372 protein-coding genes, 3 tRNA genes, 1 other RNA gene and 1 pseudogene (2 of these 377 cut by a window edge) are annotated in these 461,373 nt (G+C 65.6%); 229 read left to right on the top strand and 148 right to left on the bottom strand.

From position 1 onward, the window contains the following. Positions 1-162, bottom strand: partial view of an Imm21 family immunity protein gene (locus ABZ942_RS16780; RefSeq protein ID WP_357382771.1) — the start only. The gene continues 384 nt to the left of window position 1, outside the view; the window shows 162 of its 546 coding nt (coding positions 1-162); the start codon lies at positions 160-162; its stop codon lies off the left edge, out of view. 62 nt (positions 163-224) lie between these two features. After that, positions 225-470: a hypothetical protein gene (locus ABZ942_RS16775; protein ID WP_107654933.1), complete on the bottom strand. Its 246-nt coding sequence runs from the start codon at positions 468-470 to the stop codon at positions 225-227. Positions 471-635: 165 nt separating this feature from the next. Between ABZ942_RS16775 and ABZ942_RS16770 the strand changes: the two genes are divergently transcribed. Continuing rightward, positions 636-1,463: a hypothetical protein gene (locus tag ABZ942_RS16770; RefSeq protein ID WP_357382769.1), complete on the top strand. Its 828-nt coding sequence runs from the start codon at positions 636-638 to the stop codon at positions 1,461-1,463. A 54-nt stretch (positions 1,464-1,517) separates the two neighbouring features. Here the strand turns inward: ABZ942_RS16770 and ABZ942_RS16765 are convergent, their stop codons facing one another. Then, positions 1,518-1,658, bottom strand: a complete 141-nt coding sequence (locus ABZ942_RS16765) for a hypothetical protein (protein ID WP_357382767.1) — start codon at positions 1,656-1,658, stop codon at positions 1,518-1,520. Positions 1,659-1,837: 179 nt separating this feature from the next. Between ABZ942_RS16765 and ABZ942_RS16760 the strand changes: the two genes are divergently transcribed. From ABZ942_RS16760 to ABZ942_RS16750, 3 genes are all read left to right on the top strand, one after another. After that, positions 1,838-2,740 (top strand): endonuclease/exonuclease/phosphatase family protein, encoded by a 903-nt coding sequence (locus tag ABZ942_RS16760; RefSeq protein WP_357382765.1) that lies wholly within the window; start codon positions 1,838-1,840, stop codon positions 2,738-2,740. Between the two features lie 78 nt (positions 2,741-2,818). Further along, positions 2,819-2,891, top strand: a tRNA-Asn gene (locus tag ABZ942_RS16755). Positions 2,892-3,390: 499 nt separating this feature from the next. Then, positions 3,391-4,383, top strand: a complete 993-nt coding sequence (locus tag ABZ942_RS16750) for an aldo/keto reductase (RefSeq protein WP_357382763.1) — start codon at positions 3,391-3,393, stop codon at positions 4,381-4,383. Positions 4,384-4,826: 443 nt separating this feature from the next. Here ABZ942_RS16750 and ABZ942_RS16745 read toward each other — a convergent pair whose 3' ends face one another. The 4 genes from ABZ942_RS16745 to ABZ942_RS16730 form a co-directional block, all read right to left on the bottom strand. Beyond that, on the bottom strand, positions 4,827-5,717 hold the full coding sequence (locus ABZ942_RS16745) for a helix-turn-helix transcriptional regulator (protein ID WP_357382761.1): 891 nt from the start codon (positions 5,715-5,717) through the stop codon (positions 4,827-4,829). Continuing rightward, the gene (locus ABZ942_RS16740; protein ID WP_357382759.1) at positions 5,663-6,181 is read right to left on the bottom strand and encodes a DUF6879 family protein; all 519 of its coding nucleotides are present in this window, start codon (positions 6,179-6,181) and stop codon (positions 5,663-5,665) included. The genes ABZ942_RS16745 and ABZ942_RS16740 overlap by 55 nt, the downstream gene beginning before the upstream one ends. Next, positions 6,162-6,491, bottom strand: coding sequence for a hypothetical protein (locus tag ABZ942_RS16735; RefSeq protein ID WP_357382757.1), 330 nt, complete (start codon positions 6,489-6,491; stop codon positions 6,162-6,164). The genes ABZ942_RS16740 and ABZ942_RS16735 overlap by 20 nt, the downstream gene beginning before the upstream one ends. 842 nt (positions 6,492-7,333) lie before the next feature. Then, positions 7,334-7,957: a TetR/AcrR family transcriptional regulator gene (locus tag ABZ942_RS16730; protein ID WP_357382755.1), complete on the bottom strand. Its 624-nt coding sequence runs from the start codon at positions 7,955-7,957 to the stop codon at positions 7,334-7,336. A gap of 165 nt (positions 7,958-8,122) precedes the next feature. On the opposite strand from ABZ942_RS16730, the gene ABZ942_RS16725 reads away from it, so the two are divergent. The 9 genes from ABZ942_RS16725 to ABZ942_RS16685 all read left to right on the top strand — a co-directional run bounded on the left by ABZ942_RS16725 (position 8,123) and on the right by ABZ942_RS16685 (position 15,596). Continuing rightward, on the top strand, positions 8,123-9,397 hold the full coding sequence (locus ABZ942_RS16725) for a cytochrome P450 (RefSeq protein WP_357382753.1): 1,275 nt from the start codon (positions 8,123-8,125) through the stop codon (positions 9,395-9,397). Positions 9,398-9,453: 56 nt separating this feature from the next. Continuing rightward, positions 9,454-10,698, top strand: coding sequence for an oxygenase MpaB family protein (locus ABZ942_RS16720; protein ID WP_357382751.1), 1,245 nt, complete (start codon positions 9,454-9,456; stop codon positions 10,696-10,698). A 66-nt stretch (positions 10,699-10,764) separates the two neighbouring features. Further along, positions 10,765-11,808 carry a BtrH N-terminal domain-containing protein gene (locus ABZ942_RS16715; RefSeq protein WP_357382749.1) on the top strand — a complete coding sequence of 348 codons (1,044 nt, stop codon included), beginning with the start codon at positions 10,765-10,767 and terminating at the stop codon, positions 11,806-11,808. 85 nt (positions 11,809-11,893) lie between these two features. Beyond that, positions 11,894-12,217, top strand: coding sequence for a type VII secretion target (locus tag ABZ942_RS16710; protein ID WP_357382747.1), 324 nt, complete (start codon positions 11,894-11,896; stop codon positions 12,215-12,217). An 11-nt stretch (positions 12,218-12,228) separates the two neighbouring features. Further along, positions 12,229-12,936: a hypothetical protein gene (locus ABZ942_RS16705; protein ID WP_357382745.1), complete on the top strand. Its 708-nt coding sequence runs from the start codon at positions 12,229-12,231 to the stop codon at positions 12,934-12,936. Position 12,937: 1 nt separating this feature from the next. After that, positions 12,938-13,429 (top strand): hypothetical protein, encoded by a 492-nt coding sequence (locus ABZ942_RS16700; protein WP_357382744.1) that lies wholly within the window; start codon positions 12,938-12,940, stop codon positions 13,427-13,429. Next, on the top strand, positions 13,426-14,040 hold the full coding sequence (locus ABZ942_RS16695) for a hypothetical protein (RefSeq protein WP_357382742.1): 615 nt from the start codon (positions 13,426-13,428) through the stop codon (positions 14,038-14,040). Before ABZ942_RS16700 ends, ABZ942_RS16695 begins: the two co-directional genes overlap by 4 nt. A gap of 129 nt (positions 14,041-14,169) precedes the next feature. After that, entirely contained in the window at positions 14,170-14,724 is a 555-nt protein-coding gene (locus ABZ942_RS16690) for a hypothetical protein (RefSeq protein WP_357382740.1), read from the top strand. Between the two features lie 164 nt (positions 14,725-14,888). Then, complete coding sequence (locus tag ABZ942_RS16685) at positions 14,889-15,596, top strand: class I SAM-dependent methyltransferase (RefSeq protein ID WP_357382738.1); 708 nt, start codon at positions 14,889-14,891, stop codon at positions 15,594-15,596. Here the strand turns inward: ABZ942_RS16685 and ABZ942_RS16680 are convergent. Continuing rightward, positions 15,593-16,567 carry a hypothetical protein gene (locus tag ABZ942_RS16680; RefSeq protein ID WP_357382736.1) on the bottom strand — a complete coding sequence of 325 codons (975 nt, stop codon included), beginning with the start codon at positions 16,565-16,567 and terminating at the stop codon, positions 15,593-15,595. The genes ABZ942_RS16685 and ABZ942_RS16680 overlap by 4 nt on opposite strands. A gap of 358 nt (positions 16,568-16,925) precedes the next feature. Here ABZ942_RS16680 and ABZ942_RS16675 point away from each other — a divergent pair, with 358 nt between their 5' ends. From ABZ942_RS16675 to ABZ942_RS16665, 3 genes are all read left to right on the top strand, one after another. Beyond that, positions 16,926-17,204 carry a hypothetical protein gene (locus ABZ942_RS16675; RefSeq protein WP_357382734.1) on the top strand — a complete coding sequence of 93 codons (279 nt, stop codon included), beginning with the start codon at positions 16,926-16,928 and terminating at the stop codon, positions 17,202-17,204. A gap of 158 nt (positions 17,205-17,362) precedes the next feature. Further along, positions 17,363-17,560 (top strand): hypothetical protein, encoded by a 198-nt coding sequence (locus tag ABZ942_RS16670; RefSeq protein ID WP_357382732.1) that lies wholly within the window; start codon positions 17,363-17,365, stop codon positions 17,558-17,560. An 83-nt stretch (positions 17,561-17,643) separates the two neighbouring features. Beyond that, entirely contained in the window at positions 17,644-18,204 is a 561-nt protein-coding gene (locus ABZ942_RS16665) for a tetratricopeptide repeat protein (RefSeq protein ID WP_357382730.1), read from the top strand. A 1-nt stretch (position 18,205) separates the two neighbouring features. On the opposite strand, the gene ABZ942_RS16660 is transcribed toward ABZ942_RS16665, so the two are convergent. After that, positions 18,206-18,727: a MarR family transcriptional regulator gene (locus ABZ942_RS16660; RefSeq protein ID WP_357382728.1), complete on the bottom strand. Its 522-nt coding sequence runs from the start codon at positions 18,725-18,727 to the stop codon at positions 18,206-18,208. A gap of 313 nt (positions 18,728-19,040) precedes the next feature. Between ABZ942_RS16660 and ABZ942_RS16655 the strand changes: the two genes are divergently transcribed. The 8 genes from ABZ942_RS16655 (at position 19,041) to ABZ942_RS16620 (ending at position 32,662) form a co-directional block, all read left to right on the top strand. Further along, positions 19,041-20,177 (top strand): MFS transporter, encoded by a 1,137-nt coding sequence (locus ABZ942_RS16655; protein WP_357382726.1) that lies wholly within the window; start codon positions 19,041-19,043, stop codon positions 20,175-20,177. Positions 20,178-20,352: 175 nt separating this feature from the next. Continuing rightward, positions 20,353-21,366, top strand: a complete 1,014-nt coding sequence (locus tag ABZ942_RS16650; protein ID WP_357382724.1) for an HD domain-containing protein — start codon at positions 20,353-20,355, stop codon at positions 21,364-21,366. A gap of 160 nt (positions 21,367-21,526) precedes the next feature. Continuing rightward, positions 21,527-21,976 carry a winged helix-turn-helix domain-containing protein gene (locus tag ABZ942_RS16645; protein WP_357382722.1) on the top strand — a complete coding sequence of 150 codons (450 nt, stop codon included), beginning with the start codon at positions 21,527-21,529 and terminating at the stop codon, positions 21,974-21,976. A 296-nt stretch (positions 21,977-22,272) separates the two neighbouring features. Next, entirely contained in the window at positions 22,273-22,572 is a 300-nt protein-coding gene (locus ABZ942_RS16640) for a hypothetical protein (RefSeq protein WP_357382720.1), read from the top strand. A gap of 106 nt (positions 22,573-22,678) precedes the next feature. Continuing rightward, entirely contained in the window at positions 22,679-27,691 is a 5,013-nt protein-coding gene (locus ABZ942_RS16635; RefSeq protein ID WP_357382718.1) for a hypothetical protein, read from the top strand. 51 nt (positions 27,692-27,742) lie between these two features. Then, positions 27,743-28,276 carry a hypothetical protein gene (locus tag ABZ942_RS16630; RefSeq protein WP_357382716.1) on the top strand — a complete coding sequence of 178 codons (534 nt, stop codon included), beginning with the start codon at positions 27,743-27,745 and terminating at the stop codon, positions 28,274-28,276. Between the two features lie 35 nt (positions 28,277-28,311). Next, positions 28,312-28,578 carry a hypothetical protein gene (locus ABZ942_RS16625; protein ID WP_357382714.1) on the top strand — a complete coding sequence of 89 codons (267 nt, stop codon included), beginning with the start codon at positions 28,312-28,314 and terminating at the stop codon, positions 28,576-28,578. 313 nt (positions 28,579-28,891) lie between these two features. After that, on the top strand, positions 28,892-32,662 hold the full coding sequence (locus ABZ942_RS16620; RefSeq protein WP_357382713.1) for an AAA family ATPase: 3,771 nt from the start codon (positions 28,892-28,894) through the stop codon (positions 32,660-32,662). A 115-nt stretch (positions 32,663-32,777) separates the two neighbouring features. Here the strand turns inward: ABZ942_RS16620 and ABZ942_RS16615 are convergent, their stop codons facing one another. After that, a complete protein-coding gene (locus ABZ942_RS16615) occupies positions 32,778-33,896 on the bottom strand; it encodes an MFS transporter (RefSeq protein WP_357383193.1) in 1,119 nt (372 codons plus the stop codon). Between the two features lie 125 nt (positions 33,897-34,021). Here ABZ942_RS16615 and ABZ942_RS16610 point away from each other — a divergent pair, with 125 nt between their 5' ends. The 9 genes from ABZ942_RS16610 to fabD all read left to right on the top strand — a co-directional run bounded on the left by ABZ942_RS16610 (position 34,022) and on the right by fabD (position 52,261). Next, positions 34,022-34,765 (top strand): helix-turn-helix transcriptional regulator, encoded by a 744-nt coding sequence (locus tag ABZ942_RS16610; RefSeq protein WP_357382711.1) that lies wholly within the window; start codon positions 34,022-34,024, stop codon positions 34,763-34,765. 214 nt (positions 34,766-34,979) lie between these two features. After that, complete coding sequence (locus ABZ942_RS16605; protein ID WP_357382709.1) at positions 34,980-36,332, top strand: multidrug effflux MFS transporter; 1,353 nt, start codon at positions 34,980-34,982, stop codon at positions 36,330-36,332. After that, positions 36,251-41,452, top strand: coding sequence for a beta-ketoacyl synthase N-terminal-like domain-containing protein (locus tag ABZ942_RS16600; RefSeq protein ID WP_357382707.1), 5,202 nt, complete (start codon positions 36,251-36,253; stop codon positions 41,450-41,452). The genes ABZ942_RS16605 and ABZ942_RS16600 overlap by 82 nt, the downstream gene beginning before the upstream one ends. Continuing rightward, entirely contained in the window at positions 41,449-42,768 is a 1,320-nt protein-coding gene (locus ABZ942_RS16595) for a phosphopantetheine-binding protein (RefSeq protein WP_357382705.1), read from the top strand. The genes ABZ942_RS16600 and ABZ942_RS16595 overlap by 4 nt, the downstream gene beginning before the upstream one ends. 28 nt (positions 42,769-42,796) lie before the next feature. Further along, entirely contained in the window at positions 42,797-47,281 is a 4,485-nt protein-coding gene (locus ABZ942_RS16590; protein ID WP_357382703.1) for a beta-ketoacyl synthase N-terminal-like domain-containing protein, read from the top strand. Continuing rightward, positions 47,278-48,819, top strand: coding sequence for an FAD-dependent monooxygenase (locus tag ABZ942_RS16585; RefSeq protein ID WP_357382701.1), 1,542 nt, complete (start codon positions 47,278-47,280; stop codon positions 48,817-48,819). The genes ABZ942_RS16590 and ABZ942_RS16585 overlap by 4 nt, the downstream gene beginning before the upstream one ends. Next, positions 48,816-50,462: an FAD-dependent monooxygenase gene (locus tag ABZ942_RS16580; RefSeq protein WP_357382699.1), complete on the top strand. Its 1,647-nt coding sequence runs from the start codon at positions 48,816-48,818 to the stop codon at positions 50,460-50,462. Before ABZ942_RS16585 ends, ABZ942_RS16580 begins: the two co-directional genes overlap by 4 nt. Further along, entirely contained in the window at positions 50,459-51,424 is a 966-nt protein-coding gene (locus ABZ942_RS16575) for a zinc-binding alcohol dehydrogenase family protein (RefSeq protein WP_357382697.1), read from the top strand. Before ABZ942_RS16580 ends, ABZ942_RS16575 begins: the two co-directional genes overlap by 4 nt. A 3-nt stretch (positions 51,425-51,427) precedes the next feature. After that, positions 51,428-52,261, top strand: coding sequence for an ACP S-malonyltransferase (fabD, locus tag ABZ942_RS16570; protein WP_357382695.1), 834 nt, complete (start codon positions 51,428-51,430; stop codon positions 52,259-52,261). Between the two features lie 6 nt (positions 52,262-52,267). Here fabD and ABZ942_RS16565 read toward each other — a convergent pair whose 3' ends face one another. Further along, positions 52,268-53,287 (bottom strand): crotonase/enoyl-CoA hydratase family protein, encoded by a 1,020-nt coding sequence (locus ABZ942_RS16565; RefSeq protein WP_357382693.1) that lies wholly within the window; start codon positions 53,285-53,287, stop codon positions 52,268-52,270. An 89-nt stretch (positions 53,288-53,376) separates the two neighbouring features. Here ABZ942_RS16565 and ABZ942_RS16560 point away from each other — a divergent pair, with 89 nt between their 5' ends. Next, positions 53,377-55,011: an acyl-CoA dehydrogenase family protein gene (locus ABZ942_RS16560; protein ID WP_357382691.1), complete on the top strand. Its 1,635-nt coding sequence runs from the start codon at positions 53,377-53,379 to the stop codon at positions 55,009-55,011. A gap of 29 nt (positions 55,012-55,040) precedes the next feature. On the opposite strand, the gene ABZ942_RS16555 is transcribed toward ABZ942_RS16560, so the two are convergent. The 3 genes from ABZ942_RS16555 to ABZ942_RS16545 all read right to left on the bottom strand — a co-directional run bounded on the left by ABZ942_RS16555 (position 55,041) and on the right by ABZ942_RS16545 (position 57,277). Then, positions 55,041-55,766: a PaaX family transcriptional regulator C-terminal domain-containing protein gene (locus ABZ942_RS16555; protein ID WP_357383191.1), complete on the bottom strand. Its 726-nt coding sequence runs from the start codon at positions 55,764-55,766 to the stop codon at positions 55,041-55,043. Between the two features lie 180 nt (positions 55,767-55,946). Next, positions 55,947-56,279 carry an Lsr2 family protein gene (locus tag ABZ942_RS16550; RefSeq protein WP_357382689.1) on the bottom strand — a complete coding sequence of 111 codons (333 nt, stop codon included), beginning with the start codon at positions 56,277-56,279 and terminating at the stop codon, positions 55,947-55,949. 125 nt (positions 56,280-56,404) lie between these two features. After that, complete coding sequence (locus tag ABZ942_RS16545) at positions 56,405-57,277, bottom strand: LysR family transcriptional regulator ArgP (RefSeq protein ID WP_357382687.1); 873 nt, start codon at positions 57,275-57,277, stop codon at positions 56,405-56,407. Positions 57,278-57,350: 73 nt separating this feature from the next. Between ABZ942_RS16545 and ABZ942_RS16540 the strand changes: the two genes are divergently transcribed. Beyond that, complete coding sequence (locus ABZ942_RS16540; protein ID WP_357382685.1) at positions 57,351-57,983, top strand: LysE/ArgO family amino acid transporter; 633 nt, start codon at positions 57,351-57,353, stop codon at positions 57,981-57,983. A gap of 238 nt (positions 57,984-58,221) precedes the next feature. Then, entirely contained in the window at positions 58,222-58,473 is a 252-nt protein-coding gene (locus ABZ942_RS16535; protein WP_357382683.1) for a CsbD family protein, read from the top strand. Between the two features lie 53 nt (positions 58,474-58,526). Here the strand turns inward: ABZ942_RS16535 and ABZ942_RS16530 are convergent, their stop codons facing one another. Together ABZ942_RS16530 and ABZ942_RS16525 are read right to left on the bottom strand one after the other, a co-directional pair. Beyond that, on the bottom strand, positions 58,527-59,555 hold the full coding sequence (locus ABZ942_RS16530; protein ID WP_357382681.1) for an FAD-dependent monooxygenase: 1,029 nt from the start codon (positions 59,553-59,555) through the stop codon (positions 58,527-58,529). Between the two features lie 72 nt (positions 59,556-59,627). Next, the gene (locus ABZ942_RS16525; RefSeq protein ID WP_357382679.1) at positions 59,628-60,893 is read right to left on the bottom strand and encodes a lipase family protein; all 1,266 of its coding nucleotides are present in this window, start codon (positions 60,891-60,893) and stop codon (positions 59,628-59,630) included. Positions 60,894-61,078: 185 nt separating this feature from the next. Between ABZ942_RS16525 and ABZ942_RS16520 the strand changes: the two genes are divergently transcribed. Next, positions 61,079-62,092 carry a YdcF family protein gene (locus ABZ942_RS16520; protein ID WP_357383189.1) on the top strand — a complete coding sequence of 338 codons (1,014 nt, stop codon included), beginning with the start codon at positions 61,079-61,081 and terminating at the stop codon, positions 62,090-62,092. A 22-nt stretch (positions 62,093-62,114) separates the two neighbouring features. Here ABZ942_RS16520 and ABZ942_RS16515 read toward each other — a convergent pair whose 3' ends face one another. Further along, positions 62,115-62,858: a glucose 1-dehydrogenase gene (locus tag ABZ942_RS16515; RefSeq protein WP_357382677.1), complete on the bottom strand. Its 744-nt coding sequence runs from the start codon at positions 62,856-62,858 to the stop codon at positions 62,115-62,117. Positions 62,859-63,157: 299 nt separating this feature from the next. Here ABZ942_RS16515 and ABZ942_RS16510 point away from each other — a divergent pair, with 299 nt between their 5' ends. Continuing rightward, complete coding sequence (locus tag ABZ942_RS16510; protein ID WP_357382675.1) at positions 63,158-63,616, top strand: MaoC family dehydratase; 459 nt, start codon at positions 63,158-63,160, stop codon at positions 63,614-63,616. A gap of 98 nt (positions 63,617-63,714) precedes the next feature. After that, on the top strand, positions 63,715-64,611 hold the full coding sequence (locus tag ABZ942_RS16505) for an alpha/beta hydrolase (RefSeq protein WP_357382673.1): 897 nt from the start codon (positions 63,715-63,717) through the stop codon (positions 64,609-64,611). Between the two features lie 41 nt (positions 64,612-64,652). Here ABZ942_RS16505 and ABZ942_RS16500 read toward each other — a convergent pair whose 3' ends face one another. Continuing rightward, positions 64,653-66,044: a wax ester/triacylglycerol synthase family O-acyltransferase gene (locus ABZ942_RS16500; protein WP_357382671.1), complete on the bottom strand. Its 1,392-nt coding sequence runs from the start codon at positions 66,042-66,044 to the stop codon at positions 64,653-64,655. A gap of 258 nt (positions 66,045-66,302) precedes the next feature. Between ABZ942_RS16500 and ABZ942_RS16495 the strand changes: the two genes are divergently transcribed. From ABZ942_RS16495 to ABZ942_RS16485, 3 genes are read left to right on the top strand one after another with little or no spacing between them, the layout of a single operon-like run. After that, the gene (locus ABZ942_RS16495; RefSeq protein ID WP_357382669.1) at positions 66,303-67,205 is read left to right on the top strand and encodes a metal-dependent hydrolase; all 903 of its coding nucleotides are present in this window, start codon (positions 66,303-66,305) and stop codon (positions 67,203-67,205) included. Continuing rightward, positions 67,202-68,308, top strand: a complete 1,107-nt coding sequence (locus ABZ942_RS16490) for a PDR/VanB family oxidoreductase (RefSeq protein ID WP_357382667.1) — start codon at positions 67,202-67,204, stop codon at positions 68,306-68,308. The genes ABZ942_RS16495 and ABZ942_RS16490 overlap by 4 nt, the downstream gene beginning before the upstream one ends. 30 nt (positions 68,309-68,338) lie before the next feature. Further along, complete coding sequence (locus tag ABZ942_RS16485; protein ID WP_357382665.1) at positions 68,339-70,117, top strand: SDR family oxidoreductase; 1,779 nt, start codon at positions 68,339-68,341, stop codon at positions 70,115-70,117. Here the strand turns inward: ABZ942_RS16485 and ABZ942_RS16480 are convergent. Next, complete coding sequence (locus tag ABZ942_RS16480) at positions 70,114-70,626, bottom strand: hypothetical protein (protein WP_357382664.1); 513 nt, start codon at positions 70,624-70,626, stop codon at positions 70,114-70,116. The genes ABZ942_RS16485 and ABZ942_RS16480 overlap by 4 nt on opposite strands. A gap of 576 nt (positions 70,627-71,202) precedes the next feature. On the opposite strand from ABZ942_RS16480, the gene ABZ942_RS16475 reads away from it, so the two are divergent. After that, entirely contained in the window at positions 71,203-72,210 is a 1,008-nt protein-coding gene (locus ABZ942_RS16475) for a zinc-binding dehydrogenase (protein ID WP_357382662.1), read from the top strand. A 55-nt stretch (positions 72,211-72,265) separates the two neighbouring features. Continuing rightward, a complete protein-coding gene (locus ABZ942_RS16470) occupies positions 72,266-72,436 on the top strand; it encodes a hypothetical protein (protein ID WP_357382660.1) in 171 nt (56 codons plus the stop codon). Between the two features lie 6 nt (positions 72,437-72,442). Here the strand turns inward: ABZ942_RS16470 and ABZ942_RS16465 are convergent, their stop codons facing one another. Next, positions 72,443-72,874, bottom strand: coding sequence for a nitroreductase family deazaflavin-dependent oxidoreductase (locus tag ABZ942_RS16465; protein ID WP_357382658.1), 432 nt, complete (start codon positions 72,872-72,874; stop codon positions 72,443-72,445). Between the two features lie 119 nt (positions 72,875-72,993). On the opposite strand from ABZ942_RS16465, the gene ABZ942_RS16460 reads away from it, so the two are divergent. After that, positions 72,994-73,067 (top strand) — tRNA-Ile (locus tag ABZ942_RS16460). A 61-nt stretch (positions 73,068-73,128) separates the two neighbouring features. Here the strand turns inward: ABZ942_RS16460 and ABZ942_RS16455 are convergent. Beyond that, positions 73,129-73,752, bottom strand: coding sequence for a hypothetical protein (locus ABZ942_RS16455; protein ID WP_357382657.1), 624 nt, complete (start codon positions 73,750-73,752; stop codon positions 73,129-73,131). A gap of 52 nt (positions 73,753-73,804) precedes the next feature. Then, positions 73,805-74,101: a helix-turn-helix domain-containing protein gene (locus ABZ942_RS16450; RefSeq protein ID WP_357382655.1), complete on the bottom strand. Its 297-nt coding sequence runs from the start codon at positions 74,099-74,101 to the stop codon at positions 73,805-73,807. Between the two features lie 1,216 nt (positions 74,102-75,317). Here ABZ942_RS16450 and ABZ942_RS16445 point away from each other — a divergent pair. Further along, positions 75,318-76,061 (top strand): hypothetical protein, encoded by a 744-nt coding sequence (locus ABZ942_RS16445; protein WP_357382653.1) that lies wholly within the window; start codon positions 75,318-75,320, stop codon positions 76,059-76,061. Positions 76,062-76,305: 244 nt separating this feature from the next. On the opposite strand, the gene ABZ942_RS16440 is transcribed toward ABZ942_RS16445, so the two are convergent. The 4 genes from ABZ942_RS16440 to ABZ942_RS16425 form a co-directional block, all read right to left on the bottom strand. Continuing rightward, a complete protein-coding gene (locus tag ABZ942_RS16440) occupies positions 76,306-78,900 on the bottom strand; it encodes a tetratricopeptide repeat protein (RefSeq protein WP_357382651.1) in 2,595 nt (864 codons plus the stop codon). A gap of 254 nt (positions 78,901-79,154) precedes the next feature. Beyond that, positions 79,155-82,019: a tetratricopeptide repeat protein gene (locus ABZ942_RS16435; RefSeq protein ID WP_357382649.1), complete on the bottom strand. Its 2,865-nt coding sequence runs from the start codon at positions 82,017-82,019 to the stop codon at positions 79,155-79,157. Positions 82,020-82,081: 62 nt separating this feature from the next. Continuing rightward, positions 82,082-82,513 carry a hypothetical protein gene (locus ABZ942_RS16430; RefSeq protein WP_357382647.1) on the bottom strand — a complete coding sequence of 144 codons (432 nt, stop codon included), beginning with the start codon at positions 82,511-82,513 and terminating at the stop codon, positions 82,082-82,084. A 120-nt stretch (positions 82,514-82,633) separates the two neighbouring features. Continuing rightward, positions 82,634-83,281: an NAD(P)H-dependent oxidoreductase gene (locus ABZ942_RS16425; protein ID WP_357382645.1), complete on the bottom strand. Its 648-nt coding sequence runs from the start codon at positions 83,279-83,281 to the stop codon at positions 82,634-82,636. Positions 83,282-83,333: 52 nt separating this feature from the next. Here ABZ942_RS16425 and ABZ942_RS16420 point away from each other — a divergent pair, with 52 nt between their 5' ends. Continuing rightward, on the top strand, positions 83,334-83,696 hold the full coding sequence (locus ABZ942_RS16420) for a MerR family transcriptional regulator (protein WP_357382643.1): 363 nt from the start codon (positions 83,334-83,336) through the stop codon (positions 83,694-83,696). Here ABZ942_RS16420 and ABZ942_RS16415 read toward each other — a convergent pair. Further along, positions 83,680-83,823, bottom strand: a complete 144-nt coding sequence (locus tag ABZ942_RS16415; protein ID WP_357382641.1) for a hypothetical protein — start codon at positions 83,821-83,823, stop codon at positions 83,680-83,682. The genes ABZ942_RS16420 and ABZ942_RS16415 overlap by 17 nt on opposite strands. On the opposite strand from ABZ942_RS16415, the gene ABZ942_RS16410 reads away from it, so the two are divergent. Continuing rightward, on the top strand, positions 83,813-84,319 hold the full coding sequence (locus ABZ942_RS16410) for a flavin reductase family protein (RefSeq protein WP_357382639.1): 507 nt from the start codon (positions 83,813-83,815) through the stop codon (positions 84,317-84,319). The genes ABZ942_RS16415 and ABZ942_RS16410 overlap by 11 nt on opposite strands. Positions 84,320-84,323: 4 nt before the next feature. Here ABZ942_RS16410 and ABZ942_RS16405 read toward each other — a convergent pair whose 3' ends face one another. From ABZ942_RS16405 to ABZ942_RS16365, 9 genes are all read right to left on the bottom strand, one after another. Continuing rightward, the gene (locus ABZ942_RS16405) at positions 84,324-85,160 is read right to left on the bottom strand and encodes an RNA polymerase sigma factor SigF (RefSeq protein ID WP_357382637.1); all 837 of its coding nucleotides are present in this window, start codon (positions 85,158-85,160) and stop codon (positions 84,324-84,326) included. Further along, the gene (locus ABZ942_RS16400; protein ID WP_357382635.1) at positions 85,150-85,632 is read right to left on the bottom strand and encodes an anti-sigma factor; all 483 of its coding nucleotides are present in this window, start codon (positions 85,630-85,632) and stop codon (positions 85,150-85,152) included. The genes ABZ942_RS16405 and ABZ942_RS16400 overlap by 11 nt, the downstream gene beginning before the upstream one ends. Before the next feature lie 69 nt (positions 85,633-85,701). Next, the gene (locus ABZ942_RS16395) at positions 85,702-86,604 is read right to left on the bottom strand and encodes an STAS domain-containing protein (RefSeq protein WP_357382633.1); all 903 of its coding nucleotides are present in this window, start codon (positions 86,602-86,604) and stop codon (positions 85,702-85,704) included. A 179-nt stretch (positions 86,605-86,783) separates the two neighbouring features. Then, positions 86,784-87,527, bottom strand: coding sequence for a phosphoribosyltransferase family protein (locus ABZ942_RS16390; protein WP_357382631.1), 744 nt, complete (start codon positions 87,525-87,527; stop codon positions 86,784-86,786). A gap of 147 nt (positions 87,528-87,674) precedes the next feature. Next, positions 87,675-88,430, bottom strand: a complete 756-nt coding sequence (locus tag ABZ942_RS16385) for a GAF and ANTAR domain-containing protein (protein ID WP_357382629.1) — start codon at positions 88,428-88,430, stop codon at positions 87,675-87,677. A gap of 15 nt (positions 88,431-88,445) precedes the next feature. Beyond that, positions 88,446-89,333: a GAF domain-containing protein gene (locus ABZ942_RS16380; RefSeq protein ID WP_357382627.1), complete on the bottom strand. Its 888-nt coding sequence runs from the start codon at positions 89,331-89,333 to the stop codon at positions 88,446-88,448. 35 nt (positions 89,334-89,368) lie between these two features. Beyond that, a complete protein-coding gene (locus ABZ942_RS16375) occupies positions 89,369-91,279 on the bottom strand; it encodes a CheR family methyltransferase (protein ID WP_357382625.1) in 1,911 nt (636 codons plus the stop codon). Continuing rightward, on the bottom strand, positions 91,276-91,863 hold the full coding sequence (locus ABZ942_RS16370; protein ID WP_357382623.1) for a chemotaxis protein CheB: 588 nt from the start codon (positions 91,861-91,863) through the stop codon (positions 91,276-91,278). The genes ABZ942_RS16375 and ABZ942_RS16370 overlap by 4 nt, the downstream gene beginning before the upstream one ends. 99 nt (positions 91,864-91,962) lie before the next feature. Further along, a complete protein-coding gene (locus ABZ942_RS16365; RefSeq protein ID WP_357382621.1) occupies positions 91,963-92,295 on the bottom strand; it encodes a hypothetical protein in 333 nt (110 codons plus the stop codon). Positions 92,296-92,519: 224 nt separating this feature from the next. Here ABZ942_RS16365 and ABZ942_RS16360 point away from each other — a divergent pair, with 224 nt between their 5' ends. Further along, a complete protein-coding gene (locus ABZ942_RS16360) occupies positions 92,520-92,693 on the top strand; it encodes a CsbD family protein (protein WP_357382619.1) in 174 nt (57 codons plus the stop codon). 160 nt (positions 92,694-92,853) lie between these two features. After that, positions 92,854-93,537 (top strand): hypothetical protein, encoded by a 684-nt coding sequence (locus ABZ942_RS16355; protein ID WP_357382617.1) that lies wholly within the window; start codon positions 92,854-92,856, stop codon positions 93,535-93,537. Positions 93,538-93,549: 12 nt separating this feature from the next. On the opposite strand, the gene ABZ942_RS16350 is transcribed toward ABZ942_RS16355, so the two are convergent. Next, complete coding sequence (locus ABZ942_RS16350) at positions 93,550-93,969, bottom strand: MarR family transcriptional regulator (RefSeq protein ID WP_357382615.1); 420 nt, start codon at positions 93,967-93,969, stop codon at positions 93,550-93,552. Beyond that, a complete protein-coding gene (locus ABZ942_RS16345) occupies positions 93,959-95,335 on the bottom strand; it encodes an MFS transporter (protein ID WP_357382613.1) in 1,377 nt (458 codons plus the stop codon). Before ABZ942_RS16345 ends, ABZ942_RS16350 begins: the two co-directional genes overlap by 11 nt. A 123-nt stretch (positions 95,336-95,458) precedes the next feature. Here ABZ942_RS16345 and ABZ942_RS16340 point away from each other — a divergent pair, with 123 nt between their 5' ends. Further along, entirely contained in the window at positions 95,459-96,718 is a 1,260-nt protein-coding gene (locus tag ABZ942_RS16340) for a VWA domain-containing protein (protein ID WP_357382611.1), read from the top strand. Between the two features lie 14 nt (positions 96,719-96,732). Here the strand turns inward: ABZ942_RS16340 and ABZ942_RS16335 are convergent, their stop codons facing one another. Further along, the gene (locus ABZ942_RS16335; protein ID WP_357382609.1) at positions 96,733-97,254 is read right to left on the bottom strand and encodes a PadR family transcriptional regulator; all 522 of its coding nucleotides are present in this window, start codon (positions 97,252-97,254) and stop codon (positions 96,733-96,735) included. 57 nt (positions 97,255-97,311) lie between these two features. On the opposite strand from ABZ942_RS16335, the gene ABZ942_RS16330 reads away from it, so the two are divergent. Together ABZ942_RS16330 and ABZ942_RS16325 are read left to right on the top strand one after the other, a co-directional pair. Continuing rightward, complete coding sequence (locus ABZ942_RS16330; RefSeq protein WP_357382607.1) at positions 97,312-97,908, top strand: hypothetical protein; 597 nt, start codon at positions 97,312-97,314, stop codon at positions 97,906-97,908. Positions 97,909-97,934: 26 nt separating this feature from the next. Continuing rightward, the gene (locus ABZ942_RS16325; protein WP_357382605.1) at positions 97,935-99,239 is read left to right on the top strand and encodes a carotenoid oxygenase family protein; all 1,305 of its coding nucleotides are present in this window, start codon (positions 97,935-97,937) and stop codon (positions 99,237-99,239) included. Between the two features lie 110 nt (positions 99,240-99,349). Here the strand turns inward: ABZ942_RS16325 and ABZ942_RS16320 are convergent, their stop codons facing one another. Further along, a complete protein-coding gene (locus tag ABZ942_RS16320) occupies positions 99,350-99,628 on the bottom strand; it encodes a hypothetical protein (protein WP_040733125.1) in 279 nt (92 codons plus the stop codon). 432 nt (positions 99,629-100,060) lie between these two features. Here ABZ942_RS16320 and ABZ942_RS16315 point away from each other — a divergent pair, with 432 nt between their 5' ends. From ABZ942_RS16315 to ABZ942_RS16300, 4 genes are all read left to right on the top strand, one after another. Continuing rightward, positions 100,061-100,354, top strand: a complete 294-nt coding sequence (locus tag ABZ942_RS16315; protein ID WP_357382603.1) for a hypothetical protein — start codon at positions 100,061-100,063, stop codon at positions 100,352-100,354. An 82-nt stretch (positions 100,355-100,436) separates the two neighbouring features. Further along, a complete protein-coding gene (locus tag ABZ942_RS16310; protein WP_357382602.1) occupies positions 100,437-101,852 on the top strand; it encodes a DUF1254 domain-containing protein in 1,416 nt (471 codons plus the stop codon). Positions 101,853-102,132: 280 nt separating this feature from the next. Next, positions 102,133-103,362 carry a cytochrome P450 gene (locus tag ABZ942_RS16305; RefSeq protein ID WP_357383187.1) on the top strand — a complete coding sequence of 410 codons (1,230 nt, stop codon included), beginning with the start codon at positions 102,133-102,135 and terminating at the stop codon, positions 103,360-103,362. 8 nt (positions 103,363-103,370) lie between these two features. Continuing rightward, the gene (locus ABZ942_RS16300) at positions 103,371-104,099 is read left to right on the top strand and encodes a TetR/AcrR family transcriptional regulator (RefSeq protein ID WP_357382600.1); all 729 of its coding nucleotides are present in this window, start codon (positions 103,371-103,373) and stop codon (positions 104,097-104,099) included. 1 nt (position 104,100) lies between these two features. Here the strand turns inward: ABZ942_RS16300 and ABZ942_RS16295 are convergent, their stop codons facing one another. Then, positions 104,101-105,897: a TerD family protein gene (locus ABZ942_RS16295; RefSeq protein WP_357382598.1), complete on the bottom strand. Its 1,797-nt coding sequence runs from the start codon at positions 105,895-105,897 to the stop codon at positions 104,101-104,103. A 96-nt stretch (positions 105,898-105,993) separates the two neighbouring features. After that, positions 105,994-108,249 carry an aminodeoxychorismate synthase component I gene (gene pabB, locus ABZ942_RS16290; protein WP_357382596.1) on the bottom strand — a complete coding sequence of 752 codons (2,256 nt, stop codon included), beginning with the start codon at positions 108,247-108,249 and terminating at the stop codon, positions 105,994-105,996. 80 nt (positions 108,250-108,329) lie between these two features. On the opposite strand from pabB, the gene ABZ942_RS16285 reads away from it, so the two are divergent. From ABZ942_RS16285 to ABZ942_RS16275, 3 genes are all read left to right on the top strand, one after another. Next, positions 108,330-109,394, top strand: coding sequence for a phosphotransferase family protein (locus ABZ942_RS16285; protein ID WP_357382594.1), 1,065 nt, complete (start codon positions 108,330-108,332; stop codon positions 109,392-109,394). A gap of 71 nt (positions 109,395-109,465) precedes the next feature. Beyond that, on the top strand, positions 109,466-109,993 hold the full coding sequence (locus ABZ942_RS16280; protein ID WP_357382592.1) for a DinB family protein: 528 nt from the start codon (positions 109,466-109,468) through the stop codon (positions 109,991-109,993). Positions 109,994-110,138: 145 nt separating this feature from the next. Continuing rightward, the gene (locus ABZ942_RS16275; protein WP_357382590.1) at positions 110,139-111,269 is read left to right on the top strand and encodes an NDMA-dependent alcohol dehydrogenase; all 1,131 of its coding nucleotides are present in this window, start codon (positions 110,139-110,141) and stop codon (positions 111,267-111,269) included. A 204-nt stretch (positions 111,270-111,473) separates the two neighbouring features. Here the strand turns inward: ABZ942_RS16275 and ABZ942_RS16270 are convergent, their stop codons facing one another. The 5 genes from ABZ942_RS16270 to ABZ942_RS16250 all read right to left on the bottom strand — a co-directional run bounded on the left by ABZ942_RS16270 (position 111,474) and on the right by ABZ942_RS16250 (position 116,489). Further along, positions 111,474-111,836, bottom strand: coding sequence for a DUF1801 domain-containing protein (locus ABZ942_RS16270; protein ID WP_357382588.1), 363 nt, complete (start codon positions 111,834-111,836; stop codon positions 111,474-111,476). Between the two features lie 86 nt (positions 111,837-111,922). Then, positions 111,923-112,423 (bottom strand): GNAT family N-acetyltransferase, encoded by a 501-nt coding sequence (locus ABZ942_RS16265; protein WP_357382586.1) that lies wholly within the window; start codon positions 112,421-112,423, stop codon positions 111,923-111,925. 163 nt (positions 112,424-112,586) lie between these two features. Beyond that, positions 112,587-113,777 (bottom strand): serine hydrolase domain-containing protein, encoded by a 1,191-nt coding sequence (locus tag ABZ942_RS16260; RefSeq protein WP_357382584.1) that lies wholly within the window; start codon positions 113,775-113,777, stop codon positions 112,587-112,589. 126 nt (positions 113,778-113,903) lie between these two features. Continuing rightward, positions 113,904-114,707 carry a maleylpyruvate isomerase family mycothiol-dependent enzyme gene (locus ABZ942_RS16255; RefSeq protein ID WP_357382582.1) on the bottom strand — a complete coding sequence of 268 codons (804 nt, stop codon included), beginning with the start codon at positions 114,705-114,707 and terminating at the stop codon, positions 113,904-113,906. A 276-nt stretch (positions 114,708-114,983) separates the two neighbouring features. After that, positions 114,984-116,489: an amidase family protein gene (locus ABZ942_RS16250; RefSeq protein ID WP_357382580.1), complete on the bottom strand. Its 1,506-nt coding sequence runs from the start codon at positions 116,487-116,489 to the stop codon at positions 114,984-114,986. Positions 116,490-116,782: 293 nt separating this feature from the next. Here ABZ942_RS16250 and ABZ942_RS16245 point away from each other — a divergent pair, with 293 nt between their 5' ends. From ABZ942_RS16245 to ABZ942_RS16225, 5 genes are all read left to right on the top strand, one after another. Beyond that, complete coding sequence (locus ABZ942_RS16245; RefSeq protein ID WP_357382578.1) at positions 116,783-117,622, top strand: patatin-like phospholipase family protein; 840 nt, start codon at positions 116,783-116,785, stop codon at positions 117,620-117,622. A 57-nt stretch (positions 117,623-117,679) separates the two neighbouring features. Then, the gene (locus ABZ942_RS16240; RefSeq protein ID WP_357382576.1) at positions 117,680-118,513 is read left to right on the top strand and encodes a serine hydrolase domain-containing protein; all 834 of its coding nucleotides are present in this window, start codon (positions 117,680-117,682) and stop codon (positions 118,511-118,513) included. Between the two features lie 95 nt (positions 118,514-118,608). Then, entirely contained in the window at positions 118,609-119,142 is a 534-nt protein-coding gene (locus ABZ942_RS16235) for a DUF3145 domain-containing protein (RefSeq protein WP_357382573.1), read from the top strand. A gap of 83 nt (positions 119,143-119,225) precedes the next feature. Continuing rightward, a complete protein-coding gene (locus ABZ942_RS16230) occupies positions 119,226-122,015 on the top strand; it encodes a P-loop NTPase fold protein (RefSeq protein ID WP_357382571.1) in 2,790 nt (929 codons plus the stop codon). 281 nt (positions 122,016-122,296) lie between these two features. Then, on the top strand, positions 122,297-122,812 hold the full coding sequence (locus tag ABZ942_RS16225) for a hypothetical protein (protein WP_357382569.1): 516 nt from the start codon (positions 122,297-122,299) through the stop codon (positions 122,810-122,812). Between the two features lie 420 nt (positions 122,813-123,232). On the opposite strand, the gene ABZ942_RS16220 is transcribed toward ABZ942_RS16225, so the two are convergent. After that, positions 123,233-123,997, bottom strand: a complete 765-nt coding sequence (locus tag ABZ942_RS16220; protein ID WP_357382567.1) for an IclR family transcriptional regulator — start codon at positions 123,995-123,997, stop codon at positions 123,233-123,235. A gap of 167 nt (positions 123,998-124,164) precedes the next feature. Here ABZ942_RS16220 and ABZ942_RS16215 point away from each other — a divergent pair, with 167 nt between their 5' ends. From ABZ942_RS16215 to ABZ942_RS16200, 4 genes are read left to right on the top strand one after another with little or no spacing between them, the layout of a single operon-like run. Further along, positions 124,165-124,986, top strand: coding sequence for a TIM barrel protein (locus tag ABZ942_RS16215; protein ID WP_357382565.1), 822 nt, complete (start codon positions 124,165-124,167; stop codon positions 124,984-124,986). Positions 124,987-125,019: 33 nt separating this feature from the next. Beyond that, positions 125,020-125,910 (top strand): 2-hydroxy-3-oxopropionate reductase, encoded by an 891-nt coding sequence (locus ABZ942_RS16210; RefSeq protein WP_357382564.1) that lies wholly within the window; start codon positions 125,020-125,022, stop codon positions 125,908-125,910. Between the two features lie 2 nt (positions 125,911-125,912). Then, positions 125,913-127,688, top strand: coding sequence for a glyoxylate carboligase (gcl, locus tag ABZ942_RS16205; RefSeq protein ID WP_357382562.1), 1,776 nt, complete (start codon positions 125,913-125,915; stop codon positions 127,686-127,688). Positions 127,689-127,695: 7 nt separating this feature from the next. Beyond that, positions 127,696-128,847 (top strand): glycerate kinase, encoded by a 1,152-nt coding sequence (locus tag ABZ942_RS16200; protein ID WP_357382560.1) that lies wholly within the window; start codon positions 127,696-127,698, stop codon positions 128,845-128,847. A 732-nt stretch (positions 128,848-129,579) separates the two neighbouring features. On the opposite strand, the gene ABZ942_RS16195 is transcribed toward ABZ942_RS16200, so the two are convergent. Continuing rightward, positions 129,580-130,317, bottom strand: coding sequence for an IclR family transcriptional regulator (locus tag ABZ942_RS16195; RefSeq protein WP_357382558.1), 738 nt, complete (start codon positions 130,315-130,317; stop codon positions 129,580-129,582). A 91-nt stretch (positions 130,318-130,408) separates the two neighbouring features. On the opposite strand from ABZ942_RS16195, the gene ABZ942_RS16190 reads away from it, so the two are divergent. The 4 genes from ABZ942_RS16190 to ABZ942_RS16175 all read left to right on the top strand — a co-directional run bounded on the left by ABZ942_RS16190 (position 130,409) and on the right by ABZ942_RS16175 (position 137,024). Beyond that, positions 130,409-131,575: an aminotransferase class V-fold PLP-dependent enzyme gene (locus ABZ942_RS16190; RefSeq protein WP_357382556.1), complete on the top strand. Its 1,167-nt coding sequence runs from the start codon at positions 130,409-130,411 to the stop codon at positions 131,573-131,575. 251 nt (positions 131,576-131,826) lie between these two features. Then, positions 131,827-133,197: an MFS transporter gene (locus ABZ942_RS16185; RefSeq protein WP_357382554.1), complete on the top strand. Its 1,371-nt coding sequence runs from the start codon at positions 131,827-131,829 to the stop codon at positions 133,195-133,197. Positions 133,198-133,274: 77 nt separating this feature from the next. Next, on the top strand, positions 133,275-136,214 hold the full coding sequence (locus tag ABZ942_RS16180; RefSeq protein WP_357382552.1) for an FAD-linked oxidase C-terminal domain-containing protein: 2,940 nt from the start codon (positions 133,275-133,277) through the stop codon (positions 136,212-136,214). Between the two features lie 9 nt (positions 136,215-136,223). Then, a complete protein-coding gene (locus ABZ942_RS16175) occupies positions 136,224-137,024 on the top strand; it encodes a fumarylacetoacetate hydrolase family protein (RefSeq protein ID WP_357382550.1) in 801 nt (266 codons plus the stop codon). Here the strand turns inward: ABZ942_RS16175 and ABZ942_RS16170 are convergent. Continuing rightward, positions 137,018-137,524 (bottom strand): HAD domain-containing protein, encoded by a 507-nt coding sequence (locus tag ABZ942_RS16170; RefSeq protein WP_357382548.1) that lies wholly within the window; start codon positions 137,522-137,524, stop codon positions 137,018-137,020. The genes ABZ942_RS16175 and ABZ942_RS16170 overlap by 7 nt on opposite strands. Before the next feature lie 85 nt (positions 137,525-137,609). After that, complete coding sequence (locus ABZ942_RS16165) at positions 137,610-138,017, bottom strand: Rid family hydrolase (RefSeq protein ID WP_357382546.1); 408 nt, start codon at positions 138,015-138,017, stop codon at positions 137,610-137,612. A 101-nt stretch (positions 138,018-138,118) separates the two neighbouring features. Here ABZ942_RS16165 and ABZ942_RS16160 point away from each other — a divergent pair, with 101 nt between their 5' ends. From ABZ942_RS16160 to ABZ942_RS16150, 3 genes are all read left to right on the top strand, one after another. Further along, positions 138,119-138,499, top strand: coding sequence for a helix-turn-helix domain-containing protein (locus tag ABZ942_RS16160; protein WP_357382544.1), 381 nt, complete (start codon positions 138,119-138,121; stop codon positions 138,497-138,499). A 409-nt stretch (positions 138,500-138,908) separates the two neighbouring features. After that, positions 138,909-139,712, top strand: a complete 804-nt coding sequence (locus tag ABZ942_RS16155) for an alpha/beta hydrolase (RefSeq protein WP_357382542.1) — start codon at positions 138,909-138,911, stop codon at positions 139,710-139,712. Between the two features lie 272 nt (positions 139,713-139,984). Then, a complete protein-coding gene (locus tag ABZ942_RS16150) occupies positions 139,985-141,007 on the top strand; it encodes a hypothetical protein (protein ID WP_357382540.1) in 1,023 nt (340 codons plus the stop codon). A gap of 24 nt (positions 141,008-141,031) precedes the next feature. On the opposite strand, the gene ABZ942_RS16145 is transcribed toward ABZ942_RS16150, so the two are convergent. From ABZ942_RS16145 to ABZ942_RS16130, 4 genes are read right to left on the bottom strand one after another with little or no spacing between them, the layout of a single operon-like run. Continuing rightward, positions 141,032-142,042, bottom strand: a complete 1,011-nt coding sequence (locus ABZ942_RS16145; protein WP_357382538.1) for an ABC transporter ATP-binding protein — start codon at positions 142,040-142,042, stop codon at positions 141,032-141,034. Then, positions 142,043-142,867, bottom strand: coding sequence for a carbohydrate ABC transporter permease (locus ABZ942_RS16140; RefSeq protein WP_357382536.1), 825 nt, complete (start codon positions 142,865-142,867; stop codon positions 142,043-142,045). Further along, positions 142,867-143,778 (bottom strand): sugar ABC transporter permease, encoded by a 912-nt coding sequence (locus ABZ942_RS16135; RefSeq protein ID WP_357382534.1) that lies wholly within the window; start codon positions 143,776-143,778, stop codon positions 142,867-142,869. The genes ABZ942_RS16140 and ABZ942_RS16135 overlap by 1 nt, the downstream gene beginning before the upstream one ends. Next, positions 143,771-145,156 carry an extracellular solute-binding protein gene (locus tag ABZ942_RS16130; protein ID WP_357382532.1) on the bottom strand — a complete coding sequence of 462 codons (1,386 nt, stop codon included), beginning with the start codon at positions 145,154-145,156 and terminating at the stop codon, positions 143,771-143,773. Before ABZ942_RS16130 ends, ABZ942_RS16135 begins: the two co-directional genes overlap by 8 nt. 199 nt (positions 145,157-145,355) lie before the next feature. Here ABZ942_RS16130 and ABZ942_RS16125 point away from each other — a divergent pair, with 199 nt between their 5' ends. Continuing rightward, on the top strand, positions 145,356-148,373 hold the full coding sequence (locus ABZ942_RS16125) for a glycoside hydrolase family 38 C-terminal domain-containing protein (RefSeq protein WP_357383185.1): 3,018 nt from the start codon (positions 145,356-145,358) through the stop codon (positions 148,371-148,373). Positions 148,374-148,403: 30 nt separating this feature from the next. Here ABZ942_RS16125 and ABZ942_RS16120 read toward each other — a convergent pair whose 3' ends face one another. Further along, positions 148,404-149,849 (bottom strand): ATP-binding protein, encoded by a 1,446-nt coding sequence (locus tag ABZ942_RS16120; protein WP_357382530.1) that lies wholly within the window; start codon positions 149,847-149,849, stop codon positions 148,404-148,406. Between the two features lie 177 nt (positions 149,850-150,026). Between ABZ942_RS16120 and ABZ942_RS16115 the strand changes: the two genes are divergently transcribed. Further along, entirely contained in the window at positions 150,027-150,272 is a 246-nt protein-coding gene (locus ABZ942_RS16115) for a type II toxin-antitoxin system prevent-host-death family antitoxin (RefSeq protein ID WP_357382528.1), read from the top strand. Further along, positions 150,259-150,642: a type II toxin-antitoxin system VapC family toxin gene (locus ABZ942_RS16110; RefSeq protein WP_357382526.1), complete on the top strand. Its 384-nt coding sequence runs from the start codon at positions 150,259-150,261 to the stop codon at positions 150,640-150,642. Before ABZ942_RS16115 ends, ABZ942_RS16110 begins: the two co-directional genes overlap by 14 nt. 18 nt (positions 150,643-150,660) lie before the next feature. Here the strand turns inward: ABZ942_RS16110 and ABZ942_RS16105 are convergent, their stop codons facing one another. From ABZ942_RS16105 to ABZ942_RS16090, 4 genes are read right to left on the bottom strand one after another with little or no spacing between them, the layout of a single operon-like run. Continuing rightward, positions 150,661-152,073, bottom strand: a complete 1,413-nt coding sequence (locus ABZ942_RS16105) for a cytochrome P450 (RefSeq protein ID WP_357382524.1) — start codon at positions 152,071-152,073, stop codon at positions 150,661-150,663. Further along, positions 152,070-153,185 carry an alpha-hydroxy acid oxidase gene (locus tag ABZ942_RS16100; protein ID WP_357382522.1) on the bottom strand — a complete coding sequence of 372 codons (1,116 nt, stop codon included), beginning with the start codon at positions 153,183-153,185 and terminating at the stop codon, positions 152,070-152,072. Before ABZ942_RS16100 ends, ABZ942_RS16105 begins: the two co-directional genes overlap by 4 nt. Beyond that, entirely contained in the window at positions 153,182-154,750 is a 1,569-nt protein-coding gene (locus ABZ942_RS16095) for an NAD(P)-binding domain-containing protein (protein WP_357382520.1), read from the bottom strand. Before ABZ942_RS16095 ends, ABZ942_RS16100 begins: the two co-directional genes overlap by 4 nt. A 21-nt stretch (positions 154,751-154,771) precedes the next feature. Next, entirely contained in the window at positions 154,772-156,169 is a 1,398-nt protein-coding gene (locus ABZ942_RS16090; protein ID WP_357382518.1) for a long-chain fatty acid--CoA ligase, read from the bottom strand. 308 nt (positions 156,170-156,477) lie between these two features. On the opposite strand from ABZ942_RS16090, the gene ABZ942_RS16085 reads away from it, so the two are divergent. The 6 genes from ABZ942_RS16085 to ABZ942_RS16060 all read left to right on the top strand — a co-directional run bounded on the left by ABZ942_RS16085 (position 156,478) and on the right by ABZ942_RS16060 (position 166,815). After that, a complete protein-coding gene (locus ABZ942_RS16085; protein WP_357382516.1) occupies positions 156,478-156,975 on the top strand; it encodes a YbaB/EbfC family nucleoid-associated protein in 498 nt (165 codons plus the stop codon). Positions 156,976-157,210: 235 nt separating this feature from the next. Further along, on the top strand, positions 157,211-159,802 hold the full coding sequence (locus ABZ942_RS16080) for a hypothetical protein (protein ID WP_357382514.1): 2,592 nt from the start codon (positions 157,211-157,213) through the stop codon (positions 159,800-159,802). Next, positions 159,799-160,608 carry an ESX secretion-associated protein EspG gene (locus tag ABZ942_RS16075; RefSeq protein WP_357382512.1) on the top strand — a complete coding sequence of 270 codons (810 nt, stop codon included), beginning with the start codon at positions 159,799-159,801 and terminating at the stop codon, positions 160,606-160,608. Before ABZ942_RS16080 ends, ABZ942_RS16075 begins: the two co-directional genes overlap by 4 nt. A 66-nt stretch (positions 160,609-160,674) precedes the next feature. Continuing rightward, entirely contained in the window at positions 160,675-161,988 is a 1,314-nt protein-coding gene (locus ABZ942_RS16070) for a hypothetical protein (protein WP_357382510.1), read from the top strand. A 100-nt stretch (positions 161,989-162,088) separates the two neighbouring features. Continuing rightward, positions 162,089-165,019: a BTAD domain-containing putative transcriptional regulator gene (locus ABZ942_RS16065; protein WP_357382508.1), complete on the top strand. Its 2,931-nt coding sequence runs from the start codon at positions 162,089-162,091 to the stop codon at positions 165,017-165,019. A gap of 293 nt (positions 165,020-165,312) precedes the next feature. Further along, positions 165,313-166,815, top strand: coding sequence for an alpha/beta hydrolase (locus ABZ942_RS16060; RefSeq protein ID WP_357382506.1), 1,503 nt, complete (start codon positions 165,313-165,315; stop codon positions 166,813-166,815). Positions 166,816-166,962: 147 nt separating this feature from the next. On the opposite strand, the gene ABZ942_RS16055 is transcribed toward ABZ942_RS16060, so the two are convergent. Continuing rightward, positions 166,963-167,976, bottom strand: a complete 1,014-nt coding sequence (locus ABZ942_RS16055) for a LacI family DNA-binding transcriptional regulator (protein ID WP_357382503.1) — start codon at positions 167,974-167,976, stop codon at positions 166,963-166,965. Positions 167,977-168,147: 171 nt separating this feature from the next. On the opposite strand from ABZ942_RS16055, the gene ABZ942_RS16050 reads away from it, so the two are divergent. From ABZ942_RS16050 to ABZ942_RS16035, 4 genes are read left to right on the top strand one after another with little or no spacing between them, the layout of a single operon-like run. Further along, positions 168,148-169,224: an ABC transporter substrate-binding protein gene (locus tag ABZ942_RS16050; RefSeq protein ID WP_357382501.1), complete on the top strand. Its 1,077-nt coding sequence runs from the start codon at positions 168,148-168,150 to the stop codon at positions 169,222-169,224. 22 nt (positions 169,225-169,246) lie between these two features. After that, positions 169,247-170,782, top strand: coding sequence for a sugar ABC transporter ATP-binding protein (locus ABZ942_RS16045; RefSeq protein ID WP_357382499.1), 1,536 nt, complete (start codon positions 169,247-169,249; stop codon positions 170,780-170,782). Further along, a complete protein-coding gene (locus tag ABZ942_RS16040) occupies positions 170,775-171,743 on the top strand; it encodes an ABC transporter permease (protein ID WP_357382497.1) in 969 nt (322 codons plus the stop codon). The genes ABZ942_RS16045 and ABZ942_RS16040 overlap by 8 nt, the downstream gene beginning before the upstream one ends. Next, on the top strand, positions 171,740-172,762 hold the full coding sequence (locus tag ABZ942_RS16035) for an ABC transporter permease (protein WP_357382495.1): 1,023 nt from the start codon (positions 171,740-171,742) through the stop codon (positions 172,760-172,762). The genes ABZ942_RS16040 and ABZ942_RS16035 overlap by 4 nt, the downstream gene beginning before the upstream one ends. 7 nt (positions 172,763-172,769) lie before the next feature. Here the strand turns inward: ABZ942_RS16035 and ABZ942_RS16030 are convergent, their stop codons facing one another. Both ABZ942_RS16030 and ABZ942_RS16025 read right to left on the bottom strand, forming a co-directional pair. Next, a complete protein-coding gene (locus ABZ942_RS16030) occupies positions 172,770-174,227 on the bottom strand; it encodes an aminotransferase class V-fold PLP-dependent enzyme (RefSeq protein WP_357382493.1) in 1,458 nt (485 codons plus the stop codon). Between the two features lie 250 nt (positions 174,228-174,477). Further along, entirely contained in the window at positions 174,478-175,929 is a 1,452-nt protein-coding gene (locus ABZ942_RS16025) for a glycosyltransferase family 39 protein (protein WP_357382491.1), read from the bottom strand. A 624-nt stretch (positions 175,930-176,553) separates the two neighbouring features. On the opposite strand from ABZ942_RS16025, the gene ABZ942_RS16020 reads away from it, so the two are divergent. The 8 genes from ABZ942_RS16020 (at position 176,554) to ABZ942_RS15985 (ending at position 185,264) form a co-directional block, all read left to right on the top strand. After that, positions 176,554-177,390: an SDR family NAD(P)-dependent oxidoreductase gene (locus ABZ942_RS16020; RefSeq protein ID WP_357382489.1), complete on the top strand. Its 837-nt coding sequence runs from the start codon at positions 176,554-176,556 to the stop codon at positions 177,388-177,390. Between the two features lie 88 nt (positions 177,391-177,478). Then, positions 177,479-178,528, top strand: coding sequence for a 3-oxoacyl-[acyl-carrier-protein] synthase III C-terminal domain-containing protein (locus tag ABZ942_RS16015; RefSeq protein ID WP_357382487.1), 1,050 nt, complete (start codon positions 177,479-177,481; stop codon positions 178,526-178,528). Between the two features lie 3 nt (positions 178,529-178,531). Then, on the top strand, positions 178,532-179,473 hold the full coding sequence (locus ABZ942_RS16010) for a hypothetical protein (protein WP_357382485.1): 942 nt from the start codon (positions 178,532-178,534) through the stop codon (positions 179,471-179,473). Positions 179,474-179,701: 228 nt separating this feature from the next. Beyond that, complete coding sequence (locus ABZ942_RS16005; protein WP_357382483.1) at positions 179,702-181,723, top strand: LuxR C-terminal-related transcriptional regulator; 2,022 nt, start codon at positions 179,702-179,704, stop codon at positions 181,721-181,723. Positions 181,724-181,835: 112 nt separating this feature from the next. Then, on the top strand, positions 181,836-182,672 hold the full coding sequence (locus tag ABZ942_RS16000) for an ABC transporter ATP-binding protein (RefSeq protein WP_357382481.1): 837 nt from the start codon (positions 181,836-181,838) through the stop codon (positions 182,670-182,672). Next, positions 182,669-183,481 (top strand): ABC transporter permease, encoded by an 813-nt coding sequence (locus tag ABZ942_RS15995; RefSeq protein ID WP_357382480.1) that lies wholly within the window; start codon positions 182,669-182,671, stop codon positions 183,479-183,481. Before ABZ942_RS16000 ends, ABZ942_RS15995 begins: the two co-directional genes overlap by 4 nt. Further along, positions 183,478-184,647 carry a sensor histidine kinase gene (locus ABZ942_RS15990; protein WP_357382478.1) on the top strand — a complete coding sequence of 390 codons (1,170 nt, stop codon included), beginning with the start codon at positions 183,478-183,480 and terminating at the stop codon, positions 184,645-184,647. The genes ABZ942_RS15995 and ABZ942_RS15990 overlap by 4 nt, the downstream gene beginning before the upstream one ends. After that, positions 184,644-185,264 carry a response regulator transcription factor gene (locus tag ABZ942_RS15985; RefSeq protein ID WP_357382476.1) on the top strand — a complete coding sequence of 207 codons (621 nt, stop codon included), beginning with the start codon at positions 184,644-184,646 and terminating at the stop codon, positions 185,262-185,264. Before ABZ942_RS15990 ends, ABZ942_RS15985 begins: the two co-directional genes overlap by 4 nt. A 38-nt stretch (positions 185,265-185,302) precedes the next feature. Here ABZ942_RS15985 and ABZ942_RS15980 read toward each other — a convergent pair whose 3' ends face one another. Continuing rightward, positions 185,303-186,520, bottom strand: coding sequence for an MFS transporter (locus tag ABZ942_RS15980; RefSeq protein ID WP_357382474.1), 1,218 nt, complete (start codon positions 186,518-186,520; stop codon positions 185,303-185,305). Between the two features lie 453 nt (positions 186,521-186,973). Here ABZ942_RS15980 and ABZ942_RS15975 point away from each other — a divergent pair, with 453 nt between their 5' ends. The 6 genes from ABZ942_RS15975 (at position 186,974) to ABZ942_RS15950 (ending at position 193,297) form a co-directional block, all read left to right on the top strand. Then, the gene (locus tag ABZ942_RS15975; RefSeq protein ID WP_357382472.1) at positions 186,974-187,510 is read left to right on the top strand and encodes a hypothetical protein; all 537 of its coding nucleotides are present in this window, start codon (positions 186,974-186,976) and stop codon (positions 187,508-187,510) included. Then, on the top strand, positions 187,507-187,668 hold the full coding sequence (locus tag ABZ942_RS15970) for an SDR family NAD(P)-dependent oxidoreductase (RefSeq protein ID WP_357382470.1): 162 nt from the start codon (positions 187,507-187,509) through the stop codon (positions 187,666-187,668). Before ABZ942_RS15975 ends, ABZ942_RS15970 begins: the two co-directional genes overlap by 4 nt. Before the next feature lie 490 nt (positions 187,669-188,158). Further along, complete coding sequence (locus ABZ942_RS15965) at positions 188,159-188,506, top strand: GntR family transcriptional regulator (RefSeq protein WP_357382468.1); 348 nt, start codon at positions 188,159-188,161, stop codon at positions 188,504-188,506. Continuing rightward, positions 188,506-188,967, top strand: coding sequence for a hypothetical protein (locus tag ABZ942_RS15960; RefSeq protein ID WP_357382466.1), 462 nt, complete (start codon positions 188,506-188,508; stop codon positions 188,965-188,967). Before ABZ942_RS15965 ends, ABZ942_RS15960 begins: the two co-directional genes overlap by 1 nt. 326 nt (positions 188,968-189,293) lie before the next feature. Further along, a complete protein-coding gene (locus ABZ942_RS15955) occupies positions 189,294-189,962 on the top strand; it encodes a TMEM175 family protein (protein ID WP_357382464.1) in 669 nt (222 codons plus the stop codon). Positions 189,963-190,342: 380 nt separating this feature from the next. Next, on the top strand, positions 190,343-193,297 hold the full coding sequence (locus ABZ942_RS15950; protein ID WP_357382462.1) for a BTAD domain-containing putative transcriptional regulator: 2,955 nt from the start codon (positions 190,343-190,345) through the stop codon (positions 193,295-193,297). 293 nt (positions 193,298-193,590) lie between these two features. Here ABZ942_RS15950 and ABZ942_RS15945 read toward each other — a convergent pair whose 3' ends face one another. From ABZ942_RS15945 to ABZ942_RS15935, 3 genes are all read right to left on the bottom strand, one after another. Beyond that, positions 193,591-193,950: a hypothetical protein gene (locus ABZ942_RS15945; protein ID WP_357382460.1), complete on the bottom strand. Its 360-nt coding sequence runs from the start codon at positions 193,948-193,950 to the stop codon at positions 193,591-193,593. 70 nt (positions 193,951-194,020) lie between these two features. Further along, positions 194,021-256,027 (bottom strand): C2 family cysteine protease, encoded by a 62,007-nt coding sequence (locus ABZ942_RS15940; RefSeq protein WP_357382458.1) that lies wholly within the window; start codon positions 256,025-256,027, stop codon positions 194,021-194,023. A gap of 177 nt (positions 256,028-256,204) precedes the next feature. Then, complete coding sequence (locus tag ABZ942_RS15935; protein WP_357382456.1) at positions 256,205-256,672, bottom strand: YbaB/EbfC family nucleoid-associated protein; 468 nt, start codon at positions 256,670-256,672, stop codon at positions 256,205-256,207. A 377-nt stretch (positions 256,673-257,049) separates the two neighbouring features. Between ABZ942_RS15935 and ABZ942_RS15930 the strand changes: the two genes are divergently transcribed. The 8 genes from ABZ942_RS15930 (at position 257,050) to ABZ942_RS15895 (ending at position 270,065) form a co-directional block, all read left to right on the top strand. Next, positions 257,050-258,765, top strand: a complete 1,716-nt coding sequence (locus ABZ942_RS15930) for a hypothetical protein (RefSeq protein ID WP_357382454.1) — start codon at positions 257,050-257,052, stop codon at positions 258,763-258,765. A gap of 32 nt (positions 258,766-258,797) precedes the next feature. Beyond that, on the top strand, positions 258,798-259,127 hold the full coding sequence (locus ABZ942_RS15925; RefSeq protein ID WP_357382452.1) for a WXG100 family type VII secretion target: 330 nt from the start codon (positions 258,798-258,800) through the stop codon (positions 259,125-259,127). Positions 259,128-259,254: 127 nt separating this feature from the next. Further along, complete coding sequence (locus ABZ942_RS15920; RefSeq protein WP_357382450.1) at positions 259,255-259,734, top strand: YbaB/EbfC family nucleoid-associated protein; 480 nt, start codon at positions 259,255-259,257, stop codon at positions 259,732-259,734. A 12-nt stretch (positions 259,735-259,746) separates the two neighbouring features. Continuing rightward, a complete protein-coding gene (locus tag ABZ942_RS15915; protein WP_357382448.1) occupies positions 259,747-265,371 on the top strand; it encodes a hypothetical protein in 5,625 nt (1,874 codons plus the stop codon). Next, positions 265,364-267,883 carry a hypothetical protein gene (locus ABZ942_RS15910; protein WP_357382446.1) on the top strand — a complete coding sequence of 840 codons (2,520 nt, stop codon included), beginning with the start codon at positions 265,364-265,366 and terminating at the stop codon, positions 267,881-267,883. The genes ABZ942_RS15915 and ABZ942_RS15910 overlap by 8 nt, the downstream gene beginning before the upstream one ends. Then, positions 267,880-268,689, top strand: coding sequence for an ESX secretion-associated protein EspG (locus tag ABZ942_RS15905; protein WP_357382444.1), 810 nt, complete (start codon positions 267,880-267,882; stop codon positions 268,687-268,689). Before ABZ942_RS15910 ends, ABZ942_RS15905 begins: the two co-directional genes overlap by 4 nt. Before the next feature lie 28 nt (positions 268,690-268,717). Continuing rightward, positions 268,718-269,020 carry a hypothetical protein gene (locus tag ABZ942_RS15900; protein WP_357382442.1) on the top strand — a complete coding sequence of 101 codons (303 nt, stop codon included), beginning with the start codon at positions 268,718-268,720 and terminating at the stop codon, positions 269,018-269,020. A gap of 124 nt (positions 269,021-269,144) precedes the next feature. Further along, entirely contained in the window at positions 269,145-270,065 is a 921-nt protein-coding gene (locus ABZ942_RS15895) for a helix-turn-helix domain-containing protein (protein WP_357382440.1), read from the top strand. A gap of 6 nt (positions 270,066-270,071) precedes the next feature. Here ABZ942_RS15895 and ABZ942_RS15890 read toward each other — a convergent pair whose 3' ends face one another. Next, positions 270,072-271,181, bottom strand: a complete 1,110-nt coding sequence (locus tag ABZ942_RS15890; protein WP_357382438.1) for an NADH:flavin oxidoreductase — start codon at positions 271,179-271,181, stop codon at positions 270,072-270,074. Positions 271,182-271,392: 211 nt separating this feature from the next. On the opposite strand from ABZ942_RS15890, the gene ABZ942_RS15885 reads away from it, so the two are divergent. Next, complete coding sequence (locus tag ABZ942_RS15885) at positions 271,393-271,839, top strand: MarR family transcriptional regulator (RefSeq protein WP_357382436.1); 447 nt, start codon at positions 271,393-271,395, stop codon at positions 271,837-271,839. Positions 271,840-271,848: 9 nt separating this feature from the next. On the opposite strand, the gene ABZ942_RS15880 is transcribed toward ABZ942_RS15885, so the two are convergent. From ABZ942_RS15880 to ABZ942_RS15870, 3 genes are all read right to left on the bottom strand, one after another. Then, positions 271,849-273,075, bottom strand: coding sequence for a Glu/Leu/Phe/Val dehydrogenase dimerization domain-containing protein (locus ABZ942_RS15880; protein WP_357382434.1), 1,227 nt, complete (start codon positions 273,073-273,075; stop codon positions 271,849-271,851). A 635-nt stretch (positions 273,076-273,710) separates the two neighbouring features. Further along, positions 273,711-274,589: an NAD(P)-dependent oxidoreductase gene (locus ABZ942_RS15875; protein WP_357382432.1), complete on the bottom strand. Its 879-nt coding sequence runs from the start codon at positions 274,587-274,589 to the stop codon at positions 273,711-273,713. A gap of 32 nt (positions 274,590-274,621) precedes the next feature. Then, entirely contained in the window at positions 274,622-275,191 is a 570-nt protein-coding gene (locus ABZ942_RS15870) for an NADPH-dependent FMN reductase (RefSeq protein WP_357382430.1), read from the bottom strand. Positions 275,192-275,349: 158 nt separating this feature from the next. Between ABZ942_RS15870 and ABZ942_RS15865 the strand changes: the two genes are divergently transcribed. Next, a complete protein-coding gene (locus ABZ942_RS15865; protein WP_357382428.1) occupies positions 275,350-275,802 on the top strand; it encodes a MarR family transcriptional regulator in 453 nt (150 codons plus the stop codon). A gap of 413 nt (positions 275,803-276,215) precedes the next feature. Here the strand turns inward: ABZ942_RS15865 and ABZ942_RS15860 are convergent, their stop codons facing one another. Next, positions 276,216-276,593 (bottom strand): hypothetical protein, encoded by a 378-nt coding sequence (locus tag ABZ942_RS15860; RefSeq protein WP_357382426.1) that lies wholly within the window; start codon positions 276,591-276,593, stop codon positions 276,216-276,218. A 420-nt stretch (positions 276,594-277,013) separates the two neighbouring features. Further along, entirely contained in the window at positions 277,014-277,847 is an 834-nt protein-coding gene (locus tag ABZ942_RS15855; protein ID WP_357382424.1) for an alpha/beta fold hydrolase, read from the bottom strand. Between the two features lie 261 nt (positions 277,848-278,108). Here ABZ942_RS15855 and ABZ942_RS15850 point away from each other — a divergent pair, with 261 nt between their 5' ends. Beyond that, entirely contained in the window at positions 278,109-279,056 is a 948-nt protein-coding gene (locus tag ABZ942_RS15850; RefSeq protein WP_357382422.1) for a hypothetical protein, read from the top strand. 31 nt (positions 279,057-279,087) lie between these two features. Here ABZ942_RS15850 and ABZ942_RS15845 read toward each other — a convergent pair whose 3' ends face one another. Beyond that, positions 279,088-279,393: a S26 family signal peptidase gene (locus tag ABZ942_RS15845; RefSeq protein ID WP_357382420.1), complete on the bottom strand. Its 306-nt coding sequence runs from the start codon at positions 279,391-279,393 to the stop codon at positions 279,088-279,090. Between the two features lie 736 nt (positions 279,394-280,129). Here ABZ942_RS15845 and ABZ942_RS15840 point away from each other — a divergent pair. Further along, on the top strand, positions 280,130-280,855 hold the full coding sequence (locus tag ABZ942_RS15840) for a hypothetical protein (protein ID WP_357382418.1): 726 nt from the start codon (positions 280,130-280,132) through the stop codon (positions 280,853-280,855). A gap of 123 nt (positions 280,856-280,978) precedes the next feature. On the opposite strand, the gene ABZ942_RS15835 is transcribed toward ABZ942_RS15840, so the two are convergent. The 3 genes from ABZ942_RS15835 to ABZ942_RS15825 form a co-directional block, all read right to left on the bottom strand. Further along, positions 280,979-281,917: an amidohydrolase family protein gene (locus ABZ942_RS15835; protein ID WP_357382417.1), complete on the bottom strand. Its 939-nt coding sequence runs from the start codon at positions 281,915-281,917 to the stop codon at positions 280,979-280,981. Between the two features lie 116 nt (positions 281,918-282,033). Then, on the bottom strand, positions 282,034-282,780 hold the full coding sequence (locus tag ABZ942_RS15830) for an SDR family oxidoreductase (RefSeq protein WP_357382415.1): 747 nt from the start codon (positions 282,778-282,780) through the stop codon (positions 282,034-282,036). Next, complete coding sequence (locus tag ABZ942_RS15825; protein ID WP_357382413.1) at positions 282,777-283,094, bottom strand: hypothetical protein; 318 nt, start codon at positions 283,092-283,094, stop codon at positions 282,777-282,779. Before ABZ942_RS15825 ends, ABZ942_RS15830 begins: the two co-directional genes overlap by 4 nt. A 70-nt stretch (positions 283,095-283,164) precedes the next feature. On the opposite strand from ABZ942_RS15825, the gene ABZ942_RS15820 reads away from it, so the two are divergent. Further along, positions 283,165-284,025: a LysR family transcriptional regulator gene (locus ABZ942_RS15820; protein ID WP_357382411.1), complete on the top strand. Its 861-nt coding sequence runs from the start codon at positions 283,165-283,167 to the stop codon at positions 284,023-284,025. Between the two features lie 882 nt (positions 284,026-284,907). Here ABZ942_RS15820 and ABZ942_RS15815 read toward each other — a convergent pair. After that, a complete protein-coding gene (locus ABZ942_RS15815; RefSeq protein WP_357382409.1) occupies positions 284,908-285,717 on the bottom strand; it encodes a sulfite exporter TauE/SafE family protein in 810 nt (269 codons plus the stop codon). Positions 285,718-285,809: 92 nt separating this feature from the next. On the opposite strand from ABZ942_RS15815, the gene ABZ942_RS15810 reads away from it, so the two are divergent. Together ABZ942_RS15810 and ABZ942_RS15805 are read left to right on the top strand one after the other, a co-directional pair. Next, positions 285,810-286,574 (top strand): helix-turn-helix transcriptional regulator, encoded by a 765-nt coding sequence (locus ABZ942_RS15810; protein WP_357382408.1) that lies wholly within the window; start codon positions 285,810-285,812, stop codon positions 286,572-286,574. A 356-nt stretch (positions 286,575-286,930) separates the two neighbouring features. After that, on the top strand, positions 286,931-287,359 hold the full coding sequence (locus ABZ942_RS15805) for a hypothetical protein (RefSeq protein ID WP_357382406.1): 429 nt from the start codon (positions 286,931-286,933) through the stop codon (positions 287,357-287,359). Between the two features lie 101 nt (positions 287,360-287,460). Here the strand turns inward: ABZ942_RS15805 and ABZ942_RS15800 are convergent, their stop codons facing one another. The 3 genes from ABZ942_RS15800 to ABZ942_RS15790 all read right to left on the bottom strand — a co-directional run bounded on the left by ABZ942_RS15800 (position 287,461) and on the right by ABZ942_RS15790 (position 294,351). After that, a complete protein-coding gene (locus ABZ942_RS15800) occupies positions 287,461-291,792 on the bottom strand; it encodes a hypothetical protein (RefSeq protein ID WP_357382404.1) in 4,332 nt (1,443 codons plus the stop codon). A gap of 80 nt (positions 291,793-291,872) precedes the next feature. After that, on the bottom strand, positions 291,873-292,169 hold the full coding sequence (locus tag ABZ942_RS15795; RefSeq protein ID WP_357382402.1) for a hypothetical protein: 297 nt from the start codon (positions 292,167-292,169) through the stop codon (positions 291,873-291,875). A 397-nt stretch (positions 292,170-292,566) separates the two neighbouring features. Next, positions 292,567-294,351, bottom strand: coding sequence for an ATP-binding protein (locus tag ABZ942_RS15790; RefSeq protein WP_357382400.1), 1,785 nt, complete (start codon positions 294,349-294,351; stop codon positions 292,567-292,569). 222 nt (positions 294,352-294,573) lie between these two features. Here ABZ942_RS15790 and ABZ942_RS15785 point away from each other — a divergent pair, with 222 nt between their 5' ends. The 4 genes and pseudogenes from ABZ942_RS15785 (at position 294,574) to ABZ942_RS15770 (ending at position 298,519) form a co-directional block, all read left to right on the top strand. Further along, positions 294,574-295,227: a TetR/AcrR family transcriptional regulator gene (locus ABZ942_RS15785; protein ID WP_357382398.1), complete on the top strand. Its 654-nt coding sequence runs from the start codon at positions 294,574-294,576 to the stop codon at positions 295,225-295,227. 431 nt (positions 295,228-295,658) lie between these two features. Continuing rightward, positions 295,659-296,036 (top strand): annotated as a pseudogene (locus ABZ942_RS15780) (M23 family metallopeptidase); the annotation flags it as partial. Positions 296,037-296,132: 96 nt separating this feature from the next. Beyond that, positions 296,133-296,861, top strand: coding sequence for a hypothetical protein (locus ABZ942_RS15775; RefSeq protein ID WP_357382396.1), 729 nt, complete (start codon positions 296,133-296,135; stop codon positions 296,859-296,861). 374 nt (positions 296,862-297,235) lie between these two features. Next, positions 297,236-298,519 (top strand): lipase family protein, encoded by a 1,284-nt coding sequence (locus ABZ942_RS15770; protein ID WP_357382394.1) that lies wholly within the window; start codon positions 297,236-297,238, stop codon positions 298,517-298,519. Between the two features lie 173 nt (positions 298,520-298,692). On the opposite strand, the gene ABZ942_RS15765 is transcribed toward ABZ942_RS15770, so the two are convergent. Continuing rightward, the gene (locus tag ABZ942_RS15765; protein WP_357382392.1) at positions 298,693-299,532 is read right to left on the bottom strand and encodes a LysR family transcriptional regulator; all 840 of its coding nucleotides are present in this window, start codon (positions 299,530-299,532) and stop codon (positions 298,693-298,695) included. A 105-nt stretch (positions 299,533-299,637) separates the two neighbouring features. Here ABZ942_RS15765 and ABZ942_RS15760 point away from each other — a divergent pair, with 105 nt between their 5' ends. Continuing rightward, a complete protein-coding gene (locus tag ABZ942_RS15760) occupies positions 299,638-300,363 on the top strand; it encodes an SDR family oxidoreductase (protein ID WP_357382390.1) in 726 nt (241 codons plus the stop codon). 252 nt (positions 300,364-300,615) lie between these two features. On the opposite strand, the gene ABZ942_RS15755 is transcribed toward ABZ942_RS15760, so the two are convergent. Continuing rightward, positions 300,616-301,146: a dihydrofolate reductase family protein gene (locus tag ABZ942_RS15755; protein ID WP_357382388.1), complete on the bottom strand. Its 531-nt coding sequence runs from the start codon at positions 301,144-301,146 to the stop codon at positions 300,616-300,618. 447 nt (positions 301,147-301,593) lie between these two features. On the opposite strand from ABZ942_RS15755, the gene ABZ942_RS15750 reads away from it, so the two are divergent. From ABZ942_RS15750 to ABZ942_RS15740, 3 genes are all read left to right on the top strand, one after another. Then, a complete protein-coding gene (locus ABZ942_RS15750) occupies positions 301,594-301,986 on the top strand; it encodes a MerR family transcriptional regulator (RefSeq protein ID WP_357382386.1) in 393 nt (130 codons plus the stop codon). Between the two features lie 107 nt (positions 301,987-302,093). Continuing rightward, the gene (locus tag ABZ942_RS15745) at positions 302,094-303,017 is read left to right on the top strand and encodes an NADP-dependent oxidoreductase (RefSeq protein WP_357382384.1); all 924 of its coding nucleotides are present in this window, start codon (positions 302,094-302,096) and stop codon (positions 303,015-303,017) included. Between the two features lie 933 nt (positions 303,018-303,950). Next, positions 303,951-304,142: a hypothetical protein gene (locus ABZ942_RS15740; protein ID WP_357382382.1), complete on the top strand. Its 192-nt coding sequence runs from the start codon at positions 303,951-303,953 to the stop codon at positions 304,140-304,142. A 9-nt stretch (positions 304,143-304,151) separates the two neighbouring features. Here ABZ942_RS15740 and ABZ942_RS15735 read toward each other — a convergent pair whose 3' ends face one another. Then, positions 304,152-304,640 carry a GNAT family N-acetyltransferase gene (locus ABZ942_RS15735; RefSeq protein WP_357382380.1) on the bottom strand — a complete coding sequence of 163 codons (489 nt, stop codon included), beginning with the start codon at positions 304,638-304,640 and terminating at the stop codon, positions 304,152-304,154. A 512-nt stretch (positions 304,641-305,152) separates the two neighbouring features. On the opposite strand from ABZ942_RS15735, the gene ABZ942_RS15730 reads away from it, so the two are divergent. After that, positions 305,153-305,893: a DUF6461 domain-containing protein gene (locus ABZ942_RS15730; protein WP_357382378.1), complete on the top strand. Its 741-nt coding sequence runs from the start codon at positions 305,153-305,155 to the stop codon at positions 305,891-305,893. A gap of 299 nt (positions 305,894-306,192) precedes the next feature. Further along, positions 306,193-306,510 (top strand): hypothetical protein, encoded by a 318-nt coding sequence (locus ABZ942_RS15725; RefSeq protein WP_357382376.1) that lies wholly within the window; start codon positions 306,193-306,195, stop codon positions 306,508-306,510. Positions 306,511-306,701: 191 nt separating this feature from the next. Here ABZ942_RS15725 and ABZ942_RS15720 read toward each other — a convergent pair whose 3' ends face one another. The 3 genes from ABZ942_RS15720 to ABZ942_RS15710 form a co-directional block, all read right to left on the bottom strand. Then, a complete protein-coding gene (locus tag ABZ942_RS15720; protein WP_357382374.1) occupies positions 306,702-307,379 on the bottom strand; it encodes a VOC family protein in 678 nt (225 codons plus the stop codon). 271 nt (positions 307,380-307,650) lie between these two features. Beyond that, the gene (locus tag ABZ942_RS15715; protein WP_357382373.1) at positions 307,651-308,157 is read right to left on the bottom strand and encodes an avidin/streptavidin family protein; all 507 of its coding nucleotides are present in this window, start codon (positions 308,155-308,157) and stop codon (positions 307,651-307,653) included. Positions 308,158-308,302: 145 nt separating this feature from the next. After that, positions 308,303-308,905: a DUF6461 domain-containing protein gene (locus ABZ942_RS15710; protein ID WP_357382371.1), complete on the bottom strand. Its 603-nt coding sequence runs from the start codon at positions 308,903-308,905 to the stop codon at positions 308,303-308,305. A gap of 84 nt (positions 308,906-308,989) precedes the next feature. Between ABZ942_RS15710 and ABZ942_RS15705 the strand changes: the two genes are divergently transcribed. Both ABZ942_RS15705 and ABZ942_RS15700 read left to right on the top strand, forming a co-directional pair. Then, positions 308,990-309,187: a hypothetical protein gene (locus tag ABZ942_RS15705; RefSeq protein WP_357382369.1), complete on the top strand. Its 198-nt coding sequence runs from the start codon at positions 308,990-308,992 to the stop codon at positions 309,185-309,187. 26 nt (positions 309,188-309,213) lie between these two features. Next, positions 309,214-309,609, top strand: coding sequence for a hypothetical protein (locus ABZ942_RS15700; protein WP_357382367.1), 396 nt, complete (start codon positions 309,214-309,216; stop codon positions 309,607-309,609). Here ABZ942_RS15700 and ABZ942_RS15695 read toward each other — a convergent pair. Then, positions 309,577-310,245, bottom strand: a complete 669-nt coding sequence (locus ABZ942_RS15695; RefSeq protein WP_357382365.1) for a TetR/AcrR family transcriptional regulator — start codon at positions 310,243-310,245, stop codon at positions 309,577-309,579. The genes ABZ942_RS15700 and ABZ942_RS15695 overlap by 33 nt on opposite strands. A gap of 89 nt (positions 310,246-310,334) precedes the next feature. On the opposite strand from ABZ942_RS15695, the gene ABZ942_RS15690 reads away from it, so the two are divergent. The 6 genes from ABZ942_RS15690 (at position 310,335) to ABZ942_RS15665 (ending at position 316,139) form a co-directional block, all read left to right on the top strand. Further along, positions 310,335-310,865, top strand: a complete 531-nt coding sequence (locus tag ABZ942_RS15690) for a nitroreductase/quinone reductase family protein (protein WP_357382363.1) — start codon at positions 310,335-310,337, stop codon at positions 310,863-310,865. 220 nt (positions 310,866-311,085) lie between these two features. Further along, positions 311,086-311,544, top strand: coding sequence for a hypothetical protein (locus tag ABZ942_RS15685; protein WP_357382361.1), 459 nt, complete (start codon positions 311,086-311,088; stop codon positions 311,542-311,544). A 689-nt stretch (positions 311,545-312,233) separates the two neighbouring features. Then, positions 312,234-312,521: a hypothetical protein gene (locus ABZ942_RS15680; RefSeq protein ID WP_357382359.1), complete on the top strand. Its 288-nt coding sequence runs from the start codon at positions 312,234-312,236 to the stop codon at positions 312,519-312,521. 588 nt (positions 312,522-313,109) lie between these two features. Then, the gene (locus tag ABZ942_RS15675) at positions 313,110-313,736 is read left to right on the top strand and encodes a TetR/AcrR family transcriptional regulator (RefSeq protein WP_357382357.1); all 627 of its coding nucleotides are present in this window, start codon (positions 313,110-313,112) and stop codon (positions 313,734-313,736) included. A gap of 103 nt (positions 313,737-313,839) precedes the next feature. After that, positions 313,840-315,051, top strand: a complete 1,212-nt coding sequence (locus tag ABZ942_RS15670) for a cytochrome P450 (protein ID WP_357382355.1) — start codon at positions 313,840-313,842, stop codon at positions 315,049-315,051. Between the two features lie 26 nt (positions 315,052-315,077). Next, complete coding sequence (locus ABZ942_RS15665; protein ID WP_357382353.1) at positions 315,078-316,139, top strand: amidohydrolase family protein; 1,062 nt, start codon at positions 315,078-315,080, stop codon at positions 316,137-316,139. Between the two features lie 31 nt (positions 316,140-316,170). Here the strand turns inward: ABZ942_RS15665 and ABZ942_RS15660 are convergent, their stop codons facing one another. Continuing rightward, positions 316,171-316,383 carry a cold-shock protein gene (locus tag ABZ942_RS15660; protein WP_357382352.1) on the bottom strand — a complete coding sequence of 71 codons (213 nt, stop codon included), beginning with the start codon at positions 316,381-316,383 and terminating at the stop codon, positions 316,171-316,173. Positions 316,384-316,747: 364 nt separating this feature from the next. On the opposite strand from ABZ942_RS15660, the gene ABZ942_RS15655 reads away from it, so the two are divergent. The 3 genes from ABZ942_RS15655 (at position 316,748) to ABZ942_RS15645 (ending at position 321,397) form a co-directional block, all read left to right on the top strand. Beyond that, positions 316,748-317,170, top strand: a complete 423-nt coding sequence (locus tag ABZ942_RS15655; protein ID WP_357383183.1) for an HSP20 family small heat-shock protein — start codon at positions 316,748-316,750, stop codon at positions 317,168-317,170. A gap of 548 nt (positions 317,171-317,718) precedes the next feature. Beyond that, positions 317,719-319,935, top strand: coding sequence for a tetratricopeptide repeat protein (locus ABZ942_RS15650; protein WP_357382350.1), 2,217 nt, complete (start codon positions 317,719-317,721; stop codon positions 319,933-319,935). Between the two features lie 25 nt (positions 319,936-319,960). Beyond that, the gene (locus tag ABZ942_RS15645; RefSeq protein WP_357382348.1) at positions 319,961-321,397 is read left to right on the top strand and encodes a hypothetical protein; all 1,437 of its coding nucleotides are present in this window, start codon (positions 319,961-319,963) and stop codon (positions 321,395-321,397) included. A gap of 30 nt (positions 321,398-321,427) precedes the next feature. Here ABZ942_RS15645 and ABZ942_RS15640 read toward each other — a convergent pair whose 3' ends face one another. After that, positions 321,428-321,772 (bottom strand): winged helix-turn-helix transcriptional regulator, encoded by a 345-nt coding sequence (locus tag ABZ942_RS15640; protein ID WP_357382346.1) that lies wholly within the window; start codon positions 321,770-321,772, stop codon positions 321,428-321,430. A gap of 169 nt (positions 321,773-321,941) precedes the next feature. Here ABZ942_RS15640 and ABZ942_RS15635 point away from each other — a divergent pair, with 169 nt between their 5' ends. Continuing rightward, positions 321,942-323,951 (top strand): APC family permease, encoded by a 2,010-nt coding sequence (locus ABZ942_RS15635; protein ID WP_357382345.1) that lies wholly within the window; start codon positions 321,942-321,944, stop codon positions 323,949-323,951. 92 nt (positions 323,952-324,043) lie between these two features. Here the strand turns inward: ABZ942_RS15635 and ABZ942_RS15630 are convergent, their stop codons facing one another. Further along, complete coding sequence (locus tag ABZ942_RS15630; protein WP_357382343.1) at positions 324,044-324,172, bottom strand: hypothetical protein; 129 nt, start codon at positions 324,170-324,172, stop codon at positions 324,044-324,046. 268 nt (positions 324,173-324,440) lie between these two features. Here ABZ942_RS15630 and ABZ942_RS15625 point away from each other — a divergent pair, with 268 nt between their 5' ends. The 10 genes from ABZ942_RS15625 to ABZ942_RS15580 all read left to right on the top strand — a co-directional run bounded on the left by ABZ942_RS15625 (position 324,441) and on the right by ABZ942_RS15580 (position 331,483). Next, positions 324,441-325,115 carry a response regulator gene (locus tag ABZ942_RS15625; RefSeq protein WP_357383181.1) on the top strand — a complete coding sequence of 225 codons (675 nt, stop codon included), beginning with the start codon at positions 324,441-324,443 and terminating at the stop codon, positions 325,113-325,115. Positions 325,116-325,300: 185 nt separating this feature from the next. Further along, entirely contained in the window at positions 325,301-325,630 is a 330-nt protein-coding gene (locus ABZ942_RS15620) for a PadR family transcriptional regulator (protein ID WP_357382341.1), read from the top strand. Between the two features lie 2 nt (positions 325,631-325,632). After that, positions 325,633-325,977, top strand: a complete 345-nt coding sequence (locus ABZ942_RS15615) for a DUF1048 domain-containing protein (protein WP_357383179.1) — start codon at positions 325,633-325,635, stop codon at positions 325,975-325,977. A 5-nt stretch (positions 325,978-325,982) separates the two neighbouring features. Continuing rightward, positions 325,983-326,300 (top strand): MerR family transcriptional regulator, encoded by a 318-nt coding sequence (locus tag ABZ942_RS15610; RefSeq protein ID WP_357382339.1) that lies wholly within the window; start codon positions 325,983-325,985, stop codon positions 326,298-326,300. Positions 326,301-326,488: 188 nt separating this feature from the next. Continuing rightward, positions 326,489-326,662: a hypothetical protein gene (locus tag ABZ942_RS15605; RefSeq protein WP_357382337.1), complete on the top strand. Its 174-nt coding sequence runs from the start codon at positions 326,489-326,491 to the stop codon at positions 326,660-326,662. After that, a complete protein-coding gene (locus tag ABZ942_RS15600; RefSeq protein ID WP_357382335.1) occupies positions 326,659-327,444 on the top strand; it encodes an ATP-binding cassette domain-containing protein in 786 nt (261 codons plus the stop codon). Before ABZ942_RS15605 ends, ABZ942_RS15600 begins: the two co-directional genes overlap by 4 nt. Further along, positions 327,441-328,202 carry an ABC transporter permease gene (locus ABZ942_RS15595; protein ID WP_357382333.1) on the top strand — a complete coding sequence of 254 codons (762 nt, stop codon included), beginning with the start codon at positions 327,441-327,443 and terminating at the stop codon, positions 328,200-328,202. The genes ABZ942_RS15600 and ABZ942_RS15595 overlap by 4 nt, the downstream gene beginning before the upstream one ends. Before the next feature lie 311 nt (positions 328,203-328,513). Beyond that, on the top strand, positions 328,514-329,380 hold the full coding sequence (locus tag ABZ942_RS15590) for a PIG-L family deacetylase (RefSeq protein WP_357382331.1): 867 nt from the start codon (positions 328,514-328,516) through the stop codon (positions 329,378-329,380). Then, positions 329,368-330,357, top strand: a complete 990-nt coding sequence (locus ABZ942_RS15585) for an alpha/beta hydrolase family protein (protein ID WP_357382329.1) — start codon at positions 329,368-329,370, stop codon at positions 330,355-330,357. The genes ABZ942_RS15590 and ABZ942_RS15585 overlap by 13 nt, the downstream gene beginning before the upstream one ends. A 76-nt stretch (positions 330,358-330,433) precedes the next feature. Then, entirely contained in the window at positions 330,434-331,483 is a 1,050-nt protein-coding gene (locus ABZ942_RS15580; protein ID WP_357382327.1) for a glycosyltransferase, read from the top strand. Between the two features lie 91 nt (positions 331,484-331,574). Here the strand turns inward: ABZ942_RS15580 and ABZ942_RS15575 are convergent, their stop codons facing one another. Beyond that, on the bottom strand, positions 331,575-332,432 hold the full coding sequence (locus tag ABZ942_RS15575; protein ID WP_357382325.1) for a helix-turn-helix transcriptional regulator: 858 nt from the start codon (positions 332,430-332,432) through the stop codon (positions 331,575-331,577). A gap of 134 nt (positions 332,433-332,566) precedes the next feature. On the opposite strand from ABZ942_RS15575, the gene ABZ942_RS15570 reads away from it, so the two are divergent. From ABZ942_RS15570 to ABZ942_RS15540, 7 genes are all read left to right on the top strand, one after another. Then, entirely contained in the window at positions 332,567-332,995 is a 429-nt protein-coding gene (locus ABZ942_RS15570; protein ID WP_357382323.1) for an acyl-CoA thioesterase, read from the top strand. Positions 332,996-333,024: 29 nt separating this feature from the next. Further along, complete coding sequence (locus ABZ942_RS15565; RefSeq protein ID WP_357382322.1) at positions 333,025-334,254, top strand: hypothetical protein; 1,230 nt, start codon at positions 333,025-333,027, stop codon at positions 334,252-334,254. A gap of 195 nt (positions 334,255-334,449) precedes the next feature. Beyond that, positions 334,450-335,253 (top strand): alpha/beta hydrolase, encoded by an 804-nt coding sequence (locus ABZ942_RS15560; RefSeq protein ID WP_357382321.1) that lies wholly within the window; start codon positions 334,450-334,452, stop codon positions 335,251-335,253. Positions 335,254-335,330: 77 nt separating this feature from the next. Further along, complete coding sequence (locus ABZ942_RS15555; protein ID WP_357382320.1) at positions 335,331-335,903, top strand: NADPH-dependent FMN reductase; 573 nt, start codon at positions 335,331-335,333, stop codon at positions 335,901-335,903. A 27-nt stretch (positions 335,904-335,930) separates the two neighbouring features. After that, positions 335,931-336,446 carry a cupin domain-containing protein gene (locus ABZ942_RS15550; protein WP_357382318.1) on the top strand — a complete coding sequence of 172 codons (516 nt, stop codon included), beginning with the start codon at positions 335,931-335,933 and terminating at the stop codon, positions 336,444-336,446. 142 nt (positions 336,447-336,588) lie between these two features. Then, positions 336,589-337,272, top strand: coding sequence for a TetR/AcrR family transcriptional regulator (locus ABZ942_RS15545; protein ID WP_357382317.1), 684 nt, complete (start codon positions 336,589-336,591; stop codon positions 337,270-337,272). A 414-nt stretch (positions 337,273-337,686) separates the two neighbouring features. Next, positions 337,687-338,784 (top strand): tyrosine-type recombinase/integrase, encoded by a 1,098-nt coding sequence (locus tag ABZ942_RS15540; RefSeq protein WP_357382315.1) that lies wholly within the window; start codon positions 337,687-337,689, stop codon positions 338,782-338,784. Between the two features lie 20 nt (positions 338,785-338,804). On the opposite strand, the gene ABZ942_RS15535 is transcribed toward ABZ942_RS15540, so the two are convergent. Beyond that, a complete protein-coding gene (locus ABZ942_RS15535) occupies positions 338,805-339,590 on the bottom strand; it encodes a glycosyltransferase family A protein (protein ID WP_357382313.1) in 786 nt (261 codons plus the stop codon). A 1-nt stretch (position 339,591) separates the two neighbouring features. Continuing rightward, complete coding sequence (locus tag ABZ942_RS15530) at positions 339,592-340,386, bottom strand: GntR family transcriptional regulator (RefSeq protein ID WP_357382311.1); 795 nt, start codon at positions 340,384-340,386, stop codon at positions 339,592-339,594. Between the two features lie 146 nt (positions 340,387-340,532). On the opposite strand from ABZ942_RS15530, the gene ABZ942_RS15525 reads away from it, so the two are divergent. The 16 genes from ABZ942_RS15525 to ABZ942_RS15450 all read left to right on the top strand — a co-directional run bounded on the left by ABZ942_RS15525 (position 340,533) and on the right by ABZ942_RS15450 (position 354,724). Next, positions 340,533-340,769 (top strand): helix-turn-helix domain-containing protein, encoded by a 237-nt coding sequence (locus ABZ942_RS15525; protein WP_357382309.1) that lies wholly within the window; start codon positions 340,533-340,535, stop codon positions 340,767-340,769. 547 nt (positions 340,770-341,316) lie between these two features. After that, entirely contained in the window at positions 341,317-341,457 is a 141-nt protein-coding gene (locus ABZ942_RS15520) for a hypothetical protein (RefSeq protein ID WP_357382308.1), read from the top strand. Continuing rightward, positions 341,457-341,693 carry a hypothetical protein gene (locus ABZ942_RS15515; protein WP_357382306.1) on the top strand — a complete coding sequence of 79 codons (237 nt, stop codon included), beginning with the start codon at positions 341,457-341,459 and terminating at the stop codon, positions 341,691-341,693. The genes ABZ942_RS15520 and ABZ942_RS15515 overlap by 1 nt, the downstream gene beginning before the upstream one ends. Next, positions 341,690-341,890 carry a hypothetical protein gene (locus ABZ942_RS15510; RefSeq protein ID WP_357382304.1) on the top strand — a complete coding sequence of 67 codons (201 nt, stop codon included), beginning with the start codon at positions 341,690-341,692 and terminating at the stop codon, positions 341,888-341,890. Before ABZ942_RS15515 ends, ABZ942_RS15510 begins: the two co-directional genes overlap by 4 nt. Next, the gene (locus tag ABZ942_RS15505; RefSeq protein WP_357382302.1) at positions 341,887-342,087 is read left to right on the top strand and encodes a hypothetical protein; all 201 of its coding nucleotides are present in this window, start codon (positions 341,887-341,889) and stop codon (positions 342,085-342,087) included. Before ABZ942_RS15510 ends, ABZ942_RS15505 begins: the two co-directional genes overlap by 4 nt. After that, complete coding sequence (locus ABZ942_RS15500) at positions 342,084-342,797, top strand: helix-turn-helix domain-containing protein (RefSeq protein ID WP_357382300.1); 714 nt, start codon at positions 342,084-342,086, stop codon at positions 342,795-342,797. The genes ABZ942_RS15505 and ABZ942_RS15500 overlap by 4 nt, the downstream gene beginning before the upstream one ends. Position 342,798: 1 nt before the next feature. After that, entirely contained in the window at positions 342,799-344,895 is a 2,097-nt protein-coding gene (locus ABZ942_RS15495) for a hypothetical protein (protein ID WP_357382298.1), read from the top strand. Next, the gene (locus tag ABZ942_RS15490) at positions 344,892-345,335 is read left to right on the top strand and encodes a hypothetical protein (protein ID WP_357382297.1); all 444 of its coding nucleotides are present in this window, start codon (positions 344,892-344,894) and stop codon (positions 345,333-345,335) included. Before ABZ942_RS15495 ends, ABZ942_RS15490 begins: the two co-directional genes overlap by 4 nt. A gap of 28 nt (positions 345,336-345,363) precedes the next feature. Next, a complete protein-coding gene (locus ABZ942_RS15485; RefSeq protein ID WP_357382295.1) occupies positions 345,364-345,972 on the top strand; it encodes a hypothetical protein in 609 nt (202 codons plus the stop codon). Next, positions 345,972-346,523: a hypothetical protein gene (locus tag ABZ942_RS15480; RefSeq protein WP_357382293.1), complete on the top strand. Its 552-nt coding sequence runs from the start codon at positions 345,972-345,974 to the stop codon at positions 346,521-346,523. Before ABZ942_RS15485 ends, ABZ942_RS15480 begins: the two co-directional genes overlap by 1 nt. Next, the gene (locus ABZ942_RS15475) at positions 346,520-347,824 is read left to right on the top strand and encodes a hypothetical protein (protein ID WP_357382291.1); all 1,305 of its coding nucleotides are present in this window, start codon (positions 346,520-346,522) and stop codon (positions 347,822-347,824) included. The genes ABZ942_RS15480 and ABZ942_RS15475 overlap by 4 nt, the downstream gene beginning before the upstream one ends. A 14-nt stretch (positions 347,825-347,838) precedes the next feature. Beyond that, positions 347,839-348,282: a single-stranded DNA-binding protein gene (ssb, locus tag ABZ942_RS15470; RefSeq protein ID WP_357382289.1), complete on the top strand. Its 444-nt coding sequence runs from the start codon at positions 347,839-347,841 to the stop codon at positions 348,280-348,282. A gap of 187 nt (positions 348,283-348,469) precedes the next feature. Further along, complete coding sequence (locus ABZ942_RS15465) at positions 348,470-348,634, top strand: hypothetical protein (protein ID WP_357382287.1); 165 nt, start codon at positions 348,470-348,472, stop codon at positions 348,632-348,634. Positions 348,635-352,235: 3,601 nt separating this feature from the next. Continuing rightward, positions 352,236-353,750, top strand: a complete 1,515-nt coding sequence (locus ABZ942_RS15460; RefSeq protein WP_357382285.1) for a DNA cytosine methyltransferase — start codon at positions 352,236-352,238, stop codon at positions 353,748-353,750. A 3-nt stretch (positions 353,751-353,753) separates the two neighbouring features. Next, a complete protein-coding gene (locus ABZ942_RS15455; RefSeq protein WP_357382283.1) occupies positions 353,754-354,098 on the top strand; it encodes a hypothetical protein in 345 nt (114 codons plus the stop codon). Positions 354,099-354,181: 83 nt separating this feature from the next. After that, positions 354,182-354,724: a hypothetical protein gene (locus ABZ942_RS15450; RefSeq protein WP_357382281.1), complete on the top strand. Its 543-nt coding sequence runs from the start codon at positions 354,182-354,184 to the stop codon at positions 354,722-354,724. 5 nt (positions 354,725-354,729) lie between these two features. Here ABZ942_RS15450 and ABZ942_RS15445 read toward each other — a convergent pair whose 3' ends face one another. The 6 genes from ABZ942_RS15445 to ABZ942_RS15420 all read right to left on the bottom strand — a co-directional run bounded on the left by ABZ942_RS15445 (position 354,730) and on the right by ABZ942_RS15420 (position 357,625). Next, complete coding sequence (locus tag ABZ942_RS15445) at positions 354,730-355,305, bottom strand: hypothetical protein (RefSeq protein WP_357382280.1); 576 nt, start codon at positions 355,303-355,305, stop codon at positions 354,730-354,732. Between the two features lie 118 nt (positions 355,306-355,423). Beyond that, positions 355,424-355,663: a BolA/IbaG family iron-sulfur metabolism protein gene (locus ABZ942_RS15440; protein WP_357383177.1), complete on the bottom strand. Its 240-nt coding sequence runs from the start codon at positions 355,661-355,663 to the stop codon at positions 355,424-355,426. Between the two features lie 225 nt (positions 355,664-355,888). Beyond that, positions 355,889-355,960 (bottom strand) — tRNA-Val (locus ABZ942_RS15435). Between the two features lie 18 nt (positions 355,961-355,978). After that, on the bottom strand, positions 355,979-356,443 hold the full coding sequence (locus ABZ942_RS15430) for a peroxiredoxin (RefSeq protein WP_357382278.1): 465 nt from the start codon (positions 356,441-356,443) through the stop codon (positions 355,979-355,981). Between the two features lie 75 nt (positions 356,444-356,518). Further along, a complete protein-coding gene (locus ABZ942_RS15425; RefSeq protein ID WP_150408147.1) occupies positions 356,519-356,941 on the bottom strand; it encodes a DUF3052 domain-containing protein in 423 nt (140 codons plus the stop codon). A gap of 126 nt (positions 356,942-357,067) precedes the next feature. Continuing rightward, on the bottom strand, positions 357,068-357,625 hold the full coding sequence (locus ABZ942_RS15420; RefSeq protein WP_357382276.1) for a hypothetical protein: 558 nt from the start codon (positions 357,623-357,625) through the stop codon (positions 357,068-357,070). A 349-nt stretch (positions 357,626-357,974) separates the two neighbouring features. On the opposite strand from ABZ942_RS15420, the gene aceE reads away from it, so the two are divergent. The 8 genes from aceE to ABZ942_RS15380 all read left to right on the top strand — a co-directional run bounded on the left by aceE (position 357,975) and on the right by ABZ942_RS15380 (position 368,618). Continuing rightward, positions 357,975-360,767 carry a pyruvate dehydrogenase (acetyl-transferring), homodimeric type gene (aceE, locus tag ABZ942_RS15415; protein WP_357383175.1) on the top strand — a complete coding sequence of 931 codons (2,793 nt, stop codon included), beginning with the start codon at positions 357,975-357,977 and terminating at the stop codon, positions 360,765-360,767. 11 nt (positions 360,768-360,778) lie between these two features. Then, positions 360,779-362,113 (top strand): helix-turn-helix domain-containing protein, encoded by a 1,335-nt coding sequence (locus ABZ942_RS15410; protein WP_357382274.1) that lies wholly within the window; start codon positions 360,779-360,781, stop codon positions 362,111-362,113. A 127-nt stretch (positions 362,114-362,240) separates the two neighbouring features. Beyond that, a complete protein-coding gene (locus ABZ942_RS15405; RefSeq protein WP_357382272.1) occupies positions 362,241-363,155 on the top strand; it encodes an ACP S-malonyltransferase in 915 nt (304 codons plus the stop codon). A 118-nt stretch (positions 363,156-363,273) separates the two neighbouring features. Beyond that, positions 363,274-363,573 (top strand): meromycolate extension acyl carrier protein AcpM, encoded by a 300-nt coding sequence (acpM, locus tag ABZ942_RS15400; RefSeq protein WP_150408150.1) that lies wholly within the window; start codon positions 363,274-363,276, stop codon positions 363,571-363,573. A gap of 10 nt (positions 363,574-363,583) precedes the next feature. Continuing rightward, positions 363,584-364,834, top strand: coding sequence for a KasA/KasB family beta-ketoacyl-ACP synthase (locus tag ABZ942_RS15395; RefSeq protein WP_150408151.1), 1,251 nt, complete (start codon positions 363,584-363,586; stop codon positions 364,832-364,834). Between the two features lie 121 nt (positions 364,835-364,955). Beyond that, positions 364,956-366,389: a carboxyl transferase domain-containing protein gene (locus ABZ942_RS15390; RefSeq protein WP_357382269.1), complete on the top strand. Its 1,434-nt coding sequence runs from the start codon at positions 364,956-364,958 to the stop codon at positions 366,387-366,389. 292 nt (positions 366,390-366,681) lie between these two features. After that, the gene (dctA, locus tag ABZ942_RS15385; protein WP_357382267.1) at positions 366,682-368,097 is read left to right on the top strand and encodes a C4-dicarboxylate transporter DctA; all 1,416 of its coding nucleotides are present in this window, start codon (positions 366,682-366,684) and stop codon (positions 368,095-368,097) included. A gap of 38 nt (positions 368,098-368,135) precedes the next feature. Beyond that, positions 368,136-368,618, top strand: coding sequence for a helix-turn-helix domain-containing protein (locus tag ABZ942_RS15380; RefSeq protein ID WP_357382265.1), 483 nt, complete (start codon positions 368,136-368,138; stop codon positions 368,616-368,618). Here ABZ942_RS15380 and ABZ942_RS15375 read toward each other — a convergent pair. Further along, positions 368,591-369,286 carry a nitroreductase gene (locus ABZ942_RS15375; protein ID WP_357382263.1) on the bottom strand — a complete coding sequence of 232 codons (696 nt, stop codon included), beginning with the start codon at positions 369,284-369,286 and terminating at the stop codon, positions 368,591-368,593. The genes ABZ942_RS15380 and ABZ942_RS15375 overlap by 28 nt on opposite strands. 335 nt (positions 369,287-369,621) lie before the next feature. Here ABZ942_RS15375 and ABZ942_RS15370 point away from each other — a divergent pair, with 335 nt between their 5' ends. Beyond that, positions 369,622-371,568: an N-6 DNA methylase gene (locus ABZ942_RS15370; protein WP_357382261.1), complete on the top strand. Its 1,947-nt coding sequence runs from the start codon at positions 369,622-369,624 to the stop codon at positions 371,566-371,568. Here ABZ942_RS15370 and ABZ942_RS15365 read toward each other — a convergent pair whose 3' ends face one another. Further along, positions 371,569-372,192: a TetR family transcriptional regulator gene (locus tag ABZ942_RS15365; protein WP_357382259.1), complete on the bottom strand. Its 624-nt coding sequence runs from the start codon at positions 372,190-372,192 to the stop codon at positions 371,569-371,571. Positions 372,193-372,396: 204 nt separating this feature from the next. Between ABZ942_RS15365 and ABZ942_RS15360 the strand changes: the two genes are divergently transcribed. Further along, positions 372,397-373,209: an SDR family oxidoreductase gene (locus ABZ942_RS15360; RefSeq protein WP_357382257.1), complete on the top strand. Its 813-nt coding sequence runs from the start codon at positions 372,397-372,399 to the stop codon at positions 373,207-373,209. 104 nt (positions 373,210-373,313) lie between these two features. Then, the gene (locus tag ABZ942_RS15355) at positions 373,314-374,309 is read left to right on the top strand and encodes a GAF domain-containing protein (RefSeq protein ID WP_357382255.1); all 996 of its coding nucleotides are present in this window, start codon (positions 373,314-373,316) and stop codon (positions 374,307-374,309) included. A gap of 24 nt (positions 374,310-374,333) precedes the next feature. Here ABZ942_RS15355 and ABZ942_RS15350 read toward each other — a convergent pair whose 3' ends face one another. The 3 genes from ABZ942_RS15350 to ABZ942_RS15340 all read right to left on the bottom strand — a co-directional run bounded on the left by ABZ942_RS15350 (position 374,334) and on the right by ABZ942_RS15340 (position 376,393). Then, entirely contained in the window at positions 374,334-374,519 is a 186-nt protein-coding gene (locus ABZ942_RS15350) for a hypothetical protein (protein WP_357382253.1), read from the bottom strand. A 399-nt stretch (positions 374,520-374,918) separates the two neighbouring features. After that, a complete protein-coding gene (locus ABZ942_RS15345; protein ID WP_357382251.1) occupies positions 374,919-375,434 on the bottom strand; it encodes a gamma carbonic anhydrase family protein in 516 nt (171 codons plus the stop codon). Continuing rightward, positions 375,431-376,393, bottom strand: coding sequence for a helix-turn-helix domain-containing protein (locus tag ABZ942_RS15340; RefSeq protein WP_357382249.1), 963 nt, complete (start codon positions 376,391-376,393; stop codon positions 375,431-375,433). Before ABZ942_RS15340 ends, ABZ942_RS15345 begins: the two co-directional genes overlap by 4 nt. Positions 376,394-376,464: 71 nt before the next feature. On the opposite strand from ABZ942_RS15340, the gene ABZ942_RS15335 reads away from it, so the two are divergent. Together ABZ942_RS15335 and ald are read left to right on the top strand one after the other, a co-directional pair. Beyond that, a complete protein-coding gene (locus ABZ942_RS15335) occupies positions 376,465-377,229 on the top strand; it encodes an MBL fold metallo-hydrolase (RefSeq protein ID WP_357382247.1) in 765 nt (254 codons plus the stop codon). Positions 377,230-377,601: 372 nt separating this feature from the next. Continuing rightward, on the top strand, positions 377,602-378,714 hold the full coding sequence (gene ald, locus ABZ942_RS15330; protein WP_357382245.1) for an alanine dehydrogenase: 1,113 nt from the start codon (positions 377,602-377,604) through the stop codon (positions 378,712-378,714). A 152-nt stretch (positions 378,715-378,866) separates the two neighbouring features. Here the strand turns inward: ald and sigJ are convergent, their stop codons facing one another. Then, positions 378,867-379,829, bottom strand: coding sequence for an RNA polymerase sigma factor SigJ (sigJ, locus tag ABZ942_RS15325; protein WP_357382243.1), 963 nt, complete (start codon positions 379,827-379,829; stop codon positions 378,867-378,869). Between the two features lie 490 nt (positions 379,830-380,319). Between sigJ and ABZ942_RS15320 the strand changes: the two genes are divergently transcribed. Beyond that, positions 380,320-381,237 carry a cobalamin biosynthesis protein gene (locus ABZ942_RS15320; protein ID WP_357382241.1) on the top strand — a complete coding sequence of 306 codons (918 nt, stop codon included), beginning with the start codon at positions 380,320-380,322 and terminating at the stop codon, positions 381,235-381,237. A 452-nt stretch (positions 381,238-381,689) separates the two neighbouring features. Here ABZ942_RS15320 and ABZ942_RS15315 read toward each other — a convergent pair whose 3' ends face one another. Next, positions 381,690-382,607, bottom strand: coding sequence for an SURF1 family protein (locus tag ABZ942_RS15315; protein WP_357382239.1), 918 nt, complete (start codon positions 382,605-382,607; stop codon positions 381,690-381,692). Further along, on the bottom strand, positions 382,607-383,107 hold the full coding sequence (locus ABZ942_RS15310; protein WP_357382237.1) for a low molecular weight protein-tyrosine-phosphatase: 501 nt from the start codon (positions 383,105-383,107) through the stop codon (positions 382,607-382,609). The genes ABZ942_RS15315 and ABZ942_RS15310 overlap by 1 nt, the downstream gene beginning before the upstream one ends. A gap of 44 nt (positions 383,108-383,151) precedes the next feature. On the opposite strand from ABZ942_RS15310, the gene cobC reads away from it, so the two are divergent. Continuing rightward, on the top strand, positions 383,152-384,189 hold the full coding sequence (gene cobC, locus ABZ942_RS15305; protein WP_357382235.1) for an Rv2231c family pyridoxal phosphate-dependent protein CobC: 1,038 nt from the start codon (positions 383,152-383,154) through the stop codon (positions 384,187-384,189). A 79-nt stretch (positions 384,190-384,268) separates the two neighbouring features. Beyond that, complete coding sequence (locus ABZ942_RS15300) at positions 384,269-385,390, top strand: Nif3-like dinuclear metal center hexameric protein (RefSeq protein ID WP_357382233.1); 1,122 nt, start codon at positions 384,269-384,271, stop codon at positions 385,388-385,390. 212 nt (positions 385,391-385,602) lie between these two features. On the opposite strand, the gene ABZ942_RS15295 is transcribed toward ABZ942_RS15300, so the two are convergent. Continuing rightward, complete coding sequence (locus ABZ942_RS15295; RefSeq protein ID WP_357382231.1) at positions 385,603-385,881, bottom strand: zinc-ribbon domain-containing protein; 279 nt, start codon at positions 385,879-385,881, stop codon at positions 385,603-385,605. Between the two features lie 164 nt (positions 385,882-386,045). Between ABZ942_RS15295 and ABZ942_RS15290 the strand changes: the two genes are divergently transcribed. From ABZ942_RS15290 to ABZ942_RS15275, 4 genes are all read left to right on the top strand, one after another. Continuing rightward, positions 386,046-386,687, top strand: coding sequence for a hypothetical protein (locus tag ABZ942_RS15290; RefSeq protein WP_357382229.1), 642 nt, complete (start codon positions 386,046-386,048; stop codon positions 386,685-386,687). A gap of 150 nt (positions 386,688-386,837) precedes the next feature. Further along, positions 386,838-387,575, top strand: coding sequence for a C4-type zinc ribbon domain-containing protein (locus ABZ942_RS15285; protein WP_357382227.1), 738 nt, complete (start codon positions 386,838-386,840; stop codon positions 387,573-387,575). A 25-nt stretch (positions 387,576-387,600) separates the two neighbouring features. Continuing rightward, on the top strand, positions 387,601-388,740 hold the full coding sequence (locus ABZ942_RS15280; RefSeq protein ID WP_357382225.1) for a bifunctional RNase H/acid phosphatase: 1,140 nt from the start codon (positions 387,601-387,603) through the stop codon (positions 388,738-388,740). Positions 388,741-389,280: 540 nt separating this feature from the next. Continuing rightward, positions 389,281-389,985, top strand: a complete 705-nt coding sequence (locus ABZ942_RS15275) for a S1 family peptidase (protein ID WP_357382223.1) — start codon at positions 389,281-389,283, stop codon at positions 389,983-389,985. Here ABZ942_RS15275 and ABZ942_RS15270 read toward each other — a convergent pair. After that, the gene (locus tag ABZ942_RS15270) at positions 389,982-390,812 is read right to left on the bottom strand and encodes a helix-turn-helix transcriptional regulator (protein ID WP_357382222.1); all 831 of its coding nucleotides are present in this window, start codon (positions 390,810-390,812) and stop codon (positions 389,982-389,984) included. The two genes, ABZ942_RS15275 and ABZ942_RS15270, sit on opposite strands and share 4 nt — an antisense overlap. Before the next feature lie 130 nt (positions 390,813-390,942). On the opposite strand from ABZ942_RS15270, the gene ABZ942_RS15265 reads away from it, so the two are divergent. From ABZ942_RS15265 to ABZ942_RS15250, 4 genes are all read left to right on the top strand, one after another. After that, positions 390,943-391,347, top strand: a complete 405-nt coding sequence (locus ABZ942_RS15265) for a hypothetical protein (RefSeq protein ID WP_357382220.1) — start codon at positions 390,943-390,945, stop codon at positions 391,345-391,347. A gap of 114 nt (positions 391,348-391,461) precedes the next feature. Next, on the top strand, positions 391,462-391,950 hold the full coding sequence (locus ABZ942_RS15260; RefSeq protein ID WP_357382218.1) for a GNAT family N-acetyltransferase: 489 nt from the start codon (positions 391,462-391,464) through the stop codon (positions 391,948-391,950). 60 nt (positions 391,951-392,010) lie between these two features. Then, complete coding sequence (locus ABZ942_RS15255) at positions 392,011-393,039, top strand: YihY/virulence factor BrkB family protein (RefSeq protein WP_357382216.1); 1,029 nt, start codon at positions 392,011-392,013, stop codon at positions 393,037-393,039. Continuing rightward, positions 393,039-393,503, top strand: a complete 465-nt coding sequence (locus tag ABZ942_RS15250) for a hypothetical protein (protein ID WP_357382214.1) — start codon at positions 393,039-393,041, stop codon at positions 393,501-393,503. The genes ABZ942_RS15255 and ABZ942_RS15250 overlap by 1 nt, the downstream gene beginning before the upstream one ends. A 162-nt stretch (positions 393,504-393,665) precedes the next feature. On the opposite strand, the gene ABZ942_RS15245 is transcribed toward ABZ942_RS15250, so the two are convergent. Continuing rightward, positions 393,666-394,238 (bottom strand): helix-turn-helix domain-containing protein, encoded by a 573-nt coding sequence (locus ABZ942_RS15245; RefSeq protein ID WP_357382212.1) that lies wholly within the window; start codon positions 394,236-394,238, stop codon positions 393,666-393,668. Positions 394,239-394,432: 194 nt separating this feature from the next. Between ABZ942_RS15245 and ABZ942_RS15240 the strand changes: the two genes are divergently transcribed. From ABZ942_RS15240 to ABZ942_RS15220, 5 genes are all read left to right on the top strand, one after another. Continuing rightward, complete coding sequence (locus ABZ942_RS15240; protein WP_357382210.1) at positions 394,433-395,407, top strand: hypothetical protein; 975 nt, start codon at positions 394,433-394,435, stop codon at positions 395,405-395,407. A gap of 152 nt (positions 395,408-395,559) precedes the next feature. After that, positions 395,560-396,045, top strand: coding sequence for a hypothetical protein (locus tag ABZ942_RS15235; protein ID WP_357382208.1), 486 nt, complete (start codon positions 395,560-395,562; stop codon positions 396,043-396,045). 91 nt (positions 396,046-396,136) lie between these two features. After that, positions 396,137-397,156, top strand: a complete 1,020-nt coding sequence (locus ABZ942_RS15230; protein ID WP_357382206.1) for an NADP-dependent oxidoreductase — start codon at positions 396,137-396,139, stop codon at positions 397,154-397,156. A 78-nt stretch (positions 397,157-397,234) separates the two neighbouring features. Then, positions 397,235-398,056: an alpha/beta fold hydrolase gene (locus ABZ942_RS15225; RefSeq protein ID WP_357382204.1), complete on the top strand. Its 822-nt coding sequence runs from the start codon at positions 397,235-397,237 to the stop codon at positions 398,054-398,056. Positions 398,057-398,191: 135 nt separating this feature from the next. Next, complete coding sequence (locus ABZ942_RS15220) at positions 398,192-398,632, top strand: VOC family protein (RefSeq protein ID WP_357382202.1); 441 nt, start codon at positions 398,192-398,194, stop codon at positions 398,630-398,632. Positions 398,633-398,645: 13 nt separating this feature from the next. On the opposite strand, the gene ABZ942_RS15215 is transcribed toward ABZ942_RS15220, so the two are convergent. Beyond that, complete coding sequence (locus ABZ942_RS15215; RefSeq protein ID WP_357382200.1) at positions 398,646-399,206, bottom strand: TetR/AcrR family transcriptional regulator; 561 nt, start codon at positions 399,204-399,206, stop codon at positions 398,646-398,648. A 38-nt stretch (positions 399,207-399,244) separates the two neighbouring features. Here ABZ942_RS15215 and ABZ942_RS15210 point away from each other — a divergent pair, with 38 nt between their 5' ends. The 3 genes from ABZ942_RS15210 (at position 399,245) to ABZ942_RS15200 (ending at position 402,240) form a co-directional block, all read left to right on the top strand. Further along, positions 399,245-400,288, top strand: a complete 1,044-nt coding sequence (locus ABZ942_RS15210) for an epoxide hydrolase family protein (RefSeq protein WP_357382198.1) — start codon at positions 399,245-399,247, stop codon at positions 400,286-400,288. 56 nt (positions 400,289-400,344) lie between these two features. Beyond that, positions 400,345-401,283 (top strand): MerR family transcriptional regulator, encoded by a 939-nt coding sequence (locus tag ABZ942_RS15205; protein WP_357382196.1) that lies wholly within the window; start codon positions 400,345-400,347, stop codon positions 401,281-401,283. Positions 401,284-401,736: 453 nt separating this feature from the next. After that, positions 401,737-402,240 carry a DinB family protein gene (locus ABZ942_RS15200; RefSeq protein ID WP_357382194.1) on the top strand — a complete coding sequence of 168 codons (504 nt, stop codon included), beginning with the start codon at positions 401,737-401,739 and terminating at the stop codon, positions 402,238-402,240. A 43-nt stretch (positions 402,241-402,283) separates the two neighbouring features. Here ABZ942_RS15200 and ABZ942_RS15195 read toward each other — a convergent pair whose 3' ends face one another. Together ABZ942_RS15195 and ABZ942_RS15190 are read right to left on the bottom strand one after the other, a co-directional pair. Next, positions 402,284-402,907 (bottom strand): response regulator transcription factor, encoded by a 624-nt coding sequence (locus ABZ942_RS15195; protein ID WP_357382192.1) that lies wholly within the window; start codon positions 402,905-402,907, stop codon positions 402,284-402,286. After that, positions 402,904-404,088: a sensor histidine kinase gene (locus ABZ942_RS15190; RefSeq protein WP_357382190.1), complete on the bottom strand. Its 1,185-nt coding sequence runs from the start codon at positions 404,086-404,088 to the stop codon at positions 402,904-402,906. Before ABZ942_RS15190 ends, ABZ942_RS15195 begins: the two co-directional genes overlap by 4 nt. A 112-nt stretch (positions 404,089-404,200) precedes the next feature. On the opposite strand from ABZ942_RS15190, the gene ABZ942_RS15185 reads away from it, so the two are divergent. After that, positions 404,201-405,712 carry a cytochrome P450 gene (locus ABZ942_RS15185; protein ID WP_357382188.1) on the top strand — a complete coding sequence of 504 codons (1,512 nt, stop codon included), beginning with the start codon at positions 404,201-404,203 and terminating at the stop codon, positions 405,710-405,712. 114 nt (positions 405,713-405,826) lie between these two features. Here ABZ942_RS15185 and ABZ942_RS15180 read toward each other — a convergent pair whose 3' ends face one another. After that, a complete protein-coding gene (locus ABZ942_RS15180) occupies positions 405,827-406,603 on the bottom strand; it encodes a class I SAM-dependent methyltransferase (RefSeq protein WP_357382186.1) in 777 nt (258 codons plus the stop codon). Positions 406,604-407,086: 483 nt separating this feature from the next. After that, positions 407,087-407,665: a TetR/AcrR family transcriptional regulator gene (locus ABZ942_RS15175; RefSeq protein ID WP_357382184.1), complete on the bottom strand. Its 579-nt coding sequence runs from the start codon at positions 407,663-407,665 to the stop codon at positions 407,087-407,089. 46 nt (positions 407,666-407,711) lie between these two features. Here ABZ942_RS15175 and ABZ942_RS15170 point away from each other — a divergent pair, with 46 nt between their 5' ends. Continuing rightward, positions 407,712-408,566: a phytanoyl-CoA dioxygenase family protein gene (locus tag ABZ942_RS15170; RefSeq protein WP_357382182.1), complete on the top strand. Its 855-nt coding sequence runs from the start codon at positions 407,712-407,714 to the stop codon at positions 408,564-408,566. On the opposite strand, the gene ABZ942_RS15165 is transcribed toward ABZ942_RS15170, so the two are convergent. The 5 genes from ABZ942_RS15165 to ABZ942_RS15145 form a co-directional block, all read right to left on the bottom strand. After that, on the bottom strand, positions 408,554-409,132 hold the full coding sequence (locus ABZ942_RS15165) for an NUDIX domain-containing protein (RefSeq protein WP_357382180.1): 579 nt from the start codon (positions 409,130-409,132) through the stop codon (positions 408,554-408,556). The two genes, ABZ942_RS15170 and ABZ942_RS15165, sit on opposite strands and share 13 nt — an antisense overlap. Before the next feature lie 47 nt (positions 409,133-409,179). Further along, positions 409,180-409,464, bottom strand: a complete 285-nt coding sequence (locus ABZ942_RS15160; protein WP_357382178.1) for a hypothetical protein — start codon at positions 409,462-409,464, stop codon at positions 409,180-409,182. Between the two features lie 308 nt (positions 409,465-409,772). Then, on the bottom strand, positions 409,773-410,171 hold the full coding sequence (locus ABZ942_RS15155; RefSeq protein WP_357382176.1) for a hypothetical protein: 399 nt from the start codon (positions 410,169-410,171) through the stop codon (positions 409,773-409,775). Between the two features lie 198 nt (positions 410,172-410,369). Next, entirely contained in the window at positions 410,370-410,888 is a 519-nt protein-coding gene (locus ABZ942_RS15150; RefSeq protein WP_357382175.1) for a TrmH family RNA methyltransferase, read from the bottom strand. A gap of 179 nt (positions 410,889-411,067) precedes the next feature. After that, positions 411,068-411,955 (bottom strand): alpha/beta fold hydrolase, encoded by an 888-nt coding sequence (locus ABZ942_RS15145; protein WP_357382173.1) that lies wholly within the window; start codon positions 411,953-411,955, stop codon positions 411,068-411,070. A 76-nt stretch (positions 411,956-412,031) separates the two neighbouring features. On the opposite strand from ABZ942_RS15145, the gene rnpB reads away from it, so the two are divergent. The 3 genes from rnpB (at position 412,032) to ABZ942_RS15130 (ending at position 414,188) form a co-directional block, all read left to right on the top strand. Further along, positions 412,032-412,445: RNase P RNA component class A (gene rnpB / locus ABZ942_RS15140), an RNA gene on the top strand. A 197-nt stretch (positions 412,446-412,642) separates the two neighbouring features. Continuing rightward, positions 412,643-413,086, top strand: a complete 444-nt coding sequence (locus ABZ942_RS15135; RefSeq protein ID WP_357382171.1) for a hypothetical protein — start codon at positions 412,643-412,645, stop codon at positions 413,084-413,086. Positions 413,087-413,201: 115 nt separating this feature from the next. Beyond that, complete coding sequence (locus ABZ942_RS15130) at positions 413,202-414,188, top strand: slipin family protein (RefSeq protein WP_357383173.1); 987 nt, start codon at positions 413,202-413,204, stop codon at positions 414,186-414,188. A 194-nt stretch (positions 414,189-414,382) separates the two neighbouring features. On the opposite strand, the gene ABZ942_RS15125 is transcribed toward ABZ942_RS15130, so the two are convergent. Beyond that, positions 414,383-414,760: a hypothetical protein gene (locus tag ABZ942_RS15125; protein WP_357382169.1), complete on the bottom strand. Its 378-nt coding sequence runs from the start codon at positions 414,758-414,760 to the stop codon at positions 414,383-414,385. Positions 414,761-415,189: 429 nt separating this feature from the next. Between ABZ942_RS15125 and ABZ942_RS15120 the strand changes: the two genes are divergently transcribed. Then, positions 415,190-415,522, top strand: coding sequence for a hypothetical protein (locus ABZ942_RS15120; RefSeq protein WP_357382167.1), 333 nt, complete (start codon positions 415,190-415,192; stop codon positions 415,520-415,522). Between the two features lie 16 nt (positions 415,523-415,538). Then, positions 415,539-416,972, top strand: a complete 1,434-nt coding sequence (locus tag ABZ942_RS15115; protein ID WP_357382165.1) for an RNB domain-containing ribonuclease — start codon at positions 415,539-415,541, stop codon at positions 416,970-416,972. Between the two features lie 327 nt (positions 416,973-417,299). Here ABZ942_RS15115 and ABZ942_RS15110 read toward each other — a convergent pair whose 3' ends face one another. From ABZ942_RS15110 to ABZ942_RS15085, 6 genes are all read right to left on the bottom strand, one after another. After that, positions 417,300-418,181, bottom strand: coding sequence for a CHAD domain-containing protein (locus ABZ942_RS15110; RefSeq protein WP_357382163.1), 882 nt, complete (start codon positions 418,179-418,181; stop codon positions 417,300-417,302). A 2-nt stretch (positions 418,182-418,183) separates the two neighbouring features. Next, positions 418,184-419,161: a prolyl aminopeptidase gene (pip, locus tag ABZ942_RS15105; protein WP_357382161.1), complete on the bottom strand. Its 978-nt coding sequence runs from the start codon at positions 419,159-419,161 to the stop codon at positions 418,184-418,186. Continuing rightward, positions 419,161-419,619, bottom strand: coding sequence for a hypothetical protein (locus ABZ942_RS15100; protein WP_357382159.1), 459 nt, complete (start codon positions 419,617-419,619; stop codon positions 419,161-419,163). The genes pip and ABZ942_RS15100 overlap by 1 nt, the downstream gene beginning before the upstream one ends. Positions 419,620-419,695: 76 nt before the next feature. Then, positions 419,696-420,535, bottom strand: coding sequence for a phosphotransferase (locus tag ABZ942_RS15095; RefSeq protein ID WP_357382157.1), 840 nt, complete (start codon positions 420,533-420,535; stop codon positions 419,696-419,698). Positions 420,536-420,555: 20 nt separating this feature from the next. Further along, positions 420,556-421,413, bottom strand: coding sequence for a 3-methyl-2-oxobutanoate hydroxymethyltransferase (gene panB, locus ABZ942_RS15090; protein WP_357382156.1), 858 nt, complete (start codon positions 421,411-421,413; stop codon positions 420,556-420,558). A 144-nt stretch (positions 421,414-421,557) separates the two neighbouring features. After that, positions 421,558-422,481, bottom strand: a complete 924-nt coding sequence (locus ABZ942_RS15085) for a family 43 glycosylhydrolase (RefSeq protein ID WP_357382154.1) — start codon at positions 422,479-422,481, stop codon at positions 421,558-421,560. A gap of 414 nt (positions 422,482-422,895) precedes the next feature. Here ABZ942_RS15085 and ABZ942_RS15080 point away from each other — a divergent pair, with 414 nt between their 5' ends. The 3 genes from ABZ942_RS15080 to ABZ942_RS15070 all read left to right on the top strand — a co-directional run bounded on the left by ABZ942_RS15080 (position 422,896) and on the right by ABZ942_RS15070 (position 428,955). Further along, positions 422,896-424,428: an alpha/beta hydrolase gene (locus tag ABZ942_RS15080; protein ID WP_357382152.1), complete on the top strand. Its 1,533-nt coding sequence runs from the start codon at positions 422,896-422,898 to the stop codon at positions 424,426-424,428. Positions 424,429-424,523: 95 nt separating this feature from the next. Next, the gene (locus tag ABZ942_RS15075; RefSeq protein ID WP_107655058.1) at positions 424,524-425,864 is read left to right on the top strand and encodes a glutamine synthetase family protein; all 1,341 of its coding nucleotides are present in this window, start codon (positions 424,524-424,526) and stop codon (positions 425,862-425,864) included. A gap of 79 nt (positions 425,865-425,943) precedes the next feature. Further along, positions 425,944-428,955: a bifunctional [glutamine synthetase] adenylyltransferase/[glutamine synthetase]-adenylyl-L-tyrosine phosphorylase gene (locus ABZ942_RS15070; RefSeq protein ID WP_357382150.1), complete on the top strand. Its 3,012-nt coding sequence runs from the start codon at positions 425,944-425,946 to the stop codon at positions 428,953-428,955. 197 nt (positions 428,956-429,152) lie between these two features. On the opposite strand, the gene ABZ942_RS15065 is transcribed toward ABZ942_RS15070, so the two are convergent. Next, entirely contained in the window at positions 429,153-429,557 is a 405-nt protein-coding gene (locus ABZ942_RS15065; protein WP_357382148.1) for a helix-turn-helix domain-containing protein, read from the bottom strand. 167 nt (positions 429,558-429,724) lie between these two features. Here ABZ942_RS15065 and ABZ942_RS15060 point away from each other — a divergent pair, with 167 nt between their 5' ends. Continuing rightward, a complete protein-coding gene (locus ABZ942_RS15060) occupies positions 429,725-430,366 on the top strand; it encodes an NAD(P)H-dependent oxidoreductase (RefSeq protein ID WP_357382146.1) in 642 nt (213 codons plus the stop codon). 52 nt (positions 430,367-430,418) lie between these two features. On the opposite strand, the gene ABZ942_RS15055 is transcribed toward ABZ942_RS15060, so the two are convergent. After that, on the bottom strand, positions 430,419-430,772 hold the full coding sequence (locus tag ABZ942_RS15055; RefSeq protein ID WP_357382144.1) for a helix-turn-helix domain-containing protein: 354 nt from the start codon (positions 430,770-430,772) through the stop codon (positions 430,419-430,421). 112 nt (positions 430,773-430,884) lie between these two features. Between ABZ942_RS15055 and ABZ942_RS15050 the strand changes: the two genes are divergently transcribed. Both ABZ942_RS15050 and ABZ942_RS15045 read left to right on the top strand, forming a co-directional pair. Next, complete coding sequence (locus ABZ942_RS15050) at positions 430,885-431,211, top strand: hypothetical protein (RefSeq protein WP_357382142.1); 327 nt, start codon at positions 430,885-430,887, stop codon at positions 431,209-431,211. A gap of 10 nt (positions 431,212-431,221) precedes the next feature. Beyond that, positions 431,222-431,863 carry a cysteine hydrolase gene (locus ABZ942_RS15045; RefSeq protein WP_357382140.1) on the top strand — a complete coding sequence of 214 codons (642 nt, stop codon included), beginning with the start codon at positions 431,222-431,224 and terminating at the stop codon, positions 431,861-431,863. Positions 431,864-431,931: 68 nt separating this feature from the next. On the opposite strand, the gene ABZ942_RS15040 is transcribed toward ABZ942_RS15045, so the two are convergent. Then, positions 431,932-432,210, bottom strand: a complete 279-nt coding sequence (locus ABZ942_RS15040) for a hypothetical protein (protein WP_357382138.1) — start codon at positions 432,208-432,210, stop codon at positions 431,932-431,934. A 946-nt stretch (positions 432,211-433,156) separates the two neighbouring features. Between ABZ942_RS15040 and ABZ942_RS15035 the strand changes: the two genes are divergently transcribed. Both ABZ942_RS15035 and ABZ942_RS15030 read left to right on the top strand, forming a co-directional pair. Beyond that, a complete protein-coding gene (locus ABZ942_RS15035) occupies positions 433,157-434,101 on the top strand; it encodes an endonuclease/exonuclease/phosphatase family protein (protein WP_357382136.1) in 945 nt (314 codons plus the stop codon). 134 nt (positions 434,102-434,235) lie between these two features. After that, positions 434,236-435,690 (top strand): metallopeptidase, encoded by a 1,455-nt coding sequence (locus tag ABZ942_RS15030; protein WP_357382134.1) that lies wholly within the window; start codon positions 434,236-434,238, stop codon positions 435,688-435,690. Positions 435,691-435,693: 3 nt separating this feature from the next. On the opposite strand, the gene ABZ942_RS15025 is transcribed toward ABZ942_RS15030, so the two are convergent. The 4 genes from ABZ942_RS15025 to ABZ942_RS15010 are packed head-to-tail and all read right to left on the bottom strand — an operon-like array spanning position 435,694 to position 440,230. After that, positions 435,694-436,146 carry a 6,7-dimethyl-8-ribityllumazine synthase gene (locus ABZ942_RS15025; protein WP_357382132.1) on the bottom strand — a complete coding sequence of 151 codons (453 nt, stop codon included), beginning with the start codon at positions 436,144-436,146 and terminating at the stop codon, positions 435,694-435,696. 9 nt (positions 436,147-436,155) lie between these two features. Continuing rightward, positions 436,156-437,190, bottom strand: coding sequence for an alpha/beta fold hydrolase (locus ABZ942_RS15020; protein ID WP_357382130.1), 1,035 nt, complete (start codon positions 437,188-437,190; stop codon positions 436,156-436,158). Further along, a complete protein-coding gene (locus tag ABZ942_RS15015; RefSeq protein WP_357382128.1) occupies positions 437,187-438,563 on the bottom strand; it encodes a M20/M25/M40 family metallo-hydrolase in 1,377 nt (458 codons plus the stop codon). Before ABZ942_RS15015 ends, ABZ942_RS15020 begins: the two co-directional genes overlap by 4 nt. After that, positions 438,560-440,230 (bottom strand): CocE/NonD family hydrolase, encoded by a 1,671-nt coding sequence (locus ABZ942_RS15010; protein ID WP_357382126.1) that lies wholly within the window; start codon positions 440,228-440,230, stop codon positions 438,560-438,562. Before ABZ942_RS15010 ends, ABZ942_RS15015 begins: the two co-directional genes overlap by 4 nt. Before the next feature lie 289 nt (positions 440,231-440,519). On the opposite strand from ABZ942_RS15010, the gene ABZ942_RS15005 reads away from it, so the two are divergent. Then, complete coding sequence (locus ABZ942_RS15005; RefSeq protein ID WP_357382124.1) at positions 440,520-441,455, top strand: DMT family transporter; 936 nt, start codon at positions 440,520-440,522, stop codon at positions 441,453-441,455. Positions 441,456-441,681: 226 nt separating this feature from the next. Here the strand turns inward: ABZ942_RS15005 and ABZ942_RS15000 are convergent, their stop codons facing one another. The 3 genes from ABZ942_RS15000 to ABZ942_RS14990 form a co-directional block, all read right to left on the bottom strand. Then, complete coding sequence (locus tag ABZ942_RS15000; protein ID WP_357382122.1) at positions 441,682-442,803, bottom strand: glycosyltransferase; 1,122 nt, start codon at positions 442,801-442,803, stop codon at positions 441,682-441,684. Next, entirely contained in the window at positions 442,803-442,982 is a 180-nt protein-coding gene (locus ABZ942_RS14995) for a hypothetical protein (RefSeq protein ID WP_357382120.1), read from the bottom strand. Before ABZ942_RS14995 ends, ABZ942_RS15000 begins: the two co-directional genes overlap by 1 nt. Positions 442,983-443,217: 235 nt before the next feature. Next, complete coding sequence (locus ABZ942_RS14990) at positions 443,218-443,958, bottom strand: polysaccharide deacetylase family protein (RefSeq protein ID WP_357382119.1); 741 nt, start codon at positions 443,956-443,958, stop codon at positions 443,218-443,220. Positions 443,959-445,149: 1,191 nt separating this feature from the next. Between ABZ942_RS14990 and ABZ942_RS14985 the strand changes: the two genes are divergently transcribed. Then, the gene (locus ABZ942_RS14985; RefSeq protein ID WP_357382117.1) at positions 445,150-445,599 is read left to right on the top strand and encodes a hypothetical protein; all 450 of its coding nucleotides are present in this window, start codon (positions 445,150-445,152) and stop codon (positions 445,597-445,599) included. A 77-nt stretch (positions 445,600-445,676) separates the two neighbouring features. Next, positions 445,677-446,411 carry a DUF4191 domain-containing protein gene (locus ABZ942_RS14980; protein WP_357382115.1) on the top strand — a complete coding sequence of 245 codons (735 nt, stop codon included), beginning with the start codon at positions 445,677-445,679 and terminating at the stop codon, positions 446,409-446,411. Between the two features lie 190 nt (positions 446,412-446,601). Here the strand turns inward: ABZ942_RS14980 and ABZ942_RS14975 are convergent, their stop codons facing one another. Together ABZ942_RS14975 and ABZ942_RS14970 are read right to left on the bottom strand one after the other, a co-directional pair. Next, positions 446,602-446,970 (bottom strand): YrdB family protein, encoded by a 369-nt coding sequence (locus tag ABZ942_RS14975; RefSeq protein WP_357382113.1) that lies wholly within the window; start codon positions 446,968-446,970, stop codon positions 446,602-446,604. A gap of 284 nt (positions 446,971-447,254) precedes the next feature. Continuing rightward, positions 447,255-447,710 (bottom strand): RDD family protein, encoded by a 456-nt coding sequence (locus ABZ942_RS14970; RefSeq protein WP_357382111.1) that lies wholly within the window; start codon positions 447,708-447,710, stop codon positions 447,255-447,257. A gap of 252 nt (positions 447,711-447,962) precedes the next feature. On the opposite strand from ABZ942_RS14970, the gene glnA reads away from it, so the two are divergent. Further along, positions 447,963-449,399: a type I glutamate--ammonia ligase gene (gene glnA / locus ABZ942_RS14965; RefSeq protein WP_357382109.1), complete on the top strand. Its 1,437-nt coding sequence runs from the start codon at positions 447,963-447,965 to the stop codon at positions 449,397-449,399. Positions 449,400-449,414: 15 nt separating this feature from the next. Here the strand turns inward: glnA and ABZ942_RS14960 are convergent, their stop codons facing one another. The 6 genes from ABZ942_RS14960 to ABZ942_RS14935 all read right to left on the bottom strand — a co-directional run bounded on the left by ABZ942_RS14960 (position 449,415) and on the right by ABZ942_RS14935 (position 454,257). Beyond that, the gene (locus ABZ942_RS14960) at positions 449,415-450,650 is read right to left on the bottom strand and encodes a site-specific integrase (protein WP_357382107.1); all 1,236 of its coding nucleotides are present in this window, start codon (positions 450,648-450,650) and stop codon (positions 449,415-449,417) included. After that, the gene (locus ABZ942_RS14955; protein ID WP_357382106.1) at positions 450,602-450,808 is read right to left on the bottom strand and encodes a DNA-binding protein; all 207 of its coding nucleotides are present in this window, start codon (positions 450,806-450,808) and stop codon (positions 450,602-450,604) included. Before ABZ942_RS14955 ends, ABZ942_RS14960 begins: the two co-directional genes overlap by 49 nt. Positions 450,809-450,999: 191 nt before the next feature. Then, positions 451,000-451,704: a hypothetical protein gene (locus tag ABZ942_RS14950; protein WP_357382104.1), complete on the bottom strand. Its 705-nt coding sequence runs from the start codon at positions 451,702-451,704 to the stop codon at positions 451,000-451,002. Next, positions 451,701-452,765 carry a hypothetical protein gene (locus ABZ942_RS14945; RefSeq protein WP_357382102.1) on the bottom strand — a complete coding sequence of 355 codons (1,065 nt, stop codon included), beginning with the start codon at positions 452,763-452,765 and terminating at the stop codon, positions 451,701-451,703. The genes ABZ942_RS14950 and ABZ942_RS14945 overlap by 4 nt, the downstream gene beginning before the upstream one ends. Continuing rightward, complete coding sequence (locus tag ABZ942_RS14940) at positions 452,762-453,718, bottom strand: hypothetical protein (RefSeq protein WP_357382100.1); 957 nt, start codon at positions 453,716-453,718, stop codon at positions 452,762-452,764. The genes ABZ942_RS14945 and ABZ942_RS14940 overlap by 4 nt, the downstream gene beginning before the upstream one ends. Next, entirely contained in the window at positions 453,715-454,257 is a 543-nt protein-coding gene (locus tag ABZ942_RS14935) for a hypothetical protein (protein ID WP_357382098.1), read from the bottom strand. The genes ABZ942_RS14940 and ABZ942_RS14935 overlap by 4 nt, the downstream gene beginning before the upstream one ends. A gap of 134 nt (positions 454,258-454,391) precedes the next feature. Here ABZ942_RS14935 and ABZ942_RS14930 point away from each other — a divergent pair, with 134 nt between their 5' ends. Next, complete coding sequence (locus ABZ942_RS14930; protein ID WP_357382096.1) at positions 454,392-455,084, top strand: GntR family transcriptional regulator; 693 nt, start codon at positions 454,392-454,394, stop codon at positions 455,082-455,084. Positions 455,085-455,088: 4 nt separating this feature from the next. Here ABZ942_RS14930 and ABZ942_RS14925 read toward each other — a convergent pair whose 3' ends face one another. Then, positions 455,089-455,925 (bottom strand): hypothetical protein, encoded by an 837-nt coding sequence (locus ABZ942_RS14925; RefSeq protein ID WP_357382094.1) that lies wholly within the window; start codon positions 455,923-455,925, stop codon positions 455,089-455,091. A 675-nt stretch (positions 455,926-456,600) separates the two neighbouring features. On the opposite strand from ABZ942_RS14925, the gene ABZ942_RS14920 reads away from it, so the two are divergent. The 4 genes from ABZ942_RS14920 to ABZ942_RS14905 all read left to right on the top strand — a co-directional run bounded on the left by ABZ942_RS14920 (position 456,601) and on the right by ABZ942_RS14905 (position 459,783). Beyond that, complete coding sequence (locus ABZ942_RS14920) at positions 456,601-457,590, top strand: hypothetical protein (protein ID WP_357382092.1); 990 nt, start codon at positions 456,601-456,603, stop codon at positions 457,588-457,590. A gap of 386 nt (positions 457,591-457,976) precedes the next feature. Next, positions 457,977-458,264: a hypothetical protein gene (locus ABZ942_RS14915; RefSeq protein ID WP_357382090.1), complete on the top strand. Its 288-nt coding sequence runs from the start codon at positions 457,977-457,979 to the stop codon at positions 458,262-458,264. Next, the gene (locus tag ABZ942_RS14910; RefSeq protein ID WP_357382088.1) at positions 458,246-458,674 is read left to right on the top strand and encodes a DNA-binding protein; all 429 of its coding nucleotides are present in this window, start codon (positions 458,246-458,248) and stop codon (positions 458,672-458,674) included. The genes ABZ942_RS14915 and ABZ942_RS14910 overlap by 19 nt, the downstream gene beginning before the upstream one ends. A 215-nt stretch (positions 458,675-458,889) precedes the next feature. Then, a complete protein-coding gene (locus ABZ942_RS14905; RefSeq protein WP_357382086.1) occupies positions 458,890-459,783 on the top strand; it encodes a tyrosine-protein phosphatase in 894 nt (297 codons plus the stop codon). Positions 459,784-459,839: 56 nt separating this feature from the next. Here ABZ942_RS14905 and ABZ942_RS14900 read toward each other — a convergent pair whose 3' ends face one another. After that, on the bottom strand, positions 459,840-461,373 hold the 3' portion of the coding sequence (locus ABZ942_RS14900; RefSeq protein WP_357383171.1) for an elongation factor G-like protein EF-G2. The gene runs 632 nt beyond the window's last position; only the last 1,534 of its 2,166 coding nucleotides appear in the window; the start codon falls outside the window, past its right edge; its stop codon occupies positions 459,840-459,842.

Here is a 461,373-nt window from a genome sequence, read left to right as displayed (position 1 = left end):
GCCGACCGTGATCAGTGCGGCGTAATCGAGTATCGCGCAGGCGCGGTCGTAGTCATCGATGGTCTCGCCGGTGCCGCCCAGCCGTCCTGTCGGAGTGCTGCCGGTCCATAGGTTCACCACGGAAACCGGGATGACTATGAGTGCTCCACCCGGCGAAGCCACCCAGCGGACAGAACGTTCAGGCGAGTCGGGTGCGGCTACTTGGTCAGCGTTGCGCACCGTGCTCAGCGGCGCAGCTGATCCTGGGGCACCAGGATGGTGGTGCGCTCGTCCAGTGGCTCCATCGGTTCCAGCCGCGGCTTGGTGCTGAGCTTGTCCGACAACTTCTGCCTGCCGACCAGCACCAACTTGCGGGTCACCGGGCTTTCCGACAGCGCACGGGTCGCGGCGCTGATCTGCTCGTAGCGAGCCCGCCCGGCCTTGCTGCCGAGTACATACCCGGCCGCCACGCCGATGATCAACCGCAGCATCTCGATGTGCTCCTCCCAGTTGCCTGTTCGCGGCTCTATCCTGCCCGACGCGCGGTGGCCGTGTCGATCCGGAGGGGCGCTTAGGGCAACCCTCCCGCGCGCCCTGTGTGGGCGAATTCGGCAACCGATCACGGAAAGCGGTAGGGGCCAGCGAGAATCGAGCAGATGACTGGCCTCTCGCTGACGACCGAGCGCCGGAACGAGCTGGCGGCGCTGCTGGACGACGATCAACGACTTCGCACCGAGTATCCGCGGGTGGCGGACTATCTCGCTACCGCGCCGATGCTGGGTGGCACCGGCGATGCCGGCGCGGACGCTGCGTTCGATCTGCGGTTTGTGCACTTCATGACAGGTGGGGAGTCCGCTGATCCGTACTGGGACATCGTCGGGCCGTCCGTGGGGATGGACGGTGATCGTCGAGTGGTGAACGGCGGGCGGTCCAACGGGAGCGCGCGTCTGGGATACGCGCAGACGATCTTGCAGTCGGTGTACGCCTACGCGGTGCCGTCGCCGGAAACGCTGAGCTGGGTGCAACGATTCAGGGAGGGGAGACGAGTGCTGGAGCTCGGTGCCGGACGCGGGTACTGGGCGCGGCAGCTCGCGCGGCTCGGCGTCGATGTCGCGGCGTTCGATTCGGAACCGCCGGACAAGTCCGAGAACCCGTCGTTTCCCGGAGCACCGGGCCAGCTGGACGTGTGGCATCGCGTCGGTGATGCGGCCGAGTACGCCGACGCGCCGAAGTCGGAGTGCGTACTTTTCCTGTGCTGGCCGCCCGGCTGGGGCGACCCGATGGCCTCTCGTGCGCTGCGCGACTTCGCGGCGGCAGGCGGCGAACGGTTGATCTTCATCGGCGAGCCGAAGGGCGGCAAGACGGGCGACGACGCGTTCTTCGATCAGCTCACCACCGACTGGGCACTGGAAAAGCAAGACCCGCACCATGTTTCGTGGTGGAACCTCGGCGATATCGCACAGGGGTGGATCCGCCGAAAGTAGACGGTGTCGGCCTGGCCGGGATTACCCCGACCAGGAGTCGAGACCGGACGTTGCTCAGGCGGCGAGTTCTTCTCGCTTGGCCCGATGCTCCTCGCACAGCTGTCGCGTGCTCCGGCGGATGAGCGCCGGATCCAATCGTTGTGCGAATGTCAGATTCTCGTTGCGCCAGCAATCGCCGCATGTGAACTCGCTCATGTCGGCCTCCTCGTTCCTTTGCTCAGCGGGTTGCTGAGGAGTGCCCACTTCGCCACGCGCTCAGCGTCTATGTATTCATACTCGTCCCCGATGGTGGCCGTACCGTTACTTCCATGTGAGAACGGTCGAACACGCCCCGTTTCATGAACCTCTCATCTAGCGCAGCCATCGTTGCCGTCATGCTGCACGGGACCTTCCGAGACGTAACCCTCGCCGCGGCCGCCGCGCTCCTGGGTGGGCTGCTCGTCGCCCATCGAGTGCTGCCGGAAATCGGCGGAATTCGCCAGGTAGTCGGCAGTTTTCTGCCTTGGTTGATCGTCCCGACGCTGCTCCTCGCCACTGTCGCACTGGCCGCCGGCTCCAAGATCGGTCTCGTCGCCGCCGCGGCGCCGATCCTGGCGTGGTCCGTGCTTTTCGTGCCGCAAATCGTCGAACAGCCCTACGGCGGGTCATCCACCGGCGTGTTACGTGTCGCCACCCAAAACCTCGGCGCACACGGCACCGCCGCCGAATTAACCGACGCCGCAATAATTTCGGTCCAGGAACTCACCGATCGCAACCGCCCCTCCGTCGCGGCGGCCTTGGACCGAGACCACCCGTACGTCGCCACCGTCGGCACCATCGGCCTGTGGAGCCGCTACCCCCTCGACGACGTCGAACGCCTCGACCTAGGCCAAGGCTGGGCCCGTGCCCTACGCGCCCGAATCGAAACTCCCACCGGCGACATCACCGTCTACGCCGTCCACCTCGGCTCCGTTCGATTCGGCGAAACCGACTCCCGCAACCGAACACTTCGCACCCTCACCGGTTTGGTAGACCGTGACCGGTCAGATCGCCTATTAATCCTCGGCGACCTCAACACCGCCTCCACCGACCCCGAACTCACCCCTCTCACCCAAACCTGCCAAGACGTCCGCACCGGCCTCGCCTTCACTTGGCCCGCCGACTTCCCCCTCACCCGCCCCGACCACATCCTCACCCGAGGCTTCACCCCCCTTGACGCAACCGTCCGCCGAACCACCGGCAGCGACCACCGCGCCGCCACCGCCACCCTCGACCCCACCCCACAAGTCAGCAGGTAGCGACGCGATTTGGGCGGGCGCCCGCCCATACGCTAAAGTTTCTCCTCGGCCCGCCTAGCACAGACGAGCCGAGGATAGTCCCCTATAGCTCAATTGGCAGAGCAGCCGACTGTTAATCGGCAGGTTTCTGGTTCGAGTCCAGATGGGGGAGCCTGAACGGCCCCTGACCAGGTATTTCTGGTCAGGGGCCGTTGTCGTGTTCGCGGATGGAGCGGTGACGATCCGGTTGATCTGCTGCTCGCTGCCTGCGAAGGAGCTCTTGCTGGGTGGTGATGTCACTGGGTGGATCGAGCGGGCACGCCCATGGGGGACTTCAGATTTCGTCGAGGTCGACAGGTTCGAGGTGCTGGCTGTGCTTGCGGTCTCGGGGGGTGTTTGGCCCTACCGCGAGAAGTGGTCTGCCCCGCATCTGATCGCGTCATCTTCCTGTGCATGTGCGCCTATCGGAATTCGACCCTCTCAGCACGCCGAGAAGCCGGCGCGGGCGGTGCGGGTACTGCTGGAGATGACTCACCCGCCCCGCCGCGCCTGACCCGCCAGCGGGCCGGTGCTCCAGCTTGACTTGGAGTGCACTCCAAGTCCTAATGTCGGAGGCGTTCGTCAGCCTTCGAGGTACCGCCCGGTCCGCCGGGTAGGAGGAGTATCCGCGCATGATCACCCGAACCACGCTCGGCTCGCCCGGTCTCACTGTCAGCGCGATGGGACTGGGGTGCATGGGGATGAGCGAAAGCTACGGCGCCGCCGACTGGGACGGCGGCCTGGCCACCATCGACCGAGCCCTGGAGCTGGGCATCACGTTCCTGGACACCGCCGACGCCTACGGCACCGGGCACAACGAGGTGCTGGTGGGCCGGGCCATCCACGGCCGCCGGGACCAGGTGCAGCTGGCCACCAAGTTCGGCATCGACCGCAGCGCCGGAGACCGGGCACGCCGCATCCGCGGTGCCCGGGACTACGTGCTGCGCGCCTGCGACGCCTCGCTGCTGCGGCTGGGTGTCGAGGTGATCGACCTGTACTACGCCCACCGCCCGCCCCAGGACGTGGAGATCGAGGAGACCGTCGGGGCGATGGCCGAGCTGGTCGAGGCGGGCAAGGTCCGCCATCTGGGCTTGTCCGAGGTCGACGGCGAGCTGCTGCGCCGGGCGCACGCGGTGCACCCGATCACTGCGGTGCAGAGCGAGTACTCGCTGTGGACCCGCGACGTCGAGGCGGTCACCCCGGTGATGGCCGAGCTGGGGGTCGGGCTGGTGCCGTACTCGCCGCTGGGGCGGGGGTTCCTGACCGGCACCCTGGACCGTTCCACGCTGGGCGAGAAGGACTTCCGGCGTACCAACCCCCGCTTCGCCGGCGAGGCGGGCGAGGCCAACGAGAAGATCGCGCAGACCGTGCGCGCGGTGGCCGACCGGCTGGGTGCCACCCCGGCCCAGGTGGCGCTGGCCTGGGTGTACGCCCAGGCCGAGCGGCTCGGGGTGGCGATGGCGGCCATTCCGGGCACCCGCAGCCCGGCCCGGCTGGAGCAGAACGCGGCAGCGCTGGAGCTCACCCTGGACGCCGAGGCGCTGGCCGCGCTGGACCCGCTGCGCGACCAAGTGATGGGCGAGCGTTACACCCCCGCGCACACCGCTGAGGTCGCTCGGGGTTAGCCGGTGGGCTCGGTGCGCACGACGTCCAGCTCGACGATGTCGTTGACGTCGCGCCCACCGATACGGATCGAGATCCCCCGGCATGATCGGCCGCCACCTCACCGGACACGAACAGCTGGGGGAGGCCGAACGGCACGCCCTGCGCCGCGGCCGCGAAGACAGATAGGGCTATTGCGTTGCGACGCAAGGGAATTCCCCTGTCGATTGTTAGGTGGAAGCCGACGAGCTACATTGCACGTCCATACAGGTGCGGCCCGACCCGGTCGGGGCATGCTCTGGGGTTAGCCTGGCTGACGGGGTCCGGAATGTGGCTTGTCCGAAGGATCGGTGTTCGGGTTGGAACCGGTCGCGCTGGAGTCGGTAGTCGTTCCCGATTGCCCTCCTGGGCCTGCCCATTCACGACGCTGTTGATCAGCGAGCACCTGTGTGCGGGTATGCGTGCGTCAGCCATTAGTTCGCAGGCGATCCAGCGCGGCTGTGATGTAGGCCCGCGCGTCCTTACCGTACTCGGCCTGCCCTCGGAGCAGGTCGAATGCCTTCTCGTACAAGGTGATTTCGCGCGGCTGGGTGATGGTCAGCTCAGCGGCGATCGTCTCGACCATGACCATGCGTGCGTCGTAGATGACGAAATTGGTTGTCACCACGTTGTGGGCCACGTCCAGAGGAATGACGCCGAGTACGACACGCGGCAGCTGCATCACAGTGAGCAGGCGATCGAGCTGGCCGATCATTACGTCGGCGTCGCCCATGACGGTATAGAGAGCCTGCTCGGCGATGATGAAGTGGAACTTGTGGTCACCGTGGTACAGCACCCGTTGCCGCTCGATTCGAGAGGCAACGCCCTCGTCCAGATCGTCGGGAATGTCGTAGAAGTCGATCACCTGACGAAGGATCGCCTCGGCATACGGCGGGGTGTGGAGAAGGCCGGGCAGCACGTTCGACTCGTACCAGCGCAGAAGTCGGGCTCTGTCTTCGAGAGTGATGGATTGCTGCTGTCGTCGGCGTGTGCCTGAGCCCAACAGACGCCGGAATTCCAGGTATGCGGCTTCGACGTTGCGCAGCGTTGCGAGCAGGTCAGGTACCTGATCCGCAGTGCCGGTATGGATGCACCACACCCGGATGTCGTCATCGGTCGGCGTCTGCTTCCCGTACTCGATCTTCGAGACCTTGGAACTGTGCCAACCTGCGAGAGCGGCAAGCCTCGTACCAGTGAGCCCAGCGTCCTTGCGGATATCCCGTAATCGATGGCCGAGTGCTTGCCGCGCCTCATCAACGCCAGTCACGCGCGGATGTACTCCGCGTGAGGAACAGCCCTGTCCCACACTCGATTCCACACGGCCCGGATGTAATCGACTATCACGGGATCTGTTGTGACAGCCAGACCGCCGGCCGTTCCATCGGGCGTAAAGGTGTTGAACGCCACGAGGTTGTCATCGAACAGCCAGAAATCGTCCGCAGACAGCTCGGACGGGTCGATCCGATGCCTAGGCAGGTAGCGGATGTCTTCGCCGTCCTCGACGTTGCGATGGGCGACCGCCAGGGACCACCGGACGTAATCAGTGTGTGGCTGGCTGACTACGCGGGCGCGCTTCATCTGTCGACCAGCGGCCGTTATGTCGCGGACCAATTCCTCCCACTCGCGGAACCACTCGAAGTCGTCCGGTTTCCCGCCGAGGAACAGGCGGAACGGCTCGGACTCTTCGGGTGTGGAGTACGAATCCTGCACTTCGAGATGGCAGGCCGTGTGCTTGAACGAATGGAAGAGGTCGTAGAACGCCTCATGCTGCAAGAGTTGCATCGCCCCTGATCTCCTGTCCTACCGGCACCTCGATACACATCTCGTGGGCCGGTATGTCGATCTGCGACAACGCTTCCGGGGCGCTGACCTGCTCACCGGACAGCAAGAACGTTCCGTGTCCGGTGTCCTGGAGCAGAACGCCCAGGCATGTACCAGGTTCCAGGAACGCAAGCAGCGGATGTGAGATCTCTACCTGGTCATCGTGCCCCGGTACCCGCCAGCCCTGCACGATGTACGTACCACGGTCGGTCAGGTACAGCGTCGGGGAGTTGCCACCGTTGGTGTTCTTGCCGAGGAAACGTATCTTCATGATTTTCTCTCCCTCTATGGTTGTGCTCCATTTTGCGAGCACATACATAGATCGTCAGATCCGATCGGTGACTAGTCAACACCTCGAGGGCTCAGAAGCAAAGTGGAGCAAAACTATTCAGGTTTGCGCGCTCGGGTTCTTAGGTTCGACTGCAGCGGGCCGGGTGAGCTGTCGTTGCCGTTCACCCGGCTCGGAACCAATCGTTCGCCGAAAGGTTCTGGCGTGCAAGACAATCAGTGCCACGTGCGCATCGTGTTCGGGTCTCTCGTATTCGACTACTGCGCGGCGCGGCAAGCGGCGATTCTGTACGCGCACGATGTAGGCGAGTGGCTCGGGGTTCCCGTGCTCATAGATGATGAAGTCCGTGACGATATGCCGCACTTGCCTTGCGAGTCATTATGGTTGTGACCGCCTTCAGCATCGCCGGAGTCGTGGCATTCGTACTCGGGTTCATGCTGGGCCGCCATCGCGCCACATCGCGCCTACCCGGTCGGCACAGCGTCGCGTACTTCGAGATGGCCTCTGAGACAACGCTTGAGCTCCCTGCGGTCACCGATGCGCGAACGCATGACGCGATGACCTACCGTATCCGTCCGTGAATCGTCTTCAGGGCGACTGCGATTCATGCGCTCGCGGATCGTATGCCGGCGATTCGGCACGCGCCGAGTCCTGGGTCGGGGCATGTCATCGCAGGCACGCGTAAGCCTGACCGCGTCCGGGGCGTCGCGCCCGACGTTCCGGACGAAGACGACCTGTGAGGATTCCGGCCGGGTCGCTGCCGATGGAACATCCTGATCTGCCGATTCGGGATCGTCAGTTCCAGGGCGAGTGTGTATGGTCCGTCAGATTTCGTTGATGAGTCCGGCGACGAGGGCTCTGATGACGGTGGTGCGGATGGCGGGGTCGTCGAAGTCGATGATGACGGACGGGGTGAGCGTGGCCGAAAAGGTTATCCGGGTGAGGATTTCAGCGACCTGGGTGCGTTTGTCGGTGGGCAGCCCGCTCCAGTGGGCGAGTTGATTGGTCACCCAGTCGGTGACGGTGCGAAACAGGGATCCGGCTTCGGTGGTGAGGAAGGGCAGGACCAGAGCGGGTTCGCTGCGCAGCAAGGGTTGTAGCAGTTCGTTGTGCCGCAGGAAGTCCATGCCGTAGGCGATGTAGTCGACGCAGCCCTGGATGGGGTCTTCAGGCCAGGGGATCCGCTCGAGGCCGGCGAGGATGCGGTGCGCTTCGCGTGTGATGAGGGCGTTCATGACCGTGTCGCGGTTGTCGAAGTGCCGGTACAGCCACACCCGTGAGATCCCGGCCGCGGCGGCGAGCTGGGCCATGGATGTAGCCGAGAGCCCCTGACGGACAAATAGTTCCCGCGCGGCGTCGAGGATCTGCTCCCGACGGTCGTTGGTGCGGTCGGGGGTTTGGGGGGTGGCGAGGGTCAGCGGTCCCCACGGCCCCATTGGTGTTGACACATCAGACCCTTTCGTTAACTCATCTATTGACACTGTAGCTATTATCGTTAACACTCGGCAGTGTTAACGCTTCGACATGAAGTGTAAACCGGCGGGTCGCTGGAGTCGTCGCGCCGCATACAGCCGACCGCCCCGGGGCGGGCCGCTCTGCAGGGAGAGCCTTTCATGCACGACACCGATTCGGTCGACAGTCATCACGTCACACTCACTGGCGCCACCGGCAGCGGGACGGATGTGTTCCTGAGCCTGCTCGATCCAGCTGTCCGCCCCGACCCGTATCCGGTCTATCAGCGGCTACGCGAGCTCGGACCATTGCGGATCGGGTCCTCACCGTTGCTCGTGCTGGCCACATACGCGGACTGCCAGGCATTGATGCGCCATCCCGCCGCCAGCGTGGACCGGACTCGCACCCCGCTGCACGTGTCGCAGTTCCCGAAACCCGAATGGGGACAAGCCCGCAGACCGTCGTTCCTGTTCCTGGATCCGCCCGATCACACCCGGCTACGCCGCTTGGTCGCCAAGGCATTCACCCCGAAAGTTGTTGCCGCACTGGCGCCCACGATCACCACCCTGGTCGATGACCTGCTCGACCGCGCCGCCGCGGCGGGATGGATCGATATCGTCTCCGAACTGGCCTACCCGCTGCCGGTCACGGTGATCTGCGAACTACTCGGGGTCCCGCTCTCCGACGAAGCCCAGCTCGGGCGATGGTCGAGCCTGTCCACCCGCGGCCTGGACCCCACTCTGCAGACCATGTCCGCCGCCGAGCGCGCCGAGATCGACCATGCCGGGCGAGACCTCTACGCATACTTCGAGAGTCTGGCCGAACGTCGCCGTGCCGATCCCGGGCCCGACCTGCTCTCGCAGCTGATCGCCGCCGAGGACGGCGGGGATCAACTTACCCGCGACGAAGTGATCTCCACCTGCGTGCTGCTGCTCGTCGCCGGGCACGAGACCACCGTCAACCTGATCTCCAACGCGATACTTGCCCTGCTACGCCACCCCGAACATCTCACCGCCCTGCGCGCCGACCCCGAACTCGCCGCCGGGATCATCGAGGAGACGCTGCGATTCGACACCCCGGTGCAGATGGTGCCCCGGATCGCGGCCACCGAGCTGCGCATCGGCGACACCGACATCCACCAAGGTGACGTCGTCATGATGTTCTTCGCCGCCGCCCACCGTGACCCGGCCGCCTTCCCAGACCCTGACCTGTTCGACCCGACCCGCGACACCCGCCACCTCGCCTTCGGGCTCGGCGCGCACTTCTGTCTCGGTGCCCCACTGGCACGCCTGGAAACCCGTATCGCGTTGACCCGCTTCGCCCAACGCGTGCAATCCCCGCGCCTGGCGATCGACCCGCCGCCCTACCGCGACCACGTCACCCTGCGCGGGCCGGCCGTACTGCCCGTCGATTTCGACGCCATCACCCCAAGCTGAACCCCACATCTCGGCACCTACCCGACTCCGAATTCACCTGCCCGAAAGGACATCTCATGATCTCCACTGATACGTCCAGCACACCGACCTCGACGCGTGTTCCGACCTCCATCGTGAGTCCGGCCGGTGTCGAACGCGCTCGGCTGCAGTACGGCAACGACATCGTCGACCGGGTCATCGACGGCATGTACGAAACCGATACCGCCGCCGACGCCCTGCTCGAGGCGTTCGCGGCCTTGCCGGGGCGCACCGGCTGGCAGCTGCTCGACACCGCTCTGACCGAAGGACTCGACGCCGTCCCCGACGCCCCCGCCGAACTGCGGAACTTCCTGCAGCCGTTGCTGACTCCGCCAGCCTGGGTCGACCTCGACCGCGTCGACCAGGGCGCGGCCTGCTACTGGCGATTGGGCGCCCTGGTGGGGTTGTCCGGCATCTCGACCCTGGCCAGTTCCTATCAGCCACCGGCGGTGGCACTGACTCTCACCCGCACCGGACGACTCGAGAAAATGGCCGTGCGCCGCGTCGATGAAACCGCCGACTGGCTGCTGAAGGTCACCGTGCCCGGCGGCGCCCGCCCCGGCACCGAAGGCTTCGCCGCCGCGGTCAAGGTGCGGCTCGTGCACGCCACCATCCGCCGCCACATCCTCACCGGAACCGATTGGGACACCGATACTCTCGGCCAGCCCATCAACGCCCTCCATATGGCCATGACCGCCACCCTGATCTTCCTTCACATCCCGCTGCATGCCATGCGCGATCTCGGCGTGCGCTTCACCGACGACGAACTACAGGCATTGATCGACCAGTGGCGCTGGATCGGCTACCTCTCCGGAGCCCCCGAACACCTCCTGCCCACCACGGCAGCCGAACTCGAGGCCTTCGCCCACGTCTCTTTCGATACTCTCGCCACACCCACCGATAACACTCGCCAACTCATCGAGGCCCTGGTCGCCGACCCCTTCGGCTCCAGTCGCCTGCTTCCCGCCGCGTGGGCCGAGCGCCTGCGCCCGCGCCTGCTCCCGATCACCCGCTACATCTGGACCGGTATCGCCGCACGCTGGATGTACTGGTATGACGGCGGCCCCTGCCCCTACGTCGCCCCCAACCTGCTCACCCCGCTCGTGCCACTCCTGCGCCCCGCCATCTGGATCCGCGAAACAGCCCGCCGCGCAGGACTTCTCGGTACCGACACCCGCATCGCCCAAGGACAAGCCGCACTGCTGCGCCGACTAATGAACCGTATGCACGCCGACCGCGACACCGTCCACGCCGAACACCTCACCACCCACCACACCGCCTGAACCACACGTAGTAACCCAAGCTTTGCCATGACAAGTCATATAAGTGTGTTGAACAATGGAGGTGTCGTGACGCGCGTGCTGATCGAGGACTACCCGCATAGGCGGGCCGGGCACTGTGGATCCGGCGCTCTGCGTGACCTGATCGACTGGGCCGGATCGGGGTGGGACGGTCCGCCGAGCGAAGCGCTGGTGTTCGGGATGGGTGGCGGGCTGGGATTCCAGTACTTCCAGATCCCGGGCCTGATGCCACCGATCTACTTCGTCGGCCGCACCGCGGATATGGAACTGGATCTGTGTGCCCGCCTCGGTATCGAAACCGAGCGTAAGCAGACCGACGACGCCGAACTCGGCTGGTCATGGGTCGCCGATGAACTCGATGCCGGTCGTCCGGTCATGGTGTGGGCCGACATCCTGGAACTGCCGTATCTGCGCGTCCGGCTGTCCAATACCCGACATGACATCGTGGTCATCGGCTACGACACCGACGCCGACATCGCCTATGTCGTCGACAACGACCGCGACGGCTTCCAGGCGGTGCCGCTGCCCGTACTGGCAAAGGCCCGCAACTCCAGCGGTTTTCCCGACCGCAACCGGCACGCTACCTACCCCATGCGGTTCCCTGACCGCCTGCCCGACCTGCTGCCGGTGGCACGCGACGCTGCCGCCGCTGCTGTGGCGAATCTGCACGGCACGGATCAGGTATCGGCAGGCGGGTCGGAACTGCACTTGCCGGGCGGAAGCGGCATCTTCGGTCTGGCAGGCGTCGAGCGGTTCTGCGGCGATATCGCGCGCTGGCCAGTCGAACTCGACCCGAACGACCTCATGATCGCACTGCATTCCATCCGGGTATTCGTGGAGAAGGCGGGCACCGGCGGCGGTCTGTTCCGCCGGCTACAGGCCGGGTTCTGTCACGAGGTCGCCGAGCTCACCGGCGATCTAGCATTCCGGGCCGCTGCGGACGCCTACGACACCTGCGCACAGACATGGAGCCGCCTGGCCGCGCTCGCCACTACCGAAACACCCGATCACGGCGAGATAGCATTGTGTGCCGCGAAACTGCCCGCGGCCGAACACCGCGCAGTCGACGCGCTTGCCGCCGCCGCTGGATAGCGGCCCGAGGGGTTTGTTTCAAGCCGACGGAACCGAAGCGGCACACGGTGCGTCATAGCTTTGACGGACTATCGAAGGGGCACTGATGGCAGACGACCTTACGGTGGAACCAGCCACGCTCGATGGGCTGTCCACGAAGTTGACGCAGCTGGGAACCGACAATGCGCAGTCGGAGGCGTACCTGAAGGAGCATGTCGATCTGTCGCGGGATCAAGCCGGGGTGATTTTCGGCCGGGTCGCCGACACGATCCAGCAGCTGCGTGCGGACTTGGCGTCGAACTACGAGAAGTTGGGGCGGCTCACGACCCAGTCGGGTGACGAGGTGGCGAAAGCCGCGCAGATGTATCGCACCACCGATCACGCCACCGCGGCCGCGTTGGACCGGACGTATCCCGGCGGTCGGCGATGAGCGACGCGCCCGTGGATCAGCTGACGGAGCCGGAAGTCAAGGATCCCGTGTCTGATCCGGTCGAGCTGTTTCTCAACAACAACGTGTATTCGCTGACGTATTGGGTCGATCAGTTCATCGTTCAGGTGATCGGCAAAGATCCGCTGGCCTGGGCGACAACCGAGTTTGCGGGGGACTGGGCGCAGATCCAGAAAGCCGGCGCGGCAATAAGGAACCTCTCGAAATACAACGATAGTTATGCTCGTACAGTCCATTCCGCAGTCAAGGAAGTGGACTCGTGGCATGGAAATGCCGCCGATTCGGCCCGGTCGTATTTCGATGATTTCCGGGATGCGATCGACAATCAGGTCGCCCCGCTGAAGAACATCGCGCAGGATATAGATACCTTCGCCCTCTCCGCATACTATGCGGCCCAAGGAATTTCGTTTCTGATCCAGTCGATCATCGACACCGCGGTCATCGCGGTCATCGAGGAGGCAGCTGCCGCCGCAGCCGCGACCACCGGGGTCGGTGCCATCGCGTCGGCTGGATTGGAAGCAGCGGTCGTCTACGACATGGTGAAGATGGTCGGCCTGTGGAACCAGGCGCTGACCAAGTACGCGACCTTTGCTACGGCCGGTGAGACCGCTGTCGCCGCGATCCTGGACGGTGTGGCGACAGTGCGATCGAAGGAGATCCCGCAGTTGCCCGGTGCCGGTTACGACCACCCTGGAGCATGAGATGAACACACCCGAGCCGATTTTCGACGTTGCCCGCGGCGATGTCGCCGTGTCGCGCCGGTTATCCGACGCGCTGCGCACCCTCGCCGCGAACACCTCCGATCCGGCCATGAAGGAACAAATCCGCGGCGTCCTCGCCGGGAAGCTCGGCGTACGTGACTTCGCGCGTACCGAAGCGTTCAGTCAGACACTTGACCGAGTAATGCCAACCGCATTGCAACGTTTCGCTGCCATGTCGGACGAGGAGCGGGCTCGCCTGGCCGAACAGGGCCGGGCGGAACTGGAACGATATCGCCAACAGGCGGTGGCACCGGCGCCCGCGCCGCCGTCGATCGATGGCCAACCGACATTTCAGCAGGAGCCGAGTGCTGGGTCGGGACATGTCATCGCAGGCACGCGTAAGCCTGACCGCGACCGGGTCGTTGCGCCCGACGATCCGGACGAAGACGATCTGTATTTCCGGGAACGCCGACAGCGTGGATGGATGGTGTGAAGCAAGACGTACCCGTGCCGGTTCGAACCAGCACCGGCTCGATGACCGCGCTGGAGTTTCAGGCGAGGGCCGGTCGAACAGCCGTGCCGGGCTACCTGGCGCTGGAACTGAGTCGGCCGCTGCCCGATGTCTGCGGTCGACACGGGCGGCCCGCGATCGAGCGACGGCCAGGAGTGGTTCGTTTTCACGAGGGAACACGCGGTCGAGTGCAAAGTACCTTGGCGACAAACTTTTTCTGGGGCCTCCTGCATTATCGGCGCACACCGGAAGGCAACACCGAACTCCACGGTGATTGGCCGGTCTGCAAATACTGTATCTGGCAGTCTCGAGTACTTCGCCTGATCGGCTACGTTTTTGCGTTGTCCGGCATAGTGGCCATAGTCGTGTTGTGGATGGCTGCCCAGGCGGGAGTCATCCACGAAATATCGATGCTGGTGGTACTACTATTCTTTCCCGGTTGGCTTCCGTGCGGTCTTGTCGTGGCCGCCAGTGCATTCGGTCGAGCGACCCGGTACGTACGTATTCGGCCGATCGTGGACAGAACGACGGTGTTGATCCGCGCGCACCCGAACTTCGCTGCGGCTGTCGCGGCCCAGGACAACGTCCGCTAGCGCGCACAGGTGTCAGGCCACGTCCGTGGCACGCGGATTGCTTCGGGAGCCGCAGGTGGGGGAGCTGCGGCTGATCAAGGCTCGGCGTTGTACAGCCGAATTTCGGGTGCGGAAATATACCCTTGCCGGGTGACTGTCTATGCATCCGGCGGTGGGTGGGATATGTCGGTAGAGAATCGCCCGACCCCCTCCCCAGACCATCTGGGGACGTTTATCCGGCGGGTGCGGGCGGAGATGCCGGAGTCGCTGTGGCGCGTGATCGAGCCGTGGTCGCAGTTGCCGCGTCGGTGGGTGCCCGAGGCGTACGGTATCGATGTGCCACCGGCGGGCGAGGCGCTCTGCGAAGTGCATGCACCGATCCGGTGGCACGAGGCCATCGAGGAGGTGGCCGTGGCGAGCCTGTTGCATCCCTCGCCGACAACGGAGCAGCTGCGCATCATGTGGGAGCGGCTGGAGGCTGCGGGGCTGCGGCCGGCCGTCTGCGTCCACCTCGGGCTGTGGAACCCTGGTTGGTTGCGTGACGGGCGGGCGCCCGCGGCGGGCATGTGGGCCGTCGATGTGGTCGGAGTCAGCGCGATCGGATGCATCGAACACGAGCATGCGCAGGAGCTGGCCGGGCTGATCGACGGCCGTGTCGATACGATCACGAGATGTCCGGAATGGGCGTATTGGCGGACCTGCTGATCGCTGCCTGCTCGGCTCCGGATCGTTTGCAGATCCGTTGCCACACTTGGCAAATCCCGTTATGATTACGGCGCTGCGGTCGGTGAGCGACTCCCGTGCCTGGAGCAAGAGTGCTGTCGGGGGTAGCTGCTCGGGTACCTTTCGGTTCGAACGGGAGTCCGGTTATGGAAATCAGTCAGGCGGAGTTGGACGGCGCGCGCCCGTACTCGCCGATGCTCCTTCGCGTATACGATCTTTACGTGCTGGGTTTCAACAACCGGTTCGTGTGGCGTTGTCCCACAAAGCATCTAAGGCGGCTGTACGACGGCAACATCTCCGGCGATCACCTCGACATCGGCCCCGGAACCGGTTGGCAGTTGAGCCATGCCAAGTATCCCGTTGCCGACCCGAAGGTCGCCCTGGTCGACCTGAATCGGCATCCGATGGAGATGACCGCCCGTCGGCTTCGCGAGCGCGGCATCGAATCCGCCAGCTACGTCGGCAGTGTGCTGCAACCGTTGCCGGTCGATCGCCGATACGCCTCCGTCGCAGCGAGTTTGGTCATGCACTGTGTGCCGGGCAACTGGGACAGCAAAGGCATCGCTTTCCGGCACATCGCCGATGTGACCACCGATGACGGGGTTTTCTTCGGCGTGACTGCTTTGTCGCACGGTGTCCCGAATACGGCACTCAGTCGTGCCACCTCCAGAAACTTCCAACGCCGCAACGGGTTCCATAACCAAGATGACGATCTCACCGGCCTGGTCGGCGCATTGGAGCGGGCGTTCGCCGCGGTCGAGGTGAACACCATCGGCTCGTTTGCGCTGTGGACTGCCCGCCGGCCCCGCCGCACGGAACAGCCGGGCACCTCCGTGCCCAGTACTGACCGCTAGCCCGCCTTGCTGGCCGCGGGCACGAGAAGAATCGCCAGCGGAACCTCGGCGGCTTGTCGAGTGCCCGGCACCGCGAACGTGGCGACATTGAACCGGGATCCCTCGATCGAAATCGTCTGTTCCACAACGGTTTCGTGCGACGTCGCCGGGGAGATCCGTTTCATGTCGATCTGGTCGAGTACCCGCCGAAGCAGCTGTTCGTCGCTGTCGAAAGCCGGGGCCAGTTCGCCCGTGGTGCTCACGACGAACCCGGAGCGAGCGTCCACCATCAATAGCGTGGAGTTGGTGTACCGAACAAGGGTGCTCATGCGGGTGTCCATCTCACGATGGCGCAGCTGTGCGGTGAGCCCGTACACGGTGCGATCACGGTCGCCAGAAGCGCCTAAAGCCGTTGTGCTGGACCAGAAATGCACCCACCGCCCGGGATCGTCGGGGCGACGTACCGACCAGGAAGCCTCGGTGAGCCTGCCCTCTTTCCCCTCCTGGGCGCCGTAGTACAACGCCAAGAACTCGCCGGCGTCGTCGGGGATCATATGCCGTAGCAGGTGCCGGATCGCCCGTTCCTCCCCGGCCTTACGGCCGTCGCCGATGATGCTGAGGTTGTCACCACCGCTGCGCGTGGCCACCTTCTGCAAATCGAGGATCCACGAGTTGTAGACCGGACGAGGCGTCGTGGGCGGGGCCGCTATCCAGACAACCAGCCCGACTGCCTGGCCGTCGGGAGCCTCGATCCAGTGCGTATGGCACTCGATGCCGCCGTCCGCTCGCATGTGATCCACCTGCGGACCGGCCATGATGTCTTTGACGACACCCGTGAACAGTGCTTCACCCTGACGGTCGAACCCCAGCTGGGAGGCGACGCGGCGTAACGGCCGGGCTACTCGATGCCCGTCCGAGGAATGGATGACGATCTGTTCGTGCAGGAGGGTGGCGATGACGTCGACACTGAACCAACGTCTAGGCAGCTGCATACCGACGCAGCGTAGTCATTTCGAGCCGAACTAAGAACAGGTACTGCGGAGTCCAGCACAAATCGTCAGCTTATGGCAGTCGCTGCCGATAGCCGGTGATGCTAGAGTATTGGGCGCACCGGCTGGTGAGCGACTCCCACGCCCGGAAGCAGACATCCTCTCACGTTGGGGATAGCTTTCGGTTGCGTCCGATGGGAGGGCCTCATTAGCAATGGGAGTGCAGCATCATCTACGACACGCGGCATTGTCCGGGGAGACAACTGTGCGTGGGGCGCTGACATCGCTGGAACGTTGCCCGTACTGGTGCGAGCGTCCGGACGGCCATGGTTGGGAAGACGGCGCGGCATTCGGTGAACTGATGAGGGTTCACCGACACACCTTCCCCATTCCCGGCACCGATCACGGCAGCTTCATGGTGCTCGCTACCGAGTGCCTCAGCCGGGCCGGCATCGAGCGCGAACCGATGAGCTACGTCGTCGATACCGGAATCGGCAGCGACGGCGAACTCGGCCCAGCAGGCGCGCTTGGCCTCGCCCAAGTGCTGGCTGCGGCGCTCGCCCTCGAAACCCACAGCTGGGCCGGTAGATCGACGGCGTGCCTGACCGGTTGGACGAGTGCTTCGGATATCGATGAATGAGGTGCACCAGAGATTTCCGGGATGTACGGGCTACGCCTGATCCTTGGCTCGACCGAGGGGATCGAGCCAAGGATCAGGGCGGTCTGGTCGCCGACCAGCAGGTGTCCGGCACCAGGCATCACAACGATTCGGCTGTTGTTTCCGTTTTGGGGGAGAACATGACTATCAGCGCATTTCCGGCAACCATGAATGTGACGCTAGGCGATCGGATCAGTCTGCTCGACATCATTGCCGCCTATGGTCCCGATGCGGTGGTGGCACGCATCGCGGCACTGCGAGCGAATGGATGTCGTTCCGCCGCCCGGGCAATGGAGCGCGAACTGAACAAAATCGATCGTCTGCGACAGAAGCCTTGATTGATGAAGAACAGTATTCGTGATGTTGCGTTGCGGCCGAACGCCAGTCGAGCGGCGGACGCACTGCGCGGGAGACGACGACGATGACGGATCTAGGAATTCTGCTCGCATTGCGTCGTGAAACATCGGAGCCCGAATACTGGCGTCGCCGGGTCGCCGCCGAGCAACCTCGCGCCATGTGCACCCTCGGCATCCTGCACGCCGAGCGCGGTGAGATGCCGGAGGCGGAGAACTGGTTCCGCCGGGCCGCGAACGCCGACGACTCCTGGGCGATGAATATCCTCGCCCTCTTCCTCGCCGAGCGCGGCGCCACGCGGAGTGCCGAATACTGGTTCCGCCAAGCCGCCGCGACCGGCCACCCTGACGCGATGGCCAACCTGAACATCATGCGGGCCGGGCGGTTCGAGGAACGCGACGCCGAATTCTGGTACCGCCAGATCGCCTATGCCGGCCACCTCGAGGCAATGACCACCGTGGCCACCATGCACGCCGAACGCGGCGAGACTGCCGAGGCCGAATCCTGGTTCCGCTGGGCAGCCTGCGGCAACCACCCTCGTGCGATGGGCTGCCTGAGCAGGCTGCTTGTCGACCGCGGCGAGCTCGACGAGGCCGACTACTGGCGCGGGCGAGCCGAAAGTAGATAGCTCACTGTCCCTTCTGCGGCAGCGTCTGGATTAGTTTGCGCAGCAAGGGGATCAGGGTTTGTTGCTCGTCTGCGGTCAGGCCGGAGAGTAGCCGCGTCTCGTTGCGCAAGTGGTGCTCGAATGCCTTGTCGATGACGTCGCGGCCGCGGTCGGTCAGCTGGACCAGGCGGCCGCGGGCGTCGTCCGCGGCCGCGCGCCGGTTGACCAGTCCGGTGTGTTGCAGGCGGTCGACGCGCTTGGTGACCGCGCCGGAGGTCACCATCATCGAGTCGCGCAGTTCGCCTGCGGTCAGCTCGAACGGGGGGCCGGAGCGGCGCAGGGTGGCGAGTACGTCGAATTCGCCTCGACCCAGGTCGTAGTCGCTGAAGACGCGGTCGAGCTGCTCGTCGAATGCCCAGTGCAGGCGGGTGATTCGGCCGATCACCTGCACCGGACTCGGGTCGAGGTCGGGGCGTTCGGTGCGCCATTGGCTGACGATGTGGTCGACGGCGTCGGGTTCGGGTGGGGTGTGCTCTGCGGCCATGTCTTGACTATACCTTCCATGGAAGATAATCTATTTTCCATGGAAACTAACTGACGCGACCCTGTTCCTTCCGGCTCGGCTGCTCGCCTCGGTGGTGAGCGGGGGAGTCGCCTATTCGGCGACGGCCGAGTCGTTTTCGTCTGACCGATCACTGCGCCGACATCGAGAACGGTCCAGATAGTGATCGGCCATCTTCGAGGGCTTCCGGTAAGCCTGAACAATCAGAAAGAAGCAGTTGGCTACACACGAAGAACACCCGAATTCTGCCCTGCGAGCGTGGCTGGGCGTTGCTGCAATTACCGCCAGTTTGTTCGTGTTCGTCACGACCGAGCTGATGCCCGTCGGCCTACTTACTCCGGTAAGTACAAGTTTGAGCATATCGGTGGGTGTCGCCGGGCTGATGGTTACTTTGTACGGCATCTCGGCCGGGCTCGGCGTGCCGTTCATCGTGGCATGGACCAGGCGCGTCAACCGACGCATGCTGCTCTCCGCGCTACTGGCGATATTGGCGCTCGGCAATTTGATCACCGCAATCTCGCCGAACTATCCGCTGGTTCTGACGGCGCGACTCGTCATGGGTTTCGCCAACGGAGTGTTCTGGGCGATCGGTGTGGGTATGGCGATGCGCCTCGTTCCGGCACGGCACGCGAGCAGGGCGGCCGCGGTCGCGCTGTCCGGTATCTCGATCGCCACGGTGGTCGGCATGCCGCTGGGCACATTCCTGGAAAGCCTCACCAGTTGGCGGACCACGTTTCTCATCTGGAGTGGTCTCAGCGCGTTGATCTTCCTCGCGGTCGCGGCGCTGGTTCCATCGCTACCGTCGGACAACGCGGTTTCGGTCCGGGAGGTATTCGGGCTGCCGCGCAAAAACGGGCAGCTGCGTTTGGTGATGGTTACCGTAATATTGTATGTGCTCGGCCATTTCGGGGCGTATACCTTCATACGTCCCTTCCTGGAGGATAATTCGTCCGTCACGCCCGCCTACATCACCGGATTGTTGATCATTTACGGTGCAGGCGGCGCGGCCGGAAACTTCATCGCCGGTTACACGGTGACCAAGAATCTGCGGGGCAGCTTCATCGTCGCCTGCACGGGACTCGTGGCTTCGTTGCTGTTGCTGCTCACCATCGGTCACGGGCCGGTCGGGCTGGTCGTCTCGCTGGCCCTCTGGGGAGTGTCCTTCGGCGCGATGAACCTGTGCCAGATCAACATGACGCTCGCCGCCGCGCCTGACACCTTCGAGGCCGCCATGTCGCTGAATACCTTGGGCTACAACACATCTATCGCCCTCGGCGCGCTCTTCGGTGGGGTGTTCGCGGATCATCTGGGTGTTCGGAGTGTGTTCTGGTTCGGTGTGGCGCTGACCGCTGCTTCATTGCTGCTCACGCTCAGCACTCGTCGAAAGACCGCCGATCGGGTGTCGGACGAGGAGTTGGTCGCCGCTGGCTGAGCTGATCCTGGTGGCGGAGAACGGCCCCTGACTGTTTCAGTCGGGGGCCGTACTCGATCGAGAGTCGCGGACGCGACCCGGTGTGATTGTCGCGTCGCTGAGTGTTTCGCGAGCTGGTGCAATGTCTGGCAGAGTGTCGAGCGGTGCCAATGTTCGCGGACCGGGGGGTAGAGACTTGCGTAGCAACGGAATCGGCTTGGACAGCGCCGCTTACTCGGTGTCCGGAATCCTCGGGCGTGACGGTTGGTATCGAGATCCGGTGTGGGCGGTAGCTTTTCGGCTTACCCCGGTGGAACAACAATTACTGCGGACTTGGGAGCTGCGGCGGCTGCAGTTCATCGCGCACGCCGGTGCCGCCGCTCTGACGACGAGCCAGACCTACACCCGACTCGAGCACAGTCTCGGATTGCTTGCTCTGGTAGCGCATTTCGCGCCGGATGACGAGGTGGCGCGGGTTGCGGCGCTGCTGCACGACATCGGGCATCTGCCGTTCAGCCACACCTTCGAAGGTGTGGCCGGCTTGAACCATCACGAGCTGGGTCGGCAGCGTGTCCGCGGGCTGGCACCGCTGCTGGCCGAGCACGGCATGGACGCGGAAGCCGTGCTCCGGGTGGAAGAGCCGGGCAGCGTGTCGGTCCTGCGCGGACTGCCAGGAGGGCTCAAGCTCGATCACCTGGAGTCATTCGTGCGCAGCGGCCGCACGCATGCTCGACTGTCCGAATCACCACCGGACACGTTGGCGAAGCTGCGACTGGTAGACGGCGCGGTGCACACCGATCGGGCCACCGCCCGCTATCTGGCGGACTTGGCGTTCGGCGAAGCGCTGTACCTGTGCGGTTGGGACAACGCGCTGCCGAACGGAGCACTGCGCGGGCTGGTCGGCGTCCTACTCGACGAGGCCCCCGAACGAGCCGCCGACATCGCGCCGATGACCGATGACGAGCTATGGGCCCTGCTGCTCACCGATGCGCGAACGGCCGAACTGACCCGTCGTCTCCGTCGCGATCCATTGGGCTGGCAGCTGCTCGCCGACGGGCACCCGGACGCATCGCTCGGCTGGATCTACCAGCTCAACCGCCTGTACCTGGACACTGCCTGTGTGGATGGGGCGCCGCTCGGATTCCGGGAGGAGCGGCTGGCCGAACTGCCCGAGCTTCCGTGGCGCTGCGTGGTTGTCCCACCGCGTTGAGCGGCGGTCCAGGGTGATATTCGCAACGATGCACGCTTGCGTAGGCATCTGGACCTCTAGGAACCGTTGAAACGCAACAGCTCCCATCGTTGACCCCGACGCGATCGCATTCGTCGCCGTACCCTCGAACGCAGTTACTGCAGACGAAGGGATCGACGCGATGGCCGAAGCGGCTTACCTCACCATCGCGGAAGACTACGCACGACGGATACGCAACGGGACCCTCCCCGGCGATGCGCAGCTACCCAGCCACGCTGAGCTGGCCGAGCGGCACGGCGTATCGCGTTCGGTGATCCGGCAGGCAATCCAACTGCTGGCCAATCAGCAACTTGTGCGGACCATCCCGCGACGCGGCACCTTCGTCGTCGGTCAAAAGCAGGCCCGCCGGCCCGACCCCGTCCAGCTGGACGACGACGTCGACGAGATCCGCTCCGTCGCGCACCCCATCCGACGCGCGCAACTCGCCGCCAACCTCATCACCCACTATCAACTCCGCATCGCCGAACTCTCCGGCATTCGCCAGACCGCGATCGAAGACGCCCACGACCACGGCATGAGCATCGCCGACATCGGTGAGCGGCTCGGGTTGAGCAACGGGCATATCGGCTAGGTCCCTCGGGCAGGCTCTGGGTGTCTTGGGTGGCCATACGTCGAATCACAGCCTCACAATCGTCGCTTGGTAAGTGCTGTGAGGGATCACAAGGGGCTTAGCTGAAAGTTAGCTACATCGAATTCCGGCAATAGTGAACTGTGTCACTGAATGGGGATGTCAAGGGCATTCCGCGTCAGTATCCCGTAAGGATAATCCGCGGAGGATTAGTCGCCATAGGGCATCTAGCTGCGAGGATATGCGTAGAGACGAACTTGTTTGTTGACTCGCCCATGCCGTGTCCCAAGCCTGGATGCATGAACAGAAACGTCAGCTGCGCAGCATTAGCTGTGGTCTACGTATCGATCATTCTGTGTTCGGCTTTCGTCGCGGGCTCGGCCACCGCCGACCCAGTTCCGGCCGGCTGTACCGCCGACAACGCGGTGCCCGATCAGCTCACGATCACGTGCGAGCCGGGGGCCGGCGTCGGCCAGCACGCGTACATCCGTTGCCGCGACATCGGCGGTGTCTTGCATACCCGAATCGGGACCACCGTAGGAGCCAACGGCGGGTGGTCACGAGCCATCTGCGCGACCGGTGAAAGCGGACCGGTCTGACCCCACCCGAATCGTCGTCGCTCGGAGAGCTCTGTGCGAGCTCAGCATGCCCAGTCGAATCCGGCTGTGTATTCGCTGCATCACCTGATCGGTCGAAAGGTTCCTCATGTCTGCAAATAACGAACGTTCTCGAACAACGAAGAGCGCCGGGCGGCATCGCAAGGTAGCCAAACGTAATCGCCGAGGTCTCTACGCGGCAGCCGCGTTCGCATCGCTGGCCACCACCATGGTGTCGACCGGCGAGGCATCGGCCGACGCGCCGGCGTTTCCGTCGATCCCCGGTGAACTGATTCCCGGCTTGAACTCGACCGTGCCCGGTCTCGGCGACGCGGTCAACGGCGCCGTCACCGAATTCGGCGGATCGGTACCGGATATCGCCGCGAAGGTCCCCGAACTCGGCGATGTCGCGACGAACCTCGGACCGGCCGGACAGAACGCGATCGACCAGGCCCTGAGCGCGCTGGACACCGTGACCGCAGGCACTCCCGCCGAAGGCGCCGGCCAGCTGATCCGTGGCTTCACGACGCCACCGGCCACGCCGGCGGACCAGTCGCGACCCGCGGGCACGCCTCTCGCCGCAACGGCGCCCGGCACCACCGCGGCCACGGCGCCCGGCACCACTGCGGCCTCGGGTCCGCTCGGCTTCGTGCCGTCCTCGGTCACCGAGTTGGCCTCCGTCGCACAGCAAGTCATCAGCACCGGCGTCGATCTGGAGCAACTGGCCGGGTGGGCCGACAAGACCTTCCCGAGTGGCCCGCTGCGCCAGCCCGTCGAGGATCTGCTGTCGTTCGTCAATCAAGCGATCGAGCAGGCCGGCGCCCGCCGCGACCCGATCGCCTCGCCGATCGAGGACCTGATCAGCCAGGCGCGCACCCTCTTCGACTTCCCCAAGGACGGCGCCGACCCCATCCAAGCGCTGCGCGCTGCGCTGACCCCGATGCTCGGCCAGACCGTAGGTGACGGAGATCCGTTGCAGGTCTTGGCCGAAGGCATCCGGCAGCTCATCGCGGACCCGGCGGCGTCGCTGCACGCCGCCCTCGCTCCGGTGCTGACCGAGATCCGCAGCATGCTGAACAACGACGGGTTGTTCAGCACCCGGCATGCGGCGCTGCCGCTGCTGGCGCTACCCGTCATCGCCGTCGTGGTGATCGCGGGCATCGTCGGTGCGCTGGCCATCGGCGCCATCGTGTTGCTGGCCGCCCCGCTGATCCTCGCGGCCCTGGTGGTCGGTGCCATTGTGCTGGCCGCGATCGCCGTGCCCGCGCTCATTGTCATCGGCATCGTGCTTGCGGTCGTAGCGCTGCCGGTCCTGGTGGTGCTCGGCGGTATCGCGCTGGCCGCCGTGGCGTTGCCCGCGCTGGCCGTGCTCGGTCTTGTCGGTTTGGGCCTCGCCGGGACGGTGACCCTGGCCGCGTTGGGACTTGCCGGGGTGGCGACGATCGCTGTGCTCGGCTTCGCCGCGTTGGCGGTCGTGCTGCTGCTGTGGTGGACCGGACCGATCGCGTTGATCGCGCTTGCCGCGATCGGCCTGGTCGGCGTGATCACGCTCGGTGCGTTGGTCTTTGCCGCGGTCACCGCGCTGACGGTGTTCGCCGTGGTGGAGACGATCGCGCTGGCCGCGCTGGCCGTCGCCGCGTTGATCGTGATCGCCGCAGTGACCTTCGCGGCGCTGGCCGCGCTCTTCGCGCTGGGGTTGCCGACGGTAATCGCGCTCGCCGCCATCGCTTTCGGTGTCGCGGTCGTGGTCGGCGTGCTCGCCCTCGCCGCGGCGATCGTCTTCCTGGTACTGGGGTGGACGGGACTGCCCGCGCTGATCGTCATCGGCGTGCTCGCCGCCGTTGCGGCGATCGTGGTCGCCGCGGGTGCGCTGGCCTCGGTAGTGGTGATCGCCGCGTTCGCGACCGCCCTGCTGGCCACGCTCGCCAGCCTCGCCGTCGGTGGCGCGGTCACTCTCGCGGCACTGGCGTTCGCCGCACTGGTCGTGATCGCTGTGTTCGGCGGGCCCGCACTCCTCGCGTTCGGCGCCTTTGCCGCAGTGGTCACCGCGGCTGCGGTAGCGGGCCTGATCGCGCTCGCTGTTCTCGCTGCGCCGTTTGTGCTTGGTGGGTTGGCGATTGCGGCGGTCGTCGCACTTGTTGTGCTGGCGGTGCCTGCGCTGATTGTGTTGGGCGCGTTGGCGATTGCGGCGGTGATTGGGCTTGGGGTGTTGGCTGTGATTGCTGCTCCGTTCGTCCTCGGTGCGTTGGCGATTGCGGCTGTGGTTGCGCTCGCTGTGCTCGCATTGCCCGTGCTGGCGTTGGTTGTCGCCGGTGTCGTGGGCGCAGTAGTGCTTGCTGTGATCGCGGCCCCGTTTGTGCTTGGTGGGTTGGCGATTGCGGCGGTCGTCGCGCTTGCCGTGCTGGCGGTGCCTGCGCTGATTGTGTTGGGTGCGTTGGCTCTTGGTGCGGTGATCGGGACCGGTGCGCTGCTTGCCGCGGGTGCGGCCATTCTGACCGCGTTGGTCATCGGGGCGGCTGTGCTGGCGATCGCGGCGGCACCCATCCTGCTCGGACTCGGCGCCGCCGCACTGGCGGTGCTCGCCGTGACCGCGGCGGTCGTGCTCGGTGCGCTCGGGTTGGGGCTGGCCGGGACGGTGACTCTTGGTGCACTTGCCCTGGCCGGGGTGGTGACCACGCTGGTGCTCGCGTTCGCCGCGCTGGCGGTGGTCGTGCTGCTCGGCTGGACCGGCATACCCGCGCTGATCGCGCTGGCCGCGATCGGTGTCGTCGGCGCGATCGTGCTCGGTGCGCTCGCCCTTGCCGCAGTTATCGCACTGACAGTGTTCGGCGTCGCGAGTGCCATCGGACTGGCCGCACTGGCACTGGCGGCCGTGGTTACGGTCCTCGCGGCGACCCTGGCGGGGCTGGCCACGCTCGGCGCGCTCGCGTTGGGCACGGTTGTCGCCCTTGGTGTGCTGGCCTTCGCCGCGGTGGCGGTGGTGGTGCTCGCGGGCTGGACCGGATTGCCCGCGCTACTCGCGCTCGGCGCCATCGCGGTCGTCGCGGTGCTCGTGGTGGCCGCGGCTCTGACCGCTGCCGCCGTGGTGGTCGCCGGACTCGCGGTCGGCACGCTGACCGTGCTGGCCGGCCTGGCCTTCGCCGCCTTGGTGGTCACCGCGGTGCTCGGCTCGCCCGTGCTTGCCGCGCTGGCCGGTCTGGCCGCCGCGGTGGCAATCGCCGCGGTGGCAATCGCTGTGCTCGCGGCACCTTTCGTCCTCGGTGCTCTCGCTCTCGCGGCGCTGGCGCTGCCCGTCCTCGCAGTGCTCGGCGCGTTGGCACTCGGTGCGCTGGCACTGGCTGCTGCGCCGATCGTGCTCGGTGCGCTCGCCGTCGCCGCCGCGGTGGCGCTCGCTGTGCTCGCGGCACCGTTCGTACTCGGCGCGCTGGCGCTGGCCGCGCTCGCCGCACCGTTCGTACTCGGTGCAATCGCACTGGCACTGCCTGTACTGATCACGTTGGGCGCGTTGGCCCTTGGTGCGGTCGCCACGGTCGGTGCGCTCCTTACCGCAGGTGCTGTCGCGCTTACGGTGCTCGCTCTTGTTGCGGCGCCGGTGGTGCTGGCCGTTCTCGCAGTCGGAGCCGTGCTCACACTGGGTGCGCTGCTGGCGGCAGGTGCTGTCGCGCTTACGGCGCTGGCTCTGGTTGTGGCACCGGTGGTGCTGGCGGTTCTGGCCGTGGGTGGTGTGCTCGCGCTGGGTGCGCTGCTCGCGGTGGGGGCGATCGGACTGGCGGTGCTGGCAATTCCGGCGTTGATCGGGCTTGCCGCAATTGCCTTGCCCGCGTTGGTCGTGTTCGGCGCGCTTGCGTTGGGTGCGGTCGCGACGGTCGGTGCGCTGCTGGCCGCAGGTGCTGTTGCTCTCGCGGTGTTGGGTATTGCGGCACCGATTGTGTTGACTGCCTTGGCTATCGGTGCGGTCGTTGCGCTCGCGGTGGTGGGGTTGCCGGTCGCGGTGGTGGTCGGTGCACTGGTCCTGGGTGCGGTTGTCGCTGCGGCTGTGCTCGGGTTGCCTGTGCTCGCGGCGTTCGGTGCGCTGGCGTTCGGTGTGTTGGTCACGCTGGGCCTGCCGGTGGCGATTGCGTTGGGCGCCTTGGCCTTCGGTGCGCTCGCGGTGGCGACCGCACTGGCGCTGCCGGGGCTGCTCGCCTTCGGTGCGCTCGCGCTGGCCGTGGCGCTGCCCGGTTTGATCGTGTTCGGTGGGCTCGCCTTGGCCGCGATCGCGACGGTCGCAACTCTGGTGGGGGCGCTCGCGCTCGGTGCGGTGATCGCGACGGCGGCGCTGCTGACCGTCGGCGTGGTCACGCTGGCGACGCTGGCCATCGCACCGCTGGTGGTCGGCGCCATTGCCGTCGGCGCGGTTGTCGCGTTGCTCGGCGCGGGTGTGGCGGCCGGCCTGATCGCCCTGGCGCTGGCGGCGTTGCCGCTGCTGGCGCTGGCCGCAGCTGTCGCGGTGGCGGCTTCGGTGGCGGTGGCTGCGGCGGTGGTCACCGCGGTGATCGGGTTGCCGCTCATCGCCTTCGGGGTGCCTGCGGCATTGGCCGCGCTGCTGACCGTGGCGCTGCTCGCGTCGCTGCTGGCGGTGGCGGTGCCGGTCGGGGTGGCCGGGGCACTGGGCGCGGCAGCTCTTGCCGGTCTGGGGGTGGCCGCCGGTGGCGCGGCTCTGGTCGGCGCTCCGCTGCTGCTCGCCGCGGCGGCGACGCTGCTGCTGGCCGGTGTACTACCGGTGGTGGTCGTGCTGCCGCTGCTGGTACTCGCGGTCATCGTCGTGGTGCCGCTGGTCGGACTGTCCAGCCCGGATGTCAAGTCCTACATCGTTTCCGCGATTCGGGCCTGGCGCGACCAGAACACCCCGCGCGGTGACTCCACCAGCGGGATGACGCCCACCGGAACGCAGTTCCTGGACGACATCCAGGACACCGCGAGCCTCGAGGAGCTCATCGCGTCGCTGCAGAAGGCGCTCGCCCCCGCGCAGGCGCACGCCGCGTCCGCGCCGCAGCCCGAGATCCCGTTCGTCGGGAACGAGGCGGCGGATGGCCGCATCTCGAACACCGACGCCAGGCGCCTGGTCGCGCTGTCGCTCTGAAACAACCAGAAATCACTGTCCCGCAACGCAATACAAACATAGGAGCCCATCATGAAGCCGGAATCGACCGACCTCGGCACCGAATTCAACCCCGACGACCCGACCCTGCACCTGGAGTACCTGTACGGCCCGCAGTGGCGCGACGTCGCCCAGATCATCGAACGCGCAACACAACTCACCCCGGACGAGCGTGAACAGCTCAACGCCGCGGCAGGCAACGGGCTGCAGGAGGGGTTGTCCGGGGTGCCCGGCAGCGCGGGCCTGGCCGGTCTGTTCGCCGGTCTCGGTGGCGCTTCGGGCGACTCGCAACCGACACAGATCGCGGCCGAGACGGCCAAGGAGTTCGGCCGCGCCCGCCATATCCAGATCGCGGGAACCATTGCCGGACAGGCGGTATCGCCTACGTCCGGGCCCGGCGCCGATGATATGAGCGGGCTGCTGAAGTCGCTCACCTCGATCGGCGCGCTCGTTACGGTCAATCGCGCGGTCACCGCGGCGGCCCTCGGCGACCTGGTCGGTCGCGGCCGGTTCACCAGGGAGGTCTACGACGCGCTGATGCGGCCCTGGACCGACGCCATTCGCTGACCCATCGCCCGCGACCAGCTCGAGGAGGCTCGATCATGTTCGATACCAGGTTCTCCGGTAGTACCGCCGATCCGCTCGGTGGGTTGCTCGACCTCAGCTCCGCACCGGTGTGCTTCGGCTACTACGAACAGAACGCCAGCGACGCCGAAACCATCGCGCGGTGCCACGACCAGACTCGCGTCGGCCCGGTCGGCTGGTGGAACCGGCATCGGCGGCTCGGCATCGGCGTCGGCATGACGCTGGTGACGTCCTTGGGCTTCCTGCCCGCGGTGCAGAACGCCATTCTGATGGGGCTGACGTAGGTCGCACAGCACTACGTGACGCGCACCGTGCCCTGCCGCGGTGCGCGTCACGCAGCTGTAGCAATCTAGTTGCAAACCGAACTGAAGATATCGGCTGATACTCTAGTTTCACTATCTGAACTGGTGTGCTGTCATCGTCACCGTTGTGGAACTGCATGACTATTCGAATTATTGAGCTAGTGAGCAACCATGAAGCATCGTCAGCTCGGCATGGCACTGTCCTGGACACCCGACACCTCGGAGAACATGCGATTGCCCCACTCGCTGGTCTGTGCAGCATCCGCGACAACATCCCCGCGGCGATAGACCGCTGATGGACGACGGTCGTCGCAATTTTGCCGTCCGGTTCGGCGAACTGTTCGCCGCCGCCGGAACGCCACCGGCCAAGTCGGTGGTGCGCGCCGCCAACGCCCGCATCCCCGACGGTGCAGGCAAGGTCACCCCGCAACGGATCAGCGACTGGCGGCGCGGTAATCGCACGCCCGCCACTTTCATCGCGGTGCGTCCGGTGCTGGAAGTTCTGATTGCCGAGGCGCGCCGCCAGGCCGCCGACAACCCGCGGATAGACCCCACTCTGCTCGATCTGGTGCGCTGGCACGAGGATTGGAAGGCTGCCAAGGTCGAACCGCCGAGCATCGACATCGGTCGCGAGCCCTACCGCGGCCTGTGGGAGTACCGAGTCGAGGACCGTGACCTGTTCTTCGGCCGCGATGACGCGAAACAGCAACTGCTCGAACTGATTTCGAATGCCGAAACGAGCGAAGCACCGGCCATGGCGGTGCTGCTCGGCCCGTCGGGTGTCGGCAAATCCTCCTTGCTCGCCGCCGGGCTCCAAGCCGCGCCGGGAGCAAGGACACCGATCGCCATGACCCCCGGCGACGACCCGATGGTCGCGCTGGAAGCCGCCCTGGACGCGCGGCCACCCGGTCACTGCCTGCTGCTGGTGGATCGCGGCGAGGAACTGTTCACACGGTGCGCGAACGAGGCACTGCGGCAACAGTTCCTGACTGTGCTGGCGGCGCTTGCCGCCCAGGACGCCGACCCACCCACCACCGTCGTCATCGCGTTCGATACCGCGCACCTGCCGGAGCTGCTGCGCTACCCGCTACTGACGATGGTGCTGCGCGACCACGCGATGCTGCTCAATCCCATGACGCCGCAGGAACTTCGGGAGGCGATCGTCCGGCCTGCCGCCGCCACCGGTCTGCGGATCGAGGACAACCTGGTCGACACGCTGCTGCAGGATCTGAACGCCATCGACGCGCACAGCTCGGTCCGGCTCCCACTGCTGTCCTTCGCGCTCGCCGCGACATGGGCCAACCGGCACGGCCGGACGCTGAGCCTCGAGGCCTACCGTGCCGCGGGTGGGATGGCCCGGGCCTGCGCGGTCGGTGCCGAATCGTTCTGGTCCCGGCTCACCGACCGGCAACGCGACGCCGCACAGCACGTGCTCGTCGCGTTGACGATCATCGGGCCGACCACGATCGTGCGCAACCGGATGCCGGTCGAGCAGTTGATCGAAGAGTCGACGGATCCGGACGCCACCCGAGCCGTCATCGCACGGCTGACCCGAGCGCGCATAGTCGTGCAGCGCAGTGGCGACGTCGAATTGGTGCATGATCTGCTGTTGACCGGATGGCCGAGGATGGCGAACTGGTTGGCCGAGGAGAAGGAATTCGCGCCGGCCCGCCAGCGTATCGAGGCGGATGCACGGGAATGGGCGCGCCAGGACCGGCCGACGTCGCTGCTCTACTCCCGGACCCGGCTCGAGGACGCGGCGGCGTGGATGCGCCGCACGGACTCGCCGAATCTGCTGACCCGCGAATTCGTCGGGGCCTCGCTGGCTCGGCAGCGCGCCCACACGGTACGCCGCCAGGTGCGCTGGTCGGTTGTCGCGGTGCTGGCTGTGCTGGCGCTGGTGCTGTCGGGAGTGGTTGTCGTGCAACGCGTGTCCGTCTCGCAGGAACACAAGGGGGTGGTGCTCGGTCAACTCGTCGAGCAGTCGCAGCGGGTGCAGAACGTCGACCCGGCGCTGTCCGCGCAACTCGCGCTGGCGGCGTATCGGTTGAGCCCGGACGACCCGATCGCGCGGGCCCGACTGCTGGCGACCCAGGTGTTGCCGCTGGACATCGCCTCGGCGGTAGGGCACCAAGGACTGGTTCGTGATCTTGCGCTGAGCCTGCCCCGGAAGTTGCTGGCGAGCGCGGGCAGCGACGGTTTCATCCGGCTGTGGGATGTCTCGGATCCGCGGGTGATCACCCCGGCCGGTCCGGAACTCAGCGGTCACCACGGCAATGTCGAATCGGTAGCGTTCAGCCCGGATGGCGGTGTGCTCACCAGTGCGGGCGATGACGGCACCGTGCGGCTCTGGGATGTCCGCGATCCGCACCAGGCTCGCGAGGTCGGTGCGTTCGCCACTGGCACGGCCGCCACCGCCATCGCCTACCTGCCCGATGGCCGAACGGTAGTGGCGGGCGGCGCCGACGGAATGCTCAGCTTCCTCGATGTCGAAGTGCCGCAATCTATTCAGCGCCGCGGGACGCCGGTGGCGGCGCAGGCGGGCGCGGTCAAGGCGCTGACGATGGCGCCGGACCGGCCGATGCTCGCCAGCGCGGGCGGCGACCGCAGCGTGCGACTGTGGGCCGTGGACGACGCCGAACACCCGACGCCATTGGGCGCACCGGTCGACGGCGAAAGCGCGGTACAGGCCATAGCGCTCGGTCCGGACGGCAGGCTCGGGGCGGGGACCGCGGATGGCGTGGTGCAGGTCTGGAACATCGATGATCAGGGCCGCGCACAGCTCGTCGGCAGGCAGCAATCGCGCCCGGTGCCGATCACTCAGCTGCAGTTCTGGCTGGACGGAAAGATGCTCTCCGTCGCGGACGCCGGCGGCACCATGCGCGCACTCAACACCACCCGCCGCGACCGAGTTTCGCCGATCGGGCGGGAGATCCACGGCAACAGCGGTTCGGCCCAGTCTTTCGTGATCGCCTCCGATACCCAGGCGGTGACCGCGGGCTCGGACGGACGGATCCGGACCTGGAGCCACGCGGGGGTGAACGTGCCCATCGTGTTCGCCGGCGCACTCAGTTCGGTCGCCTTCGATCAGGCGGGCAAGCTGCTGGCCAGCGGACTTCGCGACGGCCAGGTCGACGTATGGGATGTCAGCAGGCCGTTCTACAGTCGCTCGGTGAGCGCGGTGATGGCCGGCCCGCCCGACCGGCACGGTACCCAGGTCGCGCTGCGGCCGGACGGAACATTGCTGGTGACGGCGGGTGGCGGCGAGGTGCGGTGGTGGAATCTCGCCGATCCCACCCGGCCGGTGCCGATCGGCGCGCTACCCGGTACCGGGCTCGGTGGACCGATCGCCTTCGACCCGAGCGGGCATCGTCTGGTCACCGGCGTCGACCGCCGGTCGCTGCGGCTGTGGGAGGTCTCCGATCCGGCCGCCGTCCGCCTGCTCGGCGAATTGCCGACCGGCCACGACCGGGTGCTCGAACGCGCGGTGTTCGCGCCGGACCGGCCGCTGATCGCGGCCGCCGACGACAATTCACGAATCCACCTGTGGGACATAGCCGATCCCGGCAAGCCGGTCGAGACCTCGCTCGACGCGGGCGGGGCGAACGTGCGCAGCCTCGTCTTCGCCCCCGGCGGCACCCTTTTCGGTGCGGACGACACCGGCATGATTCGAGCCTGGAACGTCACCGATCTTGCTCGGGTCCGTGACCTCGGCTCGGTACGCGCACACACCGCCGCGATCCGGACCCTGGCGATCGATCGATCCGGCCACCGCCTGGCCTCCGGCGGCGACGACCAGACCGCGCGGCTGTGGGACATCGCAGACCCGTCCGATATCCAACCGCTCGGTGACCCGATCGCGGCGGCGGTCGGCTGGACGTGGTTCCTGCATTTCGACCCGAGCGACGAGTCACGTGTGCTCGGCGTCGGCGACGAATTGTCGGCCCTCTGGTACACCGACCCGGACGCGGTCGCGGAAAAGTTGTGCGCCTCCTCGGCTGCGCAGATCGATGAGCGGACGTGGCGCGAGCTCCTCCCGTCCGTGCCCTACCTCGCCACCTGCTGAGTCGGCGGTCGGATCCGCCTGTGGCCGTGGCGAATACGACACTCCACGGGTGGCGGTGGATCGTGTCCCGGGCTGCCCCGATGGGGCGAAGGCGGCGTGGTCGATTTCTGAATCTTCAGTCGCGGCCGGCGGGCTGGGGGAGGATCAGTGTGAGTCCCACTGCGGCAATGGGGACGAAGCACAGCGTAGTCAGAACAGCCTGCGGCCCTTGATGATCGGCGATCATGCCCAGCACCGGCACGAACAGCCCACCCGCACTCACCGCGAGGCCGAGGGTGACGCCCGCTGCGGTACCAGGCCGATTCGGCAGATAGTCCTGACCCAGCTTGACCAGCACCGCGAACGGGATGTTCACGGTCACGCCGGTGAGCGCGGCCAGCGCCAGGCCGAGCTGTGGATTCGGCACGATGCGCAGCGCGGCCAACGCGGGAATCACTGCGACACTGCCGATTTGGACGGTACGGAGCATCCCGATGCGGTCGGCGATGCGGCCACCGAGCAAGGTACCTGCCACACCACCGGCCATGAAGGCGGTCAACGCGGTCCCGCCGAGCGCGCGTGAACCACCGAGTGCGTTGATCCAATACAGCGCGATGAAGGTGCTCAGGCCGAACGAGATGATCGCGCGCACAACGGCGATGGCGGTGAGCACGAGGAATGGAACCCACCTGTCATGGCCGACAGTCGAAGTCGTGACGTGTGCGGCGGCGCTCTGCCGCAACTGGTAGCGCCACAGCACGAAGCCCATCAACACTGCCGGTGGAATGAAGAACGCGGTGGCTCCGACGCCGTAGGAAACCAGTGCCGGAGTCGCGAGTGCGGGGGCGAGGAAGAACCCGACGCTGCCGCCTGCGGCGAACAGGCTCATCGCCGACGCGCTGTTCCCCGCGTCTCGGCGCGCGTCCCGCCCTGCTGACGGGTGGAACGCGGCGACGCCGATCCCGGACAGCAGCAACAAAATCCACACCACGGGATACGTCGGTGCCAGCCCGGCCAGTCCCGCGCCGACTCCGGCCATCGCCACTCCGGCAGGCGCGAGCCACAGCAGCCGCCACCGATCGGCGAGCAGGCCGAGTGCCGGCTGGGGGAGCGAACTCCCCAGCGCCGCCGCGAGGGCGAGACCCGAAGCGGCGGTATAGCTGTAGTGCCGTTCCAGCACGAAGAACGGAATGCTCGCGGGCACCAAGCCCTGATAGAAGTCATCGACCGCATGTGCAATCACCCAGTACCGCATGCGTTTCCACGCTGCACCTGCCACCACCGCGGGTGCGACACCTGTACTCACCGTCACTCCTCCTAAGCTCCTCCAGCAGCCTATGGACGGCAGGCGGTAGCAGACTTCCGATAAACTGCCTGATTATGTCGATATTCAGCCAGGACTCGACAGTGGTGAAGACGCTCGCCGGGGGAGCGCGCATTCACCGGCATCGGCACACCGACCATCAAGTGGTCTATCCGAGTTCCGGGGTGGCCGAGGTCAGGACCGATGCGGGCAGCTGGATCGCCCCGGCGGACCGGGCGATCTGGATCCCCGCCGGCAGCTGGCACGAACATCACTTCTACGGCCCGACCCGGTTCCACACGGTGGGCTTCCCGCTCGAGCTGGCACCCGACTGGACCACGCCGTCGGTGCTCGCCGCGCTGCCGCTGGTCCGCGAGCTCATCATCACCTGCTCGACGGCGCGGGACCTGCCCGACACCGAGCTCGTGCTGCTGCGCCAGGTGCTGCTCGATCAATTGCGCCGCAGCCCCGAACAGCCGCTCCGGCTGCCCGCCGCCCACGACGAGCGACTCCGAAAGGCCTGTGCGCTGGTCGAATTCGACCTCACCGAGGTGTGGACGCTGGCCGGACTCGGCCGCCGAGTCGGTGCCGGCGAACGCACGCTGACTCGGTTGTTCCGCACCGAACTCGGCATGACCTACCCGCAATGGCGCACCCAATTGCGCCTGCACAACGCCATGCACCTGCTCGCCGAACAGGTACCGGTCACCGTCGTCGCGCATCGGTGCGGCTGGTCGTCGGCGAGTGCGTTCATCGAGGTCTACCATCGCGCGCTCGGTCATACCCCCGGCGCGTTCCGCGCGAACCGCGACCTGAAATAGCGGTAGCCGATTGTCGGCTATGACCTATTCATGCGAAATGTAAAGAATGCGGATCGCTTGCCTTTCGTGACGCCCGTCATAGAGATCGGTCGCCTTATCCACGGACAGTTCACCGAGTGTTAAAACCGATCTCAGTAAACTTTTCCACCAAGGGGGTTACGGGGGAATTCATACGTTGGATCGAGCCTCGCTGGAGGGCCGGTGGAGGTTCGTCGTGGATATCGATGTGGGTGACGCGGGCGCCCGCACTCTCGAGCAGAGTGCCGGTAGCGGGATGCGCAGTATTCGGCTGATTGCCGTGCTCGGCGCGCTGTCCGCGTTCGGTCCGGTCACCACGGACCTCTACCTGCCCAGCCTGCCGCAGACCGCTGCGGCACTGCACACGTCCCAGTCGGGGGTGCAGTCGTCGCTCACCGCGTGCCTCATCGGACTTGCGTTCGGTCAGCTGGTCGTCGGTCCGATCAGCGACGCACGGGGGCGGCGTGGGCCGTTGATCGCGGGCATGGTGCTGTTCTGTGCCACCTCACTGCTGTGTGCGGTCGCGCCGAATGTGCTGGTATTCGATCTGTTTCGGCTGCTGCAGGGGCTCGCGGGGGCGGCGGGCATCGTCATCTCGTTCGCCGTTGTCCGGGACGTATATCAGGGTGCCGCGGCCGGAAAGGCCTTCTCGATCCTGCTCGCCGTAAACGGTGTCGCGCCCATCGTCGCGCCTGTCATCGGTGGTCAGTTGTTGCGATTCGTCGACTGGCGCGGGGTATTTCTAGTCCTCGCCGGACTGGGCGTGGTGTTTCTGGCGCTCGCCTATCGCTGGGTGCCCGAGACCTTGCCGGTCGATCACCGCCGCGGTGGCGGCATCGTGATGATGGGCCACGATATGCGACAGGTGGTGCGGGACCGGTCCTTTGTCGGTTATGCCCTCGTTGTCGGTTTGTCGTTCGGGGCGATGGTCGCCTATATCTCCGCGTCGTCGTTCGTATTCCAGGAGGTGTACCGGGCCTCGCCGCAGTTGTTCAGCGTGTTTTTCGCGATCAACGGCGCCGGAATCCTGGTCGCCAATGCGGCCAACGCCCGGCTGTTGAATCGGAGTACGCCCCGCGCGCTACTGGATATCGGTTTGATCGGATTGGCGCTCGGCGGCCTGGCGGTCCTCGTCGTGGTCGCGGTGGGCAGCCTCGGCCTGTGGTTTCTGGTGCCCGCGCTGTTCGTCATGGTGGCCTCGATCGGATTCATCATGCCGAACGCCACCGCACTCGCGCTCGAACCGCACGGCGCGACGGCCGGCAGTGCCTCCGCCGTGCTCGGGTGCACGCAGTTCCTGTTCGGCGCCGTGGTGGCGCCGCTGGTCGGGCTCGGCGGGGTCAGCGCGGTCCCCATGGGCGTTGTCGCCATCACTTTGTGCACGCTCGCCGTCGTCGTCCGAACGGTGCTGTGCCGTCCGGAGATTCGGGTCGACGGTGCTTCGAGAATTCCAGGGAGTCGAAGGCGATGGAACAAGATGTCGTCGTGGTGGGCCTCGCCTGCCGATACGCGAACGCGCGCGATTCCGGAGAGTTCTGGCGAACGTTAGCGACCGGACACTCCGACATCGCGGAAGTCGGCCCCGACCAATGGGATCGGGACCGCTTCTTCGCGCCGGGCGACCGCAATCCCGGGAAGATCAACACGAAGTGGCTGGGCAAGCTGGCGGGGGCACGCTACTTCGACAACGCGTTCTTCAACCTGTCGCCGCGCGAAGCCGTCGCCATCGATCCGCAGCATCGACTACTGCTGGAGGAGACGTGGCACTGCATCGAAGACTCCGGGCTGCCGATCGACCTGCTGCAGTCGGGCCGCACCTCGGTGAACGTCGCGCTGATGGCGCAGGACTACCTGATCAAGGGCATCTCCAACAACAAACAGGTCGACGCCTTCGATCCCACCGGCAACTACGCCTGCATCGCGGCCAACCGAATCTCGTTCCTGCTCAACCTGAACGGGCCGAGTAGGACCGTCGACACCGCCTGCTCCGCCTCGCTGGTCGCGCTGGCGCAGGGCCGCGCCGACCTGCTCACCGAAGACTGCGATTTCGCGCTGGTCGGCGGGGTGAACGTGGTCTGCTCGCCGTGGCGGTATCTGGCGTTCTCCCAGTCGAGGATGCTCAGCCCCGACGGGCGGTGCTTCACCTTCGATCGGCGGGCCAACGGGTACGTCCCCGGCGAGGGCGTCGGTGTCGTGCTGCTGACCACCCGCGCCAAGGCCGAACGCCTCGGCTGTCACATCTACGGTGTGCTGCGCGGCATCGCCACCAATCACAACGGGCACAACCGGAGCCTCACCGCGCCGAGTGTGGCGGCCCAGGCGGACGTCATCAACCGGGCGCTGGCCGCCGCGGGGGTCGAACCGTCGGCGGTGAGCTATGTGGAGGCGCACGGCACCGGTACCAGCCTCGGCGATCCCATCGAGATCGAGGCGCTGAACAGCGTGTACGGCCGGGATCGTGGGACGCCGCTCGCCGTTGGCTCGGTGAAGACGAACATCGGTCATGTCGAGGCGGGCGCGGGGATGGCCGGGCTGATCAAGGTGCTGCTGATGCTGCGGCACGGTCGCATCGCACCGACGTTGAACATGGAGATCCACAACCCGCTGCTGCATGCCGTCGGTGCCACCATTCGCTTCCCGAATGCCCTCGTCGACTGGCCCGCCGAGCACGGTCCGCGGACTGCGGGGATCAGCTCGTTCGGCTTCGGTGGTGTGAATTGTCATGCGGTGGTTCAGGAATACGAGGCGCCGGTCGGTCGTCGCGCTGTCGCATCGCCGCGCACACCGGCGGTCTTCACGCTGGCGGCGAAAACACCTGAGGCACTCCGCAATACGCTCGCCGCGTGGGCGGTCGAACCGCGTTGGGCCGAACCGGAATTCGTCCCGCAGCTGTGCCACGCGGCCAATCAGCGGCTACTGAGCCAGCCGTATCGGCTCGGGGTCCCCGCTGCCGACATCCCGGATCTGCTTGCCGCGGTGCGGCGGGGTGAGCTGAGCTCTGTCCGGCATGTCACTGCGCAGCCCGAGCCGATGGTCTTGCTTGCGCCGCACGATTCATCCAGTGCCACAGTGTGTCTCGCGACCGTGTCCGACTCCGCCGCCGGTCGAGAGCTGCGCGCACTGATCGCCGATCGGGACGGCGAGTTCGCTGCGGACGGGCGCCTCACGCGGTTCGTGGCACACCTCGACGGGCTTGCCGAGCTGACCCGGCGCCGGGTGGCGATCGCCGAGGTGGTCGCCCTCGACGCCGTCGGCGCGGCCGCGGCACTCGTGCACGCGCAGGCGATCCCGATGGAGGAAGCCGTCGGTGCGCTGCTCGTCGACGATCCGCTGGTGTTGCAGGCACCGCCGCGGTACACCGTGCTGGTCGGCGGGGAATGCCTGCTGCCCAACGAGATCGACGCCGACTACCTGCGCGACCTGGTGACCGGTTGTGCCAGCACGCTCACCGAGGTCACGCCGTACATCACGCAGGCAGCGCTGCTGCTGGACCACCAGCACACCTTCGCCAGGGCGCTCGGCCGGTGGGAGCAGTTGCTGGCCGCCCGAAGCTTTTCGGTGGTCGACGCGATCCGCCGATTCGCCGAGGTGGCGCCGGAACTCACACCGGAACAGCTTGCGGTGCTCGCCCTCGCGGTGAATGTGGCAGCGGGCGAGATCGATCGCGCGTGGGGACTGACGCCGCCGGGGTGGTTGCCGCCTGCGACGGCGGAGCTGGCCGTACTGATCTGCGACGGCATTGTGGACCGAAGTGATGCCGTGTCAGCACTTTTCGGTGTGGCCGAGCTGACGGCTCTCGCGGACACTGCGCGCAGCCGGGCGGTGGTGCGATCGGCGCGGCTCACCCGGTTCGGTGCGCTGACGAAGCGGACCGAGAAAACGTATGCCGGACGTCGGCTCGAGCTCCCTGCCCCTGGTGCCGATCTCGCGGCCGCCACTGCCGCGCTCACCGGACGTTGCGCTGCCGTGGTCATGCTCGGTCCGCTGGACGGCGAGTCGGCGCTCGACGTCGTGCAGATCGCGGACGGCGAACCGCGCACCATGACCGCCGCGCTGCTCGAATTGTGGTTGCGCGGTTGCGATGTCGACTGGGCCGGACCGCAGCTCGATGAAACGCCACGGCTGCCGGGATTGCCCGGTTACGTGTTCGATCAGCACTCGTTCTGGCACGAGGACACCGACCTCCGCATCGACGGCCAGGTGCCGTCGGTGCAGCCGTTTATAGACGATATCGAGCGGCAAGTCGAAGCGGTCGGCGCTCCGGCGGTCGACGGCTCGTCGGTGATTGCGGCATCAGCCGGGAAGGTATCCACTTCGCCGATCCGGGACGCAACTCCGTCGGCCCGGCACACACTCGGCCCGTCGGCCGAGCTAGCGACTGCCCCATCGGCGAGACAAGCAACTGACCCGTCGGCCCGGCAAATTGCCGTCCCGTCATACCGGCGAACGCGGGAATCGGATGGTGACATTTCGGCCGAAAGTCTCGACTCGGTCCCGACGCACGCCGGGAAGACCGTGGCGGAGTCGGTTCCAGCGGTTGCCGACGCGACTGCGGTCAAGGCGCAGCTGGAACAGCTCCTGATCACTCTGGTCGCCGAGGCAACCCGTTCACCCCGCGAGAGCCTGCACACAGCAACGGAATTCGCGGACATTGGTATCGATTCGCTGATCATCCACACCCTCAACCTGCAACTCTCCGAACGGTTCGGCGACATCGCCGCGACCCTGTTCTTCGAATGCCGCACCATCGGCGAGGTAGCCGGTCGAATCCAGCGCGACTACGCCGACGGCGTCCACAAACATTTCGTCTCGGCACTCACTCCCGCGCCCATACCGGCACCCGCGCCCACACTGGTGCCCGCGCCAGCAGGGGCACAGTCACTCACTGAAACGCCGCCCGCAGTGGCGGTGTCGTCAGCACCAGCACCCGGAGTGGCACCCTCACTCCCGCCCGCAGCGGCATCTCCATCTTCATCCCCATCTGCAGCGCCGCCTGCGCTCGCCGAGCCGTCGGCACCCGCATCCGGAGTAGCACGCGCATCCGGAGGGGCACTCGCATCCGCGCCCTCACTCCCGCCGACAGCGGAGTCCCTATCTGCGGCGGCGCCCGCGCTCGCCATGCCATCGGCACCGGGGCTCGCAGGGACACAGTCACCCACGGCCGAAGCGGCGCACACACCGTTGCGTGCGCCCGCAGTGACACCGGCCCGTGGATCTACGGCGCCGCCCGCGTTCGCACCGCCGGATGCGCTGGTATCGGCGCCTGCCGCCGGGGTCGCGGATGAAGTGGCAGCCGGGGATGTCGCACCTCCGGCTGAACAGCTCGTTGTACGGCAACGGGTTCGGCGTGCGACCGCCGAGGACGGCATTGCCGTGATCGGGTTCGACGGCAGGTTTCCCGGGGCCGACTCGGTGCCGGAGTTTTGGCGGAACCTTTGTGACGGAGTGGATTCCGTTGCCGAGATTCCGCTCGACCGGTGGGATCATGCCGAGTACTTCGATCCGCAGCGCAATGTGCCGGGCAAGGTCTATTCGAAGTGGGGTGGATTCCTTTCCGACGTCGACCTTTTCGATGCCGCGGCCTTTGGTATCGCGCCGGTCGAGGCGGCGTTCATGGATCCGCAGGAGCGGCTGTTTCTCGAGGCAACGCGCGGCTGCCTGGAGGTCGCGGGTTACTCGCGGGAGCGGATCGCGGCGGAGCACGACAACGAGGTCGGCGTCTATGTCGGCGCGAGTTTCAACAACTACCAGCTCGTGCAACATGAAGCCGCCGGCGCGGATTCCTATGTGCCGATCAACTCGCAGACCTACGCGGTGGCCAACCGGGTCTCGTATCTCAACGACTTCCGCGGTCCCAGCCTGACTTTGGATACCGCGTGCTCGTCGTCGCTCTACGCGCTGCACCTGGCGTGTGAAAGTCTGCGGCGCGGCGAATGCTCCCTCGCGGTCGCCGGTGGGGTGAACCTCACGCTGCATCCATCGAAGTATCAGATGCTGGCGCAGTACCAGTTCCTGTCCTCGGATGGCCGCTGCCGCGCCTTCGGTGCAGGCGGCGACGGCTATGTGCCTGCCGAGGCGGTCGGGGCGTTCCTGCTGAAGCCGTTGGCGGACGCGGTATGTGACGGTGACCGGGTCTACGGGGTGATCCAGGGGAGTGCCCTCACGCACGGCGGCCGGACCAACGGTTTCACCGTGCCGAGCCCGGCAGCGCACGCCACGGCCATCGAACGCGCGCTCCGGCAGGCCCGCTGGACGCCCGACACGATCACCTGTTTCGAGGCACACGGCACCGGCACCCGACTGGGCGATCCAGTCGAAATCGCCGCCATCCGTTCCGCTTTCGAGACGGCGACGCCGCGACGGCGGCAGTGCGCGATCGGTTCGGTCAAATCGAATATCGGTCATGCCGAGGCAGCCGCCGGCGTCGCCCAGTTGGCCAAAGTGCTACTGCAACTGCAGAACCGCACGCTGGTCCCCTCGCTGCTGCACGCCGAGCGCACCAATCCGGCCATCGATTTCACCAACTCACCGGTCTACGTCCAACGCACCCTCGAGGACTGGGACCCCGCCCAGATGGGGGCGGGTGCCACCCCGCGGCGCGCGGGACTGTCATCGATCGGCGCGGGCGGCACCAATGTTCATGTCCTGATCGAGGAGTATCAGCGATGAATGCACCCGTACCCCGATACGTCCTAGTCGTATCCGGCCGCACCGCCGAAACCCTTGTCGTCCAGGCCGACACCCTCGCCACCTACTTGGCTGCGACCGAGCAAGATCCCCGGCGAGCAGCCTTCGGCGGCACCGTGACCCTTGCGACCGTAGCCAAGACCCTGCTTCGGCACCGAGCAGGATTGCCGCATCGCTTCGCCTTCGTAGCGACCAGGCTGTCCGACGCGGTCGAGTCCCTGCGCTTCTTCGTCGAACATCAGGACAGTGCAAACCAGCTGCGGGGCAAGGGAATCTACGCGAACCGAGTCGAGATGGACTCGTTCGGCGACAGATTGGCCGCAGACCAAGAGTACGTGCGCCAACTGGCCGCAAACGGGTCCTACGACCGGCTGGCCGCCCTATGGTCTGTGGGTTTTCCGATCGACTGGGTCATCGTCCACCCAGAATTGGAAGTCGAGCTACCCGCATACCTACCGCCCACCCAGCTGTCGCGCCAACGGTTCTGGCCGAAACCTGCCACGATCGGACGTGCGGCCAGCAAATCGCCACAGGAGCCCGGACGGCAGACTCCGCCAACCTCGCCCACCGACGGGGCAGCCGCGACCGGCGCGACCGGCGGGTCTGTGGCGTCTGCGACGAATGCTGCATCGGGCGCGCCCGAGACCAGCGCCACTGGCACGCCTGCCGTGATGGGTGCGACTGGAGCGTCCACTGCCAGCGCCGTGCCCGGTGCACCCGACACATATGTCGCTGAGCCTGCCGTCGCCATGTCGGCAGTAACCGGTGAGCCCGCCCTGTTTGCGACTGTGCCGACAACTCCGACGGCCGTGGCCGACGCGTCTGTTGCGTTCGCCGCGTTGGCCGTGTCAGCGACCAGCGACGGGGACCTGCGTGCTGAGCTGGCCGAGCTGCCGTCGACGTTGCGGCGTCAACTCCTGCGTGGGCGCCTGCAGGGATGGATCGGCGATGCTCTCGCCTATCCGGATGGCGAGTTGCCCGCTGTTGACATGGGGTTCTTCGACATCGGTATGACCTCGATTCATCTGGAGGAGGTTCGTACTCGGATCTCTGCCGTACTGGGGTTTCAGCCCGACGAGACGACGGCGTTCGACTATCCGACGATCGCCGAGTTCGCCGAGTATCTCGAGCGGTCGCTCGATAGTGCGGTGGCTCAACCGGTTTCGGTTCCCGAGGTGCCGCCGGCGCGTGTCGTGGATCGATCCGAGGGCGAGAACATCCTGACCGCATTGGATTCCGCTGCGATCGATGAGTTGTCGCCGGTGGAGCTCGAGCGCGTGTTGACGGCGATCCTCTGATGCCCGGCTATTCGATCGAGGAACGCTGATGACACCCGAAGAAGAGAATGGCCAGCTCAGAGCACTGCTGCGAAAGTCGCTCGCGACGATCCGGGAACTGAACCAGGAGAAAAGCGCCCGCCCCGCAGCATCGGTTGCCATTATCGGCACGGCATGCGAGCTTCCCGGCGGCGCCGATTCACCGGAAGCCTTCTGGGAGTTGCTGAACTCCGGAAAGTCCTGTGAGCGTGATGCTCCCGCGAGCGAGTGGCTGCGGGACGTGCACAGTCGGTATTTCGCGCAGCATCCTGCGGCGGCGGCCTACGCGTCGGCGAACTATCTCGATCGTGACGTAATGCGGTTCGATCCAAGGCCTTTCAATATCTCGCCGAACGAAGCGCGCGAGATGGACCCGACTCAGCGGCTGGCGTTGAAACTCACCGCGCAGGCGCTGGAGCGGGCGGGGTACAACCCGTGGCGAATGACGGGCAAGGTCGGCGTCTACTTCGGTGTGATCGGCGGCGAATACGGTGCGTTGGCCCGGAAGTCCGGGGAGCCAGGTCATTACGTGGCGACCGGCACGCTCGACAGCGTGGTGTCCGGGCGCATCAGCCACACCTTCGACTTCGCCGGGCCCGCGCTCTCCATCGATACCGCGTGCTCGTCGTCGCTGGTCGCCCTGCATCTGGCCTGCGCGGGCATCCGCAATGGAGACTGTGACATCGCGGTGGTCGGCGGAGTGAACCTGCTGCTGGACCCGTCGGTGGTGGGTGCGCTGGCCGGATTCGGCGCGCTGTCGATGGACGGCCGCTGCCACCCGTTCACCGGCGACGGGCAGGGCTACGGGCGCGGTGAAGGCGGCGCCGTCGTCGTCCTGAAACGGTTGACCGACGCCGAAAAAGACCGCGACGACGTACTCGCCGTCGTGCGCGCCACCGCGATCAATCACGACGGCCGGTGCAGCGGCCTGACGGTGCCGAACGGACGAGCACAGCGGCACTTGCTGACCGAGGCCTTGCGCAAGGCGGGCCTGCGCGGATCCGAGCTGGACTACCTCGAAACCCACGGAACCGGAACATCATTGGGTGACCCGATCGAGCTGACGGCGGCCAGCGCGGCCTACTGCCAGGACCGTCCGGTCGATCGGCCCTTGATCGTCGGCTCCAACAAAGCCCAGATCGGTCATCTGGAGGCCGCGTCCGGACTGGCGTCGCTGCTCAAAGTAGTTCTGGTCCTGCAACATCGCCGCATCCCGGCCCAACCCGGGTACGGCGCGCTCAGCCAGACGATCGACTTCGAGAAACTGGGACTACGAGTCCCCGACGCTCACCTCGACGTCCCCGGACGTGAATTGGTCGCCGCGGTGAGCTCATTCGGATTCAGCGGCACCAACGCGCACGCGGTGATCGAAAGCCCCGAGCATCGGACACGTACCGCGGGCATCGAGCACCGCACGCACGCACTGCTTCTCGGTGCCCGCTCCGCGAACACCTTGGCAACCACCATCGATGACGCGGTGCAATACCTGCAAGCAGCCCCGAAAGCCAACGCTCAGAACGTGTGTTTCACCTACGCGACCGGCCGCGCGCACGGCCCCTTCCGCACCTACGTGACGGGCACGAATCGCGACGAACTGCTCGACGCACTCGAAACCCTGTCCGTCACGCCACATTTCACCACCCGATCCCAGCTGACCCGAACCGGCCCGCTGAAGCCGGTCTTCATCCTGTCAGGACTGATTCCGCAGCAACCAGATACGCGAGCAGACGCCTGGTACCGCTCGTTCACCGGATTCCGCAGCGGCTTCGACGCCGTCGCTACCGCATGGACGGCACATTGCGGCACGCCACTGCCCAGGGGAAGCCGCTCGGGCAGTCCGGTCGAAGCGGCGTGCCACCAGCTCGCCGTACTGTCCGGCCTGATCCGAATGTGGCACAGCTTCGGCATCGAACCGGAGATCTGGTGCCCCGACGGCATCGGCGTGTACGCGACGGCCATCGAAACCGGCGCGCGCACTGCCGATTGCGTCGTCGGCGAGTTGCTCGACCTATTCGCCGGAGCGCCGAACGAGCCGAGCTTCCTGACGTCGACCGGCGTTGCCGCACTGCGGATTCCAGTGGGAACTGGCCCGGCGACCCGAGAGCCTGCGCAGGCCTTCCGTTTCGAAGCCGCCGTGATCTGCCCGGCCACCGGCGAATTCCTCAGCCCACGCAAGGCACTGGAGCCGGACTACTGGAGGCAAGCAGCACAGGCGACACCCGACCTCGGCCGCACCGCTCGGCTCTGCGTCGGCCATGCGGCGCGGGTGGTCGTCGTGCTCGGCCTCGAGTCGGCGCCGACGAGGACGTCGGCCGACGCACTGACCGTGGTCGAGCTCGCGTCGGACGCGGACGCCCTGCTGGCCGCCCTGGTCCGCCTGTACGAGCTGGGCGCGGAGGTGGATTGGGCCGCCTGGTACGAGGGCACCGGCGCTCGTCGCGTCCAGGTGCCCACCTCGGCCTACGAGGAGTCGACCTACGTCCTGGAATCGCTTCAGGAGGACCCGATCGCCGTACCCCTCGGTGACCCGCTGGAGCCCCGCCCGCATCCCTCGCCGCGCGGCAGCTCCGAGCTCGACTTCGTGCTCGCGAGCACCGTGCTCCCACTGGCCGACACCCACAACATCGTGCACATCGGCTATTTCGTCGAGATGCTGCTCCGCGCGACCGCCAGGCTCGTCCCGGATGCCCGCTTCGACATCGCCGAGATAACCTTCAGCACCGCGCTCATCGTCACGGACAAGGCGGTATCGGTGCGGCTGACCTTCGACGACCTCGACGCCGCGGCGCCACGGTTCGGCTTCCACTCATTGGTCGATGCGGAGACGAACCACTGGCGGACGCATGTCTCCGGAGTGCTCGCGAAACGCGCCGACCCACCATCGGTCTTCGCCGAAATCACCGGCGCATCAGTCGGATTCGACACCGCATACTCCGGCCCCGAGTTCTACGCCGCCATGCACGATCGTGGCCTGCGGCTCGGGCCGAGCGTCCGTGCCGTCGGCGCGGTGCGTCGCTCCGGGACCGTCGCCATCGCGGATATCGACCCCGCGCATGTCATCCGGACGGAAGGCGCGGCGACTCGCGTCGCGCCCGGCATTCTCGACGCGTGCGCCCAGGTGTTCCACGTCCTCATGCCGGACGTCGTTCCCGCCGACGCAGCGTTCATGGTCGAACGGATGGCCGGTGTGATCGTGCGACCCGGCGAACCGGTTGCGCCACACACGATCCGAGTCGACGGCGTCCAACTTGCCCCCGACGGCAAGAGCGTGATCGGCCGATTCGCCCTACTGGACGCCGACGCGGCCACGATCGTCGAATGCCAGGCCTGCACCGTCCGGTGGATCGACAGCGGCATCGACTCGGTGATCGCGGCCTCGGACGCATCGGCGGACACGCTGCGCCTGTCTCCGGATGAGATCACCGAAATCAATGCGGCACAAGGCTCCTCGGCCCAGAATCTGCTCGAGGCCGCGATAGGTCGGTTGATCGCCGAATTGACCGGCATCCCGACCACCGACCTCAGCCCCGCCGATACGACCGCCGCACTGGGCATCGACTCGATCCAGGCGACCCGGCTGTATCGAGCGCTCGAACCGGTCAACCCGCGCGAGCGCGCCGAGTTGGGCGATCTAGTGCAAGGCATCGCCATTGCCGAGCTGGCGACCCGGTTACGCGCCGACCCGGGTTCCTCGGCAGCCGAGCAACTCCGGAAACCGTATCTCCCACTGCGCCATTCCACCGCGCCACTACGGCTCCTCTGCGTCCCGTACGGCGGCGGCAGCACCCTCCTGTTCCGCGGCTGGCAATCCCTGCTACCCAACGACATCGAGGTCTGCCCGGTCGCATTACCGGGCCGCGGCACCAGACTTGCCGAACCCTTGGTGCCCGACGTCTACCGCATCGTGGCCGAACTGACCGACGAAGTACTGTGCTCCGGCGACGAACCATTCGCCCTCTACGGCCACAGCGCTGGTGGATTGATCAGCTACCTACTGACTCTCAACCTGCGCGAGCGTGGCCACCCAGGACCACGCCACCTGTACATCGGCGCATTCAGCAGTCCCGATCACACCGGCAACCCCTTCTACCTGGCGTGCCGAGCAGAGCTTCGGCAGGCGGGCTACCCAGATCTGCCGAGCGACAAGGAGATCCGCGACCTCACTGACCCGCAGCTCGAAGACCTCGCCGCGCTACTGCGTTTCCCCGCCGCCGACGCCGATGCGGCATTCCTGCGGATGGCATTGCCCATCCTGGCCAACGACATCCGCATGGTCGGCAGCTTCCGCCAGACCGACGCGAAGGTCCTGGACGTGCCGATCACCGCCCTGCACGGCCGCAACGACGACCGCGTCACGGAGGCGAACATGCGTGGTTGGTCCGCCTGGACCTCCGCCGAGTTCGACCTGCACGTCCTGGACGGTGACCACTTCTTCCTGCACCCCGAACAACGCCGCAAAGACGTGCTGGACATTCTCGCAAGGGGTGCTCGATGACTGGATTTGCCACCACACCAACGCAATACGACGCAGTCATCATCGGTGCAGGCCCGGTCGGCCTGTTCACCGCCGTGCTACTCGGCCAATACGGCGTACGCACGCTGGTGGTGGAACGCAGACAGCAGATGTACACCTATCCACGCGCCATCGGCATCGACGACGAAACCATGCGTGCCATGCAGGCGACCGGCATCGCCGACACCCAACTTCCACTACTCCGGTACGCGCCGATCATCGAATACCTGTCCCCGGTCGGCTATTCGCGCTTCCAGCCGCCCGCCACACCCGGCCCCTTCGGCCATCCGTTCCTCGCCACCTTCCTCCAGCCGCGCCTGGAAGCAGGCCTGCGCGCTCGATTGACCGAGCTACCGTCCGTCGAGCTGCGCGAGGGCACCGAATTCATCGACTTCGACGAGGCAGGCGGCATCGTCACCCTGATGCGCGACACCGAAGGCCAGGAACTACGCGCTTCCGCCCGATACCTGCTGGCCTGCGACGGTGGCCGCAGCCGCGTGCGCCAGCAGCTCGGGGTGGAACTCCTCGGCGCCACCCAGGAGGAGAAGTGGCTGGTGGTCGATGTACGCGACGACGACGTGCTCGCCGCGGCCATGCGCGACCGCCACCAGGACACCGCCGATCAGCCCATGGTGTCGATCTCCCTGCCGGAGGGCTTGCGCCGCATCGAATGCCGACTGGCGACGGCGACCGCGCGAGCCGAAACCGTTGGCCCGGAACTCATTCAGGACACACTGCGCCCTTTGGTCGCCGACCACCCGGTCGACGTCGTGCGAGCCGCGGTGTACGAACGCTACTTCCGGCATGCCGAACAGCTGCGCGACGGAAACGTTTTCCTGCTCGGCGACGCCGCCCATCTGGTTCCGCCGTACGGCGGTCAAGGGCTGTGCTCGGGCGTCCGCGACGCGATGAACCTGGCCTGGAAGATCGCCTTCGTGCTCCAGGGCCGCCTACCCGCCGACATCCTGGACAGCTACGACACCGAGCGCGGCGGACACCTCACGCGCACCGTGGCATTCGTGCGGCACCTGGCCCGGCGGATCGAGGGCGACAGCGGCGAGGCCCCGGGCACCGTCGAATTGTCGGTGGAGGATCAGCGCCGCGCCAAACCGGCACCCGAATACGAAGTCGGCTTCTTCGACGAAAAGGCCGGTGGCGGAAAGATGTTCCCGCAACCGGTGGTCTTGCACGAAGGCGTCACCCGACCACTGGACGACCTCCTCGGTCACGGCTTCGCGGTGCTGGCGCGAACACACAGCCGCATCTCCGCCATCGGATGGCGCGCGCTGCTGGGCGCCGACACGGTGGTCGCCCAGGTGCGCGCACACGGGGAGCCGAGCAAACCCGGAGTGCTCGTGCTCGACGACGCCACCGGCGACCTGGTGCGCGCCATCGGCGATGCCGATTTCGTTGTCCTGCGGCCGGATCGATTCGTCTTCGCCGCGTACCGCGACGCCATGGCTCCGCGGATCGCCGAGTGCCTGTCGGCGTGGCAAATGTCCGGTAGAGGTGTCCGGTGATCGAAAGTCGAAGCGGCGCAGGGCAGGTGGACGTACTCATTGTCGGCGCGGGCCCGGTCGGCCTCACCATGGCCTTGGCCCTGGCCAACAATGGCGTGCGCTTCCGCATCGTCGACAAGCTCGACCGGTGGTCGGAGCTGAGCAAGGCGATGACGCTGACCCCGAGGACCCTGGAATGCTTCCGGATGCTCGGCGTTGCCGACCGCTTCCTCGAGGAGGGCATCCTCTCCCGCCGCATCCACCACTACACCGAGCGACGAAACCCCATCGCGGTCACCGATCTGGCCGAGCTCGACGGCGAATTCCTCGGCGTACTGCACCTGAGCCAGCGCAGGACGATCGAAATCCTCACCGCCGCACTGGCCGAGCGCGGCATCCTCGTTGAACGCGGCCTCGCACTCGCCGATATCGAACAGACAGGGACGGTTCACGTCTGCACCGTCACTGCGGCCGACGGTGCTGTCACCACGATCGAAGCACGCTACGTGGTCGGTGCGGACGGCAGCCGAAGCCGGGTCCGGGAGGTGATCGGCACGGCCTTCGACGGCGAGGAACAGTCGGAGACATTCATTATGGCCGATATCGAAATGGCCGGCTTCCCTTACCATCCCGAGGATCGGCACGCGTTCTATCTGGACGAAGGCACCTTCTTCACCATCCTGCCGATCGATGGCCGCTACTTCCGTCTGATCTCCACCTCGCGCACCGCGTCCGCGGACGTCGACGAGGAATTCATCCTGCGCCGATTCGACGCGCTAGTGCGCACCGTCGGCCTCGCGCACGTGAAACTCGGAGATCCGTTCTGGCTCACCCGCTTCAATCCACGCCAATATCTCGCCGAACGACTGCAGGTGGGCGGCATCTTCCTCGTCGGCGACGCCGGACACATCCAAAGTCCCATCGGCGCACAGGGATTGAACACCGGCATCCAGGATTCGATGAATCTGGCCTGGAAGCTCGGCAGCAGCCTGCGCCACGGCGGCACCGCGGTGCTGCGCAGCTATCACGACGAACGACACCCGGTTGCCAGGCACCTCTTCGCATACAACAACATGCTCAGCGAACGCATCTTCGGCCGCAATCGCCTGAAACGGCAGTTGCTGCGCTACCAGAACTATTTGCTTCGCCTGCCCAAGTTCCATGCCGAGGAGCTGGCGAAGGTCAGCCAATTCCGGGTCGGCTATCCGGCAGGCGGCCTCTTCGCACGGCCTGAACCGGACAGCACACCGGGTGGGCCGCGCATGCGCGTCGGACAACGCATGCCGCACTGCGCCTTCGAGACCACCGACGGTCACCAGCTCCGGCTGCTGGACGAACTGGGCGCGTACCGGCACGTGCTGCTCATCTTCGCCGGTGAGGACACCGTTGCGTCGGAAGCGTTTACGGCGCAGGTCGGGCACGGAACCGTCAGTTACGTCGTCTACGACCGGCCGTCACCGCGACAGAAGTACCGGCGACCGGAGGGCAGCAACGTGCTGTTCGATGTTTCCGGCCGCTGGCGTGCCCAGCAGCAGGTGCCGCCGCACACCGGCGTGCTGATCCGCCCGGACGGCTACGTGGCCGCGATATTCCGGCACGGCGACCATCGCACACTCGAAACCTATTGGGACCTACTGACATCGCACACCGAGGACGGACAATGAAGGCACTGCGTTTCGACCAGATCGGCTCCCTCGACGCCCTCGCCCTGGCGGAAGTGCCTCGGCCACCGGCGCTCTCGGGCGAGGTCGTCGTGCGCATCCACGCCGCCGGCGTCAACCCGAGCGACTTCAAGAACGTGCTCGGCAAGTTCCCGTACACCACCGTGCCGCGCACTCCTGGCCGCGACTTCGCCGGTGTCGTCGTGGACGGTCCCGCCGGATTGCTCGGCCAGGAAGTGTGGGGGAGCGGGCGCGAACTCGGGTTCGTCCGCGACGGCTCGCACGCCGAGTACCTCGCGCTCCCGGCGGCCGGTGTCGCACGCAAACCCGCCACCCTGTCCTTCGCCGAGGCCGCCGCCTCCGGTGTGCCCTACCTGACCGCGTGGGAGGCCGTCGAGCGCATCGGCATCGGCGCGGGCACCCGCCTGGTCCTGATCGGCATGGGCGCGGTCGGCACGGCCGCCCATCTGCTCGCCACCGCCCGCGGCGCCGATGTCGTTGTCGGCGTGCGCCGTTCGGAACGTGCCGACGAACTGCGCGCCCGCGGCGTCGAGGCGATCGTGCTGGACGACACCGAGAAGTTCGCCGCACAGGTCCGCGACCGTTTCGCCGACGGCGCCCAGGCGGTGTTCGACACCACCGGCTTCTGGCTGCCCGCGGCGATCACCGCGCTCGGCACGGGCGGCCACATCGCGGTGATCGCCGCACCCGCGGACGGCCACGAGCGCGTCCCGGTGCTCGACCTCTACCGCCGCGGCGGCACGCTCGTCGGCGTCAACTCGGCCAGGCATGACACGATCGCCAGCGCCGCCTCGCTCAACAGCCTCGGCGAGCTGTTCGACTCGGGTGCCCTGCCGGTGCCGACCGGCATCGTCGCCCGGCCGCTGGACCAGGCGGTGCAGACCTATCGTGAGCTGGCGGCGGGAGCGAACGACAAGTTCGTCTTCACCAATACGGAGCACTGAACGATGCCCGTCTTCGTTTTCCCGGGCCAGGGGTCACAGTTCCCCGGTATGGGAAAGGAACTGTTCGACGAGTTCCCCGACCTCATGCGCGAGGCGGACGCGGTCCTCGGCTACTCGGTGCGCGACATATGCATGGAACCGGGCGGCGCGCGCATCGCCCGGACCCGATACGCCCAGCCGGCCATCTACACCGTGAATGTCCTGACGTACTTACGTTTTCAACGCAAATCGCCCCTACGACCGTCGTATCTGCTCGGCCACAGCCTGGGGGAGTACTGCGCGCTGTACGCGGCAGGTGCATTCGACTTCGCCACCGGGCTGGAGCTCGTCGCCCGACGTGGCGAACTGATGGCCGAGGCCGACAGTGGCGCGATGGCCGCAGTGGTCGGCCTCACCGCCGAACAGGTCGAAGCGGCCACGCCCGGCGACGGCGTCTGGGTCGCGAACTTGAACACACCACACCAGGTGGTGATCTCCGGCGGCACCGAGCAAATACATTCGGCGCGTGACGATTTCCTCGCCGCGGGCGCGACCCGCTACGTCGTGCTACCGGTCAGTGGTGCTTTCCATTCCCCACTGATGGCGGCCGCCCAGGCCCGTTTCGCGGAGGTCCTGGCCGCCGCAGCGCTGCGCGACCTCCGAATCCCCGTGGTCGCCAACCTGTCCGGCGAACTCCACACCGACGCCGGGCTGCGGGCCTCGCTCGCCGCGCAGATCTCCGCGCCCGTCCGCTGGGCCGACAGCATCCGACTGTTGTTGCACCGCGGCGAGACCCGTTTCATCGAAACCGGCGCCCGCCGCGTGCTCACCCCGATGATCGAAAAGATCGCCGCCTGAACGCGGTTACTTCTCGAACTGCGTCCGCTTCCAATCCCCGTACGGCTCATCGCGTTCCCGGACAGCCTCCCGGAAACCGGTAGTAGCCGAACGTAATTGGAATGCGTAGCCCTCGCGGGTGTGCCGGGAGATACCGTCGAAAACGGTGCTGATCATGCCGGAGTTCGCCACACCCTGCGCGAGCAACGCGCTGTTGAGCGCCAGTTTCGCCATGACCAACTGGTTGATCGGCATCCGGGCGATACGTTCGAGCAACGCCTCGGTGCGCTCGTCGAGTTCGTCGGCGGGCGCGGATTCGACCGCGAGTCCCCATTCCTCGGCCTGCTTGCCGGACAGGCAGTCGCCGGTGAACAGCAGCCGCTTGGCACGTTGGTCGCCGAGGCGGTGCGCCCACATACCCGCCGCCGGAATGCCCCAGACCCGGGTAGGCGGGTAGCCGATCTTGGTGTCATCGGCGCAGATGATCTGGTCGGCGTAGAGCGCGATATCGGTGCCGCCCGCGACGGCGAACCCGTGCAGCTTGGCGACCGTCGGCTTGTTCGCGTGCAACAGGCTGGCGAAGCCGCGGTTGAATCGGCTCATCATCGCGTAGTCGACCATCGGATCCCAGGTACCCCAGGGATTGTGATTGCGGGCCTGGGCCACGGGATCCAGCACGGTGCCGGTGCGCGACTCCGCGCCGTCGACCGGTTCCTGGCCGTTTTCGGCGAAGATCGACAGGTCGTAGCCGCCGCAGAAGCCCTTACCGCGCCCGGAAACCACCATCACGTGCACGCGCGGATCGAGGTCGGCCCGCTCGACCGCGTGCGCGAGCTCGACGGGGGTGTCGGCGGTGATCGCGTTGCCGCGCTCGGGGCGGTTGAAGGTGATCCGGGCGATCCGGCCGGTGACCTCGTAGGTCAGCGTGCGATAGCTGAGTTCCGTCGGCGGCAGCGCGCGGTCGGCCCACGGCGAATCGGGCGCTTCGGTAAGTCCCTCGTACCAAGCGGCCGGGCGGGTGCCGGAATGATTCTCGAACTCTGACAAGAGGGTTTCCTGACTACGTCGGGGGACGGCGAACTTCCCACCGATATTACATACTTGTTTCAATTGGCGGCGCACTGTAATACTGATTCATGGCCACCCACGCGGTAACAAACCAGGTTCCCCCGCTCGTCGACTACGACGCCGCCGAGCAGCCGGTGCTGCTCGAGGCGCTGCACCGCGCGGGCGCCGAGCACACCCTCGACGAGCTGCACGAGATCGGACGGCTGGCGGGCAGTGCCGAAGCCATCGAGCTCGGTGATCTCGCCGAGGCGCATCCGCCGACGCTGCAGACGCACGATCGCTACGGCAACCGAATCGACGAGGTCGGGTACGACCCCAGTTACCACCGGCTGATGACTCACGCGGTCGGCTTCGGTCTGCACGGCGCGGTATGGGCGGACACCCGGCCGAATCCGCATCTGACGCGCGCCGCGAAATTGAGCGTGTGGGGCCCGGTCGACGCCGGCCACGGCTGTCCGATCTCGATGACCTACGCCGTTGTCCCCGCCCTGCGCGCCGCACCCGAACTCGCCGCGCAGTACGAACCCCTGTTGTGCGCCAAGGAATACGATCCTGGTCTGCGTGCGCCGCTGACCAAGCGCGGGTTGATCGCCGGGATGTCGATGACCGAAAAGCAAGGCGGCTCGGATGTCCGGGCCAATACCACCGCCGCCACCCCGATGCCCGACGGAACCTACCGGATCACCGGGCACAAGTGGTTCACCTCCGCGCCGATGTCGGATGTGTTCCTGGTGCTCGCACAGGCGCCCGGCGGGCTTTCCTGCTTCTTCGTCCCGCGCGTGCTGCCGGACGGCACCCGCAATACCTTTGCGCTGCAACGGCTCAAGGACAAACTCGGCAATCACTCCAATGCCAGCAGCGAGGTCGAATACGACAACACCGTCGGCTGGCTGGTCGGCGACGAAGGCCGCGGCGTGCCGACGATTATCGAAATGGTGAATCTGACCCGGCTGGACTGCACCATCGGCACCGCCACCGCGATGCGCACCGGTGTCGCCGCGGCCGCACATCATGCCGCGCACCGCACGGCTTTCGGTGCGACGCTGGCGGATCAGCCATTGATGCGCAATGTGCTCGCCGATCTCGCGATCGAGGCGGAGGCGGCGACGACAGTCGCAATGTGGCTTGCGGACCTCACCGATCGGGCGACCGCCGGGGCGGATGGCGCAGACCAGTTGCGCCGAATCACGTTGGCGGTGAGCAAATATTATGTGTGTAAGCGCGGCCCGATCCACGCCGCCGAGGCGCTGGAATGCTTGGGCGGCAACGGTTATGTCGAAGAATCGCGGATGCCGCGGCTCTATCGGGAGGCGCCGTTGATGTCGGTCTGGGAGGGGTCGGGCAATGTCGCCGCACTCGATACGCTGCGCGCGATGGCCAAACAACCGGAAACCCTCGGCGCCTTTTTCGACGAAGTCAAACGCGCCGCCGGTGCCGACACACACCTCGACGCCGCGATCGTCCGGCTCGAACAGCAATTCGGCGATTTCGACACCATCCAGCATCGCGCCCGCCGCATCGTCGGCGATATGGCGCAGGTACTTCAGGCATCGCTGCTTGTTCGCTACGGTCATCCCGCGGTGGCGGATGCGTTCACCGTCAGCAGGCTCGGCGGTGAACACGGCGACGTTTTCGGCACCCTACCGACAGGTATCGATACGGCCGCGATCATTCAACGCGCCACACCCAAGACGGGGAACTGAAACCGACCGGCGCACTTCTTCGGATGGCACTACACATCCGATGTGACGAGCAGCTGCTCCGCGAATGCCATGAATTCGGTTCGGAACGCCGCGTATTCGGCGCGCAGCGCTGACCCGGGCCAGTCGGCGGGCAGCAGTGGATCGGGCAGCAGCGGGTCATCGAGAATATGCCGCACCGCCGCTGCCGCCACCTCGAACCGCGTCCGCAGCGAGGCCGAACTCGCGAACTCGTGCAGCAGCCGTTGCGCGTCGCGAGCCCAAAGTTGTGGTGCGAAAAGGGTTTCCGCCATCGCGACCGGAGCATCCTGTGGTACCGCGGTGAACACCGAAACTCGCCGACTGGCCTCCGGCCCGAGAACGATCTCGATGTTCGCGGGCCGGGTCCACACACCCTCACGCAATTCGCCGAGTTTGCGGGCGCGCATCGTGTCGCGGAAAGCGGTCCGAGCGGGCGCATCGTCGCCGACGGTCGTCACCACCGCCAAAAACCATGCGCCGTCCCAGGTTTTCACCACGGGAGTCACCGCGGCGTCCTGCCTGCGCTGTCGCTCGATCAACCGATCCGAGAGCCGATACACGCCATTCGCGCGTTCCAGATCACCCATGGCCACCATGCGGGTGAGCGCGACCCGCACGGCCGATTGCTGCAGGCCGAGTTCCTCGGCCACCGAAACGATCCAGCTGACCGGCGCCTCCGCCGGATGCGCGCCGAGCAACGCACTCAGAATTGCCGACCGAGCGGTCAGCTTCCGCACGCGCATCGCCACACATCCCCGTCCTATCCGAGTCACCGCCTACCGAACTCCGGCGGTCGAACCCGAAATTCTACCGACGGGCTCGCCACCCCCCGCCGCGCGACATCGCCCGCCCGAAGTCCGCGGCGACCGCCGTGCACTGGCGATGTGTCCGGCCGAGGCCCGAATCGCGTGGTATGGCTAGTTCGCGTTGTTATATGCCGCGACAATGTCGGCGGGGATCCGGCCACGGGTCGATACGTTGTGCCCGTGCTTCCTGGCCCATTCGCGGATCGCGGCTGTTTGCTCGCGATCGGTCGCGGAAGTCGCTTTGCCGGTGCCTTTCCGCTTCGCCCGACCCGTCTTGCGCGCCTTTTCCGCCCACGGCTCGAGCGTCACCCGCAGCTTGCCCGCGTTCTTGGTGGACAGATCGATCTCGTAGGCCACGCCATCGATCGAAAATTGAACTGTTTCATTCGCTTTCGACTTGCCGTCGTAGTCGTCGACCAGGGTGACGGTGACTTTCTTGGCCATGGGATGCGTCCTTCGCGTAGTCACGAGTAATTGCTCGAAATACTAATACCGTAGCTTATCGAACTCGGCGAGGAGAAAAGGACTGTGCCGCAGAAGTGCCTGGAGCGAATGCGTGTACGTCCGACTCAGCGGAGCGATTCTGCGGCCGTCGCGGCTATCGCCGAGGCGACCGCGCTCAATGCGGGTGAGTCGAGCCGCCATTGCTGCCAGTACAGCGGGACATCGATGAATGCTTCGCCGTCGATGGTCACCAGCTCGGTACTGCGGAAATTGCGTGTTTGCAGGTCCGGCAGCATGCCCCAGCCCAATCCGAGCCGAACCGCCGCGAGGAAACCGGCCGAAGAAGGGACATAATGCCGCGGCGGATCGAGCGGTTGCCTACTGCGGCGACGCAGGTGACGGTCTTGCAGATCGTCTTTGCGGTCGAAAAGCACCACCGGTGCCGCGGCATAGGACTTGGCGGTGGCGCCATCGCCGAACCAGGTGCGCGCGAAGCGCGGTTCGGCCATCGGCCGGTAGCGCATCGAGCCGAGTCGTTCTACTCTGCAGCCCTGCACCGGGGTGGACGTGGCGGTGATCGCCGCCATAACCGTGCCGTCGCGCAGCAGCCGGGTGGTGTGTTCCTCGTCCTCGCGGTGAATATCGAAGCAGACGCCCGGCGGCGCCGCGGCCAGCGCGGGCAGCACCCAGGTTTCCAGTGAATCGGCATTGACCGCGATGGGCAGTCGGGTCGGGCGGTGTGCCTCACCGAGTTCGGTGGCGGTGTCGCCGGCCAGCAGCTCGATCTGCCTGGCGAGCCGCAGCACCGCGAGCCCGGATTCGGTGGCGCACACCGGCTTTGTGCGCTGCACCAGGACGCGGCCTGCCGCGTCCTCCAGCGCTTTGATGCGTTGGCTGATCGCGGACGGGGTGATCCGCAGGCTCTTCGCGGCGGCGTCGAAGGTGCCCTCGGTGATCGCCGCATTCAATGCGCGGAGCTGATCCAGCTGGAGATCCATGTTAAGGGATCGTAATGGTAGTGCAGAATCTTTAGTTTGCCTTGAGATAATGCCGTGCCTAGCGTCGATGGACATGGAAGTGTCCTCGGCCGCCCTGGCGGCGCTGTCCGGTCTCGGTTTCGGTCTCTCGCTGATTGTGGCCATCGGCGCGCAGAACGCGTTCGTGCTGCGCCAGGGGGTGCGCGGACAGCACGTCTTCGCCGTGGTGGCGGTGTGTGCGCTGTCGGACATCGTGCTGATCGCCGCGGGCGTCGGGGGGTTCGGAGTCGTCGTCCAATCGGTGCCCGTCGTGGTCACGGTGGTGCGGTATGCGGGCGCCGCGTTCCTGCTCGGCTACGCCGTGCTGGCGGCCCGCCGGGCTTTCGCGTCCACGGCGTTGATCGTCGGATCAGCGGGCACGACGGTCGCGCTCGGGGCCACCGTGGCCACCACCTTGGCCCTGACCTGGCTGAACCCGCATGTCTACCTGGACACCCTGGTCCTGCTCGGCTCCCTCGCCAGCACCTACGCCACCCCCGACCGCTGGTTCCTCGGCGCGGGCGCCATGCTCGGCAGCCTCGTCTGGTTCACCGCGCTCGGTTACGGTGCCCGGCGGCTCGGCCCGCTGTTCGCCCGACCCGCCGCCTGGCGTGTGCTGGATTCCGCTATCGCCGTGGTGATGACGCTGTTGGGTCTGGGCTTGTTGCTCGCGGGCCCCTCGATGTGACGTCGAAACCCGTTGGTTTTCACTGTTCCAGACCCGTGGACAAGTGAAATCCGCGCTTGGACAGCGGAAAACTCGAATGTTGCCACGGTGCGGTATCGAGTGTTGTTCGGTGCGAACGGGGTTGGCTGCGCCGACGGCGTGACGGGAGACACAGCGGGTATCGCGTGCAGTGCTGATTGGGGTCAGAAGGCCCGGGTATGCGGCGAATGACCGCCAACACCGACCTGGAGGAGTTGCCATGACCAAGGACAACAGCGGACCGCGCGAGGCCGTCGAGGGCGTCGTTGAGGACGTCAAGGGCAAGGCCAAGGAAGCCGTCGGCATTGTCACCGGGAACGAAGGCCTGAAGAGCGAGGGCCGCGCCCAGCAGGACAAGGCCGAATCCGAGCGTGAGGCAGCCAAGAAGGAGGCCGAGGCGGAGAAGGCCCGCGCCGAGGCCACCCTGGACGAGGCTCGCCAGAGTGCTTACGAGAGCGGCAAGGAATCCTAGTCGCCAGAGTTTTCGGCGGCGCGGAGACGATCTTTCGTCCCCGCGCCGCCGATTTATGTTGCGCTGCGGAACATTTGGGCCGCCTGCTGCCGCTCGGCGAGGATCTGGCGCCGCCGCTCGGCCATCGCGGCGGCCGGTGAGCCGCCGGAGGTGATGGCTGCCGCGAGGGCTGCCGCGTCCTCGATGGCGTCGCGGGCGCCGACACCCGCGGCCGGGGTGATGGCGTGATCGGCGTCACCGCAAAGGATTACCGGAGTCTGCGGCGGACGCGCGTCGGCCAGCGGCACGGTGCGCGCGTTGGAGACGTGCACGGCGGTAGTGGCGGCCAGCAGGGTCTCGACGAGTTCGGGGATCGCGGTGGCGCCGGCTCGAATTGGCTCCGCCCAACCGTCAAGAGACTGAGATCCGATGTCCTGCACGGCAAGTGGGCCGCGGGTCAGTCGGGTGAACCAGACGGAGATCGTTGTGTTCCAGAAGTGCCCGAAGGTACTGGCAGGTCGGCCGTTGTCGTCGAGTTGGCGATGGAAGTGCAGCACGGACGGATCGGTGTCCGGCTGGATCGGTCGATCGGTGATGCCGTAAATGATGATCTGGCCGGAGTATTCGGCGGTGCGCTCGGGTTCGAGGTGGCGCCGGGCCGGGGAGTCGATGCCGTCGGCGGCGATGATCACGTCGTCGGCCGGAACCGGGTTTTCGCCGCTGAAGAGCTTCCCCTCGGTACTGTTCAGCTCGGTGATCGGGGTGGCATAGTGCAGCTCGGCCGTTGTGCCGGTGGCGAATTCGTTCAGTGCCCGGAGGAGCTCGGCGCGCAGGTACAGCCTGCGCTCGGTGCGGGAATCGCTGCGTATCACCCCGGATCGGTCGGCCGCGCGCAGCTCGGTCAGCGGATGCGACGCCTCGTGCAGCCGATCGATCCCGACGCCGAGCCCGGCCAGCGCGGCATGCGCCCGATCGTCCAGTGCCAGAAAGTGTCCCGCGCCGATGACCGGTTGACTCTCATAGACCGTGACCGGCCGCTCGTCCCGCGCGAGCGCACCGGCAAGCAAGGTACCCGCGATTCCACCGCCGATGATCGTGACCATGCCCCCACCTTAGGTCCCACCATCGGGGCGCGGTGGTGTCCCGCAACCCGATGGTGGGCGCACTGCCGGCGATCAGCAGTCGGTCGGTGCCGGCACGCCGCGGAACCGTTCGTCGATCCAGGACATCGCGGCAGGTGCGCCGAGTACCGCGGTGGTCAGGTGGTCCGGGCTCGGGAACAGCTCGGACTGCACGCGCACCCCGGCTGCGCAGTACCGGCGCACGGTGTTGTCGATCGAGGCCACCGGAATCAGCGCGTCCTCTTGCGAACGCCATTGGTAGATCGGCATTTTCGGCACGCCGTCGAAGAGCTCCAGGCTGTTCTCCTCCAGCACCGAGCGCGCGCTCGGATCGTCGGCCAGCGACGTGGAGCTGGCCACGTCCAGCACGTTGTGCCCGGCACCGGCCGCCAGGATCTCGTTGGTGCAGCCGTTGGCGATCTGATCGCGGGTCGCCCGGCCGAAATCGTTGAGGTTGTCGCTGATCGGCAGCCGCGTCGGATACTCCCGCTCGAGCCCGATGGCCGCCGCCAGCGCGAGCCCGAACGCCGGATGCCGGGCGTAGCCGAGTCCCTCGGTCATCTTCACCAGGTTCATCGGGACACCGCCCTCGGCCGCGCCGACGATGTCGAGTTCCGGTGCGTAGGTGGGTGCCAGCGCGGCCGCCCACCCCGTCGCCATGCCGCCGCCGGAGTATCCGAACATCGCGACCGGGCTCTTCGCGACACCGAGCTGCGCGACCTGGCGGGCCGCGCGGATGCCGTCGAGGGTGATCATGCCGCCCAGCTTGGCCGCCCCGTAGGCGCTGGTCGGTCCGAGATGATCGGGCAGTGCCACCGACCAGCCGCGCAGCAGCACCGTGTTGAGCGCGGGTGCTTCGCGGACAGCGAGATTCGGATCGCCGGTGTACAGCACCCGCGAGACGGCGCACTGGGTGCCGAGGCCGTTGATGATGTGCTGATAGGACAGCAGCGGGCCGCCGGGGGCATGGTCGTGCGGGGTCAGCACGGTGGTGGTGGCCGCGATCGGATTGCCCGCCGAATTGGTGGACCGGAACTTGATCATCGTGACCGTGGTTCCGGGAAAGCCGAGCAGCGCGGGCATCGGCCGAACGGCGAGCACGTCACCGGGGTTCGCCCGATCGAGGTCGGGGGGTGCCGCGTAGAAGGGGTCGGGGTCCGGCTTGGGATAGATCGGTTGTGCCGCAGCGGTACCCGGCACGACGGCCACGTGTGCGACCGATATCAGCAGGGCGACAACGGCGAGCGCGGGGCGGATGTGTCGAAGCATGGCGATGAGCGACTCCCATTCATCACGACATTCACGGGGATTGTTCGGCATGTGGAAAATCGAATAATCCGAAAATTGGCCGCGAATAATCGCCCGGCCGGTGTTCGGACGAGCGACACGATATGGGAAAAAGGGAATGGCCAGAGGGAGCCGCGCCGTGCGGGCCCGCCGATCCGCAGCGGGGCGGCGCGGCATCGCCGCGTGGTTGCCGTCGCGCCGGTTACGGTGGTTCGGTGATGCTGCTCGTGGTCGGCCTTGTTCTGCTCGGTGTGTTCCTGCTGAGGTTCCGGCAGGATCGGCGGCGGCTGAGCAACGGGGTGTTTCTGCTGCTCGGACTGGCTTTCACCGGCGTATGGGTGATCGGTTCGGGCGCGAAGGGGGATCTGCCGGTGGTGCTGGCGGGGCTGCTCGTACTGCTTTCGCCACTGCTCGTGCTGGTGCTCGCCGGGTTGCTGATGGTCAACGGTGTGCAGATGGTTCGCCGGGAAGGACTGCGGATCGCGAATCTGCTTCCGCTCGGACTCGGGGTCGTGCTGCTGGTGCCCTATGTGTTGCTCGCGGTGGCCATTTTCACGGGCGATATCTGGTTCGTCGTGATTTTGGCGTCGGTGACCATGGCGGTGAGCTACGTCGGATTCTTGTTCGCCAGCTTCCTGCTGTATTCGTTGTTCTACGGATCGCTGCCTTATCGGCCGGGTATGGACGCGATCGTCGTGCACGGCTCGGGCCTGGTCGGCGCGCGGGTGCCACCGCTGCTGGCCAGTCGTTTGGACCGGGCTATCGAGGTGTATCGCGCCGAGCTCGCGGCGGGGCGCAGGCCGCTGCTGATCACCAGCGGCGGTAAGGGTTCCGACGAGGCCGTGTCGGAGGCCGCGGCGATGGCGGGTTACCTCGTCGATCAGGGGGTGCCCGCGGACCGCGTTGTGCTGGAGGACCGTTCGACGACCACGCGGGAAAACCTGCTCTACACCAAGCGGTTACTGGGCGAGCGCGGCGAAACTACTCGGATGGTGTTGGTGACGAGCAACTTCCATATCCTGCGCACGGCGATCCTGGCCCGGCGCCTCGACCTGGACGCCGAGGTGACCGGTGCGCGGACCGCCTTCTACTACCTGCCCTCGGCGATTCTGCGCGAGTTCGCCGCGGTCGTCGTGGCCTACAAATGGATCAACGTGATCGCCTGTCTCGCGTTGATGGCATTGCCGGTACTGGCGCTGGTGCTGACCCGCGACCTGCCGCATCACTACTGAGGTCGGCGCGTCTCGCGTACGGCTATTCGAAGGTCTTGTGCGGAATGCCGACGGTGAGACCGCCGTCGATGACGAATTCGGCGCCGGTCGAATACGAGGATTCGTCGCTGGCCAGGAAGGTGATCAGCGCGGCGACCTCGGCCGACTCGGCGGCCCGGCCCAGCGGGATCTGCAGGAAGTCCGCCGGAATGCCCTCGGTCATCGGCGTGCTGATCAGGCCGGGATGGACCGAGTTGACCCGAATCTTGTGCTGCGCCAACTCGAGTGCCGTCGACTTGGTCAGGCCGCGGACCGCGAATTTGCTCGCGACGTAGCCGTGCAGGCCGGGGCTGCCGCGCAGGCCTTCGACGGAGGAGATGTTGATGATCGAGCCGCCGCCCGCCTCGATCATCGCCGGCGTGGCGGCCTGCATGCCGAGAAACGTGCCGGTGAGGTTGATGTCGATGATCCGTTGCCATTCGGCCAGTTCGAAGTCGACCAGCAGGTTGCCGTTGGCGATGCCCGCGTTGTTCACCAGCACGTTGAGCGAGCCGAACCGCTGCACCGCCTCGGCGACCGCGCCCTGCCATTCGGCGGGCTCGCGCACGTCGAGATGCACGTAGGCGGCGGCGTCGCCCAATTCCTTGGCGACCGCGGCGCCTTCCTCGTCGAGCACGTCACCGAGCACCACGCGGGCGTCCTCGGCCACCATGGCCTTGGCGTGTGCCGCGCCCATGCCGCGGGCCCCGCCGCTGATCAACGCCACCTTGCCGGTCAACCGCCCCATCGAGGCACCTCCGTCTTTCGTTCGTCCACGCCAACGTACTGGAACACGTTACAGAAATGTGTCGAATCGGGCGTTGGCTTCGCGTCCGATGGTGCCACATCGGGGCGGCCGTCGGGGAAAGTCGTTGCAGGCCAGCAGCTTCGGCAAATGCACGCCCGCGGCGCGGGAGGCGGTTTCTGATTCCGCGCCGCGAGCGGTCTCAGTTTATATTGTCTCAGACAGTAGGTGCAGGCTTTCGCTGATCAAGCATCGGGCGAATGCTCTCGCCCCGGTGGGTCGCGCGATTTAGGGTTTCTCGCATGAGTGAACCCACCATTTTCACCATGGAATCGCTGCGGAAGGCCGCGGGTACCGACCTCGGCGTGAGCGGCTGGATCGAGATCGGTCAGGACCGCATCGCCGCGTTCGCCGAGGCCACCGAGGATCGGCAGTGGATCCACATCGATCCGCAACGCGCGGCCGATGGGCCGTACGGCACGACCATCGCGCACGGGTACCTGACGCTGTCGCTGCTCCCGGCGATCATGCGGGAGGTATTCGACATCGCCGACGCGAGCGCGCGGATCAACTACGGCCTCAACAAGGTTCGGTTTCCGGCACCGGTGCCCGCGGGTTCCCGCATTCGCGGTCGGGCCACGATCGTCAGCGTCGACGAGGTGCCCGGGGGCCTGCAGGTCGTGATCGCGACGGTCATCGAGGGGGAGGGTTCCGACAAGCCCGCCTGCATCGCCGAATCGATCGTCCGCGCGCTGGCGTAGGCGGTCGCTCGGCCGTCCTGCCTTCGTGGGGTGGCGCGCTATGGCATCATCGTGTAGAACACGTTCTAATTCTGTCCGCGATTCGCGGGAGGCGCACGATGACGAACTCACGATCCTCGGCGGCGCTACGCCGCGTCGCCGGGCGGGTGCCGGATATCGCCGAGGTGCCGGGCGGGCGACTGGTCGAGCTGCCCGGGCGGGGGCGCACCTACGTGGTCGACATCGCCGGACCGGCGGGCGCGCCCGCGCTGGTCCTGTTGCACGGCACCGGATGCACCGCCTACCTGAACTGGTTTCCGGCGCTGGCACCGCTGGCCGAGCGGTACCGGGTGATCCTGTTCGACCAGCGCTGGCACGGACGGGGGATCCGCTCCGAGCGCTTCTTCGTGGACGACTGCGCGGACGACGTCGTTGCCGTGCTCGATGCGCTCGGCGTGGAACAGGCTGTCTGCGCGGGATACTCGCTGGGCGGGGTGGTGAGTCTGGCTGCGGCGCACCGGCATCCGGATCGAATAGGCGGACTTGTGCTGTGCTCCACGCCGTATCGGTTTCAGGAGAAGTGGCGCGAGCGCGCGTTCCACCGGGCATTCGGTGCGTTCGCCGAGGCGGTCGGGCCGTATTCCTTCCGGCGTATCGAGGAATTCGGCGGACGGCTGCCGGAGCTTCCGGAAATCGCCTGGGCGCCGGGCCGATTGGATCGGTGGGCGCTCACCGAGCTGCGCAGTACCAGCGGGTGGGCGATCACCCAGGTGATCGGCGAGGTCGGCCGGTTCGATGCGACGGACTGGTTGTCGAGCCTGAAAATGCCGACCGCCGTGGTCATTACGACGCAGGATCGAGCCATTCCGGTCTATCGGCAGTTGGAGATGGCGACCATGATCCCCGGGGCGAGCATTCATCTGATCAAGGGCGGGCATGCGGCCTGCGTGCTGGCGGCCGATCTCTTCGTGCCCGCGTTGCTCGCGGCCTGTGCGGCGGTCGCAGTGAGATTGTGAGACCTGTTCGGCGGCGATGGCGAACAGGGCCTATCGGTGGATCAACCCAAGTTTCGTGCGGCGGTGAGCAATTCGGCAACTACGCCGGGGACCGCGTCGGCGAGTGCGGAGATGTCGGGCACCAGTTCCTTGCAGGCGATGAAGCCGAAGTCCAAGTCGGCATTGTTCGAAATCACGGTCACCGTGAGTCCCGCACCGTGGAAGACCGGACCGAACGGATACATCCCGTCCACCCGCACGCCGAGGAAGTACAGCGGCATCGGCGGGCCTGGCACATTCGACACCACCAGGTTGTGCACCACCGGATGCCGCTCGGCCAGTTTCAGCGACGAGTACACCCGGGCCGCGAGCTGAAAGGTGTTCGGCGGGGCGTACTTCGACCAATCCTGGAGGAAGTCGGCGCCGATGAGGTCGTGTTCCGCCTTGGCGCCGCGGTTGTCCTCGGCCACCTGCAGCAGGCGCTGCACCGGGTCCTCGATATCGGTGCCGAGCCGGGCGAACAGTGTGGACACCTTGTTGATGCCCGCGGTGTGCCGCGACGATTCGTGCACGGAGACGGGCACCGAGGCGACCAGCGAGCGGTCCGGCAGTTCGTCGTGTTTCTCCAGGTAGGCCCGCAGCACGCCGGCGACGACGGTCAGTACCACGTCGTTGATCTTCACCCCGAACGCGGACTTGATCTCCTTGATGGCGCCGAGTTCGGTCTCGGTGAACGCGACCACGCGATGCGGCGTGATGGCCAGGTTGAACGGGGTGCGCGGTGCGGAGAACGGCAATGCCATGCCCGCCTTGTCATTACGCCGCCGGTTCGCGAAACCGGCCACCATGCCGAGGGTTTTCGGCACCATGCCGACGATGCCGGCCTTGGTCGGGAACTTGACCACCGCCTTGGCCAGCAATGCCCAATCGTTCGGGCGCGCTTCCGGCCGCCATTCCTCGGCGGGTGGGGTCTTGGCCGCATGCGGTTCCAGGTCGCACAGGTGCATCATCATGTTCGTGCCGGTGATGCCGTCCACCGCGGCGTGATGGTATTTGCAGATCACCGCGACCTTGCCGTCGTCGAGCCCCTCCACCACCGACATCTCCCAGAGCGGTCGGTGGCGGTCCATCGGGCGGCTGGCGATATCGCCGACCAGCTCGGCCAGCTCGCGGCGGCCCGCTGGAGCCGCGATACCGATGCGGCGAATGTGATAGTCCAGGTCGAAGTTCTGATCCTCGACCCAGACGGGGTGGTCGAGATTGAACGGCACCTCGTAGACGCGGCGGCGCATCTGGGGGATCAGGGGTAGCCGCCTGCCTAGTTCGGCCTTGAATTTATCGAAGGAATAGTCCGCTGAACTGGGGTCGAGGATCAGCAGCGCACACACGTGCAGGTGCTGGGTCCCGGTTTCCAAGTAGAGAAAGCTGGCATCCAATCCGGTTAGTCGCTCCATAGCGAAAGCCTACTAGAACGCGTTCTAGTTATTGAGCGAACGAGAGCGAAGTGGATCACAGTGGTGCGCCCTATTGTCAAGTGGGCTAACGGCATTCGGAATGGCCGGTGTGATGTTGGCTTGCGTCCGAAAAGGGGAGGAAATGCCTGGTTGAGCCACTGCGGATCTTTATGTAACCCAGAGTTGCATGTATGTGTATGATGATTGCTACGGCCATGCAGGAAGGCGCACGACGATGCAGTCGTGAGAGGAGTACCGATGAAGCTACTTCGTAGAGGTGAGCGACGACCGGACATCGATCCGGGCGAAGTGGCGTTGCACGCCCGCAACGTGCAGTTCCAGTGGGCCGATACGCCGCTGCACTGGATGCCGAACGAGCCGATCGCCTCGCACCTGATCAACTCGCTGAACCTGCTGCTGCCCGAGGGCGAGCGCATGTTCTGTGCCACCTACACCGAGGCGCTGCCGTTCGTGAAGGACGACAAGCTGCGCGAGGCGATGCTCGGCTTCATCGGCCAGGAGTCCATGCACGCCGAGACGCACGACAAGGTGCTCACCGAGGTGCTCGCCGCGCACGGCATCGACCCGGAACCCTATGTGCGGCAGGCCGAGTACCTGTTCCGAAAGACCTTGGGGCCCAGGGGGAACGAGGGCATCGAGGAGCGTCAGACGCTGGTCGAGCGGCTGGCGGTGATCGCCTGTCTGGAGCACTTCTTCGCTTATCTCGGCGACTGGGTGCTCAACGCCGACCTGGAGAAGTTCGATGCGGAACCGCGCATTGCGGACCTGTTCCGCTGGCACGGCGCCGAGGAAGTCGAGCACCGGCATGTGGCGCACGATGTCGCGGTCTATTTCGGCGCGGGCTACCTGCGGCGCGCGGCGGTCATGACGTTCGTGTTCCCTATCTTCATCACGCTGGTGGTGCGCGGCACGAAATACATGGTGCACCAGGATCCCGAGTTGCCCGACCTCGGTTACCCGCGGCTGATCACACGCGTGTTCGGCGCGATGTGGCGCGGCGCGCTGCCCGGCGTGCCGTCGCTGCTGCGTAGCGCGGTGTCGACGTTCAAGCCCGGCTACAACCCCGGCTCGGTCGGGTCCACCGCGCAGGCGGTGGCATACCTCGCGAAGTCGCCTGCCGCGCAAGCGATTGCGTCGTGAATCTGCGCCCTGTCCCAGAGAATCTGCCCGCGGATCTGTTCGGCAAGCGTGACCAGGATCGGGCGGTGCGGGTGCTCGACGCGGTCGCCTCGGCGCGGCTGAAGTGGACCACCATGATCAACCGACGTGACCTCGCGCCGAAGGTGGACGACCATCGGCTGGCGCTGGTGGTGACCGAGCGGCGGATCGAGGCGCACGACCAGGACGTGGTGAGCCTGCGACTGGAAGCGCCGGATCGGCGGGAACTGCCGCCGTGGCGGCCGGGCGCGCATCTCGATCTCGAGCTGCCGTCGGGGCGGCTGCGGCAGTACTCGCTGTGCGGCGATCCGGCCGACACCCGCGCCTATCGGGTTGCGGTGCGGCGCATTCCGGACGGTCTCGGCGGGTCGGTGGAGGTGCACGACGCGCTGCCGGTCGGTGCGCCGATCACCGTGCGCGGACCGCGCAATGCCTTCCCGTTCGCTGTACCGGGCCACGGATCACCGGCTGCCCGTTTGCATTTCATCGCGGGCGGCATCGGGATCACGCCGATCCTGCCGATGGCCAGGCTGGCACGGCGCCTCGGTATCGAGTGGTCGATGGTGTACACCGGCCGCAACCGCGACACCATTCCGTTCCTCGACGAGATCGCCGCGTTCGGTGACCGGGTCACCGTGCGCACCGATGACGAGCACGGTCTGCCCGATGCTGCCGCACTGCTGCCCGGCGTTACCGCCGACACCGCGGTCTACTGCTGCGGTCCGGTGCCGATGACCACGGCCGTCGCCGCCGCGGTGCGCGAAATGCCCGGGGTGGAACTGCATTCCGAGCGGTTCTCGCCGCCGCCGATCGTGAACGGCGTGCCGTTCGAGATCCAATTCGCCTCCACCGGTGCGGTGGTCGAGGTGGCGGCGGATCGTTCCGCGCTCGACACAATCCTGGCGTCGCGACCGGACCGTCCCTATTCGTGCCGTCAGGGCTTCTGCCGCACCTGCAAGGTGCGAGTCCTGTCCGGCGAACCCGAGCATCGCGAAACCGTGCTCACCGCAGCCGAACACGAGGCGGGCGAGATGCTCGTCTGCGTATCCCGTTCGCCCGGTGGGCGACTGGTGCTCGATCTGTAACCACGACCTCTGGTCAGCAAGGAGAAACCGATGACGACCATCGAACCGCCCGAGTTGGTGGCCGCCGAGCGGACGGTGCGCAGCGGCGAATTCGAGCTCGCCGTCTACGAATACGGCGATCCGACCGCGGAAACCGTGGTGCTGGTGCACGGTTGGCCGGACACCAATCACCTGTGGGACAAGGTGGTGCCGCTGCTCGCGCAGCGCTTCCACGTTGTCAGCTACGACACCCGCGGGCACGGGCGATCGACCAGGACCCGGCGCACCGAGGACTTCCGGCTCGACGCGCTGGCCGGCGACTTCTTCGCCGTCGTCGACGCGGTCAGCCCGGATCGGCCGGTGCATGTGCTCGCGCACGACTGGGGTTCGGTGCAGGTGTGGGAGGCGGTGTGCGAGCCGAGGGCGGCCGCGCAGGTCGCGTCGTTCACCTCGGTGTCCGGGCCGAACCTGGACCACATCGCGAACTGGATGCGCAACAGACTGTCTCGGCCGACGCCGCGCAACATCTGGCAGCCGTTGACGCAGACGTTGTCCTCGGCCTACACCTTCTTCTTCATGACACCGGGGCTGCCGCGCGCGGTCTTCGGTCTGCTCGGCACCGAGCGGCGGTGGCAGCGGGTGGTCTCCATCATGAACGAGACGCCGCCCGCGAATGTGACGCTCGGCCCGACCTTCCGGCAGGACATGGTCGACGGCCTGCTGATCTACCGGGCGAATATCGTGCAGCGCCTGCTGTCGCCGCGGGATCGGCACACCGAGGTGCCGGTGCAGCTGATCGTCGCGGGTCGCGATGTCGCGGTCCGGCCCGCCGGATACGACGACGAGCGCAAGTGGGTGCAGCGGCTGTGGCGCCGCGATGTGCCCGCCGGGCACTGGATGCCGTTCTCCCATCCCGAATTGCTGGCCACCGCGACCACGGAACTGATCGACACGGTCAATGGCGGGACCGCACCGCGTGGACTGCGGCGGGCCGAAGTCGGCCGCAGCGCAAGGCGGTTCGAGGACCAGCTGGTGGTGATCACCGGCGGCGGCAGCGGTATCGGTCGCGAGACGGCGCTGGCCCTCGCGCGGCGCGGCGCCGAAATCGTGCTGTCGGACATCAATCTCGACTCGGCCAAAGAGACTGCCGAGTTGATCGCCGCCGAACATGGTGTGGCGCATCCGTATCAGCTCGATGTGTCCGATGCGGACGCGGTGACGGCGCACGCCGAGATCGTGCTGGAAACCCATGGCGTGCCGGACATTCTGATCAACAACGCCGGAATCGGCCAGGCCGGTGGGTTCTTCGACACCTCGGCGGCGGAATTCGACCGGGTCATGCGGATCAACCTGGGCGGCGTGCTGAACGGCTGCCGGGCCTTCGGATCCGCGATGGCCGAGCGCGGTCTGGGCGGGCACATCGTCAACCTGTCCAGCATGGCCGCCTACAGTCCGCAGCAGGGCTTCAGCGCGTACTCCACCAGCAAGTCGGCGGTGTTCATGTTCTCCGACTGCCTGCGTGCGGAACTGGCCGGTCGCGGGATCTCGGTGCACACCATCTGCCCCGGCATCGTGCACACCAATATCGTTGCCACCACCCGGTTCTCGGGTGTCAGTGCGGAGGAGGAGAAGGCCAAGCAGCAGCGCTACGACAACCTCTATCGCAAGCGCAGCTACGGCCCGGAGAAGGTGGCCGAGCAGATCGTGCGGGCCGTGGAGAAGGACCGCAGCATCGTGCCGGTGACACCGGAGGCGCGGTTGCAGTACCACTTCAGCAGGCTCGCCCCCGCGGTCGGGCGGTTCGTCGCGGCGCGGGTGAAGCTCACTTAATCCGACAGAGTGCGCAGGTCGGCCTCGATGGCCGCGACGCGCTCGGCGTCGACCCCCCACGGGTGTTCGACGCCGACCCTGCGGTCCAGGTCCCACAGCAGGCAGGACTCGCCGGGCTCGGCGACCAGTGCCCAGGCCACCACGGTGCGGCCGAGTTGCTCGCCCATCGAGCCGTGCGAAACCTTCGGTGGCCCAGCACCTTCCGGGAAATGATGGAGGAAGCGGCCATAGGCGGTGGCGCAGAACTCGGCGTAGCGCTCGGTGCAGAGAATGAACCCGTGCCACGCCTCGTCCACGGCGTGTGCGGGCATGCCGATGACCTGCCCGTCGCGCATGGCCGCGCCGCAGCAGCGCAACCATTGACGCAGGCCGATTTCCACGAGTTCGCGCGGTTGCCACGGGGAGGTCTTGTAGACGGCCTCGGGCAGCTCCAGGGCGGCGACGGTGGCGTTGACCGTCGCGAGGTCGATGGCGCGCGGCCGGGATCTGCGGAAGCTGAAAGACGGCACAGTTCACTGTACGCAGAGGTGGCGGGCCGATACGGTTCAGGAATGGGTGAGGTGGTCATTCTCGTGCTCGTGCTGCTGATAGTGCTGCTCGTGATCGCGACGCCGTTCGTCATCATCGGCTTGATCGTCGGGGCTGTTCGCAGCAGCAGGCGGCCGCCGCCTTACCGGGCTCGGCGCGGCCGTGGTTCGAGCGGGGGTTATGACAGTTCGGACCCGTACTGGGCGGCGGGTGCCGCCGGGTACGCCGGTTCGGACGGTGGTTCGTCGAGTAGCTGTAGTGGGGGATGGGATTCGGGGAGCGGGGGAGGTCATCACCACGGTGGGCATCACGACAGCGGTGGTAGTAGCTGTGGCGGCGGCAGTAGCAGTAGCTGCGGTGGTGGGAGCAGCAGCAGTTGCGGCGGCGGCAGCAGTTCCAGCTGTGGCGGCGGGAGTAGCAGCAGCTGCGGCGGCGGCAGTTCCTGACGGTCGGTTTACGCGCACAGCGTAATCGCGCGCACGCGGCTTGACCTCAATAACAGTTCAGGTTCCATGCTTGACCCTGTCAGCGGAACAGGGAAGCGATGGAGGATGGTCATGCGGGCTGTGCAGGCAGTGGAATTCGGTGGACCCGAAGTGCTTTCGGTGCGGGAAGTGCCGGAGCCGGTCGCCGGGGCGGGCGAGGTCGTGGTGGATGTGGCCGCCGCGGATGTGATGTTCCTGGACACCCGCCTGCGCAGCGGCTGGGGCGGTGAGTATTTCAAGTTGGCGACGCCGTACGTGCCGGGTGGTGCCGTCGCCGGAGTGATCAGCGCAGTGGGCGACGGGGTCGATTCGTCGTGGGTCGGTAGGCGCGTCACCACGTCGACCGCGGCCAGCAAGATCGGTGGTGGCCAGCCGATCGGTGGTTACGCCGAAAAGGCCTTGGCCAAGGTCGAATCGCTCACCGCCGTACCCGAGGGGTTGAGTCTGTCGCAGGCCGTGGCACTGGCGCATGACGGGCGGATGGCGCTCGCGGTGTTCGATCGTGCCGCGATCCAACCGGGGGAGTGGGTGCTGATCACCGCGGCCGGTGGCGGCTTGGGAACCTTGCTGATTCAGCTCGCCCGCGCGGCCGGCGCGCATGTTGTCGCCGCGGCGCGGGGACGCATCAAGCTGGAGCTCGCCGAGCGGCTCGGTGCCGACGCCGTCGTGGACTACTCCGAACCGGGCTGGTCGGACCAGGCCCGTGCGGCGACCGGTGGCGCGGGCGTGCAGGTAGTGCTGGACGGCGCAGGCGGCACGCTGGGTGCGGCCGCGCTCGACGCTGCGGCTGATAACAGCCGGTTCTTCGGATACGGTGCCTCCGCAGGCGAATTCGCCGTGCTGGACAGCGAGGCGGCATCGGCACGCGGCATCACCGTCTACGCGCTGTTCGACATCACCGACGCCGGCACCGACTGGTCCGCGCTGGCCGAGCGCTCCCTCGCCGAGGCCGCGGCCGGGCGGCTGGAAGTGGTGATCGGCCAAACCTTTCCGCTCGACGACGCCGAAAGTGCGCACGCCGCCATCGAATCCAGGACCGCGGTCGGCCGTACCCTGCTGACCGTGGGTTCTACCGTCTGAGACCGTTCGGACGAGCACCTAGCGGGCACCCTGGCTCGGCGCTAGGGTGCCCTGGATGGAGACTCTGATCGTTGTGGGTGTGGTCCTTGTAGTGCTCGCCGTCGTCATCGTTGTCGTGCAAATCGCCAGCAGACCCCCGGCCGACGAGAGACGTTGGGACAGAGACGATCCTGACGACTACGACGGCCACTGGGATGACCGCGACGATTACGACGAGCGGGACTGACCCGGCTCAGCCGACCGGCGTCAGCACCACCACGGGGATGGGCCGCTTGGTCATCTTCTGGTAGGCGCTGTAACGCCCCTTGTTGATCTTATCGACGATCGCGAACCGGCGGGCATAGTCCGGATCCTCCGGATAAGTGGGCCGCGCGACCACCGCCACCGTGCGCCGCCCGATCTGAATCTCACACTCCGGCTTGGCTTTCACATTCGCCAGCCACCCCGGCGGCCGCGGCGACCCACCATTGGACGCCGTCACCAAGTAGTCCGCCCCATCCTTGCCATACGTCAGCGCCGACGTGCGCGCCTGCCCCGTCTTGCGCCCCACCGTCCGCAGCAGCAACGTCGGATTGCCGAACAGCACCCGATGCCCCACCAACCCGCCGCTGTTCTCGTAAACCCACTGATGCACCTTCAGCACATTCGCGAACACACTCGACATGGTCGACCCTCCAGATCGGTTGCCGGACGCCCAACCCTAACCGCCACCCCAGGGCCAACTGGTGCAAGCCCCACCCCAGCCGGTAGCATCCCCCACGCCTGCGGTACACCCGCAGAAGAGGGGCGGTAGCTCAGTCGGTTAGAGCCGTGGACTCATAATCCATTGGTCGTGGGTTCGAGCCCCACCCGCCCCACTCCGGATGTCTGAACAGTGGAAACGTTGAGCGTCACGATCTGGCATTGGCGATCGATCGATCAATCCGCCACCGGCACTGAGTTGCCGAATTGAGCTACGCGCTCTTGCTCGAGATGTTGGAGCCGACGTTCGATCTCTGGATCATGGGGCACCACACCGAGATCCGTGCGCAACGCTCGGCGCTGCAGCCACACGCCGTCCGACACCGGTCCGTCGAACCACTGAAAGAGTTTGTCGACGGTGGCCGGGCTGTCTGGACCGTGGAGGGCTCGTAGGGCGCTGTAGCCCTGGCCGAGGCAGTCATTCAGCACGACGGCCACGGCCAACGCGGATTCGGGCAGAACCATCTGGGCCTTCGAGAACAAGTCCCGATACGTCGACCGCGTCTGTTCGAGCTGCTCGGGTATAGGGATCGTGCTGTCACGTTGCAAGTCGGCGAGATGATCGCGAACGATAGTCCGGTAGTGACGCGCTGCTGTATTGAGTTCGGCGTACAGCGCCTGCTTCCTCTCCTGCGTCGCCGAGCTGACGGCTTCTTGGCGCTCATCTTTGCGTTGCAGGCGTTGAATCTCCGCGTCCAGGCGCTTGCCGCGAAGGGCGGCCAGCTGAGTTAGGGCAGCGGCACTCACGGTGCCCAGCACGCCGACAACCGCGACTCCCATACCCATCAGATCCGCACTCATACAATGGATTATTGGTCAAATCCCGGCGTACAGGTACGTGCTGCCGAGTTGCTCAGCCGGATCGACGGCCACGGTCAGGGTTTCGGGTGCCGGGCCGCTGGCAAGGTCGCGATTTCGCGCGGAAGGCGTCCGGGGTTTGGCTGGTCCAGCGGCGGAAGGCGCGGCGGAGGGCGCGGGTGTCGGCGTCGCCGAGGCGGGCTGCTACCGATCGGACGGGAAGGTCGGTGTCGCGCAACAGGTCCAGGGCCTGCTCGTAGCGGACGGATTCGACTTCCATGCGCCACGTGGTGTCGAGCTCTTGTAGGCGGCGTTGCAGGGTGCGGGGGCTGATGGCCAGGCGGCGGGCCACGCCGTCGAGGTCCAGGTCCCCGAGGCGCGGGGCCGCGGGATGGCGAGGCGGAGCTTCTCGTGCCAGTCGGGCGCGGAACGCGAGGAGGCGAGAGTCAATTCGACGTATTGCCGCATGACACGCCGGATGTGCGGATCGGCCCCGGCGGGCTGCGCACCCGCGTCGAGGAAGGTGATCTCCGAGCGTGGGGCGGCGCACTGCTGAACAGGTAGTCCCAGGCGCATGGGTGGGGCAGGCTCGGGTACGTCATGCAGCGTCTCGGCGGTTTCGAGTGGGTTGGTGATGCGTCGCCATTCCGACGTGACTCCGCCGTGGGATCGGGCGGGGGTTGATCGTTCGAGCGGACAAGATCTTGTATTCGCTTCTGCGCGTTGCTATGTCGGTTCGTTGTGTCACGCTGGATCGGAGAACGAGTAGCGGGTAGATACTTTCCTGATCCGGCAACAAATCAAGCTCGTCGACTACCGAGTGCTCCGCACCGAGATGTCTCCCGAGCGACGCGAGCGACTGACCCGAATCGGCTGGACGGCATTCAAGGAGCTCGAGCTCCGCCGCTACGTACTGGAACATCCTCCGGTCACTGGTCCCGAGCGAGACCCAGGACCAGAGCGAGACCTGCGCCGCGACCACCCTCGATGAGTCAGGCTGGGGGCGGAAGACCCGAAGACCAACGAATTTTGTCGTTTTGGTCGGCTTCTAGCAGGGTTTCCCCAGGTCGGTACAGCGGCAAGGTTGATTGACCTCATAATCCATTGGTCGTGGGTTCGAGCCCCACCCGCCCCACAAACCCGCTGCTGAGCAGCTTGGACGGGTGTCGAACCTGGCCCCGGAAGGGGGGCAGGTCTCTATTTACTGTCTAAATTCATCTGGCAGCGCGAACGCGTCGAAGCGGTCCCTGTCCCGTTTCAAGGCTGCCCCTAGCTATCACCGCAAATCTCAAACGCCCGGATGTCGATTCCAGCGCATCGTGGCCTACACGCTCGGTTGGCAGGCCCGGCGGCGCCCGGGTCGGTTCGGTGGGCTGGCCATGGCGGCGCCGCAGGAATCCCGTCGTCGTGGTTCCGCCACGATTGAGGATCGACAAACATCTCTGCGTACCAACCGGTTTCAATGCTGCCGACTTTTCGGTTTTGCTGCGCGCAAGTTATAGAGGCTGACAGGCTGTGCGATCGAAAGGTCAGTGCATAAGGGCTGCCAAGATCACTACGGAGGGGTCATGCTGCTCGCGGGCGAAGCCTTCAGGATGACCGAAAACTGGTTGAGGTTCGCTATCCCGGTGGGAACCGCCCTAGTTGGCGGCCTGCTCGGGATAGGCATCAAGGAGGTCTTCGATCGTGCCCGCGATCGCAAGAAAGAGAAACGGTTGAGCTATGACTTGGACATCGGCTCCTCGATGACCAACGTTCCGGAAAGCCTGGCCGCCAAGATAGCAGTTCAGTACGGGACACGGCAGGTGGTCGGACAACTCTTCGAGGTCACCTGCACCGTTGAGAACACCGGCCGTCTGATGGTGAAGGACCAGTACGTCCGGTTCAGTTTCCCGGACGGCTACGACATCCTCGACTCGTACACGATCGGCAATCCTATCCCGGAACTCGGTATCGTCGAGGCTCAACTCGACCTGCCCAGATCTGGTGATAAGCGTTGGAGGATCGGCCAGCTGGAGAAGAAGCAAAAGGCTCGATTCGGGTTCTTGGTCGATGGTCCAACCGCAAAACCGCCAACTATTCACGGTCGCAACGATGAAGGTAATGTCGACATCAGTGTGAGAAAGCAACGCCAGGTAGTGAAGGAGCGGGACTCACTTGGCTTTTGGATCAGCTCAGCCTTCTTTGGAATAGGTATTGGGCTTGTGGCGAACCTGGTCGACCCGGCTTCACGCAACCTCACTTGGGTGGCGGCCGCAATCACCCTGTCGGTCGCATTCTGGATATTCTCCGACTGGCGCAAAGGAAAATAGTCGCTAACTGCCGTGGCGGGATCTGCTCAACTGGCGCGGGGCTTGCTTGCTTACCATCGCGGTCTCGTTCGGAACCGTTATCGGCATGGTTCACGCCGAGTTCTACCCCTTGACCGCGGCGGTCCTGACCGGAACCCTGACCACCGGGTGGGCGTTGCTGGAACTTGCCATCAAATAGACGACCAACGCTGACCGACGCCTGGTGGCGCGCTCGTTCGAACGATGCACGCCACCAAGCGATCGGTCAGGAAGTGCCGCCAGCAGCGCCTTCGCAGTATGGGTGGATCTTCGCACGGTGGCCGATCTCTCGAAACAGGTCCTGCGCCTGTTGGGAGAGGTCAGCGGCGCGCTCGTGATCGCCGGTCGCAAGGCAGGCCGCGCCGAGGTTGGCGAGTGCTTCGGCTTCGCCGAGGCGGAAGCCGGTCTCCCGGAACAAGGTCAGGGCCTGTCGGGACAGGCTCGCGGCCTGCTCGTGGTTGCCCGTTTCCCGGTACACCGTCGCGAGGTTGTTGAGGTTGGTGGCTTGGCCGCGGCGATGGCCGATTTCCCGGAACGTGGTCAATGCGTAGTGGATGTGGGCGGCGGCCTGCTCGTGATCTCCGAGGTGGCGGTGCACGAGGCCGAGGTTGCCGAAGGCGAAGGCTTCGCCGTCGCGATTGCCGAGTTCTCGGAACAGCGCCGCACCACGCAGCAGCAAGTCGTTGGCCTGTGCATAGTCTCCGGTCGCACCGCGCACCGCGCCCAGGATGCTGAGCGCGCTGGCTTCGCCGAGGCGAAAGCCGTTCTCGCGGAACAAGATCAAGGCTTGCTGGATCGTGGCTGCGGCCTGCCGATAGTCGCCGGTGTCGCGGAGTACGCGGCCGAGTCTGGCCAGGGTGTCGGCTTCGCCCATGTGGTTGCCGGTCGCCCGATACAAGGTCAAGGCCTGCCGGAGCAGCTCGACGGCCTGCCCATAGTCACCGATGTATCGGTATAAGCCGCCGAGATTGGCCAGGGTGTCGGCTTCGCCCATGCGGTGGCCGGTCGCCCGATACAGGACGAGGGCTTGCCGGAAGAGGTCGACGGGTTGCTTCCCGGTATGGCACTGCACGATGCCGAGATTGATGAGCGCGTTGGCCTGGCCGACGCGGTCACCGAGGCGGTCCGCGGCTTCGGCGGCACGCTGATGCAGATCCATGGCCGATGACCACGGCCCTTCGCGCTCCAGCGATGCCGCCAGGACCTCGGTCAGCTCGACCATTCGCGCCGGATCGTGTTGGGCGGTGTACTCGATGCAGGCGAGCAGATTGGCTCGCTCGTTACGCATCCACGCCAGCGCGTGCATTTCGTCGTTGAATTTCTGGACTACGGCACCTGCCGCGGCCGAGCAGTCTTCGTCGGGGCGTGGCCGGCGCGTCAGCCATCGGTCTGCCGCTGCGGCGGTGCGTTGGTAGTAGTCCAGCAGCCGCTGTATCGCCTCGGTGTTGCCCGATGACGATGTTGAGGTGAGGGCGCGTGTGTATTCGCGTACCAGGTCGTGCAAGCGGAACCGACTGGGTGTGGTTTCTTGGATGAGGTTGTCGGTGTAGAGGGCGTCGAGTTCGGTGCGGGCCTCGCTGAGCGGGATGCTGTTCAGTGCGGCGACGGCGTAGGTGTCGAAGTCGGTGCCGGGGTGTAGGCCTAGGGTGCGGAACAGTTGTTGTCTGTGGGGTGGGAGGTTGTCATAGGAGGCGGTGAATGCGGCGCGTACTGCGCGTTGTCCGGTGTCGAGTTCGCTGAGTCGGTCTTGGGTGGTGCGGAATTCCGTGGCGAGGCCGGTGAGTGTCCAGGCGGGGTGGTGGGCGAGTCGGCCGGCTAGGAGCACGATCGCTAGTGGTAGGTATCCGCATTGTCGGACGATTTCGGTGACGGCGGCGTTGTCGTCGTGGTGTGGGTTGCGTTGTGCGAGTTGGTAGAACAGGTTGGTGGCGTTGGTGGGGTCGAGGGTGTTCAGTGCTAGTGGGAGGGCGCTGTCGAGGGCGATGAGTCGGCGGCGGCTGGTGATCAGGGTGAGGCAGTCGGGTCCGGTGGGTAGTAGTGGTTCGATCTGGTTGTGGTCGCGGGCGTCGTCGAGGATCAGTAGGACTCGTTTGGTGGCGATGCGGTCGCGCCAGAGGTCGCGTCGTGCGTCGAGGGTGTCGGGGATGTGGCTGGGTGTGATGCCGAGGCCGGTGAGCAGGGTGGCGAGCACGGTGGTGGGATCTGCGGGTGTCTGTCCTGGGGTGTGTGAGTTCAGTTCGATGAAGAATCTGCCGTCGGGAAACCGGTCGGAGAGTAGGTGTGCCGCGCGGGTGACGAGGGCGGTTTTCCCGACGCCGGGCATGCCGTCGATGGTGTGGATGGACACCACCCGGCCTGGTCCTGCGGCGTCGAGGATCCGCTGTAGTTCGCGGTCGCGGCCGACGAGGGTGGGGATGTCGCGTCGTAGTGAGGTCAGTACCGTCGGGCGTACGGGTTGGGTGCTTGCCGCTTTCCATAACCGTCGCCAGCCCGACCGGTTCGACAGGACCGGTGGAACGGGGCCGGGTGTTTGCTTGGCCAACGCGATCAGTGTCACCAGTACCGGATCCAGTGATTCGAATCGGGAGGGTACGTTGCGTCCGGCCCGCCAATCGCTGATGCGTTGCATTGATGAGCGCTGGTTCTGTGCCGGTGGGTGCGCTGCTTTCGTCCGTTCCTCGGTCGCCGCCGCCACCCGCTGAAGGGTCGGATTACCTGCAGCCTCCCAGAGTTCGGCAAACCTGGTCGCGAACAGCGCCCGTGGCGACAAGATGTCGCCACCACCTCCGTCCGGCTCGGTCGCCTTCGTCTCGCAACGCACAGCAACACACGATAATGGCCTAGGCCCGCTTGTTCGACAGGTTGCTTCCGACGATCAGGTGCTCCGGTGTTCTCCGGACCGGAATTTCGATCCATGGGCTTTGACCTGCTGATTCCGCGTGGAACAGCGGATCTGGCTTGGCGGTACTTCACTGTTTCCAGTGATGATTGCGGCGCCATCCGGGAGTGATGGTCGAGGTGCCGCAGGTGGAGGGGATCAGCGGCGTCCAGTAATCCGGGCCGGTGCGCGGGAGTCTAGCTCGGGAGCTCGGGCGGTGGGGGTTCGAGCGTGGCGAGATAGGTTGTCGCGGCATCGGTTTCGGATGCGTCCAGGCGGCGGTAGATATCAATGGCGTGGCGCAGATCAGCGGTGGCGGTGGCAGTGTCGCCGAGGGCGGCTCGGCAACGGGCGATGCCCTCCATGGCCCGGGCCTGTTGGATTCGGCTGCCGATGTCGCGGGCTACGGTCAGCGCGTGGGCGAACGTCGTCAACGCGTCACTCGATTCGCCGGTGGCCAACAGCACCCTCCCAGTGTTGATAAGCGCCCCGGCTTCGCCCATGCGGTAACCGATGTCGCGGAACAGGGTCAGGGCTTGCCGGGAGAGGTCGGCGGCTTGCTCGTAATCCCCGGTATCCAGGCACGCAGAGCCGAGGTTGGCGAGTGCTTCGGCCTCGCCGGTGCGGTAGCCGATCTCCCGGAACACGGTCAGGGCTTGCCGGGACAGCGCGGTGGCCTGCTCGTGGTGCTTGGTTTCCCGGCATACGGTGGCGAGGGTGTTGAGGCTGATGGCTTCACCTAAACGGTCGCCGATGTCGCGGAACAGGGTCACGGCTTGCTGGGAGAGTTCGGTGGCCTGCTCGTAGTCCCCGGTGTCCCGGCGCAAGCTGCCGAGGGTGCCGAGGGCGTTGGCTTCGCCGAGGCGATGGCCGATCTCCTGAAACCGCGTCGCGGAGCGTCGCAACAAGTCGGCAGCCTGGTCGTAGTCCCCGGTGTGCCTGCGCACTGTGCCGAGAAAACCGAAGGCGCTGGCCTCACCGAGGCGATGACCGATCTCCCGGTACAGGGTCAGAACTTGTTGGAACAGGTGCGCGGCTGGTTCGTAATCACCGTTGTCTCGGCGCACGCCGCCTAGGCTGGCGAGGGTTTTGGCTTCACCGAGGCGATAACCGGTGTCGCGATACAAGGTAAGGGCCTGCTGAAGCAGGTCGGTAGCCTGATCGAAGTTCCCGATCCGCCACTGCACCATGCCGAGGTTGCGGAGCGCGTTGGCTTCGCCGAGTGGGTCGCTGAGCTCTCGGTACAGGGTCAGCGCTTGCCGGAGCAGATCGGCGTCTCGGCCGTAGCGACCGGTCTGCCACCGCAAAGTCGCGAGATTGACGAGGGCGTTGGCTTGGCCGAGGCGGTCGCCGAGACGGCCCGCGGCCTCAGTGGCGCGCTGGTGCAGGTGCAGGGCCGATGGCCACGGTCCTTCGCGTGCCAGCAGTTCCGCCAGCACTGCGGTCAGCTCGACCATCCGCGCCGGATCGTGTTCGGCGGTGTATTCGAGGCAGGCGAGCAGATTGGTTCGCTCGGTCCGCATCCACGCCAGCGCGTGCATCTCGTCGTCGAATTCCCGCACCGCGGCAGCTGTTACGACGAAGGTGCGGTGGTCGCCGGTGGGGCGCGGCTTGCGTGTCAGCCATTGGTCGGCCGCTGCGGCGGTGTGCAGATAGTGGTCGAGCAATCGCCGCACCGCCTCGGTATCGTCGCTCCCCGACGTGGCGGCGAGGGCACGTGCGTATTCGCGTACCAGGTCGTGGAGGCGGTACCGGCCGGGTGCGGTCTCCTCGATGAGATGGTCGGTATAGAGAGCGTCGAGTTCGGATCGGGCCTCGCTGAGCGGGATGCTGTTCAACGCGGCGACGGCATAGGCATCGATATCGGGGCCGGGATGTAGACCCAGCTTGCGGAACAATTGCTGACGTTCGGAAGGCAGGCTTTTGTAGGAGGCGGTGAATGCGGCGCGCACTGCGCGTTGTCCGGCGTCGAGTTCCCCGAGTCGGTCTTGGGCGGTGCGGAATTCCTCGGCGAGGCCGGTGAGTGTCCAGGCCGGATGGTGGGCGAGCCGACCAGCTAGTAGCACGATCGCCAGCGGCAAATAACCGCACAATCCGACGATTTCGGCGACGGCCGCGATGTCATCGCCGTGCGGGTTGCGTCGGGCCAACCGATAGAACAGGTCGACGGCACTGTCGGAATCGAGGGTGTCCAGTGGCAGTGGGAGAGCGTCGTCGAGCGCGACGAGTCTGCGGCGGCTGGTGATCAACGTGAGGCATTCCGGCCCGGTGGGCAACAACGGTTCGATCTGGTCGTGGTCGCGGGCGTCATCGAGAATCAGCAGCACCCGCTTGGCGGCGACGCGGTCGCGCCACAGGTCCCGCCGTGCGTCGAGGGAGTCCGGAATGTGCTTCGGCGCGATGCCGAGCCCGGTGAGCAGGGTGGCGAGCACTCCGGTGGGATCCGCGGGCACCTGTCCTGGAGTGTGCGAGTTCAACTCGACGAAGAACCTGCCATCGGGGAACCCGTCCGACAGCAAATGTGCGGCCCGCGTGACCAGCGCGGTCTTCCCGACACCGGGCATGCCGTCGATGGTGTGTATCGACACCACCCGACCTGGTCCCGCAGCATCCAGGATCCGCCGCACCTCGAAGTCGCGGCCGACGAATGTGGGGATATCGCGTCGCAGGGAGGTCAGCACCGTCGGGCGCACGGGCTGGGCGATAGCCGCCTTCCATAAACGTCGCCAGGCCGACCGGTTCGACAGGACCGACGGAACGGGACCAGATGTTTGCTGTGCCAGCGAAATCAGTGTCACCAGTACCGGATCCAGCGATTCGAACCGCGAGGGCACGTTGCGCCCGGTCCGCCAATCGCTGATGCGCTGCATCGACGAGCGCTGGCTCTGTGCCGGTGTGCGAGCGCCCTTCAACCGTTCCTCGGTCGCCGCGGCGACCCGCTGCAGCGTGGGATTACCTGCAGCCTCCCAGAGTTCGGCAAACCTGGCCACGAACAGCGCCCGCGGCGCAGAGTCTTCGCCACTACCCCCGTCCCGCCCGGTCGCCTTCGTCTCGCCACGCACAGCAACACACGATAACGGCCTGGTCCGTGCGTCGGGGTGTGAGTCCCGCCCGCGCCCTAGCGTTACTTCGGAGCTTTCTCCTTGGTTTGTTTGGCCAGTTCCTGCTCGAATTGTTCGGGGGTGAACTTGCCATCGGTTTTGAAGGCCCAGCAACGTGTCGCCGCGAGCTTGCCGGGGAGGTCGGCGGTGCCGGACTTTTCAGTGGCGGGGGCGAGTTTGCCGTCGGGGGCTATGCCGCAGACATAGAAGGTGGCTTTGTCGAGGACGAAGAAGAAGCCGTTGATGTCTCCTGCTGCGGGAGCGTCGTTGGCTGCGGAGCACTTGGTGCCGATTACGGGGGCGGGCTTGCCTGCTCCGGGGACCGGCTTGCCCGGTTTGAGGGTTTCGCAGCGATAGCTCGGGGAGGTCTCGGCGTGCGCGGTGGGGGCGAGCATCAGCAGGGAAGCGACGGCGGTGACGCCAATTGCGGCGAGGTGGGCAGGGCGGCATGGCACGGGCGGGCCTCGTTTCTAGGGGTGATTCCGGCGTAGAACATCCCGCTATTCGGACCCGAGTCGGTACTTGGATTGGTCTCGGCCGCGTAGGCGCGGGCGGCCGCGCCTACGCAGGTCGTGTCACTCGTCTGGGCGAGCTGACCGGTCGAACGCCGCTTGCGCACGCTGGGCCAGGTCGGCGCCGAGTTTGTAGCCCTGGGCGGCTAGGTCCTGATGTGCTTGCGGGTCACTGGTTTCGGTGCCGTAGAGGATCTCGATGGAGGAATGGGCGATCTCGGAGTAGCTGGCGATGCCCTCGCGGAGTTGGAGTGTGATCGCGTCCTTGTAGCCGCGGCGCTCGAAACTGTCCTGGTTGACGCCGGCCAGCGCGATGTAGTGCAGCTCATCGATCGCGCTCGGTCCGTTGGGGGAGGTGTTCTCGTAGGCCCAGCCGCGGCTGAAGACCCGGTCGATCCAGCCTTTGGTCAGTGCGGGCATCGACCACCAGTAGACCGGGAACAGCACGGCGACGACGTCGGCCGATTCGATCAACTCTTGCTCGCGCCGCACGTCGGCGGGCACGTCGCCGAGCTGTCGGTGGACCGCGATATCCGCTGCGGTGAAGGCGGGGTTGAAGCCCGAGGCGGACAGGTCATGCGTTGTGGCAGTGGTACTTCCGTCCGCTTGGATGCCCTGCTCGACCGCGCGGGCGATGGTCCAGGTGGCGGACTCGTGATCCGGGTGGGATACCACGAGCAGTACGTTCGGCCGACTCCGTTCGTTCGTCATACGGCCACGGTAAAGTGTGACACTAACGTCAATGTCAAGGAGGAGCTCGCCGGTGCAGATCAAGGATTTGAGCCAGCGCACGGGCGCGAGCCCGCGGATGCTGCGCCACTACGAGAACGCGGGCGTCCTGACTCCGCAGCGCGACCCCAACGGCTACCGGCACTACCGCGAAGAAGACGTCAAGACCGTGCACGACATCCGCTGTCTGCTGGCCTCCGGCCTGTCCCTGTCGGAAGCCGCCGCCCTGATCCACATCGCCTGCACCGCCCCGCAAAGTGCCACCGACCAGGACCGCGACGAGGTGCTCGCGCAACTCGACGAGCGCACCCGGCAACTGGACGCGGGCATCGAACGCCTCCTCGTCGAGAAGGCCAACCTCGTCAAACTCCGTCAGGACATCAAGACCGGTCGCTGACCACCGCCGCACCCGGCAACGTCTCGTAGTGTGGGTTACGGACTGCCCACTTGCCGCCGTCCCGTGCCGAGCCGAACGCGCGGCCGGGGATCGCGGCCGAGCCGAGCGCGAGGACCATGTCGGACAACGCCACAGCAGCTAGACCCGGTTTCGATGCGGTGATCGCGGCCGCCGACTACCCGGTGTTCGTCGTGACCGCCCGGGCCGAGGGCCGCCAGGCCGGCTGCCTGGTCGGCTTCACCTCACAGGTGAGTATCGAACCGCCGCGTTTCCTGGTCGGCATCTCCAAGAACAACTTCACCTTCGGCGTCGCGATGGCCGCCGAACAGCTCGCCGTGCATCTGCTGGGCCGGGAACAGTCCTCGCTGGCAGCGCTTTTCGGCGCGGAGACCGGCGACGACATCAACAAGTTCGCACACTGCAAGTGGGCGCCGGGCCCGGCCGAGCTGCCCATCTTGGCCGCGGCCGCAGGCTGGTTCACCGGACGCATCCTCGAACGGCACGACCTGGGCGATCACGTCGGCATGCTCATCGCACCGGAACAGTCCTCCGCCCCGCCGCCGCGCATCGAACCGTTGCGCTACAACTCCGTCGCCGATCTGAAGCCCGGCCACGTGGCATAGCCGGTCAGGCCACCTGGGCGGGCCGCTCGTCCGAGGCCTGCTCACGCAGGGTATGCAGCGTCTTGGACAGAATGCGCGACACCTGCATCTGGGAAACACCGAGCTGCTCGGCGATCTGCGCCTGCGTCAGCGATTCGAAGAATCGCATGATCAGCACCCGCCGCTCCCGATCGGGCAACGCCGCGATCAACGGACGCACTGTCATCGACTGCTCCAGCAGCTCGTAGCACGGTTCCTCCGCGCCGAGCCCGGCGGTGACCGGCAGCGGCGAGTTCTCGCCGTCGTCGCTCGTGACCCCATCGATCGAGCTGGTCTGATAACCGTTGCGCGCGATCAACGCCTGCGTGACCTCGCTGAGTTCGACCTCGAGCTCGGCGGCGATCTCCCTGGCGGTGGGCACCCGTCCGAGCCGGTTCGACAGTGTTTCGGTGGCTGGCCCGATCAGCTGCTGAATCTCCTTGAGCCTGCGCGGAACTCGCACCGCCCAGGTGCGATCCCGGAAGTGCCTGCGCACCTCGCCCATGATCGTCGGCACCGCGAACGACAGGAACGAACTGCCGCGTGAGACGTCGAAGCGGTCGATCGCGAGAAGTAAACCCACCCTGGCGATTTGCTGCAGATCGTCGAAAGCCTCACCGCGGCCGGAGAATTTGCGCGCGATGTGCTCGGCCAGCGGCAGGCACAGCCGGGTCACTTCCTCGCGCAACTCATTTCGATGCGGATCGTGCGCCGCGAGCGTCGCCATCTTCTCGAACCATGGCTCGATGTTGTCGTAGCTGTCGCCGGGTGAACTGGTGCGTCGCGACGCATCGGCCCGGTCGGTGGTGAACTCACGTTGCATCGGATGTCCCTCGTTCCCAACTGAATTCGATGGCCGTCGGATACCCACCCGCGTCGAGATCAAAAGAGTCCTGGATCATCTCGGCCGAGTCGGTGAGCACCTGCACCAACTGCCAGCTCAGCGGGTCGCGACTGACTTCGACATCCCTTGTCGTCGTCGCGCTGATCCGGACGCTGATCCGGCGCCGGTTGTAGGTGAACGCACACCGCAGGGTCGAGCCGGGCACCGCGTCGAGCATCAACGCGGTCGCCGCTTCGCTGAGCACCAGCCGAATATCCGGGATCGCATCGAGCGTGACGTCCGCCATCATGCACGTGGTATCGGTGAGTGCGCGCAACATCCCCAGTTCGTGCGGCTCAGCTGCCAGTTCGAGGGCCACTCGGTGCGCGACCACCGCCGTGTGGTGTGGTGTCGAGGCACCGGAATCCACCTTGATCATCTTCACCGCCTCCCAACGATTCACTCCTGCCATACCCGAGAGGCGCGGCCCCAACCCGACAGCCGATATCTGGCCGCCGCGATGTGACTTGTCTTACCGACGTCACGCTTCCGGTCGCCGGGTGGTATCGCCGGTACCGCTGCGGCTGACCTCGTAGCCGAGCAGTCGTTCGGCCTCCTCGATACCGCCCTGCAGGTCGCCGACGGCGTTCATCTTGGACAGGTCGAGGCCGATGGTCACCAGCGTCAGCGCGATCTCCGACGACAGTCCGGTGATGATCACGCTCGCGCCCATCAGGCCGGACGCGTCGACGGTCTGCACCAGGTGGTTGGCCACGGTGGAGTCGATGGTCGGCACACCGGTGATGTCGATGACGACGACCTTGGCGCGATTGGCCCGAATCGCGCGCAGCAGCTGTTCGGTGAGCTGACGGGCCCGCTGCCCGTCGAGCACGCCGATGATCGGCAGGATGAGCAGCTGTTCACGCACCTGCAGCACCGGCGTGGACAGCTCGCGGATCGCCTCCTGCTGCTGGCGGATGATGCGTTCGCGTTCCTCGACGAAGGAGACGCCCACCGTGTTGGCGATGCGGTTCGCGGCCGGTTCATAGGCGTCGAGCACCGCGTTGAGCAGCTGGAAATCCGCCTGATACTTCTCGAACAGCGAGCGGGCCAGCACGTCGCGCAGCAGCAGCACGATGCCGAGCACCTCGTCGGTCTCGACGCCTCTCGGAATGATCCGCTCGGACAGGTCGCGCGCGTAATCCTGCAGCGCCTCCACCGAACCGGTCTCCAGCACGGCCACGTAGTTGTCGTAGACCGACGTCGCCTCGGAGAACATCTCGTCGGGCGTCATCGCGGTCAGCAATTGCGCCTCGGTAATGCGGCGCGCCCACTCCTCACGCAACACAGTGCGGTTCTGCCGCAGGTGCTCGACCAGCTCGGAAAGCAGACCCTCACTGACACCGTTGGAGCTGGTGTCCGCCGCGAAAGCAGTAATCGACATCTCGGACAATGCCGCCTCCGGTCCATCCCACGCACATCGGACTGGCGTGCTCGAAATTACCGTGGACAGCCACCTTCTGGACCGCCCACTGCCCGCAGAATCGTATACCTATCGAGGGCAATGGAGCCATCGAAAGGGGCTGGACCCGGTTTCCGGGCGCGGCGGACGGGGTACTCCGGCTACCCGCTTCCGTTTCCGCTCTCCGCCAAGCGAATTCGTCGCGGCCCGCTCGACGCCGTCGCGTGTGTGCCGAGCAGGTGGTCCACATCGGTGTCGGTGACCGGGTCGAAGCGCAGGTAGGACTCGTCGAGCGGGCGGGGATTGGCCGATGTTTCCAGGCACACGATCTTGTCCGCGTGGTAGGCCAGCGTCCGCACGATGCGGTGCGGCGCGACCGGGACGGCGAGCACGACGCGGACCGCACCGCGGCGATAGGCGGCCCGGCAGGCGGTGCGTGCGGTCATGCCGGTGGTGACGCCGTCGTCGACGACCAGTGCCGTGCGTCCGCGCAGTTTCGGCTGCGGACCGTGTCGCCGGAACCGCTCGGACCGGCGGTGCAGGCTGTCGCGTTCGTGTGTTTCGGTGTCGGTGAGTTCCTGGTCCGTCAGGAAGGCGCTGTGGACGACGATCTCGTCGATGATCCGGGTGTCGTCCTCGCCGATGGCGCCGAAGGACAGCTCCGGCCGATACGGGACGCGCAACTTGTTGACGACGATCGTGTCGAGCGGCAGGCGCAGGCGGACGGCGACCTCGACGGCGACCGGGACACCGCCGCGCGGCACACCGAGGACGACGACATCCGGCCCGCGGAAGGCCTGCAACCGGTCGGCGAGCCGACGTCCCGCGTCTTGCCGATCGAGGAACAGCGAACGCAGATAGGCCCGGCGGTCGGTGTGGTCGCTGGATAAAGCGGGATCGTCCATACGTCCCCCGAGCATCGAGTGGCAAATCCGGAGCCGCGCTTCGGGACTCAGAAGGACATTGCCAATTCTAGCTGGCGGTAGCGCTTTATCCGGCGGTTTGTCCTGGGGATACCACCGTGCGCCCGAAAAGTATTGGGGGGTAGCCGATCACGAACGGCGTTGGGATCGCGACGGCGCGATCGGTTCGACGAAATGCGGCGCGGTGGGTGCCCGGCCGGACACCGTCTGGATGATCTCCACGGCTAGGTCGGCGACGCGTACGTTGCGCTGCTGGGACCGGCCGCGCAGCACCTCGAAGGCGGCGTCGCGGTCGCAGCGCCGTTCGGCCATCAGGATGCCGAGCGCCTGATCGATGGTGGATCGCGAGGCCAACGTGGCCCGTAGCTGTTCGGTCAGCTTGGCCTGTCGCGCGGTGTCGGACGCGACGGCGAGCAGCACGCCGAGGTGTTCGGCGGTGAGGGTGGCCGCCCGGCGGATCCGGTCGGTGAAGCCGTTCGGCTGGGTCGAGTAGAGCGAGAGTGCGCCGACCGCTGCGCCGTCTACCGAAAGCGGTTGGGCGTAGATGGATTTGACGCCGTAGGCGAGCATTCGGGTCGAATAGCCGCCCCAGCGGTGCTCCGTCGCGACGTCGGGTACCGAAACCTGTTGTGCCGTACCGATGGCTTGCAGGCAGGGATCGTATCCTTCGCTGCTCCGGGATTCCTCGACGAGCATCGCGTGCGCGGCGCTCGAACCGCCGACAATGGTGCCTTCGTCGTGGGTGAGCGTGACGCCCGCCATCAGGTGGTCCGGCAGCATCCGCACGACGGTATCGGCGATGGCGCATAGTGATTCGGCGACCTCGTCTCCGGTCAACAGCAGCGTCGTCAACTCCGACATTCCCAAAGCCAGTTCGTCAGTCATGAAATGCCTTGACGGTCAACATAATTGGTATCCGTCCTCCAGTATGCGGCGGGCGAGCTCCGAGACTGCGATGCCGTCGGCGAAGGCGCGGGCACGCAACAGCGCCTGTGCGGCGTCGAGATCGCAACTGCATTGCACGGCAACCATACCGACCGCCTGATGCACGGCGGCGAGGTAATCGGCATCATCGAACAGCGTGCCCTGAGGCGCGCCGTCGGCGGTTGTTCCGTACGAGGCGAGCAGCACCGAGTTGGCGAGGGCGTCGGCCACCTTCTCGGCGGCCGGAGTGATTTCGGTGCGCAGTCCGGCGCGGCTGGTGAACACGCACAACGCACCGAGCAGACGGGAGGACAGCAGCGGGACCGCGACCACCGACTGCACGCCGAGCTCGGTCAGCGCCGGGCCGTAATGCGGCCAGCGGGCGGCCAGTTGCGTGGCATTCGCGGTGACGAACTCCCGGCCGCCGAGCACGTCGCGGGCCGGGCCCTCGCCGATCAGCAGTTCCAGATCATGAGCGGCCCGCGCGGTGCGGTCCGAGGCGGAAACCAGCAGCTCCTCGCCGGTCTGGCCGAACAGGGTCACCGCGGCGCTGTCCATCCCGAGATGCTGGGCTACCGCGGCCATGAAGACCGGCCGCAGTGTGGCTTGATCGCCGATGTACCACCGCTGCAGGCGCAGGGCATGGATCCGGTGCAGTCGCGCGCAGGCCAGATGGCGGCCCTCGATCCGTCGATGCAGCTCCGCCATCCGTTGCCGAAACGGTTGCATGGATTCCGGTCGCTGGGTGGCCTGCGCCTCGTATTTCGCTGCCACCGCCGCCGCGCGAGCTGCTCGTTCTCGCTCGGCGCTGAATTCCTGCCACTCACGGGCAATTTCCTGGTGAGCGTCCGAATACGACCGCACGCCTTCGAGCCTACGCGCATACCGCGCTACCAGTACTAATTGCCCTGTATACCAACGTGTGTCGAGGGGACTTCCTCCAAGAGCAGCACCACACCGTCGCGGGTGCCGTCCAGCGGCGAACAGGTCACCGCGCAGGTGATCGAACGCCCGATCCGGTTGACCGCCGGGATCTCCACCGGGCCGTCGCGGCGCCCTGTTTTGAGGCAGCGCTGGATGCTTTCGTGCAGCTGCTGGGTGGGCAGCCCGAAGTCCAGCGCGAAGAACACCTGCTGCTGGACCTCCTCGGAGCGCAGCCCCCACATCTCCTCAGCGCCCCGGTTCCAGCTGCGGACCCGCAGCTGATCGTCGAGCACCACCACGCCTGCCGCGACACTGGACAGCACGCCTTCGAGGAAGGTGCGGGTCTCGTTCAGTTCGTCGGTGCGGATCCGCATCTCCTCGTTCATGGTTTCGAGTTCTTCGTTGCCCGACTGGAGTTCCTCGTTGGTGGTTTCGAGTTCCTCATTGGTCGATTGCAGTTCTTCGTTGGTGGTTTCGAGTTCCTCGATGCTGGATTGGAGTTCTTCGTTGGTGGTTTCGAGTTCTTCGTTGGTGGATTGGAGTTCCTCGTAGGCGGTCTCCAGTTCCTCCCGCTTCACCTTCACTTCGAGCGAAAGCCGGGTCGGCACAGTGGTATCGACGAAATTGACCACCACGCCGACATCGGATCCGTCGCTGCCCCACAGCGGCTGGATGTGCACCTCGAAGTACTGGATGTCGTCCGGGCCGAGCTTGCGTTCGGCCGCGCTGACCCGGATGCTGCGGCGTTCGGTCACCGCTTGCTGGATCAGCGAGCGCAATTCGACCGGCCGATAGGAGATCTCCAGCTCGCTCAGCGCCCGGCCGATATCGTGCTGAGTCAGGCCGAACTGGCTGCGCATCTGATTGTTGAGGATGGTGATCCTGCCTTGCGTGTCGAGGCCGATCACCCCGAACGGGGCGGTCTCCAAGGCGAGTTCGCCGAGTTGGCGTTTCTTGACCAGGCCCTGCACCTCCAGGCCGAGGTCGACGTCGAGCCGCGCCGGGCTCGGCTGGTGCGGTGGCCTGACCTCACCTGCCCGGCGTCGGAAGATGCGCTGGCGCATGCTGGCCACCCCGAACCGTTCGCCCTCGGAGAGCAGCAGTTCGGCCTTGCCGAGGAACAGGAATCCGCCCTCGCGCAGCGCGAAGCGGAACCGGTCCAGGATCTGCGATTGCGCCTCGGCGTTGAAGTACATCAACGTGTTTCGGCATACCAGCAGGTCGAGGCGGGAGATGGGCGCGTCGCGGGTGATGTCATGGCGGCCGAAGATCACCCGACGGCGCAGGTCCGAGCGGAAGACGAACTTGTCGCCGATCGGCTCGAAATACCGGTCCCGCAGCTCACCGGACAGTTGACCGAGCGCCTTCGCCGGATAGACACCGGACCGTGCCTCGCGCAGGGCTTCCTCGTCGACGTCGGTGCCGTAGAGCTTGACTCGTTTCGCGCACTCCTCGATGCCGAGCACCTCGGCGAATGCGATCGCCAGTGAATAGGTTTCCTCGCCGCTGGAGCAGCCCGCGCTCCAGATCCGGATCTCGCTGTCCGGCTTGGTATTCGCGATCAATTCCGGCAGCACCTCGCGCTGCAGGTACTGCCAGGCATCCACATCGCGGAAGAAGCTGGTGACATTGATCAAGATGGTGTTGAACAGGTGGCGGAATTCCTCGGCGTTGCTTTCCAGCAGATCGCGGTAGTCGAGGTAGTCGCCGACTTGAACCTCCTGCATTCGCTTGCGGATACGCCTGGTCAGCGACGAGCGCTTGTAGCCGGTGAAATCGAAACCGCGCGAATCACGAATGAACACCAGCAGATCCTCGAGCGCCGGGTCGACGGTGTCGATCTCTTCACCCGGTGCCGTCATGATCTCCTCGCTCGATTCGGTCACGACGTGCTCTCCATCACGAGACCGCGGATAACGCCCGCGATCTCATCAAGTGGCACAACGAGATCCACGTCGCCGGTCGCCACGGCGGCACCCGGCATGCCCTTGAATTCCGCTTCTTCCGGATCCTGCGCGACCACCGTGCCACCACGGGACTTGATCGCGCTCACTCCCGTCGCGCCGTCGCTACCGGAGCCGGTGAGCACACAGGCGATCGCGCGCGGACCGTAGGCGCCCGCCACCGATTCGAACAGCAGGTCGGCCGAGGGCCGGACGAAGTGGACGAGCTCGCTGCCGGACAAGTCGAGGACACCTTTCGGCTCCACCAGTAGGTGGTAGTTGGGCGGCGCGATGTAAACCGTTCCAGCCGTGATGGTTTCACCCGCTTGGGCCAGCTTTACGTGTAATTCGGTTCGGCGCGAAAGCAATTCGGCAAGCACGGTCTTGTGGCGTGGGTCGAGGTGTTGCACCACGAGCACCGGTACCGGCAGGGTGGCCGGGAGGGCGCCGAGGACCTTGAAGAGCGCGGTGATACCGCCCGCCGACGAGGCTATGGCAACGACGGCGTACTGGTCATCCGAGGTCATGGTCGCGCCGACCAGCCGTGAGGTGCACGGGATCAGCGTAACGCGGGGACGGATACCCGCCCAGCGCCGACTGTGGTCCGGCGCGGCGCGCCCCGACTGTCATCGGCGCCTTCTGCTGTACAGCTCGGCCATCGGCGCGGTGGCGGTGAGGCTGAGCATCGCCATGCCGGTCGTGCGGATCATCGAATCGAGATTGACGAGGATGTCGACGATGGCGGTGCGGTGCTCGTCGAGCTCCGCGGTGGTGAGCCCGTCCCGGTCGAACGCCATCCGAATGGTGTCGAGTCGCAGGCCGGCATCGAACAATTTCCGGACCAGCCGGTCGCCCAATTCGGTGAACTCGGCGGTGTCGTAGGGCTCCAGCTCCGGTTGCTGGGGCGGCGGGCGCGAAGGCGCGTGCGGGATGAGTTCGTCGCGCGAGACGAGCGTCATGATTCCTCCGGGTTCGGTCGCAGGCACGGAGAGCCACGCTGCGGGACTCGGGGGATTTTCAATGAAAACTGTACGCCTTAGCCCCAGCTCGGGGGCCTGAGTGGCGGTTACTCGAGGTGCCGGTGACTACGCACCCATGTTTGCATCGACTTGGGCCGGTTATCCGCCACACGACTGGCCCGATAAAGGCAGGTCGGTCGAACCCAATCGAAAGGGGTTAGACAGTGAGCGCAGTTGACAAGGCCAAGAACAAAGCCGAAGAACTCGCCGGTCAGGCCAAGGAGAAGTTCGGTAACGCCACCGACGACCAGGACCTGAAGAACGAGGGCAAGGCCGACCAGGTCAAGTCCAACCTCAAGGACGCGGGCGAGAAGGTCAAGGATGCTTTCCGTAACTGACGGATAGTCCGGCCGCTGCTCGAGCGGGTGCGTGTCCCCATCGGACGCCACCCGCTCGTCCGCGTCCAATGGGGCGTTCGTAAAAACATCTCGAGCACACCGAGTCCGGCGATAGGGTGCGGTGGTCTATCGCGTATATCGGCGACTCGGGAGGATCGGGATGATCGCGGCACGGATGGTGGCTGTTGTTGCATCGGTGTTCGTCAGTGCGGGATTGCTGGGGGGAGTGGGACCCGCTACCGCGGGACCGGTGGCGTGTGCGACGGGAAATCCGTTGCAGCCCACCGCGGAACTGTTCGCGACCGACAACACCGCGACCATCACCGACCCGGAAGATCAGCGACTGCGTACCAGGCTGGACGGGTTCGAGCTGGCCGTCGACGGGATCGCGTTGCAGCACATCGGATTACCCGTAGGGTCGACGTTGGTCAGCGGTGTGTTCTGGTCCGATGAGCGGCAGCAGGCGACCTACGAACGGTCCCGCGAGTTCCATCTGGCCTGTGTCGACAGTGCCGATCTGCGGCAGATCGCCGACCAGGTGCGTGGGCGGTTCCAGCAGGAATCGGTGCTGACGTTTCAGCGGCTCGCCGCGAATTCCCCTGGGGTGGATGCATTTACGGTGACCATCACGGGCGTGGACGTGCGGCGGTTCCGGGACGGCCTCGTCGCCGATCCGGTGGCCCGCGAACGCCTCGTCGGCGGGTCGGTCACCGAGGCGAACACGCTGATTCTCGTGGTCGACGTCGCCGATATGGCGTTGGCGCAGCAATTCGTCGCGGGCATCGGTGGCACCTGGGATGCGGGCAGCGTGCAGTACGGCGATCGCGAATTCGTCAGCGCCTGAAGGGTTCCCGGCTCAATGCTCGATTCTGCTCAGGATGTCGCGTAGTGCCCGCAGATCATCGGCGGGCAGCGCGTTGACCGAGTCCGGTGCGGGGTCCGGCGTCGCCAGTGCCTTGGCGAGTACGGCACGACCGGCCGTGGTGATGGACACCAGCTTCTTGCGCCGGTTGGTCGGATCCACCTCCCGGACGACGTAACCCTGCTCCTCGAGATCGTTGACCGCGACCGTGGCAGCCGGTGCGTCGATCGCCGCGGCGTGCGCCAGCTCGGTCACGGTCAGCGGCGCGGCTCGCAGGCGGCGCAGCACGCGAATCCGACTGAACGGCAGACCCGTTCGCTCGACCGCGGCGCGCCGCCACGGGTCGCGGGAGTACATCACGACTCGGGTGAGCAGGGCCCACACCTCGTCGGGTGTGGGGTTGTCATCCGGCATGGACGGGCACCTTCTGTTCCAGCAGTGGGGCGACACGGTCACTCGACCGCTTGGCCCACGGGGTGTTCGCGACTATGCCGAGTATGGCGACACCGGCGGTCAGCACCGCGATCACCCACCACAGTCCCGCGCCGGCCAGCGCGCCACACAGCGCGACACCGATGCTCACGCCCACCTGACGGCTGGTCGAGGCCACCGCCGACGCGGCGCCCGCCCGGTCCAGCGGCATCCCGCTGACCGCCGTGGTGGTGATCGGCGCGTTCACCGTGCCGAAGCCGATGCCGAAGATCGCGAACATGATCACCAGCTGCCACACCGGAGTGTTCGGATCGAGCGTGGTGAGCATGATGGCGGCGACGGTCATCATCACACCCGCGACGATCAGCGACGGTTTGGTCCCGACCCGGCCGACCAGGCGGCCCGACAGCGGCGAGACGATCACCATAGCGATGGCCATCGCTAGGTACAGCAGGCCGGTGTGCACCGCCGAATAGTGCCGGACCTGCTGCAAATACAGCGAGCAGCTGAACAGGAACGCGCCGAGCGCGGCGAACGAGAAGATGGCGATCACCGTCGCCGAGGCGAACGGCACGCTGCGGAAGAACCGCAGATCGATGAAGGGATCAACGCGGCGCGACTCGTAGTAGACGAACGCGGCGAGCGCGAGCGCCGACACCACGAAGATCACCGGCCTGCGCTCGATCAGCCCGAACACCGTGGCGAACAGGAACACCACCGCGAGCAGCTGCCCGATCGGATCGATGCCGCGCACCGTCGCCGACTTCGATTCCGGCACGAACAGCACCGTCATCACCAGCGCGAGCAGGCAGATCGGCAGGTTGATCCAGAACACCGACGCCCAGCCGAGGGCGTCGATCAGCACGCCGCCGACGGTCGGCCCGAGTGCCATCGAGATGCCGACCACCGCACCCCAGACGCCGATCGCCCGAGCGCGTTCCACCCGTCCGGTGAAGACGGTGGTGATGATCGACATCGCTACCGGGTTGAGCATCGAACCGCCGATGGCCTGCAGAAACCTGGCGCCGATCAAGATCTCGATGGACGGCGCGAGGCTGCACAGCAGCGAACCGACCGCGAAGGTGACCAGCCCGATCCGGAACACCCTGCGCCGCCCGAACCGATCCGCCGTGGCACCGGCCAGCATCAGCAGGCTGGCGAGGGTGAGCGTGTAGACGTCGACGATCCACTGCAGCCGGGGTAGCGGCGCGTGCAGATCGGTCTGAATGCTCGGTATCGCGACATTCACGATGGTCGAGTCCATCGAAACGATGAGCAGGCTCAGGCAACAGGTGGCGAGCACAAGCGTCTTACGCCGTGCGGTCATCTCCTGGACAGTTGTAATCACACAACTATTGTGACTTCACAACTGTTCTGAACGCAAGAGCTGTGATCGCGGTCGCAGCGGTGCGATCGGGTAGCGACTGTCCTACCCTGACTACGGTTCGTCGGTCCGTTCTAGGGAGTCTCGGTGGTCGCTGCACTCGTCAAAGGGCAGAACGGGGTGCTGGCGCAACCGAAGGTCGTGTTGTCGGTGCGGACCGAGGCCGCGGTTGATGTGTCGGCGTTGCTGGTGACCGGGGCGGGCAAGGTACGGTCCGACGCCGACTTCGTGTTCTTCAATCAGCCGGCTGCGCCTGGCGTCGTGTTGGGTGCTGGTGCGGCGCTGGAGGTTTCGTTTGCCGAGGTGCCCGCGGAGATCGCGCAGCTGCGGGCCGTGATCACATTGGACGATTCGAACGCTACGTTCGGACAGTTCGGCGCGCCGGTGGCAACAGTGGCCGACCTGTCCGGAAATGTGTTGTACGAGTACCGGATCGAAGGGCTCGGTAGCGAGTCGGTGGTGATCGCGCTCGAGTTGTATCGGCGCGGTGCCGAGTGGAAGGTCCGGGCGGTAGGGCAGGGGTACGCGGGCGGGTTCGCGGCGCTCGTCACCGATCACGGTGTGCGCGTGGACGATACGCCCGCACCTGTCGCGGCGCCGGAACCCGCATCGGATCTTCGGGTACGGACCGTGCCCGGTGAGGCCGCGCTCTCGTTCGAGAAGCGTGAAAAGCTGGACATGCGCAAGCGAGCCGTCGCCAAGGTGCTGATCAGTAAGGACGCCTGGGGGATTCGAGCACGGGTGGTGCTGGTGATCGACAAGACCGGCAGCATGCTGAAGCAGTACCGCACCCAGGTGGTGCATCGGGTGGTGCAGCGGATGATTCCGGTGGCGACCCAGCTGGACGACAATGGCGCGCTCGAGGCGTATCTCTATGCCCACTCGTTCGCCAAGCTGCCCGACATCACCGTCGCGCACGGCGACGAATGGGCGCACACCTATCTGCACCTCAATGGCACGCATGCGGGCATCGACTACAGCCGAATCGGCGGCCGCAACGACGAATTGCCGATCATGCGCGACATCATGTCCTCACTGCACCCGGGCGACGGGCCGACCCTGATCCTGTTCTTCACCGATGGCGGTTTCGCGAACAAGCGCGAGATCGCCGCGCTGATGCGCGAGGCGGCACAGCTGCCCGCCTTCTGGCAGTTCATCGGACTAGGTCGCGCCAACTACGGACTTTTGCGTTCACTCGACGAGATGACCGGCCGAATAGTAGACAACGCAGGCTTTTTCGCGCTCGATGACATCGATAAGGTCGACGACGGCGAGCTGTACGCGCGATTGCTCGGTGAATTCCCGGAGTGGTTGCGCGCGGCCAAGGCGGCGGGCATCCTGCGCTGAGCCGCCAATGGTGTTCAGTCCTCGGGGATCTGCTCCACGGCCCACTTGGCCCATTCCTCGTTCATCGCGAAGAAGCGTTCGCCCCACTCCAACGCGATGCGGCCGTACCTGGAGAAGTCGTTGTCGTCCCAGTCGACGCTCGATTCTTTGAGCGCGAGTAGGTCCGCCCGGCTCTTGCCGGACCTGGTCGCGATGCCGTCCAGATAGTCCGCCGCCTCGACCTGGGAGATCGCGCCGAGGAAGAACACGCGCAGCAGCGTCTCGTTGCGGATTACCCGCTTCGGCCTGGTGTCGGTGAGCCAGTGGCGCAGCTCGGCCAGCCCGGCGTCGGTGATCGTGTATTCCTTGCGGCCGCGCGGGCCTTCGTCGGACACGGCGATCAGTTCGGCCTCGGCGAGTTTGGCCAGCTCGGTATAGATCTGACTCTGTGTCGCAGACCAGACATTGGCCAGCGAGATCTTGAACCGCTGCAGCAGGTCGTAACCGCTGGCCGGGCGGTCGGCCAGCAATCCGAGCATGGCGTAACGGAGACTCATGGCCCCCACTCTACATTCCACTCTTGACAGGTCGAAGTCGGAGCCTCTAATTTCGACATGTCACAACTGGAATGTCGCGGCAACGAGGAGCTTTCGGACATGTCGTACTTGCGCACTTTCGCCCCCTGGATCGTCTACGCAGTGATCCCTTCCGCGCATTGGCAGTGGGCGGCGCTGATCGCGCTGATCATGTCGGTGATCGAGGTGGCCCGCCAGTTGCGTGCGGGCCGCACCCTCGACGCCTTGATGATCGAGATCGGCTCACTGGTCTTCTTCGCGGCACTGACGGTGCTCGCCTTCGCTGACCCGAATACCGCCCTGCATCCCTACAGTCCGGCGCTCTCCTCGGGCGTGCTCGCGCTGATCGCCCTCGTCTCGCTGGCGCTGCGCAAGCCCTTCACCCTCGGTATCGCGAAACAGACCAGCCCGCAAGAACTCTGGGACAACCCGGTGTTCATCCGCACCTCCTACGTACTCACCTCGGTCTGGGCGGCAAGCTTCGTCATCGGTTGCCTCGTGCTGGCGGCACTGGCGCATGCCGACTCGACGCCGCGGACCATCGCTCAAGTCCTGGCCTTCGTGATTCCGGTGGTCTTCACCATCCGCTACGTCGCCTACATCCAGTCCAAGGCGCGCACTGCCGCCGAAGCCTGACCTTTCGACCAGAACGGTTGTCTCCCATGACTACTGCTGTCCCGCACCTCACCGGCAACTACGCACCCGTCACCGAAGAACTGACCGCCCACGATCTCGCCGTCACCGGGCAGATCCCGCCCGAGCTCACCGGCTGGTACCTGCGCAACGGCCCGAACCCGCACGAGGCCGCGTCCCGGCACTGGTTCGCCGGCGACGGCATGGTGCACGGGGTGCGGATCGAGAACGGCTGCGCCGTCTCCTACCGCAACCGCTGGGTGCGCACCTCGACCTTCACCGACGGCACCCGCAGCTATAGCGAAACGGGCGAGCGGAACTTGGCGGCCGGTGTCGCCAACACCCACGTCATCCGGCACGCGGGACGCACGCTGGCGTTGGTCGAAACGTCCTATCCCTATGAATTGACCTGCGAGCTGGACACCGTCGGCCCCTACGATTTCGACGGCAAGCTGCACACCGCGATGACCGCGCACCCCAAGACCTGCCCGGTCACCGGCGAGCTGCACTTCTTCGGCTACGAGGTGATCGGGGAGCCGTTCCTGACCTACCACCGCGCCGACGCCGACGGCAATCTGCTGCTCAGCCGTCCCATCGACGTGCCTGCCGCGACGATGCAGCACGACTTCAATCTCACCGCCGAGCATGTCGTATTCATGGATCTGCCGGTCGTTTTCGACCTGGCGACCGTGGCCGCCGGCGACGGCATGCCGTTCCGCTGGAGCGACAGCTACCAGGCGCGACTCGGCGTGCTGCGGCGTGACGACCCGTTCGGCGAGGTCCGCTGGTTCCCGATCGACCCCTGCTATGTCTTCCACTCGCTCAACGCGTACGACGAGCCGGGCAAGATCGTGCTGTACGTGATGCGCTACGCGGAGCTGTGGCGCGCCGATTCACACGGCTTCGACAAGTCGACCCTGTGGCGCTGGACCATCGATCTCACCGCAGGCACCGTCACCGAGGAACAACTCGACGATCGCAACGCGGAGTTCCCGCGGGTGGACGATCGCCTGGTCGGTCTGGACGCGCGTTTCGGGCATGCCTCGGTGGCCGGCGATTCCGGTGCCCTCGTGCGCTATGACCTCCATACCGGCAGCCAGGCCTCGCACGAGTTCGGTCCCGGTCGGATTCCGGGTGAAGCCGCCTTCGCGCCCGCCGACCAGAATCCCGGCGGGCACGGCTATCTCATGACCTATGTCTACAACGCCGAAACCGACCGTAGCGATCTGACCATCCTGAATGCCGACGACGTGGCCGCCGCCCCGGTGGCCACCATCCACCTGCCGCAGCGTGTCCCGTTCGGGTTCCACGGAAGTTGGCTCGCGGATAAGTAGTTCGCGACGAGGCCGCGGCGGGCTTGGTACCGCCGCGGTTTTCCGTGTCCGGTGAACGCGTCAGCCGGGCTGGAGACCTTGGGGGAGTGGGGTTCTCGTGGTGTGGGCGGTCAGCCGATGACGGCGTTCATGATGGTGCCCGCGCTTGTCGCGACGACACCGCCGATCATGGCGCCCGCCACCATCTTCGGGGAGTCGAGTCCGCCGCCGGTCCACTTCTCCCACGCGAACTTGCCGCCCGCGTAGATGATGGCGGTGATGCCCGCCAGCAGGACGAACCAGGTGAAGTAGCGGACCAGTTGGAGGAACTTGTCGGAGACCGGCGGAGCCTCGGGGCTGGGGTTGCCGATCTGAGCAAGCAGTGTGTCGTGCACGGCGAGCAGGATCATCGTGGTCAGCTCATTCTGGATTCGGGACAGGGCAGGATTCGCTGACTGCGATGGTATCGGTTTGTTCGCTGCAATGCAGTCGGGTCGGTGCAGCGCAGTGAAGTTCGGCGTCGCCGGGGCCTTGCCGGGGTTGCTGTCGGTCGGGATGATGGGTGGGGCGGGGTGCTCGAAGACCCGGTCGCCGCGCACCGCCGGTGCCGTCGGCGGGTTGTCTCGCACTACTGCTTGGGGGCGAGTCCGCTGGTGATACCGCGGAGCGTGAGCTCGCAAGGCCGGCAATCGTGGTCGACGCCGGGTGGTTCTACCCGCGGTGGCCACACGAGTGTCGCCGTGCCCGTATCCTCATCCAAGATCGAATTCATCGGTGGTTTAACAGCTTTCGCGTGGCAGCTCGGCGGCGGCAAAGTTGTAGTGGAGCGTAGGGAGTAGACGGTGAGCATCATTTTGACGTCGATCGGGGATACCTTCACGACCCTGGCGCAGGTCAGCAACCCGACCCCGCAGGCGCCGCCCTTGTCGGACAAGCTGTTACAGATGGTCCGCTACCTCACCTGGTTCGCGCTGCTCTCCGGGATCCTCGCCATCATCTTCGCGGGCGGCAAGTTCGCCTGGGAGAAGTGGCAGGGTGGCGCGCTGCAATCGCCGAAGATGATCGCGGGCGCCATGATCGGCGGCGTTGTCGCGACAAGCGCGGGCACCATCATGAACGCCGTGCTCGGTACCTAGGCGTCGCTCGGCAAATCCTTGGCTATACTCCTGCGCGGATCTCTCGCAATGTCCGATCGGATCGGAAGCAGGGAAAAAACCTATGGGCGAGACCGACGGCGGAATGTCGCGCCGGGCCATGTTCGGCTTGGCGGCGACTGTGGCGGCGTCCGCGGTCGGGTTGTCGGCGTGTGACGGATCCGGCGACCCGTCGTCCGGCCCCGTCACCACGGCACCGAGCGCTGCCGAGGCGATCGCCAAGGACGCCTACATCTTCGGTTTCCCGCTGGTCCTGATGGACGTCACCAAGGCGGCCGCCGCGGCGAGTACCCCGGCCAATCGGTTCCAGCACGCTGCGGCGCTACCGACGCCCGCACGCCGGGATGTGGTGCGGCTCAACCTGGACACGCTGTATTCGTCGGCGTGGCTGGACCTGCGGGCCGAGCCGATGGTGTTGCAGGTGCCTGTGATGGACGGCGGCCGGTACTGGCTGATGCAGTTGCTCGACGCGTGGACCAATACCGTGCACAACCCGAGCAGCGTTCGGCCACAGGCGAAGTCGGGTGCGCCGTTCGCCTATGCCATCGTCGGGCCCGGCTGGACCGGCACGCTGCCGGACGATGTCACCCCGTTGCCGGTACCGACGCCGACGGTGTGGCTGCTCGGCCGGATTCAGGTCAACGGCGTGGACGACCTTCCCGCGGTGCATGCGCTGCAACAGCAATTGCAACTGGTGTCGCTCAGTGACTGGACCGCGCGACGACCGGCGCCAACCGTTCCATCTGCGCCGCAAGCAGTTTCGACGCCGCCGGCCAAACAGGTCGCCGAGATGGACGCGCGGACCTTCTTCGACCGGCTGTGCGCGGTGCTGGCGATCAACCCGCCCGCCCCCGGCGATGCCCCCGCCATGAAACGTCTTGCCACGATCGGCATCACGCCGGGCGGTAGCGTCGTCGGCCTGTCCGACACCGAACTGGCCTCGGCGGTAGGCACAGCGCGACAACAGATTCCGGTCTACCTCGATCCGAAGTCGGTGAACGAGAACGGCTGGACCTTCGATCCCGATATCGGCGCCTACGGCACCAACTACCTGCAGCGGGCCGCCGTCGCGTGGAAAGGGTTGGGCGCCAACCTGCCTCAGGACGCGATCTATCCGACGCTGTTCGCCACGGCCGGTGCCAACGGCAGCACCGGCCGGTTCCGGCTGCATTTCCCGGCGGGCCAGACCCCGCCGGTCGACGCCTTCTGGTCGCTGACCGCCTACGACGCCGACAGCTACCTGATGTCCAACCCGGCCGGGATCTACGCGATCGGCCACCAGATCCCGGTGGTGCCCAACCCCGATGGCTCCGTCGACCTCGCGGTTCAGCAGGCCGACCCGGGTCCGTCGGTCCCGCCGGGCAACTGGCTGCCCATCCCGGAGTCGGGCCAGTTCTCGCTCACCCTGCGGTTGTATGCACCGAAAGACGAGGCAATCCAAGCTCGATGGCAACCGCCGCGACTGACACCAGTGCCCTGAGGTCGTCCGAACAGGTCGCCGCGCGCGCTGCCGACGAGACGGCTGAGCAATCGGAAAGCAACTGGGGTGACGACGGCACGTTCGACCTGCCCGTATGCCTCCGCAGGCTCGACTGAGCTGGGCGTTCGAGCACGGTCACTCGAACATCGGAATTAAGTAAACGGGTTTTACTAAACACTGTTCACAAGCCCTGGTTCTGTGGTTCCATCGTTTCTGGAACGTGTTCCACACAACGTTGTGAGGTCTGCAGTCCAGACCGGTAGGAGATAGCCCCGTGACCGTGACCACGCCCGCGATTCCCGCAGGATTCGATTTCACCGACCCCGACATGCTCGCCAGCCGACTGCCCGTGCAGGAGTTCGCCGAGCTGCGCCGCACCGCCCCCGTGTGGTGGTGCGCGCAGTCCGGCCGGGCCAGCGGCTTCGATGACGGCGGCTACTGGGTCGTGTCCAAGCTCGACCACATCAAAGAGATCTCGAAGCACCCCGAGCTGTACTCCTCGCACGAGAACGGCTCGATCATCCGGTTCAACGAGGAAGTGACACCGGAGCAGATCGGCATGCTCAGCGACATGCTGCTGATCAACCTCGATCCGCCCAAGCACACCAAGGTGCGCCGCATCATCTCGAAGGGCTTCACGCCGCGCGCGATCGAGAGCCTGCGCGCCGCGCTCACCGAGCGGGCGGCCAAGATCGTGCACGACGCCAAGAAGACCGGCCGCGGCGACTTCGTCGAGCAGGTCGCCTGCGAGCTGCCGCTGCAGGCCATCGCCGAGCTCATCGGCATCCCGCAGGAGGATCGCCGCAAGATCTTCGACTGGTCCAACCAGATGATCTCCTACGACGATCCCGAATTCGAGGGCGATCACCAGGCGGCGACGGCCGAGGTGATGGGCTACGCGTGGAACATGGCCGAGGACCGCCGCAAGTGCCCGGCCGACGACATCGTCACCCAGCTGGTCAACGCCGATATCGACGGCGAGGGCCTGGCCTCCGACGAGTTCGCCTTCTTCGTCATCCTGCTCTCGGTGGCCGGCAACGAGACCACCCGCAACTCGATCACGCACGGCATGAAGGCGTTCGTGGACAACCCGGACCAGTGGGAGCTGTACAAGGCGCAGCGGCCGCGCACCGCGCCCGACGAGATCGTCCGCTGGGCCACGCCGGTGAACGCCTTCCAGCGCACCGCGACCCAGGATCTCGAACTCGGCGGCCAGCAGATCAAGAAGGGCCAGCGGATCGGGCTGTTCTACGGCTCGGCGAACTACGACGAGGAAGCGTTCCAGGATCCGTTCAGCTTCGATGTGCTGCGCAATCCCAACCCACACGTCGGTTTCGGCGGCACCGGCACGCACTACTGCGTCGGCGCGAATCTGGCCCGGTTGCAGATCGATCTGATGTTCAACGCCATCGCCGACGCGATGCCGAATCTGCGTCAGGTCGCAGAACCTGTGCGATTGCGTTCCGGCTGGTTGAACGGCATCAAGCGGTGGGATGTCGAATACGCTTGAATCACAGGATGAGTAACCCCACCAAACCCCGGGGCCGCTCGCCGATCGTGACCGACGCTGAGATCCGGCGGGTGGCCAGGACGTTGCTTGTCGACCATGGACAAGCGGCGGTGAGCCTGCGTGCGATCGCGCGCGAGCTCGGCATCACCGCACCCGCGCTGTACCGCTATTACGGGTCCTTGGACGACCTGTTGGAACGGCTGCGCCTGGAATTCTGTGCCGATCTCGGCGACGAGTTGTCCGCCGAGATCGCCACGCTGCCCGACGACGGCGTGGTGCAGTTCTTCGCCATTTGCAAGGGATTCCGCCGCTGGGCGCTGGCGCACACCAGGGAGTTCACCCTGGTGTTCGCCTCGCCCGGCGGCGGCGAAGCCCGCGCGCTGCGCCGCTTCGACGAGCCGTTCGGACGGATCTTTCTCGCGGCGGCGGGCCGGTTGCTGGCCAACTACGACATCGTCACGCCGCCTACCGACGTCATTCCGCCGGAGCTGCGCGAAGATCTGGTGCACTTCCAGACCGAACTGCTCGCGGCGTTGTCGGAGTCCGGGCAGAAGTTCCCGGCGGAGAAGCTCGACCTGGGCGTGATGTACCTGATGATCCAGATGTGGGCGCGCCTCTACGGGCACGTCACCCTCGAGGTCTTCGGCAACTACCCGATCCCGCTGTCCAACCCGGAGATCCTCTTCGATGCCATGCTTCTCGACCTCGGCCACGCCGCCGGCCTACTGACCGACTAGCTCAGATGCGCGCGCCCTTCGCGCGGTTGCAGGCGCGGCACAGGATCTGCAGGTTGGTGGCGCTGGTCGCGCCGCCGCGGCTGAGCGGGATGATGTGGTCGAACTCGAGGTAGTGGCTGTCGCCGCATTCGACGCATTTGCCGCCGTCGCGCTGCCAGACTTCGGCTTTCACCTCCTGCGGGATGCTGCGGGTGTCGAGCTGACCGGGAGTGAGGATCAGGCGCTTGGCCACCCGTAGCGCGCCCTCGAGTGCGGCGGCGACGTAGTCCGGGTCGCTGACGGTGAAGGTGGCGCCGCCGCGCGACGAGGTCGCCGCGAGCACCACCGCGTTCTGCTCGGTATGCACGGAAACGACACGGGACCACAGCAATTCGGTGCCCGTGCCGTCGCCGACGAAGCGCAGCTTCTTGTTGCTGACGATCATCCTGCCCTCGGTGAGCCGCGGGCCGCGGGCCAGTTGGCGGACGTGCACCGCGGGCAGATCCAGATGCACCTTCTCCTCGGGATCGAGGTGCAGGCCCGGCGTCCGCATCACCGGCAGGTCGCCCGCGCGCAGCCGGGACAGGGTGCGGCCGCGATGCATTCGGCGACGCAGGTCCTCGATCAATGGACCGGCCAGGGCCAGTTCGGTGACGGCGTTCTCGAATGCCGCCAGCTCGTCGTGCTCGACCTCGCCGTCGGCGAAGGTGAAGGTGACCAACCGCTCCACATAGCTGAGCGCCGCGTCGCGCAACGCCTCGCGGCCCGCGCTCTCCTCGATTCGCTGATACCGCAAGGACGCCCACAGTGCCGCCCACTCGGGGCCGCGCGGCCCGTGCGCGGTGAGCACCCGCCACGCCTGGGTGTGCCAGTGGGTGAGGAACTCCTCGATCTCCGTTTCACACGACTGGCACGGTGCGAGGCCGCCGAACATCTTGCGGCGGCGGAGGTTTCCGCAGCGGTCGCAGTGCCGGTCGCGGGGCTGGTGGCGCTGGTGGGTGGCGCTGGTCCATTCGGTGCCGTCCCACCACCGCAACCGGGCCGGGTTCTCCGGGTCCGAATGCCAGTCGGCCAGTTCGGGATTCGGTGGCGGGGCGGGCGCGGGTATCGGGTCGGCCAGGCGTCGGGCGAGATCGACCGGGCGTTGCTGGTGCGAGCGAGTCGCGGGCGGGTCGAGCAGATCCGTGTGCCGCATTCGGGGATTCGTCGGGGCCTGCTCCTGATCGAACGCGTCGCCGTCGACGGGAATGCGCTCCAGCGTCGGGGGCTGCGGTGCGCGGCCACCGAACGGGTTCGCCGGGTGTGACGTTCGCGGCTGCTCGTCGACGCTGACGCCGAATTCGGTGACCAGCCCGGGCAATCCGGTGGACCAGCCCTGGGCGATGGCGCGGAATCGCCACTGCCCGTCCCTGCGGTAGAACTCGCCGAACATCAGCGCGGTGACGGGGTCGGCGTCCTCGATCTCGAACCCGGCCATCGGGCCGTGCGCGTCGTGAATGGTGAGGGACAGGCCGGTGAGGTCGCCGAAGGTGCCGTCGTCGATCGACCCGGTGATCAGGATCCGCGCCACGTCCGACTCGGTGCGCGGCAGCGAAACACTCAGCCGGGCGGTCCGCGGCGCGGGCTCTTGATCCAGGGTCACCGCCTGGGAAACATGGCGCGGGGCGTTGTAGAACACCAGATCGCGATCCGTGCGCACCCTGCCCGACTCGTCGAGCAAGAGGGCATGCGCGTCTACCGCGTGTTCCGACCGCCACGAAACAACCACGGCAAGAAGGGATGTCGGTACCGCTGCATTGGCGCCTTTGCTGAGTTTCATCGTGCTCGAACTATGCCACGACCCTCCGACACGCCGACTCAGCCGACCCCGCTACTCGGCGGGCCGCACGCCGTCAGCGGGTGTTTTCGGGCTGATTCAGCGAGCTACACGGTCCGTCGCCGCGCGCAAGGTGGCGGCGGCCTTGAGCACCATCTCGTGGTATTCGTCCTCGGCGTCGGAGTCGAGCACGATGGCGCCGCCCGCGCCGATCCGCCAGCGGCCGTCGTAGCGCACGGCGGTGCGGATGACGATGTTGAGGTCGGCGGTGCCGCCGAGCCCGAGGAAGCCGATGGTGCCGGAATAGATGCCGCGCGCCTCGGTCTCCAACTCGTCGATGATCTCCATGGTGCGCAGCTTCGGCGCGCCGGTCATCGAGCCGCCGGGGAAACACGCACGCAGGCAGTCGATCACGCCGACGCTGGGGCGCAGCGTGCCGCGCACCGTGGAAACCAGTTGGTGCATCGTCATATACGACTCGATGGCCATCAGCTTCGGCACGTGCACGCTGCCGATCTCGCACACCCGGCCCAGGTCGTTGCGCAGCAGGTCGACGATCATCAGGTTCTCGGCCCTGGTCTTCGGGCTGTCGGCCAGTTCGCGGGCCAGCCGTTCGTCCTCGGCGGGCGTGCTGCCGCGCGGGGCGGTGCCCTTGATCGGCTTGCTCTCCACCGTGTGGCTCCGGTCGATCTTCAGGAAGCGTTCCGGTGAGGAGCAGGCGATTTCGAGGTCGTCGAAGCGCAGGAACGCCGCGTACGGGGCCGGATTGCAGCGGCGCAACGTGCGGTAGAAGTCGAGGCCGCCGTCCTCGACGGCGGGCACGGTGACGCTGTCGGTGAGGCAGATCTCGTAGGACTCGCCCGCGAGCAGTCGTTCCCGGCAGATCGCGATGTCGGCGAGGTAGCGTTCCCGGCCGCGGGTCAGCAGCGGCTCGACCATGTCGCCGTCCGATGGCACTTCCAGGGTCGGTGGATTCGCCCATGTCGGAAGGGTTTCCAGGGTTTCGCCGGTGTCGCGCAGCCAGTCGGCGCCCGCGCGCAGCGAGTCGGCCGTCGAATCCGTCAGCGACAGTAGATGGGTGCGGCCGCCGACGTGGTCGACCACCACGATCCGGTCGGCGAAGATCCACTGCGCGTCCGGTGTCGGCGCTCGATGAGCCGCCCGTCCGCCCGTATCGGCCTTCACCTCATACCCCAGATACCCGACGTACCCGCCCGCGAAATCGAAAGGCAGATCGGGCAGTTCGAGGTGGCGCAACCGCAGTTCGGCGGCCAGATAGTCGAGCACGCCACCGGCGACCACGCGCCGATTCCCGTCCGAGGATTCGACGGTCACCTCGCCCGTACCGACCCGGTAGCGCACCACCTCCGCCAGCGGTCCGCTCGCGTCACCCAGGAACGAGAACCGGTCGAGGCCCGGCTCGACGTGTTCGCTGTCGAGCCAGAAAGCGGTGGGGGAGTTGCCATACAGCCGGACGAACGCGCTCTCGGTATCGATCGGCCGGTCGAGCACGGCGTGCTGCAGTTGCCAGTGCCGGGGCGGGCCGCCGTAGCGATCGAGGATCTCAGGGCGCGCCGAACCTGCTGCGCCGCTGAGTAAACCGCTGCCCAGCGCGCCGAATTGCTCGACAAGGGCCGGGAATTGCTCGGGGGAAAGCGTGGATTGTGTTGTCTCCAAACGGGATTGCGCGACGTCCGGTGAGGCGATGGTGACCGGCCGTAGCCGCATGGTCACCTGGTCCGGTCGCCCCGACGCCGTCGCCCGGCCGGTCGCGCGCGCCCGGTGTGCCGCAGTCAGTTTCGCGAAGTTGCGCAGCAGCGCGGCGCCGTATTCGCTGGCGATCGACTCGGGATGGAACTGCACGCCCCACTGCGGCCGGGTGCGATGCCGCACTCCCATGATCACCCCGTCGGCGGCCGTCGCGGTGATTTCCAGGCCGTCCGGCAGCGGCTGCTCGGCGCACAGTGAGTGGTATCGGACGGCGGTGAAACCCTGGGGCAGGCCCGCGAAGAGGTCCTGATCGTCGTGTTCGATCCGGTCGAGGTAGCCGTGCCGCGCGGCCGGGGCGATCGCGACGGTGCCGCCCGCGGCGACCACGATGCCCTGATGTCCGAGGCAGACGCCGAGCAATGGCAGATCCGTCTCGCGGATCACCGCGGCCGAGATGCCGACATCGCGGGCGACGTCCGGTCGGCCCGGTCCGGGCGAGATGACGATGTTGTCGAAGCGGGCCAATTCCAGCTCGCCGACCTCGTCATTGCGCACGACAGTCGGCTCGATGCCGTTCACCTCGCTGATCAGCTGATACAGGTTATAGGTGAACGAGTCGTAATTGTCGATCAACAACGTGCGCATGGTGCTCGAAACCCTACGCCGCGCCGGTTGGGCGTAACTGTCGTCTAGTGCCCTCAGTTCGGTTCGACGGGTGGTGCACAATGTTGGACATGTCTGTTGCGCAACCAGTTGGCGTGGATCCGGCACTCGTCGACTTCGCCCTCGTCGGCAAGTGGATGGATGAGCAGGGCCTGCCCGCAGGCGAATTCGAGGAGGTGACCGCGCTCGGCGGCGGGACGCAGAACGTCATGCTCCGGTTCGGTCGCGGCGGCGCGGACTATGTGCTGCGCCGCGGCCCGAAGCATCTGCGCACCAAGAGCAACGACGTGATCCGGCGCGAGGCCAGGCTGCTCGGCGCGATCAACGGCACCGATGTGCGCGCGCCGCGGGTGATCGCGGCCTGCCCCGACGACTCGGTGATCGGCGCGGTGTTCTATCTGATGGAGCCGATCGACGGCTTCAATCCGGCCAACGAGCTGCCGGAGTTGCACGCGGGCGATCCGGCGATCCGCAAGGAGATGGGCCTGTCCGCGGTCGAGGCCATCGCCCGGCTCGGCGCGCTCGACTATCAGGCCCTCGGATTGTCCGATTACGGCAAGCCCGACGGCTTCCTGGAGCGTCAGGTGCCGCGCTGGCTCGGCGAACTCGAGTCGTACTCGGCCAACGAGGGCTACCCCGGCCCGCAGATCCCGGGCGTCGAGCGGACCGGCGAGTGGCTGGACCGCAATCGGCCCGCGCAGTGGACGCCGGGCATCCTGCACGGCGACTGCCACCTCGCGAACATGATGTTCTCCTTCGACGGCCCCGAGGTTGCGGCCATGGTCGACTGGGAGATGTCGACCATCGGTGATCCGCTGCTCGATCTGGGCTGGCAGATCGCGACCAGGCCGGAGCCGGGCAGCACCGGGGCCGCGCTGGTCGGCAAGCTCGGCGCCGCGGGCGGGCTGCCCACTCCGGACGAGATGGTGGCCCACTACGGCAAGTTCTCCGACCGTGACCTCGGTGCCGTCCCGTGGTACACCGTGCTCGCCTGTTTCAAGCTCGGCATCGTGCTGGAGGGCACGCACGCCCGTGCGTTCGCGGGCAAGGCGCCCAAGCAGGTCGGCGACTTCCTGCACGCCATCACGCTGGAACTGTTCGAGCGTGCGCAGCAGCTGATGGAGTAATTGTCGGGATGTTACCGACAGTTGGCTGAATATCAGTGGTTGGCGATATACGGCCAGGTTAAGTTTGCGGCATGCCGATCGTTCCTGATGTGAAGAACTGGACCTGGGTGCTCGAACGTGCCTGTGCCGAATGCGGTTTCGACCCTGCCGCGGTCCGCTACGAGGATGTGCCGCCACTGACGCGCGACACCGCGTCGCGATTCGCCGAGGTGCTGGCTCGTCCCGATGCCCGGGTCCGCCCGGACGAATCGACCTGGTCGTCGCTGGAATACGGTGCGCACGTCCGCGACGTGTGCCGCCTCTTCGACACCCGCCTCGCGCAGATGTTGAGCGGTACGGACGACACGGACTCGCGCTTCGCGAACTGGGACCAGGACGAGACCGCCGTGACCGATCGGTACGACCAGCAGGACCCGGCGCAGGTCGCCACCGAACTTGCCGCCGCGGCCGAGGCGATCGCGCACGCCTTCGAGTCGGTTCCGCTCGATGAACGAGGCCGGCGCGGCGAACGCAGCGACGGGGCCGGCTTCACGGTCGACTCGTTCGCGCGCTACTTCATCCACGACCTGGTCCACCACGTGCACGACGTGCGCGGCTGATATTCGAACCGGGACTAGAACGTGTTCCGGACCCTCGACCGCCGGTACCGCTGAATTTTCAACTCGGTACTAGAACGCGTTCCATTTTTGCCTTAGTGTGGGTGCAGTCACATATAAGCACGTGCATGCGAGAGGGTCGACAGGAATGAAGACGAAGGGCGCGATCCTGTGGGGGATCGACCAACCGTGGTCGGTAGAAGAGATCGAGGTCGGCGATCCGGTCTCCGGCGAGGTGCAGATCCGGCTGGAAACAGCGGGCATGTGCCATTCGGACCATCACATCGTCACCGGCGCGACGCCGATGCCCGCCTTCCCGGTGATGGGCGGGCACGAGGGCGCGGGCGTGATCACCAAGCTCGGGCCGAACTGCCCCACCGATCTGGCGGTGGGTGATCATGTCATCCTGTCGTTCATTCCCGCGTGCGGGCGCTGTCCGTCCTGCGTGAGCGGCAATATGGCGCTGTGCGATCTGGGTGCGGGGCTGCTGATGGGGCAGGCGATCAGCGACGGCACCTACCGGATCCAGGCGCGCGGCGAGAACGTCATCCCGATGTGCCTGCTCGGCACGTTCGCGCCGTACATGACGGTGCATCACACCTCGGTCGTGAAGATCGACCCGAGCATCCCGTTCGAGGTGGCCTGCCTGGTCGGCTGTGGTGTGCCGACCGGCTTCGGCTCGGCCACCCACGTCGCGCAGGTCGAGCCGGGTGAGACCGTGGTGATCGCGGGCATCGGCGGTGTCGGCATGAGCGCGCTGCAGGGCGCGGTGCTCTCCGGTGCGTCGAAAGTCGTTGCCATCGACCCGAATCCGTGGAAGCGCGAGCAGGCGCAGAAGTTCGGCGCCACGCACACCTACGAGAGCATGGCCGCGGCGATCATGCCGCTGATGGACGCCACCGAGGGACGGATGGCCGAGAAGGTCATTCTCACCATGGGCGAGATGCACGGCGACTACGTCGAAGAGGGGCTGATCCTCACCGCCAAGGCCGGCACGCTCGTCGTCACCTCGATGGGCCGGATGGACGCCGGCGACGTCAAGATGAACAGCTTCCTGCTGTCCATGCTGCAGAAGACCGTGAAGGGCACCATCTTCGGCGGCGGCAACGCGCGCCAGGACGCGCCGAACCTGCTCCGCCTGTACAAGGCGGGCCAGCTCAACCTGGACGACATGGTCACCCGCAGCTACTCCCTGGAGGAGATCAACCAGGGCTACCAGGACATGCTGGACGGCAAGAACATCCGCGGCATCATCAAGTACACCGAAGCCGACTGGTAATCAGCGTGCTTGTACAGCGTGCTTGTGACTACGCCGAGCTGACGCTCGGCTAGGGCAGCGTGCTTGTGACTACGCCGAGCTGACGCTCGGCTAGGTCACAAGCCCACTTTGTCCATTGGGCTTGGTCGCTGGCGCTCCCGCGCCGTATACAGATTGGTTGTATGCCGTCCGGTGGGAGCCCTGGCGGCGTAGTCACAAGTTCCGTCAGGATGTTTTCGCCATCGAGCGGGTGGCCAGCGTTGTTGCGACCTGGGCTATCAGGTCGTAGGGGATGGGTTTGGTGAGTGGGAACTTCAGGGTTCCCTTGCCTGCTCGGTATGGTTCGACGGCGCGGTTGAAGGCCTTGTCGCCGTCCGGGATCGGGTAGAGGCTGATGTGCTTCTTCCAACCGGCGAAGTGGACGGTGTTGTGGCCGTTCACCGCGAAGGCGGGGATGTCGTAGCTGATCCTCTCCGTCGCTTCCGGTAGGGCGCGCTGGATGGTGTGTCGGATTTCCTCGAGGATGCCGCGGACGTCTTCGGGAAACGCGGCGATGTAGGTGTCGATGGTTGCGGGCTGCTCTGCCACGAGGTCCCTCGATTCCGTGCTGGGTATCGATCGAATCGTTGAAGAATGGGTGCAGCCTCATCAGTGTAGGCAGCTCCGACGCCCGGTTAAAGGGCCTTGCGATACCAGCACTCCGCATACATCTCGTCGTTGTGCGGCGTCGACTCTTCGTACCCGAGCCGGGCATACAGCGCCCTGGCCTCCACTAGATCGAGTCGGGTATCGAGCACGATCTTTTCCGCACCGAGCGTGCGTGCATGATGCTCGGCGGCCGCGACGAGAAGCGCTGCGCCACCCTTGCCACGCGCGCCCGCGAGCAGGAACATTCGACTCAGCTCCGCAGTCACCTCATCGAGCAACCGCACCCCCGCCGTCCCGACAGGTTCACCCCGGTACCTGGCAACCAGCAATACCCCGCGCGGCGAAACGAATTCGGCGCCCGTAGCCGCCGCGATCTCGCGCTCGAGTTCCCCCGGATCAGTCGCCCGCCCTTCGTGCAGCTGATACCAACGGTCGCTCACTTCGGTGTAATAGGCGCGCCACAGCACGGCGGCAGCGGGGGAGTCGAAGTCTGCTGGCGCGACAGTCCACGAGTCCGAAGCAGGCACCGCGTCAGGCTAGCGGCGACAACTTGCCTGCTGCGCACCGATTGTTTCCGAGCGCACGAAATCGCTGACGATTTCGTGCGCGGCAGGCAAACGGGTGCGCGGCAGGCAAACGGGTGCGCGGCAGGCAAACGGGTGCGCGGCGAGTGAAGGCGTGCGCGGCGAGTCAGCGCGTGCAGCGGAGTACGGCCTCGCGGAGGTTGCGGCTGCGGACGTCGTCGAGGACGGCGAGGCCCAGTCGGTTCATCGTGTAGCCGAAGCCGAGACCTGTTGCGGGGTCGGCGAATCCGAAGGAACCGCCGAGGCCGGTGGTGCCGTAGGCGCGCTTGTCGGAGCCGAAGCGGAACTCGCCACCGGACTTGCGGAAGCCGAGGTGGTAGCGAGTTTTGATGTGCAGCACCAGGTCTGCGGCGGGGACATCGTCGGCGGTGTTCGCGGCGGCCAGCTCGCCGAGCACGGTGTCGCCGATCGGGAGCGCGCCGGTACGGCCGGCCGCGGCGCCGTAGACGCGGGCCAGCGATCGGGCGTTGCCGACGCCGTTGGAGCCGGGCAGCTCCACCTCGAGGAATTCGCGTCGCGTCGCCCGCGCGGGACTGCCCGTGCGCGGATTGCTCAGCGCGGCGTAGGCGAACCCGCGCTTGGCGACGAACTCGGCGCCGATGCGCAGCGGGACATCACGTTCGTAGCGCAGGGCGGCCAGGCCGCGGGTGGCCGTCATGGTGGCGATGCGCTCCAGCCCTTGCTCGGCAGGCAGGCCGATGAAGAAATCCAGGCCGAGCGGTTTCGCGAAGTCCTCGGCGAAGATTCGGCCGAGCGTGCGGTGCTGCGGGTCGACCCGGCGCAGCAATTCGCCTTGATACAGGCCGAGGGTGATCGCGTGATAACCGTGCCGGGTGCCCGGCCGCCAGGCGGGCTTCTGCCCGGCGAGGATCGGTGCGAGCCCGTCCAGGTCCGCGATCTGACTCAGCCGGACCACCGAATCCAGGCCGGACAGCCCGGCCTGATGGTCGATCAGCTGGCGCACGGTGACTTTGTCCTTGCCATGCGTCGCGAACTCCGGCCAGTACTTCGCCACCGGCTGCTCGTAGTCGAGCAGACCCTTCGACACCGCCGCCGCGAGCGTGAACGCGGCCATGCCCTTCGTCGAGGAGAACACCGGAACGATCGTGTCGCGTTCCCACGGCAGCGTCCGGTGCCGATCGCGATGCCCCGCCCACAGATCCACCACCGGCCGATCGCCCGCGTACACCGCGACCGCGGCCCCGATCTCGCCGTGCTGGGCGAAGTTGCGCCGGAAAGCGTCGGCGACGGGCCCGAACCCGGACTCGACCTCGCCGTGGATCGTCAGCCTGTTCACCGTCGCAGCGTAGCGCGGGCGTCTCGTCGTTTCTGGTGGCCAGGAATCACGTCGACTTCGCGCTACGCCCGCAGGTGTCAGACCGAACGTTCCCATCGTCGTAGCGGTGAGCGCCGTCGGCGCCCTTCAGCCACTGACATGGGCGGTGTTGTCGAGCCAGTGCTGGGCGAGGCCGGCGTCGCCGTCGACGCTGATGTCGGTGGCTTCGCGATCGGCGAGCAGGAGTCGTCGGGTCAAGGTCAGCAGCAGCGATTGTGCCGGGCCGCTTATCGTCACATCGGCGGGCTGGGTTCCGTGCTGCCACGTCGGCCCGTCCGGCCGGCGTTCGACGAACCATGCGCCCGTGTCGTCGGCGAGGTCGGTGGCCAGCCACTGCAGGGTCTGTCCGGTGCCCCGAACGGCATTGGCGGACTCCGGGCGCTGCATCTCCCAGTTGGGGGAGGTGAGCATCGCGAAGTGGTTACTGATGAGAGCGGCTGCGATATCGGCGTCGACGTCGAAAGGTCGGTTCGCCGCGTCGGCGGCGTCGAAGCCGTGGACCACCGCCTCGTTGAGGAGGCTGGAAATCCAGAATCGCGTCCCGGATCGCGCGTCCCCGGCGGGGTTGAACACCGCCGCCTCGAGCGCGTCATCGGAGCACGCGTCCGCGACCCGCTGCGCGGACTCCGCCAGCCACGCCTGCCATTCGCCGGGGTCGGTGGGGAGTTGGGCCATCTCCCTGGGCAGCTGCATCGGGTCGGTGATGCGCCGTTCGATGATCTCCGCGACCCAGTGGTGGGTCTGGCCCACGTGCTCGACCAGGTCGGTGACGGTCCACTTCGGGGCGGTCGGCACCGCGGCGTCCGGTCCGGCCGTGGCGGCTGATTCCGCCAGGCTTCGGGCATGTTCGACGATCACTCGCCGGGCGTGTGCTGCGTTCAGCTCAGTCATGGGATTGCCCTTCCGTAGTTCGTTGCTGGATATGACTGGCCGTGTCGGTCGAACTCATCGGTGCCGCGCCAACTTCGCACCGGCGAAATCTGTGTCGCCAAAACCCAGCCTCCAGCGAGCCACCGTCGTAGCGGGTCATGCCAGGTACTTCCGCAAATCGCGCGATCGGCGGCCGAGAAGCGCTGCGGCACAGCACCTCCGGTGTTGCCGACATGCGGGCAGCCGCCTCTGCTGCCGCCCGCATCGCCATCGGGATGCGCGGCCCGCGGTCTGCGGCTAAGTCGGCACAGCGGTGGTTACGGGAGCGAGCGGGGGTTCGAGGTGGCTCCAGGGTTGGGCTTGTTCGAGTTGGGCGGCGAGTTGCAGGAGGAGGAATTCGGAGCCGAGGGGGCCGACGAATTGGGTGCCCAGCGGGAGACCGTCCGCGGTCTGGTGCAGCGGCACGCTCATCGCGGGGCGGCCGGTGACGTTGGCGAGTTGAGTGAATGGGACCGGGGCCAGGTTGGTGAGAACGAGGTCGCGGTAGACCGAGGTGCGCGTAATCGCCGTTCCCGCACGGAGTTCCAGCAGGAAACTCATGATCTTCTCCACTGCCGCAGGCGGTTTGGTCTGGCCGATGCGCAGTGGCGGCTCGGCGAGGGTGGGCGTGAGCAGCAGGTCGTAGGTGCCGTGGAATTCGGCGAGCGCGCGAGTGTAGGTGTTCCATCGACCGTGGGCCTCGATCAATGCCGCGCCAGAGTGTGCGCGCCCTGCGGCGGCGACCACGCGGGTGGTGAGATCGAACTCGGAATCGCTTGCACCGCTGATCTTTCGGGTCTCAGCGAGGCGGGCGGCGAGGTTGGTGGTCCACACCGTCATGAAGTCGTGCGCCATCTGCCTGCTGTCCATCCGCGGCGCGGCGCTCTCGACGTGATGGCCCAATTGTTCCAGCAGCGCTGCGGTCGCCTCGACCGCGCGCACCGATTCGGCGTGCACCGGTGTGCCCAAAGGGGATTCGTGGGTGAATCCGATGCGGAGCCGGCGCGGTGGCGTATCCACCGCCGTGGCGTAGGGCTGGGCGGACCGGCCCGACAGGTAGGGGCCGCCGGGATCGGGGGCGCTGAGCAGGTCGAGCATCACGGCCGAATCGCGGACACCGCGCGACAGCACACCGGCGGTGGCGGCACCGAAGATGTTCTCGGCGGAATCGGGACCCGCCGGGATCATGCCGCGTCCGGCCTTGAGACCGAACAGTCCGGTGCAGGCCGCCGGGATACGGATCGAGCCGCCTCCGTCACTGGCACCGGCCATCGGCACGATCCCTGCCGCGACCGCCGCCGCCGAGCCGCCGGACGAACCACCCGGCGTGCGGTCGAGATTCCACGGATTGCGCGTCGCGCCGTAAGTTCGGGTCTCGGTGACCGCGACGGCGCCGAACTCGGGCGTGGTGGTCTTGCCGAAGATCACCAAACCGGCGTCGATCCACCGCTGCACCACCGTGCTGTTGTTGTCGGCCTTCACTTTTCGCAATGGACCGGTACCCGACGCAGTGGGATAGCCCGCGAAATCTTGTCCGAGATCTTTGAGCAGGAACGGCACGCCGGCGAACGGTCCCTCGGGCGGTTGTGCGGCCGCCGCCCGCCCGACCTCGTCCATCCGCAGGCTGATCGCGTTGATCTCGGGGTCGACCTGTTCGCAGCGGGCCGATGCGACCTCCAGCAGCTCCGTCGGGCGCACTTCGCCGTTGGCCACCAACTCGGCCAGACCGACCGCGTCATAGGTCCGATATTCGTTGTACTGCATAAACTGTCCTTTCGGCCGTGACCACCAGCATCGGCAAGGCGACATCGCGGACGAGTTCGTTGTGTCGAGCAACGACATCATGCACCCCGGCCGTTGTCGCATCATGTTCGGCGGGCTGTTGTCGGCCGATCGGCTGGCTGCGGTCAGCCAGTCGGCGGGACTTGTTCCGCCGCATCCGGCGGCGGTGCAACACCCGTTCGCCCGCCAACAATGCAACCGATCGGCACTGAACCGTTCAGCTTGCCGGGCGTGTCGCAAGAGCGGCAGATCCTGATCGCGACAAGATACTGACCATGACCGAGACCTCGTCACCTGCGCCGGACCGGACCGCGCTCGTGCTGGGTGGCACCGGCCTGGTGCGGATGGGGTGGCTGGTCGGGCTGGTGATCGGACTGGCCGACCGCGGAATACGGCTGGTGGAGGCCGATCGGATCGTGGGCACCTCCGGGGGCGCGCTCGTGTCGGCCATGCTGACCACGCAGGCAGACCTGAGCCGGTTGCTCGGCGCCGCGGCCTCGCCTACGTCGCCGGCCGATCCGCAGGTCATCGTCGACGCGCTGGCGCCGCTTGACGAACCGGGCCTGGATCTGGCACAGGCCCGACGCAAGGCGGGTGCGATAGCCGTAGCGGCCGCGAGCAGCGATCCGCAAGCACACATCGGCCGCATGCACACACTGATCGGAACCGCACTGTGGCCGCAGCGGGATCTCGTGATTGCCGCCGTCGACATCGCTACCGGCGCACTGCACGGGTGGACACGCGACGGCGCGGCGTCCCTCCCCGAAGCCATGGCAGCCAGCACCGCGGTGCCCGGCGTACTTCCGCCCATCCCGATCGACGGCCACTTCTACATAGACGGCGGCGTCGGTTCCTCGATCAACGCCCACCTGGCCGCCGGCGCGGACCGGATCGTCATCATCGAAGCCATGGCCGACGAGTCTTCGCACCTGCCCACCGACGAGGACCTGGGCCGAGCCGCCGTCCTGACCCTCGTGCCCGACGACGCCTCGATCGCCGCGTGTGGCACCGACAGTTTCGACCTCACCCGCCAGCCCGCTGCCTACGACGCCGGTCTGCGCCAATCCGAGGACGCGGCTATGCGATTGCAGAAATTCGGCTGGCCGACCCACTGACGCGGATCAATCCGTGGTGGTTCGATGGCGACGGCGTTCTTCTCGTACGCTCGCTGAGTGGGTTCACTAGAGCAGATCAGGGATTGGCCGGTCCGGCACGCGGCGGGCACGATCGTCACGCGCGACGGAGCGACGGTGCGCGAGGGCGAGGTGGACCGGGTGTTCCCGCTCGCATCGGTGACCAAGCCGCTGGTGGCGTATGCGGTGCTCGTCGCGGTGGAGGAGGGGGCGATCGAACTCGATCAGCCTGCGGGCCCGACCGGTTCGACCGTGCGGCACCTGCTCGCGCACACCTCGGGCCTTGCTTTCGACACCGCCGATATCCAGGCCGCGCCCGGTACCCGTCGTATCTACTCGAGCATCGGATTCGAGGTGCTCGCGGGATTCGTCACCGAGCAGACCGGTATCGCATTCGAGGAATACCTGCACGACGCCGTGTTCGAGCCACTCGGCATGAAAGATTCGGTGTTGGCCGGACCTGCCGGGCACGCGGGGCGGTCGACCGCGGCCGATCTGGCGCGTTTCGCGGCGGAATTGCTGAACCCGCAGTTGATCTCCGCGCAGATGCACGCCGCGGCGACCTCCGTCCAATTCCCCGGGCTCAATGGGGTGCTGCCCGGTTACGGGTCGCAGCGCCCCAATGACTGGGGTCTGGGTTTCGAGATTCGCGACGGGAAGACTCCGCATTGGACAGGGAGCACCAATTCGGGGGGAACCTATGGTCATTTCGGGCAGTCCGGCACGTTTTTGTGGGTGGACCCCGCGTCGTCTTTGGCGTGTCTCGTATTGACCGACCAGAATTTCGGCGACTGGGCGAGAGCAGCCTGGCCGCCCCTCAGTGATGCCGTTATTGCGGAGGCGACACTCCCACGCAACACGGCGGTGAAGTAACACACGTAACATCGGGCACTCCAGTACACTCAGGCAACACCAGCAGACGGGCTCGTTGGGGAAGACGTCCCCCGTCGACGCTGGAGGTGTTAGTAGTGCGCGCATCGAGTCAGTTCGCGGACGTGACGGCGGGTGTGGTGTACATCCACTCGTCGCCCGCTGCGGTGTGCCCGCACGTCGAATGGGCACTCACCTCCGCGCTCGGCTCGCCCGCAAAGCTGCGCTGGACCGCCCAACCCGCCGACGGCCAACTCCGCGCAACCAGCGAATGGCTCGGCCCGGTAGGCACCGCCGCCCGCATCGCCCAGTCCCTGCGCTCCTGGCCCGTCCTGCGTTTCGAGATCACCGAAGACCCCAGCGAAGGAGTCGACGGCGAACGCTATTGTTTCGTGCCGGGCCTAGGCCTCTGGCACGGTTCCACCAGCGCCAACGGCGACGTCACCCTCGGTGAAATGCGCCTGCGCGCCATGCTCCAAGCCGCAGGCGAACTCGGCAAATACAACACCTACGACCTGGCCACCGAAATCGACCGCGCCCTCGGCACCCCCTGGGACGAAGATCTGGAGATCTACCGCTACGGAACCGAATCCGGCGCCGAGGTCACCTGGCTGCGACGGGACGTGGGTTAGTCCCGCAACACCCCTGGTCGCCGAGGTCCATTGCACTACAATCCCTTTCGGCCTAGCGAATGCGGGGCCAGTAGGGGATGCCGGTGCCTGATGAGATGCCGTTCGGAGTCGCACTCGGAGTGATCGATGACGTGCGGTACTCGGTCGCGCGGACGAGTCTGCCGTGGGAATTGGCGATCGACACCATCGTGGTGTCGGTCGGCGGCGGGCTCGGAATACTGGGACGCGCGCTGGACGGGCGGTTCCGGCAAGCCGCATGGGATTCCGTTCGATACGAAAGTATCGATGCCGACCACCCGATGCTGCTGAACTTGCCGGGAGATTCGGACAGTGCCGCCACACAGCTGCGGCAGGCGATCCTTGTCGGCTCGCGCGATGGGTCCGGTGAGCTCGGGGACATCACCGATGATTCGCTGCGCCGGGCCGCTAAAAGCTCGGTCGCCGTTGCCGCGGCGAACGGGTCCAGGGCGCTTGGTTTCCCGCTGCTGGGTACCGGAGCGCTCGCCGAGTCGGCGGACCGCGTCGCCGGCGTGCTCGTGCCCGCAGTTATCGAAGCTCTGCGGGCAGTTCGAAACGGTCGTCCGGATTCTCTCGTCTTTCTCTGTCAGACAACGGCGCACGAGGAATCGATCAGCCAGGAGTTCGAGCGATACTTGCGCGACCGCGGCAGGGCTCTGGCCGGCGGGATGGCGCGTGATCTCGTAGACCCGAACGAGGGGCTGCCGCTGTCCAGCGACCAGCTGGGTTTCGCTCCGTATATCAGCATGCTTGCCACCGTAATAGCTGATAAGACAACACCTTTGCCACTATCCATCGGCATCTTCGGCGAATGGGGCGCTGGCAAGAGTACTTTCATGGCTATGTTGCGCGAGCGAGTTCGATTTCTCGCCGGATCGGACGCCCGATACTGCAACCACATCGCGCAGATCGGTTTCAACGCATGGCATTACGCGGATACCAATCTGTGGGCCAGCCTCGGCGACGAGATTTTCCGGCAACTTGCCGGGCCGCCTTTCGATCCGAAGGAGCACGCGAAGCAGATCCGGTCCGAGCTGGCCGAGCGCCTCGACCAACGCGATCAGCTGGAATTCGTCACAGAGCAGGCCGGCGCGACAGCGGCCCGCCTGCAGGCCGACGTGGACAGGGCGATTGCCGAGCGAAAAGCGACGGCAGGCAATCTCATGACGGCGCTGCGGGAATCTCCGGTATTCGGTAGTCGGATCAAAGACATATGGAGTCAACTCGGTGTCAGCGATCAGATAGAGCAGGCTCAACTGTTCACCGCACAACTGCACGGCACCTTGACCGAGGCGGATCGGCTCCGTCGCGGTGCCAACCAGCGATGGGGCCTCGGGTCGTTAGCAGTTGCCGTCGGGCTGCTGGTGGTGGGTGCCATCGCCGCCGCGGCGGCACCGGCGATCCGCGAATGGGTTGGCCCCGTGCTGGTTTCCGTGACAGCGTTCGGCGGCACCGGCATCTGGTTGCTTGCCCGCACCCGCGCGGGACTGCGGGATCTGCGTGCGGTCACCGAGGACGTGCAGTCACAGCTGAGTCGGGCGACGCGGGACTCCGCCGTCAAGGAATTGGCCGACAAGCTCGCCGAACTGCGTACCGCGGAGGCCGAACAACGAGTCGCACAGGCACAACTCGACGACGTCGTCGCACACGTCGGTGAACTCGGTCGCCAGCTGGCTCAGCTCGCTCCCGGCCGGCGGCTCTACTCGTTTCTCGCCGACCGTGCCCGAGATGACTCGTACACCGGGAGTTTGGGCCTGGTTTCGACCATTCGCAAAGACCTCGCCCAGCTCGTGCAGTTGATGGACGACTGGCGCAAGCATCCGGAGGAATGGGCTGGTTCGCACCGGCCGGCGGACCGCATCGTGCTGTACATCGACGATCTCGATCGCTGCCGCCCCGACCAGGTCGTCGCCGTACTCCAGGCAGTCCACCTCTTACTGGCGTTCGAGTTGTTCGTAGTTGTCGTCGGCGTCGACCCGCGGTGGTTGCTGCGCTCGTTGCGAAGTCAGTATGCCGACCTACTGCACGACGGAATCGCCGGTGACACAACCGATGACTGGCATACGCCCGAGGACTATCTCGAAAAGATTCTCAACATTCCCCTCATCCTGCCCACGATGTCGTCGGGAAGTCTCGGCCGATTGCTCCGCTCGATAGATCAGGGCCAACCCGACACCGGTGCGCCGGTCGAGCAATCCGCGAACCAGCGGACAACGCTTCGCCTACCCGCCCCAGCCGAGCGCGTCATCACCGACCCCGGGGTGATCACGATCGAGCACGGATCCGAGGTCGACACCCAACAACGAGTGACGATCGAGGCGCCGAGACCACTCACCGAACCTGAACTGGCCCTGCTGACTTCACTGGATCTCCTGATCGAGACGCCGCGCGAGGCCAAACGCCTCTTCAACCTGTACCGCATGGTGCGAGCCACCCGCGACCTCTCCGACGCCTCCGAATTTCTCGGCACCGACGGCGACCCGGGCGAGTACCAGGCGGTCGTGCTGCTCCTCGGCCTGCTCACCGCGCGTGCGCGGCTACTCGGCGGCGTGCTCGACACCCCGCCGGATCCGAGCAACGGGGTCGACGGTGGACTCGCGCACCGGCCGCCGCACGTTCGCTGGAGTCAGTTCGTTCTCGACCTCGAACCACGACGATCAGCGACGACGTGGTCCAACCGAGTTGTCGGCGCTTTCCCGAATACCCATCTGCCGCACTGGATCCGGCTCCACCGCGGCCTGACGACAGTCTCCGAGAACATCACGCTCCCTGACCTATCGATCCTGCAGGCCTGGCTGCCGCGAATTCGCCGCTTTTCCTACGTGCTCATGACGACCGAGCCTGACAGTCGATAGGTCCTGAGCGTGAGCGGGGCGAATTGTTCGACGGCAACGCCGACTACCACGCAGCCTTTACTCCTCGAGAAACAAGCCGTTCTGGACCCCCGTAACTCGACCCTCGTTGAGTGGAATGACATGTCCCGGTGTCTCTTCGACCGATAATCCGTCGCTCGTCATGCCTACTCTGGTCTAACCCACACTGCAACAACCTATTTCGGCACAGTCGTTGTTCTGCGAATTTCCGGCAAGATTCGCGAGAAATGGCAGGATCGATCTACCATTGTCGCCAGGGGTGCATGAAACTCAGCGGGCTAGAAGGCCTGTTGACACACAGATTCCTTGGGGGAACCATGTGGAGCCTGTTTGCGTCAATAATGATTGCCTTGTTGGGGTTTGGCGCCCCGGTGGACGGCAATGCCGAAAGCGTCAGTCTTGGCGGGGCATTGGTCACGGCGGCGAGTAGGCCATTGTGCGACCACGGATTCACCTTCAGCAAGCCGACGGTGCTGATGCCGGACATTCAAGGGTATGGATGGGCTGAGTGTCCTGCGGTTCCCGCCGATGCTGGGTTGACGCACAACTACTATTTGAGCCTGCAACGCCGCGATACCTCTGGCAAATGGCAATGGATGGGTGCACCGGCGAGAAGCACTATCGTTCCGACGGTGCGGCAGACCTATACTGCGACTGCGCCCTGTACGGCGGGAGTTTGGCGGATCTTCTCCGATGCGCGCGGTATGATCCAGGGCAGGCCGTACGAGTTCAGTCAGGTCTCTGATGAGAAGACCGTCTTTCCCTCCGATTGCGGATAGAGGACCAGATGCTGCGACTGTCGGGGCGTTATGCCGACTATCAGGGAAGGGTCGGCCTGCGCGATCGGGTCGTACGAGCCGTTCGTGCGTTTTCTCGCCCTCGTATGCGACGTCTGCATCCACAAGACGCGGGGCGGGGGTGCCAGCTGCGGCGTGAATTGGGGTGGTGGACTGTGCGGCCAGAGACTGGCGCGGGTTCTCGTCGTTTTGTCAGCAAACCCGCGTATGCGACCCGCGCAATCGCACAAGGCGATCGTGAAGCGGCGCTGACGTGGATGGGTAAGTTGCTCGGTCTGTACTGATGTAGCGAGTTGTCGCCAGTGAGCCTCCGACATGAAAGTGGATGTCGGAGGCTCTTCGGTATTCGAGCGCAACTGTTGGCACGCGGAAACCGCTGATCTCGTTGGGGGAGAGGTGGGTTCAGTTGAGATCGATAGAGAGGGCTTGGCTTACTTCGGTTAGTAGGGGGATGGCTTGGTCTACTAGGTGTTCGGTCATTCGGGTTGCGGGGCCGGAGATGGAGATGGCCAGGTGGGCGGGGGCTTGGGGTACGGCTACGGCTACGCAGCGGACGCCTAGTTCTTGTTCGCCGTCATCTATCGCGTAGCCGTTGGTGGCGGCGGTGGCGAGTTGGCGGGTGAATTCCTCGGGGTCGGTGATGGTGTGTTCGGTGTAGCGGGGCATTCCGTTGCGCTGCAATAGTTCTCGGGTGCGTTCGGGGGGCATGCCGGCGAGTAGGGCTTTGCCTACGGCGGTGCAGTGGGGGAGGACGCGGCGGCCGACCTCGGTGAACATGCGCATCGAATGGCGGGACGGGACCTGGGCGACGTAGACGATCTGGTCGCCGTCGAGCATGGCCATGTTGGCGGATTCGCCGAGTTCGTCGACGAGTCGGGCCAGGTGCGGGCGGGCGCGCAGGCTCAGCATGTGCGCGGAGGATTCGCCGAGCTTGATCAGTTTCGGGCCGAGGACGTATTGGCGCGAGGGTTCTTGGCGCAGGTAGCCGAGGTCGACGAGGGTGCGTACCAGTCGGTGGATGGTGGGCAGCGGCAGGCCGGAGGCGGTGGCGAGCTGCGAGAGGCCCATCATGCCGCCCTCGTCGGCCATGGTCTCGAGCAGGCCGAAGGCGCGCTCGATCGACTGGACGCCGCCGGTGCGTCCCTTGGCGTCGCTCGTTGCGGTCACTGGCTACCTCCATGTTTCCGGATGGTGGAAGCCTACCGGCGGCATCTCGGCCGTTGGGCGATGGCCAGCATTCTCGACGTTCCTTGACCACGTCAGGACCTGCTCTTAAGCTATTCCGTATATCAGAATAATTTTTCCGCATTGTGGAATTTGATCTGGAGGGATCCATGAGTCATTCGCTTCGATACGAGGTCAACTGCTCGATCCTGTTCACCGAACTGCCGCTGCTCGAACGGCCGGAAGCGGTACGGCGGGCCGGATTCGACGCGGTCGAGTTCTGGTGGCCGTTCGACCGCGCGGTTCCCGGCGACAAGGAGGTCGACGCTTTCGTTGCCGCAATCGAGAACGCCGGAGTGTCGTTGGTGGGCTTGAACTTCGCCGCGGGTGACATGCCGAACGGCGATCGTGGGCTGCTGTCCTGGCCCGCTCGGTCCGCGGAGTTCCGCGACAACATCGACGTCACCATCGGGATCGGCGAGCGACTCGGCTGCCGAGCGTTCAACGCGCTCTACGGCAATCGGACCGACGAGGCCGTCGCCGCGGAACAGGACGAGCTGGCGACCGAAAACCTCGCTCTCGCTGCGGTAGCCGCCGCCCGCATCGGCGGCACCGTGCTGGTCGAGCCGGTGAGCGGCGCCGATCGCTACCCGCTGCGGACCGCCGCCGACGCGCTCGCGGCGATCGATCGGGTGCAAACGGCCACGGGCGCAGCGAATCTCGGGCTGCTCGCGGACCTGTACCACCTGGCGGTCAACGGTGACGATGTCGACAAGGTCATCGCGGAGCACACCGCCCGGATCGCCCACGTACAGATCGCCGACAGTCCGGGCCGGAATCAGCCCGGCACGGGCGAACTTCCGTTGCAGCGGCAACTCGAAGAACTCGAGACTCGCGGCTACGGCGGCTGGGTCGGACTCGAATACAAGCCGTCCGCAGGCTCCGCCGACAGCTTCGAGTGGCTGCCGCGCGAGCGGCGTACCACCGCGTAAACCATTGTCGAGCAACGACTTTAGGGACAACAGATGACCAATATCGCTTTCCTCGGACTGGGCATCATGGGCAGCCCGATGGCCGTCCACCTGGCCGCCGCCGGCCACGCCGTGACTGCCTACAACCGCTCCCCGAACAAGGCGGAACCGCTTGTCGCGGCGGGCGGCCGCGCTGTCGGCTCGATCGCCGACGCGGTGCAGGGCGCCGACGTGATCTGCGTGATGGTGCCCGATTCGCCCGACGTCAAGGACGTGCTGGCCGGTGAGAAGGGCGTGTTCGACAACGCCGAGCGCGGCGCGCTGATCATCGACTTCTCCAGCATCCGGCCCGACGTCACCGTCGAGCTCGCGAAACAGGCTGCCGCGCACGGCTTCCGACTGCTGGACGCCCCGGTCTCCGGTGGTGAGAAGGGCGCGATCGACGCCGCGTTGTCCATCATGGTCGGTGGTGCCGCCGCGGACTTCGAGGAGGCGAAGCCGATCTTCGACGTGGTCGGCAAGACCGTTGTGCACGTTGGCCCCAGTGGCTCGGGCCAGACCGTCAAGGCGGCCAACCAGCTGATTGTCGCCGCCAACATCCAGGCCCTGGCCGAGGCCGTGATCTTCCTCGAGGCGTACGGCGTCGACACCGAAGCCGCGCTGCGTGTGCTCGGCGGTGGACTGGCGGGCTCGAAGGTGCTGGATCAGAAACAAGGGAACATGCTGTCCCGATCGTTCACGCCCGGATTCCGAATCGACCTGCACCACAAGGACATGGGCATCGTGACGGCCGCAGCGCGCGAAGCGGGCGTGGTGGTGCCGATCGGTTCGCTGGTCGAGCAGTTGATGGCCTCCGCCAAGGCGATCGGTGACGGCGGACTCGACCACAGTGCCCTGCTGCGCGGGGTGGAGCGCCTGAGTGGGCGTGCGGACAAGGAGAACTGACGATGGCACGGATGCGTACCGCGGATGCCGCGGTGTTGATTCTCGAAAAAGAGGGCGCGACACAGGCGTTCGGTCTGCCGGGTGCGGCGATCAATCCGTTCTACAGTGCGATGCGCGCGCATGGCGGGATCAAGCATGTGCTGGCTCGTCATGTCGAGGCGGCGTCACATATGGCCGAGGGTTATACCCGTGCCACTGCGGGGAACATCGGTGTCTGCATCGGGACTTCGGGTCCGGCGGGTACCGACATGATCACTGGGTTGTATTCGGCGAGTGCGGATTCGATTCCGATCTTGTGTATCACTGGTCAGGCGCCGGTGGCCAAGTTGCACAAGGAGGATTTCCAGGCTGTCGATATCGCCTCGATCGCTGGGCCGGTGGCCAAGTGGGCGGTGACGGTCCTGGAGCCCGCGCAGGTGCCGGGTACGTTCCAGAAGGCGTTCCGGTTGATGCGGGAAGGTCGGCCGGGGCCGGTGTTGATCGATCTGCCGATCGATGTGCAGCTGGCCGAGATCGAGTTCGACATCGACACTTACGAGCCGCTGGTGGTGCATCGCCCGGCCGCGACCAGGGCGCAGGCCGAGAAGGCCGTCGCGATGCTGAACGCGGCCGAGCGCCCGCTCATCGTGGCAGGCGGCGGCATCGTCAACGCTGACGCCGCAGGTTCGCTTGTCGAATTCGCCGAACTGACGGGCGTTCCCGTGGTGCCCACCCTGATGGGCTGGGGCACGATTCCCGACGATCACTCGCTGTACGCGGGCATGGTTGGCTTGCAGACCTCGCACCCATACGGTAACGCCACCATGTTGGAGTCTGACTTCGTCCTGGGCATCGGTAACAGGTGGGCCAACCGGCATACCGGTGGTGTCGAGACCTACACCAAGGACCGCACTTTCGTGCACGTCGATATCGAGCCGACGCAGATCGGGCGTGTCTTCGCTCCTGATTTCGGTATCACCTCCGACGCCGGTGCCGCGTTGAAGGTGTTCATCGACGTCGCCCGGGAGCTCGCGGCGAAGGGTGAACTGCGCGACCGATCCGATTGGGCCGGGCAGGTGCGTGCCCGAAAGCAATTGGGGCAGCGCAAGACTCATTTCGACAACGTCCCGATCAAACCCCAGCGGGTCTATGAGGAGATGAACAGGGCGTTCGGCCCGGACACCCGCTACGTCAGCACGATCGGGCTCTCTCAAATCCAGGCAGCACAAATGCTGCACGTCTACCGTCCACGCCATTGGATCAACGCGGGCCAGGCCGGACCGCTCGGCTGGACCTTGCCCGCCGCACTCGGTGTCGCGACTGCCGATCCGGACGCTACCGTGGTCGCCCTGTCCGGTGACTACGACTTCCAGTTCCTCATCGAGGAATTGGCCGTCGGCGCACAGTTCGGCATCCCGTATATCCATGTGCTGGTGAACAACTCGTACCTGGGCCTGATCCGGCAGGCCCAACGAGCGTTCAGCATGGACTACTACGTCCAGCTCGACTTCGACAACATCAACAGCCCCGAGGTCGCGGGCTACGGCGTCGACCATGTCAAGGTCGTCGAAGGACTGGGCTGCAAGGCAATTCGAGTCTTCGAGCCCGACGGTATCGGCCCCGCCCTGGAGGAGGCGAAGAAGATGCTCGCCGAGCATCGGGTGCCGGTGGTCGTCGAGTGCATCCTCGAGCGCGTCACCAACGTGTCCATGGGTTTGGAGATCGACAACATCGTCGAATTCGAGGAACTGGCCGAGACCGCCGCGGACGCGCCCACCGCTGCCGCACTGCTGGACTGAGGACGTGATGCCCCGGGTCCTCATCGCGCCCGACAAGTTCAAGGGCTCGATGACCGCCGCGCAGGTCGGCGCCGCCGTCGCGGCCGGTATCAGACAGGTGCTGCCGGACGCGTCGGTGACGGTCGTGCCCGTCGCCGACGGCGGCGACGGGACCGTTGCGGCCGCCGTGGCGGCAGGTTTCGCGGCGATCCAACTGGTCGCCACCGGACCGACCGGAGCACCGGTCGTCACCACCTACGCGCGACGCGACGATCTCGCCGTCATAGAACTGGCGGACGTATCCGGCCTGCTCCGGCTACCCGACGGGAAGTTCGCGCCGATGTCGGCAACCAGCCGGGGGACCGGTGAGGTGATCGCCGCGGCCGTCGACGCGGGTTGCCGCCGGGTGGTGCTCGGCGTCGGCGGCAGCGCGGGCACCGATGGCGGCGCGGGCATGCTGCGCGCCCTCGGTGCCCGGTTGTTCGATGCCGAGGGAAGTGAAATCGCAGACGGCGGTGCGGCTTTGGCGGAAGTAGCGACGATAGACCTGACTGCGCTACGCGAACGAACAGCCGGTATCGAGTTCACCGTCGCCTGCGACGTGGACAACCCGCTCACCGGCCCACGCGGCGCGGCGGCGGTCTACGGTCCGCAGAAGGGCGCGGACGATCGCCAGGTGACCGCGCTCGACGCCGCCCTCACCCACTGGGCCGATACTGTCGCCGCGACCACTGGCACCGACCGCCGAGACATCCCCGGAGCAGGCGCCGCCGGCGGAGTGGGCTTCGCCGCAGTGGCAGTACTCGACGCCATCTTGGCCCCCGGCATCGAATTGGTCTTGGACCTAGCCGATTTCAGCGACCACCTATCCGGAACCGACTTGGTCATAACCGGCGAGGGCACCCTCGACGACCAGACCTTGCACGGCAAAGCCCCCGCGGGCGTCGCCGCCGCAGCCCACGCAGCGGGCGTCCCGGTAGTCGCAGTCTGCGGCCGAAACACACTGCTCACCAACCGCTTACACGCCGCCGGGTTCGCAGCAGCATACTCGCTGGTCGCAATCGAGCCCGACGTCCATCGCTGCTTCACCGAGGGAGAGGAACTGCTGAAACGCCTCGGCACACACATCGCCAAGCAACACCTATCGCGAAGGCGCCCGAGCACCGCCCTCTTGCTGTAACAACCCACCCCCGCACATGAGTTCGCGCGCGGCGCACGACTTCGCTGACAATCTCATGCGCGGCGAGCCACCCCGTGCGCAGCACGCAGATTCGTGCGCGGTGCGTCAGCTCGTGCGCGGCCCGGCCAGCTTCCGGGCCGCGCGCGAATTGGTTGGTTGCGCGCGAATTGGCTGGCCGCGCACGAATTGGCTGGCCGCGCGCGAATTGGCTGGCCGCGCATGAATTCGCTGGCCGCGCGTGAATTGGCTGGCCGCGCACAAGTTTGCTGACCATTTCGTTCGCGGCACCACAACCGGTACGCGGCACGCTAGTTGGTACGCAGCTAGTCAGCTCGTGCGCGGCTCGACAAGGCGATCGGGCGCGCACATATTGTCTGGGCGCGCATGAATTGGCTGGCTGCGCGCGAATTGGCTGGCTGCGCACAAGTTTGCTGACCATTTCGTTCGCGGCACCACAACCGGTACGCGGCACGCTAGTTGGTACGCAGCTAGTCAGATCGTGCGCGGCTCGGCAAGGCGATCGGGGCGCGCACATATTGTCTGGGCGCGCACGATTTTGCCGACGAAATTGTGCGCGGTACGCAATTTCGTGCGCGCTACGCTGACTCGCCTCTCTGGCATGCGTGCCTTTGTCAGAAGGCGGGGGGCTGTGCCGGTGACTCTCGCGCGCCGCGAGCGGATGCCCGGCGGGCAGGAGCGCGATCTGGCCTTCGGGGCTGGTCGAGGTGCAGGTTAGCCGAGGCGCGCGGTGAGGCTGCTTGCTGCTGCGGCTACTGCTGCTCCGAAAATGGGTTCGGTTTCCGCTGTTAGGCGGCTGAAGGGGACGTTCACGCTGAGGCTGGCTACCGGGTTTCCGTTGTCTCCCAGTACGACTGCGGCAACTGCGCCTACGTCGGAGCGCCACTCGCCGCGGTTGACCGCGTATCCGCGCTCCCGGATCACCGCCAGTTCGGCGCGCAGTTCCTCGGGGTCGGTGACGGTGGTGTCGGTGTAGCGCGGTAGTTCGTCGACGAGCATCTGCCGGACGAACTCCGGATTGCTGTGGGCGAGAACCGCTTTCCCGTTGGCGGAGGCGTGCATGGGCAATGAGTGGCCGAGGGCCATGTTGGTGCGTACCGGTTTGTCGGTTTCCAGGCGCTCGATCAGCACCATCCTGCTGTCTTCGGGCACGGTCAGGTGGATGGTTTCCTCGGTCTGGCGCCGTAGGTTCTCCATGATCGGCAGGGCCACGCCGCGCAGGCCGAGGTCCCCGCCCGCGCGACTGCCGACCGCGAGCGCCTTGGTAGTCAGCACCCAGCGGGTCACCTCGCCCGATGCGGGACGAATCCACCCGGCCTCGTCCAGCGTGACCAGTGCCCGCTGGACCGAGCTCTTCGGCATCTCCAGTACCCGCGCCAGCTCGCCGACGCCGATCGGCTGCCGTGCCGCGACCTCTTCTAGCACTCGCAGCGTATTCAGGACATTTCGCAAGGTATTGACTCCTTCATCGCACATCCCTACCCTTGCTGCACCTTTTCACGGCACAGTGTGCCATATAACGGCACAGAATGGAAACGATGTGATGACCGCTCACAGTGGACGGCATTTTCTGCAGATCCCAGGCCCGACGAACGTCCCGGACCGGGTGCTGCGCGCCATCGCGCAACCGACGATCGACCACCGCGGACCCGACTTCGCCGAGCTCGCCCTCGACCTGCGGGAACGGGTGAAACCCGTCTTCGGCACCGGTGGTCCCGTCGTCATCTATCCCTCCTCGGGCACCGGCGCGTGGGAGGCGGCGCTGGTCAACACACTCTCTCCTGGCGACCGCGTGCTCGCCTTCGAAACCGGACATTTCGCCAGCCTGTGGCGTGACATGGCGGAACGACTCGGCTTAGTAGTCGACTTTGTGCCTGGAGACTGGCGGCGTGGCGTCGATGCCGCGGCCGTCGCCGAGCGGCTGGCCGACGACACCGCACACAGCATCGCGGCGGTGATGGTCGTGCACAACGAGACCTCGACCGGCGTCGCCAGCCGGATACCGGAGATCCGGGCCGCCATCGACGAGGCGGATCACCCCGCGCTGCTGCTGGTCGACACCATCTCCTCGCTGGGATCCATCGACTACCGGCACGACGACTGGGGTGTCGACGTGACGGTCAGCTGCTCGCAGAAGGGTTTGATGCTGCCACCGGGCCTCGGCTTCAATGCGATCAGCGACAAAGCGCTCGCGGCGGCACCGACGGCGCGACTGCCGAAGTCCTACTGGGACTGGACCCCCATCCTCGGCGCCAACGAGCACGGTTTCTACCCGTACACCCCGGCCACCAACCTGCTCTACGGCCTGCGGGAAGCGCTGCTGATGCTCGAAGAGGAGGGCTTGCACAACGTGTTCGCCCGGCACAACCGGCACGCCGCGGCGACCAGGGCGGCCGTCCAGGGCTGGGGCCTCGAGGTGCTGTGCGTCAACGAGCGTGAGTACTCGAGTTCGCTGACCGCCGTGCTGCTCGGCGCGGAACACGACGCGGACAAGGTGCGCCGAATCATCTTGGACCGCTTCGATATGTCACTGGGCACCGGTCTCGGCAAGCTCTCCGGGCGGGTGTTCCGGATCGGGCACCTCGGCGACCTCAACGACCTGACGCTCGCCGGCACTCTCTCCGGTGTCCAGATGGGTCTCGAATTGGCCGGCGTCGCAGTCGATCCCGCCGGACTGCAAGCCGCGCTTGCGGTGTTACGAGCCGACTGAACTCTGCTCCGGCGCTGCGCTTTCCAACGATGGAAGGCAACGAGCACGCCGGAAACAGCCCATCTCAACTGAATTCAATCGCTCCCCGCTGGGCAAGTCGTAAGCCAGATCGGCGCTTCACCGCGATACCGACCTCCTGATCTCGACCCTCGATGCTCCGCCACGAGTGACTCTCCCGCTGCTCCGCCACGAGCCGGGATCCGCTATACGCCGACGCTTTTCGCGTCGGCCACCTACGAGGAGGTAGGTCGTTGTCCGAGCGAACTTCCGTAATCCGGCGCCTGTCCGATAAAAAGCGGTGGACTTACATACTGCCGGTCGTCGTCTTCATCTACGTCATCTGTTATATCGATCGAACCAACATCAGTTTCGCGCTGCCGCACCTCGAGGCCGATATGGGGCTCAGCAAGGCCGAGCAGGGCCTGGCCAGCGGCATCTTCTTCTGGGGTTATCTGCTGCTGCAGATTCCCGGCGGGTATATGGCCGAAAGGTGGAGTGCCAGAAAGTGGATCGCGATCCTGATGGTGTTGTGGAGCGTGGCCGCAATGGCACAAGGCTTCACCAACTCCGTCGGCCAGTTGTTGATCGCCCGTTTCCTGCTCGGCGTGGCCGAGGGGGGCGTGCAACCGGCGTTGATGGCCACCATCCGGACGTGGTTCCCCTTCGCCGAAAGAGGCAGGGCCTACGCGATTTTCAAGCTGTACACGCCGATCGCGGCGATCGTGGCCGCACCGTTCTCCGGCATCCTGCTGACCTACACGGACTGGCGCTGGATGTTCATCATTCAGGGCGGCGCCCCGCTGGTCGTCGGGCTCGCGGCTTGGCTTGCGGTAGTTCGTGACACGCCGGCGAAGGCCGGATGGTTGTCGACGGCCGAACGTGACTTCATCGAGCAGTCCCGAGTCGCGGAGGGCGAACCGCTCCAGCATCGCGGCACCTTCAAGGCGGCCTTCACCAGCAAGATCGTGTGGCACTTCGCGCTCATCTACACGTTGACGCAGATGGGCTTGCTCGGCCTCACCCTCTGGTTGCCGAGCGTGTTGAAGAAGGCGTTCCACACCGATTTGAAAGTGGGTTTCGTCGCGATATTGCCGCAGATCGCCGCGGGCGTCGCCATCATTCTCATCGGCAGATCGGCGGACAAACGCGGCGGGCACATCGCGCACATGGCGTTGGTCCTCGGTTCCGCGGCAATCATTCTCGGCGGCGCGAGCCTGATATCGCCGGATCAGAAGTGGTTGGTACTCGGGGCGATGATCCTGGGTACGGCGGCGTCGATCGCCTGGTACGGACCGTTCTGGGCGACGGTCACCAAGCTGGTTCCGGTCGCGGCCGCCGGGGCGGGATTGGGTCTGATCAACGGTGTCGGCAATCTCGGCAGCTTCTTCGGGCCCTATATCGGTGGCTGGCTCAGCGATCTCAGCGGCGGTGGTTACGCGCTCACGCAGGCGTTCTTCGGTGGGGTCTTCGCGGTCGCCGGGCTGCTCGTCCTGACGTTGCGTAAGAAGATGCGCGAGGCGACGCGCGCGGCCCAGGCGGAGCCGAAACCCGTTCTGCCGGAGCCGGTGATCATCTCGAAGACTGCCCAGGCGCAACCGGCGACGGAAGCACCGCTCGTCTGAATCGCAGCGGCGGCCGATCCCAGGGTCGGCCGCCGCATGGTCCCTGTTGTGAATGACCAAGGATCAGAAGGACTCTCATGAACCTACCTACCGCAACGGCCGATCGTTCGGCCGTCGCCGCACAGCTCGAGGACGCGCTCCGCACCACGATGGACGGCGAGGTCGCCTTCGACGACTACAGCCGCCACCTCTTCTCCCGCGACGCGAGCATGTACTCGATAACGCCACTGGGCGTGGTGTTTCCGCGGCATGCCGACGATGTCGCGGCGGCGGTGCGGGCCGCCGGCGAGCTCGGCGTGCCGATCGTGGCCCGGGGTGCTGGAACGAGTTTGGCCGGGCAGACCGTGGGTCCGGGCCTGGTACTCGACCTGTCCCGGTACATGAACCGGATCCTGGATATCGATCCGATCGCACGCACCGCGCTGGTCGAGGTCGGGGTGGTACAGGACCAGCTCAATCAGGCCGCAGGCGTGCACGGCTTGATGTTCGGCCCGGATACCTCGACGAGCAACCGGGCCACCATCGGCGGGATGATCGGAAACAATTCCGCGGGAAGCGGTTCCAGGACCTACGGCATGACGATCGATCACGTGCGGGCGCTGGACGTGGTGCTCGCCGACGGTTCGCGCGCGCGGTTGGAACCGGTCGACGAGGTCGAACGTAAACGGCGCGCGACGGCGCAAACGCTGGAAGGCCAGATCTACCGAGAACTTCCGGAACTGGTCATCGCCGAGGAGGCGGCCATCAAGGCCGGAATGCCGACCTTCTGGCGACGTGCCTGCGGCTACCGGCTCGACCGGCTGGTGGATTTCGGGGCGGACAAGCCGTTCGATCTGGCCAAGTTCGTCGTGGGCGCGGAGGGCACGCTGGTGGTCGCCACCCACGCGCTGGTCGACCTGGTGCCCAAGCCCGCCCGCACGGTGTACGCCGTGGGGCACTTCACCGACACCGTGAGCGCCATCGCGGCCACCACCGACGCGCTGAGTTGCGAGCCGCATCAGGTCGAGCTGATGGACCGCACGATCCTGGAACTGTCCAGGCAGAAGATCGAGTACGCCGAACTCGGGAACATCCTCGTCGGCGACCCGGGCGCCCTGCTTTTCGTCTCGTTCAGCGGTGACGACGAGGGGCCGCTGATCGCCGATCTGGACCGGCTCGACCGACTATGGCAGCAGAACGGGCACGGCTACCACACGCTCCGAGCCATCACCGCCGCCGATCAGACCGCATTGCTCAAGGTCCGCAAGTCCAGCCTCGGCCTGCTGATGGCCGCGGGCGAGGGCACTCGCCGCCCGCTCGCGTTCGTGGAAGACACCGCCGTCGATCCGGCACACCTGGCCGAATACACCAAGCGGTTCAAGGAGATTCTCGACGAGCATCACATGGAGGCGGGGTTCTACGGCCACTGCTCGGTCGGCTGCCTGCATATCCGCCCGTTCGTCGACCTGACCGATCCGGCGCAGGTGATCACCATGCGCACGGTCGCCGAGGCGGTCAAGGATCTCGTCGCCGAGTACGGCGGGGTGAACTCCAGCGAACACGGTGACGGGCTCGCGCGCAGCGAGTTCAACCGGGAGATCTTCGGCGACGAACTGTATGAAGCGATGCGAAAGGTCAAGCGGCTCTTCGATCCCGGGAACATCATGAACCCGGGCAAGATCGTCGACGCGCCGCCGATGACGGACAACCTGCGCGACCGCGACGCATTGCCGCCCGCGCCGCTGTTGACGACGGCGCTGCAGTTCGAGGTGGTCGGCGGTATGCGTGGTGCGGCGGATCGCTGCATGAATATCGGGCTGTGCCGCAAGTCGACCTCGGGGGTGATGTGCCCGTCCTACATCGCGACCAAGAACGAGGAGCACTCCACCCGTGGGCGGGCCAACGCGCTGGTGAAGGCGCTGTCCGAGCCGGATCCGCATGCCGCGCTCGGCGGTGAGCGGCTGCACGAGATTCTCGATCTGTGCCTGATGTGCAAGGCGTGCAAGAGCGAGTGCCCGATGAGTGTGGACATGGCATCGCTCAAGGCGGAGACGCTCGCGCATCACCACGAGATCCACGGAACGCCGTTGCGCTCGAGGGCTTTCGGGGCGATCAGGCTGCTAAACCGGATCGGGTCGGCGACCGCTCCATTGTCGAATCTGCCGGGGCGCAACGGATTCGCGCGTCGGATGATGGATCGTAGGCTCGGCATCACGGCTGCTCGTCCGTTGCCGGTGTTCCAGCGGGTCAATCTGCTTCGTTGGTTCCGTCGCCGGGCGGTGACGGTCGACCAGACACCGCTGGGGACGGTCAACTGGCTTGCCGACTCGTTCACTACATTCACCGAGCCGCATATCGGTGCGGCGGCGATCGAATTGCTGGAGCGTTCGGGCTGGCGGGTCGAGCTTGCTAGTGGTGGCTGTTGTGGGCGGTCGAGCATGTCCAAAGGGTTGCTCGACGACGCGAAGAAGAAGGCCACCGGGCTGGTTCGTTCGCTGGCCGAGGACACCGAACCCGGCTCGCCGATCGTCGGCTGCGAGCCGTCGTGTCTGTTCATGTTGCGCGACGAACATGTTGCGCTGCTGCCGGATTCGACGTCCGTGCGGACCGTCGCGGCGCGCGTCAGACAGGTGGAGGAGCTACTTGTCGAGGCGATCGATGCGGGTCGGCTGACGCTTCGCGGGGATTCGCCGCTCGCCGGTCGACGGATCGTCTTCCACGGTCATTGCCACCAGAAAGCCGAGGTCGGTACTGCGGCCACCATGGCATTGTTGCGTCGAATCCCGGATGTGGAAGTCATGGAGATCGACTCCGGATGCTGCGGGATGGCAGGCTCGTTCGGCTTCGAGTCCGAGCATTACGAAACATCCATGACCGTCGGCGGGGACCGGCTTTTCCCGGCGCTGGCGGCCGAGTCGGCGGACACGATCGTCGCCGCGACCGGTGTGTCGTGCCGACAGCAGATCTTCCACGGCGCGGGTCGCACCGCGTGGCATCCCGTCGAGCTGGTGCGCGAAGCGCTGGCCGGACCCGAATAGGAGACACCCATGCGCATTGTCCGCTACTCACTCGACGGACGGACCGGGGTCGGCGCCCTGGTCGGAGATGTGGTGCACGACCTGCTCGAAGTAGAGCTCGGCGCGGTGGTCGGGAGGCTGTCGGAGCTGACATTGCTTGCGCCGTGCGATCCACGCACCATCGTCTGCGCAGGCAGCAACTACGCGGGCCAGATCATTGAGAAGGGCAGGCCCTGGCCGCAACAGCCGTCGCTATTCCTGAAGTCTCCCAACGCAATTGCGGGACTCGACGCGGCGATACGGCACCCCGCCGAGGTGCAACGCCTGGAATACGAGGGCGAACTCGCCGTTGTCATCGGCCGCACCGCCCGCAACGTCTCCGCCAGCCGCACCGCCGACTTCATTCTCGGCTACACCTGCGCCAACGACGTCACCGCCGACGACTGGCGGGCCGACGGCCAGTGGGCTCGCGCAAAGAGCGCAGATACCTTCTGCCCGTTGGGCCCCTGGATCGAAACCGACATCTCCGACCCTTCGGCCCTGCAGATCACCACCCGCCTCGCCGGCCAAGTCGTCCAATCGGCCCCGACCTCGGAAATGGTCTTCGGAGTAGGAGAACTACTGGCATTCGTCACCCGTTGGATCACCCTCGAACCCGGCGACGTCCTACTGACCGGGAGTCCCGCAGGAGTCGGCCCGATGAATCCCGGCGATGTGGTCGAGGTCGAAATCTCCGGCATCGGGACGCTCCGTAACACAGTGGTCGCAGGCGCCACTAGCTCAGGTCAATTCGCCCGTGTCTCTGGTGAAGTTGGTCATCACCTTCACTGAGATCGGGTTGTTCGCAACCATTCTTCGAGAACGGCGAAGTCCGGATGGTCGAGACCCCGAGATGCCTCGACTCGGTACAACAGGGCTCGACCCTGATGGTGTGCGGCGACCCAGTCGCGGTCGGAATCGGTGATCTCGTCGTCGACCCACACGAACGGGCGTCCCGCCGCCCAATCCACCAGAGTTCGGGTCTTCCAATGCAATCCGAACCATTGGTCCTCGCGCTGATGTTCGTCGGGCGGATCGGGCCAGGCGACCACGGGTAGCTGCGGCAGTCCGAGCCGCGGCGCTACCTCTGTGTTCGCCTCTTCCTCCCCGGTTGTGGCCCAGATCAGCTCACACGGCAGGGTTGCCAACCACATTCCGATTTCCGGCCGCAGTCGTGCCAAGTGCCCGATCGAGCTCAGGCCGGGTAGTTCGGGCCGCGTACCGGCGCCGAAGGGGAGCAGTGGACCGTCGACATCGAGGAAGAGCAGCGGGAGCTCTTCGTCGGCGGTCATCGGACACACGGTAGTGGGCCACGGCGAATGCCCATGTGCGCGAATCGATTCGATGTCAGCTGGACGCGCTCGGGGTGAAGCGTGTTCAGTCGACGATGGCTGTTGCTTCGACTTCGACGAGGTGGTCGGGGATGTCCAGCGCGGCGACGCCGATCAGGGTGCCCGGGGGTGTCGGGGTGGTGCCGAGTTTTGTGGCTGCTCGGGTTACTCCTTCCATGAAGAGGGGCATTTTGTCGGGGGTCCAATCGACCACGTAGACAGTTAGTTTCGCGACGTTGGCAAAAGCGGCGCCGACCTGTTCGAGGGCGGTGGCGATGTTGAGGTAGCACTGTTCGACCTGGGTGGCGAGGTCGCCTTCGCCGATCGTGGATCCGTCGGCGTCCCACGAGACTTGGCCGGCGAGGAAGATCAGTTTCGAGCCGGTTGCGATCGAGACCTGATGGTAGGCACCGACTTTCGGTAGACCGGTGGGGTTTACCAGGGTGATGGTCATGTTGGTTCCCTCCGTGTGCTGCTCTCTTGTGGTTACTGGAGAACTGTAGGAGAGTGGCCGCTGACGTGGAAGAACGCACTTTTGAGTGACTGGGGAACCTGATGGTGACTAAGCAGGTCGGTGGGTTGGGCAACGATGCGGACTTGTCGCGCGCGGATTCGCTGGCGCGGGAGATCTTCTCGGATGTTGCCAACAAGTGGGCGCTGCTGATAATCGAGACGCTGGGTGAGCGGACCCTGCGGTTCGGGGAGTTGCGGGACGAGGTCGAGGGCATCAGTCACAAGATGCTGACGCAGAATCTGCGCATGCTGGAGCGCAATGGTCTGGTCGAGCGGAACGTGCACCCGACCGTGCCGCCGCGGGTCGAGTACACGCTCCTCGAGCCGGGCCGAGCCCTCCGCGAGACAGTCGATCGCATGTGTAACTGGACCCAGCGGTACCTCGGTCACATCGAGACCGCACGGCACCGCTTCGACGCCTGACGCCCTCGCCCGCGAAGTCGTCTCGCGACGGTATCCGTCGACCGCGTCCGCGCGGACATTTCGTGCCGACGCGCACGAAACTGCTGGCAATCCCATGCGCGGCAGGACGAATGTTGCGCGGCACCTGCGCCTGCACAGAACGCAGCGGTCTTGGCCCGGAGTGGTCAGCGTCCTCGGTCGCGCGCGCAAGTTGTGTCGACGCGCGCAAGTTGTGCCGACGCGTACGAAGTTGCTGGCGATTTCGTGCGCGGGAGGAGGAGATGTGCGCGGCAGGCCGGTTACGGTTCGGTGGCGGTGGCGGTGGCGGTGGCGGTGGCGGTGGCGGTGGCGGTGGCGGTGGCGGTGGCGATGGCGATGGTGTCAGGTCGGTGTCAGGGGGCTGTCAGTTCAGCCGCCGATAGTTGTTCCCATGACGGAAAACAGCAATTCCTCGACCTATTCGACCTGGACCGGCATGGTGTCGGTCGATGACACGGCGCTGGCCGTCACCGACACCGGTGGGTCCGGCATCCCGGTGATCTACCTCAACGGCCAGTTCGCCACTCAGGGGTACTGGAGCAAGGTCATCGGCGACCTCGGTCCCGCCTTCCGGCACATCACCTACGACGAGCGGGCCCGCGGCAAGAAGTCGCAGAAGTCGGCCGACTATTCCTTCGAGGCGTGCGTGCGCGACGTCGATGCCGTTCTCGCGGCGAGGGGTGTGCAGCGGCCGCTGGTGGTGGGCTGGTCCTACGGTGCGTTCGTCGCGGCGCACTGGACCAGCCGGAACCCGGATCGTGCCTTGGGCGCGGTCTTGGTCGAGGGCGCCCAGCCGTACGACTGGATGAACGAGGCCATGGAACAGCGCATCCGCAAGCTGTTCAAGCGATTGGGCTGGGTCACGCCGCTGCTGCGCCCGACCGGCCTGGTCCCGCGGCTCACTGCCGAACAGCAGGCCGCCAGCAATATCGAGCTCGGCTGGCTCGCCCGCGAGAGCGAACTCGGCCCCGTGCTGGACAAAATCACCGTCCCGACGCGATACGTGGTTGCTTCGGGCTCGTCCTTCGGCAGCAAAGGCGATGAGCAAGAACTGATCCGCGCCAGCCTCCATGCGGTGGTCGCTCGCAACCCCGACATCAAAATCAGCGCGAAGGTCGCCAGCAACCACGATGCGATCCTGCGCAAGGACTTCCGCGCCGTCGCCGACGCCGTCCGCGAGGTCGCACCGTACTGAGCAACCACGCCGACCGGGAATAAATCGCCGGACTGCGGCCGTATGGCTCGATTTATCAGCGTAATTAACAGCGCTTTTCAGTGTGGCTTTATGCGCTAACGGTGGTCGGGTGAGGTTCGACATATCCGATAACAGAAGCCAGAAATTACCTGATCATTCCTGTTGGGCGGCCGACCAGTAGCGGCTTCCTGAGCGGTGTTGTTGGCCGAGGAAGGTGGCAGCACGCCACCAGCTGCTGGAAGACGATCGCTTCTACGCCGGAGGAATTGACCATGCGAACGCCACGCCACCGAATCCGAGCCCACCACAGCCAGTTCCGGGTAACTGACTTCACGGCCGACTATGCGACCACCGATGCCGATCGTGACGGTTGGGAGGTAGTCGAGGAGTCCGACGCCGACGACGGGATCCTGTACCGGTCATCGCCGGAGGAGCCGCCCCACGATCCGATCCCGTCGGGTCGCTTCTTGCTGCCCGCCTACGCCGGTGGCCTCGATGCCACCGATACCGGGGAAATTCCCGGGTTCCACACCGGAGAATTCACTGAATATCACACCGGGGAATTCACTGAATACCACACCGGGGAGTTCGCCGAAGACCACCAGCCGCGACACGCGGCACCCGCCTGTGGGGTGTCCCGAGTGCGGCTGCCGCGCAAAACCGGCAACGCGCCGGCACCCGTGCCGACCGATCAGGTCCGCATCGACTACGGCCTCGTCTACGTCGTAGACGACAACGGTGACGTGCGGCGTGTCACGCCCGATCATCCACTGGCACAGGCCGTCTACGAGCGCACTCGGCAATGGGGTCTCCGCCCGCCGAGTCCCGCGCTCGCCGGGATCGTCTCCGCGTACTATTTGTCGGCGCTCGGCCCCGGCCTGCTCGAGGACGTCGAAGCACTCACTCCAGAGTGGCAGCGGGCCTTCGCGCGATGGAGTGTGCACCGCGCCTTCGAGCGTGCGGGCCTGGCCGACGTCGATTGGATCCGCGAAGGTCTGCTGGCCATGGACGACAATCAGCCACCTCCGCCGCATTTCCAGAGCAGTGCGCGGCTGCGTCACCGGCTCGACAGTGACACCCGCATATCGAAGACCGTCGTCTCCGGCGTGCCGGGCTCGAGTGCGCACATTCAGCAGTATCCACCGGTGGGCGCCTACTTCTCCCTCGACAACGAAGACCCGCTCGAGGCGGCTCTCGACGCATTCCGGTATGCGGCATGGACCTATGGTATGGGCTATCGCGACCTCATGACCGCTGCCGAACGTGACTTCTTCCCGTGGACCCGAGGGCGGTAGGTAAGCGACATTCGACCACGATGGTTACGCGCGCAGGAGACCTGATTCGGCGTCGTACAGCAGGACTCGGTCGGGTTGGGGGACTACCCAGCCCTCGGTGCCCAGGGCGGGCTCGTCCGCCTCTGGCACGATGACACCCACGCTGAACCCGTCTGCCGCCACCGTGACCAATGAGGTCGCACCGAGGTGTTCGACCGTGGATACCGTGCCGTGCAGAGCATCAGGTACGGAGGTGGCGGAGAACGTCAGATACTCCGGGCGGGCGCCCCAGATGACGTCGGGGTCCTGGCCGACCAGTTCTCCTGGGATCAGGTTCATCGGCGTGGAGCCGATGAAGTTGGCTACGAAGGTATCGGCGGGGCGACGGAATACCGTACGGGCGGTGCCGAGTTGGCGGATTCGGCCGTTCGACATCACCGCGATTCGATCGGCCAGGGCCAGCGCCTCGGCTTGGTCGTGGGTGACGAAGACGGTGGTGACGCCGAGATCGTGTTGCAGCTTCTTCAAGAAGGTGCGGGCTTCGAGGCGCAGGCGTGCGTCGAGGTTGGACAGTGGCTCGTCGAAGAGAAAAACCTTGGGGTGGCAGGCCATTGCTCGTGCCAGCGCCACCCGCTGTTGCTGGCCGCCGGAGAGTTCGGCGGGGCGGCGGCCCATTAATCCCTGCAGCGACAACTGATCTCCGGTTTCGGTCGCCTTTGCCGCTCGGGTACGTCGATCGGTGCCACGGACCTTCAGCGGATAGGCGATGTTGTCGACCACCGTCATGTGTGGGAACAGCGCGTAATCCTGGAACACCATCGCCACGTCGCGTCGTCCGGGCGAGAGCCGGGTGACGTCCTGGTCGCCGATCCGAATCTGCCCGCTGGTCGGGGTTTCCAGCCCGGCGATGGTCCGCAGCAGCGTGGTCTTGCCGCACCCGGACGGCCCGAGCAGCGCGAAGAACTCGCCGTCCTGAATCGTGAAGGACAGGGCGTCAAGGGCTTTCACGTCGCCGGGGAAGACCTTGGTCAGGTCGGCCAGATCGATCTGCGCCATCTAAGACTTGATCCCTCCGTGGAGCCGGAAGCCGTAGCGCCGGTTGACGAATAGATACATCAGCACCACCGGTATCGAGTACAGCAGCGAGAACGCCGAGATCGGACCCAGTTGGGCGCCGCCGCCCTCGTCGTAGAAGGTGCGCACCACCACGGCGGCCGGTTGCTTGTCCTGGTCGCGCAGCAGCAGAAACGGCACCAGGTAGCTGCCCCACACATTCACCACGGTCCACACCGCGATGGTGGCCAGTCCCGGCCGGGCCAGCGGCACCACGATGTCGCGCAGGATGCGCAACGGTCCGGCCCCGAACACTCGCGCTGATTCCTCATAGGACCTCGGGACCGAGTCCATGAAGTCCTTCAGGATGAAAATCGCCGCGGGCAGTAACCCGCCGGACAGGACCAGCACCACGCCGAATTGCTTGTCCAGCAACCCGATCTTCCAGATCATCAGGAATATCGGCACCATCGCCGCGGTGCCGGTGACCACGCTGGACAGCAGTAAAAGCAAGTACAGCAAGGCATCTCGGCCAGGTATCCGTACTCGGGACAGCGCGTAAGCCGCCAGCGCCGCACTGGAAACCACGAGCACCATGCAGAAGCAGGACAGCAGCACGGAATTCCAGAGCGAGCCTAGGGTGAGATCGTTCTCGAACAGCGCCGAAAAGTGTTTCAAGGTCGGCTTTTCCGGTATCCGCGGCGCATATCCCGGGTTCGCGTCGAACGGTGCCGAGGCAAGCCACAGCATCGGCAGCACGAAGAACCCGGTCACCACCGCGACGAAGGTGTAGAAGCCGATCCGCGAAACGATCTGTCGTGGATTCATCACGTCCTCCGCCGCAGCAGCCGCAGGTAGAACAGCGCGAGCACCAGATTGATCAGCAGCATCAGTACCGAAGCGGCCGCGCCGTAACCCAAGGCGCCGTCGTCGATTCCTTGCCGGTACAGGAAGATCGGCAGAGTTTCGCTGCGGTGGTTCGGCTCACCTCGGGTCAGCAGGTACGGCGTGAAGTCGTTGAACGTCCACAGGCTGATCAGCAACGTATTCGTCAGCGTGTGCCCGCGCACGTGCGGAAACACCACGTCTCGCAGCATTTGCGGCCCGGACGCCCCGGCCAGCCGCGCCGTCTCGAGCTGCGAAGGCGGCACGGTGGACAGCGCCGCCGAGTACAGCAGCATGGAGAACGCGGTGCCGCGCCAGATGTTGAACACGATGATGACGGCCAAGGGCTGCTGGATCATCCAGGCATAGCCGGGATGATCCAGCAGTCGGTTGACGGTGCCTTCGTCGCGATCCAGCATCGTAATCCACAGCACGGCAACAACACTGGCGGGAAGGATCCACGCGAGCAGCACCAGGCTTTCGACCACGCCGCGCACCCAGCGGGCGGCGGTGCGCATCGACCAGGCCAGGCTGAAACCGAGGACATTCTGTCCGATGATGGCCGAGCCGAACACGAACAGCAGCGTGATCCAGACGCTGTTCCCGAACAGCGGGTCCGTCAACGCCTTCGTGTAATTGGCCATTCCCACAAAGGAAACGTCCACCGAGGTACGCCCGGAGACGGTGAGATCGGTCAGTCCGATCCACAGCAGCCATAGCGCCGGAAACACCAGGAACGCGGCGATCAGCAGCAGTGCCGGTGCGACGAACGCGCTCGCCTTCCCGCGCCCCAATCCTGCTACGTCGGCACTCTCGGTGATCGCGCTCGGGACGGAGGGCGCGGGGTCAGTCACTGGCGACCTTGTCCTTGCCGACCGCCTCCGTCACGGCTTTGCCATATGCCGCAGCGGCATCCGTGGTGCTCTTGCCGGTGACCACATCCAGCGTCGCCTGCTGCAGGGCCTTGGACACCTTGGTGTACTCCGGCAGCGCGGGCCGCAGCGATGTGATCGGCAGGATCTGCTGGGAGATGAAGGTGAGCATCGGATCTGCGCCCAGCGCATCGGCATTCACATCCTGCCGCGCGGTGATCCGTGGCCCACCACCGGCGATCAGCTGTTTGAACGCCTCCGGCGAGTTCATGAATTGCAGTAGTTCCCAAGCCAATTCGATGTGTTTGCTCTTCGGGTTGATCACTCGTCCGCCGCCGCCGGAGATGCTCACGAAGTCTTGATGATTCACCCCGGTCCCAGGTGTGGCCGCGGGAATCTTCGCCCAACCCACCTGGGTGTCCCGGTCGGCCATCGGAAAGCTGCCGCCGGACGGATCGAGCACGCCCCGCCAGAAGTAGTCGCTCTCCAACAGGATGCCCACCTGGCCTTTGGCGAACTTTTCGAAGCTCTTCTCCCGTCCTTTGGCGTCCTGCTGCAACTCCGCGTCGCCCAGCTTCTCGCTATAGAGCGTGCGGTAGAAGTCCAGCACCGCACGGAATTTCGCGGTGTTGCCGACCCACTTGCCGTTGTCGAACAAGGTGCTACCGGTGCCGGCCAGCAACGGCAGTATGCCCTGCGTGGTCGTCGCTTCGCCGAAGCTGGTGCCCGCGTTCAACTGCACCGGAGTCACGCCGGACACCGCCTTCAGCTTCCGTCCTGCCGCCAGGACCTGGTCCCAACTGGTCGGCTGCCAGTCTGCGGGCAGGCCTGCCTGCGCGAACAGCTTGCGGTTGAAGAACAGCACCCGCCCGTCGGTCTCCTGCGGTATCCCGTACTGCGCGCCGTTGTAGGACGTCAACTGCTGCACGGCTTCCGGCATGTGCTGCCAGCCGTCCCACGCCTTGACCTTGTCCGCTCCGACCAGGTCGTTCAGCGGTTTGATCTGCTCGCCCTCGGCGAATTCGCCGACCCAGATCCCGTCCAGCGACACCACGTCGGCGCCGGTGCCGGTCTTCAGGTCCTTGGCGATCCGGCTCTTGTAATCCTCGTCCGCAACCCCGGTCGCCTGGAACTTCACCTGCACGGTGACACCCTTGGCCTGCTGGTCCGCCACGAACTTCGGGATCACCCAGTCTTCGATCCACTTCGCCTCGGCCGCGTTCTTCCCGCCCGCCGAGTTGATCGCGTTCGCGGTGATCGTCAGCGTCTCCCCACCGCCGCCCGACCCGCACGCCGCCACCCCGACCAAGAGCGAGCTGACGCTCACCACCGCCGCGAACATCCGCCAGTTCGACGCCATGGGGTCCTCCTGAAAGGCAAATCCATACTCACCCTGACGTTGTCACAAGACGATGCCCACCGAAGGCCATTCCCCGGAATACGGCCGAAGACGCCGCGCCGGGCTCAAATCGTCCGGTCTGCCAGAGAATTCACCGGGCTGTCGCAGAATGGGTTGCAGTTCGTTGATCATGCCCTCGATGCGGATCGGAGCCACCGCCATGCACGATGACCGTCGGTTGATCGAGGACCGCCTCGGGCGCGTTCTCAATGAGCGGATCGCGCCGGCGATCTATCCGGAGTCGGTGCCGTTGACGGCGTCGATCTGGGTCGCGCCCGACGAGCCGGTGCCGGTTGCCGAGGGGTTGGCCGCGCCGCGGACGCCGATCGCGTCCGGGGCCCAGTGGGGTGCGCCGTGGGGGACCAGCTGGCTCACGGTCGAGGGGACGGTGCCCGCTGAGTGGGCGGGCAAGACCGTCGAGGCGATCATCGACATCGGTTTCGATCCGAATATGACGGGTTTTCAGTGCGAGGGGCTGGTCTATCGGCCGGACGGATCGCCGGTCAAGGGTCTGCACCCGCGCAGTCAGTGGGTGCGGGTGGCGGCCCCGGCGGCCGGCGGCGAGCAGGTGCTGTTGCACGTCGAGGCGGCGTCGAATCCGGTCATTCCGTTCTTCGGGCCGACCGCGCTCGGCGACAAGCTCACCGCCGGTACCGAGCCGCAATACCGGCTCGGCCGAATGGATCTCGTGGTTTTCGACGAGGAGGTCTGGCAGCTGGTGCTGGATCTGGAGGTGCTCGGCGAGCTGATGCACGAGATGCCGGAGGATCCGGCCCGGCGCTACGACATCGTCCGCGCCATCGAGCGGGCGCTCGACGCCATCGATCTGCAGAACGTCAACGCCACCGCGGCGGCGGCGCGGGCGTGTCTGGTCGAGGTGCTGGCGAAACCGGCGATACCGTCCGCACACACGGTCTTCGCGGTCGGGCACGCACACATCGACTCGGCGTGGCTGTGGCCGTTGCGCGAGACGGTGCGCAAGGTCGCGCGCACCACCGCGAACATGACCGCGTTGCTGGCCGAGGAACCGGAGTTCGTTTTCACCATGTCCCAGGCCGCGCAATACGACTTCATCAAGCAGCACCGGCCCGAGGTCTATGAAAAGGTCAAGAAAGCGGTATCGGAGGGACGGTTCGTGCCGGCCGGTGGCATGTGGGTCGAGGCCGACACGAATATGCCGGGCTCCGAGGCGATGGCGCGGCAATTCGTGCACGGTAAGCGGTTCTTCCTCGACGAGTTCGGTGTCGACAACGAGGAGGCCTGGCTGCCGGACACATTCGGCTTCGCCGCCGGGCTGCCGCAGATCATCAAGGCCGCCGGTTCGAAATGGCTACTGACACAGAAGATCTCCTGGAGTCAGATCAATCAGTTTCCGCACCACACCTTTCTGTGGGAGGGCATCGACGGAACCCGGATCTTCACTCACTTCCCGCCGGTCGACACCTACAACTGCTCGATGCAGGGTCGCGAGATCGCGCACGCGGCAAGGAATTTCAAGGAGAAGGGGCGGGCGTCGATGTCGCTGGCGCCGACCGGTTACGGCGACGGCGGTGGTGGCACGACGCGGGAGATGGTCGCGAAGGCTGCCAGGATGACGAACCTCGAGGGTTCGCCGAAGGTGGTGTGGGACAAGCCTGCTGAGTTCTTTGCCAAGGCCGAGGCGGAGTATGCGAATCCGGCGGTGTGGGTGGGGGAGCTGTACCTGGAGTTGCATCGCGGCACGTTGACCAGTCAGGCGAAGACGAAGCAAGGTAACCGGCGCAGCGAGCATCTGCTGCGGGAAGCCGAGCTGTGGGCCGCGACGGCGGCGGTGCGCAAGGGCGTCTCCTATCCGTACGCGGAACTCGATCGGATCTGGAAGACGGTGCTGCTGAACCAGTTTCACGACATCCTGCCGGGCTCGTCGATCGCGTGGGTGTATCGCGAGGCGGAGCAGACGTACGCGGCGGTGGCCGCGGAACTCATGACGATCATCGAGCAGTCGCAATGGGCGCTCGGTGGTGCGCAGGCGGGGCCGAACGTCTTCAACCCGACACCGCACACCTGGCGGTCGGTGCCGGCCGGTGCGGCCGGTCCGGAGCAGTCTGATCACCTGTGTTCGGTGACCGAGCGCACGGATGGCGGGTTCGTGCTCGACAACGGCCTTTTGCGGGTTGAGGTGGATGCGCGCGGTCTGATCGTGTCACTGTTCGACCTCGAGCGGCAGCGTGAGACCCTGCCGCCGGATTCGGTCGCGAACCTGCTGCAGCTGCACCCGGATCTCCCGAACTCCTGGGACGCCTGGGATGTCGATCTCTTCTACCGAAACCGGGTCACCGATCTCACCGAAGTGGATGCCATTGCGGCAGAACCAGAGTCGGGCAGTGTTCGGATCAGCCGGTCGTTCGGATCCTCCAAGGTCGAACAGACTCTGACGCTGCGCTCGGAAGCTTTGGACATCGACACCAGCGTCGACTGGCACGAAACCGAGAAATTCCTCAAACTCGCCTTCCCCCTGGACATCCACGCCGACCGCTACGCCTCCGAAACCCAATTCGGCCACCTGTACCGCCCCACCCACACCAACACCAGCTGGGAGTACGCGAAGTTCGAAGCCTGCAACCACCGCTTCGTCCACTTCGCCGAACCCGGCTGGGGCGTGGCCCTCGTCAACGACTCCACCTACGGCCACGACGTCACCCGCACGGTCCGCGCCGACGGCGGCACGACAACCACCGTCCGGGCTTCCCTGTTGCGGGCCCCGCGATTCCCTGACCCGGAGACCGACCACGGCCCACACCACTTCCGGCACTCCCTGGTCCCAGGTGGGTCGATCGGCGACGCGGTGCGTGCGGGCTATCGAATCAATCTCACCCCGCTGCGGCCAGGAGTTGCCGAAGTCGTCGATCCGCTGTTCACCATCGATAACGACGCCGTAGTGACCAGCGCGGTCAAACTCGCGGATGACGGCAGCGGCGACGTCGTGCTCCGCGTCTACGAGGCACACGGCGGCCGCGCCTCAGCCCTGGTAACCCCCGGCTTCGATGTCACCGGCTTCGAGGTCTGTGATTTGTTGGAACGGCGGCTGCAGGAGGACACCCCCACAACCCCAGAGAACACCGGAGTTCGCTTGCACCTGCGCCCCTTCCAGCTGGTCACGCTCCGATTCGCGCGTTCCCCCGAATCTGCCGCCGGGTGAGTGTCCCGGTAATCGTCAGAACGGGCGATCTCAACGCCATGCTGAGAGCACGTCAGTGGCGGTCCACACGAGGTCGACGGTGTCGGTGAGGGCGGGCTCGACATTTGCCAAGGACACTGCGACCAAGGCTGTTTCGCGTGGTTCGAACCCTGGAACGTCGGTGAGTGCGCGAGTTAGTTCGGCTAGGTCGTGGCGGTCGAAGGGTGTGCCGAGCCATTTGATGGATCCTGCGAAGATGATCCGGTTCGCGATGGGGGAACGGTCGGCGCCGATGAGGTCTATTTCGGGGTTGAAGGTGCGGTTCCACCAGCCACCGACCGTGGTGACGTCTTTCCACGGCAGTGCTCCTGCGAGCGCGCTCAGTTCGAGTGCGTCCCGTACGAGGGGTTCGACGGCTTTGCCGCGCCAGGAGGTCCAGCGCCGATCGAACAACTTGTAGGCAGCGTCGCCTCGGCCCCGTCGAACCAGGTCCTGAACCGAGCGCAGGGTGGCGAGGTAGAGCCGAAGGTTGCTGTCAGCGACACGGTAAAGGGCCGGTTTCCCGGGTTTGACTGACAACGGCTGGTCTACCGACAGCACCTGCTTTTCTGCTGAAAGTCGTTGCAGTAGAGGCGATAATGTCCCGGAAGGTAGTGCGCCACTGCGGCTGCCCGCTGTGGCCGCGATGGTGGCGTGGGTACGTTCTCCGTTGCCGATCGCTTCGAGTACGCGTCGTGCTTGGTCGGGTGCTGGGAACTCGGCGAGCAGGGTGGACTCGGGCACCCCGAACAGCGGTGCGGCGGGGTCGTCGCATTCGCGTCGCACGAACTGAAGCGGTGGCAGGCCGTGCGGCCAGCTGCGCAGGATGCCTGGCAGTCCGCCGGTGATCAAGTGTGCGTCGATGCTCTCGGCCGCGTCGAGTCCCAGCGCGTGGCCGACTTCGGCGGGGTTGAGCGGCTCGAGGACGAGGTTGTCGGCTCGCCCGTAGAACGGGCGGTCGTAGGCGGTGAGGCGTTCCATCATATGGATGTCGCTGCCCAGCAGTAGCAGCAAGATCGGGCGTTGCTGCAGTAGCCTGTCCCACGCCGTTTGTAACGCGCCGTCGAAGACCGTGTCTTGTTCTGCCAGCCATGGCAATTCGTCGATCACGACGACGGTCGGTGTGTCCGGGAGGGCGGTCGCGAGTAGTCGGAACGCATCAGTCCAGCCGCCGCCGATGCTCTCGGGGAGGGTTTCGGGGGCAGGTGCGATCCTCGAGCACTTCAACTCCGCCAGAAACATCGCGAGCGATTCGGAGACCGGCATGCCCTTGGTGGCGGTGAAATACAGGTATGGCACTTCGGCCGCGTTGCAGAACTCCTGAACCAGTCGCGATTTTCCGACCTGTCGACGGCCTCTGATCGCCACGGCGACGCCCCTGCGAGACTCCGCGACGCGCTGCAAGCGGGTCCGCAGGAGCCCCAGCTCGACACCGCGACCGACGAATCCTGACGTCATCAAGCCTCTCTTTGTAGTCGTTGTCTACGTAGATTGAATCTATGTAGATTGAATCTACGTTACCGGACGCGGTGTGGCCGCGTCGGAGTTCGGTGAGGTACCAGGCGAAACGGCACTCGCTGGTCAGTCGAGTGTTGGACTAGACTAGACTAAGCTAGATTTGATAGGTTGGGTCCTATGACGGCAGTGAACATCCATGAGGCCAAGACGCACCTATCCCGGTTGCTCGAACGTGTCTCGAAGGGGGAACGCATCGTGATCTCCAAGGCGGGTAAGCCGATCGCTGACCTGGTGCCCCACCGAGCGGCTCCGGTGACGATCGGCGGGTTGAAGGGGCAACTGCACTACGACGACAGCGCCTTCGATGTCGATCCCGACATTCAACAGATGTTTTACGGAGATGACGCCGATGCTTCTGCTTGACAGCCAGACCGCGCTGTGGCTGCTCGATGACAATCCCAGACTGGGCGTGACGGCTCGCAAGGCGATCACGTCCACGTCAGAGGTCTACGTTTCGGCGGCGACAATCTGGGAGCTGACGATCAAATCCATGCTGGGCAAATTGACCGTGCCGACTAACCTCACCGAGATAATGGGTGATCAAGGCCTCGGGATTCTCGACGTGACCGGAGAACATGCGGAGGGCTTGCGTGAGTTCCCCGAGCTGGTGCGGCACGACCCGTTCGACCGGTTGATCAGTTCTCAGGCGTTGTGCGAACGGCTCCAGTTACTGACCGCAGACAAGGTTCTGCTAGGCCTGGGGCGGGACTTCATCCTCGATTCCACGCAGTAGTTCGTTCGTCACCTGAAGTCAGCGCGGCGGTGCAGAAGTACGCTCGCTCGAGCTCGCCAGCGGGCATACCGATATCTCTCGCGAGTCCTGAGCGGCGAAGTAGGTTGCGCAGAGGCGTAGGCGGCGGGCGTCGAGGACCATCCAGGTGCCGAGGATGAGTTGGGTGATGCCGCGCCAGACGTCTTCGAATCGGTCTCGTGCTCGTAGGGCGGTCAGGCTGGCGCGCACCAGGATTGGTGATGGTGGGGTGTTGGTGGAGAGGAGTAGGCAGGGGGCGCGGTGTGGGATGGAGCGGGTGTGGGAGACCGAGGAGCGTAGGCGGTATTGGTCGAGGACTGTGCGGGCGACTGTTCGCATGGCGATGGGGGATAGGCGCCAGGCGGGGCAGGGGCGGTTGGCGGCTACGCCGAAGGGGATGTGGTGGGTGTCTTTGGGGCGGTGGGTGGACCAGCGGTCGGGGTCGAAGTGGTCTGGGTTTTCGTGGCCGGTGCGTTCGAAGTCTGGGTAGTTGAAGCACAGGACTGTTCCGGTGGGGATTGTGCTGCCGTCGCCTACGTCGATGTTGTCGGTGGTGATTCGGTGGGCGATGCCGAATAGTGGGAATTGGCGCAGGGTTTCGTCCAGCACCTGATCGAGGTACTGGGTGTTCGGTTCGGCAATGAGACGGTCCTGCACGTTCTGGTGCTGGGCGATGGCGAGTAGTAGGTGGGCCATGCCCTCGGACATCTGTACGACGGCGGTATTGAAGAACGCGCCCTGAAGGTAGTAGGCGCGTTCGCGGCGGCTGAGCGAGGTGGGCAGGGGGTGGGCGACCTCGCCCGCGTCGATTCTGGTGAGTAGATATTGGGTGAGGCGGTGGCGTCGGCGCATGTGGCGTAGGCCGGTGCATTTGAGGGAGGTCACCACATCGTCGGCATTGCCGACGATGAGATCTCTGGCGGCTCGTGGGCACGGCTCGTGGAAGACCAACTCGTAGAAGAACTCTGCCCAGATCGGCATCATCAGGTCGCGTAGTCGGACCAGGGTCAGTGGGCGGGGTGGGAGTTCGTCGAGTACTCGGCGGGCGCAGCGGTCCGCGAGTTGTGTTATCTCGGTGGTGGGTACGGATAGGACGGCTCGGGTGGTGCGCGCCGCCTCGTCGTATCGCGGGCCGTCCTCGAGGTGCTCCTGGTGTACTTCCGGTCCGGGGGCGAGCCAATACCAGAACAGGTCGGAAAGGGCCGCGCCTCGGCTGCGCCCGTTGGCCGCTGGGTCGGTGTACAAGCGCCAGAACAGCTCTGGGCCGCCGCGTTCGCCGGGCAGGGTGATCTCGTTGCTGCCGTTGACTTTCGCGAAGATCCAGACCCGAAGCCTCACCACGGCTTGCGGCAGCCAGCGGGACACGGCCCACAGTGTGCCCGCGGTTGCCAGCACCGGCATCGATCTGGTCACTGTGCCACTACCCCTCGCGCGGTGATCAGGCCTGAATTCAGTTCGGACAGTTCGGCTATCCCACACAGGGTCAGCGTGTGTTCGAACTCCGAGCGCAGGGTGTCCAGCACGCCGGTGACCCCTTTGTCGCCGCCGACGGCCAAGCCCCACAGCACCGGTCGCCCCACGCCGACCGCCGTGGCGCCGAGCGCCAACGCCAGCACTACATCTGAGCCGCGCCGGACGCCGCCGTCGAGGAAAATCGGGATCCGCCCGGCCACGGCGGCGGCGATCGCGGGCAGCGCGTCCAAGGTGGCGACCGCGCGATCCAGCTGGCGCCCACCGTGATTGGACACCACGATCGCGTCGGCCCCGTGCTGCACCGCCAGCTGTGCGTCCTCGGGGTGCAGGATCCCTTTGAGCACAACGGGAAGCTGTGTCACCTCGCGAAGCCGGTGCAGGTGGTCCCAGGTGAAGTCGGGCGACATCGCGATCGGCCGGGCGCCACTTCCGTTCGCCCCCGGCAGATTTCGCATGTTCTCCGCGCACATAGTCGGAGGCAGGTCGCGGAAGCCGTGGTGATCTTCCCGCGCCCGGCGGCCGTGCACCGGGGAATCGACGGTCACCACCAGCGCCGTGCAGCCCGCTTGCTCGGCCCGCCGGACCAGCTCTTCGGTCACGTCCGGCTCGGGCTGCAGATACAGCTGGAACCACACGCGCGCCTCGCGGTCGATCTCCCGCGCGGCGGCGGTGACCTCGCCGATGGCGACCGTCCCGGCCATGCTGGCGATCATGATGAGCCCGGCCGCGGCCACACCCCGGGCGGTGGCCCGCTCGCCATCCGGGTGGGCCAGCCGGTGAAATGCGGTGGGGGACACGAACACCGGCATGCTGCTCGGATCGCCGAGCAGGGTCGTCGCGCTGGATCGGCCGCTGGTGTCGCGCAGGACCCGGGGCAACAGCGCGAGCCGCCGGAAGGCCTGCTCGTTGTCGGCCACGGTGATCTCGTCGCCCGCCCCGCCCGCGTAGTAGTCGTAGTACGCCGGATCGAGCAGTTCCCGCGCTCGCTGTTCGAGGGCGGCCAGCGAGCTGTGGTCTCGCGCATGCGCGGCGCGCGAGCGCTCCGCGGTCACTGCGTCAGCTCCGGCGAGCACAGCGCGGAGTCGAGGAAGTCGAGCAGTGGCTTGCGGTGTGCCGCTTCGTCGGTCCACTCGTTCTCGAGGTTCTCGGTGATGTGGTGTTCGGCGATTTGCCGGTCGCCGCGGTACTGCCGCAGCACCGGGTGCAGGTAGCGGCCGTCCAGGGCGTGCTCGGCATCGGACTGCGCGATGCGCCTGCCGTTGATGTCGAACGGGTCCAGCCGGTCGTGATCCTTGCCGTACTCCAGGGTGACCACCAGGTAGGTGTCCACCTCGCCGAAGAAATCTGCGGCGACGGCGTCCGCCACGAACTCGACGGGTAGTTCCTCCCAATACCGTGCCGACCCGGCCGCGGTCAGCGTGACGACATCGCCGAGAACGCCGAACATCTGCCACAACGCGGAGGTCCGGTTCACCCGCGCCAGGATCGCCTCACCCACCCCGTCCGCGGTCCCCGCGGGCTCGCGGTGCGGCCACGCCTGCCCATGGTGGCGTTGCTCCAGGATTCGGTGCAATGCTCTTGTGCCATAACGGAACCCGTGGATGAAGCCGCTGGTGGACTTCTTGAAATCGCGTTCTTGGGTGATCGTGCCCGCGAAGTACAGGCCGGGCACATCGGTCGACTCCCAGGCCGGGGTCTGAGCCGGGAATCGGTCGTTGATCGCCAACGCGGGCCGGCATTCCGGCGCGAAGATCGAGGCGTCGAACCGAAACCCGGTCGCCACGATCACCTTGTCGTAGCGGATGTCTTTGGTGACTTCGTCGGCGCGCGAAAAGCTCACCGTCACCAGATACGACGAGTCCGACTGCCTGGCGATGTCGACGACATTGCCATCCAGGAGCGCGTTCTGCGATTTGAGCTGGTAAGTGTCCAGGAAGTTGTTGTTGACCGCGCGCAGATGCCCCACGAAATGCGACTGCCAGGCCAACCGGATGGAATGCGGCCCGGCGACGTGAATGACGGCGGCGTTCTCGATCAGGTTGTCGGCGGTCTCGAAGGCGGAGTTGCCTTTTCCGATGATCAGCACCCGCTGGTTGGTGAACTCCGCTGGGTCCACGGACATTTCGGTGTACAGCTCGGCCGTCTCGATGCCGGGAATCTCGGGGACATAGGGTTTCGAGACACCGGTCGCCACGATCAACCGCCGCGCGCGCAGCACGTTGCCGTGCTGATCGATCGCCTCGAAGACATCCGGCTTGCTGATCCGTTCGATCCGCGTGTTGTATCGGACCGATAACCCTTGTGCCGCAGCGAAATCGCCGAGGTAGCGCACCATATCGTCGGCGGCGGGGAAGAACCGCTGGGTGTATTCCTTGAACGGTCGTCCGCCCAGCAGCGCGTTCCAGTCCATCCGCAGGTTCAGCTCGGGATCGTCCCAGCCGGTGTGGACCTTGTTGATCGAGATCAGCTTGCGGTGCCGGGGGAATCTGCTGAAGAACGTGCCTGCGGCCTCGCCCGCTTCCACGATCAGATAGTCGCGGCCTGCCTGCTGTAGGTGGTGGCCCAACTGGAGACCGGCCGGCCCAGCGCCGATCACCAAGTAGTCGAGTTCGGACAAGATTCCTCCCAAGATCGTGTTCTACCGTCGATGCAGCTCCAATAAGGCTTTCTTGTCCGGCTTGCCGCTGGCCGCGATCGGCGCGTCCGGCACCGCCGTGTAGGTCTGCGGCACGCTCGATTCGCCGAGTTCGGTGCGCACCAGGGCGGACAGAACGGTCGAGTCCGGCGCGTGGCCCGCTCGGGGCACGATGAAGGCGTGCACGGCCTCACCGCGGCGGTCATCCGGCGCGCCGACGACGTAGGCCTGGTCGACGTCCGGATGTCCGGACAGCACTCGCTCGATGGGACCGGCGTACACCGGCAGCGCGTCCACGATGATCACGTCGCGTGCTCGGCCGGTCAGATAGAGGTATCCGTCGTCGAGGTAGCCGAGGTCCCGGGTGCGCAGCCAACCGTCGACGAGCACGTCGGCAGTCTCCGCCGGGTTGCCGAGGTACTCCGACATCATGTAGTCGTTGCGCACGTAGATCTCGTTGTCCCGGATGTCGATACGCACTCCGGGTAGCGGTCGGCCGACGGAAGTGAGCACACCCGCGCCGATTTCGTGCGGTGTCAGCGTGGTGAGACCGCCGGTTTCGGTCTGCCCGTACGCCTGATGTACCACCGGGCCCAGCACCTGCACGGCTTCGGTCAACCGGTGCGCGGTCAGCGGCGACCCGGCGACCACCATCGCGCGCAGGCTGCCGGTGTCGATCGGCGAAGTGCGCAGGTCATCCAGCATTTGGTAGAGCCGGGGCACGTTCATGATCGTGGCGGTGATCCGCAGCCGCTCGATGACGCCGGGGAACAGCGGCTTGCCGTCGGGCTCCGGGATCACCGCGGTGCCACCGCCGAGCAGGCACAGCGCGAGGTAGTCCTGCACCACCGCGCTGGCCAGCGTGCCGAACAGCAGGTAGCGCTCGGCGCAGGAGGCCAATTCCGCGGTGTCCTGGCTCCAGGTCGCATTGCCCCAGGACCAATGTGCGGACATCGCCTGGTACGTCTGCGCGCAGCCCTTCGGCAGGCCGGTGGTGCCACTGGTGTAGGCCACCCGGGCGATGTCACCCGGTCGCGCTTCGATTGTCAACGGGTGGGCTGGGCCGCGCAGCAACGCCGCCAGCTGCTCGTCGTCCAACACGGCGTCCACACCGTTGCTCAGCACATGAGCCTGCTGTCGCTCGCTTAGACCGGGCCGCACGCAGATGACGCGGCAGCCGAGGGTGTACGCGGCGAGGTAGGCGGCCAACGATTCGGCGCTGACGTCGACCACCATGGCGACGCCACGTCCTGGGCCGAGCCCTGACCTGCGCAGCCCACCGGCGATCGTGCCCATCATGGTGAGCAACTCGCCCCGGGTGACCGACCGCGCACCGTGCTCGACCACCACTTCCTCCGGAGCGGCCTGCAGTGCCTGCACGATCGACTCGGGAAAGCTCACCGGACAGATGATAGTGAGTCCGGCCTCGAGATACTTTGAGATTCAACAAGTTTGGCCGCTCCGCCAAAACTGTTCGAGCTCCGGCAGGCTGTCGGCGGTGGCAAGGTGGTGGCGATGCGTTCGGATCGATTCCTCAACGAACGTTACTGCACCGCATTGCCCGGAAACCCTCGATGACCTGATGATTACGCCGCCCTTATGCGATCGCTTACGCACGAATTACTCGGGCCGTGTTGAATGCCAGTGGGCGACAACTGGGCTCGGCGCGGCGCGGCGATGCGGGCCGACCGACGATGCGGAGGCTTCTGGTGGCGAACGAACGGCTGCAAGCCGATGCCGCGATGATGATGGAAGCGCTGCAGGAACAAATGCTGGGGCTTGCGAAAATTCACCGGGACCGGTTCAGTCTCACCGCTACCGCCACGGCGTGCGACGAGCGAATCAGCGTGACCGTCAACGCCAACGGCGTTCTGATCGACACCGAGTTCGCCGACGATATCGACGAGCTGACCTACGCTGAGATCGCCACGGCGATGACCGAGGCCGTGCAGGCCGCCGCCCGGGAAGTGAACGAGCAGGCCCGGCAGCTCTTGGCGCCGCTGCGCGAGCACAAATCGCAGCTGCCGCGGCTGTCCGATCTCATCGAGGGCGCACCGGACCTCGGGTCCGTGCTGCCGGTGGTGCCGCCCGCGTCGGTCGCGCCGCCGAATGCGCCGGAACGGCGCTACGAAGACGAGGTCACCGGAGTCGGTGACGCGCGCAGATCCGAGGGGCGCCGGTCGATGGTCAGCGACCACGACAACTGAGGCTGCGGCGGGATGGGACGGTATTTTTCGCTCGAACTCCGCTGGCCGGGTGGTGCGTGGCCAGTCCGTGACGCGAACGAGGTCGGGGATGTCTCGGCCGCCGGCATGACCGCCAGTTCATGGCTGCATAAGCCCGTGGGTGCGGACCGGGAACCCAGGTGGTGCCGCAGCACTGCCTGCGGCGAACCGGATATCAAGTCGCGATCGACTACGGAGACCACGAGGAGCAATTCAGATGGGTGATGGAACGGTTCGCGACGACTGGAAAGGTCTGCGATCCAAAGCGGATGACCACTCGCTGAAATTCAAGGGGGTGAAACTCGATCCGAAGGTTTTCGCCGACTGTGCACAAGCGTGCCACGACCTGATCGGAAGGTTGGTGTGGTATCAGAACTTCATCAATGACTCCAAAATGAACAGCATGACGAACTGGTCGCTGGAATCGGGTGGAATAGGCCTGACGGAGCTATTCAATAAAAAGGGTGTCCTCGCCTATGATGCGTTGGAAACCCTGAAGTGGACCCTGGAGGATATGGGGGACACGTTCCTCAGCGCAGGGGGGAATTATCTGCGGGCCGAAGGCGAGTCGACAGCTGTACTCGAGAAAGTCGGCGACCTGCAGAAGATGGATTCTATGCCGCCGAAAGGTGATCTGCTCAAGGATATCGAATTCAAGGCGAACGGCAGCCTTCCGGATCCGCCGAAACCAACTGTCGCTGATACCCCGACGACGATCTCGATAACATCTTACGATGGCAAGTCTGAAGCTGATTTCATTGCACTACATGATTCTCTGGCCGATCATGACAAGCGAGCGTATGAGACGGGCACTCGATACGGTTGGATGGCCGGAAAGCTCACTGAAGATTTCTCGGACTTGAACACAGCCTTGAAAAGGATCAAGGCTGAAATGTGGGACAGTAACGGTGCGGATCAGGCAATGAAGGCGATTCAGCGCTTCACTGACAACACGCAGCCGTTCACCAACAGTCTGGTCGACCTCGGTAATAATCTCATATATTGCGCGCAATGGCTGAATCTCACGTATAGCAACTTGCCGAGCGAGCCCGCGAACACCGAGGGAACGTGCAGTGACGTTCTCAGCGGATATCGCGAAACCTACAACAAATACTATGTTGTCGGAATCAAGGCTTCGGTTGGCGCGATGCCTGTAATATCTGTCCTCGGCGGCACTGCGGCTCCACCGCCCCCGCCTCCTCCTCCGCCGGGTAAAGATAAAGATAAGGATAAAGATAAGGATAAAGATAAAAACAACAATAACAATAACAACGGGAATGGCGACGGAAACAAAAACAACATCGATAAGAACAGTCCTGAATACAAGGCCGGCTACGAAGACGGTTACAAGCAGGGTCTGCAAGACGCCGGCGGTAAGGGCACCGGTGGCCCAGGGAACAGCGGCAGTGGTGGCCCAGGGAACAGCGGTAGCGGTGGCCCAGGGAACAGCGGCAGCGGCGGCCCAGGGAACATCGACAAGAACAGCCCCAACTACAAGGGCGGCTTCCAAGACGGCAACAAGCAGGGCCTGACCGACGGCAAGTCCGGGAACAGCGGCGGCGCGAACGGTGGCAGCGGTTCGACCGGCAGCGGCGGCCCTGGCAATGGGGCGACCGGCAGCGGCGGGCCAGGCAGCGGCTCGGGTCCCGGCGGCCAAATGCCTGACCTGGCCAGCTACAACCCGGGCGGCAGCAAAGGTGGCCCCGGCAGCGGTTCGGGTGCCAGCGGCCCTGGCCCCCAAATGCCTGATTTGGCCAGCTTCATGCCGAAGGGTGGGCCGGGCGGTGGTGAGAGTTCCACTGGCGGCCCGGGCAATTCGCCCTACGGTGGCCCCGGCGCTCCCAACCAGAACCCGCCGAAGGTCCCGGAAAAGGTCCAAACGAATCCGCAGCAGTCGAACGACCCCAAGCAGCCCAATGGTGGTCAGCCGCCTAAGGGTTCGCCTCAGGACGTGCTCGAGAAGCTGCTCAACGGCGAGAATCCGTTGAAGGATCTGAGCCCGGAGGCGCTGCAGAAGATCGGCGCGGATCTGCTCGGCGGCCTGAGTCCGGATCTGCTGAAGCAGATGACGCCGGAGGGCTTGCAGAAGCTGGGTTCCGATCTGCTGTCGAAGCTGAGTCCGGAGCAGCTGAAGAAGTTCGGGTCGGACATTCTGAGCGGCCTCACCCCCGAGGGGTTGAAGAACCTGGACCCGGAAACGTTGAAGAACCTGGACCCGGAAACGCTGCGGAATCTGAGTCCGGAAACGCTACGGAACCTCGGCCAGACCTTGTCGCAGACGCCGGGCGGCGCGGATCTGCTCAAGACGTTGGCCGACGGACTGAACGGGGTCGTCAAGACTATTGGCGATGTCGTCAAGTCCGGCACCGACATTCTCGCCAATCTGGCGTCCAACGGCATGCTCGGTATCCCGGGTCTCGGCGAACTGCAGCCTATGAACATCGACAATGCGCTCCCGGGCGATTTAGCGTCGGCTCTCAAGAGCGGTGCCGGACTCCCCGGCGGTCCTGGTCCCGGCCCCGGTCCTGGTCCGGGCGCGGAGTTGAATCCGCCGGTCAATGCCCACTCGAATCCGTCCGAGTCGTCGAAGTTGTTCCCGCGAGCGGCAATTCAGTCTCAGGGGGATGGACACCAGATCCCGGTGAATGGAGCAGGCTCGCCGGGTATGCCCATGGGGCCTGGCCCCGGCCCCGGCGCGCAGCAGGCAGGCGGGGAGTACAAGCGAGGCAAATTCCTGGACTCGGTAACCAACCTGGATGAGGCCCTCGGTCCGGACATCGCGCGGTCGCGGCCGGTGATCGAGCCGTGACCCGGCAATGGAAGTTCACCGCGCTCGAATTCATCGTCCTGTGCGATCAGTATCGCGGCGGTTCGCTGCCGCGGCCGTTCCAGTTCGTGTCCGACGAGGAGATCACGGTCGACGAACTCGAACGTCGCAAACGCGTGACATGGGAAGAACTGCGGCACCGGCTGGACGGCTCGTTCGACGGTGTGCTGGAGGTGCTACGCGCACCCGAACTGTTTGTGCGAGTCAGTAGTTGGGACGAGCTGGACATGTACAACATGGCCAAGGAGCAGCGCCTGCACGCCGCGCGGGCCGGCGCGCTCGCGTACCTGTTCGAGCAGGCGCCCACCTTGCTCACCTATGACACTCCGGCGTTCACGATCACCGAATGCGACCCGCGGCGGCTGGCCACCGCCGTCATCGACTCGCTCCCACCGATGCCGGCCGGTCGGCTGCCGGACATTCCGATCGTGACCGACTCGGCCGAGCACATCACGCCGACAACAGGCCGCAGCTACGTCGAAGACGACCGCGAGGACGCGCCGGTCTTCCGGACGCAGCAGTTCTTTCAGCAGCGTGCCGTTCGAACGGGCGCGATCATGGTGGTGCAGGGCCGGTCGAAGTTCGGGCCACGGGGGATTCACGAGACGGCCATGATGTGGCGGGACGTGGCAGGCGACGGACGCTACGTGATGGCGCTGGACGCGGCGCCGATCGCGGTCGGCACCAGTCGGGAGATGCTGATCGAGCGGATCCGAGCCGATATCGACAACCTGATGCGGCGCCTCGAAACACACTGGGAGTCAGGGCGTCCCGAGGACCGGTACTAGCCGGCTGGTTCGTAAACCGTTGCGTTGGAAGGGCTGTCGCGGCAGCGACGAGGAGGATCCGACTAGATGACCGATCCACAACAGCACGCGGCGGCGTCGACCGGTGCTGCGCCGGACGTGGCCTTTCGGATAGGTGGCAACGAACCGTCGCCTTCGGTATCCCCGGAGACATCGGAGTCGACTGTCCCGGAGCCCGATTCGACCGTGAGCGAGCCGACGCTCGAAGACCAGATCACCGCACTGGCCCACCGGGTCGCCCAGGAATTGGCGGTCGCCGGTCCAGCGGGGTGGCAGCGGATGACGGCTGTTTTCGCGCTGACCGTCGCGGGCGGCGCGCGCACCGTCCTCTACTACGACGAGGCCGATCGGGTGGCGAGCATCGAGCCGTCGGACGAGATCATGGAATTGGTTCGGTGGCAGCGCGAGGTTTCCGCACCGCTCGGCGACGGACCGTGGTGGCGGCTGGCGATCCAGTTCGACGTCAGCGGCCAGGTGGAGCTCGACTACGACTACGGCGACGAGCCGTTCCCGAACGAGCATCTGCTGGCGCCCGAGGCGTACCTGGCCGATCTCGAAACGTTTCCGCGCCAACGATTACCGGTGTGGCTGGCCGCCTATCTCGGTCACGGCAATCGGCAGTGGCGTACGCCGCGCGACGCCGCCGCGCAGGCCAGGGCCGACCAGGAGGCGGGCGTTGTCGCGGTGCGGTCGGTGGACGACTTCCCGGCGCTGCCCGTGCTGTGGGCCCGCTGGGCGACGATCGCGGCGGCCTTCGTGGCCGTCGGCTCGGAGTGGGGTCCGCGAATCCAGCCTTCGCTCGGCGTTTTCGAAGGCGCGTCGCGCAGCGGCGCCACGTTGTATGTGCTGCCCGGCGGCCGGGCGGCACTGTCGGGCGGTGTGTGGAACGCTCCGGAACTGGACGCGGCCTATCACGCGGGCAGCGGGCTGCCTGATCTGTACGCCGGCGCTCCGGAGTGGGTAGCCAACCAGGTGTTGAATCCCCGTGCGGCGCGCGGGTTGATGTCGTTCTGCTATTGGTGGGAGGGCGACGGCTGGTATCGCGGTGATTCACCGTCCGCGGATCGGCTCAGTGCGGCCGTGCCGGGCATCTGGACCGACGAGACCGTGATCGACGTGGTGTGCGGCGTACTCAGTGATGATCCGAGTGACGAGTTGCGCACCGCCGCAGCGACTCTGGTGTCCGCCGCGGCGGCGGGCGTCGTCACCCGCGACACCATGGCCGCCCTGTTCGACGACCCGAACGACGATATCGACGGTGCGCTGTACCAGCTTTCGCTGGCGGGATTGGTGACCAAGGTTCCCGAGGAGCAGCGGGCTGCCCGGTTTGAGCGATCGGACAAAATTCTCGATCGGAAGTAAACTGCGGTCGGATTGGCCAGGTCGAATGTGAGGGATTTTTTTGGCGCCGCAGCAGTGCTCAGGTATTGACGGGGTGGGGCCGGAGGTACTTCGACTACGCATGTTGGGGCCGGTGGAGGTGTGGCTGGGGGACCAGCAGCTCGATATCGCGGCGCCGCAGTTGCTCGCCGTGCTGGCCATGCTCGCGGCCGAACCCGCGCGCACCCTGTCGACGACGCAGTTGGCCGCCCGGCTGTGGGCCGACCAGCCGCCGAAATCGGCGCCGAGTGTGCTGCGCAATCACGTACTCGCGCTGCGTCGAAAGTTCGATGCGCACGGCCATGATGGTGCGGGGACCGAGTGGCTCGATTCGACCCGCGGTGGGTATCGGCTCGGTATCGCGGTGGAGTTCGATGTGGTCGCGGTCGAGGGACTGATCGCGGGCGCGGAAGCCGATCGCCGTTCGGGCGCCATCGAGGAGGCGGACGTCAAACTTACGGCGGCGCAGCAACTGTGGCGCGGTGAGCCGATGATCGGTCTGCCCGGACCGTGGGCGGAACGTGAGCGATCCCGGCTCGGCAGGCTGCGCCTGTCCATGTACGAGGTCGCGATGGCGGTGGCGCTGGATCTCGGCAGGCATTCGGCCGTCGTCGCGGAGCTGGAGGCGCTGGTCGCGGCCGAACCACACTCCGAGCGGTGGCACGAACTGCTGATGGTCGCGCTGCACCGCAGTGGGCGGCGGGCCGAGGCGCTCGAGGTGTATCGGAACGCGCGCCGGTTGCTCGCCGACGAGCTCGGCCTCGAGCCCGGGCCCGAGCTGGTTCGATTGCATCAGCAGATCCTGTCGGCGGAGCTGCCCGCCGCTGGCGTCACGAACGAAGTGGTCCATGTCGCTTCGGTGTTCGATCCCCCGCGGGTCCCGGAACAGCTGCCCTCCGACATTGCGGATTTTGTCGGACGAGAACACCTGGCCAACGAGTTGGTCGAGGTGTTGGAGGCGGACTCCGACCGTCGCCAGGTGATCGCGATCACCGGGCTCGGCGGTGTCGGAAAGACCACGCTCGCAGTGCATCTCGCGCATCGCGTGCGGAAGCACTATCCGGATGGGCTGCTGCATCTCGACCTCGGCGGGATGGATGAGCATCCACGGACGGCCGACATGCTGCTCGCAGTCGCCTTGCGTGCGTTCGGTATCGAGCCGGCCGAGCTGCCGTCGGATCTGGCGGAGCGAACAGCGCTGTGGCGCAACACCGTAGCGGGCAAGCGCATGCTGCTGGTGCTCGACAACGCGCGTGATGTCGAGCACCTCGCGCCCTTGTTGCCCGGCACGGGTGCGGCGGCCGTGCTGGTCACCAGCCGTTCGAGTCTGGCGGAACTGTTCGGTGCCCGGCTGGTCCCGCTGGATGTGCTCACCCCGGACGAGGCGTGGATGTTGCTGGAGCGCACGGTGTCCGCGCGTCGAATGCTGGCCGAACCTGAAGCGGCGCAAGAGATTCTGCGTGCCTGCGGGCACCTGCCCGTCTCGCTGCGCATCGCCGGGGCGCGGTTGGCGAGCCGGCCGACCTGGCGGCTGTCCGCGGTTGCCGACCGGCTGGCCGACGAGCGCGGCAGGTTGGCCGAGCTCTCGATCGGCAGTACCAGTGTGGAATTGGTATTCCGGGAGAGTTACCGGCTGCTCGCGCCCGAGCTGGCGCGGGCGTTTGTTCTCGTCGCGTTCTCTGAGGCGCCCGATCTGTCGGTCGCCGCGATTGCCGCCCTGCTCGACCGGGATCGGGTCGAGGCCGAGCGGCTCTGTGAAACCCTCGTGGACCTGGGTATGTTGCAGACGCCGGAACGGGGCCGTTACCGCTATCACGACTTGTTGCGGCTGTTTGCCCGCGGGACGGCCGACCTTTCGCAGCAGCGGGAATGGCCGCGGGCACTGTGCAGGGTGATGGATTTCTATCTGGCCAGCGCGAAGAACATTGTGGACCTGCGTGATCCGGGCGTCGGCACCGATTACTACGCGACCACCGATTCGGCGGGGCAGCGGTTCACCGATGAGCGACAGTGTGCGGTGTGGGCGCAGTCGGAGCGTTTCGGGCTGGTTGCGCTCTATCGGCAGGTTGCCGAGCAGGGCGATGTCCGAACCCGTACGCTCGCAGTCGATCTCGCGTTGTCGCTCGCTGTGGGCGGTGACGCGGGCGCGCACCTGCCCCAGGTGGCACAGGTGCTCGAGCTGCTGAGCCGCGCCGCCGAAGCGGACGGTGATCGCCGGACCATGGCCAGGGCGCAACTGGCCGCCGCCGTCGCCCGGCTGGTCGGCATGGCGGATCTGAGCGCCGCACGCACCCTTCGCAATGCCGGTGCGATTCTGTGGGAACTGGGTGATGGGGCGGGCGCCATCATCGCGGAGCAGATGCTCGGGACGGCCATGGCCTATCAGGAGAACGTGGACGTCGCCGTCGAACACTACCGGCGCGCCATCGAGATGGGACGGCAGCACGGCAACCAGTGGAGTGAGGGGATGAGCTGGGCGACGCTCGCCCGCGCCTACTGCAATGCCCGGCGCTGGTCGGAGGCCGTCGAAGCCGCCGAACATGCTCTCTCCATCGCGCGACAGGTCGGCAGCCTGCGGCTCGAGTCGATGGCATTGCACGAGTTGGGATTCGCGACGCTGCAGCGCGGCGATCCCACGCAGGCCAAGGAGCTGTGCGAGCGAGCACTCACCGTGGCCCGCCGCGACGGCCGCCGCCATCAGGAAGGCTGGGCGCTGGCCCGGCTGGCCGAGGTGACCCTCTACAGCGGCGACGCCGAGGCAGCGGTGCCGATCGCCGCCGAAGCCGTCCGAGCCCTCACCGAGGTCTCCGCCATCGTGCGCCGCCTGCGCGCCATGTGGGTTTACAGCTACGCACTGACCGCCGCAGGCTCCGCCGAAGAGGCCGAACCCATCCTCCGCAAGGTCGCCCAATCCAGCCGCCGAATCGGCCTGGCCCTCCCCGACATCCCCCCACCCCGCCGCACCGCCGTCGGCTCGGCCACCACCGCCCTCACCCTCCGCCAATGCAAGTGACCCGCAGGTGACCTCGCAATGAATCGCCAGGCCTGACCTGCACCCTGAGAGCAGCGCCCTGCCACATCAATCGGACATGCGCCGACCGTGGTGTGCTGGGCTGTCACCTGCGAAAACCTCGTAACTGTGCGGGTACGAATTCCGGGTCTTCCCGGATAGGCATGCGGGCCCGCGCTCTCTACCGTTGAGATCAGACTGATCTTGGTGGTGTGGTGGAGAGAGGTAATGGCATGGGACGGAGCATTTTTCGGCTACACAGATCGGGCGGTACCGGCACACGCCGGGGTGTTTCGGTGGTCGTCGCCGCGGTCGTCGTCGCGGTCGTCGTCGGGTCCCTCACCGGAGTAGGCGTATCAGGTGCGGCACCGGTCGGTCCGGTGGCGGCCGGTGATCTGGACCGCTTCACTCATCAGCGCCTGGATTGGCAGTCGTGCCACGACGACATGCTGGACAAGGCTGGTGCGCAGTGCGCCGATGTGACGGTGCCGCTGAACTACGCCGAGCCCCAGGGCCGCACCATTACGGTCGCGATCTCCCGGGTGCGGGCCGGCGATCCCGCGCACCGGCGCGGGATCATGATGTCGAATCCAGGGGGCCCCGGCGGATTCGGGTTGGATTTCACGGTGCAGCTGCGCGATTCATTGCCGACATATCCGTGGCAGGATTACGACCTGATCGGGATGGATCCGCGTGGTATCGGTCGATCGACGCCGGTGCACTGCGGATGGCCGATCGGGAACTCGCTGCAGTCGGCGGGTGCCGGCCTGCTCGAATTCGGCAAATCCGTTGCCACCGAGGCAGATTTGGCGGCACGATGCCTCATCGCCGACAACGGCACGCTGCCCTATATCACTACCCGCAACACCGCCCGCGACATGGATGTCATCCGGGGTGTGCTCGGCGAAGACCGGATCAACTACTTCGGCGGCTCGTACGGCACCTATCTGGGAGCGGTCTTCACTCAGATGTTTCCCGGACGTGTCGACCGCATGGTCTTGGACAGCGCCGTCGATCCCGAGCGCTATGTCACGGGCATGTTCGAGGATATGGGTGCGCCCGCCGAGGCTGCGCTCGATGCCTGGGCCGACTGGACCGCGGCCCGCGACGGTGAATATCACCTCGGCACAACCCGATCCGAAGTTCGCGCGGTGGTGACCGGCTTGATCCGGCAGGCAGCGCGCAAACCCCTCCGGATCGGGGCCTACTCCGTCGACGAGCACTGGTTACCGACGCTGGTGTTCGGCCCCCTCGACAGTGCCGACCAATACGGTGAGCTGGCCGCCGATATGCGGCAGTTCGCCGAGGCGGCCGCAGGTGCGCAGGTCCAGCCGAACCCGAAACTCGCGGACGATTTGAATCAGCTGTTCAACGCCAAACCGGACGGTTACTCGATAGAAGGGGCGGACGCCGTGCTGTGCGGTGACGTTGCGCAACCGCGTGATCCGGTCTGGTACTGGCGCAAGATCGAGGCCAGCCGCGCCACTCAACCGGTGTTCGGGCCGTTGATCAACAACATCTCGCCGTGTGCCTTCTGGCGTCCGCCCGTCGAACCGCCGACCGTCGTGCACAACGCGGTGCCCGCGTTGATTCTGCAAGCCACGGGAGATCCGCGCACCGCGTATCAGGAAGGCGTAGCCCTGCACCGGGCGATGACCGGTTCACGATTGGTGACGCTGCAGGACGTCATCGTGCACGGCGTCTCGTTCATCCCGAGCACTTGCGTGCGCCAGGCCGTCGACACCTACCTCCGCGACGGCACCCTCCCCACGACCGATCTGACCTGTCGCGCAGACTGATCCTGACGGCGCCACACCAGGGGCGACGACAGCGTTCCCACCCCGTGCGTGACAAGCGTTGTCTCCGGTTGTCCCGTCGAAATCTACGTTTGTCGAGCGTTCGCGGAACGTTTTCTGCGGTTGCGCGGCATGTAGGCTCGCGCGCCGTCACATCGAGCGGGCGGGGAGGGCGCTGGTGCTTTCGCGGATTTCGAGGGTGAAGGGGATTTGGATGTCTTGGGCGGGGAAGGATTCGGTGGCTCGGCGGCGGAGTAGGTCTACGGCGGTTTGGGCTATGGCGGATTTGTTGGGGGCGATGGTGGTCAGGGAGGGGATGCTGAAGGTGCTTTCTTCGGTGTTGTCGAAGCCGACTACGGCTAGGTCTTCGGGGATTCGCAGGCCTCGTTCGGTGGCTTTGCGCATGGCGCCCAGGGCTAGGAGGTCGTTGAAGCAGAAGATGGCGTCCGGGGGGTCTGGTAGGTCCAGTAGGTGGTTCATGGCTTCGGCGCCGTCGCGGCGGTGGTATTCGAGGGCCGTCACGATCAGTTCGGGGCGTTCGGGGATGTTGGCTTCGGCCAAGGCTTCTCGGTAGCCGGTCAGGCGGAGGGCGGCGGTGCCGCGGTGGGGGTTGTGGCCGATGGCGGCGATGCGGCGGCGGCCGATGTGGGCTAGGTGGCCTACTGCGGTTCGGGCGGCGCGGACGTTATCGATGGCTACGTGGTCGAAGGGGACGTCTACGGCGTGTTCGCCTAGTAGGACCAGGGGGACGGCGGGGGAGAGTTCGGCGAAGTCGGCTGCCTCGAGTGCTTGCGGGCTGACGATCGCGCCATCGATCAAGTAGGGGCCCATTGACGCGAGGGCGTTGCGTTCCTGGCTTCTGGTGCCCTGGGTTTGTTCGATCAGGACGCCCCACTCGTGTCGGTGGGCGGCGGTGATGATCAGACCGGTCAGCTCGGCGAAGTACGGAATGTTCAGTTCCGGCAGGACCAGGGCGATGAATCCGGTGCGGCCGCGGCGTAGGTTGCGGGCGCCTCGGTGTGGGCGGTAGCCGGTCGCCTCCAGCGCGGCGAGCACCTTGCGCCGGTTCTCCGGTTTGACGAAGTCGTATCCGTTGACCACGTTCGACACGGTCTTGATGGAGACGCCGGCAAGGGACGCAACGTCTTTGAGGGTGGCGGCCACTGCGCTGCTCCTCCTCGCGATCGGCCAGTCCGCGGTAACCAATTCCCGACGGATTTCTCCAAACTACTTACAACGTTGTTCCAACGTTGTAAAACTCATCTGACGCCTCGCACGGCAGCGGGGATCGGGTCGCGCTCCCGCCCTCGACGGGGTGCCCTGAAGGAGTTACCGATGCCAGTCAACAAGACCAATGTCGTTGTCGTCGCGGTCGCCACCGCGGTCGGCCTCACCCTGTCCGGATGTGCGAAATCCGAGACGGACAAGACCGCGCCCGCCGGGGCAGGTCCCGCGGCATCCGCGGCGGCGACTCAGCCGAGCGGGCAGTCGACCTGCACGCTAGCCCAGACCGGCTACCCGAAGATCGACCTGAAGACGGCGAAAGTCGGCTTCTCCCAATCGGAGAAGGAAGCCAACCCGTTCCGGATCACCGAAACCGCGTCGATCAAGGATCAGGCCGCCGCGCTGGGCATTCCGTCGGGCAACCTCCTCGTCACGAACGCGCAGAGCGATCTCAACAAGCAGATCAGCGATATCAAGTCGCTGCTCGACCAGGGCGTGCAGGCGCTGATCGTGGCCCCGCTGAATTCCGATGGGCTGCAACCGGCGTTGGACGCGGCCAAGGCCAAGCACGTGCCGGTCATCACTGTTGATCGCAAGGTCACCTCCCAACCCTGCACGGACTACCTGACTTTCATCGGCTCCGACTTCGTCGAGCAGGGCAAGCGGGCGGCCGATCAGATGATCCGGGTCACCGGCGGCCAGGGCAAGATCGCGATCCTGCTCGGCTCGTCCGGCAACAACGTAACCACCGACCGGACAAAGGGTTTCAAGGACAAGCTGGCCGGCACGCCGGGGCTGACGATCGTCGCCGAGCAGACCGGCGACTTCGATCGCTCCAAGGGACTGTCGGTGATGGAGCAGCTGCTGCAGAGCCACCCGGACATCACCGCCGTCTACGCCGAGAACGACGAGATGGGCATCGGTGCGGTCAACGCCATCAAGGGCGCGGGCAAGAAACCGGGAACCGACATCAAAATCGTCTCGGTCGACGGCACGCACAATGCGGTCCAGCTCATCGTCGACGGTTCGTACAACGCGGTGGTCGAGTCGAATCCGCGCTTCGGGCCCTTGGCTTTCCAGACGCTGCAACAGTTCGAGGACGGCGCGGCCATCCCGGCGACCGTGATCATTTCCGATGACGAGTACGACGAAACGAACGCCGCCGCGAAGGCGGCCAACTCGTATTGAGCGCGCCGACAAGCAGATTCCGATGATCGAACCGGTACTCGAGGTCGTCGAGGCGCGCAAGGAGTTCGGTGGCACCCGCGCGCTCGATGGCGTGTCGTTCACCCTGTGCCCCGGTGAGGTCCATGCGCTGGTCGGTGAGAACGGCGCGGGCAAATCCACCCTGATCAAGGCGTTGACCGGCGTCTACCAGCTCGACGGTGGGCAGCTGCGCTATCGAGGCGAACCCGCAGTGTTCCCGACACCGCTGCACGCGCAGCGCGCGGGCATCTCCACGATCTATCAAGAGGTCGATCTCATCCCGATGATGAGCATCGCGCACAACGTCTTCCTCGGCCGTGAACCGCGAAATCGGTTGGGGCTCATCGACCAACGGCGGATGTATCGGATGGCGACCGAACTGCTCGCCGGATTCGGCATCGCCGACGATGTTCGCAAGCCGCTGCGCAGCCTCGGTGTCGGCGCGCAGCAGATGGTCGCGCTGGCTCGCGCCGTGTCGATCGACGCGCGGGTGGTCATCATGGACGAGCCGACCTCCGCGCTGGAACCGCGCGAGGTGGAGACGCTGTTCGAGGTGATCGAGCGCCTGCACGAACGCGAGATCGCGGTCGTCTACGTCAGCCACCGGCTCGACGAGCTCTACCGAATCTGCAACCGGGTCACCGTGTTACGAGACGGCAAGCAGGTGCATACCGGGCCGCTGGCCGAACTCGGGCGGTTGCCGCTGATCGCCATGATGCTGGGCCGCGATATCGGCGAGATCAAGGCGCACGGCGCCACCAACTTCAGCGACGATCAACATGCCGCGGCCGAGCAGGTGCTGCGTGCCGAGGATCTGGTGAGCAGGCACCGGCTCGCGGGCGTCTCGGTCACCGCGCGTGCGGGTGAAATCGTTGGACTGGCTGGGCTTTTGGGCTCCGGGCGCAGCGAGACCGCGCGGGCCATCTTCGGAGCGCTGCCGCTGGATCACGGATCGGTCGTCATCGGCGGTAAGGCCGTTCGATCCGGCAGCACGCCCGCGTCGATCGCGGCCGGAATCGCGATGCTGGCCGAGGATCGCCGGGCGGACGGGATCATCCCGGAGCTGTCGGTGCGCGAGAACATCGTGCTCGCCGCGTTGCCACGGCTGTCGCGGTTCGGGCTGGTGAGCCGCGCGCAACAGGATCGGATCGTCGACACGTTCATCACCCGGCTGCGGATCAAGGTGGCTGGTCCGGAGCAGAAAGTGTCCGAGCTTTCCGGGGGCAATCAGCAGAAGGTCATGCTTGCCCGCTGGTTGTGCCTGCAGCCCAAGCTATTACTGCTGGATGAGCCGACCCGCGGCATCGACGTAGGCGCGAAACTCGAGGTGCAGGCGCTGATCGACGAACTCGCGGACGCGGGGCTGGCCGTCGTGCTCATCTCCTCGGAGTTGGAGGAGTTGCTCGACGGTGCCGACCGGCTGCTCATTCTGCGTGACGGGGCGACGGTCGGTGAACTCGTCGGCGATCAGCTGACCGAGAGCAATGTGCTGGCCGCGCTCGCCGAGGCGCCGGAAGCCGAAGGGGAATCAGATGATTGAGCAGGTTGCTGTCCGGCGGCCGCCTGCGTGGCGGGGCCGAGCCACGGTCTGGTTACAGGCGTACGGCGTGTACGCCGCCCTCGGCGGGCTGATCTTGTTCAACCTGGTGGCCACGTCGAACTTCCTGACGCTCACCAACTTACGCACCCAGTTGCTGCAGGCCGCGCCGGTGATCATCGTGGCGCTCGGCATGGCGCTGGTGATCGGGACCGAGGGCATCGACCTGTCGGTCGGCGCGGTGATGGCGCTGGCCGCCGCGATGATTCCGCAGTACCTCGGCTACGGGCCGGCGGCCGCGGTCCTCGTTGCGTTGCTGATCGGTCTGGCGGCGGGGGTGTTCAATGGAATTCTGGTGGCGCGCATCGGGATTCAACCCATCATCGCCACGCTGGCATTGCTGGTCGGCGGGCGCGGACTGGCACTGGTGATCGCGAACGGGCAGCTCGTCGACATCAAGAACGCGTCCTTTCTCACCCTCGGCTCCGGTGACCTGTTCGGCGTGCCGATCAGCGTGCTGATCGCGGCAGTGCTTGCCGTCGGTACCGGATTGCTCATTCGCCGAACCACATTCGGCCGCCAGCTGGTGGCGGTCGGCGGCAACCGATCCGCGAGCGAGCTGGCGGGGCTGCCGGTCCGGCGGGTACTCATCACCGTCTATGCGATCTGCGGCGTGTTCGCCGGGTTGGCGGGGGTGCTGGCCACCGCACGGTTGCGCGCCAGCGATCCGGCCGATGTCGGTCTGCTGATGGAACTTTCGGCCATCACCGCGGTCGTGGTCGGTGGTACGCCGCTGACCGGCGGCAAGGTCAGGGTGGTCGGCACCGTGGCCGGTGCGCTGCTCATGCAATTGGTGCTCGCCACCCTGATCAAGCATGATCTGCCGTCCTCGACCGCGCAGATGGTGCAGGCGGTCATCATCGTCGCGGCCGTGTATGTCGCGCGGGAGCGGAACAGCCGATGAGCACGACGATCCGACCGGCCGATCACCGAGCTCGCGACGGCGCAGCGACCGATTCGCCTGCCGTCCGAAGCGCACGGCTGCTGCTGGAGCTGGTGCAGAAGCAGCCTGCCGCAGTGGTTTTCGTCGCGGTGGCCGCTATCGCCTGGGTGACGCTGCCGCATTTCGGCAGTGGTACCAATATGCGCGATCTGGCGATGCAGAGTTCGTTCCTCGCCGTGATCGCGCTCGGGATGACCTTCGTGATCATCTCCGGTGGCATCGACCTGTCGGCCGGTTCGGTGTACGCGCTCGGCGGGGTGCTGGCCGCCTACGGATCGCAGTGGGGGTTCGTGACGGCGCTGCTGTTGCCGCTCGCGGTGTGCGGTCTCATCGGCATGATCAACGGCATACTGGTGGCTCGGACCGGCATGGCGCCGTTCATCGTCACCTTGGCGACCTTGCTGTTCGCCCGTGGGCTATTGCTCGCGATCACCGATGAAGGTGCGACCACCTACAAAATCGAGCGCGGACAGGCCTTCCTGGAGATCGGCCGTGGCACGCTGTTCGGCCTCGGTTACCCGGTCTACCTCACCCTGCTGCTGTTCGCGGCGGGCGCGGTGTTGTTGCGGCGCACTGCCTTCGGACAAGTGGTGTTCGCGACCGGCGGCTCCGAACGCTCTGCGGTGCTCATGGGTCTGCCGGTGATCCGGACCAAGATCCTGGTCTACACACTCAGTGGACTGCTGGCCGGGTTCGCGGGCGCGATGACCGCGGCCTATCTGGAATCCGGGGTCACCGTGATCGGCGTCGGCACCGAGCTGGACGCGATCGCCGCAGTGGTGATCGGCGGCACGCTGCTGACCGGTGGCGTGGGAACCGTCATCGGCACCATCTTCGGTGTCCTGCTGCGCAACGTCATTCAGGACATCATCAACGAAATCGGCACCCTCGACAGCAATTACCAGTCCGTGGTCAGCGGCGCCTTCCTGCTGGTGGTGGTCGTGTTGCAGCGGCTGCTCGGGTACGTGCGCCGAGAGTGACAGCGCCTCAACATCGTTGACGATCGGGCAGCGTATCGAGCCGACCGGCGGAACTTCGGTAGTCACGCCACGACCGCAGATAGCGGTGGAATGCGAGCACGTCATCGAGATTGCTGACCGGCCCGAGCGAGATGCGCAATGCGCCGCCGGTGGGTAAGCCGATGGCGCGCCGGTAATCGTCGAGTGTCCGCAGCCCCGCCCGGTCAGTGCCTACTCGAACCAGGTTGGCCGGGTCGAGTTCGAATATCGTCTCGCCGACGCCGGGATTGCAGAAACACCCTGCGCGCAAGGCAATCCCATGCTGCACCGCACGATTCTCGGCGACCCGCTCGTCGATGAGGGTGCCATCCACATCCAGCAGGTTGAATGCGATCGTCGGACCCCGGCCACGCATATCGGTCGGGCCGTACAGCGTGCAGACGGGCCTGCCGTTGTCGTGGCGGAGCTGCGGCATCACCTCGAGCAGGTATTCCGTCAGGCAGCGCGCTCTGGTTCGGACCGCCTCTCGATCGAGGGTCTGCCGCACATAGTCCAATCCGATCGGCACACCGAGTACGCCGAGGAAGTCGGGCGTCCCGTCCTCGAAGTTGTCCGGCGGTTCGGCGCTGGCGTGCCAGCCGCCCAGCGCACTCGACGCGACGACGGTGCCGCCGGCGAACCAGGGACGGCGCAGTCGCGCGAGCGCCTCGGTGCGCGCGATCAGACAGCCGAGCCCGGTCGGCCAGCCGAATATCTTGTAGTAGGACAGCGATACGAAGTCTGGTTTGTGTTGGCGCAGATCGAGATCCGAGATCGGCGCGTACGCGGCGGCGTCGAGCAGTACCAGCCAGCCGCCGGCGTGCGCGTCGGCTATCCATTCGAGCGGATGTTGCACACCGGAGAAGTTGCTTTGCGCTGGGTACGCGAACAGGGACGGCGCCGTCGGCGCGCGGTCCAGCACCTCGAGCACGGCCGACGTATCGGCGCGCAGATCGGGGCGCAGCGCAATCGTTTCGGTGATCGCGCCGCGTGCCCGGGCGTACTCGCGGATGCCGAGGACCGAGTTGTGGTTGTCGCGCAGCAGCGCCAGCCGGGCGCCCGGCTGGAATGGGAACGACTCGCCGACCAACCGCAGTGCACCGGTGGCATTCGCGGTGAAGATGACCGAGTACTCCTCGGGGTCGGCATGCACGAATCGCAGCGTCGCCTCCCGAGCGTGCCGCATCGCCTCGGTGGATCGTTGGGACGGACCGCTGGCGGAGTGGGGATTTCCCCAGATCGCGTTGCCCATGGCGTGCTCGTAGGCACGGAGCTGTGTGCGGCTGGGGAGCCCACTTCCGGTGTAGTCCAGATAGATCAGGTCCTGTTCGTCGAGCTGGCCGAAGTCGTCGACGCGGATACGGTCGAGATGCCGTGTTTCGAGATAGGCGGGGTAGGCGCGTGCGAACGCTTCGAGGCTCAGATTCTCCTGCGGTGTGACGGTCATCCGTATTCCACCTCGCGTGTCGCCGAAATCGATTGGCCACCACCGTGATCGAGCACTCGGTACCCGACGGGTAAGTGAGCTACCACCACCGTACCGGCCGTCATGGGTGTGGCGCCGAATCGCGCCCGCAAGCAGACCGAAGACGCCCTTCGGCCTGTCCGGCGGAGTGAAGGGCGTCTTCGGGCGGAAGGCGCGGCTGGTGACTGCGCGTCGGCAACCGGCGGGTAGGGGGCTCGGTATGGGCTGGGTATCAGGTCATGTCGAGGTGGCGCAGCTGCGGCCAGAGGTCCGGCCAGGAGGCACGCCGGTCGCTGCACAGCCACACCGCCTGATCCTCGTTGTCGTCGATCAGCTTGCGGCACGATGCGAAGTGGTCGCGGAGTTCGTCGGGTGCGGTACCGATGTAGAGCACGTTGCGCGCGGAATCCGGTGGCGGCGGGAAATAGCCGTAGCTGCGGTTGGTGCTGTATGCCGTTGGCAGTTCGCCAGGACGCGCGTACACGTCGAGGTATGCGGCGATGATGTAGGACTGGCCCATCACGATGGTGCTGTCGCGATCCTGGGCGGGTAGCGACTGGTAAGCGGTGACGGTTCGTTGCACGATCGCTTGGGGGACATCGGTTTTGGTCGACACCGCGGCGATTGCCAGCATGCCTGCTGCGGCGGCGATGCTCAGTATGTAGGCAGGCCAGGCCACCCAGCCGCGGCGGCCGCCTGCCAACCTGCGCTGTTGGAATCCGACGGCGCCTGCGGCACACAGTGCTCCGTAGAGCCCGCCGAGGTAGTAGGGGCGGCCGACGGTGACGACGAAGAAGACGTACAGCACCACTGCGGTCACGCCCAGAAAGCGATAGGCGCGCAGTTCGTCGGCGCGCAGCAACCGCCACAACCCGTAGAGCGACAACACCGTTCCGGCAATGCCCGCCATCACGATCAGCGCAACGGCCACGCCCGGCCGCCCGCCGGACAGCGCGTCCGCCTCCCCGGCCACCACCACACCCATCCGCAGCTGCGGCCAGCCGTTCCCGGCTTGCCATAGCAACGTCGGCAGCGCGATGAGCAGACCGATGCCGCCACCCAGCCACAGCATCGGACGGCGCAGCAGCTCGCGTGGACCGAAGATCGTTACCGCAGCCAGTAGCACCGCGCACAGCAGCAGCACCTGGAATTTGGTCTCGGCAGCGATCCCGGCCACCACGCCGAGCGCGAGCAGCAACCGATCATCCCGCACCCGAACCCAGCGCACCAGCAACCAGACGAGCAACAGCCACTGCACCGGCTCCAGCGTGTACGGGGTGAGCCAGTGGCCGCACATGGTCACCCACAGTGCGGTCGCCTGCGCCGCCGCCGTGAGCGTCTGCGCGCGCCGATCACCACCGAATTCTCTGGCGATGAGCGCCGCGACAACGACCGCACCCGCAGTCGCCAGCACCGCGGGCACCCGGATCAGCACGACCGATCCCGGGTCGAGCCAATCCAGCGCCGCCGCCAACGCCGGTGCCAGTGGTGGCTGGTCGGCGGACCCCCAGTCCAGGTGATTCCGCCCGATCGCCAGCATGTAGGCCTCGTCGAACCAGTAGCCGCCGCCGAAACTGCCGATGAAGTGGGCGAGTGCGACCACGGCCGCGATCACGAGGACCGGCCGCCCCGCGAAGGCTGGATCGGTCGGGGTGGCTGGGCGGGACCGTACCGAGAGCTGCATGTTTCGACCTCCGTCGCTGGACCAAGTCACGAAGAGTCTGCCCAGCGACAACACCCCGCCACATCAACCGCCGCACCCGGTCTTCATACGACTCGAGTAGGACCGCGGCGCGCGGACCTCATCCTTGGTGATGACCAATCCTCATCGGCGCGGCACGCCGGTCGCACCGGAGATCGATGTAGGTAACATCCAGCAAACATAATCCGATAAGACGTCTGACCGAATTTGATCAACGTTAGGAGAACGCAATGGACGTCAATAATCCCGAAGGCGCGCTCGTCTGGCTCGCCATCCTCTCGCCACTGATCGTCATCGGCGGCGCGTATGCGCTCATCAGCGGAATCGGCCGGGCATTGGGAATCGGCTGATCGGCCCGCCCCGCGTGCCACGCTGTTCAGCCCGGTGTGGTCGATGATGGCGCGCGGGGCAAACCCCTATAACCCCCTACTTGTAGCCTCGAGACGTCGCTCGCGGTACCGCTGCGGGAGGTCGGGCGAGCCGGATCGGCCATGCCGGACCTGCGCATTTCGGCAAATGTTGTTCCCGCGCAGCATGTTTCAGGGTCGCGGTGGCAGCCGTTCGGTGCGGCCGACCGGGCGAAATCGTGTGGCAGGGTGATCGGCTATGAAGACGATCCTGATCACGGGGGCGACATCGGGTATCGGCCTTGCGGCGGCGCAGCAGTGCGCGGCGGGAGGGGATCGGCTGGTGCTTGTCGGGCGGAATCCGCGGAAGCTGGCCGATGCGGCGGCGATGGTGCGGGCCGCGGGTGCGGGCGGTGTGGATACCCTCGAATGTGACTTCGCGTCACAGGCTTCGATCCGGCAGCTCGCCAAAAGTGTGCTGGCGCAATATGACCGGCTGGATGTGCTGGCCAACAATGCGGGCGGGTATCACAAGGATCGGGTCGAGACCGAGGACGGTATCGAGGCCACGTTCGGGGTCAATCACCTCGGTGGTTTTCTGCTCACCGAGCTGCTCATCGATCTGATGGTGCGCAGCGCGCCCTCGCGGGTGCTGTTCACGTCGTCGGTGCTGCATTTCGGCGCGACCCTGGATTTCGATGACCTCGGCTTCGAGCGTGGATATTCGGGTGAGCAGGCATATAGCCGATCGAAGCTGGCCAATGTCCTCTACGCCCGGGCGTTGGCGCGCCGGGTCGAGGACACCGGGGTGACGGTGAACGCCTTTCATCCCGGCGCGGTGGCCAGTGGGATCTGGGATTCGCTGCCGTGGTTCGGACAGCCGCTGATCGCGCTGGCCAAGCGGCTGTTCATGATCTCCGTCGAGGACGGTGGTCGGGCGCTGAGCTATCTCGCGACCGACCCCGAGGTCGAGTCGGTGACCGGCGCCTACTTCCAGAAGAACCGCATCAAGACTCCGTCGCGTCGTGCGCAGGACGACGCGCTCGGGCAGCGGCTGTGCCAGGTGAGCGCGGCCTTGGTCGCGCCCGCCGATTAGCAGGGCTGCGCAGTCAACGACAACGTTGTCGGAATTAGCAAGCGACACAACATGTTTGTCATCGGCTGAACTGCAGAAAGCAGGGGCAATGCAGCGTACGCGTTTCGAGTCGATCGGCTCGTACACTCCGGAAACCATCCGTTCCACCGAAGAAATGATCGACAGTCTGGCCGTGCCGAGGTCACTGGATCTGGAGCGGATAACCGGGATCAAGAATCGGCGGGTCTACGACTCGCGTCCGGACCACTATGAATCGTCGTTCGAATTGGCGCTGCGGGCCATCGACGATTGTCTACGACATTCCGACTACACCGCGGCCGAGCTCGACATCGTCATCTCGGCCTCCATAACCCGCACCCGCGGCAAGGAAATCTTCTGCTACGCACCGGCATTCGCGCTGATGCTCGGCAATGCGATCGGCGCGACGTCGGCCCGGCATTTCGACGTCTCCAACGCGTGCGCCGGCATGATGACCGGGGTGCTGGTGCTGGACCGGATGATCAAGGCGGGGGTGGTGCGCAACGGGCTGGTGGTGAGCGGCGAACAGATCACGCCGATCGCGGAGACCGCCGTGCGAGAGATCAGCCAGCCGTACGATCCGCAATTCGCGGCACTGACCGTCGGTGACGCGGCGGTGGCCGTGGTGCTCGACGGTCGCGGCGACGATCACGACGAAATCCATTACGTGGAACTGATGACCGCCGCAGCAGGGGCCGAGCACTGCCTCGGCATGCCGAGCGACCGGTCGTCGGGGATCGCGCTTTACACCGACAACCGCGCCATGCAGAACGAGGGCAGGTATATGCAGGCGATCAATCGCCTGGACACCTTCCTGCAGGAGACCGGGCGCACCTGGGAGGGCGAGAAGTACGACTACTGGATCCATCACCAATTCAGTGGGCCGGTCATCGAGTACCTCGGGCACCTGACCGAGCAGCATTTCGGCACCCCGATGCCGCAGGCCCTGAATGTGTTGCACGACTTCGGCAATACCGCGTCGACGTCACATTTCCTGGTGCTGCACGAGTATCTCGAGCAGCAGAAAATTCCCCGAGGATCGAAGGTCCTCATGATTCCCGCGGCTTCGGGCCTCGTTTCCGGCCACCTAGCCGCGACTATTTCGCGTCTGGAGGCGTAAGCCATGGGTACCACGATTATTGCGGCCGCGATCAACACCGATCTGGACACCGGCAGCTATTTCGAGCTGGCCGCGCGCGCGGCCCGCAGTTGCCTGGCCGGTTCGGATGTCTCGGTCGACGAGGTCGGCATGTTGATCAACGTCGGCGTCTTCCGGGACGAGAACATTTCCGAGCCCGCGGTGTCCGCGCTCATCCAGAAGCGGATCGGCCTCGGCCTGGAATACCAGCCCGGCCGGGTTCCCGCGTTCTCCTTCGACCTGATGCACGGCGCTACCGGTCTGCTGCACGCCATCAACACCGCGGAATGCTTCCTGGCCACCGGTGACGTGGAGTACGCGTTGCTGGTGGCGGGGGATACCCATCCGTCCACCAAGCGCTACGTCGCGGGGTTCCCGTACACCACGGGGGCCGCCGCGCTACTGCTCGGCAATTCGCCGAACGCGGGCGGATTCTGTCCGCTGCACAGCAGGGAGACCAGCGGGCCTGCCGAGCCGTCGGCCTGGGTCGACCTGGGGGCGGCGGGCGCGAACGGCCGCTCGGCCATGCGGATTCGGCCCGGCACGCAGGAGTCGGTCGAGCTCGCGGCGGCGGCCGTCCGGGCCTGCATGGCCGACGAGGGCCTCGACGGTGACGATTTCGCCGAGGGGCGAGCGGTGTTGCTCGCGCCGGCCCCGGTGGTGGGATTCGGGGCCGACCTGACCGAAACCTTGGGACTGCGTACGGAATCGGTGATCGGCGTCGCGCCAGCGGTCGGCGATCCGTACACGGCGGCGCCCGTGCACGCGTATTTGAACGCGCGCGAATCCGGTGTGCTCGACACCGCCGCGTCGGTGCTGTTCCTGGCCGCCGACGAGGCCGCGGCGGCATGTCTCGCCTACCATCCGCAGTCGGCGGCCGTTGCCACGGTGGGCGCCGGTGGTGCCGTCGGCAGCGAAAGATGTTGATGTTACTGGGATTCCGTCATTCATGTCGGAAAGTTTCTGCGATCTTGTCGGCATGATTCGATGACAGGGCGCGGTCGGCGACCTACGCTATGGGCACCGGCTGGATCAATGGGGCGTCCGGTTACGTCCCTGCTGCGACGATGCCGCATTTTCAGCGCACCCGAGCTGCTCTCTTCGATGGTGCCCTTCCCCAGTCGGGTACATCGCATGGACAAAGGGGGCTCGGGTATGCACCGGCAGATCGCAGCGCAGGGTGAGCAGTGGTCGACACTCGCCGAATCCGGGGTCGGCCAGGCGATGGCCGTGCTCGGCGGCGCGAGCACGGTCGGCTTGGTCGCCGAACTGCTCGCCGCCGACGAGGCGGCGGTGCGCACGGCGGTCCGGCAGCTGGCCGCCGGGTCGTCCGTGCGGGCGCTGTTCGACGACTTCGACCTCGCCGACCGGATTCTGCGCGACACCCCGGCGCAGGTCCGCCGGGAACTGCACGTGCGTGCGGCGAAATTGTTGCACGACAAAGGGTTTCCGGCGGACGCGGTGGCTGATCAGCTGGTCGCGGCCGGCGCCGCCGACCAGCCGTGGGCGGCCGTGGTGCTGCTCACCGCCGCGGCGGCGGCGTTGGCGAACGACCAGATCGACCGCGCGGTGGAACGATTGGAGTTGGCCTACCGCGCGACACGTGACCCGGCGGAGCGCGCCACCATCGCGATCCGCCTGGTCCGGGCCGAATGGCGGCTCAGCCCGTCGAATCGAACGCGGAACTACACCCGGATGCGCGCGGCCGTTCGGGCGGGCCGGGTGCCTGCCGCAGGCTTGCCCGCCGCCGTTATGTTCCTGCTCTGGCACGGTCAGACCCAGCACGCGGATCAGGCTCTCGGACAACTGGATTGGGACCAGCTCGATGAGGCGGCACCGAAGATGGACTTTCTCTGCGCGTGGCTGCGGTCCGCGCATCCGCCGCATGCGCAACGCCACCATCGGCTGCTCGCGGCGCAGGCGCGGCGACGGTCGGCGAGTGTACTGCGACCGTCACCGCATCTACTCGGCGCGGAATTGCTGACGGGGCTGTTCGCCGGGCGTCCGCGCGACGAGACCGGCACCCTGGCACAGCGTTTGCTCACCTGTCATCGACTCGACCCGAGTACCGTGGAAACCCTTGCCGCAGCGGTGCATTGCCTGATCTATACCGACCGGCTCGATACCGCGGCGGCGTGGTGTGACTCGCTGCTGGCCGAGGCCGAGGCGCGGCAGGCGCCGACCTGGCAGTCGATCTTCGCCGGCCTGCGCGCGGAAACCATGCTGCGCAAGGGCAATGCGTCGGCGGCGGCCGAGGACGCGGTGCTCGCGCTGAATCATGTTCCCGCCGAACAGCTCGGTGTCTGGATCGGGACACCGGTCGCGGCACTCGTCCGCGCGTGCACGCTGACCGGCAGGCACGCCGACGCCGAGGCGCAACTACGAAGACCCGTGCCCCGCGCCATGTTCGAGTCACGCTTCGGCCTGCCCTACCTGCACGCGCGGGGCCACCACTACCTTGCCGTCGGCGACGCCGCCGAGGCGCTGCGCACCTTCCGCCGGTGCGGGCACCTGATGCGCCGCTGGCACATGGACTTCGCCTGGCTGGTGCCGTGGCGCAACGATGTCGCCGCAGCCCACCTCGCGCTCGGCGAGGACCGGCATGCGCGCGCCGTCGCGACCCGCCATCTCGAGCTGCTCGGCACCGCGACCCGGCACCGCACCGGCGGCGTATCGCTGCGCCTGCTCGCCGCCACCGCCGACCGCTACCAGCGGGTGCGGTTGCTCCGCGACGCCGCCGCGATCGCCCGCTCCGGCGGCTGCGACCTCGAATTGGCCACGACCCTGGGCGAACTCGGCGCCGCGCACCGCGCCGTCGGCGACCACGACAAGGCCCGCCTGCTGATCCGCGAGGCGACCCGCCTCGCCGATTCCTGCGGCGCCGACCCCCTGCTGCACGACCTACTCGGCAACCGCTCACCCCACCCCACCCGCCCCGCCCCCCGACTACGCCCACAACCCAACGCCCTCGACACCCTCAGCCCCGCCGAACGCCGCGTCGCCGAACTAGCCGCCCACGGCAACCGCAACCGCGACATCGCCGCCGCCCTCGACATCACCACCAGCACCGTCGAACAACACCTCACCCGCGTCTACCGCAAACTGGAGATAGCCCGCCGCACCGAACTGACCTTCGTCCTCGGGGAGACGGGCTCATCCGTCTCCGCCCTCGGTTAGTGAAAGTTCGTGCGTCGCCCGGGTCGTTCCAGGTTTGTCCATCGATCGGTGGACAGCCAGGTTCAACTTCCCGGATGTCGCGGGAGGTCCAGCGCGGCAACAGACTCGAGTCATGACAGCAGTGCGGGTGCGCGGCTTGCGCAAGGAGTATCCGGGGCAGGTAGCCGTGGCGGGGCTCGATTTCGATATCGGGCAGGGGGAGGTGTTCGCGTTGCTCGGTCCGAACGGTGCGGGCAAGACGACGACCGTGGAAATATTGGAGGGGCACCGGGATCGGACGGCGGGTGAGGTCAGTGTCCTCGGTGCGGATCCGGGCCGGGCGGGCCGGGCTTGGCGGGCGCGGCTGGGCATCGTTCTGCAGACCGCGACCGACGCGGCCGAGTTGTCGGTGGCGGAGACGGTCCGGCATTTCGCGAAGTACTACCCCGACCCGCGTGATCCGGACGAGGTGATCGACAAGGTCGGGCTGACCGAGAAGGCAGGGGAGCGGGTGAAGTCGCTCTCGGGTGGGCAGCGGCGGCGGGTCGATGTTGCGCTGGGCATCATCGGCCGTCCCGAGCTGCTGTTCCTCGACGAGCCGACGACCGGGTTCGATCCCGAGGCTCGCCGCCGGTTCTGGACGCTGATCGGCGGGCTCGCGCGGGAGGGCACCACGATCCTGCTCACCACGCACTACCTGGACGAAGCCGAGGCGCTGGCCGACCGGGTCGCGGTGATCGCCCGTGGCCGGGTCGTCGCCGAGGACACCCCGCGTGACCTCGGTGGCCGTGCCGGCGCGGAGGCGACCGTGCGCTGGGTGGACCAGCGCGGTGAGCACGTCGAGCACACGGTGTATCCGACGAAGCTCGTCGCCGAACTCTCGGCTGGGGGTGGGGAGCTCGGCGAGCTGACCGTGACCAGGCCGAGCCTGGAGGACATCTACCTCGCGCTGATTGGAGAGACGGCATGACCACGCTCGCCCTGCCCGGCACGTTCTCGCTTGGCCTGACCCGCGGCGGCGCGGAGCTGCGCCAGTTCTTCCGCAACAGGGAACAGGTGGTCTTCACCTTTTCCCTGCCCGCGATACTGATGATCCTGCTCGGGTCCATTCTGGACGGTCCGACAGCGCAGGCGTCGGTCAGCTCGGGGCAGCTGCTCGCCGCGGGCATGATCGGCGCGGGCATCGTCTCGACGTCGTTCAACAGCATGGGCATCGGTCTGGCCGCCGACCGCGAGAGCGGCGCGCTCAAACGGCTTCGCGGGACACCGATGCCCGCGGGGTCGTATTTCGTCGGCAAGATGGTGCTGGTGGCGGTGTCCAGCGCGGTCCAGTCGGTGCTGATGATCGCGGTGGCCGTGCTCATGTTCAAGCTGCACCTGCCGTCCGAGCCGGCGCAGTGGCTGACGCTGGCCTGGGTGTTCGTGTTGGGCACCGTGTCCTGCACCCTGCTCGGCATCGTGATCGGCTCGGTGCCCCGGTCGACGAACGGGGTTGTCGCACTGGTCAACCTGGTCTATCTGGTGTTGCAGTTCGTATCGGGGGTGTTCGTCACTCCCATCGCGCACCTGCCGAAGGTTATGGTCCACAGTGCGTCGGTATTTCCGCTGAAGTGGGTTTGTCAGGGCTTCCGCTCGGTGTTCCTGCCCCCGGAGGCAGCGGCTCAGGAAATGGCGGGGACATGGGAACTTTCGAGGGTGGCGTTGGTACTCGGCGCCTGGTGCGTGGCGGGACTGCTGCTTGCGAGGCTGACGTTCCGCTGGACGAACGAGGGCCGGTGAACCCATCACCGCGCAGCGCGTGGCAGCGCTTCCGCTGGGGCTGGGATGTGGTGTTCGCGGTGGCGTACGTCGGGACAGTGGCGTACGTCCTCACCGAGGAACCGACGACGGCGATAGCGGCCAGACTTGTCAGCGTCGCGGCGCTGACCGGGATCGCGATCGTCTATTTGCTCCTGGGCCGCCGAGCCCTCACCCGCGAGGACAACGACGCGCAGCGGTGGCTGTTCGCCGGGGTTGTGCTGCTGCTCATCGTGGTCGCGATGTTCGCCGACTCCAGAGCGAGCTTCGGCCTGTTCATCGTCTGCCCGCTGGTGTACATGACGCTGGACTTCAAACCGGCCGCCGCGCTCACGTCGCTGACGATCATGCTGAGCCTGGTCGCTTCGATCGTCCGCAACGGGGCCGAGGCCCTCGCCATCCTGGTGCCGATGATCGTGATTGTCTTCAGCATGCTCGCCGGGCGCTACATCACCGGGATCATCGAGGAGAGTCACGCTCGCGCCGGGCTGATCGAGCGGCTGGAAGCCAGCCAGGCCGAGGTCGCCCGGCTCTCCCGGGAGGCGGGCACGGCAACCGAGCGCGAGCGGTTGGCCCGCGAGATCCACGACACGTTGGCGCAGGGATTCACCAGCATCGTCACCCTCATCCAGGCGATCGAGTCCGAAATGGACACCGACCCCGCCGCGGCGAGGCGCCATCTCGGCCTCGCCGCCCGTACCGCGCGGGAAAACCTCGGCGAGGCACGGACAATGGTGGCGGCGCTCGCGCCTGCCGACCTGGCGGCGGGATCGCTGGAGCAGGCGCTGCGACGCCTCGCCGACCGGCTCGCCGAGGAGAGCACGCTCACGGTGACCTACGAAGTGGACAGTCCATTGCCGACGCTGCCGATGGCGACCGAGGTGGTGCTACTGCGTGCCGCGCAGGAGGCACTGGCCAACATCGGCAAGCACGCGTCGGCGTCGGCGGTGCTTGTCCGAGTGTCCGTTGTGGACGACTCGGTACGTTTGCTGGTGCATGACGACGGCGCGGGTTTCGACCCCGGCGCACCGGCGGACGGGTTCGGGCTGTCCGGGATGCGGTCGCGGGCGGGGCAGATCGGCGGGCGGCTCAGCATCCGCAGTGGACACTCCGAGGGGACCGACGTGGAACTGCAGGTGCCCGCGTGATCACGATCATGCTGGTCGACGACCATCCCGTGGTGCGGGAGGGACTGCGCGGGATGCTGGAGTCGGAACCAGACTTCAGTGTGGTCGGCGAGGCGGGGTCCGGCGACGAAGCCGTCGCACTCGACCGGGTCGAGCAGCCGGACGTAATCCTGATGGACCTGCGGATGCCCGGCCTCGACGGCGTCGGCGCGACCAGGAAGATCCTGCGGCAGACACCGGGGCGGCGGGTCGTTGTGCTGACCACCTACGAGACGGACGCCGACATCCTGCGCGCGGTCGAGGCCGGCGCGTCGGGGTACCTGCTCAAGGATGTGTCGCGGACGGAGCTGGTCGGGGCGATCCGGGCGGCGGCACGCGGGGAGACCGTGCTGGCGCCGTCGGTGGCCGGGAAGTTGGTGAACCGGGTGCGTAACCCGGAGCTGCCGCAGTTGTCGGCCCGCGAGACGGAGGTGCTGCGGCTTGTCGCAAAAGGCGGGACGAACGCGGACATCGGGCGCGCGCTACACATCAGCGAGGCCACGGTGAAGACGCACCTGCTGCGCGTGTTCGGAAAGCTCAGCGTGTCCGACCGGACCGCCGCCGTCACCACCGCCATGGAGCGCGGCCTCCTCAGCTGACCAGCCGCCACTTCTGGCCGGATCCGGCACGTCACCGTCTACCGCCGGGTCGGTTCCTTCTCGGTGGTCATCGACCGGACGTCGGGGAGGGCCATGATCGCCAGGTTTACGACCGCGACCAGGGCTGCCATGGTCAGGAGTGGGGCGGTGTTGCCGGTGACGGCGGCGATGGGGGCGGCGAAGGCGGTGCCGAGGGGGCGGGCGGCGAGGGAGAGCAGGACGTCGTAGGAGTCGGCGCGGGCCAGGGCTTCGGGTGGGAATTCGCGTTGGATTGTGGTCTGCCACACCGTGTTCAGGAGGCCGACGCCGAGCATTGCGGCGCCGTAGGTGAGGGCGTCGACCCACATCGGTGTCAGTGTTGCGAAGCTGATCATCGGCAGGGCGAACAGGGTGCCGCAGGCCGAGGTCAGTATGAGTGGGCGTTGCACTCGCAGCCGGGGTGCGATGAGTGCGCCGAGTACCACTCCGGCCATGCCTGCCTGGTAGATCAGCACCCAGGACACCTCGCCGCCGAGCGATCGTACGGCGATGAGGGGGCCGAGCGTCATGAGTACGCCCGCAGCGAGATTCGAGACGCCGTGCCCGATCAGGTTGGACCAGAACCATGTGCGGCTGCGCACCTCGAACCAGCCGTCGGCCAGCTGCCGGAAGAACGAGACCGGGTGCTCGACGACCGGGCGCGGTGCCAACCGGAGCCCGCCGAGGGTGCAGGCCGCGATCGCGAACACGGCGGCGGTGACGATGAATGTCCAACCGGGGCCGACGGTTACGGCGAGCACGCCCGCGACGCCGGGCCCGGCGACCAGGGTGACGCCGCGCACCACGCCGAGATAACTGTTGGCCTGCAACCGATGTGCTTGCGGGACTGTCGCGAAGATGAGCGGTGACATCGTCGGGGTGCCGAAGGCGATGCCGATGCCGGTGATCGCCGAGAGGATCGCCAGGTCGGTGATTCGTACTGCGCCGCACAGCAATTCGATGCCGATGCCGAGTTGGGCGAGGCTGCGGGTCAGGTCCGCCGCGAAGGCCACCTTCTGCGGCGGGAATCGGTCGGCCAGCACGCCGCCGATCGGCAGTAATACCAACTGCGGGAACAACTCCGCGGCGAGGACGAGGCCGAGGTCGCCTGCTCGGCCGGTGGCGTCGATCACCGCGAGGGTGAGTGCCATCGGCACCAGTGCGGTGGCCAGGAACGACAGCGTGCGCCCGAGCATCAGCCTGCCGAAACCGGGTACCCGCAGCAGGGTCTTGCTCATCGGCACACCTCGCACGCATACGGCGAGAACGACTCGAACAAGTGTGGTTGCAACGCGCTCCTCGTCCCCCTGATTCCGAGTGGAAACAATACAATCGATCCCCCCACATCGCGGCAGCCGAAAGTGCATGTGACCCGGATCACCGCCAGCTGGGCCGACCGAAGCCGCCCTTCAGCTGCTGAGACCAGCTGAAGGGCGCCTTCGGTCTGGCTGGACGCCGGCGTCCGCTGCACAACGGATACGGCTACCCGAAGTAGTCATAAAGGAGGACGACGACGGCGGGCCTGTGACGCGACCATGATCACTGTGGAACGCGGCTGCGCGTCCTCGGGGTGGCTTGTGAGCGAAAGGAATTGGTGCTGTGAAGGTCTCGGCAGATCCGTCGGCTCCGGTGTTGCGGTTGCGTGGTGTCACCAAGAGCTCGAGCTCTCTCCGACAGGTGCGGTGATATCGATGATGGTGACTGTCATTCTGACCTGCGAGGTCGCGTTCTGGATTCTCGCCGCGGGCGGACTGCTGCTGCGCTACGTGGTGCGCTGGCGACAGGCGAGTTCGATTGTGCTGGCGATGGTTCCGCTGATCGACGTGTGTCTGGTCGCCGCCGTGGCCATCGATGTGTACCAGGGTGCGGAGGTCAACGGTGTGCACCGGCTCGCAGGGATCTATCTCGGCTGGACCGTTGTCTTCGGCAAATCGACCATCGCCTGGCTCGACAGTTGGTTCGCGTACCGGTTCGCGGGCGCGCCGCGGCCACCGAAGCGCCCCAAGCAGGGCGAAGAAGCGGTGAAGTACGAGACGAAGTCGTTCGTCAAGTGGTTGGTGGCGGCCGCGATCGCGCTGGCCGTGTGCTTCGGCCTCTCGGTGACGGTGGCCGACGCGCAGCAGGCCGCCGCGCTGCGCGAGGTGGTGCAGCCATTGGGGCTCATCACCGTGATCTGGTTCCTGACCGGTCCGGCGTGGGCGAAGGGCGCGACGGAGGCGCGGCGGTGACGGGCCCGCGACCGCTGGCGATCGTCACCGGCGGCGCTCGCGGCATCGGGGCCGCTTGTGCGGTCCGGCTCGGCGCTGACGGTTACGACATCGCGTTCTGCCATCTGTGTCCGAGTGCCGCCGCCGACGCGGTCGACCGGGTTGTTGGCCTTCGCTGAGCTTTGTCCAGCTCCCAGTGATCTTGTTGAAGGCTCCCCATTTGATTCGACTGTACCGTTGTTCAGGTGGTAGACGTCGCCCCAATATCGTTCGGTATCAGGCAGGTTCGTATTGGTGGAGCGTGTTGCGATCAATGACATCTTAGAGAAGTTCTCGAATTAATTCGCATCCCAACGGTGTACGCCAGGGGATCAGCGGTTGTACGTGGACAACTGCTCGGATCTGCCGGATTGCCGCACCCCTGGGGGCATTTCACTCTCCTCAGTCCCTCGCTGAGGGCGCAGGTGCGCCTTGAATCGGCGGGCAGAGCTTGTCCAGAGCTGCAACCTTATCCGATCCACAACCCTGCGGTGCCCGCTCATAGCCGATGATCGTGCACCGCAGGAGGTTTGGTTGGCAGTAAGGGTGGGTTCGCATCGTCAGGGCGCGCCCCGAGCTGCGTCGGTAGCGTCGCCGGATTCCGTAAATAGTGCTAGCTTTATTAGCATCATGCTGTGGCAAATCGATCAGGCCTCTAGGGCTTCGCTGCAAGACCAGATCGCGGCCTGCGTCCGACGTGCGGTCACCGCCGGGGAGTTGGTGGTCAACGAACAGCTTCCGCCCGCAACGGAATTGGCGCATGCACTGTCCGTCGATCGCAACACCGTGCTGGCTGCGTATCGGCGGCTGCGGGAGGAGGGGGTCGTGGATTTTCGGCGCGGGCGTGGCGTGCGGGTCACCGCGGCTGCTCCTACCTCGGCGCCGGTGGAGCAGGCCGTGCGCCAGCTGGTCGAGTCCGCACGCGCGAATGGTTATAGCAAGGCCGAGGTGCTCGGCTTGATCGAGGAGTTGATGTGATGCCTGCTTCGGTGGTCTATACCTGCCGCGTCACCAATTGGGCGATGTTGTGGTTTGACATCTTCCTTCTTGTTCTCTGGACCGGCCTTCTTTGGGCGACGGGTTCCGGGGTGGTGGAGTTTCTGCTCACCGCGCTCATGATCATCGCGCTGGTGAAGGTGACTGTGCAGGCCAGTCAACGCGTCAGCGCCGGGCCTGGTGGCCTGGCGGTGAATCTCGGTGCTTTCGGCTTCCCTCGCATCACCATTGCCCCAGCCGATATCGCCCGCGCCGATATCGTTGATCTGCCGGTCACGGCTTGGAGCGGTCAGGGTGGTGTGTTCTGGAAGCGGAGACGCGGATGGTTCCTGACACCGACTAGGGGGCCTGCGCTGCGTTTGACCTTGACCAGCGGTCGAATGGTCACTGTCTCGATGCCGGAGCCCAGGGTCGCACTGTGGGCAATGGACATCACACCATGAGCGGCTGGAGAATACCCACTTTCGATACGGCCACTCCGGCGCGAACGTGAGCCAGGTTCACATCACAGCGACCACCCGCACCAGATAGCGCCACAGTTGACCACAGCAGCGAGCTCGAAAATTGACGCCGCGATCTTGTCGCGAAGTTGAGACGATGCGGAACGGAAACCCCCGACATCGTCGATATCGTCCGCGCTGCGTGGCTATTCCACCAGAGCCAGTAGCAGCGCAGGGGCGAGTACCGTCGCCGCAAAGCCTGCAATGCTGAATGTGCCCCCGGCCCTGTACCCAGGGTCGGTCCTGGTGTCGTGGGCAATAATGCGGCAATGCAACATTCTCAGTCGGCTGTCTCGAACGAACAGAGCGCCACGATCGAAGTCCGGCCGTCGAACACCGCGCGGGTGGAGGCTTTCAGCGATGCGGTGATGGCCATCGCGATCACGTTGCTGGTGCTCGAGATTCGGCTGCCCGAGGACTCCGATGAGAGCCTGTTGCATCAACTTCTCCGGCTGTGGCCGAGCTACCTGGCCTATGTGGCGTCGTTTCTCACCATCGGTGTCATCTGGCTGTGCCACCACAACTTCTTCGCCCGCATCCGGCGCGTGGACGGCCTACTCCAATCCGGCAACCTCCTGCTGCTGTTCTGCGTCGGATTCCTCCCGTTTCCCACCGCGGCGCTGGCTCATCACCTCGAGGGCAGTCCATGGGACGCCCGCGTCGCCACCGCGTTCTACGGAATCGTCGCGGCCGTGCAGGCCGGCGCCTGGATCGTCATGTGGGTCGCGTTGCGCCGCAACCCTTCTCTGTTCGAACCTGGCTACGACGCCGCGTTCGTTCGTTCGGAAAGCCGCCAGGCGTGGGTCGGTTTCATCGCCTTCGACATCATCGCCGTCATTGCCCTGGCTTCACCGATCGTCGCGCTGATCCTCTACGTGCTCGCGACTCTGGCGTACGGCATCACCAGCAACGGTCTGCACCTCTTGCGCCGATCATGACGGCGTCGGCATCGTCGGAGCTGCTGGGTGACGGTGCAGGCTTTTGCGGTCGTAGATCACTGTCCTGACGACAGGCATCGCGACAGAAACCCCGACAAGCTCGGAACCGGGGCGCCCGGTCTGACGGCCAGCAGTTCAGCGGTCGGTAGCGGTCTTTGACCTGAACCGGGGCGTTCGTTGGCGCGGATGTTCACCGAAGCTGTCGCTAAGGTGCACCCCATGGATGCGCCGGATTTTTTACGCTTCGGAATGGCAGTTGGAGTGGATGACTGCGACGAGGCGTTGGTGCGTGAAACTGCGGCGAGTCTTCGAGGAAGCGGCTCGGTGTGGCGATTGGTCACCGGCTTGCCGGGGGTGACCCGGGGGCGGTCGGATCGAGGGTGAGGATTCGTTTGACGGCGCAGATCTCGGATATCGACTCGGCTAATGTCCTGCGGCTGAACGTGTTGGGGCCGGTTGAGGTGCGGCTGGCGGAGCGCAGGCTGGATATTTCGGCGCCGCAGACGTTGGCGATTCTGGCGATTCTCGCGGCGGAGTCCGGGCGGACTCTGTCGACGGCGGAGTTGGCTGCCCGGCTGTGGTCGGATCGCACGCCTACCTCGGCGGTCAATGTGGTGCGCAATCATGTGCATGACGTGCGCAGGCAGTTCGATACGCATGGGCATGCGGGGGCCGGGGCGGAGTGGCTCGGGTCGACCATCGGTGGTTATCGGCTGGGGCTGCCGGTGGAGTCGGATGTCGCTGCGGTCGAGGAGTTGCTGGTGGCCGCCGAAGCCGACCGGGCCTCGGGGGCGGCCGATCTGGCGAACGAGAAACTGGTTGCGGCGAAGCAACTGTGGCGGGGTGATCCGCTGGTAGGTGTGCCCGGTCCGTGGGCGGAGAAGGAGCGCGCTCGCTTGGACGGGTTGCGTTCGGCCCTGAACGAGGCTGCGATAGCCGTCACCCTTGACCTCGGTCGATATTCGGCCGCGGTCGCGGAGTTGGGAGCGTTGGTGGCGGCCGAACCGCAGGGGGAGCGGTGGCACGAACTGCTGATGGTCGCGCTGTATCGGGCCGGGCGGCGGGCCGAGGCGCTCGAAGTGTATCGGAACGCGCGCCGGCTGCTCATCAACGAACTCGGTCTGGAGCCGAGCCTGCGGATGGTCCGTCTGCATCAGGAGATCCTGGAGGCCACGCCCCAGGCCTATGCGAGTGAATCGGCCTCTCCTGAAAGGGATTTGCACTCGCCGCGCATCCCGGCGCAACTGCCACCGGACATCGCCGATTTCGTCGGACGAGACGATCTGGTGGCAGAACTGACCACGGCGCTCGGCACGGACGGCCGCGGCCTGGTGGTCGCGATCACCGGGATGGCGGGTCTCGGAAAGACCGCGCTCGCAGTACATCTCGCGCATAGCGTGCGCCGAAGCTATCCGGACGGTGTGTTGTATCTCGATCTCGGCGGCACGGACGACCAGCCGCGGTCGACCGATCTGCTGATCGAGGCGGCATTGCGCGCGTTCGGTTTCGAGCCGAGTGAGCTGCCCCTGGACCGTGCGGCGCGATCGGACCTGTGGCGCACCATGGTTGCCCGCAAGCGGGTACTGCTGTTGCTCGACAACGCGCGCGACGTCGACCATCTCACGCCATTGTTGCCGGGCCCCGGTACGGCGACGGTGCTGGTGACCAGTCGTTCGAGCCTGGCGGAATTGTTCGGTGCGCGGCTGGTCCCGCTGGACGTCCTTACTCCCGATGCCGCGCGGATGCTGCTGGAGCACGGGGTGTCGGCGCGCCGGATGTCGGCGGAACCCGAAGCAGCACAAGAGATCCTGCGCGAATGCGGGCACTTGCCGCTGGCGCTGCGCATCATCGGGGCGCGGCTGGCGAGCAGACCTACCTGGCCGCTCGCCGGGGTTGCCGAGCGGCTGGCCGACGAGCGCGGCCTGCTGGCCGAACTCACGGTCGGCAACACCAGTGTGGAGCTCGCATTTCTGGCCAGTTACCGCAGCCTCGCTCCGGAACTGGCGCACGCGTTCGTGCTCATGGCGTTCTCCGACGCACCCGAGCTGTCCGTCGCCGCCATTGCCGCCCTGCTGGATCGGGATAAGGCCGACGCCGAGCGGCTCTGTGAGGCTCTCGTCGACCTGGGCATGTTGCAGACGCCGGAACTGGGGCGTTATCGGTATCACGATCTGTTGCGGCTGTTCGGTCGCAAGGTGGCCGATCCCGGACAGCGGCGGGAGTGGCCGCAGGTCATGCACCGGCTGGCCGACTTCTATCTTGCCAGCGCGAAAAACATTATGGAACTGCGTGATCCGGGTTTCGGCACCGACCAATACGCTGCCACCAGCGCGGCCGGGCAGCGGTTCACCAACGGGCAGCAGTGTGCGGCATGGATTTTGGTCGAACATCGCGCTGTGGTGGCGCTCTATCGACAGGTTGCCGAGGGCGGTGATGACCGAACCCGCACGCTCGCAGTCGATCTCGCGTTATCACTGGCGGTGGGCGGTGATGTGGGTGAGCAGCAGCCGGAGGTGGCGCAGGCACTCCAGGCGCTGAGCCTGGCGGTCGAAGCCGACGGCGAACGCCGGACCGTGGCCAGGGCACAGCTGGCCGCCGCGATGGTCCGGCTCGTCAGTACCGGAGATCTGAACACCGTGAGCGCGCTGCGTCAGGCGAATGCGACCCTGCTGGAACTCGGCGATCAGGCCTGCGCCAGCATGGCGGAGATCATGCTCGGCACCGCCATGGCGTACCAGAGCGACATCGATACGGCGGTGGAACATTTCCGGCGCGCTATCGAGCTGGTCAGCCAGGATTGGCCGGCGAGCCAGGGGATCATCTGGGCGACGATCGCGCGCGTCTACTGTGAGGCGCACCGCTGGGCGGAGGCCGTCGAGGCGGCAGAACAGGCGCTGCCGTTCGCTCGCCAGGTCGGTAACCTGCGGGTCGAGTCGATGGCGTTGCACGAGTTGGGATTCGCGACGCTGCGAAGTGGCGATCCGGAGACCGCGCTGGAGATCTGCGAGCGGGCGTTCGACGCGGCTCGCCGAGATGGGCGTCGGCATCAGGAGGGGTGGGCGCTGGCCCGGCTGGCCGAGGTCATGCTGGACAGCGAGGACGCCGACGAGGCTGAGTTTGCCGATGCGGCCGTGCCGGTCGCCGAGGCAAAGGTAGGTGCCCGCACCGAGGTCTCGGCGGCGGAGCAACGCGTGCGGGCGATGCAGGCGTACAGCCGGGCGCTGGCCGCTGTCGGCCGGGGCGAGGAGGCGGCGCCGATTCTGCGGCAGGTCGCGCAATGGAGCAAGCGCATCGGGCTTGGCGTGCCGGACGCCGAGGCGCCGGTCGCCGGCTGACGGGGACTGTCCGCTCGTCAGGGCTGAGTCGTCAGCGGAGTCGGTCGCGGCATCGGCCAGCCTTGAATTCGGCCGCGGCACAGCTGACGGCATTGTCCGTGCTCGGCGGGCTGAGTCGTCAGCGGAGTCAGTTGCGACGCCGCCCAGCCTTGAATTCGGCTGCGGCACAGTGCAGTACGTTCCGTCTCGATCGCTGCGCGGCCTGTAGTGGGACGCTCCGCAGTGGTTCTCAGTCGTCACTGTTGTCGGCGGGTATCCCGTCAGGGTAGGTACCGTCCTGGATCAGCGGTCCCTCACCGAGAGGCGGTCCGTCCGGGTTGAGCCGGCCCCACAGTTCGGCCAGGGTCGGTGCGCCGCCGAGCCGGATCCCCGGGCGGAACGGCACCGGCGACCGCATCTTCGGGTGCGCCGATCCACTCCTCGAGAGCAGCGATCGGAGCCAGCCCACGCGCAGCCGCGTCGTCGAGGCGCCGTTCCCAGGCAAGCAGGCAGTCGAGATCGTCTCCGGCCGTGGCGAGTTGGCGTTCGAAGCCCGCCGCGTAGTGGTCGGTGGAGGCCCACAGGTATCCGATGAGCTGACCCTGCCGATGCACGGGCAGATAGTTCAGCGGGCGGCGGGTCCAGCGGCTGTAAGTGATGGGGGTGCTTGTCATCGGTGCTCCGGTGTGTGGCGTCGGGTGGCGTGGTGCCGGTTACTGTCGTCGATCGGCGCTCGAGTGGCCGTTACGGCCGGATGCGCAGCGATTCAAGACGTTCCGCGAGTTCGGTGACGGCGTTCTCTGCGAGCACACCCGGATACCTGGTGCGGGCGATGGTGACGGCCCGCTTTCGTCTGTCGGCCGCGGACTCACCGCGACGGGGTTCGATCTCGAGCCGTCTGTACAACGCGAACACTGCGGTGGCCACCTCCTTCTCGTCATCGATGAGTCGCTCTTCGAACAAGGCGTTGATGATGAAGCGGCTGTTGAAGTCGCGGTTCAAAGTGATGGCTGCGGCATAGTATTCGAGCACCCTGTTCGACAGCAGCGACAGCGGGCGACCCGGGGGTGCGGGGGCGAGGAGCTCGTCGGGCACGGCCAGACGTGCCGCTAGTTCGGCGACGGCAGTCTCGTCGAGCATGCCCGGATAGTCGCTGCGAGCGACGGCGACGGCGCGCCTACGTCGGTCGGCTGCGGACTCGTCGGCGCGGCGCTCGACTCTGAGCCTTTCGAACAACAGATCCGTCGCGCGTCGTACCAATACTTCGTCGCCGGTAAATCCGATTCTCCTGAGATCGTCGGCTATGAAGCGGCTGTCGACGTCGCGGTTCGAGGTGTGGGCTGCGGCATAGTATTCGAGCACCTTGTTTTGCAGCGGCGGCAGCATGGTGGACGGGAGTGCCGGAGGCGTGTCGGAGGCCCTGTCGAGCAGGCCCAGCCTTCTGGCTTTGGTGATGATCTCGCTGCGCGGGTTAGCGAAACCAGTAAGCCTGAACAGCTTGTACAACCGCTTGAGAGCGTCGTCCACCAGATAATTCCGAGTGCCGGAAAATCCATCCGCGCGCAGGCGGGCTTCGATTTCGCTGTTTTTGTATCGTGCCGCGACATAGTTCAGGAGAGCATGCTGATGGGGTGTCAAGGCGATGCCGGGAATCGGGGCTGTGTACAGGCCGCCAGTGGACGTGAGTCCCAGCTGGTAGCCGTGTTCGGGGTGGTGTCGGAAGAACGAGACGGGTTGGCCCGGAACAGGTGTCGTGATGACCGAGTGCCGGGTGAACCCGGATTCGATGTCTACCAGGTTGGCGTGGATCAGTTCGGCGGCGACGCGGAGTCGGAACGGGAGTCGAGGGTGTGCTGAGGAGCGGCTGTCGGTGGTGTGACCGGCGTGTAGTGCATCGATTTCGCGCTGAAGTAGTAGCTCGCGCTCGTGCCTTATGCGGTCGCGGAATTCGGCGGCGCGGGCGGATTCGATGTCGATCGGGGTGTTGCGGCGGAAAGCGGGGTTGTTGTCGAATTCCTGGCGGTGGGCGTTTTCGTGAATCTCTTGGGCGTCGAGGTGGTCGGCGGTGATCTGGTCGATGTAGTGGTCACGGTTGGCGTCGAGATGGTGTGCGATATCGACCCGAAGCTGCTGCGGGTCGAGACCGTGGACGCGGGCGAAGGCAGTGAACGGGTCGCGGTGGATGGGGAGCCAGTGGGGCGGGGTGGGTGCGTGGATCGTGACGTGCGGCGGGACGTAGATGCTGAGGCGGGGCAGGAATTGGGCTTTGTCGAAGAAGCCCGATCCGTGGGCGCTGCGAAATTCGAAGTCGCCGTTGGCATGCAGGGCGGCGGTGGCGCTGTCGGGGAGGTGCAGTGTGGTGTCGGTCAGGAGGGTGAGCTGGTTCAACCGGTCGGTGAGATCGGCGATGGTGGTGTGGGTGGTCGGTCCGGATGTGTCGGGTGCGGGGCGGTGCACGACCGTTGCTGCGCAGGTTTCGAGGTGGTCCGGGAGGAAGGCCAGGATCTCCGGGCCGGTGCGGATAGGTTCTTCGTCGCCGGCGCCAGAGCTGTTGTTCCGCACGATGAATCCGCCGTCGGCGGTGACGGTCAGTCGCAATCGGGTGTAGGTGTCGGCGGAGTCGGGGTGGAACCCGCTGAGGTAGATGTGGGTGTCGGGCGGGTAGTCGCCGACGCCGGTGAACAGGTAGAGGTTGAGGTCTGCGGGCAGGATGTCGAGGCCGACAAACGCTCGAGTCTGTTGCGGCTGGGCAGATACGGGTGCGGCGGGGCTGTCGGGTACGTCGACGGCGGGATGCGGTGCTGGTGCCTGCGAGCTACTGCCATCGGAAGGTCCAGCAGCCGGGCCGGCTCTGCCGGTCGATCGGTATCCGGCGACGACATCGTCCGATAAGGTACGTGCCACATCCGCGAGCGTGTCCTTCGGGCGCGCCTGGCCGACGCTATCTCGGAGCCACCGGTCTTCGTGAACGCGAAGATCGCCTAGTATCCCCTGAATCGCGGTGTATATCATGATTTTAGTGATATCGGGGAGATCCGGGCTTTCGACGGCACCGATGATCTCCTCGTACGAAATTTGTCGGTAACCGTCTTTGCAAATTTCGTAAACGTAGTTGAATATCGCCTTGTGTAGTTTCTCTTGCCGAGGTGGCCGCCTGGACCAATGCGCCGCGGGCCCGCCATCTTTCCAGAATTCAGCGATGGTACCGGAGTCGGTCTTTCCCTGCAGGGCGCGAGCGAGCTCAGCGACCGTGGCTCGGGCATCAGTGCCGCCTTCCGTACTTCGTACCCAGTCAACTCGGGGTATCCCAAGCCTGTTGAGTATCTCCTCGCATGCGGCCCTTATTCGAGCCGGAGTGATCTCGACAGACTCTCCGCCGTCGAATACCTTGCCTCGAAGGGCAGCGGCAATCGCTGCATAGGAACTGCCGGCATGGTCGTCTCCTAGATTTTCGAATACATGAGCGAATACCGCTCGATGCAGGGGCCGGAGCGAAAGCTCGGTGAACCTCTTCTGGTCGAGCCGATGCTGTGCGCGAGCCTGCGCCACCAGCTGGGCGAGCATGACGTCCCTGTCCCAGGTGTGCGGGATGCGGAACTTGCTGAATAGAGAATTCACGACATCCCTCAATTTGTGCCTAGCAGTAGGCATTCCTACAGACTCGAGGTGAGCAAGAATTTCATTTTCCTTGTACCCCTTGGCGACGCAGTGAAGTATCTCGTCTTCCACGGGCTCCAGCGTTACGTGCGCAGCCGAGTCGGTGGGGTGCGCGGCGGCGTCGGGCATATGGATATCGGCAGCGTGGGTCGGTGCCGGTGGTGGGGCGTTGCGGCCGTGCGGTGGGGAGGTGGTGTCGGGGCTTGTGTCGGTGGTGTTCTCGGGTCCGTAGAGGCCGTACGCGGCGGGGCCTCCTATTCCGATCGGGCCGAACTTCGGTAGATGTACGAGACGGACCGCGATCATTCCGAGGCGGGGGATGGTGCCGTCGGGCGGGTCCTTGCGGGTCGGGTCGTCCTCCCAGGTCGTGCTGCCTGGAGCCTTGCGCATCTTGATGCCGGTCGGCGAAGTCCAGCGCTCCTCCCCGCCGTTGGGGTCCCGCCAGAATCTGCCGGAGTCGCCGGAGAATTTTTCCTGTCCGCCGTCCCGGTCGTCGCGGATCCGGGTGCCGTCGCTCTGGATGGTGTACGTGGATCCGGCTGCGGGGACGACGTATTCGATGCCTTTCTCAGGAGTCGGATAGGTGCCGTTGTGTTTCCAGGGGTTCTCGAGCAGGAGCCCGATAGGCTTGCCCTTGTCATCGCGAATGACCCCGAGGACCGCGTACGTGTGGCCGCCCACCAAACCGGGTACCAAAGTCACATTTTCGTGGCCCTGCCCGAATTCGTGGGTGCCGAGGGTGACCGTGCCGCGCTGCAGAGCCCAGTCGATCCGGTCGGCGATCGCCTCGGCGACAAACATATAGGCGTCGTCGAGCAGCCGGAGCTCGGCCTCCCCGGTGTACATCGCGTTGAAATAGCGCAGCAGGGTCTTCTTCTCGTTTTCCCACCGTCCCGGCAGTCGCTGGTCGAGGTAGCGGCGGAAGCCGGCGGGCGATTCGAGATCGTCGGTACGCACGAACTTGTCCCACGCCGTGCCGCGGGCGGGATCCTTCTCGTCGGGGTGGGCGGCGATTATTGCCTGCCACCGGGCGCTGCGCAGAGTTTCGTAATGGGACTCGAGTTTGTCGAGGGCGTCGCCGAAGTCGCGGTGGGACTTCGGATTTCCACCTATCAATCGTCCAAGGGTCTCGAAGTCCAGGTGGAGCAGGAAGAACACAGCCTGGACGACGCGGGAGGGTTGCGGCAGTGCGCCGTCGGCGGGGTGGTGGAAGCCCTTGTCGAGATAACCGAACACGTCCAACTTGCTCATGTCCGAGCTGAGGCTCACGTGGTAGCCGAGGTGCCCGCCGAGGCGCTGTGCGATGGCCTTCGCGATCATTGCCGGCCACAGCGGCTGCCCGAGTTCGTGGTAGACGTAATGCCCGATGTTGGTGCGGGGTGTGACGGGGATGTTCTTGTCGACGAGTTCCCACTCGATGTTGCCGTTGATGCGGAGCCGGACATAGACGGTGTCGCCTTCGTTCTCCTGCAGCAGCTCCTCGATCGATGCCGGATCGTGGTGGGCCTTCTGTACGAGTGCGGCGATCAATGCGCAATTGCCGGCCGCGCCCTGTCTCACGTCTTGCGGTTGTGGTCCGTACGGGCCGTACAGCTTCTCGCCCCGGCGGTCGCCCGGCGTCGGCAGTTCGGGCAGCACGTGGTTCGGGGCTTTGACGGCGAGCCAGTCCCGATCACCTTCAGGTCTGGCGATGTACCGGAACTGCCCTGGCTGGGGCATGGCGATGAGGTCGTCTCCGTACCCCACCGTGACGGATTGCTTTGTGCCGCTGCGGTCTTGGCTGAGGAGACGAATTTCGCCCGTTACTTGCCAAGTCAGCGTACCCGGGGCGGTACCCGTGCCGGGCTGCCAGTCGAAGTCGCTCACGAGCTTCTCGGGAACCGTGTGGCGCCGTCCGTTCGGCTCTACCAAGTCGTAGTAGGGGAGACTTCCGTCTGCCGGGACTCTCAGCTTCGCGGCCGCGCGACCGGTGGCCGGTAGTGTGACGACCTCGCCGCGGTCGTTCACGAGGGTGAGGGCGGGACCACCATCGGGATGATCCATGCGGCCGGTCTTGATCGAGACCGGGATCGTAGGAAACTGTTTGGCCTTCGGATTTTGCCGGTGTTCGGCGGGTGTGGGGGGCTGGAGTCCCTTGCGGTCGAATGAGGTTCGCGGCTTGTTCGTGGAGCTGTTCCGCTCGGACCGGAGCTGGCCGAGCAGGTGATTGCCGAAGTAGGTGTCGCGACCGTTGGATTCGGCCGGGAGAGCGCGGCGACCGGGCCGGGCGGGTGGGGCGGCGGAGGTTGTGCCTGCGTCAGGATGGCCCGGTGTGGGGCGTGTCGCGAGTGGGTCGGGATGGTCGGGGCCGTAGAGGCCGTACGCGCCAGGGCCGCTCAGGGCGAGGTTGTCGAACTTGGGCAGGTGTTTCGCTTTGACGGCGAGGATGCCGCCGCGGCGTGGGATGGTCATATCCGGCCGGTCGAGGTCCGGGATGGGCCGCCATACGGTGTCTCCGGGTTGTTTCCAGGTCCGGGTGCCGTCCGAGGTCGTGCGGTATTCGGTGCCGTCGGTGTCGATGTAGTACCGGGTTCGATCGCGGGCATAGCGGTATTCGGCGTAGCGGATTTTACTCGGATCGGCGGGGTCCGGGTGGGGGTCGCGGCGATACCGGGTGCCGTCGGTCGACGTTCCGTACTGGGTGCCGTCGGGCGCGGTGCGGTGACGGGAGCCGCCCGCCGGGATGGGGTGCTCGGGTCGTGGATCGAGACGGTGTTCGATGCCGTCGATCGGCTTGGCATAGTTGCCGTGGTGGTCGTGGGGGTTTTCCAGGAGTAGCCACGTGCCGGTCGCATCATGTTCGATACCGAGGATCGCGTAGAAGTGCCGGGGGAGCAGGCCATGCACGGGCTTTCCGAATGATCGGGTATCGATGGTGACCTTGGTGCCGCGGTCGAGCGCGTAACGGATCTGCAGGGCGATCGCCTGCGCGGCGATGTCGGAATCGGCGGTCAGCACCCGCGACTCGGCGTCGCCGCCGTAGGCGCTGGCGATATAGCGGGTGAGTGCGTCCTTCTCCGCATCCCAGCGATGCGGGTCGCCGGGGAAGCGCTCGTTGAGGTCGGGCGCGAGGATCTCGTCGAGGTAGCGACGGAAACCATTGGGGTACAGGATGTCCCGGGTGTCCTCGAACTGTTTCCAGGCGGCGTCGCGGGCATTCTCGTCGTTCGGGTGCCGCGCGAAGATCGGCTGCCACGCCGCTTCGCGCCGCTCGGCCCGCTGCAGCGCCCACGAGGTGAAAGTTCCAGCGAGCCTGCGGGAGAACTCGGGGTCGGCTCGGCGATCGTCGGGCAGGTGGGCACGCACCAGACCGTGCAGCGTATCCATGTCGAACCGGAGCGGGTTCAGAAACGTCGGGTCGTTGAGGCTGCGGATCGGTTGCGGTCGGCGGGTCTGCTCGACGTCGACCATGCGTCCGTCGACCCAGGCCCGATACGCTCGCCCGGCCGGCGACCGGTGAAACCCCATGCCCAGGCGTTCGAGCACCCGGGCTGCGGGAATGTTGCCGGGGAAGCCCTGGTAGCCGTCCTCGCCGTTGAACAGCTTGGCGTAGGCCTTCTCGATCATTACGGCCCACAACGGCTCTCCGCGTTCGTGGCGCGCGAAGTGACCGATGTCGGTGCCCGGCGTGACGTAGATCTTCTTGTCCACATGCACCCATTTGGGCTCGCCCTCGACGAAGAACCGGACGCTGACGATATCGCCGTGGTCCTCCAGCATGTCGATGATCGCCTGCGGGTCGAGCTCGGCCATCTGCTTGAGCGGAGCGACCAGGCTGCAGTCACCGGCCGCGCCCTGACGCGCGTCCCGGGCTCGGGGCTGTCCGTCCGGAGCGTACAGCTTGTCCCCGCTCCGGTCGGCGAGGACGGGCAACCCGCTGAACAACGTGCCAGGAACAGTGACGCTGTGCCAGGGACCGTCGGTTTTCCGCAGCTGCCGCACCGGTGCGGACCCGTCACCGGGCCGCACCACCAAGGGTGCGTCGTAGGGCAGCTGGACCAGGGTCGGCGTGGCCCCGTCGCCGGCGAGGATCCGGATCTCGCCACCGGTGTCGGACAGGTCCCAGTACAAGGTGCCCGAATCGCCGGGATCGCTGTGCTCACCGACGAAGTCGCGGGTCAGGTCGATGTGGACGAATTGCGGGCCGTTGTCGCGTTCGATCCGGAACAGCGGGCGTCCCTGCGGCGGTTGCACCAGCTTGGCTTCCACCACATCGGCGGCCAGCAGGTGCTGTACCAAGCCCGTACGGCCGATCAGCGTGATGACCGTGCTGCCGTCCGGCAGCACGGGGTGCGAAATCTTCCCCGGCACACCCGGTTGCGGCAGCACGACGTCGCGCTCCGCGGGCGTGAGTTTCGCGAGGTTCTCCGATCGAAGATGTTCGGGCAGAGACGGTTTGTCCAGGGCGCTCAGGTCGTAGTCCGGGTGCCAGCGCTCCCTGGGCTCGGCGCTGGCGGACTCCTCGGATCCCAGTTGGTCGAGCAGGTCATGCCCGAAATAAGTGTGCTCGGCATCATCGGTAGCTGCCTGCGTGGCCGTGAGATCACGGCTCGGAGGTGCGCCGATGCCGATATCGCCGAGGACTGCGGCGCCGTCGGCCCGGTGTTTGTCGGCGCCGCCGCGGAAGGGTTGGGTGGAGGGGGTCGTGGGGGTGGTGGTGTGGGTGGTGATGGGTTGGCCGTTGGGGTGGATGGCGACGTGGTAGTGGCCGTCGCCGATGTTTTCGCGGAACAGGGTGTAGGTGGGTGTGCTCGGGGTGCCGTAGTGGAAGTGGTGGGTGGTGCGGTCGGAGTGGTGGATGTCGAGGTTGAGTTGGAGGGTGCGGGCGAGTTCGGGGAGGAGGAGTTCGGCGGCGCGGTCGGCGTATTGGGCGTCGAGGAGGAGGTTTTCGAGTTGGGCAGGGGTGGCGTCGCGGAGTCGTTGGTAGCTGGTGTCGCGGTGTTGTTGGTAGGCGTTGTGGCGGTCGGTGTCGGAGAGGTCGGGGTGGAAGTCGGTGGGTGGGTTGCCGGGCATGAAGTGCTCGGGTGGGGTGGGGGAGGTGTAGTCGTCGAGGGTGGTGGTGCGGGTTTGATAGGCGGTTTCCACTGCGTGGGCGCGTAGGTCCATGTGTGCGTCGGGGTCGTTCATGCCGGTTATGCGGGCGAAGGCGTGGAACATGCAGTTGCCGTCGCCTGGTTGTGATTCCCAGAGTCCGTTGTGGGGTGCGGGGATGTTGTCGATGTGGGTACGTCGCGTGGGTGCGATGGTGTGTTGGGTGGCACCGCCTCGGTGGGTATGTGGACCGGCGGACTGGTGAGCGGGGCCGGCCGCAGCGCTGCCACTGTCGAACGCACCCGAACCGTCACCGCTCGTGGTCGGCACCGGCAGCCCCCACGCCTGTGCTACCCGGGCCAGCTCGCGAACATCCCGGTTATCCCCCAACTTCAATTTGGTGAACAGGTTCTTTATGCGCTTCCTTGCCGTCGGGGCGGTAATTCCGAGTGCGGCTGCTATCGCGGGCGCAGCGGCTGATCCTGCCCGTATCAGCCGAGCGATCAAACTGATCTCATCGTCCATAAACGTCACAGGAGTGGGAGACGTCGGATCATTGCCGTGATACTCGTAGTCCAGATCGCCCGCTACCGGGTGTTCCGGCAGCAAACCCCAGACACGAGCCATCCGTACCAGACCAAGATAGCCATGGTCAGCACCCCGCAACGGCAACTTGTCATATATTTTCCGGAAGCGTGTTTTCAGGACACTGTCCGTGTTCCGGGAATCCCCTGCCGCCTTGAGGTCCTCAGTTATATCACTATTCTCTTTGGGCTCCATATTCGGCTTGCGTCGCATGATCACGGTCAGCAGATCTATCTGGCCGGGTGTGAACCGCACCACCGCGCCAGTCGCCGGATTCAGCACAGAGTGCACGTAATCCAGGTCGGCTGCTTCCGGCTCTCGAGCCAGCAGCCCCCACGCGCGAGCAGTTTGCACCGCGACCAGATGATCACGATCTCCGCCTGTCAGACCGAATTTATCGTATATCGCAAGAACACGATCTCGGACCTCATCTGCAGTGGTACGAGTACCGCTGGACGCATTGAGCTCATCGGCGATGTCCTGATATTTTTTGCGTTCCATATTTGGTGTACGCAACGCAATTCGGGAAAGCAGATCGACGTCACGGGGTCGGAACGGAACGGGCTTACCGGATACCGGAAGCCGCCCGAAATGCATATCATCCGAATCACCGGGCACCTGAGGCATATCTCGTTGCACAGCCGCGACTTCCACCGCGTCCACACTCAGTAAGAACGGCCCCAGTTCCACCGCTGACAAAACCATCGGCGCACCATCGTCGGGCCCGTGGAAATCGAACCGGCCGTCCGCCCTCGCCACCGCCGACAGCACCCGGTCCCCGCCCCTCGGACGCCACGACACCACGGTCCCCGTACCGAATCCACCGGCAGCCGCCACATGCAGGAACCGACCTGCCTCCCATACCCGGCTGACACTCGCACTCTGCGCAGGTTGCGCTATCCGCACGACAGCCTGGGAACCCAACTGCGGCAACCCTTTCCGCAAACCCTCCCGGAACGCCTGCGCACCCACCTCGGGGCTGTTCTCGCCCTCCCCGACCCGGACATGCCGAGCACCGTCGCTCGCCTGCACTACCCACGCCGTGAATGCTCCGCCGGCCGGATCGGTGAACTCCAACCGCGTCCCCGCCGGAAAATCGACCTCCGAGAACTTCTCCCTGAACACCCGCAAGCCGAAGACATTCCCCCGGCCCGCATCCGAAATAGCTTCGGGCACAACGGCAGGCGGGGTGAGTCCGGTAGCGCCGCCGCGGAGGGGTTGGGTGGAGGGGGTGGTGGTGCGAGTGGCGGGTAGGTCAGTGCCGAGAGGGCTGCCCGACTCCGGGTAGCCGGGCGGATCCACGGAGCGGTCTGTTGCCGCCGCATAGTCCGGCAGCTGCTCGTGTGCGGCATCGACCGCTCCCGCCATCGACATCCGGCCGGGCACTGCCGACGCGCGCGCGGGTTCGAGGATCACCAGGTCGGTAATGCGGCGCTTGTCCATCCACCGCTCCAGCTTCGCCGCATTCACTCGCCCGGCGAGACCACCGAGATTGGGATCGTCGAGATCGTAGATGCGGAATTCATCCGTATTTCCGATGCGCCGGACCGCTAGCGTTCGGACATCCCGGGCGTCGACCATGTGCTGGGAATTGGCCATCCACACCCGTGCATCGGCCGGCAGGTCCCGGATATCGGCGTTCTCCCTGAGCCGGTGTACGGCGCTCTCGCCCAGACTCAGTTGCGCCCACCGGACCCATTGGGCCGCTGTCTGTTCCGTGCTACCGGCATGCAGGCCGACGATCACGTCGATCGCGTCCTGACGCTGCGCCGCCGTGAGCGTGTTGTAGTCGAACCTGCTTCCCCCGGCGGACTCGTAGAGCAGCCAATGGATCGCCAGCCAGCCACCGAACCGGCCCACCACATGACCGGGGAGCTCTTTCACGCGGTGTGCAGGGAGGACCCAGGGGTCCCAGTTTTTGCCCGAGTCCACCAAGTGCAGATAAGGGTTGAGCATGGTCGAACGCTCCTGAAATGGCTCACTCAGCACATTCCGCCGGCGACCGTCGACCATTACGGTCGGTAGCGCTCGCGTGATCCCCTGGAACAGTCGGCCCATCCCGAACGTCGAAGCGTCGGGGCGCTGCTGCCGTTCGGCCCGGGCCAGTGACACCGGAAGTGCGCGATGCTCCTGCGTACGTTCTCGTGTGTGTGCTCGCTCGGTCGGCGGCGCGCCGATGAGGATATCGGCGAGGACACGGGCGCCGTCGTTGGACTGGTCCATGAAACGTTGTTCACCGGTGGGGGCGAAGACGAAGGCGGCGGTAGCACTGCTCGGGGCGAAGCGGTATTTGCCGATGCGGCGATCTTCTCTGGTAGCGGGGTCGTAAACCCGAATTTTGCCGTCGGCGTTGTACAGCATGAGGGTGTGCGCGCCGAAACCACGCTCGTCGGGGGCGAGGAGGACGTCGATGACGAAAGCTACCGAGTTCGGCCCCGCGTCGCGCAGTGCGTCGACAACGACGGCGTGCGGGTCGGGGACGTTCGGGTCGATGTGCTGCAGTGTCGCGTTGGCAGCGGCTTCCAATTCCGCGGCGTTCCAACCGGACAGTCCGACAACGTCGTCAGGGGTCCGGTACTGAAGGCGGGGGTTGAAGTTCTTTCCTGCGCGGAGTGCACGTGGTGCGCAATTGCCCGGGTGGTTGGGCTGTGTGGTCCGGAGAGACCGCCCTGGCATGCGAATCGTCACGATCGACCGATCGACGTGCCGCATCATTGCCGCTGCCTGCGGTCTGGACGCAAACACCTCGACTCTTCGCAACGGGGTGCCGCCGGCACGACGGGCAGTCGCGTACGCCATGATCGCCTCGCCGAGTCGACTCGCGCCCGGCCGTAGGGCTGCGGGATTGCGCACGGCAGTGAACAGCATGCGGAGGTTTCGCAACCTGGAGAACCCGCGCCCAGGTGAGATCGGTTGTGCGCCATGGCTGCTGCCGGGGCGCCCGTGGAGGTCGTCGTGGCCTGCGGAAACCACCGCCGCGTGGATCGCTCCAGAACTTGAACTTGCGGCATAGGCCTCTGCCGTGTCGACCAGTTCGCCGGTCAGCGCGCGGAGCGACGCATCCGGCGGTGCTGCCCGCCACGTCACGTAGTCGGCGGTGTCCGCGGGCCCGATACAGATGACCACTGCCCCGCGACCACGGTCGTCCTGAGTGAAGGACAACAGGTGTACCGGCGGCAGCGCACGCCCTTGGCGCGCTGTGGTGATCCCTGCCTCCAGGTCCGCGGCGACCAGCAGATCCGCGAACCTGGTGTAGTCGTCGACCATGGCCTCCCGATGACGCTGCTGCGGCACGGTCTCGCCGGCGGGCGCGTGACTCAGCCGGTCGAGTTCGAGTCGGAGATGGGCGCGGTTCAGCTCATCTCGCACCGCGGGCGGAATCCCTTCCCCGTTACGTAGACCGGGCAATTCGGTGAGCAGCTGCCGTTGTTGCGCCGCGGTCCGCGCCGCGAAGTCGAGGGTGTTCCACCACTGGCCGCCGTGCTGCTGCCACCAGACCGTCGCCACGCGTGGATCTGGTCCGGTGCCCGCCAACCCCGGCGGCCGCTGCAGCGGAATCGGGAACAGCCCTTGGCTGAGGTGGTCACCAGGCTCCGGTTCCGAGACCGACAACGACGGCCGAATCCTGTTGTCGCGCAGTTGAACATCCCATTCGGCCAGGCCGCTTTCGTACCGGCTCAAACCCATCGAGACAAGTTCTGCCTGCGTGCGATCCGATTGCAGATTGGTGTTGCCGCGATCGTCACGCACTCGCATCAACAACGCACTACGCAACACTGCGACCCGGCCCGACTGACGCGCGAGCTCGTCACGTTGCCGCTGCAACTCCGTTCTGTCAGTACCCGCGTCGCGATAGGAGGCGCGGTCGAAGAAGTTCTCATCGACCAGCAGACCGGACCGGCGCAACGCCTGGTAATAGAACGCGGGAGGAGCAGGCTGGTCCCGGTTCGCGTCCAGGGCGGGAGTGTCGGCATCGAAGGCCGGCGGCGCGTCCCAGGGCACCTCGGTGCGGGCGGAACCGGCGAGTTCCTCGATCCGCGAACCGATCTCGTCATACGCCGGTGGATCCGACGAGAACCCGGATGGTTGACCGCGTGTGGTGGGAGGGCTGGAAACCGGTTGGGACCGGTCGTCCGACGGTGCTGCGGTCGAGTCGCCGAAGGCGAAGCGGGTGCCGGGGCCGTGCATCGTCAGGAGCACGAATTTGGTCAGCTGTTTGGCATGGAGGGTGAGGAAGCTGCTCGTACCGTAGGTGAGTCCGTCGATGAGCTTGGGCACCTTCGGGTTGGATTTCCACGGATTTTTCAGTACCAGGACGAAACCGCCGTCGTCGCCGGGGCGCACATCCAATACTGAATACACATGGGTTCCCACCAGACCTGGATATTCGGTGATGTTCTCCATACCCAGGCCGAACGTTCCGGTGCTCAGTAGGACTTTGTCGCCGCGGCTGCGAACGAACCGGACCAGATCGGCGAAGTGCCGCAGGGCCACGGAACTGGTCACGGTTTCCCGGGGATCGTTGATCCGGCCGAGATAATCCAATGCGGCGGTGATCTCGGTCTGCCACTGGGTTCGTTCCGCCGGTTGCAGGTGGTAATTGAGGAAATTCTGGAATCGTTCGACCGTGTCTTCTTTATTGATATTCCAGGTCGGCTCGAGCATGCCGAGTCGTTGCGCGAAGGCGAACACCGAATCGAGATCGGCAGCGGGGCCGATCTGCTCGGCGAGCAGGTCGTACAGCGAATCTATACCGAATCGCATCGGATGCAGGTAATGGAACAGGTCGATACCGCTTATCGGCTGGCGTACGGCTCCGGAATCGTCCATCTCGTACGGCGGTAGCAATTCCGTCATCGCGCTGCCCGGGACGCCCCCTTCGATCAATTGGGCTTTGCCGCCCCGCAGCACCATATAGCCCTTCTCGACGAGCGCAGGCCACAATGCCCGGCTCGCGTCATGGGCCGCATAGATCATCTGCCCGTGTTCGTCGGCGTAAAGTTCTCTGTTGATCCGCTTCCACCGCGGGGCGCCATGCTTGGTGAAATAACGCATAGCGAAGGTGTCGTCGGGATATTCGGAGATCATATCCCGGATCGACTGTGGGTCACTGGCGGGAATGACGATCAGCGGCGCTATCAGATAGCAGTCCCCGATTCGGCCTTGGGCCGCATCCTCCGGCACGGGTCCCGCATCGCCGAATACCGGGCCCTCGGCCCGCTGGATCGTGCGGCCGAGCTGCCGCAGCGTCTCCGCCGAGACCTGGGTCTTCCCATCCAGCAGCAACTCGCCGCCGCTCCCGACATCCAGGGAAATCGACGTGCCCGCCGGAATATGCGTCGTGGTGGTGTCCGGCGAGATCCGCCGCAGCCCAGCGAACTTCAGTTCGGCGTCCGGTGAGGACCAGGTGGTCGGTGTCGTCCAGTGATATACGCCGTTGCCGTCCGCACGGAATACGGTCAGCTCTCCCAGCAGGTTTCGGTCCACGACATGCGTCGGGGCCGCCGGATCGGCACCGATCCATACCGTGAGCAGCTCCGAATTCTGCGGATCGACGACGCCGTGCAACTCATCACCCGGCCGGACGCTCAGCAACCCACCGTGCTGGTCCACGATGGTCAACCGGTCCGCCGGTGCCTTGATCGTCGTGCCCGGCATCGGCTGTATCGGCGGCGGATGCACAGGCTCACCGAACGGCCGTATCGACACCGTCGTATCGGCATGGATGTCAGGCCGCAACAGCTCATAGGCCTTCTGCGCCAACGCCGCCCACAGTGCCTCGCCATCGGTATGTTCCGCGTGTATCGGCAACCCCGATGCGTCGTGCAGCAGGCGCCGATCAACCCCCACCCAGTGCGGCTTTGCATCGATGAAGAACCGCACCCCCACCGTTCCGTTGGCGTACTCGTGGAACATGTCCACTTCGCCCTGTGGATCCCGGGTGGCGAGCCTACCGAGGTTGCGCATCAGCACCCCGTAGTCCGCCCAAGTTCCCTCTCGCGCGTCCGACTCCCGCGGTACCGGCTGCGAATTCACTGTCGCGAACAGCGGACCCGCATGCGTGACCATTGCGGTGGCGGCCGCCGGTCCACCCAAACCCAGTGCGTGCACGGCATTCTCCGGAAGGACGACCCGCCAGCTCAGCGACTCGATCCGCAACGCACCGGCCGTCTCCGGCTGGGTCGGCAGCAATTCGCCGGCTCCCAGCTGCACCACTCGCTCGTCGTAGAACAGCAACTGGCCGGATCGCCGATCCCCCTTCGGTGTGCCATGCCATCCACCATTCGGATCCTTGCGCCAGTCGAGGTGGCGGAGCAGTTCTGTGTGCACGCGATACGACACCGCTGGGTCCGAACTCAACTGGATCCGCGCATTGCCCCGCACCTCGAGCCCGTCCCACAGAACGCGGTCCGCAGACCCGATCACTACCGCCTGCCCGTTCCGGGCGATCAGCACCGTATTTCCGGTATCCCCGATCGTGTCCGCCTGCAGCACCGGCAGATTCGGCGGCGCGGCCCAGGGATCCGTCCTGCGCCCGGCATCAGGATCGGCCGTGCTCACGGCCGTCACAGGTTCGTCTTCGAACAGCAGACGAAGGTGGTTCTCGGTGGATGCGAATTCCCCGTCTGCAAGGTACCCGGGCCCTGGGCCCGCGTCCTCGGGGAAGTCCGCTGGATCGTCGAGCGGGTTGGTGACGGGTGCGTGGGCGGCGGTGCCGTCGCCGTGGGCGGGGACTACGGTTCGGCGGGGCGTGGGAGTTGTTGTGTCGCTGCCGGATTGGCGCACGAGCCGGCGGATGAAGGTGCCGATGCGGTGGCGTGCGGAGGGTTCGGCCGACGAGGTGTGCTGGGACGGTTGCGATGTCGTCGCGTCGCCGGGTGCGTTCCGGCCGGTGAGACGGGATACGAAGTTGCGCAGACGTCGTGGCGCGCGTCTCCGTGCGGGTTGCTCGGGTGGGGTGTCGCCGGGGTGGACGGGTGTGCTGCCGTCGGTTCCCGGGGTGGTGTTGTTCCGGCGTCCGGGGGCGGATGCTGTTGTGCCGTCGCGGGGGTGGAGGCTGTCGCCGGTGTCAGTGCGGGGGCGGCGCGGTCGGGCGCGAGCTGCGGCCGGTTGCGCTGTTGGCTGCCGCGTTCCTGTTTGTGCTGGGTGATCGGCTCCGTAAAAGAGGCGCGTGCCGGGCCCGCTCATCCCGAGGATCCCGAACTTGGGGAGATGTTCGAGGTCGACCGCGAGGACGCCGCGGCGCAGGAGCGGACCGACGGTGTGCTCGTGACGGTAGTCGGGGCGGTATTCGATGCCGGGTGTCAAGATCGGGACAGATTCGTTCTCGTTGTGCGGGTTCTCGAGCAGAAGCCGCACGGGCTTGCCGGTTGTGTCGTCGTATTCGACTCCGATGACGGTGTACGCGTGCAGGCCCATCAGGCCGGGCACGGTGGAGTCGGAACGACCCCATTCGGGGTGCCTGAGCGGGTGAGTCGACAGAGTAACCAGCGTGTGGCGGTCCCTGGCCAAGGCGATGCGATGGGCGATGGACTCGCCGACGACCCGGTAGATCTCCGGCAATGACCTGCTCGCATCGCGTCCCGTGGCGACCCGCCGGTAGTAGTCGATGATGGCTTGTTTTTCGCGATGCCATTTCTGCGGGAATTCTTCGTTCAGATACTGATGGAGGGCGTCGAATTCGTCGACGGTGGACCTCGCTGAGTCCTGCTTGAATTCGGCCTCTTTATCTTGCTGCCAGCGGTAGAAGTACTCGTAGCTATCGGCGACGTCGACGGCGAATTCCGGATCGGGCTGCCAGTCCGCCGGAATATCGGCGCGCCCCTGCTCACGCAGTGTGCCGAGCACCGTGTCGTGGAGCGTATCAGCGTCGAGTTGCAACGGATGCAGGAAGTTGGTATCGCCGACCGCGCGGGTAGGTTGCTGAATTGCCTGCGCGCTCTTCTGGAAGAAGCCCTTATCGATGCGGTTGCCGACCAATGCGACGGCACCACCCTTTTTCGGGGATTTGGTGTACTCCTCCGCGAAGCTGTGGTACCCCGCCCCATTGGTGAGCCGGACAGCGTAGGCCTTCTCGATAATAGCGACCCACAGGGCAAGCCCAGGTTCGTGGAAGGCGAAGTGTGCCTTTTCCGTGCCAGGTGTGAGGTAGACGCTCTTCTCTACGCGCACCCATTCGGGTTTTCCGTCGATAGTGAAAAGGACACTGGCGGTGCCGTCCCCGTGGTCGTCGATGTACTGGTCGAGGATGCTCGGGTCGTCGATGACTCGAGCCCTGAGGTAAGAGAGCAGGATGCAGTCGCCTGCCTCGCCCTGACCGACGTCCTCGGGCTTGGCTCCGCCTGGTCCGAACAGGGGGTCGTGGTGCCGGGGGGCGAGTCTGAGCGAGTTGGCGAAGACCCGCGCGGATACCGTGACGGTGACCCGGTCCTCTGGGTGGCCCGGATGTGTGAGGATCCAGGCGGAGTCTCGGTCCACCCGTTCTGCGGCCACGAAGGTCCCCCGGCCCACGACGAACGTCGCCGGGCGACCCTGGTCATCGACGCCGAGGAATCGCGTCTCGCTGTCATCGACACGCATTCTCAGCTCGCCGTGGCGGTGCAGGCCAGTGGGCGGAACGTAGCTGCAGCCGGTGGCGTCGGCGAGGGCGACGGGTATTCGTTGCTTGTTCTCGCGGAACTGGTAGTAGGCGATGCCCTGCCGGTCGCGGACCACTCGCGCGCGCACGGTGAACGAGTTGTCGATGGGGCGCAGGGCGCTCTCGCGGAGTGTGTGTACCGTGCCGTCACGGTCGACGAGTTTGAGGGTCTTGGTGTCACGGTCTTGGTTGAAATGCATAGGGACGCCCGGTGGCGGGAGCAGTCGCTGCTTGTCCGCGGGTGAGAGTCGTTCCAGCCGTTCGTGGTCCTGCAGTCGCGGCGGTTCGTATCCTTGTCCGGGTGCCCACCCCTTCTTCGGGGGCATGTCGAGACGGGTGCGTGGTTTGTTGACCGCGTAACCGGCGGTGGATCCGAAGGCTTCCGCCAGATCGTGCCCGAAGTAGGTCTCGCGGCCCACCGGTTCGAACTCGAGTTGGGGCGCGGTGTGCGGGGCTGGTGCGGCGGAGCCGATGCGTTGCTGGTCGCGGGGTGCGGCGGTGGGGGTGTGGTGTTGCGCCGGGGGTGCGACCAAGTGGCCGCGCTCATCGAGGTAGATGACCGCAGTGCTGGATATGTCTCGTTGCCGCCGCGGGGGGTAGGGGTGTTCCTCGTCGAGCCCGGGATCCTGGACGGTGAGCCCGTCGGGACGTTCGTGGTCGTCGAGGGCTTTGTTGTTGTTGGTGATCAGGTAAGCGCGTGCGTCGAAGCGGTGGTCGTCGGCGGTGGTGTAGTTGTCGACGACGATGGCGTGGGTGGCGGGGCCGGGTCCGCGCAGGGTGGCGGCGATGGTGTCGTGGCCGGGCACGGTGTGCAGGTGTGCGTCGGGGATACCGTTTTCGAGTTGTTCGTGGGTGATGGTTACCGACCCGGCGGGCAGGTGGTCGATCCGGATGCCGGAATTGCCGGAGGCGGTGCGGGCCAGGTTGAGGACGCCGACGTTGCGCGCGATCTCGTAGCGGCCGGGCGCGGTGCGGCGGATGTGGCGGGTCTGCGGGTTGCCTTCCCCGGTTCGGGTCGGCGCCCCGGCGGGGTGTTCCAGCACGATGTCGGCATCGAACCGGTGGCTCGCGAGCATAAGTAGTTCCCGGTGGGTCAGGTCGGTGCTCAGGAGGGGATTGCGCTCGAAATCGCGCCTCAGATCCTTCAGATCGGCGATCGCGTGACGCAGCCGGACCTCGGACTGCTCCCGGAAATTCTGGTCGAAGGTTTCCCGGCGTTGGGTTTCCGCGGCCTGGTTTGCCGCGGCGAATTCGGGATCGGCGGCGGCGCGGATGTCGAACCGCTGCCGTTGCATTCGTTCGGTAGCCCATTGTGCTTGCGCGCGTTCGGAAAGCATCGTCTGTCGATAGTGGTCGAGGTGCTGTTCGAGTTCGGCGGCCAGCATCGTCCGCATCGACTGCGCGGACTCGGCGTCGAACATCCGGGCCAGGGTGGCGAACAGCGGATTCGCGACCTCGCCCATGGGCTGCCACGCCGTGGGGCCGGACCGCCGGGCGGTGGCCGGCGCCTGCTGCACAAGCTCGGTGTTCTGCGGGCTGGGTTGGGCGGCTATTGGCCGGATGCCCGCGTGATAGTGGCCGCCCCCGTAATCGACGCGCACCAGCACCGCGCTCGCGGTCACCGGATCACCGATCGGCGTGGGCCGCCGGTCGTCGAGGATCGCGATCGTCGTGTGCTGAGATTCCATGATCGCCCGCGGCAACAGCTCGGCCAGGTCGTTCTGGTACACCCCTGACTTGCGCAACTGCTGCAGTTCCTCCTCGAACCGCGCCGCCCGATCCTGCTCAGCGACGCCCGGCGGGTGGTACAGCGCGAAGAACTCCGCCCGGTTCGCCGCGATGTGATCGACGGCCTCGGCGCGGACCGTCAGGAGATCCTTCGCGCTGCCCGAGGCGATGACGAACGCCTCAAACAGGCTGTCGCCGGTCGGCTCGATCATGGCCGGCTCCAGTCCGGCCGCGCCCAGCGCCTGCAGCTGCGCCTGGTTCGGGGCCCAGTGCAGTGCACGCAATTCGGTGAACGCCTGCTCCGGATCGGCGGCCCGCAGGATCTGGGTCAACGCCGCGCCCGCCACTTGCGCTACCGGATCGTCGATCGCCGACAACACATCACCCAGGTTGACGACCCCGGCGCGGCCCAGCTGCCGTGCCATGTCCAGCGGGCCGGTGAACTCGCCGGTGAACAGCAGCCGCGCCGCCTCCCGACGCTGATCGTGGGTGAGTGCGGGCGCCACCGCGGCAGTCGCCGACGTGGGAGCAGCGGTCACCAGCACCGGCCTCGGAGCCCACCCCGGGATAATGAATATGCTCGGGCCGTCGAGCTGCGCCTCGCTCTCCTCGGTCAGCCAGTCCAGCGGTGTGAAGGCCGCCAGAATCGCCGGATTCATTGCGGCGGTGTGGTTTTCGTCGGCCAGCGATGCCAGCCCGAACACCTGGCGGGCGTAGCTCGCGATCGAGCCGTGCACGGGCTCCCCGCCGGGGTCGGGCTGCATCAGCACCGGACCACTGATACTGAGAGCAGCCCTGGCCAGCTGCGGCGGCCGCACCCCACGCAGCGTCGCCAGCCCATGCAGGCGCGCCATCGCGGCCGGGATCGCCTCGATACCGTTGATCTGCAGCGACTCCAACAAGCGCCGGTACTCCCGCTTCAACACGGTGTCTGCCGGCTCGCCCTCGGCCAGCTCGCTCACCATCTGCTCGAGCTCCGCGCGGTCGGCCTGGACCACGGCACGGTCGGCAGCCTGGTATTTACCGACGAAACGCCCCGGGATCGCCGTCATCAGATCCGCCAGATACCGGGAATTGAGCGGCGCCACAATGAAGTTGTTGTTCAGTATCCCCCTGCGGTATCGGCGCTCGACCAGGCGCCGCAACCGCTCCTCGAAGCCCAAGCCCTCGAACTCCTCCTGCTCGAGCTCCTCTCGGTCACGAACCAACGGGGCGAACACCGGAACGTCGTCCTCGTGCAGGAACATCGGCTCGAGGTCGGCCAGTCGCACCACACCGGGGGCCAGGTCCACGTCCGCGTACACCCCACCCCGCGACACCAGCACCGCATACCGGCCGATATCGGAGGCCAGATTGAAAGCCCCAGTCTGCAAGCTGAAGTCGTAAATGGCAGCCAATTCCCTGCTGCCCACCTCGGCGACCAGTTCGCGCAGATCAGCACGGACCACGAACTTGCCCGCGGCCACCGCCGCCCGGATTTCCGGGTCCTGCTCCAGCTGCGCGCGCACTTTGTCGTAGCCGTCCTGGGTCCAGAACGTGAAGGCCCACTTCGAATTCCCCGCCGATTTCACCCACGCCTTGACATTGGCCAATGCCGTCGCACTGAGTTCGCCACCGAACCAGGTGAAGTTCATCGCACGGGGTATCTCGTGCACCAGCGCCGCGTCGGCGGCACGCAGTTTCGGCAGTAGATCCGCGGCCAGCTGTTCGCTCACCCGGGCTAGACCGGCGCGCCCGGCACCCGCGATGAGTAACCGGGCCGCAAGCACGGCCCCGGAGCCGGTGAGCCGATCGAATTCGGCGGGCAGCTCACCTACCGTCACCGTCCGATCGCCGAGAGTCGCGGCGGTGCGGGTCAGGAACTGCCGATACCCGGCCCGGACCCCGTCGACCGTGAGCGCCCGGTCCTTCGCCTCGAGATCGTCGAGCACATCGAGCAGCAAGGCACGGTGCAACGGATTCACCGCGCCGGCATCGAAATCGGTCAGCAACCGATCGACGTGCGTCACGGTCGGCACCGTCGATTCGGGCAGGATTCCTTCCTGCCGCAGCAGATTCGCCAGTCGTGGGTCGTGGTTGTCGAGCACGCTCGGGTGGCCAGGTTCGTCAGTGCCGATGGGTCGGGCTGGTCGTGCGTGGTGACCGGTGGTTGTGGTGGTGGGGGTTTCGGAAGCAGGAGTTTCGGGGGCAGGGGTTTCGGGACCGTACAAGGCATGTGCGCCGGGGCCGCCCATGGCGATTTTGTTGAATTTCGGCAAGTGCTCGAGACGTACCTTGATGATGCCGCCGCGGCCGGGCACGAAGTCGTATTCGATACCCGGCTCAGGGGTGCGATAGTCACCGTTATCGTTGTGTGGATTTTCGAGTACGAGTTTGACCGGCTTGCCGGTGCTGTCGCGTTCGACCTCTAGGACCGCATACGCGTGGCCGCTGACCAAACCCCGCACCCGCCTTTGGAACTGGTACGTCCCCAGCGTGACCGTGGTGCCACGTCGCAGCGACCAGTCGATGCGTTCGGCGATCCACTCGGCGACGAATTGGTAGCGAGAGGGGACGATCCGCTCCTCGGCCCGCCCGGCGTACATCACTTGGAAGTAGCTCAGGAGGGTGTCCTTCTCTTTTTGCCACTGCCCAGGGAACTGCTCATCGAGATACTTACCGAAGCCTGCGGGTGAAAGGAGGTCCTCGGTGCGCTTGAATTGGTCCCACGCGGCCCTGGGGGCGTCGTCGGTGGCGGCGCGAGCGTCAGGATCGGCGTCGGGGTTGTCGGGATGGGCGGCGAATATCTCGTTCCACCTGGCGTCGCGCAGGTCTTGGATTTGTTGCCGGGGGTCGTTGAACTTGCCGGCGACTGCGTAACTGAAATCGGGGTCGCCGCCGATGAGTCTCTGGAGTGTGTCGACGTCGAGGTGGGCTGGGTGCAGGAAGGTGATGTCCTGAATGACTCGGGACGGCTGTGTCAGTATTCCGTTGTCGGGATGATAGAAGCCCACGTCCAGGAGACGGAAGATGTCCATCTCGTCTATTTCCGCGTCTTCGCTTCCGAGGTAGCCGTCAGCCTTGCCGAGCCGTTGTGCGACGGCTTTGACGATCATGGCCGGCCACAGCGGTTGTCCGGGTTTGTGACCTATGTAGTGCCCATCATTGGTTTCGGGCGTGACATGGATGTCCGTCGTGACGAGTACCCATTCGATGGTTTTGCCGACCCGGAGGCGAACGTAGACAGTGCCGTCTTCGTTGTCGCACAGCATTTCCTCGATCAGCCGCGGCTCATGGTGCGCCATCGCCTTGAGCGGAGCCAGCAAGGCGCAATTGCCGTATTCGGCTTGTCGCACGTCTTCGGGTTGTGCTCGCCCGGTCGGACCGTACAGTTTCGCGCCCGGCCGGCCGGCCAGTCTGGGTAGTTCGGGCAGCACACTGTAAGGGACGTTGGCGACGAGCCAGCCGGCCTTACCGGGAGTTTTGATCAACCGCGACGATCCTGAATGGCGCAGGAGGACTACATCGTCTTCGTACGCCGTTGTGAAGACTTCCTCCTGGCGGTTGAAGAGGCTGCGGCCGAGAATGCGGATTTCGCCGTCCACGTCCCAGGTCAGGGTGCCGTAGGAGTGGCCGACAGCGGGCTGGTAGTCGAAATCCTTCACCATTTTCTCGGGAATGTGGAGGTGTTGTCCGTCCGGCTGCACGATGTCATAGAAGGGACGACCGGATTTCGGGGTGATCAAGCTCGCGATTCGCTGTCCGACGGCCGGTAGCCGGACAACTTCGCCACGGTCGTCGACGAGGGTGAGAGCCTGCCTGCCATCGGGAAATGTGAAGTCAACGGCTTCGACCGGGAGCGGGATCGGCGGGAACAGGGCGGCCTTCTGCGCGGGGGTGAGTCCATTGAGGCGTTGGCGATGTTCGGCGCGTGTGGGTGGTCGGAGATTGGGGCGGTCGTATTGGGTGCGAGGGAAGCGTTCGGTGCCTGCTCGTTCGAATTGGCTGGTCTTTTCCTGAATGGTTTCGAGGAGGTGCTTGCCGGGGTAAGTGTCGTCACCTTCGGGCTCGAACGGGCGTATCGCGTTATCGGCGCGTTCGTTCGTTCGAGTGCGCGGGTAGCCGCCGCCGAGGCGTGTAGGCATCGAGTCGGCCTGCGCACCGATGCGGATGTTGCGTGGGAAACGGGGGAGTCCTCGGCCGTGCAGGCGTAGCGGGCTCAATTCACCGGTCGCGGTGTAGTGAATAGCAAAGAAACCGGCCGACTCGGGGGCGGACTGCCCGGGGGATCGGCGTATGCGTTTCGGAGCGTTGGGGTCGCGGGTGTCCATGTCGTGGACGACGATGACGCCGCGGTCGTTGACCATCCGGTAGGCGTGTGCGCCGATTCCGTTCGCGTTGACCTCAGTGTGCACGCTGACGACCAGGGCCTCCGACCCAGGGCCCAGCAGTTCCAGCTGTTTGGCGATGCTGTGCTCGTCGGTGTGTTTGCGGAATTTGCCGCCAGCGCGTTTTTCGGCTGTTCGCCGCGAGCTACCTGGCAGAGGTTGGCGCCAGCGGCTGAGCAGCATGTCGGTCCAGGACCGGTACTGCGACCGGATCGCGGTGCTGCCGGTATTGCGCTGGATGTCGGTCACCGCGCGGTGGAAGCAGTCGTAGAGACCTGGTGTGGCGTCACTCGGTCGATCGGTGCGAGTCGTATGCGCGGCGGTGCCGTCACCGTGCGCGGGCATCGTGGGAGTTGTTGTGCTGCTGGTTATGTGGTGCAGGATCCGCTGGAAGGCGGATGGGGCGAGACGGTGCGAGGTGTGCCCGGGTGCGGAGAGGTGCTGCGCCGCAGGTACCGGCGCCTGCCCCGAGTCGCTTTCGCCGCGGACACCGGAGACGAAGCCGCGCAGTCGTTGCAGCGTGCGGGAGCGGCGTGCGGGTTGCGCACGCGGGGGGCCGAGGGTTGGGAAATGGCGTTCGCCGTCGGCTCCGAAGTAGATGCTCCGGCCGTCGGTTGCGACTGTTGTTGTGAGGTCACGGGACTGGCGGCCATCGCCGACCGGCTGGATGTCGCCATCGGTTCCTGCGGTGCGGGCGGGCGTGCTGCCGTCGGTTCCCTGGGTGCGGGAGTCCCGGCGTCCGGTCGTGGATGCTGTTGTGCTGTCGGTGGTCTGGCGACGGTCGCCAACGTGCGGGGTGTCACTGATGTGGTCGTCGCGCGCCGCGGGTTCGGTGCCGGGTGCGTCGTAGACGAGGTCGGCGACGTCCTCGAAATGCCCGAGCTGCGGATTCATCTCGGCCACCATCTCGGATGGACGGCTCATCTCGAACGGACCCAAATGCGCATCCGCCTGCGATGTTTCGCTGTCCTGCTCGCGCGTACCGGAATCCGGTGTGCCCCCGGACCGGGAAACACCGCTCGATTCTTCCTCGATAGTCGGCAGTTCTGTCGGCCGCGATTGCCTCGGTTTCCAGTTCGGTCCGAACAGTTCGTACATAGCAGGCAGTGCGGAATGCAGCAGGGATCCGTCGGCCCAATCGTGGAAGCTCCTGAGGGGGAACCAGTTTTCCCTGAAACGATTGTCCCGCTCCTCCGGCTGTACGGAACTGCGCCGGCGCGGAATATCGATGGCGAAGGTCCGGATAAGCGGGGCCTGCGTGGAGGTTTCGGCCTCCCGAACGCGCTGCGGCGCATTGCCATGTTGCCGGTACGGCTCGGAGTCGACCTGTGTTTGCCCGATCTGCCGAGTCGGTTCCTCCTCGGGGATGCTGTACAGCGACCTGTCGTCGGTGTACATCGACTCGCGGTCGTAGGCGTCGTGGCTCGACTCGTCTCCGTAGTCGCGAACCGCGGCGTCGGTGCCGTGAGCTAACTCGTCGTCATCGATATGCATTGCGGACCGGATGATGCTCGCCAGACGGCGGCGAGCCCTCGGTCCGGTCGGTGAGGAGTGACCGGTACCGATCTGCTCGGGGTCGTACAGGGGCGGTCGCGCGGAGTGGTCCGAACCGGTGCGCCTGACCGATCCGTCGGAGCGGGATGGGGGCAGGTCGTCCGGAGGTTCGGCGGTCGTGCGGACAACCCGTCGGCGATCGAGCGGGTTGAACCGGTCGGACCGCCGCTCGGCGCGGCGCGCACGCGCCGCGGCGTCGATCTGTGCCTGTGCCCGCGGCGACGTCGAAAGTGGTCCCAGGTCCTCGGTTTCGGCGCTGTCGACAGATTCCTGTTCGGACCGCGACGGGGACCAGACGATGTCGGTGAACCGGTCGGTGCCCGTAGGGGAGGAGGGGCGGACGACGCCTGCCGGCGGGGCTCGGGGTGCGTCCCCGGTATCGCGTTGGTGTGCAGTCTCGTTGGGCGATATCTCGCCCAGCTGTTCGGCCTCTAGCATGCTTTGTCGCCATTGCTCAACCTGTGCGACGTTGTCGGAATCGTCGACAGCGCCCTGTTCCGCCGAGTTCTCCAGTGCGACAGCATGCGGGGAATCGGAGTGCGTGTCGACCTCGGTGATCTGTGTCAGCTGATGCGCGAGTTCCGGGGCGGGAACGAAAGTTTCGGCCCCGGCTGGAGGCGTACCGAGGTCCGGTGAATCCGTAGTACCAGGCGGATCGGCTCGAAGTACGGTGGAAGGCTCCGAATGCTGTGGTAGCGCCTCGGCATCCGGCTGATTGTCGAGTGCGCTGAACCCCTCCAGCGGGACGGCGTCTTCCAACGACGGCAAGTCGCGAACCGGCACTGCCGCAGCAGTTTTCGTGCTCGAACCGTCCACGCTGACCGGCCGCCGCGCATGCGGCAGTGTCACAACGGAGCCCATCCGACCCATTCCATAGGTGGGCCGGCGCGGCGGGCCGGGCAACACCGCAGGCGCGGGTAGCGCCGGCGGCCGCGGCGGGCCGATCTGCTCGCCAGGAGCGTGCGCCTCCAGCAGGTCGGTGGTGCTCCCGCGGACCGTGCCGGGAACCCAGAGCCTGCCGTTCGGACCGACGATTTCGGCGACTCCGACGCCGACGAAGAAGTGGCTGTCCCGTCCTTCGCCGGTGGCCGTCTCGGCGGTCGTACCTTGGCGGAGGAGATCGTCGTCCTGTCGGACCGTATCGCTGACCTGCTCCACAACGTCGAGGTAGCCGCCCACCGGCACATTGGACGGGTTGCCCTGGTTGGTGGAGTCCGCCGTGAAAGCGTTGGTGAGGCCGACAGTCGGGCGGAAGCCGAATCCGTGTCCGGCCGTGCTCTTTTCGCCCGTCTTCCTGGTTCTCTTCTGATGCACGGCGATATCTCGGCTGGTCGAGTCGATGCGCGGCGCATAAATAGTGAACTTCACGTAGGTACCGGTGACCGACTGGCCATCGGCGTGCTCCTGGGGGCGCGGCGCTTGCTCGCTCAGGCCTGAGATGCCGAGAAACGCCTGGGTGGCCGCGGGCCCGAGCTGGATGAGCCGATTCGAGGCGGCCAACTGCTTCAGCAGGTTGAACACGCCTACCGAGGAATAGGTTTGCTGACCGGTGCTGCGAGTGGGATCGGTGCGGCGCAGGGACGGGTCGACTTGCCGGAGCGCCTGGGCGATTTGGCGTGCGCCCGAGAAGTAGCTGAGTGAAATCTCGTTGGTCGGTAGCCAGGGCGCGGTGGTGACCAGGGCACGCAGCTCGGCCGGGATCTCCATCTCGACGGCGATGGTGCCCGGCGGGGCGGCCAGGCGGGGCACGGTGGGATCGGAACTGTAGATGCTGGGCGGGATGCGAGGTGTGATGGCACCGTTTCCGGTTTCCGAGCTATGGAACCAGAGCAGGGTGTCGAGCCCCACCGAGCCGCGCACGGTATTGGACGGCGGCGGGAGTTCGGCTTCGTTCACCTGGAGGATCCCGTTCCCTCGTTCGAAGAATGCCTGGATATCGGCGCCTATGGAGAGCATGGTCTTCTTCAGGTCCGCGGTCAGCAGACGCCGGCTGACCTCGACTTCTATCCGGTACGACACCGGGAACTGGGCAAGTAACCCGCTACTCTGCGTCCACGACGCGATACCGGTGTCGGCGGTTTGCTCGTTGCCCTGGATGGCTTGTTGCTCGCCGGTGAAGCTGAACGCGAGCTTCACCTCGTTGTTCATGCTGGGACTGAAGGCTGCCTGGTGGCTCTTGACTCGCTTCTTACCGATTGCGGTGGCACCCGTGATGGGCAGGGCGTTGCTGTCGGCGCCGGTGGAGCCGAGCATGGTGTCCAGGGCGGAAGGGTGGGTGACCTCTCGGCCGCGCACGGCGCCGAGGTCGACATCGGGATCGAGGTGAGCGCGGAGCGTGAACGTGACCAAGGACGGGGTGACCGAATGCGGCCAATCGCGGCTGATGAAGCCGAAGGTGATGCGACTGTCGGGCCCATCGTAGACGAAGGTGCGCAGGCCGAAAGTGGTGCCGAGCGCGTTCATCACAGACTCGAGGAAGGGGAGGTAATTGCTCGAAGCGATTCCGGTGGCGCCCGGCGCTAGTTGCGTGACGAGCTTCATCACGAGGTTTTGGAGGACATCGCGGCTGCTGGAGGTGTCGTCATCGGGCCTGATGGTGGCCTTGACGACGGCACCGTAACCGAGATGGCCACCGGTCTCCAGGAACCTGAGGGGTAGCGTCCGGTCGGGCGCAGGCGCGCGGGGGATTCGGTAGTCGCTGTTCGCGTGCACGATCGCGGTCAGTTCGGGGATGTCCTGCAAGTCGTGGTCGTCGAGGAAGAACTCCACCCCCTCGGGTACCGGGATGACGCGAGTAACGGTGCGGGGCCCACCGGGCAGCAAATTGACGAGGGGATTGCGCGTACCTGACTCGAACTCGAGCACCAACAACAGGTCGCCACCCCACTGATGCACGAGTTCGTTGGAGTTGCGGACCCTGCTGGAGTAAGTGCTGTCAGCGGCGGTGATGTGGTCTTCGGCGGTCCAGCCGTACTGATAGCTGCCGGCCAGCACGAGTCCGCCGTCGGCGGATTCGCCGGGCCGGCTGGCCGGGGTGATGCCGAAGCGGTTGCCGCGTTGGCGGCCTTGCGAGCGCTGGAATTTGCTTTCGCGCTTGGCCCAGTGTTCCAAGTTCTTCTTACGCCGCCCCATATACCTGGGATTGATCAGCACAGCCCGCAGCCTCCACTTGTAACTGGTTCCGGCCAGGACACCGTCGGAAAAGAGGCCCGCGCCCGTCAGACTGTCCTGCAAGATCGGCAGCGCATTGGCCAGCATCTGTTCCGGTGAGAAGGCGGCATGGGTGGCCTCGGCGACCTTCGACCACGGATCCGTTGCGGGCTCGCCGACGGCGTGCCGCCAAACCCACCGTCCGACACCGGTGCCCACATCGACGACCCACTCCGCCTTGCCGAGCAGAGCCTGCCCCACCGCCGGCCAGTCCACCGACCGAACAGGCTCGCTTTCGAGGTGATCGGCCGGAAACGCGCCGGGCATCGAAGGATTGGTCCGGGTGTCCAGGGCAATACCCTGCTGCTCCTGCTGCGTGTGGGTCTCGGCCTGCTCCGGCTGCGGCTCGTCTTCCTGCGGCTGTGCAGGCTGTGGCTGCTGCTCCTGGACGTCCTGCGGCACTGAGCTGCGAACCTGGATCTCCGCCTCCACCAACGGTTCCGGCGGCAGTTGCTCATCCATCGGATCGGCAGGGTAGGCACCCGGCAGCGGCTGGGCAAGCCCGTCGGCCTGCCGGAGACGGTCGCGGAGGTCGCTGAGGGCGGCAGCGGAGGCTGTCCGCACGTAGTTCAGGTAGTAGTTGCGCAGATCGCTGATGGCGCCGACGGCGGCTTTGCGGAGTTCCTTGCTGACGATGAAATGCTTCACCACGGCGCCGTCGGGAATTCTGAGGACCCCGTCTTGCAGGGTGCGGCCGCCGGACGGCAGCGCGAGCCGCCGAGTGTCCGATGCGGTTGGCTCGCGGATCGTGGCCGACGGGTGCGGCGCGGCGGTAGACGGTTCGGACAGCATGTCGTCGGTGGGGATGGCCACGCGGACGCTACCGTTCGTGGTGATCGTCTCGTCGGGGTGGCCTTGTTCGATGAACCGCACCTTGTGGACAGCGGACAGAGTGACGGATTCGAGCCCGGCCGAGCTGAGGGTGAACTTCTGCTCGCCGAAACCTGAGCCGGAACCCCAGACCCGCTCGTTCTTGCGGGAATGGTCATAGACTCCGGTGACGCCCACGATCGGCGTATTCACCGCGACATTGACGCCACCGTGATAATTCTCCCACGGCGACGCCGCCGAGAATTCTTCGCCACCCGATAGCGCGGAACTGGTCACGTTATACGTCTGGGCTTCGTCGTAGGTCAAGTCGCGAGAAACGCCGTCGTTCGGGTTATCCGAGAGATAACGCCGTTCGGTGACGAACTCGATCCCGAAGCGCCGGACCCCGGTCGAGGTCTTCAGCGTGAACCATTCGAGGACACCGCCTTCGATCGCCCCCGGCTGAGCCGACTTCAGGCCCGTCGGGCCGAACATAGCGTCGAACTTTCGACGATTCTCGAGCAGCTGTTTCACGGTGGCATTGTGGGAAAGCCAATCCAGCAGGCCCGCGGTGCGGTGCTCGGACGGGATGAAGCCGCGATCGGCCAAGCGCTCGCGCGCCTGCTTGATCAAATCCTCGTCCATCTGGACACCCAGCGGTGTCGTATTCATTCCGTACTGCCGCAAATGCAGAATATTCGATGGCAGGTACAAAGTCTTGGTGAGATCGGGAGCGTGACCGAGGTCGGCCAGCGACGGCACCAGCATCTGGACCGAATAATCGTTCCCGCCGTGCAACGGAGTTCCGACAGCGGGCCTGACCGGGGGACCGAACGGACGCACCAGCGTGACGTGGAAAGTAAACCTCGTCATCACATTGTGGAAGTTATTTCCCGCATGACGCAGTGAATGCTGCTTCTGCGCGTCGTTCTGGTAGCTCAGACCATGACTGAACTTACGAGATGCCCCGCCCCGGAATGTGATTCGGCCGCCCGAGGGTGGGTGGCCGGTGCCGTGGGCGATCACGTCGGGGCCCAATTCGAAGGTCAATGCCAGGGAGCCACCGATCATCTCGGTGATCTTCGAACTACCGTGCAGGCCGACCTGCCGTACCAAATAGGACTCGATTCGGCTCTGCTTCACGGTCGGGCCGGCGATCTCAGTACTACCGTTCGCCTCGACGGCGACATGCAGATACCCGATCGGTGCACCGGAGTTTTTATGCAGGATCGGTGAAGACAACCCGAAACCTGGATCCTGGGCGTCGGGGTCCGGGGTCGAATCGCCCCACATCTTGGGGAACTGGTCGCAGAGGTTTTCCTCCTCGAAGAATTTCAACAGCGCATCGCGGGAATCGTCGTCCATATCGTCGAAATAAGACTCGAACGAGGCGTACGTATCAGCGCGGAGCTGATCGATGTGCGGAACGCCTAGGATGCCGTGCAGCGGGAATTCGCGCTGCAGCCGTTCGATCGGCGCGGGAATCGTGGTGGCATCGCCCGGATCGATCGCGGGCAGTTCACCACTCCTGGTCATGTACAGCGGGAAATAGGCTTGCAACGGCGCGGCGTCGTGGACCGTCACCCAGCCGTCTGTCCGCACCCGGAACACGTCGTGCCACCCGTGACCGAGGCCGATCTGCCACACCCCGACCAGGTCGTAGAGCTCGGACGGCCCCAGACTGCGCAGCTTCGTAATTACCTGCAGCGTCGTATCGACGGTCATGTTGGTGGACAACTCGTGTAAATGTGCGGAGAGCTGCCCGGTCAGCCCCACCCGCCGGAGAAAGCCGAGCCGGACAGGCCAACCATGAGCGTAGGAATACGCGCCGGAGCGCAGGTTGGCGGTGCTGTGCTTGTTACCGTGTTCGGTGGCACCGGAGTCATATCGCTGATTGCCCACCGGAGGACCATCACCGACCGGCGCCATCTGATTCGGCGACCGGCGCAGGACGCGTGGTGAAAGACGTATGAACGCCGGATAAGGGTTGCCCTGGTGCGGCGCGCTCAACGGCACTCCCGACTCGCTCATCAGCTGGGTGAATTTCTTGACAGCTGTCTCCAGCGCGGGCAGGACGGCTGCCTCGAACTTCGGGTCCGAGCCTCGGTCCTCCGCGATCATTCTGACGACGTGGTCCCGCAGCATCTCCACCTGGTTATACGGAACCGGCAGATAGTGGATCAGGTCCTGGAGCCCCTCGCGCCGGGTACCGATATTCCGGAGCGCCGGACTCAGACCGCCAAGGAACGTGACCTCCCCGGCTTCCACCGTATCGCGCAGCACGCCGAAATAGGTTTCGCCCACCCTCGGCTCGAATACCGGCGCGTGCCGGGTCTCGCCGAACAGTCCGGACAGTACAAAGTCTTCCGGGCCGTCGAAGACCGAAGCCGTCCGCCCGGATTCATCGAAACGGCCACCGCCCATCACTTCGGTCAAATACTCCCCGAAATAAAGCTCGTCTCCCGGATCGGACACCGGCGCGGCGGACTTATCCGCGGGCAAATCAGGCTCAGTGAACAGGTGGCGCAGCGCATCGTCTTCCCAACCGTCGAGTGGGACGTCCGACCCGTGCAACAGGGTGACATCGTTGGCAGCGGCCTCCGCAGGCGGCGTGACGACGATCGACGGAATATTCGTCTCGGGTGACATGCCGTTGCTGTTGTCGTCGGGGCCGAGTGCGAAACGCGGTCCGGTGTCGGGGGCGAGCGGTGCGGCCTGCGCCGGGAGGTGGACGGTTGTCACGGTGAAGGTGCGGTCCTGGTTACCGATGTATTTACGGAGGAAAGCAGGGATGGCGGTGCCGGGGGCAGCTGGAAAGTCGTGCGGGGTATCGAGGTCGTGGTAATAGCGGTATCGGAGAGTGAACTGGTTGGGGCCGGTGACGGCGAGCTCCAGCCGACCGTTGACATCGGCGATAAAAATGCGGGTGCCCGGCAGGTAGGACGGAAATCCGCGGCCGGTCTCCTCGGCGATAGCCACCTCCTGGGCGAGTTCGCCGAGCAGATCGCGGGGTCTGTCGAAGGCATGGACCGTGTGGCCCGGCGGCGGAATGATTTCACCGTCGGGCGCATAGCAGACAGCGCTGACAGTGGCGAGCTCACGCCGGGCAGCAGGCAGGAACGGATGCGCCTCGCCGGTTATCAGATCCACCCAAGTGATGGTGAGCTCAGGATCGGCATCGACAATGGCGAGCAAGCCATGTCCACCGATACCGGTTTCCGGGTCGATGTTAGGACTGGTATAGGTGTGCGCGACAAGAGCTCTGGCGCCGGGCCCAAAGCTACGGATCTGCTCGGCAATGATGCCGTGGGCAATGTCGGCGTCGGCACCGTAATCATGTAACGGTGCGCCCGCACTGAACTCGACCCCCAGACGCGACATCCCCCGAAGTGCGGCGGGCGGCGGGACCGTGATGTGCCGGCTCCCATTACCCCTATGGCCACCATGACCATACTTGATCGCAGCAAGAGTCACCGGAATACACCCATTATCAGGTAAGGCGTCGCGGTGTGGATCAGCGGACGCCGGGCCGGTAGGACGCTGGTATACGCCGGTGCCGTCGGCGGTTACCGAGGCCGGGTGTTCGGGTAGTGGTGTGATAAGCGCAAGGAAATCATCCTTACCGAGTTTACCCCGCCTGACGATCCGATTAGCTTCGGCTACCGCCCGCCTTTCCCGCTCGTTAAATGGCCCTACAAAAGCCGCGGGGTTCGCGCTCACCTTCTTGATGCGCTCCAACAGCCTCGGTTTCATCGATTCTACCGAGGTCTGAGTGATAGAAACTCCTTCACGCACGAGTTGGCTGTGGACATCCGAAGATTTCGTTTTGCCGTTGGCAAGGCATCGGAGAATCTTGTTGTCCAGGCTCCACTTCGGGCCAGGCGCCGCATTCGGAAGTGCTGAGACGTCGCGATCGTCGATCAGGTACAGGTCATAGGCGATAGCCAAGATCGCCGCACGGGCACGTTTCAGTCTTTGGGTAACGCTCAGCGCGTGTGCATCAATCCCGAATTCTGTGTATATCCTGTTCAGCGCTTGGTTCACCTCCCGCTGGGCAGTCAGCGTGCTCCTGAAACCAGTTTTGTTGGTCAGCATGCGATGGTTGCCGATGTCTGCGGCTACGCTATAACCAGCGGCGAGATACTGAAGTACTTCATACTCCAGGGATCCCCCTGTGATCGTGTGAGACTGAACAATCGGCGGGCTGATCGGACCTCTGGGGATGGTGTTCTGGTCGAGTTTTCCCTGTTCGTTGGCTTTGTTCGCGATATCGGCGCTGTGGGCGAAGGGGTTGGCTAGCAGGGTGAGGGTGAGGGTGAAACCGAGGTCGTGCGCTGCGGTGATCAGAATCGTTTCGAGTGCTTGGTAACTAATGTTGAAATGGGTGGCGATCTGCTGGTTTTTGTAGCCTCGGATGACGAGGTGCAGGACCTCTTGCTGCATGGATTCCAATGTGATTGGGGATTCGGGTTGTGAGATCGGGTGGGCATGGGATTCGGTGGCATCGCGCAACGGCTCGGTGAATCGGGTGGCGACGGATCGGCCGTCGGGGTAAGTCGGCCCGGCGAGCGTGCTGGAGGTGGGAAGTTCGACGAAAATCGTGGTGATATCGGGGCCCGGAATATTGCTGTGGCCGGGAGCGAGTTCACGGGCGTCGTCCTCGAAGTTCTGGATGTGCCCGTCTGCCGGATCCCAATGCGGACCCGGTGGCAGATCGACCATCAAGTCGTCGGTATCCAGGGCCGGCTCGTGGATGTGTTGAGAGTTGCCTGGTTCGCCGACGGTCAGTGTGGTGTCGGGTTCGGGGGTAGTCGGAGATTCGGCGTCGTCACGGAATGGGTTGGTTGATTGGGTGGGGGCGTCGCTCGCTGCCTGAGCCGGTCGTTCGGGTAGCGGTGTGACGAGTGCGGTGAAGAGGTCCTTGCCGAGTCTTCCCTGCCTGACGAGTATCTGGGCATCGGCCACTGCTCTCCTGGCTCGCGCAGCCCTGGCGGCCGTCGTATTCCTACCGTTGGGAAGAGGCTCGGCGGACACACGGAGACTCTCGATATGTATGAACAGGTTCGACCTATGAATATCTATTGAACCAGTGGGTACGGTGGAGTCCAGCCGTAGGAAGATATCCGCGGTGTCGACGGTGCCTTCGACGAGACACTGGAAAACCTTGTTCTCCTGGGATAACTCCGGCCTGGGCGCGCTTTGTGCAAGTGAATTGATGATGTCAGGGCGGAGCAGGTTCCGGTCGTCGCCGATGGCCAATGTCTTCGCAGATTTCTCGCCCGGGTTGTTTCCGAGTCGAGTTGTTCCGAGCTTCGTGTTCATTCTTCGCGCTGCGCTGTTCACCGTTTCCAGAGTGATATCGGCAATTGTTTCGCCATTTGCGCAGTGGTCGAAAATGGATTTGTTCGAGGTGTAGCCCGCGCCGCGGTATTGGAGCACGTCACCTTCTAGACCGCTCAGACCCCTCGTTGGTCGTGGACTGGATGGCAGGTCATCGGGAAGGTTGTGGATGGCACTGTGGTCGAGTTGGCCGGTTCGGTCAGCCGTCATGGCGATTTCGGCGCGTTGCATGAACGGGTTGGGCGCTGGCTCGAGTCGGAGGTCGTGCGCAGCGGTGATGAGGATGGTTTCGAGCGCTTGGTACGTGATTCCGAGGTATTCGACTATTTGCTGGTTCGTATGTCCTTTGATGATGTGCTGGAGGACGGTCCGCTGTTCGGGTATCAGTGCGGTGGAGCTCTGCGGTCCGGTCGGTGTTTCGGCGCCGCCGCGAAGTGGCGAGGTCAACCCGATAGTGCCGCCGCTGCGCACCAGACGACCCGACAACTCCTGGCCCGGCGGCGGGACGATCACAGCATCTTCCGGCGAGAAGAGAACAGCGGGAACGTCTTGCAAATCCGGCAATAGACCCGACTGATACTCGTAACGATAACTGACCCACTCGCCATCGGCACCGACCATCTCTTCATCGACCCATACAACGCCATCGTCATTCGTCAATAGATACGTGTGCGCACCTACCGCGATACCGTCGATGGCAGTGCCGTGGGTCTGGACCTCATCCACGATCAACGCCGTCGAACCCGAACCGAGGAGAATGAGCTCTTCCTCGATTTTATCGTGATCTCGGAACCGCTGGAACAGTCCGGGAATCACTCTCCGGAAATCCTCCTCCGACACGCCGCGGAGGCCTATGACCGGATCTACCAAAAAGCCGACACCCGCATTGGGATGACGCGCACGCAATCGTCGCAAGGTACGCGGCGCACATTCATTCTGGCCGGGTATCCGTACGACGAGTGCGGTGACTGTGTCTCTGTGGAGCTTACCTTGGCGAGCCTGCCTGTTCGCTTCGGCGATCGCTCTCATTTCCCGGCCGGCCAGGGGCCCGTTGTTTGCGCCGAATTGCTTTAGCAGATTGGACTTCGTGGCTGATACTGAGTTCAGCGAAGTGCGCGGACGAATGGCCTTGATGCTATCGAAGATATCCGTACGTCGGGTGATGCCCGCGGCGAGGCGCTGGAGGACCTGGCTCTGCATTTCCAGCGGCGCCCTTGGTGCACCTCCGGCGAGTCTGTCGATGGCGCTCTGATCGAGCATGTCTCTGTCGTGGGCGATGGCGAGAATGGCCGCGAGATGCTCGTCCAGATCGAGTTTTTTGTCGATTCCGAGCTTATCGCACATGTTGGGCAGCGCTCTCCTGACTTCGTGCCCTGAATCACCAGTTGTTTGGCCGAGCGATCGCCGGTGACGGCCGATTTCCTCGGGCTGGGTATAGCCTGCGGCAACGTAATGGAGTATGTCGAACGGTAGATCGTCCAGTTCGATCGGGGAGGTTTGGAATGGTGGTGGGTCCGGGATTGTGTCGATGATATTCTGGTCGAGTTTATCTGCCTGCTTGGCTTTGTCGGCGATCTCGGTGCCCTGGGAGAAGGGGTCGGGGTTATAGGGGAGGTTGAGGTCGTAGGCTGCTGTGAGCAGTATCGTTTCGAGTGCCTGGTAGGTGATGCCGAGGCGTTCGACAATTTGTGTGTTGTTGTATTTCTTGATGATGTGGTGGAGGACGTTCAGGTAGATATCGGCGCCGTCTATTTCCATCGCGTCGGGAGATTCGCCGAGGTCGGACCCGCGCGCGGCCGTGGGGCCGGCAGGGCTGTGCTGCTGGCCGCTGTCGTGAGTCACCACCGGGGATGGTCGTGCGAGTGGTGTGCTGGCCAGGTCCGGTGCCTGGTGGGCGGTGCTCGGTCCGGCTGATGCCTGGTGACTGGTGTCGGCGTGTGCACTGCTGCCGTCGGTGGATGGCTGTCGGCGTGCAACCCTTGCGATCCGGTTGCCGTTCTCGTCGTGGAGCAAACCCGCGTCGATCATCCTGTCGGCTTGCATCACCCCCCTTCTGACCGTGGCTCCCGCCGGCTGACCAGGAATGGCCCTGATGCCCAATTTGTCTCTGATGAGATATTCTCTGTTTCTCATCGCTCTGCTCAGCGTGACGGGTATTCCGCGGTCGCGGTGGTAACGGACTATATCGTCGTTACCGATGTGGCCCGCCTGGAGACTCTCGAGTATGATCCGGTATTTTTTATCCAGCTGGACGGCAGCGTCGGGTAGCGCAGGCAGCGGGTGTGCGGCGATGATGTCGTTTTCGAACTTCAGCAACTCGCGGCGGGCTTTGTCGACGGCGGTTTTGTCGATCAGCTGCCATCGAATTACTTCGGACATAGCAAAATTGGGTTCGACCCCGAGCCTGCTGTAAGCGCCCTCGCCGTCGCCGGCATTCATGGCGTTATTTACTTTCTGCGCGTTAATTCCAGGAAATTCTGGTAGGAGCCGGGCGGCGATGTCTTCGCTCTTTTCCCAGCCCGCGGCCTTTTGTTCGAAGATCGCTATCTGGCGGGGGGTGAGTTCGGGGCCGGGGATTCTTGTGCTGTAGGGGATGCCGGTGGAGTAGGTGCCGTGTCGGTAGGTGTGGTTGTCGGGGTGTTGTTGGAGGTGGTGGATTTGCTGGCCGGGGGTGGGGTTGGCGGTGAGGGTGGTTCGGTTGGTGCCGTGGTGGACGTCGATGTTTGTTTTGGTGTGGTCGGTGGCGGGGTGGAAGGCGAAGGGCAGGCCTGGGTGGGTGGTGGAGCGGTTGTTGGTGGTGCCGCCTTGGCGGATTGCGGCGATTTCTTGGTCGAGTGCTTCGTTGGCGAGCGCTTCGTCCGCTTCGCCGCGTGACGCGAGGTCGGTGAGAGCCGCGGCCTCGATGCGGTCGTTGGTGATGAGGCGGACGTAGCTTTGGCGGTTTTGCTCGAGGTGGTCGGCGATGCGGTTGCGTAGTTGCTGTTGTTCGTCGGTGTTTTTGATGTGGAGTATGTGAGCGATGGCGGTGATGGGTGAGTGGTGTCCGGCGCTCCAGTGGGCGGGGGTGGGCGCGTGGATGGTGATTTCGGCGTCAGGGGCGAAGTCTTTGTTGAGGCGGTCCAGGAATTGGGGCACATGCATAGGTGTGGTGTGAAATTCGATTATGCCGTGGGCCCGAATGGTGGCGATCGCGCCCCCGAGGTGAATTCGAGTGTTGGCGGGCAGGGTGTTGCGATGGATTTGGTGGTGGAGGTCGGCGACGGTGGTGCGGGAAGTGTGGTGGGTTTCGCCGAGTAGACGCCACCGGAGGGCCTCGTTCAGGGCCGACTGGCGGTCGGAAACTCCGAACCTTCCATACATCCCGCCTTTACTGGAGCTCGTCGCATCCTTTATTTTCTTCGTTGTCATGTCACGGTACGCGGTGACTTGTTTGAGGCGATCATTGATGTCTTGTGTTGTTTCCCAGCCTGCCGCGCGGTGTTCGAGGATTGCTTTCTGCAGGGGGGTGATGCGGGGGCCGATGATTGTTGTGGTGTAGGGCAGATCTTTGAAATCGATGCCGTGTCGGTAGGTGTGGTTGTTGGGGTGTTTTTGGAGGTAGTGGATCGGTTGACCGGGGGCGGGGTTGGGGGTGAGGGATTGTCGGGTGTTGCCGGGGTGGGTGAATTGGATGTTTGTCGCGGTGTGGTCGGTGGCGGGGTGGAGTGCGAAGGGCATGCTGGGGTGGGCGGTGGAGCGGTTGGCGGTGGTGTGGCCGTTGCGGATTGCGGTGATTTCGGTGTCGAGTGCTGTGTTGCGTAGTGCGGTGAGGTGGTCGCGGATTGCGGCGGCGCGGATGTTTTCTTGTTGGATTCCGGTTTCGGTGTGGCGCGTGGAGTTGGTGAGGAATTGGAGTTGGGCTTGGTTTTCTTGGGTCAGGGCGGCGTCGATTGTGTCGTTGGTGACGAGTTGGATGTAGTGGTTGCGGTTGTTTTGCAGGTGGTCGGCGATGCGGTGGTGCAGTTGTTGTTGCTCGTGGGTGTCGTTTATGCCGAGTGTGCGGGCGAGTGTGGTGATGGGTGAGCGGTGTACGGCGCTCCAGTCGGTGGGGGTGGGTGCGTGGATGGTGATTTCGGGGGTAGGCAGTTTTTTGAGGTGGTCGAGGAATTGGGGGCTGGTGAGGGTTTTTGGTCCGGTGGGGGTGTCGAGTCGGATTGTGCCGGTGATGGTGGCGGTTGTGTTGTCGGGCAGTGTGATTCGGGTGCCGGTGGAGAGGGTGGGGTGGTGGGGTTGGTTGGTGTATTTCTCGATGGTGGTGTCGGTAAGTTCGGTGACGGAGGTGTGGGTGGTGGGTCCGGAGGTGTCGGGTGTTGGGGGTGCGGGGTGGCGGATGACGGCGGTGTGGGTGCGGGTGTTGATGTAGGAGGTGACCAGGGCTAGGGCGGTGTCGCCGTAGATGGGATCGCCTGGGGTGGCTGGGCCTGGGGCGCGGTGGTCGTGGCCTTGGGGGAGTAGGCCGTGGTTGGGGGTGACGGTTAGTTGGATGGTTTCGTGTTCGCTGTTGAGGTAGATCTCGGTGCCGATGGGGTAGCCGTCGGTGCGGCCGGGGGTCAAGGTGAGTGCGAGAGTGGGGTCGGCGAGCAGTATTGCGGGCTCGTCGAACACCTGGATCCGCCTGGTGCCTGGCGCTGGTGGAGCCGTGGGCCAGGCTCCTCCTGCCTGTGCGATGGATGTCTGTGCCCGGTCGGCGTTGTATGCGGACGACTGCGGCGGGCCCGAAACACCGCTTTCCAGGGGTACGAGGTCGAGGGTGGGTTGTGGTTCGGCGCCGCCGCGGAGTGGGTTGGTGGATTGGGCGGTGCGATGTTTGGTGGTTTTGGTGGTGAGCGGCTGGCCGTTGGGGTGGATGGCGATGTGGTAGTGCCCGCCGCCGATGTTGTCGCGGAATAGTGGGTGGGTGGGGGTGCCGGGGGCACCGTGGTGGAGGTGGTGGGTGGTGCCGTCGGGGTGGTGGATGTCGAGGTTGAGTTCGAGGGTGTGTGCTAGGGCGGGGAGGAGGAATTCTGCTGCGGGGTCGGTGTATTGGGTGTCGAGGAGGAGGTTTTCGAGTTGGTCGCTGAAGACTGCGTTGCGGAGTCGGGCGTAGGTCTTGGTGCGGTCGGCGGGTGAGTACCCGGGCATGAAGTGTGTGGGTGGGTTGGGGGGCATGAAGCCGTTGAGGGTGTTGGCGCGGTTGAGGTAGGCGGTTTCGACGGCGCGGGCGCGGAGGTCCAGGTGCGCGTCGGGGTCGTTCATGCCGACTACGCGGGCGATGGCGTGGAACATGCAGTTGCCGTCGCCTGGTTGTGATTGCCAGAGTCCGCCGCCGGGCGGGTGAATGTTGTTGATGTGTGGGCGGACGGAGAGTCTGGTGGTGCGCCGGGTCGCGCCACCTCTGAGGGGCAGTGTGCTGGTGGGCCGTGACGAGCTGCCGTCGGTAACCGGTGCGGTGGTGGCGTCGCGGGCGATGCGGTTGCCGTATCCGTCACCGGTGACGGCGAGATCGGGGCTCGGCACCCCCGTGGGACCGGTTCGGTCGAAGAAACGGCGGGCCTCCCCGACTGCGGACTGAGCTCGGCGGGCTTCCCTGAACGCGGACAGCGCATTGCGCAGTCGCTGGACGCTCGCGTCGTGCGGTGCGCCGTCTTCGCGCGAGCGCCCGTCCGATTGCGCCGGGTTGTGATAGTCGGCCCAGATGACCACCGCGGCGGCTTGATCGGGGTTGCGGCGGGTGGCCGCGGCGTACTGCTCCATGCCGCGGGCCAGGTCGCTGGTCATCGAGGTGACTGCGGTTTCGAGTCCGGGTACGTGCCAGGACACCGCCGCGGCAGCATCGATATCTCCGAAGCTGATCACTGCCGCACCGTGTCCGTCGAACGCGTCGGGATCGGCCTCGAGCAGATGAATCGGTGGGGCGGTGATGGATTGTTCGGCGGCGACCAGCATCGCGTCGAGTTCCGCCTCGTACAGGGCGATCAATAGGGCGTCGAGATTACTTCGCCGCCGCTGCTCGAGCTCTGAAAGTTCCAGCTCACCATTCAGTCTGGTCAATTCGGATCGGACATAGCTCCGGTTGAGCATGTCCCTGACCTGGGCCGGGATACCGTCGGAAGTACGCAGGCCGGGGTAGTCGATCACCAGGCGGTGTTGGTAATCAGCCGACAGAGCGGCGAAGTCCAGCGCGTTCCACCACCCCTGCCCGTGTGTGATCCACCAGGCCGCCGCCTGCTGGGTCTGCTGAAGCACGCCCATCGCCGGGCCGGTCTTGCCGAGCCCGGCCGGGATGCTCGGCGGCACGATCCGGTCACTCTCCGACTCGGGCTCTGGATGCGCCCACAAATCGAGCTGTAGCGAAGGGCGAACCTTCCTGAAGTCCCTGGCCGCCAACTGCCGCACCCACGCGGAAAGCTCGATGGCCCGGAGTCTCAGATTTCGGCGCTCGATGTCGATCCTGTGCTGGACCGCCGGAGAATGCTGGCCTCGGCTCGCCCGCCTCTGCAACACCGAGGACCAGGTGCTCAACGCCAGCATCTGGCGTTCGGTCTCCGCGGTCTGCCGGTCGAGTTCGCCGATCCGCTCTCGCACGGCACCGTCGAGGCCGCGGCCGGTCGCGGAGCCATCTGCCCTTCTCTCGAAGTTGAGGCTGAGAACGAGACCTCGGCGGCGCTGCCAGTCGAGGAAGTAGTCGTTGATCCTCGGCTCGGGTTTGTAATGCCCGCTGTGGTCGGTCATCACGGTCAGTACTCCGTTTTCGACTACGATGTAACCGGCGGCGGTGACCGTATTCGCGGCAAGGAATGACGAATGATATTGCACCAGATGCGACCTGCCCGCGTACCAGTTGCCGAATTCATCCGCCACGAACTTCGCACCCTCCGGTGCATGAAACAGTTGGCCGTCGCGTGCTCGATACAGTCGGCCGTCTGGACCGACGAATATCCGGTGCTGTTCGCGTTCTTCCAGGGACATATAATGAATTTGTATATTGACCGTGTTCGGGTAGAGTAGTGAACTCCTGCGATCGACCACCCTGCTCTTGCGCGAAAGGCCCCACTTCTTCCTTCTGCCCGGCAGGGCCACATGCCGTGCTCGAATCGGCCGCCTCTCCCCGATATATTGTGCCTGGAACGCCGCACCGCCCAGCAGTGGAATCTGCTGAGATGCAAGTACCCGATCGTACGGGGGCGGAACATTTTCCATCGGTATCGTGTCGATATCCGACCCCGTGGACGGCTCGAGCGGCGGCCTATAGGCGAACAGTGAACCGTCCGTGTTCACCCCTATCGCGTATCCCTCCTCAGCGGACCACTGCAAGTATATGGTCGGCCATTTCGGTTGGCCCGTTGAACGAGTCGGCGGCCCGACCACATATTCCACAACGAGATTCGTGCGATAAATATCGCGCGCCAAGGTCAGCAATTCCTGAATTGTCAGGTCGTTGTTGGGAGCGGTACGGCGACCGAAGTCGATCGATGGATTCCGCAGATTCTGGACAGCCTGTTCCAACCTGTGCATACTCTGCTGCGAGAACCAATTTTTGTAACGATCCCGTCCGGCCTGTTCCGCCTGCCACCACCGCTGAGCGGCCGGATCCGGTTGCCCGGCCACCCACGTGTCGAATCGCTGCTGCCGGGCAACTTCGTTGGTCCCGGAGGCCGCCAACTGCTCGGAAATAAAGGTTCCCCCGTATGTCCGGACATTCCGCTGCAGCTGATCGGCGAACTCGGTGCGCACCGCCATCGCGTCGGGGAGGTTGAAAACCTTGGCCAGTGTGGTGAACAGCGGATCCCGCTGCGCGGCTACCGATACCCACTCCGACGGCCGGTGTGGCGCGGGGCCCTGCCGTGGTACTGGCGCCGGTTGCTGAGCCGGCACCGCCGGACCGGGATAGGTCGTCGCTGGTCGCGGCGCGGCTTGCTGTCCGGTCGGTTGTTCGGCGCCGCCGCGGAGTGGGTTGGTGGGTTGGGTGGTGTGTTGTGTGGCGGTGGGGCTGGTGATGGGTTGGCCATTGGGGTGGATGGCGACGTGGTAGTGGCCGTCGCCGGTGTTGTCGCGGAAGAAGCTGTACGTGGGGGTGCCGGGGGTGCCGTGGCGGAAGCGATGGGTGGAGCCGTCGGGGTGGTGGATGTCGAGGTTGAGTTGGAGGGTGCGGGCGAGTTCGGGGAGGAGGAGTTCGGCGGCGCGGTCGGCGTATTGGGCGTCGAGGAGGAGGTTTTCGAGTTGGGCGGGGGTGGCGTCGCGGAGTTGTTGGTAGGTGGTGGTGCGGTGTTGTTGGTAGGCGTTGTGGCGGTCGGCTTCGGCGAGGTGAGGTTCGAAGTGGGTGGGCGGGTTGCCGGGCATGAAGTGTTCGGGTGGGGTGGGGGAGGTGTAGTCGTGCAGGGTGGTGGTGCGGGTGCGGTAGGCGGCTTCTACGGCTTGGGCGCGCAGGTCCGAGTGGGCGTCGGGGACGTTTGGTGTCGCGGGGTCGTTGCGTGTGTTGGCGTCGTCCATGCCGAGGACGCGGGTGAATGCGTGGAACATGCAGTTGCCGTCGCCGGGCTGTGATTCCCAGAACCCGTCTTCGGGTGCGGGGATGCCGTTGATATGTGAGCGGCGTACGGGTCCGGTGTTGTGCTGGGTGGCGCCGCCCCCGAGGGATTGATGTCCGGCGATGGGGTCGGTGAGGTAGCTGCCGTCGGTGATCGGGGCGATGGAATGCGGGCCTTGGCTGGTTGTGCCGGTGTCGTGGATCCCGGACTCCCCGGTAACTGCCGGTTCGTCCAGATCCATTAGGTCATCCCACGGTTGACTTGCCGGTATCGCGGGGTCGATTACCGCGGCAGGCAGTTCAGGCAGCGGAGTCGTCAGCGCAACGAAGACATCCTTGTCGAGTTCGCCCTGTCTGACGAGTTCAAGAGCAAGGGCGACGGCTCGCGCCGCCCGCTCGGCCGTCGCCGCCTCCTCTCCGGCGGGAAGCGGCTCGTGGACCGCGCGGTAGCCCTCGATGCGGTCGAGTACGACCTTCTTCCGATCCACTATCGAGCGCTGATTTGTAACACTGTATCCAGCTTTCTCCAAATATTCGTGGATATCCGAAGTGCTAGTTTTGCCGGAGGCAAGGCACTGGAGGATCTTCTTTTCTAGAGGCCACGGTGAATCGAGTACTTCTTGGGCAAGTCTGTTGATGGAATCCAGATCGAGCAGCTTCCAGTCGTGGGCAATGGCCGAGATCGCCGCACGATTCTCACCAGGATTCACTCTATTTCCGAGCGTGCGAATAAAATTGAAATTAGCGCGCACGTCACGTCGACGTCCGTCTATGGAATCCGTGGTGAGACCAGTAGTTTTTCCAGTGCGTATGCGGTGTTCCACAATATTGCGGGATGTGTAATCGCCTGCGGCATCGTAATGGATTACTTCGAGTTCAAGGGGCGACGGCGTTTTCGGGCGAGTTCCGGTGAACCGGAGATGCGGAAGGTCGTCGATAGCATTCTGGTCGAGGTGGTTTTGCCGGTGGGCCGTGCGGGCGATTTCGTCGCGTTGGATGAAGGGGTTCTGCTCGGGGGTGAGGTTCAGGTCGTGGGCTGCTGTGATCAGTATCAGTTCGAGCTTTTTGTAGGTGATACGGAGTTGTTCAACAATTTGCTGGTTGTTGTGGCCCTTGATGATGTGGTGGAGGACGTCCTTCTGTTGGGGCGTCAGTGGGTTGCCCGGGATTGTTGTGGTGTAGATATCGCCGGTGGGTGTGGTCGCGTATCGGTAAGTGTGGTTGTCGGGGTATTGCTGGAGGTAGTAGACGGGTGCCCCGGGGGCGGGATTGGCGGTGAGGGTGGTCCGGCTGCCGTCTAGATGGGTGACGACGATGTTGATTTTGAGGTAGTCGGCCGTGGCGACGAGGCGGAAGGGCAGCCTGGGATGTGTGGTGGAGCGGTAGCCGGTGGTGCCGCCCGCGCGGAGTGCGGCGATTTCGTTGTCGAGTGCGGCGGCTCGTTCGATGGCGACGCGCTCAGGTAATTCACTCCGGCCGGATTCATCGCGGATCGTGTCGATGTCGTCGGTGGTGATGCCGTGGATGTGATTGCTGTGGTAGGCGTCGAGGTAGTTGGCGAGGTCCTCGCGGAGCTGCGGAGGATCGAGGCCGGTGCTGGCGAGAGCGGCGATCGGGTCGTCATAATCGCCGCTCCAGTCGGTGGGGGTGGGTTCGTGGATCGTGACATCGGAGGTGCCGAGGCTGCGGACGTGATCGAGGAATTCGGTCGGATTGACGGACTGATGGAGTTCGAGTTTGCCGTCACCGCGGACGGTGGCGGTGGTGTTGTCGGACAGTTGCAGTGTGGTGCCGGTGAACAGGGTGTTGTGGCTGAGCCGGTAGGTGAGGTCGGCAAGGCTGGCGCGCCCGGATGGGTTCGCCGAGGGGCGGTGGACGGCTGCGGTGGTGGTATCGCGATCTTGGGCATCGAGGAAGTCGAGGATGCCGGTGCCGTAGCGAGTGGGCCAGTAGAAGGTGATTAGGTTGTCGTTACTGCGGTATACGGGGGTGATCGCGTTGGGGCCGGTGACGAAGAGCTGGAGCCGTTCACGGAGATCGATACGGGTGCCGAGTGGGTAGTTGAGGAATTCCTCGCCGCTATCCTCGGCTAGTTCTATTTCCAGGCCGAGGTCTCGGCGGAATTCGTCGGGGTCGTTGAAGACCCGGATGCGGTCGTCCGCCCGGGTGTCGTCATGTGGGAGGGCGATGCCGGTCAGCTGTTCCACGAGCGTGGCGACGGCAATTTCGTTGATCGTGCCCGGATGGTCGGTGCGAGCGACGGCGACGGCCGCCGCACGCCTCGCGGCTGTGGACTGGTCGGCCCGGGCCGGAACGTCGAGCGTGTCGAACAATCTTTCGATCGCTTTGTCGACCGATTTATCCGTGCCGGTGAACTCCTCTTCCCGGAGGTATCTGATCAGCGAGCCCCTCTCGAGGTCGCGGCCGATATCGACGGCTGCGGCATAATATTCGAGCACTCGCATTGGCAGGGACGGCAGCTCAATAGGCGCGTAAGCGATCAGCTCTTCCACGAGCGTGGCGACGGCAATCTCGTTGATCGTGCCCGGATGGTCGGTGCGAGCGACGGCGACGGCCGCCGCACGCCTCGCGGCTGCGGACTGGCCGGACCGGGCCGGAACGTCGAGCGTGTCGAACAATCTTTCGATCGCTTTGTCTACCGATTTGTCCGTACCATCGAACCCTTTTTCTCGGAGGCGTTTGACTATAAAGCCCCTGGGGAAGTCGCGTCCCATATGGACGGCTGCGGCATAGTATTCGAGTACTCGCATTTGCAGGGGCAGCAGCTCGATAGGCGCGTACGCGATCAGCTCTTCCACGAGCGCGGCGACGGTAATTTCGTTGATCGTGCCCGGATGGTTGTTGCGGGCGACGGCGACGACCGCCGCACGCCTGTCGGCCGAAGACTGGTCGGCCCGAACATCGAACTTGTCGAACAACCTTCCGATCGCGTCGTCGACCGATTTGTCCGTACCATCGAACCCTTTTTCTCGGAGGCGTTTGATTACGAAGCCCCTGGGGAAGTCGCGTCCCATATGGACGGCTGCGGCATAGTATTCGAGCACTCGCATTTGCAGCGGGGGCAGTCCGATAGGCAGGCCGATGGTGTCGGGGCCGAGGCCGAGGGATTTTTGGTTGTCGAGTATTGCTGATGGTTCGGTGGCGTCGGGTTCGGCGGTTTGCGTGGGATCGGAATGTGTTGTGCTGGTTTGTTTTTCGCTGTTCAGTGGGGTGATCGGTATGGGATGACCGCCGTCGAGGGTGATGAGGCTTGCGTAGATGGTGTCCAGTTCGGGTTCGGATTTGCTGCGGTCTTCGACCGTGAGGTTGCCGTGTTCGTCGGTGATGGCGTAGTGGAGGTGGCCGCCGATGTTGTATTTGCCGATGGGGGATTTGTAGGTGCCGATGATGATGGCGACGGCTGGTTTGTGGGTGTGCAGGAGGTCTTCGACGTAGGTGTAGCTGGGGTATGGGTGGACTGGTGTGCCGATGAAGGCTCTGGTTGCGGAGAGCAGGTGCCCTTCGGGGCCGGTGTATTCGGGGATGGTGATGTAGGTGCTGCCGGTGATGTCGCGGACGGGAGCGAGGTTGCGTGGGACGCATTGGTTGAGGTGCGTGGTGGACTGGTGGAGTGTGGCGTGGCCGATGCCGGCTTCGGAGTCGGCCGGTGCGGGGCCAGTGGGGTGTTGACTGCTGCCGGTCGCCGCGGCACCGGCAGGCAAGCCCGACCCGTGCCAGGCCGACGACCCGTCCCCGGTCCCGCGTTTCCGCAGCGCCTTGATCCTGTTCTTGTCCAGACGCCCCTGCCTACGGAGCGCCGGAACGAGCCCTGCTACGGCCTCCCTGAAATTTTCCACTCGTCCGCTCGCAACAAAATCAGGTTCGTCCATGGCTACCGAACCGGACTTCACCCACACACTCCGCAGATAACGATCCAGCTCACCCGGACCAAGCCTCAACTCGTCCTCGATCGTCCCGAAGTCGGTCCCCGCGGCCTTGTACTCGAGTATCAGCCGCTCGCCCGTCGACAAATACACCCACGACGGAACAGGTCGCGTCGACGACAAGTCGATATCTATTAAATCCTCGAGCTCCGCATCCTGCTCCCGCTCTTGTTCCTGCTGCTCCCGCTCCCGTGCAGTCTGCTTCAGAACCCGAAGCGAACCTGACAGATTCCCGTTATCGAGATGCACGCCATATATCTCGAACAGTCTTTCCAAAATCCCGGGCACAGCATCAGTGTTATCGCCGATAACTATTCCGATCTCGGCATAGTCGAGGTTGTCGATATCGGTGGCGAGGATTTTCTTCTCGTTGTCCGACAGGTACCGCGACCGAGGTGGAACCAGCGCTCGAGCCTGCTCGCGATTCGGAAGACCGAACTCGCCAGCCGCCAGCAAAGCCGCAGCCAGATCGACAGCACCAAGTTTCTGATACACCGGCAGGAGGCGCTTACGTATCGTTTCTGCGGATACCCGGTGATCGTGCACGGAGAGGGCGAGCGCCGTTCGCCAGTTCTCATAACCGGCGGCGGCGTAGGTCCAAACTTCCTTCTGGGAGTCTATGAAGGGTTCGGTCGTGGGTTTGGGTGGCACGACTTCTAGGGTGTGAACCAGCGCCGGGTGCTCTGCTACGGCCTCTTTCAAAGCCCTGGCAGCGCTCTCTCGACTCCCGGTCGACGGGACGCCGAATACTCGATTCAGTCCTCCCACAGTTCTCCGCACCGATGCGATTTCCGCATTTTTGTCCGCGATTTCGGTGTGCTTACCGAGCTCTTCGACAATCTGGGTGAAGTCGTAATCCGCGATGACGTAGGGTAGGACGGTCTTCTCGCGGGCTGTCAAGTATTGCGATGGATGCGGTACTCGTTGCAAAGCTTGCTCCCGATTCGGAAGCCCGAACTCATCCGCCTTCGTCAAAGCGGCAGCAAAGTTACGCACCCCGAGTTGCGGATATATCGGCTGGAGGCGCTTGCTCAGCGTGCCGGGCGCCACCTCGATACCTTGCGCCCGGAGAGCGCGCGCGGCACGTGGACCGTCGTAACCGGCGGCAGCATATAGCCACGCTTGCGTCTGGAGTTCGGAAAGCCCAGAGCGAGTGGTGCCGACGGGCGGATACGCGGTGGAGTCGTGTACGGGTGGACGAGGTTCTGCCACTGCCGCGGCCGTCGACGAACCGTCTCCTGTCCAGAGGCTGCGCAGTTCCTGGATCCTGGCGTTATCCAGACGGCCCTGCCTGGACAACGCCGGAACGAGTCCAGCCACCGCCTCCTGAATATCTTCCTCTCGTCCGGCTGCATCAAAATCCGGTTCATCCATGGCTGCCGAACCGGACTTCTCCCACACACTCCGCAGATAATGATCCAGCTCACCCGGACCAAGCTCCAACGCGTCCTCGATCGTCCCGAAGTCGGCCCCCGCGGCCTTGTACTCGAGTACCAGCCGCTCGCCCGTCGACAAATACACCCACGACGGAACGGACAACGCCGACAACACATCGATGTCCATCGACTGCGCAAAGTCCAGATCCTCACTCTGTATCTGCGCAGTGAACTTCAGAACCCGAACCGAACCCGACAGATCCTCGTTATCGAGATCCACGCCATATATCTCGAACAGTCTTTCCAAAATCCCGGGCACAGCATCAGCGTGTTTGCCGATAGCTACTCCGATCTCGACATGGTCGAGGTTATCGATTTCGCTGGAGAGGATTGTCTTCTCGTCGTCCGACAGGTACCGCGACGGAGGCGGAACCAGCGCTCGAGCCTGCTCGCGATTCGGCAGCCCGAACTCACCCGCCGCCGACAAAGCCGCAGTCAGATCATCGACACCAAGTTTCTGATACACCCGCCGGAGGCGCATATATATGGTGCTTGCGGATACCCGGTGATCGTGCATGGAGAGGGCGAGCGCCGTTCGCCAGTTCTCATAACCGGCAGCGGTGTAGGTCCAGACTTCCTTCTGGGAGTCTATGAAGGCCCCGGTCGTGGGTTTTGGGGGCACGATTTGCAGTGTGTGAACCAGTGTCGGGTGCTCTGCTACGGCCTCCTGCAAAGCCCGGACAGCGTGCTCTCGACCTCCAGTCGACGCCACGCCGAATACTCGATACAGTCCTCCCGCAGTTCTCCGCACCGATGCGATTTCCGCATTTTTGTCCGCGATTTCGGTGCGCTTACCGAGCTCTTCGACAATCTGGGTGAAGCTGTAACCCGCCATGACGTAGGGAAGGACAGTCTTCTCATAGTCCGTCAAATATTGTGACGGGTGCGGTACTCGCCGCAAAGCTTCCTGCCGATTCGGAAGCCCGAACTCATCCGCCTTCGCCAAAGCGGCAGCAAAGCTACGCACCCCGAGTTGCGGATATATCGGCTGGAGGCGCTCGCTCAGCGTGCCGGGCTCCACCTCGATACCCTGCGCCCGGAGAGCGCGCGCGGCACGTGGACCGTCGTAACCGGCAGCCGCATATAGCCACGCTTGCGACTGAGAGCCGATAAGCCTGACAGGGCGTCGTGCAGGGGTGCGGACGACGAGGGGCGGGTGTGCTGCGGGCTGACGGACCTGGTCGCGACTGCCCGAGGGACCGGCAACTGCCTGGCCCGATCCGTCCGTATCGGGATCCGCCCGCCGGCGTTTGGCCGGTGGCGGGTCTTCACGAGATGACGGAGCTCGCCCGGGACTGGACACACCACCGGCACTACTGGGAGTATCTACGGTGCCGTCACCACCAGGCTGATAGGAGTCGTCATCCTCGGGGCTCGAGGTGCGCTCACGGGCGTTGTCGTGTTCGGGGCCGAGGCTCGAACCACGCCCCTGCGCTGCGGGCGCCGGCAACCCCCACTCCTGCGCTACCCGAGCCAGCTCCGCGGCATCCTGATCATCCCGCAATCCGAACCGATCAAAAATGGCGGTTACTCGCCAAATTCCGAGAGCATGTTGTACTTCGTCGACGGATTCTCCCCGCGCAAGCCGGCGGATCACACTCAATTCATCATCCATAAATGATTCAGGAGCCCCGGTGTCCGGGTTGATCGCACGATACTCATAATCGAGGTCGCCAGGCGCTGGCATCGGAGGCAGACGCCTACGCTCACGGGCTACTCGCACCGCAGTTGCAGGATTGCGATCAGCACCTACCAGATCCAACTTGTCGTATAACGCCTCGATCCGATGTTTGACAACGCCCTCATAAATACTGGATCGTCCAGTGTCGCGGAGTTCCGCTGTTTGGAGCTCCTCAGCTATCTCCTTATGGGTCTTGCGCTCCATATTCGCATTGCGCCGCATCAGCGCGGAAAGCACCTTTTGTTGATCGCCCGTCAACGACACACCCGAATCGTGATCCAGGTCACCTGGCTGCGGCTCTCGCGCCAGCAAACCCCACTCACGGGCCGCCCGCACTACATCCAGATAGTTGCCATGAGCGCGCAACAAATCTAGCTTCTTGCGCACCGCGCCAATACGCCGAGACAGCCCTGGTCGGTCGCGGACGGGAGCAGCTCCGGCCGCGTGGAGCTCCTCGACAATATCCTCGTATTGTTTGCTCTGCATATCAGGCTTGCGCCGTGCGATTATGGAAACCAGAGCAACCTCATCAGACGTGAACGCCACGACCTCATCGGACTCCGGATTCCGTCCGAAATACATGAAATCGACATCGCCGGGCACCGGATCCGGACGCAGCCACCCATGCCGCCGGCCCAGCTGGGCCACAATAAACCGATCGCGACGGGCGGCACCCCGTAATTTCAATCTGTTCAGCGCGCCCGCGAATTGCTTACCGACCTCGTCCGCAGCGATTCCGAGGATCTCAGCGATCTCCGGTGCGGGTTTGCCCTGCACAGTCAGCTCGAATACCTGCAACTGCGTCGGCGTTGGTTGCCGAACAGCGGGCGGCTGCCGTTGCTCAGCAACAACTCCCACCGCTCCCACATCACGCAAACGCGTCTTCAACCCCGCGGCCGGTAATACCAACGACCCCACGCCGTCCTCTTCGACATCGAAGTCACCGTCGTCCCGCAACGTGGCCGACACCAGCCGTTCGCCGACCCCCGGCCGCCACGACACCCGCGTTTCCGCAGCGAAAACATCCGCACCCAACGCAAATAAGAACCGGCCGGTCTCCCACACTCGAGCAACCCCGGCAGCCACCTCCGGCTGCACGATTCGCACGACACCCCCAGCACCCAACCCCGGCAAATTCTCCCCCGAATCGCGATCCGCCGACTCCGTCAACACCTGACCACGATCATCGGTAAACCCGAACTTCGTCCCCTCCGGAAAATCAACCCCCGCAAACTTCTCCCGGAACACCCCCCAACCGAACACATCAACACGATCCGTGTCATCCACAACCGAAAGACGGTTCCGCACGGCATCACCGGTACCGGTCATGTGGACGTCGTCGGGGCCGCGGGCGATGACAACTTCCTCGTCGAGCTCTTCGAGGCCGAGGCGAGGCTCGGCGGCGAGCTCGACGTAGCCGTACAAGACTGTGACCCTGGGATTCGAGCTGTCGTACCCGGTGATCCGGTAACTGGTATTGCGTGCTAATACCAGCTCGTTCTGGTGTGGATAGTGGCCGTCCGAGCCGATATAAACTCCGCGTGTACCGGGTGGAACTACGAGTTCTATACGGAAGTGATGGTCGAGGTTGCGGTGGATGCCCTCGGCGGCGAGTGAGGTGGACAGGAAGCCGACTTCCAGTTGGTCGGCGTTCACTATCAGGTCGAGATTCGTCCGTCCGCTCAACGTGCTGCCATCCAGGGTGTTGAGGAAATCGATGTCGGTGAGTGAGCGCACGAGGCGAATCGGTTCAGTCAGCGGCAACAACCGGTCCGTCGCCTGATCGAGCAACGCGATTTCGCCGAAAATTACCCCGGCCTCGAACGGAACTTGGAAGAACTCCTGACAGTGCTCGTCGTTTACCCGGTAGCTCCCGGCATTGATCTCGATTTCCGCCCAGTAGGAATCCGGCTGGTCGCTGTTCAAAATATTGTTCAGCGCCTGCAGCTCTCGGCGTTCGTGCTCGGTGAGATAAGGCCTGGTGCTCAGCGCGATCCGGCGATTCGCGAGATCGTCGATGGCCGGGTACACGTCATGTGCTCCGGTCACCAGTTCCTCGATCGCTGCGTGCCGCCGGGCCCGATCGGACCATTGGACGAACTGTTCCGCCGAGAACTGGCGTAGTACGTCGCTGGCGAGCTGTGTGTCCTCGTATGCGTGCAATACGTTCTGCAGTTCGCCCGAGAGCTCATCCCATCGGCGTAGCTGATAAAAGCCATAGGTGGCACCGGCCTCGTCGGTGTCGAATACGCGGACGTTGTTGACGATGTGGCCTTGGTTTGTGGGGTCGCGGTTGGGGATGAATGGTTCGAGATCGGTGTCGTCTTGTTCGAGGCCGAGGCGTGGTTCGGCGGGTGTGGTGTGGCCGAATAGTCTGGTGATGCCGGCGGTGTGGTCATATCCGGTGATTACGAAGTTGGTGTCGCGTGCGAGGACGAGTTCGTTTTGCCAGGGGAGGGCGGTGTCGTGGCCGATGTAGGTTCCGCGCGTGTTGGGCATGATCGCGAGGACCAGTAGGTAGGGATGTTCACCGTAGAGGTCGACTGTTTCCGCGGTCAGTGAGGTGGACATGTGGCCGAGGTCGGTTTGGGGTGCGCGGAGTAGTGCGTTGAGGTCGGTGCGTCCGTCGAGTGGGTGGCCGTTTCGGTCGAGCAGGAAGTCGATGTCTTCGAGTGCTCGCAGGACGCGGACGGGTTCGGTCAGTGGTAGCCGGTGTCGGGTGGCGGTGTGGAGGTCTTCGATGAGTCGTTCGAGGAGTTGGCCGGGTGTGTATCGGCCTTGGAAATATTCTTGGGATAGGTATCCGAGTGTTCGGTGGTCGCGGCCGTCGATTTGGATTTGTTCCCATAGTGCGGCGGGGTCCTGGTTGATCAGGATGCTGTTGAGGACCTGCATTTCTTGTGTTTCGAGAGGGGTGTGGCTGTTTTGGTTTTGCAGTGTGTAGAAGCGGTTGTTGAGTGTTGTGAGGTCTGCTTCGGGACCGTTGGTGTAAGCGACTACGTTTTCGAGTGCGGCGTTCTGTTCGATTCGGGTCAGCCAGCCGGCGCGTGCGTTTCGTCCTGGATAGAACCGCAGTGCGAAGTTGACGATGACTGATTCTTCGTAGGCGAAGAATGACTGATGCTGATTCTCCGAAAGGTCGTCCCAGTTGCGTAGTTGGTGGAAACCGAAGCTAGCTCCTGCGGCGTCGGTGTCGAATACGCGGACGCTGTTGACGATGTGGCCTTGGTTTGCGGGGTCGTGGTTCGGGATGAATGGTTCGAGGTCGGTGTCGTCGTGTTCGATGCCGAGGCGTGGTTGTGGTTTGCGGATTGGGCGTGTGGTGGGGCGGGTGGTTGGGATGGGGCGGGTTTTGGGGGTGTAGTAGATGGCGCGGGTGTAGGCGAGTTCGTGTGGTGGTTGGGGTGGGAATGGGTGGTCGCGGCGTAGTGCTCGGTCTTTGATCATGATGGTGCCGTTGACGTTTCGCATGACGTAGACGTGGCCGCCGATGCCGTGGCGGTTTGGGCGACGACCGCGGTATTTGTAGTTGTCGACGACGAGTGCTTTGTGTCCGTGTCCGAGTGTGCGGAGTCGGTCGTGGATTTCGGTGTGATTGCGGACCGGTTGTAGTAGGGCGGCGGCATGGGTTTCCAGTTCGGAGCGGGTGCGTCCGGTGAGGTCGGCGGGTTCGGTGGGGATGGTGACGACAGGGTCTGTGGTGTCGGTGTTTGTGGTGTCTTCGTCATCGACGAGTTCGATCAGTGCTAGTCGCACGCAGTCGTTGCTGCGATTCGTGGCGGTCTCGCCGTGGGTGAATCCGAGTCCTGCCGGATTGTCGGGAGCGTGGTATGAACCGCTGCCGTCGGTCGCCGGTGGACCGGATTGTTCGGGCAGTGGTGTTGTGAGTGCGATGAAAATATCCTCGTCGAGGTCACCCTGTCTGACCCGCATGTGGGCGTCGTCAATCGCGCTCTGCGCATTTACGGCGGCGGACCGGCCCCTGCGCTTGATCTCGAGGCGCTCGAACAGGCGGTCCCTTCCCCTGCCCAACGCCTTTTCCGTAAGGGTAGGTTCGGTGATCTTCAAGCGGGCCAAGATGTCCCGGGTCTCGATGAGGTTCGCCACAAAGCACTGGAGCACCTTGCTCCCCTGGGACCGCTTGGGGCCGGGAGCGTCTGCTGCGAGGTCTTCGATGATTTTCTGATCGAGCACGCCCCAGTCGTGGGCGAGGGCCACGATCTCCGCACGATTTTCGATCCGATCGGCCATGCCACCCTTGGGGCCAAGACCGGTATCGATATCGAATATTTCGTATATACCTCTTAATGAGTTATCGATCTGCGTCGGAGTGGTGCCGGTCTCTTTGTTTTTTCGTTGGCGGTGGCGGGCAATATCTTCATTTGTGTGGAAGCCTGCCGCGAAGTAATGAATTATGTCGTTCTCCAGATGCCACGGCTGTCTGCTCGCACTGACTCTGGAGAGCGGGAGGCTGGGGAGATTGTTGATGACATAACGATCGAGCTTATTTTGCCGGTAAGCGGCGTTGCCGATTTCGGCGCGCTGAATGAAAGGGCTGGATAGGCGGATGCGGGGGAGGTTGAGGTCGTGGGCCGCTGTGATGAGGATCAGTTCGAGCTTTTTGAAGGTGATGCCCAGGTGTTCGACGATCTGGCGGTTCGTGTGGCCCTTCACGACGTGTTGGAGGACGGTTTTCTGTTCGGGCACGAGCGGGTTGCCGGGGATCGTCGGGATGTCGTGCGAGGGTGTGGTCGCGTATTGGTAGGTGTGGTTGTCGGGGTCTTGCCGGAAGTGATGGATTTCTCGGCCGGGGCTGGGGTCGATGATCAGGGTGCGCCGGGTGCCATCGGGGTTGGGGTAGCCGAGGTTGGTATTGGTGTAGTCGGCTGCGGCCGCGAGGCGGAAAGGCAGGCCGGGGTGGGTGGACGAGCGATAGTCGGTGGTCCGCCCGTCGCGTACTGCAGTGATTTCGTTGTCGAGTGCGTGGGCAGGTTCGGTGGCGGCGAGGTTGTCGGGAGTGGTGATGCCGTGGAGGTAATAGGCGCGGTGGTCGTCGAGGTATTTCGCGAGGCCGTTGCGGAGTTGCTGGAGGTCGAGCCCGAGAGCCTCGGCGAAGGCGGCGAGCGGTTCTGCGTGGCCGTCGCTCCACTGGGTGGGGGTAGGCGGGTGGAGGGTGACGCCGGGGGCTCCGAGGGTGTGGAGGTGGGTGAGGAATTGACTCGGGTTGCGGGTTTCCGGCCCGGTCGGGGTGTGGAGTCCGAGCTTGCCGTTGGTGTGGAGAGTGGCGGTTGTGCCGTCGGACAGGTCGATTCGGGTACCGACGAGCAGGGTGTTGTGGTCGAGCTGGTGGGTGAGATCGGCGAGGGAGGTGGATCCGGAGGAGTCTGCCGGGGGCAGGAGCAGGGTTGTACTGGTGACAGTGCGGCCTTGGTTATGGATGTGATTGTCGAGGAAGGCGCGGATTTCGGTGCCGTGCAAGGCAGGTTCGTTGCGGGGGAGACCAGGGTTGTCGTTGCTGCGATATTGCGGGGTGAGCTCGTCGGGGCCGGTGACGACGGCCCGCAGTGTTCCGTGGGTGTCCTCGATCTTGATCTCGGTGCCGGAATGGGCGAGGAATCCGCCGCCCGTTTCACCGGCGCTCGGATCGAGATATCCGAGGAATTCTGTCGGATCCTGGAAGACCCGGATGCGGTCCTCCGCCGGAATGTAGTCGCTTTCGGGGCCGAGGCTGAGGCGTAGCTCGTCGTCGGTGTGCGCGACCGCACCGAGACCGGCACCATCCAATGACCCGGCCACGTGCTGGAAGCCGTCGTGCCGGACAACGGAATCCCGGACCGCCGGATCCAGGGCATTCGGATGTGCGGCCGAATAGGCGTCGGCGGCGTCGAAGAAACCGTCCAGATGAGCAAAGAGATCAGTCTTACCAACCTGCGGCTCGAACACCGATTGCCCGGACGCCCCGGATCGATCGAACGTACCGGATCCGTTGCGCGACAATGAATCTGCTGAACCGTCGAAGGTCGACGTATTCGGCGGCGAACGTCGAGCGGTTATCGCAGAGTTGCCATCGTTCCGAGTGCTGGTGAGCTCCTGCGCCGGAGGTGGCATCACCTGGGCCGGTGGCACCTTGTGAGCGTCGTCGTGCGTGTCGGTGTCGCTGTAAGCGTCGGTGTCGTCGGTGTCGGTGTCGGTGTCGTGGTGGGTGGTGTCGCTGTGCGTATCGGTGTCGGTGGCGGTGTCGTCGTAAGTGTCGGCATCGTGGTGCCCCGGAGTAGGTGTCTCCTGTTCGGGCAGCTGTGCCGCGGGCGGCGGCGTCGTGAAGTCCATCCCCGGCGGGGCCAGGGGAGTGGCGGGCAGTTGGCCCGGGGCAGGAACAAGCACCGGAGGCGCATTGGCTCGGTAGGTCCCAGGATGCTCGGACGACTGCAGTTGGTCTGCCATCGCATGTCGCAGTGCGGTTGCTGCGTCTTTGGGCCCGAGGTGTGGGGCGAGCAGTTGTTCTTCCGCGTGCTGTTGCAGCCGCGGCGTTGTCTCCTCCTCCAGCACGCGCACGGCCTCTGTGACCCGCTCGTTGGCCTTGTTGAGGGCTTCTTGTTTGCCCGCCGCAGAGGGATCGGCGTTGTACTCGGTGACAGCGCGCTCTTGTTCGTCCTTCGCTTTCATGTACTGAGTGATCTCGCGGGTGGCCTGTGCGTCCGCGATCGTGGTCCGGAAGTCCTCGATGGAGGTGTATACCTTCGCCGAACCGGGTGTACCGCCGGTCTGACGATCTTCACCCGACCCACCACGGGCCGAGCGCCAGATCGCCTGCAACAACACCCGCGGCGAAAAGGCCGGGCCGCCACTGACTCCGGTCAATACGCCGCCGAGTGCCTTCGACTCCGCGGTCGGCTTCGGGTCCGTCCCGCGCGCGCCCGACTTGTTGATGAACATCAAACTGCCCGGCTTACCGAACTTCTCGATCAGTGCGTTTGCCGCGTTCTCGGCAGCGTCGCCGCCGCCTGCCTTCTCATACCAGCGGGCATCGATCGCCGAGTATTCGAGTTGCACCCCTTCCTTGATCGCTAACCCGTGTTCGGTCGCGTAGTGCTGCATGCGCCGTTCGACGATCGCGTCGACCCAATCGACGACTCCGCGCTCGGACAATTCCTTGTCCTGCCAGCGATTCAACTCGATCCTGGTCTCCTCGACCATCCGGCCACCGCCCGGCTTGTCGACCGCCCGCTCCACCAGCCGCTCGTTCGAGCCGCTGATCTCTGCGTTGTCGAGGTGAATACGCCACTGCGGCTGACCCTTTTGCTCGATACCGACAATCGTGCCGTCCGCCACGGTGAACGAGATCTTCGCGACATCGACGGCATCGGTCGCGATGCCGGCCAGCTTCGCCTCGCGACTCTCGAAGTGTGACGGCTTGTCTTGGAACAAATTCGATTCGTAGAACCGCTCGACTTCCGGCACCCCGAAATAATCACCACGCTTGTCATGAGCGCCACCCCACGTCTCGTGCATGGCGCCTTCCACTTCTTTCGCCGTACCCGACACACCCGTCGGATCCTGCAGGAAACGGCTACCGATCCACTGCTTCAACGTCATCGTCAGCGAATCCTCCGGGCGATTACCCCGCACCGTCACACCCTGCACGATGTCGAGATGCTGCCCCAATCCCTCCAACCGCACTTCGGTGGATTTGTTCGAATCCCACATCAACCGGTCGGTGGTCGAGGCGTTCATCTGCATCACTTTGTCGTGTGTGCGGGAGGTGTTGAAGTCGGTGTCGCGTTGCAGCCCCCACCGCGCGTTCGCGAATTTTGTGTAATGCTCCGCGTCGGCGAGCACCGAACCCCGATCCCCGGTCACCGCCGTCAGCTTGTCGATCGCGTCTTCGGTCATCCGCGCATGCCACAGACCACGGGTATTCTCGGGCCTGCCGAAATCTTTGTCGGTCAATCGGTGATCCAGCATCGCGAGACGGAATTTCTCATACAGGTCCTTCAGATGCGTCACAGTGGCCGGTGGCGCGTCCCCGTCCGCACCCGGGGACAACTTGGCGCGCACCTCCCCGTCGAAAGCGGTATCGATCTCGTCGAGATTGACCTTCGCCTCCGGCAGCGGCTTGAACCGCCGCGCGATCTTCTGTTCCTCGGCCATCGCGTTCAACCGATCCGCTATGTCATCAATACGTGGCTCGGTGCGCAGCCACTCCTTCACCTCCGCCACTACCTCCTTAGGCGCACCTGCCCGCCCGATCTCCTCGATCATCGAGTTCGCTTCGTGCAACCCCATGAACAGCACCGCTTCCTTGGTCCCCACTATCAGCAGGTTGCGGCCCGATTCCTTGGCATCCCAGGCCCACTGCGGGAACGGCTCGTCCTCCCGCAGCTGCACCAGATCCACGCCCATATCCTTCAAGCCCGCACGATGTTCTTCGTGTGTCCCCAGGTAGCCCTGTACCTCGTGCATCATGTCGAGCACCAGCGGTTCGCTGCTGGTCAGGATCGTCTCCGCGCCATGCTTCATCGCATCGCGATACCCCGACATCACCATCACCAGCGTCTTGCCCTCCCCGCCCTTCATATCCGCGGGTCCGAATTCGGTCAGCACATACGCCAGCATCTGCGTCGCCCGCGGCGTGCGCCGCTTCGCCGGATCCGGATTCGGATCATGGCGCGTCATCCACTCCGCCATCGCCGCCACCTGCTCCGCGCGAGAACCGTTGCGCACCATCCGATCCACCTCGGCGTCGCTCGCGCCCCGCCCGATCACCGGATCCGTCTCCTTGGTCCGGCGCAACACCTCGTCCCGGTACACGAACGCCGCCTTCACCACCGCGTCCCCCATCTCCATAGCCTTCTTCGACGCCGCGCTCATCGCCTCCCGCTGGTCAGCGAGCCCCGCCTCGTAGGCGTCTCGATCCGCAACCTTCGCCGTCCCCAACCCCGCAAAGCGTTTCTCGAGCACCTCATGCATCTCGCGCCTGAACTTCGCGACCACCTCGGGATACGCCGCTTCCCTCGCCGCCAGTTCCGCACCCAACTCCGCTACCCGCGACCCGGCATCGGACTCATCTCGGCTCAACGCCCGTTCCCAGACAGCGGATCGCTGCTCGACTCTCCTGTTGAACACCCACCTGCGGCGTCGATCCGAGGCCAGCTCGGCACGGTCGTTGCGCGCCGCGGCCAGCTCCTCGGGACGATCTTTGGCGGCGGTCAGCAGCGCCTCGTGCTCGATCAGTTGATCCCGCAGATTCTTTCGACCCTGCTTGACTTCACGATTGAGCTGCTTCAGGTATTCCGCCCGCGGCTCGTTGCCCGACCGGGCATCCTCGTACTCCTTCTTGCTGTTCTCGAATGCTTTCCGTGCTTCAGCGACCTTATTCGTTGAGGTTTCGATTCTTTTGTCAAGACTATGATTCAGATGAACCTCGAGCTGCGCTTTCTCCATTTCGTGCATACTTCTGAGGTTCTTCAGATCAGCGATTTCCTTACGCAGATTCTTGACAGAAGTATCCATTTGCGCGTCGGTGGCCTTTAGCATCAACAGCCGATCCTCGTTGACCGCATTGATCCCGGCCTCCGACTCGGCCTTCAACTCCTCATAGCGCTCCTGCACCGCATGCTGTACCGCCGCATCGTGCTCGGCCTTCGCGGCGTCGTGCGCCGTGCGCGCCGCCTCGTGCCGCGATTCGGCATGCGCGACGGTGTCCGGCGCCCGATCCTTTTCTGCCCGAACAGATTCGAGTGCTCGACTGCTGTTGTCGAGTTCTTTCACCGCGGCGTTCAGCCGTTCCCTGGCGCCGATGACATTCTGGTCGCCGGCCGCGACCTCGGTCCGCAACTGATCTCGTAGCTTCAGCTCATGCGGGTTCATCGGCTCTTTGGCCGCCGGTCGCACGGGTGGGGGCGGCTCGGTGCGCCCCTGGCCTTGTGCATCGTGGTCGCGCTGGAGGGCGCTGTGGTGCTGCTCCGAAACTGCCTGACCATCATTGTTCTCGGACAGGTGCGCTCTCGGCCGACGAATCGTCTGATCATCTGGTTCGCTATGGCTCAGACCGTTTTTGCGTTCCGGCACAACGTTTTCCGGATGCGTACGGGCATCGTCGCCCGAGTTGCGGTTGGTGCGGATCTGCCCGGCTTCCGAGCCGGACCCGCTGTGCCCGGCCGGGCCTTCCGGCCGCGCTCCGGCCGCGGGGCCGACGGCGCGCTCCGGTGACACCGCTCGCGACGCGGCCGGTGACTGGTCTTCCCTGGCGACTACCGGCCGCGGCCCGGCCGGGCCGGACTCGTTGTGCGCCGCAGTGATCCGCGTGTGCGATCCGCCGTCGGATGCCGAGGTGATCGGCGCCCCCGACCGGCCCCGTACCGGCTCGACCTCCGATGTGGTTGACCGAGAGGGGAATTCGGAGCTGGTCCGGCTGCTGCTCCCCGACACTCCGTCCGTGCTCCGGCCCCGGCTCTGCGAGTCCACCACGCTGTCGGTGGACGAGGCCCTGGACGACGGCCGTGGCTCCGCCTGACTGGGCGGCTCGTGCCTGGCCGAGGCGGGTGACTCGGACCCGTCGCGAAGGTGGCTGGTCGAGCTGTGCGACTCGGACCCGTCGGGAATTCGGGCGTGCGATTCCGGCGGGGTGAATTCGCCCGAGTTCCGGGATACCGACGAATGCGTCTCGGGCCCAATCGAACCCCCATTCCTCGACACGCCACCGTTACGAGTGAAGTCCTTCGAACCCGATGCCTCGGGCGACCGGGACGTCGAACCTGCTGCCGGTTCCGGCTTGGCACCGAACCCGCGGGTGACCGGCGGCGGCGCACTGGACGACCGGTGCACGCCATTGCCGTTCGATGCCGCCGACGTACCGTTCGGTGTCGACGACGCCGAAACCTTCGATGTCGATCCGTCGAAGCCGGTCCCGCCGACCGAACCCGCGCGCGGCCGCAGCACGCTCGCTGCCGAGATGCTGCCGGTGCGTACGGAAGCCGGTCGAGTCGAGGCGGTGTTCTTGTCCTGTACCGAGGGCGGGCCGGAACGCGAATTCTTCTCCGTGACTTCGGTTCCCGGCCCGGTGGACCGATTGTTGCCGTTCTCGGTGCCGGCCGTGTGCGACGCCGACCGGGTCTGTTTCTCCGTGACCGCGTTATCCACCGAATGGCCGCCCGCGCCCCCGTGACCATTCCCGCCGTCCTTCTCCAGCACCGAATGGTTGGAACTTCCGTCGGAGATCTTCAGATCGATCTTGCCGACGTCCGCCCCAATACCCTTGGCGTGCATCGCCTCGCCCCTGGTATGCCCGAGCGCGCCGTGTATACCACCGAGCATGCCGCCGCCCGCCGCGCCGGCGAGCATGGCCGGATCGAACTCCCACTCCCCGGTGAGGGCACCACCGGCAACGAAACCCGCGCCGGCACCGGCCAGGCCACCGGGGACACCGGCGCCGATCGCGATGCCTGCGGACTTCCACCAGGTCATGCTTTCTTTGCCGATCCAGTTGCCGAGGCCCCTACCGATGATCGCGCCGACGGGTGCCGCCACCGCGCCGGACGCCCCGCCGACGGCTCCCGCGATCCATATCCGCTTCAGGTCGAATCCGTCGATATGCCCCTTTTTCTTTTGGATTCCCTCGATCAGGGTCTCGGTAAAGAGGCCGAGGCCGCCCTGTGTCCCGGCGCTGATCCCGGCCAGCTTCCACATCGGCTGCCGCGCGATCCACTTGCCGTGTGACGCGATGCGAGTGAGCAGCGCGCGGCTGATCCCCGCCATGACGCCCGCGGTTTCGGCCTCCAGGGCCGGCACCATCAACGTGCCGAACAGGGTGGTCAGGGCGTACGCGATCTCGGCGGCCAGGATCGCCAGCGTGATGATGACCTGCAGCTTGGTGTGCTCGATCTCGGCGCCCATCTCGTGCGCCGATTTACCCATCCCTCTGAGCGACTGGACGAGCTTCGGGATCGACTGGTCGCCGGTGAAGAACATGGCGAACTGCTTTTTCATCTTGTCGTCGCCGTCGCCGGAATAGCTGGCGGTCGCGGTGTCACACGCGGTGTGCAGCTGGTCGAGCAGCGCTTCCAGACCGTCCGCCGCCGTTTTGTAGTCTTCGGCGAGCGCGAACATCTTGTCCTCGTCGCCTTCCGGCCACGCGGCACCCGACAGGTAACTGAGCCATCGCAGCTCCTCGGGCATGTCGATGCTCATCGATCAGCTCCCGAGGTGCCGCACCGCGACCGGCCCGCACCGACGGCTCGGCGGAATACCCAGCGCCGCAGCATGATCAGCGGGCCCGGGGACACGTCGAACACCTTCCCGCGCTGCGGCCGGGCATCGCATGGCCACCGCGTGTTCGACTCAGCGAGGAACGACAACCGACGCCGATCAGTCGCGGTCGACGACCGACCATGGCCGGGTTTGCGAATCATCGGACTCGAGGCTCTTACGCTCGGCGGGCGAATCGAACGAGGCCCGCTGCAGCTCCGGCGTTTTCGTGCGCAGATCGGGCAAACCCTCGACCATCGACGACAAGCTCGGCAACCGTGACCGGGTCTTGCGGATCGGCTCGATCAAGTCCTCGGCCTTGCGGGCGACCTCGGACGCGGCCTCCTGGGTGGCCTCGGTGACGGCATCGGCGATCTCGTCATAGCCGAATTCATCGATGTCGTCGCCGAATTCGGTGTCGATCACGACGCCGTCGGCGTTCACGGTGATGCGCACCTGGCCCTTGGCCGCGGTAGCGGTGGCGGTGAGCTCGACGCGCTGCCGCTGAACCTCGGCGATCGAGCGAATGTGCTGACCGACCGTATCGAGCAGATCGGCGACATCACCCTTGGCCCGTTCGTTGCTCACGTCGAGTCCTCCTGCCGCCCGAAGAAATACAACCAGTGATGGGTTGCCCGCATCGATTACTTTGCGAACGTACCACGCCATATTGTCGGAAATCTCGTCACGACGATGCGGTGATGCCATCATTACGTGCTGTTACGCGAGACTTACGCACAACTGATCTGCGTGGTGTTGAATTCCCACAGTGGCTAGTGCTCGAACGCGGTGTGGCGGTATGAGATCGAGCCGCGCTGTGGCGGGTGTTTGGTGTCGAGCGAAAGGCTGTAGGTCGATACCGCGATGATGATGGAAATACTATCGGAACAAATGCCGGACATTGTCGGCCGTATGCCTGAATTCGGTGAGCCGATACCGTGCACCGACGAGAAAGAATTCATCGTATGACCGATCCCCAGCAGGAGAGCCGGGCCGGGATCAGCGACGGTGTCGACGTCAGCTTCCGGCTGGGCCCGCCGCCGCCCCCCGATGAGCAGGTGGCCGTTGTGCGGGATACGCCTTCCTCGCCAACCGATTCCGACGTGCGGACAGCCGAGCCGCGGGACGCCGCAGAGCAGGCGATCGATGAGCCGACGCCCGACGGCCAGACAGCCGAGTCGCCGACAGCCGACGACCGGACACCCGTCCCGGGGACAGCCGACGACCAGGCGGCCGAGTCGCAGACAGACGATTCGCAGGCCGCCGACGAGCCGCAGACGATCGAGGAGCAAGCGGCCGAGCTCGCCCACAGCATCGCCCGCGAGCTCGGCGTGTCAGGCCCGGAAGGCTGGCAATGGCTGGAGGCGTCCTTCTCGCTCACCGTCGCCGGCGGCATCGCCTACGCGCTGTACTACGACGACTCCGAACAGGCCTCCCGGGCCGAGCCGTCGCCGACGGTCACCGAACTCGTTGTGCGGCATCGCGAGCTCTCCGCGCAGCTCGGCGACGGCCCCTGGTGGCGCATGGTGATCCAGCTCGAGGTCACCGGCGAGGTCGAGGTCGACTACGACTACGGTGACGAGCCGTTCCCCGACGATCAGCTGCTCGCCACCGACGCCTATCGCGCCGACCTGGCGGCGTTTCCGCGCGAACAGCTCCCGGTGTGGCTGGCCGCCTACGTCTTTCACGACGAGCGGCAGTGGCGCTCGCCCGAGCAGGCCGCCGCGCAGGCTCGCGCCGACCGCGAGGCGAATGTCGTCGCGCTGCTCGCACGCGACGAGCTGCCCGCACTGCCCGTGCTGTGGGCCCGCTGGGCGACCATCGCGGCGGCCTTCGTCGCCATCGGTTCGGGGCTCGGGCCGCGAATTCGCCCGGCGCTCGGCATCTTCGAAGGCGCGGCGCGCAGCGGCGCCACCCTCTTCGTGCTGCCCGGCGGCCGCGCGGTGCTCTCGGGTGGGGTGTGGAACGCTCCCGAACTCGACGCCGCCTACAACGACGACGTCGAGCTGCCGGACCTGTATGCCGGTGCCCCCGACTGGGTGGCCAATCAGGTGCTCAATGCCCGTGCGGCCCAAGGCATGCTGTCGTTCTGCTACTGGTGGTCCAACGGCAGCTGGCATCGCGGCGAATCGCCGACCGCCGACCAGTTCAGCGCGGCCATTCCGGGTGTGTGGACAACGCAGACCGTGGCCGACATCGTGTGCGCCGTGGTGAGCAGCGAGCCGACCGAAGACCAGCGCGAGGCCGCCGCCACCCTGGTCGAGTCCGCCGAGGCCGGTGTGGTGACCCGAGAAACGTTGACCGGCTTGTTCGATGAGAGCGACAACATCGACGGCGCCATGTATCAGCTGTCGCTGGCCGGCCTCACCGCGGCGATCCCCGAGGAACTACCGCAGGATCAGGCGATCACCCTGGTCCGCGAATTCATCCTCGAGCTGGGTGTCGACACCACCGGCTATCCACTCGACCAGCTCGTCGCCGAGCGCCTCGACGTCGGCTGGATGGTGTTCGTACCGACCGAACCCGGCGAGATCGCCATCGGCCGCGCGATCTTCTACATCGCCGACGACGGAGTGATCGAACAGTCGTCCTCGTCGATGCCACCGTCGGCTTACACCGCCGGATTCGAACAGCGCTTCCAGGAGCGACAGACGAGGGCCGGCGTAGATCTCGTGATCTGACCGGGCCGTGATCTCAACAGGAAAGGAGCACGATGGCCAAGCCGATCAAGGTCGAGCCGGACGGATTACGCCGCTCTGCGGACGGTTTCGACGAGCTCGCGGACAAGGCCAAGAAGCTGCTGGAGACGCTGAAGTCGAGCACGAGCAGCAAGGGTGAGGCCTGGGGCGGCGACAAGAGCGGTAAGAAGTTCGCCGAGGGCGAGAAGGGCTATAAGAAGGGCCGCGACAACACCTTCGAGTCCCTGGGCGCCATCGCCGACGTCTTCGAGCAGAACGCGAAGAACTTCCGCGACTCGGCGAAGATATACGAAGAGAACGAGCAACGGCTGGTCGAGAACATGCGGATACGAGACCAACGCTGACGCATGACGCTCGGTTATGCGGCGATGACTCGAAACTGATCGGCGTGATGTTTGATCGCAATCAGTGGCAAATGCTCAGCGAGGTCTTGCGAAACGCGCTCGACCTACGATCCGGAGGCTTCTGGTGGTGAATGAATGGCTGCGGGCCGACGCCGCGATGATGATGGAAGCGATGTCGGAACAAATGCAGGGCATTGCGAAGATTCAACGTGATCGCGCTCGGCTCACGGCAACCGTCACCGCATGCGACAAGCGGATCAGCGTGACCGTCAATGCCGACGGCATTCTCATCGAGACGCGGTTCGCCGACGATATCGGCGATCTGACGCACGCGGAGATCGCGGCGGCGATGACCGAGGCCGTGCAGGCCGCCGCGAAGAAGGTGAGCGAGCAGGGCCGCCAGCTCATGGAGCCGTTGCGGGAGCGCAAGTCTCGGCTGCCGCGGCTGTCGGATCTGCTCGAGGACATCCCGGATATCAGGTCGGTGATTCCGGTGGCGCCACCCGTGTCGACCGCGCCGCCGAACTCGCCGGAGCGGCGGTACGACGACGACAGCGATACGGAGCCGAAAGCGCGCCGGTCACTGGTCAACGACCTCGAAGACTGAGTTCGCGCCGGGATGAGTTTATATCTGCCGCCGGAGCTGCGCTGGCTGGGGTGGATCGCGGGTGGCACGTGGCCCGACGGTGACGAGGACAAGATGTGGGCGATTGCGGCCGCCTACAAGGACGCCGCCGCGGCGCTGCGGAATCAGATCGCGGATATCGAGGACGCCAAACGCATCGCGATGTCCGCCTATCCCGAGGGCACCGGCGGCGAGAAGATCGGCGAGATGTTCGATCAGCTGCTCAAGGGCGACCAGTCGATGGAGGCGCTGGCGAAGTCCATGGAGCAGGTGTCCGACGCCGCCTTCGATCTCGGCACGCAGCTCGAGGCCGCCAAGCTGATGACGATCGTCTCGCTGGTTGCGTTGGCCATCGAAATCGCCTGGGCTTGGGCCTTTCCGCCGACCGCGGCCGCCGTGCAGGCGGCCGAGGAGGTGGCCACCCAATCTGTGATGCGCGCCCTGATGAAGCAGATCCAGGAACGCATTCTGGCGAAGGTGCTTTCGGTATTCGGCAACAAGTTCGCCGGCTTGGCCAAGAATTGGATACTGAAGATCCTCGAGGCCGCGTTGATCTCCGGTACCTTGGACGCGGCCGTGCAGGTCGGGCAGATTGCCAAGGGGCATCGGAAGAACTTCGACTGGAAAGAGTTCGGGACCTCCGTGGCCTCCGGGGGCGCCGGTGCGCCGTTCGGCCGGATGGGGGCCAACGCCCTCAACAAATACACGACGAAGTTCTTGGGGAATAAGCTCGCGAACCCGTGGGTCCGGGCAGGTAACGGCGCGATCGTGGGAATCGGTTCCGGCACAATCGAGTTCGCCGCAGGCGGTGTCGCCGCCGCGATGATCACCGGTGATTGGCAAGGCACGTTCGGTAGCGGGGCAGGCTGGGTCGGCGGCGCGGCGCGCGGCGGGATCACCGGCGGCATCAAGGGATACCGCAGCATCAACCGGATCAACAACAAGAGCTTCGAGATCGACTTCAAGATGCCGAAGGACGGGTCGTCGGATATCCCGAAGCGGCCGGGGTTTTCCTTCGACCTGGGTGGGCTCGGATTCAACGGTTCCCGAAACGATGCGGGCGGCGAGCACGCCACGTCGAAGAACGTTCCGGTCGAATCGAACGGATCGCGGGGTGACAACCGCAGCACCCGCCCCGCCGGCTGGACCGAGGACCGCGGCTCGGCCGGGCAGAATCGGCCTGCCAATGGCGCGGTACGCGACGAACCGGGCGGCAACAACAACTCGAGCACGAACAACAACTCAGGCACGAACAACTCGAGCACGAACAAGCAATCGCCGCCGGTGACGCCGAGCAACTACCACGGTAGTCGGCCGGGAGGTTCGTCCGAGTCCGGCCGAGCCGGGACGGCCCAGCCCGACAACGGGTCGAAAGCCATTGGCTCGAACGGTAATTCGCGTACCTCAAGTCCCCCGCCGAGTCGCTCGGCGCCCGGCGACGGCATCCGGAGCGATCCTCCGGCCTCCGCGCATCGTTCGGAGAGCGGCGGCAGTTCGGGCAACTCGACCGGAGCGCCGCCCTCGCGAACGCCGTCATCGGCGAATCTGTCCGGCGACGGCCGCAATTCGGCGGTGCACAGTGGATCGAGCGACCGGCCGTCGAGCAGTCACAGCGACGCACCCAGCACGCGCCCGGCTCCCGGTCGCGATGGATCGGTGGAGTTCCAACGCCAGCCGGGGTCGCATGCGCCGGTCGACGGTGTCCAGACGCCGTCGCGCTCGACCACGCCTGACACGAATACCCCTGCGGGCCAGCCGCGTTCGTCCGCTGTGTCGGAGGCGGGTTCTGGTCAGTCGACGCGTCCGGGTGGCGTGTCGGAGGCGGGTCCGGTTGGTCAGTCGTCGCGTCCGGCGGGTTCGTCGGAGGCGGGCCCGGTTGGTGCCGGTCAGCAGCCGCGTTCGGCTGCGGAGCCGGGTTCTGGTCAGTCGTCGCGTTCGGCTGGTGTGCCGGAGGGTGGTCCGGTTGGTCAGTCGTCGCGTCCGGCGGGTTCGTCGGAGGCAGGTCCGGTTGGTGCTGGTCAGCAGCCGCGTTCGGCTGCGGAGGCGGGCTCGACCGGTGCCGACTTGTCGCGGCGTTCGTCCATCGTGTCGGATGTGAGTTCGACGGGTTCCGACTTGTCGCGGCGATCGTCCATTGTGTCGGACGCGAGTTCGACCGGTTCGGCTCCGCCGCCACGGCGACCCATCGGGTTGAATCCAGAAGGGCAGCAGCAGCATCCGCCCGTGTCGGAGCCGCCTTCGAACAAGCAGCTTCGGTCCTCGGTGCCGCATCCCGGCCCCGGTGTCGAGACGCCGCCGGTGCGCCGGGCACCGACGCCCGATTCGGATGCGGGCAGTACCGCGCCGCCGCGGCAGCGTCCGCCGGAGTCGAACGTCGGCGGGACCACGCCGCATCGCCCCGAGGGTGATCGGCCGTCGCCGCGGGGATCGGTTCCGCCGGACCAGCAGTCGGACCACGGCGGGCCGCGCGGGCGCGATGCCGAGTCGGATGGCCGCGTCGGCGGGAGCTTCGAGAGCGACCGGACCCATGTCGTGCCGAACGACAAGATGGGGTGGCAGAAGGATGGGGATGGCAACTTCGTCATCACCTCCCCGGACGGCACCAAGCATGAGATCGATGGCGACGGGAACATGACGGTGCGCCGCGACGGCGATCCGCAGGTCCTGAAGATCGGTGGCGATAACACGATCGTGTTCGTCGGCACGGACGGCGCCGGCCCGGCGGCTCGCCCCGGCGCAACCGCGGAAAAGGGCGCCGGTGTGCAGTCGCACACCCGGCCGGATCAGGTCTCGCACACGGTGCTGGACGGCGGCGCGGTGCAGACGAAGGGCCCGGACGGCTGGACCACGACCATAAAGCGCAACGGGGCAACGGAATTCGAATCGCCCACCGGCGACAAGACCGTGTTCAAGGTGGACGGCACCGTGATCGAATCCGGGCCGGGCAAGCCGACCGTAATCACCGGCCCCGGCGCGACCAAGCAGACCGTCGAGCACAACAACGTCGTCACCGTCGAGCTCCCGGACAACACCAGGCACTCGGTGTTCGACGCCACGGAAGTGCCGGGCAGCGGGCGGACCGAGCACCCCGACCACACGGTGATCCACTTCGACCTGAAGGGCACCTTGGACTTCGGGTGGCGGGATCGGCTCGGCGGCCTCGATCACGACGGCCCGCACAAGCCCGGCGTCCTGCACATGGATCGGCCCGACAGGATCACCCTGGAGTCGACGCCCAAGGGCATCAAGGTGTACGACAGCGACCAAACCACCTATGAGCGGGGTCCGAAGGGCTCCGTGCACATCACCAAGCCGAACGGGCACACCGAGACGCGGACGATGAACGAGCCGCTCGAGCTGGCCGACAGCTCGGAGTTGGAGCGAACGCCCAACGGCTTCCGGGTCAACCACAAGAGCGACGGCTCGGTCTCCGAGATCGGGCCGCACGGAGTCACCTTCACCGGCAAGGACGGTGTGGTCCGCGGGACACGCGGGGACGGAACGGCTTTCGTCAATGGCACGGATATGCACGAGATCCGGAGTGACGGCGCAGTTCGGGTCACCGCGGCGGACAAGACCGCGTGGGGCAGCAGGACGGACGGCACCAGCTGGCACGTCGACGACAAGAGCAAGGTGCACGTCTCCGATCCCGATGGGACCGTGGCGAAGCCGACCGACCCGAAGAGCGCGTATGTCGAGGGCGCCGATCTGACCGCCCACGGCCGGCCGCGTCAGCTGAGAGAGGACGACCCGCTGCCCGGTGGGTACAGCGCGCCGACCGCGCCGGGCACCGAGGATTGGATTCCGTCGACGTACGACGAGGAGAAGGATCCGCCGGACCTGGACGACCCGGATCCGGACGATGGGGATCCGCGGGATAAGTACCACCGGGGTCCGCCCGATCGGGATACGAACTACTGGGGTCCGCCGGATCCGGATACGGACTATTGGGGTCCGCCGTGGCAAGGTCCGGGCGGGAATGACTACTCGGGTGGTGGCGGCAACTCGGGTGGTGGCGATAACTCCGGTGGTGACGGCAACTCCGGTGGTAGCGGTGACTCTGGTGGTTCCGGCAACTCGGGTGGTGGCGATAACTCCAGTGGCGACGGCGACTCCGGGGGCCCCGGTAACTCTGGTGGTGGCGATAACTCCGGTGGTGACGGCAACTCCGGCGGAGGTCGAGGCGGTGGCGGCCGCGATTCGGGCGGGGGCCGCGATCCCGGTGGCGACCGCGACCCGTCCGGCAATGACCGGACGCCGCCGCCCGAGGACCGACGGCCACCGCCACCGCAACCGCCGCAACTGGATCCGGCGATGCTGTCGAAGATGCTCCAGAACCTGCACGGCGCGGACGAGATGCTGCCGACGCCGGATGGGGAGGGCACGAACGGGGACGGCACGGGCCAGGGAACGAGCGGCCAAGACGAGCCGTCGCCGGACTTCCTGCGCCTCGGTCCGGATAGCGGCCTCCAGTCGTCCGCGCAGGATTCGCGGAGCGGCTCGGGATCGCAGGGGCCGGAAAGACTTTCGAACAAGCCCGACATGGACGCGCTGCGCTCGTTGCTCAACCGTGCCCCCGGACTCGCGTCTGGCGCGGGCCAGCAGGGCGGCGCGGATCAGCGGGGTGGCGCGGATCAGCGGAGTGCCACAGATCAGTCCGGCTCGCCGAATCGGCCCGGCACCGGGGCCGGCCAGGACCCATTGCGGGATTCGACCGCGCCGAACAGGCCGGGTACGCCCGGCCAAACGGGAACATCCGGCCACGACACCGAATCGGATCGCTCCGGCTCGCCGCGTGACGCGGCTGGGCAACAGCCACGCGACTCGAAAAACCTTGACGGCCAGACCAATCCGGACGCGCCAGGGCAGGGAAAACAACCCGGCGCAGACTCGGGTGCCCAGGGCTCCGAGAATCAGTCGGGTGCGCCGGGCTCTGGCGATCGTCCGGGAGCGCACGGGCCGGGCGAACAGCCCGGCGTCGGCGACAACGCGGATGCCCCTGGCGCCGAGAAGAACTCGGATGGCACGGACCCGTCAGGTCGCACCGATACCGGCGACCGCTCGGGAACACCCGGTTCTGGCGATCATTCGGGAACGCAAGGCCCCGATGGGCATTCAGGCACACCGGGTTCCGATGGGAAGTCGGGAACGCCGGGTACTGGCGATCATTCAGGAACGCGTGGGCCCGATGGGCAGACGAGAATCCCAGAACAACACGGGAACTCGGCGTCAGGTCAGGACGGAACGCAATCGTCCATGCCGGGGCGGCCGCCCACTGCTCCGATGCAAGACGGGCACTCATCGTCCGGGGCGCCGTCGCCTGCCGGGGCGCCGTCGGCACCCGGGTCTGCGGCGTCGGCCGCCCCGCCGCCCGGCGGTGTCCCCGGCGCGCAGAAGAACAAACAGCCGCGGCGGCCGCGCAAGAAATCCGACAAGCCGCGAAAGCCGCCGAAGTCGTTTCTGCTGCCCTCGCCGTTCGATGAGCCCGAGCAGCGGGCCGGCCCCGACAACTCCACCGATGATGTGCCGTTCACGCTCGAAGCTTCGAGCTCCGTAACCGAACCGGTCATCGACAGGCGAACTAACACGCAGACCTCGAGGAGTACCACAGATGGCTGACACCATTCGTAACGACTGGCATGACCTCCGCGGCGCCGCGGATAACCATACGTTGAAGTTTTTGAAGTTCGATCCGGCCGTAATCGTCCCGTGTGTGCAGCAGTGTCACGACATGATCGCCAAACTGCAGGGATACCAGACCTTCATCAAAGAAAACAAGATGAACGATTTGCAGATGTGGTCGACGATTGAAAGCGGCGGGAACAATCTTACGAAACTATTCAACAGTAAGGGCAATGAAGTCATCGATGCCCTCGACCGCCTGAGATGGACCATGGAGGATATGGGGGACACCTTCGGGAGTGCGGGTGGAAATTATCGGCGAGCCGAACAGCAGAACGCCACTGACTTCGATAATATCGGTGACCTGCAGACAGTAAAAGAAAAAAAGTTCACCGTGCCGCCGGCGACCGATTTCTACCCTGCCAACAATATTCCGGAAGTGCCGAAGCCGAAAATTGCCAGTGGTAAGGTAGATATCCAGCCTGAGTCCGCCGACGGGTGGGTCTACGATAAATTCAAGCAGTTCAACGATGAACTGTTAGGTCGTGACAAGGCTGCATACGACACGGGTGCTCTGTATACCGCGTTGGCCAAGAGTCTCTCTGATGATTTCACAGGCCTGAACAGTGCGCTGAAGCGTATCACCTCTGAAATGTGGGAAGGCAACGGTGCGACCGGGGCCATGAACGCCATTCAGCGCTTCACCGACAATACGCTACCTTTTACGAATAGTTTGATCGATCTCGCCAACAATCTGACATATTGCGCACAGTGGCTGAATTACACGTGGCGCCATATGCCGCTCATGTATTGGAATAATGGCGGGACCGTAGACTGGCGCGCGTTGGGTTATTCCTACGAGAATGAGCTGAATAAAGTTCGCGAAGTATATAACAAATACTATAAGCCAGGAATCATCGGCGCCGCGTCCGCGATGCCTGCAATACCTATCGACGGCAAGTCGAATACGCCGCCGAACAATAACAACAATAATAATAATAATAATAATCAAAACAACAATAACAACAATCAAAACAACAACGGCGGAGGGGGCAACAACGGAGGAGGCGGCAACAACGATGGGGGCGGCAACAATGGAGGCAACAACAACATCGATAAGAACAGCCCCAATTACAAGGCTGGTTTCGAAGACGGCCACAAACAAGGCCTGATCGACGGTAAGAACGGTAACGGCGGCGGTGGTAACCAAGGTGGTGACGGTAACCAAGGCGGCGGCAATCAAGGTAGCGGTGGTCCCGGTCCCCAAGGCAGCGGTGGCGGCAAAGGCAGTGGTCCCGGTCCTCAAGGCGGCGGCAGCGGACCAGGTGGTCAAGGCAGCGGTCCCGGCGGATCGGGCAGTGGCATCGACAAGAACAGCCCCGAGTACAAGGGCGGTTTCCAGGACGGCCACGACAAGGGCGTCACCGAGGCCAAAGGCGACGCAGGCAAAAGCGGTGGCGGCAGCAGCGGCGGTAGCGGCAACGGCAGCCCTGGCAGTGGCAGCAGTGGCAGCACCGGAGGTCCGGGCGGCACCGGCACAGACTCGAATCCGTACGGCAACAACAAGTCGCAAATACCCGACCGGCCGATCAAATCGCTGCCGATCCCGCCCGGCAAGCAGCCCCCGAAATCCCCTGACGAGCTGCTGAAACAACTGCAGGACGGCAAGAATCCGTTCAAGGATCTGAGCCCGGAGACGCTGCAGAAGATCGGGAAGGATCTGCTCGGTGGTTTGAGTCCGGAGTTGTTGAAGCAGATGACGCCGGAGGGCTTGCAGAAGCTGAGTTCGGATCTGCTGCAGAATCTGACTCCCGAACAGCTGAAGAAGTTCGGGTCGGACATTCTCGGCGGCCTCACCCCGGAGGGGTTGAAGACGTTGAGCCCGGACACGCTGAAGAACCTGGATGCGGAAACGGTGCGGAACTTGAGTCCGGACACGCTGCGCGATATCGCGAAGGTATTGCCGCAGGTTCCGGGCGGTACGGATCTGCTCAAGACGCTGACCGACGGTTTGAACGGCGTCACGAAGACGATCGGCGATGTCATCAAGACCGGCACCGACATGCTCGCCGGTCTGGCGACCAACGGCATGCTCGGCATCCCCGGCATCGGCGAGCTGCATCCCATGAACGTGGACGCTCCGCTGGCGAACGATATGGTGACGGCGCTGCAGAATGGTGCGGGACTGCCGGGCCACGGTGGCGGTCCTGGCCCGGGGCCTGGCCCCGGTGGCAACCTGCATCCGCCGCTGACAACGCACAACGCCCCGTTGGAACCGTCGAAGTTGTTCCCCCGGGCGGCGATAACGCCCGCCATCGAGGGGCAGCAGGTGCATTCCGCAGCCTCGAATGCCGGGTCTTCCGGAATGCCGTTGGGTCCTGGCCCCGGCCCCGGCGGGCACAGCGCGGGGACCGAGTACAAGCGGGGCAAATTGCTCGACACGGTGGAAAACATGGATGAGGTGCTCGGGCCCGACATCGTGCGGTCGAAGCCGGTGGTCGAGCCGTGACCCAGCGATGGGAATTCACCGCGCTCGAATTCATCGTGCTGTGCGAGCGTCATCTCGACGGCCCGCCACCGTTGCCGTTCCTCTTCGTCACCGACGAGATTGTCATGACCGACGAGCTCGAACGTCGCAAGCGCGCGGCGTGGGAAGATCTGCGGCGCAGGCTGGACGGCTCGTTCGACGGCGTGATCGAGGTGCTGCGCACGCCCGAACTGTATGTACTGGCAAGCACCTGGGGCGAGAAGGACGGTAGGAACACCGAAAAGCACCTTCGGCTGCACGCCGCGCGGTCGGGTGCGCTGGGGTACCTCTTCGAGCAGCCACCGGGAAAACTCACCTATGACTCGCCGATGGTCACGGTGACCGAATGCCATCCGCACGAACTGGTCGTCGCGGTGGTGCGGGCGCTGCCGAAGGTGGAAGCCGGTCGGCTGCCGGACATTCCGATCGTGACCGACTCGCCCGATCAGGACGAGTCGAGCCAGGGTTTCGACTTCGTCCGGGACGACATCGAGGATCGGCCGGCCTACCGCACCGAGCAGTTCTTCAAGCGCCCCGCCGATTGTGCCGGCATGATCGCCGTGGTGCAGGGCCGATCGAGGTTCGGCCCGCGGGGGATCCACGAGACGACATTGATCTGGCGCGATGTGGCCGGCGACGGGCGATATGTGTGGGCGCGAGAGGAGGCGCCGGTGGCCGTCGGCACCAGTCGTAAACAGCTGGCCGCCCGGCTCCAGCGCGAGACCGACCATTTGATGGAACGCCTCGAAACACACTGGGAATGGGGACGTCCCGACGACCGGTACTGAATGCTGATCAGCAAGACAGGAGAGTGACATGTCCGAAGGCAGGATCCGCGTGGACACCACGCGATTACGGCAGGCCGCGACCAAGATGGATGCCATCGGCCGCCGGACCGGCGACATCATCAGCACGTTGAAGAACAACCTGAACGTGCAGGGCGAGGCGTGGGGTAACGACGACTACGGCGACAAGTTCGCCAAGGGCGACAGCGGCTACACGAAGTCCTCGAAAAACCTGCTGACCGGCGGCGACAACATGGTCGAGTCGGCAGGCAAGTTCAACAAGGGCATGAACGATGCCGCGAACAAGATGGACAAGATGGACGGTGTCTCCTGAGCGCGAACAATTCGCACGAATCCTGCTAGCTCCTTGACGTAGGACGCTGTCCCGATACGTAATACCTATCGTGACAGCATCCAGTCGCGGTGGGTCCACGACCGGGAGCGCAGCGGAGTTCGCCATGGATTCCACGCTCCCGGGTGCCGGAGCACGGGGATTCGACGCGCATCGGCGTGGCTGGGAGGCGGAGTTCGGCCCAGCGCTGCCCACCTTCGACGCGGACACGACCGAAGACTTCCGGGTCAAGGTGCATGCGGTCCTGATGGACAACGTGTTCATGGTCGACATCCATGGCGCGTCGGGCATCTCGACCTCGCACCCGCTGGATGAGACGGACAAGGAGATCCAGCTGTACGTGGTGTCGCGCGGCGCCTACACGCTGCCCGATTCGTCCGGTCGCAGTGCGCACACCGTGTCGGCTGGGCAGTTCCTGCTCCAGCATTTCCCGCGACCGCCGCAGTTGGACATGGCACCCGGCACCGCGGCGAAGGTCGTCGTCACCACGCCATCGCCCGCCCTCGAACCGCTACTGCGGAACCGGATGATCGCCGGACCCGCGGACTCGGCCGAGCTTCGGCTGCTGCTGGCCCACGCGGAGATGGTCCGCGCGACGATAGCCGACCTCAGCCCGGCCGGTGTGGAGGCCGCAGGCAAAGCCCTGCTCGAACTGCTCAAGGCGGTGGTACTGGGCTGCTTCGACGACGTGGAACCCCGACTCACTCCCGCCCTCGCCCAGGCGGCAAAGAACCTCGCGGACCGCAGACTCGCCGATCCCGAACTCTCCCCGACGGTGCTGGCCCGCGAACTCAACGTCTCCGTCCGCACCCTGCAACGAGCGTTCGCCGCGGAAGGCGAATCGGTGGCCGCCTACATCCAGCACCGCCGCCTGCAGGAGGCCCGACTCGCCCTCACCTCCCGCACCCGCCTGAGCGTCTCCGAACTGGCCGCCTACTGGCAATTCTCGGACCGAAGCCATTTCATCCGAGCCTTCAAGAAGGCCTACGGCCTGACGCCGGCCGAATACGCCCGCGCCGCATCCTGACGTGGGTCAGTTGAGGGACTTCAGTACGCCGCGGTCGAAGGCGATCGTCTCGTCGAGGCGGCCCTGTAGTGCCTTGTTGGCCCAGTCCGGGTTGGCCAGCAGCGCGCGGCCGACGGCGACGAGGTCGAATTCGTCGCGTTCGAGGCGATCGAGCAGCTGGTCGATGCCCGCCACGTCGGCCTGCTTCTGCCAGCCCGCGGCGCCGACGAATTCCTGGTCGAGCCCGACCGAGCCGACCGTCACTGTCGCTTTGCCGGTGAGCTTCTTGACCCAACCGGCGAGATTGAGGTCGCTGCCGTCGAATTCGGGCAGCCAGTAGCGGCGGGTGGAGGCGTGGAAGGCGTCGACGCCCGCGTCGACCAGCGGTGCCAGGATCTGCTCCAGCTCGCCTGCGCTGTCCGCGATCTTGGCCTCGTAGTTCCCGGACTTCCACTGGGAGAGCCGGAAGAACAGCGGGAAACCGGGGGAGACCGCGGCGCGCACGGCCTCGACGATCTCCACCGCGAACCGGGCCCGGGACGCATGATCGCCGCCGTAGCCGTCGGTGCGCTGGTTGGTGCCGCTCCACAGGAAGCTGTCGATCAGATAGCCGTGTGCGCCATGCAGTTCGGCGCCGTCGAAGCCGAGGCGCTCCGCTGTCGCGGCGGCTTCCGCGAACGCGGCGACCGTATCGTCGATGTCGCGCTGCGTCATGGCTTTTCCGGTCGGGTCTCCGGAAAGGCCTACGCCGGAAGGGCTTTCGGCGGGCGGTTCGGTCGCGGTGCGCGCGACGCCCGTGTGCCACAGCTGCGGAATGATCCGGCCGCCTGCGACGTGCACCTGCTCGGCCACCCGCGCCCAACCGGCGAGCGACTCCTCGCCGTAGAAGTGCGGCACGTTGTCGTAAGCGCCGGCTGCGGCCCGGTTGATGTAGGTGCCCTCGGTGATGATGAGACCCACGTTGTTGGCGGCCCGGCGGGCGTAGTACTCGGCGACGTCGGGTCCGGGAACGCCATTCGGCGACATGTTCCGAGTCATCGGCGCCATCGCGATCCGGTTCGAAACGGTCAGATCGCCAACGGTGAACGGCCGATCCAGCAACCGCCGGATCCGAGTGGTGTCTACTGCCGAGGTCATATCGTCTCCAGAGTCGGCGCCGAGCGGATGGACAGCATCGTGATCGGCTGCGGTAGGGAAGAGCGGGCGTACTCGAGCCGTCAAATAGTTGAGCAACTCAAGCGACTCATCGACAGTACAGCCGCAAGTGCTTGATTCTGTCAAGCATTCCGCCGTGTGATCCTGGCCTGAGAAGCTTGAGTTCATCAAGTATTCGACATACCTTTGTAGTGTGCCGCACACTTCATCGCCGGTCTCGCCGACCGCAGTCGACGTCATGGCGACCCTCACTGACTTCTGTCGCGTCTACCAGCAGGACTTTCTCACCGCGGCGCAGCGCTTGGATCTGACCTACAGCCAAGCCAAGCTCGTCTGCCTGCTCGCCGAACCGCGCGCGATGCGCGAACTGGCCGAAGCCCTGTCCTGTGACGCATCGAACATCACCCTGCTCATCGATCGACTGGAGCAACGCGGACTGGTCGAGCGGCACACCGACCAGGCTGATCGCCGAGTGAAGAAAGTCGTCGCCACCGCCGAAGGCACCGCGCTCGCCCAGCAGGTGCGCGACGAGATGCACGGCGTTCGCGCCGCCCTGGAAACCTTGAGTCCGTCCCGCCGCCGCAGCCTGCAGAGCATCCTCGAACAACTACACGGTCATATGACAACCAGCCTGGACTGACCCCATGCGTTAGACGAGTTGGTCGAGGGCGATCTCAAAGGCTGTGCTCGCCACATTCGTGGTCAGGTTCGAGCGGGCGTGACAACGGTCGAGGGCGGTCGCGATGGTGGCCGAGATATCGCCGAAGATGGCCTCGTCCGACACCTCGACATCGCCTTGCATCAGCAGCGCGAAAGCACGTGCCATACCGCAGTTGGCGATGAAGTCCGGCACCACCGCGACGCTCTTGTCGGCGTGTTCGTAGATCGGCCCGTAGAAGATCTCGGAGTCGGCGAAGGGCACGTTGGCGCCACTGGCGATCACCTGCAAACCGTTCGAGGTCATCCGATCGATCTGGTCGTGGGTGACCAGACGCGACGCCGCACACGGCAGGAACACCTCGGCGCCGAGGTTCCAGATGCGGTCGTTGATCTCGTCGAACGGCAGCGCGTCGTCGGCGTGCAGCGCGTTACCTTGCTTGGCGGAGAACAACTCTCGGGTTTCCTCGAGGGTGTACCCGGCCGGGTTGAGCACGCCGCTGTCGCGGTCGATGATGCCGACGATCCGGGCGCCCGCCTGCGCCGCGTAGTAGGCCGCGGCCGCGCCGACATTGCCCCACCCCTGGACGATCACCCGTTTCCCGGCGAGTTCACCACCGTAGATCCGGTAGAAATGGCGAACCGATTCGGCGACGCCCCAGCCGGTAATCAAGTCCGCGACAGTGTATTTGCCATTCGGATTCGGGGTGAACCGCTGATCCTCGACCACCTTCGCCACGCCGAGCCGAAGCTGACCGACCCGCTGGACGAGTTCGCGGTCATCGGTGCCGTAGTGCCCGTTGACCACGCCTTGCTGCGGATGCCACAGCCCATAACTCTCGGTGATCGGCACCACCTCGGCCATCTCGTCGACATTGAGATCGCCGCCGGTGCCGTAATAGGCCTTCAGCAGCGGTGCGACCGCCCGATACCACCGGCTGAGCACCTCGCGTTTGCGCGGATCGCGCGGGTCGAAATCGATCCCCGATTTCGCGCCGCCGATCGCGGGCCCGGACACGGTGAACTTGATTTCCATGGTCTTGGCCAACGATTCGACCTCGTTGCGGTCGAGTCCGCGGCGCATCCGAGTCCCGCCGCCCGCCGCGCCGCCGCGCAACGAGTTGATCACCACCCAGCCCTTCGCGGTGGTCTCGGAGTCCTGCCACTCGAACACGATCTCGGGGGCCTTCTCCTCGAACTGAGCAAGCAGGTTCTTCATGTGCGTATTCCTCACCGTTCGGACCATGGCGTCGAGCAAAGGGGCAGGGCGGCAAGCCAACTCGACAGCGTGCCGAGCTGAACGGCACCCGTTCTGTCAGCAACTGTGAATTCCCGACGATTTCCGCGCAACCTGCCTAGTGCCTCCCGCGCAACCTGCGCAGAATGCCTGCCGCAACCGCGATGTGGTTGGGCAAGATGCCTAGCTTTCCGGAAGAACATTCGACCGGGCGCCCGCGACGGGCCCAGCAACTTCACGGAGAGCTCCCAGGGCGTTCGCCGTCGCGGTTGCGCCAATGGTGAAGTGACTACAACCATCGGGGCGACGCCCGAGCTCAGTGCGACACCGGTCAGCCACGCCGCATCGCCTGCGGCGATCAGGCCGAACACCTGGGCGTTGGAGGTCGCGACGGCCTCGGGAACGCCCGCCCGGATCATCGCCTCGCGGTGCTCGCTGGGGGAGCGATCGCCGACTGGTCCCTGACCAACGCGACCCGCGTCCTGAAATCACGCGCGGCCTAACGACGACCGACGCACCGGCCAGTCGTGCCGTACCGCAGGACGCAGCGGCACAGAAACCGTTGTGGCCCTGACGTTCTCGTTCTGCCACCGGGCCACCGGCGGCCGATTTGGCGATCAGGCAATACCGTTACCGGGGGACCGTTGCCGGGTGACTTCGGCGACGCTCGCCCAGTCGAGATCCGCGCCGATCCGCTCGACCGCGGTGGCGAACACGTCATGCAGGATCGGTCCGGTCGGTAGTGCGACGCCGAGTTCATCGGCGGCGCCCAGTGCGAGGTTCAGGTCTTTCAATCCCAGCGTGGTGGTGAACCCTGGCGGCGTGTAGGTGCTCGTCGCGATGGCGGCGCCGTAGCCGCTGTACACCGGGCCTGGAAAGGCCGAATCGTTGATCATTTCGACGAACCGCCCCGCGTTCAGGTCGGCGTGCTGCAGCAGGGTGATCGATTCGGATAGTGCCTGCAACGCGTGCAGGATCAGGTAGTTGACCGCGATCTTCACCGTCGGTGCGGCGTCCACAGCGGCGCCGAAGTCCCACACCCGTCGGCCGAGCGTGGCGAGCATCGGGGCTGCCGCGGCTCGGACTGCTGCGTCGCCCGAGATCAGCACGGCGAGCTTCCCGGCCACCACCGCCTCGGGTCGGCCGATGACCGGGGCGCTGAGGTAGCCCCCGCCGTGCGCGGCGAACTCGCGTGCCGCGGCCGGACTGATGGTCGCGTGGTTGACGTGCACGAAATCCTCTGGCGCGGAACGTATCCGGTCCGCGGTGAAGACCTGCCGCACCGCCTCTTCGTTGCTCAGCATCGAGAAGACCGTCCCGGTGGCGATCGCGTCCTCGGGGTGGTCGGCGCGCGTCGCGCCGCGCGCCAGCAGGTCGTCCGCCTTGGCGGCAGTCCGGCTCCACACGGTGACGTCGTAACCGGCGTCGAGCAGTCGGCCTGCGAGGGCAGCACCCATCTTCCCGAGCCCGATGAAGCCCACCTGGCGAGTTGTCATGATTGTTTCTCCGTTCTCCGCAGGGACTGCGGTCATGAGTTGCCGTCGAGTGCGCGGGCCATTTCGGCCCCGATCTTGCGCAGCAGTTCCCGGTTCGGGTGGAGCGTGGCGTCGAGGTCGCGCAGCTGCCAGTTTTCGTCCACGTCCTGCTCGGTGATGACGGCTTCGACGTGTGTATCGAGCAGTCGCATGTGCAGTCCGTGCAGGACACCGATGAGCTGTTCGGCGCCCCTGTTGCCGCCGTGGGTGCCGTAGGTCAGCAGGCTCGCGGGCCGGTCGCGCCATTCCCAGTAGAGGTAGTCCAGCGCGTTCTTCAGCACCCCCGGGTAGCCCCAGTTGTATTGCGGGAAGACGAAAAAGAAGCCGTGGTAGCTCTGCACGAGTCGGCTCCAGGCCCGGGTGTGTTCGTGCTCGTACTGCTGTAGCGCGGCCTGGCGGGGTTCGTCCAGGAACGGCAGCCCGACCTCGGCGAGATCGAGCAGGTCATAGGGGAGATCGCTCTCCTCCTGAAGGGCGTCGCGTGCCCAGGCGGCTATGCCTGCGCAGATACGGGCGGGGCGGGTGCTGCCGATGACGACGGCGATGCGTTTCTGATCCGTCATAGGACTGCTTCTTTCCCTATTTCAGTCGGGTCGAGCCCGGCGGCGCCGTGTGCGGCCGGCCCCGCTCGCGCCTGCTTCATTGTTCGTCCCAAATACTGTTCGTGTCACGAACCAAAATAGTTGGTATCGCGAACCGAATCAAGCTAACCTGACCTACTGTGACCACTGACGCACCCGATCCAGCGCCGGACCTGGTCGACGGGCTGATCCAGCTGTCGTTCATCCTGCAGGCGGTCCTGGGCCGCCTCGCCGGACAGCAAGGGTTATCGGTCACCCAGTTGCGAATGCTCGCAGTACTCGACGATCGCGAGATCGGCATGCAGCAGCTGGCCGGCATCCTGGAACTGGAGAAATCCAGCGTCAGCGGCTTGGTCGATCGAGCCGAGCGGCGCGGCCTGGTGCGACGGATCGCCGTCCCCGGAAACCGGCGCGCCGTCCATGTCACCGTCACCGCCGCCGGCCGAGCCGTCGTGCATCTGGTGCGCGACGCGGTCCGAGCCGAGATCGGGGATCTGGCAAGCACTTTGAGCGAGCGGCAGCAGGGCTCGTTCCGCCGATCGATCGAAACACTGATCCAGCATTACGTCACCCAGCACGCTATCCCGGTGTGAACGTCCTCGATGCCTAGCGGCGCAGCCGCACCACGATCGTCACCGGCGCCAGCTCCGGCATCGGTGTGCACGGGATGCGTGCGATCGCATATACACACCCGCTTCGGCGCCGTCGGATGTTCTGTGCAGCAGTCGATCTCGCCGCGCAGAACGCGCGCCACGCGGCATAGCGGACATTGCTTGGTTTGGTGCATTCGAGGGGGTTACTGACCTGGAGAAGGGGTTATGGCGGCCTTGCGGGGATAGGCCGCGCGATGCCGAATACGCCACCCGGGGGCGGTGCGTTCGAATCGATCATGGAAGGTGAGCGCTTCTCCGCCCTGGCCTGGACCCTGGCGGGATTGCTGGCCGCCGCCCTTGCCATGACCATCATCGACCTCACCCCTGCAACGCAAGGCCGGCTGGCTGGCTGGTTAAACGCCCACGAGCCAACGCCATCGCGGGATCTCCGCGATGGCGGCCGTGGCGGCGAGGACAGTAACAAGCACGGCGGACCAAACAGGCCAAACCTGCCAGGCGCCCCACACCGCGGCAACGAATTGCAGGACAACGAGAGCGATGGTGACCCAGCCAGGCGCGGCCACCATCACCTGCTTCTTGTCACCGACAGTGCTGAACACGGTCGGTAGTCCGATGAGCAATATCAGCGCAATAACCGCCAGGACAATGGAATCCCCGGCCAGGGCCCAGGGCACGGTGATCCAGGCAATCAACTCGGTGGCGAAGCGCAGGATCGACGGTATCCGACCCCGGTCGGTGAGGTTGGGTGAAGTGGCGGCGCGCTCAGACATGGTGCGAGCTTGGCACAGCATTCAGCGAACTGCGCTGGCAGTATCGTGCGATGACAGCCGCCAGGAACGACCGACACCGAGGATTTGCCGTCAGAGAGAGGTTCGGCCATGGCGCCCGCGGCCTCTGGTAAGGACTCGAGGTCCATGGGGAGCCACGTGTCAAGAAGCTCCACCGGTTCGAACCAACGTGCGCCACGACCGGGCCGAGCGATAGCTGGTCGCAGATGCGGCCCACACGGCCAGTCCGAGTCCTGTGGGAAAGTCAGTTCCCGCAGCTTCGGGCCACCGCCTGATGAATGCTCGCGACCGGCGAAACGACTGGTGGGTCTTGCGACTCGTGGCGCTGTCATGCCCGCCGTCAGTGACCGGTGGCGGGGCAGGTATCTGGCAGGTGCGCCGGATCAATTGGCAACGGACAGTTCAGCAATGGTGGTCGGTTCCGTCGATTCCGAAGAACTGCGCGATCACCTCGGCGGCGACCAGTCCGCCGCCTACTGTCGTATCGGGTAGCAGACGCCGGCTGATGGGTCCGGGGATCTCGTGCTTTCCGCCAACGACGGTGTAGCCGGTCACGGGCTTGCATCCGGTTTGGCGGTATTCGGTGCGGCCGGCCCATCCGCTACCGGTGGGGATCCACTGGAAAGTCGGTGGTGTTGTGATGCCGTTGCGGGCGGCGAACCACCGGAGCGTATCGGGGTATGACAGATGTGGCCCTTTCCCGAAGAGGGCGCGCTGCCGCATCGGGGAGGTCCTGAATCCGACTGTGCCGCCACGCCATAGGGCGAGGGGATCGGCGGTGCCGTGGAAGGTGAGTACCGGCACTGGCACCGGTGGTCGCTCGCTGCAGACCCGGTTACTCGTCGCAGGGAGGGTGCTGGAAATCAGGGCGGCACCCGCGAGCAGGTCAGGTGCGTCGCACAGCAACCGGATCGCCATCTGCCCGCCGAGGGAGAATCCGATGACGAAGACGCGACGCGGATCCAGTGACCAGGTGGTGACGAGGTGTTCGGCCAACTTTCGGAGGTATCCGACGTCATCGACGCGCTTGATGCGCCGCGACAGCATCACCGCCTTGCGTGCCGAATTCCACTCGTGCGCAATGCCGTCGGGATAAGCGACGACGGCGCCGCCGTCGTGGGCGAAATTATCGAACGATCTCCCGGCGTATCGGCTGCGCACTGATTCCCCGGTGTCGCGGAATCCGTGCAGCACGAGCACTAATGGGGCACCGGGGGAGACGGTGCCAGGGCGCACCAGAGTGTGGGTGCGGTGTTGTTGATGGTCAAGGGATTCGCGGGTGACAACGACGTTTGCCTGGCGCGGGCGTATCCACACAACCGTCGAGTCTGACTACACCCGCACGGATATGCCAGTGGCCGATGAACGAGGCGGGCAGCCCGGCTTCATGGCTCGCCGCCGCCTCGATCGCGGTCGGCCACGCGGCTGGCGAGAAATCTCCGGCGGTGCGAGGCGAATTATCCTGCGGGGCGGTGGTTTTCGTCGGATGATCAGCTGGTGAAAACGGATGGGGAGGCCACCGGGTCGGTGGACCTGTCGTGGCTGCGGCGACCGCGCAGCGTGATCGTCGTGGCGCAACTGCTGGTCAGCTTGCCGCTGGTAGTGATAACGGCACTGCTGCTGGCGTGGCTCGACCGAGTGTGGGGGTGGCCGCAGTGGATCCTGCCGGTGGCCTGGCTGATCTGGTGCGTCATCGCCCGCTACCGGCCGGTCCGGTTCCGGTTCGTCACGCGGATGCGCGCACCGACCGCCGACGAAGCCGCGCTGCTGACTCCGGCGTGGGAGTCGGTCGCCCGCGCGGCCGGGGTGCCCAGCGCGAAGTATCCGTTGATGGTGCAGGACAAGCCATTGCAAACGGGCCTGACTGTCCGCCCGCGGGCGATGCTGGTTGTGAATGTGGCGGCGCTGACCGAACCGGCACCGCGCACCCTGTCCGCCCTTAACGCACATGGACTGGGCTTGCAGCTGATCGGCCCGTCGTACGCCCAGCGGCTTACGTCCCTGTATCGCAGGCCCGCCATCTTCGTGCTGGGGATCGCCGGGGCGGCGGTCTCGTTGGTGGTGATCGCGACTTTGGCCGCCTACGGGGCGGCTCGGGGTTTGACCGATTCCAAGGGCAGCATGTCCGGGCCGGTCCGTACCGGCGTAGAGCTCCTCGGGTACCTGGCCATCGCCGGGATGGTGCTACCGGTATTCGGCGTGCCGGGTGCCGTGACGGCGGCGCTGGTGTGTGTTCTGGATTCCTACGGGAAGGAGTTCCTCGGTCTATACCGTGCGGTCGTCGCCGATCGCGTCGCGCTATGCCTCGGCTACGGATGGGAACTGTACGACTACCTGGCAGCCCATCCTGACCAGGATCGTTTCCGGCGTTCCTTGCCGTGGACCCGCGGCCGCCTCTGGTATCTGGAGCGGCGAATGTCCGCCGACCGAACCGAAGAGACATAAGTCAGGTCGTCGCGACCGCAACCGCCCCGGATCAGGTCGATTGATCGTTGCGCCGAATCTTGCTGTCCACGTTGCCGCGAGCAACTCCTTCGACCGCCACACAGAGTCCGAAGACGCGATCGTGGCTCGTCCACCCGTTGACCCGCCCACGGTTGTTCCCGATCTGCACCCGCTTCCCCGCGATAGCCGTCACCAGGTGCAGATAGACGGATCCGGCAACCCTGGCCAGCACGATATCGCCGACTTCGACACGTGCCGGATGAACGGGAGCCACGGTCACCAACTGCCGACTGCGAATCAGCGGAACCATCGAGGAACCGGTCGGCCGAAACCGCACTGTCTCTCCCCGAGCGACCCGAGTCGCGATCCCGTCCAATGCGCCCACCAACCCAGTGTCGCGATCGGTTCTCGGGCAACGCAACTCATTATCGGCCGCACCCCGACAAGGCTCAGTGCGTCGATGCGTCATCGTGAATCAGCCTGTGCCGCAACCGCGGCGGCAACGGCGTACGCCTAACCCGTCCGAAAACGCCAGCGACCCAACGGCACCCTCTACAACCTCTCGACCTACCAAGGTCGACTCACCCAGACCTTCAACCAAGCAGGATGAATTGCATCAGCAACGCTGACCGGAATGCGCGGTATCGGCACCAATTGAGGATGTCTGTCCGACGGCTAGCGGCCGTCTCCGATCGTCGTCTCAGTCGAGGGTCCTACGGCGACGCCATCGGTTGTCAGTGGTTTATCGATCCTGCATCCTGACTGAGGTGTAGCTGGCCGACGTCCTGCAATGCCGCCTGGCGCCTGTTGGTCGGCCGTCCAAACTGGTTGGTTGACAACACTTCTCGACCCGCACTCGTGCCGGGTTCCGCGCATCGAATAGCGCGGTGACCGAACACGCTGTAGGGATCTACGGCCCCGGTAGGTCTGAGCGTGGCGTCGGTTCTCTCTTCATTACTTTCTTTCCATCCGCGCCGCCTCCGGTAACGAACATCAATCGGGAGCCCATTGGCTGTCCGGCCGAACGCTGAGTGCCGGGTGGCGTCCGGGCTGTCTGATTGGCTGGACACGACATGGGCCTGGATGCTGACATAGACAAGGAGAAGCCGAACGTGCTCGCGATAAGAGGTGGCCTGCTTGCCGCACTCACCCTGACCGCCACAGTATTTCTTGGCGCCCCAGCAGCTCACGCCGACGTAGACTATGACGACGCTTCGGAAGAACAAATCGCGGCAGGGGTAATAAATTTTCGCTGCAAGGACAAGGGTGACCTCGACGTCATCGTCGTCCCTCTCGAAAATAACCCCAAAAACACCGAACCCGTCGTCGTCGATGATAACGGTAAGCCCTTCAAAGACGAAAAAGGCAACGTCATCGAGGTCGACCTCGTCGGTGCCAACCAGGCCGACCTGAAACCCTACGAGCGTGACGGTCTCGGCTCGAAGGAGCGCACGCAGGCGTGGTACACCCGGCAGGTCGATATCGAACGCTCGATGAGCCCGTATGTTCTAAAAGGCGGCGGAAGCGCGGAAGACATCGCACGGCAGAAACTTTATACGGACAACAAGTACAACCCGACAACGCGACGAAAAATGTGTGGAGGCCTGGCGAAGTACGCGGAGACGGTCGCCGATGTCATCCTCTCGAAAAAGGGAGACATAAAGGACTGTTGTGCGACCGAGCAGGGCTTGGCGAATTTCTTGAAGAACAAGATGAGGGCATTCAGTGAGAATGACAAGAAGGAAGCGCTGGGTGTCTACAGAAGGGAAGGCAGTCCACTTGTGAAGGCGTCGGAATGACCCTTGTCCACTCGTTGATCTGATCGGAGGGGCGCACATGCCGCACGGCGCGCGTTGGTCATTCGTCCAAATTGGTTGTCTGACAGCGCCTATCAACGCGCGCTCGTGCCGATCTCCGGATGTTCAGGGCCGTGGGACGGTGAACGCGCGCGGGTTGACGGGCGTGGCCGGAGCGATACCGAATACGCGCTCGGCGGTGCGGTGACCGATCGCAGCGCGGTGCGCGCTGCTCAGCGGTGCATCTCGCAGGAAGGCCAGGGCCGTGGCCGAGTCTTCGTAGGGTGTGTCGATCGCGAACATGATGTTGTCCGCGCCGACTGCGCGCACGGCCAGCTCGAGTACGTCCGGATCGTCGATGCCGCTGGTGGTGATCACGAAGTTGCGGCGGAAGTACTCGCTCGGTGTGAGCGACAGGGGCGGTATCGGTGTGGCCGCTCCGGCGGTCGATGTGGCGAAAGCGTGCCGGTTGTCGATCCGGTGCAGCCAGTACGGGATGCCTTCACCGAGGTGGCCGAGCACCACGGTCAACCCAGGGTAGCGATCCAGGGTGCCGCTGAGGATGAGCCGCATGGCGTGCAGGCCCGCCTCGGCCTGGTAACCCCAGATCGCGCCGGGCAGACCGTAATCGCGGTACGCGGCCAGCATGCTCGGCGCCCGGGGATGCAGGTAGATCGGCGCCCGGTTCGCTTGTGCCGCTTCCAGTAACGGCGCGAACCGCGGCTCGTCCAGATACTGCCCACCGGTGTGTGAGTTGATCATGATGCCGTGCAACGCGAGCGGTCCCATGGCTCGCTCGACCTCGTCGGCGGCGGCGACCGGGTCCTGCGGCGCCACCGTGGCCAGCCCGCCGAAGCGATCCGGGCGCCGTCGCACGATCGCGGCCAGCGCGTCGTTGAACTCTCTGGCCAGCGGCACCGCATCGGCCGCCGGATAAGGTTGGACCCCAGGCGGATTCAGACTCAGCACCGCCATGTTCGGACCGAGAGTATCCATCTCCCGCAGCCGCGTGTCGAGATCAACGAGCCGAGCGCGGATTTCGGGTGAGCGCTCTATCGTGCGCATCAGACCCATCTCCGTCGTGTCGCCGGGTACGACTGCCAGGCCGTGCGCGACAGTAAGGAATGCCTCGGTGGCGATATGCTCCTCGACCGCTATGACACGCCCTCGGGCCGCGCCGCTCATGCCCGCCGCCCACCATCGACCGACAATGCGATCCCGGTGATGTAGGACGCGGCATCGGAGCAGAGCCAAACCGCTGCTGCCGCAGCCTCATCCGGCGTCGCCAACCGGCCGAGCGGCGTAATCGCGGCCTGTCGCTCGAGCATGTCGGTGCCCGCCGCGACCGCCTCGAAGCCGGGCGTACGGGTCGGGCCGGGACATACCGCGTTGACGCGAATGTTGTTGCGCGCATAGTCGACTGCGGCGGCCTTGGTGAGCCCGACGATGCCATGCTTGGCGGCCACGTACGCCGGGGCATTCGGGATCGAGTACAGGCCGCCGTTGGAAGCGATGTTGACGATCGCGCCCCCGCTTCTCAATTGCGGCAGTTCGTATTTCATACATAGGAACGTTCCGGCCAGATTGACGTGGACCACGCGCTCGAACTCGTCAAGGGCCATCCGATCGAGCTGCCGGTGGTGCGAGGCCATCCCGGCGTTGTTCACGGCGAAATCGAGGCCGCCGTATGCCGCGACCGTGTGCTCGACCGCCGCCTGCACCGAATCCTCGTCGGCGATGTCGACGACACCGGTCAGCGCTTCCCCGCCGTTCCGCACGATCAGCTCGGTGGTCTCGGCTGCCGCGCGCTCGTCGATATCGAGCACGGCGACCGCGGCGCCGCTGTCCGCGAACGCCAACGCCGCTGCGCGGCCGATCCCGCTGCCTGCTCCGGTAACCAGTCCCACTGTGCGCGAAACGCTGCTCATGCCAGCACCTGGTGGTTCGCCCAGGCGACCTTGTATGGGTGCCGTGACTGCCAGCGATCGATAACCTCGTGCAGGCCGGGCAGGGTGAAGGCCTTCGCGAGTGTGTCGATGTCGGCGACCCCGATCTGCACGATCGCGGTCGCGATCAGCGCCGGAATCGCGGCTTCGCCGGGCACGGCGAGGTGGCGACGACTCACGAACGACTGCACCAAACCGGTGCCCAGCATGACTTGTTCGATATCCGTGAGGTACTGATCGAGAGTGCTGTCGGGTAGTGGGTGATCGAAGGAAACGATCATCGTGTGGTTGATCATGCTGCAATTGTTGTTGTCATCGACCGTCGGTGTCCAAGACCTGTTCGATCTTCAGCGATAACCTGTAGGCATGGTTGAACTGGAGACTCGCGAGCTGGAGTACTTCCTCACCGTTGCCAACGAACTGCACTTCGGTCGGGCAGCCGTCCGGCTCTCGATCGCCCAGCCCGCACTGTCGAAAGCGATCCGGCGAATCGAGACTCGGCTCGGCATAACGCTTTTCGTTCGCTCCAGCCGACACGTCGAGCTCACTGCGGCAGGGCAGGCGTTGCAAGAGCATGGACGGCACGCGCTCAACGCTGTCAGCGCCGCAGTACGGAACGCCCAGCGTGCCGGCGATATGCAGGCACACCTGCGACTTGTGCTCAAGCCCGGCGGCGACGCCGGACTGCTCTCGCCGATCCTGGCCGAATACTCCCACCAACCCGACGCCCGTCGGGTGGACGTCATGTTCAGCGGCCCCGCCGATCGCACCGACTTCCTGCACGACGGCCGAGCCGACGTCGGCCTGCTCTACGCGCCGTTCGACGACCTCGCCGGCTTGACACACGAGACGCTGCACACCGAGGATCGTGTGGTCATCGTTCCGGCAGGGCATCGGCTGGCCGGATACACCTCCGTGCGAATGTCCGATCTGGCGGACGAAACCCTGCCGCGTTGGAAAGGCGTCCCCGGAGGCGACGGCACCGGCCCCGAGGTCGCCGACGTGGTTCAGCTACTCCACATGATCGCGGTGAGCCGGATGATCGGGGTTCTGCCCCGCTCATTGGTCGATCCGGTCCCATCCGGCCTGGTCTGTATCCCGGTCACCGACGCCCCACCCAGCCGTCTGGTCCTGGCCTGGAATGCGCACGACAGTCGACCACTGATCGCAGCATTCGTTACCGCCGCACTCAGGACACGCCGGGCCCACCACCCGCCCAACCCTTGACCGAACCGGAAAGACCCACACCGCAATTCCATACCCGCGCACTTCTGCGCCGCCAGCGGCGACAGCAGAAGAACAAGTGGCCGGGATCATCTCGTGCAGTGGCCCAACCGTTCGGTGACGCAGTGCGCCGAGATGCCCTGTCATGGCGCTGATCGCGCTGACCGAGCCGGGTCGAACGCACTGATCTGCCGATGTGCGAGCGTCGGCCGACCCTGAAGCAAGCGGTCGGCCGGCCCTCGGGGAACGTCCGGATCTACCGATGAGCGTGTGTCTGCTCCGGAAGCAGAACGGCGGGCCTGCTCGTGTGCAACGGATTTCTCTGAACTAACTGGCCAGACCCATACCGGCGCCGTCCGAACGCACTCTACTGCCGATGAGCATACGTTCGGAGATCGTGCGGATCTAGCCGATGCACGGGCAGTCGGCTCGCCGGGCCGCGGTATCGCTGTTGGTCTGATGATCAAGAGGAACTGGTGCTGGCATCGCCCGAGAGGCCAGTTGCATAAGTTCCCCCTGATCGATTGTCCAGCAACGGATCTCGGTAAGTAGCCAGCCAAACGCGCAGCTCAGCGTAGGACGTGCCGCATCGCAGCTGCCCGTACTGACTTCGGTTAGGTCGAGTGAGCGGAATTGCCGCTGCGAGGGCGTTCCGGCGACGAGATCAACTGCGACACAGACCATCCGATATTGCCGATGTGCGAGTGGTCGACCGACCGCGATCAAGCCGTCGGCCGACCACTCGGATCCGCCGATGAGCGCGCTCCCGTGGACGAGTCCGGCCCGTGGTCGTATCGGGGATCGGCAACATCTACGCGGAAACTTCACCTGCCAGGAGGGACGTTTCCTGCGCCAGGCCCGCACGGGTGTCAAGGGTGGCTTGGTTCAGGCGAATGCGGTCGCGGTCATGGTGATCAGTACAACCGTCAAGAAAACTGGGTAGGCGATCGCGTGGAGCCGATCGGGTACTTTGACGAGCGCTCTCTTGATCACGGCGATAGTCGGTAGAGCGCCACACAGTAGCGCTGCGGCGGCGTTCAGGTTGACGTGGCCCAGCATGCCGGGGCCTGAATCAGCCGGAGCGGCAAGGGAGTACACGAGCGTCGCGACGACCGCCACCGGGAGGGCGAGTGGGTTCGCCGTTGCGGCGGCCTCGCTCATCGGCAGGCCTTTGCGTCGCAGCAACGGCACCGTGAGGACGCTGCCGCCGACGCCGAGAAACGCGGCGATCGTGCCGATTCCGATTCCGCCGAACATCGAGGTGATCCTGCCTGGCGACTCGGTTCGGTCCTCGCGGCGGCCGGTGTTGGTGATGAACCCGCGGCGCAGGACGATATCGGCGATCGCGACAACCAGGTAGGCGCCGAATAGTAGGTGCAGAGTCCGATCGGACACCGCATTGGCCGCAGCTGCGCCGACGACGGCCCCGGCCGCGATGAATGCCGCCAAGGGGTGCAGATATTCCTTGCGCAGCCCGCCGGTGCGGACCTGTGCGATGGTCGCGATGGATGAGTTGACGACCATGACCGCCGCAGAGGTTGCGACCGCCACGTGCATGGCCTCGGTTCCCGCCGTGGCGACCGATACGGCGTAGACGACGGGCACGGTCACGAACCCGCCGCCGAAACCGAACACGACCGTAGTCACGCCCGTCAGGCCACCGAGAACCACGAGAACCAGCAAAGATATCGACACATGTGAACCGTATTGACCCTACCCGGTGGCGCACATTCGATGAGAAGCCACCTTCTTTCGATAATAGGACACGGGCTGATACGGTGCCCTTCGTGCGCAATGTCCCGGTGGATGAGCTCGATTCGACCGACCGAGCCGTCCTGGCGATCGGCACCGACTACCCGGTCGGGCACCTGCTGGCCCAGCATCGTCACCGCCGCGCGCAGGTTCTGTACGCCGCCAGCGGCATCATGCAGGTCGATACGGAGCACGGGACATGGACGGTGCCGACGCGACGGGCGGTGTTGATTCCGCCCGACGTCGATCACGAGGTACTGATGGAGGGCGTAAGTACCCGAAGCCTGTACCTGGAATCCGCTGCTGTGCCGTGGTTTCCGACGCGCTGCCAGGTAGTGCAGGTGTCGCCGCTGCTACGCGAACTGATTTTCGCTGCGGTGGATTTACCGTTGGAGTACAACAAGCACGGCCGCGACGGCACGCTGATCGACCTCATGCTCTACGAGCTTCGAACGTTGACTGCCTTGCCGTTCGAACTGCCCTTGCCGACCCGAGCGGACCTTCGCCAGCTGTGCGAGGCGTTCCAGCCGGCCCCGACCATTCGATCGACTCCCGATGACTGGGCCGAGCAAATGCGAGTCAGCACACGCACATTCAGCCGGATCTTCCGAGCCGAGACAGGACTCACCTTCCAGCAGTGGCGCCAACGAGCGTGCGTCGCGCACGCCATGCGCGCACTGGCCTCGGGTCGCCCGGTCACCGCGGTCGCGACAGAGCTGGGGTATGCCACTCCCGCCGCATTCTCGGTCATGTTCCACGCGGAGACGAGCGCACCGCCAAGCGCATTCCACCCTGCCTGAACCGCCCTATCCTGGAGGATCGTTCGATGTCCAGCGGAACCTTTAGTCCGTGACCACGAACTCGGCGCCTGGCGAGTTTCCCGAAGCTGAACAATCTCTAACGGTCGTTGTCATGTCTCGCTGCCAGCATAGGTGAACGCGTAGCGGCGATGAGCGTGAAAGTGGTTGCTGTCCAACGGCGTTCGCATATGTGTTGTTTTCTCGGCGAGTTCTACCGGAACCCCCGGTGGTCCCGCGACCGGCCACGTGGTGGCCTCGCGCCGGCAAACGACAGCGCCTAGCACGCTGCGCCGAGCGAGGTCAGAATTCGTGCAACTCGAATAGCTCCTCGTCGTCGTTTCCGCTGAGCAGCCTGGTTGAAGATTCGGTCGGGCGAAGACGCTGGCCTGTTCCCGTTCGATTTCGACGCCGAGTGGATCCGTGATCTGACCATTGCCGACAAAATGATTCCGGCCGCGGGAACCACGATCGTGCGTGTGCTGCCGGGCACCATCGACGGCTTGTCGACAACTCGATCCAACCTCCAGATCGACACTGCGACCGCCGCCGATAGCGAGCAGCGGTCGCAGATGAAATACCGTGCAGACCAGGGTATTTCAATCATGGAAGTGGACTTTTGGGTCGATGAGCACGACCTGCTTGTCGAGATCGCCGTCGTCACCCCGCTACCGAAGATCGGTCCGCTCGGCAGCACGGTCCGCTACCGCGACTGGGGTTCGCCCGTACGAATCGACGTGCCCTCGGACGACCAGGTCGGCACCACGGTGAACCTCGGCGGCCGGTGATCACGCAGCGCCCGGCAGTTCCTAGGCGGCACGAAGGATCGGTTCGACACCACTGATGAGGGGTGATGGCCGCCGAACCGATCCTGCAGCAGGTCAGTGCCTTACAGAGTGACGCTGACCAACTCCCGTGGTGCCGCGGCGTGCACCGAACCGTCCGCCGCGTTGTGTCCGACCAGCGGCAGTGCCGCTTCGCGTGGCGTCGGCGCGGTGGGCTGCTCGGTGCGCGGCAGCGGAGCGAGCACCTGTTGCAGCGAGGCGATCAGCGCTGCGGTGGGTGTCGTCTGGGGAATGCCGTCGAGCAGTTGGGTGCCCGTCCGCATGGCTCCGCCGGTGCAGTCGCGATCGGGGCCGAACTGGTCCTGCCCGGCTCGCAAGGCCGAAATGAGGTACTCCACTACCGGATTGGAGTTCGTCTGCACCGTGTTGTTGTTGATGTTGATGTTGATGATCGGCACCACCACGATCAGCACGATCGGGATGATGAACAGCAGCGGCACCACGACCACCGTGGGCAGCGCCAGCGCCGCCAGCGCGAGGGCCACGATCGGCACCACCACCGCGACCAGCCCGGCCAGCGCGAGACCGCCGACCGCGAGGGCCGTTATCCCGGCCGCCGCCGCACCCAAGACGAACGCGCCGAACACCGGAATACCGATCATCGCCACCGCAAGAGCCAGCGCGGCAACCAGAATCGGAATGCCGCCCACCAGCAGCGGACCGCCGACGGCAATCGCCGTCAGGAAGGCCGCACCGGCCGCGATCATGGTGCCGACCACCGCCGCCGCCGCACCTGCGGCCAACGTGGCCAGTGCGGCAACGGCGATCGCGACCATCGCCAGCAGACCCAGTACGACGGGCACACCGACCGCGAGGGCGACAGCACCGAACAGCACCGCAGCACCGACCACCGCCGCGCCGACCACGAGACCGCCGATCAGCAACGCGCCCAACACAATCGGCGTGCCGATCACCACGGCCGCCACCGCGAGCGCGGCCACGATCGCGGCGGCGATGGCGCCGAGGGTCAGCGACCCGCCGACGGCCACCGCGGCAGCCGCCAGCGCGCCGAAGATAAGCGCCCCCAGCACGATCGCTCCGCCGACAATGACGGCCGCCGCAGCCAATGCGGCCAACAGCGGCGGTCCGCCGATGATGACGGCCGCGGTCGCGAGTGCCCCGAGCGCCAACAGGCCCAGGATGATCGGTCCGCCGATGACGACGGCCGCGGCGAGCGCGGCCAGCAGCGCCGGTCCACCGATCACGACCGCCCCGACAGCCAGCGCGAGCAGGCCCAGGGCGATGGGTCCGCCGATAACGACTGCGCCGACGGCCAGTGCGCCGAGTGCCAGCAGGCCCAACACAATTGGTCCGCCGATGACGACGGCGCCGATGACGAGTGCCAGGAGCCCGAGTAGGCCCAAGGCGATGGGTCCACCGATGACAACTGCGCCGATCGCGAGCGCCCCGAGTGCGAGCGCGCCCAGTCCCAACAGGATCGGTCCGCCGATAACGACTGCGGCGACGGCGAGTGCGCCGAGTGCGAGCAGGCCCAACACAATTGGTCCGCCGATGACGACGGCGCCGATCGCAAGTGCCCCGAGTGCGAGCGCGCCCAGTCCCAACAGGATCGGTCCGCCGATGACAACTGCGGCGACGGCGAGTGCCCCGAGTGCGAGCAGGCCGAGGGCGATGGGTCCGCCGATGACGACCGCTCCGATCGCGAGTGCGCCGAGTGCGAGTAGGCCCAACACAATTGGTCCGCCGATGATCACTGCGCCGACGGCGAGTGCGCCAAGTGCCAGCAGGCCCAGGGCAATTGGCACGCCGACGACCAGTGCACCGATGGCGAGCGCACCCAGTCCCAACAGGATCGGTCCACCGACCAGCACCAACACCGGCACTATCGCCATCAGGGCCGGCGCGAGCAGCATTGCTCCGGCGATCGCCAGCAGGATGCCGATGCCGACCGCCAGAATGCCGCCCGCGATCACGGCGACGAGTTCGCCGAGCGTGGGGATGCCGATCAGCAGGATGGCGAGGGCCACTAGGCCGACCCCGACCACCGCGATACTCGCCACACCGATCACCAGGGCCGCGAAGCCGAGGATCGCACCGAATATCGGTGTCATCACCAGTCCGGCGACCACCGGCGCCAGCGGACCGAAGATCAGGAACGGCAGGCTGAGTACCGCCGCGACGAGGACGGTGGCCACGGCGAGGATGCCGGTACCGACGGCGAGGACCAGAAGCGATGCCGCGGCGACGATGACGATGGCGAGCGCGGTGATGGCCCATACGCCCAGGACCGCGCCGAAGGCAATGACGATGGCCAGGGAGATGACCCCGAAGATCAACGCCGCGAGCGGGATGGTGAGCAGCCCGAGGGGCGGGAACACCAGCATCGGGGCGAAGGCCAGCACGCCTGCGCCGAGCGCCGCCGCGATGATCAGTCCGAAGCCGGTGATGGCGAGCGCGCCGCCGATCCCGGCGAGGAACAGCAGGCCGGCGATCGCGGAGCCGATGACGTTGAAGAGCATGGTCGCCAAGAACGCGCCGAAGATCAACGGCGACAGCAATACGAACAGCGGCGGGTTGAGCAGAATGAGCCCGATGGTGTCGATCCCGAGCACGCCGAAGGCGAGGAACGGAATCGCCACACTGGCGATCGCGATGCCGGTCGCCGTCAGGCCGGAGCAGGCCATGGTCAACGCGACGACGCCGGCCGTCCCGATGAAGGTGGCGACGACGACCGCGAGCGCCACCGCCGCGACCGCGAGACCGCCGGCGACCGCGACGATCAGGCCGAGTGGAATGGTGATCAGCGCCAGCGGCGGGAAGAGCAGCGTGACCACGAACAGCGCCGCGAGCACAGCGAAGATCACCAGGGCCCCGCCGACGATGACGATGCCGGCGCCGGACACCGCGAGCAGCCCGCCGATCAGCGGTCCGGCGAACAGCATCACCACACCGAAGAACATCGGCAACGCCGTGAACAGGGCGAAGGACAGCGGAGCCAGCAGCGGGCCGAGGAAGGGCACCATCAAGATCAGCGCTGCGGTGATCGCGAGACCGACCAGCGGCACCACGTGCTGCACCAGCTCGACGGCCGCATAGACCGCGGCGATGAACGCCGCGCCGATGAACCAGGCGAAGATCGCCGCAGCCAGCACGAGCACCCCACCGGCCAGACCGAGCACGGTCGCGATGATGACGATCGGCGCGGCCAGGATGATCAGGGGCAGCATGATCGGCAGCGTCACGACGGTCAGCACGATGCCGATGACCAGCAAGACCGGCAGCGCGATCAGCGCGGCAACGACGAGCACGGGGATCGCGAGCAGGATCAGGACGGCGATGATCGGCAGCGCGATGATGGCGAGTGGCAACAACGCGAGAGCCGGGATCATGAACAACCCGGTGTGGTTGAGCGCCAAGCCGACCACGTTCCGCAGATCCTTGCGCACCGTCGACAACAGATCGGCGGCGGTCGGTCCGGTCAGCATGGACAGGAATTCCCGGACCGGATCCGGCGCACGCAGCACCGTGCCGAGCGCATCGATCAGTGGCACACCGATCTCGGTGAGCTCGGGCGAGATCGATCGGACGAACTCCCCGATCGGGGCAGGCATACCGTTGCCGTCGGCGAACGAGGTCAGTAGATCCCGCAGCCCCGCACTCGGATTCGGTCCGCTGATCGGGAATCCGAAGGCTTCGGCGGCCTGGGTGATCAGATCGTCGATGGCGTCGCCGCCCGGCTTGCGCAGGCCTGCACCGGCCATTTCGGTTGCGCTCGTGACGAATCCGAGCAGATCGTTGATCGGCTGGCGCAGCGGCCCGTCCGGGAACGCGGTGTCGGCGAAGTTCGCGATCTGGCCGAGATCGAGCCCTGACCCCGTGATCTGGGCGACGGTGGCGGCGATATCGGACACCGGTTGCGATACCGGCCCGAGTAGATCGGTGATGGCCGGTGCGACCGACGTCGACATGGGCACACTCGACGGTGCGCTGTCACGCGCCGGCGTGCTGTCACCCATCGGCGTGCTATCGCGCATCGGTGCGTTCGGCGTCGCGGCCGGCGCCGGACTGCCCGCACCAGCGGCCCACGGGGCGGTCGCAGTGCCGATCACCGACAACCCCGAATCGATCATCGAGCGCGTGCCGGGGTCGAGATGCTCGTAGGCCGTCGTGCCGAGGTTCGACAGTATGTCGCCGATCTCGCCGGCGCCGATCGGGCTGGGTGACGGCGGAGCGTCGGCGCCGATCGGGCTAGGTGACGGCGGTGCGTCGGCTGAGGCATGCGCACCGGACACCATGACGGTGGCCAGCCCCGCGAAGGCCGCGGCGGCGCTCAGTCCGCGCCGGTTCCGGTTGGTTTCCAGGCGGTGCTTTGCCTGTGCCTTGGTCGTCTTGATCTGACGTGTTTTCGTCCGCATTGTCGAACACCTTTCAGTCGATCCCGGCGAACCGGGTGCTGGTTTCCGGACAGACGCAATGGGAGATCGGATGGGAAGGGCTACTGCGGACCGGTTTCGCCCGGTCCGCAATACGCCCGCGATATCCCGCCGTTGCTCCCGATGGTGACGCCTACGTGGCTGTGCAGAATGCCCAGCACATCCCGGCATCGGAGAAAGGCGTGCAGATCTTGCCCCGCTCCCTGCTGACAGGAGAGCGTCAGCACATTCGGTACCGAGTAGTCGGCGGTGCAACCGGGCGGCGGCGGGTGTGCTGCCGCCATTCCGGCAAATGGAATCACACCCAATATGCCGACCGTGGCCGAAGTCAATGCCCAGCGTTTGCGATGGTTCTTCACCCTGAAGATGGTTGTGCATGTGGCTCGAACCGGTCAATCAGCTGATTCGGACAAAACGTCATATTCCCTGGTAGAAGCGGTGATCGCATAATCGCCAGCATATTTTCGTTATATTATGGTTATGCGGCGGTAGTTGAATTAACTGTTCGAATGGGTTCCTGGGTTGCGTGCTGACGATTCTTGCATCGGCCAGTGCAGATGCACTATTGGGCAACGTCAGGGGCGACTGTTGGATGTCACAATGGTCCGTGTCGATATCTGGGTAAGTTAATAGTAGACAATTGTTCGAAGGATTCGGTCGATATGTTCGATCGATAGTAAGTCTAAGGTAATGACGGATATTCCGCTGCCGAATTTCCGTCCGCGCGTAAAGCCGCAATCGGACCGATGTGATTGATCAGGAAGTCTGTGTCCCGGTTGCGATAGATCTCGCGTGCACAAGTAGGTCGCCGGGATCCACTCGATCAACCGTGAATATCATCGGTGCCGATATGCCGGGATCGACCGCCAGCCGTTGCTCGGCGGCCTGCGGATGGCAGTATTCGTCGCCGTCGGCGTGCCGCGCGGTGAGCGCGAGCAGCAGTGCGACCACCGCGAGCGCGACCAGGCCGGTGGCACCGACCAACAGCAGCCGCCACGCGTGTCTCCGGCGGGCCACCGCGCGCGCCGACTCGGCAATGAATTCACGCGCGACGCAGTTCAGTGAATTCGTCTGCGCGTCGAGTTCGCTCGCCGTGTCCAGGCGACACTTGCCGTAGAGCAGCCGTGCGGGGCGGCCGTCGGTCGACCAGGCGCGCGCATCCTCCTCGACGCGTTGGCGGGCCGGAGCGAACTTCGCTTCCTCGGCAAGCCAGCCCGTCATCCTGGGCCACCCCGTGAGCAGCGCGTCATGCAGCAGTTCGACCTCCCCGTCGCGGTGGACCAGCAGGCGCGCGGCCACGAACTTGTCGATGACCGCCGCGGTGCGTCGCGGGTCGGCGGACTCGCTGACCAGGATGTCGTAGCGGACTCGACTGCGGATGGTGGTGTGCGGTCCGGCCAAGGTGAGCGCGATGAGAAGTCTTCTGGCGGTGTCGTGTTCGTCGGTATCGAGCTCGAACCACACTCGTTCGGCGGTCGCCGCGACAGTGCCCGAGACACGGCCCGCGGCCTTGTACAGATCCACTGTCAAGGTTTTGCTCTTGCGCTTCGACCAGATCTCCCGCAGCACGTTCGACAGCAGGGGCAGCAGCGCGGCCCGGGCATGCGGGGACGCGGCGGAGTGGACATCGGACAGCAGGACATCGACGAGGTGCTGGTCCACCCGCAAGCCGAGCGTCGCGGCCGGCGCGGTGATCGCTTCGCGCAGTTCGTCATCGGTCATCGCGCCGAGCACCATGGACCGCTCGGGCAGCGCCGAGGCGAGCGGCTCGTAGTCCAGAATGTCGGGGACGCGATTGACGTCGAGGACCAGCACAACCACATTGGTGGCCGCCAACCCGCGCACCACGTCGAGGAAGAGACTGCGTTGTGCTTCGCCTGCGCACCGGGTGAACAGTTCCTCGCCCTGGTCGATCAGGATCAGCTGATTGCCGTCGCCCGAATAGGGGACAGTACGTAGCGCGGCGAGGGGATCGGTCCCGAGGCTGATCAGGATCGGTGTGCGGGATCCCGGATGGGCCTGCAACCCAGCGGCCAGCAACGACGACTTGCCGGTGCCCGGATAGCCGAGCAGCAGCACCAGTGACGTGTCGCAGGTCGCGGCGGCTTCGACCAGGTCGGTGAGCTGGCTCAGTGCCGCGTCGCGACCGAAGAACAGGTCGGCGTCCTCGGCGCGGTACGGGGCGAGGCCGCGGTACGGCTCACGGTTCGGGTCGCAGGCGACGGCGGGGCTGTCCGAGCGAGATGCCGTCCAGGTCTCGTGCCAGTTCGCCAGATCGAGCAGCGATGGATCGAGGCCGGCCGGCACGCTGTTACGGCTGTGCACCGCGGTGATGAGCACCTCCAGCACCGGCCGCACGGCTTCGAAGGTGGCGGGCACCCGGTCGGCGCGCCGCCATTTGCTGATCTGCTGCTCGGTGACGGTAGTCGCCCCGTTGGTTCGGGTATTGACCGCGCGGACAACGGATTTCGTCGGAGGCGCGCCCGCTACCCGGAAGAGCAGGGTCAGCCGTTCGCCGAAAAGTCCCTTCCGGTGGCTCATTTCGCCTACCAGAGCCCGGCCGATGACGGTTGCTGATCGTGTTCGCTACGTGCGTGGAGCATCTTCGAAACTCCTTGTGCTGGCTGGGTGGTCAGGCGCGAAATGCCTGATCCGGGCGCGCTGGCCGACTTGGTCGGCAGGTGGCGACTGCCTCCGGAGGGTGTTGTGAAGTATCACAAAATATACAGATATGTATTTTATTCAAGTATGTACACTTTTCTGGTGGGTACGCAACAGGGCGACGATGAGACGGATATCACTGGCCCGCCTGACCGGCCGTTGTCCCGCAAGCGGCGGCAAACTCGGGAGCGGTTGTTGAGCGCTGCGTTGGATGCGTTCGCGGAACGGGGTTTTCACGCGAGCTCGGTGGAAGACATCTGCGAGCGGGCTGGGATGACGCGCGGTGGCTTCTACGGCAACTTCGCCTCGAAGGAAGAGCTGTTCCTGGCGCTGTATGAGCAGCAAACCGCCCACCTCCTCGACGCGATCAGCACGCCGCCGCAGGCGAAGGACACGGCGATGCAGGAGTATGTGCCTGCTTTTCTCGGGATGATCCCGCAGGATCTCCGGTGGCATCTGGTCAACTCCGAATTCGCCCTGCACGCGCTGCGTGACCCCGCGGCAGCCGCCGTCCTGGTTGAGGCGACCACGCGCTTGCGTGCTCGAATGAGCAGCCGCATCGACGACGTACTCACCGCGGCGGGACTACGCCTCACCGTGCCCACCGACACCGTCGTCCGCTGGCTGTTCGCCGTCCGCAACGGTGGACTCACCCAGGCCTATCTGGAACCCGATCTCCTGCGCCCCAACGAGCTGCCCGACCAACTCGCGCAACTACTCCTCGTCGTGGCCACCCGTGCGGCCGACCACAGTTAGCTCGCCTGGCCACAGCGCGCTCGAATTTCTGTTGACGTTGACACGTCTGCGTCGCTGACGCAGACGTGTCCCCGACGCCCACCAAGGCCGTCGATGGTGTTGATTTGCGTTGCCTCTGTTGAACCGCGCTGTCGCCCGAAAGCTGTTGGCGTGCGTGGCAAACGCCGGTACCGAGCTATCGAACCGATTCGAGTGATGGGATCCACGCTGTGCCTTCGCCCCACGACGATGAACCGAATAAGGCTCTCCCGCAAGAGATATCATCGGAGCCAGGCACACTACCGGCGGCCGAGAAGCGGTCGCGATGGCGGACCGACCGCCGTGCCCGCTACGCGCTGCTGGGATTGGCCCTCATCGTGCCGACCGGGACCCTGTTGATCGCCCGCACGGACTCGGCGCCCCCGCGCCCGCAGTTCAGCAAGTTCGTCTCGGGAACCTTCACCTCCGGCTTCGGAACCCACTGGGGCGTACAGAATTTCGGTGTCGATATCGCAGGCCCGATCGGCACGCCCATCGTCGCCGTCGCCGACGGCACCGTGCTCGAAGCAGGTCCCGCCGCCGGATTCGGCATGTGGGTACGACTCCTGCACAACGACGGCACCATCACCATCTACGGCAATATCGACACCGCAACGGTATCCAGCGGGCAACGGGTATTGTCCGGCGATCAGATCGCAACCCTCGGCAACAGAGGATTCTCGGCAGGCCCGCATTGCCATTTCGAGGTATGGCTGGCCGGCAAAGACAAGACCGACCCGGTCCCATGGCTCGCCACCCGCGGCATCGACCTCGGCCCCCAAGCCCCCTGACAAGCCCTGGCGCCCGTCCAGGTCGGCCCCACCGTACGACGTCCCCCGTCGCTTCTTCCCGCCAACGCGGCTGGCTCGAATGAACAAGGAGGTCTGATGGTCCGCCACCAACAGGTAGACGATTCCGCCGGTGACGACCGGCAGGGCGGACCGCCGATGACGTATCAGCGGCCATGGACTAGCGCGGACGATGCGACGGTCCGGCTGCGTCGCTGCCGAGAACCCTTGCCGCACACCGAACGGCTGTATCAGAACGTGGTGTCGCGGACCATCGAACCTCTCGAGTTGGAGATCGCCCAGGAGCTCCCCGACGTCTGCAGTCGGCACGGGCGTCCCGCAGTGGCGCGCAAGCCGATCAGGGTGTGTTTCTACGATGCGAAGCAGCACCCCCGGTTTCATCGCATCGCCGTAGCGAACTGGCCTACCAAGCAGCTGTCGCCGTTATCGACGATCCTCGTCGGTGACTGGCCGGTCTGTGACCGGTGCGCCGGCGCCGCTCGCCGCGCTCGCCGCATTGCGGCGGTGATCGCGGCGGTGATGACCGTGAATCTACTCGTTTTGGCGTTCCTGATCGTCGCGGCCAGGGCCGGGCTGATGACCGACTTCCAGGCAGCGGTGCGACCTTTGGCGTGGATGCTGTTTCCAGGCTCGATTCCGATCGAAATCTGTGTGCTGGTGTTGTTGCTGCACAGCGGAACGGAGCCTGCGGTGTTCCGGCCGATCTATGACGAGCGATTCGCCTTCGTTCGAGCCCACCCACATTTTCGTAAATCCTTGCAGGCTATGCCCAACGGCAGACCCCCTACAGCCCCCACCGACCACTAGGCGGCTGGTTTCCAAGACGAACGCGGTTTCGCTCCGGAATCCGGTGGCGTGCATCGGGCTAGGGGGCGTGATCGCAAACATGTTCCACTGCGCCTGCGGTGTCGACCGATGATCACGCCTAGCAATCCCGTGGCCATCAATGTCGGTTCTGGCGGTTTGCTGAATATATGCTTCAGCTGTCGACATCTGGTCTGATGCCGCGAATGCAGCGCGTGTTCTTTGAATAACCGATTGCTACGACATTGCTTTTGAGCGCAGATTTGCCCGGCCGAAGAGGTCCAACGCTGTGCCATTGGGGCTGGAGGCCACTGAATCAATAGGCAGCACAACAGGTTTTCCGGGCTCTGCGGTTGCGGGACCGGTGTATCCGAACATTGGAGGTCGAGATGTCCAGTAAGGCGGAGCAACGCGTCTGCAGGTTCGGCGTTGCCGCCGTGGCCGTCATGGTGACGTTGGGCGGGCCGGCAATCGTTTCATCGAATCCGGCGGGCGCGGCGCCACCCCTTCCGCAGGTGGATGAGTTCTACCAGCCACCAGCCGGTTTCGAGTCCGCGGCGCCGGGCGCGATTCTGCGATCCCGGCCGATCGAGTTGGTGGCGCCGTTGCCGGCGCAAGCTTGGCAACTGCTCTATCGCACCACCGACGTGTTCGAGCGGCCGGATGTCACCGTCACCACGGTGTTCCTGCCCGACAATGTCCGACCGGACCGGCCGCTGGTGTCGCAGCAAATGTTCGAGGACGCCTCCGGTCCGCAATGCGTCCCGTCCTACGGTCTGCAGGCCGGTGCCCAGTCCTCTACGGAGACCACGGGGCAGATAAAGGATTTGCAAACCATGCTCTCGAACGGCTGGGTGGTGTCGGTGCCCGACTTCGGCGGGCGATTCGGCCACTTCCCGGTTGCCCAAGAGCCCGGTTTCATGACGCTGGATGGCATTCGCGCGGCCACCCAGTTCGCTCCGCTCGGTCTCGGCTCCGAGACCCGCGTCGGTCTGTTCGGGTATTCGGGCGGCGGGTTCGCGACGGGGTGGACGGCTGAGCTGCAACCCAGTTACGCACCTGAGCTCAACCTGGCCGGCGCCGCGTACGGCGGCCCCGGAGCTGATATCAATGCGGCATTGTTCACCACGAACGGCGGGCCCTTCTCGGCCATCGTCGGTAGCGGTCTGTCGTCCTACTACGCCACCTATCCCGAGGTCAAAGCGGCGATGCGGCCGCACCTGACACCCGAGGGGGCGGCCGTGATGGATCAGATCCAGACGCAATGCCTGTCTAAGACTCTGGCCCAGCAGTTCTTCGGCGACTGGAAACGGTATTTCGACATCCCGCTGGACCAGGTCCTGGCGTTGCCGCCGCTTGCCGAAGTTATCAACGAGGCCAGGTTGGGTACCCACGCGCCGTCTGCGCCGCTTTATGTTTTTCAAGCTGTGCCGGACGAAGTGATTCCGGTGGGCTCGACCGACCGGATGGTCGAAGATCTCTGTGCGCGTGGGGCTAGCGTCACGTACATACGTGAGCAGCTAGCCGAGCACCTGAGCATGATTTTCTCGGGTGCCCCCGCCGCGTTCTCCTGGCTGGGGGAACGCCTGAACGCCGACACTCCGGCGCCGACCGGATGCAGCAGCACCACCGTGCTGTCCCAATTCATCGCCCCGAAGTAACGGGTCGTGCAGTGCGCCGGGCCCCACGGTCGCGGCCCGGCGCACCGTTCACTCGACACGACGTAGTTCTCTGCGAGGGCGCCGGATCCGAAAGGCACACCGCGCCAACCAGATCCGCTGTCGCAGCGAGGTCCAGCCGCGGCGCCCGCAGCCTCTGGCTATTCAGCAGTCTCCTAGAGGTGTGTCGCTGTGCGGACAAGGTCGGCCACGGCTTGGGATCTGCTGTGTGGCGGCCAGGCGATGACAGTCGTGACGGTTGGTGCGTCCGGCACGGGCACGATGGCGTGATCGTCGCGTAGCTGGGCGCGCAGCGACTCGGGCATGAGCGCGCAGGCCCGGCCGAGGGTGATCAGCTGGGTCAGTTGGGTGTGGTCGCGAACCTGCGGGCCGGGGCCGTCGGGATAACTGCCATCCCGTCGAGGCCAGCGTGGCAGGGGCAGGTCCGGCAGGGTATTGACCTCGGCCATCGACAGGTGGGGTCGGTCGGCGAGGGGGTGTCCCGCGGGCAGGACCACGATCTGCTGTTCGGTGTGCAGGTCCTCGGTGTCGAATCCGGCTGTCGTGTCGTAGGGCCGGTGGAGCAGCGCAACGTCGGCACTCCCGTTGCGTAGCAGGCTTTCCGGTTCGCCCGGCCCGCAGAGCATCACCTCGACTGCGACAGCGGAGGGTTCGGCGGCATAGGCGTCCAGCAGCTTCGACAACAGTTCTCTGGACGCTCCTGCCTTGGTGGCCAGCACCACGCCGGGCCGGTCGGCAGCTGCACGGCGGGTGCGGCGCTCGGCGGCGTCGACCGCTTCGAGGGCGAGCCGGGCCTCCCGCAGAAGCACCGACCCGGCCGTGGTCAAAGTGATTGCGCGTGAATTGCGGTGCAGCAGAACGGCTCCGAGTCGCCGTTCGAGCTGCTGGATCGCCCGCGATAGCGGTGGTTGCGCCATGGCGAGCCGTTGTGCCGCCCGCCCGAAATGCAATTCCTCGGCGACGGCGACGAAATATCGCAACTCCCGCGTCTCCACCCGATCATGGTAACCGGCAATGACCACTACCAATACCCGTGCGGTATCGCCGCCCACCCGATCGGTCTTGGACGCAACCCCCGGAATCGCAGCAGGATCGACGGTGTGAGTGAACAGACGATTGCGCTGGTGACCGGCGCGAACAAGGGAATCGGATACGAGATCGCCGCCGGCCTGGGCGCGCTCGGCTGGCGAATCGGTGTGGGCGCGCGTGATCGGCAACGCCGCGCCACCGCGGTCGAGAAGCTGCGCGCGGCCGGGACCGATGCGTTCGAGGTGCCGCTCGACGTGACCGACGACGCGAGTGTGGCCGCAGCGGCCGAATTGATCGCCGACCATGCCGGCGGGCTCGATGTTCTGGTCAACAATGCCGCGATCACCGGCGGTATGCCGCAGACACCGACCACGGTCGATCCCGCGACCGTGCGAATCGTCGTGGAAACCAACGTGATCGGTGTCATCCGGGTCACCAACGCGATGCTGCCCATGCTGCGCGCCTCGGCATCACCGCGAATCGTCACCATGTCCAGCAGCGTCGGCTCGCTCGGCCTGCAAACCACACCCGGTATCGACATGGGCCCGGTTCCCGCCGCCTACTTGGCCTCGAAGACCTTCCTCAACGCCCTCACTATCCAGTACGTCAAGGAACTCGGTGAGACCAACATCTTGATCAACTCCGGCTGTCCCGGTTTCACCGCCACCGATCTCAACGGTTTTCGCGGCGCCCGTACACCGCAACAGGGTGCGGCCATCGCGATTCGCCTCGCGACCCTGCCCGACGACGGACCGACCGGCGGATTCTTCGACGACGCCGGCCCGGTGCCCTGGTGACGGGCGCACCGGTGGACATCATTCCCGTTGTCGAAGTCAGCTGCGCGGCAACTACCTACGGCCGTTGATCTTCCGCAGAACCGCGTTGGTCTCTTCGGACCGCGCGGGTTGCGGCAAAGTAGCGCGTCGGCCGTGTGGCATAGCCATGGTCAGAAATCTTGAGACATTCCGCTATCCGCTCCGTCGTTGGTGTCCGTAAAGGCGGTATGGAACACGCAGCCACCCAGTGGAAGCACGGCCTGTTGCCACCTGTCAGTGTTTCGGCAGTATCCGGTAGACGATCTCTACCCCGCCGCCGTCCAACGGCCGCGAGCTCTCGAATTCCAAACCGGTCTGTGGATTCAGCGAATCAGTCAGGCGCATGCCGCTGCCGACGAAGAACGGCAAAATCACCAGTTCGAGTTTGTCGAGAACACCGAGCGCGTGGTAGGTCTCGATGGTGCCGGGGCCGCCGATGAGATGGACATCTCCGCCGCGATTGGCCGCGCGGACCTTCTCCAGCAGCCGCTGCGGATCGTCGTCGAAGGTGACATCGTCGGGAGTGCCCTCCGGCCGGTGCGAGCCGAGCACAAAAACCTCCAGGTCGGGCCAGGGCCAGCGCTCGGCGGTCAGCGCGGGTTCGAAGGTGGTGCGACCCATCAGCGCAGCCTCGCAGGTCTTCAGGAATTCGGCGATGCCGTGACTGCCCGGACCGTGCGCCGGATCGATGACCTGAGGCGGCCAGCCGTCGGGAGTCGTCACATAGCCGTCAGCGGCCACGCACAGGCGAGCCAGGATTTGCATGAGATCATCCTTTCGTCGAGTCACAGAAGAGACGACGCCTTCCGCCGAAATTCATCGGCAAACCAGAAAAGCCTGCCCAGGATCGTTCACCAGAACCTGGATCTGTGCCACCGCCCACCTCCCGAACTCGGCAAAGGCGGACGCTCCCTGAGCGTTCGGCCGACAGCTTGATCAGGGTCGGCCGAACGCACGCTCTTCGACAGAGCGCGCGTTGGGAAGCGCTGTCAGCCAACGATTCTGGACGGCCGACCAACGCGCGCTCCGCGGCATTACAGTGTGTTCCGTTTGGGACTCTGCGGCTCACATCGACACGAGCCGAAGCCACTCGACACATGCCGCGACCTCCTGTTCCTGCCGGTCTGCGCCCGCCACAACACGATCCGCGCCCGCGTCGCCACCGTCGCTGGCGATCTGAGCCCTGAGCACGCGGGCGGTAAACTTTCAGGGATGCGGATCGGCGAGCTGTCCAAGCGCACGGGCGTGAGTCAGCGCTCACTGCGGTACTACGAAGAGCAGGGCCTGCTGACCAGCTCACGCTCCGACGCCGGGCAGCGTCACTATTCCGATGCCGAGGTCCAGCGCGTATCGCTCATCCGGCAGCTGTTCGACGCGGGGCTGTCCAGCCGGGTGATCGCGACTGTGTTGCCGTGCGTGGAGACCCCCGGTGACCAGGGCGTCGTCGAGCTGGCGTTCGAGACGATGGTGCGCGAGCGCGACCGGATCGACGCCGACATCGCGCACCTGATCGAGACCCGAGCCGCGCTCGACGTGCTGATCAGGGCCAACAGCCAGCACCAGGCGGAGCTGTCTGCGGCCCCGGAACCGGTGGCGTCAACCTGATGCTGTGACCTGCACCTCAGCCGCTTGCCCCTTACATCGGTGTCAGGGGTGAGGATGGCGACAGAGCCCGGAACCGCCGGGGTCGGTCACACAGGAGGCGGCAGAAGATGGGGCAGGCGTGGGGTTTCGGCAGGTATGGCGGGCCCGAGGTGCAGGAGTTCTTCGATCGTCCCGATCCCGTCCCCGGTCGCGGCGAGGTGCTGATCCGGGTCGACGTCGCCGGCGTGAATCCCCTCGACCACCTGTTGCGCTCGGGTCTGGTCCCCGGGCTCGGCGGCGGGCGTCTGTTTCCCCGCGTGCTGGGCATGGAGGCAGCGGGAACCGTTCTCGCCCGGGGCGGGGACGTCGACGGGCTCGAGGTGGGTGACGCGGTCTTCGGCTTCGCATTCACCGGTGGCGGCACCTACGCCGAGACGACGGTGCTGTCCGCACCGAACACCGCGCGCATCCCGGCGGGTCTGTCCGCGATCGTCGCGGCAACGCTACCGGTGGCCGGGACGACCGCGGTGGATGCGCTCGACCAGCTCGGCCTTCCGGCCGGTGCCACGATCCTGGTCAACGGGGTCGGGGGCGGGGTCGGCCTCGCCGTCGCCCGGCTGGCTGTCGGACGCGAGCTGCGTGTGATCGGCACCGGGAGTACCGCCAAGCGAGAGCCTGCCGAGGCCATCGGGGTGCGGTTCATCGACTATGCCGCCGGGAACGTTGTCGCCGCGGCACGCGAGCTGGTTCCGGACGGCGTCGACGGGATCGTCGACCTGGTCGGAGGCACCTCGCTGCGGACGGTCGCGCCACTGGCCCGGGACCCACGCAACGTGATCGCCGTGGGTGATTCGTCTGTGGCCGATCTGGGTGGGCGTTTCGTCGAGCGTCGCCTCGACCGCGAGAACCTGGAGCGGTCCGCCCGGCTGGCCCTCGACGGAGTCCTCGCACCCGTGATCACCGCGGTCCATCCGCTCTCCGACGCCCCGGCCGCCCTCGCCACCGTCGAGAACGGTCACGCTTCGGGCAAGGTTGTCATCAAGGTGGCATGAGAAGTGCCAGGCCGACCGACGCCAGAGCGGGCCGCACCCAACACAGCGGATCGGGTAACAGCCGCACCGAAAAGCGCCAATCCGTCTTGACGGGGCCGAGCGAATGCTCGGTAATCGGCAAGTGTGGACGTTGAGAAACTGTGTCAGCCAACCATTCTGGACCGCCGACTAACGCGCGCTCCGCGGCACGAGCGTGCACTGCACGACCGGGCGGCGCAACCATCGGACTTGTAGCTCTCCAGCTGTGAGCACACCAGGGGCGGGATCGGTTGCCGCAGATGGCCGGAAGAAGCGTTGGGCACAGTTCAGAGGGGTCGCCGCCGTTGTCGTCATCGGCCTGTACATCGTTGCCCTGACCAGGTTGGCTGTCAGTGCGGACTGGGGCGACTTGACGGCAACTCATCTGTTCGGCCTGACTGGTGTCGTTGCTGGCCTGCTCGGCTTGTTTCAGTCGGGCAGGAAATGGGCGTGGCAGTTGGTCCGCGGAAACGACGGTCGAAGCGTAGAAGAGTTGTCGCGCTGCTCGTGGCCGCCTTGGCCCCGGCAGGCATCATCACGTCGATGATCCGCACGGGCACGGTTTTACCGACCCCGCGGGACAGCTGTTGATGCAAACGGCCGCGATTGGCACACTGCTGATCTTCATTACCGATAAGCCCTCGCGAGATCGGTCGTAGCCCGCTCGTCACCTTCATCCGAACGCCCCGAAATCGGCAATTGCGCGCATTGAGAAGCGCTGCCAGCCAACCGATGTGGACGAATGACCAACACGCGCTCAGTGGCATAGAGCGGATGTTCTGTGCCGCAGTGTTTCTCGCCGGTCGATCGCGCGACATGCGGCTAGTACGTTCGCTGCGTCGCTCGCAGCATTTTGGAGTGGAGTTTTGCCGGAATCTGGTTGCTGACCCACAGCGCACTCGACACACTTCTCGCGTGAGTGAAGAGATTTCGGTGGATGACCTGATCGTTGCCGCGAAGGTGCTCCAGGCCATCAGAGCCGAAGTGGGCTGCAGTATCCACGAAGCCATCGATGAGTTCGAGCTGCGCTACAACCGGCTGCGAGCGGAACGCCCGGCCGATTTCACGCTGCCGCACGGCGAATACGGCCGCAACGTCTACACCTGAGCGCAATGGCTACTGCACCGACATGCGGTGTGGGCGAGAGTCGCGGGCCGACAACTGATCCGCGGCGACCTCGTAGATGATCTCGAGGCCGTCCTCGTCGTCCCATTGCTCTCCGACCTCGACGAAGCCGTACTGCGATACCAACTGATACGAGGCCAGGTTGTCGGGGCTGATGGTGACACGAACCGTTCGCACCTGGGGTTCGCGAGCAGCCCGGTGCAACATCCGCTCCAGCGCTGCGCGCGCATAGCCGCGTCGTCGGTACGCAGGCTGGACGGCATACCCGATCTCGACCATCCCCGATGCATCGGGAAGCCCGTGGAAGCCTGCCCTGCCCACAGCAAGTCGCTTCTGTTCGTCCCAGATGACACCTGTGACCCATCCTGCGCTGGCCGGTTCCTGCTCTACTTGCGCGCCACGCATCAACCACAGTCGTCGCCACTCGGGGCCCGCGAAATGAGCCGTCAGCGGGACCGGGCTCGCCGCGTTTGCTGCCACGAGGTCGCCTGCGGCGAGCGCCTCAAATGTTCGGCGGTTCAAGTGCACTACACGCACATTCGGTAAAGATCCACATCTATCCGCGGTGACCTGACCATGAGACATGCGGCAAACCTCCCACACGCCCCTCGGCCCCCGCATCCGAATATCCCGCCGTCGGCAAATCCAGACGTTCGTGACCGGCTGGCTCGTCCCTGACGACGAGCCAGCCGAACACACTCAATTCGGCAGATCCAGATGTTCCAGAAGCGTTGGTAGCCGACCGGTTCGAGGCCGGCCACCAACCACTCAGAACGCGCGGGTCGCGGCATTTCAGTGCCTTCGGGCGCTCCCGGAGGTCGGTCCGGCGTGCTCGGTGCCGGGGCCACCTCGCCGCGCGGCAAGAACGGTCGTCAGTGGTATCAAGTCCGGTGATCTGCTGACCCTGGCGGATCAGCTCGGCGAGCCGCTCGAATGTCAACGGAGCCACGGGAATTCCGCGCTGAGGACAGTGGATCGATCAGGCGTTCCAGATGATCGAATGGTTGTCGGTGGGGTCTGCCACTATGACCCATATGGCGACAATTGATCCCCTGGCCCCATTTCAGTGGCTCAATGCATTCGAGAACCAAGCAGACCCGCTGGGCGAGATCTTCAGCGTCGGCTTCTTCCGAAACCTGGCCCCGTCGCAGGTGGTGCGCCGTTTCAGCAAAGGCGACGACTCCGGCCAGGAGTCGGACTTCGAAGAGCTCAACGACAGGATGGTCGAGTTCCTCGGCAAGACTGGCGGCGGGCACGGCGGCGGTCACGTGGGTGTGTTTCGGGCCGGTGTATGGAGTGTGGCCATCGAACCGGTCGGGTGGTGGATGACTGACCGCGAGACGCTGCCGGAACTATCGCGCGACTGTGAGGTCCTGGCGATCACCGTACACGGCTACGCCGAGCACAGCCTCGAGTACGCGATCGACGGGACGATCGTGACCGGCCACCGACTGGAGTACCCGCATGACCGTTGGGGTTGCGACCCCGACCGGCTCAACGACTACATGCGCGAGCTGGGCATGGAGGTGGAGTTGGGCATGACCGACAATGACCATATTTATGACCCTGATGAAGACGAGAGCGACTCCGACTACAGCACCTGCGTGCCGCGAGCCTTCGCCCTGGCGGCGAAGGTCACCGGAGTGTCGTTCACGGCAGACATGCTGGACCAGCCCCTGATCATCGGACCTATCGCCTACCGATGGTCGCCTTCCGGCCACACCACCGCTTGACCCGGTGCGCGTGCTGGTACGACCGGCGAAGTCGTAGAACGCATTTCGGCCCGCTCGACATCCACCTCGAGGACCATCGGGTGAGCGCGCTATGCGGCTAGTCATCGCGCGCTCGGGACCGCACGATAGTCGGATGCCGGATGCTCGGATTCATACCGCGCGGGTTAGCGAGACAATCAGAAGCCGCAGGTTAGCCTCATGTCCGCAGATACATTGCGGCGCTGTGGTTCTGAACACCGGACCGACACGGCGGGGGTAGTGTTCGAGCCACAGTCTCGCTGGCTCGATCAAGGGGAATCATGGAAGTTCACGACATCACGCCCGACACGATTCCAGCTGAGATCGGCCAGTCCGCGGCCGTGATCAAGGTCCGGGAAGTGCCCGCCGCCGTCGAGGCTCGCCGAGCCCTGCTCGAGGCGATCGCCCAGGAAGCACGCGCCGCGGTCGACAAGGAGCCGGGAAACGCATCGGCCGCTCTGCTCGAACTCACCCAAGCCTATGCGCTACTGGCTTCCGCGTCGGTGCCGGTAGGAACCGACGGCGGCAGCGCTGAGTTGGCACTCCAAGGCAGGTCTGGCGGTCAAAAAGTTGGCCTGTGTCTAGAGCTGGAGCCCTAATACAGTTCAGCGCGGTGTCGCGGCCCCCACCGACAGAAGCGCGTATCGCTCGGATGCGCGCTTCTCGGCGGTAGCGCGCGTTGAGATGCGCTGCCTGTCAACGCTTCTGGATATTTGACCAACGCACGCCAGCGGCTGGCTACAGGTCGTCGCGGTGCACGTAGGGTCATCGCAAGACAGATCTTGCCGCGTCAGAACGTGTCCTGCCCGACCGGGGCGTGTCGGATCACGATCTCGTTGCCGTCGCTGGTACGCACCGCGACCGCGTGCAGCCCCGGTTCGCCGGGCACGAACCGCAGCGGCAAGCAGTCGAAAGTCTCCGTTCCGATGTGCCTGCGGAGCTGCTCCCGGTCACCGGCGACTTCCAACCAGGCCACCCCGGCCGCGATTCGATCACCGACAACGTCGCGGCGGGCGGGGTTCTTGTTTGGATCATCCCGGTAGTACCAGTTCGGCAGGCCCTGCTGCCGGGCTCGCCATGCTGCCTGCCCGGCAGGCGTGCTGGTGATCACTCGTTGTGTGCCGTCCGGGTCTGTCCGTCCTGGGACCACCTGGACCTCGCTGCCCAGTCGCGACGCGACCTGATCGAGGTCATCGAGGGTGTCCGCGCGCAGGCACCAGAACATCCAATGGTCCGCGCCGTCGCTGGTCGCTCGCCGGAACCACGACGACGCGGGGTCGTCAGTTGCCCCGGTAGCGCTCTCCACCTCCAGGTAGACGTCGGCGCCCAACGGGAATATCCAGTTGCGCACCCCACCACCGGGGAACACCCCGCCTTCATAGTTGCCGAACCCGGTCTGCTCAGCCAGCCTGCGTACGCCGTCGTCGAGATCGCTTACTCCGAGCGCAAAGTGGTCCAGATGAAACACAGCTACAAGTCCCTCCAACTCGAGTGAGTGCGTCGCCGCACTATCACGTTACCCGGCAATGGGTTTCGCCCAGCCGAAGCTCGCGATCAGCGACATTGCCGCTCAGTCGACCTAACCGAAGTCAGTACGGACGGCCGCGATGCAGCACGTCCTACGCCGATGTGTGCGCGTTTGGCTCGATACTTCCCGAGATCCGTTGCTGGACAACCGATCAGGGGGAACTGATGCAACTGGCCTCTCGGCCGATGCCAGCGCCAGTTCCTCTTGATCATCAGACCAACAGCGATACCGCGGCCCGGCGAGCGTGACTGCCCGTGCATCGGCTTGATCCGCACGCCCTTCGGCAAGCTCGTCGTGCCCGTAAGGCTGGTCCGCGACGCCCTTGCTGATCCAGGCGTTCGAAAGTGTCGGCGTTGGTCAACGCGGCGTGCGCCCAGGGTAATTCGATCAACTGTGGCGGCGCGTCGGGCCGCGGCGACTTGACCGCTCGGTCGTTGATGACATGCCAAAGCGTCTCCAGCTTGCCATGTCGGAGCAGGCCGGTGAACGAGGCGATCGAATCGCCGGTGGCCGAACTGCGAACAAAGGCGAAGTTGATGCAGTTGCCGAGATGGAGACCGGTGACTGGGACCTGGACACCGGCGAAGGAACTGTCACCTAATGCCGTCTCGAACGTACCGGTGATCGCGCCGCCACTGTCGTCGGTGACGACGAGGGTGCTGCCGTACTGGTTGCGCCACTTACCGATCCAGCTGTGCTGGGTGCCCGAGTTGGTCATGGTCGTGACAATGGGTCCGGGTTCGATGGCATTCCGACGTGACCGCGGCTCCAACTGGCCTCAGGCCCGGCATCAACGAATCCAACTCGGCCATCACGTGATTCAACACACGCGTCAGACCCGTGCGTGTCGGGTGACTCGGCAGCTACCGCGCGGCTGGGGGCAGGAGCCGGCCGCTGAGGACGGGACGCTCATTGAGGTCATCCAGAGGTAGCCCGACGCCGAGGTTCTCTGCGAGCCGGTAGAACATTCCGCGGGATCCCAAGGGGCCGTCTTCGTCTTCTTCGGGTCGGGCGCCGAGGGCCTGCATCTCGGTGTCGAACCGGTGCGGGTCACTGCCGGTCCGTTTGAAGGGGCCGGTGGTGCGGAGTCCGGTGATGAGGCGGCCGTCCTCGGCGTACCGGAACACCACTCCTGGTTTCTCGCTGGCGTTCAGCACCAATGCTGCGGTTCCGATCGAGGCGCGCAGCACCAGTCCCCGGTCTTCGAAGCTTTTCCAACTAGTGTGCTCCCACGCCCAGGCCCAGCTTCGGTAATGCCCTGCGCTGACCACATATCCGTTGGATGCGTAGAGATGGTCGCCCAGCTCGTAGTGGAAGTCATCGGGCCCGCGCACCGCCACGGTGTTCTGGTCGACGCCCATCCGCTCCAATAGCTCCCGGGCGTTGATCTGACGCGCGAAGGTGAGGTTGAGTAGCGGCAGGTCCCTGCCGTACATCCACCCGAGGTCACCGGTCGTGGCGTTCACGACGCCTCCGGCTCGTTGATTGCGATCACGGTCATCAGCTGAAGCAGTCACAGCGGCTGACACTGCCATGAGCCACCGACATCCATGTCGATCAGCTGTCCGGTGGTGGACCAAGGGGCCATGCACGGGCAGCAGCAGGGTGTCGACGGCGACGTCCGGGACGGTGAGGGCGTCGCCGGGATGGAACGGGGCGTCCTCGATCAAGAACCCGATGTTGCCGACACGGGGGAGGTCGGGGTGGATGACAGGGGGCGTCCCATGAAACTCGGGTATCGCAGTTAAAAGGTTAGGAGACAACAATTTCGATTGTGAACAAGCCGAGTCGCCAGCTGCTCACGCAGCTGCGAGATGAGCACCTGCAAGCCCCGTTTCCGCCACCTGCACGCGGCGTGGACATCGCGGGTGTGGATCTGGTGATGGTGGATGCGGGCGTGGCGGGTTGCGTCCACACGGCCCTGTCGCGGGCGCTCGATGATGATGGTCGTCGAAGCCTGGTCCGATGCATCGGGTGGTTGGACACGATCCTGCCGAACCTCGAAGACGATTACGAGGTGGAGTATTTCGGGCGGGTGCGCGACTTGGCCATGGCGTTGGCCGCATACGAAGAGATCGAGATCGACACCGGACTACCACTGACTAGCGCGCGACATGCGGCGTGCGCGGATGCCTGGTCAATAGGACGTTCGTTCCGTACCGACTTTTGAGTTCGCAGGCACTCCGACGATGTCCGGTGAGATATCGGTGGGAAGCGGTTCGTGGAGGTCGGCGCGTAGGCCGTCGAGGGAGATGCGCAGCAGTCGGCGCCACATGTGCGGGCGGCACTCGTCGGTGATCTGGACGGCGTGGCCGAGCGAGACCAGTAGGAGCAGTAGGTCGTCGGCGGTCACTCCCGGGCGGAGCAGATCCGTGGCGCGGACGCATAGCTCCTCGATGACCAGGCGAAGCTGCCCAAGGCCCTCCGGGTCGGGAACCGGCACAGCCAACGCGAAGTGCTCCATGATCGCGCGGTGGTGTGCGTAACCGGTCAGGGCCTGCTGGTAGAAGTCGATCAGTGCCGCCCAGGGATCCTCGGCGCCGGCCGCCGCCGTGCGCGCGGATTCCGCCCACTCCGTGAAGTCCTTGCGCAGCACCGTCTGGACCAGATCTTCCTTCGTCGGGAAGTGTCGGTAGAGGGTGCCCATGCCCACCTCGCTGCGGCGGGCGATTTCGCGTACATCCACCGCGGTGCCTTGCTCGGCCAGCACTGCGGATGCGGCCTCGACGATGGCTTCACGGTTGCGGATCGCGTCCGCTCGGGGCGCGCGCCGCCGACTGGTGCTTTCCGATCCGGTTGCCGTCATGCGACCAGCCTATCTCCTTATGCGGAGCACATGCTCCGCTCTGTGTTAGCTTTGAGGAGCAAGTGCTCCGGATAGTGAATGAGGATGCCATGTCTGATCCGTCCACGGCCGCCGCCTACGAGGCCGAGGTTCCCGACATCAACAGCTGGAACGCCCGAATCATCGCCGAGGTCCGGGCGAACGCCGGATATGCGGCGTGGAGTAGCGAGGCCGATTTCGCTGCGGGCCGCCCGGTCCCGCCCCGGTTCCCCGGCTTCGATGGTCCGGGCATGCCGCTGATCTTGGTGCATCACATCGGGGCCAAGACCGGGCGTGCACGGATCAGCCCGCTGTTCTATCTACCGATCGGCGAGAACTGGGCTGTCTTCGCCACTCACGGTGGCAGTCCGCACCATCCGGCTTGGTATCGCAACCTTGTGGCGAATCCCCAGGTCACAGTCGAGACGGGGATGGAAACAGTGGCGGCCGTGGCCCGGCTCGCGCAAGGCGAGGAGCGCGCACGGATCTGGGCGGAAGAGATAGCGCTCGTCCCGAAGTTCGCTGAGTTCGAGGCGGTTGCGGGCAGACAGATTCCGGTCGTCGTGCTCGAGCGGGTCCATGGGAACGAGATGTGCACATAAACGTAACCGGCAACCGCTCCTGGTCTCGGTCGATGCCCGCTCATCGGCTACTCCGGACGTTCTAAAAGCGCTTGGTGGCCGACCGTTCGAGGCCGGCACCAACCGCTCGGAACGCTGTCTGCGGCATTTCGGCGCGTTCGCTAGCACGCTCCGGGGCGACTCGAACCGCAGCGAAAGACGGGTGCGCGGGTATTGAACGCTGCGGCAGCACAATGATCGTGTGGATCCCGAGCCCAATCACCGGTCTCAGTCTCGAGTAATCACCGATGCCCACCGCCGCCTCAGAGATCAATTCGCTGCGGTGGAGTCTCCCCGGTGGGCCGACCAGGCTCTTTCCGCGTGTCTGAGGCAACTCATGATCAGTACTGTCACAGAAGCCTCGCGCATCGCTGTCGAGGATGCCTGGGTCGAGGACGTGTGGACCTTCGTAGTCGTCTATCGATCCCCGTATTTCGATGGCCTGCTCGGGTTACGGCGCTCAACCTACGATCCCCGTGACGACACATTCGCGAGCATGTACTCACCGCAGTTGACCGCAGCGCCGGATTCGAAACGGTACGGCCGCGACGTCGCGGACTTCGACATCGGCGAACCGCTGGGAACCGTCGTGGTCAACCTCCGAGCAGACGACCACGGCATTCACTGGTGGGGAAGCCCTCCAGCACCACCCACAAGGTGAAATACCGACTGCCGCGCATCGACCAGACGACTGAGATACGGGCGGTCCAACCGTCTCGCTGAGCTGTGCCTGGGGCCCCGGTTACGAACGACCGGGTCGGGTGCCAATACCGGACGTTCCGACGGGCCCGGCTAGACAGATTAGTGGTTTTGGGCTCTCCGTGGGGACTGCATCGGTGGTGGTGCAGGGTGTGCGGGCCAGTAGGTGGCTTCCGTGGTGGACGGTGATGGCGTGATCGTCGAGGTGACCGAAACGATTGCGCGGGCGTGATTTCGGGCAGATTTGGATGCGTTGGCGGACGAACATGATGCCGCCGCTGCTGGAGACGATGCGTTCGGCGGTGACCGGTCCTATGGCGGGTGGTGTGGGTAGTGGTCCGGCGGGTCTGGGGCTCCACGCCGCGCCGCGCGGTTGGTCAGGGTGCCTAACAGTGTTCAGTCTGTGAGGTCGAGAACGGCCAGGGCATCGCCGTCGAATCGGTGGGTGACACGGCGTCCTGCGAGACCGTTGCCGATCTGGATGGGCCACTTGTTGGCTCCGAACAGGGTTGGTTCCAGACGGACCTATCTACGGCGCTGGGCGTAACGAATACCTACCGGCAGTACCCGCCGACAAGGCGGGCCACCGAAAAACGACGATCGGACGGAGATCTAATGCGTGCAGGCCCAGCTCGAATCACGTTCCTCGCGGTGACCTTGATCGCGTCGGCTGCAGGCGTAGTCGCACTCGCTCCCGCAACCTACGCCGCAGAAAAATGGAAATATACCTGCGACGCTTGGGTTGCCACCGGCAATGAATACACCGGAAAAGAGAAATGTGTCGCGGAGAATGGCGCACCCAAAACCGGCGAGATCAAGAAAGAATTCGACCTCTATGTCACGGGAACTGGACTCATCGCGTCCTGCCGCAGCGGTAAAGCCTCCCTTCCCGGCAAGATTGTAGGAAAGAGTTGCGAAGGGCCGGGTGACGAAATCTAGTCACCGCCGTAACCAGCTCCACTGCCTGCTCCTCGGCGCGTCGGCGGCCAACTAGTAGGCAAGGACGCCGCCGGTAGAGCGGGCAGTGGACAACCAACAGAGGTGAGCATGCGGCAGTTTCACGGCCTGCAACCCGTATGGGCGCACTCCTACTGACCGAACGCTGAAAAGTCCAATCGGGGCGGCCGGGTAACCCTCATTCGACAGCTATAGACAAAGCGCTCAAAGCGCAGCGCGGCGACACACTTTGACTTCGCATGTACACAAACACCGAGCGAGCCCCTGCGGAGTTGGTGTCGACCCATCAATGTTGCTCGCGGAGCCGAATACTCCTCGGCTTGATCACGGTCGGCCGAACGCGCGCACATCGGCGAGATGGCGTTGAGAAGCTTTGCCGGTCAACGATTCTGACCACTGCCAACGTGCAGTATGCGGCATCGCAGGACGCTCGGGTCGTTCCAATCGGGCCCCTTGCGCCGGGAGGCGCTACCGATCATCCGGCCCAGTTATCGACCTGGATGATCTCTGACGAGAAACGATCGTGACCTGTGCGACGTCCCTGCGGGCTCGGGTAGTAAGAATGGGTACGTGTCGGAAGAGGTCCAGGTCGGCGCGCCTCGTGCGCGTAACCGGTGGGGGGAGGGGGAGCGGCTGCGCGGGGAGATCCTCGCCGCGGCCAGCCGGTTGCTGTCCGAGCTCGACGGGGAGGACGGGCTGACCATCCGTGGCGTCGCCCGCGCGGCCGGTATCGCGCCGTCGAGCATCTACCAGCATTTCACCGATCGCGGCGCGCTGGTCGCGGGCCTGGCCGAGTATGAGTTCGCCCGGCTGCGTGCCGCGATGGAGGCGGCCGAGGGGCGCGTGGACGCCGGTGACGTGGTGGGCCGGGTGCGGGCGATGATCCACGCCTCCTGCCGGTTCGCGGTGGACAACCCAGGGCACTACCGGCTGATGACGGCCACCGGGCCGCCCCGGACCGCGCCCGATGTCCGGCCCGCCGGTTCGCTGATCGACGTGGTCGACCTGCTCGTCGCCGGGTTCGAGCGTTGCGCCGCAGCGGGTTTCGCGCTCCGGGTGCCCGCGGAACGAGCCGCGGTGATCGCGTTCGTCGGCGCGCACGGCCGCGTCGCCCTCTTCCCGAACTCCGCCGGGTACGCCGACGCGGACTCGGTGCTGTCGTTCGTCGACGAGTTCGTCTCGCTCGTCTTCGCCTGAACACGGCGTCTCCGCAGGGGGTGGACAAGTCTCACCAAGATTCCTAACATTTGTTCGGTAAGTATCTGAACAAGTGTTCGGTGACTTCTGTAGGAGGTCCGCGATGTCGGAGATTAAGTCCAGCGCACCCCAGTACCCGATGGCCCGAGGCCGCTGCCCGTTCGACCCACCGCCCGAGCTCGGTCGCAGGCTCCGCGAGGAGCCGGTGTCCAAGGTGCGGATCTGGGACGGCGGCGAGCCGTGGCTGTTCACGCGCTACGAGGACGTCCGCACGCTGCTGGCCGATCCGCGCGTCAGCGCCGACTCGGCCAGGGGCGGGTATCCGACGCAGTCGCCGGGGACCAAAGCCCGTCCCCGCCAAGCGAAATCGTTCATCACCATGGACAACCCGGAACATTCCGCGCAGCGCCGACTGCTTTGCGCCGACTTCACGGCCCGGCGGATGGAACAGCTGCGGCCGCGGATCCAGCAGATCGTCGACGACCTGATCGACGACCTGCTCGCCGGTCCGAAGCCGGCCGATCTGGTGCAGGCGTTCGCGCTTCCGGTGCCCTCGCTGGTGATCTGCGAGCTGCTCGGCGTTCCCTATGCCGACCGGGCCTTCTTCCATCAGGCGAGCACCGTGACGGCCTCGATCGAAGTGACCGCGGCGGAATCGTCCGCGGCCATCGAGCAACTGCTCGACTACCTCAGCGGGCTGGTGCAAGCCAAGCTCGCAGACCCTGGCGACGACGTGTTGAGCCGGCTCGCGGTGGAACAGGTCGCCACCGGAGCGATGACGGTTCAGGAAGCCGCGTCGATGGGACGACTCCTGCTGGTGGCCGGGCACGAGACGACGGCAGGCATGATCGCGCTGGGCACCGCCGCGCTACTGGAGCACCCGGACCAGCTCGCCGCTGTGCGCGACGGTGACGACGCGCTCGTGGCGAACGCGGTCGAGGAGCTGCTGCGCTACCTCAGCATCGTCCACAGTGGACGCAGGCGCATCGCCCTGGCGGATCTGCAGGTCGGCGGGCAGCTGATCCGCAAAGGCGACCCGCTGATCGCCGCGGACGACGTAGCGAACCGCGATCCGGCGCAGTTCCCCGAGCCGGACCGGCTCGACGTGACCCGTAAGGCGCGCCACCACATCGCATTCGGCTACGGCGCGCACCATTGTCTCGGCCATGCGCTCGCGCGGATCGAACTGCAGGTGGTCTACCGCACGCTCTACCGGCGGATCCCGACACTGCGGCTCGCGCTTGGGCTGGACGAGGTGGAGTTCAAGCACGACTCGATCATCTACGGGGTGCACGAACTGCCCGTGACATGGTGAATCCGGAAGAGAAGCAGAGCCGACACATGATCATCGACGTACACGCCCATTACCTGCCCACGTCATATCGGCCCATGTTGCAGAGGTTGACCGCGATATCGTCGACCGTGCCCGCAGCAAACTCGACATTAGCGGCACATCGGATGTTGGCTGCAATGTCCGATGAACCCGGGATGATCGATCAACGTATCGACATGATGGATGATGCCGGAGTCGAACGGCAGATTCTCTCTCCTGGCAGCTTGGCACCTTACGCGACAGAGTCTCAGTTGGCAGTCGAGGCGGCGCATATGCTCAACGACAGTTACTGCGAGCTGACCAGTTCACATCCCAACCGATTCTCCTCCTTCGTTTCTCTGCCCCTACCGCATATCGATGCGTCACTCGAGGAAATGCGGCGTGGGCTGGACGAGCTGGGCATGGTCGGCGTGGCGATCAGCTGTTCAGTGTTCAACCGCTCCACAGCCGAAGTGGAATTCGAGCCGCTATATGCGGAGATGAACGCTCGCGGAACCACCCTTTTCTTCCATCCGAGCCAAAACGGCATCTGTTCACCGTTCATCAATGACTACGGCTTCACGACGGCGGCCGGGGCGTCCTTGGAGGACACCGTTATCGTCCTGCATTTGATCAAACGAAACATCCCGGCCCGCTTTCCGAACATCAAGATCATCATTCCGCATCTGGGCGGCCTGATCCCGATGCAACTGGCAAGACTCGACGGTCAAGCCAACACGCCAGACCTGCTCAGTCCACCGAGCGAGATGGCTCGCAGCCTCTACTACGACACCGTCGGATGGGGTTCACAAGCCGCTCTGCGATGTGCCTGCGAAGCCTTCGGCGCCGACCAGCTCGTCCCGGGAAGCGACTTCTCTGCCCTCCTGGCGGTCGAGTCCTACCGGCGCACGTTCGAGTACATCAAGGAATCCCGACTGTTCGACCAGGAAATCGAGAAGATCCTCTACCGCAACGCCTCGGCTCTATTCGACTTCGACAAGGCACTACCGCAGCGAGTGTCCTCGAACGAGGCGAGTAACTCGTCCAGCTGCTGCGCGACCTCGTCCGATGGTCATCGGACCCGAAAGTAAGCCGGCGTCGTGAATCACGAACGCGGTCCTGTCACTCCGCCCAGACCTCATCGGCTTGCATGCCCTTTTGCCCCTGAACGGCAACGAAGGTCACCTTCTGTCCCTCCTTCAGGGACTTGAAGCCGTTCCCCTGGATCGCCTTGAAGTGCACGAAGAGGTCATCCCCGCCACCTTCGGGGGTGATGAAGCCGAACCCCTTTTCGTCGTTGAACCACTTCACGGTCCCGCTCTGCCGGTCGGCCATGGCTATACCCGCTTCATGTGAGGTAGTCGAGCCGTGACGGTCAGGATGCCCGTCACGGCATTGATCATCCCTTGCTCGGCGTTCACGGGGAGGGTTTCCGAGCCGTTGCGTCACCTGGACATTGGCGGCTCCGCCGTGGGCGGCTCATTGGACTTTGGAAGCGCCGCTTGGCTGTTCAATCGGCGGTCAGCGGCTTTTCGTGTCCGGCCGGTCTTGTTCCGTCCGGATCCCGACCTCCTGTTGTCAGATTCTTGTTCCGGGCTCTTGCACTCTCCTATCGCGAGTGCTAGAACTTATCTATGCCAGATGGCACAGGTTATCTGGTCCGACGATGAGAGAATGGAGTGTGTTGGAGGTGGCGACCATGCTGATGCGTACCGATCCGTTCCGTGATCTGGACCGTCTCACGCAGCAGGTGTTCGGCACAGCGGCTCGACCCGCGGTGATGCCGATGGACGCCTGGCGTGACGGCGATGAATTCCTGGTGGAGTTCGACCTGCCGGGGATCGACCCGCAATCGCTGGATCTGGACATCGAACGCAATGTCGTGACCGTGAAAGCGGCACGCCCGGAGCTGGATTCGGGGCGGTCGATGATCGCTGCGGAACGCTCCCGCGGGGTATTCAGCCGCCAGCTGTTCCTGGGCGAGGGCCTCGATACCGACCACATTCGCGCCGACTACACCGACGGTGTTCTGCGCCTGGCGATTCCGGTCGCGGAGAAGGCCAAGCCACGCAAGATCGAAATCGAACACAGCAACGGCAAGCACCAGGCTATCAACGCCTGACCCCGGCTGCAGCTGAATCCCCTTCAGTAGAAGCGAGGTGATGCCTGTATCCGACTCAGTGGAATGAAATGCGCTGGCGGCGATGCCGATACGCCCGGCACCACCGCGCGGTCGAGAAACCCGAAATAACCGCGCACCGCAACCCTGTGGCACAACCGGGGTATATCGCCGCCAACGCGGAATTCCCGCACCCGCACCGTTTGGTGCTCGGTCGAGCAAATCGAGTCTCCTTGTCCCGACAGGACCAACCGGTGCGTGGTTTTTCGCTCGGACACCGCGGTGCTGCACCGGCTGGCCGGGCCGAGCACCCGAACCGCCGCCCTCACCGTGGTGTGCGTGCCTTACGCCCGCGGATCCGCGGCGTCCTATCAAGCACTGGCCGCGGAGCTCGCCATCCGATACCGGGCTCGCGGTCGAGCCGCCGGGTCGTCTGACCTCGGAACAATTACTGCTGTCAGCCGAAATCCTGACGTCTTCTTTACGTCCTCCTCTGGCACCATTCAAATACCGGGAGATTTCCTTGGAGTGATTGCAGGGCAGGAGATTACGTGGGGGAAGGCGCGCCGAGGGTATGCGCGGAGCCCGGGTGTGGCGGAACAATACGCGACGGCTTCTGCGACGAATGCGGCCTTGCCCCTGCCGATCCCGCGCCGCCGGCAGCGTCGGTCCGCACGATGGCGGGTCCGATGTTGTCCGCGCGGGCCGGCAGGCGTGGTTCGAGTAGGTCGTCGTCCCGGTCGACCAGGTCGGCGCGATCGAGCCGAGGCGGGTTGGGCGCCGGTCTGGTCACCGTGGCGCCGGTGCCTTACCGCGATCCGGCCTCGGCGATCATGGCGGAGCCGAAAGTGGCTGAGCAGCACCGCTTCTGCGGTACTTGCGACCAGCCGGTCGGGCGCGCGAACGGCGGACGCCCCGGCCGGGTCGAGGGATTCTGCAAACACTGCGGCACGGCGTACTCGTTCGAGCCGAAGCTCGTCGCCGGTGCCGTGGTGGCCGGGCAGTACGAGGTGCTCGGCTGTCTGGCGCACGGCGGCCTCGGCTGGATCTATCTGGCCCGCGACCGCAACGTCAACGACCGGTGGGTGGTGCTCAAGGGGCTGCTCGACACCGGCGACGCGGATGCGATGGCCGCGGCGGCGGCCGAACGTCAATTCCTCGCCTCGGTCGAACACCCGAACATCGTCAAGATCTACAACTTCGTCGAACACCCCGACCCGAAAACTGGCAAGCCGGTCGGCTACATCGTGATGGAGTACATCGGCGGGAACTCCCTGAAGGAACTGCGCTCGCGCCTCGCCGCCGACGGCCGTCTGGAGCCGCTGCCTCTCGCACAGGGCCTGGCTTACATCCTCGAGATCTTGCCCGCGCTCGGCTATCTGCACGAGCAGGGGCTGCTGTATTGCGATTTCAAGCCGGACAACGTGATCCAGAGCGAGGAGCAGCTGAAACTGATCGACCTCGGCGCGGTCCGCAGGCGCGATGATCAGGACAGCGCCGGTTACAAGACTGACGGCTACTGTGCTCCCGAACTCGAATCCGACGGCGCCTCCATTGAATCCGATCTCTTCACCGTCGGACGCACGCTGGCCGTACTCACCGTCAATTTCGATTTCCGAGGTCGATTCCGGTACACCTTGCCCGAGGCGGCGGATGTGCCACTGTTCGCCTCGAATCCTTCCTTCTACCGGCTGATTACCCGCGCGACCGCGGCGGATCCGAATGTGCGGTTCGGCTCGGCCGCGGAGCTGGCCGAACAGGTGACCGGAGTGCTGCGCGAGGTGGTCGCCGCGCAGGACGGCGCCCCCAAACCGGCGCCATCCACCGTATTCGGCGCCGAGCGTGCGGTTTTCGGCGTCGAGATCGACGGCTGGCCCGCTGCGCTGCGCCCGCGCGCGGTGGCATCGGCGCTGCCGGTGCCGCTGGTCGATATGCAGGATCCGGCGGCCCGCTATCTGGCGACGGTGACCACGTCGGATCCGCGGCAGCTGGAGGCGGCATCGGCGGCTGTGCCCGGCTCGGTGGAGTTGATGTTGGCGCTGATCCGGGCCAGGCTCGAGGTCGGCGAATTCGACACGGCGCGTGCGGAATTGGACGCGCTCGAGCAGGCCGACGACGCGGACTGGCGGATCACCTGGTACCGCGGTCTCGCCGCGCTGGCCGCGGGTGACGCTCAGGCCGCGCACCATGAGTTCGAGATCAGCTACAGCACGCTGCCCGGCGAACCCGCGGCGAAACTAGCGCTGGCGGCAGCGCGGGAGTGCGGTGCCGAATACGCGGCCGCGGCCGCACTGTACGAAGCGGTGTGGCGCACCGATCACGGCTATGTGAGCGCGGCCTTCGGTGCGGCCCGTACCCGGTTGGCGTTGCAGGACATCGCCGGTGCGGTGGCGGTGGCCGAATCCGTCCCGGCCACTTCGAGTTTCCACCGCACCGCGCAGTTGGTCGCGATTCGATGTCGCGTCGCCGGGGGAGCCGACGAGCGATACCTGGTCGAAGCGGGTGCGCTCGTGGCAGCACTGGACCTCGACGCCGAGCAGCGGGCGTTGACGAGTATCCATGTCCTCGATGCCGCCCGGCGCATGCTGGCGCAGTCCCCGGCGATGTTCAACGGGGCGACGGTGCTCGGGTGCACGCTCGACGAGCGATCGGTGCGCGGCGGGCTCGAACGGCAATACCGGACCTTGGCTCGGCTGGCGCGCGACAAGGCCGAGCGTCGCGCACTGATCAACCGCGCGAACGCGATTCGGCCGGTCACGTGGGTGTAGCGATGGCGGATGAGGAGACAGGGCGATGACCGTGACCATGGCGCGCGCCGACCTCGGGCGGGCCGCACGCTTGCGGTCGGTGCTGCCCGATCGATCGGACGTGCCGAGGTGGATCTGCGTGGTCGCTGTGCTGGCTGCCGCCGGGACGGTCTGGGCCTTCCTGATGCTCGCCGCGGCGGCAGGGACGGTCCGGACCGGATTCGACACCATCGGCACGCGCACCGCGCCGCAGGTCGCGGCCACCGAGGACCTGTACTTCGCCCTCGCGGATATGGACGCACAGTTGGCGAATATCGTGCTGGCGGGCGGTGATCCGGCCTTGACCAAGACCCGCGACGACGCCCTGGCCGAGTACGAGAAGCGCCGCCTGCAGGCCGATGCGGATCTGCAACAGGCGACCATGGTGGCCGGTGCCGACGAGTCGGCCCAGGCCACCATTCGCGACATCCTCGATCGGCTCGGACGTTACGAGGCATCGGCAGCGGAGACGATGCTGCGCGTCGACCTGGCCCGCGATGCGGCGGGCATGCCGTCGTCCGAGGTGCTCGCCTCGTACCGGGCGGCCACCGATCTGATGGGACCCACGCTGGAGTCCGCCCACCAGCTCACCATTACCAATGGCGCGGCGCTCGAAAGCTCCTATCAGGACACCGAATACGCTGCCGAGAGCGCCAGGATCTGGCTCATGGTCCATGCCGTCGTGGTGCTCGGCGCACTGATAGCGCTGCAGGTCCTGCTCCGCGTGAAGACGCACCGGCGGCTGAATCCGGCGCTGATCGTCGCGACTGCCCTTGCGGGTGGACTCATCGTCGGCGGCTTCGCCGCGATGGGCGTGGCATCCGACGACCTGCGTGTCGCGAAAAAGGATGCCTTCGACTCGCTGCTTGCGCTGCGTCAGGCGCGCGCGGTGAGTTACGACGCCAACGCCGACGAGAGCCGCTACCTGGTCGACCCGGTCCGCGCCGCGCGCTACGAGCAAGCCTTCCTGGACAAATCGAATGCGTTGGCCGACGTGCACGCCGATCGAACCAGCGCCTACCCGGATGCACTCGATGCCGCGCTGCGCGCCTACCGCACGAACAACACCGACAAAGGAATCGGCGGATTCTTCGGCACCGAGCTGCACAACATCACCTTCACGGGTGAAGGCGCGGCCGCCACCCAGACCATCACGGCCTTCCAGCAATACCAGCAGGACGACCGAGTCATCCGACGGCTCGCCCAGACCGACCGTCGTGCCGCGATCACGATGACCACCGGAACCTCGAACGAGGATTTCCGCCATTACGACGACGCGTTGTCCGCGGTCATCGACATCAATCAGCGTGCCTTCGATTCGGAGATCTCCGCGGGCCGCAACGCGACCGGTGGCTGGAACGGCGTATTGCCCTACGGCGGTGCGCTCATCGTCGTAGTACTGATCGGCGCCGGGGTCGCCCCCCGATTGGCAGAGTATCGGTGAAGCGGCACAAGAGGATTCGAGTGAGCCAGGCTATCGGTGTCGCCGGTCGGTGACGTGATCGTTCTGTTCGTAGAGTGCAGTCCAGATGGTGAGGTTCGACAGAGATTCGACGGCGCGCAGTCCGCGCTCGGTGAGCCAGAAGCGCACGGTCGGCGACGGCGGCTGGTCCCAGCTGCCGCGCCGGTCCGCCGCGACAAGTCCGTGCGCGGCGATCACCCGTAACGCGCGCGCCAGCGCTCGGCGGCGGCCCGCGATGGTGGACATCAGCTCGGCTGTGCGGCGGGGACCATGCGACAGGGCATCGAGAATTTCGACGACATGGCGGTGGTTCACCAGCACGCGAAGGGTCTCTAGTTCATCGGATCGATCGGTCATCAGGGCCGCTGTCTGTAGGCGCTAGAAATGCGGTCCGAACGCTAGCGGGGGATTCGCCGATTTCGACTTTCCTTGACAGGATTTTTTCGGGCCTGCCATGTCGTATTTACGAAATCTCTACGGTACGGGTGCGGCCGAATGCCGCGAGTGCGCCATAGGCTGATACATCGTGGTTTCACCGATCGACGTGGCAAAACGCCTTCTGCTCGGACGCCCGTTTCGGAGTGATCGGCTCGGTGAGACGTTGCTGCCGAAGCGGTTGGCGCTGCCTATTTTCGCCAGCGATCCGTTGTCCTCGGTGGCGTACGCGACGCAGGAGATTCTGCTCATCCTGACCCTTGGTGGGCTCGCCTACCTCCATCTGGCGCCCTGGGTCGCCGGTGGTGTCGTCGTTCTGCTCGCCGTCGTCGCGCTTTCTTACCGGCAGGTGGTGCAGGCGTATCCCTCCGGTGGCGGTTCCTATGAGGTGGTCTCGGAGAATCTCGGACCGATCCCCGGGCTTGTCGTTGCGGCGGCATTGCTGGTCGACTATGTGATGACCGTTGCGGTGTCGGTTGCGGCCGGTGTGGACAACATCATTTCCGCCGCGCCCGGGCTGAATCCGTATCGGGTCGCGGTCAACATCGTGTTCATCGCATTCTTGACGGCGATGAACCTGCGCGGCGTGCGTGAGTCGGGGCGGGCATTCGCTATCCCGACGTACGGGTTCATCGTCGGGGTCATGTTGATGGTCCTGGTCGGCCTCGGCGAGGTGCTCATCGGAAATCCGCCGGTCGCCGAGAGCGCGCACTACGATATCCGCCCCGAGCAGGTCGGCCTCAGCGGCGCCGCGCTCGCGTTTCTGGTCCTGCGCGCGTTCTCATCCGGCTGTACGGCGTTGACCGGAGCGGAGGCGATCTCCAACGGTGTGCCTGCCTTCCGGAAACCCAAGGCGCTCAACGCGGCTCGCACGATGACGGCGATGGGTGTGATCGCGATCGTGATGTTTGTCGGCGTGACCGTGCTCGCCATGGTTTCCCACACCCGCGTCACCGAGAACACCTGCGATTTGGTCGGCTTCCCCGGTGACTGCCACACCGACCCGCAGCGCACGGTGATCGCCCAGATCGCCGCCGCCGTCTTCGGCGGGCACAACGTGCTCTTCTACTACCTCATGGTGACGACCGCGCTGATTCTGATCCTCGCGGCCAACACCGCCTACAACGGGTTCCCGCTGCTGAATTCCATACTGGCCCAACACCGGTACATGCCACGCCAGCTGCACACGCGCGGCGACCGACTCGCTTTCTCCAACGGCATCATTCTGCTCGCCGTCGCCGCGGGTGTGCTCATCTACGCTTTCGACGGCTCGGTGACCCGGCTGATCCAGCTCTACATCGTCGGCGTCTTCACCTCGTTCACGCTCTGCCAGGCGGGCATGGTCAGGCACTGGAATCGCGAATTGGCCACCGCGACAACTCCTGCCGATCGACTGCGTATCCATCGCGCTAGAGCGATCAACGCGTTCGGGTCCTGCTTCACCGGCGTCGTGCTGGTCGTGGTGATGATCACCAAATTCAGCCACGGGGCCTACTTGGTCGTGTTCGCGATGCCGGTGCTCGTCGCTCTGATGTATCTCATCCACCGCCACTACACGGCCGTCCGCGCCGAACTCGAGATCGATGCGGACGACGAGGAGACTTTGCCGAGCCGAGTGCACGGCATCGTGCTGGTGTCGGGCTGGACGAAGGCGTCGCAGCGAGCCGTGCAGTTCGCCCGCGCCACCCGCCCGGACAACCTCACGGTGATCACGGTCAACGTCGACGACGCCGATACCCGTCTGTTACAACAGAATTGGGACGGCCATGAGGTATCCATCCCGCTCAAAGTGATCGAATCCCCTTACCGTGAAATCACCCGTCCGGTCGTGGACTACATCAAACGCCTCCGCCGTGACCACCCCCGCGACGTCGTCAGCGTCTACATCCCCGAATACGTCGTCGGGCACTGGTGGGAGAACCTGTTGCACAACCAGAGTTCACTGCGGCTGAAGACGCGGCTGCTGTTCGAACCGGGCGTCATGGTGACCAGCGTGCCCTTCCAGTTGCGCTCCTCGAGGAACCGCGACATGTCGCGCGAAGATCATCGTCCTGGCGAAATGCGAAGAGGCATAACAGGTTCACCCGCCAATCGGCAGTAGCGGGAACCGTCCTCAGCGCCCCCCAGCATGATGATTGACACTTCACTGACAAATCGGCTGAAAGAATCCCGTCAAAGTAGTCGGGCGAGTGGTCAACACGTCGTAAAGATCGAGATCAGCGCTCGATCGGGAGGTAGAAACGTCACGACCGGCCAGGCGGAGAACTTCAGCGCGACCGGCTCTTCATCCATCAGGGAGAGGATCGCTATGTCGGTTGTCACGGTTTCCGTCCTCGGCGGGTTCGTCTGCTGCGCTTTGCTGATCAGGGCAGTTGGCGCGCGGACCGACCGGCACGACGACGGTTCGTGGCAAGACGATTTCGCCACGCGGCAAGACGATCCCCGTGCTCGGCGAGAGTGAATCGAAAAGTCCGACATGACAATTGAAGCGATTGACATCGACCAGGCGCCACCAGACGGCGACGACCGGGTATACGTGTCGCCGCCGATCGCAGGGCGCGAAATGACGAACAAGACATCGGAAACACCAGTGACCAAGGTGCTGGTGGTCGACGACGATCCGCAGCTGGTGCGGGCGCTGCGTATCAATCTGACCGTGCGCGGGTACCACGCGTTCACCGCGGCCACCGGCGCCGAAGCCCTCCGCATCGCCACCGACAAGAAACTCGGCGCGGTGATCCTCGACATCGGGCTACCCGACATGTCCGGCATCGACGTACTGGCCCGGCTGCGCGGCTGGACCTCGGTACCGGTGATCATGTTGTCCGCGCGCACCGACTCGGCGGACCAGGTGGCGGCCCTGGACGCCGGCGCCGACGACTACGTCACCAAACCCTTCGGCATGGACGAACTATTGGCCAGATTGCGCGCCGCGGTCCGGCGTAGCTCGGTGGGCGCGGGTGACGCGGTGGTGGTGACCCCGGCCTTCACGGTGGATCTGGCCGCGAAGATGGTCACCAAAGGCGGTGAGACAGTGCGCCTTACGCCGACCGAGTGGGCCATGCTGGAGATGCTGGTGCGCAACCGCGGCAAACTCGTCGGCCGTCAAGACCTGCTCCGGGAGGTCTGGGGCCCGTCCCATGAGTCCGAAACCCATTACCTGCGTATATATCTGGCGCAACTACGGCGCAAGCTGGAAGAGGATCCATCGCGTCCGAAGCACCTGTTGACCGAGCCGGGTATGGGATACCGGTTCCTGACGTAGTCTGCCGGTCGGTGTCAGGGGCGTGACAGGTTGGTGTCAGGGCAGGCGCGGATGCTGAGCGCGTGTCTAAGTCCGCGACCATTGCACGCCGAGCACCTCGTGTGCTGGGTGGCCTTGTGTCACCGCTATTCAGTGATACTATCTACTGGTAGTAAGCAACACTGAGTAGCAACAGGAGGTGATCCGTGGGCAAGCAGATAACGGAGATGCTCAAAGGCACGCTGGAAGGCATCGTCCTGGCGATCCTGGCCGGCCGGTCCGCGTATGGCTACGAGATCACGGCGTGGCTGCGCGAGCAGGGCTTCGCTGATATCGCCGAGGGCACCATCTACGCCCTGCTCGTCAGGATCGAGAAAAAGAACCTGGTCGACGTGGAGAAGATTCCGTCGGAGAAGGGCCCGCCGCGCAAGGTGTATTCGCTCAATGCGCAGGGGCGTGAGTATCTCGACGAGTTCTGGAGCACCTGGCGATTCCTCACGGAACGACTCGAACAACTTCATGAAGGAGGCAAGTGACCATGTTCATCGAAAAGGTGATCGGCGACCTCGGTGAGAAGCGGCGCTGGTGGCAATACAAGGCGCGCGCGAAACAGCTCCCCGCGCCGTATCGTACGGCCGTCGACGCTTTCGAACGGTACGTGAATTACTTCGGATCCGGGGGCGGCGTCTCGCTGTTCGAGGACCTGCTCGATCTTTTCGAGCAGAGTGCGGCGGACGGCACTCCGATCCGCGAGGTCGTCGGGCCGGACCCGGTGGAGTTCATCGAGGCGTTCGCCCGGAACTATCAGGAAGAGTCGTGGATGAATCGCGAGCAGCAACGGCTGATCGGCGCCATCGAGCGCGCCGCCGGAGAGAAAAGTTAGCGCCGATGATAACGCAGCACGCGTCGGTGCGGAAGCTCGAGAAGTACTGCGGGACAACGTATAACGCGCGAGACGGGTTCACGATCGACCGGGCGGCGGCCTTCGCCGGCGTCACGGTGGCCATGCTGCGGCACTATCACCGGCACGGGCTGGTCGACGAACCGGGCTATGACAACTCCGGCGTTCGCCGGTACCGACCTGCCGAGCTACTGCGGCTGGTGCAAGTCCGCACGCTGGCCGGGGCGGGCGTGCCGCTGGCCGAAATAGGGGATCTGCTCGACTACCTCTCGCACGTCGAGCGCGTCCTCGCCGACGCTCGATAGGTCCCTGACCTGTGGCTGAGCCTCGCAATCTGGCGAGCCGGCCGTGCGGGAGATCCCCGCGCAAGACCGAACTCGTAAACCCGCAATAGCCCACGCAACTTCCACTTGTGTGTACGTATATCCATACTTATAGTACCTACGTATACATCTACGTATAGATAATGGGCGGCAAGCAAAAGGATGCTCACATGAACGCTCAACGCACGAACCCGACCTGGACCGGCATGGTGCCGGTCGACGACACAGCCCAGGCCACCGGCGGCCCCGGCCTTCCCGTCCTCCGCGAGGACTTCCTGGCGGTCGCCCATGCAGTGCGCGAGACCGCCGAGGCCTCGGACAATGACGGCAGGGCCGCCCGATGACAACACGGCAAATTCCACCGATCCGCGTGCAGGGTCTGGAGAAGTCCTACAAAGACCTGAATGTGTTGCGCGGCGTCGACTTCGAGGTCGAGCGCGGCAGCATCTTCGCCTTGCTCGGCTCGAACGGCGCGGGTAAGACCACGGTGATCCGAATCCTGTCCACGCTGCTCAAAGCGGACGCGGGCACGGCGGTCGTCAACGGTTTCGACGTCGCCACTCAACCGGCGGATGTGCGCGAATCATTCAGCCTCACTGGGCAATTCGCTGCCGTAGACGAAATCCTCAGTGGCCGTGAGAATCTCGTGCTGGTCGCCAAGCTGCGACACCTCGACAACCCGCGCGCCATCGCGGACACCCTGCTCGAGCGTTTCTCGCTGACCGACGCGGCCACCCGCAAGGTGTCGACGTATTCCGGTGGCATGCGCCGGCGCCTCGATATCGCCATGAGCTTGATCGGGAATCCGCCGATCATCTTCCTCGACGAGCCGACCACCGGACTCGACCCGCAGGCGCGCCTCGAGGTATGGCACGCCGTCAAAGACCTTGCCGCGCATGGCACTACGGTGCTGCTCACCACGCAATACCTGGACGAGGCCGAACAACTCGCCGACCGGATCGCGATCCTGCATCAGGGCCGGATCATCGTGAACGGCACCCTCGCCGAGCTCAAACAACTCCTGCCGCCGGCCAAGGTCGAATACGTCGAGAAGCAGCCGACCCTCGAGGACGTCTTCCTCGCCCTCGTCGGTGACGAAACACTGACGAGTAAGGAACAACAATGACCACGCATTTCTTCGGCGACACCGCCACGTTGCTCGGCCGATCCCTGCGCCACATCGCGCGCAGCATGGACACCATCATCACCACCACGCTCATGCCGATCGCCTTCATGTTGCTGTTCGTCTACGTGCTCGGTGGCGCGATCAACACCGGATCGCCGTCCTATGTGACCTACCTGCTGCCCGGCATCCTGATCATCACGATCGCATCGGGCATCTCCTACACCGCATTTCGGCTCTTCCTCGATATGAAGGGCGGGATCTTCGAGCGATTCCAGTCCATGCCGATCGCGCGGTCGTCGGTGCTGTGGGCCCATGTACTGACCTCGCTCGTCGCCAACCTGATCTCGATCGTGGTCGTCGTGCTCGTCGCCCTGCTGATGGGTTTCCGTTCGGGCGCCGGTGTGCTGGCATGGCTCGGGGTCGCGGGCATCCTGATCCTGTTCACCCTCGCGTTGACCTGGATCGCGGTAATCCCCGGCCTCACCGCGAAGACCATCGACGGCGCGAGCGCGTTTTCCTACCCGCTGATCTTCCTACCGTTCATCAGCTCGGCCTTCGTCCCCACCGACCCCATGCCCGCCCCGGTCCGCGCGTTCGCCGAAAACCAGCCGGTGACCCACATCGTCAACGTCATTCGCGACCTGTTCACCCAGCAACCAGTCGGCACCGACATCTGGATCGCCCTGGCCTGGTGCGTCGGCATCCTCGTAGTCGCATACTTCTTCGCCATGGCCACCTACCGCCGCAAGATCTCCTGATCGCCAGAAGTGCGATGACACGGGTGAGGTAGAGCTGTCAGACCTTCGCAAGGTAGGTCGTGTAGCGCTGAATGTGGACCCCCCGATCAATGCGAGCGGGCGCGGCTGACTCTGTTGGTGCTCGGTGCTTTACGGCGACGTGATCATGTCGCGGCCGGTACGGTTGGGCTGTGGAGTTGTCGCGTTCATTCTCCGCCCTGCCGAGTCGAACCCGATGTCGTCAGGATCGCGGCGGGAGGGCACGAATGCCTGGAAGTAGCCGTCCGTTGCAGGTGGCCCTGTCCGAAATATGCTGTGGCGTTAAAGAGATTGTGGTTTTGTCCCCGCATTTCGACGACGCGGCGCTGGCGGTGGGTGGCTTGATCGCCGAAGGTGTCCGTGCCGGGATTCCGGTCGAGGTGACGACCGTGTTCACCGATGGCCCGCCGGAATCGGTCGGGGGTAGGCGTCGTCGCGCCTTCGCCGATTACGCCGTCCGCCGGGCCGAGGATGATCTTGCGTTGGGGGTGTGGGGGACGACTGGGCGGCGGCTCGGCTTCCGGGAGCGTCTGTTTCGGGAACCGCGGCCGTCGGGTCCGCTGCCGCTGTTTCGTTCTCCTGGTCGGTTGGAAGATCTGTCGTATGTTGCAGATATCGAGGCGGCGATCGTGGAATTGCTCACTCGCCCAGACATTTTGGTGTTCGCACCGCTGGGTATCGGCAATCATATCGACCATGTCACGGTGGCTGCTGCCGCAATGTGCGCGGCCGCGGCGATTACCGATGGTGACGAGCGCGTTGCGTACTACGAGGATTTCAATGCGCTCTCCGAGTGCTGCCGTCGGCGTCATCCGGTCGCGCGCAACGCTCGGTTCGGCTGGCGTGGGGCGCCGGGCTGGGCCCGGCCAGGTAGCGGAATCAAACTCGAAGCGATGTCGCTGCTCATGCGCGGGCCCTCCGCGGACGAACTCGTCGAGCGGGCGGGCCGTACCGGCGCGGTGCGGTGGAGTGTGGTCGCTGTTGCGCTGACCAAGGACGTGGCGGACATCAAGATCGACGCGGTCCGTCAGTATCGGTCGCAGACCGCGGTGCTCGGTGGGGAGCACGCCATTGCGTCGATGATTGGACGTAGCCACGAACGACGCGGCGGTGAACTGATCTGGCGTCGGTATTCGACTGTCGGGCAGTGCATATCGTGACAGGCTGGCGGCGCTTGGTCGCGGCGGCAGCGTTCGGCGCCACGTGGGTCGTGGCACCGGCCGCGCTCGGGCACTCCGAGCCATCAGAGGCGCGGATCGCGCGCGTTCAGACCGTCACCGACCGGTGGCTGCAGGTGTACGTCGATTCGCCGGCGATGGGCCGCGAAGTGCAGGCGGATGTGTTGCTCCCTGCGGATCGGACGCGGCCACATCCGATGGTCTATCTGCTCGAGGGCGGTGACAACCTCCGGTCAGGTGAGAACGATTGGACCGCACAGGGCGGTGCTGTGGAGTTCTTTGCCGACAAGGACGTCACTGTGGTCCTGCCGATAGGTGGTGCGGGCAGTTTCTACACCGACTGGCACAACGACGACCCGGTCCATGGACGGCAGAAATGGGAGACGCTGCTCACGCGAGAATTGCCGGCGCTGTTGGACAGCGCCTTCAACGGCTCCGGGGTCGACGCGATCGCCGGGCCGTCGATGGGCGCGCACGCGGCGCTGGCGCTCGCCGAGCGCTCCGGTCCGTTGTACCGTGCGGTGGCCGCCTTCAGCGGCTGCTACCAAACCGGCGACCAGCTGGGTCAGGCCGCGACCAGGTTTATCGTCAGTTCTAAGCGCGGCGATGCCGAGGACATGTGGGGACCGTCCGACGATGCGGACTGGGCAGCACACGACGTCGTAGCCCATGCCGCCGCGTTGCGTGGTAAGGCGGTGTATCTGTCTGCGGGGTCCGGCCTTTCCGGTCCGCACGAAACCCTCGACACCCCGAACCTGCCGGACGTCGCTATCAACGGCGGACTTCTCGAAGCAGTGACCGCGCAGTGCACGCGTACGCTGCAAGCCCGGCTGCAAGAGGCCGGAATCGCGGCCACCTACGACTACACCCCGCAGGGAACACACAGTTGGCCGTACTGGGTAGACCAACTCGGCGCCAGTTGGCCGACGTTGTGGCGCGCGCTGTCGCCACCTCGCTAGCTGGCCGTCGGCGGACGAAAGGGCAAGTGTGCGTGTATTATTCGTCGCTACCCCGCTTCTCGGTCACGCGTTTCCCATGATGCCGCTGGCACTGCATCTGCAATCGACCGGCAATGAAGTGCTGCTGGCCACCGGCGGCGACGCCGCCACCGCGTTGCGAACCGAACTCGCCGTCGAATCGGTGGCACCCGCGGTGAACCTGGCTCGGTCGTCGGTGCGCGCCTACCTGTTGCATCCGCAGGCGGCACTGCGTTCGCTGTCGGGCATGGCCGATGCCCGCGCGGGCGCTCGGCTGTTCGCGCACATCAACCGTCCGATGAGTGCTCCGCTGATCGCGCTCGCCCGCCGGTACCGGCCGGACCTGGTGATCCACGAACCCTTCGCCGCTTCGGGTGCCATCGCCGCCGCTGCGGTCGGCGCACCGACGGTGCTGCACAACATCGCACTCGACCGTGGCGATGACATCGTGCGCGAAACCCTGCAAGCGTTGGGCGTCCGGATACCCGTGAGCACCGCAGTGCTGTCGGTCGCCCCGCCCAGCCTGGTGGCGGTCCCGGGGTGGCCCATGCGCTACGTGCCGTACTCCCTGCCTGCCCCGGACTCTGTCGACTGGTTGCACAGCAGAACGGCGCGTCCGCGCGTCCTCGTCACCCGGAGCACGATGCTGGGCGACGGGCCCGACGCGATGCTGACCTCGCTGATCCGCGCGGCACCGCAGGTGGATGCCGAATTCGTCGTCGTCCGGCCCAATCGCCCGCTCGAACGCGCACGCAAGCTGCCCGACAACGTACGCACCGTCGGCTGGACAGTCCTGGGCGATGTCCTCCCGTACTGCGCCGCCATGCTCGATCACGGTGGCGCGGGCTCGATCTACGCTGCCCTTGTCGCGGGCATACCGCAGATCGCGACACCGGCCCCCGGCGACCGCACCTGGAACGCGAACCTGCTGGCCGCGAGCCGCACCGGGCTCGCGATCCCCGCCAAGCGCATCACCCACCAGCACCTGACCACCCTTGTCACCGACACGACCCTCGCCGCTAACGCACGGCGGGTCGCCGCGGAAATCGCCACGATGCCAGCGCCCGCTACCGTCGCCGCCAGGCTGCATGGTCTGGTCGGACACTGATGACCGGAGACGTCTGACGATGCTGGCTGCGTCGGTGCTCGTCGGAGCCGCTTCAGCGAGTAGACGGTGGCACGTGCGTATCGGCTGGAAATCAGTGAGTGTGGTCGAGTGCGGGTGCGTCGGGGTTTGCGAGTAGCCAGTCGAGGCGGCGACGGGTTTCGTCGTCCACCGGCGTCCACGCAGTGATGTACGTTTCCGGAATAGCGGGCAGGTCCATTCTCGTCAGGGACAAGGACAAGCGTCCTGCTGCGGCGTGGTGGTAGGTCATGGTCTGGCTCGGTGGTGCGGCGACATCGTGGGTGGCCCAAAGGCGTGCGAACTCGACGCTGATGGCGGAGAGTTCGCGGATCAGTCCGGTCCAGGCGGGATCGTCGAGGTGTTGTCCGAACGCGGCGCGAAAGGAGGCGACCATGTGCGGTAACCCGGTGTCGCGGTTGACGAAGCATCGGCAGCATTCGGGGGTGGTGAACATCTCCCACAGGACGTTGCGGGAGCCTTCGGGCGCGGTCAGCCGTGGCCAGACCGCGGCGGCCGCGGTGTTCCAGCCCAGCATGTCCCAGCGGCTGTTGAGGGCGGCGGCGGGGATGCCGCGCATAGCGTCGAGGACGGTCTGGACGGCGGGGGTGATCCGGGGGACGCTGCTGGTCACCTCGGGGACCGGTACGTCGGCCAGCCGGTAGAGATGGTCTCGTTCGGCGGTGTCGAGCCGAAGGGTGCGCGCGATGGCATCGAGGATCTGACCGCTGACGTTGATCGGCCGTCCCTGTTCGAGCCAGGTATACCAGGTGATGCTGACCCCGGCGAGCTGGGCGACCTCTTCTCGTCGTAACCCCGGTGTCCGCCGGCGCAATCCGGGCGGCATCCCGACTTCGGCGGGGGTGATGCGATCCCTGCGGCTGCGTAGGAAGGAAGCGAGTTCGGTCCGGCGGGCGGAGAGGGTGGCTGTCACGCCGTCCATGATCGAACATCGCGGGGCGCGATGCCAGGTGCTGTCGGCACCAGTGTCACCACTGTCTAGTTATCGGTGCCGGAACGACGGCACGCTGGCGATCCGACACCGACCCTCGAATGTCAGGAGCCCCGTTGAGTGCCACGCCGTTCACCATGCGATTCACCGTCCGCAGTTATGAACTCGACACGAACCATCATCTCGCGAGCACGGTATATCTGCAGTACGCCGAGCATTCCCGCTTCGCTTGCGGGCAGGCGGCCGGACTGTCGCCGGAGAGGCTGCTCGCCGACGGCTTCGGGCCGATCAATCTCGAGACCACCCTGCGCCACCACGCGGAACTGCGTGGCGACGACGCGGTCGATGTGTCGTGCGCGTTCGTCTGGGGGCCCGGCAAGACCCATCGCGTCGAGCATGTGTTGCGCAAGCCCGATGGCACATTGGTTGCCGAGGTGAGCAGCGTCAGCGGGCTGCTGGACTTGCGGACCCGGCGGCTGGTCGCCGATCCGGGTCAGGAATTGCGTGTGCGCGCCGCCGACCCCGCGTTGCTAGGTCTCGCGTGATCCGCCCTCCGGCCCTCGCGGACAGTGCCATGAAATTTCGTCTGGGGCAGATCGATCACGGCTTTGTGCCGCGCAAGCTCACCGTCAGCTATGTGGCGGTCTGCGTCGGCGAGGTCGATACCGCGCTGTTGCACCAGGCTTTCGAGCTACTGTGCCGGAAGTATCCGATGCTGCGCGGAACAATCGAAGCCGGCGGCGATGCGTGCGTGCTGCGAGTTCCCGACGACGGCTCCGGTGCGGCCGTCATCGACATCGTCGAGGGGAGCATCGCCGACTGGCTCGCGCACGGCGGCACGCCACTCGATCCCGCGTACGCCCTTGCCGAACTGACGATCGTGCGCGAGGACGCGACGACCGCGGTCGCCCTGCGGGTCGGCCACGCCATCAACGACGCAACGATGGGTTTTGCGTTGCTCGAACACTTTTGGCGCACCGTCGCCGCACTGGCCGGGACCGTGGCGCACCCTGACCCGATCCCGGTCTACCCGCGCAGCCTCGAATACGCTTACCGCGCGCGAAACATGCCCCTGCCGGAACTCGCCGTGCCGGCCGCGGGCCCGGTGCACAGCATCGCGTCCGCCGACACCGGCGACGGCGCGGATTTCGGCCCGCTACCGGTTCAGCGGATCACGCTGTCGCAGTGCGACACCGGCGCATTGCTGGCTCGGGCGCGGGCGTGCGGGACGACGCTACATGCACTGCTCAGTGCCGCAATCATCCGTGCCGAACGCGCAATGATCGGCGAAACCGTCAGCGACGCAACCGAACTGCCGATGATCATGTTCCATCTCGCCGACCTGCGTCCCCAACTGCGTCCCCCGGCACCGCCCGACGAGGTCACCAATGCCCTGGCCTTCGCTCCTACCGTCACCGCGTGCGGGCGCGCCGCCGACCTGGGTGTACTCGCAAAGCAGGTGAAGGCCCAGATCGTGGACGGCATCGCCAGTGGGGCCGCACTCGCGGTCATGCTGGCCGCGGCATCGGCTGCCGCGCAGGGGAGTACGCGCACTGCGGTGGGGAACTTCATCACCAATTGGGGAGTGGTTCCCGACCTACCGGTGCCGACGGGGATCGAGATCGTCGACTTCCGTGGCTTCGCCACCTCCGAACCGGTCGCCTGGGTCGGCTATTTCGTCTCCACCTTCGCCGGGCGGCTGAGCATCGAGCTGGCCTTTTCCCCGCGCTTCCATCAGCCGACGCAAATCGCCGAACTCCGCGCGACCATCCTCGTCAACCTCGCACAACTGACCCACGGTTAACCCGAACGGTGCGCTCTGTTCAGTAAAGCCGGTGTCTCACAGTAAGTTTCGCGCACGCCCGGCGATGGACCCACAAGGTTGGGCTTGCCGCCGTTATGCCTCCAGTTGGCGGAAATCAACTATTACGTTACAGTCACTCACTGTAACGAAACGTCGAAGAACGGGATCAGACCCCGTCAGAAGGAGAAGAAATCCATGAGCAACCGCATCGTCACCTCGATCACGTCGGCACTGGCCTCCCTGGTGCCGGGCGCGCACGACAAGCAAAACGACGAAGCCGGGCAGCCGAAGCCGACGGTGGTGCTGGTCCACGGCGCGTTCGCCGACGCCTCGGGCTGGTCGGAGGTCGCCGCGCGACTGCATCGGCGGGGATTCCCGGTCGTCGCGGTACCCAACCCGCTGCGCGGCCTGGCCTACGACACCGCCTATCTCCAGGGCCTGCTCGCAGGCATCGAGGGACCGAAGATCCTGGTCGGGCACTCCTACGCCGGCGCGGTCATCACGAACGCCGCCCCCACCATCGCCGACGTGAAAGCCCTTGTGTACGTAGCGGCTTTCGCCCCCGACGCGGGGGAGGCCCTGGGCGGCCTGCTCGAGGCGCACGCCGACGCCTCGGTGCCGCCGCTGCCCCAGCAGGTCTTCCAATACACCCGCTCCGACGGCTCGGCCGGCACCGAGGTGTGGCTGGACCACGCCCAGTTCGCAACCGCGTTCGCCGCCGACGTCGACGCTGCCACCGCCGCGTTCATGGCGATCTCGCAGCGTCCGGTCGCCGCCGAGGCGTTCGGCGAACCGGCCACGGCGGCCGGATGGAAGACCCTCCCGTCGTGGGCGCTGATCGCGACCAAGGACCACGCCATCGCGCCGAGTCTGGAACGGTTCATGGCCGAGCGGGCCGGTGCCCACATCAGCGAGGTCGATTCCTCCCACGCCGTCATGGTCAGCCACCCCGGCACGGTCGCCGACGTGATCGAACAGGCATACCAGGGCACCCGCTGACCCCCGGTTCCCGCCGATGACCGGGAGGGATGCCCTCCCGGTCGGTAGCATCTCTTCGCACAGTCAGGAGCACTCTCATGTCCGATCTGCGGTTCCTCGCCTTGTCCGGCAGTCTGCGCCGCGACTCCCACAACACCGGCCTGCTGCGCACCCTCCCCGCACTGGCGCCCGACGGCGTGGTCATCGACCAGTACGAAAGCCTCGGCGCTGTGCCGCATTTCGATCAGGACCTGGAAACCGATCCGCCCGCGGCGGTGGCCGAACTGCGACGGCGCGTGGACGAGGCGGACGGGGTCATCATCGCCACCCCCGAATACAACTCGGCGATTCCCGGTGTGTTGATGAATGCTCTGGACTGGCTGTCCCGCCCGGCCGCCGAGTCGAGCCTGCGCGGCAAGCCGGTAGCGATCCTGGGTGCCTCCCCGTCCCAATTCGGTACTGCCCGTGCGCAGTTGGTGCTGCGTCAGGTCCTGCACCGGATCGGCGCACCGGTGGTGGCCGATCCCGAGGTCACGGTCTTCCAATCACATCTGCGGGTCGACACCGACGGCACGTTCGTCCCGGACGAATTCACACAGACCCTACTGCGCAGGCTACTGCGTGGCCTGGTCGATCTGGCCGACCGGCCCGCGACCGCCCGCAGCGCCTGACCCGGCCCGAGACAAGGAAATTCACGTATGAACCACAGCACCGTTCCGCCTTTCACCGTCGTGCAACCCGGCGAAGGGCGGCACGTGTCCATCCCGGGTTTCGGGGCCGACTTCAAACTCGCCGGCGCCGCGGCATCGATCGTGGAACATCCCTTCGCCGTCGGCCTGATCACCCCGCCACACCGGCACTCCCGTGAGGACGAGTACTCCATCGTGCTGGAAGGCCGGATCGGCTTCCGGTCCGACGACGCGGAAGCCGTGGTGGGGCCCGGCGGTTATGTGATCAAACCGCGCGGTCAGATGCACGCCATGTGGAACGCCGGCCAGGTCCCGGGCCGGATCATCGAGATCATCGTCCCCGGCGGGTTCGAGGAGTACTTTGCCGAGCTCGGGCAGCTGACGGCCACCGAAACCACCACTCCGGCCGAGTTCGACGACCTGGCCACCCGCTACGGACTGACCTACGGCCACCCGGACTGGCTCGATGACGTCGTCGCCCGCTACGACCTCGACCCACCCACGCACGGCACCCCACGCCGGTAAGTCCCGGTGCGTGCTCAGCACTTCTCATCGAAATCTGTTACCACGCAAGTATATACGGTGCGGATTGGTGTCGCGGTGACGGTCTGGTCGGTCGACAACACCCGGCCATCCGCAGGTTACAGTCTTGGTGTGTAACGCAACCATGAACGGGGAGGCCATGACACCGCAGCGCACCGAATCCACTGAACACCCGCAAGCACCCAAGTCCGGCCCCAAGGGCGGTCGCCCCCGCGACCCCGCCGTGGACGAGGCCATCATCCTCGCCACCCGCCGCCGCCTGGTCACCAGCGGCTATTCCCAGATGGCACTCGGCGACATCGCCGCCGACGCAGGCGTCACCCGCCCCACCCTCTACCGGCGCTGGCCCGGCAAACTCGAACTCGTCATCGACGCACTCGACTACGGATTCCGCGCCCAAACCGCCGCCACACCCCCGTTCCCGCTCGAAGACCTGACACCCCGCGAAGCGTTGACCGAAGCCATCCGCCGGGTCGACCCTTGCTACTACAACCCCGACGCCATCGTCCTACAAGGTGGATTCATCAGCGAAGCCGAACGTGTGCCCGAATTGCTCGCCCACGTTGTCGAACGCGCCGTTGAACCCCGGGTCTCACAGGTCGAACACGTCCTGCACCACCTCATCGAACGCGGCGCGGTACAACCCGGGATCGACACCCGCACTATCGCAACCATGGTCTTCGGCGCCTACTTCGGCGCGTTCCTGCGCGGCGACGACGCCGTCACCCGCAGCGGCCTCGCCGAGAAGCTCACCGCCACCCTCTGGCCCGGCCTCGCCACCGACGCCCACCCGGCGGCAAAGCGCTGAACCGACCGGCCGGGTCGTGGTTGCGAGCTACTCGCCACGTGACGGCGAGTCGCTGAATCCCGCCAGACGGGCGCCGGACTCGCGGCGATTGTGGTCGCCCTCGTGGCGACGGGCCTCATGGTATTTACGGGGTCTAATGGGATCTGTGGGCGCAGAGGGGTTCGAACCCCCGACCGCTGGTGTGTAAAACCAGAATAGCAGGATTCGTGAGAGTCAATGTCTGACCATGGCAATCGTCATTGAGAATCCATGCAGGCCAGCGTCTATGACCGAACTAGATAGCTGACAATGAGCGACACAAAGCGACAGCTAGAACCATGCGCCTGCTCCACATTTTGCTCCATGCTGAGGGCTGGTCTGCTCCATGCTCGTCGTGGTGGAATGGATTCATCACAGCAGGATAGGAGGGTAAGGATGGGGTGGGCTGAGAAGCTTCCGAGTGGTCGCTACCGCGGAAGCTACCGCGATGCGAACGGCCGGATCCGCAGCGCCGGCGTCTTCACAAATAGGGATGTTGCGCGGCGGAAAGCTACGGCCAAGGAAGACGAGGAACGCGAGAACCCTGCCCGCCCGGTGCCTGTGATGACGTGGGGTCAGTGGCTACCCAAGTGGAAGGCACTGCGAACCGTCGAAGAGGGCACTCAGAAAATCGATGACCAGCGGATTGGTAAGCACCTCACTCCGAAATGGGGCAGCGAACTCCTGAGGGAGATCGAGCAGCACGATGTGCAGGAGTGGGTCGCCGAGCTGCGCAGTGTGATGGCGCCGACCAGCGTCGAAAAGTGCTATCACCTGCTGAGTGGATCATTAAAGGCCGCCCGGAAGGCGAAGCTGATCACCGACAATCCCTGCCACGACATAGACCTGCCCAAGCCTGGCCCTTCGCCTGAGCGGTTCCTTGAGGACGAAGAGTACATGGCGCTATGGGAACCGCTCGAAGACATGGATCGCCTGATCGCGGATGTGTTGGTCGGGACCGGCATGCGGATGGGGGAAGCACAGGGGTTACATAAAGAACATATCGACCTGAAGCGCAAGACCATCTCAATCGAGTGGGCTTGGGACAAGGCGGTGCACCGTCTGAAGTCACCGAAGGACCACGAGAAGCGAATCATCCCGATTGGCGACACTCTGACGAAGACTCTGACAGCTGTTATCAGGCGGGATGGGCTCGGACAACCGGCTCCGGTCCGGTATGTCGCTGGCCGAGCGGTTCGCAGTGGATTGCTACTTGCACATATCGAAGGCCGGCCATTCGACTCGGATAACTTTCGTAACCGATTCCAAGCCGCGTCACGAGTTGCTTGGGTGGGTGAAGGTGACGAGAAACGACGCTTGGGAAAGGTTCGGCCAAACGACCTACGGCACACCTACGCGAGCCGTCTGGTGCGTGCGGGTGTGCCGATCCAGCAGGTTCAAAAGCTTCTTGGACATGCGTCGTTACGAACCACCCAGCGCTATGCGAGCCTGGCTGACAGTCAGTGGGAGAGTGTGCGGGGTGTCCTCGGTTGACAACCAAATGAGGGCCAGCATCACAGCTGGCTTGTCGTATCGAAGCGGTTTGCGGTCCAACCATGAGCCACCGCCCGTTGCAGAGCGTTCGCTCGTTCGTTGATGAGACTCATTCGAGCGTTCCACTCACCCTCGTGTTTGTGTGCTTGCTGAGCTGTTTCTTGACCTGGCCACTTCCGATAGAGGAGGCCGACTTCGCTGTTGAAAAAGCCAGTTGCCAGGATGCTCGCGGCGATAATCATCCCCGTGTCGTCTGATCCAGGAACTCCCATCCAACCGCCCAGTGCGACTACCAGTGGTCGGCGAATGCATACTGTCGTGGGATGTACTGGAAGCCTGAAGTTGTGATTACGCCAATGCTCAAGCACTGCGCCGGGTACCAGCTTTCCATGTGGAGGATCGTTGTCGAATCCCACAGTTGTTCCGTCAGGCAGCAAGTCAAGCAGTCGTGACGTCGCCCAGGCGATATCGTCCCCTGAGGTCAGAACCTCAATATCGCGCATCAGTACGCCTGGCATGAGGACATCGTCGGCATCAAGATTCTTGACGAGTTCACCACTGGAGTTGGCTAGCGCGAGGTTCCTCGTGAGGGCGACGCCACCACGTCGACCTGTGTGAAACTGGATCCGGTCATCAAGTCCTTGTAGAAGTTTCTCCGCAACGCCGGTATCGCCGTCTTCCTGGAGAATCCATTCAAGCGACCACCCGCGGGGTACGTCTTGCGACAAGACAGACTCACACGCCGCCTTCAAATGGTCTGGGTCAGGGCTGTGGACAGGCGTTATCACCGAAATCAGTCGGTCCATCTCAGCTCCATCGGTTCAGCTTGGTGGTGTAAACAAGTTCGCTTCGGTCTCCCGGAAGGACGATATCGGCCACTTCGACGACACGTCCAGACACATCTATCGAGATTCTCCGGAGGTCGAACACCGCCACGCCCGCGGTTGGGATGCCCAACTCCTCAGCCTCGCTGGCGGTGGGCATGCGTGTGTGGACTTCTTCGGTGACGCTCGCAAACTCGATGCCAATGGTCGAAAGTTGGTGTTGGGTACCACCAGGCCACGGCTCATTACTGTCGTCAAGAAGGTCTGGATTTGCCTCAGCCATCTCGTACACGAGGTAGGAGCAAACCAGGCTGAACGGCGAATCCTCGCTGTGATATTGGGTTCGATAGTTCCGTTGAAGAAGCTTGGTACCGACCGGCATCGCGAATGCATCGGCCAGGTCCTCGGTTGCTTCCGTTGTGCTGTAGCGGGCACTGAACGTCAGCTCTGGCATGGACAGGCCCGTGTCGTATTCAGTCGCGCCAGTCGACCGTCGAACCGTTTCAGGCTCGCGGACACGGTTCTTCTCCCACTGGTGCCGCTCGTCGGTGCGGCGAACCTTGATGCGCGGTGCTCGAACGTAGGTGCCGACACCGTGTCGTGCCTCGATCAGCCCTTCATGGCGTAGAACCGCCAATGCCTGCCGAACAGTAGGCACGGAGACTCGGAACTGCTCCGTTAGGGCAGCTTCTCCAGGTACACGGTCGCCGGGGCTTAGCTCCTTCGACAGGATCCGCTGTCGCAGTTCTTCAGCGATTAGCTCGTACTTCGCGGGCATCGCACTTCCTTCCAGTTGGATCGCCGACCTCATCTTAAGTCCTCATTAGCTCTTGACTATAGGAGGGCATGTCCTCATGATGTTCTTATGTCAGTTCTATAGAGAACATGACAACAAGAGGAGGTATTCCACCTTCTTGACGACACATGGAGGGACTTCCGATGACAAGACGTCGCTCAGTTGCGGCACAAGAGGTGCCGGAGGACTTGATGACCATGAGAGAGGCTGCAAACAAGGTCAAGCTCAGCGTTCGAACGCTCGAACGCTTGATCGCAACGGGCGACTTGCGGGCCTACCGAGTTGGTGCGCGGTCAGTGCGCGTGGATCCGAACGACCTAGCTGAGCTTGTGCGACCAATAGCCGTTGCTGGCGGTGCGGCATGAGCACTTCGGATGTGTACCGCTTCCGGTCAGCTGTCGAGCGGACGCTGCTGTCGCAGTTGCGTGAGCAGTATGGCGAGGATGCCGTGGTGATGAGCCCTATTGGAGGGGGCTTGTCGTCTGAGGTTCCGGTGCCGGCGGAGGCGTTGCAGGGCTTGGCGGTTGCCGATCGGTTGACGTGTGAGGCGCGGAGGTTGGCCGGGAAGTACGTCTGTCGGGCTCGTGCTGAGGGTTGTTCGTGGCGGGAGATCGCGGACTGTGTCGGTTTGCAGTCGGAGGAGGATCCAGAACTCGCGGCGTTCAGTCGGTTCGCGACACCGTCACGTCGATACTCGGGCGACTCTTCGCTTTCGTGGCGATGCACGTCGTGCAACGAAATGGTGATCGACTACGGCCCGTTCTCCACGAATCCGGCTGATGTCGAAAACGGTCACCGGGATTCGTGCATACGCCATGCCGCTGATGTCCGTGCCGCACGTGAGGCGTGGGAGGCCGCCGAGCTCGCGGACAGGGAACCGGTGTCGCGACAGGCCGATTGGCGGTGTGAGCAATGACGCGGGCGGTGTTCCGGATCGCGGTGGCGGTGTCGCTGTTGTGGGCGTTGTTGACCGCGCCGGGTTTGGTTCTGTCGGTGGTGTTGGCCGAGTTGCTGGTCGTGTGGCAGTTGCGTCGGAGGGGGGTGTGGCGGTGATGAATCCGATGCATGCGATGCATGGTCCGGAGTTTCATCCGGGGTGGTTGTTCCAGTTGTTGGCGGTGCTGCCGGCGAGTCTGCTGCGGGTGGTGCTGGTGGCTGCGGTGCTGGTCGGGGTGGTGGGTTGCACTGCCGCGATGATCGCGGGTCCGAAGTATCCGTCGTCGCCGAACTACTGCCGCGCCGACCAGGTCGCAGTGGCGGCTCAGGTGGGTTGTGAGGTGCGGCGATGAACGATCCGTATGCGGGCTTGGATCCGTTCGTGCGTCAGGCGCTGGAGTCCTGGACTGCGCTGAGTGGTGAACAGCGGGATTACGCAATCGGTTTCGCGTGCCAGTGGGCGCCGGACGTCATCACGTCGGCGTCGGAGAAGGCCGTGCAGATCACCGCGGTGGACGAACAGTTGATGCGATTGGAGGCCCAGCAATGACCGATGACTGGAAGGCAAACGAACGACTGAAACAGCAAGCACTGGAGTCGGTGCAGTCACTGACTGACGCGCAGCGTCATTACGCACTCGGTTGTCTGACTGCGCTGGCACCGGAAGCGGCGATCGTTGCGTGTCAGCGCGCCCGTGAGCGCCTCGCTGAGCGGGAGACGATCGCACGATTGGAGGCGCAGCAGTGAGCACTGAGCGTAATGCGATGGCGTGGGAGTGGCTCGCACAGCAGAAGGGTGCGCCGATCGAGACGGTGGCTGAGCTGTGCGGGGTGTCGCGTCCCCGAATCTATGAGTTGGTGCGGCAGTGGCGTCGGGCTGGGTTTGTCGAGACTGCGCGGATGCCGTCGCAGGGTCCGAACGGTTCGTGGTCGACGTCGTTGTGGGTGTGGCCGACACGCGAAACCGGTTGGGCGTTTCTGGGTTTCGATCCGGGTCCGTGGTTTCCACGGGTGACGACGGTGGCGCATGTGCGGGCGTTGGCTGAGCTGCGGTTGCGGTTGACCGGTACGGCGTTGGATCCGTTGGTGTGGACCAGTGAGCGCCTGTTGCGGCATCGAGACCCCGGTTTGCGTGAAGCAGGACGCCGCTATCTGCACGTGCATGATGCGGAGTTCAGCGACAGTTCCGGGGTTCGGTGGGCGCTCGAGGCGGAGTTGACGCGCAAGAAGGGTGCTGACCGGTTGGCGACGGTGGTGCGTACTGCATTGGAGGCGGCGCGCACTCGGGAGTTGGCCGGGGTCGTGTATTTCGTGCGCGGGAGCGCGGTCCGTGCAGGTATCGATGCCGCGGTCCGCAGTCTGGCCGAGGCCGGAGCGGCTGAGCTGCTGCAGAGTCTGGATGTTCGTGATCTAGACGAATTCCTCACCGCCGGAACGAGTTCGGAAGAGGTGAGCTGAGATGACGTGTTATCCGTTCCAGCCTGATTGCAGCGGCACCACCGTTCCGGTTCCGGCTCCTGCGCCGATGCCCGCACCGGTACCGGCTCCGGTGACGTCGGCACCGCCGGTACCGGGTGTGATGGAGCGTCCGCCGGGGATGCCGGAGGTCATTCCGGATGGCTGGACGACGCATTGGTCTGGTGGTGTGCCGGATGCGCAGGTGTTGCTCGATGCCGCGCAGGTGCTGTCGGCGGGTGGTGGTGTGGTCGCGGTGTCGGCGGCGGGGTTGTTGTTGGCGGCGAATCATCGTAAGTGGACACCGAATCGGCTGGGGAATTTCGCGGCGGGTTCGTTGGTGTTGCCGGTGACGTCGATGGTGGTGGATTGGTCGTGGTCGGCGCCGGTGCGGATGTTCACCGAGGGCGCGGATGTCGCGTGGGCGGGGTGGGCGCCGGGTGGTGTGGTCGGTATGGCGGTGCTGGGTGTGCCGGTGGCGTGGTCGGGTGCGGCGTGGTGGTGGGCACGGTATTGCCACCGTCTGGCCACGGTCGGGAACAAGTCACCGGCGAACACGCATCGGATCATCAACCGGTTCAACGACACTCAGGACACAGTCACGAAAGCGGCGGTGCGGTATCCGGTGCCGTTGACCCGCCGAAACCAGGTCGTGCTGGGGCAGTGCTCGCGTGTGGGCACCAACACCCAGCTCGGGGTACTGGGGTTGTTGCGGCACCGTAAACAACGCTGGCTGACGGTGCCGATCCGTGCGGTCGACGAGCACCTGGTGGTAACCGGTAACTCGGGGTCAGGAAAGACCACGATGCTTTTGCGGTTGGTGTCGAGCCTGTATGGCCACGATTGGGACGTCTATTTGCGGACCAAGCGTAAGCGTCCGTTGACGGTGTTCATCGATTGCGGTGGTGATCTGCATACCGGTCGCCGGTTCGTGCAGCTCATGACCCGGCTCGGGGTGGATCCGCGGCGGATCGGGTTGTGGCCGATCACGACTCGCCTTGACTTGTGGTCGATGAGCGCGGTGGACATGACCGCGACGTTGCAGTCGATGCTGTCCCCTGCGCCGGCGACCGACGCCAGTCAGGTGCATTTCGAGAACAACCGCCGCCGCGTCGTGAGCTTGGTGATCGGGACCGCGATCTCCGATGCCGGAGTGAAGCTGGATCCACCGCGGTCGCGGGCGGAGTTGTTCGAGCGGCTCTCGACACCGGCGTTGAAGAAGCTGTACGCGAAAGATCCGGCGATCATCGAGGAGATCGACGCGTTGAATGAGTCGAAACCTCCTGCGGTCGCCGATGTTTCGGGCAAGCTACGCGAGTTGTTCGAGACGCTGGGCGACTCCTTCGACGGTGGTCGTCCGATCGATGATTTCGACGCGCTGTATGTGTGTGCGCCGGGCACTACCCGTAAGGAGATCGCACGGGCGCAGGTGTCGGCGATCAAGACGATGCTGCTGCAGTTCGCGGCGAGTCCGCATGATCGGCGTATCCGAGTGCTGATGGATGAGAAGTCCGCGCTCGTCGATGACAAGGGCGATATCGATGTCGTCGACTTGGTCGAGCGGGCACGCAAGCTGAATTGCTCGCTGATCTATGCCGCGCAGTCGTTTCGGGCGCTGGGTCGCACCGAGGATGACTGCCACCGGATCGTGGATTCGACTTCGGGCGGCTGGATCGGAATGCGTGGCGAGGGCGATGGGGTGTTGTGCGAGAAGTTCGGCACCCGAACCACTTTCGAATCCACCCGCCATCTCAACGGCACCCGCGTCGGCGGAGAGGGCACGCTCAACAGCTCGGAAACGATGCTGGTGCACCCGAACCGGCTCCGCAAATTCGAACCCGGACAAGCGGTCTACGTGCGTGGGTTGCGGGCGGTGTGGGGACAGGTCGCACCGCTGGATATCGACGAGTTGCCGGTTCTGGAATACCCGGACTGGGCACGCCTGGAACCCAGTGGACCGCGCACCGACTCCACAAAACCAGTGGAGAAACCACAACGTGGCGGGGCGAAGGGCCGTCCGATCGCGCGGCGCGCCGACATCGAAGGCCCGCCACCACGGAGTCCGAAGAGGAACGACGACAGGAAGGACGAAGGCGAATGAGTCAGGACGACAACGACATCGAGATCGACTGGGAATCGCAGTTGTGGGAGCCGATGCGGGAGCTGCTGGATTCCTGCGATATCGACCCCGACACCGCACACCGACCAGATCTGCGTGTGTTGCTCAAGCGTCGGATCCGTAAAGCCAAGGCAGGTATGGCCGCGACGGCGGTTACAGCACCGCTGCTGGGGGTGACGGTGTTCTCGGGTGCGCCAGCCGCGGTGATCTGCCCGGTGTGCGTGTGGGGTGTCGGCTGGATCGGATACGGCGCCTGGATTTCAGCTGGTTACCCGAATCCGATCGCGGTCGGCGGTGTCGCGGTGCGGGGTGTGCGCCGCGGTGGAGTGCTGGTGTGGCGGTGGATCAACCACCGTGCCTTCGCAGTCGGTCGTATCCAGCCGATCACAAGACCGGAGTTGGCCGATGCCCCACCGTTCTGAACCCAACCAAGAGGAAGGAGAACAATCGATGTCCGGATCCGAAGTCGACGACATCAGCGCTGAGACACGCCGATTTACCGGTGCGTTGAGTGGGGCGTGGTGGCAGCTGCGGGAGAAATTCTCACGCACAGAGGCTGCGCAGCAACATAAGCGCCACACGGTGCTCCACCAGCAGAAGCAACTGCGTGCGGTGACGGCTGAGCGTGACCAGCTGTTGATCGAGATGGCCGAGGTCAAACAAGACCTTGAGATCAGCGTCATGTTGGAGCAGAAGCGCCGTGACGAGTTGGACAAGTTGCAGTTGGAGCACATGCAGCTCAGCAGCGAGTATGAGCGGTCAGCGACCTTGTGCGAGACATTCGAGAAGGAACGAGATCAGCTCGCGCACGAATTGGAGGGTGCGCGAGCCGAGCTCAACCAAGCTAGGCAGGCGCCGACGCAGTGGGATCGCGAATACGAGGAGATCACCGCGTTTCAGGAAGCCCAATATGTTCCGGCGTTCGAAGAAGACACTTTCGACGATCAGGTCGTCGACCGCGATGGTTGGCGTGTCGCTGAATCCGTCGACGAGCGGTCAGCGGTGCCGGAAATGGTTGACGACGCCGGCGAGCTGAAACCGCCTCGAATGGAGGCGTGATGACCGCGGCAGAAGTGAATCATGGTGCGGGGGTGGGTGAGTGGATGTTGGAGGCATTCACTCGCATCAAGGCCCTGCACGAACAGATGGATGCGACTGGCAGTGCGGTCGAGCAGCAGCGGCTCAGCGACGAATCGGCCGCACTCGCGCAACCGTGGGAATCGAGCCGCTACGCACCGCAATGGCGCGAACTGTGGGATCACGACAGCGCGCAGCAGTCCACCATTGAAGGCGCCGATGTGCGGGTGGTGTCGCAGCGGGATCGGTTAGCCGTCGCACTCGATGAAATGACCGTCGAGCGAGACGAGCTGCGCAAAGAGAACACCGAATTGGTCTCTGACCGTGCGGAATTGGCGGAGCAGTTGGCCCATGCCCTGGATGAACGTGACCGTTTGCGGCACCTGGTGCATGAATTGGAAGTCGAGGTCGACGACGCACTCGACATCGCGGGCCCGCACGTTCTCGATGCCAGCAACGAACGCCTCGCGGTGCCGATGACGCCGCTGGGCACCGCACCGCGGGCATGCCAGCAGGTGGTGATGCAGCAATGAACATGTCGAACGATGTCGTTGATGACGCGGTCTCGGCTTTGGCGCAACGGGTCGCCGTAGCACGCGGGAAGTTGCCGTTGCAGCATGATGCGGCGTTGACCGAGGTGCTCTCGGAATCCGAGCTGGCCGCTGAGCGCGAACTGGCGGAATGGGTTCGGGCACAGCGCCGAACGCAACGTCGGCGTGGGGTGGAGATCGAGTTGGCGACCGAGAAGCGGGCACGTCGCGCCGTGGAGGCGATCGAGCGGGAGGAGGCCGGAGACGCGCGCTGGCATCGGCGGGCGTTGGCGGCGCGGCGGCGTGCGGCGAGTGCGGATGCGCGGTTGGCGCAGCTGTATCGGCGCGCGGAATGGTCCTCACGGGCGCTGATCGCGGTGGTCGTTTTGGGCATGGTCTGGGCCGGGGTGAACGTGCAGCACAATCTCGTACCCGACAGTGATATAGCCAATCCGTTGTATTGGTTGAGCTACGGCGTCGAGGCCATGATCTCGATTCCGTTGATCACGATCATGGTGGTCGCCACGACCGCGGCCCGCTGGGGACGCAGTGTGCAGCGTGGCAAGGTCGCACTGTTCGAAGCCACGCTGCTGATCACGACGGTGGCGTTGAACACCGGTCCGCACCTGGCCGCTGGTGAGCTCGGTCGCGCCGGCGAGTACGCGGTGGCACCGGTGATGGTCGGGGTGGTGATCTGGCTCCACGCTTGGGTTTCAGCCCGCTACGCGATCCTCATCGACGGTGCGGTCATCGTGACACCAGCCGCCAGCACCGAGGTCCGCGCTGGCTCGCCTGTGGTGTCCGGTGTCGCTGCCGGATCGGCAGTCCATGCCAGCGCCGAGGTCGATGCGGTTCCGACAGTCGTTGCGGTCACGCCTACGGAGTCCGAGACCGCGAGTGACCGATCGAGCAACAGGCAGCTGCCGCGCGTGGGAGTGGCGTTGGTACCACGTCGGCGGCAGGCGTTGCAGCGCTGGCAGCCGATGACCTATCGCGAATCGGCGCGGGCGGCAGACGGCAGGCATGGGCGTCGAGCTGGGCGGCAGGTGCGCCGTGATCCCGCCGTGGTGGCTCGGGTGATCAAGCTGCACGAGCAGAAGACCGCGGTCACCGAGATCAGCGCGCAGGTCGGAGTCAGCACCCGCACGGTCGGCCGGATCCTTGCCGACCACGCCACAAGATCGGCCGGGCAGCAGCGTGCACCGGCCGCTTCACCATCGCCTCGCCGGGCAGCTACGGCGGCGGGGCGGTCCAACAACTTCCGGCTTGTGGCCGGGGGAACCGATATCGGAAACAAACCCTGAAGGAGAAACTGATCATGAGTGACAAGATCCAGATGACGGTGGCCGGGAACCTCGTTGCGGACCCGGAGATCCGGGCTACCCCGAACGGCAACGTGGTCACCCACTTCACGGTGGCGTCCACACCGCGGCAGCTGAACCAGAAGACGGGGCAGTGGCAGGACGGGCAGACCTCGTTCATGCGGTGCCAGGTCTGGCGTGACCAGGCCGAGAACGTCGCCGAGTCCCTGCACAAGGGGGACCGGGTGGTCGTGAGCGGGACGCTGAGCCAGCGATCGTGGACCGATGAGAACCAGCAGAAGCACTCGGTGTGGGAGCTGCAGGCCGAGGACGTCGCCGCGTCGATGAAATTCGCTCAGGTGCAGGTCAACCGCCAGCGCGCCAACCAGCGTCAAAGCCAGCAGGCCAGCGAGGACCACACGGCGCCGGCGCGCAAGCAGCAGATCCAGGCCACCGCATGAACGACTGCGAATCATGTTGCGGCGCTGCGATGACCAGAATCCCAGCTCATGAGGCGGACTCTTCGTTCGAGTACTTGATGTACTGCTACGAATGTGGTCACTACGAACCGTGGGACATGCCGTCACCGCAGGACGAGCAACGTCAACGTATGCAGCAATAGTCCAATACCGCAAGGAGATTCACGCGATGACATCCTTCGAGATCCACACCTACAACCTCAACGGCGAGCCCATCCAACACACACAGGGGATGAGCCTGGCCGACGACACCATGGTCACGCAGACCGGCGTCGCACCTGAACTGGAGGAGGTGATCAAGCAGGAGATGCCCCGGATTCAGATGCAGCAGTAACCGGAGTCGATCCGCACACAGAGGCGGCGCTCGTGCCCATTGGAGGTGGGCACGAACGCCGCCTTTCGCATTGTCTCAACCACGACGCGCCCCACGCCAGCCTCCACCCCGTCGGCACTTGAGAACAAAGCTGATGTCTTGATGTCCGGCGGACAGTAGACATGTCATGATGGGAACATATGTTCGAGAACTGGCCTGATACTTTCACTCCGTCGCTGCGCCGAGCGGTGGAGCCACCGACACGCGTACTCGTCGATCTCGGTCAGGCGATACCCACTCAGCCTGCACGATTCGGTGCCAACGGGGTCCCGCTACGGGTCCGCGCCGGCGGCTTGGAACTGTCGGGCACAGTGCCCGGTCTACTGCACGCATGGGCACGCGCGAGTGATGGAGTGTGGTTGGGGCTGGTGTCGTTCACGATCCAGACACGCAACGGGCAAGGGTTTCTCGAGGTTCGGCAATGGTGTACCGAGCGAGCGTTGTCTCTGCCTTCCTGATGTGATCGTGCTGGTGCTGTCTTCCCCTTGCGGCGCAGGGTCGTCCGACCACGCCCGCCCGCGGCCTCCGCCGCCGATTCTCGCCACCAGAACGGTCATCTTCGGGCCGTGGGCGGGCGTGGTAGACCCGTCGGCGTCGCAAGGGGAAGACAGCACCTCCCATCGCATCTCCCCGCTCAACCGTTCTCGCCGGTCCGCGATCTGTCTTCCCCGCAGCGGTGCCCGCCAGAGGCACCGACATCGCCAGCTGAGCATCGATTTCTGTGGTTAATTCTCGATCGTGTGCCTGAGTAGCCGACGAGCTCTACGGCGCCGGGCAGGGTGACCGTAAGTGTTCGCTAACAAGATGCGGAGTCTGGCCGCAGCCCACCGCGCACTCGAATCGGCGTCGGCAGGATCCGGAGAACCGATCACGTTTTCACTCATGTCATCCTTCGACGGCGACCTGATGGTGATGGTTCCCGCAGGCGGAGTCGTTGTCCTCCAGCTGTCCGCCACTTCGTGCAATTTCGGTACGACGGTACCAGTTTTTGGCACCTATACCGATGCAGCCCAGGTCTTACTCCCGAGGTGATAGTCCCATGATTTTGCCCTTACAAAGCCCTTAATCGCTGTTTGGTTCCAGTAAGGGCGAAACCACATGGCGCGGCCTCCTGACCTGTGGGTTTGTCTGCTGTGGTGTCCCCGATCCCGAGGACACCAAATACCCACTTCGTTGGGTAGTTGGTGTCCTCGGGATCGGGGACGGTAAGGAAAGTAGGTCAGGTCAGGAGGAAGGAGAAGTAATCAAGATCAATGAAATGGGTTAGGGGAGTGGTGAAGTGGAGAGAGTCAGTGCGGGTTGCGAGATGGGTCAGGTTGCTAGAGGTGGAGAGAGTCGGTGCTGGTAAGTGAGAGGTCGAGCTGGGAGGTAGCAGTCTGGTTACGGAAGTCGGCGATGGGTAAACATCGCGGTGCAGTCTGTCGGGTCGTCACCGACGTCTGCCATCGCGTGTACGCCGACGATACGGACTGCGATGTCGGTGGCATCGAGTTGGGCAGCAGCAGCGGCCGAAGCGCTTGGCAAGGCGGCTTGTTCGACATCACGTTGTATCGGTAGACGATGACAAGAGCGACCGCGCCGCCAAATCCGGCGACGACGGTCAACACGAGGCAGGTGAGGTCCATCTCAGCCGCGGCTTTGGCGGTGTCGACGGGGCGATCCCTCGTAGGAACGCGTATGCGATGAACGTGACTGCTAGTCCGGCAGTGAGCGCGAGTGTGACTGCAGCGCCAACGATCGCGTACGTGTTTCTGCGCCAATGGCGCTCACTCAACTGGGCATTGCTCGATTCTGCTCGAAACCGCATATTCCATACCAGATCTGAGCATCCGCAGGTTTGTTCTATAGGTGGACACCATTGATTTGGTACATGCGGACCGTTGTATCCCATATGCGTGGGTTAGATTGGATTGATCTTGGCGTGGGACCCAGAATCGTCGGAAACATCGAAGTGTTCGGTGCCGTGTACTGCGACACGCGAATCAGGTTCGGGTTCAATGTCGAGCATATGAAGTTTTGTATGGTATGGCGTGTCGTTCCTGCAATTGCATCACTGTGACAGTAAGTGCTTCCATCTGAGCCGGATCGTGCACGGTGTATCAGATTCGTCAAGCTAACGAATCGTGCGGGATGATCACGGAATGTGCTCTATGGGGAGTTTCGCTGCGTTTCGGCCCCATGAACCCCAGAACCTGCGGCGTCTCAGACAATCTGCATCTTCTGTGGCTCTTCCTGGGCAAATGAGTTAAGAGGATGTCGCGAGGCCGGTGGCATTTGTCGAGTTGCCAACAAATAGCCTCCTTATCGCCCCGGATAGCTCAACTGTTACATAAGAATGCCGTTATGTGATATAGATCACCAGCATGTCTTTTGGATATGTTTCGTGCATGTTAAATTGCCCTCTGAGCTGGAGTTTCTCGGCGTGGCGGCATCTGAGTCAGGGTTGCCTCACTGCCGTGTGTTGTTCAGGGTGCAATATCCTGTCCTCGGGTGTTTATTAGTGTGTGATCGACCGGATCGACAAGAAGACCGGTACGCCGTGAGTGAGTTCGTGTACAACCTTTCAAGATCATCCCGCGCGAGGGGGAGCCAGGAATCCTGGCGCCTGCTCGTCGGGATGGAATATCAAAGAAAGGGAAGTACATGGCGAAGAAGTCACAACAGAATAATAAGAAGAACAAGAACAAGCAAAAGGGTGTGAAAAAGAAAACCTCGGCTGCAACAATTGCGAAAAAGGCGGCAGCCGAGGTTTCCCTTCAGATCCGACTGGCGGTTCCGATTGGGTCCCTGTCCGCAGTGATCCTGTACCTACTCACTAGGTAAGTAAGCACTCTCGGAGCCACGAAACAGGAGTAGCGGGCCGTCGGGCGGTATCCCGGCGGTTCGCTCTCTCAAGTCGGACACAGCAAGCCGGACAATCAACAGTACCTGCGTTGACCTGGGGTTACCAACTCCTTGAGCGGCTGGCGTGGCGAACCTAATCGCCACAAAATTTACACCTGACGTGCAGGGATCGCTTGATCACAAGCACAAATAGCAACCGAAACGTAATATAGCTCACATCGTGATGTGATGCAGCCCCCCAGTTCTGGGAAGAAGTCATTTTGTGCCGAATGATTCGTAGGCCAAGGGTACTTGGATGGCCGGACATTTGAGGACAATCGTTGAATGGGACCGCCCGGTTCTAGTCCCTGTGATCAACGTTGAGTGTGATTTTTGGCTGATACCAGCTTGTTTGACACTTCATGTTGTGAGATGGCCCAATCGCAGAAACGACTGGAACACGTGTTCCAGCTGGTCCAGGACTCTCCTGGGCGCGCGCCGCATTGTGCGGGGCCGCCCCCACGGCGTCAAGGGCGCTACGCGTCGGCTGCGCCGATGGCCTGGCGGCCACCCTTGACTCCGCGGTTCCTGCGGCCCCTGGGCTGGCGGTAGGGGCAGGCCGGTGGCCTGCCCCGGAGGGGCGCGGCGCGCGCTGAGGAGATCATCGCGTCTCTTCCGGGTTTCCAGGTTTGACACGTACGTGTCAACCAAGGCCCGAGGGAGCATGTTGATGTTGACGATGACTGACTTGTTTTGCGGGGCTGGGGGATCGAGTTCGGGGGCGGTGCAGGTGCCGGGGGTGCGGGTGCTGATGGCGGCGAATCACTGGTCGTTGGCGATCGAGACGCACAACGCGAACCATCATGATACCGATCATGATTGCGCGGATATCACACAGGTGGATCCGCGCCGGTACCCGCACACGGACGTGTTGTGGGCGTCACCGGAGTGCACCAACCACTCCCAGGCACGGGGCCGCAAACGCAATGTGGATTCGATGCCGGATCTGTTCGGGGAGGTGTTGCCGGATGAGGCGGCCGAACGGAGCCGGGCGACGATGTGGGATGTCGTGCGGTTCACCGAGTTTCACCGCTACCGGGCAATTGTGGTGGAGAACGTGGTCGACGCGGCGAAATGGGTGCTGTTCTCCTCATGGCTGCACGCGATGGACGCGCTCGGCTATGACCATCATGTTGTCTATCTGAATTCGATGCATGCCCAGGCAGCGGGTGCTCCGGCGCCGCAGTCGCGGGATCGGTTGTATGTGGTGTTCTGGCGGCGCGGGAATCGGCGCCCGGATGTGGATCGGTGGACGCGTCCGCAAGCGTGGTGTGCGGGGTGTGAGCGGATGGTGGTCGCGGTGCAGGCGTGGAAGGATCCGGTGCGCCGGTGGGGCCGCTACCGGGCACAGTATGTGTGGCGGTGCCCGAGTGTGGTGTGCCGGAACACGGTGGTGGAGCCGGATTGGTTGCCCGCCGCGTCGGTGATCGACTGGGAGTTGCGGGGGCAGCGGATCGGGGATCGGGACAAGCCCTTGGCGGCGAAGACGATGGCCCGGATCGAGGCGGGGTTAGCGAAGTTCGCCGGTGACCCGTATTTGTTGCGGCACTACACACCACGGGGGAGTTGGGCGCAGATGTCGACCTCGGTGCAGGCTGTGGTGCCGACGGTAACCGCGTCGTCGGTGCGGTCGTTCCTGGTGCCCGCCGGTGGAACCTGGCGCGATGGCGTGACGCCGGTGATTGAGCCGATGCCCACCCGCACGACACGGGAGACCGACGCGTTGCTGGTACCGGTGGAGGGGCGTGACGGGAAGCAAGCCCAGTTGGCGTCGGCGCCGATGCGGACGATGACCACGCGATCAGAAACCGGGGTGCTGGTGCCCTACTACGGCAACGGGACCGCTCGCTCGACCGACGATCCGCACGGCACCGTGAAGACGCGGGATCGGTGGGCGATGGTGGTGCCGCTGCGCAACCACAACACCGCGAAATCAACTGCGATGCCGCTGGATACGGTCGCGGCAGCGGGCACTCACCACGGCCTGACCACCGTGGCGCCGAAAGTGGAGGATTGCGAGTTCCGGATGCTGGAGCCAGGTGAGATCAAGGAGTCTCAGGCGCTGGCGAAGACGTATGTGCTGCTCGGTAACCGGCGCGAGCAGGTGCGTCTCGCGGGGAACGCGGTCACACCACCGGCGGCGCGGGATCTGATCTCCGCGGTGGCTGAAGCACTTGGGCAAGAGGTGAGTTGAATCATGGCGAGGTTGATGTCGGTGGCCCTCACCGAGGACCAGGTGCGGGCACGAACGAAGACGGTGACGCGCCGGGTCGGGTGGCGGATGCTGGAGGTCGGGGATCGGGTGACGTTGTGCCAGAAGGTAATGGGCCGCCGACGCGGTGAGCCGCTGGTGCGGATCGTCGACGTCGAAATCGTTTCGATTGATAGACAGCTACTCGACACGATCACTGCGCAGGATGTGGTCGCTCAGGGGTTTCCGGAGATGACGCCGCCTGAGTTCGTCGCGTTCTTCTGCGCCGCACACAAGGGATGCTTTCCGGAGACCGAGGTGACACGGATCCAGTGGCGGTACCTCGCATGAGCGGGGTACCGAACACGGTGACCGGGTTACTGGTCACCGCGTTGGAATCCGTGTGGGCCGCGATCCGGGTCAGGCATGCGGACGTGCCCGAGGTGGTGTTGACGATCGGATCCGGGTCGACGCCGGCCGGGCTCAATCTCGGGCATTTCGCGCCGAACCGCTGGATCCGCGGTGAGTACGAGATCCACGAGTTGTTCGTCGGCGGAGAAGGATTAGACCGCGGTCCGATCGAGGTACTCGGCACACTCCTGCATGAGGCTGCCCATGGTGTTGCAGTCACCCGCGATATCAAGGACACGAGTCGCCAAGGGCGCTGGCACAATGACCGGTTTCGTGAACTCGGTGAAGAACTGGGATTGAGCCTGTGCCATGACGATGACCATGGTTGGGCGGTCACGACGGTTCCAGAGCGAGTCCGACGGGCGTACCGCGGTGAGCTCGATGAACTTGATCTGGCTCTGATCGCCTACCGACGCCGTGAACCTGAGCGAGTTGTTCGAGCCAGCAGCAATAATGGCATCGCGGCTGCGTGCGGGTGTGGCCGACGGATGCGGATGGCGACAAGTACGTACCAGCTCGGCGCTGTCGTGTGTGAGCTGTGTGGAACCCGGTTCGACATCGGCTGACTTCGTTAGATCATGCTGAGGATGATGCCTGCCATCGTGGTTACGACTCCGCAGATCGCGACGGTCAGGTCCTTCACCGCATGGATTTCGAGGTCCGATTTGAAGGTGGACAATGCCTTTGAGACGGCCGAATCAACTTCTTGCTGTGTTAGTTTCGGCTCGGTAGCGACGTCGGTGATCCTATGCTGTGCACGATTGAGATCACGCCGTATCTCGTTGACCGCGTCGAGCAGACGGTAGACCTTCTCGTCGATGATCGCTGCAGGGGGGAAGCCATCTTGCTTCAGCACAGTTGCGTCAGAGACGGCAGTAAAGGTGTCCGAGCCATCTTTCGGCACGGGTTGACTGGGGCCTCGGATGTGGGCCCGGACGGCGTGCCCTGCGTTTAGGAGGGCCTGTCCGTAGGCAGGTAGCCGTTTGGCGCTCTTTTCCCACGCGATCACCAGGCCAATGCCAGTGATAGCGGTTCCGGACAGTTCCATGATCTTGCTGATTTGATCGAGGGGCATCCCGGCGATCCACAGCGTGACGAAGGAGAAGACAGAAACAGTCAACGCTCCGAACGTGACGCTTTTGGCCATAAGAGAGGAGCGTACGGGAGGTCATGCTGGCTCTGCTGCGGGCCGCTGTCGTCCGTGCGCCATCGAGGATGAACTTGAGACCACCTCGAACGGATCGTCGGCACGGTCATACGGACATCTAGGTGTGCTGTGGTCGCTCACAGGGTGAGTAGGCTTCGACTGATAGTCCCAAGACGCGGCCGTCAGCAATAGGTTCTGCTAGTGCTGTCTGCACCGCCAGTTGTCGCTGCACGCGACTCATGCCAGTGAACAGCTCGCCAACCACATACACCGAGAACCGGCCTTTGCTACCTAAGACTCGGAGTTCCTGGACGATCAATCTGGCTCGTAGCTCGGCTGCGGCCTCGCTCGCCGTCATATCGCTCATTACCCCTCCATCACGCCGCACCAGCGTTGCAGTCCTACGCAACGATGATTGTCCGCGATCACCATGGTCATGCACTCCAATGACATGGGGTTGCAGCACAACCAAGGACGCAGGATAACGATCGGCGAGGAACGTGCTCCACGTTTGCTCCATGAGGGAAGCGTGGAGCACGGAAGCGAACGGGTGGTGTTCTGGATCTACCTGGCACTTCTTCTGTGGGCGCAGAGGGGTTCGAACCCCCGACCGCTGGTGTGTAAAACCAGAGCTCTACCGCTGAGCTATACGCCCTTCACCGTTCCCGGCGAGTTATGAATCTAGCGCGGCGAGCGCTTTCTCCCAAGCCGCCTGGTCACGGGCCTCTCCGGGGCCGTTCATCTCCGAGAATCGGATGAATCCTTCGCGGTCGACAACGAAGGTGCCGCGGTTGGGGTAGCCGGATTTCTGGTTGAAGACCTCGTAGGCCTGAGCCACGGCACCGTGCGGCCAGAAGTCGGACAGCAGCGGGAAGACGTAGCCCTGTTCGGCCGCCCAGATCTTGTGGGTCGGGGGAGGGCCGACGGAGATCGCGAGGATCTCCGCGTTGTCGTTCTGGAACTTGGGTAGTTCGTCGCGCACCTTGCACAGTTCACCCTGGCAGATGCCGGTGAAGGCGAGCGGATAGAAGACGATCAGCACGTTCTTCTTGCCGTGGTAGTCCGACAGGCTGACGTCCTGGTTGTTCTGATCCTTGAGCGTGAAATCCGGCGCGACAGTGCCAACTTCGAGCGGCATCGCAAATCCTCCATCGTGTCGGGTTTCCGCCGGGCGGCGCGATCACCGCCCGGCGACACCATAGCGAAAGGTGGGTCAGCGCTGCTTCGAGGGCGCCTTCGGTTGCACCAGGCGGCTGCCCGCCCAGCTACCCAGAGCGATCGCCGAGGTCTGAGTCAGACCGGCGGTCGGTGCGGATTCTGCGATTTCGCTTGGTTCAACATGTCCCGGATGTCCGGTCTTGGGCGTGAGTACCCAGACGAAGCCTTCGTCGGCGAGTGGCCCGATCGCATCCATCAGTGCGTCGACCAGATCACCGTCCCCGTCGCGCCACCACAGCAGCACAACGTCGACTACTTCGTCGGAATCCTCATCGACAAGATCGCTGCCGATGGACTCCTCGACGTCGGCTCGCAAGTCGTCGTCGACGTCCTCGTCCCAGCCCAATTCCTGGACAACCAAGCCGTGTGTAATGCCAAGCTTCTGAGCGTAGTTCTGCGCGTCCGCCGCGGCGACCACGGTGGTGTCCTCCTCAACTCCCGACAATAGGTAGTTGCAAGCGAACATGGTTATGGCCTCCAGCGCAAGCCGATCCGAAGAAAATGGCCCGGAATGTCGCGTGACAATGTTGTGTCATGGACCGTTTCAGCGCTTCGGGCAGGCGTCGCGAACGGCGTTGCGCGCGTCGTTGACCCGCCTACTTGCGTCGTTGAGCGGCCCGACAGGCGCGGAGTAGGTCATCTTGCGGGTCTCGGCGGAGAGCGCGCGCGCCGCTGTGACGTAGTCGGTAAATTTTCCGGCCAGATCCGGCGGGATCGAGTCCTTCGCGGTGTTGACTCCGGTCTCCACCTTGTTCGCGGCGTCATCCAGGGTTGACGCGGCGAGTTCTCGCTTGGCGGCGTAGTCGGCGGCGTTGGCGTCGTGCGCGTCGACGAACTCGTTGTACTTGGAGACGCCGACACCGGTGGTGGTGGGGAACTGCGCACAGTTGTCGGTGATCGCCTTGTCCTGCGCCGCAGCACGCTTCGACGAAGTAGCCGCGGCCGACGAGGCCGCCGCCTCGGTCTTGTAGGCCGCTAGATCAGCGGTATTGGGGTTCGCCGTGCCCACGACCCCGTTCGCGCAGCCGGCCACGACCAAGCCGACAACGACCGCTCCGGTCGCGCACACCAATCCGAACCCGCGCGGGTCCAGCGTCTTCATCGTCCTCCCGTATGACGTGCGCCTCGCTCGGCGCTCGAAAACTACAGCGGCCTCGGCTCATGTTGCCCAGCGCACGGTACTGGATTTCCTGCTGACATGATGACCTGGGGCACACCATCGGCAAGGATGGAGGGTGCGCCCCGACCTTTCGTAAACGAGTGGTGCGCAAACCCACGCGACACCACTCAGGGATACCGACGCTATCCGCATGTCCACCCCTGTACGAGGAGCAGATTTGACCGACCTGATCCACTCTTCCGCTCCAGCGCAACCCGCTGGATCCGAGTCCGCCGCTCCGGCAGGCCGCGATCCGAACGGTTCGCAAGCCCAGCCGACCGAGCGCGTGCGGGTGATCCGCGAAGGGGTGGCGTCCTACCTACCGGACATCGACCCGGAGGAAACCAGCGAATGGCTCGAGTCGTTCGATGAAATGCTCGACCGTGAGGGCCCCGGCCGAGCGCGTTACCTCATGCTCCGGCTGCTGGAGCGGGCCGGTGAACGCCGTGTCGCCATCCCCGCGTTGACTTCTACCGATTACGTCAACACCATCCCCACCGAGAACGAGCCGTGGTTTCCCGGCGACGAAGAGGTGGAGCGGCGCTTCCGCGCCTGGATCCGCTGGAACGCCGCGATCATGGTGCATCGCGCGCAGCGGCCGGGAATCGGTGTCGGCGGCCACATTTCGACCTACGCGTCCTCGGCGGCGCTGTACGAGGTCGGCTTCAACCACTTCTTCCGCGGCAAGGATCACTCCGGCGGCGGCGACTCGATCTTCATCCAGGGCCATGCCTCGCCGGGCATCTACGCGCGCGCCTTCCTCGAGGGCAGGCTCGGCACCGACCGGCTCGACGGCTTCCGGCAGGAGTACAGCCACGGTGGCCCCGGCCACGGGGTGCCGTCGTACCCGCACCCGCGGCTGATGTCGGACTTCTGGGAATTCCCCACGGTGTCCATGGGTCTCGGCCCGATGAACGCCATCTATCAGGCGCGGTTCAACCACTACCTGCACGACCGCGGCATCAAGGACACCTCCGATCAGCATGTGTGGGCGTTCCTCGGCGACGGTGAGATGGACGAGCCGGAGTCGCGCGGTCTCGCGCACGTCGCGGCGCTGGAGGGCCTGGACAACCTGACCTTCGTGGTCAACTGCAACCTGCAGCGGCTCGACGGCCCGGTGCGCGGTAACGGCAAGATCATTCAGGAGCTGGAGTCGTTCTTCCGCGGCGCGGGCTGGAACGTCATCAAGGTGATCTGGGGCCGCGAGTGGGACGCGCTGCTCGGCGCGGATCGCGATGGCGCACTGGTGAATCTGATGAACACCACCCCCGACGGCGACTACCAGACCTACAAGGCCAACGACGGCGCCTACGTGCGCGACCACTTCTTCGGCCGCGACCCGCGCACCAAGGCGCTGGTGCAGGACCTGTCCGATCAGGACATCTGGAACCTCAAGCGCGGCGGCCACGACTACCGCAAGGTGTACGCCGCGTACGCGGCCGCGATGGCGCACAAGGGTCAGCCGACGGTGATCCTGGCCAAGACCATCAAGGGCTACACCCTCGGCAAGCACTTCGAGGGCCGCAACGCCACGCACCAGATGAAGAAGCTGACCCTGCAGGACCTCAAGGATTTCCGTGACCTGCAACGGATTCCGATCACCGACGCCGAGTTGGAGAAGGATCCGTACCTGCCCCCGTACTACCACCCGGGCATGGAGTCGCGCGAGATCCAGTACATGCTGGATCGCCGTAAGGCGCTCGGCGGGTATCTGCCCGAACGACGCACCACAGCAAAGCCGCTGCAACTTCCGGGCGACGAGGCGTACAAGTCGGTGCGCAAGGGCTCGGGCAAGCAGAACGTGGCCACCACCATGGCGCTGGTGCGGCTGATGAAGGAGCTGCTGCGGGACAAGGAGATCGGCAAGCGGATCGTCCCGATCATCCCCGACGAGGCCCGTACCTTCGGTATGGACTCGTGGTTCCCTTCGTTGAAGATCTACAACCGCAACGGCCAGTTGTACACATCGGTCGACGCCGAGTTGATGCTTGCCTACAAAGAGAGCTCGGTCGGGCAGATCCTGCACGAGGGCATCAACGAGGCCGGATCGACCGCGTCGTTCACCGCGGTGGGCACCTCGTACTCGACGCACGGCGAGCCGATGATCCCGCTGTACATCTTCTACTCGATGTTCGGTTTCCAGCGCACCGGCGACGGCCTGTGGGCCGCGGCGGACCAGCTGGCGCGTGGCTTCGTACTCGGAGCAACCGCCGGGCGAACCACGTTGACCGGTGAGGGTCTGCAGCACAACGACGGCCACTCGCTGCTGCTCGCGTCCACCAATCCGGCTGTGGTGACCTACGATCCGGCGTTCTCCTTCGAGATCGCGCACATCGTCCGGGACGGCCTGCGCCGGATGTACGGCGGCGGCGCTCCGGATCCGGGCCCGTACTCGGTGCCGGGCACCGATACCCGCAAGGCGGACGGCGGTTTCGGCGGCGAGGACATTTTCTACTACATCACCCTCTACAACGAGCCGTACCAGCAGCCGGCCGAGCCGGAGAATGTCGATATCGCCGGTCTGCTCAAGGGCATCTACCTCTACAAGCCCGGCGGCGAAGGCGACGTGCGGGCCCAGATCCTGGTCTCCGGCGTCACCGTGCCGGACGGCCTGCGCGCGCAGGCGCTGCTCGCCGAGGACTGGGGTGTGCAGGCCGATGTCTGGTCGGTGACCTCGTGGGGTGAACTCCGCAAGGAGGCCCTGCACCGGGAGATCGCCGCACTGCGTTACCCCGACGAGGATCACGGCACTCCGTATGTCACCGAGGCGTTGTCGCGGGCCGAGGGCCCGTTCGTCGCCGCGACGGACTGGATGCGCGCGGTACCGGATCAGGTGCGCAAGTGGGTTCCCGGCGACTTCATCACACTCGGCACCGACGGCTTCGGCTTCTCCGACACCAGGGCCGCCGCCCGCCGCGTGTTCAACGTCGACGCGCAATCGATCGTGGTAGCCGCCCTTTCCGGCCTCGCGAAGGCCGGAAAGATCGACAATGCCAAGGTGATCGAGGCCGCGTCGAAGTACCGCATCGACGACGTCGACGCCGCGCCGAAGAACGCGTCGAGTTCCGATGGGGACGGCGAGTAGCGGACGATTGGATGGTGGACCGTAAACCGCCGCGGCCGCGACGGATCTCCGAGGGCTCTTCCGAGCACGAGGTGTATCTGCCGACGGGCGCGCTCTCCCCGAACCGGCAAACCCGCGACCCACTACCGGACACGCTGCTCAAGCGCGTGAAGCAGTTCTCAGGCCGTCTCTCTACCGAGGCGGTCGGGTCGATGCAGGATCGGTTGCCGTTCTTCGCCGACCTGGACGCCGCGCAGCGCGCCGGCGTCCAGATGCTGGTGCAGACCGCGGTGGTGAACTTCCTGGAATGGCTGCAAGACCCGGACAGCGACATCCGATTCAGCCTCGATGCGTTCCAGGTGATCCCGCAGGATCTGGCGCGGCGGCTCACGCTGCGCCAGACCGTGGACATGGTCCGGGTGGCCATGGAGTTCTTCGAACAGTGGCTGCCCGCGCTCGCGCGCAACGACCGGCAGCTGGTCGCGCTCACCGAGGCGGTGTTGCGGTACGGGCGTGAGCTCGGCTTCGCCGCCGCCTCGGTGTACGCGAGCGCCGCCGAATCGCGGGGCGCGTGGGACACCCGGCTGGAGGCGCTGGTCGTCGACGCCGTGGTGCGTGGCGACACCGGTCCGGACATGCTGTCCAGGGCCGCCACGTTGAACTGGGATGCCACCGCACCGGCAACCGTGCTGGTCGGCACCCCACCCGGCGAGCAGGGCGTGTCCTCGGTGGGTTCGGTGCACGCGATCGCGGCCAGACACGGCCGGGCCGCGCTGGCGGTAGTACAGGGCACCCGGCTGGTGATGGTGGTCAGCGGCCACCTCGGCGACTCCTCTTATATATCGCCGTTTCTGGCAGACCTGCTGGCCGAGGTCTTTTCCGACGGTCCCGTCGTGATCGGCCCGACCACCCGCACGCTGGGCGCCGCGCACGCCAGCGCGGTCGAAGCGCTGGCCGGCATGGAGGCCGTGGTGGGCTGGCGGGGCGCGCCACGCCCGGTGCATGCGACCGAATTGCTGCCGGAACGCGCTTTACTCGGCGATCGAGCTGCGATCGACGCGTTGAACGAGTATCTTGTCCTTCCGTTGGCCTCGGCGGGATCGTCACTGGCGGACACACTCGAGGCCTATCTGGATTGCGGTGGAGCTGTCGAGACGTGCGCGCGTCAGTTGTACGTCCATCCAAATACCGTTCGCTACCGCCTCAAACGGATTGCCGAAATCACGGGTCGTGATCCGATGAATCCGCGGGACGCGTATGTGCTCAGAATCGCCGCCACCGTGGGTCGTTTGACACGAACCCGTAACGAAACGTCAACACCAACCCCAGAGGCCACTCATTTCACATTGGGTGAAGAGGGCCTGTAACGGAATTCGTGGGACGTTCGATCCGATCGACCCACGTGGCCTTTTGTGGGACTCCCACAAAACGCAAGGGCAAGCTTCATTCGCGTCGACATCTCCGGCGGGGCGCCTCACAGTGTTCTCTTAGGGAGTGATCGCGTTGTTCGCCCCTGGACAGGGGTCCCAGACTCCCGGCATGCTCGCGCCTTGGCTCGATCTCCCTGGCGCGCGTGACCGGCTTATCCTCTGGTCCATGGCCTCCGGCCTGGACCTGGTTCGCCTCGGCACCACCGCGACGGCGGAGGAGATTACCGATACGGCAGTGACCCAGCCGCTCGTCGTGGCCGCCGCGTTGCTCGCCTATGCGGAAATCCCCACGGATGCGCTTCCGGCCGCTACCATCGTCGCCGGGCACTCGGTCGGTGAACTCGCCGCCGCCGCTGTCGCCGGGGTCATCTCCCCGGATGACGCGGTGCGCTTGGCCGCCATCCGTGGTTCGGAGATGGCCAAGGCGTGTGCGTTGGAACCGACCGGCATGTCCGCGGTGCTCGGTGGCGATGAGGCCACCGTGCTTGCTCGGCTCGCCGAACTCGACCTCGTTCCGGCCAACCGCAACGCGGCGGGCCAGATCGTGGCCGCGGGTCGGTTGGACGCGCTGGCGGAGCTCGCCGCGAACCCGCCGGAGAAGGCAAGGATTCGCGCGCTGCCCGTCGCGGGTGCTTTCCACACCGCGTTCATGGCGTCGGCACAGGACGCTGTGACCGATGCCATATCGCAGATCGTGCCGAACAACCCGACCCGGATCCTGCTGTCGAACTTCGACGGCAAGCCGGTCACCTCGGGACGCGACGCGATCAACAAGCTTGCTGCCCAGGTCACCCGGCCCGTCCGGTGGGATCTGTGCACCGAAACCGTAAGGCAGGCAGAGGTTTCCATGGTGGCAGAGTTGCCACCGGCGGGCACCCTGGTCGGCATTGCGAAACGGGAGCTGAAGGGCACGCGCACCTTGGCCCTGAAGACCCCGGAAGACCTCCCCGCGTTGGCCGGGGTAAGCATCTCCGGCTAGCTTTCCTGCGCAGCCATGCATCGATATGCACGGTTGTGACCGAGCGGACGTAACCTTCGGCCGTCTCGATCCGAAAAACCAGTACACGCCCTACAAAGAACAAGAAGGGAGCCACGAAGTGGCCGCTCTGACCCAGGAACAAATCGTCGAGGAACTCGGCAAGATCATCGAAGAGGTGACGGGTATCGAACCCTCCGAGGTGACGATCGAGAAGTCCTTCGTCGATGACCTGGACATCGACTCGCTGTCCATGGTCGAGATCGCGGTGCAGACCGAGGACAAGTACGGCGTGAAGATCCCGGACGAGGATCTGGCCAGCCTGAAGACGGTCGGCGACGCTGTCGGCTACATCCAGAAGCTCGAGGCGGAGAACAGCGAAGCCGCCGCGGAGCTCAAGGCCAAGTTCGACGCCGAGTAGGGCTGACACTGTGACCACTCCTTCCACCTTGAACGGGAACTTCCCCAACGTCGTCGTCACTAGCCTGGCGGCGACCACGTCGATCGCTGGTGATGTCGATGCGACGTGGAAGGGACTCCTCAACGGCGAGAGCGGTATCGACGTTCTCGAGGATTCCTTCGTCGAGGAATACGACCTTCCGGTCCGCATCGGCGGTCACCTGAAGGTTCGGCCCGAGACCCTGCTGACCCGAGTCGAGTGCCGGCGCATGGCGTACGTCGAGCAGCTCGCGACCGTGCTCGGTCGCGAAGTCTGGCGTAACGCGGGCAGCCCGGAGGTCGACCCGGAACGGCTGGGTGTGGCCATCGGCACCGGGTTGGGTGGCGGCGACGCCCTCATCGACTCGGTCGACAAGCTGAAGAGCGGTGGCTATCGCAAGATTTCGCCGTTGGCTGTGCAGATGGTCATGCCGAACGGTCCTTCGGCCGTTGTCGGCCTCGAATTGAAGGCCAGGGCAGGAGTGGTCACTCCGGTCTCGGCATGCTCGTCCGGCTCCGAGGCCATCGCCAACGCATGGCGCATGATCGTCATGGGCGATGCCGACATGGTCGTCACCGGTGGTGTCGAGGGTTACATCGACGCGGTGCCGATCGCGGCGTTCAGCATGATGCGTGCCATGAGCACCCGCAACGACGATCCGAAGGGTGCCTCGCGTCCGTTCGACAAGGACCGCGACGGTTTCGTCTTCGGTGAGGCGGGTGCGCTGATGGTCGTCGAGACCGAGGAGCACGCCAAGGCGCGCGGTGCCACCATCCATGCTCGTCTGCTGGGTGCCGGTATCACGTCCGATGGTTTCCACCTGGTCGCTCCCGCCCCCGACGGCGTCGGTGCGGCCCGTGCGATGACCCGAGCGCTGCAGACCGCTGGTCTCACCGCGAAGGACATCACCCACGTCAACGCGCACGCGACCGCTACGCCGATCGGTGATACCGCCGAGGCGAACGCGATCAACTTGGCGATTGGCAAGCACGCTTCGGTCTACGCCCCGAAATCCGCACTGGGACACTCGATCGGCGCCGTCGGCGCGCTCGAGTCCGTACTCACCGTGCTCAGCATCCGGGACGGCATCGTCCCGCCGACGCTGAACCTGGAGAACCAGGATCCGGCGATCGATCTGGATGTGGTGCACGGCGAAGCTCGCCGTCAGGAGATCGAGTACGCGATCAACAACTCCTTCGGTTTCGGTGGGCACAACGTGGCGCTCGCCTTCGGTCGGGCATAACCGCCTGTATCGACTGCACGACGACCCCGGCGGGATCGGGCCAGCAGGTCCGATCCCGCCGGGGTTTCCACATTTTGCAGCCGCGCCAGCGGTGCACTCATCGAGGTGAGGAGAAAACGCGATGACGATTATCGCTCCCGCGTTTCAACAAGGGACGGACCTGGATCCGCGTGATCCGCTCGGTCGACTACAGCGCTTCTTCGATCCCGGCACGCTGCTTCCGCTGCACCCCCGCGACAAGTCCGGTGTGCTCGCCGCCATCGGTGAGGTGGACGGTGTCCGCACCGTCGCCTACTGCTCCGACGCCACCGTGATGGGTGGTGCGATGGGCGTGGAGGGTTGCAAGCACATCGTCGCCGCGATCGACACGGCCATCGACTCCGGCGTGCCGATCGTCGGCATCTGGCATTCCGGTGGCGCCCGGCTGGCCGAGGGGGTCGAGGCGTTGCACGCTGTCGGCCTGGTCTTCGAGGCGATGGTTCGCGCGTCCGGGCTGGTACCGCAGATTTCCGTGGTGGTCGGTTTCGCCGCGGGTGGCGCCGCGTACGGCCCCGCGCTCACCGACATCGTGATCATGGCTCCCGAGGGCCGCATCTTTGTCACCGGACCCGACGTGGTGCGCAGCGTGACCGGCGAGCAGGTCGATATGGCGACCCTCGGCGGACCCGTGACGCACGGCAAGAAGTCCGGTGTCACCCACATCGTCGCCGATGACGAGGCCGACGCGGTGCACCGCGCGCGTCGTCTGGTCTCGATGTTCGCCGAGCAGGGCGAGTTCGATCTGGTCGCGGCCGAGCACGGCGACGTCGACCTCAAGGCGATGCTGCCGGAATCGGCCAAGCGCGCCTACGACGTGAAGCCGATCATCCACGAACTGCTCGACAACGTCGACGGCGAGAGCTCGTTCGAGGAGCTGCAGGGCGGTTACGCACGCAGCATCGTCACCGGTCTCGGTCGGCTGGCCGGGCGCACCGTCGGTGTGCTCGCCAACAACCCGATCCGCCTCGGTGGTTGCCTCAACTCCGAAAGTGCCGAGAAGGCAGCGCGTTTCGTGCGACTGTGCAACTCGTTCGGCATTCCGCTCGTCGTGCTCACCGACGTTCCGGGGTACCTGCCCGGCGTCAGCATGGAGTGGGAAGGTGTGGTGCGTCGTGGTGCCAAGTTGCTGCACGCGTTCGCCGAGGCGCGGGTTCCTCGGGTCACCCTGGTCACTCGCAAGATCTACGGCGGCGCCTACATCGCGATGAACGCCCGTTCGCTCGGCGCGACCGCTGTGTACGCGTGGCCCGGATCCGAGGTTGCCGTGATGGGCGCCAAGGCCGCTGTCGGCATCCTGCACAAGAAGGCGTTGGCCGCCGCGCCCGAAGAGGAGCGCGAAGCACTGCACGAGCGTCTCACCGCTGAGCATGAGCGCATTGCGGGCGGCGTCGAACGAGCCGTGGCGATCGGCGTGGTGGATCAGGTGATCGACCCGGCGAAGACGCGCAGCATCATCGCGGCAGCGCTGGCCGCCGCACCGTCGCGGGCCAGCCACCTGAAGAACATTCCGCTCTGATCTGAGCTCTGCACAGTGGGCCCCGGGGATACCCGGGGCCCACTTTCGTTGTCCGGGAAGGACTCTGCACGTTCGGGCAGACGATGGAACTGGCGCTGATCCGTCGGATCGCCCTGCTCGTGGAACGCGTCGTGGGGCTGTCGAGGCTTCGGCCGCTGCGCGCCGTCCTGTATCCAGCACTGGACCTCATCGGGGGCCTCGGCAAATAGATCGGCTGGGATATATCGGTGGGGTTTTGGGGCGGCAACGTGGGGGACATCGGCCGGATACATGAGGTTCGTACGGTTCGCGGATGAGCGTCACCATCGACTCCGGAGCAGCAACGCCGACCGTGCGGAAACCGCCGTGGTATCGGTCGCTGTTCGTGCAGCTGCTCGTTGCGATTGTCGCGGGGGTGGTGGTCGGGGCGTGCTGGCCCGGGGTCGGGGCGGATTTGAAGCCGTTGGCGGACGGGTTCATCAAGCTGATCAAGATGGTGATTGCGCCGATCATCTTCTGCACCGTGGTGCTCGGGATCGCGCATGTGGGGGACATGAGGGCGGTGGGGCGGATCGGGGTGAAGGCGCTGATCTACTTCGAAGTGATCACCACGTTCGCGCTGCTGTTCGGGTTGGTGGTGGGCAATCTGGTCAAGCCTGGCGCGGGGTTCGACATCGATCCGCAGACGTTGGCGACCGGGGCGGAGAAGATCGCGCGGAAGACCGGCAACGGGGAGCTGCCGCACACGGTCGACTTCTTGCTCAATATCATTCCGGCGTCGGTGGTTTCGGCGTTCGCGGAGAACGCGTTGCTGCAGGTGTTGTTCTTCGCGGTGCTGTTCGGGTTGGGGCTGGCGAAGTTCGGTGAACGCTCGGGGACGGCAGCCGGCGGAGCCGGTGGGGTGGGTAAGCAAGCGCCGCCGGTGATCTTGGAGGCGATCGACCATATCGGGCGCGTCTTCTTCACCATCATCGGGTGGATCATGCGGCTGGCACCGCTCGGTGCGTTCGGGGCGATGGCCTACATCGTCGGCCAGTACGGGCTGTCCTCGCTCGGCAGTTACGGCAAGCTCATCGCCTGCTGTTACCTTGCGGCACTGCTGTTTCTGCTGATTCTCGCGGTGGTGGCGCGGGTGTTCGCGGGGGTGAATCTGTGGAAGTTCGTCAGGTACATCAAGGACGAACTGTTCCTCGCGCTCGGCACCGCATCGACCGAAGTTGTGTTGCCGCGCATCATGATCAAGCTCACCGAGGCCGGGTGTTCCAAGGCGACCACCGGACTTGTTGTGCCGACCGGATATTCGTTCAACCTCGACGGCGCGACGCTGTATCTGTCGATCTGCGTGCTGTTTCTGGCGCAGGCACTCGGTGTCGACCTGAGCCTGGGGGAGCAGATCACCGCGGTCGGCGTACTGATGCTGACCTCGAAAGGCATGGCGGGCGTGCCGGGTTCGTCGTTCCTGGCGCTGTCGGCCACCGTCACCGCGATCGGTCACGGCTCCATTCCGGTGGCCGCGGTCGCGCTGCTGCTCGGCGCGGACCGCATCATGGATTCGATGCGGGTCACGGTGAATCTGCTCGGCAACTGCGTCGCCACCTTCGTCGTGGCGAAGTGGGAGGGGCAGTTGGACACCGAACGAATGCGCAAGGTGCTCGACGGGGAGGATGTGCCACCGCTGGAAGAGGCCGATCCGATGTCGGAGTACGCGCTCGAGAAGGTGACACCATGAGCGGCTGCTACCGAACCCCCGCTCGGTAGCATCGAGAAGTGCGCTACGAAGAACTTGCCGACGTGCCGTGCTCGATCACGCGCCCGCTCGTGATCTTCGGCGACCGCTGGACCCTGCTGATCCTGAAGTTCGCGTTCTCCGGCATCCGCCGGTTCAACGGGTTCCAGAGCGCCCTCGGCATCTCCCGCAGCCGACTGCAGGATCGACTGGACCGGCTGATCGAACACGAGATCCTGGTCAAGCGGAAGGCCGCGGTCGGCGCGCACGAGGAGTACCGGCTCACCCAGAAGGGCCATGACATCTATCCGATCCTCATGGCCATCCGGGACTGGGGTGACACTCACATGGCGCCCGACGGCCCGCCCGTGCGCTACACCCACCAGGGCTGCACGGGCGAGGCGCATGCGAATCTCGAATGCGACGGGTGCGGCCAGGTGTTGACCGCACGCGACGTGCTGCCCGAGGCCGGGCCGGGGCTGCTCGGGCCCGAGGGTCAGTCGGTGAACCAGGTCGCTACCTGAGTCAGGTCCTCGCGAGAGGTGCGGAACCCGTTGACCGGATGCTCGGTGTCCGGGTAGCCGAAGGAGATCCCGGCGACTACGCGGCGATTGTCCGGGATACCGAAGTATGCGCGGATGAACGGTGCATACGATGCCAGCGCCGCCTGCGGTGCCGCCCCGAGGCCGAGGCTCTGCGCCCCGAGCAGGAAGTTGCCGATGTAGGCGCCGCAGTCGACGGCGCCGTAGACGCCGATGTCCGCCTCGGTGGTCACGATCGCCACATGCGGTGCGTCGAACAGTTCGAAGTTGCGCACGGCCTGTCGCATCGTCTTCTCGTGATCGCCCTTGCGGATACCGACACTGTCGTACAACTGCATGCCGCACTCGCGCCGACGATCCCGGAACACCCCCGTGTACTGCGCCGGAAACGGGAAATCCGGTTCCGGCGTTGCGGTTTGGATGTGCGCGAGCAACTCTGCACGGAACCGATCGGTGCCCGCCCCCTCGGTCAGCACCACCTCCCACGGCTGGGTATTGCACCAGGAGGCAGTGCGCTGCGCCAGCCGCAACAGCGTCTCGACGACCTCCCTCGGCACCGGATCAGCCAGGAACTGCCGACAGGTCCACCGCTCATCGAGCACCTTGGCCAACACCGAGTACTGCTCGGTGGCCACATCCGCTGCCGTCATCCCCACTCCTCCAACTGGTTCTATTATGAGACCGAACGTTAGCATCGAAAATGTTGGTGCGAAATGGTCGCGGCGACCTGATAAGCCGAGTGGGTCGTAGGCCGAGGGTCCGCTGCGGCGCGGTGGGTTGGGCGCAGGCTGGTGGGCCGGGGTTCGCTGCGGCGTGATGGGCGCGGCGGATTGGAGGTCGAGGGTGCGCGGCAGCCTGATAGGCGGGGCGGGGGCCGGGGAATGGAGAAGCGTGGCGCGGTTTGGGCTGGGCGCTGTAGCTCAGGCTGGTACCAGTGCTCGCCATTGCCCTGAATGCCGGGCTCTGACAAGGCAGAATCCAGCGCATGGCGTCCGGAGCCCCCGCCGCACGGGATCGCAAGCGGCACGGCAGGCACTACACGCCGCCCGAGCTCGCGCGCTTCCTGGCCGGACGGCTGCTCACCCACGTGCCCGGGCCGGCCTCCGGGGTCCTGCGAGTGCTCGATCCGGCGTGCGGTGAGGGGGAGCTGCTGTTCGCGTTGCGAGACGAGGCCGCGATCCAGCTGCCGGGGGTCCGGATCGAGTTGACCGGATACGACCTCGACGCTGCGGCGCTCGCAGTGGCACGAGCGCGGACCATGGGCGCCGGGATCGACTGGCACGTCGGCGACTTCCTCACGGCGTCTGAAGAGCTCGCGGCGGGTTCATTCGATGCCGTGATCACGAACCCGCCGTACGTGCGCACTCAACAACTGGGCGGGGCCACCGCCCAACTGCTCAGCAAGCAGTTCGGGCTGCGCGGGCGAATCGACCTCACGCACCCGTTCGTCGCGACCCTGCCCCGATTGCTATGCCCCGGCGGTGTACTCGGATTGCTATGCGCCAACAGGTTTCTGACGACCAAGGCGGGCGCAAACATTCGCCGCCTGCTCCTCGCCGAGCTGACCCCGGTCGAACTGTACGACCTGGGCGACACCAAGTTGTTCGAGGCAGCCGTGCTCCCCGCGATCACCATCGCGACCCGTGGTGGCGCCGGCGAATGCCGGTACGTCTCCGCGTACGAGGTCGAGGACGGCGAAATCGCCTCGGAGACCGAGCTTTTCAGAGCACTCCTCGGCGATCGCGGATGCCTTGTCGCGCACAGCGGACGAACCTTCGCGGTCGAGGTCGGAACTCTAGTCACCGGTCATACGATGCATTCAGGATTGGAAACCTCAGGGGCGCAGGAGATTTCCCTAATAGGCAAGGAGGGCGACCCCGAGTCGACGGTCACCTGGGGGGCCGAGGGGGCGCCGCAATCTGACGAGCTGAGCGCGAACTTTCGGGCCGACGGTATGCGGCAATCTGATTCGCCGAGCGTGAACCTGCGAACCGAGGGTTTGTTGCAATCCGAATCGACTCTGGCGCGACTGTTGCCGCCAGATCCGCCATCGAACCAGCCCGGACGTCGGAAAACCCTGCGGCGCAACGCGGAACCAGAGACTGCGTGGCGTATGTCTAATACGGAGGTTGATTGCTGGCTTGCTGGGATCGCGGCGTCGACGTGGCGGACGTTCGGTGAGGTTGCTCGGATTCGGGTGGGGATCAAGACGACTGCTGACAAGGTGTTCATCTCTGATCGGTGGTGTGATGTCGAGCCGCCGCCCGAACCGGAGCTGCTGCTCGAGTTGATTACCCATCATGATCTCGAACCGTGGCGGATCGCTCGATCGCACGACACTCGGGTGCTGTATCCCTACGACTTGACCCGACCGAACCGGACGCCGATCGATCTGAACGAATTTCCCTGCGCCGCTGAGTATCTGCGCGCCCACAAGGACACCCTCGCGGCTCGTCACTACCTCGGTCCGAGTGGTCGCGAATGGTTCGAGATATGGGTACCGCAGCGTCCGCATCTGTGGCGGGAGCCGAAGGTAGTGTTTCCGGATATCAGTGATCGCCCACGATTCGCGCTCGATCGATCGGGCGCGGTCGTGAACGGCGACTGTTATTGGATCTCGCTACCCGACCTGGCCCAGGCCCCTGCTGATGCCGAACGACTCGCGTATCTGCTGATGGGCGTGGCGAATTCGGCGCTCGGACTGCGGTTCTACGATGCGGTTTGTGGGAATCGCCTGTACTCGGGCAGACGTCGGTGGATCACCCAGTACGTATCGCGGTTGCCACTGCCGGATCCGGGATCGGCGCACGCAGCGACCATCATCGAGCTGGCCCGCGAGTTCGTCGACGGCCGAGTGCTGGACGCGGCCGCGCGGGCCGATCTCAACGAGCGGGTGGCCGCGGCGTTCGGGGTGTCGCCGCCCGCGCTCTGACTATGCGGTGACGTGCACGCCCACCATGGGCATCAACGTCCGGCGCGCGAACTCGCGCGCGGCATCCCGGTCGGCGACGGGAATGAGCCCATCGGGAGTGAGCGCCAGCGACAGCGCGAGCCGAGCCATGATCTCGGCGACCAGGTCGGCATCGAAATCGTGGGTGCTCTCGGTATCCCGCAACTCGCGCAGCTTCTCCGCCAGATAACCGCGGCCGACGGCCAGGATCGGCCCCGCGTCGGTGGTCAGCCGGGGCAGGATCAGGTCCGGCTCGGTACGCAGCAGGCGGCGCAGCAACTCGTTGTTCGCGATGGCGGTGATGAACGCGACGAAGATCTCCACCAGCTGATCCTCGGTGCCGGTGACCGCCCGCACCTGCTTGTCGATCATCGCGACGAAGCGCTGCGCCTCCCGCACGCTCACCGCCTCTACCAGCTCGTTCTTCGATTCGAAGCGGCGGTAGAGGGTGGCGGGGCTGATGCCGGCCCGCCGGGCGATCTCGCCCATGCTGGTCCGTTTGATGCCGAAGTCCAGGAAGGCCGAGAGCGCGCTTTCCAGGAGTTTCTCGCCGTCGGCGACGGGCTTGTCCAGGATGCGCTGCAGCATGGGCGGGACAGTTGGCATCTGGTCTCCAGTCGATTCGCGCGAGGGCCTGGCGTGCGGGATGGCGTCGCGACGGTGCGGGTGATGGACCTTCATTATTTCACCGGTCTACGGCGGCCTGGTCGCGGATCGCCGGAATGAGGTACAGGTCGCGCGTCCAGCTTCGTGTGGTTAGCCTTCATGGATATCCGATTTGGATGTCGGATGGTTGGAAAGGGTTGAGCCGTGGCATATTTCGCTGACCGAGTGGTGGCGATCACGGGGGCCGGCGCCGGCATCGGCCGCGAACTGGCCCTGGCTCTGGCCCGCGACGGCGCGCTGCTCGCGCTGTCGGACAAATCCGCCGACGCCGTCGCCGAGACGAAGGAACTCTGCACTGTCGTCGGCCACGAGCCCACGACGACCACCCTCGACGTCACCGATCGGGCCGCCGTCCTCGACCACGCCGCGGCGACCGTCGCGCATTACGGCAGGGTCGAGGCGCTGTTCAACAATGCCGGAATTCTGCACGTCGGCGGGGTGGCGGAGTCGCCGTTCAGCGATTTCGAGCAGGTGCTGGACGTGGACTTCTGGGGAGTCGTCAACGGCACCAAGGCCTTTCTGCCGCATCTGCTGACCGTCGAGCGGGCGCATGTGGTGAACATGTCCTCGGCCTTCGGGCTGGTCGGGGTGGCGCAGCACGCGCCGTACAACGCGGCGAAGTTCGCGGTGCGCGGGTTCACCGACTCGCTGCGCCAGGATATGCGGGCCGCGGGCGGCAAGGTGCGGGTGACCGCGGTGTATCCGGGCGGGGTGCTCACCTCTATCGCACGGTCGGCGAGCGTCGCGCCCGGCATCGACGCCGCGGCGGTCGCCCGGCGTTTCGAGGGGCATGTCGCGCGCACCAGCCCGGCCGCGGCGGCCAAGACGATCCTGCGCGGTGCCGCGCGTGGCGAGGCGAAGGTTCTTGTCGGACTGGACGCCCTTCTTGTGGACCTGGTCACAAGGTTCGCCGGCTCATATCACGAACGGGTGCTGGACATGGTATTTCGTTCCTGACCGCGCGGAACCGCGCGATCAGGAACGGGTGAAGTTGAAATGTCAACTGGTCGAACGCTTCTCGCGGCAGTAAACGATCGGGCGCGATCGATCGGACGCGGCTGATGGCGAAATGGATCCTGGTCGAATGCTTTTCGGGCCCGCCGGGCAAGGTGATCGCGTTCGGTGCCGCGCCGAAGTCCTTCGTACCGCTGAGCAATATCCTGCGTAACCCGCTCTCGCTCGCCGATGCGGAAGCCGCACTCGCGCAGGCTTGTCGGACCCGCGCCCTGGTCGCGCGGGTATCGGACGACGGCCGTCGCACCGTGCGAGCCGAACCACTGCTGATCACGCCCGAGCGGGCGCATGCCGTTCGACTATGGATCGGTCCGGTGTCGGAGCCGCTACCCGCGCCAGAACCGGTGGGCGCGTGGTACTTCAACCTCACCACCAATCGATCGGTGCGCAGCGTGGACCTGCTCGATCTGTACGGCGTCGCGCCCGAGGAACGGGAGGCGGAACTGGCCATCGCGGGCGCGTTCACCCGGCTGGTCACCAATCGGGACGAGAGCGAGGCGCTGGCGAAGATCGTGAATTCCGCGCCGGGCACCGAACATCAGGCGGTGTGGACGGTCCGTCGCGACGACGAGGCCTTGCGTGCAGGACATTTCGCCTGCCGGATCATCCTCGAGGTCGACGCGGCCGGACGCAGGGAGGTGCTGTTTCGCGGGGTGACCCAGGATATCGGCGCCGCGACCGCGGTGCCCGCCGCGCCGCCGCCGATGATCCTGGAATATCGACTGCTGGAGGCGTCCACCGCGCCGGGGGAGTATCGCGCGATCGTGAATCTGCGCTCGCTGCAATTGATTCGCTGGATCGGGCCGCCGATGCCCGGCATCGCCTGGGCGGATCTGCCCGGTCAGCCGCCGCCGCAGATCCATCCCGACGATATGGCGGCGGCACAGGAGATGTCACGGGAGTTGGCGCGCCATCGCACCGAGGGCACGGTGCGGCTGCGGCGCACCGACGGTGGGTGGCAGCCGGTGCGGGTGCGGGCCGCGCTGATGGCGTTGGATCAGCACACCACGGCTGGACTGGCCACGGTCACCGCCGTCGAGTGACGCGCGGTGACCGTGGGTTCGGGTTCACTGGCGCGGTAAGTTCAGCGCCGCCATTTCCTGCTCGATCGCATTGGCGGCGAAATCTACCCCGCTGGAACGCAATTCATGGACTCGCCGTTGTAGTGCCTCGACGCCGCCCGGCTGGGCCGCGATGTCGGCAACGCTGATCCGCCCCGTGGACCGGTGCATGTTCGACTGCACGTAAGCCATCACCGATACCTCCTGCCTTGCACGCTCACGACTTCGCCTCGCTGACGCTCGGCTACGTCGTGCGCGATCGCGCGCTGCGTTTCCGGTTCGCTCGCTACGCTCACTCACGACTTCGCCTCGCTGACGCTCGGCTACGTCGTGCGCGATCGCGCGCTGCCTCTCCGGTTCGCTCGCTACGCTCACCCACAACTGTGCCACGGTCGGCTCCGTCGTGTGCGACCGTGCGCTGCGATTCGGTTCGCTCGCTACGCTCGCTTACGGACCCATCGACCCAGATGGGCTAACCACTGCGCTACAAGCCGCACGACTTCCGTTTCGGCAGGAGACCCCGGGTCACCGGGCACGCTGGCGAAATGTTATCAGCGATTCCTGCAGGTCACTTGACCAGTGTGTGCTGTCTCACACCTCTTTTGCCGTACGGTGATTGGCCGTGTTGTGTAGGTACACAGCCCCATTCAGTCGAATGCCGTCTTGCTCCGCCTCGCTGAGTTCACGCCGGACCTTGCCGGGTACACCGGCGACGAGCGACCCCGGCGGAATCTGCGCGCCCTCCGGAATCAGCGCGTTGGCCGCGATCAGGCTGCCCGCCCCGATCACCGCACCGTTGAGCACGGTGGCGCCCATGCCGACCAGCACATCGTCGCCGACCGTGCAACCGTGCAGGATCGCGTTGTGCCCCACCGAAACTCCGCTGCCGACGGTGAGCGGAAAGCCCGGATCGGCGTGCAGTACGCAGCCGTCCTGAATGTTGGTCCGCTCGTCGACGCTGATCTCCTCGAGGTCCCCGCGCAGCACGGCGCTGTACCAAACACTCACCTCGGCCGCGAGCCGCACCCGGCCGATCACCGTTGCGTTGGGCGCGACCCACGCGCTCTCGTCGATCTCCGGGGCGAACTCGCCGATCTGAATCCTCATGCGGTCGAACTTAACCGTGCGCCCTGGAACAACGCGCGGTGGGCGGCGGGGCTGGTGCCGAGGATGCGGTGGAAGTGGTGGCGCAGGCTGACCGCGGTGCCGAAGCCGGTGTCGGTAGCGATGCGTTCCATGGTGTCGTCGGTGGTTTCCAGCAGCAGCCTGGCGCGATCGGCGCGCTGGTGCAGCAGCCACTGCTGCGGGCTGTTTCCGGTGCGGTCGCGGAAGCGGCGGGTGAAGGTGCGGCGCGACATCAGCGCGATGCGGGCCCAGCCGTCCAGGTCGATCGCTTCGCCGAGATGTGTTCGGGCCCAGACCATCGCGCGTTCGATCGGGTCGTCGTCGGTGGCGTCGGGGACCGCGATGGGGATGTACTGGGCTTGCGAGCCGCTGCGGTGCGGCGCGGTGACCAGGTCTCTGGCCAGTTCGGTCGCGGCGCGGCTGCCGAGGTCGTTGCGGACCAGGTGCAGGCAGCAGTCGAGGGCGGCGGCTACGCCCGCCGAGGTGATCACGTCGCCCAGGTCGGACCAGAGGGTGTCGGCGCGGACCCGGACCGCCGGGCAGGCGCGGGCCAGGGCGGCGGCACCGGCCCAGTGGGTGGTCACCTCGCGGCCGTCGGCCAGTCCGCTGGCGGCGATCGCCCACGAGCCGAGGCACAGGCCCACGATCCGCGCGCCCGCGGCGTGCGCCTGGTGCAGGGCGGTGCGCAGTTCCGCGGACAGCGGCATGTCGCGTTCCCAGCTGGGGATGATCACCGTGTCCGCGCGGACCAGGCGATCGAGACCGTGTCGCACTTGGATGTCGAAACCCGCTGGGGTGCGCAGGCTTCCGGGTCTTTCGGCGCACACGTCGACCTGGTAGGGCGCCGGTCCGCCGATGCCGACCCGGCCGAAAACCAGGCTCGGCACGGACAGATGGAAGGGGCTCATGCCGTCATAGGCGAGAACGGCCACGGTATGCATGGCCCGATTTTAGCGGTAGGCGGCTCGCGGGCCACTGTTGGGTGCTCCGGTGAGTTGACAAGCTCAACGGCATGACCATCGAACACGTCAACCAGCTCGAAGTACTGCACATCGGCGGCCCCACGGTGCGCCTCCGGTATGCGGGCCAGACCTTCCTGACCGATCCCACCTTCGACGAGCCCGGCGACTACCCGGGCCCGGTCACCCTGCACAAGCTCAACGGTCCCGCGGTGTCCGCGGAAGAGGTCGGCGCGGTGGATGTCGTGTTGCTCTCACACGATGAGCACGCCGACAACCTGGACAACTCCGGTCGCGAATTCTTGAAGACGGCCGGGACGGTGCTGTCCACGCCCGGCGCCGCGGAACGGATCAACGGTGTTCGGGGACTGGAGAATTGGGAGACCACGACGATCGGCGGGGTCCGGATCACCGGCGTGCCCGCGTTGCACGGGCCCGAGGGCTGCGAATCGTTGACCGGGATCGTCACCGGGTTCGTGCTGCAGGCCGACGGGCAGCCGACCGTGTACGTCTCGGGTGACAACGCCTCCGTCGATCGGGTCGCGCGGATCGTCGAGCGGATCGGGCAGATCGACGTTGCGGTGCTGTTCGTCGGCGCCGCCAACGTCGGTCACTTCGGCGACATCGACCTCACCCTGAACGCGCGCACCGCGGTGCAGGCGGCCGAACTGCTCGGTGACGCGGTGATCGTCCCGGTACACGGCGAAGGATGGGTGCATTTCAGCGAGACGCTGGATCGGCTGAGTCTGCTGTTCGAGTACGCGGGGCGCGAGAAGCAGCTGCGGATTCCGCCGCTGGGTGCGGAGATCACTGTCTGACGGACGGGCCCGGCGGATTCGTGAGAAGCCGACGTCGGCACCGCCGCACGCAACGCAAACGCCAGTCGCCGCGTAAGTAATGGTGCGCCGCGCATGGAATTGCTGGCTGATCCGTGCGCGTGCCGCTGAAGTATGCGCGGCGGCGGTACGGGCCGGGCTTGCCGCGGCGACCCGGCGCGGGCTGCGGGCTGGTCATTGTTGATCGGCGGGCCCGCGTAATCGGGGTCCGATCAGCGCTGATTGTCTAGGTCGCCGTCGGGGTGCTGATCAACTTGCGTAGAAATGGCCGGTGCGCGGGTGGTCTCGTGATCATCGTGTGATATCCGCGCGTCGTTCGTGGCGTGTGCCCGGTGCGGGGTTCACGATGGCGTTATGAAGATCGGAGTGCCACGCGAGGTCAAGGAGCAGGAGTTCCGGGTCGCCCTCACACCGGCCGGGGCCGGGGAGTTGGCGGCGCACGGGCACGAGGTGCTGATCGAGGCGGGTGCGGGCGTCGGGTCGGGGTTCGCGGACGCCGACTATGCCGGTGCCGGGGCGCGGCTGGTGGCCGTCGATCAGGTGTGGTGGGACGCCGACCTGGTGTTGAAGGTGAAGGAGCCGATCGCAGAGGAGTATCCGAGGATGCGGCGCGGGCAGGTGCTGTTCACCTATCTGCACCTGGCGGCGTCCCGTGAATGCACCGACGCCATTCTGAGCTCCGGGATCACCGCCATCGCATACGAAACTGTGCGCGCCGCAGACTGTTCACTGCCGTTGTTGGCGCCGATGAGTGAGGTCGCGGGCAAGCTCGGCAGTCAGGTCGGCGCCTACCATCTGATGGCGCCACTGGGCGGTGCGGGCATGCTGCTCGGCGGCGTACCCGGGGTGCGCCCGGCCGACGTGGTGGTGCTCGGCGGCGGCGTGGCCGGATCCAACGCGGCCGCGGTCGCCGCAGGCATGGGCGCGCGAGTCACCGTGCTGGACACCAACTTGCACCGCCTGCGCGAACTGGACGCACGCTTCGACGGGCGAATCGCCACCGTCGCCGCCAACGCCGCCGAAATCCAACGCGCCGTCGCCGCCGCCGACCTCGTCATCGGCTCGGTCCTGGTCCCCGGCGCCCGCGCCCCCAAACTCGTCACCGACGACCTCGTCGCCCAGATGCGCCCCGGCTCGGTCCTCGTCGACATCGCCATCGACCAGGGTGGCTGCTTCGAGGGCTCCCACCCCACCACCCACGCGAACCCCACCTTCCGCGTACACAATTCGCTGTTCTACTGCGTAGCAAACATGCCGGGCGCCGTACCCCACACCGCCACTGTCGCCCTCACCAACGCCACCTTGCCGTACGTCCGCGCCATCGCCGCCCTCGGCTGGAAAGAAGCCTGCACCACAAACCCCGACCTCGCTCACGGCCTGACCGCCGACGCAGGCAGCTTGCTGTCGGCGGAAGTAGCTGCCGCACACGGCTATACGACGGCGAAGCCCGTCGGCCTGGCAGGCTGAACCCTCCGCCAACCAACCCCACAGACTGCCCACACCCCACAGGGAGCCCGGCCCCTGTGGGCCGCGCCGTGTTCGGCGTGACCGCGCCCGTTGTGTCAGCCGAACACCCAGTAGTGCGGGTGGTCGGCTGGCATAAACGGTGTGGGGGTGGACTATTCGTCGTCGGTGGGGGTTGCGCCGAGGTACCAGTCGGGTTCGCCGGTGGTGGGGAGGTCGTGCAGTTTGTCGGGGTTGCGGACGACGTTGATGGCGATGATGCGGCCGTCATCGATGGTGAAGGCGAAGACGCCGGTGTGGTTGCCGTCGAAGACGACCAGGCCGGGGGCGCCGTTGACCAGCACCGCGCGGCCCCACCCGTTCGCCGCGGACGGGGCGTGGTACCAACCGAGCAGCATCTTCGCGATGAGCTCGGCGCCGTGCACCGGCTGGCGGATCGCGGGGACCTTGCCGCCGCCGTCGGCGGTCAGGCTGACGTTCGTGTCGAGCACGCCGAGCAATGCGCTGAGATCACCGGAGCGCCAGGCGACCGCGAACGCGGAGACGACCTTCTCCTGCTCGTCCGGCGAGGCGGGGAAACGTGGCGTGCCGTCCTCGACGCGCTTACGGGCGCGAGAAGCGAGCTGCCGCACCGCAGCCGGGGTACGGCCGACCACCTCGGCGACCTCCGGGCCGGTCATGCCGAACACGTCCTGCAGCACGAACGCGGTGCGCTCGGCGGGCGACAGGGATTCGAGCACGACCAGCAGCGCCGTGGTGACCCGCTCGTCCTGGGTGATCCGGTCCGCCGGATCGTCCCAGCTGGTGACCTCGGGCTCCGGCAACCATTCGCCGACATACTGCTCGCGCCGGGCGCGGGCCGATCCCAGCTGATCCAGCGCGAGGCGCCCGGTGACGGTGCTGAGCCAGGCACGCAGGTTCTCGATCTGCCCCGCGGTGCCCGCCTCGTGCTGGCGCTGCAGCCGCAGCCACGCGTCCTGCACCACGTCGTCGGCGTCGGTGAGGCTGCCCAGCGTGCTGTAGGCGAGCCTGCGCAGATACGGCCGATGCTCCTCGAACCGCCGAGCCAGTTCGGCCTGGTCGATGGGCTCGGGAGTGCTTGGCTGTTCGGAAGTCACTGCTGTTCGCCGTTCGGTCGTTCCGCCCCGCCGGGCGTGAGTCCTATGAGTGCGTCACCAGGTAGACGACGCAGCGAATCAGAGTGTGACACGCCGCCCAAAACCAACCCGCCAAGCCCACCACCAGCGAGGTCTGCGTCACTAGCCCGCCCGGTCACCCATGAAACCTGCCCGATTCGCCCGCCGCGCACGAATTGGCTCGGCGAGCACGAAACAGATGGCAATTTCATGCGCAACCCAACAACCCGTGCGCGCGGTTGTCGTGCAGGGAGGTCTGCTGGGTGTCGCGCGTGAGTTGGCGCGGCGCTCAGGGAGCAGCTGGCGATTTCCCACGCGGCGGAGTAAAGCGTGCGCGGGCGCCATGTACCCGAGTCGGCTGAGCCTGGCGTCGCGGGCGGACATGATGGCGGCATCGTTCGAGTGGAAGCGCCACCAGGTCCTGGTCGGCGTGCGCGGTTGTTCGGGTGGTGGGACCGGATAGGCTCGGCGGGTGCAGAAGGGGACCTCGACCGCGGCTGGATTGTTGCTCGGTTTTGCGCTCGATCGGGTGTTGGGAGATCCGCGGCGGTGGCATCCGGTGGCCGGATTCGGTTCGGCGGCAAGTGCGCTCGAATCGGTGACGTATGACGATCGGCGCAGTGCAGGTGTCTTGCACGAGGTGCTGCTGGTGGGTGGGGTGGTCGGGTTGGGTGTCGGGGTTGGCGGGCTCGGACTGCCCGTGACCGCGCTGGCTACCTGGACGGTGCTCGGTGGGCACAGCCTGGCGAAGGCCGGTAGCGCGATGGCCGACCGGCTCGAGGCGGGCGACCTCGACGGTGCGCGTGCTCTGCTTCCTTCGCTGTGCGGCCGCGATCCCGAGGTACTCGACGCCGACGGATTAGCCCGCGCCGCACTGGAATCCATCGCTGAGAACACCTCCGACGCGACAGTGGCCCCGTTGGTCTGGGGCGCAATCGCCGGCGTGCCCGGCCTACTCGGCTACCGCGCGATCAACACCCTCGACGCCATGATCGGCTACCGCAACGATCGCTACCGCCACTTCGGTTGGGCCGCAGCCCGCACCGACGACCTGGCCAACCTCCTTCCCGCCCGCCTCACCGGCCTGCTCACCGTCGCCCTCGCCCCGCTCGTCGGCGGCCGCCGCGCCGCCGCCCTGCACGCCTGGCGCCGCGACGCCGCAAAACACCCCAGCCCCAACGCGGGCGTAGTCGAGGCCTCGATGGCAGGCGCCCTCGGCGTCCGTCTCGGCGGCCGCACCCAATACCGCCACGGCACCGAACTCCGCCCTACTCTCGGCGACGGACCCGCCCCAACAGTCGCCGATCTCCATCGCGCCGTACACATGTCAGAGGCCGTGCAGTTGGCGTCCGTCCTAGTAGCAGCGCTGTGGGCGATCATCAGGCGCTAGGCACGACTCGTAGCGCCATGACCGAAAGAATTAGCGGCCGCGGATATTCAGCGGCTGTGACCACCGATCTCGGAATGGCCATGTCGCCTGTCGCGCAGCTGGCATCGGTCGTGGCGGCTGCGCTGTGGTCGATGATCAGGTGCCAGGCCAAAGGTGGTCAGTCGCGGGCGCGGCCGTGCGTTCCCGCTAGGCACATTTCGGACACTCGGTACGGCAGTGGCCGGAGGTGCTGTGGTGGCAGATTCGATCGCCGCAGGGCGCTCGGCCGACGTGCGGAGAGTCGAGCGGTCGCGTGCCGGAAGTCGCGGCCGTAGTGGGTCTGGTGGCCGCGCTTCGGTATTCGGCGCGGCGACGGTCCGCGGCGGCGGGTTCGATTGCCGCAGGACGGCAGGGCACGCGCGGGTGCAGCTGGTAGGTGAAGCGCTGCGCGGTCGTGGTGCCGGAGGGCGGGATCAGTCGCGGCCGCGGCCGTAGCGGTCTGCTAGGCGCGCTTCGGTGTTCGGTAGTGCGGCGGCGGGAGGTGGTGTGGCGGTAGCGGATTCGGATGCTGGGGATTCCGCGGGGGTGCTTGCGGGGGCAGGGTCGGCGGGTTTGGTTGGGGTGCTTGCTTTTTCCCTGCGGCGTTCGCGGATTTCGGCGTACAGGAAGTAGCCGAGGCCGAGGGGGGCCATGATGCCGAAGGCGAGCCATTGCAGGCCGTAGGAGAGGTAGGGGCCCGCGTCCAGTTGGGGGAGGGGGGTGGGGGTGAAGACACCCGGCTGGTTTTCGTCGAGTTGGAGGTAGCCGCCGCGTTCACCGGTGGGGATCGGGGTCAGTGGCTGCTGCAGGAACGCCGCTTCCTGGGTGGTGTCGATCGAGTACACCTGTCGGTAGCCGTCTTGGATGGACGGGTCCTTGCCGGGCGTAATGCCCTCGGACATCCGGACTCTGGCCTCGAGACGCTGGGTGCCCGCGGGCGGGTCGGGGATCGGCGGCGGTCGGGAGCCGTCTACTGCCGCGACCAGTCCACGGTCGATGAGCAGGAGGCGTCCGTCGTCGAGCCGGAACGCGGTGAGCACGGAATAGCCGGGGGCACCGTCGAGATGGCGCAGCCGGACCAGCACGGTCGAGTCCGGCAGGTAGCTGCCGGAGGCGGTCACCTTGCGCCATTCGGTGTGCGAGTCGTCCGCGGCGGAGCTGCCGAGGACGGTGGTGATGTCGATCGGCGCGGCGTCCACCGAGTCGGCGATCAGCTGGTTGCGGTGCGAGGTGCTGGTGTTCTTGCCGAGCTGCCACGGCGCCAGCACCGTGAAGCACAGGTAGGCGAACACGGCGACCACCGCGGCGAGGATCACCCAGCTCGGCCGCAGCAGGAAGGTCAGCTTGCGCATCAGCCGCGCCCGTCGGGCACGGGCTCGCCGAGCTCTTCGCGCACCCAGTCGAGCAGTCCGGGCATCGCCGCTTCGATCTGATCCCGGACCAGTTCGAAGTCGGCGGAGTCGCCGTAATAGGGGTCGGGCACGTCGGGTCCATCGGCGGCCGGGTCGAAACTGCGCAGCAGCCTGCGCCGGTCCGACGACACCCCGAGCCGAGCCAGTTCACGCTCGTGCGAGGTGTCCAGCGCGATCAGCAGATCGGCGTCGCGATGGTCGGCACCGAGGGCCGCGGCGACATGCCCGGTCGGGTAGCCGTACTTGCGCAAGGTCGCGTTGGTGCGCCGGTCCGCGTCGTCGCCGACATGCCACGCACCGGTGCCCGCGCTGCTCACCCGCACCCGATCGGCCAGTCCCGCGCGGGACAGATGCGTCGCGAAAATTTTCTCCGCCATCGGCGAACGGCAGATGTTGCCGGTACAGACGAACGACACATGCAGCTCACCCACGACAGCCATTCTGGCCGGTCGACCTACGGGCCCGCCACGTAGGGTGTGATCTCGTGCCCGAGGACAGCGTCGATCCCGCGAAACTGCGCCACCACGGCGACGTGGACGCGCGCCCTGGGATGCTCGATTTCGCGGTGAACGTGCAGGGCAGCGCGCCGCCGGACTGGCTGCGGCATCGGCTCGCGGCCCGGCTGGACTCGCTCGGGCGATACCCGAGCGCCGAGGAAGATCGCACCGCTCGGTGTGCCGTCGCCGCCCGGCACGGCCGCAGTCCGGACGAGGTGCTGCTGCTGGCCGGTGCCGCCGAAGGGTTCGCTATGCTGCCGCGCCTCGCGCCGCGCCTGGCCGCCGTCATCCACCCGTCGTTCACCGAACCCGAACTCGCGCTGCGCGAGGCCGGTGTCGCGGTGACTCGGGTGCTGCTCGCGCCGCCGTACACACTCGACCCCTCGGCCGTCCCGGCTGAGGCCGACCTGGTGGTGCTCGGCAACCCGACCAACCCCACCTCGGTACTCCACCCCACCGAGACCATCCGCGCACTGCGCGCGCCAGGCCGGATCATCGTGGTCGACGAGGCCTTCGCCGACGCGGTACCGGGAGAACCGGCCTCACTCGCCGGCCGCACCGCCCCCGACCTACTGGTCCTGCGCAGCCTCACCAAAACCTGGGCGCTCGCCGGACTCCGCTGCGGCTACTTCCTCGGCGCCCCTGAACTGCTGGCACGCCTGAATCGCGGCCGAGCCCACTGGCCCCTCGGCACCCTGCAGCTGGAGGCGATCACCGCCACCGCCGAACCCGCCGCAGTCGCCGAAGAACAACAGCGCGCCAAGGCCATCGCCGCCGAACGCAACGCAATGATCGATCGCCTGACCGACCTCGGCATCCACGTACACACCCCAGCCGACGCCCCATTCCTCCTGCTCCACGTCCCCGACGGTGAACTCCTCCGAAAACACCTGGCAGACAAGAACATCGCCGTCCGCCGCGCCGACACCTTCCCCGGCCTGGGCCCGAACCACCTGCGAGTGGCAGTGCGCGATGCCGCCGAGGTGGACCGGCTGATCGCCGCGATTCGAACGGCGGACCTGTGATGATCACAGTCTGCGGTCTAGGCGCGCACCCAGGGGACCCCTTGCGACAGTGCATGACTGAATCTGAGGAGGGTGAATTATGACTACGTTGGCGGATCTCATCGAGGTGCTCGACGCGGCGTATCCACCGAAGTTGGCTGAGTCGTGGGACTCGGTGGGGCTGGTGGCCGGAGATCCGGGTGAGGTGGTCACTCGGGTGTTGTTCGCGGTCGATGCGACGGCGGGGGTTGTCGAGGAAGCGATCGATTGGCGGGCACAGGCTTTGGTGGTGCATCACCCATTGCTGTTGCGCGGGGTGGATACGGTCGCGGCGGACACTCCGAAAGGTGCACTGCTGCATCGGCTTATCCGTTCCGGATGCGCCTTGTTCACGGCCCACACCAACGCGGACTCGGCCGATCCCGGCGTCTCCGATGCGCTGGCGGCCGCGCTCGGACTTGCTGTTACGGGCCCGATCGATGCGAAACCGGAAGCACCCGTGGATAACTGGGTGGTGCAGGTGCCGCGTGCACACACCGATGCGGTGCTGGCCGCTTTGTTCGCCGCCGGTGCGGGCGGCAGCGGCGACTATCGCGACTGTGCGCTCCGGGTGCCCGCGGTGGGCCAGTTCCGGCCGATGTCACAGGCGAATCCGGCCATCGGCGCGATCGGCGAACTCCAGCAGGTGGACGAGGACCGGCTCGAGGTGATCGCACCACCTGCCGCCCGCTCCGCCATCCTTGCCGCACTGCGCGCTGCGCACCCCTACGAGGACCCGGCGTACCACATCACCGAACGCGCCCTACTGCCCTCGGCGGTCGGCATCGGCCGCGTCGGCACGCTGGCGGCACCGGAGTCGTTGCGTGCCTTCACCGATCGAGTCGCCGCCGCCTTACCGCCGACCGCGTGGGGTGTCCGCGCGGCGGGCGACCCGGACCGCACCATCTACACGGTGGCCGTCTGCGGCGGCGCCGGTGATTCCTACCTCGACGCGGTAACTCGCCGCGGCGTCGACGCCTACGTCACCTCGGACCTGCGCCATCACCCGGTCGATGAACATCTCCGCAAGGGCGGCCCCGCCCTCATCGACGCCGCACACTGGGCCACCGAATTCCCGTGGTGCGCACAGGCGGAACGGGTCGTCCGAGACGGTCTGCCTGATCTGGAGACGCGCGTCTCGACCCAGCGGACCGATCCGTGGACCGTCAGTGCGCCGAGCTGATTTCAAGCGTTGTGCGCAGCATGTCGGGTTGTTCAGGACGGTCTGCCCGACTTGGAGACCTGTATCTCGGCGCAATGGACCGACCTGTGGACGGTCAGCGCACCGAGCTGATGTCGGGAGTTGGGCGGAATAGGTCGTCCGAGGATGGTCTGCCTGACCTGAGATCCGTGTCGCGGCCCAGCGGACGGATCCATGGACTGCGCCAGCTGACGTCAGTAATTACGCGGCTGCTGCCCCTGCCACGACGGATCCACCGGCTGCTGCCCGCCCTGCATGTTCTGGGCATGCGCCTGACCGAGCAACTCGGTCACCTGCTGCTGCGCGAGATTCGACTCGGCACCACACCAGGTGCACTGCAGGGAATGCTTGGTGCTCAACGGAATCAGCGGTATGAAGAACAGCGTGAACTTGGTGACCTGCTTGTGCAGTGTGTGCGCCGCCGGATTACCGCAACGTCCACACACCAACGTGAGCACAGCCAGCCGCGTCACATATTGACGCCAACCCCAGATCAACACGGAAAACCCCCGAAGAATCGAACTTTGACCCCGCGACCATACCTCCACTACGGCGTGTCGGGGCGTGTCTGCTGGATTGGTATGCGCGGTGGACTGTTTCCGCGAGTCGACCGGCGTTCCGGGGGTACAACTACCGCATGAATTTCCCGGTGAACTTCGGCCCAGCGCAGATCGGGTTGATCTTGATCATCCTGGTCGGATTCGCGCTGCTCATCTCGGGGCTGGTGCGGGCGCGCCGGGTCGGGATGCGGGCGCTCGTCGCGCGCGGCGGCAGCGGCCTGGTGCTGGTGCTGGTCGCGGTCCTGCTGCTCTGGCTGGCAACGCTGCTGCAGACCTACCTCGGATTGACCGGAGAAATCAAGGCGGCGCACGTGGTGGCCAAGCCGGTGGCCGGGCAGGAGCACCTACTCGATGTCGACCTCACCCTCTACGGCGACGACCACCACGACGACCAACACCTGAAGTACCAGGTCGAGGGCGACATGTGGGTGCTGCAGGCCGGCATCGTCGAACTGGAGCCCTGGGTGAACGCGCTCGGCTTCCACTCCGGCTACAAGATCAGCCGGTTGTACGGCCAGCGCCTGGACGGCGTGTCGCCCACCCAGCACCAGATCTTCCTCAACGACGGCGACCAGGACTTCTTCAACGACATGACGAAGGGTCGCTGGTGGACCGAGCCGTTCGTACGCTCGGCCTATGGCAACGCGGTGATCGCCGTGCCCGGTGAATACGACGTCTTCGTCTCCAGGGACGCCATCAAGACCCGCGCGCCCGCATAACCTCGAGCTCCTGACCGGGCCGGCAGCGCAGCCACGCCCGGGCAACCGCCCCGTCCACACCGATTGGAGCGGCGTCGGTCAATGCGGCCGGGTCGGCGGGGTACGGTTGAACACCGACCCCAATCCACAGTGTTCAGGAGTTTGTCCGCGTTGAATGTCGAACCACCGACCCAGGCCAAGCTGCTACAGCTCGCCGCTGTCGACGCCGAGCTGAATCGGATCGCGCACCGCCGCACCGTGCTGCCCGAACAGCAGGAGGTGGACCGGCTGGAGGCCGAGCGCAATGCGCACAAGGATGCCGCCGTCGCCGTGCAGATCATGCTGGACGACCTGGACCGCGACATCCGCAAGCTGGAAGGCGAGGTCGAGGCGGTCCGCAAGCGCGAGGAGCGCGACAAGGGCATGCTGACCGCCGGATCGGTGAACGCCAAACAGCTTTCGGAGATCCAGCACGAACTCGGCAGTCTGGAGCGCAGGCGCTCGGTGCTCGAGGACGAACTGCTCGAGGTGATGGAGAAGCGCGAGGCCTCCGCCGACGACTACCAGCACGCGGGCGCCCGGCTGGACAAGACCGAGCAGGAACTCGCCGACGCGCAAACCCAGCGCGGCGAGGCGCTGGCCGATCTCGAGGTGGCCCAGGGCCGTTGCGAAGCCGACCGGTCCAAGCTGATCTCGCTGTTCCCGGCCGACCTGATGGCGATCTACGACCGGCAGAGCGCCCAGCACGGTGTCGGCGCGGCGCTGCTGCAGGCGCGGCGTTGCGGCGCGTGCCGGATCGAGCTGGACCGTGGCGAGATCGCCAGGATCGCGAAGACCGCCCCGGAGCTGGTTGTGCGCTGCCCGGAATGCGGCGCAATCCTGGTGCGCACCAAGGAATCGGGGCTGTGAGCGCTCGCACGAGGCGGTCGCTGCGGTGACCGAGCGCGAGGTGATCGTCGAGGCCGACGGCGGTTCGCGGGGCAACCCGGGACCGGCGGGTTACGGCTCGGTAGTCTTCGCCGCCGATCATGTGCGGGTTCTCGCCGAACGCCGCGAGTTCATCGGTATCGCCACCAACAATGTCGCCGAATACCGTGGCCTGATCGCCGGTTTGGAGGCGTCCGCCGAGCTCGGTGCCGAGATCGTCACGGTGCGAATGGATTCCAAGCTGGTCGTCGAGCAGATGTCCGGCCGCTGGAAGGTCAAGCACGCGGCCATGATTCCGCTCGCCGACCGGGCCCGCAGGCTCGTCGCGGGTTTCGAGCGGGTGAGCTTCACCTGGATTCCGCGCGCCGAGAACTCGCACGCCGACCGCCTCGCGAACGAGGCGATGGACGACGGCACCCTGGTCGACGAGGTGCGCACGGCCCGCGAGGCCGAAAAGCCCACGGCCGCAACGGTTCGTCCGGATCCGGTCGCGGCCGTCGCGGCGCAACCCGCGCCGGGCTGGACCGGCGCCACCGGCCGGCCGACCCGGCTGCTGCTCCTGCGTCACGGTCAGACCGAACTCTCCGTGCAGCGCCGCTATTCGGGTCGTGGCAACCCGCCGCTGACCGACCTCGGCCAGGAGCAGGCCGCGCGCGCCGCGAAAATGCTTGCCGCCAAAGGCAATATCGCCGCCGTGCTGACGTCGCCGCTGAGCCGGGCCCGCGACACCGCCGAGGCGGCCGCCACCGCGCTGGACGCGCCGCTCACCGTCCTGGACGGGCTCATCGAGACCGACTTCGGCGACTGGGAGGGCCTGAGCTTCGCCGAGGCCGCCGAACGCGATCCGGAATTGCATGCCCGCTGGCTCGGTGATCCTTCGCTGCCCGCCCCCGATGGGGAGAGCTTCGACCAGGTCCGGGAGCGGGTAGACGCGGTGCGCCGCGATCTGGTCGGGCTCTATCCGGGCGCGAACCTCGTGGTGGTCAGCCACGTGACGCCGATCAAAACGCTGCTGCAACTGGCGCTCGGCGTCGGGCCGTCACTGCTGTACCGGCTGCATCTGGATCTGGCGTCGCTGTCGATCGCGGAGTTCTATCCGGACGGCGGCTCGTCCGTGCGTCTGGTGAACGACACGTCGTATCTGTAGCAGGCTGGATTACCCACTGCTTCAACGCATTCAAGGCCGGCTAACAGGCATCTGTTCGACCACCTGTGTTCACCTGCCCGTCGCCGGATGCTCGGTGCCGGTCATTCTGTGCTGCCATCATCTGCCCAGGATGAGGTAGTCGGTCGCGAGTCCGGGGCCTGGTGGTTTCCGTGTGGATTCGCGCGCGGTGGTTGGGCAGCGTATAACAGTTGAGTCTCGTCGGCCAGGCAGAACGGCCGCAGCTGGGGTGGGTGAGGGTGGAAGTCAGTTCGGGCGAACGCTTTTCAGAGTCGACGCGGAGTCGTGTGGCTCAGGTCTCGAGTGCCCATCCGTTGTGGCACAGCGCACAGATGTGTTGTGAACCCACCCATCCCATGTCAATGCTGAGTTAGCCAACGGATAACCAGCGTCGATGAATTCCTCTGCGCAGGCGATTTCGCTTGCTGATCCGGTGACCGCAGATTGTGTCGGGGGCGGTTCCCTCCCCGGTCCTGGTGAGCGCGCAGTTATGCCGTGCTCACTTTTTCGAAAAGGAGAGAAGTGACAACGAAATTCAGATCGATGGCCCTCGCGACGGCGGCCATCGCGTCGGTGGTCGTCGGTGCCGCGGGCACCGCGTCGGCGGCACCCACCGCGGTGCTCGGCGGCAGCTCCGGCATCGCGTTCGACAACGACTCGGTGTGTTCGCTGACCGCGATCGGTCACGACGGCGCGGGCAGGCTCGTCGGCATCACCGCGGGCCACTGCGCGCCCACCGGCGCCAGGCTGATCTCCGAGCGCACGCCGGCGGCCGGCGTGCTCGGCACCGTCGCGTTCTCCGATGACGGCAAGGGCTTGGACTACGCCGTGCTGGAACTGGATCCGGCGAAGGTCACCCCGGTGCGCACCGTCGGCCCGACCACCATCGCGGGCGTCGCCGACGCGCCGGGCCCCGGCGCCACCGTGTGCTCCAGCGGCCGCACCACCGGCACCGACTGTGGCGTGGTGTGGGGTGAGCTGGAAGGCACCAGCATCAACCAATACTGCTCGAAGCCAGGCGATTCCGGCGGTCCGGTCGTCGTCGGCGACCGGCTGGTCGGCATGAACCAGGGACGGCTGACCGGGCTCGGCCCGGTCGGCTTCGACGTGCCGTGCACCAACGCGGCCAACCCCGTGCACTCGCCGGCCTTCTTCCAGCCGATCGTGGTGATCCTCGCCGCGATCAACGCCCAGGGCGGCGTCGGGGCCGGATTCCAGCCCATCTAGTCCGAGGAATTCGCCGCGGCCGCCAGCTCGCGCAGCGCGGCCGCGGTGAATTCGTCCAGGGGGTAGAACAATTCGATCGCCAGCTCGGACAGCGTGACATCGGCGGGTGCGCCGAAGGTCGCCATCGTGCTGAACATCGACATCTCGCCCATCGGCGTCCGGATCCGGATCGGCACCTCGAACGGACCCGGTTGCGCCGCAGCGACTTTCGGCTTGTCCGGCGGATCGGGCAGTTCCGGATACCGGCTCACCTCGTCGTACAACGCCGTCAGCTGCGGGTCGCCGCTCGCGCTCACCTGCCTGGCGAGCCGCTCCAAGAACAACTCGCGGACCTGGCCCCGGTTGGCCAGTCGCGCGGCCAGCCCATCCGGATGCAGCACCAGGCGATACACATTCGGCTGCGGCAGCAGCAGATGTTCCGGTACGCCGTGCATCAGCACACCCATCGCGGCATTGCCGGTCACCACATTCCACAGTCGATCGACGACGACCGCCGGATACGGCTCGTGCGCGGTCAGCATCGTCCGCAGCGCGGTCCGTACCGAGGCCAGGCTCGCGTCATCGAGGCTGCTTTCCCGATAGGCCGGCGCGTAGTCGGCGGCCAGCAGCAGGGTGTTGCGGTCGCGCAGCGGCACTTCCAGCGCCTCGCTCAGTCGCAGCACCATGGCCCGGCTCGGTTTGGCCCGCCCGGTCTCCAGGTACGACAGATGCCGAGCTGAGGTGTCCGCCAGCAGCGCCAGGTCGAGCTGGCTGAGCCTGCGCCGCTGCCGCCATTCGCGCAGCAGCCCGCCGACCAGCGATCGCGTTTCCACGTGAGGTTGTGCCACCTGAGCAGGCTAATCACCGGCCGCGCCGAGCGGCCATGACCTCCGAGGTTATTGAGACGCGCACCTCACGTCGACAGGGTGGGGTCTGGGAGCCGACCGGCCCCGCCGTCTCGACCAACAGGAGCTGGACATGAGCACGACTGTCCAATCGACGCTGAGCACCGACTTCTTGCGCACCGCACTGCGAGTGGACGGCTGGAGCACCGGCTCCTTCGGAGTCGTCATGCTGGCCGGTGCAGTGGTCCTGCGCGACCCGCTCGGCTTACCCACTGCTTGGTCGATTCCGTTCGGCGTCGCGATGCTCGGTGGCGCGCTCGCGCTGCTGCTCATCGCGGGTTCGCCCGAGATCCTGTTCCATCAGGCGTGCGGCGTCGTCGCGGTGAACGCGCTGTCGGCGCTCGGCATGGTGGTGCTCACCGTGTCCGGCCTGCTCGAGCTGACCGCCCTCGGCGTCGCGTTCATGTTCATCGGCGCGACGGTGGTCGCGGTCTTCGCCGCAGTCGAGTTCGTCGGCCTGCGCCGGTCCGGATACTGACCGGCTAGCGAGGCGCCAGGTGCCGGAGTTGCGGGCGAACGCACATCGTCGTTTTGCTCGGTCCAGCGCCAAAAGTATTTGCGCAGGTAGTTGCCCGGCCAGTAGAAAAGGCGGGTGGGCTTATCGACGATCGACATCCGGCTGTTGACCGCCGACGAATGGGAAGTGTTTCGGCGGATTCGATTGCGTACATTGACCGACAGTCCGCAGTTCTTCGGGTCGACGCTGGCGGAAGCGCAGGCCCGTACCGAGGCGGATTGGCGGGTGGCGCTGGGGAATCGGGCGCAGTTCGTCGCCAGCGCCGAGGGGGCTGAGCTCGGTACGGTTGCCGGTATGCCCGACCCTGAACGTGGTGGTGTGCACCTGATTTCGATGTGGGTGGCGCCTGAGGCGCGGGGGACCGGCGTTGCGGATCTGCTCGTGCGCACCGTCCTCGACTGGGCCGGCGCGGGTGGGCACACCGCGGTGTGGTTGGAGTTCGCCGAGGGGAACGCGGTGGCCGAACGGCTGTACCTGCGAAACGGATTCGTGCGAACCGGGATGAGTGGTCTCGTCAGGCCGGACGAATCCCGAGTGGAATTCGAGATGGTGCGCAAGCTGTAGTTCGTCGAGTTTGCCCGCGCGGTCCCCGGGTATTCGCTCCCCGATCGGGAGGTGACGGGCATGCCGAAGCAGGCCGCGGCGCGGCGCGTACAGCGGCTGGTGGACTGGTCGAGCGGGCCGTCGGTGCTGCGCTGGCGGTCGTGGTGGGGTGTGCTGCGGCGGACCGTGACGGAGTTCCTCGATGACAACCTCTCGGATTGGGCTGCGGCACTTACTTATTACAGCGTGCTGTCGATCTTTCCCGGCCTCATCGTGCTCACCGCGATCTTGGGGGCGCTCGGCCCGTCCGCCACGCAGTCGCTGATCGACACCATTCGAGAGATCGGACCCGGCAGCGGCACCGCGTTGCTCATCGACTCGATCAACCAGCTGCAAGGGGCCCGGCAATTGTCGGGGCCGTTGGCGATCATCGGTCTCGCCACGGCCTTGTGGACCGCTTCGGGATACACCGCGGCCTTCATGCGGGCCGCCAACACGATTTATGACACCAAAGAGGGCCGGCCGATCTGGCACACCGTTCCGGTGCGCATCGGCTTGACCGCGGCGATCGTGGCGTTGCTTGCGTTGTGCGCCATCGGGGTAGTGGCCACCGGTACGGTCGCCGAGCGGCTCGGGCGGTGGCTCGGCGTCGGGTCGGCGGGTGTGCTGGTGTGGGACATCGCGAAATGGCCGGTGCTCGCGGTGCTGGTCAGTCTGCTGTTCGCGCTGCTGTACTGGGCTGCGCCGAATGCGCAGCAGCCCGGTTTCCGCTGGCTCAGTCCGGGCAGTGTGCTCGCCGTGCTGTTGTGGATCGCCGCTTCGGCCGGATTCGCCGTCTACGTCGCCAATTTCGGTTCGTACAACAAGGTTTACGGATCGCTCGGCGGCGTCGCGGTCTTTCTGGTGTGGCTGTGGATCTCCAATGTCGCGGTGCTGCTCGGCGCGGAATTCGATGCCGAACTCGCCCGCGGTCGGCGCATCGAACAGGGGTTGCCGCCCGACGAGGAACCCTTCCTACCGCCACGCGACACTCGCGCGATGTCCGACGAAGACGCCGAAAAGCACAGTGACGCCGAAGAACACGTGACGGCAGCGGACAGGAGGAAATGATGAGCCGAGCAGAACGCCCGGAACACGACAGATTCAACGAGGTAGCCGACGCGGCCCGCGAAAAGGCGGCCGAAGCTGAGCATCTCGCGGCGGAGAAGACCGCGGAAATGCGCCGGATCGCCGAGGAGAAGGCCGCCGAAGTGGCGCGACGGGCGGAAGCGAAGGCCGCGGAAGAATCACGTAATGCGGCGGCCGCGACCGCCGAGGAGCAGCGGATAGCCGAGGAAAAGACCACGGCGGCACGGGAAAAGGCGGCCGAGGCGATCCGGCAGGCCGCCGACCTGACCGATCAGGCGACCGAGCAGGCTCGTGTCGCCGCCGAACGCGTGGCACCCGCTGTATCCGAACCCGTTGCGGGACAATTCCACTCGCTCGCCGACGCGGCACGTCACCGGCCGGTGCCTGCCGCGGCCCTCGTCGCGCTGAGCGTTTTCGTCCTCTGGCGGGTGTTACGCCGTCGCTGAGAGTGCGTGCGGCCCCGATCCTTGGCTCGATAGTTTCCGTCAACGGCCGCGATCAGCGTGTGCCCCGCCGATTTCGAGCTCGACCCGCCGCAGTCATGCGGCCGCGGACCTGCTCGGGTTCGGATCGGACCATTGACCGCGGTCTCGGCGGGTGGCGCGGCCCTACCGGCATCCGTTCAACAGCAGTCGAATGGTGAGGCGCGAATCGTATTGTGCGTCCACCATTTCCGCGCCTGCGCAGATGTCGCCGATCGCTCGGAGCAATTGGTAGGCGGTGAATTCGGCGGTGATCTCGCCCGCGTTGCGTGCGGCGGTGAGGAGGTCGTCGAGCACCGGCACGAGGCGGTCGACGAACAGTGCGTGCAGGGTGCTGAAGGCCTCGGCGTCGTTGCGCATCGTCGCGGCGAGGCCGTGCTTGGTGGCGAGGAAGTCGGCGAACAGATCCACCCATTTGCCGAGCGCGGTGAACGGTGACGACGTTGTCGCGAGCAGGGCGGGCCCGGCTTCGGCGCAGGCATCGACCTGGTGGCGGAAGACGGCTACGACGAGGTCCGCGCGGGTGGGGAAGTGGCGGTAGATCGTGCCCATGCCGACGCCCGCCGCGGTGGCGATCCGGCGTACGGGCGCGTCCACGCCGTCGGTGACGAAAACCGACGCGGCGGCATCGAGCAGGGCCTTCTCGTTGCGTTGGGCGTCCGCGCGCTTCGTCGGCAGTGGCTCGTCGCGTGCACTCACGCGGCACTCCCTTCCTGCCGGTCACGGCTTGTCCGGCAAACCTGCCGCATATTCGGAGCGGCGTTCCGATTCGGAGTCTATCCGGTGTTCGAACTATCCGAACACGCTCCGGTGCATTCCGCTGTGAACGCGGCGCCGATCGCGACTGATTCCGCTGCCGTCCGGCGGGCTTGCGCAGGGCATACGATACGAGCGTGCAGAGCCACGAGGTCAGCTGGCAGCTCGGACCGACCACCGTGTACGGGACGCTGGTGCGGCCCGACGGACCCGGCCCATTCCCCGGTGTGGTCTTCGTGGCCGGTAGCGGTCCCACCGACCGCGACTGGACTTCACCCCTCCTTCCCGGAACGAACGGAAGCGGCCGACTGCTGGCGGAGGCCCTCGCGCAGGCGGGAATCGCCTCGTTGCGCTACGACAAGCGCGCGTCGGGACCCCATGTGCGAGAGACCATTCCGCTGCTGATCGGCAAGCTGAGCATGCAGAGCCACCTCGACGAGCTCATCGGGGCCGTGCGCATCCTCGCGGCCGAGGACTACATCCGCGGCGATCGGATTTTCGGACTCGGCAACAGTGAGGGGACGTTGCACGTACTCAACTACGCGCTGTCCGATCCGGAAATCCCGTTCGCCGGGCTGGTTCTCACCGGTGCTCCGGGTCGAGCCGTTGGTGACGTCGCCCGGTCGCAGTTGGCCGAGCAGGCGGCGGCCATCCCGCACGGCGCGGAGCTGCTCGACCTGTACGACGCGTCGATCACGCGGTTTCTGGCGGGGGAGTCGTGTGCCCCGGATCCTGCTCTCCCAGAAGACGTTACGAACATCCTGCGCTCCCTGGAAACCCCGGCCAACCTGCCCTTCGCTCGCGAGTTGTGGACAGCGGATGCCGCAGCCTCGCTCGGCCGAGTCGGCGTGCCTGTTCTGGTCGTCATCGGCAAGAAGGACATCCAGGTCGACTGGCAGGCCGACGGCGGGCCGCTGCAGAGCGCGGCGGCGGGACGCGAGAACGTGACATTCCTGTTCCCCGAGGACGCGAATCATGTGCTCAAACACGAGCCGCGACCACGTTCGGGACTGGCCCAGGCCCAGGTCGTGGCGGGCTACAACGCCGATGACGCCCGCCTGGATCCCGACACCGTTGCCGCTATCGTGGCCTGGCTGCAAGCCCGCCTATAGCTTGCCTGCGTAGCGGATAGCTCGAGTCGATGTGGTCGGTTTCGCTCTGCTACCGTGAAACTTTGCTAGATAATTGCTGGATTCGTAGTGATGGAAGAGCACAGATCGATCCACTGCAGATCCGCACGAGGATGGGAGTCATGATGCGAGGCATGCTGAAGTTTGCGGCAGTATCGACCCTTCCGATGGTCGCGTTCGTCATATCCGCTGGTCCAGCAGTCGCGGTGGAACCGGTGAAGTTCGAACCCGCACACATCGACGGCGGACCGGGGTGCGTGGGGACGGTCTCCGCCGAGGTCTCGGCCAGCCAGGGGCAGCAAGCCCGCGAGTTCGCGGATTTCATCGACAGCACGGCACGGGTGACGGTGAGTTTCACGCCCGATGCGAGCAGTAGTCCGTTCGGTTCGTTGTCCGCCGCGCCCGCCGGCCCGAACAACTGCGCCATCTCCACGACGGTCACGATGCGCAACCTGAATACCGGCGCGAGCATGACCGATACCCGTACCACCCAGTACGACAGTCACTACGGGTGGAACTCCGCCTTCTTCACGCTCGACGGTTCCGGCCCGGTCGCTGTCCAGGTGAGCACGAACCCCGCCCCGGCCGAGCTGACCATCGACGTACCAGCTCCCTTCTGACGTAGGAACCTGTCCCGCCACTTTCCGAGTCTCGGTGCGAGACTCGGAAATTGGCATGACAGTGCGCAGATCGGCGGGCTAGCTTCGCCGGGTGAATCGCCAATGGATCCTCGTCGAACGACCGGCAGAACTGGTCGACGACAGCAACTTCGAGCTTCGGAGCAGCGCCGTTCCGACACTGGGTCCGGGCGAGGCGCTCGTCAGGGTGGTCTGGCTGGCTTTCGATCCGACGCAGCGGGGTTGGCTCAACGACGGTCCGAACTACCTGGATCCCGTGCCGCTGGGTGCGGTGATGCGAGCCGGTGGCGTCGGGCAGGTGGTGGCCTCCCACAGCGCCGATTACGCAGTGGGAGACTGGGTTTGCGGGATGGTCGGGTGGCAGGACTACGCGATCGCCTCGGGGCAGGGCTTGCTCGGGCTGAATGTCGTTCCGCCGGGCGTTGATCCGAAGGCGATGCTCAGCGTCTTCGGGGCGACCGGGCTGACCGCCTACTTCGGCATGATCGATATCGGCAGGCCGGTGGCGGGGGAGACCGTGCTGGTGTCCGGAGCCGCCGGTGCGACCGGATCCATCGCGGGCCAGATCGCGAAAGCATTGGGGTGCAGGGTGATCGGGATCGCGGGCGGCACGGCCAAGTGTGCCTGGGTCACCGAGGTCGCCCGGTTCGACGCGTGCATCGACTACAAGGCCGACGACGTCGAGGCGCGGCTGTGCGGATTGGCTCCCGACGGCATCGACGTGTTCTTCGACAACGTCGGCGGTGCCGTCCTCGACGCCGGGCTGGCGAATATCGCCGAGCGGGCCCGAATCGTCGTCTGCGGCGGCATCTCTTCCGGTTACACGGCGGGCGACCCGCCTCCCGGACCGCGCAACTATATGCAGCTCGGACTGAAGCGGGCACGCATGGAAGGGTTCATCTTTCTCGACTACGTCGATCGATTTCCGGAGGCGTTCGGTCGATTACACGAATGGATGTCCCAGGGCCACATCGTGTATGCCGAAGACATCCAGGAAGGTTTCGAACTTGCGCCCGCCACGCTGCGTGGCCTGTTCGAGGGACGCAACCTCGGCAAGCAACTGCTCCGTATTGCACCCGAGCCCCTGCCGTAGCCCAGGTTGAACATCGCGTCAGCGGGCGTGTCAGGTCAGCGTCAGGTCGGTGTCAGCCGGGCTGGCGACAGTGTTCCCATGAACAGCGCAGCGACCAACTCGACCAACTCGACCTGGACCGGCATGGTGCCCGTCGAAGACACCGCACTGTCGGTGACCGACACCCGTGGCTCCGGCGTGCCGGTCGTCTACCTCAACGGCTCCTACGCCGATCGGCGGCCGTGGCGGCATGTCATCGCCGAGCTCGGTAATGACTACCGGCACATCAGCTTCGACGAGCGGGCCCGCGGCAAGTCGAAGCGGTCGGCGGACTATTCGTTCGAGGCGTGTCTGCGAGACATCGATGCCATCCTCGAGGCGACCGGCGCCGACCGGCCGATCCTGGTCGGCTGGTCCTACGGCGCATTGCTCGCGGCGCACTGGGCCGAGCGCAATCCCGACCGCGTGCTCGGCGTGGTGTGTGTGGACGGCGCGCTGCCCTACGGCTTGACCGGCGAGGAAGGTCGTGAGCGGATCCGAAAGTTGTTCCACAAGATGCGTTTTCTGCTGCCGCTGGCCCGACCGCTCGGCCTGGCCGCACGAATGAGCGCCGAGCAGCACGCCGACATCAACATCGAGGCCAATGAACTCCATGCCGCTCTCGCGCCGGTCCTCGACCAGGTGACCTGCCCGATGCGCTACGTCCTGGCGACCGGCGCCAATCTCGGTGGCGGCCAAGAGGAAATGGAGGCGGTGCGCGCCTCGCTCGATCCCGTCCTCGCTGGCAACCCCAACCTCCAGGTCAGCGCGAAGGTGCCGAGCAACCACTCGCACATCCTGCGCAAGGACTTCCGCGCCGTCGCCGCCGCCGTCCGCGAGACTGCGGCAGCCTATGACCAGCAGGATTCGCCCAGCCGATGAGCCACGGGTGCGCGATCGGCCGGTCATCGCGGGGTGGCCGATCCGGTCAGCACCCGAATCTGCCCGGCGATGAGTTTCGTTCTCGCCACACGTCATTACTGTCGCACCGAACCTGCTAGCAAAGGAGATAGGGCTGTGGCGATCAAGCGGATGGACAATGTTCTCATCGTTGTCGAGGACATCGACGCTGTTATTGCGTTCTTCGTCGAGCTCGGGATGGAGCTGGAGAACAAGGGGCCGGTCGAGGGGCGCTGGGTGGAACGGGTGATCGGGGTCGACGATGTCCGGCAGGACGTCGCGATGCTGCGGATTCCGGGCGCCCCGGGTGCGGTCGAGTTGGCGCAGTTCCACACGCCGCAGGCGATCCGCGCGGAACCGAAGAACGCACCGGCGAACACGCTGGGCATTCGCCGCATCATGTTCGCCGTCGACGACATCGACGACGTCGTTGCCCGCCTGCGCGCCCACGGTGCCGAACTCGTCGGCGAGATCGAAGACTACGAGCAGATCTTCCGGCTCTGCTACGTCCGTGGGCCCGAGGGCATCGTCGTCGGACTGGCCGAGGAGATCGGCTGACGGGGCTGCTGACTCACCCGTCGGCGAGGCGTTGGATGGTGGCGCTGAGCCAGGCCTCGAGATCCGCGGGGTCGCCGAGTTCGGCACGCAGGACTCGGCGGCGGGTCGAGACGCCGAGTACGAAGGCGTCGATCGCGGCGGCTCGGCTGCGGGCCTCCGCGTCGTCCAGGCCGCTGTCGCGTAGATAGCGGTGCAGCGGCTCCAGCGAGTTGCTGTCGAGGAAGACGGCCAGCGCCTCGGCCGCCTCCGGGCGTTCGCCGGACGCGCGTTGCAGCACGAGTAGCGGATCCTGCCCGGATGCGCCGAACCAGCGCTGTACGATGCTCGCCGCGAGGCGCGAACCCAGCGTGGAACGGTCGCCGTCGAACGAGTTCGAGACCGGGATCTCCACCTGGGTTGCCGCCAGGAAAAGGCCGTCCTTGCCGCCGAAATAGCGCGTGATGAGGTTCGGTGACACGCCAGCCGCGTCGGCCACACCCTTGACCGTGATCGCCGTGTACCCGTGCTTTGCGAACTGGTGTTGCGCGTGCTCCAGGATCCGCTGCCGGGTGGCTGCCGCGTTGCGCAAAGTCATGTGTACGAGCATACACATATATGTGTACGCTGATACACATGATGGACGAGATGCGGGAACGGCTCGAGCGGACGCGGCGCGTCACGACCCCGTGGAGTGATGACGGAACGCGCGGCATCCGTGGCACCCGTCTCGACGAACTGCTCGAACGCTGGGCGAACGGGTACGACTGGGGCGTGCACGAGCATCGCATCGGCGAGTTCCCTTGGGTGACAGTGCAGGCGGGCGAAACCGAGCTGCGGGTGATCCATCAGCGTTCCACGAATCCCGACGCCCCGGTTGTCGTGCTGCTGCACGGTTGGCCGGACTCGGTATTGCGGTTCGAGCGCGTCCTGCCTTTGCTCACGGACATGCACGTGGTGGTTCCCGCGCTGCCAGGCTTCCCGTTCGCGGCCCCGCTCACCGGTCCCGGTATGTCGGTCAACCGGATCGCGGGGATCGCCGCGGACGCGCTGGCTGAGCTCGGCTACTCGCGATACACGCTGTCCGGTGGCGACGTGGGCGGCACCGTCGCGGAAATCCTCGCGGGCGAACACCCGGACCGGGTGGCTGCCCTGCACCTCACGAACATTGCCCCGCTGCGTGCGCTGACTGCGGACCGGTCGAAGCTCGCGCCGGACGCGGTGGCCTACCTCGACCGGTCGGCGCAGTGGTTCCGGACCGAGGGCGGCTACATCGCGGAACAATCGACGCGACCGAACACACTCGCTGTCGCCCTGGGCGATTCACCCGCCGGCCTCGCGGCGTGGATCATCGAGAAGTTGGAGTCCTGGTCCGACGAATCGGCTTTCACTACCGACGAGCTGCTCACCTGGGTCACCGCCTACTGGGTCACCGGCACGATCGGCACCTCCTTCGCCACCTATGCCGAACCGGCCACCCTCCCTGACCGAATCGCCACGCCGACAGTGCTTTCCGTGTTCCCGCGCGACATCAAACCGGAGCCGCGAAGCTATGCCGAAGCGTTCCTGAACATCTGCGACTATGTGGAACACCGGGCTGGTGGCCATTTTGCAGCCTGGGAACAGCCCGAGGCCTACGCCGACGACGTACGCCGCGCGGTCGAGCTGGGCGGCTGCTGATATCGCGATCCGGGTCGACTTGAGTCTCCATCAGGGGGAGGCAGCAAGCTGGGGACATGGACGACGAGACGCTCTTCACCATCGGAGCACTTGCTGAGCGGACCGGTTTGACGGTCAAGACGATTCGGTTCTACTCCGACAAGGGGATCGTCCCGCCGACCAGCCACAGCCCGGCCGGCTATCGCCTGTACGACATCGACGCGCTGGCACGTCTGGAACTGGTCCGGACATTACGCGAACTGGATATCGATCTGCCGACGGTGCGGCGCGTGCTCGCCCGCGAAACCTCGCTGGCCGAGGTGGCCGCGGCACACGCGGCCGCGCTGGCGGCACAGATCCGGGTGCTGCGTTTGCGGCGCGCGGTGCTACAGGCGGTCGCGAATCGGGAATCGAAACCACAGGAGATGGACCTGATGCACAAACTGGTGAACCTGACCCAGACCGAACGGCACCGCTACATCCACGATTTCATCGATGACACCTTCGGCGGCGTCGACGCCAATCCGGCCATGGTGGAGCTGCTGCGCTCGAGCATGCCCGACCTGCCCGAGGAGCCCGCCGCCGACCAGGTCGAGGCGTGGATGGAACTCGTGCAGCTGGTGCAGGACAACGACTTTCGGGCCGCGGTGCGGCGGATGGCCGAATATCAGGAGCAGCAACGAGCCGACGGGGACAGTACCGGCTTGCATCATGACTTGACCGAGACCGTGCGCGCGGAAGTCGGCCGAGCGCTGGGCGCAGGCGTAGCACCGGATGCTGTCGAAGCGGCGGCTGTTGTCGACACGTTGACCGCGCGCTATGCCGAAACCTTCGGCAAGCCTGATGATGCCGATCTGCGACGTTGGGTGGCCGAGCGATTAGCGGTCGCCAACGACGTTCGGGTGACGCGGTATTGGCAGTTGGTGGCGACTATCAACGGCTGGCCGCCGATGGCGGACTTGGAACCGGTCTTCACCTGGTTCGGTCAAGCCCTACGCAGTCACCCTGCCAAGTAACGACGTTGCCGGGCCCCGTGCGGGCCGTCGGGGTATGAGCGACTTCGCCGCAGCAGGTCTCATCCGCTGATCAAGCGGATGCCCGACGCTTGCCCAATGGTGGCCGCGATAGTCGGTGCGGGTCAGCGCTGTACACGCACCGACTCCGGCGACAATCGGCCGCCGAAAGCTTAGCGGCGATGCGATCATTCAGCCTGATAGCACTTTCGGTGTCGGGAGATCCCGCCGCCGCGTGCGCTACAGTGACTCCAGGCAGTAGCCTCCTGGCCGGCCTTGGCTGCGGTGTCGACTCCCGTCCGCCTCGCTCCGTGCGACGAGCGAATCGAATGCCCCCTTCTTCCCGGTCGTCCCCTGACGCCGGACGTTTCTCCCTCTCCGAGACCGATCGCTGTCCTGTGCGAATCAGGTCGACCATGACGAACCCCAACCACACCACGAATGGAGTTAAATCCCATGAGTACCAACCCAATTACCATCGGCGCCGAGCGGGCCATTATCGAGGACATGCTCGACCGCAACCGTCAAGCGCTCATCGACACCGCCCGCGGCCTGTCCGATGCCGACGCCCGCCGCCGACTCGTCGCGTCGCTGACCACCCCGATCTCACTGCTCAAGCACGCCGCCGCCGCGGAACGCATTTGGTTCCAACGCTTCTGGGCCGAACTCGACGAGTCCGAATGCGACGGCTACTCCCGCCGCGACCTGGGTACCTTCGCCGTCGCCGACAAGGAATCCCTGGCCGACGTCATCGCCGAGTTCGAGCGCGCAAGCCAACGATCACGCGAGATCGCAGCCCGCTTCGCCCTCGACGACACCAAAGACAATCCCCGCGAGGGCACTGTCAGCATGCGCTGGACCCTGCTCCTCATGATCCAGGAGTTCGCCAGGCACGCGGGACACGGTGACATCCTCCGCGAACAGATCGACAATCCCCAAGTGCAACAGCCGAACTCGTGAAACTACGGCAACCTGCCGATCGTGCTTGTACGACAGGGTGGGATCAGGGTGTCGCCAGCAATCCTTGCGCCAGGGCTGCCGTGACGGCGGCGGTGCGGTCGGAGACGTCGAGTTTGGTGAACGCGCGCTGCAGATGGGTCTTCACGGTTGTCTCGCTGATGTGCAGGAGTCGACCGATCTCGGCGTTGGTCAGTCCGTGCGCGACATGACCGAGGACCTCCACCTCACGGGCCGATAGTGCCACCCGCGGGTGCTGCCGCCGGGAATGCAGCCGTGCGCTGACCGACGGTGCCAGCACGGTCTCGCCCCGGGCCGCCGCGCGCACGGCGGCGGCGAGTTCGGCGCGTGAGCTGCCCTTCAGCAGGTATCCGCTGGCTCCTGCCTCCACCGCGCGCACGATGTCGGTGTGGGTCTCGTAGGTGGTGAGGATGACCACCCGGGTGTCGGGACAGGCGGCCAGGATCTGTTCGGTCGCCGCGGCGCCGTCGACTTCGGGCATCCGCAAGTCCATCAGCACCACGTCGGGACGGAGCGCGGTGGCCACCGTTACGGCCTCCGTCCCACCGGCTGCCTCGCCGACAACAGCGAGATCGGCTTCCCGGGAAAGCATTCCGCGCAGACCCTCCCGCACTACCGGATGGTCGTCGACCAGCAGGACGGTGATCACGCCGGCACCACGATATCCACCCGGGTGCCCGTGCTCGAGCCGCTGGTAACCGTGACCGTCGCGCCGATCTCCCGCGCCCGGCTGTACAGGCCGGGCAGGCCGAATCCGTCGGTGTCATCGATATCGAAACCAATTCCGTTGTCCGCCACCGACAGTCGCACGCCTAAGTCGGTTCGGGTGAGTGTGACGTGCACACTGTCGGCGTGTGCGTGTTTGCGCACGTTGGTCAGCGCCTCTTGCACGGCACGCAGCAGCACCACCTCGGTCGCGGTATCGAGCTGTGGCACAGTCGGATCCAGCTGCACGACCACGTCGATACCCGTCTCGTCGGCGAGCCTGCGACAGCGCCGCCGCACCGATTCGGCCAACGGACCGGTGCCGAGTTCCGGCGGAGTCAAGGCCTCGACCATGGTGCGCGCCTCGACCAGGTTTTCCCGCGCGGTGGCTTCGATCAGCGCGATATGGCGGCGTGCGACAGCGGGATCCGCATCGAACTCCGACTCCACGGCCTGTGCCAGCGCCGCGATGCCGGTGAAGCCCTGAGTGAGGGTGTCGTGGATTTCCCGTGCCAGGCGGGCACGTTCGTCGGCCGTACCGGCTTCGCGGGACAGGCGCGCGACATCGGCGCGGCTGCCTTCGAGCTCGTGCAGTAACACAGCCAATTGGCCACCACGGTCGATGGCCAGCGTGATCGTCGCCCCGATCGCCGGGTTGAACACCACCGAGATCAGCGAGATCGTCAGGCCCATCGGCACTTCCGTCTGACTTATGAGCGAATAGACCAGTGGCGTGAAACTGATCGCGCAGGCGACCAGTATCGCCGACCGCACCGGCAGCGCCATGTAAATCAGTGCATACACCACCATCAGCGCCGCGTTGGCCTGTGGTGACCACCAGGCGGCAACGAGAAACAACACCAGTACGCCGGCCACGAACAGCACCGAGTTCCTATTCACCGCACGGCGATAGAACGCTTCTGGGTTGTTGCGGCGCGGTGCCAACAGCGCTGACCACGCCAGTAAACCTGCCAATGCCGCCAAACTCGTCCACATGTTCCCGGCGAACTCGCGCCGCAGGACGACCACGAGAACGCCGGTGGCGAGGATGCCGCCCACTACATACGCGGCCCAGATCCGGACCCAGGAGTCCCACCCCACCGCGGCCGGGCCGCGCGTTGTCATGCTTCGACGATAGCCCGGATCGGGCAGCCACGTGTCCTTCGAACGGTGGACGTTCACCCCGCCATATCGGCATACGCTGCGACAAAAGGCCACGTGAACAAGGGGATTCACCATGACGACAAGTTCGGTCACGCCCGATCCGACCCTCTACCCGCCGCGCTGGCAGCCCGCGTTGCTGCGCTGGCACCACACCCGAGTGTCCTGGTGGCAGTCGTGGAAGATCGCCGCTCAGGTGGCACCGCGCTGGCGCAGCCGCAGCGTCGCCGACTTCTACGGCACCGGGCTACCCGGCCAGGACGACATCGTGGTGGCCCGCATGCCATTCCGGCGCTATGTCGCGGTGCGCAGCCCGGAGCTGGCGCGCCATGTTTTGGTCACCAACCAGGCCAACTACACCAAGAGCGCGGACTACGACATTCTCGCTGTGGGACTCGGTCGCGGCTTGGTCACGGAGCTGGACGAGCAACGTTGGCAACAGAATCGGCGGCTGGTGCAGCCGGTGTTCGGCAAACGCAACATCGCCGCATTCGCGGGCCCGATCACCGACGCTGCTCGCGATTGCGCCGAGCGCGTTCTGCTGCTCGGTGCCGACGGAGCACCCGTCGACGTAAACGCCGAAATGAGCAGGCTCACTCTCGATATCGTCGTCCGCACCATGTTCGGTGTCGACCTGACCGGACCGATGTCGGCGATCACTGTCGCCCGCTTGCTGAGCTATTTCAGCTTCGGGTTCGTCGTGTCGCCCATTCGTCGGCTGCGCGCCCTCGCCGAACTCACCAACCGGCATGACCTACCCATGCGTGTCATGCGCGCGGCCAGTTGGCTGGTCGCGCCGGGTATGGTCGCCGATCTGCGGCACATCGAGCGGGTGATCGATCAGCTCATCGCCGATCACCGCAGCGGTGCGATCACCCACCGCGACAACCTGCTCGCGCTGCTCATGGCGGCATGCGACCCGGAGACCGGGCGCCGCTACACCGACGCCGAAATCCGGGACGAGCTCATGACATTCATCGGCGCCGGGATGGAAACCACCGCCACCGCGCTCGCTTGGACGTGGAAACTGCTCGCCGAGCACCCCGATGTCCGCGCTCGCCTGTACGCCGAACTCGACGACGTGCTCGGCGGTCGCATCCCCACCGCCGACGACGTGGACGCCCTGCCGTGGACGAAAGCCGTTGTCGCCGAGACCATGCGACTCTATCCGCCCGTCGTCGGGCTGGCCCGCGTTGCGAAAAACGATGACCTGCTCGGCGATTTCCCGATTCGAGCAGGCACCACCATCGTGATCAGCCTGCACGGTTCGCATCATCACGGCGGAGTCTGGCCGAACCCCGAGCGCTACGACCCGACCCGCTACCTGACCGAAAACCTGACAACCGCACAACGCCACGCCACCCTGCCCTTCGGTGCCGGAAAGCGCATGTGCGTAGCTCACGTTTTCGCCAACACCGAAGCTGTGCTCGCACTGGCGACTATCGCTCAACGCATCGGTCTGGACCTGGCGACCACCAAGCCGATCCGCCCCCAGCTCTCCTTCACCGGTGGCCCCGACGGACCGCTCCCTATGTATGCGAGCGACCGGGCCGTCGATCGCGACAGGAATCAGACCCTCCGTCACTGAGGCGGCGAATCGTCGCTGCGGTGGCGAATCGCGGAAACACGGACCCGACGAAGTTCGCTCAGTGGCCGATCGATCTGCTCACCGCGTGCTTCCCCTGCAGGGCCGCAACGACTTTCACAGCTGGCCGGTGCGCAGTACGCCGGTCAGCATTGGGAGGGCGAATTCGCCGCTGGTCTCGGGTCGGCTGGCGAGGAAGGCACGGATGCGGCCGAGGGTGGCCTCGCGTTCCGGCTCCGGCATGACCAGCATCCCGGCGCGGGTCGCGATGGTCGCGACCAGGGAGTCGGCGGTGCGACGCTGTCCGTGTGGGAACTCGGACTGTTCGGCTGAGCCGAAGCGGGCGCTCGCGTTGGTGTCGGGAAGGTGCAGGCCGGCCGTCGCGGCACGCCAGCTGCTGAACGTGTCGCGCGGGCCGATGGCCGCGCGTCCGCTGACTCGCTCGAGCCCAGCAATCCAGTCGACCCGGTCGTCCATGACATTCCACAGACCCGCCAGGACGCCGCCGGGTGCGAGGACGCGGGCGATCTCGGGCCCCGCGACGGCCATGTCGAACCAGTGCATGGCGTTTCCGGCCAGCACGGCATCGACGGACTCATCCGGCAGCGGTATCGCCTCGGCACTACCCGACAGGGCCCGGACATCCGGCAGCGCGCCGCGCAACTGAGTCAGCATCGCCGGATCAGGCTCGACCGCAACGACATCGACGCCCAACGCAACCAGTGTGACAGTCAACTTCCCGGTTCCAGCCCCGAGATCCAGCACCCGCGCACCGGGCGCCGACTCCAACGCCCACCGCACCGCAGCAGGCGCATAGTCCGGGCGGTGCTCGGCATACTCGACCGCCGCCGGGCCGAACGACAGGGCATGAAGTTCCCGCACATCCTGTTCCATACGGTCACCGTATGCGTGCCGCATAGCCGACATCCGCCTTTCGCCACGCCCGCTGCCGACCTGGGATGCTCAGCTATTGCGAGATACGCAGCTGGACAAATGATCACAGGGAACTGGTGCCGTTGGCCTCTCGGCCGATGCCAACCTCAATTCCCCATGATCACGTGACCAGTGCCGCCGTCGGGTCCTCAGCGAGCCGAATCCGCCGCCGGAGCGAACTCGAGGCCGGACGCTGCCGTACGAGCACCGTCTGCCTTGGCTGGCTGTCGTGCCGGAATGCAATGCCGCCGGGGTGATCTGATGGCGGTATGGCAGGTATGAGGATCACGGTGTGCCTCCCTTCGCGCGCGGCCGCGGGGGTGGAAGCCGCAGTCGCGGAGGCGATGGCGCCATTCGAATTCGACTACACCCGCGGCGTCTGATCAGCACTGTCGTCCGGCACGACAGAGGAGCAGGCGCGCGCTACGCGGAATCGGGTGCGGGTCAGCGGATTCCGAGGGCGGCGGCGGTTGGGTGCCAGAGGCGTTCGGCGGCCAGGTCGGGGGAGGGGAGTGGGGTGGCGCGTAGTTGCTGGGCGATTCCGTGACGGAGTCCGCCGATGACGAAGGCGCCCGCGCTGTCGGGGTCGATGTCGGCGGGAAGCTGGCCGAGGGCTTGACCGTGGCGGATGTTCGTGGCGGCGCTGTCGCTCAGGTGTCGGATGTTGACCGCTTCGAGCTCGGTGAGCTGCGGGTCGAGGGCGGTGCGGTCGAGCAGGACGGGGGCCAGGGGATCGGCGAAGTGGTACGCGACGAAGCGGTAGGTGCGATCGCGTTCGCGGGTGGCCCAGTCGGCGTCGGCGGGCAGCTGCGCGTCGGCGGTGGCGTGCCTGAGTCCTTTATAGAACGCGTCGTAAATCGCTGCCAGCAGACCACTTTTGGAGCCGAAATGGTGATAGAGCGCGCCGGTGCTCAAACCGGCTCGGCGGGTGAGCGCGCTGAGTTCCATGACACCGTTGCCGCGGACCAGTTCGTCGCGGGCGGCGTCGAGTAGTTGTTGACGTCCGATCGGTGCGCGTGCCATAGTCGGAATCATAACAGAACTCAGTTATGTTACCGGAGGAGCCGCCATGAGTACCGAAGTGTCGTCGTTGACGGACCTGGGCGGCGATCTGGCCGGGACCTACCGCCGGACCGCGAGCAGCGGCGAAAGCGTCGACGCGGCGGTCAGCGCGGCGGATCTGGCCGCGCTCCAGCGCGACGGATACGTGATCCTGCCCGATCTGCTCACGCCGCACGAACTCGATGAAATCCGCGAAGCGGTGGCGCCGCTGCTGGATCGGCGCGGCCGCAACCTGTTCGAAGGACAAACCACCCAGCGGGTGTACAGCGTGCTGAACAAGACCCGGAGCTGCGATCGGATCGCGGACCATCCGCGGGTGCTGGCGTTGCTCGACCGGTTGTTCCTACCGAACTACCTGCTGTCGATGCTGCAGGTGATCAACATCCTGCCCGGCGAGCAGGCGCAGATGCTGCACACCGACGACGGCTTCTATCCCTTGCCGCGCCCCCGCGCCGCGCTCGGTGCGGCGACGATCTGGGCGATCGACGATTTCACCGCCGACAACGGCGCCACCGACATCATTCCGGGCAGCCACCGGTGGGGTCACCGCATGCCCGAGGAGAGCGAGCGGGAACCCGTGGTGATGCGGGCAGGCTCGTGCGTGTTCTTCGTCGGCACCCTCTGGCATGGGGGCGGTGCCAATCGCGCACAGCATCCGCGCCTGGCCGTCACCGCCCAATACTGCGAGCCATGGCTACGGCCCCAAGAAGCGTTCACCTTGTCGACCACCCGCGACACCGTGCGCGCGGTGTCCGAGGACATCCGCCGCATGCTCGGCTACAGCATCCACCCACCCTTCATCGGCCAAGTAGACGGCATGCACCCGAAACGACTACTGGAACCCGACGCTCAACCTTTGTGACGGGCCGCTGCGCCCAGCACGGAGTCCAATTTGGCGAGGAAGCGGCCGAAGTGCGGGTCGCCGTCCGGGATGGCGAATGTGTCTATGTCCCACCAGCGTTCGGCGCTGAACTCGCGTGGGTCGAGGGGGTAGTGCTGCGAGCGGGTGCCGCGGATGAGGTACCACAGGCTGACGTCGTCGTGGCTGTCCGGGCCGCGGGTGGTGGTGATGGTCAGCAACAGCGGGTCGGTGCCGGTGATGGTGAAGTCGGCTTCGACGCCGATCTCCTCGACTGCCTCACGCCGCGCTGCCGCGAGCGGATGCTCCCCGGGATCGACATGCCCGCCGGTCGGCAGCCACAATCCGGCCAGGCGGTGGCGGCCGAGCAGCACCGCCCGCGCCGCCGGGTCGACGAGCACGACGTAGCTGACCAGATGCCGTCGCGGCGTCGCAGGTTTGCTGCGGCGAAATACGTCATCGGTGGACGCCAGCCAGGCCAATGCCTCCTCGATGTGCTCCTGTTCGAGCGTATCGAATGGTGCGATCCCACTGACGATCTCGGCGACGACGGCAGTCGCGGGGTTCATACCCGGGCACTGTAGCGACGGGCACCGACAGGAATCCGTGCCGTGGTTCAGTCCAGGACGACCGCGCGGAGTCGGGTTGTGTACATGCCGGCCCGGTCCAGGGCGTCGACGGCGGCGTCGAGTTCGATCGTCGCCTCCTCGAACACTTCTCGGGCGCCCGCCACACAATAGGCGGGCGTGGTGAGGGCGCCGATGCCGTCGGTGTCGATCAGCAAGCCCGAGGTGTGCAGCGCGCCATAACCCTCGGCGAGTTCGGTCACGCCGCGCCGCAACGCGCGCAGTTGCTCGAGCAGGTGGACGCGTCGAGCTTCCAAGATCAGTGGATCTGTCACCGCGGCTCCCTCGATTCCGGACGGTTCGTCCGCCCGTAATCTACCGCCGCGGGAAACACCCTGCCGCACACCCACTCTGGCAGCCGTGCACCCAGTACATGCCGGGTGTGCGGCTGCCACGGTGGGTGCCGAGGTCAGGCGGCGACGAGCTGGTGGTCGAGTCGCGCGGGTTGCAGGCGGAACAGGGTGATGCCGTAGGCGGCGAGCCAGACCACCCACATCAGCCAGGTGACGAGGCTGAGCAGGGCGAGTGGGTTCGGGTGGTCGATGATCAGGGGAGTGCGGGGCCGGAGTGGCTACGGGGTGGGTTACCCAGCGAGCTGGCCTACTCGTTGGCGCGCCACGCCGAGTAGGGCCGCTACGTCGACATCTGGAACCTCCTCGCGCCGAAGCTCTTTCACGAGCGCGACTTGTTCTGCCTTGAGTTCGCTCGTCAGGCGATCTACTTGAATCCGAAGCGCGGCGATGCGTTCGGTACGCGGTTGGATGTCGCGTGCGCCCCCGAAGTCGTCAACGATCAACGATGTGTCGACCTGAGAGAGCGGAACATCGAGTTTGGCTGCGATGATGGTGCGCGCCTCATAGTCGACGTCAGTGAGGTGCCGTGCCTGTCCGCACGGATCGTCACCGTAGATGTCGGGGATGATGATTTCCCACCACCGGTCGACGCGGTTCGCGTGAATCTCGTAGGTGATTGTCTTGCTCACTGTTCTTCCTCCTCCGTGCAATCACAGGACGCAACAGCCTTGTTGATGGTGCGGACAACTCCCGGCGAGATGGATTTGTGTCCGTCCGGGACGCTGACATCATGTTTGCCGGTGCGGCAACCGTCGATGGTGTGGCTGCCGGCGCTATCGCGCAACCGAGCCCAGCCCGCGGCTTTGAGAGCACAGAGCGTTCTTTCGTCAACACAAGCCCGCCAACTTGTACAGCACCAGCGAACCGGCGACGGCGACGTTGAGGCTGTTTCCGGTGCCGACCATGGGGATTTCGACGGCTGTGTCGAGGAGTTCCAGTCCTTCGGGTGGGATGCCGGTGGATTCGTGGCCCAGGACGATGATGGTGCGGCGGCGGGCGGTGGGGAGGTCTGCGAGGCGGATGGATTCGTCGGTGAGTTCTACGCCGACGATGGCGGAGCCGCCGGTGCGTTGGCGTTCGAGCCAGCGGTCTACGCGGCCGTTGATCCAGTGCACGCACTGGGGTTTTCGGAGGGTGTTGCCGTGGGCGAGGGCGTCGGGGATCCAGGGGCGGCGCGGGACTGCCATGCAGGCGCCGACGGCATCGCAGGTGCGCAGCATGGTGCCGAGGTTGACGCCGTGTTTGGGCCACAGCGGCGCGATGATGAGGTGATTCCAGCAGCCGTGGGCGCGTTGGCGGCGTTCGCGGCGCAGGTCGGGGCGGGACTTGGCCCGCGCGGCGGTCACCGGCGGACGGGAAGGGCCTTCCCGTGGAGCAGCACAAGTTTCATGAGAATGATGCTTCGCGGCGCATCGGGCCATCGACAGGGGCGAGAAGTGCCCGAGAAATCAACGACCTCCACGATACGGCACGGGCTGATCCGGCCGACACCAGCCGGGCCGAGGAGTGCGCCGCCGCCACCATCTCACGGCCGCAGGATCGAGACCAGAAACTCCGTCTGGTCATACACCGCCTTCTCGAAGACATCATCGAAGTAGATATCGAAATGCCCTGCCTGATAACGCTTCACGACCGCGTGTTTGGTCCGTTCCGCGGCCCGCAGCGCGGACTTGATCGGGGTGATCGAGTCGTTGTCACACAACGCGTAGAGCACCGGCATCTTCAACGACTTGGCGCGCTTGCCCGGCGAATCGAACAGTGCCGAAAAGGCAACGCGCGCAGCCACCTTCGGCTTGTAGTGCTCGCTCTCCTCGGCCAGCCTGCCGTTACCCTCCGGCACATCGGCCGCGCTCATCAACGCCGCCGACCGCTTGCGCCCGGCCAACCGGATGCCGACATGCTTGCGCCGCAGCGGCCCGATCAGCAGATCGGTGGCGGCGATCGCGGTCACCTTGGTCATGCTGATCGGCCCCTTCGCCATCGCGCAGGACCACCCGCTGGTGAACGGAACCTGGGCGACCACCGCGGCCAGGTAATCGTCGTGCGGCGCCACCGCCAGCACGTGCCCGCCGCTGAACGAGGTGCCCCACAGCGCGATCCGGGTCGCGTCGATGCCGCGGATGGTGCGCGCGTAGGCGATGGCGGATTGCCAGTCCTCGCGCTGGCGCCCGATCCGGATCACCTGCCGTGGCTCGCCTTGACTGGCCCCGAAATGCCGGTAGTCGAACACCAGCACGGCCATGCCCGCGGCGGCGAAGCGCCGCGCGTAGCGGTCGAGTCCCATCTCACGATTCGCCCCCAGGCCGTGTCCCATGACGATGAGTGGACGGGGCTTGGGCGCACCATCCGGACGGTAGAGCCAGGCGGCGCACTGCTCGCTTCCGGAGGGGAAGCCGACCTCGACACGTTCCATGGCAGCCAACCGTACTGCGTAGGCGGGCCCCGCGTCCTGGCGGAGTGTGCGGCGGCCAGTACTCTGATACGGCGGACGAGTTGGCCGGGCGACCGCGGCATCGGGAACGGGCACGTGTGTGCCGCCGCTCGACGCCGAGGAAAGTCCGGACTCCACAGAGCAGGGCGGTTGCTAACGGCAACCCGGGGCAACCCGCGGGACAGTGCCACAGAGAACAGACCGCCCACGGCCTTCGGGTCGTGTGGTGAGGGTGAAACGGTGCGGTAAGAGCGCACCAGCGCCCCGGGTGACCGGGGCGGCTAGGTAAACCCCGCCCGGAGCAAGGTCAAAGGTCGCATCGTTCGCGGTGCGGCTGCGCAGGTGTTCGAGGGCTGCTCGCCCGAGCCTGCGGGTGGACCGCTCGAGGCACCCGGCAACGGTGTGTCCAGATGGATGGTCGCCCCCCGGTGCGAACCGGGGACAGGATCCGGCTTACAGGCCAACTCGTCCGCCCTTCGAGTGCGGATCCGCCGGTGGTCGCCGGGCGAACTGCGCGTTAACGGCTGAGATCCACTCTGTGGCCAGATGATTGGGGCGACCGGGGCGGGCGGGATACCAGTACATTGTCGGTCGAGGTTTTGTGCGGTGTGTCCGATTCGGGGCCGCCGCAGGATCGACTGCTAGGAGATCGTCATCAACGTTCACACCATGCTGCGTCGCGCGAGCACCCTCGCATCCGCAAGTGCACTGGCCACCGTGGCCTGCGCCGGTGTCGCAGCCGCCGCTCCGACCACCACCCCTGCGACGCCACCCACCGTCAACAACGTCGACATCACCGCCGCCGCCGTGAGCGGCAGCGGGGTGGACGTCTCGGTGACCTACACCTGCGAGGCGACCGGCAAGGACGTGATGCTGCAGGTGTTCGTCCGCAGCACCGGCGAGGGCGCGGAGCAGACTGTCGGCGCCAAGACCAAGGCGAAGTGCAATGCCGAAAGCCAGACCGTGTCCGTCACCGCCGCGAAGATCGCGGACTTCGAGCCGTTCACGCCCGCCGCGGGCGACATGGTGCGCGTGGTCGGTTCGTTGGTGCTGGGCGACACCCAGCAGGGCATCCAGAACGGCACGGCCATCAAGCGGCTGACCGTCAAATAACACCAGCTGATCTTCTGCCGCAGCCGGTTCCGCGGTGCCATGATGGTGGTAGCCGCGGGGCCGGAGCGCCCAGGTGCCCGCTCCTGTTGCAGGCGGGCGCGATTCGGGGGCAGGCATGGACATAGCCGCCATTCTCGGCAGCATTGTGGGGGTGGGAGTGCTCGCCGGCGGCGTGCTGACGGCCGCCAGCGCGCGGGTGGTCACGCAGTTCGAGAAGGGGCTGATCTTCCGGTTCGGGCGGGTGGTCGGGACGCGAGATCCGGGACTGCGGATGATCATTCCGTTCGTCGACCGGATGCGTAAGGTGTCGACGCAGATTGTCACCATGCCGGTGCCCGCGCAGGAGGGCATCACCCGCGACAACGTGACGGTGCGGGTGGACGCCGTCGTGTACTTCCGGGTGTTCGACCCGGTGCTCGCGGTGGTGGAGGTGCAGAACTACCTGTTCGCCGTCGGTCAGGTGGCGCAGACGTCGTTGCGCTCGATCATCGGCAAGAGCGACCTGGACAGCCTGTTGTCCAATCGCGAGGAAATGAACAAGGGCCTGGAAATCATGATCGACAGCCCGGCATTGGGGTGGGGCGTGCACATCGATCGGGTGGAGATCAAGGATGTGGCACTGCCGGATTCGCTGAAACGCTCGATGTCCCGTCAGGCCGAGGCCGAACGTGAACGCCGCGCCAGGGTGATCTCCGCCGAGGGCGAATTGCAGGCCTCGAAGATGCTGGCGCAGGCGGGCGCGCAGATGTCGGAGTCGCCCGCCGCGTTGCAGCTGCGCCTGCTGGAAACGGTGGTTCAGGTTGCGGCGGAGAAGAATTCGACGCTGGTGCTGCCGTTCCCGGTGGAGCTGCTCCGCTTCCTGGAGCGCAGCACGCCGCAGGTGCCCGCCAATCCGCCTGCGCCGCAACAGGTACCGGTGGAACGGGCCGACGCGCCTGCCGCGGCCGCCGATCAACCGGCGGCACTGACCGATAAGCCTGTGGCAGCGGCCGAACAGTCTGCGGTAGCCGCCGGCGAACCCGCGGCGATCCCCCCGAGCCCCGGGCAACGACAGCTGGATCCGCCGGACGAAGCGCCGACGGAAAACAGCACCCGCACGTAACACAACCGGCGTATACCGATACGAGTACCGACGCCGTTTTTCGGCGGCGCCGTACGACCCGCACCGGTAGCACAACGTAAGGACCGGACCTATGTCCGTGCTCATCCCCGTCATCGCCATCATCGCCATGATCACGATCGGTTACCTGCTGAAATATCTGCCCGACTACCTGCCGTGGCTGAAAGAGCGGTAACTCAGCACATCATCTTGGCCATCTGGTAGATGGCCTTCGCCTCCTCGGAGGTCGCCTCGGCCTTGCCGGACGCCCGCTTGGTGATGCTCTTGACGACGTCGTCCTCGGACTTGCTCGCCTTGATCTCCTTGCAGGTGTCGCTGAGGATGCCGGCGATCTTCGTGTCGTCCTTGCCGTCGGCCAGTTTCGGGAACGCGCCGCGGAAGCTGACGACGAAGGCGCCCGCCTTCACGTTGTCGACGACTTGCGCGTCACCGTTGGATTGCGCGGCGGGAGCGGAGGAGGAGGGGGTGCTGCTGGCTTTGTCGTCCCCGCAGCCGGTGAGCAGCAGGGCAAAGAGGGTCGCGCTGGCCGCGAGAGCGGCGGTAGTTCTGATCACGGAGCGGGATGCTAGCGGTCCGGGACCAAAGTCGCCTCCCGTCAGGTGAACGGGAGGCGACTTGTTGTGGCAGAAGGCTTGTGGGTCAGACCGGCGCGATGACGAAGACCTGGGCCCAATACGCTGCCTGGTCTGCCCCGAGCAGCGGCAACAGGTAGTCGTACAGAATCGATGACATAGCTGTGGAACTCCCAATTGTCGACGTACAGGACGTTTCGAAATGTGCGGGCAAAGTGTGAGACCCGCTACGGCGGCCCACGTTAGCAGCCACGTCGCAGCCATGTCGGAGCGGCGAACTCGCCGTGCGTATGCGCCGGTAACTAGCCGGACCGTGATCGACGTCATAAAGTAGTGCGCGTTGGCACGGCCCGTTGCGTGGCCGCAACGAGCCCTTCACACTTCGAATGCGGGAAAGCAGGTCTCAACTCTATGCGGATTGTTCGCTCACTGGTCGCCGGCGCGTTGATCGCCGGGGCTGCTTCGGTTTTCGCCATGATGGGTGCTGGCGCCGCCAGTGCCGTAGCGGTGACGCCGCTGCCGGGTGGGGTGCAGGTCGACCTCAGCCCGGCTGACACGGTCTGGGTCGCCCAGAACCGTTTCGGACAGACCCTCGGGGGTCTGCCTCATCCTTCGGCGGCTTCGTTCGGTGAAGCGTTGGACGCGGCGGCCGCGGTGTCGGCAGCCGTCCCGGGCGGACATGTCACCTTCACCGTGTACGGGCCGCTCGATTCGTTGAACGGCACCATGCTGGCGCTGCAGTAGGTCTGGCACTCGCAGCGTGGAATTGCATCAGCGGATCGTCTCGGCGCCGGTAGATTTCGGCGCCATCCGTTCCGAATTCGGCCTGGCCTCGACGTATCCCGTCGAGGCCAGCACGGAAGCCCGCGACGCGTCCGACGCGTTCGCGGGCGACCGGGCCGATCGCACCGACATCCCGTTGGTGACGATCGACCCGCCCGGGGCCATGGATCTGGACCAGGCCCTGCATCTCGAACGCACCGCCACCGGCTTCGTCCTGCACTACGCCATCGCCGATGTCGGCGCCGTGATCGATCCGTACGGCGCGCTCGCCAAGGAGTCGGGCGCCAGGGGGCAAACCTTCTACTTACCCGACGGCACGGTGCCGCTGCATCCGCCGGTGCTGTCGGAAGGCACCGCGAGCCTGCTGCCCGAGCAGACCAGGCCGGCCGCGCTGTGGACCATCGAGCTCGATGAAAAGGCTGAACCACAACGGTTTTCGGTGCAGCGGGCGCTGGTGCGTTCGCGCGCCAGGCTCGACTACGCGGGCGTGCAGGGCGACGCCGACGCGGGCCGACTGCATCCGTCGATAGCTGCCCTGCCGGAATTCGGCACGCGGCGCATCGAAGCGGGCCTGCTGCGTGGCGCGATCGGGTTGCGACTGCCCGCGCAGAGCATTGTGCGCGATGGTAACTCGGACGGTCATTGGCGGCTGATTGTCGAGCCGCGGACCGCCGCCGACGACTGGAACGAGCAGGTTTCACTGCTGACTGGAATGTGTGCGGCGCGCATCATGATCGACGCGGGAGCGCCGGCATTACTGCGTACGATGCCGCCGCCGGCGGAGTCGGCGATAGCGTCCATGCATCGCACGGCGGCCGCTTTGGGCGTCGAATGGCCCGACGATCTGTCGGTCGGACAGATGTTGGCCGGGTTGGATCCGAATACGCCCGCCGCCCTCGTGCTCATGTCGGAGGCGACGAGTCTGATGCGTGGGGCGTCCTACACCGTGGTGAACGGCGACGTCACGACCGCGACCCCGGAAAGTTTGCAACACAGCGCCATCCGCGCACCGTACGCGCACGTCACCGCGCCGCTGCGCAGGCTGACCGACCGATTCAGCACCGAGATCTGTTTGGCCCGCTGCGCGGGAACCGAAGTGCCGCAATGGGTTCAGGACGGCCTGGCCGACACCGCCGACAGCATGCGCCGCAGCGACACCATCGCGGGCAAGGTGGAACGGGCCTGCATCGACCTCGCCGAGTCCACCTTGCTCGCCGAACGCGCCGGCGCCGAATTCGACGCGATCGTCGTCCGCGAAGCCAACGGCAACCGAGCCGCCGAAATCTTCGTCGCCGACCCACCAGTCCTCGGCCCGTGCGTCGGCGGCCCCCCGGAAGGTGCGGCTGTCCGAGTACGCCTGGTCTCCGCCGACCCCACCACCCGCAAGATCAGCTTCGCCTACCCCGCCTAACCCCACCCCAAAAGCATTCTGTCCACACCCTTTCCGCACCCCCCTACACGCCGGGTATGCGGCTTACGCAGTGGGTGTTCACACCCTTTGACGGACCCGAACACCCGCTATAGCGGGTGTTCGGGTCACAGAAGCGGTGTTCGGCTGACAGTGGGGGTGTGGGTGTGTGGGGTGCCGGACGGTCGAAGCGGATGGTGTCGGACGAGAGCTGCACTGTCTCTCGGGATCTGCACTCGCTCTAGGGCCCTATTGAGGGTGCTGATCACGAGAGACAGTGCGGCTGATGGGGCAGTGGCGGGGTTGTCGCCGGACGGGGGCTGCGTGGGGCTAGTCGCTGGAGAGGGCTGCGGCGGCGTCCGGGTAGCGGGTGAGGGCTTGGCGGGCGGCGGTGTCTTCGGCGCCGGCCAGGATTCGGTAGAGGGCGGTGTCTTCGCCTGCGGCGCCGGCGTCGGCGGCTATGCCGTAGATGGCGTGTTGGGATTCGACGGCGTCGCGGTGGTCGCCCAGGACGGTTTGTAGTCGTTTGGCGCGGGTGCCGAGATCGCTGGCGTCGGTGCCGAGGACGGGCTCGGCGGCCTCGCAGGAGTAGCGTAATCGCTTGGCGCTCTTGCGGATATCGTGCAGCAGCTCGACCCGCTCGGCGGGGGTGACGGTGGTTTCCTGCTCGATCAGGCCCAGTACGCGGTCACGGTCGCGTTCCAGCACGACGTTGAAGAACTCCGTGGCGGGCACCCCGGCCCGGGAGGAACGCAGCGGCGGATCCGTGCGCCACTTGTTGAGCTCGTCGCGCAACTCGCGGTAGCGCACGCTGTCCAACGCGAGCAGCACGTCGGCGTGCGCGTCGGAGTACTTGGCGTTCTCGGCGGTGACCAGCCGGGCGGTCACCAATTCGAGGTCGGCGTCCGAATGTCCGGACTGCTGGCCGTGTTTGGTCAGCAGCGTCTCGAAGCGTTCGGCGCGTACCTCGGCGTCGCGGGCCACGCCGAGCACACCGGCCAGCCACTTGAGCTCCTCGCCCATCGTCCTGGCCGGTGTCCGTTCGAACAGTCCGCGATAGGAGCGCAGCACGCTGCGCAGCCTGCGGGTGGCCACGCGCATCTGATGGACCGAATCCGGTTCGTCCGCGCGCACCTCGGGTTCAGCGGCCAGCAGCCGGTCCACGTTGTCGCTGAGTGCCGCGACGATGGCCTTGCCTGCGGTGGCCGTCATTGTTATCCCGCCTTCGCGAATCTATCGGTGGCTTCGATCAAATGATGCGTGATTCCCGGCTCGAAGGAGGCGTGTCCGGCGTCTTCGACGATATGCAGCTCCGAACCGGGCAGGGCCTTGTGCAGATCCCAGGCGCTCACTGTCGGGCAGACGATGTCGTGGCGGCCCTGCACGATGACCGTCGGAATGTGCGCGATGGTGTCGGCGTCGCGCAGTAGCTGCCCCTCGTCGAGGAAGGCGTGATTGCGGAAGTAGTGGTTCTCGATCCGCGCGAACGCGAGCGCGAACCGGGGATCGGCGGATTCGGCGACCCGATCCGGTTGCGGCAGCAGCGAACTCGTCGCACCCTCCCAGGTGGACCAGGCGATGGCGGCCGCGAGCGCGACCTCCTCGTCGGCGGAGTGCAGCAGCCGGTGATAGACCTCGACCAGGTCCTCGCCGCGCTCGGCTTCCGGCACCGGCGCGAGGTACTTCTCCCATTCGTCGGGATACACGTAGCCAGCGGCGCCGTTGTAGTACCAGTCGATTTCCTTGCGGCGCAACAGGAAGATGCCGCGCAGCACCAGCTCGGTCACCCGATCCGGGTACGTCTGGGCGTAAGCGAGCGCGAGGGTGGAACCCCACGAGCCGCCGAACACCTGCCAGCGCTCGATGCCGAGATGGGTACGCAGCGCCTCGATGTCGGCGATCAGGTGCTGGGTGGTGTTGGTCGCCAGGCTCGGGTCGTCGGCCAGGTGCGGGGTGGAGCGTCCGCAGCCGCGCTGATCGAGCAGCACGATCCGGTAGGCCGCCGGGTCGAAGAACCGCCGCTGGCTCGGCGAGGTGCCGCCGCCGGGACCGCCGTGCAGGAAGACCACCGGCTTGCCGTCGGGGTTGCCGCTGACCTCCCAGTACATCGACTGGCCGTCGCCGACGTCGAGCTTGCCGGAGTCGTACGCCTCGAGCTCGGGGTACAGCGTCCGCAACTGTGTGCCGCCCATCAGAAGGCCAGGCCGGAGGCCAGGTCGGGCAGTTCCAGCGCTTCGATCGCCTGCTGGTGCACGTCGGGGCAGCTCTTGGTGGTGAGCCGGTCCACAATCGGCTTGTCGGCCAGCACCGCGCCGTTGATGCCGCCGTTGCGCAGCGCCCACTCGTGCACCAGCGCGTTGAGACCGATCTTGCCGAGGGTGGGGCCTTGCACGCGCCAGTTGGATAGCTCGGGCTTGATCATGTCGCAGAGCTGAGCGGACGCGGCATCGGAGATGACCGGCGGCGTGCCCGGCTTGTTCGTGCCCGCGGTGCCGCCCGGCTTGGTGGTCGCCGTCGCTGAGCCCGTTGTCGAGCCCGAGCTCCCGGTCGGAGCCGGGTTCGACTCGCCTCCACATGCGGTCAGTGCTGCGGCGGCGAAAACGCCCGCCAGCAGCAGCGTGCTGCGGGAAATCCAACGGCTGTGCGGCATCGGTACCTCTACTTCTTATCGCGAATGTCCGCATCGAGTCTGCCATTGATTCGCGACCGTGGCCCGGACTGCGTGGCTAACGGAAGGTGATGCGCAGCTCGTCCAGCAGTGCTTCGACACAGCGCGCGAAGCGGGGGATGGAGGTGTCGATGGTGCGCCAGGGGTGGAGGGCGATCAACGGGGCGAGGCGTTCGGCGAGGCGGATCTCGGCGGCGGACACCTGCCCCCAGCGCGCGAAGTAGTCGTGGCGGTGCGGGCTGTGCAGGATGCGATGGGAGAGGAAGGGGTGGGTGATCACGGCGTCGCCCCAGTCGAAGAGCCGACCGGAATCCACGAAGACGTTGTCGGGGTGGACGTCGTTGTGTTCGATGGTCAGCCTGCCGTATTCGGCCAGTTCGGCGGCGGCCTGCTCGATGCGGTGCGCGAGGCCGGGCACGCGCGGCTCGAAATGCCGGTAGATCGAGCCGAGCCGAGCGGGCGGCAGGTAAGGCGTGCCGGTCGCGATCAGGTCATCGACGTGCGGGGCGACGGACTGCTGGAGGTCGGCGTAGGACCGGAGCAGCCCGGACCATTCGGCATCGGTATCACGTGCGGTGTCGCCGCCGTGCGGGCTCAGCAGCCAGCCGTGCTCCTCTTGCACCGCAAGGGGTTCCAGCACGCTATCGGGACGCAGGCGGGCGAGCAGCTGGAGCAGCGGGCCCTCGTGAGCGAAGGCGCGGGCGTTGGCTTTGGCCCATACCGGACCGGTTTCGGTCGGGATGCGAGCGATCAGCGACCAGGCGCGACGGCGCGTGATCGTCGGCGCGCCGGTCACCTCGACCTCGTGCGCCTTGAGGACGCTTGCCGCCCAATCGAGCAATGGTTCGGGCGGCTGGCCGAGCAGTGCGGCGGGGGCGTGCACTGCTCGGCCGGTCATCGTTACTCCATGGCGTCGATCTAAAAGCTGTGTTCGGGCCCGGGGTAGGTGCCCCGGGCCACCTCATCAGCGTAGGCCGCCGCAGCGGTCCGCAGTTCATCGCCGACATTGCCGAACCGCTTGACGAACTTGGCGGTCTTGCCGCTGGTGTATCCGGCCATGTCCTGCCAGACCAACACCTGCGCATCGGTTTCCACGCCGGCGCCGATGCCGACGGTGGGAATGGTCAGCTTGCGGGTGGCCTGTGCGGCCAACTCGGCGGGCACCATCTCCATGACCACCGCGAACGCGCCGGCCTCCTGTACCGCGATGGCGTCGGCGATGAGCTGCTCGGCGCCGTCGCCGCGACCCTGCACGCGGAACCCGCCGAGGGTGTTGACGCTCTGCGGGGTGAACCCGATGTGCGCCATCACCGGAATGCCCGCCGAGGTGATCAGCGCGATCTGCTCGGCCACCCGCTCGCCGCCCTCGAACTTCACCGCCTGCGCCTGGCCCTCCTTCATGAACCGGGTCGCGGTGGCCAGCGCCTGCTGCGCGGAGGACTCGTAGGTGCCGAACGGCAGGTCGGCCACCACCAGCGCGTGCGGTGCGCCGCGCACCACGCCGCGGACCAGCGGGATGAGCTCGTCCACGGTGATCGGCACCGTGGTGTCGTAGCCGTAGACCACGTTCGCCGCGGAGTCGCCGACCAGTAGCACCGGGATGCCGGCTTCTTCGAACAGCCGAGCCGAGGAATAGTCGTACGCGGTGAGCATGGCCCAGCGCTGGCCGTCCGCTTTCATCTGCTGCAGGTGCTGCACCCGGGTCTTGCGCATAGCCTTCTTGGGCTGGCTGGGCGCCGCACCGTAGGCAGGGGTTTCCGAATCGGATACGGACATCTTCGTCCCTTTCGTCTGGTGTCTCCTCGGGGCCCATTCGGGTCCCCGGGTTCGTCTGACGAATTCCAGTGTGCCAGTTGTAGCCGGGCCGTATTAAGGTTCGCGACCGATGCAATTGGTCACATCAGGGGAGGTGACCGGGGGTCAGTTGCCCGCGGCGTCGGGCTCGGAGTACCAGATCAGCGGCGCGATCGAGACGCCGCCCTGGTTGTCGCCCGCTGAGCTGACCCAGTAGTGGTTGCGGTCGTCGATGACCTCGGCGGCGTGCGCGTCGATCTGACCGGCGCGATTGTCCGGGTCGAAATGGAGCGGGTTGTCGCTGTAGAACGCAGTGGTGCCGACATAGCCGGGACGTGGGCCGATGAAGAGGTACCAATACTCGCCGTGGTGCACGACGAAGGGTGATTCGGTGTTGCCGCCGCTGGTGCCGACGGTCGGGTCGGTGTAGGCCACGCCGCCTTCTTGCCAGTGCCGCAGGTCGGTGCTGGTGCGGTAGGCGACGACGTGATGTCCGCGCGATTGCGGCCAGGTCGCTGTGTAATACATGACCCATTGGTTGTTGACGCGCGTCACCATCGGGTCGCGGGCGTCGTAGCCGTCGGTGAACAGTGAGCCGCTCGGTTCGCGGACCCAGTGATAAAGGTCGGTCGAGGTGGCGAGATTTATCGCGGAGTTACTACCGTCCGGTCCTGCGGCGTAGAACATGTAATAGGTGTCGTCGGCGAAAACAATGTGTGGTGCCCACAGGTGGCGCTCGCCGTAGGCGGGATCGGCGTGCAGGGCGGGCGGTTGTTTCATCCACGGACCGTGCAGGCTCGGCGCGATCGCGTGCGCGAAGACGACTTCGGTGGCCGGGTCGGCGGGCTCGACGTGGGTGATGCCGAACATGTGCCAGGTGTTGGTGGGTTTGTGGAAAACGAAGGTGTGATCGTTGATGTACCACTGCCCCAACAGATTTGTGGTCGGATCATAGACCTTGGTGAACTCCCCGGCCTTCACCCGCTCCGGCGCCGTCGCTGCCTCCGATACCGCAGGCGACACCACGCCGAGCACGAGCGCAGCCGTCACCACACAAAGGAGTCCTGCCCTCCGGTACGCGCGCAAGAGTGCACCTTCCGATAGGTGAGCCGAGATGGAATTCGCCGGAACATTAGCGCGTCAATCGCAAAAGGACAAAACACCTGAATGCCAGTCAGCCACTTCAATAAAACCGAGAAAACTTTCCATCCACAGACCGCTCGGCAACGAATACTCCGAACACCCCACCCGCCCCGACAAATACCCAACCCCATTTCACATTCCGCTTCGAGCACACGCCCACGATGAGGACTTGACGTACCGAACATCCTCTTGACGCAGGTTGCCGCATGCGTCAGGAGCACGCTCCCTACGTCACGTCGTCGTTGCCCGCTGCGGAGGCGCGGTTGGGCTTATGACCGGTGCGTTGTCTTCGTCGAGTTGTTGAGCTGCCACTATCAGTGGATGGCTTTGGTTCGGAGTGGGCGCGGTGCGCTGATGGTGGCGGTGCTGGCGTTGGTGGCGGCGGGGTGCACGGTCAACGGTCATCCGACGGGGCCGATGCCCGCGTCACCCGCCGAGTTGACGAAGTTCTACACCCAGACCGTGCAGTGGGGGTCCTGCACCGGGTTCGGCTCCGCGGACGATCGCTTCGCGCCCACCGCGCAGTGCGCGCGGATCACCGTGCCGGTCGACTACGCCGCCCCGGACGGGCCGACCGCGCAGATCGCCGTCTCCCGGATCAAGGCGTCCGGCAAGAAGATCGGCTCGCTGCTGATGAATCCCGGCGGGCCGGGGGAGTCGGGCCTGACCATGTCGGCGCTGGGCAACAAGTCCCCGCTGGCCGAGCGCTTCGACCGGGTCGGCTTCGATCCGCGCGGTGTCGGCTCCTCCACTCCGGCCATCGTCTGCGAGACCGCGAAGGAGCAGGACGCCGAGCGGGCCGAACCGCAGAAGGACAACACGCCCGAGGGCATCGCCGCGGCGGAGAACGAGAATCGGCAGTACGCGGACCGCTGCGCCGAACACACCGGCAAGGATTTCCTCGCCCGCGTCGGCACCCGCGAGGTGGTGCAGGACATGGACGTGATGCGGGCGGCGCTCGGCGACGCGAAGCTCAGTTACCTGGGTTATTCGTACGGCACCAAGATCGGTTCGGCCTACGCGGAGAAGTTCCCGGACCACGTGCGCGCCCTCGTGCTGGACGGCGCGGTCGACTCCGCGCAGGACCCGGTGCAGGAGTCGCTGCGGCAGGCCGCGGGCTTCCAGAAGGTGTTCGACGCCTACGCCGCGGACTGCACGAACAAGCCGGACTGCCCGCTCGGCACCGACAAGACGCAGACCGTGCAGCGCTTCCGCGCCCTGGTGAACCCGTTGTGGGACAAGACCGTACCGACCACCGACCCGCGCGGCCTCAACTACGGTGACGCGCTCACCGGCGTGCGCCAAGCCCTCTACACCAACGACCTGTGGCCGGTGCTCACCCTCGGCCTGTCCGAACTGCGCGACGGCCGCGGCGACACCCTGCTGCAACTGGCCGATTTGTACGATGGCCGCCGCGACGACGGCACCTACAGCAACACCACCGACGCGTTCAACGCCATTCGCTGCGTGGACGATCCGCGCGTCAGCGACCGCGGCATCACCGGCAGGCAGGACATGGAATACCGCAAGGCGGCGCCGTTCCTGGACGACGGTCGCGGCACCGGCGCGGCCCCGCTGGACCAGTGCACAGTCTGGCCGGTGCCGAATACCAGTGAGCCGCACCGGATCACGGTGACCGGGCTGCCGAAGGTGGTGGTCGTGTCGACCACCGAGGACCCGGCGACGCCGTACCAGGCGGGCGTGGACCTGGCCGCGCAGCTCGGCGCCTCACTGCTGACCTACAAGGGCAACCGGCACACGATCGCGCTCTCGGGCGGTTCCACCTGCGTGGATAACGCGGTCATCGACTATTTGGTCGATCTGACAGATCCGAAGCCGGGCCTCACCTGCTGACCGCGCGGCCGGTGATGTCTTTTTCGCGCAACAAGCACAACACACTCAGCGTGTATGTAACACGGATTTAACGCCGGGTGCTTACTCTCGCGGACATGGATCGCCAGAAGGAATTCGTGCTGCGGACGCTCGAAGAGCGGGATATCCGCTTCGTGCGGCTCTGGTTCACCGACGTGTTGGGTTACCTGAAGTCCGTCGCCATCGCTCCGGCCGAGCTAGAGGGCGCTTTCGAGGAGGGCATCGGCTTCGACGGCTCGGCCATCGAGGGCTTCGCCCGGGTGTCGGAGGCCGACATGGTCGCCCGCCCGGATCCGTCGACCTTCCAGGTGTTGCCGTGGGCGACGAGCAAGGGCCACCAGCACTCCGCGCGGATGTTCTGTGACATCACCATGCCCGACGGCTCGCCGTCCTGGGCCGACCCGCGCCACGTGCTACGCCGCCAGCTGAACAAGGCCGCCGACGTCGGCTTCAGCTGCTACGTGCACCCCGAGATCGAGTTCTTCCTGCTGGAGAACGGCCCGGTGGACGGCTCGCAGCCGATCCCGGCCGACTCCGGCGGCTTCTTCGACCAGGCCGTGCACGACTCGGCCCCCAACTTCCGCCGCCACGCCATCGACGCGCTGGAGTCGATGGGCATCTCGGTCGAGTTCAGCCACCACGAGGGCGCGCCGGGCCAGCAGGAGATCGACCTGCGCTACGCCGACGCGCTGTCCATGGCCGACAACGTGATGACCTTCCGCTACCTGATCAAGGAAGTCGGCATCGACGAGGGCGTGCGCGCGACGTTCATGCCCAAGCCGTTCGCCCAGTACCCCGGCTCGGCGATGCACACGCACATGAGCCTGTTCGAGGGCGAGGCGAACGCCTTCCACGATCCGGACGACCCGATCAACCTGTCCAGCACCGCGCGCGCGTTCATCGCGGGCATTCTCGAGCACGCACCGGAGATCAGCGCGATCACCAACCAGTGGGTGAACTCCTACAAGCGGCTCATCCACGGCGGCGAGGCGCCCACCGCGGCCTCGTGGGGCCGGTCGAACCGGTCCGCGCTGGTGCGGGTGCCGATGTACACGCCGAACAAGTCCTCCTCGCGCCGCGTCGAGATCCGCAGCCCAGATTCGGCCTGCAACCCCTACCTGACCTTCGCCGTGCTGCTCGCGGCCGGTCTGCGCGGCATCGAGAAGGGGTACACGCTGCCGCCGGAGGCCGAGGACGATGTGTGGTCGCTGACCGTCGCCGAGCGGCGCGCGATGGGCTTCCGCGAGCTGCCCGGCACGCTGGACGAGGCGCTGCAGGCGATGGAGCGGTCCGAACTGGTCGCCGAGACGCTCGGCGAGCACGTGTTCGACTTCTTCCTGCGCAACAAGCGCCGGGAGTGGGCCGACTACCGCAGCCAGGTGACGCCGTACGAGCTCAAGGAATATCTCGGGCTGTAGCGAAAAGGCGCGTTTCTGCAACCGAACGTATGTCCAGGTACGGGCGAGTCGTTAGCCGCGACCATGTAATTTGAGACCTATGGTCCGGCCACCGACTGCCCGCTCCGCGGTCCCCGGCGTCGGTCGGCTCGGTCTGCTCGAGCCCTCCGCCGCTGCCTCGCTGCACGAATTGGGCTGGGACAACGTCGAAAGTATCCCCGTGCTCTGGGCGCTCTCGCGTGCGCCCGATGCCGACCTGGCGCTGAGCACGCTGGTCAAACTGCGCGAGCGGATGGAAAACAATTGGGCCGCACTGGATTCGGCGATCCGGTCGGAAACGGCGTTGCGCGGCAGGCTGTTCGCGTTGCTCGGCTCGTCCAGCGCGTTCGCCGACCATCTCGTCGTCGACCCGGCGGCCTGGGAGATCTTGCGCCGCAAGGAGCTGCCGGGGCGCGACGAACTGATCGCCGATCTGCTCGACGCGGTGCACGCGGTGCCGGAGGAAGGGCCCGTCCCGGGCGGGCTGCTGTTCCGGGCCGGTGAGTCCGGACCCGAGGTGGTCGCGTTGCTGCGCAAGCGGTATCGCGATCAGCTGATGCTGCTCGCGGCGCTCGATCTCGCGGCGACCGTCGAGAATGAACCGGTACTGGCGTACCAGGTGGTCGGTCGTCATCTGACCGCGTTGGCGGACGCCGCGCTCACCGCGGCGCTGTCGGTGGCGGTGGCTCGCGTGTGCAAGGACGGGCCGGTGCCCGTGCGGCTCGCGGTGATCGCCATGGGTAAGAGCGGCGCGTGCGAGCTCAACTACGTCAGCGATGTCGACGTGGTGTTCGTCGCGGAACCCGCCGACGCCACCGCGACCCGGCTGGCGGCCGAGATGATGAGCGTCGCCAGCGCCGCCTACTTCGAGGTCGACGCGGCGCTGCGGCCGGAGGGCAAGGCGGGCGCGCTGGTGCGCACGCTGGATTCCCATGTCGCCTACTACAAGCGGTGGGCACGGACCTGGGAGTTCCAGGCGCTGCTGAAGAACCGGCCGATGACCGGCGACCTCGAACTCGGCGAGGAGTACAAAGCCGCGCTGATGCCGATGGTGTGGACCGCCTCCGAGCGCCCCGACTTCGTCGCCGACGTGCAGGCGATGCGCCGCCGGGTGGAAGACCTGGTCCCCGCCGACATGCGCGAGCGCGAACTGAAATTGGGACACGGCAGCCTGCGCGACGTCGAATTCGCCGTCCAGCTCCTGCAATTGGTGCACGGCCGGGTGGACGAGTCGCTGCACGTGCAGGGCACCGTCGAGGCGCTGACCGCGTTGGCCGCCGGCGGCTACATCGGCCGCGACGATGCCGCGAATCTCACTGCGTCGTATGAGTTCCTGCGGCTGCTCGAACACCGCCTGCAGCTGCAACGGCTGCGGCGCACGCACACGCTGCCCGCCTCGGACGACGAGGAGGGCATGCGCTGGCTGGCCCGCGCCGCGCACATCAGGCCGGACGGCAGGCAGGACGCGGTCGGCGTGCTGGCCAACGAGATCCGCCGAAATGCCGTACGGGTGCGGCGATTACACGCCAAGCTGTTCTACCGTCCGCTGCTCGAATCGGTAGTCAAGCTGGAACCCGAAGCGCTGCGGCTCAGTCCGGACGCGGCGGTCCGGCAGCTGGCCGCGCTGGGCTATCAGGCGCCCGAACACGCGCTCGGTCACCTCAAAGCACTCACCAGCGGAGTGTCGCGCAAGGGCCGGATCCAGGCGCTGCTGCTGCCGACGCTGCTCGAATGGCTCGGTGAGACACCGAATCCCGACGCGGGCCTGCTCGCCTACCGGCGGGTGTCGGAGGGGCTCGGCGATCAGACCTGGTTCCTGCGCGAACTGCGCGACGAGGGCGCCATCGCGCAGCGGCTGATGATCGTGCTCGGCTCCTCGGAGTACCTGCCGGATCTGCTGATCAACGCGCCGGACACCATTCGGATGTACGCCGACGGGCCGGGCGGCCCACTGCTGCTCAGCCCGCAGCCGGAAGATGTTGCGCGCGGGATCATGCGGGCCGCCGGACGCTATAACGACCCGAAACGCGCTGTGGCGGCGGCACGTTCGCTGCGCAGGCACGAGCTGGCCCGCGTCGCGTCGGCGGATCTGCTCGGCATGCTCGACGTCAAACAGGTCTGCCGGGCGCTGTCCTCGGTCTGGGTCGCGGTGCTGGAAGCATCACTCGCGGCGGTGATTCGGGCCAGCGAGGCCGAAATGGGCGCGCCCGCACCCGCTGACTTCGCGGTGATCGGCATGGGCAGGCTCGGCGGCAAGGAACTCGGCTACGGGTCCGACGCGGACGTGCTGTTCGTCTGCGATCCGCGCCCGGGCGAGGACGAGACCAAGGCCGTGAAGTGGGCGAGCAGCGTCGCCGACAGGGTGCAGAAGTTGCTCGGCGCACCGAGCGTCGACCCGCCGCTGCTGGTGGATGCCGGGCTGCGCCCCGAGGGGCGCAACGGCGCGCTGGTCCGCACGCTGGCGGCCTACGACGCCTACTACCAGCAGTGGGCGCAGTCGTGGGAGGTGCAGGCGCTGCTGCGGGCTCATCAGGTGGCGGGTGACCAGCAGCTCGGGGTGCGCTTCCTGCACGTCATCGACAAGGTGCGTTATCCGGAGGGTGGGGTATCGACCGAAGCGGTGCGCGAGATCCGGCGGATCAAGGCTCGCATCGACGCCGAACGACTGCCGCGCAACGCCAATCCCGCTACCCACACCAAGCTCGGTCGCGGCGGTCTCGCGGATATCGAGTGGACGGTGCAGCTGATGCAGCTGCGGTACGCGCACGACGTCCTCGGCTTGCACAACACGTCAACGTTGGAGTCGCTCAACGTGATCGAGGAGACCAAGCTGCTCGACGCGTCCGATGTCGCGCTGCTGCGGGACGCTTGGCTCACCGCGACGAAGGCCCGCAACGCGCTGGTCTTGGTGCGCGGCAAACCTGCCGACCAGTTGCCCGGGCCTGGGCGGTTGTTGTCCGCGGTCGCCCGGGTGGCGGGCTGGCCCAACGATGACGGTAGCGAGTTCCTCGATCACTACATGCGCGTCACCAGGCGAGCAAAAGCGGTGGTGGAGCGGGTATTCGGGCAGTGAACGCGGGCGCTGGGGCCGCGGTGCATCCGAGTTCGTTGCCTGCCAGTGCATCCGGGCTTATGCGCACCGAAAACGGTTGCGGCCGAGCCGATGTCCGCTAGCTGCTGCGGGGCATGGTTGCGTTCGAGCTGACGGCCGCGGCGCCGTCGTCGAGCTGACGGCCGCGGCGTCGTCGGCGTGATGTCGCGGCTCGCCGTTCAGGACCGGGGCGAAACGGCGCGGTCGTGGTTGGCCCGGATCTCGTCGTAGTGGTCGGCGGCCCAGCCGATCAACTGCATGACGATGTCGTGCAGGCCGTGGCCGAGGGGCGCGAGTGCGTACTCGACCCGCGGCGGCACCTCGGCGTAGGCGGTCCGCGTGATCAGGCCGTCCTGCTGGAGCTGCTGCAGGGTGTGGGTGAGCATGCGCTGGGAGATGCCGGGGATCCGGCGCTGCAGGTCGGTGTAGCGCACGGGGCCGTCCTGCAGGATGGCGACGATCAGCATGCTCCATTTGTCGCCGACCCGGTCCAGCACTTGCCGGATGAAGGGCATGTGGTCGGCCGGGATGTTCGCGCACGGCCCGATCGCGGCCGCCATCTCCACACCAGCGTTGTCCTGCATAGCGCCCATTCCTCTCCGTCGCGCACACCGGTGTGCCTTTTGTACCGCCCTCGATTCTGACGCATCATGTCGCTACGAACAAATAGTATGAATCGAGGTCGAGTGGATGAAGTCGGGGCCGAGCCCCTGACCTCCTCCGCTCGCATCCAGGAAAGGCAACAACCGCTATGTCGTATCTGCTGCACATCGATTCCTCCTCGCCCGGTGCGGCCTCGGTCTCCCGCCAGGTCGCGGTGTCCTTCCGCGATCAGTGGCAGGGCCCGGTCGTCCACCGCGACCTCGCCGCGAACCCGGTGCCGCACCTGGACGCCGCGGGCATCACCGCCCGCAGCGCCGACCCGGTCCACCACACCCCGGAGCAGGCGCAGGCCGCCGCTTTCCAGGACGAGCTGATCGAGGAGTTCCTCGGTGCGGGCGCGTACCTGTTCACCGTGCCGATGTACAACCTGTCGATGCCGTCGGTGTTCAAGGCGTGGCTGGACCAGATCATCGTCACCGACCGCACCCTCTTCTTCTCCGGCGCTTCCCCGGCCGCGGGCCGCCCGGCCGTGCTGATCTCGCCCCGTGGCGGCGGCTACGGCCCCGGCACTCCCAAGCACGGCCTGGACTTCGTGGTGCCCACGCTCGAGGCCGTCCTCGGCGGCGGCATCCTGGGCCTGAACGTGACCGCGGTGATCCCCGAACTGACCATGGCCCCGCACGAGGCGGCCCTCGCCCCGCTACTTCCCCTGCACAAGGCGTCGCTGGCCGCCGCACACGAGCAGGCGCGCCAGCTCGCCACGACCCTCGGCCCCACCCGCGCCGCCTGACGCCACCCCACCGCCGCACTGACACGTGTGCGGCGTGGGTAATGCGGCCGAGCTAGTTCGTGACCGAGGGCGCGGGCTCGATAAGCAGACCTGTTCGCTCAGCGCGCTTTTCGCCCCACTCGTACAGCGCGCTGAGGGCGGGAACGAGGCTCCAACCTTCGTCGGTGAGGTCGTATTCGACCTGCGGCGGCACGGTGTCGAAGACGGTGCGGCGGACCAGCCCGTCGGCTGCCAGTTCACGCAACTGCTGAACGAGCATCTTCTCGCTGGTCGTCGGCATCTGCCTGCGCAGCTCGCCGTAGCGCCGCACACCTTCCTTGAGGTGGGCGAGGATCACCGGCTTCCACTTGCCGCCGATGAGGTCGACGGTTACCTCCACCGCGCAGTGATAGCGCTTCTCGGGCATTGCACGCCTTTCGGGTACTCACTAAAAAGTGCGTTCTTGTAACACTGTAATCATCGCGATTCCATGGATGGGAATACCGCATTCCTACTGCAGACATGGAGCCCGAATCCCTATGAAGGTCATCGTTTTCGACCGATTCAAGCCCGGCGTGACAATGGAGACCATCAACCCGTACCTGCCCGAGGAGGTCGCCAATGTGTGGCGGCTGTGGAAGGCGGGCATCGTGCGGGAGAACTACGCCCGCGCCGACGAGCCGGGCGTGGTGATCGTGTTCGAGGTGGACAGCGTCGAGGAGGCGCAGAAGTACGTCGCCGACTTCCCGCTCACCAAGGCCGGCTACCTCGAGTGGACCTACGTCCCGGTGCAGGCCCCGCTGCCGCTGGAGGCGCTGATGGATCCGAAGGTCGACGTCGCCGAGCCCTACGACCGAACCAAGTGAGGGCGCTGCCATGCGAAACGGCTTCGGTCTCAGCATTCCGGAAACCGTGGCGGACGCGTGTGATCCGACGCGGATGGCATTGCTGATCTATGACATGCAGGTCGGCATCGTCGGTCAGATCCCCGACGGTGACAAGATCGTGCAGGCTTGCGTGCAGTTGCGAGATGCCGCTCGGGCCAACGGGTTCCGGGTCTTCTACACCCGGCACGTGTCGCTGCCGATCGCCGCGTCCGGCGTCGCCCAGCTGCGCACCGCCATGCAATGGCAGCGGGTGGCCGACCTCGACGAGCTGCACGCCAGCTTTCCGCAGGGCTCGCCGCAATACCAACTCGCCCCGGAGCTGACCCCCAACACGGACGAGGTGGTCTTCGACAAGATCACCATGTCCGCCTTCGCGGCCACGCCGCTCGATATCGCGTTGCGCGACTGCGGAATCGACTCCTACGCAATCGCAGGCATCGCGATGGAGGTCGGGATCGAACCCACCGTCCGGCACAGCCTCGACCTCGGATACCTGCCGATCATGGTCACCGACGCGTGCGGCGCCGGACACCCGATGGCAGCGCAAAGATCGTACGCCACTTTGGAATTCGCGGGTGGATCACTGATGACCGACACCGCCACCCTGATCGATCTGATGACCCGGCGCTAACTCCCCAGCTCACAGGCACCCCACATCGATCCGCTGTGGGGACGAGGGATGTGCCTGTGAGCTTGGGACTACCCGGCGGTGAGTTCCTGGAAGCGGTCGACGAAATCACGAATGGCCTGGCGGTCCTCGTCGAGTTCCGGATGGTGGCCGTGTTCGACGGTCACCGTCACCACGCTGCCTGCGCGCAGTCGCAGCACGTCCACGCACGTCGGCAGTAAGGGTGCGTTCACGCTGCGTCCGTTGCTGCTGACAGTGATTCGCGAGGTATATCCGATCAACACCTCGATAAGCTCTTCGGCGCTCTCGGCGGTGAGCGGGCCCGCGATACGGAACTCTTCGACGTACATCCGGCCTCCTCCATCGCCTGCGACCCATGTTAAGCGGCGGCATTCATTATCGACGGCACTTGATCGTGGCCGGCCTTCATATGCGCCGCCTCGGCCAGCCCCACAGCTCACCCGTGTGAACGGAGTCCTGTTGGCCACCAACACTTCCCAGTCGGCAACCGAGTCTGACGGCCACCCTGCGCACCCACCTGCACCGCCCACCGGCCCCACCGCAATCCTGAAGATCGGCGCGGCATTTCCCTGCACCGACCCGCCCCTCTTCCGCACCAGCCCGCCGCCCCCTTGCCGCTCACCGAAGCTCTCCGAACGCCACCACAGCCCGATCACCGGGCGAGAACCCAGCCGCTCACCCTTTGTGTAACCCGAACACCGGGTATACAGAGTGAGCGGCTCCCACAAACGGTGATCGGTCTCCAACTCACCACGCGGGCAACGGAATCTGCACCTTGACTCGGGATATGCACCGACTCTAGGGCCCTATTCCGAGTGCAGATCCCGAGTGAGAGTGCAGATCTTCGGTAGTACCGGCCGGGGGACGCCGGACGGGTGGGGGCGAGCACGGAAAACCGCCGCTGACCATCTCTCTTGTCCAAAGCGCTTGTAACGCAACCACAGCCAGATGACCACCTCAGGAACGCGACATCACGCGCCTGACGTGCACCTAAAGTCGGGTACGGCACACGACGCGCCCAGCACTACTCACAGGAAAACGTGGATAGGTCTTCAGCTCATTGAGCTGATCACCTTGGGAAATCTTTAGGTGCACTTCCCGATACGTATACCTATCCAAATGGCGAGTACGAGATTGGCACTATTGCGGGCGGCTCCACCGGTAGCGGAGGGGCAGGCACTCGGCGAACGCCCGTCGGGTGGCGCTGATCACGCAGACGCGGGACCTGCACGGTCGGCATACAGGTTCTCCACAACTGCCACCTAGGGTCGGGGCATGCCGAATTGGTTGGAACGGGTAGTGCTCGGGGCGGGATGGTGTGCGCTGGCGGCGGGGCTCGCCGGGGTCGTGCTGCATTTCGGGGCGTGGCAATATCAGCCGCTGGTCCTGCTCCAGTCGGGGGCGTCGTATCTGATGATCGGCTCGGTTGTCGGGCTGGTGATCTTTTTGATCGCGCAGGGGTGGCGCAGTGCAGGGGTGGCCGCGGTGCTGGTCGGCGTGGTGGCGTGGACGGTGGTGCCCGCGTTCGTGCCCGAGGGGCGCGCGGCGAGTGGGCCCGAGGTGATGGTGATGCAGTCCAATCTGCTGTTCGGGCAGGCCGACGTCGACGCGGTGCTGCGGGCGGTGCGGGAAAACCGGATCGACGTGCTGACCGTGGACGAGCTGACGAAGGGCGCGGTCGACCGGCTGGCCGCCGCAGGCCTCGCCGAGCAGCTGCCGTACTCCTACCTCCAACCGACGGCCGACGGCGGCGGTGGCACCGGCATCTACAGCCGATACCCGTTGCGCGACACCAAGAAATACGACGGCTTCATCCTGAACCAGGTGTCCGCGATCATGGATCATCCCGAGCGCGGACCGATCACGGTGTTCGCCTTCCACCCGATCCCGCCTCCGTTCAACTTCGCCGATTGGCTCGTGGAGATGCCCAGGATCCGCGAAATCCTCGACGCGCAACAAGGTCCCGCGATCGTCGGCGCGGACTTCAACGCGACCCGCGATCACGCGGCATATCGCGAACTGCTGCGTGGCCGCTTCGAGTCGGCCGCCGACCAGGTGGGTGCCGGATTACTGCCGACCTTCCCCAACGACCGGTCCTGGGGCCCGATCATCGGCATCGACCACATCCTGCTCGCCGATGCGACGGCGCAGCAGGTGCACACGCTGAGTGTTCCCGGCTCCGATCACCGCGCGTTGATTGCGCGAGTGCGGTTGAATTGATCTCACAGGCACGGTTATGTACGGGGCACTGCGCGTAGGTTTTCGCCCGATTGTGATGCGCGCGCGGGGTGCGCGGCGATTACCGTGTGAACGCGCGACGGCCCGCGCGCACCGGTAGTCGGGGAGGCCCGTAGATGATCAGTACGCAACGGCTGCGGCTCGGTGTGGTCGCCGTGCTCGTGCTATTCGGCGCGGTATCGGCCGGATGTGGCAAGGGCGCGCAGAATCCGCCCGCGCCGAATGGCAAGGCGCCGAGTGCCGAGACCATGTGGGAAGTCGCCGGATCGATGACGGCCACCGGTCCGAACGGGCCGCGCAAGGGCGTGCCGGACGCGCCGCTCACCGCGATCAACGGTGACGGCGGCAAGTTCGACAAACTCGCGCTCAACACGATCGCCGATCTGCAGGAGTTCTGGACTGCGGCCTACTCCAAGAACTTTCCCGGCACGTTCACGCCGGTGTCCGTGTTCAACTCCTGGGATGCCAAGGCGCCCCGGCAGCAGGCGATCCAATTCTGCGGCGAGAGCACGTATCACGTGGTGAACGCTGCCTACTGCAGTCTCGACCACACCATCGGCTGGGATCGCGGCGTGCTGCTGCCCGCGGTGGTGCAGAAGTTCGGCGAGATGGCCGTGGTGATGGTGCTCGCGCACGAATACGGCCATGCCATTCAGGGACAGGCCAGGCTCGCCGGTATGCGGACGCCGACGCTGGTGCTGGAGCAGCAGGCGGACTGCTTGGCCGGAGTGTTCTTACGCCATGTGGCGGAAGGGAATTCGGCGCACTTCACGTTGAACACCACCGATGGACTCAACGCGGTGCTCGGTGCGACGGTGGCGATTCGCGATCAGGATCCGAGCGATCCGAAGAACGCACACGGTTCGGCATTCGAGCGGGTGACGGCGGTGCAGATCGGCTACTCCGACGGTGCCCAGGGCTGTAAGTCGATCACCTCGCAGCAGATCGCGCAGCGACGCGGCACGCTGCCCGTGTCGTTCGAGCCGGGCGAGGAGTTCGAGCAGCTTCCGGTGACCGCCGAGTCGCTGAACAGCGTGAGTCAGGCCCTGACCACCATCTTCCCGATCAGCAAGAAGCCGCAGTTCGATTACACGGGCATCGTGAAGAGCTGCTCGAATGTCACTGCCGCCGAACCGGTTTCGTACTGTCCCGGCGCGAACAAGATCGGTACCGACGTGCGGGCACTCGCCAAACGCGGCGCACCGGCGAAAGGCGAGGAGGATCCGCTCTCGGCGGCGGTGAACGGCGACTACAACGCGTTCATCATCTTCGTATCGCGGTATGTCCTTGCGGTGCAGAACGATCGCAAGCTGGGCCTGACCGGCCCGGAGACCGCCGGGCTGCGCACGGCCTGCCTGTCCGGCGTGGTGACGACCAAGCTGAGCGAGCCGCGTAGCGACCCGCGCCTGTCGGCGGGTGACCTCGACGAGGCCGTCTCCGAACTGCTCAGCGAGGGGCTTGCCGCCAGCGACGTGAACGGCAAAGTGGTGCCGAGCGGGTATCAGCGCGTGGAGGCGTTCCGCACCGGCGTGCTGGAAGGCGAGCAGGTCTGCCTGTCTCGCTACAAGTGACCGCTACACCGGCAGTGACCGCAGGGAGTTGAGCGTCGTCGCCAGCGCGCGGGCAGCCTCGGCTCCCTTGGTCACGAAATGCTCGGTGAAGTACGTGACGTGCTCGCTGTGCTCGTGGAAGTGGTGCGGGGTGAGCACCACCGAGAACACCGGGACATCGGTATCGAGCTGCACTCGCATCAGGCCGTCGATCACCGCGGACGCGACGAAATCGTGCCGGTAGATGCCGCCGTCCACGACCAGCGCCGCCGCGACGACCGCCGCGTACTTGCCCGAACGGGCGAGGCGCTGCGCGTGCAACGGGATCTCGAACGCGCCGGGCACGTCGAAGACCTCGACGGCGGCCGGGTCGTAGCCGAGGTCGGCGTACTCCGCGGTGAAGCCCTCGTAGGCCTTGCCGACAATGGCGCTGTGCCAGCTGGCGCGAATGAACGCGACGGATCCGGTGGTTCCCATCCCCGAATCTTACTTGCCGGTAATGTGCGTTTCCAGCCAGTCCAGCACGTCGCCGAGCACCTTGTCCTTCTCCGGTTCGTTGAAGATCTCGTGGTAGAGGCCCTCGTAGCGGATCGCGGTGAGGTCCTTCGAGCCCGCGTCCCGCTCGATGACGTCCGTGCTGGAGGGTGCGGCCAGTGCGTCGGCGGTGCCGTGCAGCACCAGCACCGGAACGGTGAGCTTGTCCAGTCGGCCCTTGACGAGAACGGTCGTGTCGAGGATCTCGGTGGCGGTGCGAGCAGGGAGCGCGCCGCGGAACACCAGTGGGTCGTTGTCGTAGGCGCGGACCACCGCGGGATCGCGGCTGATGTGGGACGAATCCAGTTTGAGCACACCGAGATTCGGGGTGAGCCTGGACAGGATCGGCGCGAGTGCGCGTTGCACGGCATTGCCCGCGGAGATATCCAGCGGCGGCGCGGAGAGCACGATGCCCGCGACATCGATCGGCGCGCGGGTGGCCAGGTGCAGTGTGATGAGGCTGCCCATCGAGTGGCCGATCAGGAAGCGGGGCACGCCGGGATGTTCGCGGGTCGCGATGTCGAGCATCGCGGCCACGTTGTCTGCGGCACCATCCATCGAGCCGATATTCGCCTTGCTGCCAGCAGATTTGCCGTGGCCGATGTGGTCGAGGGCGTAGACCGCGAATCCGGCGGCGGCGAGGCGTTGGCCGACGTAGACGTAGCGGCCGGAGTGCTCGGCTACACCGTGTACGAGGACGACTACGGCGCGCGCGGGAGAGTCGGGAAGCCATGCGCGCCAGGCGATCCCGCTGCCTGTGCCATCGAATCGGCCGGTCTTGGTGTGGATCTGCGGGGTGGCCGCATCGCCGCCGGTCGCTGATTCGACGGTGGCTGTTCGCGGCTCGGCGCTGGGTTGCGGCTGGGCGGCGGTGTTCGGTTGCGGCTCGGTGCTGTCGCCCGGCGCGGCATCGATGCTCGCTGCGACGGTCGGCTCGACCGGGGGCGCCGGCTCAGGATTTCCGGTCGGCTCGGGCTCGGCGGTCATGCATCGGCTCCTGATGTCTGCGGCGCGGTGTTCGGCGACTGCGCGAAGTGCGCGATCAGCCTGCGGTTGAACTCGATGAGTCGAGCGTAGTTGAGACGGGACAGGCGCTCGTCGGTTCCGTGGATCGAGGCCAGATCGCGTTCGCCGAGCACGATCGGGGCGAAGTTGCAGCGGGTGCCGGCGAGGTCGTGGTAGTGCCGGGAGTCGGTGGCGCCGGGGACGATGCCGGTGGTGACGATGGTGCCGGGCACCATGGCCCTGGCGATATCCGCGATCATTTCGAACGCCGGACCGGGCTGGGTGTTCACCGTCGGTTCCGAGGCCATGCCTTCGGCTTCGATGTGAACACCGTTGTCGCGCACCACCTTCCGGCAGTGTTCCAGTACCGAATGGACCGAATCGCCGGGCAGGATACGGAAATTGACGAATGCCTCGGCGTGCTGGGGGAGCACGTTCGACTTCACGCCGCCGCGGATGACGGTGGGGGCGGTGGTGGTGCGCACCATCGCCTCGGTCTCCGGCCGCATCGCCATCAGCCGGATGATCAGCGGTGCGGCGATACCGGCCACGCCGAGCAGGCGGCGGCGCGAAGAGGGCATGTACTGCCGCAACCGGGCCAGCATGTCGGCGGTCACCGGCGTCATCCGCAGTGGCATCGGATGATCCTGGATGCGGCTCACCGCGCGGGCGATCCGGCCGACCGCGGTCTGCTTGCCCGGCATGGACGAATGCCCGCCCACCTCGGTCACCGACAGTTGCACTGTCGCATAACCCTTTTCGCCGAGCATGATGTTGGCGACCGGCCGATCGAATCCGTCGGCGACGCCCTCGGTGATCATGCCGCCCTCATCGAGCAGTAGCTCGGCGTGCACGCCGAGCTCGCGCAGGCGGTCCGCCATGTGCACCGCGCCGGTGTCGCCGAACACCTCTTCGTCATGGCCGAAGGCGAGAAAGATGGTGCGCCGCGGTCGAATTCCCTCGGCGAGGGCCGATTCGACGGCCTCCAGGATCGCGAGCACCCGGCTCTTGTCGTCGATCGCACCACGGCCCCAGACGAATTCGTCGTCGACCACGCCCGCGAACGGCGGATGGGTCCACCGATGCGGGTCGTCGACCGGGACCACATCCTGATGGGCGAGCAGGATCGCGGAGACACCCGTCGGCTCGATGCCCGGCCACCGGTAGAGCCTGCTGTGGCCGAATCGCTCCAACTCGAGCTCGGCGTGCACCAGCGGGAAGGATTGCTCGAGGTGTGCGGAGAGCTGCGCGAAGGCCTGGTCATCGACCTCGCCGCGCTTGTCCGTGGACACCGTTGCGCAGCGCAATGCGACGGCGAGGCGCTCGGCGGTGCGATCGTCGACGGGGTCCGTCATCGGTTACCGGTGCGGTTCGGCAAATTCATGGACACCACTGCATTGTTCAGCATGTCCGGGCGCACCGGTATGGTCTTTTCGTTTCGCCACTTCACGATGCCCTCGGTGACTCCGCCGGGCAGGTCCGGGGTGCGCGGTGTCGTCAGCATCGGGAGCTCGAGATGGGCTTCGGTCACGGTGACCGGGGCGAAGGCGGGGGAGTGCGACCACACGTCGTCGACGACGTCGGTGATGCGTACGCCGATTCGGTGGCCCGCCGGGATCGGCCAATCCTGAGCCAGCAGGCGGACTTCGGCGGTGTCTGCGCTGACCGGGGCGATGCCGCGGGTGATGACGGTGGCCAGCTGATCGGGTCCGATGTCGTAGAGCTCCACGGCGACCGTGGCGTTGGCGGGCCCGTTCACGTGCATCGATACCGACGGTAGGCCGGACAGGTGCTGGTCCTGCGTCAAAGGTTCGGAGACGGACCAGAATTCGCGATCCTGTCCCGGCAGCAGGCCGCGATCGGTGTAACCGCCGGGGCGCAACTCGACCGGCACCCGGGCGGCATCGGCAGGCGGCCAAGCGGTTTCGGCGCGCCAGCGACCGTCGAACTGGCCCACCGTGATCCGTGCTCCCGGCACCTGGACGTCACGGCCCGCGACGTGTTTGTCGAAGAACGCGAGCAGCTCGGTATCGAAATTCGGTGTGTCGCACTTGTCGTGGCAGGTGCGGTGACCCCACTGACCGAACCACGCCTTGTGCTCGCCGGGACCGAGACCGTTCCACAGGTCGAATACCCGGTAGGGGCGGGTGTTGTAGTCGACGAAACCCTGGCCGAGGAACAGCGGAATCGTATTGCCGCGCAATCGAGGAATGAGATCGCGGTCGCGCCAGAAGGGGGAGTTGCCGTCGTGGTTGGTCATATCGGCCAGATACTGCTGATAACACTGCAGCGGCAATTGTGCTGCGTCAGCCTGATATTCGGGCGAATCGTCCGGGCGGCCCGGAGTCGACGCGATCAGCAAGTGCTCAAAGCCCGCGAAATCCGCTGGGCGAACACCATTCTCGGTAATCGGCTTCCCGGAGAACTTCCACGCCACACCCTGCATATACAGATACGAATACGGATCGACCACCGGCTCGAACGACGCGACGGCCGCCAACCCTTTCGGCTTCCCTGCCAGCCCCATCAGCCCGGTCCACGCCTCATACGAGACGCCGAACATCCCCACTTTCCCGGTCGACCACGGCTGGTTCGCCGACCACTCCACCGCTGTCGCGACGTCGGACCGCTCCCCGGGGCCACCGAAATCGGGACAACCGGACGACCCACCGAAACCCCGCAGATCGACGATGACGTAGGTGTACCCGGCCCGCAGAAGCATGTCTGCCTGCAGATTGTCGGTAGACGGCCCACCGGCCAGCCGCGGCTCACTGAGATAAGCCAGGTGCGCCCGATACGGGCTGACCGTAAGGATCACCGGCGTACGTACGTCATCGGCGACACCCTCCGGCCGCAGCACGTCCGCATGCAATCGAGTGCCATCCGGCGCATCGATGAACGCCTGCTTCCACTGAAACGGCACACCGAGTGGCTCCGCCGTCGCAGTCACCGGCGTAGCCAGCCCCACCAGAAGCAGCAACCCACACAGCGCCCGCACCAGGACGTTCCGTTCGCTCACCATAGGACTATCGAGTGTGCCCGGACCACCGTCCAGCCCCTGGAACCGGGGTGGTCCGTTCCTGACTGCACCCAGCGCTGAGCAGCGGGGGCGCTGCCTCGTGCCGGACTTCTCGCCGGACACCTCTCCCTCGGTGTGTCCTGCACCTGTCGGCGGCGCCATCGCGCACGTCGGTCGGCGGGGCTGGTCGATGGCGACCATCGGGGTTGGGGGTGCGGGGCCTGCCGAGCTGTTGCCGAGCCGCCGGGTGGATGCCATCCGGTGTTCACTGCGGCCCGCAAGCATGGGCGGTATGCCGGATGCCGCCGACCTGCTCGGTAGCGCGTCGGTGGACGCGCTCGCGGTGGGGACGATCTCCCTCGCGCTGTTCGCCGCGCTCTTGTTCGCTGTCTCGGCGGCACTGCAGCAGGGGGCGGCGCGGCTGGCTGCGACGGAAGCCACGCAAGGTCGGTTCCTGGTGATCGTGGGTATCGCGCGTCGGTTGATCACCGATCGGCGCTGGCTGGCCGGGCAGGGTGCCAATGTCGCCGGGTTCGCGGTGCACGCTGTCGCGTTGCGGCTCGGGGCGATCGCGGTGGTGCAGGCGCTGCTGGTGGTGCAGTTGCTGTTCGCGTTGCCGTTCGCGGCGGCGCGGCGCAAACGTTCGCTGCTCGGACGGGATTGGGCGGGGACGGTTTTCGTGTGCGGCGGGCTGATCCTGCTCGTCGGGCAGAGCGCGCCCGGCCACGCGGACGTGCGACCGGAGCGGCTGCCGGGCGTCGGCGCGGGCGTCTTCGTCGCGATCCTCACCCTGATCGCCCTCTCCCGGCTGACCTACTCGCCCCAACTGCGCTCGGCGCTGGTCGCGGTCGCGGCGGGCTGTTGTTTCTCGACGACGGCGGTACTGGTGGTCGTCTCGACATCGGCGCTACCCAACCTGAGCTGGGCATTGCTCGGCATCCCGGTATCGACCGTGCTCGGCGGCCTGCTCACCCAGGAGGCGTACGCCCGCGGCTCACTCCCCACCGCACTCACCGCGATGACGGTCACCGACCCGGTCCTCAGCTACACCGCCGGCCTGACCCTGTTCGCGGTAACCATCCACCCACGCCCGGTCCTGCTGGTCCTCGCGGCAGCGCTGGTGATCAGCGGAATCGCCCTGCTCGCGAACTCGCCTACCCTGCACGACGAACTGGACCAGTCCCACTCGACACCACCGAAACAACCGGTGCGCGAGAGTGTTTCGTAGACCGCGGTTCGTTGGAGGGACTCACAGAGCGTCCATACCTTTCACAGGACGTGCAGTCTTTGTGAGGCGTATGGGCGCTCTGTGGGCGGCAGCGGGCGCCGGGTAGTCGGCTGAGAACTGTGCACCTTGCGGGCGTCGAGTGCGGATCTCGCAAGAGGCGATGGCCGGCGCCGATGACCGTGGCGTGCACGATCGCTCACCACGTATCGTTGAGAATGGTGGCGGGTCACGCTGTGCGGGCGGGGGATTCGTAGTCGGCATAGAGGGCGAGCATGCCTGCGACGGTGGCCGACCAGGGGAAGCGTTCTGCTGAGGAGCGGGCGGCGTGGCGGCGCTGGGTGGCGGGGATGGTGAGGAGTGCTCGGACGCCTTCGGCCAGGCCGTGCGGGGAGCCGTCGGAGACGATGCCGGAGCCTGGTGCATCGACGAGTTCGCTTGCGGCGCCCTCGTCCGGGACGACCACGGGTGTGCCGCAGGCGAGGGCTTCCAGGACGGCGAGGCCGAAAGTCTCAGCAGGGGAGGGGAATACCGCGATGTCGGCTGCAGCGACCAGGTTGGCCATGGCGGCGCGGTCGGTGAGGTGACCGTGGAAGTTCACCGGGAGCCCGGCGGCGAGGCGCTCGAGTCGAGGGCGCAGCGGGCCGTCGCCGATGACGGACAGTTCGCAGCGTAGACCGGACGCGACCAGCACGCGCACCGCCTCGATCGCGCGTTCGGCCCGCTTCTCCTTCGACAGCCTGCTCACCAGCACCAGACGTACAGGCTCGGCTGCGGCCCAAGGTGTTTCGTCCGCCGGATCGATCGGACGGAAGGTGGTCAGGTCGACGCCGAGCGGCACCCGCCGCACGTTGGTCGCTCCGATGCGAGAGAACTCCGCCGTCGCGAAACTCGAAGTGACCACTACCTTTTCGGCCCGCACACACAGGCGCCGATTGGCCAGATCAGCAGCGGTGGTCAACGGAAAACCAGGGGGCACCCGCGTACGCAGGATGGCATCGATACGTTCGTGCGAGAAAAGCACCAGCGGCACCCCGGCCCCCCGCGCCCATGGCGCCAGCCACCGAACACTCAACTTGTCGCTGCACTCCAGCACATCGGGCCGCAGCCGATCGAGAATCGCGCGAGTCCTGCGCGCCGTCAGCACGTGATACCCACCCGCCCCGAACTTGGGGCTGTGCACCGTGATCCGCCGTCCGGACCCGGTCAACTCATCCCCGTCACCAGGCCCAGGAACCACCAGCACCCGGCTGTGCCCAGCCGCGAGGTACCCGCGCCCGATCTCGTCGAGACACGTACGCAGGCCCCCGGAAGCAGGGGTATAGAAGTTGGCAATCTGGACGATGCGCATCAGCGAACCGCCGATCTGGTCAGCCCGGCAAATCCCATTGTATGGGCGTGCATGATGTCGAGCCCAGGGATCGTGAGTGTCCAGCCGCGTCCGGTCGCAAAGTGTCCGCGCCCGATCCCGTCGAGGTAGCGGTGCGACCAACCGGATGCGGGGCCGCTGGCGATCTGCTCGATGCGCACTATCGGACTCCCTGTCCGGTCGGGTCAGGGTAAGTAGTCGTGCCGATGACTGCGTTGTGCCAGTGGATAGTTCGGGCTGCCCAGCGGTCGATCCAACTGGCTCGGGGTGCATGGGCGCCGCGGGCTGCGGTGTCGCGGTTGACAGCTGGCGCTGGTTGGCAGTCTCCGCGACTGGCTCGGGGGCATATGTGGGCGCCCGCATCGAGGGTTGCCCTGTGGCAGTTGGCTGTTCGCATCATTCGACCGCCGATCCGACGAGGTCGGCGTAGGTGGTGGCGTGTGCGCCTGCTCGGAGGGTGGCGTCGATGGCGCGCAGGGTGGCTTCGCGGAGGCCCGGGTGGTGCAGGTCATCGGGGTGCAGGGCGAGGCGGACCAGGCCGCCGCGTGCCGCGTTGTGGCGGGCCATGGTTTCCAGCATGGCGGCGCCGAAGCGTTCGGACCAGCCGCCGCCGGGGCGGTGCGAGAGTGCGAAGCCGCGATGGCGGCGGCCGGTGCGCAGATCCTTGGCGCCGAAGTGGTCGGTGGTGTGGGAGAAGCCTGCCGCACGCAGCGCCTGTTCCGCCGCGGGCGAGGCGAGCCAGCCCGGCGGGGTGAAACCTGTTGTAGACAGCCCGGATTCGACCATCACCGCCATGGCGTCCCGTAACTTCGCCGCGGCCTCGTCGATATCGAGCGCAGCGAATTCGGCAGCACCGCGCGCCACCGCCCGGCCGAGCGCCCGCCGCGGCCAGCCACCTTCCGGCCCGGCCCGATGCGACCATCCGTGCACCATGATCTCGTCCCCACCGGCACGCCGCTCCCGCAGAAAACTCGCATAATCCGGCCGTTCGGCCAACGACGAACCGCGCCACGGGCCAGGAATCACCAGCAGCGACACCGGAATCCCGAACCCATCGGCATCAGCACACCAGCGCGCCGTCTCCGCCGCACTAGCCGGCGCGACGTCATGGATGCTCACCACCAACCGCGCACACACGCACCGCAAACTAACACCGCCCGATGGCCACCAGCTGAACACCACGGTGCCGGTACCCAACGGATCAGTACCGGCCCCGCCTCCGCGCCGAACAAGACATCACGGCGCGATCACCCGCAATTCACCGCCGCCACGTCCCACTCGACGCACAGCCGCGCCTGCCCGGTGACGGACATCCGCCCACTGCCTCGGCTACTCGCCGAACGGGGCATGGTGGCGCGCCCATTCGGCGATTCGCCGCCACCATGTCCCACTCGACGCACGGCCGCGCCTGCCCCGGTGACGGACATCCGCCCGCTGCCTCGGCTACGCGTCGAACGGGGCATGGTGGCGCGCCCATTCGGCGGTTCGCCGCCACAAAGTCCCACTCGACGCACAGCCGGCGGCCCGGCCCGGTGCTGGACGGCAGAGCAGGCCGATCACATCTCGGTCCGTGAGGTGCTGCCAAGTCTGTACCAGCACCGCGCCGCGCGACGCAGTTGTTCGCCAGCGACGGTTCGGCGCGCGCAACCTGACCCGAGCGAGCCCGCTGCCTCCGCACCGGCTACCCGCCGAACGGAGCATGGTGGCGCGCCCATTCGGCGGTTCGCCGCCACCATGTCCCGCTCGCGCGCTGCCAGGGCACTTCCGTCGCGTCGTATCGCGCGGCTGCCGTCTCGTCGGTATGAGACGCCTTGCCGCGACTGCGGAGCGGTTCGGCGGCCAATAGGTTCACGCGCAGCCTGATTCGCGCAGGCAGCGCGCCTCTGCTGCCCATTTCATCCTCGTCGTCAGACCAGGGTGCGCGCCGAACGAGACATCACGGCGCGTTCACCCCGCGATGTGCCGCCGCCACGTCCGGTTCGGGGGCCGCCTGGCGCGGCTTCGGGCTTGGCCGCGCGTCGGACGGGGCATAGCCATTCGGGGCTCGCCGAGGTCGTGTCCTACGCGGCGATGGTTCGCTGGCGACCAGTTGGGCGGCTTGTGTGTGGAGGCGTTGATTGCTGACGGGCACCGGAGTCGCGGCGAGTGCCGGTCGGGTGGTGTTGGTGGGTAGTAGCTCGGTGTTGAAATTGCTCTTAGTTCCAGCGAACGGCGGGCCATTGGTGTTTGCTATGGACGTCGCGAAGTATTCGGGGCTACAACATGATTCACCTGGTGTCTCAGGCACGGCGGCGTATGATCGGGCCAGTGCGAGCGCCCGGGGGAAGAATGAACGAGCCGGTGACCGCGGACTGGGAACAGTTCGTTCAAGCACTGGCGCAATGTCTGTCTGAGCTACCTTCGCGCGCCACGTTGATCATCGCGGCGCCCGGTAATCGGTACGTGCAGTTCATGCAGTACGACATCAAATTGTCCGCCGAGCTGGCCGGTAATCATTATCTGACGCAGCCCATTCCGGACGCCGCCGCGCAAGAGTTACGCGACCTCGGCTGGAACGAGCCGATGCTGCGCCGCGAGGTGGACAACTGGACCAAGATCATGTTCTGGCCCATCTCCCCGCGCAGCCTGATCGACTTCGCCCGTTCGGTCGCCATCGGTTTCCGGGACGCGCTCGGCGTGGCCGCGCCGGTGGAATTGCGGGCGATGGGGTGGACCGAGGCGTCCGGTGATTTGGATCTCACCGTGCTCGGATCGATGGCCAGGCGCGGTTGGAATTGACGCCGCCGCGACGGTAATAAACGCCGCCGAGGTAGGCGTGGCGAAATCCGCACGACATGGGCACTATCCTGAGTGACATGGCAGCAGGTAAGCCCACCAAGGAAGCGAAGGCCGCGGCGAAAGCGGCCCGCAAGCAGCAGTCGAAAGAGCGCAGGCAGCAGCTCTGGCAGGCGTTCCAGATGCAGCGCAAGGAAGACAAGCTGCTGCTGCCGTTGATGATCGGCGCCTTGCTCGGCATCACCGCCGTCTTCCTGGTCATCGGCCTGATCTTCGGTCTGACCTGGTTCCTCGTCCCGCTCGGCGTGGTTCTCGGCGCGCTGGCCGCGTTCATCATCTTCGGTCGACGGGTGCAGAAGAGCGTCTACGGCAAGGCCGAGGGCCAAGCGGGCGCGGCGGCCTGGGTGCTGGACAACCTGCAGGGCAAGTGGCGGGTGTCCAACGGCATCGCCGCGACCACCCAGCTCGACGCGGTGCACCGGGTGATCGGCCTGCCCGGCGTGGTGCTGGTCGCCGAGGGTGCCCCGCAGCGCGTGAAATCGCTGCTCGCGCAGGAGAAGAAGCGCACCGCCCGGCTCATCGGCGACACCCCGATCTACGACGTCGTCATCGGCAACGACGAAGGCCAGGTGCCGCTGAAGGAGCTGCAGCGTTACCTGACCAAGCTGCCCCGCAACATCGACGCCAAGCGCATGGACCTCATCGAGGGCCGGCTGACCGCGCTGAGCTCGCGCACCGGCCCGGCCCTGCCGAAGGGGCCGATGCCCGCGGGCGCCAAGATGCGCGGCGTGCAGCGCACGATTCGCCGGCGCTGAGTCAGACCACCACGAAGGCCCGTGTCCCCAGGACACGGGCCTTTCGTATGTTTCGTCCGGTCACGGTCCGCACTGGCGCAGCCGAGTTGCTGATCGAGGTCGCCGGAGTTGTCGGCCCGCTTCAAGATCATGGGGAACTGGTGCTGTTCGCTACTCGGCGAATACCAGCATCAGTTCCCCATGATCTTGGTCAGGCTTTGACGAGCCAGGCGACGCGGTCGTATGCGAGAGCTTGGTAGACGACGAGCACTGCGACGGAAACCAGCGCCCACCTGGGCAAACTGGCCGCCCAGAGTGCCGCGGCGCCGCCGAAGAACACACCGAGTTCGACCGCGAGGCGCACCAACCCGGGCACCGAAACGGGTGCTTCACCATTGCGGCTCGGATCGCCAGGCACGGCCAACGTGCCCCACAGCGTCGCGACGGCCAGCGGCAAAAGGACTACGAGCAGGAACTTCCACGGTGAATCGAACGCTCGCCAACCGTAGATACCAAAGGAAGCAACAGCGACGAGCTCGAGCAGAAACCGGATCGCGAGCATCGCCGGATTGAGTGACACCGACGGAGCGTAACCGGCGCGGTCGCCCGGTGTGAGACGCCATTTCCGTGGTTCGCCCGGGGGAACAACGCCCTGCCGGAGGGCCGTGATGGTGCGGCCGGGCCGAAGCTGTGCCGCGATGTCGGGCCAGCTGCCGGGGGCGCAATGGCTGCTGTCGGACCGGGCATAGGACCAGTGCGGCGAGTTGCGAGCCTACTGCCGAAGATGCGACGGGCGCGGCCGGAATGGACCTGCCGCAGGGGCCTCGCGCGACCGGCCCCTGCCCGACGCGCAGCCGCCAGGTGTCAACGGGAATGAACGAGTGCGGTCCCGGTCGCGCGATCGTGCATCCCACGCCCATCGGCATCGGTGAACAACGCGGGCACCACGAACACCAGCAACGCCTGCCTGGCGAGCGCACGCACGAACCCCACCGTCACCGGCGCATCGATCCGCACCGTCCGCAGCCGCAGAAAGTACTGCCCGGGCGTGAACCCGAACAGCGTCACCGCGGCAACCCCGATCACGAACCAGATCAGCAACGTCAGGCTGGACGCCGACCCGCCGCGCATGATCAGCGCCGCGATGCCGAGCGCGATCAACCAGTCCACGAACAGTGCCGCGATCCGCCGAGCCATCCCGGACAACGATCCCGCACCGGACTTCGGCAGTCCCAGGTGTTCGCCGGGGAACTCGGGGGTTGCCGGATCGCCGGCGCCCTCCGCAGGGCCGGAGAGCCACGATCCCGTCATGCGTGCCATGCCTCCCACAATATGCGGGGCCGACCGGCCGCCCGGCACCGCATAAGGGGAGTTCACGTCAGCGCGCGTCGGCACGGATGGCAGGATTAGCATGCTGTTCGAGTCCGGGTGGGCCTAGTCACCCGGCCAGCCGTACGTGTAACACTGGCGAAACACAGACTTGACTGCCGGGAAACACCGCGTCCATACCGTCTGGACGCGACGAACCCATGCAATCGACACTCGCTGGGAACCGATCCGTAAGGAGAACAAGTGACGTTCAGCACGGCCGACGAGGTCATCAAATTCCTCGCTGATGAAGAGGTCGAATATGTCGACATCCGCTTCAGCGACCTTCCCGGCGTTCAGCAGCACTTCTCGATCCCGGCGAAGGCCTTCACGACCGACCTCGCAGAGGAAGGGCTAGCGTTCGACGGCTCTTCCGTCCGTGGCTTCCAGTCGATCGACGAGTCGGACATGCTCCTGCTGCCCGACTTCAGCACCGCGCGCCTGGACCCGTTCCGTGCCGCCAAGACGCTGAACCTCAACTTCTTCGTGCACGACCCGTTCACCCGCGAGGCCTACAGCCGCGACCCGCGCAACATCGCGCGTAAGGCCGAGGAGTACCTGCGCTCGACCGGCATCGCCGACACCGCGTACTTCGGCGCCGAGGCGGAGTTCTACATCTTCGACTCGATCCGTTACGACTCGAAGATGAACGGCGCCTTCTACGAGATCGATTCGGTCTCGGGTTCCTGGAACACCGGCGCGAAGACCAACCCGGACGGCACCCCGAACCTCGGCTACAAGGTTCGCAACAAGGGTGGTTACTTCCCGGTCGCCCCGTACGACCACTACGTCGACCTGCGCGACAAGATCTCGACCAACCTGCAGAACGCGGGCTTCGAGCTCGAGCGCGGCCACCACGAGGTCGGCACCGCCGGTCAGGCCGAGATCAACTACAAGTTCGGCACGCTGCTCGGTGCGGCCGACGACCTGCAGCTGTTCAAGTACATCGTGAAGAACACCGCGTGGGCCGAGGGCAAGTCCGTCACCTTCATGCCGAAGCCGCTCTTCGGCGACAACGGCTCGGGCATGCACGTGCACCAGTCGCTGTGGAAGGACGGCAAGCCGCTGTTCCACGACGAGGCCGGCTACGGCGGGCTGTCGGATCTGGCGCGGCACTACATCGGCGGCATCCTGCACCACGCGCCGTCGCTGCTCGCGTTCACCAACCCGACGGTGAACTCCTACCACCGCCTGGTTCCGGGCTACGAGGCGCCGATCAACCTGGTGTACTCGCAGCGCAACCGCTCTGCGGCCGTGCGTATCCCGGTGACCGGCAACAACCCGAAGGCCAAGCGCATCGAGTTCCGCGCGCCGGACTCCTCGGGCAACCCGTACCTGGCCTTCGCCGCCATGATGATGGCCGGCCTGGACGGCATCAAGAACAAGATCGAGCCGCTGGCCCCGGTCGACAAGGACCTCTACGAGCTCCCGCCGGAGGAGGCCAAGAACATCCCGCAGGCCCCCACCAGCCTGGCCACCGTCATCGATCGCCTCGAGCAGGATCACGACTACCTGACCGAAGGCAACGTCTTCACCGACGACCTGATCGAGACCTGGATCAGCATCAAGCGCGAGCAGGAAATCGCCCCCGTCAACCTGCGCCCGCACCCCTACGAATTCGAGCTGTACTACGACGTGTAAGCCTGACCTGCGTATTTAGGCCCGATTCGGGCGCTCGGTACGCAGTGGGTACGCAGTAGCGGGAGACGAGTCCATCCGCTCGGTGATCACGGCAGCGATCACGAGCCGGGTGGACTCGTCTGTATCCGGCCACAGATGGCCGTAGGTATCGAGCGTCGTCTTCGCTTTCGCGTGCCGCATCCGGGCTTGGACGACCTTGATGTTCGCGCCGCCCGCGATGAGTAGCGATGCAAGATAGTGGCGCAGGTCCTGAAAACTGAATTCCTCAGGCAGACCGGGAATTCCGACGCGAGCCGTCCGTAATGCGCGCTCGATCTGCCAAGGCGGGACCGGTTTGCCGAACTCGTCGCAAACCACCCGTTCTCCAGGCCACTGTTTCACCGCCGCCGACAGCATGAGCGCCAGCTCGTTCGGAACTGGAATCGGCGCCTCTGAGCCTTCCGTCTTCAACGGTTTGGCGGGCCACTGCTGATGCGGGTGAACGATGCCGCGCATGAAATCGACATCCTCGGGCCGTAGGCCCGATACCTCAGCGACGCGGAGACCCGCGAACGCGCCGAGCAAGACCGCGGATCGGATATGCGCGGGCATCGCGTCATAGATCGCCCAAATCTGGTCCGTGGTGGCGCAATAGACCTTCTGTTTGCCCGCTGGAGGAGACGTTCGGCGCGAGCACGGATTACGGACCAGGATGTTGTCGAGCACCGCGTCACCGAGAATTTGAGACAGTCGCGAATGCAGCGCGTAGACGTAGCTGGCCTCATGTCCGCGTTCCTTGAGCTTGGCAACCCATGCCTTGACCATCGACGGGCGAACCGCAGACAACTGGATGTGTCCGAATTCGGCCTTGATCTGGGCGATGTGCACTCTGGCCTGCCGAACGGTGCCGTCACGATGCACCGCATAGCCCTTGATCCATTCGTCACACCACTCGCCTACGGTGCGCTTCGTATCGCGGGGAGCTACGTGCATTCCGTGTACCAGCGCGGCCAGTTGCTTGTTCAGCCAGCCTTGCGCATCCGCCTTCCGTGTGAAACGCATGGAGTGCTCTTGGCCTGTGTCATCGACATAGCGTGCGCGCCAGCGCTTTCCTTTGCCGTGGAGTTTGGACGGAACGCGCCGAACCGTGCCGTCCTTATCGCGTTCTTCTTTGGTCCAGAGGTCTTCGACTCCGGAGCGGCGGTTCCGTCTGGCAGGCATGGTTACGCGGCTCCTCCGGTCTGGGTTTTGGCTTCCTGTTCGGTGATCCAAGCTTCGATGACGCTCAGTCGCCAGACGCGGCGGCGGCCGAGCTTGAAGCTGCGCCGACCGATGTCCGAGCCGATGTGTGCCCAGTAGCGCCAGGTGGCGGCAGGGATGCCGGTGAGTGCTTCGCAGTCGGTTGCTTGCAGGTAACGGTCAGTGCTCATGATGGGTTCCTCGGTTCTGGTCGGTGCATGCGGTGGTGCGTTGTGGGTCGGGCTGGTGCGTGCCGGTGCGTTGGGTGGTGTGTGGTGCACCGGTGGTGCATCAACTGGTGCGTCTGCTGTCTCGGGTGTCCCGCCGGTCTGTCTCGCCGGGTGGCCACGGTGCCTTTGGGGTGAGACGGGATTCATTTCGCTCACCCGGCTAACCGGAGTCGCTGACCAGCGTGGATCGTGCGTATCGCGGTTGGTCCGTCCCAGGTGAGGGCGGTGAGGGTGGCAATGGTGAGGGCGAGCGTGATGGGTAGTGGTGCGTTGTCACAGGCGGTGCGCACCGGTGGTGCATCGGCCGGTGCGTGGTGAACAAGCAGCAGTTCGGTGCACCCGTCCTCGACCGCGCGGCGGCCTGCTCGGGTGACTTGCCGGGCCAGGTCCGGGCCGCTGGTGTCTCGGTGTCCCAGCACCAGTACGGCTCGTGAGACAGCGTCGGTGCGCAGCACGCGACCGTCGTAGGGGTAGCGGCGTGGATAGTTTGCGCGGTAGCTGAGTTCGCGTTCGGATTCCCACGCGTCGAATGCGGTGGCACCCAATGCGATGCGGGTGCGGGCGATCGCTCGACCGCGGATTGACCACAACGGTGAGGGCCGCCAGTCCGGACGTGAGGCTCCGAAGAACCGGGTCACTGCGGTTCGGGTCGGCACCGCCCACTTCGGTCCGGCCGCGATACGGCGCAGCGGATGCACCAGCCCCGCTTTCTGCAGATCGCTGAGGAGTTCGTAGACGTGGTTGCGGCCGGTGCCGAGGAACTGCGAGAGCACGTCGATCTGCATGGCCCGCTGCTGCACCAGCCCGTACATGGCGCGGGCTTCGCGGTCGGTGCGGACCTCGCGCTGGCCGGTCATTTCTCCTCCTTTGGTGTGCGCTGGCGCCGGTGGTTTGGGTTGGGCTTACGAGAGGCTGCGCGCAGGGTGCGCCGGGTGGTGGTGTGTTTGAGCCATTCCTCGTCGAAGTCGCCTGAGGCGAACAGGATCACGTTGCGTAGTTCGGCCGGCAGTCGGCCGCAGGCCGCGTCGAGGGTGCGGTGGACTTCGCGGCCCCGGCACAGATAGAGCAGCCCGATCATGGGTTCGGGTTCGGCGTGCCGTGCCGCGCGGATGGCACCGGCCAGGGCGGCGTCCATGTTCTTGGAGCTCTTGGCTGACAGCTCGACCTCCAGGGCCCACCATCCGTAGGTACCGTCCACCACGCCCAGGAACCGGCCGTCGTGGATGTGGCCGATCGAACGTGATGCGCGGGAACGGGATTCGCGGGCAGTGATTTCGGCGTCGTGGCGTAGCTGCCGTTCCGAGACCCATGCGCCGGGTTCCGCGCCGACGAGCATGACTCGTGCTTGGGCCACGGCACGATAATGTTCGGCGTCCTTGGTCGGTGGCCGCCACAATGTGCGCGGCATCCATCCCAGGTAGCTGCCTGCGGTCTCGCGGGTGGGCACCAGCCACTTCTCGCCGGGTTGGACCTGGATCAGTGTCGGCAGCATCAGCCGGTCTGTCCGAAGCTGGCGCGCCAGGCTCCGTGCGTGGGTGATGTCGATGTTCAAGAACTCGGCGAGTACGTCGATTTGCAGTCCGTACATCTCGACAACCAGGGCCGTCGCGGTGTTCGCCCGCGCGTTGAATCGTGGTTCGCGGGTGCTCTTGAGGAGCCGTTGAACGGTCGTGCGTGGCAGACCGACGCGGCGGCCGACCTCACCATGGCCATGACCCTGTTCGTGGAGCGCGCAGACTTCACCGAGCACGGATTCGACTGCGCGCGCGGACAATCCGAGTGTTTCGCGGATCTGCTGATAGGTCGCGCCCTCGCGGCGCATCGCGGTGACGCGCCTGTCCAAACCTGCCGCGTCGCCCTTTTTCTTGTGGTCCTTGCGCGGACCGGCCGTAGTCGCGCTTTCTCGTGTTGTGGTCATCGGCTGCGCTCCACTCCGCCACCACGGCTGTAGGAGTTCTTGTAGTGGGTTTGGATTTCCTCGCGGGTCCGGACGTTGCGTTCGCTGTGGTTGCCCCAGAACTCCATCGATTGCTGGACCGAGGGTTTCGCGGCGCCGTCGCGGATCTCGTGTTCTTTGATCGGTGCCTCGGTGCCGACCCAGGTCATCAGCTCCCGCATCCGTGCTGCGAATGCCGCGCGGCTCTGCGGGTCCGGTGCGTCCTGGTCGTAGTCCGCCTGTTCGGTATGGGGTTGGCCGCCGCTGCCCCAGCCGGGCTGGCGTACCAGTTCGGCCGCGGAGTAGTCCGGGAACATCCGCTCCAGAACCTTGCGGTGATACGCGTGAGGAGTGCTGCCCTCGCCGGTCATCCACCGCCGAACTGTCCGGGTGGTGGGCGCCGTGCCTGCCCGGTCGCCGTGCACCTGCGCCGCAACCCGGTCGTACTCGACCACGAACTGGCTGTAGGTCCACTCGCGCTGCTTTGTCAGGGATTTCAACACCGAACCCTGCTTGTCGGCGGGGGAGCGCTTCGTCCGAGGTTCCGATTCGGATTGCGGATGCTGGCGGTCGACCGCCGCTGCCGAGTCCTGGTGCCGTGCCTCGGAGTGTTCATCGGTGTGGTCTCGCTGCGCGGGAGCACGGCCGCCGACGATACGGATCGTCGACGGGCGACTTTCCGACATGTCCTGCGGTACCGCGCGGAGATGTCGTGATTGCTCAAACGCGTTGGGCCACAACTCTTTCTCAGGGACACCGATCGCGACAGCGACGGCGAACTGATGGACCGGGTAAGGAATTCGGCCCTGGGTTATCCACCGCTGAACCGTCTTCGGATCGACCTCGATCTTGCGGGCTAGCTGCTCGGGAGTCATCCGAGCCTCGAACACCGCCCGCCGCAAACGATCGTTCGGCGAACTCTGCGGGGCGCTCATCGCGAACGCTCCACACCACGGCGGCGCGTGACCGGCAGACCTCGATCATCGATCTCGACCGCATCGCGGAATTCTCTGCACCGCCGTGCTTTTCGATCTGCATCGCTTTCCCGGACGAAGTGCTCCACCTCACTGATCGGGGCAGCCTGGTGGTCTCGCTGCGCCTTGATCCATGCCACCTCCGTTGCGGTGGCGAGCACAATATCCCGGCCGTCGGTCGCCCACCATTGCCCGTCGGTCTGGAAGTAACCTGCTCGCTCCAGATCCGATTCGTTGGTTCGGCCGACATCGTGGTTGGCGTCGTGCGGTTGACGATCTCGAACGATCTTCGCTTCTCGACCAGCGCGGTCGAGGATTTCGCCGGGATAGAGACCGACGGCATCGGTGATGTAGACATGGCGATCTAAACTGGACATGCTTTGGGACTCCGTTCCTGAAGTGCGGAAATGCTGAAGCAGCTGCGAACTGCTTTGGCGATGGCTCCCCGGCGGCTCCAACCGCTGGGGAGCTTTTGCGTCTGGCGGCTGATCGAACGTCACCAACCCGACCAACCCAACTGTATATATCCAACTGTGCATGCACAAGAGATTGGAGGAAGTTGTGCATGTACAGTTGTGCATGTCTAAAATGATTTTCAATAAGTTCGTCCGCCTGGGGAACGAAAGGACCCGTAATGACTGAGCCTGCCTACGTCACGATCGCCGCGGACTATGCGCGACAGATAAGGACGGGCGCTCTACCTGCGGGAACGCAACTACGGAGCCTCACAGAGTTGGTGGACCGCCACGGCGTCTCGAAGATCGTGATCATCCAGGCCATGCAACTGCTGGAGCGCCAAGGGCTTGTGCGATCTGTTCCAAGACGAGGGACATTTGTGACCGATCATCCGAACCTCGTTCGGGTTGCACCAGAGCGTCAGATGGAGGATCCGGAGGAGACCTTCGGGCACGAGTCGGACCAAGTCGTACGGATCGAACGTGAGAGCACGAGCCTTCGGGCGACGCAAGAACTTGCGGACGTGTTCGCGATCGATCTCGGTGCAGAGGTACTGCACACCGTCACGCGCGCGACAGAAGATGGGCGGGCGATCTCCATCTCTGACACCTACCAGCCGATCGGTTTTCCCGACATCTCACACGCCACCGCGTTGGAAGAAACCGTTGCTGACCGCTTTCCCGCCGACTCGCATGCAGATTGGCTCGGGACGATGCCTGGCGAACTGGTAAAGACGGTCCACCAGCGATACCTCGGACGTGACGATCAGGTGCTTATGCTCTCAGATATCTCGTATCCGAGAGATCGCTACGATGCGTTCGTTTTCCGAATGGAACTCACGGAATCGGTAAAACCGTCGCCCATCGAGTAGAGGACTATCGCCGGGTCCATCCCTGTGCCGCGTCCGCGAGGTTCCACCAGGAGACGTAGCCGCTGTCCTCAGCGGCAAGACGCCAATTCGACTCCAGGGCAGCGAAAAATGCATCGTCGCCCGTCTTGCCGCCTTGTGGCTCGCCGACAAAGACCACGCGTTCACCCCCCGCGCGTTCGAACTCGTTGAGCGCTTTCGAGGCCATCTGATCGCCCCAACCTGGCGGCCAGCACAAGAACAAAACATGATTGGCAGAGTCTCGGAGGCGTTCCGCGGATTCGGCAAGGTTCTCGACTGGGTGCCACACATCGCGTTGGCCGGCCGCGCCCGGAAACGAAACGTTCTCCGCTCGATCTGGCGGCTCGACGTCGTAGGCATCGACGGGCACTCCAGCTCTCTCCAGCTGCGCAGCCCAATATCCGCGGCCAGCGCCCAACTCGATAACTGGCCGACCATCGCAGAAGGACTGCATCCAGGCGATTGTCTCCGGCGCCGGAACCGCATAGGCGTAGGTGGACTGAAGGATCGTTTGGGCGTAGCCCAACCGCGCGCTGCCCTGTGTTCGCCCTCCGTCAATCACGCGATGTCCGTCTCGGACCGAGACGGACGATGCGACGATGTCCCAGTACGGATTCCGGCTCTCGTCCTCGTCGCCCGTCATGTAGTTAACGAATCTCAGATCAAAAGCGGCGTCTGCTCGATCATCTCCCGTCCCGGGGAGCATTGGTGCCGTGTCGAGGTAGTCCGCCACCTTCGGGTACTTCACCTTCAAGAGGCGCTCGTCCGCCAGCAGCGAGGCAAGTTGATCCCGGCGTTCGTCTGTAAGCGTCAGCTCGGCCATGCCATCGATTCTCGCTGCGGGTAACCGATCTTGCGATGCGTTCATGAAATTCGTTGTCAGGTAGGGGAGTCCAGTTCCGGGTCTCCTCCCGTCCATCCGCGAGGATCGCACCGCCTCAGGCGATCTGGGCCTGCCCTGCACAGTGCCCGAACAGTGCCCGAACAGTGCCCGAACAGGTTTGGTCCCGTGTTTTCGCGGTGTGCCCACTCGGAAATATAGGTTAACCTGCGCCTTCGGCGCAGGGCTCTCGCTCTCACTGTTCCCGATTCTCTATGGCTTCGCTGTTCATAGAGAATCGGGAACAGTGAGAGCGAGAGCCAGGGGTGGTTGGGTCTGTAGATGTAGTAGCAAGTTGAGAAGTGGTGTGGGGGGACCAAAAGTGAGTTAGGTGGGTGGTTGCGTCAGGCGCGGATGCTGCGGGTTTAGAGCGTCAGCGGTCTGGTTGAGTCTGTAGGCGGCGGTTTAGGGCTACGCGAGCTGGCGGGGGTCGGAGTCGTGTAGCGCGGGTAGGTTTGATGCCTAGGGATCAATCTGAAGATGACGTGTCATTCATTGATGCCTAGGCATCAGGATCGGATGTAACACCGTCTGCTGCGGTCGAGATGCACCTGTCAAAGGCGCGTACCTACTGCACGTCACAGATGGCAACTACTGCTCGGCAGGAGGCCGGAACTCGTGGATGTGCTTCGTGAGTATCTGTATGTTGATCTTGAAAAGGTTAAAGGGTTGGCCAGTCAGCTCTATGAAGGAATTCCCGAAGCTACCGAAGAGTCAAGAAAAACTACCGGGCGTACGCAATTAGGCTCGCGATACGTAGGTTTGATTAGCAAGGACCGCGAGTCGGACGTTATGGATAGGAAGCTGATCGTTGACGCGCTATTTCCCGCAATCGAGCGCGACCTTGAGGCCGAAGGGTACCTCCAGGACGTATCTGATACCGTCTCAGTTGCGGAAAATTACGGTTCACTGATCGTGGATGACTGTCCTCCGGGTAGTATCGTTCGAATTACTTCACAGGGCAGAATCGTAGATCCGAGGTACTTTGCGCGAACGATGGTCGGGTTCGCTACCGCAGTAAATGGTTTCACCCTCTTGGACCCGGAGACGCCTCGACAGTCCGGGAAATCTAGGCCCAAGGGGCAGCCGTCAAGAGCGTCCTCGGTGGACGAGACTGAAGGTATTCCAGACCTGCCCCAGGGGTTCTTCGGTGACGGGGGAGGTATAACGTCATCGACCATTCGAGGAATGGTGAAGGTTATGCGGGGAATATACCCGCCTGCCGTATCGATGATACTCAGCCCCGCCGGTGTTGAGGGGCCGAGCATATCAATACGGCTAGAAGAAGGCCGTCAGCATCTCGATGCCGAGCCTGAAACCCTCTTTGCCAGGTACGGGCTAGGGCTTCAAGAATGGACTGTGGTCGGGATGATCGGGTATCACGCGGTTGCCCCTGAAGGCGCGATAGTTACCGATGTGCTGGACGAGGATAAGCGAATAAATCGTGGAAAATTGATTACTATGGTGAACAACTTTCTCGATTCGATGTCTGGACACGGTCTGGTTGAGATGCCCCAGGCCCCCGGTTTCTCAGTCGTGCCTCTAGCGGTCTATCGCGTCATTCCACGCTCGTCTGAGTCACGAGCCCTGGAAGGCCGCGATGGCTAGTTCCGGCTGGCGCTGCGGGTAGATTGCAGCAGGGCTGAGGGCCTGGGGCTCGCGAATGCGGGCCGCACGGCTCAGGGGGAAGTAGTAGCTCCGATCGAGCTCTGTCTCGCGGCCATGTGCGCCGCCCCGGTACGCAGAGAGTACGCAGCAGCATCGGTCACGGCCGTCGTCCGTCCAACCTCCCCAACGCTGATTCCCCACGTCGGAGGGGCGCACCAATATTGCCAACGTTGGTAAATGTCCAGGTAGAAGTCCGAGCTGTACTACGACGTGTAAGTCGTTCGTACATCGAGTCGTTCGGCAACGGCCCATCCGCAACTTCGCGGGTGGGCCGTTGCCCGTTTCCGGTGGTTGAGGTTTCCTACTTCGATTGATAATCTTGGGCGGTGAGCGATGAACCCGAACATCGGATCGGCGAAGGCCCTGCGACGCGGGTGAGTCTGTCGTTGCCGGAAGGCACCGCCGAGGCGATCCGCCGCCGGGTGGGTAAGCGTGAGTTCTCGTCGTTTGTCACCTCGGCCGTCGAGCGCGAGCTGCGTGGCATGCTGCTGGACGAGTACATCGCCGATCATGAACGGCGCCATGGGCCGGTGTCCGAGGCGGAGCGGCAACGAGCCAGGGATCTGTTCGATCAAGCTATCGGTGAGTCGGGGCAGTGGCACGCGGCAAGCTGAAGCCTCCGACGACCGGGCAGCAGGGAACGTTGGTATTGGACTGCGACGGATTGTCCCGCCTGGTAGACGATTCCGTGTCGGTCGTCGCGATCGTCGCCGAAGCGCGTTCGCGCGGCATGGAAGTCGTGATCAGTGCGCTCACCATCGTCGAGGCAAGCCATCGCAAGACCGACAAGGCCAGACTTGCGTGGTTGTTGTCGGCATTGCGGGTCGAGCAAGTCGACGAGGCGTCCGCGAAGGCCGCGTCGGCACTGCTGCTGGAGGCCGGGCTGCATGGGCACAAGTACGCGATCGATGCGGTTATCGCGGAAATGGCACTGCGGCAGCAAGTTCCGGTGGTCATGCTCACCAGTGATATCGATGACATGGGTAAGTTGTGTGGCGAGACTGTGCGTCTGATCGCATCATAGGTCGATGAACTGAACGATCGCGGTATCCAAGGGTCGTATTCGCCTTCGTGCAGCAGTATTTCGTCGCCCGATCGTCGTGCAGGCTAGGGGGATTGGGCTGGTTGTCCAGGGGGAATCTCGTTGACTGCTGGGGGAGTCTCGGTGAGCGGGGTAAATGCGGCGGGGTGGGAGCGAATGCCGATACCTGACTGAAACAGGTTCTACTGTTTCGCGTCATGAAGAGTTCGTTAATTTCATTGATAGCTGCTGCTTTGGCGATATTCGCCGTGACGATGGCTCCACCATTCGCTAGCGCCCAGCCCGAAGCCGAGTTGGCGGCCGGGGGTGGAAAGATCGCTCTGCAGGGAGCGGTGAATACCCGTGATATCGGCGGGTATCGGACCTATGACGGGGCGAAGACGAAGACGGGCAAGGCTATTCGGTCCGACTCGTTGGAGAAGTTGACCGATGCCGATGTGCAGAAGTTGGCGGGTCTGAACGTGAAGGCGGTGATCGACCTGCGCACACCGGGCGAGATCCAGTTCGCCGGTGCGGACAAGGCGATTCCGGGCGCGCAGGCGGTGGCGCGCCCGATCGACGACACCGGGCTGTTCCAGCAGATGCTGGCGGTGATCCAGACCCGCGATCCGCAGAAGCAGCAGGACGCGCTCGGCAACGGTAAGGCCGAGCAGATCATGCTGAACATGTACACCACGTTCATCGGCCGTCCGGAGTCACGCACGGCATTCGGGCAGACGATCAAGGATCTCGCGAACACGGACAAGGCGACGCTCTACCACTGCACCGCGGGCAAGGACCGCACCGGCTGGCTGACCTACGTGCTGCTGCGCGCGGTCGGCGTGCCGGAAGGCACTGCGCGACAGGACTATCTGCTGTCGAACCAGTATCGGGCCGCCGCCGACGCCGCACTGCGCCAGCAGGTACAACAGGCCGGTCTGATGCAAAACCCCGATCTGCTCATCCCGCTGCAGGAGGTCCGGGACGCGTACCTGGACGCCGCGGTCAACAAGATGGAGCAGGACTACGGCGATCTCGGCAAGTTCCTCACCAAGGGGCTCGGCCTGGACGCAGGCACCATCCTGAAGCTGCGCAAGAATCTGGTTGCCTAGGTGTTGAAAGACATTCGGGCCCATCCACTTACCGGTGGATGGGCCTGTTGTCGTTGCTAGGACTGCTTTTTCGCCTGCTCCCGCAGCGCGGCGGAGAGCTGGCCCGGCATCGGTTCATGCCGGGTGTAGGAGCGGGTGAAGTCGCCGGTGCCGTGCGAGAGCGAGCGCAGATCGATGGCATAGCGGCTGAGTTCGAGTTCCGGTACCTCGGCGTGGATTCGGGTGCGGCCGACGCCGTGCGGTTCGGTGCCGAGCACCCGACCGCGGCGACTGGACAGGTCGCTCAGAACCGGGCCGACATAGTCGTCGGCGACGAGCACCCACACCTCGGCGATCGGCTCGAGCAGCGCGACACCCGCGCTCGCCGCGGCCTCGCGCAGCGCGAGCGCACCCGCGGTTTGGAAGGCGGCGTCGGAGGAGTCGACCGAATGCGCCTTGCCGTCGAACAGTGTCACCCGCACATCCACCAGCGGATATCCGGCCGCGACACCGCGCGTCGCCTGCGCGCGCACGCCCTTCTCCACCGACGGAATGAACTGGCGCGGAACAACTCCGCCGACCACCCGGTCCACGAACTCGATCCCGGATCCGCCGGGCAGCGGCTCGACCTCGATCTCACACACGGCGTACTGACCGTGCCCGCCGGACTGCTTCACATGCCTGCCGCGCCCATTCGCCTTGCCCGCGAACGTTTCGCGCAACGCGACCTGATGATCGACCACATCGACCTGCACCCCGAACCGGCTCCGCAACCGCTCCAGCGCCACATCGCGATGCGCCTCGCCGAGACACCACAGCACCAGCTGATGGGTATTCGCGTTGTGCTCGAGCCGCACGGCCGGATCCTCGGCCGCCAGCCGGGCCAGGCTCTGTGAGAGTTTGTCCTCGTCGGCCTTGCTGTGCGCGGTAATGGCGATGGGCAGCAACGGATCCGGCATCAGCCACGGCTCGATCAGCAGCGGTTTGTCGGTGCCGGAGAGGGTGTCGCCGGTTTCCGCGCGACTCAGCTTGGTGACGTAGGCGATATCGCCGGCGATGGCCTGGCCGAGCGGGCGCTGCCCCTTGCCGAACGGCGCCGAGACCGCGCCGATCCGCTCGTCGACGTCGTGGCTCTCGTGGCCGCGCTCCGCCAGACCGTGGCCGCACACGTGCACCGTGTCGTCGGCGCGCAGCGTGCCAGAGAACACCCGGACCAGCGACACCCGGCCGACGTACGGGTCCGACGCGGTGCGGATCACCTCCGCCGCGAGCACGCCGTTCGGATCGCAGTCGAGTTCACGCCGGGTGTTGCCGCCCGCGGCGGTGACGGCGGAGACGATGTGTTCCGACGGCGTCGGGAAGCCGCCGGTGATCAGATCGAGCAGCTCGACGGTGCCCAAGCCCTGCTTGGCGCCCTCCGGCGCGGGCGCGCCGAACAGCACGGGATGGAAGCTGCCCCTGGCCACCGCCCGCTCGAGATCGGTGACGAGGGTGGCGAGTTCGATTTCCGCGCCGCTGAGATAGCGGTCCATCAGGGTTTCGTCTTCGCTTTCGGCGATGATGCCCTCGATGAGCCGGTTGCGCGCCTCGTCCAGCATCGGCTGCTGCTCG

Origin of the sequence: Nocardia sp. NPDC046473 (assembly GCF_040645995.1) — a bacterium.
GTDB lineage: Bacteria > Actinomycetota > Actinomycetes > Mycobacteriales > Mycobacteriaceae > Nocardia.
The sequence above is the reverse complement of the archived record's forward strand: the minus strand, read 5'-3'. Positions and strand labels throughout refer to the sequence as shown.

What these genes read in the sequence shown, in the direction of transcription:
- ABZ942_RS16010 (WP_357382485.1), top strand. Translation starts at nt 178,532, where the DNA reads ATGGGTACCACGATTATTGCGGCCGCGATCAACACCGATCTGGACACC.
- ABZ942_RS16585 (WP_357382701.1), top strand. Translation starts at nt 47,278, where the DNA reads ATGACTGGATTTGCCACCACACCAACGCAATACGACGCAGTCATCATC.
- ABZ942_RS16170 (WP_357382548.1), bottom strand. Translation starts at nt 137,524, where the DNA reads ATGACCGCCGACGAAGAGCTCCCGCTGCTCTTCCTCGATGTCGACGGT.
- ABZ942_RS16255 (WP_357382582.1), bottom strand. Translation starts at nt 114,707, where the DNA reads ATGACTGAGCTGAACGCAGCACACGCCCGGCGAGTGATCGTCGAACAT.
- ABZ942_RS15790 (WP_357382400.1), bottom strand. Translation starts at nt 294,351, where the DNA reads ATGAGCCACCGGAAGGGACTTTTCGGCGAACGGCTGACCCTGCTCTTC.
- ABZ942_RS15955 (WP_357382464.1), top strand. Translation starts at nt 189,294, where the DNA reads ATGCAACATTCTCAGTCGGCTGTCTCGAACGAACAGAGCGCCACGATC.
- ABZ942_RS16595 (WP_357382705.1), top strand. Translation starts at nt 41,449, where the DNA reads ATGAATGCACCCGTACCCCGATACGTCCTAGTCGTATCCGGCCGCACC.
- ABZ942_RS16470 (WP_357382660.1), top strand. Translation starts at nt 72,266, where the DNA reads ATGGAGACTCTGATCGTTGTGGGTGTGGTCCTTGTAGTGCTCGCCGTC.
- ABZ942_RS16665 (WP_357382730.1), top strand. Translation starts at nt 17,644, where the DNA reads ATGACGGATCTAGGAATTCTGCTCGCATTGCGTCGTGAAACATCGGAG.
- ABZ942_RS16550 (WP_357382689.1), bottom strand. Translation starts at nt 56,279, where the DNA reads ATGGCCAAGAAAGTCACCGTCACCCTGGTCGACGACTACGACGGCAAG.
- ABZ942_RS15930 (WP_357382454.1), top strand. Translation starts at nt 257,050, where the DNA reads ATGACCGATCCCCAGCAGGAGAGCCGGGCCGGGATCAGCGACGGTGTC.
- ABZ942_RS15210 (WP_357382198.1), top strand. Translation starts at nt 399,245, where the DNA reads ATGATGGACGAGATGCGGGAACGGCTCGAGCGGACGCGGCGCGTCACG.
- ABZ942_RS16325 (WP_357382605.1), top strand. Translation starts at nt 97,935, where the DNA reads ATGACTACTGCTGTCCCGCACCTCACCGGCAACTACGCACCCGTCACC.
- ABZ942_RS15495 (WP_357382298.1), top strand. Translation starts at nt 342,799, where the DNA reads ATGACGTGTTATCCGTTCCAGCCTGATTGCAGCGGCACCACCGTTCCG.
- ABZ942_RS16540 (WP_357382685.1), top strand. Translation starts at nt 57,351, where the DNA reads ATGGAAGTGTCCTCGGCCGCCCTGGCGGCGCTGTCCGGTCTCGGTTTC.
- ABZ942_RS15065 (WP_357382148.1), bottom strand. Translation starts at nt 429,557, where the DNA reads ATGCAGGACAACGCTGGTGTGGAGATGGCGGCCGCGATCGGGCCGTGC.
- ABZ942_RS15095 (WP_357382157.1), bottom strand. Translation starts at nt 420,535, where the DNA reads ATGACCGGCCGAGCAGTGCACGCCCCCGCCGCACTGCTCGGCCAGCCG.
- ABZ942_RS15190 (WP_357382190.1), bottom strand. Translation starts at nt 404,088, where the DNA reads ATGACAACGCGCGGCCCGGCCGCGGTGGGGTGGGACTCCTGGGTCCGG.
- ABZ942_RS14925 (WP_357382094.1), bottom strand. Translation starts at nt 455,925, where the DNA reads ATGGCCGAGCTGACGCTTACAGACGAACGCCGGGATCAACTTGCCTCG.
- ABZ942_RS16560 (WP_357382691.1), top strand. Translation starts at nt 53,377, where the DNA reads ATGGCCACCCACGCGGTAACAAACCAGGTTCCCCCGCTCGTCGACTAC.
- ABZ942_RS16505 (WP_357382673.1), top strand. Translation starts at nt 63,715, where the DNA reads ATGACGAACTCACGATCCTCGGCGGCGCTACGCCGCGTCGCCGGGCGG.
- ABZ942_RS15830 (WP_357382415.1), bottom strand. Translation starts at nt 282,780, where the DNA reads ATGAGCAGCGTTTCGCGCACAGTGGGACTGGTTACCGGAGCAGGCAGC.
- ABZ942_RS16125 (WP_357383185.1), top strand. Translation starts at nt 145,356, where the DNA reads ATGCACGATGACCGTCGGTTGATCGAGGACCGCCTCGGGCGCGTTCTC.
- ABZ942_RS16765 (WP_357382767.1), bottom strand. Translation starts at nt 1,658, where the DNA reads ATGAGCGAGTTCACATGCGGCGATTGCTGGCGCAACGAGAATCTGACA.
- ald (WP_357382245.1), top strand. Translation starts at nt 377,602, where the DNA reads ATGAAGATCGGAGTGCCACGCGAGGTCAAGGAGCAGGAGTTCCGGGTC.
- ABZ942_RS15110 (WP_357382163.1), bottom strand. Translation starts at nt 418,181, where the DNA reads ATGACGGCCACCGCAGGCAAGGCCATCGTCGCGGCACTCAGCGACAAC.
- ABZ942_RS14980 (WP_357382115.1), top strand. Translation starts at nt 445,677, where the DNA reads ATGGCAGCAGGTAAGCCCACCAAGGAAGCGAAGGCCGCGGCGAAAGCG.
- ABZ942_RS16625 (WP_357382714.1), top strand. Translation starts at nt 28,312, where the DNA reads ATGTTCGATACCAGGTTCTCCGGTAGTACCGCCGATCCGCTCGGTGGG.
- ABZ942_RS16455 (WP_357382657.1), bottom strand. Translation starts at nt 73,752, where the DNA reads ATGAGTGCGGATCTGATGGGTATGGGAGTCGCGGTTGTCGGCGTGCTG.
- ABZ942_RS16610 (WP_357382711.1), top strand. Translation starts at nt 34,022, where the DNA reads ATGTCGATATTCAGCCAGGACTCGACAGTGGTGAAGACGCTCGCCGGG.
- ABZ942_RS15035 (WP_357382136.1), top strand. Translation starts at nt 433,157, where the DNA reads ATGCCGAATTGGTTGGAACGGGTAGTGCTCGGGGCGGGATGGTGTGCG.
- ABZ942_RS16120 (WP_357382530.1), bottom strand. Translation starts at nt 149,849, where the DNA reads ATGACGTCAGGATTCGTCGGTCGCGGTGTCGAGCTGGGGCTCCTGCGG.
- ABZ942_RS16515 (WP_357382677.1), bottom strand. Translation starts at nt 62,858, where the DNA reads ATGGGGCGGTTGACCGGCAAGGTGGCGTTGATCAGCGGCGGGGCCCGC.
- ABZ942_RS15130 (WP_357383173.1), top strand. Translation starts at nt 413,202, where the DNA reads ATGGACATAGCCGCCATTCTCGGCAGCATTGTGGGGGTGGGAGTGCTC.
- ABZ942_RS14905 (WP_357382086.1), top strand. Translation starts at nt 458,890, where the DNA reads ATGAAGAGTTCGTTAATTTCATTGATAGCTGCTGCTTTGGCGATATTC.
- ABZ942_RS15345 (WP_357382251.1), bottom strand. Translation starts at nt 375,434, where the DNA reads ATGAGGATTCAGATCGGCGAGTTCGCCCCGGAGATCGACGAGAGCGCG.
- ABZ942_RS15965 (WP_357382468.1), top strand. Translation starts at nt 188,159, where the DNA reads ATGCTGTGGCAAATCGATCAGGCCTCTAGGGCTTCGCTGCAAGACCAG.
- ABZ942_RS16320 (WP_040733125.1), bottom strand. Translation starts at nt 99,628, where the DNA reads ATGATCCTGCTCGCCGTGCACGACACACTGCTTGCTCAGATCGGCAAC.
- ABZ942_RS15025 (WP_357382132.1), bottom strand. Translation starts at nt 436,146, where the DNA reads ATGGGAACCACCGGATCCGTCGCGTTCATTCGCGCCAGCTGGCACAGC.
- ABZ942_RS15055 (WP_357382144.1), bottom strand. Translation starts at nt 430,772, where the DNA reads ATGCCCGAGAAGCGCTATCACTGCGCGGTGGAGGTAACCGTCGACCTC.
- ABZ942_RS15100 (WP_357382159.1), bottom strand. Translation starts at nt 419,619, where the DNA reads ATGCCGCACAGCCGTTGGATTTCCCGCAGCACGCTGCTGCTGGCGGGC.
- ABZ942_RS15000 (WP_357382122.1), bottom strand. Translation starts at nt 442,803, where the DNA reads ATGCGCATCGTCCAGATTGCCAACTTCTATACCCCTGCTTCCGGGGGC.
- ABZ942_RS15255 (WP_357382216.1), top strand. Translation starts at nt 392,011, where the DNA reads ATGCCGAAGCAGGCCGCGGCGCGGCGCGTACAGCGGCTGGTGGACTGG.
- ABZ942_RS15015 (WP_357382128.1), bottom strand. Translation starts at nt 438,563, where the DNA reads ATGACGGACCCCGTCGACGATCGCACCGCCGAGCGCCTCGCCGTCGCA.
- ABZ942_RS14955 (WP_357382106.1), bottom strand. Translation starts at nt 450,808, where the DNA reads ATGAGCACTGACCGTTACCTGCAAGCAACCGACTGCGAAGCACTCACC.
- ABZ942_RS14945 (WP_357382102.1), bottom strand. Translation starts at nt 452,765, where the DNA reads ATGACCACAACACGAGAAAGCGCGACTACGGCCGGTCCGCGCAAGGAC.
- ABZ942_RS15670 (WP_357382355.1), top strand. Translation starts at nt 313,840, where the DNA reads ATGTCGGAGATTAAGTCCAGCGCACCCCAGTACCCGATGGCCCGAGGC.
- ABZ942_RS15005 (WP_357382124.1), top strand. Translation starts at nt 440,520, where the DNA reads ATGCCGGATGCCGCCGACCTGCTCGGTAGCGCGTCGGTGGACGCGCTC.
- ABZ942_RS16335 (WP_357382609.1), bottom strand. Translation starts at nt 97,254, where the DNA reads ATGAGTCTCCGTTACGCCATGCTCGGATTGCTGGCCGACCGCCCGGCC.
- ABZ942_RS16720 (WP_357382751.1), top strand. Translation starts at nt 9,454, where the DNA reads ATGATCTCCACTGATACGTCCAGCACACCGACCTCGACGCGTGTTCCG.
- ABZ942_RS15040 (WP_357382138.1), bottom strand. Translation starts at nt 432,210, where the DNA reads ATGTACGTCGAAGAGTTCCGTATCGCGGGCCCGCTCACCGCCGAGAGC.
- ssb (WP_357382289.1), top strand. Translation starts at nt 347,839, where the DNA reads ATGAGTGACAAGATCCAGATGACGGTGGCCGGGAACCTCGTTGCGGAC.
- ABZ942_RS15250 (WP_357382214.1), top strand. Translation starts at nt 393,039, where the DNA reads ATGAGCCGAGCAGAACGCCCGGAACACGACAGATTCAACGAGGTAGCC.
- ABZ942_RS16685 (WP_357382738.1), top strand. Translation starts at nt 14,889, where the DNA reads ATGGAAATCAGTCAGGCGGAGTTGGACGGCGCGCGCCCGTACTCGCCG.
- ABZ942_RS16680 (WP_357382736.1), bottom strand. Translation starts at nt 16,567, where the DNA reads ATGCAGCTGCCTAGACGTTGGTTCAGTGTCGACGTCATCGCCACCCTC.
- ABZ942_RS15315 (WP_357382239.1), bottom strand. Translation starts at nt 382,607, where the DNA reads ATGCGCAAGCTGACCTTCCTGCTGCGGCCGAGCTGGGTGATCCTCGCC.
- ABZ942_RS15825 (WP_357382413.1), bottom strand. Translation starts at nt 283,094, where the DNA reads ATGATCAACCACACGATGATCGTTTCCTTCGATCACCCACTACCCGAC.
- ABZ942_RS15555 (WP_357382320.1), top strand. Translation starts at nt 335,331, where the DNA reads ATGTCCGATCTGCGGTTCCTCGCCTTGTCCGGCAGTCTGCGCCGCGAC.
- ABZ942_RS16210 (WP_357382564.1), top strand. Translation starts at nt 125,020, where the DNA reads ATGACCAATATCGCTTTCCTCGGACTGGGCATCATGGGCAGCCCGATG.
- ABZ942_RS15840 (WP_357382418.1), top strand. Translation starts at nt 280,130, where the DNA reads ATGGGCCTGGATGCTGACATAGACAAGGAGAAGCCGAACGTGCTCGCG.
- ABZ942_RS16160 (WP_357382544.1), top strand. Translation starts at nt 138,119, where the DNA reads ATGGTGACTAAGCAGGTCGGTGGGTTGGGCAACGATGCGGACTTGTCG.
- ABZ942_RS15565 (WP_357382322.1), top strand. Translation starts at nt 333,025, where the DNA reads ATGAAATTTCGTCTGGGGCAGATCGATCACGGCTTTGTGCCGCGCAAG.
- ABZ942_RS16145 (WP_357382538.1), bottom strand. Translation starts at nt 142,042, where the DNA reads ATGGCGCAGATCGATCTGGCCGACCTGACCAAGGTCTTCCCCGGCGAC.
- ABZ942_RS16725 (WP_357382753.1), top strand. Translation starts at nt 8,123, where the DNA reads ATGCACGACACCGATTCGGTCGACAGTCATCACGTCACACTCACTGGC.
- ABZ942_RS16190 (WP_357382556.1), top strand. Translation starts at nt 130,409, where the DNA reads ATGACCGCTCACAGTGGACGGCATTTTCTGCAGATCCCAGGCCCGACG.
- ABZ942_RS15605 (WP_357382337.1), top strand. Translation starts at nt 326,489, where the DNA reads ATGAACGCTCAACGCACGAACCCGACCTGGACCGGCATGGTGCCGGTC.
- ABZ942_RS15995 (WP_357382480.1), top strand. Translation starts at nt 182,669, where the DNA reads ATGACCACGCTCGCCCTGCCCGGCACGTTCTCGCTTGGCCTGACCCGC.
- ABZ942_RS15205 (WP_357382196.1), top strand. Translation starts at nt 400,345, where the DNA reads ATGGACGACGAGACGCTCTTCACCATCGGAGCACTTGCTGAGCGGACC.
- ABZ942_RS16070 (WP_357382510.1), top strand. Translation starts at nt 160,675, where the DNA reads ATGACCGATCCACAACAGCACGCGGCGGCGTCGACCGGTGCTGCGCCG.
- ABZ942_RS15665 (WP_357382353.1), top strand. Translation starts at nt 315,078, where the DNA reads ATGATCATCGACGTACACGCCCATTACCTGCCCACGTCATATCGGCCC.
- ABZ942_RS16760 (WP_357382765.1), top strand. Translation starts at nt 1,838, where the DNA reads ATGCTGCACGGGACCTTCCGAGACGTAACCCTCGCCGCGGCCGCCGCG.
- ABZ942_RS16520 (WP_357383189.1), top strand. Translation starts at nt 61,079, where the DNA reads ATGCTGCTCGTGGTCGGCCTTGTTCTGCTCGGTGTGTTCCTGCTGAGG.
- ABZ942_RS15745 (WP_357382384.1), top strand. Translation starts at nt 302,094, where the DNA reads ATGGGGCAGGCGTGGGGTTTCGGCAGGTATGGCGGGCCCGAGGTGCAG.
- ABZ942_RS14970 (WP_357382111.1), bottom strand. Translation starts at nt 447,710, where the DNA reads ATGGCACGCATGACGGGATCGTGGCTCTCCGGCCCTGCGGAGGGCGCC.
- ABZ942_RS16365 (WP_357382621.1), bottom strand. Translation starts at nt 92,295, where the DNA reads ATGACGCTCGTCTCGCGCGACGAACTCATCCCGCACGCGCCTTCGCGC.
- ABZ942_RS15265 (WP_357382220.1), top strand. Translation starts at nt 390,943, where the DNA reads ATGAGCACGACTGTCCAATCGACGCTGAGCACCGACTTCTTGCGCACC.
- ABZ942_RS15610 (WP_357382339.1), top strand. Translation starts at nt 325,983, where the DNA reads ATGATAACGCAGCACGCGTCGGTGCGGAAGCTCGAGAAGTACTGCGGG.
- ABZ942_RS15975 (WP_357382472.1), top strand. Translation starts at nt 186,974, where the DNA reads ATGATGGTGACTGTCATTCTGACCTGCGAGGTCGCGTTCTGGATTCTC.
- ABZ942_RS16475 (WP_357382662.1), top strand. Translation starts at nt 71,203, where the DNA reads ATGCGGGCTGTGCAGGCAGTGGAATTCGGTGGACCCGAAGTGCTTTCG.
- ABZ942_RS16040 (WP_357382497.1), top strand. Translation starts at nt 170,775, where the DNA reads ATGATTGAGCAGGTTGCTGTCCGGCGGCCGCCTGCGTGGCGGGGCCGA.
- ABZ942_RS15200 (WP_357382194.1), top strand. Translation starts at nt 401,737, where the DNA reads ATGAGTACCAACCCAATTACCATCGGCGCCGAGCGGGCCATTATCGAG.
- ABZ942_RS15660 (WP_357382352.1), bottom strand. Translation starts at nt 316,383, where the DNA reads ATGGCCGACCGGCAGAGCGGGACCGTGAAGTGGTTCAACGACGAAAAG.
- ABZ942_RS15510 (WP_357382304.1), top strand. Translation starts at nt 341,690, where the DNA reads ATGAACGATCCGTATGCGGGCTTGGATCCGTTCGTGCGTCAGGCGCTG.
- ABZ942_RS16530 (WP_357382681.1), bottom strand. Translation starts at nt 59,555, where the DNA reads ATGGTCACGATCATCGGCGGTGGAATCGCGGGTACCTTGCTTGCCGGT.
- ABZ942_RS16115 (WP_357382528.1), top strand. Translation starts at nt 150,027, where the DNA reads ATGACGGCAGTGAACATCCATGAGGCCAAGACGCACCTATCCCGGTTG.
- ABZ942_RS15580 (WP_357382327.1), top strand. Translation starts at nt 330,434, where the DNA reads ATGATGCCGCTGGCACTGCATCTGCAATCGACCGGCAATGAAGTGCTG.
- ABZ942_RS16130 (WP_357382532.1), bottom strand. Translation starts at nt 145,156, where the DNA reads ATGGCGTCGAACTGGCGGATGTTCGCGGCGGTGGTGAGCGTCAGCTCG.
- ABZ942_RS16740 (WP_357382759.1), bottom strand. Translation starts at nt 6,181, where the DNA reads ATGCAACTCTTGCAGCATGAGGCGTTCTACGACCTCTTCCATTCGTTC.
- ABZ942_RS16400 (WP_357382635.1), bottom strand. Translation starts at nt 85,632, where the DNA reads ATGGCAGGAGTGAATCGTTGGGAGGCGGTGAAGATGATCAAGGTGGAT.
- ABZ942_RS16015 (WP_357382487.1), top strand. Translation starts at nt 177,479, where the DNA reads ATGCAGCGTACGCGTTTCGAGTCGATCGGCTCGTACACTCCGGAAACC.
- ABZ942_RS16245 (WP_357382578.1), top strand. Translation starts at nt 116,783, where the DNA reads ATGACCGAGACCTCGTCACCTGCGCCGGACCGGACCGCGCTCGTGCTG.
- ABZ942_RS14985 (WP_357382117.1), top strand. Translation starts at nt 445,150, where the DNA reads ATGAACGAGCCGGTGACCGCGGACTGGGAACAGTTCGTTCAAGCACTG.
- ABZ942_RS15170 (WP_357382182.1), top strand. Translation starts at nt 407,712, where the DNA reads ATGAGTACCGAAGTGTCGTCGTTGACGGACCTGGGCGGCGATCTGGCC.
- ABZ942_RS16590 (WP_357382703.1), top strand. Translation starts at nt 42,797, where the DNA reads ATGACACCCGAAGAAGAGAATGGCCAGCTCAGAGCACTGCTGCGAAAG.
- ABZ942_RS14940 (WP_357382100.1), bottom strand. Translation starts at nt 453,718, where the DNA reads ATGAGCGCCCCGCAGAGTTCGCCGAACGATCGTTTGCGGCGGGCGGTG.
- ABZ942_RS15215 (WP_357382200.1), bottom strand. Translation starts at nt 399,206, where the DNA reads ATGACTTTGCGCAACGCGGCAGCCACCCGGCAGCGGATCCTGGAGCAC.
- ABZ942_RS16150 (WP_357382540.1), top strand. Translation starts at nt 139,985, where the DNA reads ATGCGAACGCCACGCCACCGAATCCGAGCCCACCACAGCCAGTTCCGG.
- ABZ942_RS16020 (WP_357382489.1), top strand. Translation starts at nt 176,554, where the DNA reads ATGAAGACGATCCTGATCACGGGGGCGACATCGGGTATCGGCCTTGCG.
- ABZ942_RS16155 (WP_357382542.1), top strand. Translation starts at nt 138,909, where the DNA reads ATGACGGAAAACAGCAATTCCTCGACCTATTCGACCTGGACCGGCATG.
- ABZ942_RS15445 (WP_357382280.1), bottom strand. Translation starts at nt 355,305, where the DNA reads ATGGCCAAAAGCGTCACGTTCGGAGCGTTGACTGTTTCTGTCTTCTCC.
- ABZ942_RS15375 (WP_357382263.1), bottom strand. Translation starts at nt 369,286, where the DNA reads ATGACGGCAGCGGATGTGGCCACCGAGCAGTACTCGGTGTTGGCCAAG.
- ABZ942_RS16330 (WP_357382607.1), top strand. Translation starts at nt 97,312, where the DNA reads ATGTCACAACTGGAATGTCGCGGCAACGAGGAGCTTTCGGACATGTCG.
- ABZ942_RS15980 (WP_357382474.1), bottom strand. Translation starts at nt 186,520, where the DNA reads ATGAGCAAGACCCTGCTGCGGGTACCCGGTTTCGGCAGGCTGATGCTC.
- ABZ942_RS15070 (WP_357382150.1), top strand. Translation starts at nt 425,944, where the DNA reads ATGGTCCGGCCACCGACTGCCCGCTCCGCGGTCCCCGGCGTCGGTCGG.
- ABZ942_RS15490 (WP_357382297.1), top strand. Translation starts at nt 344,892, where the DNA reads ATGAGTCAGGACGACAACGACATCGAGATCGACTGGGAATCGCAGTTG.
- fabD (WP_357382695.1), top strand. Translation starts at nt 51,428, where the DNA reads ATGCCCGTCTTCGTTTTCCCGGGCCAGGGGTCACAGTTCCCCGGTATG.
- ABZ942_RS16735 (WP_357382757.1), bottom strand. Translation starts at nt 6,491, where the DNA reads ATGAAGATACGTTTCCTCGGCAAGAACACCAACGGTGGCAACTCCCCG.
- ABZ942_RS16710 (WP_357382747.1), top strand. Translation starts at nt 11,894, where the DNA reads ATGGCAGACGACCTTACGGTGGAACCAGCCACGCTCGATGGGCTGTCC.
- ABZ942_RS15485 (WP_357382295.1), top strand. Translation starts at nt 345,364, where the DNA reads ATGTCCGGATCCGAAGTCGACGACATCAGCGCTGAGACACGCCGATTT.
- ABZ942_RS16425 (WP_357382645.1), bottom strand. Translation starts at nt 83,281, where the DNA reads ATGACGAACGAACGGAGTCGGCCGAACGTACTGCTCGTGGTATCCCAC.
- ABZ942_RS15595 (WP_357382333.1), top strand. Translation starts at nt 327,441, where the DNA reads ATGACCACGCATTTCTTCGGCGACACCGCCACGTTGCTCGGCCGATCC.
- ABZ942_RS15535 (WP_357382313.1), bottom strand. Translation starts at nt 339,590, where the DNA reads ATGGACCGACTGATTTCGGTGATAACGCCTGTCCACAGCCCTGACCCA.
- ABZ942_RS16175 (WP_357382550.1), top strand. Translation starts at nt 136,224, where the DNA reads ATGCGCATTGTCCGCTACTCACTCGACGGACGGACCGGGGTCGGCGCC.
- ABZ942_RS15600 (WP_357382335.1), top strand. Translation starts at nt 326,659, where the DNA reads ATGACAACACGGCAAATTCCACCGATCCGCGTGCAGGGTCTGGAGAAG.
- ABZ942_RS15860 (WP_357382426.1), bottom strand. Translation starts at nt 276,593, where the DNA reads ATGTCTGAGCGCGCCGCCACTTCACCCAACCTCACCGACCGGGGTCGG.
- ABZ942_RS15915 (WP_357382448.1), top strand. Translation starts at nt 259,747, where the DNA reads ATGAGTTTATATCTGCCGCCGGAGCTGCGCTGGCTGGGGTGGATCGCG.
- ABZ942_RS16045 (WP_357382499.1), top strand. Translation starts at nt 169,247, where the DNA reads ATGATCGAACCGGTACTCGAGGTCGTCGAGGCGCGCAAGGAGTTCGGT.
- ABZ942_RS16525 (WP_357382679.1), bottom strand. Translation starts at nt 60,893, where the DNA reads ATGCCGAACAATCCCCGTGAATGTCGTGATGAATGGGAGTCGCTCATC.
- ABZ942_RS15530 (WP_357382311.1), bottom strand. Translation starts at nt 340,386, where the DNA reads ATGCCCGCGAAGTACGAGCTAATCGCTGAAGAACTGCGACAGCGGATC.
- ABZ942_RS15290 (WP_357382229.1), top strand. Translation starts at nt 386,046, where the DNA reads ATGAATTTCCCGGTGAACTTCGGCCCAGCGCAGATCGGGTTGATCTTG.
- ABZ942_RS15645 (WP_357382348.1), top strand. Translation starts at nt 319,961, where the DNA reads ATGACCGTGACCATGGCGCGCGCCGACCTCGGGCGGGCCGCACGCTTG.
- dctA (WP_357382267.1), top strand. Translation starts at nt 366,682, where the DNA reads ATGAGCGTCACCATCGACTCCGGAGCAGCAACGCCGACCGTGCGGAAA.
- ABZ942_RS15910 (WP_357382446.1), top strand. Translation starts at nt 265,364, where the DNA reads ATGGCTGACACCATTCGTAACGACTGGCATGACCTCCGCGGCGCCGCG.
- ABZ942_RS16295 (WP_357382598.1), bottom strand. Translation starts at nt 105,897, where the DNA reads ATGAAACTCAGCAAAGGCGCCAATGCAGCGGTACCGACATCCCTTCTT.
- ABZ942_RS16035 (WP_357382495.1), top strand. Translation starts at nt 171,740, where the DNA reads ATGAGCACGACGATCCGACCGGCCGATCACCGAGCTCGCGACGGCGCA.
- ABZ942_RS16355 (WP_357382617.1), top strand. Translation starts at nt 92,854, where the DNA reads ATGATCGCGGCACGGATGGTGGCTGTTGTTGCATCGGTGTTCGTCAGT.
- ABZ942_RS15880 (WP_357382434.1), bottom strand. Translation starts at nt 273,075, where the DNA reads ATGAAGAACCTGCTTGCTCAGTTCGAGGAGAAGGCCCCCGAGATCGTG.
- ABZ942_RS16030 (WP_357382493.1), bottom strand. Translation starts at nt 174,227, where the DNA reads ATGACCGTCACACCGCAGGAGAATCTGAGCCTCGAAGCGTTCGCACGC.
- ABZ942_RS16405 (WP_357382637.1), bottom strand. Translation starts at nt 85,160, where the DNA reads ATGCAACGTGAGTTCACCACCGACCGGGCCGATGCGTCGCGACGCACC.
- ABZ942_RS16575 (WP_357382697.1), top strand. Translation starts at nt 50,459, where the DNA reads ATGAAGGCACTGCGTTTCGACCAGATCGGCTCCCTCGACGCCCTCGCC.
- ABZ942_RS16445 (WP_357382653.1), top strand. Translation starts at nt 75,318, where the DNA reads ATGCTGCTCGCGGGCGAAGCCTTCAGGATGACCGAAAACTGGTTGAGG.
- ABZ942_RS16675 (WP_357382734.1), top strand. Translation starts at nt 16,926, where the DNA reads ATGAGGGTTCACCGACACACCTTCCCCATTCCCGGCACCGATCACGGC.
- ABZ942_RS15895 (WP_357382440.1), top strand. Translation starts at nt 269,145, where the DNA reads ATGGATTCCACGCTCCCGGGTGCCGGAGCACGGGGATTCGACGCGCAT.
- ABZ942_RS16640 (WP_357382720.1), top strand. Translation starts at nt 22,273, where the DNA reads ATGAACAGAAACGTCAGCTGCGCAGCATTAGCTGTGGTCTACGTATCG.
- ABZ942_RS15075 (WP_107655058.1), top strand. Translation starts at nt 424,524, where the DNA reads ATGGATCGCCAGAAGGAATTCGTGCTGCGGACGCTCGAAGAGCGGGAT.
- ABZ942_RS16770 (WP_357382769.1), top strand. Translation starts at nt 636, where the DNA reads ATGACTGGCCTCTCGCTGACGACCGAGCGCCGGAACGAGCTGGCGGCG.
- ABZ942_RS15900 (WP_357382442.1), top strand. Translation starts at nt 268,718, where the DNA reads ATGTCCGAAGGCAGGATCCGCGTGGACACCACGCGATTACGGCAGGCC.
- ABZ942_RS16670 (WP_357382732.1), top strand. Translation starts at nt 17,363, where the DNA reads ATGACTATCAGCGCATTTCCGGCAACCATGAATGTGACGCTAGGCGAT.
- ABZ942_RS16250 (WP_357382580.1), bottom strand. Translation starts at nt 116,489, where the DNA reads ATGCAGTACAACGAATATCGGACCTATGACGCGGTCGGTCTGGCCGAG.
- ABZ942_RS16545 (WP_357382687.1), bottom strand. Translation starts at nt 57,277, where the DNA reads ATGGATCTCCAGCTGGATCAGCTCCGCGCATTGAATGCGGCGATCACC.
- ABZ942_RS16285 (WP_357382594.1), top strand. Translation starts at nt 108,330, where the DNA reads ATGTTGGACATGTCTGTTGCGCAACCAGTTGGCGTGGATCCGGCACTC.
- ABZ942_RS15455 (WP_357382283.1), top strand. Translation starts at nt 353,754, where the DNA reads ATGGCGAGGTTGATGTCGGTGGCCCTCACCGAGGACCAGGTGCGGGCA.
- ABZ942_RS15440 (WP_357383177.1), bottom strand. Translation starts at nt 355,663, where the DNA reads ATGACGGCGAGCGAGGCCGCAGCCGAGCTACGAGCCAGATTGATCGTC.
- ABZ942_RS15080 (WP_357382152.1), top strand. Translation starts at nt 422,896, where the DNA reads ATGGCTTTGGTTCGGAGTGGGCGCGGTGCGCTGATGGTGGCGGTGCTG.
- ABZ942_RS16465 (WP_357382658.1), bottom strand. Translation starts at nt 72,874, where the DNA reads ATGTCGAGTGTGTTCGCGAATGTGCTGAAGGTGCATCAGTGGGTTTAC.
- ABZ942_RS16395 (WP_357382633.1), bottom strand. Translation starts at nt 86,604, where the DNA reads ATGTCGATTACTGCTTTCGCGGCGGACACCAGCTCCAACGGTGTCAGT.
- ABZ942_RS16215 (WP_357382565.1), top strand. Translation starts at nt 124,165, where the DNA reads ATGAGTCATTCGCTTCGATACGAGGTCAACTGCTCGATCCTGTTCACC.
- ABZ942_RS15545 (WP_357382317.1), top strand. Translation starts at nt 336,589, where the DNA reads ATGAACGGGGAGGCCATGACACCGCAGCGCACCGAATCCACTGAACAC.
- ABZ942_RS15655 (WP_357383183.1), top strand. Translation starts at nt 316,748, where the DNA reads ATGCTGATGCGTACCGATCCGTTCCGTGATCTGGACCGTCTCACGCAG.
- ABZ942_RS15560 (WP_357382321.1), top strand. Translation starts at nt 334,450, where the DNA reads ATGAGCAACCGCATCGTCACCTCGATCACGTCGGCACTGGCCTCCCTG.
- ABZ942_RS15235 (WP_357382208.1), top strand. Translation starts at nt 395,560, where the DNA reads ATGCTGAAGTTTGCGGCAGTATCGACCCTTCCGATGGTCGCGTTCGTC.
- ABZ942_RS16600 (WP_357382707.1), top strand. Translation starts at nt 36,251, where the DNA reads ATGGAACAAGATGTCGTCGTGGTGGGCCTCGCCTGCCGATACGCGAAC.
- ABZ942_RS16050 (WP_357382501.1), top strand. Translation starts at nt 168,148, where the DNA reads ATGCCAGTCAACAAGACCAATGTCGTTGTCGTCGCGGTCGCCACCGCG.
- ABZ942_RS16110 (WP_357382526.1), top strand. Translation starts at nt 150,259, where the DNA reads ATGCTTCTGCTTGACAGCCAGACCGCGCTGTGGCTGCTCGATGACAAT.
- ABZ942_RS15060 (WP_357382146.1), top strand. Translation starts at nt 429,725, where the DNA reads ATGTCGTATCTGCTGCACATCGATTCCTCCTCGCCCGGTGCGGCCTCG.
- ABZ942_RS15175 (WP_357382184.1), bottom strand. Translation starts at nt 407,665, where the DNA reads ATGGCACGCGCACCGATCGGACGTCAACAACTACTCGACGCCGCCCGC.
- ABZ942_RS15355 (WP_357382255.1), top strand. Translation starts at nt 373,314, where the DNA reads ATGGCGAAATGGATCCTGGTCGAATGCTTTTCGGGCCCGCCGGGCAAG.
- ABZ942_RS15925 (WP_357382452.1), top strand. Translation starts at nt 258,798, where the DNA reads ATGGCCAAGCCGATCAAGGTCGAGCCGGACGGATTACGCCGCTCTGCG.
- ABZ942_RS15640 (WP_357382346.1), bottom strand. Translation starts at nt 321,772, where the DNA reads ATGACCGATCGATCCGATGAACTAGAGACCCTTCGCGTGCTGGTGAAC.
- ABZ942_RS15695 (WP_357382365.1), bottom strand. Translation starts at nt 310,245, where the DNA reads ATGACGGCAACCGGATCGGAAAGCACCAGTCGGCGGCGCGCGCCCCGA.
- ABZ942_RS16410 (WP_357382639.1), top strand. Translation starts at nt 83,813, where the DNA reads ATGTCGGACAACGCCACAGCAGCTAGACCCGGTTTCGATGCGGTGATC.
- ABZ942_RS16700 (WP_357382744.1), top strand. Translation starts at nt 12,938, where the DNA reads ATGAACACACCCGAGCCGATTTTCGACGTTGCCCGCGGCGATGTCGCC.
- ABZ942_RS15350 (WP_357382253.1), bottom strand. Translation starts at nt 374,519, where the DNA reads ATGGCTTACGTGCAGTCGAACATGCACCGGTCCACGGGGCGGATCAGC.
- ABZ942_RS15335 (WP_357382247.1), top strand. Translation starts at nt 376,465, where the DNA reads ATGACCATCGAACACGTCAACCAGCTCGAAGTACTGCACATCGGCGGC.
- ABZ942_RS15135 (WP_357382171.1), top strand. Translation starts at nt 412,643, where the DNA reads ATGCTGCGTCGCGCGAGCACCCTCGCATCCGCAAGTGCACTGGCCACC.
- ABZ942_RS16495 (WP_357382669.1), top strand. Translation starts at nt 66,303, where the DNA reads ATGAAGCTACTTCGTAGAGGTGAGCGACGACCGGACATCGATCCGGGC.
- gcl (WP_357382562.1), top strand. Translation starts at nt 125,913, where the DNA reads ATGGCACGGATGCGTACCGCGGATGCCGCGGTGTTGATTCTCGAAAAA.
- ABZ942_RS16660 (WP_357382728.1), bottom strand. Translation starts at nt 18,727, where the DNA reads ATGGCCGCAGAGCACACCCCACCCGAACCCGACGCCGTCGACCACATC.
- ABZ942_RS15890 (WP_357382438.1), bottom strand. Translation starts at nt 271,181, where the DNA reads ATGACCTCGGCAGTAGACACCACTCGGATCCGGCGGTTGCTGGATCGG.
- ABZ942_RS15180 (WP_357382186.1), bottom strand. Translation starts at nt 406,603, where the DNA reads ATGGAACAGGATGTGCGGGAACTTCATGCCCTGTCGTTCGGCCCGGCG.
- ABZ942_RS15430 (WP_357382278.1), bottom strand. Translation starts at nt 356,443, where the DNA reads ATGCCGCTCGAAGTTGGCACTGTCGCGCCGGATTTCACGCTCAAGGAT.
- ABZ942_RS15020 (WP_357382130.1), bottom strand. Translation starts at nt 437,190, where the DNA reads ATGACCGCCGAGCCCGAGCCGACCGGAAATCCTGAGCCGGCGCCCCCG.
- ABZ942_RS15300 (WP_357382233.1), top strand. Translation starts at nt 384,269, where the DNA reads ATGACTACGTTGGCGGATCTCATCGAGGTGCTCGACGCGGCGTATCCA.
- ABZ942_RS15145 (WP_357382173.1), bottom strand. Translation starts at nt 411,955, where the DNA reads ATGGAACGTGTCGAGGTCGGCTTCCCCTCCGGAAGCGAGCAGTGCGCC.
- ABZ942_RS15505 (WP_357382302.1), top strand. Translation starts at nt 341,887, where the DNA reads ATGACCGATGACTGGAAGGCAAACGAACGACTGAAACAGCAAGCACTG.
- ABZ942_RS16775 (WP_107654933.1), bottom strand. Translation starts at nt 470, where the DNA reads ATGCTGCGGTTGATCATCGGCGTGGCGGCCGGGTATGTACTCGGCAGC.
- pip (WP_357382161.1), bottom strand. Translation starts at nt 419,161, where the DNA reads ATGGGCGGCACACAGTTGCGGACGCTGTACCCCGAGCTCGAGGCGTAC.
- ABZ942_RS15960 (WP_357382466.1), top strand. Translation starts at nt 188,506, where the DNA reads ATGCCTGCTTCGGTGGTCTATACCTGCCGCGTCACCAATTGGGCGATG.
- ABZ942_RS15520 (WP_357382308.1), top strand. Translation starts at nt 341,317, where the DNA reads ATGACGCGGGCGGTGTTCCGGATCGCGGTGGCGGTGTCGCTGTTGTGG.
- ABZ942_RS15045 (WP_357382140.1), top strand. Translation starts at nt 431,222, where the DNA reads ATGCGAAACGGCTTCGGTCTCAGCATTCCGGAAACCGTGGCGGACGCG.
- ABZ942_RS15310 (WP_357382237.1), bottom strand. Translation starts at nt 383,107, where the DNA reads ATGGCTGTCGTGGGTGAGCTGCATGTGTCGTTCGTCTGTACCGGCAAC.
- ABZ942_RS15010 (WP_357382126.1), bottom strand. Translation starts at nt 440,230, where the DNA reads ATGGTGAGCGAACGGAACGTCCTGGTGCGGGCGCTGTGTGGGTTGCTG.
- ABZ942_RS16390 (WP_357382631.1), bottom strand. Translation starts at nt 87,527, where the DNA reads ATGGACGATCCCGCTTTATCCAGCGACCACACCGACCGCCGGGCCTAT.
- ABZ942_RS15730 (WP_357382378.1), top strand. Translation starts at nt 305,153, where the DNA reads ATGATCGAATGGTTGTCGGTGGGGTCTGCCACTATGACCCATATGGCG.
- ABZ942_RS16065 (WP_357382508.1), top strand. Translation starts at nt 162,089, where the DNA reads ATGTTGGGGCCGGTGGAGGTGTGGCTGGGGGACCAGCAGCTCGATATC.
- ABZ942_RS15365 (WP_357382259.1), bottom strand. Translation starts at nt 372,192, where the DNA reads ATGCCAACTGTCCCGCCCATGCTGCAGCGCATCCTGGACAAGCCCGTC.
- ABZ942_RS16140 (WP_357382536.1), bottom strand. Translation starts at nt 142,867, where the DNA reads ATGAATCCACGACAGATCGTTTCGCGGATCGGCTTCTACACCTTCGTC.
- ABZ942_RS16615 (WP_357383193.1), bottom strand. Translation starts at nt 33,896, where the DNA reads ATGCGGTACTGGGTGATTGCACATGCGGTCGATGACTTCTATCAGGGC.
- pabB (WP_357382596.1), bottom strand. Translation starts at nt 108,249, where the DNA reads ATGCGCACGTTGTTGATCGACAATTACGACTCGTTCACCTATAACCTG.
- ABZ942_RS16630 (WP_357382716.1), top strand. Translation starts at nt 27,743, where the DNA reads ATGAAGCCGGAATCGACCGACCTCGGCACCGAATTCAACCCCGACGAC.
- panB (WP_357382156.1), bottom strand. Translation starts at nt 421,413, where the DNA reads ATGTCCGTATCCGATTCGGAAACCCCTGCCTACGGTGCGGCGCCCAGC.
- ABZ942_RS16080 (WP_357382514.1), top strand. Translation starts at nt 157,211, where the DNA reads ATGGGTGATGGAACGGTTCGCGACGACTGGAAAGGTCTGCGATCCAAA.
- ABZ942_RS15870 (WP_357382430.1), bottom strand. Translation starts at nt 275,191, where the DNA reads ATGACGGATCAGAAACGCATCGCCGTCGTCATCGGCAGCACCCGCCCC.
- ABZ942_RS16485 (WP_357382665.1), top strand. Translation starts at nt 68,339, where the DNA reads ATGACGACCATCGAACCGCCCGAGTTGGTGGCCGCCGAGCGGACGGTG.
- ABZ942_RS15875 (WP_357382432.1), bottom strand. Translation starts at nt 274,589, where the DNA reads ATGACAACTCGCCAGGTGGGCTTCATCGGGCTCGGGAAGATGGGTGCT.
- ABZ942_RS15390 (WP_357382269.1), top strand. Translation starts at nt 364,956, where the DNA reads ATGACGATTATCGCTCCCGCGTTTCAACAAGGGACGGACCTGGATCCG.
- ABZ942_RS15755 (WP_357382388.1), bottom strand. Translation starts at nt 301,146, where the DNA reads ATGCAAATCCTGGCTCGCCTGTGCGTGGCCGCTGACGGCTATGTGACG.
- ABZ942_RS16180 (WP_357382552.1), top strand. Translation starts at nt 133,275, where the DNA reads ATGAACCTACCTACCGCAACGGCCGATCGTTCGGCCGTCGCCGCACAG.
- ABZ942_RS16310 (WP_357382602.1), top strand. Translation starts at nt 100,437, where the DNA reads ATGGGCGAGACCGACGGCGGAATGTCGCGCCGGGCCATGTTCGGCTTG.
- ABZ942_RS15800 (WP_357382404.1), bottom strand. Translation starts at nt 291,792, where the DNA reads ATGCGGACGAAAACACGTCAGATCAAGACGACCAAGGCACAGGCAAAG.
- ABZ942_RS16645 (WP_357382722.1), top strand. Translation starts at nt 21,527, where the DNA reads ATGGCCGAAGCGGCTTACCTCACCATCGCGGAAGACTACGCACGACGG.
- ABZ942_RS15370 (WP_357382261.1), top strand. Translation starts at nt 369,622, where the DNA reads ATGGCGTCCGGAGCCCCCGCCGCACGGGATCGCAAGCGGCACGGCAGG.
- ABZ942_RS15750 (WP_357382386.1), top strand. Translation starts at nt 301,594, where the DNA reads ATGCGGATCGGCGAGCTGTCCAAGCGCACGGGCGTGAGTCAGCGCTCA.
- ABZ942_RS14930 (WP_357382096.1), top strand. Translation starts at nt 454,392, where the DNA reads ATGACTGAGCCTGCCTACGTCACGATCGCCGCGGACTATGCGCGACAG.
- ABZ942_RS16750 (WP_357382763.1), top strand. Translation starts at nt 3,391, where the DNA reads ATGATCACCCGAACCACGCTCGGCTCGCCCGGTCTCACTGTCAGCGCG.
- ABZ942_RS15225 (WP_357382204.1), top strand. Translation starts at nt 397,235, where the DNA reads ATGAACAGCGCAGCGACCAACTCGACCAACTCGACCTGGACCGGCATG.
- ABZ942_RS16280 (WP_357382592.1), top strand. Translation starts at nt 109,466, where the DNA reads ATGCCGATCGTTCCTGATGTGAAGAACTGGACCTGGGTGCTCGAACGT.
- ABZ942_RS16300 (WP_357382600.1), top strand. Translation starts at nt 103,371, where the DNA reads ATGAGTAACCCCACCAAACCCCGGGGCCGCTCGCCGATCGTGACCGAC.
- ABZ942_RS14950 (WP_357382104.1), bottom strand. Translation starts at nt 451,704, where the DNA reads ATGACCGGCCAGCGCGAGGTCCGCACCGACCGCGAAGCCCGCGCCATG.
- ABZ942_RS15540 (WP_357382315.1), top strand. Translation starts at nt 337,687, where the DNA reads ATGGGGTGGGCTGAGAAGCTTCCGAGTGGTCGCTACCGCGGAAGCTAC.
- ABZ942_RS16200 (WP_357382560.1), top strand. Translation starts at nt 127,696, where the DNA reads ATGCCCCGGGTCCTCATCGCGCCCGACAAGTTCAAGGGCTCGATGACC.
- ABZ942_RS15725 (WP_357382376.1), top strand. Translation starts at nt 306,193, where the DNA reads ATGGAAGTTCACGACATCACGCCCGACACGATTCCAGCTGAGATCGGC.
- ABZ942_RS15705 (WP_357382369.1), top strand. Translation starts at nt 308,990, where the DNA reads ATGTCGATCAGCTGTCCGGTGGTGGACCAAGGGGCCATGCACGGGCAG.
- ABZ942_RS15480 (WP_357382293.1), top strand. Translation starts at nt 345,972, where the DNA reads ATGACCGCGGCAGAAGTGAATCATGGTGCGGGGGTGGGTGAGTGGATG.
- ABZ942_RS15550 (WP_357382318.1), top strand. Translation starts at nt 335,931, where the DNA reads ATGAACCACAGCACCGTTCCGCCTTTCACCGTCGTGCAACCCGGCGAA.
- ABZ942_RS16025 (WP_357382491.1), bottom strand. Translation starts at nt 175,929, where the DNA reads ATGCAGCTCTCGGTACGGTCCCGCCCAGCCACCCCGACCGATCCAGCC.
- ABZ942_RS15515 (WP_357382306.1), top strand. Translation starts at nt 341,457, where the DNA reads ATGAATCCGATGCATGCGATGCATGGTCCGGAGTTTCATCCGGGGTGG.
- ABZ942_RS16370 (WP_357382623.1), bottom strand. Translation starts at nt 91,863, where the DNA reads ATGACCTCGGATGACCAGTACGCCGTCGTTGCCATAGCCTCGTCGGCG.
- ABZ942_RS16225 (WP_357382569.1), top strand. Translation starts at nt 122,297, where the DNA reads ATGAAACTCAGCGGGCTAGAAGGCCTGTTGACACACAGATTCCTTGGG.
- ABZ942_RS15460 (WP_357382285.1), top strand. Translation starts at nt 352,236, where the DNA reads ATGACTGACTTGTTTTGCGGGGCTGGGGGATCGAGTTCGGGGGCGGTG.
- ABZ942_RS15775 (WP_357382396.1), top strand. Translation starts at nt 296,133, where the DNA reads ATGGTCCGCCACCAACAGGTAGACGATTCCGCCGGTGACGACCGGCAG.
- ABZ942_RS15030 (WP_357382134.1), top strand. Translation starts at nt 434,236, where the DNA reads ATGATCAGTACGCAACGGCTGCGGCTCGGTGTGGTCGCCGTGCTCGTG.
- ABZ942_RS15340 (WP_357382249.1), bottom strand. Translation starts at nt 376,393, where the DNA reads ATGCATACCGTGGCCGTTCTCGCCTATGACGGCATGAGCCCCTTCCAT.
- ABZ942_RS15050 (WP_357382142.1), top strand. Translation starts at nt 430,885, where the DNA reads ATGAAGGTCATCGTTTTCGACCGATTCAAGCCCGGCGTGACAATGGAG.
- ABZ942_RS15475 (WP_357382291.1), top strand. Translation starts at nt 346,520, where the DNA reads ATGAACATGTCGAACGATGTCGTTGATGACGCGGTCTCGGCTTTGGCG.
- ABZ942_RS16500 (WP_357382671.1), bottom strand. Translation starts at nt 66,044, where the DNA reads ATGGAGCGACTAACCGGATTGGATGCCAGCTTTCTCTACTTGGAAACC.
- ABZ942_RS15420 (WP_357382276.1), bottom strand. Translation starts at nt 357,625, where the DNA reads ATGAAGACGCTGGACCCGCGCGGGTTCGGATTGGTGTGCGCGACCGGA.
- ABZ942_RS16275 (WP_357382590.1), top strand. Translation starts at nt 110,139, where the DNA reads ATGAAGACGAAGGGCGCGATCCTGTGGGGGATCGACCAACCGTGGTCG.
- ABZ942_RS15835 (WP_357382417.1), bottom strand. Translation starts at nt 281,917, where the DNA reads ATGCGCACGATAGAGCGCTCACCCGAAATCCGCGCTCGGCTCGTTGAT.
- ABZ942_RS16005 (WP_357382483.1), top strand. Translation starts at nt 179,702, where the DNA reads ATGCACCGGCAGATCGCAGCGCAGGGTGAGCAGTGGTCGACACTCGCC.
- ABZ942_RS15410 (WP_357382274.1), top strand. Translation starts at nt 360,779, where the DNA reads ATGGTGGACCGTAAACCGCCGCGGCCGCGACGGATCTCCGAGGGCTCT.
- ABZ942_RS16350 (WP_357382615.1), bottom strand. Translation starts at nt 93,969, where the DNA reads ATGCCGGATGACAACCCCACACCCGACGAGGTGTGGGCCCTGCTCACC.
- ABZ942_RS15615 (WP_357383179.1), top strand. Translation starts at nt 325,633, where the DNA reads ATGTTCATCGAAAAGGTGATCGGCGACCTCGGTGAGAAGCGGCGCTGG.
- ABZ942_RS16000 (WP_357382481.1), top strand. Translation starts at nt 181,836, where the DNA reads ATGACAGCAGTGCGGGTGCGCGGCTTGCGCAAGGAGTATCCGGGGCAG.
- ABZ942_RS16165 (WP_357382546.1), bottom strand. Translation starts at nt 138,017, where the DNA reads ATGACCATCACCCTGGTAAACCCCACCGGTCTACCGAAAGTCGGTGCC.
- ABZ942_RS15715 (WP_357382373.1), bottom strand. Translation starts at nt 308,157, where the DNA reads ATGACCAACTCGGGCACCCAGCACAGCTGGATCGGTAAGTGGCGCAAC.
- ABZ942_RS15185 (WP_357382188.1), top strand. Translation starts at nt 404,201, where the DNA reads ATGACGACAAGTTCGGTCACGCCCGATCCGACCCTCTACCCGCCGCGC.
- ABZ942_RS15525 (WP_357382309.1), top strand. Translation starts at nt 340,533, where the DNA reads ATGGAGGGACTTCCGATGACAAGACGTCGCTCAGTTGCGGCACAAGAG.
- ABZ942_RS16620 (WP_357382713.1), top strand. Translation starts at nt 28,892, where the DNA reads ATGGACGACGGTCGTCGCAATTTTGCCGTCCGGTTCGGCGAACTGTTC.
- ABZ942_RS16510 (WP_357382675.1), top strand. Translation starts at nt 63,158, where the DNA reads ATGAGTGAACCCACCATTTTCACCATGGAATCGCTGCGGAAGGCCGCG.
- ABZ942_RS15690 (WP_357382363.1), top strand. Translation starts at nt 310,335, where the DNA reads ATGTCTGATCCGTCCACGGCCGCCGCCTACGAGGCCGAGGTTCCCGAC.
- ABZ942_RS16535 (WP_357382683.1), top strand. Translation starts at nt 58,222, where the DNA reads ATGACCAAGGACAACAGCGGACCGCGCGAGGCCGTCGAGGGCGTCGTT.
- ABZ942_RS16385 (WP_357382629.1), bottom strand. Translation starts at nt 88,430, where the DNA reads ATGACTGACGAACTGGCTTTGGGAATGTCGGAGTTGACGACGCTGCTG.
- ABZ942_RS15465 (WP_357382287.1), top strand. Translation starts at nt 348,470, where the DNA reads ATGACATCCTTCGAGATCCACACCTACAACCTCAACGGCGAGCCCATC.
- ABZ942_RS15165 (WP_357382180.1), bottom strand. Translation starts at nt 409,132, where the DNA reads ATGAACCCCGCGACTGCCGTCGTCGCCGAGATCGTCAGTGGGATCGCA.
- ABZ942_RS15120 (WP_357382167.1), top strand. Translation starts at nt 415,190, where the DNA reads ATGCGGATTGTTCGCTCACTGGTCGCCGGCGCGTTGATCGCCGGGGCT.
- ABZ942_RS15820 (WP_357382411.1), top strand. Translation starts at nt 283,165, where the DNA reads ATGGTTGAACTGGAGACTCGCGAGCTGGAGTACTTCCTCACCGTTGCC.
- ABZ942_RS16635 (WP_357382718.1), top strand. Translation starts at nt 22,679, where the DNA reads ATGTCTGCAAATAACGAACGTTCTCGAACAACGAAGAGCGCCGGGCGG.
- ABZ942_RS15940 (WP_357382458.1), bottom strand. Translation starts at nt 256,027, where the DNA reads ATGAGCATCGACATGCCCGAGGAGCTGCGATGGCTCAGTTACCTGTCG.
- ABZ942_RS15945 (WP_357382460.1), bottom strand. Translation starts at nt 193,950, where the DNA reads ATGACAAGCACCCCCATCACTTACAGCCGCTGGACCCGCCGCCCGCTG.